A 461373-nucleotide genomic window follows, 5' to 3' on the forward strand; every position below is an offset into this window, starting at 1 on the left:
TGCTACTATTTATTTGTCATGAATTTTACAGAACAAAAGCAAACAGTAACGTTAAAAGAATCCTTTTTCGATTTACTTACACAAGAAATAAAGCAAGAACAGATAGAACTTTTGCCATATGAAGTAAGGGTGTTAAAAAGAGAAAAATAATGAGGAATAACAAAAGAGGACGACGGGATATCGTCCTTTTTTGCTGTTCTAAGTCGTAACCATAGCACCGCCATTTACATGAATCGTTTGTCCTGTCATATAAGAACCATCATCAGAAGCAAGCAACACATAGACTGGAGCAATTTCATACGGCTGCCCCGCCCGCTTCATTGGTACATCTGAGCCTAATGTAGCAATATTTTCAGCCGATTGTGAGGCAGGCTGGATGGGTGTCCAGAAAGGTCCAGGAGCAACAGCGTTCACACGGATACCTTTTTGCACAAGGTTGTTGGCTAGCGCTCTTGTATAACTAACAATCGCACCTTTCGTCGTCGTATAATCAATCAAGTGACTTACCCCAATATAGGCAACAAGAGAAGTCGTATTAACAATACTGGCTCCTTCTTTTAAATGGGGTAAGGCAGCCTTTGTTAAGTGAAAATAGGCATGGATATTTACATCAAACGTTAATTCCCATTGTTCGTCTGGTATGGAAGTTAAGTCTTCTCGCAAAAATTGTACAGCTGCATTATTAACCAAAATGTCAATTTTTCCAAATGTTTCTAATGTTTTTTGCACAATGAATTCACAATGTTCTCTTCTTCGCAAGTCTCCTGGAATGAGTAAGCAGGAGCGACCATATTGCTCGACAACTCGCTTTGTTGTTTCTGCATCTGTATGCTCGTCAAAATAAGAGATGACAATGTTTGCCCCTTCCTTCGCAAAGGCGACGGCAACGGCTCTGCCGATGCCGCTGTCTCCTCCAGTAATAATAGCTGTACGGTCCTTTAACTTGCCTGTTCCAATATATTTGGGGTTATCAAAAATAGGAAGTGGATCCATCAAATATTCAAACCCCGGCTGTCGTGTTTGCTGCTGAGGTGGAAACGTCCATTCAATTTCTTCACATTTTACTTCAGAACCATAATGTTGTTTCTTTGTCACAGTAATAACCTCCATACTTTCTTACTTTTCTTGGTTAATAAGCGTGGGGAGGAGAGGAAAGATTGAGATAAGGATGTATAGTAGGTGTAGGCTGAGTGGCATGGTATGGATAGTTTACGGCTCCTCCGATTTGGTCACATCCTGGTGGTGGCCCGAGAATAGTAGACTGGGTAATGGGGGCAATGGCATGTGCGTAGGCGGCTTCGTTTACACAATAAGCTCTGTTAGCAATTTCTTTTGGCAAAAAACGTAGAAAATCAGAACCAAACACGATATCAGGTTGCGGCTGGTCGAAAATAGTAAGAAAATGAGTATTGTTTCGCAATGCTACTATCCAATGGAACCACCCCTTTGGAAATTGGGAAGCTTGCCCGGGTTTTACATGATAAGTCATGATGCTTTGTGTAAAAGGGTTGAAGACAGAGGTCATAACTTCCCCACTAACGACAAAAACAAGTTCATTCACATTTGTGTGCCAGTGGGGCTGGACAATGAATCCTTGATTAAGATGGACATTGAATAACCCAGTATGTATTGCAGGCATTTGTTCAGAAAATAACTGTGTAATGTAATTATAAGAATCCCTTTTATAATTAACAGACTGGGTAGAATCCCCGAATAGTTGAAAGGCAGGGGAAGCTGGATTAACAGACATAATGTAGCCTCCTATTTTTCATATGAAAATATTTATATGGCTTACAACTTTAAATATATACAAAACTAGGTTGGACTATGAGTGGGAAAATCAGTTTGTTTATAGGAAAAGTCAAGCAATGGCTTGATGTGGATAGGGAAGGGTGGAAATCGAAGTGGGAGAATCGGCGAAATCTGGGGTATAACAGTTAAAGTAGTGGGGAAATCAGTAAAACTATGAGTATTATATTAGTCAAAATAGTAGGGGAATAGGTGAAATTATGAGTGTACCAGCCAAGAAGAAGGGGGAAAATGGGCACAGTGGAGAGGGAATCAGCCAACCTCTGAAATATCAGCCAAACCTCCAACCTCAATCTCTACCGCCCAATTCCAACCACAATAAAGCACCACTCAATCAAAACGATTAAAGTGGTGCAATGACTCATCTGTCAATCATGAAAGTTTGTGCCGTCGGTTACTTCTTTAACAATACCAGCGCGAATAACAAAGTCTCCAAAATGTTCATTTGCCGTTCTTTCTTTCGCATAGCGCGGGAGCAGTACGCGAAGTTCTGAAAGGATTTCTTCCTCGCCAACATTTTCGCGATAGAGTTTGCTTAAGCGGCTTCCATTAAAGGCGGCGCCTAGGTACATATTGTACTTTCCAGGTCCTTTTCCAATGAAGGCGATTTCCCCTAATGCATGGCGGGCACAGCCATTTGGACAGCCTGTCATACGGATGGTAATTTCTTCATCACGTAGCCCATTTTCGTCCACGATTTCTTCTATCTTATCGATTAAGACTGGTAAGTATCGTTCTGCTTCTGCCATCGCAAGCCCGCAGGTTGGCAGGGATACACAAGCAATAGAATTACGACGCAGTGCAGAGAAACGTTTTCCATCCATAATGCCATATTGCTCGATTAAATCAGCGATTTGCTTTTTATTGCGGCTGGAGACATTCGCAATGACTAGATTTTGATTGGCAGTTAATCGGAAATCGCCAGTATGTACTTTAGCGATTTCGCGTAAGCCTGTCATTAACGGATAATTTTCATAGTCTTTAATGCGGCCGCCTTCCACGAATAAAGTGAAGTGCCATTTTCCTTTAATGCCTTTTTCCCAGCCATAGCGGTCGCCGTTATGGTTAAAGTGAAATTCTCTCGCTTCTTGAAGTTTCCAGCCTAGGCGATTTTCTAGTTCTTCTACTACATTATCTAGACCAAGGCGATCCACGGTATATTTAAAACGAGCATTCTTTCGAACAGAGCGATTTCCATAATCGCGTTGAATCGTAATTACTTTTTCCGCCACATCAAGAATTTGCTCAGGTGTACAGAATCCAATTACTTTTGCGAGCTGTGGGTATGTTGCTTTATCTCCATGGGTCATTCCCATTCCCCCGCCGATGGCAACATTAAATCCAATTAGTTTTTCTTCTTCCGTAATGGCAATTAGCCCCAGGTCTTGGGAAAATACATCAATATCATTAGAAGGAGGAACGGCAATACCAATTTTAAATTTTCTAGGTAAATATAATTTTCCGTACATTGGCTCCACTTCTGTTTCCTCAACAGTTGGAGTGAAAGCTACCTTTTCCTTATCTAACCAGAGCTCATGATAAGCTTGTGTACGAGGTAGTAAATAATCACTTAATTTTTTGGACCATTCATACACTTCACTATGCAAAGCTGATTGATACGGATTAGGGTTGCACATCACATTTCTATTGACGTCGCCACAAGCAGCAATTGTATCAAGTAAGGATTGGTGTATATCTTGAATAGTCTGCTTCATATTCCATTTTAAAATGCCATGCATTTGGAAAGCTTGGCGTGTCGTTAATTTTAATGTATTATTTCCATACTTTTGTGCAAGATCATCCATTGTCAGCCATTGAGCCGGTGTAGCTACTCCACCCGGTGTTCGAACTCGGAGCATAAATTGGTAGGCTGGTTCTAATTTTTGCTTGGCACGTTCATTGCGTAAATCACGATCATCTTGCAGGTAACTTCCGTGGAATTTCATTAAGCGGTTATCATCGTCTGAAATACCAGCGCTTAATTCTTCCTCCATGGATTCCTTCAATGTGCCACGTAAATAATTACTTTCTTCTTTTATTCGTTCCACATCACTTGGTGGTCCATCTGGTGCTTTTAATATTTGTTTTGCCATTGTAGAAAAACTCCTTTCCTGCCAATTATTTAATAAACGTCACGCTGATAACGTTTGGTTTGAGTCATAGAAGCTATATATTCCTCAGCCTTTTCTAAAGACATTTGACCTTCTTTTTGGATAATAGTAAGGAGTGTTTGGTGAACATCATGTGCCATATGCTTTTCGTCTCCACAAACATATAGAACAGCTCCTTCTTCCAGCCATTCAAATAGCTCTTTGCTATGCTCCAGCATGCGGTGCTGCACATATACCTTTTCCGCTTTATCCCGGGAAAAAGCAATACTCATTTTTGTTAACACACCATCTTTAAGCCAATTTTGCCATTCTGTTTGATAAAGAAAGTCTGTAACAAAATGTTGGTTTCCAAAGAATAGCCATGCTTTTCCTTCGGCACCGATTTCTTCTCTTTCCTGCAGGAAGGAACGGAAGGGTGCCACTCCTGTCCCTGGACCAACCATAATAATAGGGGTATCTGGGTTATCCGGAAGTTTGAAATTTTCATTGTTTTGTATATAGATAGGCAGTTTATCACCTGGCTGAATACGTTCCGCTATTTGAACGGAGCAAACACCATTGCGATCTCGGCCGTTTGCATGGTAACGAACGGCGCCAATCGTTAAATGTGCTTCATCAGGATTTGCTTTGTAGCTGCTGGCAATCGAATAAAGGCGGGTAGGCAGTTTACGAAGCAAGGATACAAATGTTTGCACATCTGCTTCAATTGGCCCATAGTCTCGAATAAGGTCTAATAAGTCACGCCCATTTATATATGCCTTTAATTTATCTTCGTTTCCCTTAGCAAGTAAGTCTTCTAAAGCTGGATTGGTTGTTATTTTTGCAAATTTCTCTACCAATGGTTTGGTTAAAACTGTAATTTCAAAATAGGTTAATAAAGCTTCTCGAAAAGCCAGAACTTCTCCTTGTTTATTGATTGTGACACTTTCTGTTGGAGAAAAACGTAACTCTTGTATTAAAAGATCAACTAATACTGGATCATTATGGGGAAAAATTCCAAGGCTGTCACCTGGTTCATAAGAGATTCCAGAATCCTCAAGCGAAAGCTCTACATGCAATGTTTCTTTATTGGAACCACGTCCATTTAAATTAATGACCTCCAGTACCTCCGCATAATACGGATTACTGCGAGAATAACCAGAATCTTGAAGAGACGGTGGTGTTATACTTATGGACTGAGCGGTTGATTCTGATTGAAGGCTCAAGCTGCTGACGATGCCTTCGAACCATTCACTAGCTGGTTCATCATAATCAAGATCACAATCCACACGTGGATAAAGTCTTGTTCCACCCAATTCTTCTAAACGTTTATCAAATTGCTTCCCTGTTTCGCAGAAGAATTCATACGAGCTGTCACCAAGCGCTAACACAGAATATTGGAAGTTCTCCAGCTTAGGCGCTCGTTTTCCATGTAAGAATTCATGGAAGGCTATTGCAGTATCTGGTGGGTCGCCTTCTCCATGAGTACTCACAATAACAAGAAGATTTTGTATTTTTTTTAGATTATTAGGTTTAAAGTCACCCATTGACTGTACAGTGACATTAAACCCTAATTCTTTTAAACGATTGCCATGATTTTTGGCAAGGCTTTGTGCATTTCCGGTTTGGGATCCAAAAAGAATCGTAATATCTTTTGTAATTAGTTCAGCTGCCTTTTGCTCCGTTAATTCAGTATTGGAGATAGGTTCTGCTGATGCTGTGACTGCAGTGGAAGCAGATAAATACCCACTTAGCCAAATTTTCTGTGATTCAGTTAAAGTTGGTAAAAGACGGTTTAATAATTCTGTTTGTTCTTGATTAAAAGGACTATTTATTACTTGAAGCTGCAACACTTTCACCTCGCATAGATAATGGTATTCTCTTTTGTAATTTGATTAGTGTGATAATTCTTACAATTTATTTTATAAGGAAGAGGGAGGATTGTCACTCTGTTTTTTTTATTAATCCTATCAGACAAATCGGATTAGGAACACAAAAGAAGCTTGTTACTAATTGAAACAAGCAGGGGATATTGTTTTTCTAAATAGATCAGTATCTAATCAGATTAATTTAAACAGGTGACGAAAGCTTGGATAGGCGTTAAGGCATCTATACATGAAAGCAGCCGCCTAGAGCATCCTCGTATGACACGTATTCTAATTGTACTTTACTGGAAATGAAAGAATTAGTAAAATACATATAATTAATGGCAACTATTAGTAATCTTAATAATTAACTATTTAATTAGCGAAAAGGAGGAGAAAAAATGCAGTATGAAGCTCTAAAAACATTTGTGACGCTTGTTGAAGTAAAGAATTTTACAAAGACAGCAGAAATGCTGTTAATGAGTCAGCCGAGTGTAAGTCTACATATTAAGAATCTTGAAAAGGAGTTTCAAACAAAGCTATTGGAACGGTCACCAAAATATTTAAAAGTAACACCAACCGGTCAAATGCTTTATGATTGCGCCATTCAAATGATACGCTTATATGACCAGACGAGACAGCATATTTTAGAGCATCATCATGCAATTAAGGGTGAATTAAAAATAGGTGCTAGTTTTACGATCGGCGAATACATTCTTCCGGCATTACTGCTTGATCTGCAAAGAGAGCATTCCGAGTTGCAAATTCAAGCTACGATTGGAAATACAGAAGAAATTGTCCAAGCGGTAAGATTATATGAAGTAGATATCGGTTTAATTGAAGGACAAACAAATGATAAGGAATTGCAGGTGGTGCCTTTTATGGAGGATGAGTTATTTATTGTTGCATCTGTTCATCATCCACTTGCGACTCAGGAAAGCATTTCGATTTCTGAACTCCATGATCAGACATGGATTACAAGAGAGCTTGGATCTGGTACAAGAGAGTACTTAGATCATGTTATTCGATCCAATGGGTTAAGAGCTGAATCCTTTTTAACTATTAGCAGTAATCAAGGCATCAAGGAAACGCTTATTAATGGCAATGGCTTATCACTTTTATCCAAAAGTGTGATCGAAAGGGATGTGAAGAATGGAAACCTAAGTATTATCCCAATCACAAATGCGCGATTTACAAGACGATTATCTTATCTCTTTGCTCCCATTATGAAGGAGAAACAAAATGTTATCACCTTTATTGAAACACTTAAAAAGACTTTTCCTTATACCGAGTAATCCAATAATGTATAACAGCAAGTAATTAACCCCATCCTAAAGGGAAATGCAGAAAAATCCTTCTTATTATCATAGAAAAAATACTTGTTTTTGTAGTATGATAACAAAGGAATTTTATTAAATTGAGGGAAAAGTGGATAATGCTTTTTCCACATAAGGAGAACTACTTGCAGATGAAGAAAAAAAATAAAACTACTCGCTTGGTTCTACTAGGACTACTTACGGCTATTATTATTATTCAAACCTTTGTTCCGATACTAGGGTATATTCCGACTCCTGTACTTAGTATAACAATCATTCAGATCACAGTTATTATTGCAGCGATTGTTTTAGGACCATTAGAGGGAGCGATTATTGGAGGAGTATGGGGCATTATCACATTTATCCGTGCTTTCACTTATCCGACAAGTGTCCTTGCCCCGATTATTTTTACCAATCCGTTAATATCTGTTTTTCCAAGAGTAATGATTGGAGTAGTGGCAGGACTGTTATTTTATAAGGTGCTGAGAGACAAAATGAATGAGACAGTAGCAATGAGTATTTCTGGTGTGATAGGATCTCTAATCAATACAATCCTTGTGCTAGGATTTGTCTATTTATTTGTAAGAGAGCCTTATGCAAACGCAATTGGTGTAAATGTGGAAGATCTCTTGCCTGCGATATTAGCTATAGTTGGTACAAATGGGGTGCCAGAGGCAATTTTATCAGGGATTTTAACACCCATCATTGCAAAGCCGTTATTAAAGATACGAAAAAAATAAGGATGGAAAAATAGCTGATTTAGTCTAGTGCTAATCAGCTATTTTTGCCAACAATAGTAATGGGACATTCACTAATACTATATTTTCTTCTATAATAAAAAGAGTATTCACCCTAAAATACTAGGAAATAGATTGTTAATCCCGACTAAACAACTCGAAAAACTTATTGACAATTATGGCAATTATGATAAAATTTAGAAAATAACGATGCCTATCAAGAGAGATGGAGGGAATTGGCCGAAGAAAAGTCTGGCAACCTGCTGAATGCAAGGTGCTAAATCCAACAAAATGGATACCCATTTTGAAAGATAGGGGAAGGAATAAATACTCAACTCTTTCCAAATGGAAGGATTTTTTAAATCGTAAATGCATTTCACTTGCGATGGTCGAGCATTCCTTTGATAGGCGTTTTCGATTCAAAAATATGTCTGGCGTAAACGCTATTCAAATGGTTTAGTAAGATTTCACCTTTTTTAAGGAGGGATTTGTTGGTGGGGGAAACAAATCAGCTGGACAAAGTGAAAATTCAATTAGAGCAAATTCTAAACACAATGAAATTTGGATCGGTCACATTAGTCGTACAGGATGGAAAAATTATTCAAATTGAAAAAAATGAAAAGATACGCTTAGGGAAATAACAGGAGTTTCCTGTTTAGGGCGTTTAATAAAGAAGCTGACTAGACAAACTAGAGGCAACTTTAACTGAGAAAGTGGGTTAAAGCTGCCTCTTTTTATATTTTGGGCACATAATCCATGAACAAAATACTATGATGAAATTGGAGGATTTTTAATGAGTCAGTTATTAACCTATGAAACTATTGATACGTATCCTCCTGTGGACTTTTCAAGCGAAACGGAAACAAAGGGAGCTTTAGAGGTTTTAAAGTGGGCTTATGATACGTACCGAGAGGATATTGTCTATGCTTGCAGTTTTGGAATTGAAGGAATTGTTCTTATCGATTTAATTTCAAAGATAAAAAAGGATGCTCGTATTGTTTTTTTAGATACAGATGTACATTTTGATGAAACCTATGAATTAATTGAAAAGGTGAAACAGCGGTATCCAGATTTGCAAATTGAAATGAAAAAACCAGCCATTACGTTAGAAGAACAGGCTGCACAATATGGAGAAGAACTTTGGTTATCTAATCCAAATAAATGCTGTGAGATTCGCAAGGTTGTTCCTTTACATGAAGTGCTGTCTGAACCGATTGCTTGGATTTCAGGACTTCGCAGAGAACAGTCAGAAACAAGAAAAAACACGCAATATCTAAATAAGGATAATAAATTTAAATCCATAAAGGTTTGTCCACTGATTCATTGGACATGGAAAGATGTTTGGAGATATGCCCATAAGAACTCTTTGGACTACAATATTCTTCACGATAAGGGGTATCCGAGCATTGGCTGCAGAACATGTACCCAGCCTGCTATTAATATGGATGATTTACGTTCTGGTAGATGGACGGGAAAAGGAAAAACAGAATGCGGGCTACACTTACAATAATGAGTAGAGGTACAAAGAGATGATCATTATTTTAGCAGGTATTATGTCATTGTTTTTTGCAATGAACATTGGCGCAAGTGGTGCAGCGGCAAGCCTTGGTGTTGCCTATGGATCAGGCGCCATACCAAAAAAGAGAGTTGCTCTGCTTATATGTGCGGTAGCGATTTTTCTAGGAGCGGTAATTGGCGGGAGTGAAGTAGTAAAAACAGTTGGGGAAGGATTAATTCCGAGTAGTATCCTTGATGCTAAAATTGTCTTAATCATTTTATCATCAGCTGCACTCTCTCTATTTATAGCTAATATAATGGGGATTCCATTATCAACAAGTGAAATTACAGTTGGCAGTGTAGTAGGAGTAGGTGTGGCTTTTAAAAGCTTATATATTGCGAATATATTATGGATTGTCTTCTTTTGGCTTCTTGTTCCAATCGTGTCTTTTTTCATCGCGCTAGGGGCTGGGAAATATGTAAGAAAGCTTGAGAATCAAAATGAATGGATTCGCAATCCAAGTAATGAAAAATACTTATCTATTTTTGTTATTATCGTGGGGTGCTTTGAAGCATTCTCTGCGGGAATGAATAATGTTGCAAACTCTATTGGACCATTAGTTGGCGCTGACATGATATCCATGCAAACAGGAGTAGTAGTGGGTGGATTTTTTATTGCAATCGGCGCTTTTCTGCTAGGGGGAAGAGTCTTGCAGACAAATGGAAAGAAAATTGTCCAATTCACGAAGCTGGAAGGAGGACTAATTTCTGGCACGGGCGCGACATTAGTGACAATAGCTTCTATATTTGGAATACCAGTTCCGTTAACGCAAGTAACTAGCTCTGCCATTATCGGAATAGGTGTCTCGAAGAATGGATATGAGATTCTGAAGAAGAAACTAGTGTTAAGAATTTTTAAGGTATGGATTGTTTCGCCAGTCCTATCATTAGTTATTTCTTACGGTTTAGTTCAATTATTTATTGAAGCAGATATCTATAATGTACTTATAATTATTAGTGTATGTATTGCTACACTTGGGATTATAAGCCTAATGAAAACGATTCGTGAAGATAACAGTACTATTTATGAAGATGGTGGCGGAATTTAACGGAAATCATTTATAAGAAAAAGTCCGAAAAAAGAAAGGTGTGCTAAAAAATGTCATTAAGTCAACCACATGGTGGAAAATTAATTAATTTATACGATCCTAATTATGATATCTCTGAACTAAAGCTGGAACTAGAAATTGATACTATTGCACTTAGTGATTTAGAACTGATTGGAAATGGAGCATATAGCCCGCTTACAGGATTTTTATCCCAAAAAGATTATGAAGCAGTGGTAGAGAATATGCGCTTAGCAACAGGTGAGATTTGGAGCATACCTATTACATTGCCCATTTCAAAGGAACAATCAGATACCATTGAACTTCAGGATACGGTAAAACTAGTCCATCAAGGTGAAGTATATGGTGTGCTGACAGTAGAGGATATTTATATTCCAGATAAAAGTAAAGAGGCTGTTTCTGTTTACCGTACAGATGATTTAGCACATCCAGGTGTAAAGAAAATGTTTGATCGCGGAAATATATATATTGGCGGCCCGATTAAACTCATAAAGAAAGTAGAGAAAACGGATTTTAGTAATTTTTACTTAGATCCGGCAGAAACGAGAGAAATATTTGCAGAAAAGGGATGGAAGACAGTAGTCGGATTCCAAACAAGAAATCCTGTTCATCGTGCACATGAATATATTCAAAAGTCAGCACTCGAAATTGTTGATGGTCTATTCTTAAATCCATTAGTAGGTGAAACGAAGGCGGATGATATTCCAGCAGATGTTCGGATGGAAAGCTACCAAGTGCTATTGAAAAATTACTATCCAAAAGAGCGTGTATTCCTAGCTGTATTCCCTGCTGCTATGCGTTATGCAGGACCAAGAGAAGCAATATTCCATGCGATGGTGAGAAAGAATTATGGCTGTACCCACTTTATCGTCGGTCGTGATCATGCTGGGGTAGGGAGCTACTATGGTACCTATGATGCTCAAAGAATTTTTGACCAATTTACACAAGAAGAGCTAGGTATTAATCTATTATTCTTTGAACATAGTTTCTATTGTAAGAAATGTGAGAACATGGCTTCTACAAAAACTTGTCCACATGGCAAGGAACATCATGAAATTTTATCTGGGACGAAGGTTCGCGAGCTTTTAAGAAATGGAGAGATTCCACCAAGTACATTTAGTCGTAAAGAAGTAGTGGAAGTGTTAATAAAAGGATTGCAAAAACAAGAAATCCATTCTTAAAGGAGAGAGAACTTTTGAGCCAAAGTACAAATATTACATGGCATGACCATGCAGTAACAAAGAAGGATAGAAGAGAAAAAAATAAGCATCATAGCTATGTTCTATGGTTTACAGGGTTATCTGGTTCGGGAAAATCAACGGTTGCAAATGCTGTTGCAAAAAGATTATATGAAGACCAGACAAATAGCTATGTCTTAGATGGAGATAATATACGTTTTGGAATTAATAAAGATTTGGGTTTTTCAGATGAGGACCGCAAAGAAAACATTAGAAGAATTGGCGAGGTCAGCAAGCTATTTGTTGATAGTGGGCAAGTCGTTCTAACTGCCTTCATTTCTCCGTTTCGCGAAGACCGTGATCGAGTAAGAGCTTTATTAGAAGAAAACGAGTTTGTGGAAATATATATAAAGTGTTCCATAGAGGCTTGTGAAGCAAGGGATCCGAAAGGTTTATATGAGAAAGCAAGAAAAGGAATCATAAAGGACTTTACAGGTATTAGTTCCCCGTATGAGGAGCCGCTTCAGCCAGAATTAATCGTGGATACAGAAAAACATTCTATTGAAGAATGTGTAGAACAAATCGTACAATATTTAAAAGAAAAAGAATATTATATCTCTTAATATAGGGAAAGGGAAAAACTGAGCATGGTCCTTGCAAAACCATCCGTTCATCGTTGATTCCTTTCCCCACTTTTTAATGGATCCGAAAAGAAGGAACAACAAGAAGGGTGGATAAAATGGGGAGAGTATATCTAGTTGGTGCAGGGCCAGGAGATCCGGACTTAATAACGGTAAAAGGATTAAAATGCATCGAAAATGCCGATGTAATTTTATATGATCGTTTAGTGAATCGTGAGCTATTAGAATATGCGAAACCGAAGGCTGAACTGATTTATTGCGGCAAACTTCCGCATCATCATGCCATGAAACAGGAATTGATCAATCAAACCTTAGTGAAACATGCGAAAAAAGGGAAAATTGTCACAAGGCTAAAAGGTGGTGATCCCTTTGTATTTGGAAGGGGCGGGGAAGAAGCAGAGGAGTTAGCTAAGAATCAAATCCCCTTTGAAATAGTACCAGGAATTACTGCAGGCATTGCCGCTCCAAGTTATGCCGGTATCCCAGTAACCCACCGCAATTATGGCTCTTCGTTTGCCTTTGTAACAGGTCATATAAAAAATGGCGAGGAAGACCATATTAAATGGGAAGCACTTTCTCAAATTGATACACTTGCCATCTATATGGGAGTGAAAAATCTACCATATATTCAGTCGAAGCTTTTGTCCTTTGGAAGAAAAGGTACAATACCAGTTGCGCTCATCAATTGGGGAACAACCTTTAAACAAAAGACAATTATTACTGATCTTAACCATGTAATAGAGGATGCTGAAAAAGGAGAAATTGAAAATCCTTGTATGATTGTGATTGGCGAAGTAGTCAAAATGAGAGAGAAAATTAAATGGTTTGAGGAAAGTTTCGGTGAAACCATTCCGAAAGAGGTTGTTTGATAATGGAAGCAGTATTATATATATGTCATGGAAGCAGGGTAAAGGAAGCAAGCGATCAGGCTATCTCCTTTATTGAAAAGTGTATGAAGATAAATGGTTTCAAAGGCATACAAGAATATTCTTTCTTAGAATTGGCTGATCCCTCCATTGAAGAAGGTTTTCGAAAATGTGTAGAAAAAGGTGCTTCCACCATTAATATCATACCCGTTTTGCTTCTTACAGCAGCCCATGCCAAAAAAGATATTCCAGAAGTATTAGAAAAGCTTTCGCTGAAATATCCGCATGTCCAGATGAAATATGGCAAACCGATTGGAGTTCATCCTCAAATGGTTAAAATTGTTGCAGACAAAATTCGGAGCGCTTCTCTTTATAAAGAAAGTAATGAAACAATGCTTGTTATGCTTGTGGGAAGAGGAAGCAGTGATCCAGATGTAAAACGTGATTTAGGTAAAATAGCAGCTTTACTTGAACAACAAGTGGAACAAATCGTTGTACAGGATTGTTATTTAACTGCTGCACAACCAAGCTTTGAAGAAGCACTGCAAATGGCAGATCATTCTTCCTATCGCCATGTGTTGGTAATTCCCTATCTTCTTTTTACGGGAATTTTGATGAAGTCAATGGAAAAAACTATTAATAAAATAAAAAGTAACCATAAAGAATACGAACTCGCTCCTTATTTGGGTTATGACCCATTAATAGCTGGAATATTAAAAGAAAGAATAGACGAAATGATGGTAGGGAATGAATATGCTTTCATTACTAGTTGATATAAAAGATAAACATTGTGTAGTAGTTGGAGGAGGCAAGATTGCCTATCGAAAGGTGTTGATGCTTCTAGATGAAGAAGCTAGTGTAACGGTGATTAGTCCCAAAGTTTGTACGGAAATAGAAGAACTTTCAGAGGACAGGAAAATCAGGCTGCTGCGACGAACAGGGAAAGAGGAAGATTTCGCCCATGCCTTTTTAACTATTACAGCAACCAATGATTCACAAGAAAATCATCGTATCGCTAAACAAATTAAATCGTTTTGCTTAGTGAATGATGCTTCTTCTTTTGAAGAAGGAAACTGTCAGATTCCAGCTAGCTTTAAAAAGGGGCGTCTTCACTTAAGTGTTTCCACTAATGGCGCAAGCCCGAAACTGGCAAAAAAGCTGAAAGAGGAATGGCAGCAAAAGTATGATGATAATTATATTGCGTATATTGATTTTTTATATGAAGTTCGGACTCTTATCAAACAAAGATCGCTTTCTGCTGATGTGTCTAATGCTATTTTAACGGAAATATTGGATGATGCATATAAAGCTTCAGCTAGTTTACGCCATAATTATTATGAAAAGCTCCTAAACCTATAAGCTTATATCAGGTTTAGGGGTTTTCATTATGTCCTAAATAAGGGGAATCCACTGTATACCAATAATAACTTAAATAAAAGAGTTTTTTACGCTCTGGACATGTTAGTTCCCCTCCCGGCTGCTCCTAGTTTTATCCAATTATCATATTGTATCATTTCCATATTTAACATATAATTTTTGTAGAATAGAATTATTTTTATAACGTAAAAGTCATCTTTGTTTATAAATATTCATGCTTGTTTATCAAAAATAATCTTCCGAGTTTCCTTATTTTATGCTTTTAAACTGGTAGATTGATAGGAGGATACATGAGATTTAGTACAAAGCTTTATGTTGGTTTAGGCATTATTTTTGTGTTCATTACGATTTTAATTATTGTACTTATGAGTATGCTTCGACAGCAAAATGACAAGATGCATGTTCTTGCACATGATAAAACAGAGAGAATTAATGCAGCCTATACGTTAAAGAATGAAGTAACTAACTTAAGTAGACAAATATATGAATTATCCTCACAATCCTCTAAAACACTCAATGAAATAACAATGAGACAAATGGAAGAAACAAGAAAAGAAATAAACAAAGCGTATAATTTCTTAACCGAGAATGATAAAAGGGATGAAACGCAGGATTTATTAATAAAATTTTCGACATTATATCAACCCTTTGAAGAAAAGGGCCAACAAATAGTAGAAGCCAAAAATAAAAAAATGAATACCAATTTTTGGGCAAGAGAAAGTGATGAAAAAAATAGATTATTACAAATCGCGAGTTCGCTTTATAGTGCCCAGATTAAAGAGATGCAAGAAGAACTAGAAGATTCAAAAAAAACATATGATATTGTCGTATTAATGACTTATGCCTATATTATAGTCGGAGTAATATGCAGCATTACATTGGCCATTTATTTAATAAGGGGATTAACGAAAAATCTACATAAAGTTACGACAGTGATGTCCGGTGTTTCCTTTAAAAGAGGAATAAAGTTTCCAAGGCTGGAGATTAATTCGAAGGATGAAATAGGAGAAATTGCTCGTGCCTTTAATGAAATGGTAACAACTTTGGAAAAGTATTCTCGAGATGAAATTGAAAGCCGTGCCCAGGCAGAAGAGCAAAGTTGGCTTGACTCACGATTGGCAGAAATAACAACTAGTTTTTCAATGGTAGAAACGATGGAATCTCTTGCTGATTACTTCATTAGTCAAATAACTCCTGCTGTAGGTGCACAATATGGTGTTTTTTATCTGTTAAGCGAGAAGGGTAATGCCCGCTGCCTCAAGGAAATAGCAAATTATGCTTTTGATAATGAAGACAGACAATCTATCATTCAGCTTGGTGAAGGTTTAGTGGGACAAGCTGCAAAGGAGAATAAAAGCATCAGTCTTATTGATATTCCCAATGGATACATAAAGATTAAATCTGGTTCAGGAGAGGCAGAACCAAAGCAGGTGCTTATTCAGCCCATTTCCTATGAAGGAGAAGTATTAGCGATTGTAGAATTAGCCTCTTTGCAATATTTCCGACCGGTGCAGCAAAGTTTACTTAAAGAAGTGGGAGAATACTTAGGTATATCTATTCATGGTATTTTTAATCGACTAGAAGTAAAGAGATTGCTAGAGGATGAGCAGCGTTTGACGGAGGAGCTGCAAAGCCAATCGGAGGAACTACAAGCTCAACAGCAGGAATTAATGGCTATTAATGAAGAATTACAGGCACAATACAGAGTGTCAGAAGAAAAGAATGCAGAGCTAGAAAAGATAGGAAAGAAATTAGAGGAAAAGGCTCAGCAGTTAATCTATAACTCTCAGTATAAATCGGAGTTTTTGGCGAATATGTCTCATGAGCTTAGAACGCCTTTAAATAGTATGCTAATCCTGTCGCAAATGCTCGTTGAAAAGGAAAATGAGAATTTAACTACAAAACAAATCCAGTATTTGCAGACTATCTATTACTCTGGTAATGAATTACTAAGATTAATAAACGAGATATTAGATTTGGAGAAGATTGAGACTGGGATGATGGAAATAATAGAGGAACCAGTAAAAATGGAAGGGATACAAAACTGCTTGAAAAGCCAGTTTTCTCCTATCGCTAATCAAAAGAAACTTGATTTTTGTGTGAAAATTGATAAAGAGGTGCCTGCTTTTATAGAGACAGACACACATCGTTTAAATCAAGTATTAAAAAATTTATTGTCCAATGCTTTTAAATTCACAGAAAAGGGAAGTGTGGAGCTGATTATTCGGATGGAGGAGACAGCCAAGTCCAGGTTTGCCATCGCGGATGAATCTATCGTATCCTTCACTGTGAAGGATACAGGGATTGGGATTCCTAAGGATAAAATGAATATTATATTTGAACCATTTAAGCAAGCAGATGGAACCATCAGCAGAAAATATGGGGGAACGGGTCTTGGGTTATCTATCTGTAAAGAGATTTCCCGCTTACTTGGGGGAGAATTGGTAGCAACAAGTATCGAAGGAATGGGTAGTTCATTTTCTCTCTATTTGCCTGTAAAGCGCCAAAAGCAAAAAGGAGCTGTCGAACAATCACCTATTGAAGAAAGTTATCGACAAATTGCAGTAACAAATAATGAGTTAATCGATACTACGGAACTAAATAAGAGTGCTAATTTAATAGGGAAGAAAGTTCTAATTATAGATGATGATATACGGAATATTTTTTCCATCCATGCAGCATTGGAAGAGTACAATATTGAAATTCTTTATGCAGAGAATGCGAAGGATGGGATTAGCCTTCTAGAGGAAAACGTGGATATTGATCTTGTGTTGATGGATATTATGATGCCAGAAATGAGTGGTTTAGAGGCTATTTCCATCATACGGAAAAAAGATAAATTTAAAACGCTGCCAATTATCGCCTTAACAGCAAAGGCGATGAAACATAATCGAGAACAGTGCATGGAAGCTGGAGCATCTGATTATATTAGTAAACCAGTAAATTTAGAGCAATTATATTCGCTTATTCAAGTATGGCTTTATAAAGAATAATAAAGCGATACTAGTATCTGGGTAACATTGGTAAATGGCTTGTTAATAGATAGGAGGCTTTATAAATTTATGCAGTATTCAGCTCAATCTATAGAACAAAAGAAAAATCTATCTTCTTCCGTATCAGAACCAATCTATATTTTAATGGTAGATGATTTACAAGAAAATCTGATGGCCTTAGAAGCAGTATTAAATTCTCCTCGGTATCATTTGGTTTTTGCTAAATCCGGTGAAGAAGCTTTAAAATGCATTTTGAAATATGACTTTGCCGTAATTCTACTCGATGTTCAAATGCCAGGCTTAAATGGGTTTGAAACAGCAAAATTAATAAAAGAACGAAAAAAATCACGACATATTCCCATTATTTTTATTACTGCCATCAGTCAAGATATTCATCATATTACACAAGGCTATCAAGCAGGGGCGATTGATTATATTGTTAAACCATTTAATCCAGATGCACTAAGAAGTAAAGTGGCCCAGTTTGTGCAAATTTTTGAAAGTCATACGACAAGCCTCCACGAAATGAATTGGCAAACAACGTCAGAATTGGAGAAAATGAATAAGGAATTAAGAATAACGAAAATGGATTTAACCAAAAATGCCGTCTTCTCTTCGGTGTTACAGAAGGCGTTACAAGACACAATTGTTACCTTTGACGAAGAAGGAATAATAATTAGTGTCAACCCAAGTGTGAAAAGAATGTTTGGCTATGTAGAAGGAGAGCTTATAGGAGCTTCGATTGAAGTACTCTTACATTCTGCTGAGTCAGAAATATCTGGAGAAACACCTATTACATTTGAGATGATGGTTCCTAAGTTAGTCGGAAGAATGATAGAAGCGAAGGCGAAGCGGAAGAATCATACTGTATTTCCAGTGGATATTTACATTGGAGATGCAATGGTAGAGGATTATCAGTTATTTGTTTGTACGATTCGTGATATTTCTGAAAGAAAAGAAGTGGAATTATTAAGAAAGCAGCAACTTGATCGCTTAGAGCATGCTGTTGAAGAAAGAACGCTGGAGTTATTATCCATGAATCATCAACTACATAGGGAAAGAGAAGAAAAATCTAAGGTAACAGATGATTTAATGCTTTCAGAAGGACGCTTTCGACAAATATTTGAGGCGAGTCCATGTATGATGGCAATCCGCACATTACAAAATCCTAGTTTTATTGCTGTAAATAATAACTGGGTAACAAGCACGGGTTATACAATCGAGGAATTGAAGGATGATAGTTATCAATGGGAAATAGCGAAAGAAATTAATGGAATAGAAGAGAGTTTCCAGGAAGAAGAATGGCTCACTCCTTTTAAAAATCAAAGAGTCAATTTCATGCTGAAAAATGGAGAGCAGAAACAAGGATTACTATCCACTGAAATTATAACGATCGAAAAGAAGAATTGTGTGTTAATTGTATTAAATGACATAACAGAACGATTAGCATTTGAAAAAGAAATGGCTAGACTTGATCAATTAAATCTAGTTGGCGAAATGGCAGCTGGAATTGCCCATGAAATTCGTAATCCGATGACAACCGTTCATGGATTCCTACAAATTGGAAAATCAAATCCCTCTAACCTATCACTAGAGCATATGGAACTCATGATTGACGAGTTAGATCGAGCGAATAAAATCATCAAAGAATTTCTAACATTAGCTAAAAATAAGACGAGCGATAAACGATTATATTCGTTAAATAGAATTATTGAAATTATTTTTCCTTTAATTAATGCAGAAGCTTTATTGACAGGTAAGAAGGTGAACCTTCAATTAGAGGAATGTCCAGAACTATTTTTGGATGAGAAAGAGATAAGGCAGCTTTTATTAAACCTTGCTCTAAACGGTTTAGAGGCTATGGAGCCAGACGGAATTCTCACGATAAAAACATTCTGTAAAGGAAAGTATCTTGTGTTGGAAATCATTGATAGCGGCAATGGAATCGATGAAGAAATATTAAAAAAGCTAGGAACCCCCTTCTTTACAACAAAGGATAATGGGACAGGGCTAGGACTGGCTGTTTGTTATCGAATTGCTGAGCGTCATATGGCAAGAATAAAAGTGCATACAAGTGAGAGTGGTACAAAATTCTCCGTGTGTTTTGAGATAGAGGAAGGAAAATAGAGATTGCTTAGCTAGCAGTTCTTCTATTTTTCTTTTTTTATGACAAAAAAATCAATATAAGAGGGTTTTTCTAAAGGAAAATCGAATGAAGAGGAGAAAATAATATGTGGAGGGGTTAGAAATGGTACCACAAAGAGTTTCATTGCTTACATTAGGAGCATTACGGTTACCAGAATTGCGAAGGTTTTACCAGCGGATTGGCTGGCTGGAAAAGGAATCAAGCTCTGATCAATATGCTATTTTTAAGACAGCTGGTGTTTTGCTAACATTGTTTCCGTTAGAGGAATTAGCGAAGGACGCAGGAGTAGAACTGCAAAATCCCATGGAGGGTTATCGAGGGGTTACCTTTGCTATTAATGTAAATACCCCTGAGGATGTAGACACAGTAATGGAAAAAGTCAAAGAGGCAGGCGGAAAGATTATAAGAGAAGCAAGCGATGCCTTTTGGGGCGGAAGAACAGCTTATTTTGCCGATCCAGAAAACAATCTCTGGGAAGTTGCTTGGAATCCTGATTCTGTATTTGATGAAAGAGGAGCAATGATTGATTTTTAAAAGGAAATGGTGTTTTAAAATAAAGACTGATTATTTAAAGCAAAGTTTGATTAAAAGACATTTAATATCTAAAGGTAAATTAGGATAGAGTTTTTTCAGTAAATGTAGGTAATTAAGAGAATCTATAATTATTTGATTATGTTAACTTGTTTATTATAGTTATGGAAGAAACGGGCAGTTTAGTTCAAGATGATATAATAAATAAATCTGATTTATCTTAAGGAGATTTAAAGTTTTGGATGCAAAATGTATTAGATTCTACGAATTCGGTAACCCAAAAGATGTGTTAACAGTTGAATATAAAAGCATAGAACCACCAAAAGATAATGAAATCCTTGTTCGAATGTTAGCACGTCCAATAAATCCTTCCGACTTAATACCGGTTAGAGGGTCATATTCTCATCGGATTTCTTTACCAAATATTCCTGGTTATGAAGGAGTTGGAATAGTAGAAGATGTTGGTTCTTTGGTTTCACACAATTTCATTGGTAAACGTGTTTTACCTTTACGTGGGGAAGGAACTTGGCAAGAATTTGTTAAGACACCATCAGAACTTGCAGTTTCTATACCGGATTCTATTGATGACTTTACGGCGTCGCAGATGTATATCAATCCAATTACAGCGTGGGTGACTTGTAATGAAGTCTTGAAACTAAAAGCAAAAGATGTTTTATTGGTTAATGCAGGTGGTTCTTCGATTGGTCACATCTTTGCTCAATTATCGAAGATATTAGGTTTTCGATTAATTGCAGTCACTAGAAATGATAAATATAAAGAAGACTTACTTCATCTTGGTGCTTCCTATGTAATAGACACCTCTAATGTTTCACTCTACGAAACAGTTATGGAATTAACAAATGGAATTGGTGCGGATGCTGCTATTGACTCTGTAGGAGGTTCACCTGGAAACGATTTGGCTTTTTGTGTGCGTCCTAATGGCAATTTTTTAACCATCGGTCTTTTATCAGGGATACAAGTAAACTGGGCGGATATTGTAAATAAAGCCAAAGTTAATGCTAATATGTTTCATTTACGGAATTGGAATAAAAATGTCCCCGTAAATAAATGGCAAGAAACCTTTAGTCATTTGATAAGGCTAATAGATGAGCAGAAATTACGTTTGATGATGGTAGATTCTAGGTATGACTTGCTGAATATAAAAACGGCTATTGATGTTGTTGAATCTTCTAAAGAGACTAAAGGGAAAGTGTTTTTAACAAGCTACTAAGTTTATTCTTGTTCTACTAAACCAGCTAATAGTTTGTCAATATCTTTCAATAAAATCTTTAAATCTTTCATGTTATACTAAATTTATGCATACCAAATAACCTTCCAATTTCACTATTTGGAAAGTTTTGGTCACATTGGTTTTACTTTTTAATTACGCTATATCTTGGAAAGTAGATTTGTTTTTCAAAAGTGCATATATCCAGTGTAAAAGTTTATTTGCACAAGCAATTATAGTGACTTTATAGGGTTTACCTTCCTCCCGTTTTTTATCGTAATATTCTCTTAATCTCTTGTTTCGAGGAAGGAGTTGTTCATCTGTCCGTGCTTTACGCTTGTCTCTTATGGCTGCTCCGACTGCCATATATAAAGCATGACGCAGCCTACTTGAACCGCGTTTAGTAATACGGTTTTGTGTAGCTCTAAATTTACCTGATTCAAAGACACTAGGGTCAATGCCCGCAAAGGCGACAAGTTTTTTGGGACTTGTAAATCGATCTATTTCACCGACCTCGGAAATAATCGTTGCCGCGATTTTTTCACCGATTCCTGGAATAGATTTAATGATATTATATTCTTCAATTTCTTTTGCTAGGGCATCTATTTCAGCTTCCAACTTGGATAGGTGCCCTTTGTATTGAAGAAGCATATCAATATACATGTTTAGGCTTAATAAATGACTTTGATAAATTGTTTTTTCAAATGGATTGCGTGCGGCTGAAGCCTTAAGCATGCTTGCCTTATCCTTTGCCCATTGTAGAGAACGGCTTTTACATAAATCATTGATTGTAGTAGCTAACTGTTCCTCACTAGCCATTAATATATCCTCAGACGATGGATATTCTAAAAGTGTCTTCAAAGAAACAATCGAATGCAAATCTCCAAAAACTCCTCTATATTCAGGGAAAACTTGATCCAAAATAGATTGAAACAGAAGCTTAGTTTGTACATAGATACCTGTGACATTTTCGTGTTGTCGTGTCAAATTTCGCAGGTTTAAGAGTTGAATGCCACGTTTTTTATAAGGCTCTAGGTCCTCTTTGTAATACAGCTCGCAGAGATGTCTGGCATCAATTGGATCAGTTTTCACTTTTCTTAAACTTGAACTTTTTGCTCGATACGAGACTAATGGATTTACAATTATTAATAAATAATGTCGATTCTCTAAATAGTACACAACAGGGGAATGATAGTGTCCTGTTGACTCTAATACTACAGGTGGCTGAATACCAGTTTTACCTTTAACTTCTTCCAGGAAATCGAAGAGTTCCTTCAGCCCCTCAAGAGTATGAGAAACTTTAAATCCCTTACGATATGGCTTCCCTTTATCCAAATATGCTTGAACCTGACTTTCACCTTTTGACACATCCAGACCCACTACTGGATTCATTCTAAAATCTCCTCCTTTGAATTCTTTGCCAGTAACCCCTATATCCCTAATGCAGTATCACAGCTTCGCTTGTTATACGAGATCAAGTCTCAACCAGCCTCAAACATGTTTCTACAAGTAGGGGGTGAACGGTTTAGTTGACGGGATCTAGTCCCACGGGGGCGGACGTTCTACCCTGGCTACGATTATCATATATCGATATAAAAAAAGGTCAACCAGAAATATTTTCTGGCTGACCTTATAATACGAACGGGGGCTTAAGTTGAAGAATATCATCCTCATTTATTGTAAATTATAGTGACTTGAGAAATGCTAAGATTTTTAGGGTGGTTTCAATGTCTGATTGGATAAACAACCACTTATTTAACACAATTTGTTTTTTCCCTTCTGTAATTCACCTCTATTTACAATTGGAATATATCTTTTCTACAAACTCATTAATGTTTTTAGTAATCAGGATAAAAAAGGTAATGAAGCTAACCAATAAGATAAACTATAGCTCATCTGGCTTCGCCCTTTGGTGGCATTTTCTTTTTGAGGTACCACCACATGCCCATCAAGCTAAACATTAATGAATGTGAAGAATAGAGCGTTTCTGCAAAGCAAAGTCTATTCTTTTAAAGAAAGGCAAGTAAGTTCATCTAAAATCTCGCTGCACATAAAAAAACACCATCCTTTCCACGATATTACAGAAAGAATAGCGTTTTTTTCGTTTTGGGGCTAATGATTTGCCTTAACTTGATGCATGGCATGGAGTACCACCAGCATAAAGTGAATTTACAAGGTTAAGGAAATTCCAAAATAAAAAGCCCAAATGTGCAAGATTAGAGTATCTATTCAAATTGAATTAATTCCTGTAAAGGAATATTTCACTAAATTTTCAACATAAGCATCATCCAAATTTTCACCTATAACTAGCAATCTATAGAAAATTGGTCCGTAAATGAGGTCAATACTTAAATCGAGATCGAGATTTTCCCTCAATTCTCCTCGCTGAATCCCCCGTTCCAAAAGTTGCTTAGCCTCAAGCCGGCGAGGATGGAAGTATCTGGTCCGATATGCCTCCGCCAATCCTGAATCCATTTGTCCTTCACCAATCAGCTCCTTAATGATTTTACCTTCCCGACTGGTCAAAAACCGAGCTAAACTAGTGGCATGGATAAGTATGTCATTAAATACTGAACCTGTGTCGGGAACAGGCAGTCTTGCCGCCGCCGCAGCTAGAAAGCCGTCCATAACAACGTCTGCTTTGTTGGTCCACCATTTATATATGGTGGCTTTACTCACCCCTGCTCGCTCTGCAATTTTCTCTACAGTGACTGTTCCAAGGCCATTTTTCAACAATAAATCATATGAAGCAGAAAGGATAGACTTTTGCGTTTCAACATTACGTGGACGTCCTCTTTTGGCATTCATTCGAATCCTCCCCTTTTACAATAAAAACTATACGTTTAGTATACTAAATATTTAACAAAAAGAAAAATGGGTATTTACAAAACTATACGTTCAGTATATTATTGGGATATGAATTTATAAACTATACGTTCATTATTTAATTTGCGATGGCAGTACTGAATATTATTTGCCCTGCCACACAAATAAAAAATGAAAATGGGGGAGAATTACAATGAAAACGAATCAAATTATCGAGGATAAACGCATTTCAAGTTGGATTATGTTTCTGATAGCATCTGCATGTGGTCTTATCGTTGCTAATCTTTATTATGCGCAAACTCTGGTAGGACCTATCAGTGTCTCTATAGGTCTTTCTTCGGCAGCAACAGGATTAATTGTTACCTTAACACAAATCGGTTATGTTGTAGGGCTGCTGTTTATCGTACCGCTTAGTGACATTTTTGAAAATCGACGTCTCGTGGCAGTATCACTAATGGTTGTGGTATGTGCATTGCTTGCGGCAACTTTCGCCCGTAATGCGCTATCTTTCCTGATTGCGTCCCTGTTTATTGGACTGGGATCTGTGGTAGCCCAAATACTAGTTCCCTATGCCGCCAATTTAGCGTCTGAAGAACAGCGCGGTCGCGTGGTTGGAAACGTGATGAGTGGACTCTTACTTGGGATAATGTTTGCTAGGCCGCTGGCAAGCTTTATAACCAGCATTTGGGGCTGGCAAACAGTATTTGCTTTATCGGCAATTGTTATCGCTCTATTGACGGTTCTGTTGTCACGTATTCTCCCTGAGCGTAGACCTTCACCTACGATAAACTACGGTAAATTAATTATCTCTTTAGGCACCCTCTTAAAACAAACGCCTATATTACGCCGCCGGGGTTTTTATCAAGCTTGTTTATTTGGAGCTTTTAGCCTATTTTGGACTGTGGTTCCTTTACGATTGGTGGATGATTTCGGAATGTCCCAGCAAGGCATCGCTTTGTTTGCATTGGTAGGTATGGGAGGCGCGATAGCAGCACCTATAGCTGGAAGACTTGCGGATAAAGGTTGGACCCGTTTTTTGACCGGATTGGCAATGCTTATTGCCACCTTGTCGTTTTTGCTGTCATATATTTTTCAAGGCAACTCAACAACAGCTCTCATATTGCTCATTCTTGCCGCTATTATGCTGGATGCGGCCGTATCGGGAAATCTTGTACTTGGACAGCGGGAGATTTATTCATTGGGGAGTGAAGCAAGAGGGCGACTTAACGGGCTTTTCATGTCTATATTCTTCATAGGCGGTGCAATTGGCTCTTCTTTGGGCGGTTGGTCTTATGCCCATGGCGGTTGGAGTTTTACATCTATAATTGGAGTTGTTATGCCTCTTTTAGCCTTACTTTACTTTCTTACTGAAAAAAGAAGCACCTGCAAAGGACGTTGAAACCCTTGCAGATGAGCAGTAAAACTTCCAAAGGGGAGAGCACATTGCAAGCATAGAGAAGGTGATTATTTCAACTTTCCTCTGCTTATATTCAAGTTCAACTGCCAACACCATGCGGCTTTTCTTATGGTACTAATGGGGCAGCATTCCTGTATTAAGTGAAACATCGCTTATGGAAGAAAAGGGGCATTTAGCTTAATAAGGAAAGAGTGCTTTTCCAAATAAGAAAGCACTCTTTTACTTAGACTTTTATTTATTCAGTTTTATTACTTAGAACAATTGAGGATTCATTTGCCTCATGATTACTTGCTTCACCATGTCCTGGCCCAAATAGATTCAAGACTACAACTCCTATAAGAATTAATGTAATTCCAGCAACACTGGCAACATTAATTTTCTCTTTCCAAATTATAACCGAAATAAGTGTAGTAGCAACTATACCTATTCCAGACCAAAGAGCATAGGTAGTATTAAGTGGAATAGTCTTCATTGCCATTGATAAAAAGAAAAATGAGCCTATAAAAGCAATTATTACACCAATTGTAGGGTAGAGTTTCGAAAATCCTTCAGACGCTTTGAGCATAGAGGTTCCAATAAGTTCTCCTACTATAGCAAGCATTAAGTATAAGTAAGACATTTACTCTTCCTCCTTTATCATATTATTTAATTTATTAATAAAATTATTTTTAAGATTCGTGTCTAGTGAGCCTAACCCAAATATTTCCGAAAACCACATTCCATCTATTGCTAAACGGATTATTGTAACATTAATAGGGTCTACACCATCATTCATCAGTTTACCAAGTAAGATGTCATATTCCTTTTTGTACTCTTCTAGTAAACTTGGATTAGTAAACATTGCAACTAGAAGAGCAGAAGAAAGACGTTTATCAAGATTTAAGTCAGAAAATGAGGCTTTGATGTAAGCACTAGTCCAATTACCAACTCCACTTTTAGTATTATTTTCAACTATTGTTTCTATGCTTTTAAAGTAACGGTAGGTCCAGTCTTGTACCATCCCTATAATTAATGCTTCCTTACTTGAATAGTGATAAAGTAAGCCACCTTTGCTAAGCCCAGCTTTTTTTGCAACAGCTTCTAATGTTAATTTTGCGACACCTTCTTCTTTAACAATATCAGCAGCAGCATTTAGTATAATTTTTTTTTTATCTTCAGAATTTGAAATGGACATCTAAAATCCTCCTTGATTACTCGTTATGACAATTATACCGTCCAGACGGTACAGTATTCAATAGATTAAATTATTATATTTTGCGTAATAAGAAGGCAGTTTGTGAAAGAATTCAATAAAGTATAGGGCGCCTTCGTTCAAGAAGAAAATAATAATCTTCAACAATCGGGTGCTTTAACGAATATCAAGCCTGTCATTTTGGCAGCTTTTTTGTTTAAGTTCATATTAGACAAACGGGACAGGATAGATAAAGAAGCTTTATAAATATTTATTTATGGAAATAATAGGATAACAATGGTGTAATGCAGAAATAAATAAATGGTCAAAAATTAAGGAGGTACAAAATGGACAAATTCAGTTTGTTTGGTAAATTTATGGTACGAGAAGGCGAACGAGACACAATGGTAAATATTTTGCTGGAAGCAGCAGAATCAATGAAAAATCTTGATGATTGTGAGATATATCTTGTAAATATATCTGAGAGTGAACCAAACTCTGTTTATGTTTATGAGGTTTGGAGTAATGAAAATGCCCATCAAGCCTCTCTAACTCTTGAAGCCACTCAAACATTAATAAGGCAAGCAAAACCAATCATTACTGGGATGGATAGAATCAGTACCCTAAAAACAAAAGGTGGAAAGGGCATTTCATCGATTTCTTATTAAACAAACGGGGGCTTTCCTTAAATAAAAGGGAAGCCTTTTTCTTATGATGCTATAGGGGCAGGTTTGTTTAATAAGCGAAAGAAGAATAATATTAATAAAAGATTTCTGATAAGGAGCAAATACTCTGTCTGTTTTACTATTTATAGTAAAGATATTACCGTCTGCTTCCGATTTATCTGTTAACCTTTATAAATTTTCATATCGTAACCTGTCCAAGGTAATAATTACAAAAAGGGTGTGCCAAACGGCACACCCTTTTTGTAATTCGGAGTAAAGATTTATAAGTGTTTTGAAGGACTCCTTTGTATTCTTTGCTCCTAGCTCTTAATATTATTTTTAACTTTTTTAAAAATATATTCGGTATTATTAAAAAAATTATTAGCTTTTTAGAGAAATCTCCTTCTATTAGTGTTTGTTTATAGAGGGAGGTTAGTTGAAAAAGAATTAAGTAGTGGATGTTATTTTTAGTTATTTCATTAAAAACACAATTCCTTGAAAAATGAGGAATATTTAATAGGGGATATTCTTTATGTAGGACCGAAGACTGAGGTCAATTTAAGACCTCAGGGGTGTAGAAAAAACAAATAAACATTGTTAATATTTACCTATAAATTAAATTTACAGTTGATGTCCATGGGAGTGAATATTTATTCAGATTAAATAAGGAAATACACCAAGAAACCTTCAATGAACTTAGAATTACTAAATCGAGTATTTCAAATATTTTTAAGGAGAATTGTTTATGTTTAAAAGATTTTTTATGGTTGTTTTAACTTTAATAATAGCCGTTGGGACAGTTTTACTAGTTGCAAAACATCCAACAGGTCCTAATACTATTTCATATGATGAACCAATAGTTTTGTGGATATCTATTGGAATCATCATAATACTTTTTTTACCACCTTTGATATTATCGCTATTTAGTAATCTTGTTGCGAGAGTGATATCGGCTGTGTATCAAGCATTTGTATTTATTTCATTTTTAGTAATTATACCAATCGGATTCTTTACCTCTAATAATATTGTGGTAAGTGTTATTGCAATTTTAGGAGCTTTAGTTAGTATAGGTAGTGTTGCTGTAACCTTAATAACTAAATCAAAAAGAGAAATCAATATTTGATTTTTTTAAACCACAAACGGGTGCGATTCAAGTATATAAATTGGACCTTTATTCTATATTTGGGAGTAAATTATGCAGCAACATAGTTTGATAAAAGTGATGGAGTATATTGTAAAAAAATGTACTTTAAGTAAAAGGGGTTTCCTTAAATAAAGGGAAGCCCTTTTATTGTGTCGCTATAGGTGCAGGTTAGTTTAAAAAAGATTCCTAAATGCGATACAGAATGTCATTATCTTATTAGAGATGATAAAAGGAGAATTATGATGGCAACTATCCTATGACTTTTTAAAAATTTAAAATCCTTATTCCCCAAATGGGAGAAGTGTGTCATTTTTTAAAAGTATTAGGACGTGCTATATAACTGAATACTCATCTCTTTAAGTGCGTCCTCATTAAAAGGAGGATAAACATGAAGCCTTTAAATGGAAAGGTAGCTATAGTAACTGGAGCAAGTCGATCAACGGGTATCGGAGCAGCCATTTGTCTCTCTCTTGCAAAAGCAGGTGCGGATATATTCTTTACGCATTGGTCTAAATTTGATGAGAAAGAGGGAAATGGAATAGAAGTCGGTTTCCCGACCATGTTAAGTGAAAAGATAAAAAGTTTTGGGGTAAGATCAGAACATATATCATTAGATTTGAGCTTAGATGAATCTCCAACAAAACTGTTAGAAGCAGTTGAAGAAACTCTTGGAACAGCTTGTATTTTAGTTAATAATGCAACCTATGAATCTCCATCAAATTTTCGTGAATTGAATACAAAAATGTTGGATAAACATTATAAAGTAAATAATAGCGGTACCTTGATGTTATCAGTTGAGTTTGCTAAAAAATATGAAAAAGTATTTAGAACTAAAAAAGATGGCCGAATTATAAATCTTGTTTCTGGTGGACCTGATCCTAATAATTTGGCATATATTGCTACAAAAGGAATGATTATTGCGATAACTGAACCATTATCCGTAGCACTTGCGCCTATTGGAATTACGGTGAATTCCATTAATCTAGGGCCAACTGATTCAGGTTGGATAAATGAAGATATAAAGGACTATTTATTAGCCCAGTTTCCAACTGGTCGTCTTGGAAAACCCGAAGACGTAGCAAAAGTGATAACATTTATAGCTAGTGATGATTCTTATTGGTTAACTGGCCAAACCATACGGTGTGAAGGCGGATTTTTAGGTAAATAATTATTCGAGAAGAGATTGCTTCTATTAAGCAATCTCTTTATTGGAATAAATAATCAAAATTTGAAAACCCTTTCTTTTCGGTTGTTTATTTGGTAAAATTTACATTAGAGATGTAAAGAAAGGGGAATCTATATTATTCATGTGGAAAACTTTGAAATGATTAGTTAATTGGATAAAGACAAATGCGATTCTTTCCTATTAAGTAAGGATAGGTAGGTTTATTTGTCTATCAGTAATCATTCAAGGGATTCATATGGTGTGGACAATTAAATTCCCATTACCTAGACAGATACCTTTGTATATCTGTTTTTATTATGGGTAAAAATACATCTCTATTGACACAATGATTGAAATCCCTATATTTGTGGGGGGATTATTATGACAAATGAGTACGAAAAGGAAGAAGTGCTAACGGGTGGGAATATTTCAGACGTATATCGCTCTGGAAATACAGTTCGACGAGATATAAAGCCAGGTAGTGAAAAAATTCATAAGTTATTGAAGCATCTTGAAAACAAAGGTTTTGGTTATGCACCAAGGTTCTTAGGAATTGATGAGAAGAATAGAGAGATATTAACGTATATTGAGGGGGAAGCAGGTAATTATCCTCTGAAAAAATATATGTGGTCCGATAATGTATTAAAAGAAATAGCGAATATGCTCCGTCTTTATCATGATGCTGTAAGTGATTTCTCTTTATTAAATGAATGGGAACCAATGGATAATACTCCCGACAGTATAGAAGTTGTATGCCATAATGACTTTGCTGTATACAACATTATTTTTAAGGGTGAAAAACCAGTGGGTATCATTGATTTTGATGTTGCAGCTCCTGGTCCAAGACTTTGGGATATAGCTTATACTCTTTACACATGTGTTCCTTTAAGCAGACTTTGGCATACCGAGAAGGGTGAGGCTGTACATTATAATCCAGTTAAAGATGCTAATCGTATTAAACAAAGAGTTAAATTGTTTTTTGAATGCTATGATGTTGAAAATTTAGAAAAAGACTTTTTAGAAATGGTAATTCTACGAGTTGAAGGATTATGTAAATATATGATTAAAAGAGCAGGAGAAGGAGAGGTTGCTTTTCAAAAGATGCTGGATGAAGGCCAACTTGAGCACTATCAAAAGGAACTTCAATTTATTCATGAGCATGGAAAAGAGTGGGTTTAAAGTGCCAAAAGAATAAATCTTAAGTTAAGGGGTTGAAGTTGCAATTCTATTAGGTCAGCATTCCTGAATTAAAATGGTATAAAATATAGAGGTGAGTGCAGTGGACAGTTAATTTCTATTTGTTTTATATAAAAACCTTTTAAATTTTGAATAGAAAGGTGTACTTATTTATGAATACAAAGTTATTAATTGTAGAAGGACTAATTGGATTTGGGAAATCTACTACTGCAAATTTACTTTACGATATTCTAACTGAAAAAAATATAGAAGTTGAGTTGTTCCTTGAAGGAAATTTAGACCATCCTGCTGACTATGATGGTGTATCTTGTTTTACTAGGAAGGAATTCGATTTAATTTTAAAGAAAAGTGGAAATTTAGAAAAGATATTCAAAGATAAAGTAATGAAGAAGGGAGAAAATTATTTATTACCATATCGAAAAATAAAAAATGAACATGGCCAAGAGTTCTCTGATGAATTGTTAAACATGGTGTTTAAGAATGATCTATATGAATTACCGTTTGATAAAAACGTGGAATTAATTACTGAAAAATGGACTGATTTTGCAAAAATTGCGAAAAAAGACAATAAAGTTTATATCTTTGAATGTTGTTTTATACAAAATCCACTTACTATCGGAATGGTGAAATTTGGAGTTCAAAAAGAAAAAGTCATAAACTACGTAATGAGACTTGCTAAAATTATAGAGGCTTTAAATCCAATCTTAATATATATAGAACAAGATAACCTTGAATTTTCATTTAAGAAAGCATTAAAAGAAAGAACATCTGATTGGTCTACAGGAATTATTAATTATTACACTAACCAAGGCCATGGTAAAGAACATAAGCTTTCTGGTATAGAGGGAGCAATGAAAGTTCTTGAAGCTAGAAGAAATATAGAGTTAGAAATATTTGAAATGTTAAAAATGAAAAAAGTAAAAATGAATAATACTAAATACGAAATCGGCTCATATAGGTCAAGTTTAAAAGATAAATTAACATTACAAATTATGAATTAGCTATTTACCTAACTTGTGCGATGCCTTTTTAAGGCCTCGCTTTTATGTACACATCAAGTAACAGATTGTGAAGAAATGTACTTAAAGTAACGGAGGCTGTTAGTTGAATAAGAAGTCTAGGAATAATCAAACTTTATTATAAAAAATCTAACAAAGTTATTAATAGAAAAACCATTTTGAACAATCTTTATTCAAAATGGTTTTTTGGCAATATTATTTATGTTTAACAAAGTCCATTACGTAGCGAATGTATTTATCATCTCTTGCAAGCCATACGCCATAATTTCGGCGCAGGAAGATTTCTCCTTGTAGGAAGGTAGAGAAGGTTTGTGGAAGCTTTGTTTTTTTATGGTTAATTGCCCACTGGTTTTTGCTCACTTGATAAAGGAAGAATACCTCATCTTGTTTGTTTTCAAATAAAGTCCCAAGCGGAGAGTCTTTTTTATTGTATTCATTCTTTTTCGGGTCTTCTCTTAAAGGCTCTAACGCAAAGGTTTCTAAGCAATAATTTTGGTATGCTTTATCGGTTAAGTTGCAGCCGGATGCCTTTACATGACCTCCCCCGCCGTATACGCCCGCCACTTTTGATACATCTACATGATCATGAATTGTGCGGAATCCAAGTTTTTTTCCACCAATATTAACAATTGCTATGTAATCTAAATGAGGATATTCCTTGCCAAGCTCATTCCCCAATTCAGAATGGTATTGCTCTGCATAGACAACGCCTGCATACAAACCGTCAATTTCCTTTTGGACAAGTTCACGACGTTTCCGACGGATGTAACGGTCAATTTTCTTTTCTTCCATATCTAGAATCTGTGTTTCTAGCTCATCAAAGTAGAAATGATCACTTTCCTTTAATCGTGTAACCATTTTTTCTACAAATTCATCAAATGAAATAAGATAGAAAAGTGCATTTAAACGTTGTGCTTCTAAATTATTGTTTCTTTCCCAATCCCATGTATCATATTGTCTTACCAACTCCACGAATTCTGATATTGCTGGAGAGGGAGTCATGTATTCATGTTTTACAAGGTATTCATATAATAAAGACGTGGCACTAGTCAAGGTTCCATCCTCATCTTGAACAGACACAAATCCCCATTCAAAATCATTTAAATGAAGAGCTGTTTTATGATGGTCGATCAGTTGTACCTTGCCACCTTTTTTATAATAGTCATCTAATCGAATCGTATTTTCTTCATTGACAGAAAGATCGGTAATAAAGAGAAAAGTGTCTTCCGTTTTTTGATCTAAGAACTTTTCTACTTCTTGGTTGAGAAAAGATACGGAATTATAACGCACCTCTACGTCTTCTCCGAATGCGAGTTTTGCAATAATGCCGCAGCCAACTCCATCTAGGTCATTATGCGATAATAGTTTGTACATTTTTTTCACCCCTGCCCAATAGTATAATCTAATATGAAAAAAATAGAACCGATTACGGCTAATTTCTTTTTGAAAAACACATCCTTACAAAGAAAAAAGGTGTCTCAGATAGGTTGTGCACCATATGTGAGACAGCCTTTTTGAATGGTTATTTCAATCCAATGGATACTTTTTCGCCGTCTATTTGAAGTTCTTTCATTTCTGTTATTCTTTCGAAAAGAAGCTCCTGGAGAATAACTCCTTTATGAATAAGAGAATGATATTCCATGATCGTGTGTTGGAAAGTGATTGAACAGTCGATATATAAATCAATTTTCTTATCGACTGGCAAGTTCTTTTCTTTCCGCAAATCTTGGACGGAACGAATGAGTTCTCTAATGTTCCCCTCCTTTTTTAATGCTTCTGATATGGTTGTATCAAGCATTACGGTGAAATTCTTAGAGGAGGCCTCATGATATCCCGGTAGATTTGTCTTTCTTTGGAGAAGTATTTCTTCCCCTGTTAAGGTAATACATTCTTTACTTTCTAGTTGGAAAGTTAAATATCCTTTATTTCTAAATAAATTTATCTCTTCTTCTGTTGCAGCTTGTAATTTATCTTTTATAAATTTAACACTTTTTCCTAGTTTTGGCCCTGCCTTTTTAAAATCAAGCTTTAAAGAATATTGAACATAATCTTCTTGTGAATCTATCCAGTTAATCCTTTTCACATTTAGTTCTTCTTTTATGATAGATTCAAACTGTAAAAAATCAGTATTCTGGTTACTATTGTTCGAGAAAATCAATAATGTAGCCAAAGGTTGTTTGGTTTTTATTTGAAACCGATGACGAAGATTTCTTCCAAGCTCAACCACTTCTTTTACTTTCTCCATTTGTTCTTCTAATTGCTTATTCACCCTTTCAGAGTTTTTGGAAGGAAAGTTAGTTAAATGAACGCTTTTCCCTGTTAAGGCAAGATGAATACTTTCAGATGTAAAGGGAATAAAGGAAGCTAACAACTGTGATGAATGAATTAACACACTATATAAGGTTTGAAAAGCAGAAAGTTTGTCATCTGACATTCCCCTACTCCAAAATCGCTCGCGATTTCTGCGAATATACCAATTACTTATATCATCCATTAATGCAGCGATTTTTCTGGCGGCATTGGTTAATTGATATTGTTCCATCTCCGTTTGGACAATCATCGAAGTCGTTTCTAAGCGAGAAAGAATCCAGCGATCCATAATTGGGAGGTTATTAGCTCTTGGTAAATTCGGATCAAAATGATCTATTTCAGCGTATATAGAATAGAAATGAAATAAACTTAAGAATGTATCAATAATTTTTGATTTTGCCTCTTGGACATTTTTTTCTGAGAATCTCTTTTGATTCCATGGAGCACTGTCTGCCACAAGCGCCCACCGTAGTGCATCTGCGCCATATGTTTGGATAAGCTCAACAGGGTCTAATGCATTGCCTTTGCTTTTAGACATTTTTTGTCCTTGTTCATCTAGTACATGCCCTGTTGCTACCACATTTTTATATGGTGCTTTGCCGGAATAAAGGACGGAAACAGCTAACAGCGAATAAAACCATCCTCTTGTTTGATCGATTCCTTCCACAACTACATCTGCAGGGAACTGCTGTTGAAATATGCCGCTATTCTCAAATGGTGTATGATATTGGGCAAATGGCATGGAGCCACTATCAAACCATACGTCGATCACTTCTGGTGTTCGATGCATTTCCCCCCTGCATGAGGGACAAGTTAAGATTAGTTCATCTACATACGGTTTGTGCAATTCTAAATGGTCAAAAGGATTCTTCGTATATTTTTTTAGCTGTGCTATGCTTTTAGGAGCTATTTCTGTTTGGCAGCAAGTACATTGCCATACGTTTAGTGGAGTTCCCCAATAGCGGTTTCGGCTTATATTCCAATCGACTAATCCCTCAAGGAAATTTCCAAAACGGCCATCTTTTATATGCTCAGGATACCAGTTTACCTCTTGATTTTTCGCGATCAGCATTTCCTTTGCTGCGGTTGTTTTGATAAACCAGCTTTCTGTTGCGTAATACAAAAGGGGTGTGTCACAGCGCCAGCAATGAGGGTAAGAATGTTCATATTTTTCTTTATGGAATAACAGTCCCTTTTGATGAAGCATTTTGATTATCTCGACATCCGCTTTTCCATCTTTTACAAAGGTGCCTGCTAAAGGGGTAATGGCTTCTTTATATCTTCCTCTTTCATCCACCACATGGACAAAAGAAAGGTCGTTCGCTTGCACAAGATGATAATCATCTTCGCCATAAGCTGGGGCAATATGGACAATTCCAGTTCCACTGTCACTTGTGACGAAATCACCATGATGAATAGTATGACCTTTCTCCACTTGCACGTAAGAAAATGGTGCTATATAGGAAAGTCCGAGTAAGTCTTCCCCTTTTAATTGTTCGATCACTTCTCCCTCTGTACCAAATACTGCCTGTAATCTATTTTTAGCGATGATAAATACATCGTCCTCCATTTTAACCTTTACATAGTCCAAGTCTTTATGAACTGCTAATGCAACATTTGCTGGTAATGTCCACGGAGTTGTTGTCCAGCCTAGTACATATTCATTCTCCTTTGAAGCAAGCTTGAATTTGACGGTAGCACTTAAATCTTTTACATCTTTATAACCTTGAGCCACCTCATGTGAGCTTAAGGAGGTCTGACAGCTAGGGCAATATGGAGAAACACGATGCCCTTTATACAGCCAGCCCTTCTCATGAATGGTACCAAGGATATTCCAAACAGATTCAATATAATCATTACTCATGGTCATATAAGGATCATCCATATCAACCCAATAGCCTAGTTCTTTTGTAAATGTGCGCCATTGTTGTTCATAGGAGAATACGCTAGCTTTACATTGTTCAATAAAAGGAATCACGCCATACTCTTCGATTTCTTGTTTTCCGGAAATACCGAGTGCCCTTTCTACGCCTAATTCCACTGGTAGCCCGTGCGTATCCCAGCCCGCTTTGCGAATGACTTGTTTGCCGTTCATTGTTTGAAATCTGGCGATGATATCCTTGATCGTTCTACCTAACGCATGCCCGACATGTGGAAGTCCATTGGCTGTTGGCGGTCCTTCATAAAATACAAAGGGTTCTTTATTTTCGCGCTGTTCAATTGATTTTTGAAAAATTTGCTTTTCTTCCCAAAAAGCGAGAATTCTTTCTTCGCGGCCTCTGTCTGTTTCTTTTGGTGTTTCCATCCATATCCCTCCATATTAATCAGTAAACATTCCAGTATAGAAAGATATTTTCCGGAAATAAAAAACACCCGTCCCTATGTAGGGACGAGTGTATTATTTATAACCCGCGTTACCACCCAAATTCTGCTTGGCAAAAGCAAACAGCGCTTAGTCAACGTACTATCATACGTGTTCCCTTTAACGGTGGAAATCCGTCAAGACTTACTAACTGCTCGGGTTCTGCCTTGCATCTCAGAGATGATTTTTCCGGTTTGCTTTCCTTACTGGCTTCCACCATACCCAGCTCGCTAAAAGGAATACAAAACGTACTTTTTCTCTTCATCGATTTCTATGAATTGGAATGTTTTGTATAGGATAGCACTTTTAAATGGGAAACTCAAGAGACGGTAACCTAATTTAAGATAAAAAAATAAAACATAGTGGGAGAAATACAGCCACAAAACTGTCATAGTATCGAGACTGGGATTTTGTTAGAATGATAGGTAGTGATTGAATAGGTTTGAAAGGGAGTAGAGACATGAAGAAAGTATTAAATATAGCTTTTTTTTATGCGATTTTAGGATTGGTTAGTGGTGTTTACTATAGAGAATTTACGAAAATGAGAGATTTTACAGGTGAGACCCAGCTCTCCGTGGTGCATACTCATTCGTTTGCTTTAGGAATGATGATTATGTTAATCGTCTATCTATTCTGTTATACAATGAAAATCCATACACTCAAAAACTTTGATGTATTCTTTTATTTTTACAATATTGGAGTGCTTTCTACTATTACGCTAATGATTATTAGAGGAACGCTGCAAGTGCTTGAGTTTGATTTATCAAGTGGGTTAGATTCTGCTATTTCGGGAATCGCGGGCCTAGGTCATATTGCCGTTACCATCGGATTAGTGCTGTTTTTTCTTTTGTTGAAAAAAAACCACCACGAAAATATTCGGACGAAGTAGACAAGAGCGTTTTTTCGAAGCTTATTGAGAGCAGCAGCTTCGGAAAAACGCTAGATTAATTTAATATGCCGGCTTGTTTAGGAGGTCATTTCTATAATGGGATAGCGCAAGTAATGGAAAAATATGATTATAACTATGATAGTAAATATAGAATTGAGTAGGTAAGCCGATTCCTGTTGGATAAGTAATGGCATGGTTCTCCCTTTTTTCTTCTAATAAATATTGTATGCCCCTTTTTACTTCACTGCTTGCTCCTTCTCCTGCTGCGATTAAAGCATCGACAGCCCAAGCTGTTTGTGATTCCGTGCTAAACGGTAGCGGCACATACGTTAGTTTTTCACAGCTTTGACAGGATTCTCCCCATCCGCCATTTGAATGTTGAATTCTCTTCAGCCAAGTGACTGCCTTTTTGATTGTTGGATGATTTAAAGACATACCAACAGCTGTTAAACCTGTAAGGGCAGCCCATGTACCGTAAATATAACAGACCCCCCATCTGCCATACCAAGAGCCATTTTTCTCTTGATTATCGATTAACCAGTCTACAGCCAGTTTTATATGAGGATGTGTATAACGCAGATGTGCAAAATTACCTAAGTATTCTAGAACTCTTCCTGTTAAGTCAGCGGTAGATGGATCTACTGCTGCATCTTTGGCGTTTTCAATAGGAACGAGTTTGAGTATTTCCCAATCCGTATTTTTTTCAAAGGCGCCCCACCCGCCATCTCTGTTTTGCATGGACAGCAAATAGTTTGTGCCCTTTAGCCAAGCTTGATGAACAGTTGGATTTTTTGCAGTAGCGGCGGTTAAGGCACGTAGAACAGCTGAGGTATCATCATTATCTGGATTATTAGTGTTGATGTCAGAAAATCCCCATCCGCCGGGTTCTGCACGAGGATTATGAACCTGCCAATCACCTTTTTTTGTATGTTGTTTTGTTAGAAGATATTTCGTTGCTTTTTTTAACGGAATAGATTCTGAAGACATGCCCGCTTGTTGTAATGTATAGCTAATTAACCCTGTATCCCAAACGGTGCTGGTAGAATTTTCTAGGTGGCTGATTTCCCCTCTTTTATCAATAAGAGAGGAGAGACCAGAAACTGCTTTGTTAATAACAGGTGAGTCTTTCTTATAGCCAAGGGCAAGCAGGGCATAGATCATAAAGAAAGTGGCACTGGCATAACTGTAAAGCGTTCCATCTTCTTCAAGTCGATCCAGCATATATTTTTCACCATATTGAAACCCTAAATGGTGAAGATAGGCTGGGAATTTGCCGATTCTTTTCATTTCTTTCCACAGGAAGGTAAGGGGTGACCGCTCATTTTCTAGGTATTCGTAAGAGGGATAAAGAGCCATATCTCTTACAAATAAATCATCTAGCTTTGCTTTTGGCTGAAGGGTAAATTTTTTATTGGATGCTATTAACATAGGAATGAAGTGAATCCGGGCATAGGCACTGAATTGGTAGAAGTTAATAGGCTGAAACGTTGGCATCAATAAAAATGTTATCGGAATGTATATCATATGGGACCATGGGTATAAACCATTGACGGAAAGCATCCATTTTATCATAAAATGAGCTTTCGCTAAACCGCCATTTTTTATAATAAATGATCTTGCCTTCTTCATCTGCTTATCGTCTTTCGTATAATGGCCAGAGTATAGAAGGGCAGTATATGCAATAATGGTTGCTGATAAATGACCATTTGGCTCATCCCGATATGCCTTCCAATACCCTTCTTTCTCCTGGGTTGTACGCAGTGTTTTAGTCAAAAGACGGATGTTTTCTTCTTCGGTTTCGATATTTAAAGCTCTAATCGTAATGATATAAAAAGCATCTGTCATTAAGCTGCCTTGAAAACGGAATCGAAAAGATCCATCTCGCTGTTGATGTTCAACAAGTTTCTTTATCCGTCTATGTTGCTCTTTTTCAACTATTTCGATAATTGTATTCAATAAAGTCACCTCAACTTTAAGATCGTATTAGTAAACTTTATGCATCAAAAGGAAAATCATATTCAGAAATATTTATATTTTCTTTTTTTAGTGGTTGAAATTGAAAAGATAGAGGACTATAATAAAACATAATTTAATGGAGCGAACATGTTGAGCAGAAGGAGTAGCCTAAGTAACTTTTTCAAAAGAGAGCAGTCGGCAGCTGAAAAGATTGTGTAAAAGCCTTTGGTGAAGACATCTGTGAGTGTTACTTTGAACATTGTATAAACAATTAGTAGGGGTAACCGGCCATCACCGTTATGATACAAGTGGTTTTTTTTAAAGAACAATTTGGGTGGTACCGCGGATAATCCGTCCCTTTTATAGGGGCGGTTTTTTGTTGTTTTTTTTCTAAATTACAAGATAAGCATCATGACCGTTTTCTGCTATCGTTTTTTGTTTCAAATATACAGAGCAAGAAGATAGAGCTTTTCTTATAAGGAGGTGAGTACCATGGATGATGATGATGATAACGATATGAATCAAAAAAAATTACTGATTTTAGGAGGAACAACGATATGGAATCTTCAAAAAGGGTACTCATCTCTGAATGCGAACAGTATGTTGGAAAGGAAGTAGTATTAAAGGGCTGGGTAAAGAAAATCCGTCAGCTTGGAAAAGTTGGTTTCTTGTTATTGAGAGATCGCACGGGAACGATTCAATGTGTCCTTGAGCAAGAGCAGAATCAACTGAAGATAGAGACAGAAAGTGTTGTTCGGGTGGCTGGAGTTCTTGTTGATACGGAAAAAACAGCAAATGGAGTAGAGCTTCAAGTAAGGGAATTAACGATTCTAGCGGAAGCTGGCCCGTTGCCATTCGAAATTAATAAGAACCAAGTAAAGGTAGGATTAGATCATGTATTAAACCACCGAGTTCTATCATTAAGACATGAGGAAATAAATGCAATTTTTACGATTCAATCTATGTTTGTAAAAGGTTTTACAGAGTTCCTAACTACCGAAGGCTTTACGCGAATTTTTACACCGAAAATTGTTTCACAGGGAGCAGAAGGCGGGGCTAATGTTTTTACCTTTAACTATTTTGAGAAGCATGCTTATTTAGCGCAATCCCCTCAATTTTATAAACAAATGATGGTGGGCGCTGGGTTTGAACGAGTGTTTGAAATTGCACCTGTATATAGGGCAGAAGAGCATAATTCATCTAGACACTTAAATGAATATATTTCCCTAGATGTTGAAATCGGTTTTATTGACAACGTGGAAGAAGTAATGGAGATCGAAAGGCAGGTTCTTCAATATACTTTCCAGTATGTAAAGGAGCATTGTCCAAACCAGTTAGATTTATTAAAGGTCGAAATACCGGAATTGAATAATATACCAAAAATGACATTAGAGGAGGCACAGCAGCTATTAAAGGATAAGTATCAGAAGAGCTCTCCTGAAGGGGATTTAAATACAGAAGGAGAAAAATATATTGGAAGGTATATAAAAGATAAGTATGGAAGCGATTTTGTATTTATAACAAACTATCCAAGAACTACGAGACCAATGTATACAATGCCAAATAAAGAAAATCCAGCTTTAACTGATTCCTTTGACCTTTTATATAAAGGCAGTGAAATTACTTCAGGTGGACAGAGGATTCATTGTCAAACGGAACTGATAGAGTCTTTTAAGGAGAAAGGACTAAATCCAAGTGAGTTTACAGCCTATATCGATTCCTTCGCTTATGGAATGCCACCACACGGAGGATTTGGAATTGGCTTAGAACGTATCATCATGAAGTTTCTAAATTTAGGAAACATCCGCGAAGCAAGTGCTTTTCCAAGAGACTGTGACAGACTTATTCCTTAGAAGGAGATTGTAGAACTAGTACTAGACGTAAATAAAATTTGCTCTTTACTCGTACATTCGTTGATTGATTTGGAAATATTTTACGTCCCAAATAGAACGACATTACGAATAGGGGCAAATCTTATTTACAAGGGTAAATGAGAAAAGAAGGAGCTATTCATAAAAAATTTGGACAATTTGGTAAAGAGGGGTTTCTTTTCCTTCTAGAAAAGGTATATAAAAAGGAGCTAGATTATATATACATAATGGAGGGGGAAGCGCATGCATGATGAAGTAGAATTAGTGCTTGATGCTAAAGCAGAGCTAGGGGAAGGCCCATGCTGGGATTTCAGGAATAATCTCTTATATTGGGTAGATATTGAAGGGAAAAAAGTACATATGTATAACCATATCTCTGGTAAGCATAAACAAATTCAACTCGAACGCGAAGTATCAGCCATTATCCCTTGTAGTAAAAAAGATACGGAATTTATTGTTACATTAGATAACGGTTTTCATCTTTTAAATATAGAAACAGGACAGCTAGAATTCATGACGGATCCAGAGAAGGAATTAACACGAAATCGATTTAATGATGGCAAGTGCGATGCTAAAGGGCGATTGTGGGCAGGAACGATGAGCAGGGAGGATAAGAAAGAGGCAGCCCTTTATTGTGTCGGAAAAGATGGCAGGTGCAAGGAGAAGATGAGTGATTTAACTATTTCAAATGGAATGGCATGGACAAGTGATAATAAATACTTTTACCATATTGATACACCTACCCAAATTATCACTCAATATGAATATGAATTAGAAACAGGAGAGCTAGGGAGGGCAAAACAGATTATTGATTTTTCTGAGGAAGAAGGATTTCCAGATGGCATGACGATTGATAGCGCAGGAATGCTATGGGTTGCTCATTATGGTGGAGGAAAAGTGTCGAGATGGAATCCCGATAATGGTGAAAAATTAGAGGAAATACTTTTGCCAGTCCCAAATGTGACTTCTTGTACATTCGGGGGGAAAAAGCTGGATGAATTATATATAACCACAGCACGATCTGGTTTAGATGATGAGAAGTTAAATGAGCATCCACAATCAGGAGGACTATTCAAAGTGAAGTTAGGTATAAAAGGCGTCAAGACTTACTTATATCAGAACTGAAGCTTACTAGTTTATAAGGACGATTACGTTTTAATAAGAAAAGAGAGGGCAAAAAGATATGCCACTCTCTTATTTTGTTATTTAACTACTAAAAAGGGGCATTTGGCTCTTTTTAAGCTAGTTTGACTGCTTCTTCCGTTGCTCTTAAGGAGTTTTTCGAACCATCAATTGTTAAAAGAATAGTAGAATACATCGTTTACGCCCCTTTTCTGATTTAGTGATCAGATACTTTTGCATTGGGGTTTTGAAATACAGTAAGCTTATCCACTATCTTTTGACTAGCGGAATTTAACCCTGTCATTATTACTGTATTCTGGTTTTCTTTTAACTTTAAAGCGATTTTATCAATCGCACCAACTGCAGAATCATCCCAAACATGAGAATGGGTAAAGTCGATGGAAATTTGTTTGTTGGTAATGGAAGTATCAAATGCTTTAATAAAGCTGTCAACAGATGCGAAGAATAATTGACCTTCCACTGCATAGTGCTCTTCATTCGTTCTTTCTTGCCTATGCACCTTAACATGGGAAATCTTCGCTGCGAAAAAGACCGCACTTAACAGAACTCCAGCAATGACGCCAAGGGATAAATTATCGGTTGCAACCACAATAATGACTGTCACAAGCATGACTAGGGCATCTGCCTTTGGTGCATTCACGAGATATTTGAAGGAAGACCAGTCAAAGGTGCCGATACAAACCATAATCATAATGCCGACTAATACTGGCATTGGAATCTGTACAACGAGACTGCCTAATACCATAATCAAAAACATAAGAAAGACACCGGCAACAAAGGTAGATAATCTGCCTCTTCCTCCCGATTTTACATTAATGACAGATTGACCAATCATTGCACAGCCAGCCATACCGCCGAAGAATCCTGTCACAATATTAGCGATTCCCTGCCCTCTTGCTTCTCTATTTTTATTGCTTTCTGTATCGGTTGCATCATCTACGATAGAAGATGTTAATAAGGATTCCAGTAGGCCGACAATAGATAAAGCCAATGCATAAGGAAAAATAATCGCTAATGTTTCAAAAGAAAACGGCACATTTGGAAGAAAGAACGTTGGTAAGGACTGTGTAATTTTTCCCAAATCACCAACAGTAGCAACATTAACATTTCCAAAAATAGCAACAGCCGTTAAAATAATAATAGCGATCAGCGGTGCTGGAATTACCTTTATAAATCTTGGCAAGATATATACAATTAATAATGTGATAATAACAAATAAATAAGTTATAGTTGTTACGTTAATAAGATGTGGAACTTGAGCCATAAAAATAAGGATGGCTAAAGCATTAACAAAGCCAATCATCACGGCTCTTGGAATAAACTTCATCAGCTTGGCAATTTTCAAAATGCCAAAAATGATCTGAATAATACCAGTTAGAATCGTAGCAGCAAATAAATATTCCAATCCATAATCTCTGACTAATGGTCCCATTAATAGTGCCATTGCTCCTGTAGCAGCTGAAATCATCCCAGGTCTTCCACCTGTAAACGAAATAACTACAGCCATTGTAAAGGAAGCATATAATCCGATCATCGGATCTACTCCAGCGATAATAGAAAAGGCAATTGCCTCTGGTATTAGCGCTAAGGCAACAACCATTCCTGATAAAATATCCCCGCGGATATTTGAAAACCATTCCCTTTTTATCTTTTCAATCAAATGATTCACCTCAATATTAGTCTTCTGTTTCCTAAAGGTAGTCTATCATGTTTATTCCCAAAAAGGAATATGTTTTGGGAAAGTTTTTACAAGGTCTTCATTTCTGTCTATAATAGGGAGAAGAGATAACGTTGGAGGCAATGAAGATGAAATATGGCTATATTCGCCCTACCATCGCAGATATTCACTGCGAGCAGCAGTTTAAAATACTAAAACCTATATGTGAGCAAGTGTATAAAGAAGAACACGATTCGGCAAAAAATAGAACAAAGCTATTGGAATTGTTGTCGTGTCTTTCCAAGGGAGACAAGATTGTGGTGGTGCAATTATTCGCGATTGCAGACTCGAGTAGACATCTGATGGAGATATTAGATATTCTTGAGAAGAAAGGTGCCTATTTACAGACGATTAAGGAAGAGATTGATACAGAAAGAACAAAAGAATATTCATTGTCCGAAATGCTGTCCCATTTAATAGAATTCCAGAATGAAATTATTCGCGAAAGAACCAAAAAAGGGATGGAGTATGCGAAACAGCATGGGAAAACAAGTGGCAGACCTAGAAAAGCCGATGAGAATGTAAAAAAAGCAATCGAGATGTATCAGTCAAAAAAATATACCTTGAAAGATATAAAAGAAGAAACAGGGATAAGTAAGTCTACTTTATATAGGTATTTGGAGAATTAGTTGTGAAGTTACTTTAATAGGAAAGGCGGGGATTTTACAATCTAAGAGAAAAAGCAGCAGGTTCCAGTAAACAAGGTTGGGACATAACAAAATAATTAATGGATAAAGACGAACAATCTCTAAATTAGTGGTGAAACCAATTCGTTCCATTGCGCTACAGACACTCCCTTTCCGCGGGGAGCAACCTAAGCCTCCTCGGCTTCAGAACGAGGAGGCTTGGCGCTCGCCCCATGGAAAGCGAAGTGTATTCAGTCTGCGGGTGATTACCACAAACCATTTTTCTTAAAATAAATAAAAACCCCAAACAATTATACGAATATTTTCTAATATGTACATATAATTGTTCGGGGGTATATTGGGTTGAAATACTTATGTCTCACTCTTTTTTTACTTATTTTGTTTTTAGCAACTGTTTAACCATGTTACCTAAAGAGCTTTCTCCCATAAACGGAGCCAGTTTCGCTAGGAATTCTGGAGAAAGCCTGTTAGGGTCAATGCGAGCTAGTAATCGTTCGATCGCCTCTTCCTCTAAAAAAGGTGCCAGCTCAGAAAGCTCCTTTAATTCTATGTCACCATCTACTGCTTTATCCACCAGCGTATTTAATGTTTCTTCTCCTATAAATGGGACCATCTTTTGGATGAAAGTCCAGCTTCCTCTTCCACCTGCAATCAAAATCAATTGATCAATGGTTTCTTCTTCTAAAAAGGGGGCTAATGGCAGAATCTTTTCCTCATTTAAAGGATTCTTCATTTCTTGTAAAACAAGCGCACTTAGAGCTGTGTCGCTTACGAATGGAGCCATTTCCGTAATGAACCTCCATGTTATCTTGCCTGTGCTTACTTTTAGGAGCATATCATTCAAGTATTCTTCCTCTAAGAATGGCGCTAGATCCAATAACTCCATTGGTTCAGTGGATTTATTAAGTAACTGATCAGCTATTGTGTTTAATGTATGTGCAGACACAAAAGGGGCAATACGCTGTATCAGCTTACAATCGATTGCTTTTTTCGCTGCTTCAATAACTATTTCATCTAATGCTTCTGTTTGTAAAAAGGGGGCTAGGTGGACGATGGAATCTACATCCCAAACATTGGTATTCATCTTTTTTGATACTTTACTAAGCTGACTAGATTTAATAATAGGAGCGATATCGACAAGCTCATTTACTTGTGCGGATCCTGAATTGATTAAATGAGCAACTTCTTCTGGTTTATCCTCCGATAAATGCTGCACGATTTTTCCTAACTGTTTAGAATGATCCATTTTATCAACCCCTGCATTCATTAAGAGGTCAATAGATACATCAAATACATGTGCAATAACAGGAATGGTTGTAATATCTGGAAGGGACTCGCCTCTTTCCCATTTTGATATCGCTTGATGACTAATATTTAATTTATCTGCTAACTCTACTTGGGTAAGATCTTTTTCTTTTCTTAGTTTAGATATATAAGCACCAATTTTTCGTGAATCAATCATCGTATCATCTCCTCTATTTTTCCAGTGCGCACTGTCTACTTCGATACTAGCATACATATCGAAGTGTGCCTATCAACGGTTGGTTGAATGTTCGAAAAATAACGATTCTACTGGTAGTAGAATTAGCTGTTTGCAATTATAGATGATGGATCTGTCTTTCCGAGATACATAACAAAAATTAATACCTATTTAGAAACTAAAAAAGTCCACAACGAGTATCAAAACTCCTTGTGGACTATTAAAATCTTATACTAGTACGCCTTCTTTATATTCTTTTGTTAAGGTTGGCCAGTATTCTTTATTTGCTTCAATTAAATCATCAAGGACTGCTTTAGCTACTTTAGCTGATGGTAAAGTTTTATTTAAAGTGAAAGCCTGTAATGCCTTTTCGTAGGAGCCTTCCACAATTGCTTCAACTAAGATCTTTTCAGATGCTAATTGCTGGTCAATCATTGCTTTATAGAAGTAAGGGATATCTCCCACAAATTCAGGCTTAGGACCGTCACTTGTAATAAGTGCAGGCACTTCAATCATTGCATCAGCAGGCAGGTTTGGAATCGTGCCATTGTTTTCTACCATAACTAAATATCTTTTTCCTGAATTTTGCGCAAGTGATACGGTTACATCTACAATAAATGTTCCATGTACACCAACCGCGAAGGAGTCTTCTAAAATACCAGTCTCTTCATATTTCTTCACTGTTTCAAATAGAGTTTTTTCACGACCATCCATTACTTCATTCGCACGGGTATATTCTTTATTAGAAGTTTCGACAATATGATCTGGGAACAGATAGTATTGTAAATACGGGTTTGGCAGATATTCTGGAAAATGATCCATGATTAGTTTAATGTTCTTAAAGGTTTTAATCCAAGAAGAATCGGCATGACGATAGTCAATTTTAGAAATATCTTCTGTCAGTAAACCGTATTTATAGACATGCTCGCGAATCTCTGGCAATCTTTCCACACCATCCACTTTAATGCTTGTAAACCAGCCAAAGTGGTTTAAACCGAAATAGTCTACTTCTAATTCTTCTCTTTCTACTCCAAGGATTGCGGCAATATTACGCATAGTTGCTACCGGCATATCGCAAATATTTAGGACTCTTGAATTTGGTCGTAATTTGCGTACTCCTTCTGCCACAATGGATGCTGGGTTAGAGTAGTTTACAATCCATGCAGTTTCTTTCGCATATTTTTCTACATAATCGATTAATTCGATCATAGGTGCAATCGTTCTAAGTCCATAAGCTAATCCGCCAGGACCACAGGTTTCTTGTCCGACTACGTTATGGGAAAGAGGGATTTTTTCATCGAGTTCACGCATCGCATATTTTCCAACTCTCATTTGGGCAAAGACAAAGTCTACATCCTCAAATGCTGTTTGTGGATCTGTTGTATCAATCACTTTAATTTTATCTGTATATTCCTCAATAACAGCTTTAGCGGCCACAACTACTTTTGCTTGTCTTTCTCCGTCAATATCGTAGAAACGGATTTCAGATAGAGGCAGATCCTCTAGACGGTCCATAAGACTACGGATAATTCCTGGTGTATAAGTGCTTCCTCCACCTGCAACTGCTAATTTAAATGTTTTCATCTTAAATACCTCCTAATTGTTGGTCAACTTGGTCTCGAACTGATTTCACATTTAAGCCATAAACAACTTGAACATTATTACCAGACTTGATAATGCCTTTTGAGCCGGTTTGTTTTAATGTTTGTTCATCTACTACAGTTGGATCCTTCAAAATTAAGCGCAATCTTGTATAGCAATTATCGACATTTTCAATATTCGCTTTTCCACCTAATGCATTGACAATAGTTGCACCTAAAGCAGAAGGGGAGTCATTTCTTGCAGTACCCGGTGCTGCTGCTTCTGCATTTGCTGTCTCACTTGTTGCTGTAACTGTATCCTCTTCGCGACCTGGTGTTTTTAAATTTAATTTAAGAATCAAGAAGCGGAAAAGTAGGAAATAGATAGCTGCCATTAATAGTCCTACTAAGATAAACATTGGCCAGTTTGATTTCGTCGTACCAAGCGGCAAGTTATATAGCAGGAAGTCAATAAAGCCATTAGCGCCAATCGCATGAACATGAAAGATACTTAAGAGCATCATTCCCACACCTGAAAGTACAGCATGTAACACAAACAAGATTGGTGCTGTGAACAGAAAGGCAAATTCTAATGGTTCTGTTACTCCTAGTAAAAAGGAAGTAAAGGCTGCCGGAAGAAGAATGGCTTTTGCGATTGTTTTCTTCTTTTTATCTGCTGTTACATACATGGCTAAAGCTGCACCCATCAGGCCAAACATTTTACTTAGGCCACGAGCATCCCAGTTAACGGTACTGCTTAGTACTTTAATGCTTGAGTCTGCCATTTCAGCAAAGTAGATATTTCTCGCTCCGTAGATAATTTCGTTTCCAATATGGGCTACTCCACCTAGTTCTGTATATAGGAATGGAGTATAGACTAAGTGATGAAGACCGGTCGGGATTAAGATTCTTTCTAAGAATCCATAAATAAGTAATCCAAATACTCCTAAATTTTTAATGCCGCTTGCAACAGCTGTAATGCCATCTTGTACAAATGGCCAAAATTCTGCAGCAATCGCTCCTAAAATCATGGCACTAGGAATGGCTAAAATAGCAACAAAGCGATGTCCTGAGTAAATGGCCATAACCCCTTTGAATTCTGTGTCACAGTACTTATTGTGCAAGATACCAACTAGAGCACCGAGAAGAATTCCGGAGAAAACCCCCATTTCTAATACCTGAACATTTAATACCATTGCTTGACCAGCTAGCTGCATTTCCTCTGGTGCTACTAAGCTTCCAGTCAGACTTAACACTTGATGCATGGCATTTATGAAAATAACGAAGGTAACTAGCCCAGTTAAGGCAGCATATCCTTTATCTTTTTTAGCTAAGCCAATCGGAATGCCGACAGCAAAGATTAAAGCAAGGTTTTGTAAAATCGATACAGCAGAAGAAGAAATAAATTTCCCTGTATTTTGGATATATGGATGTTCTAGAAACGGGATATATTGTGCTAAGTTTCCGTTTCCGAAAACATTTCCAAATGCGATAAATAATCCGATAATCGGTAGAATGAGAATTGGTGCGAATAAGGATTTCCCGAATAGCTGAAGACCATTTACGACCTTTTTCATCTATAAAACCTCCCTTGGTGGTAAGCGTTATCATATCTTTTAATATCCAAAGTATATAATTGAACATATAATTTTGAAAGGGGTTGCAATCATTGTGTACTATGTCTTTCAATCCTGTAACATGTTACACGTTATGAAGGAAAGGAAAATGGACGAAATAGAGAGGATGTTCTCCCAAGCATCCTCTTTTAGCCGTTATTAAGGAAAGGCTTTAGTATTCTTTAATAATTCCTCTTTTAATCGCAATAATTAAGAGTAAATCAATAAGCATAAACATATTGGATTCATAGGAGGTTACCTCAAATTCTTGTTGAGATTCAATTGTAGGATCAAGGACAGTAAAGACAATATCAGCAATTTTGGCTGTTGAACTTTTATTATTTCCGGTGAATAGTATCGTTTTTACGCCTTTATCCTTGGCAATTTTTACTTTCTCTAGCACTTTAGCTGTTTCGCCAGAACGGGAAAAAGCGATGAGTAACTTGTACTTTTGAATATTATTGAGAAAAATGGCACGACTGTCACTTGTAGTTGTATTGGAAACGTAATAACCAAATAACTCTAATTTCTTGGCAAAATAGCTAGAAAAAAGAGTGGAAAAGCCTGCGCCGTAAAAATAAATCATTTTATTTTCATTGATTTGAGATAAGAACTGTTCAATGGTTGTCTCATCTAGAGAATCGATTGTTTGTTTATAATTACGCTTAAAGGAGGATACCGCCTCTATTAATGGTTGATGAATACTATCTACATATTCCACTTCTTGATCAAGCATCTTTGTTACTTTTAAATTTAGATTGTAAATGAATTCACTATACCCACTAAAACCAAGTTTTTTACAAAGGCGGATAATGGTTGCAGTTGATACGAAGAGATTATTAGCCGCTGATCGGATACTTAACGTTTCTCCGGCTAACTTTTTCTCTATCAGAAACTGAATAATATCTTTTTCTGCTTCGGTTAAGTTTTTGTCATTAGCATAATCAAGAAAAAGCATATCTGAATTTTTCAAATCTATCATCATTCCTTGTTCTTATTTTCATCTAGTATGGATTCTTTTATTATAAATGAATTATGTTTTTTCAATATGATTGATTGGATAGCATAATATCGATAGGGATGCCAATACTATTAAAACTATGTAAGTGTTGGAGGTTTTCTTTAATGTCCGAATCAAATCTAAAACTAACATCCTCAGAAATTGCTTCTCTGTGGACATCTTATTTAAATAACTGTATGTCTAAACAGGTTCTTACTCATATGATACAACATGTGAAAGATCGGGAAATTGCAGATGCTATTCGCTTTGCTTACCGATTTGCCCAAAAACAGGAAAAACGATTTGTGAAAATCTTCCTGGAAAATAAGTTTGCCATACCACATGGCTTCACAGAAGACGATGTAAATAAAAAGGCCCCAGCTTTATTTACTGATTTCTTCTGTTTGGCCTATATTAATCAAATGGCAAAAGCAGGGTTAGTGGCATATGGGGGATTCTTATCGATGAGCACACGGAAAGATATAATCCATTTTTTTCATGAGGGACTACTGGATACTTCAAAGCTGTATCATTTAAGTACCTCTATTCTTGATAAAAAAGGATTGTTAGTCCGAGCCCCCTTTACTTCCGTACCAAAAGAAGCGGATTTTATTGAGAATAGAAAGTACTTGAGTGGATTCTCTTTATTTCACAAAAAAAGATCGTTAAATGCAGTGGAAGTTTCCCATCTTTTTATGAATGCACAGACGAATAATATGGGACTTAAGATTACCTTGGCTTTCGCCCAGACTACGACGAATAAAGAAGTACAGGCTTATATGTTAAGAGGAAAAGAAATTTCACAAAAACATTTAAAAATATTTACGGATACTCTCTTAAAAGAGGGGATACAGAGTCCGAACTCTTCTGATTTTGGTATTACTGATTCTACTGTACGCACTTTTTCTGACAAGTTAATGATGTTTCATATTAGTTTATTGAGTGCCTCAGGAATTGGAAATTATGCATTAGCGGGAGGAGCCAGCCAAAGAAGTGACCTGTTACTTAATTATGATAGGCTTTCAATCGAAATTGGCCAGTATGCCAAAGATGGGGCAGATTTAATGATTGACTATAATTGGGTGGAGCAGCCACCGCCAATTATACAAACTAAGAATGATGTTACAGGGAAATAGAGAGAAAATATTTCCCTGTTATCCTTTATCTAAGCTTCCCGTTCTTTTTAACCTTGTGTGCGCTTTCCTCTAAGATATACATGACCGGTAATTGAGAAGTGATATTTGATTGTCCTGTATATACTTCTGTAACATAATACGCAATATTTATATCAGATATTTTCGCAAGGTGACAGTCTTTACTATTAGTAATACTAATAATATTGCAACCTTCCATTTTTAATCGATTTGCAAGATGAATGGTATAATCTGTTTCACCAGAAACCGATAAGATGATGGCGGTACATTTTTTCAGCTCCTTGCTGTTAATTGGATAAAAGGGATCTTTTATAAAAGTTGAAAACTTTCCTAAGCTCGAAAAGTATCTAGCTCCATACTCCGCTAAAATGCCTGAGCTTCCCGTTCCTACAAAAATTACTTTATCGGATTGACTAACCATATCCGCAGTTTCTTGGATGTAGGTTTCGAAATTTCCCTTCATGGTCCGTTCTAAGAACTCAGAAAGATAGTATTTCGTTGATTTTAGGTTTTCTTGCTTACTTTGATCTAAATATAATTTTAATTTAACCTTAAACTCAGAAAAACCATCACAGTTTAATTTTCGGCAGAATCGTAGAATACTAGATGTGGACACATGTGTTTCATCGGATAATTCTCTAATACGCATATAAATAACTTTATCGATATTTTTGGTAACATAGTTATAGAGTAGCATTTCTAAATCATTAAAGGATTGGATCATTTCATTTGTGAACAAATTTTTCCCTCCTACCCTAAATAGATTTTTCTTTATATTCCCATTATTAATAGACAGAAAGTTTATGTGAATCGCCGATAGATGAAAAATTCGCTGTCCATAAAAATATAAATGGTTCAACTAATCATCAGTGGGGATGACTTCCTTAATCATGGTTATCTTTCCTCTATTATAAAACAGGTTGTGACTAAAATGTAACAAATTCCTTCCGAAGAAAAAAGATAGTATGTGGTTATTTTTACTTCTAATTAACTTGCAAACGCATACATTTTAAGTGGAAGGGGGTATGTAATTGCCTGAGAAAATTAGAAATTCCTTGTGGGGTCAGCTTCTGCGCCGATTGAGTAAGGGGAGCATATTATGAAAAGGACCATTCAAATGAGAATATTATACAAAAATCAATTATTGGAGGGAAGAAAATGAAGAAATTACTTTTAGTTTGTGCAGCGGGAATGTCTACTAGTTTATTAGTAAATAAAATGAAAGATGCAGCAAAAGAAAAAGGAATAGAGCTCGAAATTTTTGCACTGCCAGTATCAGAATGTCAAAAAGTCGCACATGAAGTGGATGTCGTTTTATTAGGTCCACAAGTGCGTTACCAAAAACCACAGGTAGAGGAGATCATTGCGGGGAGAGTTCCAGTAGAAGTAATTGATATGAGAGCATATGGAATGATGAATGGCAAAGCAGTATTAGAAAGAGCATTAGAATTAATGGCATAAATCAATCAGCAACTTGCACCTAAAGAAGCCTGCAAAAATAGTTTTCCAATGTAAAAATAACATATTTATTTAGGGGGAATTATAATGGGTTTTATGGCGGCCTTTGAAAAGTTTGCGGAGAAAACGTTAGTGCCAGTTGCAGCAAAATTAAATTCACAAAGGCATATCGTTGCTATCCGCGATGCATTTATTCTATCTTTTCCTATTACGCTTGCAGGTTCATTAATTGTATTGCTCAATTTTGCTGTCTTAGCACCAGACGGATTCATCGCCAAGATCTTATTCTTGCATAAATTATTTCCCAATTTAGCTGATTTACAAGCGGTTTTTTCTCCTGTGCTAAATGGCTCTGTTAATATTTTATCTATGTTTATCGTCTTCCTTGTTGCTAGAAATATGGCTATTTCACTCAAAGCAGATGAATTATTAAGTGGGCTGACAGGTCTTTCTGTATTTTTCATTATTTATCCACCATATACCAATGTAGAAGGAACCAACTTTTTAACAACTCAATGGGTTGGAGCACAAGGACTATTTGTTGCTTTAATTGTGGGATTATTAGTTGGTGAGCTTTTTAGTAGATTATCTAGGTCCAAAAAATTGCAAATAAACATGCCTGATTCTGTACCTCCGGCTGTTTCTCGTTCTTTTAAAGTATTATTTCCTATTATAATTATTACTGTGGTGTTCGCTATTGCAAACGCTTTAATAAATGCGGTTTATCCAGAAGGCTTACATGGATTTATTTACGCAGTGATTCAAACTCCATTGAAGAGTTTAGGCACCAATATTGTGTCTTTAGTTATTTTAGCGATAGTTTCCAACCTATTATGGGTTTTTGGAATCCATGGCCCGAATACCATTGCTGCTATACGGGAAGCAATGTTTGCAGAAGCAGGCTTAGAAAATCTTAACTTCGTCGCAGAGCACGGTACAGCTTGGGGAGCGCCATATCCTGTAACTTGGGCAATTAATGATGCTTTTGCAAACTATGGTGGTTCTGGGATGACGCTGGGATTGCTTATTGCTATCTTTATTGTAGCAAAAAGGCAGGATTACAGAGATATCGGAAAACTTTCGCTTGCACCAGGGATATTTAATATAAATGAGCCAATTATTTTTGGTTTACCAGTTGTATTAAATCCAATTTTAATTGTGCCATTTATTCTTGTTCCAGCCATAAATATTATTATTGGATATGTTGCGATTGTATCAGGATTGATTCCGCCAATTGCGTATTCCGTTCCATGGACTACCCCAGGACCGCTTATTGCTTTCCTTGGAACAGGTGGAAATTATATTGCGCTATTGCTTGGTTTTGTTTGTTTGGCTGTTTCTACACTGGTGTATATACCATTCGTTATGGCAGCAAATAAAGCAAACGCCGTAAGTTATGGAGGGGAGAAAAAGTGATTCGGCTGCTTCTGCTTAAAGTGATAGAAAAATGAATCAATATACTATTCAATTTTTCTGTGGACAAATAAATTATGTCCGGGATGTTTTTGAAAATTACCAGGATGATTACCTCACAACTAGCATAAAGGTTATTAACAAGATTAAAGCGGAGCTAGTAGTTGTTACATCTTTATCAGCGGAGCTTGCCATACGCCATGTAGAGAAAATATTTCAGCAGTCTAAATATGGTTGTGCGCTCCATTTTCATACGACCATAACAGAAGGATAATCAATAGAAAATGTCAAACAAGGGGTACTCCTTTAAGGAGTATCCCTTGCTATACTTTCGAGTTAGTTAATAGTATTTTTTATGATAGTATGTAAAGGCTACGAAAGAATGGAATTTTAATACTAGGTAAAATCTGCATCTTTCTTTTTAGCTCGTATTACCTTATAATTATTTTAACTTTATTTTTAAGCAGGGGGAGATTTCGATGAGTGAAGTCTCTTTCTGTTTGTTTGCGATTTTACAAATAAGCAATGGATTTTTACTATTGACACAATTGGTGTATAGTTATTAATAGATAATTTTTAGAAGGAATAGGGTGTTGAACAATGAGTGAATATCGAGTATTACTTTATTATAAATATGTACCGATTGAAAATCCGGAGGAATTAACCAAAGAGCATTTAGCTTTTTGTAAAGAACTAGGATTATTAGGTCGAATTCTAATTTCCCACGAGGGGATTAATGGAACAGTTTCTGGTACGGTAGAGCAAACAGACAAGTATATCGAAGCAATGAGACAGGATCCGCGTTTCAGCGATACTATTTTCAAAATTGATGAAGCAGATGGACATGCTTTTAAGAAAATGCATGTTCGTCATAAAAAAGAATTAGTTAACTTAAGCTTAGAGGACGATGTAGATCCACTTAAATTAACTGGTAAACACTTAAAGCCAGCAGAATTTTATGAGAAAATGCAAGATCCTGAAACAATTGTTATTGATGCTCGTAATGATTATGAATATGATCTTGGTCATTTCCGAGGTGCGATTAAGCCAGAAATTGAAACATTTAGAGAACTGCCACAATGGATAAAAGAAAATAAAGATAAACTAGAAGGTAAAAAGATTCTTACTTACTGTACTGGTGGAGTAAGATGTGAGAAATTCTCTGGCTGGCTAATGAAAGAGGGCTTTGAAGATGTAAGCCAATTAGATGGTGGAATTGTGACTTACGGAAAAGACCCAGAAGTACAAGGAGAGCTTTGGGATGGTCAATGCTACGTATTCGACCAAAGAATTAGTGTGCCAGTCAATCAAAAAGAACATGTGATTGTAGGACGTGACTTCTTTACTGGGGAGCCATGTGAAAGATATGTAAACTGTGCAAACCCAGAGTGTAACCGTAAAATGCTTTGCAGTGAAGAAAATGAAGAGAAATATATGAGAAGCTGCAGCCATGAGTGCCGCACCCATCCAAGAAACTTCTATGTAAAGCAACATGGACTAACACAAGAGCAAGTGGAAGCAAGAGTAAAAGAAATTGCTCAATGGGAAGAAGAAAGCAAAGTAATGTAAAATAGGAAAGGCTGTCCGTTTGCGGGCGGCCTTTTTTAGTTTGACAGAGGTTTGGCTGAAAAAATGGGGTTTTGGCTGATAAGTGCACCAGATTGGCTGAAAAAACCGGAGATTGGCTGATAAGTGCACCAGTTTGGCTGAAAAAACCGGAGATTGGCTGATAAGTGCACCAGATTGGCTGATAAAATCAAAGATTGGCTGATAAGTGCACCAGTTTGGCTGATAAAATCAAATTTTGCCTGATATCTACTCCAGTTTGGCTGATAAAAGGAAAACTTGATTGATAAAGCAATAGTCTTCTGCTAATAAAAATGAAAAGAGGCTAATATCCCACGTATTTATGCGATATTAACCTCATTTCCCCACTTCATATTCATTGCAGACAAACCAAGTTTGTCTGCAACGTTTCAAAATTGCTAATTTGATGTGTACTCTAGCACAATGCTTTTCTTACAATTCGAATGTTTCACCTAATTCTAATACCTTCCCTTTCAAACCAAGTTCTTCAAGCTTAGTTACAAACGCTTTAGCGTCTTGCTCAATTACAGGGAATGTATTGTAGTGGATGGGAATAATTAGTTTTGCTTGATACCATTCGGCTGCTTGCAGCGCATCTTCGGGTCCCATTGTAAAATGGTCTCCAATTGGTAGAAAGACAACATCTAATGGGTGTCGATCTCCAATCATCTTCATATCACTGAAAAGTCCAGTGTCTCCGGCATGATGGATGGTTTTCCCTTCTGCCTCAATAATATATCCACCTGGCATTCCGCCATATAAGATATTTTTATTTTCCTCATCAATAATCCCGGAACTGTGGAATGCATGCGTCATTTTTGCTTTAGCAAAGCCTAGATCGACTGTTCCGCCGATATTCATACCAATTGTTTCTACACCTTGCCAGGACATATAAGCAGCTAATTCAGGGTTAGCAACAACTGGAGCATTATTTGCTTTGGCGATTGGTGCCGCATCGAGAATATGATCCATATGTGCATGTGTCAGTAAAACAGCATCCACTTTCACTTCTTCTACTTTTGTAACAGCAGAAGGGTTGCCACTAATAAACGGGTCAATAATTAAAGACTTTCCTTCTGTACTAATTTCAATAGTGGATTGACCATGATAAGTAATTTTCATGCAAAATCATCTCCTTAAAATTCCACATAGGTGGATTATTGTCCATTTTAGATTAAAGCAGAGAAAGGAAAAATACCAAATGATATGCTTGTCTATTTCTCTGAAATCAGTATTGACACTAACTTGTAAGGGAATGCGCAAAGACGAGAAAGGCTATTGTTGTTTCGGCTGACATAAAGCTAGCATAATAAAAGAAATAATGGTGATGGTTATTACCCAAATCCAAGCCATTCTCATATTGCCAGTTTCGATGGCGACATAAATAGCAGTAGGTAGTGTCTGTGTTTTTCCTGGGATATTACCGGCAAACATCAAAGTTGCACCAAATTCTCCTAATCCTCTGGCAAAGCTAAGGATGCTTCCAGATATAAGCGAGTGGGAGGCTAGTGGAATAGAAATAGATGTTAAAATTTTCCACTCATTTGCCCCATCGACACGTGCCGCCTCTTCAATCGAGCGATCAATCTGAATAAACCCAGCCTTTGCCGATTGATACATTAAAGGAAAAGACACAATAAATGCTGCAATTACCGCAGCCCACCATGTAAAAATAATTGGTTGATGAAAAAGCCATTCGATTCCTTTTCCAATGATACTATTGCGCCCAAAGACAACGAGCAATAAAAAGCCAGTAACTGTTGGGGGAAGAACAATTGGCAGTAACAAACAGGTTTCTAGCAATACCTTTCCTTTAAATTTTTTTCTCGCTAATAAAGCGGAAAGAATTATTCCCGAAACAATGACGCAGACAGTGGCGATGAGTGACACTTGCAAGGAAAGAGAAATGGGAGGCCAAAAGTTACTCCAATCCTCTTTAGTTAACAATAAATCCATTTTCTTTAAAAACCTCTAAACTAATGGGTGTTTGCAAATAGTCATAAAAAACTTTAGCTGCCTGATAATGCTTACTGTCTTTGATGATGCCAAGAGGGTAAACAATGGGAGAATGACTTGCTTCATCCGCAATTGCTGCTACTTGAACAGCATCAGAAGTCTTTGCATCGGTTCCATAAACAATGCCTGCTGCTACATTATTTGTTTCTACATAAGATAGAACTTGGCGCACATCCTTTGCAGGAACGATATTTTCTTGGACCTTTTCCCATATATGCAGGGATTGCAGTGTTTCTTTTGCATAATTTCCTGCTGGAACGGATTTGGGTATACCGATAGCGATTTTTTCTTTATCCAATGTTTCTAAATCTGCAAAGTTATTGATAGTAGTGTCAGACTGTTTATTGGTGATTAATACTAAATTATTCTTAACTAAGTTCGTATGATCGGATTCACTAATGAAGCCACCCTTTATTAAAAGGGCCATCTTATCCTTTGCTGCAGAAAGAAATAAATCGACTGGAGCTCCCTGGGAAATTTGCTGCTGCAATGCTCCAGATGAACCAAAATTAAAAGTTAGGGTAATATCTGGATGCTCCTTTTCGAATTTCTCCTTGATTGACTCTAACGCATCTTGCATGCTGGCAGCAGCAGAGATGGTTATGGAAATAGGTTCTTGTTTAGATGCTGCTGATTGCCCATGATTATCGCTGCAAGAAGCTAAAATCAATATCGTAATCAAGAGCATAATAGGTTGGAAGTGTTTTTTCATCATGCCTCTCCTTTTTGCCAAACCTCCATTAGGGTTTTCTGTTCTTGTTTATTCAAAGTGGATAATGGCTTTCTACAAATACCTGCTTCTATGTTGCTTTCAGATAATAGATATTTAATAGCACGCAGTGCACCTATTTCTAGAATAGTATGTATCGTTGGTAGCAATTTGGAGAACTGTTTTTTCGCCAATTCCCATTTTTGTGATTTTATCAATTGAACAATTTGTTGTATTTCCTGTGGGAAAATATTTCCTATTATACTAGTAATTCCATCATATCCGTTGCGCAAATGGTCTAAAAGGTATAAATCTGTACCGGTTAAGACCGAGAAGGATGAACCAAGCTCTTTTTGGAGGATAAGAGCATTGTCGGGATTTCCAGCTTCCTTTAACCCTTTTATTTGGGGATGTTTCTCTACTAAACGATAGAGAGTATTTAATTCCAGGTTAAATCCAGTACGGGAAGGATTATTGTAAAGCAAGATGGGTAAATTGGTAACTGCGCAAACTTGTTCAACATATGCTGCAGCTTCTTTTTGATTAATACGTAAATAAGGAGGAAAGCCAAGCATTATTCCATCTAATCCTTCTTTTTGAGCAGCTTCCGCCAGTCGAATGGTATCTGTCGTTCTTACAGCAGCAACTCCACCAATGAGAAGAAAAGCATCTTTCCCTGCGGACTTTACCTCCCGATAGAGAATCTGTCTTTCTTCGATTGTCATGGAATGCTGTTCCCCTGTTGATCCACTAATAAGCAGTGCCGGGACATGATTCTGTTTATAGTAATCTATTAATGAATAGATGCCGGTTTGCGAAAGCTTTTCCCTTTGATCAAAGGGGGTTACCATTGCAACACTATATGAAACAAATGGATTTTGTGTAATCATTTTCCTAACTCCTTTCAAAATAGATTATACTTAAACTATTCAGATAATGGTACAGAAAGCTGTCTAATGAAGTCTTTCTATCAATTTATCTTTTTCTTGGGATGAAATCAATATGAAGTGGGGAAGGGAGTAGAAGTTTTATGATGAGAGTGGCACTTAATTTTGCAATTATGCTGGAGCAAGTGAAAGCAAAGGGATTTAAGGAAGAGGCGGTTAGCAAAGCTCTCGAAACAGAAGATTTTGCGTTCTTTCAGAACTGTGGAAATGGCTTGCCAGATTGGCAGACGCTTTTTTCCTATTATAAAGACAATAAAGCTAGCGTCAAAGCGATTATGCAAGATGATTATGAAATAACCTTTTTGACTAAGGGAACGTTAAAAAGGCTTATACTATTGAAATATCAATTAGTAGAGGGAAGAGACTATGAGGACTGCGGCGAATCAATTGGAACTATTACATTGCCGAAGGAATCCTTTCAGCAATTTACAAAGATATTAGCCAAAAACTGGACTATTGTCGTATTGGAAGAAAATCAAGACAATGTTATCTTTGATGTAAAGTTATTTGTAATCGATTAAATGAAAATGGGACAAGTGGTTGTTATTTTTACATAAAATCTTTCTTTATATATATAGAAGGAGGTAAAGATAACATATAGGCAAAAGAGGCTAATGAAGATTAGTCCCTTTTTTTACAACAAAAACAGAACATATGTTCCTTTTGGGAGGTCGAAAGGATGAAAGAATGCCGTTCTTCTCAATCAGAAGCTTTTACCGCATTTTTAGAGGAAAATAAATCATTATTAAGCAATCCAATTGTAAAGAGTTTTTTGCAGAAAAAGGACAATGTTCACCTGTTAAAAAAAGCGCTAGAATGTCCGACAAAGGAAAATAAAGAAAAGGTGGATGAATCTTTTAAAAAGCATTTCTTTACCATTCGGTTTACTTCGTATATCACTTCTTCGATGGAGTACAGTACCATAAATTTTAATAAAAACTTATCCATGTATCAAAAACGATTTCCATTAATACTGACCGAGAAGGAAGAGGGAGGAGAAAAGGATATTAATCTAAATGATAAAGAGGCTGAAATAGAAGCAATAGTCGAGAAGGAGGCACTATGGTCTGAGATGGAGGAATATATTTCAAATAAAACAATCTATTCAGCCGTTCTGAGCTTGACTTCTTCCCAACGTAAGATCCTTACCTATGCCTATCTTTATAAATTTACGGATACAGAAATTGCCCGGAGAATTCGAACGTCTCAACAATATGTTTCAAAAACAAGAAAAGCGGCTTTAAAACGTATTCTTTCATTTATCAATAATAAGGAGGAAGGTAGATGGAATTAGTAGATATGACGCAATGGATGACAATGATTAGCAATTTTGGTTTTCCACTAACTTTATCTTTATTTGTTCTGCTAAGATTAGATAAAAAAATGGATCAGCTACTGAAGGAATGGAAGGAAACTCAGGAAAACGAGCGAAAGGAAAAGGAAAAATGACCGATATGTATACGATGGTAAAAAGGGCAAAGGCAGATCCGGAAATGCTCCATGAGCTAATAAAGTTGTTCGAACCAAAGGTAAATAAATTAACAAAAAGAACAAGCCCAAATGATATGGCAGATCTTTCACAAGAGCTGAAATTAATGCTTATACAATCTACCTATCAATATGACCTAGACAGTATTCCAGGCTTTTGGGAATTTAAAGATAAGCATAATAGAGAATGACAGCTATTAAAAAATCCGAGTCCAACAAGTGACAAGCAGCATGCAGAGTTGGACCGGATTTTTACCATACGCATTACACATTCCTATTTAATAAGCTAAGCGTAATTTCAAAAAGACGGTTTTTGTAATCCCCATCAGGTAATTTATTTAGTTGTTTAATTGCTTTCTCTGTATATTTTTTAGCAAGGAGCTCTGCTTTTTCTACTCCTTTATATTTAGCGATAAGTTTAGAAAGCTGTGCCAGATCTTCGTTAGTCAAGGCTTCTTTTTTATCTAATATAGGAATCAGCTCATGCGGATTTGCTTGGATTGCATAGATAAGTGGTAAATTATAGTGACCTTGTTTAATATCTGCCATCACAGGCTTTCCTAATGTTTGGGAATCTCCTTTATAATCGAGAATATCGTCCATTATTTGAAAAGCCATCCCAATATAATGCCCCATATTCCAAGCATTCATGGCGAGTGGTCTGCTTGCTTCACTTTCAACCGCACCAGAATAGCAGCTTACGGCAAAAAGCTGGGCTGTTTTTCCGGATACTCTTGCTAAATATTTTTTCACCGTAACAGTAGATTGGTATCGAGCGTTTAATTGATCTAATTCCCCACTTAAGATTTTTTCCATGCTTCGGGCATTAAATTCTAAATGGGAAAGAGATGTTGCGTACTTAGATAAAATGGTAAAACAAACACAGAATAAATAATCACCCGCATAGATGGCAAACTTATTTCCATTATGAGTATGAATGGTTGGAATGTTATGTCGTGTTGGCGATTCATCAATAACATCGTCATGAATCAGCGTCGCCATATGCAAGGTTTCCAACGCTGCTGCCACTGCTATTGCACGATTTTTATCTTTAGACGGACCTATTTGTGAACAAAGTAGGGAATAGGCAGGTCTAAGTAGCTTGCCACCGGAATTAATTAAATCCTTAATCGTTTTTTCAACTACTTTATCACGAACACGAATATTGCTTTCAATTAATTGAAGTACTTTTGACAAGTCATTTTTTAATTCTGGATACGTATCCCACATTTGATGTACACGCATAGTTTAACCTCTTTCCTATCTAGATTCGTTTATTTCCGATAAATCTCTATAAAACTGTAGTTTTTCTACATGTGTGATTAAATAGTTGGCTAGTATTCCTATTGCTATTCCTGATAGGATACCGATAAAAGATAGAATAGGTAAATATAAGAATACAGTCCATGTTTGCGCAACAAAGCTTGCAATGGCTAATTGACCAATATTATGAAAAATGGCTCCAGTTGTACTAACACCAATTAAGCTAATTCGTTTTGTTCCAAGTTGCTTTACACCCCACATGCCGATAAAGCTTAAAAGGGCTCCACTGGCACTATACATAAAAGTAGAAAGTGTCCCTCCTAATAAGGTGGCGAGACAGAGCCGAATTGCGACCACTTTAAAGGCATCTTTTGTGGGAAGTGTATATAAGGCTAAGCAGGTGATAATATTTGCTAATCCAAGCTTCGCTCCTGGAGCAAATGCAAAGGGAAATGGGATAGCCCGTTCTAATAAGCTGATAATTACCGCTTGGGAAGCAAGCAGTGCTATATATACAAGGCGTTGATTTTTTGTCATCTTCTCAACTTCCATTCTTGCGATTTAATTATTACCATAAGTAAGTTGGTTGTAGGTTAAATAAATACTGATTCCTATTAATCAGTATAGGGCAAAAAAGAATGAAGTATGGTAGATTCTTTATTCTATAACTAATCTTATTGTTAAATAGATTGATTGGAACAAGCATCCTAAAGTGGAAGACAATCTATTGATTTAAAAGTTTAAGGTTTAAGAAAAGATCAAAGAATATAAATCCACTAGCTTCTTTTTTCTCCTTTACTGATTCAAAAGCTGCTAGAAACAGGGGGCTTTAATTCCCTATGTTTCTAGCAAACCTTTTATTATTTATAGTCTTTATAGATCGCTCGTTCTTTACCATACCACCAGTCGCCCAATTTTCTTTGAAGGAAAGGAACAACCCAATAATCTAATCCAAATGTACGACCAGACCCATTCATTAAAGCAATAGAAGCTGGCAATGCCCAAACTTTATCCCAGCCAAGCATTGCAGTAAGTGTAAACATTACTAGGAATCCAGCACTTGCAGCATTTGCTAACCATGTGAATAAACCGGCAAGAATGGCTAATCCAATTGCTAACTCAATAAATATCATCATTTTTTGCATAAATAGTGCGACTTCTGGAGTTGGAAGCATAATTTTCATAATCCACTCAAACCAGAATGGCATTTTATTTAATATCGGGGTTGCAAAGTCAGTAGAAGTAGCAGCTTCACTTGCCCCACTTGTAGCAGTTTGCAGCCACTCAAAAGGCATTTTGACACTTGTAGCAGTTAACCATGAATCGTCTCCAAGACCATTAAATAAGTTTGGAACCTTTGACCAGCTGGAAATAGAATCTCTCCATGTCGATTCTCCCCAAAGCTTCGCACATGCTTCTACAATCCAGAAACCTGCGACAAATACACGTAAAGGTAAGCTCCAAAGAACATTGCCATAGCGGGTTAAGAAATCACGGAAAATATTACGTTTATCTTTTGTGTGGAAAAATTCATGCATCACATATTGGTACATATAATAGCCGCTTCTAATACCAAAGAAATAATATAGATTAACCATATGCTTCATGAAATTTGCAAACCAGCCGCTTAAATGCATGCCGCTTAAATTTGCAACACCGTATCTTGCTCCGATAGAAACCATAACCCCATGGTATTTACCTTCATATTTTTCCTTTTCACCGCCACTGATTTCTGCAATAATATTCTTTGCTGCAGTCATAGCAGTTTGTTCGGCCGCTTCTACAATTTGTGGAGTTGGTTTTCCAGGCTCTTCTTCAAAATAGGCTAAGTCACCGACTACATAGACATCTTTGTAGTCTTCAGATTCCATATGAGCATTAACTTTTAAGCGGCCTGCTCTTCCAGCTGACATGCCGTAATCTTTTGTATCCGAATTAGCGCGAACTCCTGCTGTCCAAATAAGAGTGTAAGTTGGAAGCTCTTCGCCTGATTTTAATACGATAGCGTCTTCTTTTACTTCGACGATTGGGGAGCTTTTTAAGATTTTAACTCCCTTTTTTACCATATAGCTTTCTGCTTTATCGGCATCTCTGCGTTCTAGCATATTTAATATAGTAGGAGCAGCTTCAACCACATATAAAGTAATATCCTCTGCATCTAGCTTATTGTCTTTTGCTAATCTTTCTTTCCATTCAATCAGTTCCCCAACCATTTCGATTCCTGTGAAGCCTGAACCACATACAGTAAAGGTAAGCATTGCCTTTCTTGTTGCTTCATCATGAACATGAGCAGCTTTACGAACAATTTTTTCAATATGTTCTCTTAGTTTAACAGCATCTTCCCAAGACCAAAGGGTAAAGCCATTTTCTTGTACTCCGGGCGTACCAAAGTCATTTGGTTCGCCGCCCATTCCTAGGATGAGATAATCGAAGGCAAATTGGCCGTGTTCAGTTGTAACTACTTTACTTTGATAATCAACATGTTTCACATTGTCTGTAACCAAATTAACCTTTGTACGATTAAATAAACGACGTAAATCAAATTGAATAGCATCTGGTTCTACTCTATGCGCAGCAACCTCATGTAATTCAGTCATCATTGTATGATAGGAATGTCTATCTATAAGTGTAATGGAAACCGAATCATCTTTTTTATACTTTTTAGCAAGCTTTTTTGCGGCATGAACCCCCGCATAACCTGCTCCGATTATGACAATATTTTTCTTGTCCATTCTTCCTATTCACTCCCTTAATTGTTAAATGCTTATTTGTGAAGTTTTGAACAATTTTAATATAACAATGTGGTTTTTATCTGTCTATGGACTTCATAGAATGTCTACAATTTAAAATTTTGATTGTTCACATTTTCGAAACATTTATAAATAGCGGATTTTTGTCATAAATTCTCCATATTTAAAGGAGATGCTGATAAACACTATTAAGACAATGATTATTCCGTAAATCAGCTATTTTATAGGGTTTTGTCCACTAAAAAGTCGATAGACAGTGGCAGAAAGCAATGATAAAATGACGGTGTTATAAATGTGAATAAATTCACATGGTCAAGAATTTAAACACTTGTTTGTATTTAGAGACATGATAAAACAATTGAAATGTGATATTCATAGAAGGGATGATTTTAATGAATAAATTCAAATTCGCTATGATTCTTTTTCTTTCCCTCCTTTTATTAATAGGATGTGGAAAACAAAAGGAATCGGACGAAATGGTAAATAGTAATCCGTATAAAAGAACGGAATTTTTAATGGGGACAGTTGTCACGATTAAAATCTATGATAAAGACAAGGAAGCTGTATTGGATAAAGCATTTGATCGAATAGAGTTATTGGCAAGCCAAATCACAGTAAATGAAGATGGGTCGATTGTTGATGAAATAAATGAAAATGCTGGTCGGAATCCAGTCCAGGTCCCAGAAGATATTTACCGTTTAGTGAAAGCTGGTAAAAAATATAGTGGGTACTCAGGAGGAGACTTTGATATTACGATTGGACCATTAACTAATTTATGGCATATTGGATTCCCGGACGAGAAAAAGCCAACACAATCAGAAATTGATGCTGTTCTCCCATTGATCAACTATACAAAGATAGAATTAAATGAAGAAAAGCAAACGGTATTTTTGCCGGAACAAGGAATGATGCTGGATTTAGGGGGAATTGCCAAAGGGTTTATTACAGACGAAGTTATAAAAGTATTAAATGATAATAAGGTAGAATCTGCGATTGTTGATTTAGGAGGAAACATTTATGTAAAAGGAACAAATCCTTCTGGAAAGCCGTGGGAAGTAGGAGTTCAAGATCCATTTTCCGATAGAGGTGAAATGGTGGGGAAAATGGAGGAAACGAATACTTCGATCGTTACTTCTGGGATATATGAGCGGTATTTAGAGGTGGATGGAGTAAAATACCATCATATTCTCAGCCCTAAAAATGGCTATTCTGTCAATAATGAAGTTGCGGGGATTACGATTGTTTCTGATAAATCATTTGATGGAGACGGATATTCAACAACCATATTTATAAAAGGGATAGAAGAAGGGTTAAAGGCGGTAGAAAAAATGGAGGGAATAGAGGCCATCTTTGTAACCAAGGATAAAGAGGTTTATTTAACTTCCGGTCTAAAAGGTAAATTTACTTTAACAAATGAGAAATTTAAATTAGCAAATGAATAAAGAGAAGAGGGAGGTCATTTGGAATGTCGATTCGTTCATTTTTAAAGTTAGTTGAAATACAAACAAAAATCGCTAGTGTCTTCCCATTTTTTATTGGCATATTATTCGTATTATATCGGTATGAAGCACTCCATTGGAAAAATACACTAATATTCTTTGCCTCTATGTTAATCTTTGATTTAACAACAACGGCGATTAATAATTATATGGATTATCGAAAGGCAAATAGTGATGAATATAGGAAGGAAAAAAACGTAATAGGACAAGAGGGGATAAAGGAAAGCACCGTTATCGCAACCATATTCACCCTTTTTTTTACAGCAACGGGGCTAGGTATTTGGCTTACTGCTGAAACAGGATTATTGGTGCTTTTGATTGGATTTATCTGCTTTTGCATTGGCATCCTCTATACCTTTGGACCAATTCCTTTATCAAGAATGCCTTTAGGAGAAGTTTTTTCCGGTGTAACAATGGGATTTGGGATCGTTTTTCTTACGGTCTATGTCAATGCGTTTGATTATGGGATTGCTTCCTTAGTATGGGAACAAGACGTGATTTTGCTGCAAGTAAACATAATAAAAATAATCGAAATTATCATTGTATCTTTACCTTGTATGTTTACGATCGCGAATCTTATGCTGGCAAACAATATTTGTGATGTAGAAGACGATATAAAAAATCATCGTTTCACTTTACCATTTTATTTAGGAAAGAAATACTCCCTATGGCTGTATAATGGCCTTTATGCGGGATCCTTTATGGCTATATTAATCTCTGTGTTTTTTCACTTACTACCAGTTATTGCGTTAATTAGCTTAATTGCTATTTTACCAGTTTATAAGCATATTCGGATTTTTAACCAAATCCAAGTTAAATCTAAAACATTTAGTTTAGCAGTGAAAAATCTAATTATTGTGAATGGATGTCTAGTATTATCTTTAGCTATGTTTTTTATTATTAGTTAAATAAATATATTGTTAGCGTTCTAAGCTTTTCTATGGAGGGGGTATTCGTTTTGCAAACCGTTTTGGAAGTGGAGGAATTAAGCTTTCGGTATGATAAAAAGCGTGATAAGAGTCATGTGGAAAATGTTTCCTTTCTATTAAGTGAGGGGGAATGGACAGCGCTAATTGGTCATAATGGAAGTGGGAAATCCACCTTAGCTCATTTACTTGTTGGCTTGCTTCAACCCGATGAAGGGAAAATTAAGATAAATGGAGTTAGTCAAAAGAAAGGGCAAGGTGCTCAGGGGATTGGCATTGTTTTTCAAAATCCAGAAAATCAATTCATTGGAACAACTGTAGAAGATGATGTGGCTTTCGGGCTGGAAAATATAAATATGTCTTATGAAGAAATGCATGAAAGAGTGGATCAAGCACTAACAGATGTAGATATGCTCGGCTTTCGCATGGTGGATCCTTCTCAATTATCAGGTGGACAAAAACAAAGGGTCGCAATTGCAGGAATGCTGGCATTAGAGCCCAAGGTACTTATATTGGATGAGGCCTTTGTTATGTTAGATCCAAGAAGTCGCAAGGAATTAATGGCAATTATACGCAAATTAAAAAATAAGGGAATGACAATCCTATCCATTACGCATGACATGGAAGAAGCTGCACAGGCTGATAGAGTAATGGTCATGGAACAAGGGAGAATAACAAAAATTGAAAGTCCCTCTCAGTTGTTTTATACAGATTCTACCTTAGAAAAACCATTTTCAGAGAAACTCAGAGAATCTTTGAAAAATAGAGGGAGTAAGGTTCCAGATAAATATATGACAGAAGAAGAAATGGTGCGATGGATATGCAAATCGAATTAAAAGATGTATCTGCTAATTATCAAATTGGACCGATCCGTAAACCCAATGTATTAAACTCCATCAATCTTACTATTGAATCAGGTACTTTTACAGCACTCATCGGAAGAACTGGTGCAGGAAAATCAAGTCTATTAAAGATATTGAACGGCTTACTTCTTCCAACAAAAGGAAGCGTTCGTATAGGAGAGACAATGATAGAATCACCTATCCAAAAAGAGAATATCCGTAAGATTCGAAAGCAAGTGGGGATGGTGTTCCAATTTCCAGAGTCCCAATTATTTGCGGAAACAGTGGAAAAGGACATTTGTTTTGGTCCGCTTAACTTTGGCGTATCGTTGGAAGAAGCGCAAGAAAAGGCTGCACAGGTAATTGAGCTAGTGGGCTTAGAGCCGTCTATTTTATCAAAATCCCCCTTTGCTTTATCGGGAGGACAAAAAAGGCGAGTGGCGATTGCAGGAATATTAGCAATGGAGCCATCTGTACTTGTCTTAGATGAACCTGGGGCGGGGTTGGATCCGCAGGGGAAAAAGGAAATAATGTCTCTTCTAGCTACTTGGCATAAACAAGCATCTTTAACAACTATTCTCGTTACACACGATATGGAGGATGTGGCTTTATTCGCAGACCAAGTTATTTTAATGGATCAAGGAAAAATTATCAAATCGGACAAAACAAAAATGATTTTTTCAGATCCAGCTTTATTGGAAAGTTGGGGGCTGGAAATGCCACAGGCTCGGTATTATCAAATGAAAATTGAACAAGAAACAGGAATAAAATTACCAAGGGTTTGCTTAACGCTGGATGAATTAGCAGATGCTTTAGTTTCGGTGGGGTTAGTATGAATAAATTAATATTAGGAAGATACTTTCCGGGAGAATCCTGGCTCCATCAGTTGGATGCTCGGGCAAAAATGATTTCTGTCCTTTTACTTATAGCTATGCTATTTATAGCAGATAATTGGATGGCCTACTTATTTTTATGGATGATTACCCTTTTCATTATGCACTTATCACAAGTCCCTTTCCGTACCTATGTACGAGGAGTCAAACCAATGATATGGCTCATTCTATTTACTGTAATACTGCAGGTACTATTTACTTCTGGCAGTAATGTATATATAGCATGGGGGCCAATTACTATTTCAGAGTATGGATTAATAAATGGAATCTTTATCTTTAGTCGTTTTGTTCTTATTGTATTTTTATCTACTGTCTTAACATTAACTACAAAACCAATCGATTTGACAGATGGAATAAATAAAATGCTATCTCCATTGCGTTTTATTAAGGTACCTGTAGATGATATTAGCATTATGTTATCTATTTCTTTGCGATTCATTCCCAATTTATTAGATGAAACACAAAAAGTGATGGATGCTCAAAAGGCAAGAGGGACGGAGTTTGGCCAAGGCTCGTTATTTCAGCAGATGAAAACTTTAGTCCCAATTTTTCTTCCTTTATTTGTGAGTTCTCTGAATAGAGCCGAGGACATGGCTAATATGATGGATGTTAAAGGATACCGTGCGGGAATAAAACGCTCGGCATTTCGGAGAGTATATTGGAAGAAACAAGATACATGGTGTTTATGTAGTGTATGTTTCATTGGAGTAATTACGGTTTTATTAAGCAGATAATAAATCAGGAAAAGAAAGTGGCTGGAACAAAATATAGACGAATAATCTCTAATTTAGTGGTGAAACCAATTCGTTCCATTGTGCTACAGACACTCTATGCGCCTAATGTACAAAAATTGATTTTTCAAGGAACGTCATAACTTTATATGGAGAATCTGCGGGCATTAATGAGCCGGGAAGCCAACGTTATCAATAGCTGCTCCTCTTCACTAGGCTATCATGCCCGCCTCTCCATATAAAGTTGGTTTTGGGGAAATATCCAAATTGTACATAGTTAAACTGCATTTCCAGACTCCTATGGGAGCTTCAATAAATTTATATGTTGGATGTAGCATGAGATGACTTCTGTTACCTTTTTTCTCTGCTCCTCTTCCTTTTGGGCACAGAGAGTTCTTTTCTGTTAATTTATTCCTTTTTGGTTATTTTCATATACCTTCCTTCTTAAAATAAATAAAAGCCCCGAACAATTATACGAATTTTTTAATGTAAATGTATAATTTGTTCGGGGTTATATTTGATTGAATACTTACGCTCCCCACCTCTGTGTTCCCCGCTTCGTTTGATAAAAAGAGTAATCCAAATCAGCTTAGCATGCTCCATTTTATGTCAACATCAATCGGAAATTTACAATCCTTTACTATTCCTTAAAATAGATTCAATGATTTATTAACATTGGAACCCTATACTAAATCTGATAGCTCAGATAGATAAAACTTTGAGGTGAAAAAACATGCAGGCTAACAGGAGTATCCATATTTTAAAAGAGATATCAATTGTACAAGCAAATAACCTTAAATCTTCTAAAAAAGTTTCCTTTTATCAAATTTTTAAGAGAATGATGGATCTCTTTATAGCAAGTATAGGTATTGTTATAACTCTCCCGTTGATTCTTCTATTTGCTATTCTCATCCGCATAGATTCACCAGGTTCTCCCTTTTATGTCCAACAAAGGGTTGGCAAGAATGGCAAATGCTTTCGCTTAATTAAATTGCGATCGATGAGAATGGATGCGGAGAAAGACGGGGAAAAATGGGCAGAGGTCAATGATCCGAGAATTACAAAAATTGGCTCATTTATAAGAAAAACAAGAATTGATGAGTTACCACAATTATTTTCTGTTTTAAAAGGTGATATGTCTATTATCGGACCACGACCGGAAAGACCTTCTTTTACGGAACAATTTAGCAAGGAAATTGATGGTTTTTCGAATAGGCTGCTTGTAAAACCAGGATTAACAGGACTTGCACAGGTCAATGGAGGGTATGACATCACACCAAGAGAAAAGCTAAAGTACGATCTTCAATATATTAATAATGTAACATTTTCTTTGGAAATGAAAATTTTAGTAAAGACGATAAAAGTAGTGCTCACAGGAGAGGGTGCAAGGTAATTGGACTCCATAAAAGGCAAAATCAATAGTGGAGCAAAATGGACCAGTATATCGACGATTGTTATTACTCTCTTACAGATTGGGCAGTTTATTGTACTGGGAAATATCATGAGTGCAAAGGAATTCGGTATGATTGGCATGCTGACGACAATCACCATCTTTGCACAAATTTTTGTTGAATTAGGCTTAGGTGCTGCAGTCATCCAAAAACATCATGCAACAGACAGGCAGTTGTCTACCCTTTTTTGGATAAATGTTCTTTTAGGAATATTTATTTGTTTCCTTATGCAGGCAGCAAGTCCGATGATTGCAGACTATTTTCAAACAAAAGAGTTAGAGGGAAAGGTCAGATTACTATCAATTGTATTTTTGATTGCTCCTATAGGACAGCAGTCACAGTACTTAATGCAGCGAGACTTATCGTTTAAGACATTAGGAAAGATCGAAACGTTCTCAAATGTTTTTAGCTTTAGTCTCTTAATTGGACTGCTCCTATTTATAAAGCAAAATCCAATTAATGCTTATGTATGGTCACAGGTTTGCCTTTATGCCTTGAAAGGAATTCTTTTTTATATTTGTTACTCTCCAAAGTGGAGACCAAGCTTTGTGCTAGATATTAAAGATTGTAAAGAATTTTTCTCTTTTGGTGTGTATCAGCTTTTATCACGGCTCGTAAATCGATTGGGAAGCAATATGGATATGTTGTTGATTGGAAGATTTATGGGCATGGAGGCATTAGGGATTTATAACCTAGTCTATCAAATTATCACCATTCCCGTTCTTAAGTTAAATCCTATTATAACGAGAGTTGCTTTTCCAGTGTTTGCGAAAGATAAAAATAATAATCGGGCATTAGAGAGTGGTTATTTATATATGACCAAATTATTAGCAATTGTGTCGTTTCCATTGCTATTAGGGCTCTATGCTGTTGCAGATTTAGTAATCCCACTCTTCTTTGGAGAGCAATGGATGGCGGCTGTTCCTATTTTAGAAATTATGATTATAGTAGGAATTCTAAGGGTCCTTATGAATCCCAATGGGAGCATTATATTAGCAAAGGGAAAAGCAGACATTGCTTTTTATTGGGACTTAGGAGTGTTAGTTTGTTACGGGTTAGCATTATTAGCAGCAGTTCGGAGTAATCAGCTGGAAATAGTAGCATGGACATATGTAGGTGTAAGCATTCTTAATTTTATCGGTGGGAGAATCCTATTAACTAGAATGATAGGGCTTCAGCTAAAAAGTTATGTAAAAGCATTACTGCTGCCATTGATTCTTGCGGTGGTCAGCAGTGGGATTGCGTTATTGTTAAAAACGCAAATGACTTCTATTCATAATAATTTGGTTTGGGCACTTGTATGGTCTGTGTTGATAAGCGGGATTATTTATTTGCTAATGCTACATGCATTAAAACATGTAGCATTTCGAGAAGAATATCAATAAAAGGAATAAGTCAATAAGCCGAACGATAGGATGTGTATCATGAAAGTATTGTGGATAACAAGTGTATACCCTAGTGCAGATAACCCTGGAAGCGGGGTGTTTCATGAAACACAGGTAAGAGCATTATCTTCTTTAGGAGTGGAGATAACAGTTATTAATCCAGTTCCATTAAATGCTTCTTTCTTTAGAATATGGAAGAAAAAATATCGTAAAAAGCACTATCCATATTTAGAGAAAAGGCATGGTGTAAACATATATAGGCCTGTGTATAGAGCGACACCTGGTCAACTTCGCTGGTTTCAGCCAGATAAACGTATCGCAGCGTGTATTCTTAAAACCTGGAAGAAAGAGAACATAGAGGCTGACTTGATCCATGCACACTTTGCTATGCCTTCGGGAGGGGCAGCAAGAATCGTTGCCTCTAAATATAAAAAGCCTTGGCTGCTCACATTACATGGAAGTGATGTACATATTTATCCATCATTTAGTCGAAGTGCGGAGCGTATTTTTCAAAAAACAGTGAAGTCCGCAGATGAAGTTATTGCCGTAGGAGAACATCTGGCTGCTGCAGCTGAGATGAAGACTGGGAGAAAGTGTTTGCCGTTACCGCTCGGAATTGATTTATCGAAATTTACATTAAATCAGGCAGCTGCTTTGAAAGAAAGCTCTAGAAAGGAATTAGCATTGCCTGTCAATAAAAAAATCATTTTGTTTGTAGGGCGTCTTGTGAAAGAAAAGGGGATTTTTGAATTAGCGGAGGCATTAGCTTATCTTCCGGAAGACTATGTAGTGGTTTATGTGGGAGCCGGCCAAGGAAAAGAAAGGCTGCAAAAGGAAAAAACGTATAATAAACGATTATTCTTAGCAGGACCAATTCCTAATGAGAAGGTAAGCGATTATTTATCAGCATGCGATATTTTTATTTTACCATCCTATTCGGAAGGATTGCCGACAGTTGTTATAGAGGCAATGGCTTTAAAAATACCGATCATTTGCACAAGTGTCGGCGGGATACCAGATTTATTTGGAGAGTACGCCGATTTGCTGATTCAGCCTCGGTCGGTACAAGAGATTGTAACAAGAGTGAAAGAGCAAGCAGCTGATGCAGCCTTGTTTGACAAAGCTGCAGAACAATTATATCAGCGTGTTCTTGATAACTATTCTGCAATTGATAATGCTAAAAAACTACTTAGAAATTACCAAGAATTGGCAAGTAAGTCAATTGAATCTACTAATCAATTAAATCACTTTTGGGAGGAAGCGTAATGACCAAGGTTCTTGTTACTGGTGGAGCAGGCTTTATTGGTTCACATATTGTCGAGAGTTTGTTAGATGAGGGATATGAAGTAATAGTTATCGATAATTTCTCTACTGGGAAATTTGAGAATATTAAGGATTTACCAATTAAAATATGCCCGTTTGATATAACGGATTCTCGTGTGATTGATTATATTGTCGACTTAAAACCTGATTATATTATTCATCAAGCAGCCCAAGTAAGTGTGGCAGAATCCGTTCATGACATATTACATGATGAGAATGTAAATGTAAAAGGATCATTGCATGTCATTAAAGCAGCTATTCGCGCTTCTGTACAGAAAATATTATTTGCCTCTTCTGCAGCTGTATACGGGAATCCAGTCGAGCTCCCTGTTACGACAGAACATCCAACTTTGCCAGAATCGCCTTATGGGTTAACGAAATTGACGGTTGAAAAATATTTGAAGTTAGCTTCTAAATTATATGGACTCTCCTATGGGATTTTAAGATATAGCAATGTCTATGGACCAAAGCAGGATGGTAAAGGAGAAGGCGGGGTTATCTCTATTTTTGCTGATCGTGTTTTCGAAAATAAGGCGCCAGTCATATACGGATCTGGAGAACAAACAAGAGATTTCATTTATGTAAAAGACGTTGCCAGCGCAAATTTACATGCATTAAAGCAGGATGAAAATCTTTGCTTGAATATTTCAGCCAATAATCGAATCTCGATAAATCAACTTTGGGAAAATATAGCTGATATAAGTGAGGTATCATTAAAACCGATTTATAAAGCAGAAAGAGAAGGCGATATTCTCCATAGTATTTTATGCAATGAACAGACAATACAAAAGCTGAAATGGAAGCCACAAACCAATTTAGAATATGGATTAAGAGAAACGCTATTCTCATCCAAACAAGTTTTACAAAAGTAATCAAAAGGTAGGGAGGAAGGATTGTAGAAGTTGGGAAATAACCGTACAGTAAGCAAAACAATAGGGTTCAGCGTATTAGGTATCGGTTGTCTTACCGTTTTATATTGGACAACGATATATCAATTAACTTGGATACTTCCCATCGTATGTATATGGATTGCGATTCAAGTGGGAATATATTTGAAATCAATCATAACACTTGATCAATTATTTCAAAATGTCATGTATGTCTTATTGCTTTCCACCTTTCTTAATCAGTCCATCCTGAGTGTGAATGTTGGTGCTTTTACCGTTTTTTTATACAGAATATTGCTATTATTGGCAATCATTCTATATATAGGCACTGCTTTGTACAAAAAAAGGATGGTACACGACTTTAACCGCAGTGGACTACCGTTTATTTGGTTGTTCTTTGGTGGATGGATTCTTTATGGAACCATTTCTATTCTTTGGTCCATTTCTATTATTGCTTCCCTTAAATACATGTCTTTATTGGTTATGGGAATAGCATTTGTCTATTTAGCGAATGTAACATTTAAAACTCGGCAACAGCTCCAGTACTTTTTGGCAGGATGGATTGGAATGACCATTTTATTAGTAGGAATAGGATTTGTGAATTATATCTTTTCTATTCAATTACCAAGTTCCGGATTATATGGTGCTTCCAGTTATAAACTGTCGTATCCGACAGCCGTTTTTTACAACCAAAATGATTTTGCTGTCTATTTAGGCATTTCTTTTTTCTTGTTTTTAGCTGTTGTAAAAAATACTAAGAGAACAATGATGAAGGGATCTATGTTTATTTTAAGCATCTTAGTTTTCCTGCTTATCTATTTAACAGAATCACGTGCTGGATTACTGGCGCTTGCAGGAGGCGGATTAGTGTATATATTCCTGATCATTCCGAAGTGGTGGAAGAAACTAATATTGCGAATTAGTCTTGGAGTAGGGTTACTAGGAGGAATAATATTTGCTAACAGAGGATTTAGTAAAATTCAGAGTCTTATAGAGTTATCCGGACAATATGAGCTTAATGAAGTGTTACCATCAAACTTAGCGAGAATCAATCTTTTAAGAAATACGTTTTCTTATTTGCTCGATTCTTATGGATTTGGAATTGGAGCAGGAAATATTCCTTATTATCTGGAGTATAAGAGTTATTTTCCAACAGGAAATGTCTACCAAGTACATAATTGGTATGCCGAAATCGCCGGAAACTTTGGCTTAATGATTTTGCTTGGCTACTTAATGATATTGATTTATGCATTTATATCATTCTATCGAGCGTACGAAAAGACGGAAAGCGGGACAGATAAAATGTTGTTAGAGGCGTGTATGATCGGAATGGTATCATTCATTATTTCGAGTATTAGCCCCAGTTCGGTGATGAACTTATATTTTCATTGGGTGTTTCTTGGGTTTATTTTATGTACACTGTCTGTTTATAAAAATAAAAAGCTAGAATCTTAACTTTCACAGCAGAAAGGGAGAGTTCGTTTGTGAAGTCTGTTTTATCAATTATAGCCACTAGATGGAAAAAATATTTTATTCCTTTATTATTGCTTAGTGCCCTTTTAGGAGCAATAGGATGGTTTGCCCCAGCTGGGAAAGAAAAGGGAGCAGTTAAAGCAGAGGCCACTATTTTACTAGGGAATTATGAAAATGAGTACTTAAATAATAGTGAAGTAATTGCATCCTTATTAAGAAATGAAACGACTTTTGTACACTATTTATCCGGTGTCGATATAGAGAAGGAACAGCTTCTTATTTCTGCGGATACCCCTAAAAAGATCAGCTTTACACTTACTGGTCCAAGTGAACAAGAAGCCGTAGATTCCTTATCAGAATTAGTAACTGCCTTTCTGGAAATGGATCAACAGTATTATCAAGAAAAAGAAGAAATTATCTCAGAAAGCATTGATCAGCTTCAAGAAATAACTGTTCAAGCAGAATCAGCTGTTGATCAACAACGATTTCTATATGAACTAAAAACAAAACAAGTCAATATGCAGCCAGCAATGCTAGTTAAGGATGTCGCAGCAGTAAGTGGGGATAATCGTGTAATCTCTCCTCGAGATCGAGCGCTAATGGGTGTTATGATCGGCATCATGCTCAGTTGTTTATGGATTATTTATCCGGTGTTCTTAAAATCTGAATCTGACTAAAAGAGGTGAGTGGAAGATGGCTCCATCTGTATCCATTATCATGCCTTCCTATAATTGTAAAGAGTATATATCTTTTAGCATCCAGTCTGTTAGGGAACAAACATACACAGATTGGGAACTGCTCATTGTTGATGACCATTCCACAGACGGCACAGTTGAGGTATTAAAGGAATGGGAAAAAGTAGAAGAGCGAATTCGAGTTTTTTACAGAACGGTTAATGGTGGAGCGGCTGTTGCTCGCAATATGGCGCTCGAGCATGCACGAGGAAAATATATTGCCTTTTTAGACAGTGATGATCGATGGAAACAAGAAAAGCTGGAAGTTCAATTAGCTTATATGAAGGAAAATCAGTATGCTTTCACCTTTACTGCTTATGAGTGTATTGATCAAAAAGGAGAGCAGATAAATAAATATATTCGAGTTCCTGAGCAAGTGGATTATCAAACCATGCTAAAAAATACAATTGTTGGTTGTCTTACTGTTCTAATTGATCGTGACCAAGTAGGGAATTTTCAAATGCCCAACATCCGTACTCGGCAGGATCTAGCAACTTGGTTAATGATTTTGAAGCGAGGTTTCCGTGCATTTGGCTTAAACGAAATATTAGCAGAATACAGGGTAGGAAATGATTCAATTTCTAAAAATAAATGGAAAGCAGCAAAAAATAATTGGCATGTTTATCGTCAAATAGAGCAGTTGAATTTCTTGCAGTCATCCTGGTATTTTTCTCATTATGCTTATAATGCTATTCGGAAGAGACTGTAGAAGGTAGAGGAGCATAGAAAATGAGAACAATCCACGTTATCGTTGCAACTGGCGTTTGGAATTTAGACAATTTAACTTATCGAAGACATCGATTTGCAGAATTTCTGCAAAAGCAGCAGGAAACAGAGGAAGTAATCTGGTTATGTCCAGGGGAAAAACAGACACCAGAAGTAACGAGATTAGAAAATGGTATTTACCAGTGGATAATCAGTGATTTGGGAAATTATAAAGTACAACGATTCGCTCGATTTATCCCCTTTTTCTACCAAAAGGAGCTCCGAATTTTAAGTAATTATTTAGCGGAAAAAAAAGGGGATTATTTGGTGAATTTATGGTATACCTATCCTGCCTTTCCGACTTTGCATAAGATATATTCCTGGGATCAAATCGTTTATGATTGCAGTGATTTATGGGCAGAACAATTGAGCGGGAAATTTTCTTTCCTTTCTTATTTAAAGCAAAAGATCATCTATCAAAGTGAACAAACAATTGTTGAAAAGGCAAGTTATATTACTTGTACTTCAAGCTTTTTAGCGGAGGAAATAATAAGTAGAACACCAGCTTATCGAGATAAGATTTTTACGTATGAAAATGGAGTAGAATACGAGCTTTTTCAGGAACGGAAGAATAAGGAGCCAGTTATAGAAAAAGAAGGGCTGACGATTGGGTACATTGGTGGGATTAAACCAAAGCTTGATTTTGGATTAATCCAGCAAATTGCACAAATGAGAAGGGATTGGACCATTTTATTAGTTGGTCCAGATGGAACGAATAACAGCCCGGAATTTATGAAATTATTGAAGGAACCCAATATTCAATGGATGGGAAGTGTATCGAGAAATCAGGTTCCAGCTTATATGCATATGCTTGATATAGGGATTATGCCATATAAGGATACTCCATATAATAAGGCTATTTTTCCATTAAAGCTTTTTGAATTTCTTGCTGCTGGAAAACCAGTGATAGGGATGAACTTGCCTTCAACAAAAGGATATGTAGAAGAAGGCGTTTATGAACTTTTGCTAGGGGAGCCAGAAGTGAATCAATTTATTCATGCCTGTGAAAAGATGGCAGAAAATGCTGGTAGCCAAGTGTGGCAGAGCAGAAGAAAGCAACTTGCCATGTTAAAAGATTGGGAGAATATCTTCCAAGAGATGATCCAAGTCGACAAAGAAACTAGCATATGAGGGATACCTGATGGCTAGTTTCTTTGTCGTTCTTATTCAGGTTAAATTTTACTGTATATTTCCATTTCATCCATTATATCTTGTAGTGTAATATGTTCTAATTCCTTTTCCATTGTTAGTTGGATGGTAGAAAAAGTCCTGTTTAAGGTTGGATGAATTTTGCTTCCTATCGGGCAACGGTGATTTGGATGATCATGTATTGCGAACCATTCACTTTTTGGTTGAACGGCTAAATAAATGTCTAAAAGAGTAATATCAGCAGGAGATTTTAATAAGGATGCCCCAGAAATGCCTGCTCTGCTCGTTAGCATTCCTCCTCTTTTTAAAAGTCCGCACATTCTTCTTATCACTACAGGATTTGTATTCACACTTTCTGCAATAGAATCAGAGGTTATTTGTTCGTATGGTTTCGAGGCAATTAAAGATAGGATATGAATAGCAACAGATAGCCGGCTGTTAGCCATAATAGATAGACACCACCAATCAAATTTTTTGTCATTCATTAGGAATACGTTATAATTGTTGCGTTGATAAAATTGATAGCGAATCCGAAGAGAAGCGCTTACATTACGTGGCTACTATTATTATACAATGGAATATAAGGGCATAATCAGCTAATTTGCAATTAAATTGTGAACAAATAGACACAAAAAAAGCGATGATGATGAGAAAGAAAGTGGTCATGATGCTTTATAATAAAAAAAGCTATTAATAAGAAGGTATTTAGAAGAGGGAATTTTGCTAAAAGAGGTGGAAGAAAGTGAAAACGGTTTTAGTTGTAGGTGGTGGGATAACAGGATTATCTGCCATGTATTATTTGCAAAAGGAAAATAGAGAAAGACAATTAGGACTTCGACTAGTTTTAGTGGAGGCAAATGACTACCTAGGCGGGAAAATCCATACGGTTACAAAAAATGATCTGCTTATGGAAACAGGAGCAGATTCCATTGTTGCCCGCAATAAAAATGTTCTTCCCTTTGTTAAGGAACTTAATTTAGAAGAAGAAATTGTTTATAACGCAACAGGGACATCTTATATTCATACACAAAACAAATTATTAGAAATTCCCAAGGATTCTATTTTCGGTATTCCGATGACATTAGAAGCTCTTTTTACAAGTGAACTCCTTTCCACTCGAGGAAAGCTAGAGGCTTTAAAGGATCTTTTTCGTACTAAGTCAAGCTTTACGAGAGAATCCTCCATTGGTGAATTTTTAGAGTATTATCTGGGAAAGGAAATCGTAGAAAAGCAGATTGCACCAGTTCTTGCGGGCGTTTACTCTGGAAATATTTATTCGTTAACAATGGGTTCCACCCTACCTTATCTGCTCGAATATAAGGAGCAGTATGGAAGCATCATCCGTGGGTTAGGGAAGAATAAAGAATCGTTTCAATCTGCTGCGAATAAGAAATTTATTTCTTTTAAAGATGGGTTATCTACAATTATAGATCGACTGGAGAAGGTATTAGAAGATGTATCCATTAGAAAGGGAATAGCTGTTACACGAATAAATAAGGAAGCAGACCAATATAAAGTTCAATTATCCAATGGGGAAGAAGAAATGGCAGACATGGTTGTCTTATCTACTCCCCACAATGTAACACAGCATATTTTAAGGAAGGATGAATTAAATCCTGTCTTTAGCAAGTTGAAAAATTCGTCCAATATCACCTTATATTTGTCCTATGATATTTCCGATGATGAACTGCCTAAAGATGGAACAGGCTTTATAGTCGCAGGGGATAGTGATATTGTTTGTAATGCTTGTACGTGGACAAGTAGAAAGTGGAAGCATACATCGAAGAATGATCAGCTATTATTGCGTCTATTCTATAAAAAAACAAATCCAGCCTATGAACGGCTAAATAGCCTTACAGAAGAGGAACTAATCCAAGAGGCTAGAAAGGATATAGAGAGAAGTCTTGGAATTACTTCAAAACCTAAAAGTTATGAAGTGACAAAATGGACTAATGCGATGCCTGTTTACTCATTAGAACATAAGCAAGCAGTAGAACAACTTAGCCAAGACTTAGCTCTTTTATACCCTAATGTGCATCTAGCTGGTTGTTCCTACTATGGAGTAGGAATTGCAGCATGTATAGCGAATGGGGAAGAAACAGCTAAGAAAATTTTGCATTCCATAGAATAAGAAAAGTGCAGAGCCATAGTAGGAAGGCTCTGTTTTTTTGTGAAATGATTTGATAGATGGAGCAATCGCTTGCTATTTATTTTGTAAAATAGCCGATTTTTAATTTCTTAATCTAGTAACGGGTTTTCACAAGATTTATAATAGGTGGAAGAACATAAAGAAAAGAGGAACTAACTAAATGAACAAAAGCCAGATGATGAGGATACAGGAGCAAAAGTAATGGATCATACTGTCATGGTATTTATTGTTTTAATCACGATGTCGGGTGCATTGCATGTGATATTAGCCATTATTGCGTATATGAATAGACAGGCATTTGAGGGAATGCGGACATTTTTGTGGTTTTCCTGCTTTAATGCTATTTATGCATTTGGGTATGCATTAGGACTTGCCAGTACAACGATAGAAGGAATGAAATTTTGGACAGCTGTTCAGTATTTAGGTATGCCGTTTTCGGCACCAGCTACATTAATTCTTGTTTTGCAATATATCGGCTACGATAGGCATTTAAATAAAAAAATGTATTTTTTCTATTATTTAATCCCAGCCCTTTCCTTTTTACTCGTTGCGACAAATGATTATCATCATTTATTCTATCAATCTGTATATTTAGAATATCGAAACGCAACTCCTCTCATGCAAATTACGATGGGACAATGGTATTTGCTACACGGTGCTTACTCGTTCGGAGCGTCTGCCATTGCTTTTGTATTACTATCGATTTATTGGTTTAAAGAGAAATCTAGGCAAACAAAACAAGTAGCCATACTATTGACAGGAATTCTTGTCCCTGTTGGCGCGTCTTTTTCTTATTTGATAGGACTTACTCCAAACGGCTTAGATCCTGTTCCAATTGCGATGCTATTTTCTAGTTCACTTTATTTATATGCTATCATATCTACGAAGTTTTTGTTGGTCCCGCCAATAGAAAAGGATTATATATTTGAAAGTATGGGAGAGGCAGTACTAGTTTTAGATCAGACATATCATCTAAAAGATTTTAATAAGGCAGCTTCTAGATTATTTATTGATGTGAAAAGAGGAAAACATATAGCAGCTGTATTAGGGCTGGATGATCCAATTCTTGGACTGTTAAAAAACATCGATACGGATTCTGTCATATCGGAAGTGGAAAGGACTAATAAATCAGCAACGGAATATTATCAAGTTAAGATTTCTCCGATTAAAAAAGGAGAGTCAGCCATTGTCGGTACTTCCATTATGTTTGCAAATATTACGGAACAAAAGAAGGAACAGCTCAGCTTAACAAAATTGGCATACACAGATAGTCTGACACAAATATATAACCGTGCTTATGTTACAGCCCTTGCTGAAGAGATGCTTGTCAAGCATAGAAAGATAGCCGTTATCCTGTTTGATATTGATCATTTCAAGAAAATAAATGATACATATGGACATTTTGGGGGAGACGAAGCATTAAAGCATATTGCATCTCTAAGTAAAGCTCTGGTGCCAGGGAATGGAGTTTTTGGCAGATACGGTGGAGAGGAATTTATTCTTTTTCTATTTGGAAAAGAAGCAGAATCAGCCATTGACCTTTCTAGGAAATTAAGAAGATTAATCGCAGAATCCCCTTTCTATTATAAGGAAATAGTAATTAATATTACTGCGAGCTTTGGCGTGGCTATAAAGGAAAACTGTCTAGCTCTTATCCCGTTGATTAGCGAGGCGGATGAAGCGCTATATGCATCCAAAAGAGAGGGAAGAAATACCGTTTGTGTCGCAGAAAATGGAGAATACATCAAATTAGAATCTTCTCCATTAGTAGGGAAATATTGATAAGAGTAAGGGAGTTTTCTCGTGTGTCTGCAAATGTTATTTTTTCTCACACTATTTGTTAAAATATTTAGAAAATACTCAAAAATGTATTGCGTAAAAAAGAGTGGTGTATTACAATTTTTTATATAATCTAAATCTATCTTTTTTCGTCAAAATCAAAATGATAGAGAGAAAAGTTTGTTAGTTTTGCTGTTATTCAAGACAGAGCCCTTTTCTTACGACATATGCATTGCTTCGAATGTTTATGATGATCTCATAAATATCTCGTGCAATATCCAGATGTTTATAGGAGGAGTATCACATGTATCATGCAAATACTATATATATTATTGGAGAAAGTAAAACATCCTCTAATAATGCCATTATGCAGCAATACAATGGTTTTTTTATTGCGTTAGTGGTGGATAGAGTCTCTCACACAATTATTGATGCAGAATGTTCTTCCACTATCAATATAACCTCTTCCTTCATTAAGTCTATTGTAGTCGGGAAATCGATGTTAGATTTAGACACCGTTTTAAAGGAAGTAGAAAATCGTTATTTTGGATCTTCTCAAAAAGCAGTTATGGTTGCTTTTAAGAATGCCCATATTAAATATAAACAACTATTAAAAGAATTGGTGTAAACTGCTTTTTCTGTTATACGCAGAGAAAATCCAGTTGATAGAGATTTTACTTCTCTGTTAGCTGGATTTTTTTATTTTGTACGAATAAGTTAGACCAAAAAATGTGGGAGGTTTTTTCTAATGGGCAAAATTTATATGTCAGTTGATATGGAAGGAATAACAGGGTTAATTGATCACACACAGGTTGATTCCGATAAGCTAAATTATGAAAGAAGCCGCATCCTGATGACAGATGAAGCAAACTACGTTGTTACAAGTCTATTTGATCAAGGCATAGAAGAAGTGGTTGTAAATGACAGCCATAGTAAAATGAATAATTTATTAATAGAAAGATTTCATCCCAAAACAAAGTTAATAACAGGGGATGTGAAACCATATTCAATGGTGCAAGGGCTTGATGCTAGTTATGACGGGGCAATCTTTGTCGGGTATCATGCGCGAGCTTCTGTTCCTGGTGTTATGACCCATAGCATGATTTTTGGAGTCCGTAATATGTACATAGATGACGTTGTTGTTGGAGAATTAGGATTTAATGCTTATGTTGCTGGATATTTTGGTGTTCCAATAATTCTTGTAGCAGGGGACGATCAAGCAGCACAAGAAGCAGAACAGCTTATTCCTAATGTAACAACAGCGATTGTGAAAAATAGTATTTCAAGATCAGCAGCGATGAGTTTAACTCCTGCCCAAGCTGGAGAATTGCTGAAAGAAAAGACAAGGGAAGCGTTAGAAAAAAAGCATTTAATAAAACCTTTAGTACCACCAGCCAGTCCATTACTCCGCATCGAATTTGCGAACTATGGACAAGCAGAATGGGCTCATTTAATGCCGGGCACTGAGATAGAGCCTGGTACTACAATTGTGCGTTTTCAAGCAAAAAACATCTTAGAAGCATATCAAGCTATGCTGGTTATGACTGAACTTGCGATGAGAACAACATTTTGTTAGGTGGTGTGACCGATGAAATCTTATTATGTTAAGCGCTTTTTCTCGATGGTCGTAACGTTATGGGTCATTATTACGATTACTTTCTTTTTAATGCATTTTACACCAGGTTCGCCATTTAATGATGAAAGAACGACGAATGATGCGATTCAGAAGAATTTAGAGGAGCAATATCATTTAGATAAACCGCTCATTGTTCAATATGGTATGTATTTAAAACAAATAGCAACCTTTGACTTTGGCATATCGATAAAAAAATCATCGCAAACAGTAAATGAAATGATTGGAAGAGGATTTCCTGTTTCCTTTGAGCTTGGTATGGTTTCCTTAATAGTTGCGGTTATTTCAGGGATAACGCTTGGCGTGATTGCTTCCCTTAAACACAATGGGGTCATTGATTATATAGCGATGACAATAGCGGTAATAGGAATTTCTATTCCTAACTTTGTTTTAGCAACCATGTTGATTCAACAGTTTGCGGTTCATTGGAAGATACTCCCGACAGCGACATGGTCGAGCTGGAAGCATATGATTCTCCCAACGATAGCACTTGCGACAGGTCCAACCGCCATTATTGCTCGGTTAACAAGAACGAGTATGCTAGAAGTATTAACACAAGATTATATAAAAACAGCTAGGGCAAAGGGACTTTCTCCATTCAAAATAATTGTCAAACACGCACTGCGCAATGCTCTTTTGCCAGTTGTAACTTTATTAGGTGCTTTGGCAGCCAGTATTTTGACTGGTACCTTCGTGATTGAAAAAATATTTGCGATTCCTGGTATGGGGAAATACTTTGTAGATAGTATTAATAATCGTGATTATCCTGTTATTATGGGGACGACTATTTTTTACAGTACCATTTTAATTATCATGCTATTCCTCGTTGATTTAGCATATGGCATATTGGATCCGCGAATAAAACTTCAGAAGAAGGAGGGCTAGCAATGGGCTTACGTCAAGAAACAATGTATGAAAAAAAGGACGATATTGCTCTTGATGAATGGTTTGTACCAATAGAGAGACAGCTTGGGGAGGCTGAAGCCGTTGTTCGTCCAAGCCTATCCTATTGGCAAGAAGCATGGAGAAATCTTTGGAAGAATAAATTAGCGATGGGAGCATTTTTTTTCTTAATTTTATTAATTATTATGTCTATCATTGGACCGATAATTTCTCCCCATTCGATTTCGGAGCAAAAGCTTATTAATCAAAATCAGCCGCCTTCTTCTGAATATTGGTTTGGGACAGATAGTCTTGGCAGAGACGTCTTTTCAAGAACCTGGTACGGGGCCAGAATATCGTTGTTTGTTGGGATTGCTGCTGCCGTCATTGATTTTTTGATAGGAGTTGCTTACGGTGGGCTATCGGGATACAAGGGTGGCAAGATGGATCACGTCATGATGAGAATAGTAGAAGTACTATATGGACTCCCATATTTATTAATCGTTATTTTAATGTCTGTTGTGATGGGGCCGGGGCTAGGATCTATTATTATTGCCTTGTCTATTACAGGATGGGTTGGAATGGCCCGCATAGTTAGAGGACAAGTTCTGCAAATAAAAAACTATGAATTTATTTTAGCATCGAAAACTTTTGGAGCTAAAACTTACAGAATAATTAGAAAAAACCTTCTTCCAAATACAATGGGCCCGATAATTGTTCAAATGACTTTAACAGTTCCCTCTGCAATATTTGCAGAAGCGTTTTTAAGCTTTTTAGGGCTTGGCATCCAAGCACCTTTAACAAGCTGGGGAGTTATGGCAGATGAAGGATTATCTGCTATTTTAACAGGTCATTGGTGGAGGCTGTTTTTTCCAACCTTATTTATATCGCTTACGATGTTTGCTTTCAATGTATTAGGGGATGGACTCCAGGATGCTCTTGATCCAAAGCTGAGGGGTGGAAAATAATGACGGCAATACTAGAAATCCGTAATCTACATGTTTCTTTTGCGTCTTATGGAGGAGAGGTAAAAGCGGTAAGAGGAGTAAATTTTTCGTTGCAAAAGGGGGAAACTTTAGCCATTGTTGGAGAATCTGGCTGTGGAAAAAGTGTTACATCGCAAACGATTATGCGATTAATTCCGAGTCCGCCAGGAAGAATTACAGATGGCTCTATTTTATATAAAGGGATGGATCTCACCAAGCTGAAAGATGAAGACATGAGAAAAATTCGCGGTGCCGATATCTCTATGATTTTCCAAGACCCAATGACAGCTTTAAATCCTACGCTGACGATTGGAGATCAGATTATGGAAGGGATTAAACAGCACAAGCAGATTTCCAAAGCAGAAGCAAAAGATAAGGCGATTGAAATGCTTACATTAGTTGGCATCCCTAATCCCGAAATGCGATTGAAACAATATCCTCACCAATTTAGCGGAGGGATGAGACAGCGAATAGTGATCGCGATGGCATTGATTTGTGAACCAGAGATTTTAATTGCAGATGAGCCTACAACAGCTTTAGATGTAACAATCCAAGCGCAGATTTTGGATTTATTCCGAGAGATTCAACAAAAAAGAGAAGTATCCATTATTCTAATCACACATGATTTAGGGGTAGTTGCTCAAGTAGCTGATCGTGTAGCGGTTATGTACGCAGGAAAAATAGTGGAGATGGGCAATAGAAGAGATATTTTCTATTCTCCCCAGCATCCATATACAAAGGGTCTGCTAAATTCTGTCCCGAGATTGGATCAGGAAGGTGAGCTGGTGCCAATAGACGGAACTCCTCCAGATTTATTTTCTCCGCCAAAAGGCTGCTCTTTTACGGCAAGGTGCCCGTATGCAATGGAGGTGTGCAAAAGAGTATACCCGTCAAAAAGTAATTTGAGTGCTCAACATCAAGTCAATTGCTGGCTGCAGGATGAGCGGGCAAGACGGGTATTGCACACGATTTAAAGATTGGAAGTCTTCGGAATATAGTTTTTAGCTATTTTTTGACTTTAAAGGAAAAGTCATTTTATAGATTACGAGATGAAAACGAAGTGGGGGGAATATGATGAAAAAGATAGCAATCAGTTTTTTGGCTATGATTATAATTTTTTCACTTGCTGCTTGTACAGCCAATAGTGATGCAGGAAAGGAAAAGGCGGCAGGGGAAACGAAAGAAAAGGTATTAAATTTAAACAATGGACAAGAGCCTAGTTCTTTCGATCCGCCAATTGGTTTTGATAGTGTTTCATGGACAGCTTTAAACAATTTAATGGAGGGCTTAACGCGATTGGATAACAATCATGAGCCTCAAGCGGCTATAGCTGAAAAATGGGATGTGTCAGAAGACGGAAAAGTATATACGTTCCATTTAAGAGAGAATGCAAATTGGTCTAATGGAGATCCAGTTACTGCAGGTGATTTTGTCTTTGCTTGGAAACGATTGTTAAATCCAGATACGAAATCGCCAGCTGCTTTCCTTGGTTATTTTATTGAGGGGGGAGAAGCATATGCAAACGGAGAAGGTTCAGCAGAGGATGTAAAACTTAAAGCAGTTGATGAAAAGACGCTTGAAGTTACCTTAACAGCCCCACAAGCTTATTTTCTAAATGTTATCACTAATCCTGCATTTTTTCCGATTAATGAAAAGGTAGCGACAGAAAATCCAAAATGGTTTTCAGAGGCAGACTCATTTGTAGGAAATGGTCCATTTAAATTAACTAAATGGGAGCATGACAGCTATTTTGAAATGGAGAAAAACGAAAAATATTGGGATGCTGATACGGTTAAGTTAGATAAAATACACTGGGCAATGGTGGATGATTCCAATACAGAATATCAAATGTTCCAAAATGGGGAATTGGATGTTTCTGATGTTCCAGCAGAATTAAGTGAGCAGTTATTTAGTGAAGGAAAGGTTAAAGTAGAAGACCAGGCAGGAACGTATTTTTATCGATTTAATGTGACAAAAGAGCCGTTCACAAATAAAAATATTCGTAAGGCTTTTGCTTTAGCTGTTGATCAACAGCAAATCGTCGATTATGTAACAAAAAATCAAGAGAAGCCTGCCTATGGCTTTGTTTCATATGGATACTTGGACAATGACGGGAATGATTTCCGTAAAACGAATGGAGATTTAATAAAGACAGATGTGGAAGCAGCAAAGAAATTGCTTGAACAAGGAATGAAGGAAGAAGGATATACAACTTTGCCAGAAGTGACGCTTACTTATAGTACAAGTGATACACATAAAGCAATAGCGGAAGCCTTACAAGCAATGTTTAAGGATAATCTTGGCATAGACGTCAAGCTTGCCAATATGGAAGCAAGCGTCTTTACGCAAGAACAAACAGCTTTAAAGCTGCAATTATCCAGAAGCTCTTTCCTTGCAGACTATGGAGATCCGATTAACTTTCTTGAAAACTTCCAATCTGGTTTGGCAATGAATAGAACAGGTTGGTCAAATGCGGAATATGATCAATTAATTAAAGAGGCTAAAAATGAATCGGATGAAGCAAAACGCTTTGAATTAATGTATAAAGCAGAAAAATTACTGTTGGATGAGGCACCAATTTTCCCAATTCATTTCTATAACTATGTGTATTTACAAAACGATAGTGTGACGGGAATTGTTCGTCATCCGGTTGGATACCTTGAATTAAAATGGGCAGATAAAAAATAAGAAGAGAGCAGAAGGGATGAACAAAAGGCATCCCTTCTTTCCTTAAAACATTAAAAAAATGAAAAAAGAAAGGGATAATAAAAAGTGATAAAGCCGGAACGTTTAAAAAAAGGAGATACCATTGCCGTTATTGCTCCAGCTAGTCCGCCATCGTCCGACACTTTACAGAAAGGTATCCATTATTTAGAAGAGGAATTAGGGTTAAAAGTAAAGGTTGGACAACATGTTTACGATCAATACGGTTATTTAGCAGGAGAAGATGAAGCTAGATTAGTAGATTTAGAAAATGCGTTTTTAGATCAAGAAGTAAAGGGGATTTTCTGTGCCTGTGGAGGATATGGAACCGCTAGATTAGCAGGTCAAATTAACTATTCCATCATTGCTCAAAATCCGAAGATATTTTGGGGCTACAGTGATATAACGTTTCTGCATACTGCAATCTTTAATAGAACAGGATTGGTTACTTTTCATGGTCCGATGCTTTCATCGGATATTGGAATGGAAGACTGTCATCCTTTATCGAAAGCTCTATTAAAACAATTATTTCAACCGCAGGAAATGATGTATACAGAAGAATACTCGAACTTGGATATTTTAGTAGAAGGAAAGGCCGCAGGACAGATAACAGGAGGAAACCTTTCTCTTATCACAAGTTCAATCGGTACTTCTTTTGAAATAGATACTAAAGCAAAAATTCTACTGATAGAAGATATAAATGAAGAGCCGCGATCAATAGACCGAATGCTTAATCAATTACAGCAAGCTGGAAAGCTGACAGATGCTGCCGGAATTATTATTGGTGATTTTCATCAATGTCTTCCCAAAAGAGACAAGTCGCTTGTGTTAGACGAAGTGATTGACCACTATATTCAAAAAGCGGGGAAACCAACCATGAAGGGATTTAAAATAGGACATTGTTCGCCACATATATCAATTCCGCTAGGGGTTAATGCGGAAATAAATACGAATGAAAAAGTACTAATGATTGATAGCGGCGTGGAATAAATTAGAAGAAGTAAAAGCTGGAGAGGAAGTTAATTGGTATAACACCACCAGAAAACAAGATTTTAAAAATAAGGATGATACATAGTGAAAATAACTAAAATCGAAACATTCCGTGTCGCAGTTCCATTAATTAAACCTTTTAAGACAGCATTACGAACCGTAACGATTGCAGAGTCTGTATATGTAAAGATTATATGCGAAAACGGAATTGTTGGTTGGGGAGAAGCACCGCCGACTTTAGTAATAACAGGAGACAGTCTAAAAAGCATCGAAGCATCCATTCATGAAGTGTTCAAACCTTATTTATTGAGCAAAAGCATTTTGCAGCTCGAATTATTGCTTCAAGGAATCCAGCAAATACTGGTTGGAAATGTGAGTGCAAAAGCAGCGATTGATATGGCTCTATATGACTGTTTTTCCCAATACTGTAAGCTGCCGCTTTATCAATTATTGGGTGGATATAATAATACATTGGAAACAGATTATACAGTTAGTGTTAATGACCCGGTAGAAATGGGAGAAGACGCAATGAGCTATGTTAAACAAGGGTTTAATGTATTAAAGATTAAAGTGGGAAAAGATGAAATACAAACAGATATTAATAGAATAATAGAGATTAGAAGAAGAGTAGGAAGTGAAATTAAATTAAGACTGGACGCTAACCAAGGCTGGAGTCCGAAAGAGGCAGTTGTAGCTATAAGAAAAATGGAGGATTTAGGACTTAACGTCGAATTAGTGGAACAGCCAGTTAAAGCGGATGATATACAAGGTTTAAAGAAGGTAACTGATTCAGTAGATACATTAATTATGGCTGATGAGGCTGTATTTACTCCCCAGCAAGCCTTTGAGGTGCTGAAAACACGCAGTGCAGATTTAATTAATATTAAATTAATGAAATCAGGGGGTATCTACCGTGCCCAGGTTATTAATCATTTAGCTGAAGTTTCAGGAATGGAATGTATGGTCGGAAGTATGATTGAAACTAAATTAGGGATAACTGCTGCGGCCCATTTTGCAGCAAGTAAAAAGAATATAACTCGTTATGATTTTGATGCACCGCTGATGCTGGCCCGAGACATAGTAGATGGCGGTGTTCAATATGACGGAAGAAACATCATTTTATCTAAGCAATTTGGTTTGGGGATAAATCATATTCTTGTACACGAAAAGGAGAATGTGGGATGACGAAATATGATGTGAGAATAGTGGATGTTCCTGTTGCTACCCTCTGGACAACTGAATATTCAGCCAGAGAAATAGACGCAGGGGCAATTGATAATCCGTGTGACATAAAGAGCTGGATTGCGAGTCTTGATTATGAAAAAGGACTAGAGCTTTGTACAGAGAACTTAGTACAATCTCAAGCATTGTATGGGCAAGAGGTATATGTATTGGATGAAAAAGGCGACTGGGCATATGTAGCATTGCCCAATCAAGCAACTCGGAAAAATCAGCTTGGCTACCCGGGATGGATACCTAAAAAACAATTGGTGAAAAAGGAAGGTTATTCTTTACAAAGTGGACCGATTGCAGTGGTTGAAGCATTTGCAGCAGAGTTATGCAATCGCAATAAAGATGTGATATTGCCATTATCCTTTCAAACGAGACTCCCGCTAAAAAAACAAGAAGGAGAATGGGTTCAAGTGTCGACACCTTCTGGGGAAGGGTGGATTAGAGCAGCGGATGTAGTCGTTTATCCCTCTTTTCAAGATGTCCGCAAAGGAACAGGGAAAGATATAGTAAACCAAGGGGAGCGATTTTTGAAACTAGACTATTTATGGGGCGGCATGAGTTCGTTCGGTTATGATTGCTCTGGTTTCAGTTACAGTATGTGCTTAGCAAATGGGTATTTGATACCGAGAGATGCCAGTGAGCAAGCAGAGGCAGGGAAAAAAATCCCTTTAGAGGAAATTGAGCCAGGAGATTTATTGTTTTTTGCTTACGAGGAAGGGCAAGGGTATATCCACCATGTAGGTATTTATTATGGAGAAAATAAATTGCTTCATTCCCCAAAAACAGGAAAGACAATCGAAATTATTCCTTTAGAAAATACAATCTATGAAAAAGAATTATGTGTAGCAAGAAGATATTGGGAATAAGGAGAGAGTGGTATGACACAGCAGGTCCTATTGAAAGTAGAAAATGTATCGAAGCATTTTGAATTAGAGAAGAATACGACATTACAAGCTGTATCCAATGTATCCTTTTCTATCAAGAAAGGAGAAACATTTGGTATTGTCGGTGAATCGGGCTGTGGAAAATCGACATTAGGCAGAACGATTATGGGATTATATAAGGCATCGAATGGGCAAGTTTTATACAATGATATCAATATGGGAAGTATGTCTGAAAAGGATAATTTTTCATTTCGACGAAAAATGCAAATGATTTTTCAGGATCCCTATGCTTCGTTAAATCCTCGTTCCACGGTTCGCGAGATTCTAGCAGAGCCTTTAGAAATTCATGGAGTCTATCGAACAAAGGAAGAAAAAAATGCTCGTATAGATGAGTTATTAGAAAGTGTAGGGCTGAATAGAGAACATGCCAATCGTTTTCCCCATGAATTTAGCGGGGGACAAAGACAAAGAATTGGCATTGCGAGAGCATTAGCCTTAGAGCCGGAATTTATCATTGCAGATGAGCCGATCTCCGCACTAGATGTTTCTGTGCAAGCACAAGTAGTAAATCTATTAAAAAGGCTGCAAAGAGAAAAACAATTAACCTATCTATTTATAGCCCATGATTTATCGATGGTAAAGCAGATCAGTGATCGAATTGGTGTCATGTACTTAGGGAATTTAGTAGAGTTAACAGACAGTAAGGCATTGTATTCCAATCCCCTACATCCATATACACAGGCGCTTCTTTCTGCTATTCCTATTCCAGATCCAGATATAGAAGACAAAAGAGAAAGAATTATCTTAAAAGGAGAATTACCAAGTCCAGTTGACCCGCCAAGTGGTTGTGTTTTTCGAACCCGCTGTCCCCATGCGATGGATATTTGTGCCAATGAAAAGCCAGCTTGGCAAGAGCGAGAAAATGGCCATTTTGTAGCCTGTCACCTTTATTAGGAAATAACACGATGAATATGGAGAAATTAAGCAAGCGCATAGATAAAATTGTGCAGGAATATGAGGGAGAAGGTCATTTAGGGATAGCGATTGAATGGAAGGAGCAGAGTTTTCTTCTAAATGAAAACGACATTTTTCCAAGTGCTAGTCTCATTAAATTACCAGTTTTGATTGAAGGCTTTATGCAGAGCTCAAGTGGAATATTAGATTTGGAGGATTTAGTAAAGGTTAATAGCCTCCAAAAAACAGGGGGAGCGGGTATTGTTCAATACATGTCTCCGCAAAGTCGTTTATCGATTCGCGATTTACTTACTTTAATGATAATTGTTTCGGATAATATGGCAACCAATTATTTGATTGAGCGACTTGGTATGGACAATGTGAATAGAAGGTGTCAACAGATTGGGATGTCATCAACCATTCTGCAGCGAAAAATGATGGATCGAGAAGCGCGAGAAAGAAAAATCGAAAACTATACCTCTCCTCAAGATATTCTCCGATGTTTAAAGTCGATTTATAACGATAAAAATCAGAGTGGGAAGACAATCTTAGATCATCAACAACTTCTTGATAAACTGCCGTATTACCACAGAGAGAATAGTGGTATTAGAATTGCTAATAAAACGGGAGAATTGGATAAGGTGGAACACGATTGTGCCATCATAGAGTACGAGGATGAAACGATCTTTATTGCGGTTTTAACAGATCAGCTTACAGCTAATCAGAAGGGGAAAGAAATAATCCAATTAATTGGAGCCAGTATTTTTGAATGTCTATATGATAAAAAAGTCTGAACGGATGGTGCAGCACCATAAGGCAGACTTTTTTTGCGTGAATCAAATCAGAAAGGTGCACGAAATAAATTCTTGTAAATATGTGAAACAGTCTTGAATGAAATCCTAGTACAAATTATAATAAATAATGAAAATCATTATCAATTATGTAATTTGTAAAGAAATAGATATATCTTTGATCTTCGAATAAAGAAGGAAATAACCGCGGAAAATAGCAAAAGAAAATGACTCTGAATTTATAATAAAACTTCTAGAAAGTAAGTGAGGGAGGGGAGAAGAATGGACATACTGTCTACAGATCAACTCAAAATTGGATATGAAGATAAAATTATTGTTGATGATTTGAATTTACGTGTAAAGGAAGGGGAAATCACAACCATTATCGGGCCCAATGGCTGTGGGAAGTCCACGATATTAAAGACTCTTGCTCGAATCCATAAAGCAAAGGCAGGGTTTATATATCTAGACGGAGAAATGATACACAAAATTCCTACCAAAAAAATTGCCCAAAGAATGGCAGTGCTTCCTCAATCACCGGACGCACCGAATGGATTAACGATTTATGATTTAGTTTCCTATGGTCGTTCCCCTCATCAAAGAGGATTTGGGCGATTAGGAGAGAAAGATAAAGAAGTGATAAATTGGGCATTAGAAGTAACGGGTTTAACAGAGCTGAAGGATCAAGAAGTTGATACATTATCAGGTGGTCAGCGTCAAAGAGCGTGGATTGCGATGGCGATTGCGCAGGAAACAAATCTTCTGTTATTAGATGAACCGACAACGTATTTGGATATGGCTCATCAATTGGAAGTACTGAAATTGTTAAAGAAATTGAATGAAGAAGAAAATCGAACAATTGTGATGGTTATTCATGATCTGAACCATGCAGCAAGATTTTCTGATCATATGATCGCAATGAGAAATGGTAAATTGATGAAAGAGGGAACAGCGGAAGAGGTAATGACAGAAGAGGTTCTAAAAGAAGTTTTCCAAATAGATGCTGTTGTCGTAAAGGACCCTAGAACGAATAAGCCTGCTTGCCTCTCTTACGACTTATTACACCAAAAGGAAAGAGAATTAGTAGCATTTGCTAAGTAATAGATAAAAGATTACTTAGCTTTTTTTATGGAAACTTGTCTTATCCTTATTTTTAGCATGAAGAGAAGTGTTTTCTCATATAATGGGATTGAGTAACATTTCACATAAATTTGCTTATTATCGTCGTACCTATTTATAATTTTGGTATACTATTAGAATAGTGTAGTCAGAAATATGTATAGAAGGTTGAGATTAATGAATAAAAATATATTATTAAAAAAATTTCTTGAAATATTGCCTAAAGAAAGTGTAAAAATGGATGAGGCGTTAAATAAATATACGTACACTAAAATTGGTGGAAAGGCTGATTTTTTACTTTTTCCGCTAACATATGAACAATTACAGTCAGCGTATAAATTAGCCCTTACTCAAAATGTGCCAATCACGATATTAGGAAATGGTTCTAATGTGTTGATTAGAGATGGCGGAATTCGTGGAGTTGTATTTAATTTAACTAAACTTGAGGGAATTTCTCTTGCAGGAAATAAAGTGATTGCCCAAAGTGGTGCGGCGATTATCGAAACCTCTAGATTTGCATTAGAGCATTCCTTAACTGGATTGGAATTTGCTTGTGGAATTCCAGGTTCTGTCGGTGGAGCGTTATATATGAATGCGGGAGCTTACGGTGGTGAGGTTGCTGATGTATTGGAATCAGCAAAAGTATTAACGAAAACAGGTGAAATTCAAACTGTAACAAAAGAGGAATTAGAACTTGGCTATCGTACTAGTAGTATTGAAAAAAATGGCTGGGTAGCGTTAGAAGGAACTTTTTCTCTGCAAACAGGAGAGTATGCAGAAATTAAGGCGAAAATGGATGAACTTACTTTCTTGCGTGAATCAAAACAACCGTTAGAATATCCATCATGCGGGAGTGTCTTTAAAAGACCACCTAACCACTTTGCAGGGAAACTAATTCAAGATAGCGGTCTTCAAGGAACGAAAATAGGTGGTGCACAAGTTTCGACGAAACACGCAGGGTTCATTGTGAACGTAGAAGATGCTACAGCTAATGACTATCTATCCTTAATAAAACATGTCCAAAAAACAGTAAAAGAAAACTTTAACGTCGAGCTTGAGACAGAAGTTAGAATTATTGGTGAGGAATAATAGTTTGTTCTGCTTTATTAATAAGACGAAAGGGACATCGGAAGAAGAGTTAATCTTTTTCTGATGCCCCTTTTTGGTGATTATTTTAAATCTATTTTCCGCAAAAATAACCACATTAATAGATAGAGAAGATATCCTATTATCGCACCAAAGACATTAAGAATGAAATCATCTATATCTGCAGTTCGATCAACAGTAAAGAAAAATTGGATTAGTTCAATGGAAAGAGAGCAGAGGATAGCAAGTCCTATTGTGATCAATGCTTGAAAATGTTTTTTATATAACATAGGCAGTATAAAACCAAAGGGAATAAACAAGATGATGTTGCCTAAAGTGTATAACATCCAAAAGAAAGGCGGCTTATATTTATATTGATACAAAATTTGAACATATGGTGTAATATTCATTTTTCCTTCCGTTATGGTTGGTGGAGTGAAGTGAAAAGGAGCTAAAGTCACATAAGCAACAGTCAGCAAATAAAAGAAAAATAGATTGGGCAGAATTTCTTTAGAAAAAATGACTGAATTTCTTTCGTTCTTTCGTTGAAGTCGGAAATAGACCCATAACGGCACGGCCAGAATAAGAATAAAAGGAAAATTTAGTCGCAATTGAACTCCACTTATCGACCATAATGTAATAAATAGAAAGAGAAAAATGATAACAAAGATTCCACTTTTTAATACATGCACAGATAATCGAAGTCCTTTCATTAATGTTTGTTCTCCTAAAAGTATATGAAGCTTGTTTGAAAATAGAATACAAAGCGAATTGCTTTACTCTTATTAAAGAAAAAAGCATACTAGGAGTGAAAGAAAACAGTTGTCTATATACTAATGAAGGGGATGAATCTTTTGAGTAGTAAAGTTCAAATCGGTCAAACGGCTATGCATGTTACGAAGCTAGGATATGGTGCAAACTCTGTCGGTGGTCATAATTTATTTCCAAATTTAAATGATGAAACAGGAAAAAATGTCGTAAGAAATGCGTTGGATGCTGGGATTGATTTTCTTGATACAGCTTATGTGTACGGATTAGGGAGATCAGAGGAATTAATTGGAGAGGTGCTGAAGGAAAGAGGCAACCGCCAAGATATCGTTCTTGCAAGCAAAGCTGCTCATAAATTAGTAGATGGCAAAATTGAACTTGATAATAGCAGAGAATTTTTACGTAAAGCGGTAGAAGATAGTTTAAAGCGTCTGCAAACAGATTATATTGATTTATTTTATGTTCACTTTCCAGATGGAGTTACTCCTATGGCTGAGGTAGCAGGAACATTAAAAGAATTAAAGGATGAAGGAAAGATTCTTGCAGTTGGAGCTTCGAATTTAGATGCTGAACAAATAAAAGAATTTAACCAAGATGGTTATTTAGAGGTATTCCAAGCAGAGTATTCTTTATTTAAAAGACAAGCAGAGGAAATATATTTACCATATTGTGTAGAAAACAATATTAGCTTTATTCCGTATTTTCCATTAGCTTCTGGCTTATTAACCGGGAAGTATTCAAAGGATTCGATCATCAGCGGCGGAAAAGAAAATAATCCACTTTTCCAAGGAGAAGTATTTGTTCGCAATGTAGAAAAGGTGGATCAATTAAAGCAAATGGCTGAATCTAAAGGCTTTGATGCAACGCATTTTGCACTAGCGTGGCTGTTAGAGCAGCCTGCGGTTGATGTAATCATTCCAGGGGCAAAATCAACTGAACAGCTTAAGAATAATCTTCGAACATTGGACGTATCATTAACAGAAGAAGAAGTGAAGAAAATTAGTGAGATATTTGCATAAGAGATTATACCTCTAAGGTGTGGATAAACTGTAGAAAATAATATTATCAATAAAAAGGCGATGAAGGGATATAAAACTTCATCGCTTTTTTATCGAGATTTTTACAACAGTCGAAAATAGGATAAGAAAGATGATGTTATTGTAATATAGCTATATATTGAATTTGTATCAAGAAAAGGGAAAGAAACCTAAAGAATAGAAAGAATTGTTTGTTAATTTTTCTGACATACTGTGTTAGATAGATGTTGATATAACGATGTTTTACCTTTTTCTAGCAAAAACTAAACGAAGTGATTTTATCTGAATAATCGAAAGAATAAATTATACCAATTTTGTTATCATAGTGTTACAATAAGTAAAAGTTTAAATATACAGATTTTTCGATTTAGTCGGATAATTGGAGGGGTAGAAGTGACACAATTGAGAAGTAATATGATTAAGAAAGGATTCGACCGGGCTCCACATAGAAGCTTACTACGTGCAGCTGGTGTAAAAGAGGAGGATTTTGACAAACCGTTTATCGCAGTAGTCAATTCATATATTGATATTGTTCCAGGGCATGTCCATTTACAGGAATTTGGAAAAATTGTAAAAGATGCAATAAGAGAAGCAGGTGGAGTTCCCTTTGAAATGAATACAATTGGGGTAGATGATGGAATTGCAATGGGACATATCGGCATGCGTTATTCATTGCCAAGCCGTGAAATTATTGCGGATTCTATTGAAACAGTAGTTGCAGCACACTGGTTTGACGGGATGGTTTGTATTCCTAACTGTGATAAGATCACACCTGGAATGATGATGGCTTCTTTACGATTAAATATTCCTACTATTTTTGTAAGTGGAGGACCGATGAAAGCGGGAGTCACTAGTGATGGCAGAAAGATCTCCTTATCATCCGTTTTTGAAGGTGTAGGGGCTTTCCAGTCAGGTAAAATTGATGAAGGTGGACTAAGAGAATTAGAACAATTCGGCTGTCCGACATGTGGATCTTGTTCTGGCATGTTCACAGCGAATTCCATGAACTGTTTAGCAGAAGCTCTAGGTCTTGCTTTACCTGGAAATGGGACAATTCTTGCTGTAGCACCAGAGAGAAAGGAATTTGTAAAGAAATCTGCGAAACAGTTGATGAATCTAATAAAAGAAGATATCAAACCGAGAGATATTGTTACAGAAAAGGCAATTGATAATGCGTTTGCTTTAGACATGGCACTAGGTGGATCCACTAATACAGTACTTCATACATTAGCATTGGCCCATGAAGCAGGTGTAGAGTATCCTCTTGAAAGAATCAATGAGGTAGCATCTAGAGTACCTCATTTATCGAAGCTTGCGCCTTCGTCTGATGTACATATTGAAGATCTGCACGAAGCAGGCGGTGTATCAGCAGCGCTATACGAATTATCGAAAAAGGAAGGAGCTCTTCATTTAGATACGTTAACTGTCACAGGAAAAACACTTGGAGAAAATATCGCTGGATGTAAAGTGAAAGATTATCAAGTCATTCGACCAATTGATGATCCTCATACTCAAACAGGTGGATTGGCAGTCCTATTTGGGAATTTAGCTCCTCAAGGTGCTATTATTAAAACAGGTGGAGTCCAAAATGGCATTCAACGACATGAGGGGCCAGCTATTGTGTTTAATTCACAAGATGAAGTGCTGGAAGGATTAGTAAAAGGAAAAGTGAAGGAAGGACATGTTGTCATCATTCGCTATGAGGGACCAAAAGGAGGACCTGGTATGCCGGAAATGCTGGCACCAACTTCCCAAATTGTTGGAATGGGTCTTGGTCCAAAAGTAGCGCTGGTAACAGATGGGCGTTTTTCTGGAGCTTCTCGAGGTATTTCTATTGGTCATGCTTCTCCTGAGGCAGCCGAAGGAGGACCATTGGCATTTGTAAAAGATGGCGATCATATTGTCATTGATATTGAAAATCGTACAATGGATGTTGTTGTTCCAGAGGAAGAATGGGAACAAAGAAAAGCAGAATGGAAAGGTTTTGAGTCGAAAGTAAAAAGCGGCTACTTAGCACGTTATTCGAAGCTTGTGACATCTGCGAATACGGGAGCAGTATTAAAGTATTAGATTGAACTGTTCATTATAGAATAAAAGCAGGCTGGATTCGTATCCAGCCTGCTTTTATGAATTGAAATGAAGCCGAGCTATTCTTTTACTAAGTCTGTTTTCCTTTTGGGATCCATGCTTTGTACTTGGAGGATATCTAAAAGAAATACAAACACAGGTATACCAATGATTAATCCCCATACTCCAAAGAAATGCTCTGAGAAGATAAGGACGATAAAAGTGAAAAATACAGGTAAATTTGTTTTCGAAGACATTAGCTTCGGGTTAAGTATATAAGCTTCGATCGCATGAATGATACAAATAAAAATAATCAAAATAATGATATAGGGGTATCCACCAATGGTATATCCAATCGTTAATAAGGGAATGAGGGAAATAATAACCCCAGCCACTGGAATAAGACCAAGAACAAATACCATAAGAGATAATCCTAATAATTGAGGAAAACTAAGTATCCATAATCCGATTGTCGTTAAAATGCAATTTACTAAAGCGATGATAACCTGTGCTTCTAATACTTTTCCGAAAGTTAACACAAACTTTTTACCGAAAAACTCCATTTCGTTATAAAAAGGAGCTATTTTACTTGTGCGGAAGTTTTCTTTATATTTAATCAAACGGGGCTTCTCTAACAGGAAGAAGAAGCTTAAGATAATAGCTAGTATGAATTGTAAACTTAGGGAACTAATACTGGAAAAATATTTGACGATAATGCCCAGCCCTTGTTCCAAATAGCTGTCTATTTGTCTTTCTTGAATAATGGAAACAATATAATTTAAGACAGCATTATCATGTGGACGAGAGTAAAAATCCATTAGTTGTCTAACTAATGCCGTTATTTCTTCCACTAACATTGGCAAATATTTAATAAAGCTATAAGAAAGTAATCCGATCGTTATGAGATAGAGGATGCTAACTATAACGTTTCGTTTTACGTGAATTCGCTTAGAAATAATTTTTTCCATACGATCCATTAAAAATGAAAGAATAAAGGTAAAAAGCATTAAATTAATCATACTTCTAAGTGCATAGATACCTAGAATCATGAAAGCAAAGATGAAAAACCTTTTTACACTTTTACTTGTAAGAAAATTGATAATTGTTTCCACTCCATTTCCCCTTTTTGATATATTTTCTCTTTTCTGTCTATCTTCCTATATTTTAACCTAAATTGAATTTTAATCATATAAAAAAGCCGACATTTTTGAAAATTTAGCAAGATAAAAAGCGTGTGCAAAATATATTGGAAGTATTTTGCTTGAAACTTTTCTCCTTAGACTTATATAATTAATTAAGTATAACTAAAACGTTATGGTTAGGAGGAGAAGCGATGGGGCTGTGAAATTAAGAATTGGTGATTTAGCAAAAGCTACTGGTGTGGCAAAAAGAACCATTAATTATTATACAAACCTTGGCCTTCTTCAAGCAGAGCGTTCCCAAACTAATTATCGTTACTATGGTGAAGAACAAAATTGAACAAATAAAGTAAGAATACAAAAAGAGTAAGCTTACGCTGGAGGAAATGAAGGAGCAATTAAATAATCAGCAAGTGCATTCCATAGGTATTAGGAACTGAGAGCAAATAGGAAGAGTCTAAGTGATAAAATTCATTAGATATTAGATGCTTCCCTATAGAGACGTACAGGCTCAACATAAAAATAGAGAAGTAAGAAATACTATTATCCATGAAAGCATTTCTTTAATACAAGCACTGCTTCTTTTGCTAAATTAACTGTTTTGCATTTATTTATATATTCGGAAGTAGGAATGAATTTTAACTAGTAGCAGTGTCTTTCCTTTTGTAATGGGAGAAAGGCATGCGGCTTTTATTAATCAGGAGGTGTAAGCCCCTTTACGGGCTACTTATTGGAAATTTTTAATTTGATTTTATTTGTGATATTAATTGCATTTACTGCTTTTTTCGTGGCAACAGAGTTTGCGATTGTAAAAGTCAGGAGTTCAAGAATTGATCAGTTAGTTGCTGAAGGGAAAAAAGGAGCATTAGCAGCAAAAAAAGTTACGACACATTTAGATGAATACTTATCAGCCTGCCAATTAGGGATAACTGTGACAGCATTAGGCCTTGGTTGGATTGGAGAATCTACTTTCGCAGAAATTCTCGAGCCTCTATTTGTTCATTTATCGATCGGAACGGCGCTATCGCACTTAATTGCCTTCGTTATTTCTTTTTTACTTGTAACTTTTTTGCATGTCGTTGTTGGGGAATTAGCTCCAAAAACGGTAGCTATTCAAAAAGCAGAATTAATAACATTAGCCTTTGCAACACCGATTATTTGGTTTTATCGCCTATTATATCCGTTTATTTGGTTGTTGAATGGCTCTGCAAGACTTTTGACAAGTATCTTTGGATTAAAGCCAGCGTCAGAACATGAACTTGCTCACTCGGAAGAAGAGTTAAGAATTTTAATGTCAGAAAGCTATAAAAGCGGTGAAATCAATAAAAACGAATTAGCATATGTAAATAATATTTTTGAGTTTGATGAACGAATTGCCAAAGAAATTATGGTCCCTAGAACAGAAATGGTGACTATCAGTGTGGACAATACGTTTGATGAAATAATGGCTATCTTAGAGGAAGAAAATTATACTCGCTACCCTTTAGTAAATGGGGATAAGGATAATGTAATCGGCTTAATTAATATTCGTGAATTTCTAACGGCAACCATTCAAAACAGAGAAGAAATTCAATTAGAGGAATATATGAAACCGATTATTCGTGTAATTGAAACTGTTCCTATCCGCGAATTGCTGATTAAAATGCAAAAGGAACGTACACATATGGCTATTTTGCTTGATGAGTACGGTGGTACTTCAGGAATTGTAACAGCAGAAGACATTCTTGAGGAAATTGTTGGAGACATTAGAGATGAATTTGATGAGGATGAAATCTCTGACATTCGCAAAATAAAGGATAATCATTATATTCTTAATGGAAAAGTATTGATTAGTGAAGTAAATGATCTTTTAGGCACTCACTTATCAGAAGATGAAGTAGATACAATAGGCGGATGGTTTTTGACCAATAATTTTGAAGCGGTTGAAGGAGATATATTGGAAGAGGAAGGATATATCTTCAAAATTAAAAATATTGAAGAACATCATATACATTTCATTGAAGTAACCAAAGATACAAGTGTAGTCGAAGCTTGATGAAAGACTTTTAGAGAAGGGGAAACCCTTCTCTTTTTTTATGTGTAGATCCGTATAAATAGGATGGTTGGTGGCATTTTAAAAAGAGGAAATTAAAACGAATGCGGATTTTATTGAATTTTACCAATTAAATTAATTTAATTGTGTCAACATTATGTCTGTCAAAAATGTATTTACTTTGAATTGAGAATAATCTGTAACCGCTTTATAATCAAACTGAAATATTAAGGGGGTTAAACAAAATGTCAGACGAAAATAAAAATGGTTTTCGTGTCAAAATACAGCGTTTTGGTAGTCATTTAAGTGGCATGATTATGCCTAATATAGGAGCATTTATCGCATGGGGGCTAATTACAGCTTTATTCATCCCAACAGGGTGGAGACCTAATGCTGAATTAGCTCAACTTGTAGATCCGATGATTAAATACTTATTGCCATTATTAATTGGTTATACAGGCGGTAAGATGGTTTATGCAGAGCGCGGTGGCGTGGTTGGTGCAATCGCATCGATGGGTGTAATAGTTGGTGCAGATATTCCGATGTTCCTTGGAGCAATGGTAATGGGTCCGCTTGGTGGTTTCTTAATCAAAAAAGTGGATGATTTATTTAGAGGGAAAATTAAAGCCGGATTTGAAATGTTAGTAAATAACTTCTCAGCTGGTATCTTAGGTGCGATTATTGCCATTATTGGTTTTAAATATATTGGTCCAGTTGTAGAAGGGTTAAGCACTTTCTTATCAAGCGGAGTAGAGTTAATTGTTGATGCAAAGCTCTTACCATTAGCAAGTATCTTTATTGAGCCTGCTAAAGTATTGTTCTTAAATAATGCCATCAACCAAGGTATTTTAGGTCCGATTGGGGTAGAACAAGCGAAAGAGGTAGGGAAATCTATTCTATTCTTACTAGAATCAAACCCTGGTCCTGGGTTTGGGGTATTATTAGCTTATTGTATATTTGGAAGAGGTACATCAAGACAGACAGCACCTGGGGCAGCGATTATTCACTTCTTGGGTGGTATTCATGAAATTTACTTCCCGTACATCTTGATGAAACCTATGATGTTATTAGCAGTTATTGCTGGTGGAATGGGTGGAGTATTCACCTTTACATTATTTGATGCAGGATTAGTTGCCACTCCGTCTCCTGGTAGCATCATTGCATTAATGGCGATGGCACCAAAAGGACAGCATTTAGGTGTAATTGCTGGTGTTGTGGTTGCAACGATTATTTCTTTCGTGATTGCAGCTATTATTTTGAAAACAAGTAAAGATAAAGAAGAAGATATTAATGCAGCAACAGAAAAAATGGAAGCTTTAAAAGGGAAGAAAAGCTCAGTTGCAAGTGCAATTACTGAGACTGCAGAAACTCCTGATGAAACAAGTGCTACAGAATTTGATTACAAATCAGTGAAGAAAGTAATCTTCGCTTGTGATGCTGGTATGGGATCTAGTGCGATGGGTGCGTCTATTATGCGTAATAAAGTGAAAAAGGCAGGAATAGAAGGAGTAGATGTAACAAATACTTCTATTGCAAACCTTCCAAGTGATGCAGATCTTGTTATTACCCATAAAGATTTAACAGATAGAGCAGTAGAAAAATTACCGAATGCACATCATGTTTCTGTTGAGAATTTCATGAACAGCCCTAAATATGATGAGATCATTGAAAAATTAAAATAAGTATTAGCAGAAATACCGGCCAACTTTGTATAAATTGGCCGGTATTTCTGTGTTTAACGCGGTATATGTCCAGAGTAAAACCATTTAAGCTTTTTGATGAAAAAGTAGTTAATTTTCAGTATTTATAGATAAAAATAGGGAACCATAAATTAGAATTGGCAACAATAAAATTGAAAAAAATATGTTTAATACTGTTTGAATAAGTGTATATAACGGTCTTATAATTAAATTATGTCAGGTGATTAAGGAGATAAGCTATGATTATTTCCGCTCGAGAAAGAATTATTTTACAGATACTATTAGAAAATATAGAGGAAGAAATGACGATTAAGGGAATTGCTGAACATGTAAATGTCAGTGAACGAACGATACATCGTGATTTAAAAAACGTCGAAGCTATATTAAAAGATTTTCATCTTAAAATGAATAAAAAAGCTGGAGTCGGTGTGAAAATTGAAGGACATCCTAATGATATTTATCAACTAAGAGTATCTATCTTAAAACAGGATTATATAGAATACACACCCGATGAACGGATAATTGTTGCTTTATGTACCTTGCTGGATCATCAAGAACCGATTAAATTATTTTCTTTAGCAAAAGAACTAGGAGTAACAACTGCCACGGTGAGCAATGATTTGGATAAGCTGGAACCGATTATAGCAAAGTATGATTTGCAATTAATGAGAAAAAGAGGTTATGGTATTGAATTGGTTGGAACGGAGGAAGATAAGAGAAAAGCGATTCGCAGTCTCATATCCGACCGATTTGATGTTCCAGAGTTTCTTAAAATGGTGAAGGAAAATATTCAGAAAAAATCTAGCAATAAAATCGACTCGATTTCCGAACGGCTTTTAGGATTGGTTCAAAAAGAAAAATTGCTGCGTATTGAAAATATTATTGAAGATATCAACGAGCAATTACCTTATCCACTGGCGGATAGTTCTTATGTTGGATTGGTCGTTCACATTGCTCTTGCTATGGAGAGGATCCAGCGTGGAGAAAATATTTCTTTTAAAGAAGATTATCTAGGGGAGTTGTCGCAGACAAAAGAATTTGATTTTGCGCGCCAAATTGTATCAAGACTAGAACGTACTTTTGATATTTCGATCCCTATAGAGGAAGTCGGTTATATTACGATGCATTTAAGGGGAGCAAAGGTACGTTATGACAATAAAGTCGGAATTGAAGATGAAAATGTTGAGGTAGCTATGCTAGTTAGGACATTAATTGCCAATGTCGAAAAACTACTGCATACAACATTGGCAGATGATTCTTTATTTCAAGGCTTATTAGCTCACCTTCAGCCTACATTATATCGTTTAGATCAGAAAATGAGTATTTCTAATCCCTTATTAGAAGATATTAAAGAGGATTATGCTGAGTTGTTTGAAGTGGTTCAACAAGCTGTGGAAAAAACACTCGTGGACAGAGATGTACCAGAAGAAGAAATCGGCTATTTAGTCCTTCATTTTGGTTCTGCGTTAAATGATAGAAAAATAACAAAAAATATAAAGTTATTGATCATTTGTTCAAGCGGAATTGGGACATCTAAAATGCTTGCAGCAAAAATTGTTAATCAAATTCCAAGCCTATCAGAAGTGAAAAAAGCATCTGTATTCGAATTAAAGAATATTTCCATCGAGGATTATGATGCCATTCTTTCGACTATTCCATTAGAGGATATCTCGAGAGATTATTTATTAGTAAATCCGATTTTAAATGATAAGGATTTGGAAGAAGTAAAAACCTATCTTCAAAAGAATATTGGCCATGTAATAAGGGAAGAGAAGGGAATAGAAGTTCCTAAACAAAAATGTATCGATTTCCAGTCTTTTCTCCTTTTTTCAGAGCAAGCCCAGCTTTTATCCTCTATTTTAAATGAGCTGGATATTTGGGATGAGAGAGCAAGTTTAAGTGCAAGCTTAAACAAGGGATTAAGGATATTGAAACAACAAGGTTCTATTTCAAGCGTAGAAGAAGTATTTGCTGCTTTAGAAGCACGGGCTCAAATAGGGGGGCTGGCTATTCCGGAAACCAATTTAGCTCTTTATCACACAAGTAATAATCAAATTGAAAAACCATCTTTCAATATCATAGACTTGCCCGAGATGGTGAGTTTGAGGGCAATGAATGGTGCTAATGAAATGGTGAAGCGGGTATTACTTTTGCTTGCGCCGTTAGATGCAAATCCAAATGTAATGGAAGTATTAAGTTTTTTAAGTGCCTCTATTATTGAATCGGAAAGAAGTATTCATGTATTCAGTAACGGCAAGAAAGAAGAACTATTAAATTTTATTAGCAGCAGGTTTTTAAAACATCATTTGAGAAATTAATAGGAGGAATAAACAATGAGTATTTTAAAAAAAGAGAACATTATTTTAAACAGCAGCCTGGCAAGTAAAGAGGAAGCAATCAAAAAAGCAGGTCAAATTCTAGTGGAACAAGGCTATGTTTCAGAAGATTATGTTCCAGCTATGCTACAAAGAGAAGAAATTTCATCAACTTATATGGGTAACTTCTTAGCTATTCCACATGGTACAGATGAAGCAAAAACAGCAGTATTAAACTCTGGGTTATCTGTTATTCAAGCGCCAAATGGAGTAGATTTTGGAGATGGCAATATTGTTAAATTAATCATTGGAATTGCTGGGAAGGATGGCGAACATTTAGAGTTGTTATCACAAATTGCTATTGTATGTTCTGAAATGGAAAATGTCGAAAAATTAGTTGCTGCGAAATCAGAAGAGGAAATAATCCAAATTTTAAGCGAGGTAGAATAATACGATGAATGCTATTCATTTTGGAGCTGGAAATATAGGTAGAGGATTTATTGGTCTATTACTACATCAGTCAAATTATGCTATTACCTTTGTGGATGTAAACGAACAAATTATCGATGAAATTAATCGTGTTGGTCAATATCATGTTTTATTGGCAAATGAAGCGAAAGATCAATTCACAGTTAAAAATATTAAAGGAATTAATAGTAAAGTAAATCCAGAACAAGTGGTTGAACAATTTATCCATGCAGACATTGTGACTACAGCTATCGGACCTAATATTCTAAAGTTTATCGCGCCACTAATTGCTGACGGAATTAAAGCACGAATGAAAAGTAATCCAACACCAGTTAATGTGATTGCTTGTGAAAATATGATTGGTGGTAGTAGTGCCCTTAAACAGTTTGTGTTAGAGCATTTAAATGAAGAGGAAGCAGCATGGACAGAGGAATACGTTGGTTTTCCTGACTCAGCTGTGGATAGAATTGTGCCAAACCAGAAGAATGAAAACTTATTAGATGTTCTAGTAGAACCTTTCCATGAGTGGGTTGTAGATGAAACGGCAATTAAAGGACCAAAACCTGAAATTGCAGAGGCACATTTCGTAAGTAATTTACAGGCATATATCGAAAGAAAGTTATTTACTGTAAATACTGGTCATGCAGCAACAGCCTATTTAGGCAATAGAAAGAACTATGAAACCATTTCTGAAACAATTCAACATGAAGATGTGAAAGAAAAGGTGCTTCATGTTTTACAAGAAACAGGAAAAGTATTAGTAGCAAAATATGGTTTTAATGCAGCAGATCATCAAAAATATATCGACAAAATTTTAGGCCGCTTTGCGAATGTTTATATTGTAGACGATGTAAAACGAGTTGGTAGATCACCGCTTCGAAAATTAGGCGGGAATGATCGGTTAGTTGCTCCAGCACTAGCATACTATAATGAGTTTAAAGAAATTCCGTCTTATTTAGTAGAAGTAATGGCATCGGCTCTTCACTTTTATACAGCAGAAGATCAAGAGTCTGTGGAATTAAAGAACTTAATAGACGCAAATGGAGTTCAAGCTGCTTTTAGTGAAGTTTCTGGTTTAAGTGAAGATCATGCTTTAGTGAAAGAAGTAGTGCTTACTTATAACAAAATAAATGCATAAATAAAAAATCCAATGAGGTCTCAAAGCCCATTGGATTTTTTATTTCAAGAGTAATTAGAAACTCTTAGAGCGTGTTGCTAATGCTGAGGTTGCTTTTGACTGTTTGCGCTTGTCCCACATTTTTTTGGCGAAGGGATAAATGATAGGTCCCCACGTAATGATTCGTCTGAACATTTTTTTCATTATCTCTCACATCCTTTTAGCCTTTACTTATTCTTTTCCCAAGAAATCAAATGGATAAACAATAACCCCTCTTCTAGTTAAATTTGGTAATATTAGATAGAGATCCCTTCTTGTAATTTAGAAAGAAAGAGAATATAGTTTTCATAGATAGTTGCAACATATAAGAGAAAATAACCGTCTAATGATTAGATAGAAAAACGGAAGAAGCATTTATTCTATGAGTAAAAGTAAAGGATAGGTAATAGATGGATCGATTAAAACCATATTGGGAAGGGTTTCGACGTTTCTGGAAAAAGAGACACCTTACCCAAATTATACTGTTGGCTTTGTTATTATTTGTTTTATTAGCGATATTATATTTTACGTACCTAGCAACACAAGCAAATGTTAGTTCATTAAAGGCTGGTTTAAGTCAGGCGACCATTATTTATGATAAAGATGGAGATGAAGCAACTCGAATAAGAACGGAAAGAACAGAAGGCATTGAATTAAAGGATGTCCCGAAATATGTTCCAGACGCAGTTGTTTCTATTGAAGATGAACGTTTCTATCAACATAATGGGTTTGATATTAAAGGGATCAGTCGTGCGTTTTTTAAGAACATTTTTGCAGGGAGAATTACTGGTGGAGGAAGTACGATTACCCAGCAATTAACAAAAAATGCTTTGTTAACTTCCGAACAGACCTATAAGCGAAAAGCAGAGGAACTATTTCTTGCTGTAGAAATAGAGAAGCATTATAAAAAAGATGAAATTCTACAAATGTATTTGAATCACGTTTATTTTGGTAGTGGTGCCTGGGGTATCAGCCAAGCATCCTTGAAATATTTTAATAAAGATATTAAGGATGTATCTATTAGTGAGGCTGCATTGCTAGCAGGAATAGTGCAAGCTCCATCTGCATTAGATCCTTATAACAATTATGATGGTGCTATAAATCGCCGCAACCTTGTTCTAAAGAAAATGGTAGAATTAAAAAAAATTACAGAAGAGCAGTACCAGCAAGCAGTAAACGAAAAAATTGTATTAGAAAATGGGGGAGGATCTTTTATTGAAAGAGATTATCCTTACTTTGTGGACGCGGTGATCGATGAAGCAATCAGCAAGTATGGACTTACACAAGAAGAAATTTTAAAAAGAGGATATAAGATTTATACAGAGATGGATCAAAATCTTCAATCTACCTTAGAAAAAACTTTTGCAAGAGATTCCCTGTTTCCTAGAAGTTCTGATGGTACATTAGTGCAAGGCGGAGCGGTTTTACTTGATCCGGAAACTGGGGGAGTGAGAGGATTAGTAGGAGGAAGAGGAGAGCAAGTTTTCAGAGGCTTTAACCGAGCTACTCAAATTAAAGTACAGCCAGGATCCACGATGAAGCCACTTGCTGTTTATACACCTGCTTTAGAAAAAGGATATAAAATTGACTCTATGCTTGAAGATAAGCCTTTCAAAAAGGGTGATTATGAACCAAAAAACTTCACTAAGTCTTATAAAGGCGAAGTTCCGATGTATGAAGCATTAGAAGACTCTTTAAATGTGCCAGCAGTCTGGCTGCTAGATAAAATTGGTTTGGAAAATGGTCTTAAATCCCTTGATCGCTTCGGCATTCCATATGAAAAAGAGGATGAATATCTTGGGATAGCTTTAGGCGGGATGTACAGTGGTGTTTCACCATTGCAAATGGCGAGCGCTTATTCTACATTTCCTAATGAGGGAGTCCGAATGGAAAGTCATTTGATTACAAAAATTGTCGGACCGACAGGCAACGTTGTGGCTGAATATGAGCCAAAGTCGACAAGAGTTACTTCCAAATCGGTGACAAATGACATGACCTCCATGTTATTGGATGTTATTAAATCCGGAACAGGCCAAGGAGCAAAAATAACAGGATTTCAACTTGCAGGAAAAACAGGCTCCACTCAATTAGAGGATTCGAGTATTTCTGGCACAAAGGATCAATGGTTTGTAGGGTATACGCCTAATCTAGTTGGGTCGATGTGGCTAGGATATGATAAAACAGATAAGATGCATTATCTGCCAAGTAAAAGTTCAGGTGATGTCATACCAATTTTTAAAACAATTATGGATCAAGCCGTACAATATGTGGAGCCAGAGAATTTTCAGGTCCAATCCGTCAGTGATAGACTTGCAAATAAGGATAATAAAAATGTAAATAAAAAAGTAGAAAAAACAAAAAAGGTAATTAAAGAGAAAGCAGAGGAATTAGAAACGACTATAAAAGAAAATTCTTCCAAATGGAGCAAAGTAGTAGACGAGATTAAAGAAGATGCAAAAAAGGTAAATGAAAAGGTAAAAGGAAAATTACAAGAAATACTAGGAAATTAATCGTTTCAAAAGATAGAAGTAGATACCGATACTAGTGGCAGCTGCTATTAGTATCAGTATAAATTTCTATCTTTTTTTTATAGCAGCAAGAAGAGAAGATTTGTTTCTGATATTTTGTATAACTGGAGATAAATAATGGTTAGAATTAGGAAAGAGAATGAGGTTTAATTATATATAGTCTGTGATAAATATAACAGACTATATAAAAGGAGGAATATCTATTTACAGAAGGAAAACACGAACAAAATGATGGAAAAAGCAACCAGTATAAATTATAATTGATGTAAGCGTTTTTAAAAGAGGATTTGCAGAAATACTCTAATTTGTAAAAAAGTTTGTGACATAATTATGGACGTGGATTTTAAAAATGGTATCTGCTATAATAAAAAGGTTGATAAAATCTTGAATATGGGAAAATCTAGGGATAGAAAATGTGATAATTGGTAAAAATATACTTACGTTTTTTGTCACATATAATAGGTTCAAGATATGATATCATCATACAGGTAGTAATAATTCCTATTTTACCTCTGTAATATGAATGTTCTGTGTCTAAATATCGAACATTCTGTGAATAATTTAACATTTTAACTTATATGGAAGGAGCTGTACAAATGAAAAAGGGAGTTTTAGTTTCGCTTTTAGCAATTGTACCATTATTCATTTTAAGTGGCTGTGAATCCATGGTAGTATTTGACCCCCAAGGTCCTGTTGCTAGAAGTATTACGGACTTGATTAACTGGTCAATTGTATTAATGGCTTTTGTTTGTCTAGTAGTTTTTGCACTATTTGGCTACATAGTTTGGAAATATCGTGCAACAAAAGAAAATGCGGATTATGAGCCAGAAGAACATGGAAGCACAAAGCTTGAAATTGTTTGGACTGTAATACCGTTCTTAATAATCATTGCATTAACGGTTCCAACTGTAAAAACAATCTTTGCTTTAGAAGATGTGCCAAAAGATTATAAAGATCGTGATCCAGTAGTGATTAACGTTACTTCTGCAGATTGGAAATGGATTTTTAGTTATCCAGAAGAGGGGATTGAAACAGTTAATTATGTAAATATCCCTGCAGGTGTACCTGTTGAGTTTAAATTAACTTCTGCTGGTACGATGCAATCATTTTGGATCCCTGCTTTAGCTGGTCAAAAGTATACGATGTATGGTGCTGAAACAGATCTCTATGTGGTAGCAGATAACCCAGGTAACTATGAAGGACAAAATACAAGCTTTAACGGTAAAGGTTATGCGGAGATGAAGTTTGATGTCGAAGCAAAATCTGTAGAGGATTATGATAAATGGGTAGATGAAGTAAAAGAAACTGCCCCTAAGTTAACAGAAGAGAAATACAGAGAAATTATCAAGCCTACACATTTAGGCCGTATGACTTTCTCTAATACACATTTAGAGTGGATTGACCACGGTAAAGGTGGAGACTCAAACTATTATTTAAACCCTGAGTTATATCGAGTTCATGGATATCCAGGTAGAACTTTTGAAAAGAATCAAGAGTCTGACGGAGGTGAAAAGGATGCACATTAAGTGGGATGACATTGTTATTACTGGTGATCCCCTAATATTGTCTGCTCAAATAGGTATTATTCTAACAATGCTTGCTATAGTAGTAGGTGTTACTTATTTTAAGAAGTGGCAATATTTATGGGATGAATGGATAACAACGGTTGATCACAAAAAAATCGGTATCATGTATATTATTGTTGCCGTATTAATGTTCTTCCGTGGTGGAGTAGACGGGTTGATGATGAAATATCAAACAGCAGCTCCTGAAATGAAATTTTTAGATCCACAGCATTATAATGAAGTATTTACAACGCATGGTGTTATCATGATTCTTTTTATGGCGATGCCAGCATTGATTGGATTAATGAACGTAGTTATTCCATTGCAAATTGGTGCACGTGATGTTGCGTTCCCACAATTGAATGCATTAAGCTTCTGGTTAACATTCAGTGGAGCAATGCTATTCAATATTTCTTTCGTAATTGGTGGTTCTCCTGATGCAGGATGGACATCCTATTTCCCTCTAGCGGGGAAAGAATTCACACCAGGAGTTGGAAACAACTTCTATGCAATTGGACTGCAAATCGCAGGTATTGGTACGTTAATGACAGGTATTAACTTTATTGTGACAATCCTGAAAATGCGTGCTAAAGGGATGACCTTAATGAAAATGCCAATGTTTACTTGGACTTCATTAATTACAAACGTAATTATTGTGTTTGCATTCCCTATTTTAACTGTTGCATTAGCATTAATGACATTTGACCGTTTATTCGGAACTCATTTCTTCACGATTTCTGGTGGAGGAAATGCGATGTTATGGAATAACCTATTCTGGTTATGGGGACATCCAGAGGTATATATTGTTATCTTGCCTGCATTTGGAATGTTCTCTGAAGTTATTGCTACATTCTCGAAAAAACGCCTATATGGTTATAATTCAATGATTATTTCTATTGTCGGTATTGCATTATTGAGTTTCCTTGTTTGGGTTCACCATTTCTATACAATGGGATCTGGACCAGTTGTAAACTCTGTATTCTCAATCACAACTATGTTAATCGCAGTTCCAACTGGGGTTAAGATTTTCAACTGGTTGTTTACTATGAGAAAAGGACGTATCCAATTTACAACGGCAATGCTATGGGCGCTTGCATTTATTCCGACCTTTACAATTGGTGGGGTAACGGGAGTTATGCTTGCAATGGCTGCAGCAGACTATCAATATCATAATACATTATTCTTAGTAGCTCATTTCCACTATGTATTAATACCAGGTGTTGTATATGCAGTATTTGCTGGTTTCTATTACTGGTGGCCAAAAATGTTTGGTTATGCATTAAACGAACGTTTAGGAAAATGGCATTTCTGGTTGTTTAATATTGGTTTTAATGTAACCTTTATGCCTATGTTCTTCTTAGGCTTAAAAGGAGCAGTAAGACGTTCTTATACTTTCTCAGCGGAATCTGGATTTGCACCATTGTTCATGTTATCAGCAATCGGATCTCTTATTCTTGCTGCTGGATTTGCAGTGCTAGTTTATAACATCTACTATAGTACTCGTTATGCAGATAGAAAGATTTCTACAGATCCATGGGATGCAAGAACGCTAGAATGGCATACAGCTTCACCAGTTCAGCCATATAACTTTGCAATTACTCCAGAAGTAAAAGCATTAGATGCGTTCTGGTATATGAAGAAAAATAATGAAGGCTTAGTATTAAAAGAAGAAGAACTAGAAGAAATACACATGCCAAGCAACTCTGGACTTCCATTCTATATGTGTGTTGTATTTGGTATTGTCGGTTTCTTCCTAATATTTGAATGGTTTATTCCAGCTGCAATTTGTAGCTTAGGTATTTTTGTAGGCTTAATAATTCGTTCCTTTGATTATAACGAAGGTTACCATATTAAACTGGATGTTATTAAGAAAACGGAACGTGCATGGAGAGGTGAGAAATAATGGCAAAAGTCGATAAGTCCTTACCACTAGAATATCAAACAGAGCAAAGTCGTTTAAATATTCTAGGCTTCTGGATTTTCCTTGGTGCGGAGGTTGTATTATTCGCTACCTTATTTGCAGCCTATGGATCTTTAAAGGATAACTTTGCAGGCGGACCTACTCCAGCTGAATTATTTAAATTAAAAGATGTAATGATTGAAACACTTTTACTATTAACAAGTAGTTTCACTTGTGGGATCGCTATCTGGTATATGCGCCGCCAAAATTTAAAAGGATTATTAACATGGTTAATTATCACTTTAGCATTGGGTGCAGGCTTCGTCTTTGTGGAAGTAAATGAATTTATTCATTATGTACATGAAGGAGCGACAATGCAGACAAGTGCCTTCCTTTCTTCCTTCTTTGTATTGCTAGGAACACACGGATTGCACGTATCCTTAGGTATAGGTTGGGCAATATTGATTATTATTCAATTGCTTAAACATGGCTTAACACCAACAACTGCTCGTAAGACATTTATTATAAGTTTATACTGGCATTTCTTAGACGTTGTGTGGATTTTCATCTTCACATTCGTTTATCTTGCTAGAATGAAAATGGGAGGGTAATAAAAGATGGCAAAAAATCATGAAAATGAAAAATTTCCAATTAGTCATATTGCAGGTTTTATTGTTTCTTTATTACTTACCTTCGCAGCTGTAGGGGCTAAGTTATATACAGATCTTCCAATGGTTACTGTAATGTGGATTATCGGAGCATTAGCTGTTATTCAAGCAATTCTTCAACTGTTTATGTTTATGCATCTCACAGAAGGAGAAGGGCAAGTACAGACTATTAATATCATTTATGCTTTCTTCTGCGCAATTGTCGTTGCCGGAGGAACAATTTGGGTAATGACATCAGGACACGTACATTACTAATATAAAGTGAGAAAAAAGCCTCCATTTGGGGGCTTTTTTTTGTATATAAAAGACTAAATAACTAGGTAATAGGGATTGTTATTTTTGAAATGTTGTGATAATTACATTTGGTCTTTTAAAAAGCATTGACGGGCTAGAAAAAGATGATAAAATAAAGAAAGAATCTAAATGATAATGAAAATCATTTACGATGAAGTTGGGAGTGAGGGGAACGAGTAATATTACTCATTGGCACTATGAAAATTAGACACTTAACTATAATGTTAATAGTTTTATCTATCATCTCCCTATTTGTAGGAGTAATTGATATTCATCCACAAAATATTTTTCATTTAACAGCAGATCAGAGAGAAATTCTCTTGATTAGCAGATTTCCTCGCTTAGTCAGTATTATTATTGCTGGTGTTAGTCTAAGTATTTGTGGACTTATCATGCAGCAGATATCGAGGAATAAATTTGTTTCTCCTACAACTGCTGGAACAATGGACTGGGCGAGACTTGGGATATTAGTAGCTTTAATGCTTTTTACAGGCGAGAGCCCGATTATTAAAATGTTAATCGCTTTTGTATTCGCACTCGGAGGAACCTTTTTGTTTATGCGAATACTTAATATGATTAAATTTAAAGATGCTATCTTTATTCCATTAATTGGTTTAATGCTAGGGAATATTGTTAGCTCGATTACCACTTTTTTTGCAATGAAATATGATTTGATTCAAAATATGTCTTCATGGTTACAAGGTGATTTTTCTTTAATCATGGAAGGGCGTTATGAACTTCTTTACATAAGTATTCCGATGGTTATTGTTGCATACTTATATGCAAATAAATTTACAATTGCTGGATTGGGTGAGGATTTTTCTACTAATCTTGGTCTCAATCACAAAAGAGTAGTGAATATAGGGTTAATTATCGTAGCGTTAGTTTCTTCTGTTGTATTGCTGACAGTAGGAATGATTCCTTTTCTAGGTCTAATCATTCCCAATATCGTTTCGTTATACAGAGGAGATAATTTGAAAAATAGCTTGACCCATACGGCATTATTAGGAGCAGTCTTTGTATTATTCTGTGATATTCTTGGAAGAGTGATTATTTATCCGTATGAGATATCGATCGGTGTGATGGTGGGAGTCATCGGAAGTGGAGTATTCTTGTATTTACTAGTAAGGAGAAAGTCTTATGATGCAACCTAGAGTAAAACTTATAATACTAGCTATACTGGCAGTATTATTAATTTCTATATTTATGTTAATAAAGGTCAGTAGTAATAACTGGGAATATGTGATTCCCCGTAGAGCCATAAAAATCATCGCGATTCTTCTAACAGGTGGCTGTATTGCCTTTACTTCGATGGTATTTCAGACGATCACTAATAATCGTATTTTAACACCAAGTATTTTAGGACTAGATTCCCTTTATCTATTCATTCAAACTGTTGTAGTTTTCGTTTTTGGTTCAAGTACAATGAGTGTGATAAATAGCAATATTAATTTTTTGTTATCTGTCGCTTTAATGGTTTTTTTCTCAAGTATTCTTTATAAGCTATTCTTTAGGAGAGAAGATCAAAACATCTTATTATTGCTATTGATTGGAATTGTATTAGGAAGCTTTTTCTCTAGTCTCTCTTCCTTTATGCAGGTGTTAATTGATCCCAATGAGTTCCTTATTATCCAGGATAAAATGTTTGCAAGTTTTAATAATGTAAACACAAATATTTTAATAATCAGTATTATTATCGTTGCTATAGTATCTATATATGTTACGAGATATAGTAAATTCTTTGATGTCATGTCATTAGGAAGAGACCAAGCCATTAATTTAGGAATTGATTATGAAAAAGTAGTGCGCAGCATGCTAATTGTGGTGTCGATCCTAGTGTCTATTTCCACTGCCTTAGTGGGACCCATTACCTTTCTTGGATTATTGGTTGTCAATTTAGCTCGTGAATTTCTAAAAACATATAAACACCGAACTTTAATTACTGGATCTATTTTATTGAGCATTATTTCTTTAGTTGGTGGGTTGCTGATTGTAGAACGTGTCTTTACTTTTTCAACGACAATCAGTGTGATAATTAACTTTGTAGGTGGAGTGTACTTTATCTATCTATTACTAAAGGAGAGAAAAGCATGGTAGAAGTAAAGAATATTACCAAACAATATGGGAGCAAAAAAGTGCTTGATAATGTTTCTCTTTCAGTAGAGAAAGGGAAAATTACTTCCTTTATTGGACCAAATGGAGCAGGGAAAAGTACACTGCTTTCAGTAATAAGTCGCTTAACGAAAGCAGACAGTGGAGATGTCTTTATTGATGGACAGCATATTGATAAATCGAAGAGCAATGATCTCGCCAAGAAAATTGCTATTTTAAAACAGGCGAACCATATAAACCTCCGCTTAACTGTAAGAGAACTTGTCAGCTTTGGCCGGTTTCCATATTCACAAGGGAAATTAAATGACCTTGATGAGAAAATGGTAGACGAAGCTATTAAATATATGGAATTAGAAGATATGCAGCATAAATACATAGATCAACTAAGTGGAGGACAAAAGCAAAGAGCTTATATTGCGATGGTAATTGCTCAAGATACAGAATATATCCTCTTGGATGAGCCGTTAAATAATTTAGATATGAAGCATTCTGTGCAAATAATGAAGGTTTTAAGAAGATTAGTAGAAGAGCTGGGGAAAACAGTAGTAATCGTAATCCATGATATCAATTTTGCCTCTGTTTATTCCGATAATATCGTAGCATTAAAGAATGGCAAAATCATAAATGATGGACCAGCAAAAGAAATCATTAATCAAAAAGTATTGAAAGACATTTATGAAATGGATATGCAAATTGAAGAAATAAATAATCAAAGAATATGTGTTTATTTCGCATGAAAAATGAAAGCTAATTATGGATAAATAATTGATTCATTGTAGAAAGAAGCTAATGGTGGAAGAAAAATAGAAAGGGGGCAGTGTAATTATGGCTGACTTAAAAATAAGTCCCTTCGCCAGAAGAAAACCATAATAACACTACCATTAGATATTAGCAAAATCCTAAATCATTCTAGGAAAATGAGGAAGGAAAAAGGCTAATAATACCTTATCATAGGGTATTCTGTCTTTAAATGCAATGTATTCAATTTAATTTATATATATTAAATTTAGAGGTGTTTAAAAGATGAAGAAAAGGCTTTCCCTATTATTATTATTAACATGCATTCTTGCAGTGTTAGCTGCATGTGGAAATACAGAAAAATCGAATGCCGATACAAATAAAGGTAGCGAGAAATCAGCAAAAATTAAAGTAACACACGAATTAGGAGAAGATACAGTTAAAGTAAACCCTAAAACAGTTGTTGCTTTTGATTTTGGTGTTTTAGATACATTAGACAAATTAGGAATAGAAGTAGCTGGGGTTCCACAGGCTAATATTCCACCATATCTTTCTAAATATGAAGATTCAAAATATACAAATGTAGGTAGTTTAAAAGAGCCAGATTTCGAAGCAATTAGCGAATTAGAACCTGATGTAATCTTTATTTCTGGAAGACAGTCAGCTGCGTATGAAGAATTGAAAAAAATTGCCCCAACTGTATATCTTGGTGTTGACACAACAGACTATATGAATTCCTTTAAGCATAATATGAATATTATTGGAGAGATTTTTGAGAAGAAACAAGAGGTTAGCAAAGAATTAGCAAAAATAGATGAAGACATTGCTGCACTTAACGAAAAGGCAAAAGCAGTAGATGGCAAATCTTTAATCTTATTGGTGAATGATGGAAGCATAAGTGCGTATGGGAAAAATTCTCGTTTTGGCATTATTCATGATGTTTTTGGGTTAGCACCAGCAGATGAAAATATTGAAGCTTCCACACATGGACAAAAGGTTACTTTTGAATATGTAGCAGAAAAAAATCCGGCCTATTTATTTGTTGTAGATAGAGGAGCAGTTGTTGGTGGGGAGTCTTCTGCTGAGAAGGTCCTTGATAACAAACTTGTAAAGGGAATTGCTGCAGCTAAAAATGACCATATTGTTTATTTAGACCCTAGTTACTGGTATCTATCAGGAGGCGGTCTTCTGTCAACAAGTGAAATGGTCAAAGAAATTTCAGAAGCCATTTCCAAATAATGCTTCGTATAGAATCCAATGAGTAGAAACTACTTGTTGGATTTTTTTGTGGCAAAAAAATAGACACTTTTTAAAAGATAAAAATTCTAGTAGATAGTTGCTTTTTTTAGGACTTCCCTCCAAAATAAAAGGGAAGAAGGGAATATTCATCGAATGAGGAGGACTTTGGATGACGATTAAATTTGGAGTTATCGGAACCAATTGGATTACAGAATCTTTTATAAAGGCAGCTGGTGAAATAGAAGATTTTCAATTAAATGCCGTGTACTCAAGAACAGCGGACAAAGCGAAAGCGTTTGCTGATAAATTTAATGTGGAACATACTTTTACTAATTTAGAAGAAATGGCAAAGAGCGATAAAATCGATGCTGTATATATTGCAAGCCCTAATGCTTATCATGCGCAACAGGCAATCCTATTTTTGAAAAATAAAAAGCATGTTTTAACAGAAAAAGCGATGGCTTCTAATACAGCAGAAGTGAAAGAAATGATTACTGCAGCCAAGGAAAATGATGTTCTTTTAATGGAGGCACTCAAATCAACATTTCTTCCTAATTTTAAAGTTGTTCAAGAAAATTTACATAAACTTGGAAAAATCAGACGTGCATTTGTAAGCTATTGTCAGTATTCTTCGCGGTATGATGCTTATAAGCAAGGAACGGTATTAAATGCATTCAAGCCAGAGCTGTCAAATGGAGCATTAATGGATATTGGTGTTTATTGTCTTTACCCTATGGTACTTCTTTTTGGAAAACCGGAGAAAGTAAAGGCTAATAGTTTCTTATTGGAATCAGGTGTTGACGGTGAGGGAAGCATTATTCTAGCGTATCCAGATATGGATGTCATTCTCATATATTCGAAAATAACCAACTCTCATATTCCGTCTGAAATCCAAGGAGAAGATGGCAATCTAATAATCAATCAAATGAACACTCCTACAAAAGTAGAGTTTATTCCAAGGAATGGAGAAGGGGAGAATCTTACTCTTCCTCAGAAGGAAGCTTCGATGTTTTATGAGGCGCAAGAATTTATAGAATTGATTAAGGCAGGAAAAACCGAATCCTCTATTAACTCTTTTGATATTTCTTTAGCGGTAATGGAAGTAATGGATGAGGTAAGAAGACAAACGGGAATAGTTTTTCCGGCTGACACAAAACAGTAAGTATACAAAACCATTTATAAGGAGAGAGAAACCATGTCACTATACGGCGCTATTGAAGCTGGTGGAACAAAATTTGTCTGTGCAGTAGGGGATGCAAAAGGAAATATCCAAGAAAGAATATCTATTCCAACAACAACACCGGAAGAAACGATGCCAGAGGTTATTGCTTTCTTTAAAAAGTTTTCCGTTGACGCAATTGGAATCGGCTCGTTTGGTCCTATTGATGTTGATAAAAACAATGCTACATATGGAAATATAACAACGACGCCAAAGCTTGCATGGAAGGACTATCCATTACTAAAAACAATAGAAGATGAATTTTCTGTTCCAACTGGTTTTAATACAGATGTAAATGTTGCCGCACTAGGAGAAGCAAAGCTAGGCGCTGCGAAAGGTGTGGATAATTGTTTATATATAACGATTGGTACAGGGATTGGCGCTGGGGCGTATATTAATGGGGAATTGCTGCAAGGATTAACGCACCCAGAAATGGGCCATATTTTAGTAAGAAGACATCCCAAAGATAGCTATAAAGGCAGATGCCCATACCATGCAGATTGCTTAGAAGGATTAGCGGCTGGGCCGGCAATTGAAGAACGCTGGGGCGAGAAGGCCTTTCATTTAAGTGATAAAGAGGAAGTCTGGGAGATGGAAGGCTATTATATTGCGCAAGCTCTTATGCAATATATTCTCATTCTCTCACCTAAAAAAATCATCCTTGGCGGCGGCGTTATGAATCAGGAGCATGTATTAACACATGTTCATCGCTATTTGACCGAGCTCTTAAACGGGTATGTTTCCTACCCGGAGGTGCAGGATAAAATGAATGAATATATTGTTAGACCAGGTTTAGGAGATAATGCTGGAATTACAGGTGGACTTCTCCTTGCAGAAAAAGTTTTTCACGAGAAATAAGTCAATAACGGTGGCCATTTAAAGGAGATATCTTTTAAATGGCCTTTTTATATGTTTTTAACTTTTCTGGCGGAGATTTTATTCGCGAAAATATGTGACTTATTCGCGAAAAATCATTAATAATTCGCGAAAAACTTCTCGCAATTCGCGAAAATCCACAATATTGTCCAAAGCCAAGAAAAGTAGCTTTAATTAGTAATGGCAATAAATATGATATGATGGAGGATATAAATTTGATGAAGCGGTGGTAATAAATGAGAATTAAATACATCTATCAGCAGCTAATCAGTCACTTAAGCGTTATTCTTGTAGCCCTATTAGTATTAAGTCTTGTTTTTTCACATTATATTGAGAAATTGGTTTTCTCTATGAAGGCAGAAGAACTAAAGGGATACGGATATAATATTGTCCAGGACGTTCAAGGAGCTGATTTATGGTCTGCTGCAACTTATTCTACGTTATTACGATATTCTGAAGAACTAAAAGGCACTGGGATAACGATCGGCATCTTCAATACACAAAGAAATCGTATTTGGTCTTTTGGAAAGGATTTGGATATCAATATTACTCATGCAGAGTGGGATGAAATAAAGGATGGTCGCAGTACAGTTATTAAACCTAGTACAAAAAGAGGAGACCAAGAGGTAGCTTTAGTTGCAATTCCGTATTCTGTTAATGATGTAGTGGTTGGAGGAATTATTTTAACTTCTCCTCTTGTAGAATCAAAGGAGATGATTCAGGAAATCAATCGTTATTTGCTTTATACTCTTTTTCTAGTTTTTGCGATTGCCTTATTAATGAGCTTTATTTTTTCAAGAGTACATGTCAATCGGATAAAAAAGCTTCAGGAAGCTACAAGCCATGTTGCAGAAGGAGATTATACTGTGAAAGTTTCCTCTTCAACATTTGATGAGATTGGAGAATTAGGGGAAGATTTTAATCAGATGGTAGATAATTTGAGAGAGTCGAAGGAAGCAATTGATGCACTAGAAAATCGGAGACGCCAATTTATGTCAGATGTTTCTCATGAATTAAAGACCCCCTTAACGACGATAAGCGGTGTCATAGAAGGATTAAACAATAATATGATACCAGAAAATGAGCGGGAGAAAGGTCTGAAATTAATTAGCCATGAGGCAAAAAGGCTTATCCGATTAGTAAATGAGAATCTTGATTATGATAAAATACGTTCCAACCAAATTGTCCTAATGAAGGAGTTTATTTCCCTCCAAGAAGTATTGGAAATAATTGATGACCAGCTGTCTATTTTAGCAGAGGAAAATGGTGTTAAAATTTACGTTGATGTGGATAGTGACGCAGTGATTTATGCTGATTATGATCGGCTTATCCAAATCATTATGAACATCACGAAAAACAGTATACAGTTTACCGAGAACGGAAGTATATGGTTAAAAGGACGAACGGAAGCAAGCAAAACAATCATAGAGGTAAAAGATACTGGAATTGGTATAGATGCTCATGAAATAGAAAACATTTGGAAAAGGTTTTATAAAGCGGATATCTCTAGAACTAATAACCCTTACGGCGAATTTGGACTTGGTTTATCTATTGTTAAGCAATTAGTTCAGTTCCATGAAGGGGATATTAAAGTGTCGAGCGAAAAAGGAAAAGGCACTACCTTCACTCTTTTCTTCCCTCTTCCAGAAGAAAAGTAACGAATAGGTTATCTGATGGAATAAAATGTTCTAGAATTCTTCTATGTCTTTTCAAACTTTGTTCATAATTTATTCATATATGATGGTTACTATGTATGTATAAACAAATATTAGAAATGAAAAGAAAAATAATGAACTGAAATAAATGTAATGTTGATATTGGAAATAGGAGGAACAAGCGATGAGTGATTTGGAAAAACGAAATGAATGGGAGAAAGATCGTCCTGAGGCTGAAGAGACTAACCTTGGGGGCGAAGAATTAGTAGCAGAGAAGGAAGATCAAGTCATTTCAGAAGATCCTGTAGAAAAGGATGAAATAAACAAGCCAGAAGAAGCGGAATATACTGCTGAAAAAGAGCAAGTTCATCTTGATAAAGAAGAAGAACAAGAAAATGCTCGAAAAGATACTTCGAAAACAAAAGGGTTTCTTTCCTTGTTAGCAGCAGGTGTTGTTGGTTCAGCCTTAACATTTTTCACAATTCCCCATACAGACCTTTATAATGATTCTTATGATAAGCTCGAAAAGCAGGTAGAGGAGTTATCTAATAAAGTGGAAGGTAAACAGACTGGGGCAATTACTGCGAATACAACATCGAATACAAAAACAAGTGATGGCACAATAGCTATTGCGGATATGGTGGAGTCATCTTCTAAAGCAATTGTAGGGATTGTAAACATGCAAAAGCAATCAAATCCATTTTCTCAGAATTCCAGTGATGTAGAATCTGGGTCTGGATCTGGTATTATCTTTAAGAAAGATAATCAATATGCATATATAGTGACAAATAACCACGTAATCGAAGGAGCAAATGCGTTAGAAATCTCCCTTTATAACGGGGATAAAACGGAGGCTAAGCTAATTGGGGCAGATGCTTTAACTGATTTAGCGGTAGTAAGAATTGATGCTAAATATGCTTCTGATATTATCAATTTTGGCGATTCTTCTACATTGAGACCTGGCGATCAAGTATGGGCTATTGGTAATCCACTTGGGCAAGAGCTGTCTCGAACAGTCACCCAAGGTATAGTAAGTGCTGTAGATCGAAGCATTACAGTAAATACATCTGCTGGTGATTGGGAATTTAATGTTATTCAAACCGATGCAGCTATTAATCCTGGTAACAGTGGAGGAGCTTTAATCAACTCATCAGGAGAGGTAATTGGTATAAATAGTTTGAAAATTAGTGATTCAGGTGTAGAAGGGCTAGGTTTTGCGATTCCTAGTAATGATCTTATCCCAATTGTGAATGAAATTATTGAAAAAGGGAAAGTAGAACGTCCATATCTTGGAGTAGGATTAGCAAGCTTAGAAGAAGTCCCTCGTATGTATTTGGAAGACCTTCCAAATAAAGTGTCAAAAGGAGTAATGATTACTAATATTGATGCTAATTCTGCCGCTGCTAAAGCAGGCTTAAAAGTTCAGGATGTTATTGTCGCCATTGATGGGAAAAAAGTAGCTAACTCAACAGATTTACGAAAATATCTATATTCAGAAGTGAAAATTGGTGATAAAGTAAAACTAGAAATTTATAGAGATGGCAAATCTCAAAAAGTGGAATTAACGTTAACAAGTAATAATACGATAAATTAATCGACACGTTTCATGTGAAACATACGAAATTTGTCGAAAAAATTCCATCTTATTTTGTAATAGGATGGATTTTTTTTAAATCTGTTAATAATTTCGTCATAATTATATGATAATATAGTGTAAGAGTTATAATAGGGGTATGCCTATTATATCCAAAATTTTGTGCAGAGAGGATTTTAGCTTAATATGAAAAATAAGAAGGTTCTTATTCCTATTCTAGTGGTAGTACTAGTAGCGTTAATAATAGGAGCAGTTTATCTAACACAACGAAGTAAAACAGTCGCAACAGTGGAAAAGGAAAAGATTACACAAGAGCAACTAAATAAAGAGCTAAACAAACAATATGGCGCAACTGTATTAAATATGATGATCTCTAATAAAGTAGTAGATCTTGAAGCTGATAAAGCGAAAGTGAAAGTAACGGATAAAGACGTCCAAGCAGAATTGGACAAGATGATTAAACAGTACGGTGGACAAGAAACCTTTAATATGTTGTTAGCTCAAAATGGGATGACAGAAGATTTATTTAAAGAACAAGTGGAACAAAATCTAAAAGTAACAAAAATTCTTGAGCCATCTATCGAAATTACGGATGATGAAATTAAGACATACTTTGAAGATAATAAAGCAAGTTTTGGCACTCCAGAGCAAGTGGAGGCAAGTCATATCTTAGTAAAAGATGAAAAAACGGCAAAAGAAGTGAAGAAGAAGTTAGACAACGGGGAAGACTTTGCTAAATTAGCTAAAGAATATTCTACTGACACACAAACAAAAGATAAAGGTGGAGAATTAGGATACTTTACTTCAGGAAAAATGGTTGAAGCCTTTGACAAAGCGGCGTTCTCAATGAAAGTAGATGAAATTAGCGACCCAGTTAAAACAGATTTTGGATACCATATTATTAAAGTAACTGGTAAAAAAGAAGCAAAAGAAGCAACATTAGAAGATTCAAAAGCGAAAATTAAAGAAGCCTTATTAGCACAAAAGGTTCAAGAAAAAGCTGGTACTTGGTTAAATGAAGCTACTTCAAAATATAAAATTGATAATAAGTTAGAAAAAGATCAAAAAGATCAAAAAGATAAAAAATAAATAAAAAAGCGGATAGCAAATGCTATCTGCTTTTTTTATTCAGACTGTAGAAATAAAAGTCATTTAATATAAAGGAGTAATATCCACATTGGCAGGAAGCTCAAATGGGTTTTTACTATTGATATGATCATAAAATAGTATTCCGTTTAAGTGATCTATTTCATGTTGAAAAACGATTGCTTCGTAATCCTTTAATTTAATTTTTACTTCTTCTCCATGTATATTGTATGCTCGAACCGTTATTCTACGATAGCGAGGAACATAGCCTACAATGGATCGATCAATAGAAAGACAGCCTTCACTCTCAGGAATATAGGTCATGGCAGTAGAATGACTAATGATCTTAGGGTTGATTAACATATATTCCAATGCTTCACCGTTTTCTTGCCTAATATAACTCGCAAACATTCGTTTATTTAAGCCAATTTGGTTTGCTGATAATCCTACGCCTGCTCGTAGTTGGTATTTTTTTGACAAGATTGGATCCTGACTGTTTTTCAAATATTGCAGCATGCATTGCAACTCTTTTATATCCTCTTCAGTAGGAGGAATAGATACTTCCTTTGTTTTTTCACGAAGGATAGGATCGCCTTCTCTCACAATATCCTCCATGGTTATAATATATTCCTTTGTAAATTTACTCATCTAATAAACTCATCTCCAGCAAATATGGTATATATGTAAAATAGCAGAAGGAGCTTTAGATGTCTAATGGTTAAGCATATATCTTTATTTAGATATGAAAAAAGAATATAGAAGAAATGCGAAAAAGCAAATTAAATTATTTTTAGGAAAATCTTACATATAAAATAAAGAAGAGGAAAGGCTATGAAGGTATAAAATTACTTATTTAAATGGAAAGGACGAGTTAGATGAAAAAAATAATAACGCTGTTAATGCTAACTACTATAGCATTAACCGGCTTTTGTTCTTTAGTAAGTGCAGCTCCAGCTTCAGAAAAAAGAGAGATAACCCAAGAAGATAAACAGTTTTTAATAGAAATGGCAAAAAGTTTGGGAATAAAGCCAGAAGGTAAAGACCCAGCTGCGATAAAAAAAGAAATCCATGAAGTATTAATAAAGAAGGAAGCTCAAAAATTAGGAATAAAAACAGAGGGAAAAGATTTACAACAAATAGCGATGGAAGTACATACTGCTCATCTTAAAGAAGAAGCAAAGTCGCTAGGAATTAGCACAGAGGGGAAAGATGCCAAAACATTAATGAAAGAAGTGTTTGAGGCGAAAATTTTGAAACAGGCAAAAGAGCTGGGGATAGATACAAAAGAAAAAACAATACAGCAACTAGGCAAAGAAGTGCAAGAAAAAATGATTATGACTGAGGCAAAAAAGCTTAATATCCAAACGGAAGGAAAAGATTTTAAGCAAATTGCCGATGAGATAAGAGATACACAAATTATGAAGAAAGCGAAAGAGTTAGGGATTGATACAGAAAATAAACAGCCAAAAGAATTATTAAAAGAAATGATGATTAAACATCCAAAAGAATTAAAAAAGTTAAAATTGTTTCCTTCTTATGGGGAACATTTCATGTTTAAAAAGCACCATAAACTAAACAGAGAACATTAATACTACCTAGAAAAATCACTTGAATAATTCAAGTGGTTTTTCTTTTTTTCTATTTTGTTCATTATTTTGAACAAAATGAGAGATTAGCCTCTCCGGAATAAGGGGAAAAAAGTTAAAAAAACAGCATTTACCAATAGGGGATTGATTACCAAAAAAATAGGAAAGAGGAAGAGGTGTTCAATATATTGAAATGAACCTTTTGCCCTATTAACAATTAGGATTTTGAAACGTATTATCTATTTTTGAAAAAAAAAGCATAAAAGCCTGTAATTTTTATAAAGGATTAGTATGCTTAAATTAGCAGACTTAGACAGTATATATGATATATGGAAAATTTACACGAAAAGAATAGTAATGTAAGGGAAAAGAAATCTGTTAATAGCTGCATTAAAAAGGGAGCAATAGGAGGAATAAAGATTGAAGCAATATTCCAAACTACGAATTACGGAAAAAGATCAAAATATTTATAATGCACTGTGTGATTTGTATAAGGAAAAAGGGGGAAAAGTAGGGATTGGCCCTACAGAGATTGGAATAAGAGTTGGTAGAGATTCCTATGATGCTTCTGCATATTGCAATGCATCTTTAAAAAAGCTGATTCATTTTGAAAAAATTGAAAAAATAGATAACGGAAAGTATATACCACTAGAGATAGGGAAAGAAGAGTAATAAAAGATTGTAATTGCCCCATAAAAAATGTTTTGTAGAACGGTGTTTTGTTTATAAACACTACGAGCTTTTCTAAAACATTTTGTTATGGGGCATTTTTGCTTATAGAAATAATTTATATGAATGCTATTGAAAAATAGTCCATAGACCGAAAAAAGGATTGAAAGTTAAAGAAATTAATGTATAATAACTGGGTATAAGTAAACTTTAAGTTTAGTTATACAGAACTTTTGTGCCTTCAAGTTTACTATTTCTAAACAAAAAGTAGGTTGAATCATGGAAATCGGAAAAAAAATAAAGAATTTACGGTTGAAAAAAGGATTAACACAAGAAGAGTTAGGTGAGAGAACTGATTTAAGCAAGGGATATATATCCCAGCTGGAGAGGGATTTAAGTTCTCCTTCCATTGAGACATTTTTTGATATTTTAGAAGTTTTAGGATGTACACCGAAAGAATTCTTCGATGATGAAGAGCGAAAACAGAAGGTGGTTTATACAGAGGATGATATAACGGATTTTTCTGATGAGGAAAAAGGGTATCGGATTCAATGGCTAGTTCCTGAATCAAATGAAAAAGAAATGGAACCAATACGGCTATTCTTTTCTAAGAATGGAGAATTTAAAATATTTGAACCTTCTTTATCGGAAACATTTGCATATGTAGTAGAAGGCGAAATTCTGCTGAAATTAGGCAGACAAGAGTATCGGGCAAAAAAAGGGGAATCTATTTACTATCATGCAACAGAGGAACATCAATTAATAAATCTAGCAGATGGTGTAACGGAATTAATTCTTGTAGCCACAGATTCTTACTTATAAGAAGAATTCATAAACAATAGAAAAATCAATGAAGAGGGGGATATTATGTCTGAGCAGCATATTATTCAATTTGAAAATGTAACAAAGAGTTATGATCAAGATACAACTGTTTTAGAAAATGTAAGCTTTGAAATTGAGCGAGGTAAATTTTATACACTGCTTGGTCCATCTGGCTGTGGAAAAACGACTGTTTTACGATTAATTGCTGGATTTATGGAACCGACAGAAGGAAATATTTACTTTAACGGTAAGCTGATTAATAAAATACCTGCAAATAAAAGACAGGTAAATACCGTTTTCCAAGATTATGCGCTATTCCCCCATTTAAATGTATTTGAAAATGTGGCCTTTGGTCTTCGTATAAAAAAATGGAAGAAGCAAGTAATCGAAGAAAAAGTGAAAGAGGCTCTACGTTTTGTTAACTTGGAAGGCTACGAGAATAGAGAAATCAGTGAGATGTCTGGTGGACAGAGACAGCGTGTTGCAATTGCAAGAGCCATTGTAAATGAACCGGAAATTATTCTTCTCGATGAACCATTATCTGCACTTGATTTAAAGCTTCGCACAGAAATGCAATATGAGTTAAGAGAATTACAGAGAAGATTAGGGATTACTTTTATCTTTGTGACACATGATCAGGAAGAAGCTTTGGCCATGTCAGATGAAATCTTTGTGTTAAATAAAGGACGCATTGAGCAAAGCGGAACACCAACTGATATTTATGATGAACCAATTAATCGTTTTGTAGCAGACTTTATCGGGGAATCCAATATTGTACCAGGAACAATGAAAAAAGATTTTGTTGTCCATTTTGGCAGTAAAACTTTTGATTGTGTAGATGGTGGCTTTGACGATAATGAAGCAGTAGAAGTAGTAATACGCCCAGAGGATTTAGAAATTACTTCTTTAGAAGCAGGTAAATTAAAGGTAAAGGTAGACTCTCAATTATTTAGAGGCGTTCATTACGAGATTTGTGGGTATGACGAGGATGGAAATGAATGGCTTGTTCATTCTACAAAGAAAGCAACGGTAGGAACCGAAATTGGCCTTTACTTTGAACCAGAGGCTATTCATGTTATGCGCCTTGGGGAAACAGAAGAAGAGTTTGATAAACGCCTAGAAGCGTATGAGGGGGCAGCCAATGAAAAGTAGTACTAAATGGTATACGGTCCCTTATTATCTATGGATTGTACTTTTTGTTATTGCTCCAGTTGCACTTGTTGTTTATTATTCTTTCTTTGATATTGAAGGGGTATTTACGTTTGAAAATTATCAGAAGTTCTTTACACCAGTTTATTTGAAAATGACGTTAAGTTCCTTTTGGTATGCTTTTTTAATAACGTTCTTTTCCTTGATTATTGCATATCCGACTGCGTATTTATTAACTAAAACGAAGCATAAGCAATTATGGCTGTTATTAATTATTTTACCATCATGGATTAATCTTTTATTAAAGGCATATGCATTCTTAGGGATATTTGGAACACATGGTGCAGCCAATCAGATGCTCGATTTTCTTGGAATCAGTGAACAACAAATATTATTTACAGACTTCAGCTTTCTATTTGTAAGTGTGTATATCTTTATTCCTTTTATGATTCTGCCTATTTTCAATGCATTAGAGAAGATGAATCCTAGCTTAGTAGATGCGTCTCAGGATTTAGGAGCGTCATCTTGGACGACATTTAAAAAAATTGTCTTTCCTCTAACATTAAATGGAGTAAAGTCTGGGTGCCAAGCTGTATTTATTCCAGCTCTATCCCTATTTATGATCACTCGTTTAATTGCAGGTAACCGTGTCATCACATTAGGTACTGCGATTGAACAGCATTTCCTAATTACACAAGATTGGGGAATGGGTTCGACGATAGCTGTATTTTTGATTATTAGTATGATTATCATCATGGTTCTTACAGGGAACAGAAAGAGAGGGATATAAGATGAAAAAGCTATCCAAATGGTCTGTATTGTATTTATGCATTGTTTTTATCATATTATATGCCCCTATCTTTTATCTGATTTTTTACTCGTTTAATAGCGGGGGAACCATGCATGATTTTGATTCCTTTACACTTGGCTGGTATAAGGAGTTATTTCAAGATACAAGACTGCTCGTAATTGTGTTAAATACGATTATTATTGCTCTTTTGTCTGCCGCAGTATCAACTATCATTGGAGTACTTGGGGCTATTAGTATTTCTATAATGAGAAAAAAGGGCTTGAGGAATTCTATTTTGTCTTTAAACAATGTGCTTATTGTAAGCCCTGATGTTATTATTGGTGCTTCCTTCTTAATCTTTTTTACGATCATTGGAATCAAATTAGGATTCTTTTCTGTTCTGTTGTCACATATAGCTTTTTCGATTCCTATTGTTGTGATTATGGTTTTACCTAAGCTGGAAGAAATGAGTCCGACTTTGGTCGATGCTGCCTTAGATCTTGGAGCAAGCTGGAAGGATGTATTGACAAAAGTCATTATTCCTTATATTTCACCAGGAATATTTGCTGGTTTCTTTATGGCATTAACCTATTCTTTAGATGACTTTGCTGTAACATTTTTTGTAACAGGTAATGGATTTACCACCTTATCAGTAGAGATTTATTCTTTAGCACGACGAGGGATTTCTTTAAATATTAATGCATTATCGACCTTATTATTCTTATTTACGTTGCTTCTTGTCATTGGTTACTATTTCATTACGCAACGAGTTAATAAAACTCCACAAGCGGGGGTGAGAAAATGAAGTCTCTCATTCGTGGATTAATTGTTATTTTTGCACTGGCCTTCATCCTGCTATTTATTGTTCATCAATTAAATTCAAGCAGAGGGTATACGAGTGGTAAGACATTAACGGTATATAACTGGGGAGATTACATTGATGCAGACTTAATTTCTAAGTTTGAAGAGGAGACAGGGATTAAGATAATTTATGAAACCTTTGATTCCAATGAGGCAATGATGACAAAGATTCAGCAGGGAGGAACAAGCTATGATATTGCGATTCCCTCTGAATACATGATCGATAAAATGAAGGAAGAAGATTTATTAATTCCGATTGATCATTCGAAGCTTCCTAACTTGAAAAATATAGACAGCCGATTTATGGATCTTTCCTTTGATCCAGACAATAAATACTCAATTCCTTATTTCTGGGGAACAGTAGGAATTGTTTATAATCCAGCAATGCTTGATAATAAGAAAATTACTTCTTGGAATGATTTATGGGATAAGGATTTAAGAAATAAAATTATGCTGATAGATGGTGCACGAGAAATCATGGGGATGAGCTTAAATAGCTTACATTACTCTTTAAATGATAAAGATCATGATCACTTGCGGGAAGCAAAGGAAAAATTGGATACTTTAACACCAAATGTAAAGGCAATTGTAGGCGATGAAATTCGTATGCTCATTGAAAATGAAGAAGCATCAATCGGTGTGTTATGGTCTGGAATGGCTGCTGAGATTATGTGGGAAAATGAAGATGTAGAATATGTTGTTCCAGAAGAAGGATCTAATCTATGGTTCGATAATATGGTTATTCCAAAAACAGCCAAGAATATTGATGGGGCTCATCAATTTATTAATTTTATGCTAGATGCTGAAAATGCTGCTCAAAATACAGAATATGTCGGTTATTCTACTCCTAACAAAGCGGCAATGAAATTTTTGCCAGAGGATATTACTGGGGATGAACGTTTCTATCCAGATGAAGAATTGACATCTAAATTAGAAGTATACGAAAATCTTGGTCATCGTTCTCTAGCAGAATATAATGATTTATTCTTGGAGTTTAAGATGCATCGGAAATAAAGAAACAAGACAGTTCGCTAAATTTTTAGCGGGCTGTTTTTGTATGTAACCGCCTGTTATAGAAAATACTAACGAAAAACAAGGTGGGTTATAACATGAAAAAAATAATATGCTTTTTCTGTTTTCTTACGTTTCCGCTAGGAATCTCCGCTCAGGAGGCAGCTCCATCTAAAAATCAAGTTAGAAAAGAGCTTGCCATCGTCATTGATGATTTTGGTAATAATATGAAGGGGACAGAGGAGATGCTCAATCTACCTGTTCCTATTACGGTTGCAATAATGCCTTTTCTATCTACAAGTAAGGAAGATGCCATTCGTGCCCATAAAAAAGGGCATGAAGTGATCGTTCATCTGCCGCTAGAACCAAAAAAAGGGAAAAAGAGCTGGCTTGGACCAGGTGCTATTACAACAGATTTATCAGATCAAGAAATTAGAAAACGGGTGAAGGATGCGATTGAAAGTATTCCTTATGCGGTTGGGATGAATCATCATATGGGTTCAAAGGCGACGGAAGATAAAAGAGTAATGAAGATTATTCTAGAAGAATGTCGAAACCATAGTCTTTATTATTTAGACAGTAAGACAACAAGCAATAGTGTCATAAAGGAATTAGCCGAGGAATTAAATGTCCCTTATTTAGAAAATGATCTTTTTTTTGATCATATATATACAAGTCAATATATTAATAAGCAAGCTAGTCGATTAGCGAAAAAGCTAGATACAGAACAGGAATTTATTGCGATTGGCCATGTCGGAGTTTCTGGGCCAGCTGTAGTAAGTGTTTTAAAGGAGTACATTCCACTTTATCAAAAAGATGCTGATATTGTACCGCTTTCGACTCTAGTAGAAGGCTATGAACTGTTGGATACAGACATACCATAATTTATGTAAGAGCAAAACCATCACGCTATACCGAATAATGAAATTGGTATATAACGCTGGTCTATACTCTCCTAATTAGATTAAACTATGAAACGGGTTTCATAACAATAGCCGTTTTGAAGATACTGTAAAAATACATCGTCTTACCTATATAGAAAAAGAACAGACGAGAATTTTTCGCCTGTCCTTTATACATTGATTAGCTATTTAAAGTATTATCATCATTTGGTTTTTGAATAGAAGTTTGTTCCATTTTTCTATCCAGTTTATCTAAACGTTTTTTAGCAAATTCTCTGCCGCCGAGTCCAAAGGCAAGACCAAATGCTAATGCAAGACCGCCAAGGATTAAGATAAAGGCAGCATTGACAATAGAAGAAGCTACTTTTAATTGGTCAAGTGCCATAAAGACAGACAAAGTGATAATCGCATATTTAGCGATAACCGGTAACACTTTAAAGTGACCGCCTTGTAAAACGCTGCTTAGTAGTTTCTGTACGAGATAACCTAGCCATAAGCCGACGCCAATAATGACAATAGCAGCAATCACCATTGGTAAGTAAGCAATAACAGCGGTAGAAAGTGTAACTAAAATTTCAAGTCCGACAATATTTAAAGCTTGTACAGCTAATAAGAAAACAATCAGAATTTGAACAATTGTCCCAATAATGTTGGAAATACTAGTATTAGCGTTTATACCCATTTTTCTTACATAGGTATCTAAGCTTAGTTTAACTAATAAAGTAACAACCATTTGTTTTACCCATTTGCCTATCCAAATACCAATTAAGATAAGGATAATGGCTGTCGCAATATTAGGAATCATTGTTAGAATATCATTTAACATGTTAATAGCTGGTTGAGAAATTCCTTGAATGTCTAATTTCTCAAGCGCTGAAATAACAGTTGGGATGAGAATGAAAATGAACACAATGTTCCCGATAACAGAAGATATGCTTACATTATCAAGAAGCTTGTTAATACCTAAGCGTTTAGCTAAGGCTTCTGTGCCGATTGCTTGTAGGAAGTTTGTTAGAATTGTACGTACTATTTTTGCAACAAACCAGCCTACTAAAACGATTAATGCTGCTGCTAAAAGTTTTGGTAAGAAAGCAAGCATGTTTTGAAGCATATTCGCAAATGGTTCAGAAACACCATATAAGTTAAGGGCACCTAGGATAGCAGGTAAGAATAACAATAGTATTAAATAGAATACAATGTTAGCTACTTTATCCATTATGTTTTGTGGGTTATTCTTTTCTGCAAGATTCCATTTCTGTAATCTCTCATGAACCTTTAGAGTGCTTCCTGTCTTTTTAATAAGATACTTTAATCCGGAAGCAACTACCCAGGCAATTAATAGAATTAATGCAGCCTTTAAAATATTTGGAATTGCTCCTAGAATGGTGGAAAGCAGATTTACTAACGGAGAAGTAATTACCGTTAAATTTAGTATATTAAAGAATAGGGTAAAGACAAAAACCAATAATAGATAGAATACGATCTTACTAATTATCTTTTCAGATGAATATTTTTTGGGTTTTCCGTCTGGGAAAATTTTCTCATCTACATTTGTTTTTTGCAGTCCTTTATAGAGGGCTTTTTCTATAATTTTTGCAATAATCCACCCGATAATTAAAACGACCACTGCTAGAATAAAATCAGGTAGCTTGTCCCAAAAGGAATTCCAATTCCAGTTATAGTACATACTCTTCACTCCTTGATTTAAATTAGGCATTTTTAAAGAATGTTGTTTCGTATAGGAATAAGTTGATTTTTACATCAGTAAAATTATTCGTTCCAATGAGCTCAGGAAATTTATATGTTTCCTATTAACAACAACTTTAATCAGCCTTAATGTATTCTACTTAATACCCAGTGAGAATAGGATTAAACGTTGGATAAAATGGAGTTTAAGGAATGAGGGGGGCAATAAAAAAGAGAAGACTGTATTGAAAGCCTTCTCATGCAGAGTCTATTTCTATTATATTTTTTCTAAAAGATTATCTTAATGCTTTTTCTTCGAATCTATATAAACAGTCATTACTGCCAACCATAATGAGAATATCGCCCTGATGGATTACTTCATTTGCGGATGGAGAGACAATTGTTTCTCCTGCTCGTTGGATGCCAATAATAGTACAGCCATAATTAGCACGGACATCTAAATCTAAAATCGACTTATTATGTATTTTCGGAGAAGCTACCATTTCCACAATTCCGTGTTCTTTTGAAAGCTCAATATAATCAATCATACTATCAGAAACAACATGGTGGGCAATTCTTTTTGCCATATCCTGTTCTGGATGAATGACGCGGTCAGCACCGATTTTTTCTAAAACGCGTTTATGATAGACATCGGCCGCCTTCACCCAGACTTTGCTAAGACCCATCTCTTTTAACAGCATGGTCGTAAGGGTGCTAGACTCGACGTCATCTCCAAACGAAACAAAAGCATGATCGAAATTCCGAATACCGATTTGCGTTAGTGATGCCTCTGTAAGAGTTGTCATTTGCACACAAAGGGTAGCAAAAGGTCGATATTTTTCCACTTTCTCGAGAGATTGATCAATGGCTAATACTTCCGCCCCCATTTTATGAAATTCTTCCACTAAACTACCACCAAAACTGCCTAATCCTATCACAACAAATTGTTTTTTCATGTTTATCCTCCTAGGGATGAAAATACATACTTTTGCCATCATTATACTTTTTTATCGAAAAGAAGGAAAATGATTTTTTTGCTTTTCAGGAGATAAATAGGAAGAAGAAGCTTTAATGGAAATTAAAAAACCACTTTTTCGCAAGGAAGACGAAAAAGTGGTAGATTTTTTCCAATATTATTCAGAAAGATATGCAGTTAACATCCATAAATGTTTTTCAATTTTGCCAATTAAATCAATAGCTAAATCATTAGTAATCACATCTTCTAATTCATCTGCATGTGCTGCTAGTGCTTTTAATTGTGTATTAATATGGCTATAATCCTCTACTAAAGATTTCACCATATCATTTGCAGATCGTTTTTCCGTACTTTCTTGTAAAGTGGAAGTTTCGATAAATTCTTTTAATGTAGAAACAGGTTTACCGCCAATAGCAAGCAAGCGCTCTGCAAGTTCATCTACTGCTTCACCAGCTTCGTCATATAACTCTTCAAATTTTTCATGAAGTGTGAAGAAAAATGGTCCTTTTACATACCAATGATGTTGATGTAGTTTTGTGTATAATACGCTCCAGTTAGCAATTTGTACGTTTAGTTCTTTTTGTAATTCTACTTTTGTTTGTAATCCCATGTTTAACAAACTCCCTTCGACTGATTATATATTAATTATAACAAATTCTAAATTAAAATCAATACTTATTTATAATTATTTTAATTTAGTTTTTATTACAATTAGATAAAACATAGTCATCTTATTGTTGCTAAAATTTCTTTATAGTTTTTGTTGTTCTATTAAATATATACCCTAATTACAGAGGAAAGAAAACAAAAGGGAGAAAGATTTCATCAAATGGACAAATATAAAAAAAAAGACTCAGCGATGCGCGGAGTCTAATTGTTCCTTATAATTAGAAAGAAAGAGATTTAGAAGAAAACATATAAGACTTATGGTGATAACGAATACTAAATATGAGTCCCATTGCCATTAAATTGCACATTAGAGAGCTGCCCCCATAACTTATAAATGGAAGGGGAATCCCTGTTATCGGCAATAATTGTATAGTCATTCCGATATTCTCAAAAACGTGGAATGTAATCATACTAATAACGCCGACGCTGATATAAATACTGTAGGGATTGGCTGTTTGCAATGCAGTTCGAACTAGGTGGAATATTAAAAGAAAATAAAGAATAATGACAATACTGCCGCCAATAAATCCATACTCCTCCCCAATAATCGTAAAAATAAAGTCTGTATGTCTTTCGGGAATATACACTTCCTCTTTTCCTAAGCCCTTACCACCAATAAGCCCAGAGCCTATAGCCATCAGTGATTTGACTAACTGTAAGCCATCATCGCCAGCATTATGAGGGTCGAGCCAGGAATTAACACGAGCGAATTGATAGGGATCTACTCCTAGATATTTTTCTAATAGTTCTCTTCCGAAGATAGCTAAGTATAAAACAATGGAACCAAATGCAGCAGCAGCACCATATAAAGGAATGAGCAGTTTCCATGAAATTCCTGAGACTAGCATCATTCCAATTAAAATAGCCATTAACACGAGTGTAGTCCCAAAATCCTGCAAAATGACTAATGCTATTGGAACACCAGCTACAATCGCCAGTTTACCCATCAAAATAAAATCTGTTCGCAGAGATTTATGAATGGTTTTGACATTATGATTATTTATAACTTTAGCAATCGCTAAAATATAAAAGACCTTCATATATTCAGACGGTTGAATACTGCCAATATGGGGAATGACATACCAACTTTGCGCTCCGCCTCTGCGTGGAGTAAATGCCGTTTCTGGAGCAACTAGAAGACCGATTAATAAAACGGCCCCTATTCCATACAAAATCCAAGTGATTTGTTGAATCTGTTCATTATCAAAATACATAATAAGGGCAATTACAACCGCGCCAATAACATACCACATAATTTGTGATTGTAAGTAAGCAGCGTTCGCGCTGTATATAGCAATACTGCTAACTAGACAAAATAACATAAGCAAAAGACATAATGTCCAATCAAATCTTTCAGAAAAAACATTTCTTGTTCTCATTTCTGCAAACCCCTAGTTCAAATTTCTTACCTATTTATATAGACGGAAATGGAAACAGAATTGTTTCCTTATTTTTCATAATCGATAAAAAAAAGATAGGTGGAAAAAATAGACAGGATTTAAAAAGACTGCCTTTTGACAGACAGTCTTTTTTTTCACATTAAATGGGCAAGGAAAATTTGTGCGATTCCGAAGTAAATAAATAACGAAAATATATCATTAAGAGTTGTAATCAAAGGTCCAGAGGCTACTGCTGGGTCAATATTTAACTTATAAAGAATGATTGGAATAATAGTACCAGATAGTGTTCCGATGATAAGTGTGCAAATTAAAGAAAGACCAACAACTAAGCCAAGCATGAGATCGCTTTGCCAGACATAGGCAATAATCGTAATAATAACACCGCAGGTTATCCCAATGATCAAACCAACTAATAATTCCCTGAAAATCAGTTTTGTTACAACTGCTTTATTAATTGTATTAGAAATAAGTCCACGAACGACAACGGCTAATGATTGTGTTCCCGTGTTCCCAGTCATTCCAGAAATCATCGGCATGAAAAAAGATAATGCTACAACCTTTGTAAGAACATCCTCATAATTGCTGATAATACTGCCAGATACAACCCCGATAAAAAGCAGCAAGATTAACCAAGGAAGTCTTCTGTAAGCTGCAACAGATGCTTTTGTATCAAAGTCTATTGATTTACCTGAAGCAGAAAGCTTTTCGATATCTTCATTTGCTTCTTGAAAAACGACATCAATCATATCATCAACTGTAACAATTCCCATTAAGATGTTTTCTTCATTGACAACGGGAATGGCTAAGAAATCATATTTTTGGATGGTTTGGGCTACTTCTTCTTGGTCCTGATCCACTGTGACACTAATAACCCGTTCATACATAATGTCACGAATTTTGTCCTGGGGTTCAGCAATCAAAAGATCACGATAGGAAACAACACCAACTAATTTTCTATTCTGATCAATGACGTATAAATAGCTTAAAGTTTCCGCGAAATCTGCAAACGATTTTAGTTTATCGACAGCTTCACGCGTAGTGTAGTAATCACGAATCCAAACAAAACGATTGGTCATAAGACGTCCAGCGGTTTCATCTGGGTAGTTCATTAAGTTTTGGACAATAATGGATTCTTCTTTTTTCATTCCAGAAAGGAGCTCTTTAATTCTTTCTGGTGCTAGTTCATTTAAAAGGGAAGCTAGGTCATCATTGTCCATTAAATCTAGAACCTTCCCTGTTTTGTCCATTCCTAATGTATTTAGAACTTCCAGCTGTTCCTCTTTATCCAATTCCTCCAAGAGATGGGCTAATAAGTCGACTTTTAAGAAAAGCAAAAAACGAGCCCTGTGCTTATCGGGGAGACTCTCATAAATTTGAGCTATATCATATGGTTGTAGCTCATCAACGATGGATTCAAATTCAGATTTTTTATTATCTTTTAGTGTCTGAATGATGTGAAGTGTGATCTGATTTTCTGTCATTTTGTGTATCATACTTCTCACTCTCCCTTCCGATGTTTATAGGCTATTATTCGACATATACCCTGTTTTATTATATGTAATTAAGTGAAAGAATGAAATGGATAAATCTTTGTAAAAAAGGAGATTTTGAGAAAAAACAGATCCCTTGAAAAAACATTGTTAAGTTTTCTGACAATTAACTTGAAAAGAATTGCCTCTCGATTAAAATAAGGGTATAACATGCATGACTGCAGGCAACTGCTGCTATTGCGCCTTTTTTTCGTATATCCTTAATAATTGGGTTAAGGGTCTCTACTGGAAACCGTAAATTTCTTGCTACGAAAAATATGCTTTGAACTAGCATATTTTTCGTAGTTTTTTTGTGTTTATGCGGAAATTTAAACAAGCATGGGGGAGTTTAAATGGGAAATATGTTAATCAAAAATGCACAGATAGTAACAATGAATCAAGCAGAAGAAATTATAACCGGAGATATTTATATAGAAGGGAATATCATTAAGGAAATAGGGGAGAATCTTAAAAAAAATCACGTAGATAAAATGATTGATGCGACAAATAGAACGGTAATTCCTGGGTTTGTTCAGACTCATATTCACTTATGCCAGACACTTTTTCGCGGAAAAGGGGATGATCTTGAGCTAATGGATTGGCTTAAACAAAGAATCTGGCCACTTGAGGCTGCTCATGACGAGGAATCTATTTATTATTCCGCCATGCTTGGTATTGGAGAGCTACTGGAAAGCGGGACAACAACGATTGTTGATATGGAAACCGTTCATCATACGGAACATGCTTTTCACGCACTTGCAGAAAGCGGAATCCGGGCTGTTTCTGGAAAGGTAATGATGGATAAAGGGGATGAAGTCCCCTTAGCATTGCAGGAATTAACAGCGGAGTCTATTCAACAGAGTGTAGATTTATTAGAAAAATGGGATGGCTTTGATAATGGAAGAATTCAATATGCCTTTTCGCCAAGATTTGTGGTTTCTTGTACGGAAGAGCTATTGAAAGAGGTGAAGATTCTTTCAGATAAATATGGTGTAAAAGTGCACACCCATGCCTCAGAAAATAAGGGGGAAATTCAAATCGTGCAAAAAGAAACAGGTATGAGGAATGTGGTGTACTTAGATCATCTCGGTTTAGCAAATGACCGCTTGATATTGGCGCATTGTATTTGGCTGGATGAAGAAGAAAAGCGGATTATTCAAGAGAAGGGTGTCCATGTTAGTCATTGTCCCGGCTCTAATTTAAAGCTAGCATCAGGGATAGCTGACACACATCATCTTACTTGCAATCATGTTTCCGTCAGTTTAGGGGCAGATGGGGCTCCGTGTAATAATAACTTGGATATGTTTAATGAAATGAGGTTGGCTGCACTTATTCAAAAGCCAATACATGGACCAACAGCGATGGATGCGAGAACAGTGTTCCGCATGGCAACTTTAGGTGGAGCAAAAGCAGTCGGACTCGAAAAAGAAATTGGCAGTCTGGAAATTGGCAAGCGAGCAGATTTAGCGATTTTAAACCTGCAAAATTTTCATACCTTTCCGTCCTATGATGTGGATCCTATCTCAAGAATTGTCTATTCCGCCACACGAGCAGATGTAGAAACAACCATTATAGACGGTAGAATAGTAATGGAAAATAAAATCATGAAAACAATAGATAAAAGTATTGTGCTAAAAGAAGCGGATAAAAGTATAAAAAGATTGTTAAGCAAAACAACCATAAATTGAGCTGGATTTGATTGCAACCGTTACTAGGATTTTGGAAAATTGCGTTATTCCATTTCCTAGTACGGTGTATTTTTTTTGGGGAAGGTAAGTGGTCAAGATTGGATGAAAAATTGAAAGTCTGGCTGAAACCAAGCAAATTTAGCCAATAAAATCAATTATTTAGCTAAAAACGACTATTACTGCCCCCTTTGAACAGCACAAAATTAACTAAAATAATTCTGATGGATGCCAACAATCCGCAAATATTAACGAATATTCAAGTTAGCTTTCTCCTAGACGCTCTCACATTCCAAGTATACGCTTCCTTTTTTTTCTAAATTTTAGATTATGTAAGCTATTTTTCCTTATTTTTGTTAAACTAAAATGGTTACAATAAGTACAACTAGATGTATGATGGAAAGTATGTAAAAGCAGATCAAGGATTTTAAATATAATATAAAAAATAAGGGAATATTTCTTATCATGATTTCGATAAAATGGAGTAAAGGCAATTTCGATAACAAGAATGTAAGCTGAAGCTCTTTAAGTTTACAAGCTAATAATGTTTGGAGGTTTACTTGATGAAAAAAGGTAATAATGATATTCGAGATGTGGTTTATATCCATCTAAATGAGAAAGAACGTTTTGTGCTTTCTTATGGTATAGAGTTTAGAGAGTTTTACAGAATCCTTGCTGATACTCTTGCCTCTATTTTGTTGTTAAAGCATCAGTTTGAAGATGGAGAATTTCATATACATACTCAGTTCGAATATGTTCCAAACAATAAATTAGCACAGTTATCGATGGAAGATGTTTATGGATATGGGGACTTTGTATGGGTCGATTTTGATGAGACGGAAACATTAGATATTTTAGAAGGGCAAACGATAGCGGAACTCTTGTATTTAGGACATAAACTGGAGCCTTTAAAAAAGCCATTTTTTCAACAATTGAACAACCAATATGCCTATTTAGCTCATGATGATGGCTGGTTTAATAAAATTTATTATAAAAACATGGAGTCTTTTTATCAATTATTTTGTGAGGTTATTGCAAATAAAGTGACAGAACTTAAATTAGAGAAAGCGCTGTTAGGAATTAAAAAGAAAAGGCTTTATCCACCTCTTCCGAAAGAAATTGTAACAGAGTTAAAACGTTATATGAGTGAGGGCATGGTACTATCTATTGAAAAAGCCTATCAAACACGATTGAAGCTGGAGATACCAATTTGGGTTTTAGGGGATTTTGATAATATGGATGATATGTATGAAGAATATGAGAAGAACGCTAAGCAAAAAAGTGATGCTTTACTTGTTTTTGATAAAAAATTAAGAGAATGGCAATTAGCTATCGTTTAATTGGTGACAAATATGAGTGGAAATATAATGGTAAGCTTTCCGGCAGCATTAAAGAAAATGACGTTTGTGGAGCGCCCAAATCGGTTTATTTTACATTGTTATGATCAGGAAACAGAAGAAATAGAAAAGGTCCATTTGGCAGATCCAGGGCGGCTGATAGAACTTTTAGTTGAAGGGGCTGTGATTTATGTTCTGCCGAGCATGAATCCTAATCGGAAGACAAAGTGGACGGCTGTGTATGTGGAAGCAAATGGATTGCTTGTGTCAATTAATACTACCTATCCTAATAAGTTAGTCGAATTAATGTTAAAGAAAGCCATGATAGAGGAGCTTTCTGCTTATCATTGGGTTAAGTCTGAATATACGTATGGCAGCTCACGATGGGATTTCTTATTAGAAGATAGGAAAAACAATCAGCTACTTCTCGAAGTAAAGAGTGTCACCTTAGCGAGCGATGGAATTGGCATGTTTCCAGACGCTGTTACTAAAAGGGGTTCTAAGCATGTGCAAGAATTAACTGCTATTGCAAGTGAAGGAATAATAAAAACAGCTATTTTATTTGTTGTGCAAAGAGAAGATGTGGAAATAGTGACAGGAGCAGCTGCAATTGATCCAGTTTTCGCAAAAAGCTTGGAAGAAGCTGCACATGCTGGGGTGCAATTATTAAGCTACACTTGCATATTATCAGAGCAGGGAATTGCATTGGGCCATGCGGTTCCGGTCGATCCTTTTTTTAAACTTTAGTAAAGGAATATATTTATTTACACATCTGTTAAATGTATAATCAGAAAAGACGGAAAAATAAAATAGATAGATGATGGTGAGACTTTTAGTGAGAAGGTTGAAGAGGAATCCTTAAGCCCTTTTTACAAGAAGTCTCTTAAAAGGGAAGTTAGTGAGAATCTAACACGGTCCCGCCACTGTAAATGATTGCAGCATGGAAAAGTGCCACTGTACGGATGTATGGGAAGGCTCCATGTGCGAAAATCATGAGTCAGGAGACCTGCCATTTTCTATACACCAAATAAACCTACGAGGATAGGGAGGTGTGGAGCACTTTGAAAATAATTTTGAAGATATCCCAACATCTCTATAGACAATGATAGAGATGTTTTTTATTTTTCTATATTATTTAGGAAGGTGAACATAGATGAAAAAGTTGTATTCCATACTGTTAGCGATGCTGCTCGTTGTTGGAGTGCTTGCTGGATGTGGAGAAACGAAGACGGAAAATAAGCATAATAAAGAAAAAGCTACTACAGAAGAGACTAGCTTTCCTGTCACCATTAAGGATGGATTGGATCAAGAAGTAGTAATCGAAGACAAACCAGAAAAGATAGTTTCCTTAATGCCTAGCAATACGGAAATCGTATTTGCGCTTGGGCTGGGAAAGGAGTTAGTTGGAGTTAGTGACTTTGATAACTATCCAAAAGAAGCGACGGAAAAAGAGAAGGTAGGCGGGATGGATTTTAATGTGGAGAAAATAATCTCTCTAAATCCAGATGTAGTGTTAGCACATGCATCGAGCGCCCATAATTCTACGGAAGGCTTGCAGCAAATCAGGGATGCAGGCATTGATGTTGTTGTTGTGAATGATGCCACTTCTTTTGAAGATGTTTATAAAAGCATGGTCATGATTGGACAAGCTACTGGAACAGAGAAAGAGGCAAATAAGCTTGTAGCTGATATGAAAGAAAAGTTAGGTGCTATCAAGGAGAAAGCAGCAGCCATTTCCGATAGTGATAAAAAGGCAGTTTACATAGAAGTAAACGTGGAACCAAATTTATTTACAACTGGTAAAAAGACATTTATGCAAGAGATGCTAGACACTATTCGTGCAAATAACATCATTTCTGAGGAAGGTTGGATTCAAGTGGATCAAGAGGCAGTAATTGGAGCTAATCCGGATGTTATTATTACTACTTATGGTGCCTACTCAGAAAAAAGTCCACTCGAGCAAATTAGCTCGAGAAAAGGCTGGGAAAAGATAAATGCAGTGAAAGAAAAGCAAATAATAGATGTAGATTCTGACATGGTAACTCGTTCTGGTCCTCGCCTAGTTGAAGGAGTAGAGGCAGTTGCCAAAGCGGTGTATCCGGATGTTTTTAAATAAAAGCAAAGCGGCTTATGTTTATGCCGCTTTTTTTCTCCTATTTGCGATTGTGATGGGAATAGCCATTGGAACGATCTCTGTCCCTATTTTATCTGTAGTGAAAATATTAGCAAGCTACATTGGACCAGAAAGCATATTAACGAATGTCGATCCCATGCATGTTAATATAGTTCAAAATATTCGCCTCCCTAGAGTGCTTTTGGCAGGACTGGTCGGTGCCAGTCTTTCCATAGCGGGAGCTGCATTTCAGGGATTATTAAGAAATCCATTGGCAGACCCATATACACTTGGGGTTTCATCTGGAGCATCGGTTGGAGCCGTTATTACGTTATTTTTCCACTTTACCATTCCGTTTCTTGGCGGATTGACTTTGCCATTTATGAGTGTATTATTCTCCTTTCTGACGATATTATTTGTCGTTTTTTTTGCAAAAAAAATGGATCCCGCCATGCGGGTTGAGACAATTATTTTAACGGGTATCATTATTGGTTCTTTTCTAAGTGCATTTATTTCTCTTATGATTGCATTAACAGGGAACGAACTACGCCAAATTATAGGCTGGTTACTTGGCAGTGTCTCTATGAGAGGGTGGGAATACATTAAAATTATCCTGCCTTTCTTTGTAGTTGGTTCCGGTCTTCTTCTTTCGCAAGGAAAGGAATTAAATGCTTTAGCATTTGGCGAAGAAAGAGCCCAGCATTTAGGGATCCATGTACAGAGAAGAAAAATGGTTATTTTGCTGGCTGGCTCCATGTTAACAGGTGCGGCTGTTGCTGTATCTGGTACGATCGGATTTGTGGGCCTTGTGATTCCACACTTTGTCCGGATTATCGTAGGTCCTGATCACAGACATTTAATGGGAGTCTCTCTTTTTGCTGGCAGTGGTTTTATGATTTTGGCTGACTTATTGGCTAGGACGATTATCTCTCCGACAGAACTGCCGATAGGGGTCATAACAGCTATAGTAGGTGCTCCAGTGTTTGCAGGGTTATTACTGAGAAGAAGGAAGAGGAGTTTAAAATAATGCTGAATGTACGAAATCTCTTTTTTCAATATGAAACAAAACAAATTTTGGAGGATATTTCTTTTTCTGTGAATAAAGGGGAAATGATTGGTATCCTTGGGCCAAATGGCAGTGGGAAAACGACTTTAATGAAAATTATCAGCGGTATTTTAACACCGCGAGTGGGACAGGTGGAGATAAAGGGCACATCCATTGACCAGTATAAAACGAAGGAATTAGCAAAGGTAGTCGCCGTGCTTTCTCAGCATGTGAATGAATCATTTTCCTATACTGTTCGAGAAATTGTATCGCTCGGGAGGTATGCACATCAATCGGGGCTGTTTCAATCCTGGACTTCTAAAGATGAAGAAGTGATCACCCGAGTAATGAAACAAACGGGGGTCTTTGTTTATCAAGACAAGTCTATTCATGCATTGTCTGGCGGGGAAAAGCAGCGCGTTTATTTGGCTCAGGCCCTGGCACAAGAGCCAGAAATCCTTCTGTTAGATGAACCTACTAACCATTTGGATCTATCCTACCAGAAGGAGTTATTGGATAGCTTAAGAGAATGGAGCAGGGAAGAAGGCCTGACAATTGTTTGTATTTTTCATGATTTAAACTTGGCAGGATTATATTGCGATCGACTCCTTTTATTACATGATGGAAAAGTAGAAGTAGATGCCCCTCCTTCTGATGTATTGCAAGAAAAAAGAGTGAAAAGAATCTATAAGACAAATGTGAAAAGTACTTTTCATCCAAGCAGACCAGCTTCTCAAATAGCGCTTGTGCCAAGAGAGCTAGAGAGAAAGAAAGTTCAAATAGATACAACGGCAATTACTATTACTTCAGAAAGAGTAGAAATGAAGGCTCCTTTCCCATTATACACGCTTTCATCTGGCGTAACGGGTGCCGGGATGGGCTGGTATAAAAACTTTGTAAACCGCCATGTAGATAAGACATACTGCTGCGAGGATTACCAGAAAGACATGGACAATTATTTGCTTCAAAATGGCTTTAGCCCACAAGAGACAGTCGGGATGATGACAGCTGTTCATACAGAAGATGCAACCTATCAGTTATTGGAGCGAGCGGATTTCTCTGTCATGATTGTGGTAACAGGTGGAGTAGGAAATGCTGTCGATGCAGCTAAGACGAACGAGCATTCATCCTCTTTAAATCCAGGGACGATTAATATTTGGATTTTTGTTAACGGGAAATTATCAGAGCAAGCCTTTTTGCAAAGTGCCATTACTGCTACCGAAGCAAAAGCAGCCGTCTTGCGTGATCGGAAAACAAAGGATATGGAAACAGGAACTATTGCAACAGGTACATCAACAGATAGTATATCGGTCGCTGCCACTCAAGTAGGAACATATCTTGAATTTGCCGGTACGATTACGGCGCTTGGAAAGTGTATAGCAGAAGGGGTCTATCACTGTTTAACAACGTCATTAGATAAAAGGGATAGGAGGCTGGCAGCTAAATGATCGGCCATTTAATCAGCATTACCATTGCGATTATTTTAGATAAGTTGATTGGGGATCCTCCAGGCTGGCCACATCCTGTGAAAGGGATGGGAAAGTTGATTTCCTATTTAGATCAAAGATTAAATGAGGGGAGCAATCGGCAGTTAAAAGGATTATGGATGCTCATGAGTGTTTTAGTGCTTACCTTTTTGCTTAGCTGTTTCCTTGTTTATATTAGCTATCAGCTTCATTGGTGGATCGGCGTAATAATAGAAGCTCTACTTATCGCCACAACCATTGCCCAAAAGAGTCTGAAGGATGCTGCGATAGAGGTCTATGAACCATTGCAGGCTAATGATCTAGTGCTGGCAAGAAGAAAGCTTTCTTATATTGTGGGAAGAGATACAGGGCAGTTAGAGGAAAAAGAAATTGTCCGGGCAACGGTAGAGACTGTGGCAGAAAACACTAGTGATGGCATTACAGCTCCACTGTTTTGGGCATTTATTGGTGGTGCTCCTTTCAGTCTTGTATATAGGGCCATTAATACATGTGACAGTATGGTTGGTTATAAGAATGATAAATATAGAGAATTCGGGTATTATGCAGCGAAATGTGATGATATTGTTAACTACTTGCCGAGTCGAATAACAGCAATGCTTTTGCTTTTGGTTAGTCGTAGTCCTTTCCATCCGAAAAAGGAAGCCTGGAAGCTGCTATTCCAAGATGCGAAGAAACATCCGTCTCCAAACAGCGGCTGGGGGGAAGCAGTGACTGCTATTCTCCTGGGTATACAGCTCGGTGGGATTAATTATTATCGAGGACAGAAATCAGATCGGGCTAGAATGGGAACAGCACTCCAGCCATTAGGAACGAAACATATTATCGAGTCCACTAAAATTGCTAATAAAGCAGTTGTTTGCTTTTATCTTTTTTTATTTATAGGAGGAATTGGATTTGAACTGGCCAATGCATGGAGCTAATCCCCAGTATATATATGAAAAGACAAATTTAGAAATGCCTGTGGGTGCGATTGATTTTAGCGCAAATATTAATCCATTAGGACCTCCGCCGGTTTTATTAAGGAAATGGTTTGACCTCTTTCAGACCGTTCATCTTTATCCAGATCCTTTTGCAAGTCGCCTAAAAGAGAAAATTTCAAACCAGTATGGAATTCCTTCCAAGCAGCTTTTGATTGGAAATGGAGCTGCGGAAATCATTTCCTTATTAGGGAGAATTCTGGCGGGGAAAAAGGTATTACTTCTTCAGCCGGCTTTTTCTGAATATGAAGAAGTGTGCCGAATTAATAATTGCGACATCTATCATCATTATTTATCCGAAGAAACAGGCTGGGAGCTGTCTCTCGCTAAATTGGAAAAGGATATTCGTCAAGTCGATGCTGTATTTTTATGTAATCCTAATAATCCAACAGGGATATTTTATCCGAAGAACTTAGTAGAAGAGTTATTGGATATTTGTATGCAAAACGATTGTTCCGTCATTCTAGATGAAGCTTTCTATGATTTTGTAGTTGGATATGAGGATATGCTTCCGCTCTTGAAAAATTACCCAAATCTCATTATTTTACGTTCTTTAACCAAAATGTACAGTATACCAGGAATACGGCTAGGCTACGTATTCGCATCAGAAGAACTAATTGCACAACTGCAGCACTTGCAATCACAATGGAGTATAAATGGAATTGCTTTAAAGGCTGGCGAATTATTAATAGAGCAGGAGGAGTTTCTAAATAATACGCAAAGCTATATAGAAGGAGAGAAAAAAAAGCTATTTTCCTTCTTTAAGAATAAACATTTTGTGTACTCCAACTCTGCTGCTAATTATTACTTGTTAAAAGATCCAAGGTTAACGGATCAAAAGGAATTCCTTACTTTTCTGCTAAACAATGGCATCATTGCAAGACATACATATAATTACCCGAGTCTAGAAGGAAGATGGCTGCGATTTGCGGTTAAAAGCAAAGAACAGAATCAGCAATTGCGAGGAGTGTTAACTAAATGGAAACAAAATCATCCCTCATCTTTGTAACAGGTGGCGTGAGAAGTGGCAAATCTTCGTTTGCTGAGGGATTGGCCATTAGATATGCGCAAGAAGAAAGAGCAACATTGCATTATATCGCTACTGCTGTCATTACGGATGCTGAAATGGAAGAGAGAATTATCAGACACCAACAAAACAGAGAGGCACAAAAGGTGAAATGGAATACCTATGAAAAGCCAGTTGATATTGGGGAATTAGCGGCTGTCTTTACAAAAAAGGATGTCATTTTGCTCGATTGTTTAACCGTTTTGGTCAATAATGAACTTTTTTTCCAAGATAAACAACAGGAAGGGATAGAGGGAAAACTGAAAAAGGATCTAATAGAGCTAAGCCAAAGTTGTCGCTATCTTATCCTTGTTAGTAATGAGGTTACATATGAACCGTCTCTCGATCCAGCTGTACAGATATATTGCAGGATTTTAGTTCGGCTGCATTATTTTCTCGTGCAGCATGCATATGAGGCATATTTAGTAGAGAACGGAATCGCACAACGAAAGAAGGGAGGACAAGAATGAAGGGTGTGATGATACAGGGAACTTCATCCGATGTTGGGAAAAGTCTGATTGTTACTGCTCTATGCAGAATGTTAGCAAATGAGGGCATAAAAGTAGCACCATTTAAATCACAAAATATGTCGAATAATTCTTATGTCACCGTAGACGGAAAAGAGATTGGTAGAGCACAAGGGATTCAGGCAGAAGCAGCAAAGATAGAGGCGACGGTTTGGATGAATCCAATTCTCTTAAAGCCAAGATCTGACTTGCAATCAGAGGTTGTTCTGCTAGGAGAAGCGAGTACTACTCTTTCAGGCAGAGGGTATCGTGAACGATTTTATGAAGAAGGAATTCGTGTTATCCAAAAAAGCCTTCACTATCTGCAAAGGAACTATGAGATGGTAATCATGGAAGGGGCGGGAAGCCCAGTAGAAATCAATTTAAAAGATAGAGAGCTTGTAAATATGAAGGTCGCAGAAATGGCTGATATCCCGGTTATTCTTGTTGCTGATATTGATCGTGGCGGTGTGTTTGCGAGCATTGTTGGTACTCTCTCCTTATTTTCAGAAGAGGAACGGAGCAGGGTAAAGGGGATTGTTATTAATAAGTTTCGCGGTGATGTCACTCTTTTTGAAGATGGTGTGCAATGGCTGAAGGAAAAGACAGGCATCCCTGTTCTCGGAGTCCTTCCTTTTATTCATAACCATATGATTGAAGGGGAGGACTCCTTATCTATACGGGAGAAAAGAATAGCAACTTCAAAAGAAGTGCTTGATTTAGCAGTAGTAAACAATCGTTATATGTCTAACTTTACGGATATAGAACCATTTTTCCTAGAGGAAGATGTTACTATCCGTCTGATTGATAAAGGGGAAGATTTAGGGAACCCAGATGCAGTCATTATTCCAGGTACCAAGAGTACGATAGAGGATTTAAGAGAAATGAAAAGGAATGGATTAGATGCCCAGCTTAAGCGCTATTATAAAGAAGGCGGCAGAATAATAGGCTTATGTGGAGGCTATCAAATGTTATGTTCTGTCTTGATGGATCCATATGGAGCTGATACTGGAATCGCAGGCGAAGAAATAGAAGGCCTAGGGCTTATCCCTGCAAGGACAATCTTTGAACAGAAAAAAGCGACGATTCGCGTGGAAGGTAGTTATCATCCCTTTACAAAGTTATCTTCAGAAAGAATAGAAGGGTATGAGATTCATTTAGGCAAAACAGAGTATGAGGATTCTGCCGAAAGATGTCCATTTCTATTCCTTAATAATAGGGATGAGGGGTATTATCGTGAAGACGGAAAATTGATAGGAACCTATATGCATCATCTTTTCTACAATGATATGTTTCGTAATACATGGTTAAATCAGATACGACTGCAAAAGGGCATGGCAGAAAGAAAAACACTGATTATGCGAGAGCAAAAGGATAAACGTTTTGATGCGCTTGCTGATGAGATGAAGAGACATCTTGATTGGGATAAACTATTGGATATCCTTCAAGCTGGTGATAACTAATGAAAAAATGGTGTATTGGTTTTCTAGTAAATATTCAGTTCTTTACGGCGATTCCAGTGAGGAAGGAGCTGCCGATGGAAGGGGAGTTTTTGCAGAAAAGTATAAAAACATTCCCTTTGCTAGGTCTTTTCCAAGGCTTTATTTATATGGGGATTTTCTTTTTGCTAAATGAATATACTCCATTTACAGCTCTCGCCATTGCTTTTATTGTCTGGATCAGTACGATTTTATTAACCGGTGGACTTCATTTAGATGGCTGGATGGATGCAAGTGATGCTTATTTTTCTTATCAAGATGCAAAAAAAAGATTAGAAATTATGAAAGATCCTCATGTCGGTGCCTTTGGTGTTTTGTCTGTCATTCTTTTATTGAGTACGAAGTTTCTTTTTATCTATGAAATTGTGACACATATGCAAGACTTTACCTATCTTTTTGTGATGCTTCTGCCATTCTTTTCTAAAGCAGTAATGGGCTGGAGCCTACTATTTGTTCCAGAGGCAAAAAGGGACGGACTTGGAGCATACTTTAAAAAGTCTGTCCAAGGGCAGCGCCTGTTTTTTTATAGTGGATATATTGCAGCTGCTTTGTTAGTTTTCTTGTTACTGTTTCCCAAATGGCTGCCTTTATTCTTTTTGTTTCTTTCCGTAAGCATCGGCTGCTACCTATTATTTAGCCGATTTATGAAACAGGCTTTTGGTGGATTAACAGGTGACTTATTAGGTGCAAGTGTAGAAGGGACGGAAATAGCACTATGGGCGACACTATGGTTATTGCATTATTTCGTCATGGGCTAACGGCTGCAAATGAACGAAAGGCATATATTGGCTGGACGGATGCTCCGTTAAGTGAAAAGGGGAGAAATATGCTTTATGAAAAAGGAAGGCCAGTGTCTAAATATGACTGGATAAGTACAAGTGATTTATTGCGGACGAAAGAGACAGCAGCATATTGGTTTCCTGAACAGATTCTGTACAGTGTTTCTGGTTTTCGGGAAATAAATTTTGGGGATTGGGAAGGAAAAACATACGAACAATTAAAAGAGTTACCTGAGTATTGCAAATGGTTAAACGCTCCATTTACTAATGCTCCAACAAATGGGGAATCTTTTGCAGAGTTGGTAGAGCGAGTGGATAGGGGCTGGAATCACTTAATTAAACAGAGTACTCGAAATAATAGAATGGCAGTAGTTACACATGGCGGTGTCATTCGATACTTGCTTAGTAAATATGGTGTAACAAAAAGGGATTTTTGGGATTGTGCGATTTCCCCTGGTGAAGGAATCGAGTTAATTTGGTCTAACAAAGAAAGCTTTAGGAGGAAGGAAAGATGCACTTTATTACAGGAGGTAGCTTTCACGGAAAAAAAAGCTGGACAGTAACATTTGCAAGAGAGCAGGGATTTACAGAAGGAAAGGTTCTCCGTCTATTTGATGAAAAGGAAATAAGCATGGCAAATAATGAGAAGGGTTCTTTCTATAGAATAGAAGGACTGGAGTGGATGATCAAAAATCGTCTGCAGGAAGAAACATTGGAGCAAACAATCGATTATATGGAAAAACTAGTGGAAGCTTTGCTTCAATGGGAAAGAGAAGAGAATAATCGCTGCGTGTTTATAATTGGCAGTGATATTACAAAAGGCATTGTTCCGATTGATAGAAGAGATCGCTTGTGGCGTGATGCCACAGGGCTGATTTTTCAGCGAATAGCAGCCGCTGCAGACAGAGTAGATGTTATTTGGTATGGGTTAAATGAGCGATTAAAGTAGTGAGCGATCGAATGATAGGAAGCAGCAAAATGCCTAGGCAAAAAAATAAGGACAAAACAGAAAGAGGGGTAGAAAATGCGTATCTATACAAAAACAGGTGATACCGGGGAAACGAGTATTATAGGAGGGAGAGTATCAAAGGATGATATTCGAGTAGAAGCCTATGGAACGGTCGATGAGTTGAATTCTGTTGTCGGGCTAATTGTTACGCAATTAACAGGGGAACAATTTGCTGATATTAAGGAAGATTTAGAGAAAATCCAGCATGAGTTATTTGATTGTGGAGGGGATTTAGCCAGTATTTCGACGCGAAGACAACTAAAGTTAACAGAATCTGCTATCACTTATTTAGAGGAACGAATTGATAAGTTTATGGAGGAGACACCCGATTTGGAGCGCTTTATTTTGCCTGGAGGAACAGAAGCGGCAGCTATTGTTCATATTGCACGAACGGTGACAAGAAGAGCGGAACGCTTAGTCGTGACATTGGTGAGGACAACGGAGGACATTCCAGAATTGCCCTTAAAATACTTAAATAGACTTTCCGATTACTTTTTTGCACTGGCGAGGGTAATAAATTTCCGAAGCAATGTGGCAGATATCGAGTATATTCGAAGCGCAAAAGTATTTCGGACAAGTAAAAAGGGTGAGCGAAATGAACGCGAAGAAAATTAATGTCCTTGCTATTTTTATTGCTATATCAGTTATTGGGGCTTTTATAAAAATACCAAGTTTTATTGGAAGTGTTGCCCTTGATAGTTTTCCAAGTCTTATTACTGGAGCACTTTTAGGCGGGCTAGCTGGAGGGATAGTTGCAGCCCTCGGTCACCTTGTTTCTGCATATTTAGGCGGGCTGCCACTAGGCATGCTCCATCTGTTTATCGCAGTAGAAATGTTTCTGCTTGTTTTTACTTTTTCAAAAATCTATCAAACTGGAAATAGCATAATCTCCATATTGTTCTTTGTGTTAGGAAATGGTGTAATACTTCCACTTCCTTTTTTATATCTAATGGGAAAGGGCTTTTACATTTCGATGGTTCCAGTACTGCTGATAGGAGCTGTATTGAACGGCATTATTGCCCAGTTGTTAATGCCAAGGCTTACAGCTTTTCTTAAAGAGTGGAGAGTGGTTAAGCAGTGAGAGATGTACAAGTCGTATCGTGGAATCAGAAAGAAGAGCTCGTTATTAGTGCAGATAATAGTGGAGGAATTGGGCAGAAAGAAGATGATCAAGTTTCCGTCCCTTATGATATTGTTTCCTATTTTTCCTTTCGTGTAGCGGTTATGGAATGTATGGCAGCGGGAGGAGTGCCGTTCTCGGTAATCCTGCAGAATTTTTGTGGAGACGATGCTTGGGATATTCTTTTGGCAGGCATATATAAGGGAATAGAGGAGCTTGAATTAGAGAGGGAAATTGGAATAACGGGAAGCACAGAAAGTAATTTTTCCTTCCGTCAATCAGCAATAGGACTCACAGTTCTTGGAAAAAGACCAGCAGATTTAAAAGATACCACTATTATAAATGGAAAAATGGCTATAATAGGCAGTCCTCTTGTTGGAGAAGAAGTGATTCTACAACAAGAAAAAGTGGTTCCCTTAGCAGTATTTTCCCGATTGACAAAAGTGGATAAATGTCGAATCCAGCCTGTTGGATCAAAGGGGATTCTTTATGAATTGGGGCAGTTAAAGGGAGATTTGGTTCAAGAGGAAGAAGTCCAATGCTCTGTGGATCTATTAAAATCCGCCGGTCCAGCTACATGCTTTATTGTTGAATATGAAAAGGAAGTAGAGGCAGAAATAAAAAGACTAACGAGTGGTTTTTTTCTGGAAGTGCAAGTTTCTTCGAGATAAGAGAAAAGTACAAAGTGGCTTTTTCTTTCTTTAGGAGAAATTTAAATAAATAAGCTTCCATTTTGCCCTTTTTTCATATCGTATTAAGAGTTAAAATGGAAAAGGATTAATAGGTGCTATTACAGGAATATGTGTTTTCGATTAAATTATTATTTGACTTACATGTTTTATTTTTAAAGGTATGGTTCTAGTGGTAGAATAAACAAGTGCATTGATTAAATGGAGGTATACTCATAATGAAAAAGAAACTGGGATTATTATATGGCGGTAAATCAGCTGAACATAAAGTTAGCATGCAAACAGCAATGGCTGTAATTAAAGCATTAGATACAGATAAATATGATATTCACCCAATTTACATATCAGAGAGCGGTGAATGGGTTCGTGGTCCTCAATTAATGGGACCAGTTGAAAATGTAAAAGAGCTTGCGTTTAACACACAGGAACAAATCGGCTCGAATGCCCTTTCTACTACTCTCTTTCAAGCAAATGACGAAGCTTCCTTAGATGTTATTTTTCCACTGCTTCATGGGCCAAATGGAGAAGATGGAACAGTACAAGGATTGTTAGAACTCCTTAACCTTCCTTATGTTGGGAATGGAGTTCTAGCATCTTCAGCTGGAATGGATAAAGTAATTATGAAAAACATCTTCGAAGTAGCTGGATTAAATCAAGTAAAATACAATTCTTTTATCCGCAGTGACTGGCAAAGTGATAAGGATGCAGCCTATGAACGTGTAGAAAAAGAATTGGGTTTTCCTTGTTTTGTTAAGCCTGCTAATCTTGGTTCAAGTGTAGGGATTAGTAAATGTACAACAAGAGAAGAACTAGAAACAGCCTTCATCGAAGCATTTCAATTTGACCGCAAGATTATTGTAGAAGAGGGCTTAACAGCAAGAGAAATTGAAGTAGGTGTGCTAGGAAACGACCATCCTGAAGTTTCTGTAGCTGGTGAGATTGTTCCGAAAAAAGATTTCTATGATTATAAAGCAAAGTATGAAGATGGAAATACAGCTTTAATTATTCCTGCAGACGTGACAGAAATAGAGTATGCAGCGATTAAAGAAGATGCTATTAAAGCATTTAAAGCACTTGATTGTTCTGGCCTAGTCCGTGCAGATTTCTTCCTGACAAAAGAAGGAAAAGTTTATATTAACGAAGTGAATACAATGCCTGGATTTACACCATTCAGTATGTTCCCGTTATTATGGAAACACACAGGTTTAGAATATGATGCACTGATCAATAAATTAGTGGATCTAGCTGTGGAAAGACACACTGAAAAGCAAAATATTAAATATACGATTTAAAAAGAAGAACATAAAAGGAGAGGTGAGAAAAATGCCTCTTCTTTTGTTCCATCCAATGAAAGTTTTTTAGTAGAGAAGGGCAGTAGTCTCCGCTCATTTTTAAAGGAGGTTTTATTTTGATTAAGCGTACATATGCAGAAATTGCTTCAATGTCAAGCAGTACTCATTTCTTTGAGCAATATAATGAGGTGCTTATTAGCGGGGTAACCATTGATTCGAGAAAAATAGAAGCAGGGCAATTATTCATTCCTTTTAAAGGAGAAAGAACGGATGGACATCAATATGTTGCAGATGCAATTAAACAAGGTGCTGCTGCGGCTTTTTGGCAAAAGGATGTCCCTAATCCGCCAGAGAATCTCCCTCTTATCTTTGTGGACAATTCGCTGACAGCGATTCAAATGCTTGCTAAAAGCTATCTACAACAATTAAAGGTTAAAGTTGTGGGGATAACAGGAAGTAACGGAAAAACATCTACAAAGGATATGACAACAAGTCTTCTTTCTTTAAAATATAAAGTGCAAAAAACAGAAGGCAATTATAATAATCATCTTGGTCTTCCTTTAACTGTACTTGGTTTAGAGGAGGATACAGATATTGCTGTGCTCGAAATGGGCATGAGCAGTCGTGGGGAAATCGACTTTTTGAGCCGATTAGCAGAACCAGATATTGCTGTAATTACGAATATCGGGGAGTCTCATATGCAAGATCTAGGATCAAGAGAAGGGATTGCAGAGGCGAAGTTAGAAATCTTAAATGGATTGAAGGAGAAAGGACGATTTGTTTACTTTGGAGATGAACCCCTTCTTTCAACCCGTGTAAAAGATAGGAAGCTGGATATGAAAACTTTTGGTATGGATCCTGCTAATGATTTATATCCCCATGAAATAAAGGCACTTGAAAATGGCAGTGTTTTTCATATTAATAAAGCTACTGAACCATTTGAATTGCCGGTTTTAGGAAATCACAATATTTTAAATGCGTTGGCAGCAATGCTAGTGGCAGAGTTTTTTGAAATTCCTTATGAAGAGATGAATAAAGGTCTTCAATCGCTGAAACTTACAAATATGCGCATGGAGTTAGTCGAAGGGAAGTTAGGTGTGAAAGTTATTAATGATGCATACAATGCCAGTCCTACTTCTATGCTTGCAGCTATTGATGTCTTAAAGAAACTGCCAGGATATAAGCAAAAAATTGCCGTTCTTGGCGATATGTTAGAGTTGGGAGATCAAGAAGAAGCTTTTCATTATGAGATGGGAGAGCATTTAGAAGGAGTCGATTACGTTTTAACATATGGAAAGTTGGGTAATTTCATTGCAGAAGGAGCAAAAACAGTTCTTCCTGAAGATCATGTTTTTTCTTTCCAAGAAAAAGAGCCATTAATAGAAACTTTACTGCCTTTTCTAAATAAAGAAACAGTAATTTTAGTCAAAGCTTCTAGAGGAATGAAGCTAGAGGAAATCGTTAAGGCAATACAATAATAGAAGGAGGCCAGCCTATTTGAAAAACGAAAAACGTTTTCCTTGTAGGTTCGGCTTTTTTTAGAGTGGATAGTTAAGAAATGTATATAAAAAATGAATTACTCTTATAGTGTAAAATATCTCTAAAAGGAGGGGGAGTAAATGACAGCGTGTTTATGTATACATGGATTTACAGGTTCTCCAATGGAGGTAGAACCACTAGCTGAATATATTCAGAACTATACCAATTGGGAGTGTATGGTTCCAACTCTTCCAGGGCATGGCGATCAATTAAGCTTAAAAGGGATTATATATAATGAGTGGATCCAATATGCGGAAGAAGCGTTAAAGGATTTATTAAAAAGACACGACACAGTATATGTTGTCGGTTTTTCCATGGGTGGATTAATAGCAAGCTATTTAGCAGCAAAGTATCCGATTAAGAAATTAATTCTCTTAAGTGCAGCTGCTTATTATGTAAACTTGGTTCAGCTTCAAAAGGATATAAGAATAATTTGTGCTGATTTTTTTCGAGGGCGAATTAAAGATAATGAGCAATTTATCCGCTATATGAACAAAATTAAAAGTACTCCGTTAGCCGCTGCCATTCAGTTCAGGAAGCTTGTGCAATGTGTAAAACCATTGTTAGCCAACATTCAAGTGCCAACATTGATTGCCCAAGGGGAGAAGGATGGAATTGTCCCGTTGAAGAGTGCAGCCTATTTGTATAATACAATTCGGGCAGAAAATAAGAAGATATTATATGTGGAGGAATCCAAGCACTTAATTTGTCATTGTGAAAAAAGAGAATCATTATTTCAAGAAATAATAACATTCCTCAAGGCGCCCTCATAAGTTAAAAGTATCCATGTTCAATCGTATAGAAGGAAGGTCGATTGGAGACAGTAAAGAAAGGAAGGTTTGTCTATTTTCGGCCTTTAGCTTTAGACTAAAAGAAGAGTGGAATTAAAAGATAATCTTATATCAACTCTATAAAATGACGTAATAGGCCGCCTTTTTAGCATAAAGCGTTTACATTGTAAAAATGGTAAAAACACGCATAAAACCTAGATTTTCAGCTGCCCAATTTATTGCAAAGCGTATATCTTAATGATAATATTATTTTAAAAAGTAGGGTGACAAACTTAACATTTGGGGCATAATGTTAGAGAAGAAAAATCCTCTTTTTAAACGATAAATTAGTCAAATAGAGAGAAATGAATGGAAGAAGAATTCCGAGAAAATGAATTTTTTGTCTAGGAAGGGAATAACCATTGTTCTTTGTATTTGGCTAACTTTTCTAAATTAGCTGATTTGGTTTTAAGCTCCGTGAAAAGATCATGTTTTTTCGAGTGTGAATTTTGAAGATTCTCATTTAGGAGAAACAGACTAATCATTAATTGGTAACAGAGCTATTATAAAAATAAATAGAAGTCATTTGAAATTTCCTCCTATTTATAACTAAGTTAAATAGTATCTCATAACTAATAAGACTTAAATATTTTGCATATACCCTCATCATTCTCCTGATAAAGGTTGTAAGGCTATTGAAACCAACAATAACTTTCATCATTTATATATAACGAGCATCATTTCTATTTAATTGTATGGGGAAGGCATAATGTGATGAATACGATATGCCATTTTAATATGTTTCATTTAGATAAATGAGGTACATACGAATGGTTGGCATGATGGATTTATTCCATCTGTTTATGGATATTTTTTAATGACTAGAAGGAGATTGGATATATTGGTAAAGTTTCAAGATTTAGGTATTAGTCCTGCTACAATGAAAGCATTAAAAAGAATGGGGTTTGAGGAAGCGACGCCTATTCAGGCAGAAACGATTCCATTGAGCCTTCAAAATAAAGACTTAATTGGTCAAGCACAAACAGGAACAGGGAAAACAGCTGCTTTTGGAGTGCCTTTAGTTGATAAAATTGATGTAGCGAATGAAGTAATTCAAGGAATTATTATTGCTCCGACAAGAGAGCTAGCTATTCAGGTTTCAGAAGAATTATACAAAATTGGATATGGAAAGCGCACAAGAGTATTATCTATTTTTGGCGGACAGGATATAAATCGCCAAATCCGTGCATTGAAGAAAAACCCGCATATTATTGTTGGGACACCTGGACGTATATTAGATCATATTAATCGTAAAACACTTCGATTAGATAATGTTCAAACAGTTATTTTAGACGAAGCAGATGAAATGCTAAATATGGGATTCATTGATGATATTGAAGCAATCCTTTCAAAAATTCCAACAGAAAGACAAACATTATTATTCTCTGCTACAATGCCAGGACCGATTAGAAAAATGGCAGAGCGCTTTATGAAAGATCCAGAAGTAGTTAAAGTGAAAGCAAAAGAAATGACTGTGCCGTTGATTGAACAGTATTATATCGAAACACAAGAGAAAACGAAATTTGATATATTAACAAGATTATTGGATATTCAATCTCCAGAACTAGCTATTATATTCGGTCGCACGAAACGTCGTGTTGATGAGCTGTCTGAAGCATTAAATCTACGTGGCTATACAGCAGAAGGGATTCATGGAGATTTAAGCCAAGCGAAACGTATGTCTGTTCTTCGTAAGTTTAAAGAAGGAACGATTGATGTACTAGTGGCAACAGATGTAGCTGCACGTGGACTTGATATTTCCGGTGTAACACATGTTTATAACTTTGATATCCCTCAAGATCCAGAAAGCTATGTACACCGTATCGGACGTACTGGCCGTGCAGGAAAAGAAGGGGTAGCTATTACGTTTATTACGTATCGTGAAAGATCTTATCTGCAAGTTGTGGAAAAAACAACGAAGCGAAAAATGGAAAAGATGATTCCTCCAACAGTCGACCAAGCAATAGAAGGACAGCAAAAAGCTGTTATGGAAAAAATATCACAAATTATTGAGGAAAATAACTTAGAATCTTATCGAAATACTGCGGATGAATTATTGGAACAAAAAGATGCTTCTACCGTTGTAGCTGCAGTTCTAAAAATGCTTACAAAAGAACCAGATACAACTCCTGTTAAATTAACAGAAGAAAAGCCATTGCCAATGAAACGTGACCGCAGACCGTATGATAAAAATAATGACCGTGGTGGACGTAAAAACTACAACCCACGTCAACGTCAAGGCTATGGCGGCAACAAACGTCAAGGTCAATCAGGCAATAGCTACAATAAATCAAAGTCTTACCGTTAAGCTTTGTATCAGAAACCTCCATGAAGAAAACTTCGTGGAGGTTTTTTATTTGGGGATAAGCGTAGCGAGATAGAAAAATATGAAACCACATTATCATATTTTCGTATATAGTTAAGAGATACAGACAAAATTCAGAAAATAGGAGGAATGTAATTGATAACAATACCTCAAAATAGATTATCGAAAAAGGGGATCACTGTTTGGCGCTTAACAGGAATTATATCTTCGCTCATTATGATGGTTATTGGTGGTGGGTTAATTACGTTTGCTATTCTTTTTGATTGGCACATACTTATAAGTATAGGAACAGTTATTTATCTTCTTTTTCATATAGCTCTTACAATTGGCATTATGCCGCCTTTAAAGTGGAAAAGATGGAGATATGAAGTAAGAGGAGATGAAATTGAAATACAGCAAGGAGTTATTGTAATAAAGCGAACGCTTATTCCAATGATTAGAGTACAGCATGTTGACATGAAGCAAGGACCTTTATTAAGAAAGTATGAGCTTGCCACAGTGTCGATTTCTACAGCAGCAACCGTACACGAAATCCCTGTGCTTCAAGTGGATGAAGCAGAAGAAATTAGACAGTATATTTCTAGTAAAGCAAAGGTGGCGGAAGAAGATGTTTAAGCAAAACAGACTTCATCCGGTTTCCATTATTTACGTTATTTTGAAGCGGTTAAGAGAGTTTATCTTTCCGTTTATTGGAATTATTGTGCTTGGAGGTAAGCCCACTGACTGGAGTTTATATACGATTCTAGGAGCGTCCCTCTTACTTTTGATTATTCTCATTAGCGGATTTTTGTCATGGTACTTTTTCACCTTCTATGTGGTAGGAAATGAATTGCGAATGGAGTATGGTGTATTTATAAAAAAGAAACGGTACATTCCCTTTGAACGTATTCAAAGTATCGATTTTACAGAGGGAATCTTTCACCGTCCATTTAGTTTAGTAAAAGTGAAAATTGAAACAGCAGGTGGTGCTGAAGCTGAAGGAGAGCTTACTGCTATTTCTAAAAAGGTTGCTCAAGAATTAAAAAGATATATTATTCAAAAAAAGAATGAGCAGATTGAAACGGACGAAATGATAGAAGAAGTAGAACCTGCTCAACAAGAAATCTACCGGATTACATCAAAAAAATTAGTGATTTTGGCGTCAACTTCGGGTGGCGTAGGTGTGATTATCTCCGCAATTTTTGCTTTCATTTCACAATTTGATGATTTAATTCCGTATAAGGAAATCTACAAACATGTTCAACAAGTCATTACAAGCGGTGTAGCGTTAGTTTCTATCGTTGTCTTTGTTTTATTTGTATTGTTATGGATTTTATCTTGGTTCATTACCATATTAAAATATGCGAATTTTACATTATCGAAGACGAAAGATGATTTGATTATTACACGTGGTCTAATCGAGAAAAAGCAGATTACTATTCCGCTGAAAAGGATTCAAGCAATTAAAATAACAGAAGCAATGCTTAGACAGCCGTTTCAATTAGTAGGTGTATCTGTTATTAGCGCTGGTGGATCTTTTGATGATATAGAAGCTTCTGATGTAGTTGCTGTTCCGTTATTAAAGAAGAAGGAATTACCACTTTTATTAAAAGAAATGGTACCTGAGTATGAATGGAATGAGGAGTTGCATTCGCCGCCAAAACGATCAATTTGGAGGTATATTATTAAAAATAGTTGGATAGCATTACCAGTTATTATCGCTTTGATTTACTTTTTTCATCAATGGGGAGCGTTATCGTTGTTGCTATTACTTGTTTTACCATTATGGGGCTACTGGAATTATCGTTCAGCTGGATACCGTATTTCAGGTAAGCAGTTAACACTATCCTTCCGCCAATTTAATAAAACGACTTTCCTGATGAGACGAAATCGAATTCAAGCCCTTTACTATACAGAGGGATGGTGGCAGCGAAAAGGGGAGCTTGCTTCTGTACAGGGGGTTGTTCTTTCTGGTGCTGGAGGAGCCACTGGGGTAGTTACAGACCTGACCAAAGAAGACGTAGAAAAGGTATATGAATGGTATTCGCTAAGTTAAGTGAGTGTCGGATAAAGCTAAATAGCCCAACAAGTTCTAATTTATTCGGTATGAAAATTAATCACTCTTCCATTTTAAAGTTATTAATTCAAAAGAATAAACTTGTATATAGATTTAACACAATCACTTCCTTGAGATAGCTTAAAAAAGGTTGGGGAAAAAGTATTCTAACCAAATATAACACTGATTAAGAAAGCGTATAACCTAAAAAATTCGGATTATTGTTTTGGGTTTTTATTTCATTTAAGAAAGAATGTGTGGTCATTACCCGCAGACTGAATACACTTCACTTTCCATGGGTGGGGCGAGAGCCGAGCCGCTTCGTCGTTTCGCTCCTGCAAGGTCTCGGACTTTCTTGCAGCTCCCATAGGAATTTACGTGTATTCAGTCTGCTCCGTTTTATTTTCTTATGAAATTAATGATGGAACGAATTGGTTTGGATATTAAATTAGAGATTGTTTGCCTTTATCCTTTATCTATTTTATTTCTTCACAACCTCACCCTGTTTTTGCGAGAGACTTGGACAAAGTAAAATATATAATAGTTATTATTGACTAACAAATCCTATAATAGCAAGACCGAAGATGATAATCCAAATGATAATTGATTTTGCTTCAGGCTTTTTTGTGCGGCGGAGCTGTTGTCGTAAATAGTACCATTCTTCTTTATAACTGGAAAAAATCTTCTTTCCCTTTGATTCCGATAAACTTCCGACGATGACCCCTGTTAGAAATCCGAAAATATGGGCAACAATATTTATATTTGGCTGTAAAAAGGTCATAATTAAGCTAAGAACAGCAATGGTCGTAATAATTTGGGCGTTGCTTTGAGAAATAATGTCTTTTCGAAATACAACTAGACTAATATAATAGCCGAATAGACCAAATATTGCTCCACTAGAACCTAAGTGAACATAGGTAAGTGGTTCGATAAGAAGAGTGATAATATTTGCTGCGATACCAGTGACTAAGTAAATAAGAAGAAACTTGAATTTACCAAGTATTCTTTCGAGAGCAGGTCCGAATAAGAAAATGCTAAAGCTGTTAAATAGAAGATGGGCAAACCCTCCATGGATGAAAATGGGAGTGATTAAGCGCCACCATTCTCCTTCTACTATATAAAGGTTAACACCCATCATGGTTTCTAATAAATATTTATTTGGAAAGATAGGGAGATTGGTTAATAAATATAGAATTAGATGAATAAGTAAGATCATGGAAACGACAGGATAATACGTAATATACTCTTTAAAGCTTTCTCTTCTGGTAAACAACAGTATTTAATACCTCCTAAATAAAGCTTCTTTCTACAATAATAGCCAAAGAATAGGAAAAGATACAATATATTATGCTCACTAGCAATAGAATAGAAGGAGTTGTCTTATGATTAGCGGAACGGGAATTGATATAACAGAAATAGAAAGAATCGAATCTTTACTCCAAAGTAAGCCGAAGTTTGCAAAGCGCATTCTAACGGATAAAGAAATGGAAAAGTTTCAGCAGCTATCTGGCCATCGTAAATGTGAGTTTTTAGCAGGACGATTTGCAGCAAAAGAAGCATTTTCAAAAGCGCTAGGCACAGGGATTGGAGCGAACTTAAGCTTTTTGGATATTGAAATAGGATATGAGGAAAAGGGGAAGCCATGTATTTTAAAGCCATTTTCAAAAGGAGTCCATTTATCTATAACTCATAGCAAACACTATGCCTTTGCACAAGTTATTATTGAGGAATAAGGAAAGCGAGAGGGATTTCATCGTTTTCCTTATTCTTTTGTTTGGGAGGGGTAAATGACTACTTCAATGAAGCGGGTCCGATTCTGTTTAGGCAAAGAGAAATAAACAGAAGAAATATCAACCAAAAGACTTATGATTTCAAGTAGCATATTCCCGAAGGTTGTCTCATATATTCATAGAGAAATAGGAGAGACAAGTATGGTTTCGCGGTTTCTAATAGGTAATTCCAAGAGAGAAGGAAGAGGAGTTTCTATTAGAAATACTGTTTGCTTATTTTTCTCTCTTTCGACGTGAAATGAGAATAGGGGAGTTGAAAAAATGAACAAGAAGATTTGGTTGCTATTTGTAGGGCTAACGGTCATGCTTTTGTTAACTGCCTGCGGAACAAAATCGAAAGAAGATGTTCTGACTGATTTAAAAGAAAAGGTCGAGACAAAAGGGTATAAAGCAGACGCCGAAATGACTCTCAAAATGGGAACAGAACCACAGACTTATGAAGTGGAAGTGTGGCATAAAGACCCAAGCTTTTATCGAGTGAATTTAAAGAATTCAGCAAAAAATCAAAGCCAAATGATTTTGAAAAATGAAGAAGGCGTCTATGTATTAACGCCAGCTTTAAACAAATCCTTTAAGTTTCAAAGTGAGTGGCCGGAAAATAGTAGTCAAGCTTATCTCTATGAGTCTTTAGTGAAAGATATTGAAGAAGATAAAGAAGTGAAATTTTCTGCTACAGATAAGCACTACGTTTTTGAAACAAAAACTCGCTATCAGAATAATAAAATGCTTCCAACTCAAGAGATTGCCTTCAGCAAGAAGGATCTTTCTCCTGTCAGTGTAAAAGTAAAGGATGTAGAGGGCGTAGCGTTGGTCACGGTGAAGTTTTCTAATGTGAAGTTTGATGTTTCCTTTGATAAAAAAGATTTTGATTTACAAAAGAGTATGACTGCGGCTAAGATGGTTATTCCAGTTATGGGAGAAATCGAAGACAAAGACTTTGCCGTGAAATATCCGGAAGAACCATTAGAAGGAGTCAGCTTGGTAGAAGAGAAAAAAATGGCTTCTGAAAACGGTAATCGTGTAATCCTCACTTATGATGGAGAAAAATCTTATACGATTATTCAAGAAAAAGCAGTAGTAGCACCAGCTACAGCAGGACCAATCGTTAGTAAGGGAGATCCAGTGGATTTAGGATTTACCATTGGTGAAGTTACAGATTCTAAAGTATCATGGACGTTTGAAGGCGTCGATTATACGATTGCATCAAGTGACTTAACTCGTGATGAATTAGTTACTGTTGCACGCTCCGTACAAGGAGAGGCAATAAAATAAGTAATACTCAGGCAGCCTTCAACAGGGGGCTGTTTTTTTTATGTGGAATAATTACTTGTTACGCTAAACTTATAAGGATAGAATTGACAAGCGGATCAATCAGTAGAATAATTTAAGGAATAAGTTTGTTATTAAAAAGGACGTGTGAGGATTTGAATCAAGAAGATAACTTTTATCGTGATACATGGGTGGAGATTGATCTTGATGCTATTGCATATAATGTTGGTGAATTAAGAAAAAAATTACATCCTGAAAATAAGTTAATAGCAGTAGTAAAGGCAAATGGATATGGGCATGGGGCTCTGCAAGTTGCCAGAACTGCTTTACGGTCTGGTGCGAATTACTTGGCCGTAGCCTTTTTAGATGAAGCAATCAGTTTAAGAAAGCAAGGAATAACAGCACCGATTCTTGTGCTTGGCGCAAGTAGACCGAAGGATGTTATGACAGCAATAAAATATAAAGTAACTTTAACTGTTTATTATAAAGATTGGTTAGAAGAAGCGGTTCAATTTTTAAATAAGGATGATTCATTAACGATTCATTTAAAGTTAGATACAGGTATGGGGAGAATTGGGGTTAGAAATGAGCAGGAGATTCAATCGATAGAAGAATTGCTGGTAAAACACCCCAATATTGTAGTGGAGGGGATTTTTACTCATTTTGCAACAGCGGATGAAAAAAATTCTTCTTACTTTGAAAGCCAAATTCAACGCTTTAAGGAACTACTATCTTATTTTACAAAGCTGCCCGCAATTATTCACTGCAGTAATAGTGCGGCAAGTCTTTTGCATCCTGATTTGCAATATAATGCTGTGCGTTTGGGGATTTCTATGTATGGATTAACACCTTCTCTTGAAATTGAACCTGATTTACCTTATCCATTACAAGAAGCTTTTTCCTTAAGGACAAAATTAGTCCAAGTGAAAAAGTTAAACAAGGGCGATAAAGTGAGCTATGGAGCTACTTATGAGGCAAAAGAAGAGGAATGGATAGGGACTTTACCAATTGGTTATGCAGACGGATGGTTACGTAAACTGCAAGGACAAGAGGTTCTGGTCGAAGGAATAAGAGCGCCGATTGTAGGGAGAATTTGTATGGATCAATGTATGATAAGGCTGCCGTTTTATTTAGAGCCAGGAACAGAAATAACGCTAATTGGGAAGCAAAGGGATGCAGAAATCTCTGTGAATGAAATTGCTGCTAAACTAGAAACGATTAATTATGAAATCACATGTATGATTTCTACAAGAGTTCCGCGGGTTTTTAAACAATATGGAAATATCACAGAAACAGTAAATTTCTTAATCTAGAGGAAGAATAAAGCAATGGTGGTTTCGACTGCTTGCTGCCAGATGAATATTTTAAACTCAAGATCAAATAAAAGTAATGGATAAGGAAATGACTGAATACATTAATTATGGTCACAGATACCATTTGAAGATCTATTTATATGAAAAATATGGAAGAATAGCTATTATTTTTGTGAATAATTTTCGTTTTTCTATTCTTTCATGCATAAAAGGGATAATTTTTGGCGGATAATACAGTAGAATTGCTGAATGGACTTTGCAGAAACACTTATTAGTGGTATGATTAAAAAAAGCAGAGCTAAAAATGGTGTGTAGTGATGGTGGAGGTGTATGTTTGTGTCTGAATCTAGCACAACGACAGAGATCATGATAAAATTACCAAAGCATTTGTTAACTGAATTGGACGGCTTCGTTAAGCAAGAAAATGTTAATCGTAGTGAATTTATTTATCAAGCAACGAAAATGTATCTTCGCGAACGGAAAAAGAGACATATCCGCGAATCGATGAGACGAGGATATATGGAAATGGCTAAATTAAATTTATCCATTGCATCAGAAAGCTTTCTCGCAGAATACGAGGCAGAGCATACAGTAGAACGTCTTGTAAGCGGAGGGTAATCCTTTGATTGTCAAACGTGGTGACGTTTATTTTGCAGACCTATCCCCAGTTGTTGGTTCAGAGCAAGGCGGCGTCCGTCCTGTACTTGTCATTCAAAACGACATCGGGAATCGGTTCAGTCCCACAGTCATTATTGCAGCAATTACAGCTCAGATTCAAAAGGCTAAATTGCCGACTCATGTGGAAATTGATGCGAAGCGATATGGTTTTGAAAGAGATTCGGTAATTCTTTTAGAACAAATTCGTACGATAGATAAACAGAGGCTAACGGACAAAATTACTCATCTTGATGAGGAAATGATGGAAAAAGTCGATGAAGCTCTACAAATTAGTTTAGGTCTCATTGAATTTTAAGTATAATGCGCTCATTGCAGCGCTTTTTTTTTATAACCCTAACTACAACCTTTCTGTATGTAAAAAAAGCTCGTATGTTAAACTAGAAAGAACCTCCTTATTTATTTTGGAGGTTTTTTCTAGTTTGAAAGGAAATAGTGGAGCAATTTTTTTACTGTATAACAAAAAATTTTTATAATAGGTTTGAAGGATAAGGAAAATGGGAATATAGAAAAGTCATCACCTATCTTTAGTAGAAGGATGAATAAATTTTCAAGTGGAGAATATGCCCAAAAATACCGCTTGTTTTTCAATATACCCATTTTTGAAAATAGAAAGTCTCTGTTAATATGATAAAATGAAGGAAGTAACTCAGGAAATATGGAGCAATTAAATTGGTGATTACGGATGGATAAATTTTTTATAATCTTTATGTTTACCAAGGGAAGCTCTTGCTTTATTTTAGTTTTTCTTCCATCTAAATAGAGGATCCCTAACGCGGGATGGATAAGTGTGTAAAAAATATATTAAAAGAAAGTTGGTTGGTTTTGGGTGAATAGAGTAAGAATACCAATATTAAAACTTTATGACTACTTACTAGTATCCATTCAATGGGAATTAGATGACCAAACAGCCCTTCAGTTTCAGGAGGATTTATTAAATAAAATCCATGAGACCAGTGCGAACGGGGTAGTCATTGATTTAACTTCTATTGATTTTATAGACTCATTTATTGCAAAAGTATTAGGTGATGTTATCGGTATGTCGAAGCTAATGGGGGCTAAGGTGGTACTGACAGGGATTCAACCTGCTGTTGCCATCACCTTAGTAGAGCTAGGTATCAGTTTAAACGATGTTTTAACTGCCTTAGATCTAGAAAAAGGTTTGGAGAAATTACAACAGGAATTGGAGGACTGACCTATGGGAGACCAATCCTGTGTAAAAATTATAAATGAATGGGATATTGTTGCCGCTCGACAATTAGGCAGAAACCTCGCCAAAGAGCTCGGCTTCGGTACCGTTGATCAAGCCCGGATAACCACAGCAATTAGTGAATTAGCAAGAAATATATATTTATATGCTGGTCAAGGACAGATTTGTATAGAAAAGCTTTTTGATAATGGGAAAGCTGGTTTAAAACTGATTGCGATGGATAGTGGTCCTGGAATTAAGGATATTAGACAAGTGATGCAAGATGGTTTTTCTACTTCTGGCGGGTTAGGAGCCGGATTGCCAGGTGTGAAACGTTTGATGGATGAGTTTGATATTAAAACCTCTATTGGCGATGGAACAGAAATCCAGGCGGTGAAGTGGCTAAGATAGGGGGGGAGATAATGGATTTCCGTGAAATGATGGAATCTAAATATCGAGATCTTCTTGTGAACTATATTAAAGATGAATCTGAACAAGCTCTTTATCAAGGGCAAAAGTTTAGTAGGAAATCAATTGAACAAAAAATATCACCAGAAGATATAATCAGTTTACATAAATCTATTCTGATGGATTTATATCCAGATATACCTGGATATGTAACAAAATCCTTTGATATCCTTTTAGAGGTTATGATAGGCTATGGATTTGCTTATAGAGAACATCAAAGCTTGCGTCATGTTCAGCAAGAGTTAAGAAGCGAAATGGAAATAGCAGCAAATGTACAGCAAACTTTATTAAGCACAGATATTCCAAAGGTCGATGGATTAGATATTGGGGCAATAAGTGTGCCGGCTAAAATGATGAATGGCGATTATTATCACTTTGTTCATGATGATGATCAGATTATTAACATTGCCATTGCAGATGTGATAGGGAAGGGTATTCCTGCTGCTATGTGTATGTCGATGATTAAGTATGCGATGGACAGTCTTCCGGAAAATAGGAATAAACCAAGCAATGTTTTAGAAAATTTAAATAGGGTCGTAGAACAAAATGTAGATCCTAGTATGTTTATTACCATGTTTTACGGAGCATATGATGTGCTTTCACATGTATTTCATTATGCCTCAGCTGGTCATGAGCCTGGCTTATATTATCAAGCGGAAACGAAACAGTTTAGTGAGCTGAAGACTAAGGGATTATTGCTGGGTGTTGATAAAAGGACGAAATATCAGCAGTTTGAAAAGCAAATTTATCCAGGAGACATGATTGTTTTAATGTCAGATGGGGTAACCGAGTGTAGAACAAAGGAAGGTTTTATTGAAAAAGAAACGCTTCTTGGATACATAAGGAAACATATGCATTTAGATGCACAGAATATTGTAGAAAATGTCTTTAAGGAATTAGAAAAAATTCAAGATTTTCAATTACGTGATGATTTTACTTTAATTATTTTTAAAAGAGAAGTTTAATGGTACCTCTAATGGGGTATATGACAATATCGTAATAATGTGAAGGTGGGTCGGGATGAATATCATAATAGATGTAAAAGAAAAAGAATTGGATGTAGAAGTTAAGGTTTCTGGTGAAATTGATGCGTATACTGCTCCGAAATTAAGGGAGCGGATTTATTCCTTTTCTGAAAAAGAAGGAATGAAAATGATAATTGATTTATCAGATGTAAATTATATGGATAGTACTGGTTTAGGTGTATTTGTAGGCATATTTAAGAATGTTCGAGCAAATAATGGTGAATTTAAGTTAGTAGGTCTATCAAGCCGCTTAATCAGACTGTTTGAAATAACTGGATTAGCAGACATTATAGACATAAATAGCAAGATAGAAGGTGGAATACAATGAGTCATTTTGAGTACATCGAAATGAAAATTCCTTCTAAACCGGAGTATGTTGGGATTATTCGCTTAACATTGTCTGGAATTGCAAGCAGAATGGGCTTTAGCTACGATGAAATTGAAGACTTAAAGATAGCTACAAGTGAAGCCTGTACAAACGCTGTGCAACATGCGTATAAAAATAAAGACGCAGGAGAAGTTTTAGTTGGATTTCGATTATATAATGATCGCTTGGAAGTCATTGTAGCTGATAATGGGAAAAGTTTTGACTTTCATTCCACTACAAAGGATTTGGGTCCGTATGAGCAGGATGAGTCGGTGGAATTTCTTCGTGAAGGAGGACTTGGCCTATACTTGATCGAAACATTAATGGATGAAGTCAAGATTCACCATAATAACGGGGTAACTGTTTTCATGACAAAATACCTCGAAGGAGAGCAGGTGGAGAGGGATGCAGAAACAATCTCAACCTAATCGCCATTTATCAAAAGAAGAAGTAAATGCTTTAATTAAAGATTTTCAAAGTACCCAAAATGAGAAGGCGCAAGAAGCGCTTGTTATAAATTATCGTGATTTAGTAGAAATGCTGGCACGAAAATATTCTAAAGGTAAAATGTTTCATGAGGATATTACACAGGTTGGAATCATTGGATTAATAGGTGCTATTCATCGCTATGATGAAAGCTTTGGAAAAAGTTTTGAAGCCTTTGCGGTTCCAACCATAATTGGAGAAATTAAACGGTTTTTAAGAGATAAAACTTGGAGTGTTCATGTACCCAGAAGAATAAAAGAGCTTGGTCCTAAAATAAAGAAGACGGTTGAGCAGCTTACTACCGATTTACAGCGTTCTCCAAAGGTGGATGAAATCGCCGATTATTTAGATGTCTCCGAAGAAGAAGTATTAGAAGCAATGGAAATGGGAAGAAGTTATCAAGCATTGTCTGTTGATCATTCGATTGAAGCAGATTCGGAAGGTGGAACTGTTACACTTCTAGATATTGTCGGAGATGTAGATCAAGGCTTTGAAAAAGTAAATCAAAAGTTAGTTCTTGAAAAAGTACTGCATGTACTAACAGAGAGAGAAAAGAGTATTATTCAATATACATACTTGGATAATCTTAGTCAGAAGGAAGCTGGAGAGAAGCTTGGCATTTCTCAGATGCATGTTTCTAGGCTTCAGAGAAGAGCCATCAAAAAGCTACAAGAAGCAATTCAGGCGGAGACCAGTAATTCGGAGTTTATCTTATGAATGAGTTGAAAGACAATAATGTTCATGTGCTTTCCTACCAGACTAGCAAGAAAGGGAAAACCCTTTGTGGAGATAGTTTTTTTTATACATCAACGGATGAATACTTTATTTGTGTATTAGCGGATGGACTTGGTAGTGGTGAATATGCAAACGAGGCATCCGTTGCAGTTACGGAGATAATTAAAGAAAACCATGCCAAATCTGTAGATGAATTAATGGAACTATCCAATAATGTTCTTGTAAAGAAAAGAGGGGCTGCTGTTTGTGTTTTTAAAATAAACTATGCTTCTAAGACAATTGTATACAGTTGTGTAGGCAACATACGATTCTTTCTTTATTCTCCTTCAGGTGAACTGACGTATCCACTCCCGGTAACGGGGTATTTGTCAGGAAGACCACAACATTATCATACACAACGTTTTACTTTTGAAAACCATGCTAAATTTCTTGTTTTTTCCGATGGATTTAATATTCAAGGAATTAAAAATTTGCTAAAAGGCTATTTACCTATTAGGTCCATAGCAAATGATATTATTGGGAAATATAATAACTCTAACGATGATTCTACTTTTATACTAGGAAGCTTACTTTGAAAAGTAAGCTTTTTTTGTTCGAAATGGAAGTTCGCTCATTTAATCGTATCCTTTGCTTCGATATTGAACACCTATAAGCTAGTAAAATAAAAAGAGAAAGGAAGGGATGTAATTTCCTTTATGTTGATAATATGTTTTCCAAGAACCTTTTGCTAAAATAGAGATAGATCAAAATAAAAGGTATTACTTTCGTATAGAAAGATAATAGGAATAATAATTTACGTGATGTTCGACGAATCTAGAAAGGATATGGTGTTATGGAGAAGGTTTTGGAACAGGAAAAAGGACAGAACTATTTAGCGATTATAGCAAAAGAACAGAGTGTATCAATTAAACAAGTGAAAAGTGTTATTACATTAATAGAAGATGGAAATACCGTTCCTTTTATTGCTAGATATAGAAAAGAACAAACAGGGGCACTAGATGAGGTGCAAATAAAAGATATCATTGATCGGTATACATATATTCAAAACTTGGCACAACGAAAAGAGGAAGTTATTCGTTTAATTGAGGAACAGGGGAAGCTCACAGAAGAGCTGCATAACAATATTATAAAGGCAATTAAGCTGCAAGAAGTAGAGGATTTATATCGTCCGTATAAACAAAAGCGTCGAACAAAAGCAACGATTGCTAAAGAAAAAGGGTTGGAGCCTTTTGCAGAATGGTTAGTTAGTAAAGAAAAGAAAATTTCTTTAGAAGAAGAAGCAAATAAATATATCTCGGAGGAAAAAGAAGTTTTATCCATTGAGGATGCAATAAATGGAGCGAAAGATATACTGGCAGAACAGATATCAGATGATGCAGAGAGCAGAAAATGGATAAGAAGTAAGACAATGCTTACTGGGAAAATTCAGTCAACCGCTAAAAAGGTAGAGAAGGACGAAAAAAATATTTATGAAATGTACTATGAATATGAAGAACCAATAAATAAAATTGTCCCTCATCGAACTTTAGCATTAAATAGAGGAGAAAAAGAAGATGTTTTAAAAGTAGCCATCGTTGCTCCGATAGAAGTAATTACGGAATACTTAGAGAAAAAGTGGTTAACAAATGCCCGATCCCCTGAAGGCTTAATCATAAAAGAAGCTATTGAGGATGGCTATAAACGTCTTATTCAACCATCCATCGAAAGGGAAATAAGAAATGAGTTAACCGAGAAAGCGGAAGAACAGGCGATACACATTTTCTCAGAAAATCTTCGGAATCTATTATTACAGCCACCTCTAAAAGGGAAAATGGTTCTTGGAGTAGATCCAGCATATCGGACAGGCTGTAAATTAGCGGTAGTAGATGAAACAGGGAAAGTATTAGAAATAGGGGTTATCTATCCTCATCCGCCTGTATCTAAAACAGTAGAAGCGAAAGCAAAGTTCCAAGAAATCTTAGATCGATATGATATTGAAATGGTTGCAGTTGGTAATGGTACTGCTTCAAGAGAAACGGAACAATTTGTAGCAGATATGCTAAAAAAGCAAAATAAAGAAATCTATTATTTAATAGTAAATGAAGCGGGAGCGAGTGTATACTCTGCTTCAGAAATTGCTAGAGAAGAGTTTCCGGATTTCCAAGTAGAAGAAAGAAGTGCTGTATCGATAGCGAGAAGACTGCAAGATCCGCTTGCTGAATTGGTTAAAATTGACCCGAAATCCGTTGGAGTTGGTCAATATCAACATGATGTATCTCAAAAAAAATTAGCAGAATCATTGCACTTTGTAGTAGAAACAGCAGTTAACCAAGTTGGTGTTAATGTAAATACAGCATCTTCTTCTCTGTTACAATATGTTGCGGGTCTTTCCAAAGCGGTTGCTAATAATATCGTAAAGAAACGAGAAGAAGAAGGGAAATTCATAAGTCGCAAACAATTAAAGAAGATACCGCGCCTAGGTGCAAAAACATATGAACAGGCAATTGGTTTCCTACGTGTATTGGATGGAGAGGAGCCTTTAGATAGAACGGGCATACATCCAGAGCATTACGATGAAGTAAAAAAACTCTTATCTACATTAGGATTTAAAACAAAAGATATTGGTACTACAGCTTTAAGGGAAGCATTAACAAAGGTTAATCTGAAGGAAAGTGCACAGGAACTTAATATAGGGGAATTAACGCTAAAGGATATTATTGAGGCATTAGTTCGTCCATCCCGAGATCCACGTGACGATTTAGCTGCACCATTATTAAGAAAAGATGTATTGAAACTAGAGGATCTGCAAACGGGCATGGAGCTACAAGGAACTGTTCGAAATGTAGTTGATTTTGGGGCATTTATAGATATTGGTGTAAAGCAAGATGGCTTGGTTCATATTTCGAAGCTGAGCAATAAGTTTGTAAAGCATCCCCTTGATATAGTAGGTGTGGGAGATGTTGTTACTGTTTGGGTAGACAGCGTCGACCATAATAAAGGAAGAGTAGCACTAACAATGCTAAAACCAAAAGAAGAAAAATAATAATAAAAAGAAGCCTGCGTTGATGGAAGAGATAACGCAGGTATTCTTAGTTTATGAAAAGAAAATGAGTTCATTTTATAATGAAAAGTTAATTAGCAGCATTTTTACGGCAATAGTAATACCAACATTGATTCAACAGCTTTACTTGATAGCTATTTTTTTCATAGAAAGCTTTTTTGATTTGGTTTTGTAACCAATTAGGCATTATATCCACTCCTTATTTTTTTGATTTGGCTAGGCTGAAATAGAAAATTTACTTTAGCTTTTCATGCCGATAACTAAAAAAGGTAGAAAATTGCCTAGTTTAAGGTGGGAATATAGAATTTTTTATTTAACTTGATTACATGATTGTGTACGTTTTAGTAAGTTATAAAACTATTGTATGCTATAATAGTTTGTCTTGTTGAGGAGGAATGAGCGGTACGATGACAAATGAGGAATTACAAAAGTTAGTGGAGGATATATCGTGGGATTACTTTAAAAGAAACTTTGAGCATAAAGCAATCTTTAATCCACGATTAAGAACCACTGGTGGAAGATATTTGTTAAGCACTCATAATATTGAAATCAATAAAACATATTATGATCTGATGGGTTTAAATGAATTAGTAGGGATTATAAAACATGAATTATGTCATTATCATCTTCATTTATTAAACAAAGGATATCAGCACAAGGATGCTGATTTTAAGTCTCTTCTAAAAATGGTAGGTGGCCCAAGATATTGTTCACCTTTACCAGTTGGAAATAAGAAAGGTAACTCAAAGCGAATACTTATTTATTCTTGTGTTTCTTGTAAACAGCAATATACGAGAAGAAAAAGAATGGATATAAAAAAGTATGTTTGTGGGAAATGTAAGGGAAGATTAAAATTAGAAGAAGTGATTCAGATAGATAAGTAATTATAGATGGATGGATTTTGTTTTAAAAAAAGTTTCAAAAGGTGCTTGACTTATTATTTATATGTCCTTATAATGTAAAGAGTCGACAAGAGAGCAGTCATTATAATGCTGCTAGTAATTGTTTCGTTTGATAACAAATACGTCGATAGAAATTATTCCGCAGTAGCTCAGTGGTAGAGCATTCGGCTGTTAACCGAACGGTCGTAGGTTCGAGTCCTACCTGCGGAGCCATTTTTTGGGGAAGTACTCAAGAGGCTGAAGAGGCGCCCCTGCTAAGGGTGTAGGTCGCGTAAGCGGCGCGAGGGTTCAAATCCCTCCTTCTCCGCCAGAAAGCGATTTGGTATTATGGCCCGTTGGTCAAGCGGTTAAGACACCGCCCTTTCACGGCGGTAACACGGGTTCGAATCCCGTACGGGTCATTTGTTATTTTATAAAAAGTTTGGTCCGGTAGTTCAGTTGGTTAGAATGCCTGCCTGTCACGCAGGAGGTCGCGGGTTCGAGTCCCGTCCGGACCGCCATTTATATTTAATATTGGGCTATAGCCAAGCGGTAAGGCAACGGACTTTGACTCCGTCATTCGTTGGTTCGAATCCAGCTAGCCCAGCCAAGAGCCATTAGCTCAGTCGGTAGAGCATCTGACTTTTAATCAGAGGGTCGGAGGTTCGAATCCTCCATGGCTCACCATTATATATTAGAACAAGCGGGTGTGGCGGAATTGGCAGACGCACTAGACTTAGGATCTAGCGCCGCAAGGCGTGGGGGTTCGACTCCCTTCACCCGCACCATCTAATTAATGAACGAAACAGATTTATGAATGTACAATGGATCATCTCTTATAGTGCGGTCGTGGCGGAATGGCAGACGCGCTAGGTTGAGGGCCTAGTGGGGGTTAACCCCGTGGAGGTTCAAGTCCTCTCGGCCGCATCAAAAAAAGTGTTGACAGCCGATAAAAAATATTGTATGATTATAAAGTCGCTTTCGGAAATATGCGCCCGTAGCTCAATTGGATAGAGCGTCTGACTACGGATCAGAAGGTTATGGGTTCGACTCCTTTCGGGCGCGCCATTATATTTCGGGAAGTAGCTCAGCTTGGTAGAGCACTTGGTTTGGGACCAAGGGGTCGCAGGTTCGAATCCTGTCTTCCCGACCATGAATGTTCGTCAAGTAAAAAAAGAATATCACTCTTATTATGCGGGTGTAGTTTAATGGTAAAACCTCAGCCTTCCAAGCTGATGTCGTGGGTTCGATTCCCATCACCCGCTCCATTTTATTTTATTGCTCTTTGAAAACTGAACAAACAAACGTCAACAATAATCGTTTTATAACTAGCGTTATAAAACAAAAAAGTAACAAAAAGCTAGAGTTTAGCAATGAGCTAATCAACTCTTTATTGGAGAGTTTGATCCTGGCTCAGGACGAACGCTGGCGGCGTGCCTAATACATGCAAGTCGAGCGGACTTTAAAAGCTTGCTTTTAAAGTTAGCGGCGGACGGGTGAGTAACACGTGGGCAACCTGCCTGTAAGACTGGGATAACTTCGGGAAACCGGAGCTAATACCGGATAATCCTTTTTCTCTCATGAGGAAAAGCTGAAAGACGGTTTACGCTGTCACTTACAGATGGGCCCGCGGCGCATTAGCTAGTTGGTGAGGTAACGGCTCACCAAGGCAACGATGCGTAGCCGACCTGAGAGGGTGATCGGCCACACTGGGACTGAGACACGGCCCAGACTCCTACGGGAGGCAGCAGTAGGGAATCTTCCGCAATGGACGAAAGTCTGACGGAGCAACGCCGCGTGAGTGATGAAGGTTTTCGGATCGTAAAACTCTGTTGTTAGGGAAGAACAAGTACAAGAGTAACTGCTTGTACCTTGACGGTACCTAACCAGAAAGCCACGGCTAACTACGTGCCAGCAGCCGCGGTAATACGTAGGTGGCAAGCGTTGTCCGGAATTATTGGGCGTAAAGCGCGCGCAGGCGGTCCTTTAAGTCTGATGTGAAAGCCCACGGCTCAACCGTGGAGGGTCATTGGAAACTGGGGGACTTGAGTGCAGAAGAGAAGAGTGGAATTCCACGTGTAGCGGTGAAATGCGTAGAGATGTGGAGGAACACCAGTGGCGAAGGCGACTCTTTGGTCTGTAACTGACGCTGAGGCGCGAAAGCGTGGGGAGCAAACAGGATTAGATACCCTGGTAGTCCACGCCGTAAACGATGAGTGCTAAGTGTTAGAGGGTTTCCGCCCTTTAGTGCTGCAGCAAACGCATTAAGCACTCCGCCTGGGGAGTACGGCCGCAAGGCTGAAACTCAAAGGAATTGACGGGGGCCCGCACAAGCGGTGGAGCATGTGGTTTAATTCGAAGCAACGCGAAGAACCTTACCAGGTCTTGACATCCTCTGACACTCCTAGAGATAGGACGTTCCCCTTCGGGGGACAGAGTGACAGGTGGTGCATGGTTGTCGTCAGCTCGTGTCGTGAGATGTTGGGTTAAGTCCCGCAACGAGCGCAACCCTTGATCTTAGTTGCCAGCATTCAGTTGGGCACTCTAAGGTGACTGCCGGTGACAAACCGGAGGAAGGTGGGGATGACGTCAAATCATCATGCCCCTTATGACCTGGGCTACACACGTGCTACAATGGATGGTACAAAGGGCAGCAAAACCGCGAGGTCGAGCAAATCCCATAAAACCATTCTCAGTTCGGATTGTAGGCTGCAACTCGCCTACATGAAGCTGGAATCGCTAGTAATCGCGGATCAGCATGCCGCGGTGAATACGTTCCCGGGCCTTGTACACACCGCCCGTCACACCACGAGAGTTTGTAACACCCGAAGTCGGTGGGGTAACCTTTTGGAGCCAGCCGCCTAAGGTGGGATAGATGATTGGGGTGAAGTCGTAACAAGGTAGCCGTATCGGAAGGTGCGGCTGGATCACCTCCTTTCTAAGGAAAATGGAATTTATATTCCATCAAAGATTGTTGACGATTTGTTGTTCAGTTTTGAGGGAGCAATTCCTCAAAATGAAAGGCTTAATAAGCCTGATTGTTCCTTGAAAACTAGATTATGTAAGAACCAAGAAAGAAACCGAGTAATCGCCATCTTAGATTCTCTATTTTAGAGAATTACTTCTTTGGAAAGTAGTCGTATTAAACGAATACTCCTTCAAAGATTGGAGAGCAAAGAGAAGCAAGTAGGTCAAGGAAGCGACCGAACGAGCACCAGAGCGTACGACAGTACGTGAGGAGCAGAGTGAAGAAGCTGACGAAGAGATACGCCGCTTATCTTTGGTCGAAACTAAGTTAAGTTAGAAAGGGCGCACGGTGGATGCCTTGGCACTAGGAGCCGATGAAGGACGGGATTAACACCGATATGCTTTGGGGAGCTGTAAGTAAGCTTTGATCCAGAGATTTCCGAATGGGGAAACCCTCTATCCGTAATGGGATAGAATCTTTACCTGAATACATAGGGTACTGAAGGCAGACCCGGGGAACTGAAACATCTAAGTACCCGGAGGAAGAGAAAGCAAACGCGATTCCCTGAGTAGCGGCGAGCGAAACGGGATTAGCCCAAACCAAGAGGCTTGCCTCTTGGGGTTGTAGGACACTCTATATGGAGTTACAAAGGAACGGGGTAGACGAATCGATCTGGAAAGGTCAGTCGTAGAAGGTAAAAACCCTGTAGTCGAAACTTCGTTCCCTCTTGAGTGTATCCTGAGTACGGCGGGACACGAGAAATCCCGTCGGAAGCAGGGAGGACCATCTCCCAAGGCTAAATACTCCCTAGTGACCGATAGTGAACCAGTACCGTGAGGGAAAGGTGAAAAGCACCCCGGAAGGGGAGTGAAATAGATCCTGAAACCGTGTGCCTACAAGTAGTTAGAGCCCTTTTATGGGTGATAGCGTGCCTTTTGTAGAATGAACCGGCGAGTTACGATTACATGCGAGGTTAAGTTGAAGAGACGGAGCCGCAGCGAAAGCGAGTCTGAATAGGGCGAAATAGTATGTGGTTGTAGACCCGAAACCAGGTGATCTACCCATGTCCAGGGTGAAGTCCAGGTAACACTGGATGGAGGCCCGAACCCACGCACGTTGAAAAGTGCGGGGATGAGGTGTGGGTAGCGGAGAAATTCCAATCGAACTTGGAGATAGCTGGTTCTCTCCGAAATAGCTTTAGGGCTAGCCTCAAGATTTAGAGTATTGGAGGTAGAGCACTGTTTGGACTAGGGGCCCCCATCGGGTTACCGAATTCAGACAAACTCCGAATGCCAAATACTTATTCTTGGGAGTCAGACTACGAGTGATAAGATCCGTGGTCAAGAGGGAAACAGCCCAGACCACCAGCTAAGGTCCCAAAGTATACGTTAAGTGGAAAAGGATGTGGAGTTGCTTAGACAACCAGGATGTTGGCTTAGAAGCAGCCACCATTTAAAGAGTGCGTAATAGCTCACTGGTCGAGTGACTCTGCGCCGAAAATGTACCGGGGCTAAACGTATCACCGAAGCTGTGGATTGACATCTTTGATGTCAGTGGTAGGAGAGCGTTCTAAGGGCGTTGAAGCTAGACCGTAAGGACTGGTGGAGCGCTTAGAAGTGAGAATGCCGGTATGAGTAGCGAAAGATGAGTGAGAATCTCATCCACCGAATGCCTAAGGTTTCCTGAGGAAGGCTCGTCCGCTCAGGGTTAGTCGGGACCTAAGCCGAGGCTGAAAAGCGTAGGCGATGGACAACAGGTTGATATTCCTGTACCACCTTTAAATCGTTTGAGCAATGGGGGGACGCAGGAGGATAGGGTAAGCGTGCTGTTGGATTAGCACGTCCAAGCAGTTAGGCTGGTAATGAGGCAAATCCCATTACCACATAAGCGGAGCTGTGACGGCGAGGGAAATATAGTACCGAAGTTCCTGATTCCACACTGCCAAGAAAAGCCTCTAGCGAGATTTAGGGTGCCCGTACCGCAAACCGACACAGGTAGGCGAGGAGAGAATCCTAAGGTGAGCGAGAGAACTCTCGTTAAGGAACTCGGCAAAATGACCCCGTAACTTCGGGAGAAGGGGTGCTCTTGCGGGTGCAAGCCTGCGAGAGCCGCAGTGAATAGGCCCAGGCGACTGTTTAGCAAAAACACAGGTCTCTGCGAAGCCGCAAGGCGAAGTATAGGGGCTGACACCTGCCCGGTGCTGGAAGGTTAAGAGGAGGGGTTAGCACGTTAGTGCGAAGCTCTGAATTGAAGCCCCAGTAAACGGCGGCCGTAACTATAACGGTCCTAAGGTAGCGAAATTCCTTGTCGGGTAAGTTCCGACCCGCACGAAAGGTGTAACGATCTGGGCACTGTCTCAACGAGAGACTCGGTGAAATTATAGTACCTGTGAAGATGCAGGTTACCCGCGACAGGACGGAAAGACCCCGTGGAGCTTTACTGCAGCCTGATATTGAATTTTGGTACAGCTTGTACAGGATAGGTAGGAGCCTTGGAAGCCGGAGCGCTAGCTTCGGTGGAGGCATTGGTGGGATACTACCCTGGCTGTATTGACATTCTAACCCGCACCCCTGATCGGGGTGGGAGACAGTGTCAGGTGGGCAGTTTGACTGGGGCGGTCGCCTCCTAAAAAGTAACGGAGGCGCCCAAAGGTTCCCTCAGAATGGTTGGAAATCATTCGTAGAGTGTAAAGGCACAAGGGAGCTTGACTGCGAGACCTACAAGTCGAGCAGGGACGAAAGTCGGGCTTAGTGATCCGGTGGTTCCGCATGGAAGGGCCATCGCTCAACGGATAAAAGCTACCCCGGGGATAACAGGCTTATCTCCCCCAAGAGTCCACATCGACGGGGAGGTTTGGCACCTCGATGTCGGCTCATCGCATCCTGGGGCTGTAGTCGGTCCCAAGGGTTGGGCTGTTCGCCCATTAAAGCGGTACGCGAGCTGGGTTCAGAACGTCGTGAGACAGTTCGGTCCCTATCCGTCGTGGGCGTAGGAAATTTGAGAGGAGCTGTCCTTAGTACGAGAGGACCGGGATGGACGCACCGCTGGTGTACCAGTTGTCTTGCCAAAGGCATCGCTGGGTAGCTATGTGCGGAAGGGATAAGTGCTGAAAGCATCTAAGCATGAAGCCCCCCTCAAGATGAGATTTCCCATAGCGTAAGCTAGTAAGATCCCTGAAAGATGATCAGGTTGATAGGTCAGAGGTGGAAGCATGGCGACATGTGGAGCTGACTGATACTAATAGATCGAGGACTTAACTAAAATAATCTTAGCGTAAGCTAAGAAAGATTACTTGTTCTTTCTTTTACTTCATAATCTAGTTTTGAGGGAATAACCTCAAAAATTAAATAGTCTGGTGGCGATAGCGAGAAGGTCACACCCGTTCCCATACCGAACACGGAAGTTAAGCTTCTCAGCGCCGATGGTAGTTGGGGGTTCTCCCCCTGTGAGAGTAGGACGTCGCCAGGCTTTTATTATTTTATATCGTCGCGGGGTGGAGCAGTCTGGTAGCTCGTCGGGCTCATAACCCGAAGGTCGCAGGTTCAAATCCTGTCCCCGCAATCAAACAATGAAAAATCCTTAGGAATAAAACCTAAGGATTTTTTTGTTCGTCTAGGATTTTTTTTAATGGAGAGACTGTGGATAACTAAATTAAAAATAAAGAAGCAAGATCAGAAGGTTTCCCTCAAAAAACAAAAGACTAGCTTTAGACTCAGTGGGTAATTGAGTATAATAAAAGATAATACCATTATTAAATTTGTATTAGGAGTAATTTATGAATAACTTTGAATGGAAGGCAGATAATGCGGAAGAAACAATTGGTTTTGCGGAGCGGATTGCATGGCTTTTACAAGCAGGAGATGTAATCACTTTAGAAGGTGATTTAGGAGCTGGCAAAACAACTTTTACAAAGGGAATAGCGAAAGGATTAGGGATAACTAAAACAGTTAATAGTCCCACCTTTACAATAATTAAAGAGTATCAAGGGAAATTACCATTGTATCATATGGATGTTTATCGTTTAAAGGATAGCGATGAGGATTTAGGATTTGATGAGTACTTTGAAGGAGAAGGCGTTACAGTAGTGGAATGGGCCCATTTGATTGAGGAGCAGCTACCAGTGGATTATCTGCAGATTAACTTATATTATGATAATACATCGGGAAGAAAAATTGTCTTATCACCTAAGGGCTCCCGTTATATGCAATTATGTAAGGAGTTATTTTCATGAAGATATTAGCAATAGATACATCAAATTTTGTTTTAGGGGTTGCCTTATATGAGAATGGGAAGGTAATCGGGGAGTATATTACAAACCTAAAAAAGAATCATTCGATTAGAGCAATGCCAGCAATTGAACAGTTAATGAAGGACTGTGATATTAAACCAAAGGATCTTTCTAAAATAGTGGTAGCAAAAGGTCCAGGATCTTATACAGGAGTGCGTATTGGTGTTACCATTGCGAAAACACTGGCTTGGACATTGAACATCCCACTTGTGGGTGTTTCTAGTTTAGAAGTGCTTGCTGCATCTGTGGGAAGATACTTTGATGGATATGTTTCTCCCTTATTTGATGCAAGAAGAGGACAGATTTACACAGGACTTTATCAATTTAGCAGAAATGATATTGAGATCGTAAAAAATGATCAGTTAATCCTTTCAACTGATTGGATAGAGGAACTTGTCCCATTAAAACAGCGAATATTGTTTGTAGGAAATGACTTACCTATACACCAAGATATCTTAATAGAAGGATTAGGAGAGTTTGCTCAGTTAACCGATGCTGTGGACTTTAATCCTAGACCGTCTATCCTTGCAATGTTAGGAGAAGCTAGAGAGGGAGAAGCGATACATACGTTTACCCCTAATTATATTCGCTTAGCAGAAGCAGAGGCCAATTGGTTGAAGGCAAATAAAATAGAGAAAAAGGAAGACAGGGGATAATGTCAACATTTGAATTTCGCAATATGACAGTCGCGGATATCGATAATGTTTTTAAAATCGAAACGATTTCTTTTAGTACTCCATGGAGCAAAGAGGCTTTTTATAATGAGCTGACCCAAAATCGGTTTGCAAAATATATTGTCATCCAATATGAAGACGGGCTTGTTGGATATTGTGGTGTATGGATTGTTGTAGATGAAGCACATATTACAAATATCGCTATTCTGCCTGATTTCAGAGGGAAAAAACTTGGTGAAATGCTGCTTACAAAGATTATGGAAGAAGCAAGAAAGCTTGGTGCAACTACTATGACACTAGAAGTTCGTGTAACTAATGAAGTAGCACAAAATTTATATAGAAAACTTGGATTTCAAAATGGAGCAATCAGAAAGAAGTATTATACAGATAATCAAGAAGATGCTTTAGTAATGTGGGTGAAATTATGAAGAATAATAATGTAATAATAATGGGCATGGAAACAAGCTGTGATGAAACGGCTGTTTCTATTGTAAAAAACGGAACAGAAATCCTTTCTAATATTGTTTCTTCTCAAATAGAAAGTCATAAACGATTTGGCGGAGTAGTTCCCGAAATTGCTTCGAGACATCATGTGGAGCAAATTACGATTGTGATTGAAGAGGCCCTCTCAAAAGCAGAGATAAGCTATGAGGATATTGATGCTATTGCTGTAACAGAAGGTCCTGGTTTAGTAGGTGCTCTTTTAATAGGGGTAAATGCAGCTAAAGCAATAAGTTTTGCACATGATATCCCCTTAGTTGGTGTACATCATATTGCAGGACATATATATGCTAATCGACTTGTGGATAACTTAGAATTTCCTTTATTAGCTCTTGTGGTTTCTGGTGGACATACCGAATTAGTGTTAATGAAAGAGCATGGCCATTTTGAGGTTATTGGAGAAACAAGGGATGATGCGGCTGGCGAAGCATATGATAAAGTTGCAAGGACGCTCCAGCTTCCTTATCCAGGTGGACCTCATATTGATCGATTAGCAGGAGAAGGAAACCCAAAAGCTGTTAAGCTTCCAAGAGCATGGATAGAAGGTACGTATGATTTTAGTTTCAGTGGATTAAAATCAGCAGTTATCAACACTGTGCATAACGCTGAACAACGTGGTGAAGTTATTAGACCAGAGGACTTGGCTGCTAGTTTTCAGGAAAGTGTAGTGGATGTATTAGTTTCAAAGACTTTGGAAGCAGCAAAGGAATACAAGGTAAAACAAGTTGTATTAGCGGGCGGTGTTGCTGCTAACAAGGGTTTAAGAACAGTACTTGCCGAGAAATTTAAACAGTTAGATTCAGTTAAGTTAACCATTCCTCCATTATCTTTATGTACAGATAATGCAGCAATGATAGCAGCAGCTGGCACAGTTTTCTTCGAAAAAGGACAGCGAGCACACCTGGATTTAAACGGAAATCCAGGATTAGATATAACTATCCACAATGTGTAGGAATAAGTCTTTTTACTTATATGCATAGAAAAGTGTAATTGTGAATAAATATGATGTTATATACATATTATGTGGATATTGTGTATAACTTATTATCGTTTTGTGGATAATGTGGGTAAATATGTGGAAAGCTTATATAATAACTCTTTAATATGTGGATAATAATGTGGAAAAAAAGTACTGGGTATTGGTATACCCAGTACTTTTTACTTATCTGACAATTCGGTCCATTCATCCATTAAACGATCAATTTGACCTTTTAACTGTTCAAGGCTGTTATTTAACTCTAAAACCTTAGCATGATTCTGAAAGATTTCAGGTTCACATAGGAGAGTTTCCTGTTCTGATACTTTTAATTCTAGTTCTTCGATCGTTGTTTCAATTTCTTCAATTCTTCTTATTCTTTGTCTTTCTAGCTTTTTGGCTTCCTTATCCATCTGGTAAGATGTCTTTTCTTCTGTACCATTGTCACGTTCAACCTGAATAGAAGCCGTTGCTTCCAATGCTTTAATCTCTGCTTGTTCTAATTTTTTTTCCACATAATAGTCGTAGTCACCTAGAAATTCTGTAGATCCTTCTGCACTTAATTCAATCACTTTTGTTGCGATTCTATTTATAAAATAACGATCATGTGAAACAAATAAAATGGTGCCCGGATAATCAATTAGAGCATTCTCCAGTACTTCTTTACTATCTAAATCTAAATGGTTAGTTGGCTCGTCCAAAATTAATACATTGGGTTTTTCCATCATTAATTTGGACAATGCTAAACGCGCTTTTTCCCCGCCGCTTAATGAGTTAACTGTTTTTAAAACATCATCACCAGAGAATAAGAAGTTACCAAGCACTGTTCGGATATCTTTTTCAGGAGTTAGTGGGAAGTCATCCCATAATTCATTTAATACGCGTTTGTTTGATGTCAATTCTGCTTGTTCTTGATCATAGTAGCCGAGCATGACATTTGATCCAAGTGAAATGGAGCCAGCATGCTTTGGCAGCTTTTCAATAATTGTCTTTAATAAAGTAGATTTACCAACACCATTTGGTCCGACTAATGCCACGCTATCTCCTCGTTTTATTTGGAAGGATATGTGTTTGGAGACAGTATTATCTTTATAACCAATAGAAAGATCATCCATTTTTAAAACATCATTTCCTGTTTGTTTTGTAATTTCAAACCCAAAAGAAGCTGATTTTTCATTTCCGTCTGGACGATCCATCCGTTCCATTTTATCCAATGTCTTTCTACGGCTTTGTGCTCTTTTGGTAGTAGATGCACGTGCTAAGTTTTTTTGAATAAATGTTTCTAGTTTGGCAATTTCATCTTGCTGCTTTTCATAAAGTTTCATTTCACGCTCATAATTTTCTGCTTTTTGCTCAAGATAACCGCTATAGTTACCGAGAAACTTTTGAATATGATGTCTGGATATTTCATAGACTTGTGTTACTACTTTGTCAAGGAAGTAACGGTCATGGGAAACGATTAAGACGGCTCCTTTATAGCCTTGCAAGTATTGCTCTAACCAGGAAAGTGTTTCAATATCTAAATGGTTAGTCGGCTCATCTAGAATTAAAATATCTGGTGTCGTAAGCAGTAGTTTAGCTAATGCCAGTCTTGTTTTCTGCCCACCACTTAAAGAGGAAATTTTAGTGCTGTAATCGAATGTATTAAAGTTAAGTCCGTGTAAAACGGAACGAATATCTGCTTCGTATTGATAGCCGCCACTTTCCTTAAATTCGTATTGCAGATTGTCATATTCTTTTAAAATTTTCTCAAAAGCATCTGGGTTCTCGATAGTGCCAGGATCCGACATCTGTTGTTCCAGTTTTCTTAAATGCTTCTCTTTAATTTGAAGTTCGTGGAATACAGTTAACATCTCATCCCAAATGGAAAGATTTGATTCAAGCCCTGTATTTTGGGCGAGATAGCCTATTTCGACATTTTTCGGTTTTATGATTTCACCAGAGTCATAAGACAGTTGTCCTGCAATTATTTTTAATAAGGTAGACTTCCCGGCACCATTTCTTCCCACGAGAGCGATTCTATCTCTTGCTTGTACTTCTAATTTTATATTTGATAAGATAAGTTCAGCTCCAAAGTGTTTGGTTAGCTGATTTACTTGTAATAGTATCATTTCTTCACCTCAGGGGATTATGTACCATAAGTGTAACCTAAAAATACGTTATACTGCAATAAAGGTGAAATGGGAAAAAAGTGATAATAAATACACATTCTCTTTAAAATAGTGTATCATTTTGCTTAGAGGTGTTATTATGGGGGAGTTTACACATTTTAATCATGAGGGCCGTGCAAAAATGGTTGATATCTCAGAAAAAAGTGAAACCGTTCGCATAGCTACTGCTCAATCTAGCATTAAAGTAAGGGAAGAAATCTATCAGAAAATCACAAATTTAGAAATCAAAAAAGGGGATGTCTTAGCTGTTGGGCAAGTGGCAGGAATTATGGCTGCTAAGAAAACGGCTGATATTATCCCTATGTGTCACCCAATTATGTTGAAGGGTGTCGATATATCGTTTCGATGGGAAGAAGAGGCAGGATTTTTCCACCTAATTATTTCAGCAACGGTAAAGACAGTTGGGAGTACGGGTGTGGAAATGGAAGCCTTAACTGCTGCTTCTGTTACAGCGTTAACTATTTATGATATGTGTAAAAGCATGGATAAAGGGATGGTAATTGGGCACACCTATTTAGTTGAGAAATCAGGTGGAAAAAGCGGCAATTACAAAAGAGAGCAGTAGAAATAACTGCTAATTTTTAAATATAGGTAGGGGATAAGTATGCATAATGAGGTAATGAAGATACCGCAGGCAACAGCGAAGCGGTTACCATTATATTATCGTTTTTTAAAAAACTTACATTCATCGGGAAAGCAGAGAGTGTCTTCCGCTGAATTAAGTGAAGCAGTAAAGGTTGATTCTGCTACAATAAGACGGGATTTTTCTTATTTTGGTGCTCTTGGAAAAAAGGGATATGGTTATAATGTAAACTATTTATTGTCATTTTTCCGTAAAACATTAGATCAAGATGAACTAACAAAGGTTGCTTTAATTGGTGTTGGTAATCTTGGGGTTGCCTTTTTAAAATATAACTTCTTAAAAAATAATAACACAAAAATAGAAGTGGGATTCGATGTGATAGAAGAAAAGATTGGCACTTTAGTGAACGATGTGCCGATTCATCATATGGATGATCTAGAGAAAGTTCTACAAGAAAATGGAGTAGAAGTGGCGATATTAACGGTTCCTGCAAGTGCTGCTCAGGTAATTACTGATCGTTTAGTGGAAAGTAATATTAAAGGAATATTGAACTTTACTCCTGCTCGTCTAAATGTGCCATCAAATGTACGAGTTCATCATATTGACTTAGCAGTAGAGCTGCAATCTCTTGTTTATTTCTTAAAACATTATCCTACTCCGGATGCGGAAGTAGAAGTAGAGGTTGAGGAAACGGAAGAATAAAAAGGAAATGCGTGTATAAGAGTGTAGAGGGAACTACATTCTTATACACGCATTTTTTTAAAGAAAATTGTACTCGTTGATTTCCAATAGAAGTCAACGGACTTCTACTCTAATCAGCTCTATTAAGGGTAATCTTCGTTTGCTCATCTCCTGTAAATTGCCTTTCGATTATTGTTTTGGTTTTTTAGTACCTTTGGTTTTTTTTCAGGAAAAAGTGAAAATTGATTAGCTTAATTCCTGAACCGATATCAAAGGTTGCGAGGATGACTAGTAAATATGTATAGAATCCCCATTCTTGGTTTCGTTGTAAATCATGTACTGCAAAGTATATAAAGAAAGCTCCAAATATAATATATATAATTCCTGAAAATAGCGGTGATCTTCTCATTTTATAAAAATCCTCCAATAAAGTGTGTGACGCCTGAGTACTTTTCCTGCCATTCGATAATTCTATCATAGTTTAATTGCATGATAACTACGAACGAATTCATTGCGACATGAGCGAAGATCGGCACAAGGATTCTTTTGGTCCTCACATATAGGAAAGCAAATGTAAATCCCATGCTTGCATATAGTAGAATATGGGTGAAATCTCTATGAGCAACCGCAAAGATAAGGGAACTAATTAGTGCAGAGATAAAAAATCCGAACCGCTTATATAGGGAGCCGAAAATAATTTTACGAAACACTATTTCCTCGAGAATGGGTCCAATCACACTTACTACGATAATGACAAGAGGTGCAGCATTAATAAGCTGCATGATTTGCTCTGTGTTTTCCGATCCAGCTTCTATGCCTAATAGTCGTTCGATTATGCCTGCAAAGGTTTGTGCAAATAAAGATAGAAAAATCCCCCCAATTGCCCAGCCGATAGAAGAAGGAATATTCATCATATCGGAGCGCATTGGATTTCTCATTTCTTTTCTTAACAGAAAAAGACAGATTATAAGGGTAACGACAAAACTAAATATCAACCAAATAATGTTAGATTGAAATTGAATCGCTTTAGATGCTGGGTTATATCCAAGCAAACCAGCGATAAAGAGAATAACAGGAACTCCAACAAAAGTAGAGAGCTGCATGGCAATGTAAGCTATGATGATAATCCAATATTCTTTTTTCAAAATAAAAGCTCCTTTAAATAATGATGGTTTAAAAGTTTGTGACAAAGGAATTATATCTAACCTAATCTGTCTTATTATATTGAAGATAACAGACAATCATACTTTCTATTCTACTAATAAGGAGTGCTTTGTTTCAAATAGTAGCAACTAAAATAATAGAAAGAATGAATATTTAAGGCGTAAAGGTATATACTTTGTAAGGGCAAAAGCAACTAGAAAAAAATTTACAAAAAAATAAGTCTTGTCTCTTGCATTCTGAGAAAAGATTAATTAATATAATAATTGTGTTAGCACTCATTGTGATTGAGTGCTAATAATAAAAATTTGTATATAATTTGAGGAGGTTGTTTCACTTGTTAAAGCCATTAGGAGATCGCATTATTATTGAGCTTGTTGAAACAGAAGAAAAAACTGCAAGTGGTATCGTATTACCAGACTCTGCTAAAGAAAAGCCTCAAGAAGGTAAAGTAGTAGCTGTAGGAACTGGTCGTGTACTAGACAACGGAGAACGTGCTGCGCTTGAAGTATCTGTTGATGACCGCATTATCTTCTCAAAATACTCTGGTACTGAAGTGAAGTACGAAGGGAAAGAATACTTAATCCTTCGCGAAAGCGACATTTTAGCTATTATTGGCTAATTTTATTTTAACATAAGAGATTACTGATTATAAAAATACATGAGATAACAATACTTGAGGAGGTTTTTCAAAATGGCTAAAGATATTAAATTTAGTGAAGAAGCTCGCCGTGCAATGCTGCGTGGGGTAGACGCTCTAGCAGACGCTGTTAAAGTAACGCTTGGACCAAAAGGACGCAACGTGGTTCTTGAGAAAAAATATGGTTCACCACTTATTACAAATGATGGTGTAACAATTGCAAAAGAAATCGAATTAGAAGATGCGTTTGAAAACATGGGTGCAAAACTAGTTGCAGAAGTAGCAAGCAAAACAAATGATGTTGCTGGAGACGGTACAACAACAGCAACAGTTCTAGCACAAGCAATGATTCGCGAAGGACTTAAAAACGTTACTGCTGGAGCTAACCCAATGGGTATCCGTAAAGGGATGGACAGAGCAATCTCAACTGCGATTGAGGAATTAAAAGCTATCTCTAAACCAATCGAAGGCAAAGCTTCTATTGCACAAGTTGCTGCTATTTCTTCTGCAGATGAAGAAGTAGGACAATTAATTGCTGAAGCAATGGAACGCGTTGGTAACGATGGTGTTATCACAATCGAAGAATCAAAAGGTTTCACTACTGAGCTAGACGTAGTAGAAGGTATGCAGTTCGACCGTGGATATGTATCACCTTACATGGTAACTGACTCAGATAAAATGGAAGCTGTTCTTGAAAATCCATATATCTTAATTACAGATAAAAAGATTACAAACATTCAAGAAATTTTACCAGTGTTAGAGCAAGTTGTTCAACAAGGTAAACCATTATTAATCGTTGCCGAAGATGTTGAAGGCGAAGCAAATGCTACATTAGTATTAAACAAACTTCGCGGTACGTTCACTGCAGTAGCTGTTAAAGCTCCTGGATTCGGTGATCGTCGTAAAGCAATGCTAGAAGATATCGCTGTTTTAACAGGCGGTCAAGTAATTACAGAAGATCTTGGCTTAGAGCTTAAGACAACATCTATTGAATCATTAGGTCGCGCTGCAAAAGTAGTAATCACTAAAGAAACTACAACAATTGTAGAAGGTGCTGGTTCAACAGAAGATATCCAAGCACGTGTAAATCAAATCCGTGTTCAATTAGAAGAAACTACTTCTGAATTTGACCGTGAAAAATTACAAGAACGTCTTGCAAAACTTTCTGGTGGTGTAGCAGTAGTGAAAGTTGGTGCTGCAACAGAAACAGAATTAAAAGAACGCAAACTACGTATCGAAGATGCTCTAAACTCTACTCGCGCTGCTGTGGAAGAAGGTATCGTAGCAGGTGGTGGTACAGCACTTCTAAACGTATACAATAAAGTAGCTGCTATCCAAGCAGAAGGCGACGAAGCAACTGGTATCAATATCGTTCTACGCGCGATCGAAGAACCAGTTCGCCAAATCGCATTCAACGCAGGTCTAGAAGGATCCGTAATCGTTGAAAAATTGAAAAACGAACCAGTAGGAACAGGATTCAACGCTGCTAACGGCGAATGGGTAAACATGATCGAAGCTGGTATCGTGGACCCAACTAAAGTTACTCGTTCTGCATTACAAAACGCAGGTTCAGTAGCTGCAATGTTCTTAACTACTGAAGCTGTCGTAGCTGACAAGCCAGAACCAGCTGGTCAAGGTGCTGCAATGCCTGACATGGGTGGCATGGGCGGAATGGGCGGCATGATGTAGAATAGCCGATAAAACCTTATTATATCAAGGTTTTACAGGCTAGTATGTCATAATAGGTGCCGAAAAGGTGCCGACATTCCAAAATTAGAGGCTTCTCATTAGTTCTGCGAACTTTTGAGAGGCTTCTTTTTTTCTGTCTTTAGTAATGTGAAGATAAACTTGTGTTGTTGTTTCATCTTCTGTATGTCCCAACCGATCCATGATTTGAAGTAATTCAACTCCTGCTTCTGCCAAAAGAGAAGTGTGTGTATGTCTTAATGAATGAGGGGTTAATCGTTTGTGGATATTTGGCGTTTTCTTTAGTAAGCTCTCCATTCGATTTTCAATTGTCTTAATAAAATGTGGATAACCAAAATAAGGCGCATTTAGTCTTCCAAAAACGAAATCTTTATCATAATAGTCTTTGCCTAATTGAAGTTTTATTTCCTTTTGGCGAAGTTGATGTTTTTTTAGTGTATTAATAACTTCTTCTTCTACATCTATTTTTCGAATTGATCCTTTTGTTTTTGGAGGAAGTAGTTGAAAGTTCTTTGTATTATTTTTTGGATTATAATACGTTTTAGTAATGTTAATGGTATGTTCTTCAAAGTCAATATCTTTCCATTTAAGGGCTAGTAATTCCCCAGCACGCAATCCAGTCCAGGCAAGAGTTAAGAAAATTACATAGTCATCTAGATGTTCTGAATTTTTGGCTGCATCAAGGAATATTTTTAACTCATCTTTCTCAAGGTATTTATCCACAATTGTATGATTTTCAATATCCTCAACGGATAGCTTGTCTTTGGGGATAAAAGCAAATTCGGTAGGATCAAGAAGTAACACGTCTTGTTCCATAGCATACTTAAAAATCATTCTTCCTGTTCCGTGTATTCCGGAAATAGTATTATGTGCAAGTTTTTTATTTTTTTTTAAATCATTTAATGCACCTTGGTACATTTTCTTAGTTATATCTTTCACTCTATATTTTGCAAAATAATTATTAAGATGTCCGATTTCATGTGTTCTAACGCGTATAGTACTTACTTTAACATCAGTTTCGCTATATACATCTAACCAATCTTGGGCAATCTCTTCAAAAGTTATATTATCGTCTTCTAAAGTTCTTACACCTAATTGTCGTTCGTATTCTTTGAGGGCTGCTTTGGCATCTTTTTGCTTGATGAATCCTTTTCTAACAATTCTCCTTCTAGCGCCTGTTTTCGGATCTAATCCGTTTTCAGCAACAAACTTCCAACGTTCACCTTGCTTTGTTTGATATTTGGAAACATAAGACATGAATGTACCTCCTTTAATCAATGATATATTTAATCTTTCTACTATTAGGGATTAATTTCAGAACATCGTTTATATCAGGAATCTGTATGATAAATTGTCTAATGATATAAGGATCAACTCCATATTTTAAAATGCGCTTTCTAATTGATTTAAGATTCAATCCTAGTTGGAGTGGTCTATCTTTGTTAATAACAAAATCAGATAAATTAACAGAAAAACTAGCAATAGATTCGTCAAATTCATCTCTTTCAATAAATTCAAAAGGTGCGATAGCATCATAGTATAAAATTTGCTTGTCCCAATTTATCTCACAATTATCAAAAGTAAGCACATACCAGTATGGCACCAGTGTATTATCTACATATTCATGATAAATCCGTTGCTGTGGCATGGTAAGAATCTCCTTTTCTTATTAATATTTTTTGTTGTAGCTCAGCAAGAATTGCATTTGTTTCTTCAGAATAGGGTTGAGCTTTCGGGTATAGTGCATTCATAAATCTTCTATGCTCCTCATCTGCTTTAGTTTGAAACAATCGGTTGCGAAAATGTTGTAGTCGAGTTTGAGCATACTTTTCTGTAACATTAAATGTATCCGATATAAAGCGGATACCATCTTCCAAGTTTGTATAATTAGCAACTTTATAATTTAGTAGCATAAAAGTTGGTACACATAAATGAAGAGCGAAATTTTCAGCTTGTTTTTCTTGTAGGTCAACAAATGCTTTCGGAAGTAACAATTGGTTTCCTGCATGACGAAGAAAATGCATTAATTCATGAGCGAACTCCTGCCACTTTTCTTGTTCAGACAGTCTAGAATCTATAAAGACAACTCCTTCTAAAACTCTACTTTTCATAGATTTTTCAACAACATGTAGGCCTAATCTTTGTGTAATTACTTCTAGATTTAATTGATGAGGTTGATAAATACCTAAATTATTTAAGAAATCATGGATCCAGTCTTCTAGTAAAGTTGTTTGATATTTCATATTGATGTCTCCTGCATACGAATATATGTTCTGTTAGTAGTATAAAAGAAAATCCCATAAATGGGAAATATTTAATTATAAATATATGTAAACTATTTAACTGTAAATCCCTCACCTAATATCTTTTTCTTTGCAAATAGTTTATCATCAGAGTATCTAAATTCATAAGATGATTTATTTTTTTCTTTGTCACCGCCATACAGATTAGCAGTTACACCATTTTTTATTTTATTTCCCCACTCATTTGCGAATTTTTCTTTTTCAGAATCAGTGAGTTTCTTTACAGAGTCATTCACATAAATCAGAATGTAGTCATAATCATCAGGATCCATAGTTGTAATATTATTTATCAATCCATTTGATTCTTCTATTTGCCATATCCAATGTTCTTTTAATATTTTTACATCTTCCGCTGTATAACCAAGTTTCTCTTGTTTCTTTTTAGCTTTTTCCTTTAGCTTTTCTTCTTCTTCTGCTTTTTTAGCTATTTCCTTTTCTTGTTTCTGTTGTTCTTTTTTTGCTTTTTCCTCAGCTTTCTCTTTTGCCTTTTCCTCAGCTTTTTGTTCTTTCTCTAGTTCCTTTTCTTGAGCTTTCTGCTCTTTCTCTAATTGTTTTAATTCTTTTTCCTTTTCTTTTTCTTCCTTCTCTTTAGCTTTTGCTTCTTCTTTTTCTTTCTGCTCCTGCTTTTGGTCTGCAGTAACTTCGGATGTTTGCTCTAAACTACAAGCTGTTAAAAAGCATAACAGTAAAATAAAAATGAGTGATTTTTTCAAAATGAACCCCCTATAAGTTCTTTCTGTTCTAACATTAATCTGAATATCACTTTTAATTCTATTTCTCTCTTCTCTTTTTAATTACTTCCCAGATTTCTTTTAGTTCCTTAATAGATTCTTCTGGTGCTTCATAAAGATCCTTAAAGAATAATCTTGTTTCAGGATCTAAAATTTCTTTCCAAAACTCATCTGGAGATGGGGATTGTCCATCCTCACCAGTTAAAAGATAGTCTATGGTTACACCGAAGTATTCAGATATTTTTTTTAGTGTTTCAAAGTCAGGTTGACTTTCTCCTTTCTCATACTTTGCATAACCTTGGCGAGAGATTCCAAGATAATCTGCCATACTTTGCTGAGTAAGATTTTTTTCCGTTCTTAGGTATTTTAATCTGTTAGAAAACATAATTTTTTCCTCATTTCAACTTAGCATACTATCATTATAAAGCAACTTTTTGTTGCTTTCTATAAAAGTAACAAAAAGTTGCTTTTGGGTGTTGACAGTAACTTTAAGTTGCGTTAATATATAGACATAAGGTAACTAATGGTTGCTAAGGAGGTGCTGTTATTGACAACAAAAGAATTGCAAGACTTATTAATAAAAAAAAGAGAAATGCTAGACTTGACTCAACAAGATGTTGTTGATTTAACCGATTCAATCATTACAAGACAATATTATGGGATGATTGAAAACGGAGAAAGACGACCATCAGTAGATGTTGCAAAAATGATTGGTAAGATATTAAAAGTTGATTGGACCATTTTTTTTGAAATTAAAAGCAACCAAATGTTGCGTAAAAAAGATTTGGCATAGGAGGTGCAAGATGCAAACCACCATAACCTTTGATCAACTAGAAGCAGAATTTCTAAAGGATAAGATGGAGAAGTTGCTTTTAGCTGCATATGAAAAAGGTGTTCAAGATGGAATAAATAAATATTCGTACCCACCTGTACTTACTAATAAGTTGCTTGGAGAAATATTTCAAATTGCACAACCGACTGTTATTAAAATGACTGCTGATCCAACGTTTCCTAGATTTTCGAAGATACAAGCTAGATACCCTCGAGATCAAGTTTTTAAATGGATTGAGCAAAATTCTAGTTGGGTGAAAGAGAACACAAAATTTTATAGTAAGGAGGCTATGTAATGAATCTCTTACAACCAATCCTTCAAAATGGCCATCGCGTCTTAACGACAAATCAATTAGCAGAAGCCTTCGGTACTGAGACAAAAATCATTAATCGAAACTATCAGCGAAATGTTGATCGTTACTTACAAGGTAAACATTACTTTTCTCTATCGGGTGAAGAGCTACGAGCTTTCAAAGGGTCACGTCAATTTGACGATACCCTCAAATACACTTCGATCTTATATCTATGGACTGAAAAAGGAGCTTGGCTCCACGCTAAATCTTTGAACACAGATCAAGCATGGGATGCTTACGAAATGCTAGTAGATGAATATTACAACATTAAAGAAAATGTAATCCCGCTGTCCAAAGATAAAGCCCTTGTCACTGTCCTAAGGACTACTGCAGACCTAGTGGAAGGGCAGGAATCAATTGTCAAAGAACAACACGAACTGAGAAAGCTTGTTTCTCAAATTGATAACAAAGTAGATGAACAAATAACGCTCAATTCAGGAGAGCAGCGCAGACTTCAAAAAGGTGTGGCAACCAAGGTATATGAAATCTGTGATGATCCAGAGCTCAGACCAAAACTATTTAGAGAACTTTATAGGGAAATAAAGGACCGTTTCGGTGTTGCTAGTTATAAAGATGTAAAACGAAAAGAATTACAGGCGGCTTTACGTTATATCGAAAACTGGATACCTCGTAAAGTATCTTAACCTATTATTATTGTAACCTTGAAAACTAAATATATGGAGGCGAACAGAGTGGCGAACACTTTGAGCAAAACAAGACTTTACTCTCCTTCAGCAATAGGAGATATCTTACGAATTGCTCGTGAAAGAGCACGTCAAGAGGAACAACGTACGAAAAAGTATATGGCAGAGGCACTTGGAATCACGGTTGATAGATTGACCAGAATGGAGCAAGGAACGTCACAAGTTCCCTTCGAAATAGCCCAGGAATGGTGCTCTATCTTAGGAGATTATACAGCTCTTAAGAAAATTAAGCATATATACGGACTAGCTTTACCGCCAGTAGATCCATGGTTACTGCAATCAATTCCTAATCAGTTAACTAATTTCATTCAACAAGCCACTGGAGCTGTTGAAGCAGCTAAGAAATTACTACATATGAGTAAACAACTAAGATACAACGATCCCATTACTGAGTCCATGAAAAGTGACATGCTCAAACATGCGGAAGAAGTGCTAGACGTTCAACAAGCATCTGATTGTGTACTTGCTGCACTTCGGATGCATTGGGAACTAGATTACGAGATTCTGGTAAAGAACTGGATTCAAGAAGCTATTGCAGACAGAGTTATCATTCCATCTGTATCACAATTTGAAACAATGAGAAAAGAGACGTTCTTTCAGGAACGCGCAGGGAGATAGTTATGAGAAATAATCAATTTTTGGAGCAAGACAATAAGAAGGTTATAGCAGAACATAGAGCTGCAATGGCATGCCTTAGTAGAAGTGAACATGCATTAATGCTCGGGGATTTAAAAAAAGCAGAAAGATATGCAATTGATTATATAAAATCGGTGCGTGAACTAACGAGATTGGAGCAACGTAAAGTCGATCGCGAAAAGCTAGTAGAGGTAACGGAAAGATTAAAAAGCCAAGGCGTTCTATCTGCAATTGTAATGAAAATATAAGGAGGGAAACAAGACATGAGTTATATCTTATCAGCAAGTAAATTGATGAAGGCTAGTGAAGTGAAAAAGCTTTGTAGCGAAATGAGAGCTGATCCAGTTCTGTTATTAAGTTTAGAGATGGAATATCGTAAGAAGATTTATGATTTACAAAAAGAAAAAGCAGCTAGCTAAGCGGCAACTTAACTAACTGCGCGATCTCAAACAATAGAATAATTATATTTTAACACTATTAAGTTAGCGTGGCAAGAACTCTTGTTCCTGCCATGATGGACAGGAAATCAAATATCCCCCCCTCATTTGAAGCAACTTTCCTGTTCGTCATGGTGTGAATAATTGCACTAGGCACATGGCAATGTCTCGGGATGTTAGGCGTGTGCCTCCAATAAAAAGCTAGGAGGTGACTCACTTGGAATTGCAAGAGGTAGATTATCAATATGATCAATATGGTCGATTGGTTTATAATTCAGAATTTCATCTTAATCATGGTAAACCGTATACCCAGTCAGATTTGGAGTATTTATGTAAATTTTGGGGTTTTGATGAAGCGAAGTCATTAGCATTTGCGTTAGGTCGACCAGAGCATAGTCTTGCTTCAAAGGTAAATCAGGACAATTTAATTGGTATAAAAAACAGAATAATTATTGGTAGGAGAGGTTCTAGTTGAATAAAGAATCTAATAAATGCCCTCGTTGTGAGTATGAAGGGATTCAAACTGGAGATAAGTACTGCTCTATTTGTGGCTTGCAAATAAAAACTAACTCCTGTTCGCACCAGGAGTCAGTTCATAAAAAATAATATGTAACCTAATTTTATCACACGGTTGAAAGGATGGACAAGCTCATGTATTTCGAAACAAAGAATGGCCCGGTTTATGAGCCAGCTAACCCCATATTAAATAGTTTGTATAAAGTACTAAAGAAAAATGCTCCTGTACTAGATGGAAGCAGAGTGTTTGAAGACTTGGTAGAAACATATGAAGCATTAGTAGCTGATCTAAAGGAGGAAAAATAGTGGCAAATAGAATGATTTTGGAACGTTTAGAGTTAATCAATTTCAAAGGTGTTAAATCGTTTGTGCTTGAAACTAATAACGGAAACACTAAGGTTTACGGTGATAATGCTACAGGTAAAACAACTCTTTTTGATGGTTTCATTTGGTTACTATTTGATAAAGATAGTCAAAACAAAAAGGAATTTTCTCTTAAAACTTTAGAAAATGGTAAAGAAGTACATTATCTTGATCATGAGGTTAACGGAACTTTCTGGATAGACGGAAAGCGAGTTACGTTAAGGAAAGTATATTCCGAGAAATGGACAAAGAAACGTGGATCAGCTACATCAGAGTTTAGCGGACATACAACGGAGTATTATATCGATGATATTCCTTCCAAAAAGAAAGACTATATGGATTTTATCGATTCTATAACAAAAGAAGAAATATTCAAGTTACTAACGAGTCCATCTTACTTTAATGAACAAGTTAAAAAGCTTGATCGCAGAAAAACATTAGTGGAAGTTGCTGGTGACTTGACGGAAGAAGAAATTATCAAGAGTAACCCAGCGTTAGAGAAAGTACCAGCGATTCTTCAAGGAAAAACAGTAGAAGAACACAAAACAAAAATAACAGTTAAACAAAAAAAAATTAATGATGAGTTAAAAGTTATCCCAGTAAGAATTGGAGAAGTACAACGTGGCTTACCTGATTTAAATGGACTTAATAAACAGCAATTAGAAAATGATGTTGAAGAAATTAACCAAACAATAGATGAAAAAACGACCATGATTAATAGTATTAGAAATGGAAAATCCGTAACAGATAAACAAATGAAAATTCAAGAGATCGATATGCAGCTTATCGATATTCAACGGAATCATGATATGAACTCTAAAGATAGTCTATATAAATTAAAAGCTCGTTTACAAGAAGAACAATCAAATGTATCGATAATTCAATCTAAGATAGATAGCCTAAAAATCAGTAAAAAATATAATGATGATTCCATAAAGAAATTGTCTCAAGAAGTTATATCTTTGCGAACACATTGGAATGAAATAAATGATGAGCTTTTTGAACATAACGATAAATGCGAATGTCCTACTTGTGGACAAGCCTTACCACAAGAGCAAGTCGATGAGGCTAGAAACAAAGCTTTGTCATCCTTTAATCTCAATAAGGCTACGAAGCTAGAAGAAATTACGGTTAAAGGACAACAATTAAATAAACGCATTGAGATGCTTACTAAAGAAAATGAATCATTAGAAGCTCAATATCAAAAGTTGAATAGTCAAATTGAAGAAAAACAAGCCGCTATTCAGACTCTCCAAGAACAAATAAGCCTAAATGAAAATTCTTTAACTGATATTTTAGATAATCCTGAATATGTTTCGAAGTTGAAAGAAAAACAAGTGATTCAACAGGAAATGAAAGACATTCAGGAGATGGCAGAAGAAAATATTCAATCCATTCAAAGGGAGATTGTTGAATTAAAAGCAAAACGAGAAGCGGTACAAGCTGAAATAGGAAAATTTGCTGCTGCTGTACAATCGCAAAAGCGCATAGATGAATTAATGGAACAGGAAAAGGAACTTGCCGCTGAATATGAACGCTTAGAAGAAGAATTATATTTAACCGAAGAATATATCAAGACCAAAGTAAACCTCCTAGAAGAAAAAATCAATAGTCGTTTTAAATATGCACGGTTCAATTTATTCAAAACAAATATTAATGGTGGCTTAGAAGAAATCTGTGAAACAACATTTAATGGGGTACCATATTCAAGCGGTTTAATTAATGCCGCAAAAATAAATGTGGGATTAGACATTATTAACACTTTGTCTGAGCATTATGGATTTTCAGCACCAATCTTTATCGATAATAGCGAGGCAGTTACAAAGCTAATTGATACAGAAGCACAAACCATATCTCTTGTAGTTTCTGAAGCAGATAAAGCATTAAGAGTTGTAACCAGTAATGAGTCTTCATATCAGGAGGTAATCTAATGACGGAGCAATTGGCCAAACAAGAAAAGCAATTCGAAACACAATTAACAAAAGTAAATAATACGTATCTTCCCATGATTAATCGTCAATTAGAAGGTAACGGAGTAAACATGGATGATTATTCAAAACAATGTGTAATAGCAGCTATAAGTACTATAAACAGTGTTTTGGACACAAAAGGCATCAGATGGAATGATCCACAATTAGACCAAAGTAATGTTACCCAAGTGTTGTTAGATGTTGCTGCATTGAAACTAAATGCAGCTGCAAACCCAAGAGAAGTTTACTTTCAAATACGAAATGTAAAAAGGGGAGAAAATAATTGGGTGAAACAAATTGAAATGGGAATCGAGGGAGATGGAAACGACGCAATCCTTGCTCGTTTTGGGCGCGGAGTAGAATCCATTAAGCAACATTGGTTAGTGCGAGAAGAAGACCATTTTGTTTATCCAACTTATAACGGTTTAGAACTAAGTCCACCACAATGGACGCCAACTGGTAAGGGAGAGGTTGTTCGAGTCGTTTATCCGATTCAAAAAAAGGATGGTAGTGTGGAATACCATATTGCTGAGCGAGATGATGTAGTAAAAAATCTTATCGCTCATGTAAATAACAACATGATGAACGAAACTTTTGGAATTGCAAAAGACAGATTTAAAGCTACAGCAGAACAAAAAAGTCAAATAGATAAGAAAAAACAAGAGATTCTAAAAAAAGTAAAGGATTTGGGATTGAGCGCATTAGATGATGAATCAATTCAGCAATATATTAGCCCAGCTTGGAGAGATCCGCAGAGCAGGGAATCTATGATTGTACGAAAAATGAGAAATAATATCGTGAAAAAAATTCCCAAAGACTTCGGTAGTGCCTTTGTGGAAATTACTTATGATCAAAATGCAGACAATGAATATAAGCGAGTCAGAAAAGAAATTAATGAGTACGCAAATCAAGAAGTGTTAGATTTCGAACCTGCTCCTCATGAACAAGAACAGAAACAAACAGCAGAAGTGATTGACCATGAACCTGTGCAAGAGACATTCCAACAAGAACCACCTAAACAATCAACAGGAACGAATGGACCTAACTTTTAATGATAAAAATTACAGCAATCGCAACTGGAAGTTCGGGTAATGCTTATCGAGTGACAGACGGTAAGACTTCCCTTCTTCTAGAATGCGGAATTAATTATCGTGATATTCAAATGGCCTTTGGTTTTAGAATGTCAGAGATTGCAGGTTGCCTGGTGACACATGAACACAAGGACCATTGTAAAAGTATAAATGAAGTAATGAGAGCTGGTATTGACGTTTATACGTCACAGGGAACTAGAAAGGCTCTTGGTATTGAAAATCATCGTATAAAAACAGTTGAGGCAAAGAAATCATTTCGGCTTGGCACATGGTCTATTTTACCGTTTGATGTGCAACACGATGTAAGTGAACCATTGGGATTTCTATTAGCAAATGAAGAAGGGGAAAGATTGTTATTTGCAACTGATACGTATTACATCAAATACAAATTTAACAATCTTACTCATATCATGATCGAATGTAACTATTCACAAGAAATATTAAACCGAAATATAGCTGAAGGACGTGTTCCTCATATAATGAAAAAACGTCTAATGAGATCACACTTCAGCATAGAAAATGTCAAAGATTTTTTGTTAGCAAATGATTTGAAAAAGGTTCAAGAAATATGGTTATTACATTTATCTGATAGTAATTCGGATGAAGAAATGTTCAAAAGAAAAATTATGGAGCTTACGGGAAAATTGGTTTATGTCCCTTAGGACCACAGGAGATAGGAGGGGTTAAACAGCATGAACTACATAAAAGAGCTTAACGCATTCTATGATTGGCTTGAAATAAATGAACTGTCTCCATCAGCAATTAATTTATGGTATGCATTGATGCACATAAATAATAAGGCTGCATGGGCAGAAACATTTACGGTAGCGGAATCGGTGTTATGCGTTAAGACAGGATTAACCGATCGTACCCTTCGAAAAGTAAGAAACGAATTGAAGCAAAAGAATAGAATTGATTTTATTTCTAGAAAGGGAGGAAGGGCTCCAATATATAGAGTCATTTCCTTTTACTCTACGGAAAATAATTCCGCGGATAGTTCCGAAGAAAATAAACCTACGGAAATAAATTCCGCTGATAGTGCCGGGGTTGGTGCCGAGGGTAGTTCCGTAGGTAGTGCCGGAGATAGTTCCGCATTAAATAAAAGAAAAGAAACTAAACCAAACGAAACAAATACAGCTGCTGTTACTAAGCATTCAAATTATTTTGATGAATACATGATCTGCTTTAGTGGACAACCTTCTCCAATACAGATTCAGGAGATAAATAGCTTTATAGACAAAGATGGTCTACAAGAAGAGGTAATTTGCTTAGCATTCCGTAAAGCTTCAGAGAATGGCGCCAAGTATCCTTATGCCAGGTCTATCTTAAACAGCTGGTCTAAAAAAGGAATACGAACTGCTGAGGATGTCCAAAAAGAGCAAGAACAATTTGAGGCTAATCGTCAGCAACAAGTTAGCCAAAGGAAGGGCTTTGCTCCTATACGAAAAGAAAAAATACCAGAGTATTGGGACAGCGAAAATTCTCACGAAGAGCAGCAAATGGATTCTGACGAATTAGAAAAACGAAGAGTTGCACTACAAGAACGTATAAGAGCATTGAAGTGAGCCTGAAAGGAGCACATATATGGCAAGAAATAAGTATGGCAATAAAAAGACAGTGGTAGATAATATCACCTTTGACAGCCAAGCCGAAGCTACATATTACTTGCAGCTCAAATGGCTATTACAAGCAAAACAAATTAAGTCTTTTAAATGCCAACCAAGATTTCTTCTTCAGGAAGCATATACAAAACAGGATGGAAAGAAAGTCCGGAAGATTGAATATGTAGCAGATTTTGAGATTCATAACTTGGATGGATCCGTGGAAGTAATCGACATCAAAGGAGCAGAAACAAAAGAGTTTTTGCTTAAGAAAAAGATTTATGAATACAAGTTCGATATTCCACTAAAGGTGCTGGCTTATGAGGAATCATTGGGCTTTATTGAGCTAGATAAACTAAAAAAACTAAGAAAGGGTGCTGTTAGTGGCAAGAAGAGTCGTAGTAACAAAAGCAGCCAGTCTCGATCGCGAAATATTACAAGTCCTAACAGTATACGAGGAAGGGTTAGGCAAACAAGAAGTACGCAAGGAAAATCCGTATAGCAAGAAACATGGGGTGCTATATCCAAGAGGTAAAAGTTATGAATACAAGTGAAATGATCCAAGGAATATGCGTGGATACCGCCAATACAACAGTACTAGTAGAGGGCCAAACATACTTTTTATTTCCTAATGGTCCTAACTACTTTTATGTATCAATATTCCCAGATAGTAAAGCGCATAAGGGCTGTTATCAATCAAGGTGTTTTCAAATCATAAAAAAGCTTAAAGAAGAGTGGCCAGGAGAACCGAAAGGACCACGCTTGGTAAGTGATTATGACAAAGAGAAGGTCTATAAAGCACAGCTGGTATGGAGGAAGCCAGGATATAGAGGAACGGAGCTAAAAGAGTATTTTATTCGTTTGAAAGTGGAGTATCCAGAACAGAAATTAAAGATTAATTTGGTGGATAGCTGCTACTTCTATGATCAATACGAAAACGGACAATTCGAAGGTTTTAGAGGATGTTTTCCACTCCATTGGTTTGGAGAGATGGAGGAAGTACTAGACACTTATAACCAAGAGTTTAGTGAGAAGGAGCAAATAGTTGTCACAGAACCAGTTATAAATGGATATGAACAGTTATCCCTATTTGATTAAAAGAAGAGGGATTAATAGAATAAGAGACTTTAAAAGTCTCTCAAAGATAGAACAGGTGTTCGGATAATACCTATTATACATCTTTGAGAGGAGAAAAGAAAATGAGTTTAAAAGAAAACACTATTTATCAAATGGATTGCTTAGAAGGAATGAAGTCTATTCCTGATAATTCAATCGATCTTATTCTATGTGATCTTCCTTACGGAACGACACGATGTAATTGGGATAGCATTATTCCGTTTGAACCACTTTGGGAACAATACAAAAGGGTTATTAAAGAAAATGGTGCTATTGTTCTTACGGCGAGTCAACCGTTTACTACAGCATTAATTGCATCAAATATGAAGTGGTTTAGATACGAATGGATTTGGAAGAAAGGTAATCATATAACAGGATTTCCAAATGCAAACCGAATGCCATTGAAAAATCATGAAAATGTATGTGTATTTTATAAAAAATTACCAACGTATCATCCGCAGGGCTTAATACCAATACAGGCTAAGAAAGTGAAAAAAAGTCCTAAAATGAAAGTTCTAGGCGAACGAAATGCAACATTAACAAAATCACATTATGTAAGATACAAAAACTTTCCTAAGAGCGTTTTGGATTTTCCAAGAGATAGTAAAACCTTTCATCCCACTCAAAAACCTTTGTCGCTTTTTGAGTACATCGTTAAAACATACACAGATGAAGGGGAAATAGTTTTGGATAATTGTATGGGCGGATTTACAACGGCGGTAGCTTGTGACAATACAAATAGAAGATGGATAGGGTTTGAATTACAGAAAGAATATTGCGAGGTTGGGTTAGAACGCATCAATGAAAATAGAAAAAATCTGGGATTACCTATGGTAAAGATAGAAACACATATTTAATGATGGAGGCATATCAAGTGATTTTACCACTTGATATGCTTTGGAAAATACAGAGGATAAAGAAATAATATGAAATTCTAATATGATAAGCAGTTTATTTATTGCCCAGGATGCAAAACATTTGTTGCACCAAGTAAATTTCCGTCAGGATCTTGAAAACTAAAACCTCCATAGCCGTGGTTGGGATCAATATTTAATGTACCGACAAGTACGTCTTGCTCTTTAAGCCAACTATGAAACTCGGCTAATGAAGGAGTGAAGAAGTCGATTATGCTATGTACGTTTTCTGTAATTGTATTTTTGAATGATAGTTTGTTTAATTCTTCTGTTTCGACCAAGTAGATTGTTGGTACGCCTTTAGATTCAAATGTAAGCATAGCAGTAACACTATCTTGATAATGAACTTTTAAGTCAAAGATAGCTAAATACCAATCTAGTGATTTTTTTAGATTCGAAACCGGAATTTCCAAGGTTGCAACATGTGGTGTGAATTTACCCATTATAAGACCTCCTAAAATTAATCGTTATTTAATTATTAGCTAAGAAGATAAAATTTCCTTTATTTTATTCAAATAATATAAGAATTATTAAGTTTACTAGGTTCATTATGGATCACCATCACTAGTAGCAATGAGAGGAATAAAAGAATCTAGTTATACAAAATGTGAATTTGAAGAAGTTTAGTAATTTATGTGGGTTAGGGTTAGAAAGGAGTAAAAATGGTGATACCAAGAATTTTACATTATCCAGGTTCGAAATGGAGTATGGCCAGCTGGATAATTAGCCATATGCCTGAACATAAGACATACTTGGAACCTTTCTTTGGATCCGGAGCAGTGTTTTTTAATAAACCAAAATCAAGTATTGAAACAATAAATGATATGGATAGCAGTGTGGTTAATCTTTTTAAAGTCATAAGAGATAATCCGGAAAAGTTAGCCAAACTTATTGAATGGACACCTTTTTCAAGAGAAGAATATTATTCCTCCTATGAATTTGAGACAGGAAATGAACTCGAAGATGCAAGAAGATTCCTAGTTAGGTGCTGGCAAGCGATAGGAGCTAAAACAAGTGATAGAACAGGATGGAGAAGTCTTATTTCTTCAAATGGTCCAGATGTAGCAAAAGAATGGAGTAAACTTCCTGAAAAAATAATAATAGTTGCTAAACGTTTAAAGGAAGCACAAATTGAGCATCAACCAGCTGTAAAGTTGCTTGAAAGGTATCAGAGAAAAGAAGTTCTCATTTATGCAGATCCTCCTTATATTTTGGAAACTCGAACTAAAAGACACTATAAATACGAAATGACAATAGAAGACCATATTGAGTTGTTAGATATATTAGACCAACATCCTGGTCCAGTTATTCTTTCAGGATATGCACATCAGGTTTATGATGAACGCTTAATTCATTGGCGAAGAGTAACTATGGAAGTAGCTGCCGAAGCAGGAGCAAAAAGGCAAGAAGTTTTATGGATAAATCCGATTGCAGCAGTACAAGGAAGTTTTCAAGAATCGTTATTTTAGGAGTGATTCTTTATGAGCATAACAAGCTTGTTTGATATGAGATTATGCCTCATATGTAACGGGACTGGAATGATAGGCAATAAGGTTTGTCAGCAATGTAAAGGTACTGGTGATCCTCCATTAAAAATTAAAAAGAAACCTAAGTAGGGTATAGTATGAGTTTCCTTTTCGGTTTTTGTCTAGGTCAGTTATTTATTACTGTGGTTATGTATTTGGGATATAGGCACCAGGAGAGAAAACATAGATAACTATTATTCATTAAAGGAGAAATTATATGAAATATTTTGAAGTTAGTTCGCCATATTACGCATTATTAAAAGCAGAAAGTAAAGAGAAGGCAAAGGAAAAATATATCGAACATGTAGCAGATAATGATGGATCTTTAGATGTATGTATGAATGAGGTTGGAAGAGATTATGCTTTAGCTAGATTTAGTCAAACTCCATTGGAAAATAAAAAATTAGTTCCAGTTAAGGAAGTGCTAGAAGATTTCCATGCTGCAGAGTATGAAGTTTTGATTATAGATAGTGCTTTAATTTAATCACAACATATGAAACTTATCCGCAGAAGGAAGAGTGAAGGAAATTGATGATTCTTTTTGAAAAATATGTTTGGAATCCAATAAAAAAACACTGGAAACTTACTTATTTAGTACTTGCGTTATTGCTATTAGTGTCTCCATTGATTAGATTTTTAATCAAATAAGATAACGAAAGGGCAGTAAATAAAAAAATTCGTGTTTCAGGAAAGTAAAAGATTAAATAGGATTTTACCCAACAAACAAGAATAACAGATTAATAAATTTAGGGAAGTGATCCTCATGAGACTTAAAGAATTAGAGATTAATACTAGTACAATGCGACTAGAAGTTGATATAATGGAACAAAAAGGAAGCTTTGCCATTGTTGTGTGTGATGGCCGAGCTAAGCTTACTCAACTGCCGGAACATGGGGAGACAAAAATCATCACTCATCAAGGGAAGGTGAAGCGGGTTAAGTTTGATGAGGGGGAAGATTTTTGAAAAGGTGGTTTTCAGAAAAGTGGAAGAAGATTGAGAATAGATATATTTTTTCAGCAATAATAGCTATAGGGATAGCTATCCTGTTACCGATTGGAATATATCTTTTTAGAAACAAAAATCATTACAGTACGCTTGATGCATTAGGTCCAGTTGGAGATTTCTTAGGTGGATCAACGATTGCTTTTTTTAATATAGCCAGTATATTGATGTTAGTTGCCGCAATTGTAATGCAGAAAGAGGAATTATCATTACAAAGAAAAGAAGTAGAGGCAACAAGAGAAGAATACAAAATTACAAATCAAACAATGAAAAAGCAACAGTTTGACAGCATTTTTTTTAACTTAATCGGCCTTCACAATGAAATAGTAAAAGAGATTAGTATAGATAATAACCCTAAAGGTAGAAAATCTCTTAATCAATATTACTATACAGTAACTAATAATATTGGTCTTACTCTTGCAAAAAATAGCCAGATGGTATTAGAAAGAATTAAAATTTCTTTTCAAGAAAAAGATAGTGAAATAGGACATTATTTACGGAATTTAAAAAGAATTATAATCCTTGTAAATAATACAGTAGAAGAAATTGACACTAAAAAAATTTATTATGGTATTCTTAGAGATCAACTTACAACCCAAGAATTAATGTTACTATTTTTATATGTAGTGAAAATAGGAAATGAAGATTTTAAAGAAGTTATTTTAATCAATGATTTTTTTAGTTCTGAATTAGATAATAATAATTATTATACTGCATTGAACTATTTATTAAATTAGTTCTACCAGCCAACTGGAGGACACTGAACAAGCGGTTAACACCGTTTCGTTTGGTGTCCTTTTTTATTTATCCAAGTGAGGTGATAATGATGAATCCACCATTAAAAACACAGCTTAAAGAATGGGAAAAACAACATGTTAAGACTCAGTCACCTAAGAAAAAGTCAGTTGCAAAAAAGAAAGAACTCCTTTCACAAAGAGATTTAGAAGAGCTAATGGACATAAAAAAACCTACATATAGAAGACATAATGGCGCATTAAGACAAAGGGGGTAATCGTGAATGGAGATAAATATTGCAGAATTAATTAGGGATTACCGAATGATGAAAAGAGAAATTGAAAGGCTACAAAGAATTATTTATGGGAAATCTCTCCCTATGCGATCCTGGGGAGTTGCTCAATATGGGGTTGAAGCAACATTACCTCATGGAAATTCTGGCAAAAGCCAAGCAGAATTGAGGGACATGGATATTCGAGAACAGAAGCAAATAATGAGATTGAAAGAATATCAACGAAAAGTGTTTGCTATTGAAAGTGCTGGGGATTTTCTAGATAAAGAAATATTGAAAATTGTTTATGATTGTATGCTTAGCGGAATGACTAGGCAGCAAATAGCGGTTCATTTAGAGATATCTAGGGATTCCGTTGATAAATTAAGAGCCGACATAAAGGCGCAAATCGGCACAAATACGACTTTTTCCAAACTTTTGCATGGTGAAAAATCGGCAGTGTAAAATGGAAGGCAGGACGGGGAGGCGGTTAATAAGCTGCTTTCTCTAATTTTGTTAGAGAGCATTACCTTCGGTAAAGTAAAATAGAACTACCATTTTTCCATATTTACCCGATAAAATATTTGGAGGTGTTTTATGGAAAAAATCGATTTTAGTCCTGTTGGGAATACAGTAAATGGAATGGCTATCCAATTTGGAATAGTCATGATAACTGGGGCAATAGCATTTATAGTAGTTTTTATCTTACTGAGGTTAATTAAAATCCCAAAACAGATTGCTAATTTTCTTGCGACTGCAGCATTGTTGGCTGCTTTATATTATTCTTTTACGACAAATTATTTACCGTGGGTTCAAAGTTTGATTGGATAATTGCAGGAAAACGTCTCCTTTTGTCGAAGTGAAATTACAGAGGAGGAGATGAATTTGTCGTTATTTAACCAATTAAAAGATGATAAAATTAGTTATGTTGAAAAAATTGTTTCTCAATGGGAAGTGACACTTGGTGAACAAAGTGTTGGTATTAGAATTACACTAGATAGTAATGGATATTATCAATATAAGACCAGTCATTTTTATCAAAGAAGCGAGCTAGCAGGTATTGTTTTAAATACTCAAGCAAACTTCTCTAGTGAGGAAGAGGCATTAATTTATGCTAAAAAACAATTAGTTGGTTTCTATGAAGCTGACGATGAAACATCTAAATGGATTATAAACGAAAATTATTAAGTATTAAAGTATCCTAAGGGATGCTTTTTTCTTTTGTTAAACACAATTATCGGAGGTGGCAGGTGAATGTAAAATGAATTGGGAAGAAATCAGAAATGAGTTTGAAACAACAAACATTACATTGAAAGCACTGGCCGAAAAACATGATATCAAACTCGGTACATTAAAGAGTAGAAAAAGCAGAGAAGGTTGGTCGAGAGGTGCTCCTAAAAAAGATGCAACCAAATCTAAAAAGGATGCAACCCAAAAACAAAAGGTTGCGACGAATAAGATAAGAGATGCAACTACTTCAGTTCAAGAATATGCTCCAGAATTATCACTTGATGACTTCTCAGAAGAGAGTGGATTAACTGATAAACAAAGCATGTTTTGTCTTTTTTATGTGAGAACTTTTAATGCAACACAGGCAGCAATCAATGCGGGGTATTCTCCAGCAACTGCTCATGTACAAGGTCCACGCTTGTTAGGAAATGTTAGAGTTCGTGAGGAAATCAAACGAATTAAGCAAACAATGACAGGTGAGTTATTTATAGATGCTATGGATGTCCTAAATAAGTACATTAAGATAGCCTTTTCTGACATTACAGATTATCTCACTTTTGGCCAAAGAGAAGAGCCGGTTATCGGAGCGTTTGGGCCTGTTAAAGATGAGCATGATAATCAATTAATGCAAGAAGTGAACTTTGTAGATTTCAAGCATTCTAATGTAGTAGATGGAACACTTATTACAGAAGTAAAACAAGGCCGTGATGGTGTGTCTATTAAGTTAGAGGATAGAAAATGGGCATTAGACAAGCTATCGAAATACTTTGATCTATTCCCTGATGAGTTTAAACGGAAGATTGAGGAAGAGAAGCTTAAGATTGCTCACTTTAAACTTCATGGTAAAGAGGACGAGGATGAATATGAAGATGATGGTTTTGAAGATGCTTTAAATGCAGTAACTTCGGAGGTGTGGTCAGATGGTAGCAACTCAACCGAAGAAGACAGTTAAAGAATTTTCCTTTTTAACAAGAGCACCAAAGAAAAAGAAACCAGCACCATTTAAATTCAAGCCGTTTTCTATAAAGCAAAAACAAGTACTTACCTGGTGGAGAAAAGATTCGCCGATGAAAGATAAAGATGGAATCATTTGTGATGGTTCTGTTCGTGCTGGTAAAACAGTCGTCATGTCTTTATCTTTTGTTATGTGGGCGATGGATACATTTCATGAATGTAATTTGGGCATGTCGGGTAAAACGATAGGCTCTTTTCGTCGTAACGTGATAACTCCATTAAAAAGGATGCTAAAGGCTAGAGGATATAAAGTTAAGGACCACAGAGCAGATAACTTCATGACTATTACTTATAAAGGTAAAATAAATTACTTTTATATTTTTGGTGGTAAAGATGAAGGCTCACAGGACTTAATCCAAGGTATCACATTAGCCGGAATGTTTTTCGACGAAGTAGGATTAATGCCTCAAAGCTTTGTTAACCAAGCAACTGCTCGTTGTTCTGTTGACGGTGCAAAATTTTGGTTTAACTGTAACCCAGCTGGACCATTTCATTGGTTTAAAGTTGAGTATCTAGACCAATTGAAAGAAAAGAACATGGTTCATATCCATTTCACTATGGATGATAATCTTTCGCTTACTCCTAAGACGAAAGAGCGCTATAAAAGGATGTATAAAGGTATATTCTATAAGCGTTTTATTCTTGGTTTATGGGTGCTTGCAGAAGGTATTATTTTTGACATGTTCGATAAGGAAAAACATGTTGTTGCAACTGAATCAAGAAAATACTCCAAATACTATGTCAGCATTGACTACGGTACTCAAAACCCAACAACTTTTGGTTTGTGGGGTCTTTGTGGTGATGTCTGGTATAAGACAAAGGAATATCATTATGATGGCCGTCAAATGAGCAAACAAAAGACAGACCAAGAATATCTTGATGATTTAAAGGAATTTGTTGCAGATATCAGTAATTTTAGAGGGGTTATCGTGGATCCGTCTGCTGCTAGTTTTATTGCTCTGCTTAAAAAGAATGGATTTAAAGTAATTAAAGCCAAAAATGATGTATTAGACGGTATACGTAATATGGCTAGTGCTTTAAACAATTTAATGATCAAATACAATGATTGCTGCAAAGAAACATTTCGTGAGTTTTCCTCTTATATTTGGGATGAGAAAGCAGCTGATCGTGGAGAAGACAAACCAGTTAAACAGAATGATCACCAAATGGATGGTGACAGATATTTCGTGAATACGATTCTGTTTAATAGAAATAAACTTGGTACAATGGATAAAAAATCATTTGGTTTATAGGAGGTGATTACTTGCTGAAAATAAGAGTTAATAAAGCTATTGAAATCACAGAAGAACTTATAAGAAATATAATCGCTATGTGGGATAGTGGAAAAGAAAATGAACGTCTTTTAAAGCTAGAAAAGTATTATAAAGGCGAACATGATATTCTTGATCGTCCTATAGATGGAGATAAGCCGAATAATAAGTTGGTAATTAACTATGCAAAGCTTATTACTGACAATGTTACTGGCTATTTTATGGGCATTCCAGTTACTTACGAGAGTGACGAGAAAGAATTTATCAATAAAGTATTTGAAATCTTGGATGATAATTCGGAAGAAGATGTTAACTTTGAACTCGCTAAAACCATGAGTAAAGCCGGAAGAGCCTATGAACTTATTTATGCAGATGAAGAAGCAAATGTCCGATTTAAAGAAATTGATAATAAATCAGTTATCCCTGTTTATACAGATGACATTCAAGAGAGGTTACTTTTCGCAATTAGACATTATACTAGTGAAGATATATCAACTGGTGATAAAACGAATAAAGCAGAGGTTTATACGTCTGATGAAATCATTTATTATGAGTCAACCTCAAATAAACTAACAGAAGTCGAAAGAAAAGAACATCATTTCGGAGAAGTGCCAATTAATGAGTACATTAATAATAATGAAATGATGGGTGATTTCGAAGTAGTTCTTTCTCTAATTGACGATTACAATAAATCTCAATCTGATAGTTCAAATGATTTTGAGTACTTTACAGATGCCTATTTAAAACTTGTTGGGATGGATGCCACAGAATGGGCTGACGTAAAGGAAATGAAGAAAAATAGGGTTATTATTGTTCCTCCAGAAGGAGATGCGGGATGGCTAATTAAAGAGGTCAATGATGCCGCAACGGAAAATTATAAAAATCGATTGCAGAATGATATTCATCGAATTAGCCAAGTGCCTGATCTTACAGATGAAAAGTTTGCTGGAAATGTATCTGGTGAGGCAATGAAATATAAGTTATGGGGTTTAGAGCAAATAGCCGCAATTAAAGAGCGTAAATTTAAAAGCCCCTTAATTAAGCGCCTTAGATTGATTACTAACTTTTTAAATAAAAAAGGCGCCAATTATGATTACAATAAAATAAATCTTAAATTTCATCGAAATATCCCTAAGAACCTTATTGAATTAGTAGAGATGGTACAAGATTTAGGTAGTACTGTTAGTCAAAAGACAAAACTTGGTCTGTTGCCATTTATTGATGATGTGGATGCAGAGATTAATCGTATTCAAGAAGATGGAAAGCGTACAATAGGCGAAATTTATGACGGTGCAACTAAAATTATTTAATAGATTGGAGGGAGGAAGATGAATTTTAGTCAAGCTCTTGATAAATTAAAAAAGGGTGGAAAAGTTGCTCGTTCAGGTTGGAATGGTAAAGGGATGTTCATTTATCTAGTTCAAGGTAATGAAATTTCAGTACCTAATTTACGGAACGAAGCTTTAAAACATGTTGGAATGAATAGGGCTACTGCGGATAAAGTTAAAATCAATTCCCACATTGATATGCAATCAGCTGATGGTTCAATAGTCGTTGGATGGGCAGCTTCACAAATTGATATGTTGGCGGAAGATTGGCGAGTCGTTTAATAACGGCTTTTTATTTTGCACAAAAGTAAGGAGAAAGTTATGAAACTACTACTAAAAAGGCTAATAGGAAATCCTTTTTGTAAACATGAATACAGATTGAAGGAGTCGTTTCTCATAAACAGTGGGCTGAATAAAATGTGGATTTATAGATGTGAGAAGTGTCAAAAAGAGAAGTATCAAACTTTATGAAAATATGCAACTTACAGGCGCGAACTGTAAGGGGCATTAGGAGGAAAAAAGATGGAAAATAAAGTACTAAATCCGGTAATTCCGTTAGCAAAGAAACAAGTTGAGTTATTTAAAAAGGAAAGTCCTATTGAACATCTTTACAGATTAAATTTACAGTTTTTTGCTGAAGGAGATGGCGAATCAGGAGGCGGAGATGGCAACGGTGCAGCTGGTGAAGGAGATAAAAATAGTAAAGATACAATTGAACTTCCTAAATCAGAAGAAGAATTAAAAAAACTCCTACAGAGCGAATCCGATAAGAGGGTCACAGATGCTTTAAAAACAGCCCAAGCAAAGTGGGAAGCTGATTATAAGCAAAAGTTAGAATCAGAGAAAGCAGAGGCAGAGAAACTTGCTAAAATGACTGCTGCAGAGAAGGAGCAAGCACTTCTTGATAAACAGAAAAAAGAGATTGAGGATAGAGAAAGGGCCATTCAACAAAAGGAACTTAAGCTTGAGACAATCAACATTCTGAATGAGAAGAAGTTGCCTATTACTTTTGCTGACCTTTTACTTGCTGATGATGCTGACAAAACAAAAGGAAATGTTGATACTTTTGAAAAAGCTTTCCGTGAAGCAGTTGATGCTGCAGTAACGGAAAGATTAAAAGGAAATACGCCAGGTAGCGGTAGCTCTAATCCTAGCGCGATTAACTATGGTCAAAAGGCTGCAGAAGCTAATAAACAAAATAATGCTTCTCTTGAAGAAGCTAGAAAATCCTATTTTAAGTAAGGAGGAAATATAGATGAGTAAATTTGTAACTACATCTTATACAAATAAAAAAGAAATTCTAAAGTTTCCAGATCATTACGTGAATGTTGCGGTAACGGTGAGTGACACAGGTGTTAAAGCAAATGATGATGGTAAGAAAATTGTACCTGCAGGAACGATTGTAGGTGGAGGTTTCTTAGCAGACGAAGCAGTTAATGCAGTTAAAGCTACAACGACAGAAGGTGTATCTAATGCAGAAGGTGTTCTATTTAATGATGTAGATGTAACTTATGGTCCAGCTCCTGGAGCAGTACTTATTCATGGGTTTGTAGCAATCGATAAATTACCTGCAACACCATCTACTGAAGAACAAGCAGCATTAAAACAAATTACATTTTTGAAATAAGAGAGGAATGAATATATATGCCAACAATTTTTGATTTAGTAAATGCGCCAAATATTGCAACATATTATCAAGCTAATCCATCTAATGCTGTTCCTTATTTAGGAGCAACGCTTTTCCCAGCTAAGAAACAACTTGGATTAGATTTGAGTTGGATTAAAGGATCAAATGGATTACCAGTAGCTTTGATGCCGTCTGAATTTGATGCTAAAGCAACTTTAAGAGATCGCATCGGATTTGATAAAGTACAAACAGAAATGCCGTTTTTCCGTGAAGCAATGAGAATTGGTGAAAAAGATCGTCAAGAATTAAATCGTCTTGCAGCTTCTAATTTAGATAGTATGATTATGCCAGTTATAAACAATATTTATGATGATGTAACTAAGTTAGTGAATGGTGCGATGGTACAACCTGAAAGAATGATCATGCAATTACTATCAACTGGTAAAATTGCAATCACAGCAAATCGATTAAGTTACGATTACGATTACAAAATGTCTGCTGAACATAAAGAAACGTTAACAGGTAGTGCAGTTTGGAGTGATTACACAGGTTCTGATCCAGTAAATGACATAATCGAATGGCAGAACAAAGTAGAAGAGGATACAGGTTTCCGTCCTACGAATGCTATTTGTACTCGTAAAACATGGAATTATTTGATTAAGAACAAGTCTATTCGTTTAGATATGAACCCTATTGGTGGGCAAAATATCATCATGACTGATGCTATGCTGAGAAGCTATTTATCTGAAAAACTAGGATTGTCTGTTGCTGTTTATAACAAAAAATTCGCATTGCAAGATGGATCTACAAGTTTATTCTATCCGGATGATCATTTTACTTTACTACCAGATGGTAATCTTGGTAACACGTATTTTGGTACAACTCCGGAAGAATCTGATCTCATGACTGGCCAATCTACTGCTGACGTTTCAATTATTAACACTGGGGTTGCCATTACCACAATCAAAGAACCGCATCCAGTAAACGTTGAAACAATTGTATCTATGATTTCGCTGCCAAGCTTTGAAACGATCGATAACATCTTTATTGCAAAAGTTAACTAAGGAGAGGGTTTTCCCTCTCCTATCTTATTTGAAAGGAGATAATAAAAATGGCTAAAAAAGATCCTGCGGAAGATAAAAAGGTAAGAGAAGCCGAAGAAAAAAAGAAAGCTGAGGAATCAGCAAATCTTGAAGAGAATAACCAATCAGAAGTAGAAGAAACAGTTAAAGTGGAACTTAAAGCGAATATCAAATATAATACAGAACGATTTAAAAAAGGACAAAAAATAGAGATTAAGAAGTCTGATTATGATTCATTTTTAAAAGAAGGGCTTATCAATGAGAAATAAAGTCCTTGAAATTATTAAGCGGCGACTAAAACTTGATGATGAGTCTCTAGATGATTTAATCATGGATTATATCGAACAAGCAGAATGGAAAATAAGAAACTATTGTAATCTTAAAGTGGTTCCAGAGGGATTATTGTTTACTTGGGCATCTATTGCTATAGACTTATTCAAAATAAATCATCCAAATGAGGAAGTAGTTCAAAGTTTAACAGATGATTCATTCAATTCTTTTACTGTAGGGAAGTTTTCAGCTACGAAAAATAGTGGCCAGAATCAAGGAACAACTAATAGTTCGGATAATTTACTTACTTCATATACTAGTGAATTAAACGCATTTAGGCGGTTGAAAACAATATGAATCCTGAAAAACAGCAAGAGTTATCAAATTCAGTTACAGAAATTTATCTTGCTATTGAGGAAGAAATATTAATTAATTTTGCGAGACAACTAAAAAAAAGAAAAAGGCTGTTAAAACAAGATTCTATTGAGAAGTGGGCAGAATATCAACTATCTCAATTAGAAGCCTTATCACAACAAAACATTATCACTATAGCTAAATATAGTGGATTAGCAATCGATGAGATAACTAAGCTACTTCAAGAGATTGGATATGCTGCTGTTAATCAAGTTGATAAGGATTTACAAGAAGCGGTGAGACAAGGAGCTATTATCAAGCCACCAACAGAACCCAGATCTACAATTCAGCCTATATTATTAAGTTATCAGCAACAAGCAATAGATAAATTTAACATGGTTAATACAACCATGCTAGAACAGTCAAAACAACAGTATAAAGACGTTTTGAATAAAACAGTAGGGAAAGTATTAACAGGTACTATTACACCTCAAAAAGCGTTAAGAGAGACGGTTAGTGAATGGGCAGAAGATGGCGTTCCTGCTTTAATAGATAAAGCAAATAAGGAATGGACTCCTGAAGCTTATATAAATACAGTCGTGAGATCCATAAGTAATAGAGTTTCTAATACCATACAGGATAATCGTATGGATGAATATGGAGTTGATTTGATTGAAGTCTCAGCACATATGGGAGCAAGGCCACTCTGTGCTCCTTACCAAGGAAAGATATATTCTAGGAGTGGGAAAAGTAAAAAATACCCGCCATTCAGTGAAACTAGCTATGGAAAACATATAGCTGCTTTATTTGGCATCAATTGCGGCCATGTTAAGTATCCATTTATTGAGGGAGTTTCTGTTAAAAGAGAGATTGAAATTAATAAAGAAGAGAATGATGAAGCTTATAAATTGTCTCAACAACAGAGATATCTAGAAAGGCAAATTCGACATGCTAAAAAGCAATTAAATGTCTTAAGTGCTATGGGTGATGATGTAGGTGTACAAATGGCCAAGCAAAAAGTAAGAGAACGACAGGCTAATATGCGAAGATTCATAGATGAGACTGGAAGAACCAGAAGACGGAATCGAGAACAATTAGCTTATAATAATCCTAGAGTTTAAAGAGGTGTAAAAAGTGAATATACCTCCAATACCAAAGAAATTATTGATCCATACAATTGAATATGAAGAATTTGTAAGAGATGGCTCCTTTGGTGAAGAATTTGCACAAACTGAGACTATCTCTTTTGTGTTGGTGCAACCATCTAGCAAGTTGAGAAGGGATGGTAACGGAGAAGAAGTCCAAACGCTTGGAGTAGTCTTTTTAGACGCGGTAAACACACCTAACTTTAAGCCTTTGAAAGAAAAGTCTAAAGTTAGATTTAATAAGAAAGATTACCGAGTGATTGAATGCGAAAGCCTTTATGCATTAGATCCAGATACGCCCCACCATTATGAGGTGAATTTGATATGACAAGGATTAGAGTGCGAACTAATCTAAGCGGTATAGCTAGACAAATATCAAGAGCAAAAGAAAGAACTCAATACGCACTGGATACTCAGATTTTAAAAGATGATAACGAATTTATTCCAGCAGATACATGGAATTTACGTGATTCTTCCATACGTGGTTCGATTATCGGTCAAGGGATTTTACAATGGTCAACCCCATACGCAAGAAATCTTTACTATAACCCGCAATATAACTTTTCATTGGATAAGAATCCTAAAGCGGGTGGTATATGGCATGAACGAGGCAAAGCAGCTTATGGAGATGACTGGACCAGACTTGCACAAAGAGAAATGGAAGATAACCTATGACAATGGATTTTTTAGAGAGATTAGTTTATTTATTAGATGCCCAAAAGTATTACTCAACGGTGCTATCTCCTATTCTTGGGACCGGAAATAGCATTGCAGTAACAACTTTACCATCGAGAACTTATCAATACTACATGGATGGATCATATAGCCAAGGATATGCCTTCCAAATCAGCACAAAGCATGAACAACAATTAGTGGCTTACAATACATGTCAATTGATTGTTGATTTTTTAAAAGATAGAAAGTCTATACCTAGTGAAAACAATTCATATGAGTTTGAAGGAATAGACATTCAAACAAGCCCAAACCTTCTTATGAAGGATGATAAGTATTACATTTTCACAGCACAATTAAGCGCAAATTTACTAGTTTACAAGGGGGACTAACTATGCCATTTCATTTAAACTATTTGACTACCTATAAAATCGGTGAATCAAAAGAAGAACTATTACCATTAGCTGCAGGTATCTCTACTGTTGATCCATCAAATGAGGAATCTACGGAAGAATACAGCTATTATGATGGAGCCGGCGGAACAGAAACAGAAACTACTGGATTAACATCATCTTATGCATTCAGTGGTAACCGTAAATATGCAGATGATCCTGCACAAGAATTGATTCGAAACAAATTATTTACGCTTGGTCAAGGTCGAGAAGTGTATTTTCAAGTAACAGAGCCGGATGGACGTGTAATTGAAGGTCCTGCAACATTACAAGATATCACTCCTCATGGTGGAGATGCGAATGCTCGTGCAACGTTTGAATTTACAGTTACGTTTAAAGGTCTTCCAAGTGATACTAAGCCTGGTGTAACAGGAACACAAACAATAGAAGAATAATTAGGAGGTAACATATGTCTATTAATATTAATTTAAGTAACCAATCCATTATCCCCGTGAGATTCGGGGAGTTTGATTTTAATGTAGATATCTCAGATGCTGGTAAACAGAAGTTAATGGGATTAATCGAAGAATTTGATAATCGAAATACAGATATCGGTGAAGTAAAAGATAAAGAATCATTTGCTAAAGCGATTGAAGAAACCAAATCTATATTAAAAAGCATCTATGATCCATTATTCGGAGAAGGTGCTTTTGATAAGATATACAACAAGTATCCAGATGTAACTTTGTTGTCTAATAGTTTTATCGATGTTGCAAATGGTGTAATGGCCGAGTACGAAAAACGTACAAGACGAGAACAAAAAGATAATTATGTAGCAAATCTAAAAAAGTAAGTAGGTGAGGGCAATGTTTTCCCTTGCTCGAAAATTACAGAACTCAATTGACTATAATGGTGTTACTTACAAATTGAATTTAGCTTTTGATAATGTCCTTTTAGTGTTTGATGTGCTAAAAGATGAAAATATTGATGACTTGTTTAAAGTAGATGTGGTAATGGATTTGTTATTAACCCATCCACATGAACTTGAAGATGAACAAATGGTGGAACTTTATACATTGATTATGGAAACAGTTATACTCCAAGGGAAAAAGGAAGAGGTCAAACGAGACCTTGCTGGTAATGTCATTGAAGAAGATGAGGATGATAAAAAACTATATAGCCTAGAAGAAGACGCACAGTATATCTATGCGTCTTTTTTATATGATTATCAAATTGACTTAATCGATCAACAAGGGAAGATGCATTGGTTTAAGTTTAATGCTCTATTAGCTTCTTTAAGCGATGACACGATGTTTAAGCGGGTTATTGACATAAGACAACGTAAGCCAAACAAACACATGACTTGTGAAGAGAAAAGCAATCTTATGAAGCTTAAGCAACTATATGCACTAAAGAAATCCCAAGAAGAAATAGAATTCGAAGCAATGGATTTAGCAGAGAAACAAGCTTACATCAAACAAAAGATGGCTGAGAGGGGTGAGTAGATGGCAGCAGATGGATCAGTTGTTATTGAGATATCCCTTGATGATTCAAACGTATCTGGTCAGATACGAAATATAGACCGTGACTTTAACCGTGTAGGAAGTAGTTTTCCACAAACTTTTCGTAATAACATGAGACAAATACGTACTAGTCTAGGACAAATACGAACTAGCATTAGTGATACTTTTTCTGCTGCAGCCAACTCAATCCGTAATACATTTACCCGATCTAATCCCTTTCGTTCGATGTTTACTGGATTGCAATTAGCAACTAGAGGTATAACTTCTCGGATGACGAGCGGTTTTTCGAATGCATTCAGTCGTATGAGAACTGCAGCAAGCAACTCAATTAGTCGCATGAGACAGGAATTCTCCTCTTTAGATCGTACTGTAGAAAGTCCGTTGAAAAGCATGCTGAAAATGGCAGCAACAATAACTGGAATTACTGGTTTAATGAATTTAATGGGGCGGGCTATTAGTCGTGTAGATACGATAGATACCGCAACAAAATCATTAACGGTTCTAACTGGCTCCGCAGAAGATGCAAAGTTGGTTATGAATGACTTAGTAGATGCAATTGACGGTACACCAATAGCGTTAAATGATGTTGCCCTTGGAGCAAAGAAAATGGTTGCTGCAGGGATGAAAGCTGAAAAGGTAAAACCTGTTTTCAAGTCCATTGCAGATGCTGCCTATGGAGTTGGGGATGGCGCTCAATCTATAGACCAAATTACAAGCGCTATAGCTTCCATGCAATCAGCTGGGACGGTTTATGCAGATGATATTAATAGATTAGTAGATGCTGGGATACCAGCATGGCAAATGCTCGCTAACCAAACCAACCAATCAGTAGCTGATATTAAGAAAGACACATCTAAAGGTTTGCTAGAATCAAACGATGCAATCGATATGCTTGTTGATGGTATCCAGAATGGAACGGACGGTATTGCAGGAAGTACTGCTGCTATGGCTGGACTAGCCAAAACGGCAGGAGACACAATTTCTGGTTCATTCGGTAATATGCGAACAGCAATTGTTAAAATAATGGCCAACGTTGCAGACGTATTAAAAGGCGATATTATCAATGCCTTAAAAGGACTAACAAATGCTTTTAAAGCTGTTGCTCGTGTAACTGGTAGTGAAACTTTCGCTAATGGTTTAAGACGGATGGTAGATGCTTTGAAATTAATATCCCCTGCTTTACTAGGAGTAGTAACTGCCCTTGCGATATTTAGCACTTATATGGGAATGACTAAATTAATCGGTATGTTAGGAGGTGCCTTTACAGCGTTAGGAACTGCTATAGCAACCAATCCAGTTGTTGCATTGGTTGCAGCTCTTGCTGGATTAGCAGTAATGCTGGTTACTCTATATAAGACGAATGAAACATTCCGGAATAGAGTACAAAAAACATGGTCCTTTATAACTGATATATACGAAAAATCAGTAGAAGGGATTAAAACAGCCTTAGCTTCTATAATGCCAGGACTCCAAGCATTCGGTAATTGGTCAGCAGATAAACTAATTGCTGGCTTTGCTTGGTTAGGATCTGTTGGTGTAAAAGCAATAAATTCGATTGCTACAGGAATGACTATTGCTGGAGATGCTATTTCATCATTCTTTAGTTATTTAAGCAACAGTGCTGTTGGACAAGCTGTATTGAATGCACTGAAATTATCTTTTGAAAATATAACGAACGTTTTATTAACCCTTGTTCCTTTCCTTAGTAGACTAGCTCTTGGGTTCATAGGAGTTACAGGTCCACTTGGAATAATAATTTCTTTAGCTATTACCTTCGCTGCCACACTCCTTAAAATGGGTGGTTTTTCAGCAGATGGAATTAATAAGGCGCTAAACGATATTGGTTCTATGCTTATGGGAGTCCTAGATACAGCTATGGTCTTAATCCCGCAATTTATTAAAATTGGAGCCGAACTAATTGTTAAATTGATGGAAGGGATTGCTCAAAGTATTCCAAAACTTGTCGCTATCGCAGAGCAATTAATGAAATTCCTTAATGAAGCGATAACAACATATCTACCAATGATTATTCAAGTTGGTCTCCAAATCATTACAGCAATAGCAAATGGAATAGTTCAATATTTGCCCATTATGATTAACTCATATATTTCCCTAGTGACTTTACTAGTCGATACAATTGCTCAATATTTGCCGATGATTATTAGTGTTGGAATTACAATTTTAACTAAATTGTTAGAGGGTATTGTATCTATTTTGCCACAATTGATAAATACAGCAATTTTAATTATCACTTCTTTATTAGGGATTTTGGTTGATAATTTGCCAATGATTTTATCAGCCGGGATTGATATTCTGAATGCGCTAATTGGCGGATTAATTGCTACTTTACCTGCCTTATTTACAGCAGCGCTAACAATTATTATATCTTTAGCAACGGCTCTGCTAGACAATTTACCGCAAATACTATCAGCTGGAATTGAATTACTGATGGCCCTAATTGATGGAATTATTTCAATTCTTCCTATGCTTATTGAAACTGCGCTCACCTTAATTATTACTCTTGCTACTGCTTTGATAAAAGCTTTGCCGCAGATCATTTCAGCTGGTATAAAAATTCTAAATGCTCTTATTCAAGGAATTGTTCAGCTGATACCAGCATTAATTGCGTGTGCTCTAAAATTAATTATTACTCTAGCTGGTGCAATAATAAAGAATTTACCACAAATTCTTTCTGCAGGAGTAAAAATCTTGAAAATGCTTGTACAAGGAATCTTAAGTATTATAGGTACTTTGCTAAAAGCAGGAGCAGACTTGATTATAAAATTAGCAAAAGCGATAGGTGATAAGCTTTCAAAAATCAAGGACAAAGGAAAAGAAATAACAGGAAAAGTTGTTGATGGAATAACTAGCACCATTTCTAAGATGGTTTCAATCGGTGAGGATATAGTCTCAGGTATTGTAGAAGGGATAGGAAATGGATTTGGGTGGGTTAAGGATAAAATTAGCTCACTTGGTGGAAAAATTACAGATTGGGCTTCCAGCGTTCTAGGTATACACTCTCCATCTAGAGTTATGAGAGATGAAATCGGTAAATGGATACCAGCTGGTGTGGCTGTTGGTATCGATGCTGATGCTTCAAAAGTGGAAAAATCTATCGATAAAATGCTTAAAATTCCTACTAACTATACAGCAGAGGCAGCAGTTGGAATCAATGGAGTTGGACTATTAGATAAGCTAAAAGCCACAGTGAATGCTTCCAGTATCATCAACAACAATTATGATGATAGTAAGGTAACTAAATTGTTGAAACGAATTGCAGACAAAGATCCTAATGTCTACTTAGATGATGATAAAGTGGGTTCTTTTACTGATAAAGATCAAGCAATGAGAACTTTTAAAGCATCAAGGAGGTTAGCTACATGAGTAGATTTGGAATAACCTTCAATGGAAAACATTCTTTTAATGACTTTGGATTAACGGTTGCCAGTAAAAATATTGGCAACCCATCTAAAATAAAACGGAAAGAAAGAGTCCCATACTCTAATCAAATATATGATTTCTCCAATCTATACGGTGGACAAGAGTATGATGAAAGAACATTAACATATGTGTTTAATCTTAGAAGTTATGACAAAATTGATTTATCTTATATGAAAATAGCTGTCCTTAATTGGTTGATGAATACAAATGGAAAAGTAATTCTAAAAGATGATTATATCCCTGATTATTATTTTATGGCGGAAGTGGAAGATGCTCCTGACTTTAACGAGTTAAAATACGGTGGCACATTAACTGCTAATTTTACTGCTTATCCATTTAAAATTGCTGAACTTAGAGAAGGTAATGATATATGGGATGAATTTAATTTCTTGTTAGATTTTGCACAAGATACATCTTTTACTGTGAATAGTTCTCTTGATGTGACACTTTATAATCCTGGAGCAGAAATACTATATCCTATAATAAATAGTAGTGCTCCAATGAAAATTATAAAAAATGGAATAACTTATAATGTAAAAGCCGGGAAGACAACCAGCTATGATTTTTTCTTACCTCTTGGTGAGAACAAATTTCAGATAGTGGGTAATGGCAGTATTGAATTTGAGATGTACAAGGAGTTGATTTAATGTACCTTGTATCTATTATAAATGGGGATGAAAAACCAACAGTAATTCATAACGCACACTTTAATAATTTAAAGTTACAAGATGGGACGATTAAAAAAGGTATTAATACAGTTGATTCCTTTAACTTTTCCATGTTACCTAGCAATCCAGGATATAATAAAATATTTCTAAGAAAAACACATGTTAATGTATTTAATACTAAAACCAATAAATACGAATTCAAAGGACGAGTGCTTATTCCTACTAACAAAATGACGGAAGATGGAATATTTCGCAAGTCCTTTTTGTGTGAATCAAAACTAGGCTACTTATACGACAGCCGACAGCGTCATGGCGAATATCACAATATGACTGTAAAAGAATTTCTTCAAGTGATTTTAAATAATCACAATAGGCAAGTGGAACCATATAAACGGATTAAGCTTGGAATTGTTACAGTAACGAACTCAACAGATAACGTTTATCGTTATCTTGGTTACGAATCTACTTTAGACACTATATTTGATAAATTAATAGATCGCTTAGGTGGAGAAATTAGATTGAGAGAAGAAGAAAACGGAGAATTATATCTTGATTATATAACTGAGATTGGTTCAGTCAAAAACACAGAGATCCGTATAGGAAAGAATTTAAAGAGCATTGAAGTTCAAGCGGATTCATCGCAAATAATTTCTCGTATCGTACCTCTTGGAACGACTATTGAATCAGAAAATGAAACAGCAACAGACGCAAGTCAAGCACGAATAACAATAGCTTCAGTTAACAATGGTCTTGATTACATTGATGATCCAGAAGCTATAGCTTTAGTCGGCATACAAGAAGAAACAGTGACATGGGATGATATCAATAATCCATCGATCTTAAAAACTCGTGGACAGCAATATTTAAAGGCTAATAATAGGGTGAAAAAGCAGCATATTATATCTGCCTTAGATTTATCACTAATTGGATTAGACATTGATGATTTTGATATTTATAACTACTATCCGGTTAAATCACCAATTTTAGATGATACTTTGCGGATAGTTGGAAAAACAATCTCTATTAATGATCCAGAAACCAATGATCTAACTTTTGGAGATAGATTAAAAAAAGCATCAGAATATCAAAATGAAGCAAATAAAGCACAATACAAAGTTGTAGAACTCCAAAATACTATTTCCCAACAGACAAGCAGAATAGGGTCTATATCGAATGAATTAAATAACACGAAAAATGAGTTAGCTACGACAAAACAAACCTTAGAATTAACCCAGAAACAGTTACAAAACTTTGAAAGTGTAACTGATGGAGATATAACAGCAATTAGTCAATCTGTAAGCGACTTATTGGTTGCTATTTATGATATCGAACAGGCAATTGCAGACATACCACAATACCAATTAGCTACAGATACTACAGACGGTCTTATGAGTGCAGCAGATAAAAGTAAATTAGATTTAATTAAAGTAGTAAACTCTATTAATTTAGATGTGTTAAAGGCTAAATTGGATTTAATTACTGTTACAAACCAAGTTAATTTAGATACTTTAGTAGAGAGAGTTACAAAGTTAGAGGAAGGAGGACAATAATGGCATATAGAGATCCGACACCTATTTCACCAAAGCAAATTGATTACGATAAAAGCAAAGTAGATCCACGAGTTTCTAATTATACAAAGCAAGTTAGAGATAAGCAGCATGGTATAGACACACGAGAAGCTATGGCCAGAGCAGAAGAGATATCAAGTGTAGTGTCTACTGAAGCGAAAGAATTAAGTGAAAAAACTAAAGTTAGACAAGATGTGTTAGAAAAGCAATTCGATGAACAGATAGAAAATATGACATTAGAAGATCCATCATCAGCGGAAATGGTTGCTGCACATGTAAATGCTAATACCGGGGAAAGTTGGACGACTATTGGTAGAAGATTAGACGATGAAAATAAAAAAGTTAATGAACAGTTAGAGATTAATGCAGAACGAATAGAAGAAATAAATACAAATGTGTTGGCGTATGGAGTTAAGGGAGATGGGGAAACAGATGATATACCTATTCTCCAAAGCCTAGTTGATTCGTTGCCGTCAGGATCAAAGTTGAATTTTCCTCCTAAGAGAGTTTTTAAAATTACTAGGCCATTAATTATCACTAGAGGCGATATTAGTATTAATTTTAACAATTCTCCATTTAGGTATGCAGGTACAGAAGATTTAGGTTCAGACAATGGCATTGGTAGGATGTATGGAGCTATTGCCATAAGAGGAAAACTGATTGAAGAAACAAAAACAAACGTGGTGGATATCGTTAGCAACGAAGGCGTAATTGATCAAGAATTTTATTCAAATGGTGATAATTTTAAGGGATTAAAACATCCGTTCACGCAAGTAACAAAAATTGTAACCGATAATGAATTAATTGGTACGATGATTAAAAAAGGTGATTTTGTTTCTGTATATGTAAGAAATCATAACGGTACCTGGGACAAGAACTATGGTGACAACCCATCTATGCTCAATGTAATTGCGCATGTTATTTATGTTGATGGCGCTAATGTGTATGTAGATGTTTGTTCAGACTTACGATTCAACCCTGACAAAGTAAATGGAACAATCACTTTATTACAACCAGTAAATAATGTAACCATAGAAAATTTAGTATTTGAGGATATAAACGATACACCTATTCCTAATCCTATTAGTAATAACGAACGTGATAGTTGGGTAGGCGGAATTAGTGTTCAATATGCCACTAACTTTACACTTACTAATTACAAAGCTTCTCGACATCGTTTTCCAGCGTTGCTGATGCGTAATGTATACAATCCGATTATTGATAATTTTGTTGCTAGTTATCCGCGTACTGTAACGGCTGGATGCGGATATGGAATGCAAATAATGTCAAGTGTACACGGAACTATTAAAAATGCACGCGGGTATGGTTTAAGACATTTAATCGACTTCACATCAAGCGGACATATGAGAGTAGTCGATTCTAGAATGCCTAACGATTGGCATGGGGCATTTGATTGTCACGGCATGGGTGAGTTTGACATTACTTACGTTAATTGTGTGGGCAATTTTCTTGCAGGAAACGGCATTAATGAGTTTCCTGAAATGACAGGAAACATTACCTTAGAAAACTGTAAAGGTAGTTTACAAATGAGTTGGGCGCAAAGGATACATGTAAATAATTCTTTGCTTTATTTTGATGCGATAAGAGATACAAAAAGCCCACACATTGAGATACTTAATAGTAAATTAGTATTTAAACGTACCAAATATAATTTTGCTGCAGTTCCTCGCGGGGTGTATATGCAGACTGCTTTTATTATAGATAACAACACGACTATAGAAATTACAAACGAAAACAACCCTTGGCAAGAGTGGACCAATAAATTGTTTGAAATTGATGCTTATAAAAAAGTAAGGATTAGCAACATACCATACGTTAGAAATTTACGAAACGACGTGATGTTGATTACTATAGCAAAATGTACGGATACCACTATTAATGGTAATTTACTTACTAATCTAGGGTTTAATCTAACAAATACAACAAGTATTGACTCTAATGCAATACTTGCAGATAACTCGATGGCTGCGGGAGTTTTACGAATAAAAGATAACAAAATAGATGAATCAATTAATGCTTCAGATCCTAAAAACTTTTTTACAGTGTCGAATGTTGATGATATATCTTCATATCTAATCATGTTAGATGGTAACATGTTCTTTTCACTAGGGAAAATGCGCTGGATACGCACAGAGATTAACACGTTTAATGTAAACATCATTGCAGTTAATAATCTTCTCCGCGGCAGGGTAGGAGCTTTTTACAAAGCAGGACTTATGGAGCCGAATTTTATTACAAAAGACGGAAATATTGATTTATCTGATACAGACGAGCCATCAAGGCTAAAAAATTATGATGTGAAAAGTCTTGGTATATCTATTTCAAGTGGATGGAATGGATACGAATACAAATTTACGCCTGAAAAAGTACAACCTGATAATAGTTATATGGTTGATATTTCACCTCAATGGGACTGCGGAAATTGGTGGATTGAATCGAAAACAACTACTGGATTTAATATAAAATTCAGCAAATCACCTACTGCTACAACAAAATTGGATATAAGAGTAACTAGAGAATAGGGAGTGTTATGAATGGGGCTTATAGTGACTTACAATTATGAGTTAACTTATATTAATACAAAAACACAAATAGATGATAAATTTCGAATTGAGTTTCCAGATGTTAAAGATCGGATAACACAAATTATAAAAGTTAAAGATGCATACTGCGAAATTGTGAAAATTGAAGGAAATAAAGAGAAAATGGATATTGTATTATCTATTTACAAAGATAGGACTAAAACATATGTAATAGAGACAAAAGTATATTCGTTCACTCCGTCTTCGACTGATTCAATGGACAGCTTTATGCAAGCCTATGAATACCTTAAGGGATTGCCAGAGTTCGAGTATGCTATTTTTGTAGATGATCAGAGTCTAGAAGTTTAAACGGTGAAAAAGTGAATTTGAGCTCTTGCAGAGGGCTCTTTTTTTATTACCTTAAAGGGGGTGAGTCCACTTGAATACAGAGAGAAAAGGGGGATGGGAAAATGACAGCGGGAGTGGAGGTGTCAAATAAAAATATGGAGTCTATTGTTCAGGATCACGAGAAACGTATCTTAGCGCTAGAGCAAAACTATAGTGAAGTAAAGAAAGAATTAACGATTGTCCAGACTTCTCAGTCCGAAATCAAAGGTACGTTAATTGAAGAAGGAGTAAAACAAAGAGAATTGATTAACAAACAAAGAGAAGAAATGGAAAACCAACGAAAGGAACAACGAAAAGAACAAAAAGAGCAACGAAAAGAACAGAAAGAATTAATGGACCAATTAATAAGTCATACGCTTGGAATCAAGAAAAATAACAATACAAAGGTTTGGGAATTGCTTCTTGCCGTATTAGGTGGCGGGGGTTTTTTTTATGCAGTGATTGATTTAATCGCAAAAAATTTATAGGAGAGTGTTAGGAATGGACAAAGGTACAATAATCAGAACAATCGTATTAGGTATAGCGTTTATTAATCAATTTTTAGTTAGTTTTGGTCTTTATGAAATACCAGGAACAGAAGAGCAGCAAACAGCGTTTATATCAGCTGTATTTACAGCAATCGCAGGAACAATTGCCTGGTTTAAAAACAATTACGTGACTGTAAGAGGTAAAAAGCAAAAAGATTTATTAGTTGCTCATAACCTAGCTAAAAATCAATCAAAAACAAAGTAAGAGTGGCTTAACAGCTGCTCTTTTTTATTGGAGTGATATCAATGTTAAAACAATGGTTATTAATCTTGTCATTAATCTTTAAAGCAGAAGAAGATTCGGATATCTTGGACGAAAAATATTGATTGGAGGAATGGAAAATGAAACTATCTAATACTGGCTTATCTTTAATTAAGTCGTTTGAAGGTGTGCGATTAACTGCTTATAAAGCAGTTCCAACGGAAGAACATTGGACAATCGGTTATGGACATTACGGTCCTGACGTAAAACAAAATATGAAAATTACACAAGCACAAGCAGATGCTTATCTAAAATCAGATGTTGCTCGATTTGAAAAAGCAGTAAATGATTATGTGAAAGTACCACTTACTCAAAATCAATTTGATGCACTTGTGTCATTTACTTATAATTGTGGTGCTGGTGCATTGCAAAGAAGCACCTTACTTGAATTACTAAATCAAGGGAGATATGAAGAAGCGGCTGATCAATTTGATGTATGGATAAAATCCGGAGATAAAGTATTAAATGGATTAGTAAAACGAAGAGCAAAAGAGAAGGAATTATTTCTTAGAGACCTTCCAGAAGAGAAAGTGGAAAAGCCAAAGAAAACAACTTCTTCTGCAAAAGATAATGTAAAAACTTATCAAGTAACTAAACAACATAACGGTTATGCTACTGCAGCCGATGCTAAGTCAAAGAAAAACAAAAAGACTACTGTACCAAAAGGGAAATACTATGTGTTCAATGAATCCCAAGGCATGATTAATGTCACAACTAAAAAAGGGGTGCCAGGTAGCTGGATTAATCCTTCAGAAACTACTGCCAAAGAAACTAAACCAGAATATTATGTTGTAAAGAATAACGACAATCTTACTAAGATTGCTAAGAAATATAAAACATCAGTAGCTGTAATTCAAAAATTAAATCCTAGTATTAAAAACCCGAATTTAATCTATCCAAATCAAAAAATCCGCATAAAGTAATGTGGATAGTTATAAAATAGTTGCACAACATGATCTCCACACAGAATCCCTTCTTATAGAGAAGGGATTCTAATAATTCTCAATAAACGACTAAATTATAATGATTATGTAATTTAATGAAAACTTCCACCATGCCATCAGCTATTTTTTTTTAATCTTCAGCATCGAGTTCAGAATTTTTAAAGGCAGTTGGGTCACCATGTATATATTGGTTTCTAGTTTTTATGAACTTATATAGTAAATTATAAAATTCTTCTTGTTCAATTACTTTAAATAATTTTTTTATATTCCGTCCCTGTTCAACTATAGCTGTGTAAAGTCTTCCCATCTTATCTTGCCCTTGGTTTGATTGTAATAGTAGTTCAGCTACAATTCTTGGTGTTTTCATCAATTTTAATCTATCATATATTAGAGATTCAAGCAGTATTTCATAAGTTGCACATAGAAATATTGAGCTTGATTCAAAGCCTTCAAAATAATACAAATCTATATAAACATCATGACTTTCCAGATCATATGTATTTGTCTCAATTAAATCAAGAAATTTAAGAGCGGCGGGAACTGGATATGAAGAAGTCTCTTCAATATTACTATTATTACAGTTTATACAATTATATTTGTTATCAATTAATTCGGTTATATAAAAACATTTATTACATTTTTTGTACATTGTATATCCTCCTAATTATCTATTAGATTAATTATAATTGTACATTTTGTGAACTAAAAGGAATTTACTTCCACAATCAAGAAACCTCCTGTAAAAGGAGGTAAATGTATGATTGTAATTAAATTATCTAAAATCCATTTTATATATAATAATCAAATCCGTTACACTATCTGTAATAGAAATATTTTATTAAACGAAATAATACATGAGATGAAGTGCAATACTCTAACTCATAAAAAAGTAGGTGGTTTCAGAAAAGCAATCGACTCTGCTGTTTAGTGACAATAAAGTTATAGAATTATGTTTTTAAAGATATAAGCCTTGCTAAATTTTATAACAGTAATGCTCCTTAAAGGTGTTTAATTTCTATTCATTTAAATGGGTTTACTTTCAAAAATGTATAATAAAGTTTAATTCTTATTCACTAAAGCCCTCCTAGAGTTTCAGTGTAACACTTCACATAAAATCCCTTTAAAGAATTTAGAACATAGAGCAGTGTTTCCAAAAACTAAAACGAAAAATCAAGTCAGGAGAATGGTTTTATTTTCTCTTTAATTAACAATGTTCAACAAAATGATTATTTGTTACAATATGAAAATACGTAAAATTGTTATGAGGTGAAAATATGTATTGGACTTCATTATTTGAAAACGATGTACCAACAGCACTCTCCCAATCTTAACGGAGAGAAAATTTTAGAATTGTATTCTCTCCGTTAGGTCCAAACAGACCTGAAAATACGGAGGGTAAAAATATGAAAAACACAATAATCGGTTCTTTATTTTTAATAATAGCTTCAAGTATATGGGGAGGTATGTATGTTGTCGTAAAAGTAGTTGTTTCAGTCATACCACCATTAGAACTTGTATGGATACGATATCTTATCGCACTTGTTGTATTGGTAATAATTGGATTGGTTACTAAACAAACATGGAAGATTAAAAAGAAACATATAGGGTTAATAACTGTAATTTCAATTGTAGGGTATGTTATTTCCATTGTTACTCAAGAAACAGGTACCATGCTTTCTAGTGCCCAAATGGGTGCTATTATCACCTCTACAACACCTGCATTTATGGTTGTGTTTGCTAGTTTAATTCTTAAAGAGCGTTTAAATTTTAAGAAAGCAATTTCTGTTAGCTTAGCCACCATTGGGGTCATAATTATCGTTGGAATTGATGATATTAATATGTCAAGTATGCTAGGTGGAATCTCGCTTATTATAGCTGCGTTGACATGGGCTTTAATGTCCGTACTAATCAAATGTTTACCTAGTGATTATACACAAATTGTAGTAAATACCTATGCAACTTTAATTGCTTTTGTTGTTTTAACTCCTTTTGTTATTACAAAATTATCTAATTTAAACATGAGCGAATTAACAAACCCTTCTATATGGGGAGGCTTGTTATATTTAGGGATAGTCTCAACAGCTATCGCATTTCTATTGTGGAATCGTGGATTACAAATGCTAAATGCCTCTGGTGGTGGAGTTTTCTTCTTTTTCCAACCCGTTGTTGGAACATTATTAGGTTGGTTGATTTTAGGTGAAACTATTAGTATTACCTTTTGGTTTGGTTCTTTCTTAATTCTTTTAGGAGTACTAATTGTTTTAAGAGATAGAAAAGATGAACAGAATCAGACTCAATCCAGTCTCAAAATGGAAAAAGGGTAAAAAACACTCAAAATAATGGAGGAATTGTAATGACAACTTTTGACGATTTTAAAAAAATAGATATGCGTGTTGGAGAAATTATTAGAGCAGAAGCGTTCCCTAAAGCAAGAAAACCAGCATATAAATTATGGGTTGACTTTGGAAAAGAAATAGGAATTAAACAAAGTAGTGCTCAAATAACAGATTGTTATAGTTTAGATGAACTTGTGGAAAGCAAGTAGTAGGAGTAGTTAATTTTCCTCCTATGAAAGTAGCTGATTTTAGTTCAGAAGTTTTGGTGATGGGGATCTATTCAGAACAAGGAGTTGTTCTAATAGAACCGCAACAAAGGGTCAAAAAAGGTGACCGATTAGGTTAAGTTTGAAGAACAAAGAACACAAGTGAAACATTTTCATTTGTGTTCTTTTTTTACGTTCTTCCACTAATCTGCCATTTTATCTCCATATGAAAAACGCACATTAGCCCTGCTCTTGGAGTAGGGGATTTAGGGAAGATTAATAATAACCGGGCACCATTAGGAGTTATAATAAGCTCAAGTTGTAATCTATTAAAAATAAAAATAAAATCTATCATCTTCTTGCATATAGAAATCTTCTTGTGATATTATAAATTTATTAAATATAAAGCATCTAAAAATTTTATACTTAATCTAATAGAACAGAAACTATAAAAATATAAACTAAAATTTAAAAATATAAACCAAAACTTAAAAATATAAACTAAAATTTAAAAATATAAACCAAAATTTAAAAATATAAACCAAAACTTAAAAATATAAACTAAAATTTAAAATATAAACCAAAACTTAAAAATATAAACTAAAATTTAAAAATTATAAAGTTAGAAAAACGAGACGTTCTAAAACTATTATTAAAGGTGAAACCTCAAAAGATTATTAGTCGCTTAATGACTTCTTTTTGGGTGTGCCATAATAATCTAAGAATGTCTCGTTTTTCTATTAATAAATTTGTAGATAATACCTGGTTGTTCAACCATATTAAACAGTCTTAATTCAAGTGTCTTAGAGAGTGTTAAAATAAAGGCTGCATGATATAATAGATTTTATCCACAGGTTTATCAACGGTTTTTTTATACTTATCCACTTTTATAAAAAGTTATCCACAAATATTTCAGGGGGAAGATTACTGTGTTTAATATTTATTGTGATGAAAGTTGCCATCTAGAGAATGATAAACAAAAATCTATGGTTATTGGTTCTATTAAGGTACCAAGGTCCTTATTAAAGGAAGTATCTGAAGACATTAGGGATATCAAGGTAAAACATGGGCTTAGTAGATATGCTGAGATAAAGTGGACTAAAGTATCTCCTTCAAAAACTAGTTTATATATAGATTTAATTAACTATTTTTTCGATAACCCGGTACTTACATTCAGAGCAATTATCATTAAAGATAAACAACAGCTTGACCATAGCGCATTTGACCAATCCCATGACGATTGGTACTATAAAATGTATTATTTTATGCTAAGGCCAATTGTTGATACAAATGATATACACGTATACCTTGATATTAAGGACACTAATAGTGCTCACAAAGTAGTAAATTTAAGAGAATACTTATGCAATTACTTACATGATTTTGATAGAGAAAAAATAACTAAAATGCAATTAATTAGATCTGAAGAAAGCCAAGTATTACAGCTAGCGGATTTATTAATGGGAGCTGTTAGTTACGAAAATCGCGGTCTATCTAAAAGTGACGCTAAACTGGCAATAATAAATAGAATAAAAAAGTTAACAGGACATAGTTTAGTTACTACTACTGTGCTTTCCGAGAGAAAATTTAATCTGTTCACTTGGGAACCCCAACAAAGGCTTTAGGTGGTGAAACTTTAATGAGTGAATTTAAATGTCCACTGCTTCCGCCTACTATTGATTTTAATAATTATGGGGTATGGGATGTATATGAATCGTATTTATATGAAATTTTCGTACATGATTTTATAGAATCTCAACCTTATCTCTTTGGAAAACCAGTTAGATTTCGTAAACATCCAGTAGTTATTGATAAGGAACAAGCTTTCTTTCATATAACTTCAGTTAGCACCAGCAAAAACGTCGCGGATCCTAATGACCGAATCCCTGATTTTAGAAGATGTGAAAGGATTCATTGGGTTAAAATTATACTTGAGAATTATAACTGTCAAAAAGGCTGTTGTTCATTTATTAAATATTGGGCTGAACCTTATAAAATGTATAAAAGATGGCACTTTCTATTTGAAGAAGTGAGATTTTTGGTAATTGTTGAAGAGCGTGAAGACTACATGCTTTTGATATCCTCATACTATATAGAGTATGACAATCAATTGAGGAAAAAATTAAAAAAATATCAGCAATATAAATAAATGCAAAGGACGTATCTCATGATGAGATACGTCCTCAGGAACTCCTTCTACAACTTGGCAGATGAGATAAGTTAAAATTACATCAAAGTTTAAAAAATGTCAACCATGGTTTTTATTTAACTTTGATTATAAAAAGTATACGCAGTTTATTAATAAATAATACTATTTAATTATATTATATACCATTTTAAACAAAATTTAAACATTGTTGTTTGCTTCATATGTAATATGAAGCTACTTTAGTGTATTCTTGTGAACTAATAGGAATCTCTACTTTAAAAGATGAGATAAAATGACTGACTTTAAAATATTACTTCAGCTGAAAGAACAGTATAAATCCGCGAAAGACTCCACGGACCTTAAACTTCTAATTGAAACATTCTTAAATAACTTTCCTGCAGATTAATCAAAATGACGATGTAAAAAATAATGATTAAGTAGCTTTTCCGTGTTATTCCTTAGATTGTGGTTGAAATAACGATGTACTTCATGATAGCCATTAAAATAAAAATTGTATTCCGTAAAAGCTTCGTCACTTTCACCCTTGACCAACTTCCACTTATTCTTATACATCTTGGTTTTATTTTCACGCATATCTTTTTGAACTTTCTTCATCGTGTGCTCGATTAAGTTTAGGTAGACTTGCTTTAGCTTAAAAGGAGTAGCATCAGCAACCTTATAATCACGATCAAGTACAGTAAGAAGCATTGGTAAGTATATAGCATCTTCAAAAATATCTCTTTCTTCTTCAGATAATCTACTCATACTTCTGCTCCGTTTAGGCCTTTTCTACGTCCACAAGTTTTCTAAAGGATACGTAATGTATTGATTGTTTTTCGTCCTGGATACGCAGCTGGTTATTTAGATAATCGATATAAACAGTACGGCCATATAAAGTGTTTATGTATCCGTTTTGATACAAGCTGTATTTAAGCAGCTGATTATATTCCATAGCTTCATGGATCAATACGTCTATATCATTCAATTTATTCTCATCTAAAACAGGCTGTTCAATCTTATTTTGGCTCTCAATAACTTCTTTTACTCCTGCTACATGTTCAGGCAGCATCATCGCTAACCATTTTTTCGTACCCCGGTCTTTTAACATGACAAGTTCTCCTTTAAATCATTTGTTTGTATATATGAATAATTCCTTTTGTCGATCTAAAGATTTCTACATCTTTGAACTTAGATTTCATAATTCTAACTAATGCATAATTAATTTCGGAGTTTTTAATACTCCTGTAAGGGTTGGAGATGCTTAAATGCTCTCGAAGAGAGTTGGAACTATAGATAATGTATGTATCCTTATTTTTAAACACTCTCGTATCTAATGAAATGTCACCACCATTTGCTACAACTATTACTTCATCTGATTCATGAGTTATATCTTTAAATTTCATCATAGATACTCCTTTTTTAAAAAATAATAACAGAACAATTGTTCGATTTCAATATTGATTACGAACAATTGTTCGTATATAATTATGTCAAAAGGGAGGTCTAACTGATGATTGGTTTACTTAAAAGAGCTGCAGAAAGTAAAGAGGTTTTAGAAATGATTTATCAAAACAATAAAGGGGAATTCAGCCAACGTAGGATTCAGGTTATTAAAATGAATGAAGATTCCTTTAGTGCATATTGCTTTACTCGTAAGCAGCAACGCACGTTTAAGATAAGCAACGTTTTATCGGTTGGACCAGTACGGAAAGTAAGGAGAGGTGCATAATTATGATGTTAACGAAACCTAAGAAAGTTAAAAAGCCATCAAGACCAAGCCGAGACGAATTTGAATTAGAGGAAATTGCAAATATTTTAACAGAAGCATTAGAAGATAAGGCCGAACTTAGATTAACTGTGTGGAAGAGAGAAGATCCAGTCCGAGGGAAAGTAGTTAAGATGGACGGAAACACAAAACTCATACATATAGAAAGATTCACTGAAACAATCAAAGTGCCTTTTATGGATATTTTGCAAGTTAAGAGAGTTTAAAAACAGCCCAACTCGTTTTATTCTTACAAGGATTTCCATCCCTAAATTGAAGGAGTTACAGTGACCTTTTATAGATATATTAAAAGGTCACAGAGTGTAAGAACCTTATTTAATAGCGAGTAAGGTTATGTTTTGTTGTTTCATTCATGAGAACAAATCACAATAGATTTGGCGGAAATTATTAAAGCAGCTAGTCACATTATACTATATATAATTCGTCGAAAAAAAACTTTATTGACCTTGCCGAAGAAATAAAGCCGTTTAATGTAGAGGGATGGTATTAAGCTGAAAAGATTTCATTCAATTAATGTTTTACGTACAGAAGAGGGAGTAGCAGAACCTTTTATAGCCAAGATGGCAAAACCACCAAGTATGATTTCGGATAAATAACAAGAGAGATGCCGAAAGGGTGCCGGAATTTGTATCTTCTTATATAGGATGGTGAATTTATTGAGGATGTTTTTTTATAGAAGTTTATATATAATAGTAGAAAATAGGTGAGTAAATCCTTATATTCACTCGCAATTCATGGGCGGCATGATGTAATAACGCCCTCAAACCCTTGATATGAGTGGGTTTTGTAGTAAGATGAGAGTGAAATGCTAACATTTTGTTAACATTGAGGATTTTAATGGAGGCTTCTCATGAGTTGAGCAAACTTGTGGGAAGCTTCTTTTTTCATTTCTTGGGTTACATGGAGATAAACATTTTTCGTGATTTGATCATCGGAATGTCCAAGTCTGTCCATAATCTGTTCGAGTGAAACACCAGCCTCGGCAAGAAGTGATGTATGTGTATGGCGTAACGAATGCGGTGTTAACTCAGGATTTAGACCAGCAATTTTAAGTAGCCTTGCCATTCTGTTTTGTACGGTCTTGATGATTATGGGATAACCGTAATGTCGCTCCATTTTGGCAAAAATAAAGTCTTCATTATAGTAAGCATCCCCTAGCCTCTTTATGACTTCCTCTTGAACTTTTTTGTGTTTCTTCAATTCATTTATCACTTCTTCATCCACAATGATTTTTCGTCGTGATTTTCTGGTTTTTGGTGTGACTAGCTGATATTCCAGAGTATTATTATTTGGATTATAATACGTTTTGATAATGCTGATCGTATGGTTTTCAAAATCAACATCTTTCCATTTAAGAGCAACTAATTCTCCTACCCTGATTCCGGTGTATGAAAGAATAAGGAATATCAAGTAGTCTAACTCAAGTCCCTGTTCCCTCGCTATTTTAAGAAACAGAGCAAGTTCTTCTTTTTCAAGGTATTTTGGAACTTCTTCTTCCTCCAATTGCTCAATGGTTTTCTTATCCTTTTTAAGATAAGTATACTCTGTTGGATCTTTTTTAATTATCTCTAGTTCCAGTGCTTTTCGAAAAATCATTCTTCCGGTTCGGTGTATCCCATCCATTGTGCTATCAGAATAACCTTGTCCTTTTAAATCATTTAAAGCATCCTGATATCTCTTCCGTGTTATATCCCTTAATTTTAACTGAGCAAAATAGGGCATCAATTTGCCTATTTCATGAAGTCTGACACGAATTGTCCCCGGTTTCACATCCTTTGAATCTCTATAGATGGTAAGCCACTCTTTTGAAAAGTCACCGAATGTTTGATTGGTTTCTTCCACATACATCCCTTCGTCTACCTCATGAATCAGAGCGGCAGCAGCTGCTTCAGCTTCTTGCTTAGTCTTAAAACCCCCTTTTCCCTTTTGTTTACGTTTACCGGTTACTGGGTCAATTCCGATATCAACCATAAAAGCCCACTTGGAACCACAGGTGCATTTTTTCTTTTTGCACTTGCAGCCCCTTCTGTAAAAATGACCTTTCATTTTATCAAAAAACCTCACTTTCTTAGTAATTTTGTTTCAAATTTCCATTATGCCCAGAGTTAATTTGAATAATTCAGCTTTTAATACCAAGAGAAATGAGTGTTACTGCTTGCTTATCTCCATTCTGATAATGAATTATGTTAATATTAAGCAAATGTATTGTAAGGATTGTAAGTGGAATTTTAAATTGATTGAGGAAGGAGCTGAAGTGGAAACAAGAGGAAGCAAATATGAATCTCTACATAAGTTATTAAAATCAGAAGGTTCAAATCGAATTGTTATGACATTCTTAGAAGTAGAAGAAGTACTTGGATATCCACTTCCGGTATCTGCATCTAAATACGATGGTGACTCACAATACACTCAGGCTTATGCATGGACAGAAGCAGGATTTAAAACAAAACTTGAAAGAGAAGAAGGTTGAGTTTATTTCATACGAGATAGAGAATAAATAGAATGAACAATATGTATTTTGAAAGCGAAAATGCGGGCATTCTTGCTTTCAATGGATGCTTATATAAGGCCACCCATATGTTTACTAAATTTATCAGCGGCTTCTGTTTTCATTACCTTAGTTACATGGAGGTATATCCTTTCGGTTACCTCATCATCTTCGTGGCCTAACCGATCCTTAATTTCTTCTAGCTTTACTCCTGCTTCAGCAAGAAGGGATGTATGTGTATGACGAAGAGAGTGTGGAGTAAGCACTGGATTTAACTTTGTCTTCTTTAATAATCGAGCCATACGGCTTTCAACAAATTTTATTAAGATAGGGTAACCGGGATGGCGGTTAAAATTAGAAAATACATATCCGTAGTTACAGTAGGAATCGCCTAAATGTTTAATAAGTTTTTCTTGTTCCTCCTTATGTTTTTTTAATATGTCGCTAACTACTTTGCTTACCACGATTTTTCGACGAGAACTTTTGGTCTTCGGCGGAACTAGGTTCGAATTTAATAGTGTTGTTGTCTGGATTAAAGTATGTTTTAGTGATATGAATAGTGCGCTTATCGAAATCTATATCCTTCCACTTGAGTACTACTAATTCACCGACACGCATCCCAGTGGATGATATGTAGTAAATATTGCATTGTCCAAAAATAGCCCTTTATTTCTTACCGTATTTAGGAACAATTCAAGATCTTCTCTTTCAAAAAATAAAGGTAGGTCTTCTTCATCGGATTCTATTATGACTTGCGGGTCTTTTTTTATATATGCATTTTGTGTTGGGTCTATTTTAAGCATTCTTTTATTAACAGCCATTTTAAAAATCATTTTTGCAGTAGTATGGACCCCTTCAATTGTACTTCTAGAAAAATCTTGAACTTTTAAATCATTTAATGCGGATTGGTACATTTCTTCTGTGATGTTTTTAAGCTTTATATGGGCAAAGTAAGGCAATAACTTTTTGATGCTGTATTGTCTTAGACGAATGGTTCCGGGTTTGGGTCCATTTCTTTCAATATAAAGTAGTAACCAATCGTTAGCCCACTCTTTGAATAACATATCTGATTCTTTAATAAAGATACCTTTGTTTACTTCCGTAATTAGTGCGGCTGCAGCTGCCTCAGCTTCTTGTTTAGTTTTAAAGCCACTCCTAGATTCTTGTTTTCTTTTACCTGTCTCTGGGTCTTTCCCCACATCTATTATAAATGACCACTTCTTACCACAAGTGCAATTGTTAGAAGGGCATTTGCAACCTCTTTTTCTAAAGTGACCTTTCATCGTTATTGATTAACCTCACTTTTCTTTTTTAACTGTATAATCCATTTTTTAAAATCTGACTTTTCCACCCTTTTTGATGTACCAATTGCAAAGTTTGGAATACCGCCGTGTTCTACATGTGTTAGAAACAACTCATAGACCCTTCTTCTTGAAATTCCAAGAAATTGTGCAATGTGAAGTGCTGTTAAAGTATCGGGAAGTGATTCCCAAGTTGTATATTTTCTTGTATTATCCATTTATTTAAACCCCCATAAAATTTGTTAATTTGCTTATTTTTATGAATCAACCGGCTAAATTCTCAAACATTATAGCGGCATTTTTTTGACATTCTAAGGGGTTTTTGAAGAAATAATTTATTTATTTATAAAATAGTATATAAATCATTATGAATTGCTAAAAAAGTATCCAAATTTGGTTAGTAAAAGTCCATAATTAAAGCAGCTAAGACTTGCATTTTAATAGCTATTAGCTTGGTACATATTTATAGAGTTTGTAAATAAAAAAGAGATTTTGGAGGAGAAAGAGATGGAATTAATTTATGCTTGGATAGAAAAATTCAGGAATTATAAAGAGGTTGAATTGAATTTTAGTGAAAAATTTAAAATTAATTATGACCATGCCAATAAGGCTATTAAAGTTGTTCCGAATGAGACTTATATTTCAATTTATCCAGAATATATTACCAATATCAATGCAGTGGTAGGAAGAAATAGTGTGGGCAAAACAAATCTATTAGATGCAATAGGACTAAGAACGAATGATAGGAATAAAAACAATGCAGAGTTTGAAATAAGGTACAAACAGAAGAAAAAATTAGGTTATCAAATACCAGATGATGTAGAGGCTGAAATTAAAAACTCAATTTATTTTTTCCTTTACTATATGGGTAAAGATAGTAATGATCAAGATTTGTTTTGTATAGAGGGGAATGATATTGATAGTTTCCAAGACATAATAAAAAGTGATTTTGATATTAGTAAAGACTATTGGAGAAGTAAATATTGGTTTGCTTTTGTATGTAAGTATGTCGAAGGGAGGTTTATTTATAAATATGATTTAAATTCAAGAATTGGAGAATATAGAACTGAAATAGAAGAAAATGAAACTAGATTATACGGTGACAGTAGAAGAGAAATGGATAAACTTGCAATAATTTCATTAAGGGAAAATCTCAATGAAAAGTATTATGATGCAAGTTCTACGAAGCCAGAGGATGATTATAAGATTTCTGTGCCAAGGAGAATTGGTACTTTTCAATCCAAATTTCTTTCAAAGAAAATTGAGATGCTATTTAATCAATTGCAAAAGCCTAAAAGGCTAATGTTTAAAGATAAGGTATACATATTAAAAATAAATTATGACGATTATTTTCTAAAAAATAGTTTTGATGAGGAAAACAAATTGATCATGAAGTATTCTTATAACGATCTTGATGGAAAAGAACAAGAAGTGTGTAGAGTACTTGAATCCTTTGTACAATACTTTTTTAATTCTATTAAAAATAATATAACAAGTGAAATGATAATAGAGATTAAAAGGCAAACTATCGAAATTAATCTTAAAAAGATGTCATTTAAAGGATTAAAAAACTATTATTATAAAATTATAAAAATAATTGCTGATACTTACTTTGAAGAAAAGGAACATAAGCAGTATGTTCTAAACTGTTTTATGGATGTAGTTGAGGAATTGTCAAAAAACAAAAATATAAAATTTAATGAAAATTACATAACTTTAAAGCTCACAAAAAATGCACCTATTGAAGAGTTTTTGAATGTGATTAATAAAACTGTGGATGAAAAAATCCAGAGCATCATTAGTGATAGAGAATTCTCTGTTTTTAGTGGATTTTTTAGTTATGTAATTGAAGATATAAGTGATGGAGAAGCTGCTTATCTTGGCTTTTTTGCATCATTAAATGAACAGGTTTCTTCTCTTACTCCTAATAAAGAAAATTATATTATATTATTAGATGAACCGGAGGCAAGAATGCATCCAGAATTGACAAGAAACTTTATAAACGAGTTAGTACTCTTTTTAGGTGATCTAAGCGAGAGCAAAAAGAAATTTCAAGTTGTCACTTCGACGCACTCTCCTCTTATTTTATCTGACATTCCAAATACTAATATGATTTATCTAGAAAAAGATAATGATGGTAATTGTAGAACTATAAAAAAAGGACTTAATACTTTTGGGGCTAATATCCATATTCTTTTAAAAGATGGATTCTTTATGTCGTCAACAATGGGGGAGTTCGCAACTAATAAAATAAAAGAAGTCATTTTATTAATTAATACATATAGCGTAGGAGATGTAACTCAAAGACAAAGAAATGAGTGTTTATACATTATTAACTCTATCGGTGAACCTTTGATTCGAAACAGAATAATGAAAATGTTTAATGAGAAATTTGATTTAGATTACACTGATTTATATAATGAAAATTTACAATTAAGGGGAAAATTGAAGAAATATGAAGAACCTAGAAAAATTAATGAAACAATTGAGATTTTAAAGAGACAAATTGAAAGTCTTCAAGTACACGTAAGTGAATTGGAGGGAAAACTTAGTGATAAAGATTAATATAGAAGAAAAAAGTAAAGAAACAATTCAAATAGAACACTTTAAGGATACAAAAATAAGAGCAACGAAAACTATTGAACAATTAATACAGCTACCAAAATATAAAAAGTTGAAAAATTATATCTGTGATCTTTCTGGAAATATCGATGAAGCAAAACTAAAAAAGCTTTTAACTGGGAGAAAAAGTGATTTAATAGAAATCATAAATACTATCGGGATAATAAAGTTAGATAAAAAAGATCCATTTGAAGCTTTATATACAAACTTTACTAACAGAGTGTGGTCAAAAACACTTTTGGAGATATTAAATATTAGAGTGTGCCCGTATTGTAACAGACAATATACATTTACTTTGAAAAGTGATGGAATTAGGCCACAATTTGACCATTTCTTTCCTAAAAGCCTATTTTCTTATCTGTCAGTGTCTTTGTATAATTTGATTCCTAGCTGCAGTATATGTAATTCAAAAAAACAGGACTTGGATACATATAATAGTACTAATGATTTTTATTATCCCTATGAGGATGAGTTTGGGTTAGATGTAGTCTTTCAGACAAGCACTATTGATAATGACTTTTTATACTGGACTGGTCTTAGTAATAATTTTGATATAAAGTTGGTATGCAAAAATAAAAAACACAATTGTAAAGTGGATAATCTGAAGAAACACTTAAAAATTGAACTATTGTATAAGCAACATAAAGACTATGTTCGAGATATTATTCGAAATGCAGTTATTTATAACGGGAGCAGAATTGATGAATTAATGGCAGAATTCCCCGATTTATTTCAGTCTAGAAATGATGTAATTAATACAATATTTATGAATAATTATGATCAGGAAAGTTGGGGTAATAGACCTCTATCCAAGTTAACACATGATATATATAAAGAGTTTAAAATATTTACTAAATAGATAGTTTATTGGATCATATCTAAAAGGACTAAATAATAATATCTATAAAATGTAGAGGTACTATCTGGAGGTCGGGAAGTGGTGTCTAGGAAGTATTTATGTGTTTTAAGGAGTAATAATGATTGGGTCAGATGGTTTATTGGGAATTGGCAGGCATTTTAGTCAATCTTTCTTGAAACTAATTTTTACCAATTAAAATAATTAAGTTTTACTGAGTAAAACAGTTATAATACTTCGGCAAAGTGGGCATAAAGATAATAAGCCATTCGGTAATGTAATCATCGACGTATCCCTCGATAAGTACTTTGCCGAATAAATATGGCAGAAAAGCCTTGATATCAATGGGATTGCTAAATTTGTCATCTAAAGTTTGAGATGAAACCGTCAAATGTTTCGGTATTGTAAGCAGTAGAAGCAGTTTTTTTTCGGTAAAGTAAGCACTGCTATATAAAAAAACTGCTGTTTTATAAACAGCAGTTTATGCAGATTCATCATTAATGGTATTGATCACATTTTCTATTTCCACAAAAGGTGTGAGTCGATAACCAATTGTTGTTTGATTATTGGTGAAAAAGTTGATTGTAATTTTCTCAACTGCTAGCAGTAAAAGTGAGCGTTGTTCTTCAAACGAGTAATGTTGGATATCCTGTTTAAATCGCTCTATTAACTCGTATAGCATGGGGTCATTGAGTTGGTATTTAATTTCTTCTTTAACAGCAAGACATTGTAGTTTCTGACTTTCAATAGCAGCTATTTGTAATTCAAAGCTCTCTTTAAAATCTAGATGATATTCATGTTCTTCTTTAAGGATACTTAGATTATATTTTAAAGACTCAAGCTGTTTTGTCGAATCTGATATCTTTTCATTTAAAATTTTCTTCCATGCATGAAGAATTTTATTCGCCTTTTCTATATAATGCTTTAGTTCTCTTGTCCAGCGGGTTGAAAAATCGCTTAGTATCGTCTGATGTATTTCTTCCATTGAGGTTTTTTTCTTGCATTTAGGACAACGATAATAATTATATTTCTTTGTTGAATTAGCAGGTGTAGCATTCTTGGCAACTAGCTTTTCTCCACAGTTTTCACAAAAAACAATATCACGCAAAATAAAGGGACTATTCATTCGGTCTTTGTTTTGTTTAAATTCACGGAAAAACTGAGTGACCTTCCATAAATTTGGGCCTATGAGTGCCTTGTGGTGATTTTTAAATAATTCAATCTCATCTAGTGGTTTCTTTTTACTAATATGATAGCTTGTACGAGAAAACCATGCTAAATCCCCAATGTACCAATAGTTATTTAAAATATACCTAATACTCGAATCTGACCAACCTTTTGCATCAGCGGATGGCGGCGGAATTGAAGCCTTTTCTAATAAATCAGCAATTTTCTTATCACTATAACCAAAGCTATAAAGGTAGAATATGAATACCACTAAGTCTGAGTACTCATTTGTGTTAATCTCATCATCAGTCAATGTTGATTTGTCATAACCAAATGGATTTCGTGAGCCGGGTCTTTGTGGAGTAGGAGAGTCCTTAATAACACTTTTATGGTAATCATAGCCTCTTTGTGATTTATTAACGACCTCTTCATGTGCATATGCAAGTTTAGCTTGAACATAAGGGTTGTTTTCATCCCATTCTCCATCTATTTGAGTTGAATAAACAATAAAATTTGGGCGTGTTTCTTTAATAGGACCAAGAATATTTAGGACAAAGTCTTCGATTAATCTTGTTACACGGGATTCTTCATAAAATATTGCTGCAGTAACATTTGAATTACTTAAAACGTATTGTTTCATGTTAAGCATTACTTTACGTTTTTGAGCGGGTGTGTGGTAAGCAGAGGTTGCCTCATCAATAAATAATACAACAACTTGATATCCCTCTAATTTTGCTCTGGAAATGACCACTGATTCTTGCATTTCAAGTGAATGGCCATATGTTTGCTTATCATCTGACCAGCGTACGTAGCCAGTCAGTATTTTTACCGGGTCCATATAAATATTGAATGGCAAAGTTACTTGCTCATAATTTGGACGAGGACGATCTGTAATCAAATACATGCCGTTAACGGTATAGACGTTTTTATGCTCGAAGCTCATCAAGATCACCTTTTTCAAAGTATCTACCGAATGTAACATGGTAAATTAGTGAATTATTGCTTACTTCAATTTTTGAAAAAAATAGATGGCATAAATAATACAAATCGAATCCTTGCATTTCCACAATCATATTGACTTTAATCATTCGAATATGGTCATTTATCCCTTTACGTGCCTCTTCAATTTTAATAATAATTATATGAATTTCTTTGATGTTTTCTTTAATTCTCCTAGAAGACTGTACTAATTTATCCAACTTGGCATTTGATTGCGCTGAATAATTTTCGGTCATTTCTTTGTGAATTTTGTGCAATTTCCTATTAATTACTATTAGATTTTGTTGCTGTTCTGTCTGTAGATGTCTTAAATAAGCCAATAAGTCGCCCTTTAATTTTTCAATAGAGATTGAGCCTACTACCTCATTTAAATGATTACTAATTAAATCGTTATATACATTAACAGGTATCATAAATTCTTGGTGTTTCTTTTTGCAGACATAATAACTGCTTTTCCCTAACTCTGATGTTCTGAATGTCATCTCTTTCTTACAAATGCTGCAGTGAGGGATGATGATGCCATGACTACTTGCAAGAGTAATGGCATCAAATATCTCATTTTTTAATTTTTTCAGTTTCAACTGATTGTTTTGGAAATCATCAAGTGAAATGATTGGTTCCACATGACGTAATTGTTCATATCCATATAGTGTTTCCATATGTCCTGAATAAAATGGATTTTGTAAATACCTTAGTAAATCATCATATTTCTTATTTTTAAGGATTTTCTTATATGTCAAAAGAATTGCAAACAAACTTTCGGCGTTGTCCACCTTTTTTACGGAAAGAAGAAATGTTTTTAATTCCTTTTGAATATTATCATCTGGAACGTATTTCGTGTCTTTTTTTCTACCAAGCTTTTTATACCCGAAGATATTTGATGGGTATTGTTTATTGGTATCACTTCGTCTTCCAGAAATACTTTGGCCTTCCGTTTGTGCAAAAATACCATACAAGGCTTCGATGGATAGTTTTTTTGAAAATGGCGGTTGTTTAGTTGAAGTGAAAATGACGTTTGCATCGTATTGATAAAATTCTTTTACGAGTGACACATACTCATAAAAGTTCCGGGCTAATCTATCTCGACTATACACGATAATTGTTTTTATTAATCCTTGTTTTAACAATATGCGTAATTCCTGTAGAGCAGGACGCTCATCCATTGAAAGTTTGTTCGCTGATACGTCATTGTCTTTTAACCAAATAACAGATTCCTTTTTATAGTTATGATTGTTTACATAAGCTTCTGCTAACAGAATTTGTTTCTGGATGTCCTGCTGAGCAGAACTAACGCGGCTATAGACGATAACAAATTCGTCATACAATTTCTTTGAATCAATATATTGTGGTATTTCCATTGTTAATCACTTACTCCTTTTCAGTAATTTGTTTGCTTTTCATAAGCAGCATCCCTTTCAATTTAGGATCTAAATCTAGCTGATCAATCAAGATTTTTTCCATTAAACGTTTAAGAAAATAATAGGATTCGGTTTGTAACTCTTCATTAAACGTCACCTTGACTATAGGTTTTCGCGACATAAACATTCCTCCCGTCAGTAATTACTTAAAATCTTTGACGGGAGTGAGTTTATTTATACTAGTTGTTGTTTTTTCGAATATTCAAATGTAGTTGCAACTGGTAAGAATGGTTCTGTGTTTTACTCTTATCTATCGGTACAATCATAATCTTTGGCTCAATTTTTGGTACTTTTAGTTCTTGAAGTAATTTGAGAAGACTTTGCATTGGCGCTCCTCCTTTGTTTAACGTAGTAATAATGAAATCGCTCAATGATTGCCTTCGAGACGCCTACCTCTTCGGAACAATCTAATACTTTATTAATCCACTGAGGATCTAATTTTTTTCGTTTTTTCTCTTCCAATTGAAAACCTCCAAGATAAACAAAAAAGCCCGCAGTACATGGTTATCTAACAAGATAACATCATGTAACCTGCGGGCTTCGCTTGTTTGGTTACACATTATTAGATTTGAATTAACCGGTTAATCAGGAATCATTATATCTTGGGATTTCTTTCGTTTTAATATAAAATCATCGTTTTTTTTAAGATTAACAAAAGAAAAAGAAGAAATGCTCAAAGCACTTCTTCTTTCCTCTGACCTACAAATTGCACTAACGTGTATAGTATGCTCAACTAACAAAATTTCATACCGAACAATGTCAAAAATATTCAATACAAAATTTCCATGAATAAAATTACAATTTGCTGTCTATTAATGTAAGCGAATAAATTATAGTGAAATTTGTAAGGAGTGCTGTATTTTGAAATTAGTGTATTTTAATGATACGGGGAGATTGGTGAAAATTCATCCAGCGACACATGCTCATGGATGTGTTGTAAAAAAAGAACCCATTAAACCCTTAGAGGAAAGGGAATTTACTCTTCCGGAAGGAACTTATGCTTGGATTAAAATGTGGGATTATGAGGAATTTGGTTTGAGTATTTTGGTGTCTCCTATGACTGATACAACATAAAGAAAAATCTATGTACCAATATTCCATTGATAAGGAGATTCAATAGTGGGAACGTATATTAATCTATCTATGTTAACTAGTAACATATCAAATTTAGAATTGGAACAAGTTTATGAGGAAAGTTTAAAACTAGTATATGCTTTTCCATTTGCGGATGTTGATAGACGTGAGTTTTGTGGAAGTAAATTACCCGTCTATGTTAAATCAGCAGAAAAAATCAAACCAGAACGGCATTGGTCTATAACAGGTGATTTGAAAAGTAAAAGATTTGCTGAAACATTTAAATTGTACAGGGATATCAATCACTATCAATCGGTACAATCAGAAAGTAGTGGTAGAGATATTTTATTTGAAGAAGACCAATTGATGAATGATGTCTTTAATTCTAAAACACAGGGCTATGAATATCATCTATACATTTTAGCAATTGCAATGTTAATCGAGAGCCGTTTGCCAAACAATGCTTTGGTAAGTGGAAATATTGATTACGATCAATGTGTAAAGGCAAAAAAATGGGCTAATCAATATCTTTCAGCACCAATCGAAATTCCTGTAAGAGTTGATGTAGACAAATTATTTTCTAGAACAGCTCATTTTAAAAATGAAATGGAACAGGTTCAATTCATTAATAAATGGTTAATCGCAGATCAGGAGGAAAAGTTTAAGGTTATTTATAATCGTTTCGCTAAAAATACATTTCTAAAGTGGTTTAGTGATGAATTAAAGGCATACTCTTCCCCTAACCAGCTTGGTGCTTTGAAGTTGTTAATTAATTTCATTAATGTAACGGATGATTTATATAATTTACTTGATATTATATGTAAGTCCAGAAAAGGACCAAAAATTTTGGATTCAGAAGTAATCAGGGCAGTTGCCCGTACATGGGTTTGCTTGCCAAGAGAAAAGTTCTCCTTTCTAGATGTATTTGCTAAAGTTTCTGGTCATCCCGAAGTAATTGAGAGGCAATTTGATTCAGTAATATTGGATATGATGTTCGTTGGCCGGGGTATGAATACTTATATTCCATTAACTGAGGTTGTGAAAATCCTAGAGGAATATTCAACTCATCCAGTATCTAAAATCGAATCGATGTTAAAACAAGAAATTTCTAAAATTGAAGAGCAATTATTGGCCTTCCAGAATCAAATTCGACCAGTGCTTGAAATTACGGAAGCTTCCACTGAAGACAAAATGTATTTAGCCGACGAAGATGCCTTTTTATATTATGACGGCAGCAAGATTGTATTAACTGACGAACAAGAATTAACATTAAAAGCTATTGCTTATAGTATTAAGACATTCTTAAATAGAGAAGGTGAAGGTGTATTAAAGGAATTTCTCTCTGTACCTTTAGCAAAACTAAAGATGGTTTTGGCTGCGTTTGTTAATGAAAAATATAATATGATTTTAACCGAACAAGCGTGGCAGTGGATTGAGAAATTAGATGACCCTCTTTTGGTAAAGGTGTTACTCGCCAAGTTAATAATTGATGATGCGGATAATCTAAAGAACGTTAAAACTCATTCGGATATTCGTAAAGCTATGTTTGAGAATAAATTGGTTGTGCAGAGGATTGCTGAGTATATGAATGATGAGAAGATGATGCAGGAAATTGGAAAATTCGTAAATCAAACAAATTAAAAATTAATTAAAAAATGCTTCGTTACATGGTGTTTATTTAAAGTGATTACGGCTACAAGAATGTACTATCTCTGCCATTTTTTTCAGCAGTTGCCATGAAATTTACCACTTGCTGTCAAAGTATTTACCAATAGAAAATCGTCAACGATTTAGAAGTAAAAAGCATAAATCCTCCATATTTTCACCGAGGATTTATGCTTTTTGGTCTTCCGCAATCACACGGATTGTGGAATATCATTTTCTATTGAATAGTATCGATGTACTATCCCATATAGTATATTCTTTCTTTATATGTGCGACTGTGATAACCCGACTCATACAATTTAATTAAGACATATAACATAGGAAAATATTTTTCTAGGGCTATCCATTTAATTGTCTCAATATTAGTCTTTTCCTCTGAGATATCCTCTAACAGGTGTACCATCTTTTCTAGTATATGAAGTAACCGGATGCTTTACAGGTGATTTTCTAGTAAATTCCTCATTTATTTTGGATTGAGGAACATGGTCGGTCAGAGGAGACTTAACATCTTTTTGTTCTATACCTGAAGTTTTACTAGATTTAGAGACTCTAAGTGCGGATCGTAGCACCTCACCTGTAACCACTATAAAAGGTTCAATTATTTCAGGATGATCTTTAACAAATTTTACTGGCTTAGACTTGGCGATTTTTGTTCCCATTTCTGCTAACCATTCCATAGGCTTTGATTTTTTATTTACAGGAGCTGACCTATTCCTTTTCATAACTTCTTCCAAAAGTTTTTGGGCTTTTAATTCTGCGTTTCTTCTTATTGTTTCTTGTTGTTTTTCAAATGAATATTTTAAATGAGCATCATAATTGAATGCGGTCCATTCTCTTTTCTTCGGGATAGTATCCCTTGCATATTGACGAGCCTTCTTAACGGCAGAAGCAGTTGGTCCTGTCTGTTGATTTGCAACCCTACGAAGGAATTTATTACTAAACTTTAATATTTCTTCTGAATTAAAATTTGGTGTTAGAATTACTTTCTGTGGATAATTTTCTTTTAACTGATTTAGCTTAAAGATATGCTTTTTAGTTAATTTTTTTTCATCAGATAAAATATTATAAAAATCATAAAAAGGAATACTTCCCTCATGACTCCAGACTTTTTCAAGTTGATTGATAAGGTAAGCAGCTTGACCTGTTTTAATATCAGGACCAGCTATATATTTGTATCTTTCCCCAACTTTTATTATGTGAAGGATATCGGCTTTCGAACTTGAATCTGGATTTAAAAAAGTGAAGACTACATTTCCGTTATTCCTTATAGAGTTATACTCATAACATACAATCCACTCTGCAAGATGACCTTTCCACTGGCTATAGTTAAATTGGTATTCTTTTTTGGTTCCTAAGTATTTGAATGTATCCAAAGGTGAGGTTGCCTTATTAACCATCCGATTAAGTGTTTCTTTGGAATGTTTATACGGCTGAGCATAACGATTAATTGCGGTCTTTACAATATCCCTAAACTCTATTGGAATTGTATATGAAAAAGTAAATAAATCGAATATTTCATTTATATCCAAACAAGCCCTTTTATCATTCACCCCAAACCCCTCCTTCCATTATTATACATTTATTTTTTGATATTTCATCAATTAAAACATACGAATCTATTAATCAAGAAATTAGATCATCTTTGAGAGCGTGGAGTACACGTAGCATTTTTAATTGTTATTTTTTTTCGATTTTAAACACGCATAATCTTTGCCAGCTAATTTTTAAATGTAAATTTTAGCAAAGTTTGTAGAAAGGTTTATGGTAAAATATTCAATGAAAGATTGAAATTAAAAACAAAGTGAAGCCGCTTCTTTCCTTTAGGCAGCGCTTTCGATTAATATGTACTTTTTCTTAATAAAACTGTAGGGAGTGAGATACTAATGATTCTAACAAACAAGTACGTGCTTGAAGAAAAAATGTTAGATACTTTTCAAAGTACCCTTTATAAAGGGTATACGGTTAAAGGAAGAACCCCGATTGTTGTGAAAATATTAAATCAAAATTATAGTAGTTTGGAATTTAGTGATCTACAAGAAATATTTCATAGAGATTCAAAAGCTCTCTCAATGATAAATCATTCAAATATCATAGAATACAAGGATTCTGGAATTGATGGAGATAATTTTTATATAGTTATGGAATATTTTCAGGGTGAAAACCTTGAAGAATTTATTAAAATAAATAAGCCCTCAAAAGTTCAACAATTACATATAATGGTTCAAATATTAAACGGAGTTCAAGCTGCTCATGATAAAAGGATAATACATAGAGATATTAAACCGTCCAACATATTAATAAACTCAAACATGGAAGTGAAGGTTATTGATTTTGGGGTTAGTAAAATTTTGGATATGTATTTATTCAAAACCGGTCATACTTTAAAAGACCACATTACCAAACGCTATGCTTCCCCTGAACATTTACTAGGTCAGCAAATTGATTTTAGAAGCGATATATTTTCCCTTGGAGCTACATTTTATTATTTAGTAACAGGTAGTGAACCATCTGAAGATAAGGAAGAACTTTATAAGTCTATAGATTCCCTATATGTGTCTGAAAACATAAAAGATATATTACGTAAATCTTTAGGACTTAATAAGGAAGATAGATATAGAAGCTTGATTACTTTCATTGAAGATTTAAAAACTGAGATTAAACTTAATTTAGTAGCTGGTAAAGTTAAACTATTTATTCCGCAGATAATTAATAGAAATTTACAAGATATAGGAAAAGTTTCTAGTACCAATTTTAATGCTGTAAAGGATTTTATAGAGCAAAGTTTAATTGAATCTACTGTGTACAAAACTGAAAATAATTATTATTTGATTGGTAATGGAATTAAATATCATTTGTTGCCAGATAGAAAAAATGGATATTTGAGAGTCTTTAAAGTCTTCTCGATTGATAAGTATCATGAAAATGAATTAGAAAAATCAAAAGGTATTGAGATTAAGCTGAATTTAGATATAACTCAAGAAAGACCAAATGGAATTGAATCTTCTGATTTAAATAAATTACTAAACGAAATTGATATGAGCTTTGAGTCCTTTAAACAAAAAATGGAAAGAATGGCTCAAAAAAATAAGTTAATAGCTGATTGGGAGGAAGTATTAAAAATACTTAAACAGATCAACTTTAACAGGGAAAGAATAGGCAATTATGACGGTTTTGAATATGAGGCTACAAATAACTTTTTAACAATAACTATGAACAGCAATTATGATTCCTCTATGTTGCAAGATGGTGATTACATAAAATTACAAACAAAAACAAATAAGTTTATTAGTGTTGGTCCAATAAAAAGCATAAAAGAAAATAAGTTAAAGGTTGCCTTACTTTCCGATGTGGAAATTCAAGATTTAAGTAAACGTGGTGAAACTAGAGTTGATATATCGATGAGTAATAAAATGTTAAAAAGATATAGTAATGCTTTATTTTCACTTAAAAATAATGAATCGGTCAATAGAGATTTAATGGACATTCTTCTTAATCCAGAGCAATTAACAATGAAAAAAATTGATTTAAACCTAGACTTTGTAAATCAAAATATTGATGAGGCTAATAAAGAAATTGTTGAAACAGCTTTAAAAACCAATGATATTTTTCTAATTCAAGGTCCACCGGGGACAGGTAAGTCAACAGTAATAACAGAATTAATAAATCAAATATTTTTACAGGATCCAAAGTCTACAGTCTTAATAACATCTCCATCTCATGTTGCAGTTGATCATTTGCTAAAAAATGTTCTTAAAACACATTCGGATAAGAAAATAATACGTATAGGAACTAGTGAGAAAATATCTAAGGATGCACAAAATCTATTAGCTACTGAACAAATTAAAGCTTGGGCTGAGGAAGTAAAGTCAAATTCTATAAGTAATACAATAGAATATATTGAGAAATCATATGGGAAAGATAAAGAATTACGAAAGTATATGCAATTTCATTTAAATAAAAATACTTTCATTAACCCAGATGAAATAGATGCTAGATTATTTGATTCAAAAGTCGTGGAGACAATAAATATTATTAAAAATTGGACCAATAGATTAGATCTACTTGATGAATTTGATGATATATTTGCTAGAGAAGCATCAATTGTAGCTGCAACTTGTGTAGGTATTGCATCAAGACATACTTTAAGAAACTTGACGTATGATTGGGTAATTATAGATGAGGCTGCAAGAGCAACTGCTCCCGAACTTATTCTTCCTATGCTATTAGGTAAAAAAATAGTTTTAGTAGGTGACCATAAACAATTACCTCCAATAGTAAATCTTGTTCAAGATAAAGGTTTAGAGGCTAAAATTAATATAAAAAAACTAGAAAAGAGTCTATTTGAAGATATATTTGAACTTTGTTCAAGAGAAGCTAAAGAAACATTAACTTCACAATTTCGAATGCATCCTGAAATTTCTAAACTGGTAAATACAAGTTTTTATCCAACGTACAGGATTAACACAAAAGTAAAGGCTGAGAGTAGAAAACATAACTTGGGTTTTAATGAAGTTGTAAAGTGGATTGATACATCAACCCTCCCTGATAATATGGAGGAAAAGTTTAACGATTCATACAGAAATAATATAGAAGTTCGTGTTATTAAAAATGAACTTGATAAGATAAATAAGATTTATTATGAAAAGAATCTAAGTGCTAGCGTGGCAATCATCTCAGGATATAACGCCCAAAAACAATTATTAATTAATAAAATAGAGCCAAAAAATCCAAAATGGACAAATATCGATATTCAGATTGATAATATTGATGCTTTTCAAGGTTCAGAATGTGACATTGTTTTTTATAGTGTCGTTCGTTCAAATGAAGAAAATAAATTAGGTTTTTTAAAAGATCAAAGAAGAATAAATGTTGCTTTATCAAGAGGGAAAAATTGCTTGTTCATAGTTGGAAATAAAGAGTGTGTTCTTAACAGTGAAGTAAAATATAAAGAGGGAATTGGAAAAGTAATTCAATTTATTAATCGAAATCCCAATAGTTGTAACATAAAGGGGGCGGAGCTATGAAATTAGTCCTTGATGCAGTTAAGTCTGACTTTCCGGATTATAAAATAATTAATATTTCAGAAGTTGGTTTTCCAATCTTTAAAAAAACAGTTGTATGTTTAGCAACATTATATAAAGGGTTACCTGTAGTATTGGATTTCACTTTAAAGTTACTTAATCAAGGATTTAATACTAATCAAATTTCAAAATTATTATCTATTGATGAAGAGTTAATAAAAAATGCGGTTTATGATTTAGAGCTTAATAGTATGTATGATTTAAAAACTCAAAGATTAACAGATGATGGTAGAGAATATATTAGTAATAATAAATATGAGCAATTAAACAGAGTCGAGTTACCAATTTCAATTGATGGATATACAGGATATATAAAAAAATCAAGAAATTATATCACGAATAAAAATGCAAAGTCTATAAACTTAAATACTCTTGAGCCTATTCTTGATAAAAAGAATAATAATATTATTCATGGGCAAATAATAAAAAGAATTTTAGAAGAGTATATAAAAGAAAGTAATTCTGAATACGAGGGTCAACTAGTAGAAATGGTTTCGGTCAACGAAAAGCCAACTGAATATAAAAAATTTTATATTGTAGTTATTGAAGATCAAGATAAAAAAAGCAGATTAGTGGTATATGATAAAAATACAAAGGTAAATTATTTTGATTCTGGATTGATAAATGCAGATGAAATTGGAATTAAAATATTTACAGATAATTCAATTGATACCTTTATTGAGAATGTAAAAGATTTTGAAGTTTATGGGTTAGATACTAATGATGAATTATATAATATTTTAGACTATGATTACTATAACAGAGATAATAATAGTGTGTTTTTTGATATACCAATGATTGATGCCTACGAATTAAAGGATGAATGGATAAATAATTTAGAAAGATATTTAAAAAGAAAAAGAAGTGTAAAAATTAATTTCACCGGTTACTGGTACCCAACAACTAATATTAAAAATAAGGTATATAAAATAATTGATCTTAGTAAAAAATATATTAATTTAGAGTTACAGCATAAAATTGACTATGAATATGCTAGTGTAATATTAAATAATAAAAATGGATATATTGATAAAATAGCTAAATATGAATTAAATTTAAAAAATAATCCTACTTGTGTTACCCATAATATTTTTAAACTAAATAAAGTAAAAGCAGAAGCTGAAACGGTTAATTCAGAAAGTAATAATGAACTCATTAAACCAATAAATAATCTAAATGAATTAAAGGATTTAATAAAAAAGATTATTGAGTCGGCTAAAAGTCTTGATGTTGAAATGGAAGACTATTATGGTATGGGATGGCTTGATAATGGTCAATTTTTAAATGAGTATAATTTGAATAATATAAAGTTAGCAAGAAATGAAAAAAGTTATAGCAACTTTACAAAAGATTTAAACGCATCAATGGTTGAAATAATTGATGAGCGTGGCAAAGAAATGGGTATTAAAAATTATTTTTATGTGGACTTTAAAAATAATTTTCCTAAATTACATTATGCATTAGATAGGTTGAGAGTTTATCGTAATTCTATGCAACACAATAATTTGAATTCCCAAAACCTAGAAAAGTATTTGAAATATATTAAATGCGATTTAAATGGAACCTTTCCAGAGTTTTATTTGAATGGATATCTAATACTCCAAACAATTATATTAAAAGAAATTTATAACGCAATTATTGAAACTTCTAAGGATTTAAATAAGGTTACCATATAAATATTAACCAGAATGTCGGGTGGTAAGAAAGTGGATTATAAAGCTTTAATTATAGCTGTAGATCAGTATAACAGTGTGAATGGTCTGCCTAATACTGTAAATGATGCTCTAGAGATTAAGCGTCTTCTTTTAGAGGCTCCTTCCTTTTTTAAGGAAGAAGATGTCCAAGTTTTCCAAGGTTCTATTTCTAGAAGAGCTATTTTATTATCTGCCTTGAAATCATTCTTTGAAAGCGCAGTAGATACGGATGTATTATTTCTATTTTGGGCTGGACATGGCGCCTTTATAGATAATGAAGGATATTTTGTTCCGTTTGATGGGGATATCTATTCTCCAAATATATCAATGATAAAAATGTCCGAAGTAAGGGATTTGATTGACCAGACCACAGCAAAAACAGTTTTATCGTTTTTTGATACATGCCATAGTGGAGTAATTACTCGAAATATTCAACAGGAAATGCATAGAGGTTTAGAAGTTAAAGGATCAGGAAAGGTGCTTATTGCTGCATGTGCTGCAAGTCAATATGCCGCAGATAGAGCGGGACACGGAGCATTTACCGACTATTTAATTCGAGGCTTAGAGGGAGAAGCTGCCGATATAAATGGTGACATAGATGTATATAACCTATATTCATATGTTAGTAAAAGGCTAAATGAGGAAATTAAAGATCAGAATCCTGTAATTAAAAGTACACTTAACGGAGAACCGTTGTTATTAAAAAGAACGATAAATAGAAGTGAACTGACTGCAGTAAAAACTCCAACAAATACAATTGAACAGATAAATTCTTCTGCTTTATGTTTCTGGCTCGGTCCAATAATAACTGATTACGATGAGTTTCATAGTAAAAATAAGGGTGAGTATCAGATAACACTGATTAATCCTGACTCTAAAATTGAACAAGCTTTAAAGGACATGAGAGACAGAGATAGATATCCTTTTGCTATAAAAGATGAGGCAGATATTGTATCCATTGAAAATATTGACATCAGATCTACACGAGAAGGAACATACATTGTTGTAAACCTAAAAGGTACTGGAGAAAGCAATAACTCAATCTTTTCTGAAATGTCAGTTGGTGGAGGAATGGGTAAAACACTGACTCCTGATGATATTGCAATGTTGCGTATTAGACGCATACTATTCGGAGAAAAGGATATACCATCTGGTTATGGAGATTCTTTAGTGGAATCAATGATTAGTCATCCTACAAATGCAAAATTTCAAGTGATGCCAAATATCATTTCGAGCTTAGCTAGCCAAAGATACACACCTGAGAAAATACGAGTTATGATTGTGGGATCCCTTATTTTAACAAATACAATTGACAAAATTGAAACACTTTCACTTACATTAGATAATGGGGTAATTACTAAAATTCACCTTATAGGATATCGTCCGAAATATTATACCAATGTAGATCCTAAGAAAATTGAAGTTAATGAAGCAATAAATATTTCAATTTAAATAAGTGGTTATTTAATATTGTATTTTAGATATAGTTACAGCTCATTTCTGCTAACATTTTGCTAACACCATCCTGTAAAAAACTATAAATTCCCGTGCAGGGTGTTACAGCACTGTTTGTCAGAATTCTTGATTTACCGCATTTTTTGCACTTGTCGTTAAAGATATTACACACTCTCATCATACGCTTAGAAGGAAAAAGATGCTCATTTATTTTAACTACTGATTTAGCAGATTATCTTTTTTTGGAAAAAATTAAGCAAAATAAAATGATTAATTAATTATATGTTGTATCGAGTAGATCTAAAAAGGAATTGATAATTTTAGTAACTACAGAAGTTGAAAGAAAATATGGTAGGGAAGCAGTAAATTATTTTAGTGCTGAAGAAATATCTAATCTTTCCGACTTAGCATGAATTGAATAAATGGAATTGTAATTAGAAGTCGGAGGTTTTAAATGAATAAATGTATAGATATAGATATTGATTACTCTACATGGGCAGCAGGTGGTATACCTACAAGTCTATCGGGTTTACCTAATAATGAAAACTTCAATTTAATAGAGGTATTAATTCATATAGGCCTTGTTACAAGTCATCCAGAGGAGCATGGAATTAATTTAAATAGCTTTTGGGCATTTTTGAGATATGTGAACTGCTTTGAAACAGGAATAGATTTTAAATTAAATGAGAAATGGAATGATATTGATCCACATCAAAAAACAATTTTAAGCGATGATTTTGGAATGGGATTCGCCTCATACTATTTGCATAAACATATGAATATTATTTCTATCATTGATACAGGTTTTTTTCTGAAATATTTACCTTCTCTGAGTGTTCTTAAAAAGAGCAAGAGAGGGCCAAGTAAAACACCGGATTTTATTTTACTAGATAGTTCTTATAATATTCATATACTTGAGTGTAAGGGAACCCAAAGTTCTTTGGACAGCCTTGAAAAACAAATTTTAGACGGAATTAGTCAAAAAGGTAATCTAAATGATCCCTCTAAAATTGTTAGTGAAAAACTGGTAACAGGTATATTTATACCTCAATATAATTCAACAAGTAGTTCCAAATTTAAAATTATAGATCCGGAATTTTCCATGGATTTTTCTAATGTAAGTAAAGACGAAGTCATATTCCGATCTTTTCAGGGACAATTAGCCAAAGAGATTCAAATTTTTGGGATTAGGGAATTAGGAAATCATATCGCAAATAAAAAAATTTTGAGTGAAATTCAATTGGATAAATTAGTTGAAGAACTACAACTGAATCACTTTGATTCGAATATTACAAAAGAATTTTACCAAGATGGATTAAAATGGAGTGTTGATTTTGATATAACTGTACTTAAGAAATATAAAAGAAACCAGATTGCTAATCTACAAGATTTGTTTTCCTTCTTAATAAAATCACAGGGCCAAAATCAAAATAAAATTATTCCAATAACTAAGGGATATGAGAACTCTGTTGTCTTTAATGGATTATTTGGTTTAAGATTAACAGTAGTTAATGATAGGCTTTGATACAAAATTACAATCAAACCTTTTTAAGAAAATTAAATCTAGATTTGCAATAAGAAAATAGGCCCTTTATTTTGATAGTAAACTAAAAGAATCCACTTTGAAAAAATTCACCAAACGGATAAAATTTATTCGTACTATGAGTTACTTGCTAACATTTTGCTAACGCCATCCCATAAAAAACGGTAAATCCCCGTTAAAGATGTTACAGCCAACAATATCCAAAACGTTGATTTACCGCACTTTTTACACCTCTTGTTAACGATATTACACACTCTCAGCTTACGGGCGGCATGATGTAATCTGCCTTCCAATCCCTCGATGTATAAGGGTTTTATATAAGATGAGAGTGGATTGTTAATATAAAGGTTTTATAGGAGGCTTCTCATAAGTTGAGCAAACTTGTGGGAAGCTTCTTTTTTCATTTCTTGAGTAACGTGGGGATAGACATTTTTCGTGATTTGGTTGGTGTAGAGTTACAGAATCTTACAGAAGAAGAGCAGAAGGTATTGGAAGCTGCAAGCATGATTATTAAAAATTCATAATCAGAGGTATAAATGACAGACGAGAGCGGTTTCCTCGTCTGCTTTTTATGCTTTTAATTTTTTAGCCAGTATAACAATAAAAAAGATAGTGCATTAAAAATGCTAACATTTTGTTAACGCCATCAATGAAATTACAATAAATTTAAGTGCAAGATGTCCGAGACCAATCATAAAGACCCAAGTGGAACCACAAGTACATTTTTCCTTGTGCAACCCCTTTTGTAGAAATCTTCTTTCATCTCATCTTTTTAACTCACTTCCTAGAATATTTAATGACCGATAACCATTATTTCCATTTTTTATTTAACAATTCATAAGTTAGATATAATTAGTCCAGTAGTTAATAATAACAAGCTGATAAGAATGAAAAGCACTAACTATAAAATGTATTACAATGTATTAGAGTGAAATGCTATAATAAATAATGGAAAAATTAGTTAATATAGATATTAATTTTCATGCTACTTCTGATATAAAGAATTTGTAAAATAAATAGAAAGTAGGAAATAACAATAATCGTTGCAGGAGCGGCGGTTGCATCTGCAGAAAAATTATGATTCATATCAAAATAATAAGATTCACACCAATGAAGCACAAAAATGGGATAAAACTAAATTAACAGATTTCATTTTGTCTAATAGATAAAGGATAATAGAGTTGAGGAAGCGTTTGTTCTGCCGGATGGGAATGAGATGAAAACTGAAAGTGATGGTAGATATCAGGATAATAACAGAGAAGAGTGAAAACACACTATTTTTAAATATATTATCAGAAGAAAAATGTCATAACAGTAAGTAATAGTAGTAATTTTTCAGTTTAGGAGAGTAGAAATGACAAACATAGAGAAGAGAAAAGTACTTGAAATACTTGATTATTGGAAGACGATAGAACTTTTAAATCAAGTAGATATCCCACAGGAGATTGGAGACAATAAGAAAGTAGTAAAAAAGATTACAAGAGGTGAACGGATCGATAGTAGTTTGGATAAAATTTCAATATTTACCAAGATAAAAGAGCCTTCGATTGATCTTTCTTATACATTAAAAACTGACAAGGAGAAATTTTCTCTATTTCCTTGTGAGGGAACAGATTTGTCATTCCTTTTCGGTAGAATTAAAAGAAATGACTTGGTAGATTATCTTGCTAAATTTGTGAAAAATTATGACGAACAGCCAAACATAGCCTATCCGAAAAGTAGCGAGATTGCTTGGTTTTCATTTAAAACTGATTCGGAAGGTATTTATCAGAAGAATTCATTCCAGCTATCTCCACTTTTGTGGGCTATTTCTGTATGGAATAAAAAAGTTAATGGATTTTCTTTGAATTCGATTGATTATGATGATGAGACTAAAAAGTATGACAGTTGGCTTGAGGAAGCAGAGGATTTATTTGCTGTATTGCCGTCTGTGTTTTCAGATATTTATAATACTTATGTGAAGACAATAAAGTCGGAACTTCCTGCCGATTACATAGGACACTTTATTTATGACAGGTACAAGAATGGTGAGGTAAAGAATAAAGAAGAAAATCTAGAAGATTATGCAAGTTTAGGTAAGAGCTTTTTTTTGGCTGATATCGTTTTGCTCATAGATGCAATCAAATCAGGAAAATTTGGAGAGGGTTCTGATTATGAGCGTAAAGTGATAGATTATATTTTGTCTGCACACAATAAAGCTGTAGGAATTATTCCAGAGAATAGTATATCTATTTCTCCAGAGGAAGAGCGTCAGAAGATGATGGATTTCTTTCAAAATACACTTAATATCAAAAATGCTCCACTAGGAAAGTGGCCTGCTAAATTCATGCCTGCTCTTATGCAACAAGTGGCAGTAAATCTTGCGATAGATGAAAATGCAAACACGGAAGTATTTTCTGTTAATGGTCCTCCTGGCACTGGAAAGACAACACTTCTTAAAGAAATCGTATCTAGTAATATAGTAAAAAGAGCTGAGCTTCTAGCGGAAGCCGCACATTCAGATCCAGACGATGCTTATGAGAGGTGCTCATTTACACAAGGACCATTGGATAATAAGGGATATTTTAAGTATGCACCATCTTATTTTAAGCTGAAGAATGATAAAATCAACCAATATGGAATGTTAGTAGCATCATGTAATAATTCGGCTGTCGAAAATATCACTGCAGATCTTCCTAAAAGTGATGACATTCTCAAGAGTCTTGAACCTTCAAAAAATGATGAAGAATCAGTGGTGTCGGGATTGAATGAAGTTCATAATTTGTTTAACGTCAAAAAATCAGAAGATATTGAACAAATAAAAATATCCGGTGAAATAAAAGAAGAACGTGATATTTATTTCACGCGCTATGCTAATAACCTTTTAAATCGAAAAGACTGTTGGGGTCTTATATCTGCTCCGTTTGGGAAACGTGCTAATATTAACAAGTATTGTGTATCTGTACTTAAAAAGTTTATTAATGATTATAATCTTAACAATGTGCGTGAGGAACATCGAAAGAAATATGTAGAGCAAAGAGAATGCTTTCTTAGACAACTTAAGATTGTGAAAGAACTTGAGAAAGAGTTGGAAATCCTGTGCCACTATGCAAAGTCTTTACCATTGACTAATGAGAGTATTTCTGAGGTTGATCTTGATAGAAAAATAAAAGAAAATTATGCATATCTAATGGAACTTGAGGAATCAAGACCTAGAGGATTATTCGGAAGATGGAAGAAAGATACTACACGAGACAATTTGATAGCAGAGAAAAAGGTTGAAATTGAAGTTTTGAAAAAACAAAAAGACCGGCTTTCAAAAATTACTAGCTATTATAATCTTTTAAGCAAACATAGCGAAGGTGCCGAGAAACTTACTCCTATTGATTCATCTTTTATTGCCAGGTATGTATCGGATGATGAGATCGAGTCAACCCAGGCACAGGTTACAAATCCTTGGTTTACAGAGCGTTACAATAGGGAGCGGGAAAAGCTGTTCTTTTATGCTTGTAAACTACATAAGGAATTTGTAATTTCCTCTAAAGCCTTTAGGCAGAATATAATCAATCTTTTGATTGCGTGGGATATGCATGAAGATTGTGATGTGCGCATGAGTGAGAAAGACAGAATTGATGCTTTCCCAGCATTGATTCAAAATATATTTCTTATTACCCCGGTTATATCAACTACATTTGCATCTGCACAGACTTTCTTACGTGATATAAAGCATCCTGGTACACTTGGAACGCTTATTGTGGATGAAGCAGGGCAGGCACAACCTCAGATGGCGGTTGGAGCTTTGATGCGATGCCGTCGAGCAATAATTGTTGGAGATCCTAAGCAAATAGAGCCGGTTGTGACGGAAGAAACAGACATGATTAAAAGTCTTATTACATCTGATTTACTTACACCATATCAGGACAAGAAAATATCTGTACAAGGATTTGCTGATTATATTAATAGCTATGGAACTTTTCTCGGAAAAGATGAAGAAAAAGAGTGGGTTGGATGTCCCCTTACTGTCCATAGGCGTTGTATAGACCCGATGTATAGTATATCAAATTGTCTTTCTTATGACGGAACTATGAAACAGCAAACAGAAGCACCAAAGGAAAAAGTTGTGAAGACCTTTATCTTGGAGAAGTCATATTGGATAAATGTAAAAGGTGAGGAACAGTCCGGGAATAAGAATCATTATGTACCGTCACAAGGTCAGATTGTTCTAAAGCTTCTTGAAGAAAAATTCAAGAAAGACGGTAGTGATATTCCGAAAATATTTATTATAACACCATTCACATCCGTGAAAGAGGGAATGAGTGACGCATTACGCAAATCTGATTTCTATAAACGTGATTCTCGTGTAAAGAAATGGTTAAAAGATAAAAATATTGGAACTGTTCATACATTCCAAGGACAAGGAACAGATGAGGTTATATTCTTACTTGGTTGTGATAAATCATCTGTAAAGGCAGCAAATTGGGTAAATAAAAATATTGTGAATGTGGCAGCTACAAGAGCTAAATATCGTCTTTATATTATAGGAGACAGGGAAGTATGGAGTTGTAAGCCTGTGAAAGTTGCACGTGATAAAGTTAATAATGATATATCATCGGATAATTTGATAAAAATGCTATCAGGTTGCGAAAATACAGAGTCAATTCTGGGACCTACAATTCAAACTATTGAAGTCAAAAAAGTGGAATATACAACACAGGAAATGAAGAACGAGGTAGCGACTTTATTGGGAAACAGATCAAAGGTCTGTCCGAAATGCGGCAAACCGCTCGTAGAAAAAAATGGTAGGTATGGAGTTTTTTATGGGTGTAAAGGGTATCCTAAGTGTAGTTATAGTGAAAGTATTAAGAAATAAACATATCCATTAAGACTTCTCGATATGTTTGATTTAACTTAGACATACTAAATGAATTTTCGTGCCAAGTGGAGTGTATGAACAACAGAGCAGATTTCAACTTGAATTGTTAACATTTTGCTAACGCAATCCGATAAAAAACAGTAAATCCCCGTTAAAGATGTTACACCTTAGTTTCAATAGAATATTGATATACCGCAATTTCTGCACTTATCGTTAAAGATAATACACACTCTCATCCTACGGGCGGCATTATGTAATAACCGCCTGAATCCCAGTAATACCATGGTATAAAGGATTTGAAAGGGATGGGATAGTGTTATTGCCCATCCCTTGTTCAATTTCTTCTCAAAAATTTTAAAAAAGAAATTTTCGCAAGAAAATTGATCTTAGCGAAAGTTTCTTTTTTTGTTGTTCTGTTTGATGAATATAAGTACTATTTGTTAAGTAAGATCCTTTTACGTGTCGAAGTCTTGTTCGGATATATTCAAACTATACTCTTTTTTCTATTAACATGGTTGCATAGGTATTTTTATGTGTTTGTGGTGAAAAAGAAGACCAAATCAGCAATTCTTAATAATCGATTCATACGAGTTTCTATTTTTTTTTTTTTTTGACAATTTCTGTTTCGTCAAATTCTTTCGCAAAAACAAACCAATATAATGATAATAAAACTAATGAGCATTTTAATAAATATTTTTTCATTCTTCTATTATGAAATTCAGTTTATTATTGTAATTATTGAGAATACAAGCCATTTATGTCTAATACAAGAAATTTATGATGAAATATACATGCTTTTTAGGAGTGGAATTATATGAATATATGGAATGATGATAATAGCACTTATACTTTAAGTAGTATAACGTCTGAGGATATTAAACTAGCTGAGGAACATTTCAAAGTTAAGCTACCTGATGAATATATAGATCTTTTAAAGATAAAGAATGGTGGAACATTAAGATATAATGCTTTACCTTTTTCTTTAAACGGGCGGGAAGAGGATGACTTTATTTTAATAGAATATATACATGGAATAAAAAAAGACGAAGGGATTATGCAAACAGATTATTACTTAAAAGAATGGGAGATAAATAAAGAGAGAGTAATTCTTTTAAGCGGTGATGGTCATGAATGGTTAGCTTTAGATTACAGTACTTCAGAGGAACCTAAAGTAGTTTATATTCTAACAGATGAAGATGAAGTAATAGAGTTGTATGAAACTTTTAGTAAGATGTTAAAGGCTTTATATATCGAAGGAGAAGAAGTGGAAGGAAACTTTGAAGAAGATGATGACACAATAACATATACCATTGAAGAAGCAAGACGTTTAATAAATAGTAATAATAAAATAGAAGTGCTAACTGGTATTGAAGCTTTCAATAATTTGTCAGATGACCAGGAAATTCTTGCTGAAAATCTTGATAATATTAGACATTTCCTCAAGCATAGTGATAAAGATATAGTCGAATTTGCAGGTGAATCTGCTTGGAGTTTAGTTTACTCAGATTACGAAATTGATGAAGAATTTATAAAATTTGTTTCTTCTGTATATAAAGGTAGAACTGATATACCGATTTTTCCAATACTACTTGCTAGGATGAATAATCATTTAAAGTTGGATAAGCAGTAATCAGGTTGTTATTAAATCATGCCTAAATAGCCCTCTCCAAAGTTGGTTTTTTTGTGGGGGTATTTAATATCATAACTAGAATACATAATTAACGAATGATAAGTTATCGGAGGAAGACTGTATAAACAAGATACTGTAGAAGGAAGTAGACCATTTAATGAAAATAATCCAGGTGGATGGAGTCAGACCAAAATTAGGTCCATCAGTTGGAGGCCAGCAAGACCAGATCCAGATGGTGGTCATTGATATAGTCTTCTTTTAATATGACTTAATAAAAGTTTGTTCACATATCATATTTTTGTAAATTTATTATAAAAAAGCCAGCATGTATTTGTAATATGAAACTTCCAGAGAATTTTTTTAAAAGGACTATTAGCTTTGCCCAATTTGCCCCAACAAAAAACAAATAAAATATTTTTCTAAGGATATTTTCTTAAAGAATGTTGCTTTAAATAATTGTAGCTCTAAATTATCTGATAAAATAATCTATATAGATTAGAAAAGGAGGCCATCCATTGTCAAAAGGTCTTATTCACCATATTGAAATATATGTTTCAAATTTGAAAAGTTCAATCACCTTTTGGGGGTGGTTTTTAGAGGAATTAGGATATGAGTCTTTTCAATCGTGGGAAAGTGGACATAGCTGGAAACTCGGAGAGACATATATTGTTTTCGTACAAGCAGAAGAACGGTTTATGGACATACCTTACCATAGATGTCGGGTAGGTCTAAACCATTTGGCATTCCACGCAAGTTCTCGTCAACAAATAGACGATATGACAAGAAAGTTAGAACAAAAAGGTGTTAAAATCCTTTATACCGATAAGCATCCCTATGCAGGAGGGGAAAAACATTACGCGGTTTATTTTGAAGACCCGGATAGAATTAAGGTTGAATTGGTAGCACCTTGACCACTATATTTATAGAGCTTTTAACATCTCAACAGTTGTGTAACTGGATTTTTGACATGCTAAAATAGTATTTCATTAAAGAATAGAACAGTTATAATGAATAAAGAGTGATGGGAAAACTCCATCACTTTATAGGCTTCTCATCAGTTCACCAAGCTTTTGAGAGGCTTCTTTTTTTCTGTCATTAGTAATGTGTATGTTCCTACCGGTCCATGATTTGAAGTAATTCATTTCCTGCTTCTGCTAAAAGAAGTGTGTATATCTTAATGAATGAGGGGTTAATCGTTTGTGGATAGCTGGCGTTAATGGTATGTTCTTCAAAGTCAATACCTTTCCACTTAAGGGCTTATAATCCTCCAGCCCGCAATCTAGGTATAGGCAAGAATTAAGAAAATTACATAGTCATTTGGATATTCCGAGCTTTTGGCTGCATCAAGGAATATCATCATTTTTAATCCTTCGGGAGGGAGAGAAGGAAAGGCATAATTGTTTCATAGAAGTAAATCAATAAAGGTTCCAATGTATTACTGTACAAAATTTAATAAGCCCAGCACGGAACTGGATGTTCTGAACCACCACAGTCAGAAATCATTGGTTTCACATCTGAACCAAATACTGGTGATGACACAGAGAAAATTAATCCAAAAACCATTGTAATTTTCAAGAGATTTTTTTTCATGAATTCACCGCCTTTCAAACGTAATAAGTATATTTATGGTATATCAAATACTGGAATTATTAAAGGAATAGAATTCCACAAAAAACTAAAAGATTCGACATGAAGTGAAAACAGATAACTAAAGTGTAGCAAGGAGGAGTAAAGTTGGCTAAGGTTTTAGACGATGTCGTGGGAGTATGGTGTTTTGGTTTGATAAAGAAAATGAAGACATCGTTTTCATGAAATTAACAAGAATTAGATACGGAATATGTGATGGACGAAAGCTAATAGTTAAACGTAAGGAAAGTAGATAACAGCTGTGCAATCGGAAAAGAAAAGCTCTAATTTAATACAAAAAGCGTGAGAGAATTCACGCTTCTATTATTACTGACGTTTTTTTAATTGGAGATTCCCTTTAAAGATAATAACAGCATTGAAAGCTTCATATAAAGCATAAACGGGATAGCAAAATGCTAGGAAAATTATTGCTGTAGGAATTTTTTCCACAATAGGAAAGAAGTTAGTTAAAAAGTTTTTGACAGTGACACCAAGTAAAATAAAGAGAGGAATTATGATTATTGCTACTAAAATTAATATTGGTGTCATCTTTGTTTCTTTTAACTTAGCCTTACAATGCGGGCATTTCATATTAAATGGTGATGGAAAATCTTCAAAATGTTCGATTGTAAGAGATTTGTTACAGTTAGGGCATGGGGTAGATGTTTTCATAATTCATTTCTTTCTCCTTAGTATAGATTTAAATACATTATAAGTTGTAATTATTTTAATAGAAAGTAAATTTTATACAAAAATCAACTTAAATGAACAGTACAAAGCTTATCCGCAGAAAGGATAGTAAGAGATGATCAATAAAGAAGTATGTTGATGAGAACTTCTAGACTATAGTTGGTTTATTTAGCCTGAGTTGGATTTTTGATTTTTTACATGTAATCCATAATCTTCAGCATTCATTTTAACTGGCTGTGGCAATTTCCTTAATGTAGAATTTAAAATCCAAAAAATTGATATGAATAAAAATCCAAAACTTAATAATCCGAAGACTAGGGTAATATCAAGAATTGTAGCAACGTAACCGCCTAAAAGGGAACCGATAGGCATCATTAAAGTCCCGATACTAGCTGCCACCGTAATAGTTCTCGCAACCAATTTCTGTGGAATCATTCCTAATATAGCTGAATTCATGACAACATTGGTTACACCTAAAGGTATCCAAGCAAAACCAAACAATATAATAGATAAAGTTTTTGAAGGCATAAAGATGGAACTAATCCAAAAACAAAATCCTATAATAAATGCTATAATTGTCAAAGTACCTAAAGGGAATTTTCCCATAATACTCCCCAATAGAGCTCCTATTAATGTTCCTGCTGATAATGCTGCCATTAAATATCCATATGTCTCAGAACCACCAAGGTATTCACCGTATACTGGTAAAATAGCAAGGGTCGCCCCAATTGCAAAGTTTGCAACAACTATCGATACAAATAATTTAGCAATGATAGAACCAAAAACAAATTTAAATCCATCAGTTAATTCTAACCAATAATTCTTAAGTAATTGTTTCAGTTTTCTTTGTTTATTATCTGGTATTAAGACATCTGGATCCTCATTAACAGAAATTCTAATTGATAAAAATAATACGGCAGCAATAAAAAATACTATGGAATCTATAATGAATAACGTTACTACTCCTAATAATGAAATTAGTATACCCGCAATTGCATTAAAAGCCATATCAATGCCTTGATAAGCAAAACTAAATAATGAATTACCTTTAACTAATTCATCTTTTTTCAATATCAAAGGTAAAGCAGCTGTTTGAGCCGGGTATGCGAATTGATTTAGCAAAGATATCAAAGGAATTATAATTAGTACTGTAGTTACATTTAAATAATTGAATTGATGCGCAATCGGAATAATAGCTATAAGTATGCCTTGAACAAGCTGAGTAATAAATAGGGTTTTTCTTAAAGACCAACGATCAACCAATGGACCTGCTAAAAATTGTATTGCTTGTGGTAACAAGGCTAAAAAGCCTGCTAATCCAGTGTGAAATGCTGATCCTCCTAATTCATATACTAACCACATTGCTGCAATATAATAGATACTGTCTGCCATATTAGTTATAATTCTTCCGGAAAATAATCGTGTAAACCTCCAGTTTCTAAATAAGGATATCATTTTAAAATTCACCTTTTTCCTTTTTTACTTCGAAACCTACACTTGAAATATAAAAAGTGCTTATATCTTCTTGGTCCGTATTTTCCATAATTGCTAATTCATTTAAAAGATTATGATACTTTTTTTTCCACTTCATAAACTGTTGTCGATTAATATTAACTTTTGTTTGAATAGAAATTAATGGCCAATCCATATATTCTCCTGAAGATATTGAAAATGATTCCTCGGGAGCAACAATTGCCTCATTTCTTGCATTTGACAAAATTGAATATATTGAAGTTCTAATTGATTCATTCATTTCATTGAGGTGAGGAAAAAGCTTTTGGTCGATAACAATATCTGTTCCATAAGTCTTATAAAATTTCTGTGCAATCCCATTTAGTAATTCCGTTTTTTCAATATATATTATCTTAACTTTTTCAAGTTCCTTTAAATGGTAATGTACCTTAGGGGCAGGGATATTTAAAATATCCCCAATTTGTTTCCCCGTTTTGGATTGGTTTGTTATTTCGGAAAAGATTCTTATTCTTAAGGGATCACTAATCGCTTTTAATTGATCGTAAGATTTAATCAATAATAAATTTGTAGAGGACATCCTTCAATACTCCTTTAACGTTCAAATTTGTTTGAATGTTATTATATAATTTTTAGTTTTACAATTATTTTATTTATTTAGATTAAAGAGAACTTCTTCTTTTAAAAGATACATTTGGAATTTATTAAACTTTATTTCTTGTATTAATGTTTATAGAGGTAAAAATGAAAGCGAATTTAGGGATCCTCTATTCAAATAAAGCTTCCAGTAAAAGTACTAAAAGGAACAATAGCTTAAAAGATTGTTTAGTAGATTATTTTTCTGTTTATTATGTCAACGGGTTGACATATGGAACCGGTTGACATAGAATGATCATTGAAAGTGCTTTCAGTATTTGTTTGGGTTTGTTTTTCTAAATTACTGTAAAGGAGATATGAAAATGAAGAGTTCAAAAAGTCTTTATTGGAAATTAAGTGCATATTTTTTCTTTTTCTTTTTCACTTGGTCATCCAGCTATTCCTTATTTTCAATTTGGTTAGGGCAAGAGGTTAATTTAAATGGGGCGGAAACAGGTATTATCTTTTCTGTAAACGCTATCTTTGCTTTGTGTATGCAACCGTTATATGGATATATTTCAGACAAAATTGGCTTAAAGAAAAACATCTTATTTTTCATTAGTTTATTACTTGTATTTGTTGGACCTTTTTATATCTATGTTTATGGGCCATTATTACAATACAATGTAATGGTGGGTGCAATCGTAGGGGGACTTTACCTAGGTTCTGCCTTTCTAGCAGGAATTGGAGCAATTGAATCGTATATTGAAAAAGTAGGACGTAAGTACAACTTTGAATATGGGAAATCAAGAATGTGGGGCTCTTTAGGCTGGGCGGCAGCGACTTTTTTCGCTGGCCAATTATTTAATATTAATCCTAATATCAACTTTTGGATTGCTTCTGTCTCAGCTATAATCTTAGTCGCCATCATTATTTCGGTACAAGTTGAAATTTCAAATCGGGAGATGGAAAGAGCAGATTCAGTAAAATTAAAAGATGTTGGACAATTGTTTCTTTTAAAGGACTTTTGGTTATTGATGATGTATGTAATTGGGGTCACCTGTGTTTATAGTGTTTATGATCAGCAGTTTCCAATTTATTATTCATCTTTATTCCCAACAAAGGAATTAGGAAATCAAGTATTTGGATACTTAAATTCCTTCCAAGTTTTTTTAGAGGCAGGAATGATGTTCCTTGCTCCGTTTATTGTAAATAAGCTTGGACCGAAAAAAAGTTTACTCTTAGCGGGTTATTTAATGGCTTTCCGAATTGTTGGTTCGGGGCTAGTTGCAGGACCAATCGGAATATCAGCAATGAAATTGATTCATGCAGTTGAACTGCCAATCATGTTAATTGCAATCTTTAAATATTTGGCAGCAAACTTCGATACACGCTTGTCATCTGTGTTATATTTAGTTGGTTTCCAATTTTCGTCACAAGTTGGTGCTTCGATTCTGTCGCCTGTAGCGGGTAATTTATATGATAGTATTGGCTTCCGTCAATCGTATATCATTATGGGAATTTCAGTACTTTTATTTTCCACTATTTCAATTTTTACTTTATTAAATTCAGATAAAAACATAGTCAATAAAACTTCAAAAAATTTGAAAGAGATTAGTTAGGAGGCTTTTCAGATGAAAACAATTGATAAACTGTTACAAGCGGAAGAAGCTCTTCAAAATGCAAAGAAAAAAATCAACAATCGTTATCGTTTAGGTTACCATATTATGGCTCCAGCAAACTGGATAAATGATCCTAACGGATTAGTACAGTATAAGGGAGAATACCATGTATTCTATCAACATCACCCATATGATGAAAATTGGGGGCCTATGCATTGGGGGCATGTGAAAAGTAAAGACTTGGTTCACTGGGAACACTTGCCGATTGCTCTTGCTCCAACAGAAGATTATGAAAAAGATGGTTGTTTTTCAGGAAGTGCAGTTGATCATAACGGGATCCTGACATTAATTTATACAGGGAATATCTTTATTGATCAAGAAAAAGATATTCTTGATCAATCACAATGTATCGCGACAAGTACTGATGGTATTCATTTTACAAAGGAAATTGCAAATCCAGTGATTACAAAGCATCCAGAGGAAGGGTCCGGGCATTTTCGCGACCCGAAAGTGTGGAAACACGGGGATTATTGGTATATGGTATTAGGTACTCGAAAAGGGGATATTGGAAAAGCAGTTCTTTATAAATCAATAGATTTAAGAAAATGGGAGTATCTTGGTGTTTTGGCTGAAAGCGATGGAACTCTTGGATATATGTGGGAGTGTCCTGATTTCTTTGAACTGGACGGAAAGTATGTCTTATTATTTTCGCCACAAGGGATAGAAGCAAAAGGAGATTTATATAATAATTTATTTCAAACAGGATATTTGGTGGGTGAATATAATTACGAAACAAATGAGTTTGTACACGGTGCTTTTATTGAGTTGGATAATGGACATGATTTTTATGCTGTTCAAACATTCCTGGATAATAAAGGTCGCCGTATCTCCATTGGTTGGATGGATATGTGGGAGTCAAACATGCCATCGAAGGAAGATGGATGGTGTGGAGCGTTAACACTGCCAAGGGAACTAAAATTAGGGGAAAATAATAAAATTTTAATGTATCCTGTTGAAGAGTTAACTTTATTGCGGGAAGCAGAGAGAACTGTATGTAAAAATCATATTTTATCCAGTGTTTATTTCGTTGAAATAAAAGAGGATCTACTTGAATTGAGAGTAGAGTTTGACTTGGCAAAAACATCAGCTGAGGCTGTCGGCTTAAAAATTTGTGGGATCAATCAAGAAAAGACAACCATCATGTATCAAAAAGAGAATAAAAAGTTAGTATTGGATTGTTCAAAGTCTGGTAAGGAGGAAGATGGGATTAGAAGTACAATGCTTAAATCAGACCAGTTACTTTCTCTCAGGGTGTTTATTGATCGATCCTCTATAGAGATATTCGCCAATGATGGAGAGGTATCAATGACTAGTCGAATATATCCAAAGGAGGAAAGATTAGGTGTAGAACTTTTTCTGGAAAATGGCGAAGCACAAGTAATTGATTTTACTTATTGGGTATTAAAAGATATTTGGAGATAAATAGCTAAGGAACAGGTGTTATCCACTTGTTCCTTATTTTATATTTCCTAATAAGTCAATTCTGTTTAGACTATTCAAGTTTTTACTAATAAAATACTAGACTATTAATACGAGAGATCTCCGATAGATATAACATCTTCTATATTACTCAATCCAAATTCTGAAGATAATGTGAACTCTCCCAGAGTATTTGCTTAAAGCAAAAAAAGACGTATAATTATTAGTATTAAAAGATAGAAATGGAGTAAACAAATGGTCCAATCAATTAATACAAAAGTCGATTTAGTTATGAACGCAACCTCACACACAGGAATCTCAGAATATGGGAAGATTATGATTGGGGACAAGGGCTTTGAATTCTTTAATAGCCGTGATGCTCGCAAGTTTATCCAGATTCCTTGGGAAGAGGTGGATTATGTAATTGCTTCTATCATGTTCAAGGGGAAATGGATTCCGCGTTATTCTATCCAAACGAAGCGAAATGGGACATATACATTTTCCTCTAAAGACCCGAAAAAAGTTTTACGGACAATTCGTGAGTACGTTGATCCGAAGCGTATGGTTCAATCGTTGAGTTTCTTTGATGTTATTAAACGCGGATTAAAGGGTAAGTCGAAAAAATAATAGATCCGCAGTAGAATGGATAGAGGAAAAAACTATTGCAATTAAAGAATCATAGCATTGTTTGGGAGAGAGGGTTTCAGAAAATGATAGCGGAATCAAAAAAAATAATTTCCCTATTGAAAGAGAAAATCCAGTGTGCTATAATTTTTTTGCAAGCTTACTAAAGTGAAGCAGAAGGATATTAATTACTCCGTTTAAAGCGTTTACAGAATAAATTGAATAACTATCGTCATTATTTTACGTGTTACTGATTCGATCAGGCATGAGTAAAAAAGTATGATTGAATGAAGGGAATAGGGGCATTCTATACCTATAACTTCATTTAAATCGACTTTTTACTCATGCCTTTTTTATTTTTATCAAACACTGTAATCGCTTTTATGTAATCGCTTTAGATGAGTTGGAAAAATGCAGCTTGATAGCTGTAAAAATAATAATGGGAGGTAAAAAGATGGTAGGAATTATCATTGCTAGTCATGGTGAATTTGCCAGTGGTATCTTGCAATCTGGAGCAATGATCTTCGGAGAGCAAGAAAATGTAAAAGCTGTTACATTGATGCCAAGCGAAGGACCTGCAGATGTAAAGGCAAAAATGCAAGAAGCGATCGCCTCTTTCGATAACCAAGACGAAGTACTATTCTTAGTTGATCTTTGGGGTGGAACTCCTTTCAACCAAGCCAATAGCTTGTTTGAAGAACATAATGAAAAATGGGCAATTGTTGCTGGTATGAACTTACCAATGTTGATTGAAGCTTATGCATCACGCTTTACAATGAACACTGCACATGAAATTGCCGCACATATTTTAGGAACAGCTAAAGAAGGAGTTAAAGTAAGACCTGAAGCTTTAGAACCAGCAGAAACAGCTGCTAATACGACTGCTCAGCCAGCAAGTGCAGGTGCTCCTGGAAAATTTGAATATGTGTTAGCACGTATTGATTCTCGTTTACTTCATGGACAAGTAGCAACTGCTTGGACAAAAACGACACAGCCTACCCGTATTATTGTTGTCTCTGATGAAGTAGCGAAGGATGAACTTCGTAAGAAATTAATCCAACAGGCTGCTCCTCCAGGAGTAAAAGCACATGTTGTTCCAGTGAAAAAAATGATCGAACTTGCAAAAGATGATCAACATTTTGGTGGTCAACGCGCTTTACTACTATTTGAAAATCCACAAGATGCTCTTAGAGCAGTTGAGGGTGGTGTTCCATTAAAGACAATCAACGTAGGTTCTATGGCACACTCACCTGGTAAAGTTCAGCCGAATAAGGTGTTAGCTTTTAACCAAGACGATATTGATGCATTTGCGAAGTTAAAAGAAGCTGGTTTAAGCTTTGATGTACGTAAAGTTCCGAATGATTCAAAAGGTAATATGGATGAAATAATCAAGAAAGCACAAGATGAATTAAATAGACGAAAATAATCCGAATATCAAAGAAAAAGGAGGATTAATAAACATGGATTTAAATATGATTCAAATATTATTAGTCATTATTGTAGCGTTTTTAGCTGGTGTTGAAGGAATCCTGGATGAATTCCACTTTCACCAACCAATCATTGCCTGTACGTTAATCGGCTTAGTTACAGGAGAATTAGTACCATGTCTTATCTTAGGTGGTACCCTTCAAATGATCGCTTTAGGTTGGGCGAACATCGGGGCTGCAGTAGCACCGGATGCTGCACTAGCATCAGTTGCATCTGCCATTATTTTAGTTTTAAGTGGTCAAGGAGATGCCGGTGTATCTTCTGCTATTGCGATTGCAGTTCCACTTGCAGTTGCTGGTTTATTATTAACTATCATCGTTCGTACAATTGCAACAGGATTGGTGCATTTGATGGATGCGGCGGCGAAAGAAGGAAACATTAAAAAAGTTGAACTATGGCATATTTTTGCGATTATCTTACAAGGATTACGTATTGCTATTCCAGCTGCATTAATTATCGCTATTGGGGCAGGTCCTGTGAGTGACTTACTTACAGCAATGCCAGATTGGTTGACAAACGGTTTAGCAATCGGTGGGGGAATGGTTGTAGCTGTTGGTTACGCAATGGTTATTAACATGATGGCTACAAAAGAAGTATGGCCATTCTTTGCGATTGGTTTCGTATTAGCGACTGTTTCACAAATTACACTTATTGGTCTTGGGGCTATCGGTGTGGCTCTTGCTCTTATCTATCTTGCGCTTTCTAACAAAGGCGGTTCTGGTAATGGCGGAAATGGGAACACTGGTGATCCACTAGGCGATATTATCGATAATTACTAAGAAGGAGGGGACAGAAAATGGAAAAAGCATTTAAATTATCAAAAAAAGATCGTATTTCGGTTTGGTGGCGTTCCACGTTTATTCAAGGTTCTTGGAACTATGAACGTATGCAAAACGGTGGTTGGGCATTTGCCATGATTCCTGCTATAAAAAGATTATATAAATCAAAAGAAGATCGTGCGGAAGCACTAAAACGTCACTTAGAGTTCTTTAATACACATCCTTATGTGGCTTCACCTATTCTTGGTGTAACATTAGCACTTGAAGAAGAGCGTGCTAATGGAGCACCAGTGGATGATAAAGCAATTCAAGGGGTTAAAGTCGGAATGATGGGACCATTAGCTGGTATTGGAGATCCAGTTTTCTGGTTTACAGTGAAGCCAATCCTTGGTGCTTTGGCTGCTTCTCTTGCTTTAACTGGTAATATTCTTGGACCAATTATTTACTTCTTTGCTTGGAACCTTATCCGCATGGGATTCACTTGGTATACACAAGAAGTTGGCTACAAAGCTGGTTCAAAAATTACGGATGACTTATCTGGTGGGTTGCTACAAAACATTACAAAAGGGGCATCGATTCTCGGGATGTTTATCCTCGGTGCACTCGTAAACCGGTGGGTATCGGTCAAATTTACCCCTGTTGTATCGTCAGTAGAGCTTGATGAAGGTGCTTATATTGATTGGGATAAATTACCTGCTGGAGCAGAGGGGATTAAGACAGCCTTGGAACAGCAAGCTGCTGGTCTTTCATTAGATCCAATAAAAGTAACTACATTACAAAGCAACTTAGATAGCTTAATTCCTGGTTTAGCTGGATTATTGTTAACACTTCTTTGTATGTGGCTGCTTAGAAAGAAAGTTTCTCCAATCGTTATGATTCTTGGCTTATTCGTGGTAGGTATTGTATTCCACCTAATTCACTTAATGTAAGTAAGACAATATAAAAGAGAAAAGCACCTCCTAGTATGATTTTTTTAGGAGGTGCTTTTCACATGACAAATAGGAAGAAAAATGGGATAAATAGTATAATAAATAAATTTTTAGGAGGCTGCTATGCTTACTATTGGTTATATTGGAAATGGGAAAAGCACAAACAGATATCATCTGCCGTTTGTATTACAAAGAGAGAATATCAAGGTAAAAACAATTTACCAAAGAAATCCAAAGCGTGAAAGCTGGGATCGAATTGCAGGAGTCAATTATACATCTGATTTAAATGAATTATTAAATGATAAAGACATTCAATTAATTGTTATTTGCACAAGACATGACAGTCATTTTGAATACACTAAATTAGCACTAGAACATAATAAACACTGTTTAGTTGAAAAACCTTTTATGGAAACTGCCGAACAGGCCAGAGAAATATTTGCATTGGCGAAAGAGAAGAATTTAATTGTGCAGGCGTATCAAAATAGACGTTTTGACAGTGATTTTCTGACTGTGCAAAAGGTCATTGAAGAAGGAAAACTAGGGGATTTGCTGGAAGTGGAAATGCACTACGATTATTACCGTCCGGAAGTGCCAGAATCTGCACAGACCTTTAATCCTGCGGAGTCATTTTTATATGGACATGGCTGCCATACGCTTGATCAAGTCATCAGCTATTTTGGCAAACCTGATCATATTCATTATGATGTAAGGCAATTATTAGGACAAGGAAGAATGAATGATTATTTTGATTTAGATTTATATTATGGGAAGATGAAAGTGTCTGTAAAGTCTAGTTATTTTAGATTGAAAGAAAGACCTAGCTTTGTCGTTCATGGAAAAAAGGGATCTTTTGTGAAAGAAACAAAAGATCGTCAAGAGGAACATTTAAAATTATTTTACATGCCGGATAATAAAGATTTCGGGATAGATACGATAAAACATTATGGAGTATTAACCTACATTGATGATGAAGGGACAATCCATGAAGAAACAGTGAAATCGGTAAACGGCGATTATGGAAGAGTGTATGATGATTTATACAAAGCGATTATAAATGGGGAAGATAAGACCATAACAGACGAACAAACGTTATGGCAAATGGAAGTATTAGAAACTGGCATAAAAAACTTAAAATAGTGAATTTTGGATTAAGACCCCTTATTGGGGTTTTTTCTTTTTCTGCAGGAGCCTTTTCTTTAAAGTTTCTTAAGCAATAGATGTGTTTCTCTTCTTTTTGCATGAAAGCTAAATAAAAAAGAAATAATAACAATATTTAGTGTGCTAAGGAGGAGAATAATGAAAGTGGATGAGAATGCTTTGTCGTTTTTTGCATTAGGCGGAATAAATGAAATCGGAAAAAATATGTATGTCGTTCAATATGAGGATGAAATTTTTGTTATTGATTGTGGAGGGAAATTTCCTGATGAAAGCTTATTGGGTATTGATTTAATAATTCCAGATATAACCTATTTGGAGGAGAATCAGGATAAAATTAAAGCTTTAATCGTTACCCATGGTCATGAAGACCATATTGGTGGAATCCCCTATATTCTAAGGAAATTAAGCATTCCTATTTATGCTACAAGATTTACCTTAGGTTTAATAGAGCTTAAAATCAATGAGCATAAGCTAAACGGAGAGACAAAATTAATAACTATTGATTCTAGCTCCAAGCTAGAGTTTGGAGAAGTGCAAGTTTCCTTTTTTAAGGTAAGTCACAGTATCCCAGACTGTCTTGGAGTTGTTTTCCACACCCCAGAAGGAAATATTGTTCACACAGGTGACTTTAAATTTGATTTAACCCCGGCGAATAACCAATATGCTGATATACATAAAATGGCGGAAATCGGGCAGCAGGGAGTTTTAGCATTAATATCAGAGAGCACAAATGCAGAACGAAAGGGGTTAACTCCTTCTGAACAAATGGTTGGTTCTCATTTAGATGAAGCCTTTATGAAAGCAGATGGGAAAATTTTCATTTCGACATTTGCTTCGAATGTTAATAGAATACAACAAGTAGTAGAGTCTGCTATAAAAACAAATCGTAAATTAGCATTGCTTGGCCGCAGTATGGTAAATGTGGTGAACGTTGCTATAGAACGTGGCTATCTTCATATGCCGGAGGGAATGTTAATTGATGTCAGTCAAGTAGACCAACTGCCAGCAGAGAAAGTTGCCATTCTCTGTACAGGTAGTCAAGGAGAACCAATGGCTGCTTTGTCACGTTTAGCAAGTGGGAACTTTCGCGATGTTACAATATATCCGGGGGATACTGTTATTCTAGCAGCATCTCCAATCCCTGGAAATGAAAAAGACGTCTCTAAAATCATAGATAATTTATTTCAACTTGGGGCAAAAGTAATTTATGGTTCTGGCAGTACAACCGGTATGCACGTTTCTGGTCATGGCTATCAAGAAGATCTAAAGTTAATGTTAACCTTAATGAAACCAACCTACTTCATTCCCATTCATGGAGAATCTCGTATGCTCTACCATCATCGAATATTAGCAGAATCAGTGGGAGTGGAAAAAGAAAATACTTTTATTATTAAAAATGGAGAAGTTGTCGATATCAAAAATGGAGTAGCCCGTCAAACACGCTTTGTCCCAGCAGGAGACACATATGTAGATGGGATGGGTGTTGGGGATGTTGGCGATATTGTGTTAAGAGATCGAAAGCAGCTATCGGAAGATGGGATGCTTGTTGTTATTATTACCATCAGCAAGGGCGACAGGAAGATTATTTCTGGCCCAGATACGATTACGAGGGGATTTGTTTATGCCCGTAACTCTGATGAATTACTGAAGGAAGTAAACCGTTTGGTCAAAAAGACTGTCAATGACTTGCAATCAGAGAATATTCATAAATGGAATGTAATGAAACAAAATATTAAAAAATCGGTTGGCCAGTATTTATTTAATCAAACAAAGAGAAAGCCAATGATTCTTCCGATTATTATTGAGATTTAGCATGAAAAATTTGATGTTTTCTAAAAAGCAATGGGAGCAATAGATTAAGCACCCATTGCTTTTTAGTTTAGAAGCAACCTAGCGGGATTTTATTGTAAACGGATTCAGTTATGTTCGTTAAAAATATACTTATTCATAAAAGTATTGCGAAACTTACCTTGTGGGTCGTACTTAATAAGTAATTGCTGGAATGCGGGCATTTTTTCATATAGCGATTGTATTTTGGAAGGGGCGGTAGTAAATAGCTTCCCCCAATGTGGCTTTGCCTGAAAAGGCTCGAGCTTGGATTCGATTAACGGGAGTACTTGCTGAACTTCCTTCCACTTATCTTGCCAAGTAAAGTGAATAGCGATGGAATCCTGTTTATAGGATGGGCTTAACCACAGTTCGTCCTTCGCAATTGTCCGCACTTCCGAAATAAATAAAAGGGGTGCGATGTATTCACGTATTTCACTAAGGGCACAAAGAGCGTTATAAGCATGCTCTCGCGGGAATATATATTCACTTTGCAGCTCTTGTCCCTTACTTGGAGTGAAGTCCATCCGGAAGTGTGGCATGCGATCAAGCCAATCTCCTGGAACACCAAGCTGTGCCGTGCAATTAGTTGCAGCGACTCCTCGTACTGGATGAAGATTTTCTTTGGCTGCTTTTGCTCCGTAAAAGTCATCACCTAATGAAAAAGTCTGGTCATCTGTCAGCTTACTCTTTAACCACACTTGATTAAATGTTTCGTCCTGCCAATCTGTAAACAGACTGACACTATAAGCACTGGAAGAAATGGTGTCAAAATGATGAGCTGTTTGAGCAAATGGAAGATTTTCATAAACATCTTGCCGCATTAGATGACTTGGATGAATATCTAAGGTGAGTTTTGTAACAATACCAATTCCTCCTAATCCAACGACTGCACCATGTAATTCCTCTTCTGACTTTTCTCTTGAAAAAGTTATGATACAACCGTCCGCTGTAACGACTTCCATAGCGGAAACTGCAGCAGCTAAATTTTGATTGCTATTACCTGAACCATGAGTTGCTGTAGCACAAGCTCCAGCAATCGAAATGTGTGGAAGGGATGCAAGATTATGTAAGGCATAGCCATGCTGCTGAAGCACGTGGCAAAGATCTCCATACTTCATTCCTGCTTCTACCGTTACTGTTTTTTCTTCGCTATTAATAGCAATAACTTTATTCAGTTTTTGCAAAGAGACGATATTCTCCTCTGAATCAGCGATGCTATTAAATGAGTGACGAGTTCCAATTACACGAAGCTTTTTTAATTTTAAAACTAATTGTTGAATTTCCTCCACTGATTCTGGTTCGTGCCAGTTAGTTGCACTATATTGAAAATTCCCTGCCCAATTCCTTTTCAATCCCATAACGCCACTCCTTTATTGAGTTTATTATACAATTTAACTATATACGTAAAGAGAGAGAATTTTCAAATATTATCATTTGGAAAAAAACAAGGTAATTAGACCTATTTTTTGTTTCTTTTATGTGAAGAAAAAATACTGGTATCGACAAAAAATGACAAGTTCCTTATAATGGAATAGTAATATGTATATATGCTATTAGTACCATTGTTTTCCTGAAATTGAAAAAGGCAAACTTATCGAAAGGTAAGGACGCAAAGCTACGAGTCTAAAATCCTTCTGGATAATGATAGTCGGGTTGCCAGGTATACTTTAAGCAATTATTTGGCTATCCCTATTTATGTATGTCTAGGATAGCTATTTATTTTTGCTTTGGACTTGTGGAGAACAATAAAAAACATAAACTATAGAAACTTAATAGAAAAGGAGATTTGAGATGATTGTTGTAGACAAAAAGAAGTATAAAATGGAAATAGATGAAAACTCAAAAGAAGTACGTGTCCAGGTACATGGATTGATGAGAGAGGAAGACGCAGAGGGGTATATGGTTGATTTACAGGATACGATAAGTAAAGTATCTAAAAAGGATTATACTTTTGTCGTGGATGGTACTCATCAAACGCCTGTTCCATCAAAGGTGGTACCTCAGTTAGAACAAACAATGCAATTTTACTCTAGCTTAGGTTTTAAGGATGTTCTTGTAATTAAACCTTCGTCAAAAATTGCCCAAGTGCAAATTAGAAACGCCCTAGAAAGAATTGATTTTGCAGGTACATTTATTGATCGTGCCTCTCATTCTAAGTAATGCCAGGTTTTAATAAAAAAGCTATTTTTTAATCGGATTTGAAAGGGAGTTATGAAGTGCAAAAGGTAGAAATGTCGTATAAATATGAAATTATAACAAAGGAACAAACAGATCTAATCGAAAAGGCTGCTGACTGTCTTGCAAGCTCATTTATTGGAGTGGATATTGCTGGGAAATGGGTTCAAGAGCCAATGGTTGGTCAGTTAAATATAGGCTATGAGGATTTCTATCAGTTCACGAAAGATTATATAGATGCTACTGTGGAGCAAGGATATTGTGCAGTTGCAATAGATAATAATCAAAAGGTTGTTGGTGTTCTTGCTGGAGATACCAATGCTCCAGAGATTATTGGAGAAGATGTATTTGAAGGCACCTTTTTAGATATGAATGTTATTCTGCATGTTCTTGAGGATGTAGATAAACGCTTTTTGGATGATTATAAGCAGCGCACTGGAAAAGAACTGCAGGATGGCGAGATACTTCATTTATTCATGTTAGGAGTAACTGCTGAACTTGAGCGTCACGAAATTATTAAGCAATTAGGAAATAAATTAATAACGAAAGCATCTGAACAGGGATTAAAGGCTGTTGTAGGAGAAGCAACAAATCCTAAGTCTATGCGTGTCATGGAAAAATATCATAATATGAAGAAATATAGAGATGTTAAAGGAAATTATATTGTTCATAAATATCAAGAAAATAGCAGATTAAAAGATATTCCTGCAACAATCGCTGACGGCACTTATATCATTATGAAAGAGTTTTAAAATTTCAGTATGTCTAAACAAATATATAAATAGGAGAGTTATTTATTATGGAGGCTATATTGCTAGGTATTATTGTTATCTTATTGGTTACCACCGTGTATTTTGCTTATCGATATTTTACATTGAAACATCATCCTCATATTAATAAAGAGATCATGAACGGGATGAAAGAAATAGCTGCAGGCAGTATGAGCAGCAAAGTAGAAGGTTCAAGTTCTTATCATGCTACCTTTAATCAATTAATTGAATTTTTAGAGCGTGTAAGGGGAAAGTTCTTTTCTTTTTCCAAAAATGTACATAAAAAGGGAGAAAGTTTAACTGAAATTGGTGAATACGCGATGGAAAAAGCGGACATTGTTAGAGCAGCAATTGACGAGGTTGGCAGAGGCTTACAGAAACAATTAGTCGCTACAGAGGAAAGCGCCCTTTCAATGGAAGAAATGGCTCAGGCGATTGAGGATTTATCCATAAGATCCAACCAAATTTCGGAACAGTCCAATACTACATTAGAATTAACGCAAGAGGGAGACGAAAAGTTAAAGGACTCTTTAGTGCAAATGGAGCAATTTAATCAAACAATTAATACAACTTTTCATGCCATCAATAATCTTGGAGAAAAATCTAAAGAAATTGGAACAATCGTAAAAGTAATTACAGGTATTTCCGAACAAATTAATTTATTGGCTTTAAACGCAGCGATAGAAGCAGCTCGGGCCGGTGAACACGGTAAGGGGTTTGCTGTTGTAGCAGATGAAGTACGAAAATTGGCTGAACAGTCCCGTCAGTCCTCTTCAGAAGTATCGAATATTGTGAAAAATATTCAAGAAGAAACGAATATAGTTGTTAAATCAATGCAACAGGGCACAGAAGAATTTAAAGAGACAAATACTAACATCTTAGAGGTTGGAACAATGTTTGAACAGATTCTGTCGACGACAAAGGTTATTGCGGAAAATAATGAGAATTCCTCTGCAAGTACAGAAGAACTATCGTCTGCTTCTCAACAAATCATGGCGACAATTGTACAGATAGCTTCTATCTCACGAGAATCGGTTGAAATGTTTGAGGAATTAATCGAAATCAGCGATGATGAATTACAAACAATTCAAGGTCTAGTACAAGAAGCCGAAAATCTTTTAGAATTGAAAAATGATGTAGATAAACTATTATCCACGTGGAATCAAGCTTCAGAACAAAAATCACATGCTGAAGGTGATATTACTGTAGCGGTTTAAGTTAGAAAAAAGCTTCTCATCGGTATTCAAACTTGTGAGAAGCTTTTACTTTAATTCCACTTTTAACGTAAATAACAGTATTTTGTTATATTCCTTCGAAAATAGCAAACTCATTGAAAAATGAGGACGCAAAGCTGCGGGCCTAAAGAAGTATTTCCATGGTAGCCAGGGTTGCCAAAAGGGTTGGATATTTGCTTATAAAGCAATAGATTGCTTTTTTATGTCCTCCTTCGTGTGGACTTTTTTATTTGGATTTGAGTTTCTAGCAGAAGGGATTGTATGTTGCAACAGGAAAGGGAGTAATTATGTCACAACAAGAGCAATGGAGATCAAAAATAGGATTTGTTTTAGCAGCAGCCGGATCAGCGATAGGATTGGGGGCTATTTGGAAATTTCCTTACGTCGCTGGAACAGGGGGAGGAGGAGCCTTTCTCTTACTTTTTTTAGTATTTACTTTGGTGTTGGGTATGCCCTTATTATTAGGAGAGTTTATGATTGGGAGAATGGGGCAAAGTAATGCGATTCGAACATATGGCAAGCTAGCCTCTAATCCTAAGTGGAATTTTATTGGTAAACTCGGTGTGTTTACAAGCTTTTTACTTCTTTCGTTTTATAGCGTTGTAGGCGGCTGGATAATCCTATATATTGTAAAGGTTTTGAGCGGTGGTTTAGCTGGACTGAGTCAAGATCAATACGGAGAGCTGTTTGGCGAAATTATTTCCAACCCTTATTCCACTATATCGGCACAGCTTGTATTTATGCTAATCACGATTCTTGTTGTTGCCCAAGGTGTGCAAAAAGGAATTGAATTAGCAAGTAAAATTATGATGCCTGCATTAGTTATTTTATTTTTAATATTAGTGATTCGCTCTTTAAGTTTGGATGGAGCAATGGAGGGAGTAAAGTTCCTGCTTGTGCCAGATTTTTCGAAGCTGACATCTGAGAGTATTTTATTTGCATTAGGACAAGCGTTTTTTACCTTGTCATTAGGTGTTTCGGTTATGCTTACATATGCTTCCTATTTACCTAAGTCTCAAAATCTACCCCGTTCGGCCATTTCGATCATTATCTTGAATATCGTTATAGCTTTATTGGCGGGATTAGCTATTTTTCCAGGAGTTTTCTCCTTTGGTATGGAGCCAAATGCAGGACCTGTGTTAATATTCTCTGTTTTACCTGCAGTGTTTGCTCATATGCCCTTTGGGATGTTTTTTTTCTTGGCCTTTTTACTATTATTCTTATTTGCAGCTCTCACTTCCGCATTCTCAATGATTGAAATTATAGTTGCAGCAGTTACTAAAAATGATGCAGCTAAAAGGAAGAAAGCTACTTGGATAATTGGATTCCTTATTTTTATTGTTGGTATTCCATCTTGCCTATCGTATGGTGCTCTTTCCGAAATCTATCTATTCAATAAGACAATTTTTGATTTGATGGATTATCTGGTTAGTAACATCTTAATGCCTCTAGGTGCATTATTAATTGCTATTTTTGTTTCTCAAAAAGTTTCAAAGGCTGATTTATTTGCAGAATTAAAGCGAGGATCAAATGTAGGATATGTATTTTTTATGATTTGTTATGTTCTGTTGAAATACGTTGTTCCTATTGCCATTGTTATCGTTTTTTTAGACGCAGCAGGCTTATCAGATTGGATTATTACTTTGTTTAAATAAAAAATACTTCTAGGAAAAAACGTCAAGGAGGTCAAATAAAATGAAGGAAATACAAGCATTGTTTCCTAGCATGGACGGAAATGACTTTCAACGAGAGGAATTACTGTCCTACTTTAAGACAATTTTAACAAAAATAGATGAATTAAAGGATCCTGACAAATTAACACTTGGAGAAATGCCAGAGTACACCGAGGATTATTACAATCGTGTGATTCAAAATGCGAATGTTCCTCAAGCAGGGGTGTCGATCGATGAAGTAATCAAAGAGCTTCTAAAATTGGTAGAAGGTCATCGCTATGTCAATCGTAATTATGTGGCCAATGCAGCACCTTTGCCGAATATTGCTAGTATCATAGGTAATTTAGTCATGGTGCTTGTAAATGGGAATAACCTTTGGGATGTAGAAGGCCCGGCCGCAGCTACAGCTGAAGTGGAAATCACAAGTATGCTGTCTAAATTAATCGGATATGACGAAAATTTAAGTGCGGGCTATACAACATGGGGAGGGCAAGGAGCTGTTTTCAATTCTTTACGCCTCGCTATTGCTCGTTATGCTCCTTCCTCTAACCAAATGGGCATTCCGAAAAATCTTTACTGCTTCTGTTCTGAGTTATCCCACTACAGCTTATATAAATCTGTAGAAGCAGCCGGAATTGGAGTAGAAAATATGGTTAGAGTCAAGGTGAACCAAGATCATTCTATGAATCTAGAAGATTTAAAGGAGAAAATAGAGCAAGTTATTGCAAAAGGTGGGGTGCCTCTTTATATTCTTGCAACAATGGGCACAACGGATACCTTTGGAATTGATGATATAGCAGGAATTAAGCAACTAGCGGAGGAGCTAGAACGCAAGCATTGTCTAAGCCCGCTCTATATTCATGCAGACTCAGCGATGGGAGGAATGTACACCTTCTTTAATGATTATGATTTTGAGAGAAATGCCCTTCAATTGGAAGATGATGTTAAGGAAGTTTTGCAATCCTATCAACAGAAGTTTAAACAGATCAAGCATGCTGATAGTATGGTATTTGATTTCCATAAGCTAGGACAAACACCGTATATTACAAGTTTATTTTTGATTAAAAACAGAGAAAGCCTTAAGTATGTTGATTTAGACGAAGAGGAAACTCCTTATGTTGGCAATCGTGGTTACGGCAGCTACCATACAGGCTATACATTAGAATGTTCGCGAATGGGAAGTGCGTTAGCAATTTATGCATCGTTATTAGCATTTGGTGTGGAGGGATATCAAATGCTGCTAGCTAACTATATTCGTGTGAATAGTAAATTTAGAGAAACGCTGACAAAAGAAATCCCGAATGTTGCCATTACGAATGAGGTTTCACCGATTACCACTTTCCGTTTTTATCCAGAAGAGCCAAAATGGAAAGAAGAAAGGAACGGTCTTTTAACTGCTGAGGAAATGATTGAAATTAATCAATTTAATGATGCGTTTGCAGAAATAATCGGTGCTGAAAGAGATACGATTTTCTTTGGGAATACAAAAAAGCAGTGCCTAGTAAAAGCAGCAAATTCAAACAAGAAAATCCCTGTCTATGCGCATAAATTTTTCACTATTTCGCCATACTCTACAGTAGAAGAGATTGACCGTTATGTGGCATTTTTAAAAGAACACTTATCATTTTTTATGAAAACAACATCAACTTATGACAGCATTTCCCTGCTATAAGGAAGGACTTTTTTTAATTACAAAAAAGCCCCATAGTTTATTTAAGTATATAATGAATTTAAAAAACTTTCTCTTTACAAGGGAAGGTTTTTTAGTTTTCATGACCTTATATATCAAGTGATAGACACTCTTTTATTAAATAGTAGTCTATATTATATGCTGATTATTTCTCCTTAATGCTGTTTTGCCATTTATGATAGAGAATGGAGTCTGTTTTTGTCTCTTTAGAATGAGCAGTTTTTTATTTAAGTACTACGATAACAATTAACCCTATAACCCCTTGGAGGAGAATATGAAAAAAGGCAAATTCAGTTTACAAGCTATCATTATTATTTTTGTATGTATTGTTGTTGCTTTCTCCCTTGGAATTACGGATTTGATTATCAGTAATAGCATTACCTCCAGCGTGGAAGAAACACAGAAAGAGAAGGCACTGGATGTTGCGAGGATGATGGCGATAACTCCGCAAGTAATAGGAGTTCTTGAAGGTCGAGAGAATGAGGAAGATGTCCAAGTATTTGCCAATCAAATTAAAACCCAGACGAATGTGAACTTTGTTGTGGTGATGGATATGAACGGAAACCGTCTATCCCATCCGGAAGCTAGTAAAGTTGGAAAGCATTTTAGCGGAGGAGATGAAGGCCCCGTACTTAATGGAAAGGAATATGTTTCTATTTCCAAAGGAACTCTTGGAAAATCGATGCGGGCATTTACGCCAATAAAAAACGCTGAGGAAGAGCAAATTGGTGCAGTGGCAGTAGGAATTTCTTTAAAGAGTGTAACAGAAGCTGTCCACAAAGGACGGATGGGAATTGGAATAGGGACTTTAATAGGAATTCTCATCGGCATAATAGGGGCTGTCGTGCTGGCGAGGTATTTCAAGAAAATTCTGTTAGGGCTTGAACCCTTTGCTATTGCTAAGCTTTTGGAAGAGCGTAGCTCGATGCTGCAGTCTGTGCGTGAAGGAATTATAGCCATTGATCAGGAGGGAAAAATCACGCTTGTGAACAAAGCAGCTAGTAAGCTTTTTCAAAAAGCAGGCATTGGGGAGGATGCTATTGGAAGGAACATTGAAGATTATTTACCAGAAACTCGGTTAACACGCATCATAAAATCTGGTGAAATGGATTTGGATCAAGAGCAGAACTTGCATGGGGTAACCATTTTGGTAAATAGAGTTCCTGTAGTGGTAGAAAATCAAGTAGTTGGGGCTATTGCCACATTCCGTGATAAAACAGAGGTTCAACAATTAGCTGAGCAGCTGACAGGGGTGCGCAATTATGCAGATGCGCTCCGTGCTCAGGCGCATGAGTTTATGAATAAACTCCATGTTATCCTTGGTTTAGTTCGTACGGAACAATATGAAACCCTTGCTAATTATGTAAGTGAAACGGTTAATCATCGGGAAACAGAGGTAGGCTTTGTTACGAAGAAGGTTCAAGATCCTGTACTTGCTGGATTTTTGATTGGTAAGCTAAGCTTTGCTAGAGAATCAGGCGTTTCCCTTTCCTTTGATTGTGAAAATATCCTTCCAAAACCAGCAGACCCGGAGATTACAAATGAACTAATTACGATTATCGGAAATATCTTTGATAATGCAATAGAGGCAATGGTAGACAGCATAAACAAAAAGATAGATCTCACCTTGGATTATGCAGAAGAAATTTTAACGATCGAAGTGAAAGATACTGGAATAGGAATGACAAATGCACTTCAAAATAAAGTGTTAGATAAAGGCTTCTCTACTAAAGGAAATAATCGAGGATTTGGATTGTACTTATTAGTAATGGCGATTGAAAGGCTGGAGGGGGAGCTTATTATTTCGTCCAAGCCTGGGAAGGGCACCACTTTTGCCGTATATATACCATATAAAGCAGAGGATGAATAAAATGATTAATGTGATGATTGTAGAAGATGACCCAATGGTAGCAGAAATTAATAAACGATATCTTTCTCAAATCAATGGGTTTCATTTAACTGCAACCGCCAATTCAGTAGATGATGCGATTACTTTATTAAAAAAAGAAAAAATAGAGCTTATCCTTTTAGATATTTTTATGCCTGGAAAGATTGGGCTGGAGCTATTAGCTTATCTTCGAAAAAATGATCTTGCTATTGATGTTATCGTGATTTCGGCTGCTTCCGATCTTGAGCGCATTAAGAAAGCTTTAAGACATGGTGTAGTCGATTATTTAATAAAGCCGTTTGAGTTTGAAAGATTTAACACAGCGCTGACAACTTATCTAGAGCAAGCTAGGATTACCAATAAGCAAGCTTCCATTAGTCAACAAGAGTTAGATACGCTTCTTTTACATAGGGAAGAATCTGTGACAGTGGAAGAATTGCCGAAGGGATTAACAAAGGATACGTTAAAACAAGTATGGGAAGCAGTTCAAAAATTAAAAGAGGAACCTTTCTCGACCGATGATGCTGCGAACTTAGTAGGTATATCAAGAGTATCTGCTAGAAAGTATTTAAATTTCTTAAAAGATTTAGGAATACTGGAAGTTAAGGTAATCTATGGCACGATTGGAAGACCTGTTTATCAACATGAATATAATCGCTTAAAAGAACACAGAATAAAAAACTTTTTGTAAGCAGCATGAAAGCTGCTTACTTTTTTTATTTACAAAAAGAATTATTAAACTTTCACAAACTATGAAAGCGTTTAACTGGAGAGTAAGATGAACTTGTAAAAAACAAAACGTTTTGGGCTTAACAATCTCAAACGTATTGATAGAGGCTCGAATGAAGTCAATAGGGAGTAAAAACTTTGTTAGGAGGATTAAAATGCATATTCCAATTAAGAAGACGCTTGATAAAATTCCAGGTGGTATGATGGTTGTACCGTTATTTTTAGGGGTATTAACGAACACATTTTTCCCGCAATTTTTAGAAATTGGTCATTTTACAACAGCTTTATTCAGCAAGGAAGCATCATCCACCATTCTTGCATTATTTATGTTTCTGATTGGTTCACAAATTAATTTCAAACTTGCCCCAAAGGCAATCAAAAAGGGTGCCATCTTACTAACAGGTAAATTTATAGTAGGTGCGGGGATAGGGATTGCAGTCGCCATGCTATTTGGACCTGCTGGAATATTAGGGTTATCGCCATTGGCAATTCTTGCAGCCCTATTAAATGCGAATGGAGGATTATATGCATCGCTTGCTTCTTCTTATGGTGATGAAACAGATGTAGGAGCATATGCATTATTTTCTTTAAAAGACGGACCATTTTTCACGCTAGTTGCACTAGGAGCATCCGGTCTTGCAGCCATTCCTTTTCAGGCACTTGTAGGTGTCTTAATCCCAATTTTGATTGGAATGATCTTGGGAAATATTGATCCAGACATGAGAAAGTTTCTTGGTAGCAGTAAATTATTATTAATTCCATTCTTTTCTTTCCCATTAGGAGCAGGAATGGATCTTAGAACCATTGTAGAAGCAGGAGGGCCAGGGTTATTACTAGGATTAATAGCTGCGTTTACAGGAATTGGAGCTTATCTTCTTTTGAAATTATTTAAAGAAAATCCAATTGTTGGCTTAGCAACAGGCTCTACTGCTGGGAATGCTGTCGCTACACCAGCTGTGGTTGCAGCCGCAGATCCGACCTTATCTTCAATAGCCCCAGCAGCTACTGCTCAAGTTGCAGCAGCATGTGTTGTATCTGCCATTATCTGTCCGATTATTGTTAGCTATGTATTTAAAAGGTCGCAAAGAAAGAAGACCAAAAAGTCGATGGCGAGTGCAGCATGACAGATAAAAACGAGTACTGCATTATTTAGTTACAAAATAATGAATTTAAGTTAAATAACCTAGTGAGAAAGTACAAACAGTAATAACATAGGAATAAAAAAAGCGATCTTTTAATCATATTTTAAATAGAAAGAAGGATTACCCACAATGACTGTGTCAGATAATGTAATTATCACAACGTTAAAAGGAAAAGAAATTCTCTCTAATCCCTTTTTAAATAAAGGAGTAGCTTTTACGAAAGAGGAAAGAGAAGACCTTGGTCTAGACGGTCTGTTACCGCCACAAGTACTTACGCTTGATGAACAAGTAAACAGAGTCTATGAGCAATATTTGATGAGGACCACTAATCTTTTCAAAAACGGCTTACTGAATGATTTATATAATCGCAATGTCGTTCTATATTACCGACTTTTAAAAGAACATCTTGCAGAAATGCTGCCAATCGTTTATACCCCGACTGTCGGTGATGCTATCCAGTCTTACTCTCATAGCTATCATCGTCCAGAAGGATTATATCTTTCCATTGATCATTTGGAAGGGGTGGAAAAGGCGTTTCGTAATCTAGGAAAAGCCAAAAATGATATAGATTTAATTGTTGTCACTGATTCGGAAAGTATCCTTGGAATTGGAGATCAAGGAGTAGGTGGTATTAATATTGCAATAGGAAAACTAGCGGTATATACAGCAGCTGCTGGTATTGATCCTAGCCGAGTTCTGCCGGTTGTACTAGATGTTGGTACAAATAATCAGTCTTTAATTGACGACCCTATTTATATTGGTAACAAGTTTGCCCGTGTTCGTGGGGAACGTTATGATCAATTCATTGATTTATTCATTGATACTGCAAGAAGGTTTTTCCCAGAAGTGCTTCTTCATTGGGAGGATCTTGGCAATGTGAACGCCCGCAATATTTTGGATAAATATGGGGACAAAATTCTTACCTTTAATGATGACATTCAAGGAACAGGTGCTGTAACGCTTGCAGCGATTATGTCTGCATTAAAAGTCACAGGTGGAGCATTGAAGGATCAGCGCATTGTTGTCTTTGGTCCGGGTGCTGCTGGAATCGGTAATGCGGACCAAATGGTTGATACAATGGCTCTAGAGGGACTTACTAAAGAAGAAGCCTATGACCGTTTCTTTGCAATTGACTATCGAGGATTACTGACAGATGAAACACCAGGTGTTTTGAAATTTCAAATGCCTTATGTAAGAAAAGCAGAAGAAGTTAAGCATTGGAATCGAAATGAAGATGGAATCATTTCCTTAATGGAAGTAGTTAAAAGGGTGAAGCCAACCATCTTAATTGGTACTTCTGGCCAAGCGGGTGCTTTTACGGAAGAAATCGTGAAAGAAATGGCAAAGCATGTTGAACGTCCTATTATTATGCCGATGTCCAATCCTACTAATCTGGCTGAGGCTATGCCGGAAAACTTGATTAAATGGACGGATGGAAAAGCATTAATTGCAACAGGAAGTCCGTTTGCTGATGTAGAATATAATGGTGTTTCCTATGAAATTGGGCAGTCGAATAATGCATTTGTCTTCCCAGGTTTGGGACTTGGTGCTATTGTTGCAAAAGCGCAAATTATTTCCAAAGGAATGTTTGCTGCAGCTGCTAATGCGGTCGCCGAAATGTGTGAAACGAACCAACCAGGGGCATCGTTACTTCCTTCGATTGAGAAATTACATGATGTCTCTATCTATGTGGCAGTGGAAGTCGCAAAAGCGGCTATAGAGGAAGGAATTGCAAGAGCCGAGATTACGGATGTAACAAAGGCTGTGATCGATGCAGTTTGGCAGCCTGAATATAAGAAAATTAAAAGTGTTGGAATGTGGGCCAATGTTTAATGAAATTATAAATTAGAAAAAATGCCTCTACTCCTGGTAGAATCGGATTGTTCGATTTGCCAGTGGTGGTAGGCATTTTTATTTTACAAATTATAAGCCGTTTGTCGTTTTAAAATTCATGGGTTTCTTTCTTTTTCCTATATTGTATAACATCCGTAATTACCCATAGAGGGATAATAAGAACAACAAAAGCAATTTTCAACCAATAATCAACAAAACTAAAGAGAATAAAAAGCATAAATAGAACATAACAAACAAATTTCAAAACTAAATTTACTAATTCAGATTTAAACATCGTTATCAATACCATTCGCTATTTTTACTTTCCTATACGAATAATGAAATCAATAAGTTTTGTTAACCTCGAACAAAATCCACATTTACAAAGCACACTCCCTGATTTTATTTATTTTTAATATGGAAGATAACAGAAATAAAGGCAAAGGAAATGGAGAGACATCCTCTGTGCCCAAAAGGAAGAGAAGCAGAGGAAAAAGGGAATAGAGAAAAACAAACAAACTGGAGCAACTCCTATTCGGAGAGGCATTTTGTCTTTAGTATAATTTGCTTTTACTTAGCTGTTAGCAATCTTCCAAGGTCTTTTCAAACTAACTTAACTTTCTCCTTTTTAAATCGCCATGTATTTTAATCAAATGTAAATAATTTACGCTTCTTTTACAAAAGCTCGCTTTTTTCCTGTAAAATCAATCCCTTCAGCTTAAATAATCAGAATTTTATTTAATGATTTCTTTACACTACTCCCTAATGTAGCTTTATATTTATTTTCTAAAATTTAAATTAATAGAGAAATTAAAGTAATCAAAAGGAGTGAGGTACTTTTATGCATTTTGCGTCCACACTAGCTTGGGCTTATCCGGTAGATCAAGTGGTCCAGCTTGCTAAGCAGAGCGGGTTATCAGGATTAGAAATTTGGGCAGAACATGTATGGTTTCATGGTACAGATCCAAACAAAATTCGTGAAGCGAATCGGAATCAGTCTATCAACCTAACCATGCATGCGGCGAGTTGGGACTTAAATATTAGTTCTTTAGAAAAAGAAATAAGAGAAGGCTCTGTAAAGCAGATCCAGAATTCTATTAAGTTAGCAGATGAGATAGGGGCAGACTCGATAACGTTTCATCCGGGGAGGTTGACACTTCCGCAGATAAAACAGGAAATATATGAATCTTTCATGATGGAATCTATTTTGACATTAATCGAAACAGCAAAGCGGTACAAGAAAACCTTAAGCATAGAATTGATGGAGGTAAAGGCAAAGGAATTCGTGACAACTCCAGAAACAATGAATCGACTGATCGCGGGCTTCTTGCCGGAACTGAAAACAACCTTTGACGTTGCTCATATTTCAGAAGGAACTCCACAGCAAGCCTTTGCTCAGTTAATAAATGTGGACAAAATTCATATTAGTGACAATTCTCGGGGGCAGCTGCATGTTCCTCTTGGTACGGGTATTCTTGATAGAAATATGCTGAAAGAATTTATATCGATCAATGATCTTCCAGTTGTAGTAGAGGGCTTTGATGCATCAGAAAGCTTGAACTGGTGGAATCATAATCTTCATTATTTAAAAAGCCTGGCAATGATGAAGGAGGTACCACAATGAAAGTGCTCGTAACAAACGATGATGGTATTTTTGCTCCAGGTCTCCAGGCACTAGTTGAAGTGCTTCAGCATTTTGCAGATGTTTATGTGTCCTGCCCAGATCAGGAAAGAAGTGCTGTCAGTCATTCGATAACATTAAGAGTTCCTTTAAAAGCAAAACCACTCCCGCTTTTTCCTGGTGTAAAAGGCTGCTGGGCTGTTAATGGAACTCCGGCAGATTGCGTCAAGCTTGGAATAGAAGTGCTGATGAAAGAGCCGCCAGACTTTGTTATTTCAGGGATAAATCTTGGGCCAAATTTAGGGCGTGATCTTTATTACTCAGGCACCATGGCTGGAGCGGTGGAAGGGCTGCTTTATGGCATTCCAGCTGTAGCAGTATCGTTAAACGCTTTTTCTGATATAGATATCAATTATGAAAAAGTGAAAAAGCTGCTTTATCCTATTGTGGAAGTACTTCTGCAAAACAAGATTCCAAAGGGAGTCTTTCTGAATGTGAACTTACCATACCTCTCGAGGGAAGTTTATAAGGGAGTTCGTATTGTTCCTCTAGATATGGATGTTGCCAGGTATTCATATGTTGGACTGAATGATCCGCATGGACAAGTGTACTACTGGCTGAAGGATCAGCTTCATAATATGAAGGACCTTAAAGCAGATAGTGATTACACTTTGTTGAGAACAGGCTATGTGACCATATCGCCAATCGAGTTTAGAACATTTCATAGAAGAAAAAAAGAACAAATTGAACGTTGGTTTGCTCATTTAAATATTGCTAGTACAGATGAGGAGGAAATAGATTATGCGTAAGTGGATGCTTGTATTAATGTTTGGAATACTGATGGTTTTTACAGCAGGCTGTGGCAGTAAGGAAAGCAGTGAGCCCAGTAATGCCTCTAAAGATACAGGTTCATCAGAATCGAAGCTAGAGGGATCCCTTCATTTTTATACCTCACAGCCCGATGCAGATGCTGCTAAATTAGTAGAAGGATTTCAAGCTAAATATCCTGATGTAAAGGTAGAAACATTCCGTTCAGGAACAGAGGAAGTCATTTCAAAAATTAAAGCGGAAAAAATGGCTGGCAAGATTCAAGCAGATGTTCTATTGGTAGCAGATGCAGTAACATTTGAAAGTTTAAAAGAAGAGGATATGCTCAAAGCATATGAATCAAAAGAAGCTGCTGAAATTCCTGCTGAGCTTGTTGATCCAGATCATACTTACTATGGAACGAAGGTCATGGCAACTGGATTAGTTGTAAACACGCAAAAAGTAAAAAAATTGCCAACAAGCTGGAATGTCCTTACTTCTAAAGAAGCAAAAGGGAAAATTATTATGCCAAGTCCATTATATTCCGGTGCTGCTGCCTATAATTTAGGAGTGTTTACTCGCCAAGATAAATTAGGATGGGACTTTTACAAAAATATTGCTGCAAATGATGTAACGGTTACAAAAGGGAATGGCGATGTACTTAAAGGTGTTGCTGGTGGAGAAAAAGACTATGGGATGGTTGTAGATTATCTAGTTACACGCGCGAAAGCAGAAGGATCTCCAGTGGAGCTAATTTATCCTGAAGAAGGGGTGCCTGTTATCACTGAACCAATAGGAATTATGAAGGACGCAGACAATGTAGATGCAGCACAAGCCTTTGTTGATTTCGTTCTATCCGAGGAAGGACAAAAGCTTGCTGCCGAGCTTGGATATACACCAATTCGCAAAGGGGTTGAAGCTCCTGAGGGACTTAAAACGATAGATGAAATGAAAGTCCTTTCTACTGATGTGCAAGAATTATATCGTGCCAGAGACGGTGATAAGAAGGAATTTGAAACGGTAATCAGTGAATAGAACACTATTTATGAAGGAGTGGACATAATGAACTCATCTATTCAGAGCGCTGAAAGGAAGACGGAAGCATTATTTCCGCTCTCCTTTTCTTATCTTTCCCGTAAGTGGTGGGGGATTCTTGGATTTTTGCTGCTTATCTTTGTTTTTTTACTTCCTGTTTGGCGTCTTGTCTGGCTGAGCATATCCTCTGGAGAAGGAATTAGTCTGGAGCTTTATCAGGAAGTATTGGTAGAAAGGGCTACGTGGAAGACGATTCAAAATACTGTTATCATTACGGTCTCAAGTACATTGCTTTCCCTTGTTTTAGGAGTAGGGCTTGCATTTACCATGGCATATTTGAATATTAGGGCAAAAAAGTGGCTGCAATTACTTATCTTTTTACCCTTTTTGATACCATCGTATATCTCAACCCTTGCGTGGGTACAGTTCTTTGGAGGAAATGGACCTATCCAATTTCTTTTCCATCAATCAGTTAATTTGTACAGTATGGGAGGAATCATTTTTGTTCTTGGGCTTTCCCATTATCCCCTTGTTTATTTGATGAGTGTGGAAGTATTTCGCAGGATACCAAGGGAACTGAAATATGCCGCCAATACTTCTGGGGCATCTGGGGGAGTTGTCTTTCGAAAAGTAATTTTTCCAATGGCGCTTCCGGGAATTGCGAGTGGTGGTATTCTTGCGTTTTTATCTAATATTGATAATTTCGGCATTCCGGCTTTTCTTGGTATACCAGCAAATATCCGTGTTTTGAGTACGTATATTTACGAACAGATTATTGGATATGGACCATCTGCCTTTGCAAGAGCTGCTGTTCTTTCCGTTATTCTTGGTGTAATTGCTTTAATTGGGACAGTCCTCCAATGGGCAATTATAAGAAAAAGCAATGTAAGTGAAACAGCAGCACGAGATATAGAGCCAAGGTATTTTCTCCCAAGGGGCTTGCGAAATGCAGTGGAAATAGTGCTCTGGATGTTCCTGTTGCTCACGACACTTTTGCCATTAGTCGTTATGGCTTCTACATCCTTTATCAAGGCATATGGATTATCTCTTGCTTTGGAAAATCTTTCTTTAAAAAACTATTCGTATCTATTATTTGAGGATGGTAAAACAGGCGCTGCGATAGGAAACAGCGTAACGCTTGCCTTGGTGACCATGCTGATTTGTATGGTAATTGGAACAATTATTGCTTATCTTCGTTTTAAAAAGCCATCTGTTTTAGTGAAGGTCTCAGAAATTATTGTAACCATTCCTTATGCTTTGCCAGGAACGGTATTTGCATTAGCAATTATATTGATGTGGCTGCAGCCAGTGCCAGGCTTTCAGCCAGGAATTTACGGCACGATATGGATTTTGCTTATTGCTTATATCACTCGCTTTACGGTACTACAGATGAGAGGAAGCCTGACTGCTTTTTCGCAAATTGATTCTTCTGTGGAGGAAGCAGCAAGAATTTCAGGGGCAAAAGCATTAGCTAAATGGAGAAGCATCCTTTTTCCCTTGCTAATGCCTGGTATATTAAGCGGAGCTGCTCTTGTGTTTCTGACTGCTCTTACAGAGCTGACTGTGTCCAGTTTATTATGGTCTAGCGGTTCTGAAACGATAGGTGTTGTTATCTTTAGTTTTGAGCAAGCTGGATACACTACTTACTCAACGGCATTTTCCACTTTAATTGTGGGATCTGTATTGATCATGGGCATTCTATTTGTTTTATTAGAAAAAATCTGGAAGAAGAAGGTGATGAAGAGTGATTAGTATTGATGGGTTAAAAAAGAACTATGGAAGCTTTACAGCCTTAAATAATATTAACTTAGAATTGCTAAATGGTGAATTTATCGCTATTCTAGGTCCTTCTGGATGTGGAAAGACGACGTTATTAAGGCTTTTGGCAGGGTTTATGAAACCGACAGAAGGAACGATTACGATAGATAATGAGTTAGCAGCAAGCTCTAGTAAACTCGTTCCACCTGAGAAAAGGAATATAAGTATGGTCTTTCAATCCTTTGCATTATGGCCGCATATGACAGTAGAAGACCATATTCGCTTTCCTCTTAAGCATCATCGGTTTGGCAGAACAAATGGCAAAGAGGAGCAGGAGATTAGAATTGGAGAAGCATTAGGAATGGTGGGCCTTACCCATTTGAAAACACGCTATCCGGCTGAACTTTCTGGAGGTCAAAAACAGCGAGTTGCACTTGCTCGTGCTATCGTTCCAAAGCCATCTCTTCTTTTGATGGATGAACCATTAAGTGCACTTGATGCGGAGCTTCGTATGGAGATGAGAAGAGAGATTAGTAGGATTCACCAGAAGCTGGGAACTACCATAATTTATGTTACCCATGATCAAGGGGAAGCTTTGGCGATGGCTGATAGAATTGTTGTAATGAATAATGGAAGAATCGAGCAGATTGGTACTCCGGAAAGTATCTATAATAATCCCCAGTCGGTATTTGTTGCCACATTTGTTGGAAAGAGCAATCTGATCAAAGGAGAGTGGATTGGAGAGGATCGGTTTATTCCCGCGGAGTTTCCTAATGTTTCTTGGAAAGACATCGGAATTTCAAAGGAGATCAAATCCCAAAATCTTTACCCTGTTCGTCCTGAGCAATGGAAGCTTGGCGAGGCAGAGCAAGAAGAGATGACAGGAATTATCCAGTTTGCCCAGTTTCAAGGGAATGAAATTCATTATAGCGTTCAAGTGGGGGAAGAGACAATTAATGTGTATGGATCTGTTTTTGAAAAACGATTTCTGCCAGGAGACGCTGTTTCCTTGAGGATATTTAGTGGAGTAGAGGAAAGAGCTGTGCTGGCAGGGAGCAGGTAGACTAGGAGGGAAAAGCATGATGGATTTGCATATACATTCCATCTACTCTGATGGTTTTTGGACACCACAAGAAATTGTAGAGGATAGTATCAAAAAAGGGTTGGAAATTATTGCAATAACGGATCATGATGTATTAACTGGGTATGAAGAAGCTTTATCCTATAGCAAGGATGCATTAAAGGTTATCCCTGGGATTGAACTTAATACAGATGGTCCTCAAGGTGAATTGCATATATTAGGCTATCAATTTGACCCGCATCATCCTAAATTAAAAGATCATGTCTCTTGGAGAGTGGAGGACAGAATTCAATGGGGAAAAGGAATAGTGGAGAAATTAAGAAATCTTGGCTACGACATTTCCTTTAACAATTGCCTTGCGCGTGTTGGAAAGGGCGTACTTGTTCGAACCCATATTGCAGATGAACTAGTATCAGCAGGATATTTTCAAAACAGTAAGGATGCATATGAACAGCTTTTAAAAAAAGGAAAGCCTGCTTTTGAAGAAAGAGGCAGTTTTTCCGCAGAGGATGCTATTAAACTAATCCACGAAGCTGGCGGTCTTGCATTTCTAGCTCATCCAGGCATTTATAAACATGAATTTCAGCTTCAACAGTTAATTGATTCGGGGTTAGATGGTATCGAAGTATATCACTCCAAACATTCCGATAAGGAGCAAAACTACTGGGGGAGAATGGCAGAAGCATTTAATCTCCTTGTTTCTGGAGGTAGTGACTTTCATGGTCCAGAATCGCGGAATCCTTTTCCGATTGGGAGTGTAGAGCTACCACATACTGAAAGAATAACATGGATTAGCGATGCTAAAGTCTTTACGAAAAAATAATATCAATGGAGAAAAAGGCCTCATACAATTAAAGACCTTTTTCTTTTTGTTTACGTAAAATACTCTAGTTTAGCATCAGGGAAAAATTTTTTCATATAAGAATGTAGGTGATCTTTTATGTCTGCTTCTTCTTCTTTTTGATAAATATATTTTCCTATTCCGTATTTTCCCCATTTATATCTGCGCTTTTCTTCATCCAGCTCTAATTTAGTCATTGGATAATTTTTTTGGATTACCCTTTTAGCAGGTTTTGTAAAGCGGTGCTGGATAAACTCAAATGTTAAATCCTTCTTTGCTTCTGGAGGCAGCTCAGCTTCTAGGCGTTCAAACATATGCAGATAGCCTTCTTCCCATCCTTCATGGAGGTAAATGGGTGCCACGATAAATCCTAGTGGATAGCCGGCTCTGGCGACTTTTCCAGCAGCCTCTATTCTCTTTTCCAAAGGAGATGTCCCAGGCTCGAAGTTTTTGATGACGTAATCTGCATTTACACTAAAACGAAAGCGGGTTTTTCCATTGTGCTTCGCATCAAGCAAGTGGTCAACATGATGGAATTTTGTGACAAATCGCAGTTTGCCGTACTCCGATTCCCCGAAGTGTTCAATTGCATGTTTAAGCGTGTGGGTTAAATGATCGATTCCAACGATATCAGATGTACAGGATGCTTCGAAACGTGTAAATTCTGGAGCGCGTTCTTTCATATAGTTATCGGCGGCTTCTAAAATTTCCTCGACATTTACATAGGTGCGGATGTATGGCTTGCTTCCCATCGTTGTTTGCAAATAGCAATAATGACAATGTCCCATACAGCCGGTAGCAAAAGGAATGGCATATTCGGCAGAGGGCTTAGATGTATCAAACTTGAGTGTTTTGCGAATGCCGACAACAAGCGTTGACTTTGCCACTCGGTAACGTTGAAAATCATTGTCGCCAGGAAGATTTCTAACTTGATTATGGGAAGTGGTATAGCGAATCTCTACATCCATCTTTTTGAATTTCTCCAGCAGTTCTTTCCCTAAGGGATACTCTAATGCTTCCGGTTCAAAATAGACAAGCTTTGGAGTGAAGGGTTTAATCATTCCAATCTCCCTTCCGAAACATCTCCATAATAATAATAGTAGGCTTCTTGAGCTTCTGCTTCTGTAGTATATACAGCAACTTCATTTGAGAGAGGGTAGTAATTTTCGTATAGAAATAAAGATAATTCATTGGAATTGTCTGGATTTTTTACAACAGCAGCTGCTTGGATATTCGCTACATCTTGGGTATGCGGGTTCCGGTAAAAAACATAAACGATGTCCCCAGCTTGATAGGCATGATTTTCATTATACAGTTCCATTCACTCACCTTCTACATTGAATATAATGCCATTTTTCCCTTCCTAATCACCAGTTATGTATCACTTTTTATGGAAGTTATGGGAAATGAATAAGGGATAATTAATTCGATTGAAGTTTACTTATAATAAATTTGTTGTACAGCTTAATTAAAAGGAGTGTTTGGAAATGGAAACTAGCAATTCAATAGAATCTACCCTGTTATCGTTTAAAAAGGGGATAGGGGATTTTACACAAAAAATGCCTGAGTTTGCAAGTAGATATAATGCTTTTACAGAAGCCTGCTTTGAGGAAGGTGCCTTAACACAAAAACAAAAGCAATTAATAGCTTTAGGGATTAGTCTTCATGCTCAAGATGAGTATTGTATCATCTATCATACAAAGGGATGCTTGGATCAAGGATGTTCCGAACAGGAAATTTTAGAAGCAGTAGGCGTAACTGCTGCATTTGGCGGGGGAGCGACCATGAGCCAAGGAGTTACCCTGGTGCAAGAATGCATTCAGGAATTGAATCGTTTAGAACAGTAAGAGCACATAAATAAAATAGCCGTAATTAGAGGAGTAAAACAGAATATGACTAATCAAAATTTAAAGAATCAAGTTATTAACATTATTTCAGGTCATCGAACAGGAGTACTTTCATCTGTGGAAAATAATAAACCTCATTCACGGTATATGACATTTTATCATGAAAATTTAACTTTGTACTCGCCCACTCAAATGGATACAGAAAAGATAGATGAGATAGAAAAAAATCCTCATGTTTCTGTATTGTTAGGTTATGAAGAAAAGGGACAAAGCGATTCTTATGTGGAAATAGCTGGAACTTGCTCTATTAATAATTCTGAAACATTAAAAAAGCAGTTTTGGAACGAGTCGTTTCAACAATGGTTTGAAGGACCAATGGATCCAAATTATGTGTTCCTTCAAGTGCAGCCTGACGTTATTCGAATTTTAAATAGGAATGGCGAACCTGTACAAGAGTTAACACTAGGTAATTAATGAATTGTTTTAGGCTCTTCTTTCCTTTACTTAAGACGGAAAGAAGAGCCATCAATCATTTCTACATCGTTTCTAATGCTCACTTCTTCTATTAACTTAAAAAGGGCCTCATCCTTCTTTTTAGCTTCTATCATGCAATCGATAACAGGAATGCTTCCTTTTATTCGGTTTAGGAAATAGAAAAACATATCTATATCAATATAATCGGCATGATGACGGAAGTGCTTTTCATCCTTGGGACTGGAAATATGCATTTTAATTGGTAATGGAGATGTACTCCATGTTTGAAGAATACGACTCCAGTTATCCTCCCAATTGGGATTATGATGATGGGAGAGATGGTGATGATAATCAAACACAAGTGGAATCCCTAGTTTCTCGCATAAGTAAAGAGTATCTTCCAATGTGAAAGAGGTATCATCATTTTCAAGCATGATCATGTCTTGAATAGAGTTTGGGACTAGCATCCAATTATCAATAAATCTTTCTAATGATTTTTCGGTATCCTTATAATTCCCTCCCACATGCATAACACAACGATGAGTTGTATCAATCCCCATTCCCTTTAATAATAAATAGTGTAATCTTAAAGTTTTAATTGAGTTTTTCCATATATGTTTTTGATTGGAATTAAGGAGAACGAAGTGATCAGGATGAAAATCAAGCCTAATTTGATGCTTTCTGGCAAATTCACCTATTTCTTTTAAAGGCTCATTTAAAGGTTTCATATAATCCCAATCAAGCAGCTCTTCGTGATTGGCTAATGGAATTAGCCTGGAGGTAAGGCGGTAAAAATGGATATCGGAAGCAGCAGTATGTTTTAGGAGCCGAAGCGTATTATGGAGATTTTGCAAGGCGATCCGTTCCAGCTTACGAAGACCCGCATCCCGGTCATCTATTTTTTGAAACTGTTTAAATGTCATCGTCTTTGAAGGAGATGCATTTTTTACTATCATGCTCATTGCGACATATCCAAGTCGAACAATCGTCATCCATTACACCTCCTCGTTTGTATTAAAATGTAGAGAAACACTTACCATTCTATTGTTCCACCAGAAACCCTCTTTACTCCTCTAATAGAGGCAATGTCCTCGATAAGCTTAAACATAGCCAGATTTTTTTGTTTTGCTTCTATCATAACGTCGAAATCTTGATTAAGATTTTTAGCCATTTTTAAAAAGGGAAGTACAAAATCAAATGAGACAAAGTCAGCATGAGAACGGAAGGCCAGAGTGGATTTCGGGGAGGAAATATGGACTTTAGGAACCATTCTATGATTTTTCCACGTTTTAAAAATGCGCTCCAAATAAAGAGCTAAGTCAATATCTTCTTTATTGGCCATATGGTGATGATAATCAAGAATCATGGGAATGTTTTCCTGCTCACAGGTTATCAGTGTTTCTCTCACATTATATGTTTTATCATCATTTTCAAGGGTCATCTGGTTCTTAATTACCATAGGAAGTTGCTGGATGTTTTGCTGGAATCTCTGCAAAGAAGTATCTTTATCACCATAGGCTCCGCCAATATGAATATTAATAAGACTGGTATCAAGGGCGTCCATAGCTTCTAGCATTTTATAATGGAAGGTCATATCTTTTATTGCATTTATGGTTACTTCTTCCCTAGGGCTAGTAAAAAGCGTAAATTGGTTGGGGTGAAAGCTAACCCGCAGCTTAAATTGTTTAACTAATTGGCCAAGTTCTCTCCACTGTTCTTGAAAAGGAGTTATGAAATCCCAGTCTACATCTGGATGCGTTGCTAAGGGCACTAACGAACTGGATAAGCGGTACAATGGAATTTCATTGGCAGCATTATAGTAGAGAATTCTTTTTGTATTTTTTAAATTTTGAGCTGTAACAGCTAGTAGCTTTTCTGTGGCTTCCTGTTTAGGGAGTGCTGAATATCGAGAGAAGGTTAAAGCCTTTGAAGGACTTGCATCCCATAATCCTAGTGCATTTGCCACATAGCCAAAGCGAATCTTCATCTGTTTAGTTCCTTTCCATAGAGTCCAGCAGTTTCGTCTTTTTATATTGCCTTATCTTTTGGAACTCTATGTGTTGTTTTTACTTAGTTAATAAAGAGAAGTACTAAAAAATCCTGAGAATGTCTCTTTCCTATACCACTCATTCCTTCGGCCGAACCCACACTTTTGAAAAATCCACATAGCCAAAATGGCTAATTTTAATATTGCTTATATCGGTTGAAAATGGAATATACCGCTTTTGATAATAAAGGGGAATCATAATCGATTGATTAATCAATTCTTTTTCGATTTCTAGATTTAAAGCTGTCCATTGTTCAAATGGTATTTCCTTATATTTATCCATTAAGTTTGTAAGTGTTTCATTATTTGCTATCATTTGAGAAAGTGGGGAAAACCCATTCATTAAAAAGTGGTAAAAGGAAAAATCTTGATTGAATTCAAAAACTTCTCCATGTATAAAAAGATCTACGTCTAATGTCTCAGGATGCTTTGTTAATATATCAGCAAAGGAAAACCATTGGATATCTATAGGGATATTTTCTTTTGCAAATACTTCTGCAAGCCATTGTGTAGTATTAGCAGTATGTCTGGCACCTCTTATCACAATTGGTTTAGAAAATATTGGCCTTTCTACTTCAGAAATAGTCAGCTGTTGATTTTGGCCGACTATTATACTCTTATCATTCGGTATTAGTCTTGGACTTAGGTCACCAATAGTATGACGATTTTTAACGATAATCCAATGAAGGTAATCTCTTACTTCCTTTTGCCTGATAGCAGAATTTCTACAGGAGTTCATTACGATAATGCCAAAACCCGAGTCACTTTCTACTTCGAAGGAGGAAGATGTATTCTTTTCCATAGGAGAATGATAGATTCCTTTAAAATCCTCAGGAACTTGAATGAATTCTACTACATCAATTAATGGCCTTTCTCGAAAATGATCTTGAAAAGCAGTTAAAGTTGTCTTCTTATCGCTGTTTTGTTGCAGGATGAAGTAACCAGTACCCAATATTTTTTCATTCGTCTCTCTGTAGATGCTTGCACACATCATACTAAGCATAGGAAGGATATAGCTGCATCCATTGGGATGAATAATATCGAGAATAAGTGGAGACTTTACTTCAATTCTTTCAACAGGTGTCCATAAATCTTTGTAATAAGCATGTGTCCGAAGTTTTTCAAGGCATTCGGCCACATCTTTTGCTGTCAAAACAGAACCGTCATGAAATTTAATGTCTTTTTTTAAATAGAGTCTTAATGTAGTAGGAGTGCTGTCCCAACTATGGGCAATTTCAGGTAATACTTTTCCATCTTCTGTATGAGTGACAAGCCGATTAAACACATTTGCCACTAAATGCGCACTGAAGACATCTCCAGCCTCAAGCGGATGGACGGAATGGAAAGGATATCTTTTTGGTACGATTAATTTATCATTTGACTCTTGGACAAAGCCAAGTTTTGTGTGAAATTTATTCATTAATCTCATTTTACTGTTTGTGGACCAATCATACATTAAGTATTTGCTTGTTTGTTCTACTGGTTCAAGATCAATTCGCTTTAAAACTTCTTCCTCGTAAGAAGTTTCTACCTCTTTTTTCCATAACAAAGTGGAGATGTTTCCGCGTCCTCGTCCGGGTGTAAACGATAGCCAGCCTTCTTCCATCCATTTTTTTAAATAACGTGTTGTTTGTTTCGAGCTCAATTGCAAGGTTTCAGAAATTTCCTCCATTCGAATACTGCCAGAAGGATAATATCTCCAAAGTGTAAGTAATTTGTTATCCATTCTTTTTCCTCCTAAAAGGGGACATTGTTTTATTAATTGTCTATTTTTAGAATTATTCGTCTAGTTTAATATACAGTAATAACAAGGGGGAGACAACATGAAATGGAAGGAATTACCGAGAAATATCAAAGTTAGGATGATTACCTCTTTCTTTAATCGGGCGGTATCATCAGCAGTTATGCCATTTATGGCTTTGTTCTTTGCACAGGAATTAAACAAAATTTGGGCAGGCTTATTTTTGATCAGTACAGTGGTTATTGGATTTCTGATCAATTTAGTGGGAGGATATATTTCTGACCGCTTTCCCAGAAAAAAGGTTTTAATGATAACATCCTGGCTGAATGCACTCTTCTTTTTAATCATGACGATCAGTCTATTTCCGACCAATAAAATAATTGTTTTGTTTGCTTTGGCATACGTTGGATTTATTATCACAAGCAGTCTAGGGCGACCAGCAATGCATGCGATTATTATTGATTCCACAACACCAGAAAATCGAAAAGCTATTTATGCACTCGATTACTGGCTTGTTAATTTATCGATGGCTATTGGGGCAGCACTTGGTGGACTTTTATATTTGAATCATCAGAAAGAATTATTCATCATGCTGACTTGCACATCTACATTGATTCCAATTGCCTACGGGGTTTGGCTGCAGGACAAGTTCACAGATCAGTTACAGAAAAAGCACAAGAATGTCTTGGTTGACTTAATCAGCAATTATAAAGTGGCATTTAAAGATACAGCCTTTGTAAAAGTGGTTACAGGCTCCACCTTTATTTTTGCAGCTGAACTTTCATTAAATAGTTATATTGGGATTCGCCTTGCTGAAACTTTTGAAGCAGTTAGGATTGGGAGTTTTGAAATTGTTGGGGTACGAATGCTAAGTATATTAAATATAGAAAATATGCTGCTCGTAGTCTGCTTTACTTTCATTATTAATCGGTTCACAGATAAGATGAATAAAAAGAATGCTTTAATAACAGGTCTTATTATATATGGAATTGGATATGTGACTGTTACTTCGGCGAATACGTGGTATATGCTCGTTTTATTTAATTTGATAGCAACGATGGGCGAATTAATTTATTCACCGATTCGAAATGCAGAGCAGGCAAATATGATTCCAAGCGATAAACGTGGATCATACTCTGCTTTTTCCAACCTATCATTTAGTGGAGCAGATTTAATTGCAAGAGCTAGTATTATTATCGGGGCATTCTTAATTCCAACAATGATGTCTGTCTACATTGGCTTCATTGTAATGGTGGGGACTATTCTTATTTATACAGGATTATTCGCGAAAACCATAAAAGTAAACAACTTAGTCAATAAAGGCGTTAGTGGCGACTAGAGCAGTAAGTTAGATTTATCGAGGGTGGGACAAAACAAAATAAATAATGGATAAAGACGAACAATCTCTAATTTAGTGGTGAATCCAATTCGTTCCAGTTTTTTTTCAAAAGAAACTAAATGGAGCAGACTGAATACACGTAGACTCCTATGGGAGCTGCGAGAAAGTCCAAGACCCCGCAGAACGAGGAGGCTTGGCGCTCGCCCCATGGAAAGCGAAGTGTATTCAGGCTGCGGGTGATTACCACAAACCTTCGTTCTTAAAATAAATAAAAAACCCAAACAATTATACGAATTTTTTTATTGTTCGGGGGTTAGATTTGGTTGAAATACTTATGTCCCACTCTCTCTTTGAATCTTAGTCTTCTTCTGGATTTCCGCCGAAGGCTTCGGGAATCATTGTAAATCCTTCGATTACGGTGTCTTCTTCGACTTCAATCATTAAGTAGCGTTTGCCGCTAAATTCGATTTGCTTCACATATCTTAAGTCAGGAGGGCTGATCGCAATGTTAGCAATCTTGGTGCTGATCTTAATCGATTTTGATGTGAATTTTGGCAAGATATTACTTGCTTTTAATTCATATTTATCATCATCAATAATTTTTTTGAAGGCAAACTCGACTTTTTCTGGACTAATGTCCTCTACTCCGCTCATCTTTAAGACTTGTTCCACGTCTTTGGAGTCTAATTTTGGAACCTCTTCTTCTTCATTTTCGACAATCATTCGGTTAATTTCCTCGTATACATTCGAAAGAGTAGAAGTGCTCAATTGATCTCCAGTCACATCTTTAATGATTTCCTCAAACACAATTTTATCATCTTGAGCAGTCATCATTTCCTCGCCGTTGAGAACTTCCTCGATAAATTGGTAATCTGGCTCATGGATTTTGCCGGCAGCATAGAGAATATGATTAACATCTGCTGCGTTATCTGTGAAGCTTGGGAAAAGAAATCCACCCATTGGCGCATTCAGATTAATAATGGGGTCAACAACAATATTGTATTTAAATTCTTTCTCTACATAATCAAAAAGCAATTCTTTTTTCGGCTCTTGGGTGTTGTTGATACTGCATAAAATGAAAGGATGAGAGAAAACTGTATCTCGGTCACTTTCTTCAGACTCTTCACTGCGGCGCTTCTTTGGCTTTAAATATTCCCCGCGAATAAATGTGATGACAATATCTTTGTCATATTGTCTGCTATTAAGCATCTTGTCTACCATCAGTAGCATTTGCTCTTTCCAATCCTCTGTTTCTGAGCTAAGTAATCCTTTATGTAAAATAAGCTGGCTATTATTTTCTGCTTCTCTTTGAAACTTTAATTCAAACAGCTTTTCATCCAAATTACCGGCAAGTAATTTCTTGAAGTTATGTAAAAATAACTCTTGTTGATCTTGATCAAGCATGCCAAAGGGCTGACTTTGATAATGGAATATATCACTTGATTCTTTCATGACATAAACATTAAACATATCTGTTATTCTAAGTAGATCATTATTCATTTTGAATTGTTTTCGGATGTTTGCGATATCTTTTTTATTCATTTTAAGTTACACTCCTAAGTTACTTTGAAAGTAAATGATGGATGTTTGATTAGCCTTAGAGCTCTGTGTTCACACTCATTTTAGTCATTTATCCATTCTATCATATTTGGTTTCCCTATTATAAGAATCAATCTGTTGTTTCTAGAAAAACAATATGCTGTTAGCATCTAGTCAATAGGAATGCTGTATGCTTAAATAGAAGATAATCTTAAAAACGGGCGGGGGTACGAAATGAATGAGAAGGATTGCTTGCTGCTGATTTATTTACAGAAAGAGCAAAATATAACAAAAGCAGCGGAACATCTGTTTATGACGCAGCCTGCTTTGACCTATCGTATTAAACAGCTGGAAAAGGAGTTTCAGGTTGAAATTCTCTCGAAAAATGGTAAGTATATAAAAATGACGCCAGCTGGTGAATATTTGGTAGAATATGCGAAAAGAATTCTGAATGATTTGCGCAAAACAAAAGAGTTTTTATTGAATATAGAAAATGAACTGATTGGACATTTGAAAATTGGTGTTAATAGTCACTTTGGATTGCATACTCTTCCAGCTATTCTGAAAGAGTATAGAAAAAATTTTCCGAAGGTTCAATTAAATGTAGATACGGGATTTAGTACAGAAATGATGGATTTATTAGTGGATGGGCAAATTGATGTAGCGATTGTTAGAGGAGATTATAATTGGCCGGACGCTAAATATCTTCTTGATGAAGAAAATGTCTGTGTTATTGCAAACGAACCAATTGCTATTCACAAACTTCCGCAAATGGCGATGATTAATCGAAAAGAGCCTAAAGTGCTTCTTAAATATAAGACAAGTCCTTATAATCCCTTTGAGCAAAGTATCGAGTATTGGTGGAATCAAAGGTTTAGTGATCCACCATTGATAACAATGCAAGTTGACAGTTATGAAACCTGTAAGGAAATGGTGAAAAAGGGACTTGGATATGCCATTATCCCAAGTGTATTTCTGAAGAAGAGTGATGACTTATATTCTTGTCCTCTAGTTTTTAAAAATGGTCAGGAAATGAAAAGAAGAACCTGGATATATTATCGTGAAGCATCGATGAGTCTGGCCACAGTAGCAGCATTTGTTCAATATGTAATGAATATAGATTAATGGTACTAACAAGGAAGAAGAGGAGAACTTTTAAGATTCTCTTTTTTGTTTTATTTTGTATAAAAATAAAAGTAAATACATATTTTTGTCTGTATAATCTATAAAAAATTTTTATAGATTATAAAAAAAAGCTTAATTTTACTTAATTTAATAAGAGAATTAAAATGGTATATACATTATTGTTTAGCCAGAATATTTAGGAGGTTGTATATTTTATGCATAATAAAAGTGTTCAAGAAAAACAGACACTTATCGATAAAGTGGATGCAATGGATATGGAATTACGAGAATTATCGTTGAAAATCCATCAGAATCCAGAAGTTAGTTTCCAAGAATATCAAGCAATGAACTGGCTTACAGAACCATTGAAAAAGGCTGGATTTATGATAGAAACAGGTCTTGCCAATCTGGAAACATCATTTAGGGCAACATGGGAAGGCGAAGCTGGAGGACCAACCATTGCCTTGCTTGCGGAATATGATGCATTGGCTGGATTAGGGCATGGTTGTGGACATAATATCATTGGCACATCTGCTGTAGGTGCGGCTATCGCGTTAAAGGAGGCGGTGCCTCATTTGCAAGGGAAAATTGTTGTACTGGGAACACCTGCTGAAGAGTTAGGCGGTGGAAAAATTATGATGGTAGAGGATGGCATTTTTGATCAAGTTGACGTTGCAATGATGTGTCATCCCCATAAGAAATCGATGGTTTTACGTGGTGGCTTAGCTTGTGTAGATGCGACTTTCAAATACTATGGCAAGGCGGCTCATGCAGCTGCAAGTCCTGAATTAGGAATAAGTGCATTGGATGCGGTAATTCATACGTTTGTTGCAGTCAATTCTTTACGTCAATTCTTTAAAGATGATGTAAGAATCCATGGAATCATTACAAAGGGTGGAGAGGCGACAAATGTGGTACCAGCATATTGTGAGGCTGAATTTTTATTAAGGGCAGAGAATGTAGAGCAGCTCGAAATTGTCCGAGAAAAGGTCTATGCGGCCGCTCGCTATTCGGCAGAAGCAGTAGGTGCAGCATTAGAGATTGAAGAAGGACTTATTTATGCGGAAAGGAATAATAATCACGCACTTGCCAAGATGTTTAAAGAAAATTTGGAATACCTAGATGAAGAAGTAAGCGATCCACCTAAAAAAGGGGGAATAGGCTCTTCTGATATTGGCAATGTTGGCCAAGTGACAGCTACCATTCATCCTTATATTAAAATTACTGATTCAGCGAACACACATACACCAGAGTTTGTAGAGGCAGCAGGTTCAGAGGAAGGTATGCAGGGGTTAAATAAAGCAGCAAAAGCATTAGCTATGACGGCTTACGATGTGTGCTCCAATCGTGAATATTTACAGGCTATCCGCAGTGAATTTGAAGATTGGAAAAGCAGCAAAATACTAAAATAGTAAATTAAAAAATGGTAAAGGATGAAGATATTGAAAACCAATAAAGTAGTCTCTCAGATGCACTCCATTAAACAGTCGAGACCAAAAAGAGTAAAAATGCCCCATACATTTGTCATTATATTAACGATGGTATTATTTGCGGCAGTTCTGACCTATATTCTTCCAGCAGGAGAGTTTGATCGAGTTGAAGATGCAAGCTCAGGTAACACCGTTGTTGTTCAAGATTCTTATCATCATGTTGAACAGAATCCTATCAGTCTATTTAATCTTCCGTTAGCAGTTGTTCAAGGATTGGTTAGTGCAAGTGATACAGTTTTTTTCATTTTTATTGTTGGCGGTGTGTTTCAAATTATTAATTCAACTGGAACAATTGAGGCGATTGCTGGTAGAGTCGGAAAAACCTTTATGAATCGAGGTCTCGTAATTATTCCCATTTTCTTGACCTTGTTTTCATTCGGCGGATTTACGATAGGGATGTCTGCAGAGGTAATGGCGTTTGTTCCAATTGGAATCGCGATTGCTAGAGCATTAGGATATGATGCGTTAACAGGGACAGCGATGGTTATGTTGGGTGCAGCAGCAGGGTTTACAGCGGGATTACTAAATCCCTTTAATGTAGGGATTGCTCAGTCAATTGCCGAAATTCCAATGTTTTCTGGTATGTGGTTACGTGCTATTATCCTTGTTGTTCTATTAATAGCCACTAGTTATTATATTATTCGTTATGCGAAAAAGGTGAAAAAGAACCCATCTTCAAGTATTGTTGCTCAACTGGAAGCAGAGGAAAGTCATAATAATGTAGATATATCATCCTTATCATCTATGAAGATAAGCCACTATTTAACTATCATGGTAATATTAGCTGGTTTTGGTCTATTGATTTGGGGTGTTTCGGAAAAAGGTTGGTGGATGCAGGAATTAGCAGCATTTTTCCTAGCCCTTGGTGTTATAGTAGGATTTCTGTCTAAATATGGCCCTAGTAAAATTGCCAGTGAATTTGTAGCTGGTGCAAAAGATATAACCTTTGGCGCTTTCATCGTCGGATTAGCGAAAGGGATTGTGATCGTTTTAGAGGATGGCCATGTTATTGACTCTGTTGTGAACGGGCTAGCAATAATGGTTGATCACATGCCTAGCTATATTCAAGTACTAGGAATGTATTTCTTCCAAACAATCATGAATGTCTTTATTACTTCTGGAACAGGATTGGCAGCAACGACGATGCCGATTATGGTGCCGTTAGCCGATTTGATTGATGTAACAAGACAAACGGCTGTTTTAGCTTATCAGCTAGGAGACGGATTATCCAATTGTATCCTTCCTACGTCTGCCATGTTAATGGGAAGCTTGGCAGTGTCCAAAATTAAATATCAAGAATGGGTAAAATTTTTCTGGCCATTATTATTAGTATGGCTTATTATTGGAGGTATTTTTGTTATCGTGGCAGATGTTATTCACTATTCATAATGGGGTGAAAAATAAGTGACAAGCCAGTATATAGATTTAATTGATAAAGATCTTTTGTATGATCACATTCAAGTACTTACTAAGTATGAAAGGTTAACTGGAGAAGAAGAGGCGGAGAGAGCCGCAGATTATATAATAGAAACTCTAAAGCAATATGAAGTGTCGTATAATCGTTATCAGTTTGTTGGGTATTTTAGTAATCCTATTCATGGAGAAGTATATGTGGGTGGAGCGAAGAAAAAAGTGATTATAGCGAAAGCAAGATCGTTTGGCGGTCACTTTCCAAAAGGGATAAAGGGTAACCTTTTATATGATCGTTATAGTGAAACACTAAGAGGAATAAACGGACCAGCTGATCGTTATGAAAAAATGAAAGATAAAATAATAATCAGCTGGAATTATTATGAAGATTATGTAAAAAAAATAGAGCGCGCTGGTGCAATTGGACTCATTCATATATGGCCGTCGAAGGAAATTGCTATCCATGAAGAAACAGTAGGAACTATCTGGGGAACACCTACATCGGAAAATATTGATCAACTTCCAAAAATTCCGGTGGTTGGGATAAATTATGAGGATGGAGTTACCCTACTTGATTGGATAAAAGAGAATGGTTCTTTGGAAGCGGTCGTGAAAACAAAATTAGAAAATGCGCTTAAAAAGACGAGTTTGCCGGTTGCTACTCTTCGAGGTGAATCAGAGGATTATATTCTGATTTCTGGTCATTATGATTCTTGGCATAAGGGAGCAACAGATAACGCAACTGCAAATGCGCTTATGCTGGAAATGGCCAGGATATTTTCTAAAAAAAATAGTAGAAGAACCATTAAACTAGCATGGTGGGCAGGACATTCGAATGGAAGATATGCAGGATCTGCTTGGTATTGTGATCAATTTTGGGAGGAAATTAATGAGAACTGTGTAGCACATATTAATATTGATTTTCCTGGAACAAAAGAAAATGTTGAAGTAGTACCTAGATCAACTGCGATGGAAAATCACGAGTTATTAATAAACATCATTCGTAAATACACAGATAGAGAGCCGTCTAGGATAGAGTATTTACCTAGAGGAGCCGATCAATCTTTTTGGGGGACGAATATCCCAATTCATTTAATGCTTAAATACGAACCGCCACATCAGAAAAAAAGCTATCAAACACCAGGAGGAAACTGGTGGTGGCATACAGAAGAGGATTTAATAGATAAAGTGGATAGTAATCTATTGGTGAGAGATACTGGAATGCATATAGAGCTAGTGGATTATTTAGCGAATATTTCTCTTTTACCGGTTAACCTTATTCGCTTTTTGAGTAAAAGCAAAGCGATTATTAACGAACTGGATGCAGATTCGGATGAGGCTTTTGACTTTACAATGATTCATTCTATTTTTGAAAAGGTCACAACTATGGTTGAAAAGCTTTTAGAAAAAGAAGTCACTGATGTTGATTCCTATAATCAACTTTTAAAAACAGTTGGTGGGATATTGAATAGACTTAAATTCTCTTCTTCTAGTAAGTATGATTATGATAATACAGACCCTTTTCAGCCATATCCTGGCTTAGCGAAGGTGAAATCGGTTTATTGGAGCAATACGTCTCCAGAAGAATTTCTTTTTCTAAGCACATTATTTGTCCGCCAACGAAATCGCCTTGTAAATGAGATGAAAGAAGTAATAAAAGAGATAAAGAGATATTTAGACTAAAATGGTATTAAATTTAATGGGTTTTCACTTAAGTGGAAGCCTTTTTCCTATCCCTTAGAAAGCACGCTATTTGAAAAAGAAACAATTGGATGAAATAATAGTAGAAAATGGATTAGAAAGGAGTCAGTGCTGTGAAAGTATTAGTGGTTGGAGCAAACGGGCAAATAGGTAAACAGCTTGTGACATTATTACACGAAAGTAATGAGTTTTCTGTTAGAGCATTGGTAAGAACGTCAGAACAGCAGAAAGCTTTTGACAAAGTCGGAATAGAAACTGCTTTAGGTAATTTGGAAGAAACGGTGGAACAGCTAGAGTCTGCAGTGAAAGGTTGTGATGCCGTCGTATTCACAGCAGGTTCAGGTGGGAAAACGGGATATGATAAAACATTATTGATTGATCTTGATGGTGCTGTGAAAATGATGGAGGCAACAAAGAATGCAGGGGTAGAACGGTTTGTAATGGTTAGTGCGTTGCAGGCGCATCATCGAGAAAACTGGAATGAACAAATTAAGCCATATTATGTAGCAAAACACTATGCTGATCGCATTCTTATGGAGAGTGGATTAACCTATACCATTATTCGTCCGGGCGGATTAACAAATGAAGCTGGTACTGGTTTGGTTGCAGCTGCTGAGAATCTAGAAAGAGGAGTGATCCCAAGAGAAGATGTAGCAGCGACAATAATGGCTTCTATAAAAGAAAAAAATGTGTTTAATAAATCATTTGATTTAGTCTCTGGTGAAACGGAAATGGAGAAAGCAGTGAAGAATTTATAAAGAGTAATTAGTGAAGCAGCGTCTATGCAGCAGGATGTTTTAGCTGGTAGATCAGTCAAATTCTTAATATTTTGTAAATTATAATCACTGTCGTTTAGGAAATTCGCTATGCAGCCCACTTCTTCATGTAGCTTAGCAGTCGCATAGAAAAAGAAAGTAGTTAGATCAGTTGTTGGTTCATCTAGGTAATAAATTCTGTGATACGTACCCTTTTGCCAAGTTATTATATCTGACTTGATGGGTGTATATAATGACCCAAAAGGGTATGTACCTGTTATTATTTGTTTGTAGCCAAGGATGAATTTTAGCTATAGTATCTAGTTTGAAGCCTCTCCATCAAAAAGGAGCTTTATCAAAAAAAATATTAGTGAATAAGGGAGTGTTATTATGGACTTTAAAAATGCATGTGAAAAAAATGAACTTAGTGAATTACTAAAGATAGGCGTGTTATTGTTAATTTATGTATTATCAACAGTGGCATTATTTTTTCTTATACATTAATTGGGAAAAGGGCTTACAAGGATAATCGTCTTGGAAGCCCTTTTTAAACAATTAATGTAAATTTGTCCCCGAGCATAATTTGTTTTGAGGAATGAATTGTGCTACCTTTAATATCTTTTACCAAACTTTCTATACATAAGACAGGATGGCCTTCCTTTACGTTCAGATACATGGCTTCTTCAAAAGAGGCACTTACAATCTGAATTGCCTTTCTAGAGTTACCAAATTTAATGTTACTCTTCTCTTTTATGATGTCATAAAGTGAGGTGTTATTTAAGTCTTCAGTTAGTAGATAATCGAAGTCCATTGGAAATCGAGAATATTCAACTGAAACAGGGATGTCATCAGCAGTTCTAACTCTGACAATACTAATTTGTTTTGTATTACCAAGAGTACCGAATACGTTTTGCTCTTCTTCTTCTAAGTCAATTATTTTATTTTCAATTACCCTCGCACCAGGTTTTTTTCCTTGCATTCTAGTATTTTCGCTAAATCCTATTGTATTACCAATGTCTTTTAATAGCTTGTTTTCAGTTATAAAAGTTCCTTTACCTGGAATTCTGATCAGATAACCTTCTTCTGTTAGGGAGTCTAGAGCTTTTCTTACAGTTACCCGGCTAATTTGATTATTTTTACTTAATTCATTTTCAGTGGGAATTTTATCTCCCTTCTTCAAAATGCCTCTCTCAATATCATTCAGTATTTTCATTCTCAACTGCTCATATTTTGGTATTGATTCATTAATATCCATAATTATAATCCCTCATTAGCTCGTTTTGTTTTTTAAATTATAACAAATAAGAGAGTGAAAATAAATATGAAAGCGCTGTTGCAATTTGTATTGCTTTGTATTATAATCGAAATATACAAAGCAATACAAATTAGGATAGGAGGAGTCATAATGAATATTAAAGAGATTATCAGAAAGATTATTAGTGATAAAAAGGAAGATGGGGGTGTTAAGGAAGTTTATTACGTTGCATGCGGAGGATCTTACGCTGCTTTTTACCCAGCTAAAGCATTTTTAGAGAAAGAGTCCAAGGAAATTAAAGTGGGGCTATATTCTAGTAATGAGTTTGTACACAACCTTCCAAAAGCATTTGGAAAAAACTCTGTTCTTGTAGTTGCATCGCATAAAGGGAATACACCTGAGACTGTTAAAGCAGCTGCAATTGGAAAGGAAAAAGGAGTACCAGTTATTGCCCTAACTTGGATATCTGATTCACCTATAACAAAAGAAGCAGACTATATTGTTGATTATACTTTTGGTCCAGACAAAGATATAGCTGAAGAAAAAACAATGCAAGCTTTACTGACAGCTGTCGAACTTCTGAATCAAGTGGAAGGTTACCCATATTACGAAAAATTTATGGATGGTCGTCAAAAGATTGATCTTATCGTAAAAAATGCACGCAAACATGTTGAAAAGCGTGCAAAAAGATTTGCTGATGAGCATAAAGATGACAATGTTATATATACTTTGGCAAGTGGAGCAAGTTATGGAGCTGCTTATTTACAAAGTATTTGTATCTTTATGGAGATGCAGTGGATTAATTCATCTACAATTCATACAGGAGAGTTCTTCCATGGACCTTTTGAAATTGCAGATGCTGAAATTCCGTTTGTCATCCAGGTTTCCGAAGGAAGTACACGGGCTCTTGATGAGCGTGCACTTACGTTCTTAAAGAAATATGCGAGACGTATTGAAGTATTGGATGCTAAAGAGTTAGGATTATCTACTATTGATGCTGATGTAATTGATTACTTTAACCACTTATTATTTAATAATGTGTATCCTGTTTATAATGAGGCACTAGCAACAGTTCGAGAGCATCCGCTTTCAACAAGAAGATATATGTGGAAAGTAGAATATTAAGAGAGGCCCCATATGCGAAAATATAAAGTTATTGGTATAGGGGATAATGTAGTCGATAAATATGTCTTGGAAGGAAAGATGTACCCGGGAGGAAATGCTCTGAATTTCAGTGTATATGCCAAAATGAATAATATTAAATCTGCTTACATTGGGAAATTTGGCGACGATGATGTTGCTGAATATATTAAAGCTGTTTTGGATGAACTTCAAATAGATTATTCTTACTCTAAAACTTATAGTGGTGAGAATGGGTATGCGAAGGTAAAACTAGATAAGAATGAAAGAGTGTTTTTAGGCTCTAATAAAGGCGGTGTCGCCAAAGAAAAAAAATGGGAACTTACTAATCAGGTGATTTCTTATATAAGTGAATTTTCCCTAATTCATACAAGCCTAAATAGCTATATTGAATCAGAACTGAAGACTTTAAAATCTCTAGATATTCCAATATCTTTTGATTTTTCTGTCCGATGGAATGACGAATATTTGAAGGAAGTATGCCCCTATATAGATATAGCCTTCCTCTCTTGCAGTCATTTAACAAGTTCTGAAAGAGAAAGGGAAATGAAAAAGGCTGAAGAGCTTGGAGCCGATCTTATAGTCGGCACTGTGGGGGAGAATGGTTCATACGCGTTATATAAAGGTGATTTTATATATCAACCAGCAATTATAGATGAAGACGTTGTTGATACTATGGGAGCAGGAGATGCTTATTTAACCGCCTTCCTCATTGAATTGTTAGATCAATCAAATGGTTCATTTAGGTTTAAAGATGACGATCTAACCTTTGAAGTAATACAGAATGCAATGAAAAAGGGTTCAAAGTTTGCAGCTGAAATTTGCAAAATCGAAGGTGCATTCGGATATGGTAAGCAAGTAAGAGTTTAAAATTCTTACTTGCTTAGCAATAAATGAAAGTGCTTACAATGAGGCGGGAGGGATTCCGATGTTTTGGATACAATTGATACTAATAATTGTACTGATTTATTTTGGCTCTAGAGTAGGTAATGTCTTTATGGGATTGTTGGGTGGAGTTGGCGTGGGGATATTTGTCTTTGTATTCGGTATGCAACCTGCTAGTCCGCCAATCGATGTTATGCTCATTATATTGGGGGTCGTCTTAGCCGCTTCGGCCTTACAGTCCTCCAAAGGGTTGGATTATCTAGTGATCATAGCTGAAAAGATACTGAGAAAATCCCCGAGCAATATTACTATAATAGCACCAATAGTGGCTTGGATATTCACTTTCTTATCTGGAACAGGTCACGTTGTATATAGTTTACTGCCAGTAATGAATGAATTATCAATAGATAACCGTATTAGACCAGAACGACCAATTTCTAATAGTATCATTTCATCTCAACAAGCCATAACATGTTCACCTATGTCAGCAGCAACGGCAGCCATGATTGGTTTTATGGCAACTATTGATGTATCTTTTTCAAAATTATTAATGATAACGATTCCAGCAACTCTTATTGGAGTAATAGCAAGTTCTGTTCTAACAATAAAAAAGGGCAAAGAACTTCACCAAGATCCTGAATATATAAGACGGTTGGAAGAAGGTTTTATCAAGAAGTTTGAGAGGAAAGAAATTAAGGATATAGCGAATTCTCAAAAATGGTCTGTTTTAATTTTCTTACTTGCTGTGGTTTCTGTTATTGTTTTGGGATTATTTACAGGTTTACGACCTTCTTGGGTAATTGAGGGAAAAGTTACTCCATTATCAATGCCATATACTATTGAGATTATCATGTTGACCTGTGCAGCTCTAATAATAATAGTATGTAAGCCGAAAATTGAAGAAATCTTAAGTGGCTCTATCTTTAAAGCAGGTGCTTTAGCTATAGTTTGTGCTTTTGGTTTAGCTTGGATGAGTAATACTTTTATATTAGCACATCAGGAATTTGTCGAAGAGAATGTAGCTCAAATTGTCAACAGATATCCATGGCTATTTGCAGTTGTTGTATTCGCAGTAGCTGCCTTGATAACAAGCCAAGGAGCGACAACGCTCATCATGATTCCTATTGCCATAGGATTAAATCTACCTCCAGCAATAATAATAGGTGCATGGATGGCGGTTAACGCGAACTATTTTCTACCTGTTTCAGCTCAAACGTTAGCAGCAATATCCTTTGATACAGCGGGTACTACAAAGATTGGTAAGTATGTCCTTAACCACAGCTTTATGGTTCCTGGATTAATAAACACTATAATATCAGTAATTGTAGCCACAATTTTAGGAAGTATTATTCTATAAAGGGAGTGTATTTATGAAGATAGATAGAATAGCACCTGGTAATTATCACTTTAAGAGATACACGATTGATTATTTTTTGGATTCTGTAAGTGAGTTAGGTTTTAAATATATTGAATTATGGGCTTCAGGTCCTCATTTTCATCTTGATTATTTTACTTTGAACGACATTAAGGAGCTGAAGAAAAAAATTGATTATAGGAATCTGAAAGTGGATTGTTTAACTCCAGAACAAGCTGTCTATCCAATTAGCATAAGTCACCCCGATAAACAATACAGACAGAATAGTATTGATTTTTTTAAGAGACATATTGAAGCAGCTACAGTATTAGATTGTAAAAAAGTGTTGGTAACAACAGGTATTGCATATCTTGATATACCTATTATTCAGCAATGGGAATGGTGTAGACAATCTTTAGAAGCTATTTCTAAAGCGGCGGAAAACGAAGGAGTCACTTTAGTTCTTGAAGCATTTACAAAGTATTCAACACATGTATTTAATACTTCTTCACATATTGTAAAAATGATTGAAGAGGTGGGGAGTCATGCATTAAAGGGACTTATAGATATCGATGTAGTCGCTTCAACAGGTGAGGAATCGATTGACAGTTTCATTGATACATTAGGTGACAATCTGCATCACGTCCATTTTGTAGATGGTAATCCTGGTGGACATTTAGTGCCAGGCGATGGAAGCTTAAATATGCAACATGCACTGGAGAAAATAGCATCAACAAGTTATCAGGGGTGCCTTGGTCTTGAGTTTCTTGATCGAAGGTACTTCTTAGAACCAGAGAAAGCCTTAATTAAGACGATAAAATGGCTAGAAGATAATAACAATGAGGCAAAGCAATGACTATAATTGACGTACACGCCCATCCTTCCCTGTATAGCCCTATTAGTGAGAGTGAAGAACGTCTGAATTTTAGAATGAAGGAAATGGGTCTAGGCTTGATGAGTCCATCAGATCTCACTGTCATAGATAAGCAAAATGATCTTGCGAAAATCAGTAAAACAATATTACTTCCTTTAGACACAACGACAACAACAGGTGATACCCTTATTTCTAATGATGAAATTAAGAAGCTGGTTTATTTAAGACCAGAAAGATTTATCGGTTTTGCAAGTGTTGATCCGAATAGAGCTGATGCTCTAGAAGTATTGGAGCATGCTTTTGGCACACTTGGTTTGAGTGGTTTAAAACTTAACCCAGCGAAACAACAATTTTCACCTGATCATCCAGATTATTACCCCATATATGAAAAATGTTTGCAATATGATAAGCCTATCATGTTTCACGCGGGTTTTTCCTGGGATAAAAATTCGATATCCGAGTTTGCTCATCCTTTTAGATTTGAAAGAATTGCAATTAAGTACCCCAAGTTAAGAATGTGCTTAGCTCATTTTGGGTGGCCATTTGTAAAAGAAACAGCGATACTACTCGTAAAATACCCTAATGTTTACACTGATACATCAATGCTTTACATGGATAGTCCTGAGCTGTTCTTTGAACAGGTGTTCACAAGAGACATGGGGAAATACTGGTTAGATCATAACTTTCCGGATAAAGTAATGTTTGGCTCTAATACTCCTAGATTTAGACCCATTAGAATTTTGCGCGGCCTAGAGAAAGTATATATGTCTGAAAAAACTCGCTCAAAGGTTCTTTATAAAAATGCTATGCGATTCTTGGGGGAAAAGGGGGATATTGATGAAAACAGAGCTACTGATTAAACATCTTTGTTCTGATATGGAAACACAATTAATCAAAATCACCGAAGAAGTAAAAAAAGCAGTCTCTAATAGTTCGATTGAAAATGGTGTTGTGTTTATTATTTGCTCTCATACGACTTGCGGAATTACAATAAATGAAAGTTTGGAATGCGTAGAAACGGATATCCTTGACTTTTTGGATACTATAGTCCCAGTAGATTCTCCTTATACTCACGCACATTTTTTAATGTCTTATGGCACGACGAGTGGAAATTCACCGGGGCATTTAAAACAGATGATTGTGGGCAATAATTGTGTATTACCAATAAAAAATCGAAAGCTGGTTCTAGGTCATGCTCAGGACATCTATTTCGCAGAATTTGATGGAATAAAAAATAGAAAATATTTTATTCAATTATTGGGTGAATAAAATGAAGAAACAGGAAAAGGTATTGGCAATAGGTGATAACTGTGTAGATATTTATTTAAAAGAGAAAACTTTTTACGCTACAGGAAATGCTGTTGACTTTGCGATCAACTTAAAGAAACAAGGTATAGATGTTTCTTTAATAACTGTTTTTAGTAATGATATATTTGGTGAATTCATAAAAAAGACCTTACAAGAGAACGGCGTCGATATTAGCAATTCATACAACAAAGATGAGCCAACTGCTATGGCAAAGATGAAACTTATCAATAATGATAGATTTCACGAGTCTTTCTATGAAAACGTATTAGCTGATTTTAAACTACCTGGATCTATCTCTAAAATTATAGAGAATTCTAGTATTATCTACTCAGAAAAGCGTTCAAAGATTTATAGATATTTAGATTCAATTTATGATCAAAATAAGATTTGGATTCATGATTTTTCAAAGAGGTTAGATGATGAATTAAATGATAAAATTCTCCCGTACATGAATTATTCCTTCTTTTCATATGAAAAGAAGGATGAAAGAATCAAAGAATTTCTGAAAATCACTCAATCAAAAACAAAGAATGGTGTTGTAATAGCGATGTTAGGGGAAGATGGCAGTTTAGCTTATGATGGCAATTCGTTTACTTATGAAAAAGCAAAGACTTCTCACATTGTTAATACTGTCGGTGCAGGAGATTCCTATATATCTGGCTTTATTTCAGGAATTTACAATGATAGGAGTTTGCAAGAGTGTATGGAAATAGGTACTAATATTGCGTCAGAAACTATATCTAAGTTTGAACCATATTAAACGTGAATTTAGTCTTCGTAACAGGAAATACCTTCTTTTTTCCGGAAACCTTTAGGTACGTGATGTGTATACGAGACTGGGACAAAAACATCTCTAAGATGGAAAAACCGGTGAAATTTTACGACAAGTAAAATTTCATCGGTTTTGATTATTTTTACAATAAAAATAAGGACAACTTCTGATGAAATTAAGTTACCACACAAAATTTAATCAGAAAGAAGTATCCTTATGTCTAAAGATTATACTTTCCTTTAACCACGCTTCTTCTTTTTCAATATAAATAAAGGAATTTTTATAAATACTTCTTTTTACTTTTTTCATCGTATTGGTTTCACGCTCTCCTCTTCTGTATTAGCATTTCATTCCTCCTTAAAAGCATCAATAATTATTAAGTATTCCCATAATAATTCATTAATTCTAATAAAAGTGTAAATAAATTGCAAAAGTTGTTAATGCAATTGTCACATTTTAGTACTATTTTTGAATTGTATTCCAAAAGAAATGAAGTTATAATGTACTCATAACTACCATATTAGTATATTAATATGTTTTGGAGGAGGCGATTATTGAAATTAATGAAAAGGAATGACATTTCCCCCTCCTTTTTATATACTAAAAAAATATAAAAAGGAGAAGAGGGTCCCTCATGTCAAATAATAGTGCGAAAGTATTTGCTTATAACCAATTGAAAGATGAAATTTTAAAATTAAAGCTTATACCTGGTACAAAGATCAGTGAAAAAATCATGTCAGATGAATTGCAAGTCAGTAGAACACCTATTAGAGAAGCATTTATAAGATTAGCGCAAGAAGAGTTATTAACGATTGTTCCGCAGAGTGGTACATTTGTCTCTCTAATTAACCTTAGCCTTGCCGAAGAAGCGCGCTTTGTTCGTGAGATAATTGAGACAAATATCGTTGGTCTATGTTGTGAGAATATAACTGATGAAATTTCCCTGAAGTTAGAAATGAACTTAAAGATGCAGGAAATGCTGGCAAGCAATGAAGTAGGAAAACAGGAAAAAGAAAAATTCTTCGATTTGGATGAAAGTTTTCATAAGGAACTTTTTATTTGCTGTGGCAAAGAGCGAACTTGGAAAATGATTCAAGATATGGCTGGCCATTTGAATAGATTTCGCTTATTAAGATTAAAAGACATAAAGGATTTAGACTGGGAAATATTAATTAGTCATCATAAAGAAATTTATGAAGCAATCTTAGAAGGAAATCGGACAAAAGCAGAACAATTAATGTCTGATCATATGAGATTAATGCTTTCTGAAAAAGGTGTTTTATTACAAGAGTTTCCTGAATATTTTTATCCGCAGCAATACTAATGGAAAAAGTATGATGGTGCGACAAAGGAGGAAAACAAAATATGCAAATGACGTTTCGATGGTATGGAGAAGGGAATGACACCATCACTTTAAAACAAATACGCCAAATTCCAGGGGTTAAAGGGCTAGTGTGGGCTCTGCATGATGTACCAGTTGGAGAAGTTTGGCCAGTGGAGCGTATTGCGGAAGTAGTAAATCAGGCAAAGGAGTATGGCTTTCATACAGATGTTGTTGAAAGCGTTAATATTCACGAAGATATAAAACTAGGATTAAATTCCAGACAGCAATATATTGATGCATATAAACAAACATTAAAGAATCTTAGTCAATTTGGCGTAAAAGTAGTATGTTATAACTTTATGCCTGTCTTTGATTGGCTGCGTACAGATTTATTTAAAGAAACAGAAGATGGCAGTACGGCATTGTATTTTGATGCTACAAAAGTCATTTCTCTTACACCTGAGCAAGTAGTAAAAAACATGGAAGAAAATACAAAAGAGTTAACGCTGCCTGGATGGGAACCAGAGAGACTAAAAGATTTACAGCATTTATTTACTTTATATAAAGATGTATCAGAAGTGGATTTGTTCGATAATTTGGTGTATTTTCTAGAAGAAATTACTCCTGTTGCAGAGCAATATGGAATTAAAATGGCTATTCATCCGGATGATCCGCCTTTTTCTATCTTTGGGTTGCCGCGGATTGTCAAAAACAGAGAAGATATCGAACGGATTTTAACTAGTGTAGACAGTCCAGCTAACTGTTTAACTTTTTGCTCCGGCTCACTTGGAGCAAATTCAAGTAATGACTTAGTTGATATTGTGAAATCATTCACTAAGAGAATCCCTTTTGCCCATATTAGAAATGTTAAACGTTTTGAAGATGGTAGTTTTATAGAAACTTCTCATCATGTGGAGGATGGATCTGTACCTATTACTGAAATTGTTAATGGATTATATGAAAACGGTTTCTGTGGGTATGTTCGACCAGATCATGGGAGACATATTTGGGATGAAGTATGCAGGCCGGGATATGGGTTATATGATCGCGGGTTAGGGGTAATGTACTTATTAGGAGCTTGGGATACAAACAAAATTTTAACAAAAGAGAAAATGCAAAAAATATAAAGAAAAGATAATAGGAAAAGGAGAGGTTCCTGATACTTTCTTTTTTCCTATTATGCTTTCAGATAAATGAAAACGTTTTACCTATGTTCGTATTGATAATAAAAATAGGAGGCGTTAGAAATGGGAAAAAAACAAAAAGACGTTACGCTTGCAAGGAGTATTGGATACGGCTTAACAGACATGATGGGTGGAGGGGCTTTTACCATTATAGGCGCATGGCTTTTGTTCTTTTATACAAGTTATGCTGGTTTGACGCCAGTTGAAGGTGCTTCTATTATTGCGATTGCTCGTATAGTAGATGCAGTCGTCAGTTTATTTATGGGAAGCTTTTCAGATAACTTTTTAAAATTTAAGTTAGGAAGAAAATTTGGACGGCGAAGATTTTTCTTATTGATTGGTTCACCACTTATGCTTGTATATGTATTACTCTGGACTTCGGGAATGAATTATTTATATTATCTCCTTACTTATTTAGCATTTGAAATTATTGCAGCGATGGTTTTAATTCCATGGGAAACACTCCCTTCTGAAATGACAACTGACTTTAATAAACGAACGAAATTATCAACTGCTAGAATGTTTATCTCAGGACTTGGAACCTTTTTAGCAACATTTATACCTGGACAGCTCTTTAGTATTTTAGGACAAGATAATTCCCTTGCTTTCTTCATTAATGGTGCTTTTTTTGCAGTTGTTTTTGCTATATGTGTGTATATTTCTTTCCGTTCTACATGGGAACGAGAAGTTTCGCCTGAAGAATTACAGATACTGATGAGCCAGAAGAAAGAACGAAAAAATGGTTTAAAGGTAGTGATACAAACGTTTGTGGATTTTGCTTCCACTTTCAGGGTGAAAAGCTTTCGTAAACATTTATTAATTTATATTTGTTCGATGACAGCGAAAGATGCTTTTAACGCAGTATTTGTATTCTTTTGTGTATACGCTTTAAATAGTACTTCCACTGTAGCAGCGAATCTACTTTCATTTAGTATTATTGGGCTCCCTGGAGCTATTCTTTATGGATTTTTAATGATTAAAATTGGACCAGCAAATTTATTTAAAATATCGTATTCTACCATGATTTTATGTTTATTAGGATATGGGGCGGTTTATTTATATCATCCTAGTAATTTAATCCTAGTGTTAGGGGTTATTTCCTTCTTTTATCAAATTGGAAGAAGTATGCTGGAATTCATTCCTTGGAATGTCTTTCCATTTATTCCAGATGTAGATGAAATGATTACGAGGAAAAGAAGAGAAGGAATTTTTGCTTCTGTAATGACGTTCTTTAGAAAGTCTTCTGTAGCGCTTGCCACCTTTTTAGTTGGAGCCATCTTAGAGGCAGGGGGATTTGTACAAGGCTCGGCAACGCAGCCACAGAGTGCTGTTCATACTATAATGTCTATCATGATTATTGGGGTAGGTCTTCTGCTTTTTATTTCATTAATTACAGCATTCACCTTTAAATTAAATAAAGAAACGCATGGTGTTCTTGTAGAGGAAATTGAACGTTTAAAGAACAACGGTTTAAAAAAGGATGTAGATCCAAAAACGAAGAAAGTGGTCGAATCTTTAACAGGTTATTCCTATGAAAAGCTTTGGGGTGGAAAGACAGATGAGGCTTTAACACAAGTGAAGATTAATTAAGAGGAGGATAACAAAATGAAGGGTTTTATGGATAAAGATTTTTTATTACAGACAGAAACAGCGAAAAAATTATTTCATGATTATGCGGCAACAATGCCAATCTATGATTATCATTGTCATTTAGAGCCAAAGGAAATTTATGAGAATCGAAGGTATGAAAATATTACAGAGCTGTGGCTAGAAGGGGACCATTATAAATGGCGTGCCATGCGTGCTAATGGCATAGATGAATTCTATATAACTGGAGATGCAGATGATTACAGTAAGTTTGAGAAATGGGCTGAGACCGTAGAAAGGTTAATTGGAAATCCACTTTATCATTGGACGCATTTAGAGTTAAAACAATATTTTGGAGTGGAAGCAATTCTAAAAAAAACGTCAGCAAAGGAAATATGGGAAATTTGTAATCGCAAAATACAGAGTCCAGATTTTTCAGCAAGAAGCTTAATTGAAAGGTCAAATGTAGCTCTTATTGGTACTACAGATGATCCGATTGATGATTTAGTTTTTCATAAGTTATTACAGGAAGACAAAACTTTTTCGACAACTGTTTTACCAGCATTTCGTCCAGATCACCTAATGGCAATTCAAAGCAATTATTGGGCAGAATATGTTGGAAAACTAAGCAATCTTACAGGAGTGGAAATAACGAGTTATAGCACTTTGATGGAGGCAATAGATCATAGGATAGAGTATTTTCATGGGATTGGCTGCAAATTGTCTGACCATAGTTTAGAAATGGTTGTATATGAACCAGCAACAATGGAAGAGTTAAATATGATTGTAAAAAAAGCGTTGACTGGTGAGGCTATTACTCAAAAAGAAAATAATCAGTTTTTGACTAGTTTACTTGTTAGCCTTGGTAAAGCATATAGCCAAAGAGGATGGGTGATGCAATATCATATCGGAGCATTAAGAAGTGCGAACTCTCGTTTATTTCAATCAATTGGTGCAAATATAGGCTGTGATTCGATGCAAGATAGTCCTATTGCTATTCCATTAGCGAAATTATTAGATGAGCTGGATCGAGATGACAACCTCCCTAAGACCATTCTGTATGGATTAAATCCGAATGCTAATGAAGTTTTAGCAACGATGGCTGGGAATTTCCAAGAAGGTGGAATTCCATCCAAAGTACAATTCGGATCTGGCTGGTGGTTTAATGATCATATCGAAGGTATGGTAGCACAAATGAAAACACTTGGGAACCAAGGGCTATTATCGAGATTTATTGGAATGTTGACAGATTCACGCAGTTTTTTATCTTATAGCCGTCATGATTATTTTAGAAGAATTCTATGTAATCTAATAGGGAATTGGGTGGAAAATGGAGAGTACCCAAATGATATAGAATGGCTCGGGCAAATTGTTCAAGATATATCTTATTATAATGCTCAGCGTTATTTTGATTTTCAGTTAAAAATGGATTACTGAATCGATGCAAATAAAAATAAAGAAGGCGAAGAATGTTGTTATTACTAGATAGAGAGGCTATTCAATCCAAGAAAGATAGTTTTTCAAGAATAGGAATAAAAACACCTAATTATGATTATAGAGGAATATGGGAAGAGACAAAGAAAGAGCCTATTTGGTTACATATAGGGGGTGGGAATTTATTTAGAGCTTTTCATTCGGTATTACAGCAGCATTTAATTGAAAAACAAAAAACGAAAAAAGGAATAATCGTTGTATCTACCATGGATGATGGATTAATCGAAAAAATTTACCATCCATATGATAACTTAAGTCTAAATGTAGTAATGAAAAGTAACGGTACGCTAGATATGGAAGTCATTGCAAGTGTGGCGGAAAGTATAGCTGCCTATAGTAATAATTATTCGTGGCAGCGTCTGATAGAGATATTTACAACTTCATCCTTACAATTCATTACTTTATCGATTACAGAAAAAGGGTATGAATTAAGAGATATAAAAGGAAATCTTCAACCAACTATAATAAAAGAATTAGAACAAGGACTTTATCAACCAAAACATACGATGGTTATGTTAACTTCGCTGTTGAATGAGCGATATAAGGCTGGAAAGATACCTTTAGCATTAGTTAGCACAGATAATTTCTCCCATAATGGAGATAAGCTGAAAGATGCTATTCTCACGGTTGCTGCTTATTGGCAAAAAAGAGGGGTTGTGGACAAAGGATTTATTGAATATCTAACAGATCAAACAAAAATTGCTTTCCCATGGACCATGATAGATAAGATTACGCCACTTCCTTCTGTTGCAGTAAAAGAAAAGTTATCTGACCTTGGTTATGGAAGTACAGAATTGATTAAGATAAGAGAAAATGCTCCCACTATTGCTCCATTTGTGAATACCGAAGAAAGTGAATATTTGGTTATGGAGGATTGTTTTCCAAATGGAAGACCATCATTAGAAGAAGTAGGTGTATTCTTTACAAATAGAGATACAGTGGATCAAATTGAAAGAATGAAGGTATGTACGTGTTTGAATCCTCTTCATACAGCATTGGCTATATTTGGCTGTTTACTAGGATATACTTCCATTGCGGATGAAATGAAAGACAACGATCTTAAAAGTTTAGTAGAGAAAATAGGCTATGAAGAGGGGATGAAAGTCGTAACTGATCCCGGAATTATTCATCCAATGCAGTTTATAAAGGAAGTAATAGAAGTACGTTTCCCCAACCCAAACAATCCAGATACACCGCAGAGAATAGCAGCTGACACCTCTCAAAAACTAGCTATTCGTTTTGGAGAAACAATTAAATTATATGTAAAAAGAGATGATTTGGATGTTGAGGATTTACACTTTATCCCACTAACGATTGCTGCCTGGTGTCGATATTTGATGGGGATTAATGATGGTGGTAAGGAAATGTCGTTAAGTCCTGACCCTTTGTTAGAGGAATTACAAAAGCAAATAAAAAAAATAAAGTTTGGCAGCCCTGGCTCAGTAGGAAATTACTTACAGCCAATTCTATCAAATGAGCGAATATTTGGTAGCAATTTATATGCAATAGGGTTAGGAGACAAAGTAGAGCTGTTTTTTAAACAATTCATACAGGGATTAGGAGCTGTTAGAAAAACACTTCATAATCAAATAAGTTTAAAAGCTTGATGCATAACGCCGTGAAAAAATTATCGAAAGTGTAGGAAAAGAAGAGGCACATCTAAACCGGCACTATGTCAAGGACACAATAAAAAAGAGATTAAGCAAAGAGAAGTATAAAATTTGAAAGATGGATTGGAATGGCATTTAAGTAGGGAATAAAAAATTAACTTTTCTAAAAAGAAAGCGTTGACATATTTTGCAAGACGTGATAAATTACAGATATCAAATAACAAAACTTAAAAGTTCCGTGAAGGAATGTTACCTTAAGTGGGCATAACCTGAACTGACTAGAAGAACATGCTATTGTTTTGCGTGTATTTTAGTCAGGTCAGGTTTTTTTATTTGTAAAAACCAAATTCCATAGCTGAAGGAAGGGTAAAAAAATGAAATATGAGCAATTAGCAAAGGATATTATTGCCAATGTAGGTGGAAAAGAAAACGTTTCCAGTGTTGTGCACTGTATTACACGTCTTCGCTTTAAGCTTAAAGATGAAAGTAAAGCGAATACAGAAGTCCTAAAAAATATGGATGATGTTGTAACTGTCATGAAAAGCGGCGGTCAATATCAAGTCGTTATCGGCAACCATGTTCCCGATGTATACAAAGCAGTTGTTTCAGTAGGGGGTTTCCAAAACCAACAGCCTGTAGAGGAAGAGGAAGGTCCTAAAGGTTCACTTTTCAATCGATTTATCGACATGATCTCAAGTATTTTTACGCCAGTTCTTGGTATTTTAGCAGCTTCAGGGATGATTAAAGGGTTTAATGCACTATTTCTATCAACAAAATTGTTAACGGAATCATCTGGTACTTATCAAATTCTAAATGCCACAGGTGACGCACTATTTTATTTCTTACCAATTTTCTTAGGATATACAGCGATTAAAAAATTTGGTGGAACACCGTTTATTGGAATGGCGATAGGGGCTGCATTAGTTTATCCAACCTTATCCACTTTAACGACAGGTGATCCATTATATACTTTGTTTGGAGGTACATTATTTGAATCGCCAGTCCATGTTACGTTTTTAGGGATACCAGTAATTTTAATGAGTTATTCGTCTTCGGTTATCCCAATTATTTTATCGACATTCTTTGCATCTAAAGTAGAGAAATGGCTAAGAAGTGTAATTCCAGATGTAGTGAAAACATTTATTGTGCCATTATTTACATTAGTGATTGTAGTTCCAGTTACATTTCTTGTTATTGGCCCGATTGCAACATGGGCAAGTACATTAATTGGTCAAGGATCTTTATACTTATATAATTTAAGCCCCGTTATTGCAGGATTATTGTTAGGTGGATTCTGGCAAGTGATTGTTATTTTCGGTCTTCATTGGGGATTAGTACCAATTTCTATCAACAATGTAGCGACACTTGGCTATGATACGATTTTATCTCCTGTCTTCGCAGCGTCTTTTGCACAGATTGGGGCAGTTCTTGCAATTTTGATCAAGACAAAAAATCAAAAGTTAAAAACATTGAGTTATCCAGCGTTTATTTCCGGTATCTTTGGTGTAACGGAGCCAGCTATTTATGGAATTACCTTACCTTTAAAGAAACCATTTATTATTAGTTGTATTGCTGCAAGTATTGGTGGTGCTATTGCCGGGTTAACAGATATAAAGGGTTATATCGTTGGCGGTCTTGGAATTTTTGGTCTTCCTTCTTATATTACACCTGAGGGAATCAATATGAACTTATGGGGAGCAGTTATTTCCATCACAGTTGGCTTTATCGTAGCGTTCTTATTGACATTGTTCTTTGGCGGCATTAACAAAGGACAAAATTCAACAGGAAATACTACAGCATCGAACCAAGTAGCAGCAACAAAGGTAGAAAAAGAGGAAGTGCTAAGCCCTCTAAAGGGAGAGGTAAAACCTTTATCAGAAGTAAAAGATGAAGCATTCGCATCTGGTGCACTTGGCCATGGTATCGCTATTGAACCAAGTGAAGGGAAATTATATGCTCCTGCTGATGGGACGGTTTCTGCTTTATTTCCGACGAAACATGCAATTGGGATTACAACAGATACTGGTGCAGATATTTTGATTCATATCGGAATGGATACTGTTCAATTAGAAGGCAAACATTTTATTGTACACACTACACAAGGTGAGTTAGTGAAAAAAGGACAATTACTTATTGAATTTGATATGGATGAAATAGCAAATTCAGGCAAGCTTTTAACAACACCAATTGTGATTACAAATTATAGAGAGTTTCATTTAGAGATGACAGATAAAAAACAGATTCAACAAGGAGATTCTTTATTCCACCTCGAAACTAAGTAAAAATAAGCAAGAATTAGGAGAAAGGATGAGACATTATGGCATTTCCAAAAGGTTTTTTATGGGGCGGTGCAATTGCCGCTAATCAAGCAGAAGGAGCCTATTTAGAGGATGGAAAGGGGTTAACTACTGTTGATTTATTACCAACTGGTGATAAAAGATTTGAAATTATGATGGGGAAGCTTCCTTCCTATCAACCACTTGAAGGAGAATTTTACCCTTCACATGAAGCGATTGATTTTTATCATCGTTATAAAGAAGATATTGCTTTATTTGCAGAAATGGGATTTAAAGCATTGCGCTTATCAATTTCATGGGCAAGAATTTTTCCAAACGGAGATGACGCTACTCCAAATGAAGCGGGATTGAAATTTTATGATAATGTTTTCGATGAGCTCTTAAAATATGGAATCGAGCCAGTCGTAACCATTGCTCATTTTGATGTACCAATAAATTTAGTAAAGAATTATGGCAGCTGGAAAAATCGTAAATTAGTCGATTTCTTTGAAAAATATGCAACTACCTTATTTGAGCGATATAAGGATAAAGTGAAATATTGGATGACCTTTAATGAAATCAATATGCTTTTACATTTACCGTTTGTTGGAGCAGGTTTGGTATTTGAAGAAGGAGAAGATAAGCTTCAAGTGAAATATCAAGCAGCCCATCATCAATTGGTTGCTAGCAGCTTAGCTGTAAAGGCTGGACATGAGATTAATCCTGATATGAAAATTGGCTGCATGCTGGCGGCGGGTCAAACATATCCATATTCCTGTAATCCAGATGATGTCTTGGATGCAATGGAAAAAGATAGAGATTCTTTCTTTTTCATAGACGTTCAATCTCGTGGGAAATATCCTGGCTATGCGAAAAGGTTTTTCCGAGATAAGAATTTAAAGATTGAAATGGAAGAGCAGGATGAAGCGTTATTAGAGAAGTATACGGTTGACTATATAGGCTTTAGTTATTATGCAAGTCGTACGACAAGTACAAATCCAGAGGTCAATAAGCAGACTTCGGGCAATGTGTTTGGTTCTATTGAAAATCCATACTTGGAAAAGTCGGAATGGGGTTGGACGATTGATCCTAAAGGTTTCCGTATCACTGCAAATCAATTGTATGATCGCTATCAAAAGCCACTATTTGTAGTAGAAAATGGGTTAGGTGCTGTCGACATTCCTTCGGAAGATGGAGAGGTAAAGGATGATTATCGGATAGATTATCTACGAAAGCATGTGTTAGAAATGTCTGAGGCCATAGAGGATGGTGTAGAAATGATCGGATATACGAGCTGGGGGCCAATTGATATTGTAAGTGCCTCTACTGGTGAAATGAAAAAACGCTATGGCTATATTTATGTAGATAAAGATAACGAAGGGAACGGAACATTAGAGCGATCAAAGAAAAAAAGCTTTGATTGGTATAAAGAGGTTATAGCCTCTAATGGAGAGAATGTATAATTGGAAATAGGAAAGTTGATTTTTCAGCTTTCCTTCTTTCCTATTTTTAAACCATTATCACGATCACTTATCCATGATAAGGAAAAAAAGCCATATTAAACTACAGGTGGTCAAATGAAAATAGAAAAAGTATATAACAATAATGTAATTGCTGCGTTTAATGAACAAGACGAAGAATTAGTAGTAATGGGTAGAGGTATAGCTTTTCAAAAGAAGCCTGGTGATTTAGTGGAAGAAGCAAAAATAGAAAAAGTATTTGCTTTGAAAAATAATGATATGTCGGAAAAGTTTAAAACACTTTTATATGAAGTACCTGTTGAATATATCGAAATCACAGAGGAAGTCATTAAGATTGCTAGCAGCAGGCTAGGCAGAAAGTTAAATGATAGTTTTTATATCTCTTTAACCGATCATTTGCATTTTGCTGTTCAGAGAATCCAAAAGGGGTTTGAAATTAAGAACGCTTTATTATGGGAAATAAAAAGGTTTTATAAGGAAGAGTTTGCTATTGGATTAGAGACCATTCAACTAATGAAAGAGAAATTAGGTATTGAGCTGCCAGAAGATGAAGCTGGTTTTATTGCAATGCATCTAGTTAATTCAGACCTGAGTCAAGAAATGCCTAATATTGCAAACATCACAAAGGTTATGCAAAATATATTAAATATTGTTAAATACCATTATAAGATGGAATTTGATGAGGACTCTTTAAACTATTTTCGATTTCTTACTCATTTGAAGTTCTTTGCACAAAGGCTCTATAGCAAGACATACATGGATGATGATGATCCATATCTATTCGAAATGGTGAAACATAAGCATAGAGAAGCCTTTAGATGCACGGAAAAAATAAATGAATATATTGAAAGTCAATTCAATTATTCTTTAACAGATAATGAAAAGTTATATTTAGCTATTCATATACAAAGAGTTGTTAATCGTTAGTTATTCCATTAGTGGTCCAAATATAACCATCAGTGCGGAGGAAGAACCTCCCGCTGATAGAAGTTTTAATTATTGAAGATAAGTTAAATTATTTAGGCTTTGTTCAAGTAAAATATTGTTTAGAAAGTATTTATTTTTTTGCCAAAACGATTCATTGAACAAAGCCTTAAATGAAGAAGGGATAGAATTTTATATGATAAATGATTACTGTGTAATCGATCGATCTGTAATATCTTTTTCCTCTGCTTGTTCCTCTATGGTGTCTTCTTGTACTTTCTCGTATTCTTTTCTTACTTCTCCGCAAGTGATGCATATACCACTGTAATAATAATTATATTTATGATATTTTCGTATCTTACAAATAAGGGAACCCAATAACATACATAACAACTCCTTTACCTATTCCATTCTACAGTACAAGTGAATTTTGTTCGGTTAAATAACCGTTACGAACCTACCAAATTCATGACAAACATGTCTACTTTATCTTTTTTATGACAAACCTCCAAAAAAAATTACAAATTAGAAGAGAAAAGGTATAGAAAGAAAAAGGATAATAAGGAGTTGCTAAAAGAAGAAACTTTTTCATGTTTTATATCGTAAAAGGGGTAGTTGTAATATAACTGTAAATGAATATACGTACAATTACCTAGATAATGCTGTAAAATAATAGGTATCGATAGTTGGAAGAATTTGAATGTAAAAAAGGAGAGGTTCTTCGTGGGGGTTATGCTAAGCAAGGGTCAAAAGATAGATTTGACAAAATCACATCCTGGGTTAAGGAATGTAGTAATTGGTTTAGGCTGGGATATCAATCAGCATGGTGCCAACTATGATTTAGATGCGTCAGCTTTTTTGTTGGGCGATAATCATAAAGTATGGAGTGATAATGATTTTATATTTTATAATAATCCAACTGGTCCTAATGGATCGGTAGTATATAGTGGAGATAACCGGAACGGGCATGGCAGAATGGACGATGAACAAATTCGAGTGGATTTATCCCAAGTACCTTCCACTATTCAACGCATTGCTTTTACCATTACCATTCATGACGCTTATAATAAAGGACAAAATTTTGGACAAATATCTAATGCCTATGTCAGAGTATTTAATGAGGGAGATCAAGTAGAACTTCTTCGTTTTAATCTTGGAAGAGATTATACAGTTGAAACTGCTATTGTTGCAGCAGAGCTATACCGACATCACGGAGAATGGAAATTTAATGCTGTCGGAAGTGGCTTTCAAGGTGGGTTAGCTGCCTTATGCAGCAATTTTGGAGTAACAGTTGATGATGAACCCCAAGCACCTGCCTATCCTAATGATTCTATCCAACAAGCTTATCAAGAACCTAATAGGCCTTACTACCAGTCATTTGAAACGCAAACTTATCCGGCTTCAAGTAGCGGGGCTTATCAGCCAAACTGGCAACAGTCTTATACTAATAGAAATCCACAAATGTATGGACAAGATGCTGTTAATGACGCTTATTCTAGTGATCATATGCAGTGTATAAGATGTAGAAGTACAAATGTCCGTACCGGCGAAAAAGGCTTCGGAATTGGCAAAGCGGCAATTGGAGGATTGATTTTAGGACCTGTCGGTTTATTAGGTGGATTTATCGGAAAAGGACAGCTGAAAATAACTTGCAATAGTTGTGGCTATAGTTGGTCTCCATCTCAGACGGATTATGCTGAATGGGGAAGGCAGCAGAAACAAAGAGCTAGAGATCTCTTTATGCGCTATAAAAATCCAGATGTACTTGACGCTGTTGTCGCTGCATGTGCATTAGTAGGAATGGCTGATGGAAGGCTAGACCATGCAGAAGAACAAAAAATGATGGAGTTTATCCATCAAAGTGAGGAATTACGTGTTTTTGATACAAATAAAGTAATTCAGCAATTTAATTACTTTGTCCGAAAAATAGAATATGATCAAATTATTGGTAGAGCTGAAAGCTTTCGAGCACTAGGAAAAGTTCGTTCAAAGCCAGAGATTGCTAGACTTGTAGCTCGGTATTGTATTGCGATTGGATATGCAGATGGTCATTTCGATCAAAGGGAAAAACAAGTGGTGACAGAAATTTGTCGAGAATTAGGTTTAAATCCACAGGAATTTTTATCTTAAAAAATGGCAATGCTAGATATAGAAGCTAGATGAAAAGAATCGATTGGTTACTAGTAAGAAAATGATTGCTTAGTTGAAAGATAGGGTCGTAACAATCACATAAACTAGCAAGTTACTAGAAATGCAACAGGAGGAGAAGAATGGCAGGAAATCATAGTTTGGCAATTAACAGAATAATCGGTAATATCGAAAAGGTGATGATTGGGAAAAGGGATGTAGCAGAACTGAGTTTAATTGCTTTGCTTGCCCAAGGGCATGTTTTATTGGAAGATGTTCCAGGAGTTGGGAAAACAATGATGGTGCGAGCTTTAGCGAAATCAGTGGGAGCTAATTTTCGTAGAATTCAATTCACTCCAGACCTCTTACCTTCTGATGTAACGGGAGTGTCTATTTATAACCCGAAAGAGCTAGAATTTCAATTCGTGCCAGGACCAATCATGGGAAATATTATTCTAGCTGATGAAATAAATCGGACATCTCCAAAGACTCAGTCAGCTCTTTTGGAAGCGATGGAGGAAAGTAGTGTAACGATTGATGGTGTGACACATCAGTTACAAAAGCCATTCTTTGTTATGGCAACCCAGAACCCAATTGAATATGAAGGAACCTATCCTCTACCAGAAGCACAATTAGATCGCTTCTTATTGAAAATGAATATGGGATATCCAACTGTAGAAGAAGAAATAGAAGTGTTAACTAGAGTCCAAGTAGCAGCGCCAATTGAAAAATTAGAGTCAGTTGTTAGCTTAGATGAGTTACTTACTCTTCAAAATGAAGTAAGACAAGTGTATGTGGATGAGACGATTAAAAAATACATTGTGGAACTCGCTACTGCAACAAGAGAAAATGCGAGTGTTTATCTAGGGGTCAGTCCGAGGGGTTCCATTGCATTAATGAGAGCATCACAAAGCTATGCCTTTATTCAAGGAAGAGATTATGTCATCCCAGATGATGTGCAATTCTTAGTAAAAGCTGTTTTTGCTCATCGAATGATTTTAAAATCAGAAACAAAGTTCGATGGGATAACAGCAGAAGAAATTATTAATCGAATTATTGGGCAAGTATCTGTCCCGGTACAAAGGTTAGTGAAGTAATGAAAAGATCTTTGCAAAAATTAAATCGGATTTGGAAATTAATTTTGCTATTTTTATTAATAGTGATGGTATTTTCCTATGCTATGTTTCAAGGTGGGTTTGTAAGCTGGTTTTTATTTTATAGTTTTTTACCATTTGCTTTATATGGTCTTTTTATTGCAGTCTATCCAATGCGGGATTGGCAAGTGAAACGAAAGATTTTGAAATATGAATATAGTGCGAAAGAAGAAATGCATGTAGAAATTGAATTAACGAGAAACTCGTTTTTTCCTGTTTTTTATATGGTGGTGAGAGATTCCTTTAGTTCCACAGTGGGGCAGAAAATAGAAGAAAAGAGAATGCTAATGCCTGGATTAAAGCGGAGACTACGCTTTAATTATACAGTGAAGGAGTTGCCAAGAGGAGAGCATGTATTTGATCAAATCTGTCTCCAATTAGGCGACCCTTTAGGTCTGATTGAGAAGGAGAAGGTCTATATTCAAGTAGAACGGATTCTAGTGTATCCTCCTATTGAAGAAATGATATATAAACCGCTGGAAAATCACTATGAGCAGGGAATGACTTCATCGAAGGAGCGAGTGCAGCGAGATACGACAATGGCAGTTGGTGTGAGAGAGTATCAGCCAGGTGACCGCTTTTCATGGATTAACTGGAAAGCAAGTGCAAGGCGCAATAATATGATGACAAAGGAATTTGAACAAAAGCAGTCGCATGACATTATGATTGTGATGGATTGCCAAGAAAATAAAAGAATGGAAACGACAGTGTCTTTCACCGCTTCTATCATTCGAGCTATTTTAAAAAAAGGTGCGCAAGTAGGCTTATTATCGGTAGATACGGATCGTAAAATTTTTCCAATAAGAGGAGGGGAAAGTCACCAACAATACCTTCTCCATCATTTAGCGAAAGTACGTACTACAAAGGAAATCACATTAGCAGAGGTTTTAGATAATGAAAGTAGTCAATTGCCCCCACAGGCCACTATCATGTTAATTACTTCCCAAGTAACGAGAGAACTTATAGATAAAGCTGGGTGGTTGGCAAGTAAAAGATATAATATTGTGATATTTACCATCACGGGACAAAAGGAAGGTTTATCTAATGAAGAAAGAACATTAAGTGCATTTGCTGGAAAAAAGGGCATTCGAATCATTCCTGTTTCTAAGGGGAGATTTAAAGAGGCTCTTGGAGAGGGGGTGGCATAAATGGGAACACCCTATAGCAAACAACATATCACAATTGCCAATTTTTTATTATATATTTTAGGTTTTTTATTAATTTGTGAATGGCTCGGACCGTTGGAAGCATTAACGAATACAGAGAATGTGATTGTTTTTCACTTATTTCTTGCGTTATCTTTATTGTTAGCCTTTTTCCGGACACCGAGCTGGGTAAGCGGCACATTAAAGACTGTTTATATTATATTTATTCTTCAATATTTATATTATGAGGAATCATTTTTTACTTTTCAATGGATTCAACCTTTTGCAGCCGAATTTATCGATAATTTAGCATTGGTATTTAATACAAAGTGGCCGGAAATGACAAATATGTTTAAAAGCAGTCTCTGTTTCATTTTATTATGGCTGATGGCGTATTTAATTGATTATTGGCTAATTAAGCGAAGAAAGATTTTTACATTCTTTTTGCTGACAATTATTTATATTACCGTATTAGATACTTTTACGATTTATAGTGCTGATGCGGCAATTATTCGTACGGTAATCATAGGTTTTACAGCAATGGGCATGTTAACATTCTTTCGATTAAGTGATAAAGAAGGAGCTAGAAATACTAACAGTTCGATCGTAAAATGGATGATTCCTTTACTTTTATTCGTAATTGGAAGTGCTGGGATTGGCTACTTATCACCAAAGGCAGATCCTATTTGGCCAGATCCTGTTCCTTTTATCCAGACAATGGGGGATAAAGGAGGAGAAGAGGACGGAGATATTCCAGGAAGCGGTGTTCATCGAGTTGGTTATAGTGTCGATGATTCGAGGTTAGGGGGAGACTTTATTGGTGATTCTTCCTTGGTCTTTGTTGCGGAGGTAGAAGAGCCTCATTATTGGAAGGTAGAAACGAAAGATACTTATACCGGAAAAGGCTGGGTCCAATCAGAGGAATCTTTAAAATTAAATCGGGACAACTTTGAAGTATTAGATCAAGGTGGCGAAATTCCTTTTGTCTCTTTTGTAGAAGGGGAAAATGTGAAGCGGACAGAGTCTGAAAGCACCGTGCAATTTACCAATGGCTTTTCTTATTTACTATACCCATTAGGGGTAAAAGAAGTATCTGCTGCTAATTCGTTCATGGAAATTGAAAGTGGGAATGAACGTGGTGTTTTTAATGGATATGTAGAAAGTTACTCGGTTAAATTTGATGTGCCGGAATACAGTCTAAATGCGTTAACAACAGCTGATATGGAAGACTTTATAAGAAATAATCCAGACATGGTGAAACGCTACCTTCAGCTTCCCGATTCATTGCCGCAAAGAGTGAAAGATCTTGCTGTTGATATAACGAAAAATGATGAAAATCTATTTGCAAAGGTACGTGCGATAGAAACTTATTTCTCCTCTAATGGTTTTGCTTATAGTCAAAATAATGTTGCAGTCCCGAATGAGGAAGAGGATTATGTGGATCAATTCTTATTTGAAACAAAGCTGGGTTATTGTGATAACTATTCGACTTCTATGGTTACCCTGCTGCGTTCTATTGGGATTCCCTCAAGATGGGTTAAAGGTTTTACAGAGGGAGAATTTGTAGAAGCGGACGGGGATATTCGCCGCTATGAGGTTACAAATAATAATGCACATTCATGGGTAGAGGTTTATTTTCCAGAAGTAGGCTGGGTTTCCTTTGAGCCAACGCAAGGATTCTCTAATGCGAATACGTATATTAATGATGTGGAAAGCAATCGAAATACTGAGAATAATGAAACACAAACACCAGAGGAAAAGGCACAACAGCCAAAAACGCCAGAGCAAAAACCAGAAACTCCAGAGCAAACAATAGAGCAAGCATCACCATCTACAGAAGGATGGGAAAGTTATAAAACTACTGCTAAAGAAAATTGGCAGTGGGTCACTATAGTTCTAGTAATCATCATTACAGCAGGATTAGCAGCCTATAAATTTCGCTATAAATGGCTTCCTTATTATTACATTTGGAAATTCCGAAATACAACAGAGGAAGCTAATTTTCCGAAAGCTTATATGGTGCTGCTGCATCTACTAGAGATAGCCGGACTCCGCAAGAAGGAAGAAATTACCTTAAGAGAGTATGCAAAGCAAATAGATCATATTTATTCAAGTGAAGAAATGAGCCAATTGACTGCTAAATATGAGGAATATCTGTATAAAGGTTATATACAAAAAGAGACTTGGGAAGATGTGAAAGAATTGTGGGAAAATTTAATTAAAAAAACAACAGCTTGACCATCGATTCGACATGTTGTTACAATATTCACATCTATATATAATTCCTTCATATATCCTCGATGATATGGTTCGAGAGTCTCTACCGGGTCGCCTTAAATGATCTGACTATGAAGGCAGATAAGTCTTTGATTTATTTAGCTTTTATGAAGAAGACTAGAATTCTGCCTTCGTTTTTATTTGAGGCGGATTCTAGTCTTTTTTTGTTGGTATTTTATAAAAGGTGGTTGTTTTCTTTCGAAATCAGCTTTTTTGTAAAAAACAAAATCTGATTAAGAGAAAAAGATAAGCATGAATAATGAAGGTATTTGGAAATAGTAAGAAGAGAAATTCAAATAGAGTAGTTGGGGTGAATAGGAATGGGGAAAGCGCATATAGAAGGTCAGGAAATGATCGTTGTCCTAGATTTTGGTAGTCAATATAATCAATTGATTACAAGAAGAATAAGAGAATTTGGAGTATATAGTGAGTTGCATCCACATACCATTACAGCTGAAGAGATTAAGGAATTAAACCCTTCTGGAATCATTTTTTCAGGCGGACCTAATAGTGTATATGATGAAAATGCATTTGGCGTAGATGAAAAAATATTCGATTTAGAACTTCCTATTTTTGGTATTTGTTATGGAATGCAATTGATGACCCAGCATTTTGCCGGAAAAGTGGAAAAAGCAAAGCATCGTGAATATGGAAAAGCAGCAATTAATATTGAAAACAACTCTAAGTTATTCACTGACCTTCCAACAGAACAAATTGTTTGGATGAGCCATGGTGATTTAGTGGTCGAAGCTCCTGCTGGATTTACAATTGATGCAACAAGCGCTTCTTGTCCGATTGCTTCGATGAGTAATGAAGAAAAAGGATTATATGCTGTTCAATTCCACCCAGAAGTACGTCACTCTGTATATGGAAATGAATTATTGAAAAACTTTGTATTCGGTGTTTGTGGCTGCAAAGGTGACTGGTCAATGGAGAACTTCATTGAAATTGAAATGGAAAAAATTCGCCAGACAGTCGGCGACAAGAAAGTTCTTTGCGCCTTAAGTGGTGGAGTAGATTCTTCTGTTGTTGCTGTGTTGATTCATAAAGCTATTGGCGATCAATTAACCTGTATATTTGTAGACCATGGACTTCTTCGCAAAGGCGAAGCGGAAGGGGTAATGAAAACTTTCACAGAAGGCTTTAACATGAATGTCATTAAAGTAGATGCGAAAGAACGTTTTATGTCTAAGTTAGAAGGTGTAAGTGACCCTGAGAAAAAACGAAAAATTATCGGAAATGAATTCATCTATGTGTTTGATGATGAAGCAGCAAAATTAGAAGGAATTGATTTCTTAGCACAAGGTACTCTTTACACAGATATTATTGAAAGTGGTACAGCTACTGCACAAACCATTAAGTCCCATCATAATGTAGGCGGACTTCCTGAAGACATGCAATTCCAATTAATTGAACCTTTAAATACGCTATTTAAAGATGAAGTACGTGCTTTAGGTTCTGAATTAGGAATAGCTGATGATATTGTGTGGAGACAGCCATTCCCGGGCCCAGGTTTAGGGATTCGTGTATTAGGAGCTATTACAGAAGAAAAACTAGAAATCGTCCGTGAATCAGATGCCATTTTACGCGAAGAAATTAAAAAAGCTGGCTTAGAACGCGATGTATGGCAATACTTTACTGTCCTTCCTGATATCCGCAGTGTTGGAGTTATGGGAGATGCACGTACGTATGATTATACAATCGGTATTCGAGCAGTTACTTCTATCGATGGAATGACATCTGACTGGGCAAGACTGCCATGGGATGTACTAGAAGTGATTTCGACAAGAATCGTTAATGAAGTAGCCCATATTAACCGCGTCGTGTATGACATTACTAGTAAGCCGCCTGCGACGATTGAGTGGGAATAAGAATACATTTGAAGAGGGAACACCGATTTATAAGGATTTAACCTTGTAAAAAATGATCAATTACTATATAAAATAATATGGTTCCCTACCAAAAACCCTACCAAGAAACAATTTTGGTAGGGAATTTTGTTTGTTCATTGAATTTTGGTAGGGAACATTTTCTGAGATAACTTGGTTATATTATAATAAATATCTCTATGTATAATGTTATTCCATAATTAGCTTGTAATCATCATAATGACCACAATAAACAGCAGAATTAAGTATATTTTGGAAAAAAGTTTGTCAGATAACTTTTGAGCCCAAGATCTTCCAATAGGTACGCCAACAAAACCACCGATTGTAAACCCGATTAGCGCAGGTAAGTATATAAACCCTAGAGTGGATGAAGGCATTGTATCTATCTGTATTCCTGTAATTAAATAAGTAAGGGCTCCAACGATAGCAATTGGCAGACCTAATGGGGTAGCCAGAGCTACAGAGTGTATCATACGCATACCTCTATTTCTAAGGTAAGGAATTGTCATGGTACTTCCGCCAATACCTAACAAGGTTGAAAGAAATCCAATGCCTATTCCAATAAAAGATGCTGAACTTTGCTTAGGCATATGAAATGATTGTTCATCAATCTCTCTGGTGAATGATTTTTTGAAAATGTTTGAAACCAAAACGTAAATTAAGAGACCAATGAACGCAAACCTAAGGAAATCGCTATCAATATAGACTGCAAGCATACCACCTATTAAAGAACCTATTGCAATATACCCTACTAATAGTTTGAAGACTGACCATGTCACATTGCCTTTTTTCGCATGATTATATGTTGAATTGAATGAATTTATAATCATAACTGCTAATGATGTACCAATAGCTGTATGCATTAAATATTCGCTTGGAATAGAATCTGGTAAAAATGCAAATAGGATAGGAACTACTACGAATCCACCCCCAAAGCCAAACATACTTGATAGAATTCCAATAATAACACCAATTAATGCAAACATTAAAAATGATAATTCCACTAAAAATCATCTCTCTTTACTTATATTAATTAAAAATTGTTCTTAGAATCAATATAATGTTAGCATACTACAAAGAGAAGTTGGGCTAATTCAAGCTGTTTGTCATTCATTGAATTTCTTAAGAAAAGAAGGTGGAAATATAGAGGAATAAGAATAAGTGCTGGTATGCAATATTGTTTTATCGGAAAAAACGGATCATTATTTCATGTAATTGAATAATCGAGAATGCGTTGATTCAAAAAGAAGTAAGTATCCACCGGCTCTACCAGTGGATACTTACTTCTTTTAGATGTTTTTCTACTAGATAAGCTGTTTCCTCAATTGATTTATCTGTTACATCAATAACATAGGCATTATGCTTTTTAAATACTTGTTTTGAATACTCTAGCTCTTCATAAATTCTTTCTAAATTTGTATAACTAGATGAGTGACTCAATCCTAAAGAATCTAAGCGATTACTTCTGATTCTGGATAGTTTTTCTGGATTACAAATCAAGCCGATTATCTTCCGCCCCTCTAGCTTCTCTAATATGGTAGGTAAGGGGACTTCAGGTATAAGTGGTAAATTTGATACTTTATAACCTTTATTGGCTAAATACATACTCAAAGGAGTCTTGGAAGTACGGGAAACACCGAGTATTACAGCATCGGATTGAAGAAATCCTTGCGGGTTCTTTCCATCATCATATTTTACTGCAAATTCGATTGCTGCTATTTTATTAAAATATTCTGTATCTAACTTATGTACAATACCAGGTTCTTCTATGGGGGTATAACCTGTTTTAGATTTAATAATCTCAAAAAAGGGATTCATTAAATCCAAGTAATGTAACTTTGTTCGCTTACTGAAGTCTTTAGCAACATTAGCTAAATGGTTATCAACTAATGTGCTAACTACTACTGCATCATCTTTTAACGCGTCATTTAATATATCAACTAACTCTTCTTCTTTGTTAACAAAAGAAAAACGGTAGCTGTTGTTGAATACCAAATCTGGAAATTGAGCAGTTACAGCTGCTAATAATTTTTGTGAAGTTTCTCCTATTGAATCGGAAATGGTATATACAATGATTTCATTTTTCATAAAAAATCTCCTCTATTCATTTAATTCTGCCTTTCTTGCCTGTTGAATAATGAAATTTAATATTCTGGTTTTAGTGATTTTTCCAATCACTTTTCTTTCATTTTCATCATCCACAACAGGTAATGAGTCCACCTCAAAATCTTGAAGAATACTTGCCGCTTCTAAGATATCCATGTCTTTTTTACAGACTTTAATATGAGGTACGCGAGTCATACAGACCGCTACAGGTGTCTGATCTATATTCGTATTTAATGAGGCTCTTAATAGGTCCTTTCTTGATAAAACCCCTAATAGAAGCTTTTCTTCTCCAGTGACATATAATGAACCTACATCATACATAAATAAAGTTGTTATAGCATCTCGAATGGAAGTATCTTGATTAACCATTAACGGCGGCATCATTATCTCATTTACTTTTGTATTGAAAGTTTTAAAAAAGAAAAATTTCTCTAAATCTGATCCCGAATAGGTGTACCCAATTTTGGGGGTAGCTTGTAAGATTCCAACAAGCGTTAAAAAAGATAAATCTGATCGCAGGGTGGCTCTTGATACATCCAACAAATCAGACACCTTTTCTCCACTTACAGGTTGATATTCTTTGACTATTTTAATAATTTTTTCTTGTCTTTCACTTAGTTTCATTATTATCTCCCGAAAAATAGATAGTTTAAATAGATAATAGGATTATCATCATTATGGCTCTATTATACATCGATAATTTAATTATTCAACTTTAATATGTGTGTTATTTTTAATATTGACAACTATATATGTATCATATTAAAGTGTAAATAAAGTTAATGTGATACATATTTAAAATATGGAGGTAGACGATGGCAAAGTTGATTTATTTTTTCGAGGAAGGAAGTAGTGAAGATAAAGGATTATTAGGCGGCAAAGGGGCAAATTTAGCTGAAATGACTCGTTTAGGGTTACCGGTGCCAGCAGGATTTACGATCACAACGGAAAGCTGCATGAAGTATCTGGGAGAACCTTCTTTTTTTGAAAGCTGGTTAAAAGAGGATATTTTGGAAGCGGTTATAAAATTGGAGACAGAGACGAAAAAATCCTTTACAGGCGAGGAAAATATTTTATTAGTTTCTGTAAGAAGTGGTGCAGCATTTTCTATGCCAGGTATGATGGATACGATTCTTAACTTAGGATTAAATGATCTACGAGTTCAATCTTTAGCTCAATTAACTAGTATAGATTTTGCATTTGATTGTTATCGAAGATTATTGCAAATGTTTGGTGATGTAGTTTATGGCATACATAAGGATAAATTTAATATACGACTCCGAAAAATGGAAAAACAACTTAGTAAAACAGTTGCAGAATTTCAAGAAAAGGACCATTTGCAATTAATCGAGTCTTTTAAAGAGCTATATATGGAAAACAATAGGGTTTTTCCACAAAATCCAATAGATCAATTATTTGAAGCTACTAAAGCTGTTTTTAAATCATGGAATAATCATCGAGCAAAGGTTTATCGTGAATTACATGAAATTCCTCATCATTTAGGAACAGCAGTAAATATTCAATCAATGGTTTTTGGGAATAGCGGAAATGAAAGCGGTACAGGTGTTGTGTTTACAAGGAATCCCTCCACTGGCGAAAATAAATTGTTTGGTGAATTTCTGCTAAATGCTCAAGGGGAAGATGTGGTAGCGGGTATCCGTACACCAGAATCTATCGAATCATTACAACAAATCCTTCCGAAAGCATATGCAGATTTTAAAAGATATGCCAATATACTGGAACAGCATTATAAAGATATGCAAGATATTGAATTCACGATTGAAAAAGGGGAATTATTTATTCTGCAGACAAGAAACGGAAAGAGGACGGCTAAAGCGACACTGCAAATTGCAGTAGATTTAGTTAAGGAAGGATTAATTACAAAGAGTGAAGCTTTATTACGTATTTCACCTGGAACGATTGATCAGTTGATCCATCCTATATTTGATCCACAGGCTATTCAAAACGTCGAATTACTGGCAGAGGGTTTACCGGCCAGTCCTGGCGCAGCTACTGGTGCCATTGTTTTTACTTCGGAAAAAGCAAAAGAATGTCATGCTCTTGGCCAGAAAGTAATTCTTGTGCGACAAGAAACTTCACCCGAAGATATTGAGGGAATGGTTGTCAGCGAGGCTATCGTTACAAGTCGAGGAGGAATGACTTCGCATGCAGCAGTTGTTGCCCGAGGAATGGGAACTTGCTGTATAACAGGATGTGAAGGATTAACTGTCAATGAAGAATTGAAAACAATTACATGTGGAGAAAGGATTTTGACTGAAGGCGACCTTCTCTCTGTAGATGGTACTGCTGGTAAATTGTACTTGGGCGAAGTCCCTACTGTTACAGCGGAAAACGACCAGAATTTACAGCTTCTTCTTTCTTGGGCTGATGCATATGCTGATTTACAAGTACGTGCGAATGCTGAGACAGTTCACGATTTAAAAACGGCTATTGAGTTTGGAGCAACTGGTATAGGATTAGCGAGAACGGAGCATATGTTTTTTGGTGAAGAACGAGTGCTGGAAATGCGCCGTTTGATATTAGCGGAGAATAAAGAAGAAATCAGAGATGCATTAGACAAATTGCAGGCCTTCCAACAAGAAGATTTTTACCAGATGTTTCAAGTTGTTGAAGATAAACGAATGGTCATTCGCTTATTAGATCCGCCTATGCATGAATTTCTGCCTCGTGACCTAAATGAGATGAAACAGTTAGCGGCAAAGTTAAATAAACATCCATCGATTGTTGAAGAACAAATTAAGAGGCTGCAAGAAACGAACCCAATGTTAGGCCATCGTGGCTGTCGTCTAGGAATAACTGAACCACAAATTTATCAGATGCAAGTAAGGGCTATCTTCCATAGCGCAATCCAGTTAACAAAAGAAGGCTATACTGTCTTTCCTGAAATTATGATTCCGCTTGTGGCAGAAAAAGAAGAACTGGCCTATGTGAAGGCATTTTTAAAAGAAACAATTGAAAATATCTTTGTTAATCATCAAATGGAGCCTTTTCCGTATGAAATCGGAACAATGATTGAATTACCACGTGCCTGTATAATAGCCGATCAACTTGCTCAAGAAGCCGATTTTTTTAGTTTTGGTACAAATGATCTTACACAAATGACATATGGCTTTTCTAGAGATGATATTGGGAAATTTATTAATTCATATAAAGAGAAAAATGTTATGACGAATGATCCTTTTCAAACTCTCGATCAAAATGGAGTAGGGGAATTAATTAAATTAGCAGTAATGAAAGCACGACAGACTAAAGAAAACTTGATGATTGGTATTTGTGGAGAGGTTGGCGGAGATCCTAAATCGATAGCTTTCTTCCGGAATATTGGTATCGACTATGTTTCTTGTTCGCCATATCGTATTCCTGCTGCTCGCTTAGCCATTGCCCACGCAAGTATAAATAAATAAATAAATAAATAAATATTTGTTAGAAAGCGAACGATTATTAATTTTTAATTATAATTGTTCGCTTTTTGTATTGACGAGTATTCGTCAAGCTGATAAACTGAATTTACAACTGAAAAAGATTTTACTCGTATAATATCGGGGAATACGGCCCGAAAGTTTCTACCGAGCTACCGTAAATAGCTTGACTACGAGGTAAGTGTATATATAGGGAATCGTAATGAAATCATTTTTATTTTATTAAGTAATTTGCCCTTCCTATATAACACAAACCCTTAGTCAACGCTCCTTAATCGTAGGAGTGTTTTTTTGTTTTAGTAGATAATTAAAGCATTATGAGAGGGGAAAGATTAATGAAGAAGTTTTTCAAATTTGAAGAACTAGGCACAAATTACCGCAAAGAGTTTTTAGGTGGTTTCACTACATTCCTTGCGATGGCTTATATTTTAGCGGTAAATCCATTTACATTATCATTAGGGGATGTAGCTGATCTTCCTGATGCGCTGCGTATGGACTATGGAGCAGTGTTTGTTGCAACAGCTCTTGCTGCTGCTGTGGGTTCTCTTATTATGGGTATTTTCGCTAATTATCCTATTTCTTTAGCACCAGGATTAGGGTTAAATGCATATTTTGCTTATACCGTTGTTTTAACACAGGGACATCCATGGGAATATGCGTTAGCAGCAGTATTTATTTCAAGTGTATTTTTCTTATTGTTAACAATCTCTGGGCTTCGTGAGAAATTAATTAATGCTATTCCAGTAGAGTTAAAGCTTGCGGTTGGCGCAGGTATAGGGCTATTTATAACGTTTATCGGATTGCAAAATTCTAAAATTATTGTTGATAACTCAGCGACACTTGTCCATATTGGTGATTTAACCAATCCAAGTACATTGCTAGCGATATTTGGTATTTTCATTACTATTATTCTTATGGTTAGAGGGATTCATGGCGGTGTATTCTATGGAATGATCATTACAGCAGTAGTCGGCATGATTTTCGGTGTAATTAATACTCCTTCTGCTGTGGTATCTGCTGTGCCAAGCATTAAACCAACATTTGGAGCGCTATTCTCTGCGCTTGGTGATCCAGGATTTTATACACAGAGCATGTTAGTGGTCGTTTTAACATTTTTATTTGTAGACTTCTTTGATAATGCGGGCACATTAGTTGCGGTTGCTAATCAAGCAGGACTTATGAAAGAGAATAAATTACCAAGAGCAGGAAAAGCATTATTCGCAGATTCTATTGCATCTATGGTAGGTTCTATATTCGGTACATCTACCACAACTTCCTTTATAGAGTCTTCAGCAGGTGTAGCGGCTGGTGCTCGTACTGGGTTTGCGGCAGTAGTGACAGCAGGATTCTTCTTGCTATCCTTGTTCTTCTTCCCGCTATTGGAAGTAGTCACATCAGCAGTTACAACACCAGCTTTAGTAGTAGTAGGTATTTTGATGGTTTCGTCCCTAGGTAAAATTGATTGGACAAAGTTTGAAGTGGCTGTGCCGGCCTTCCTTACTATTGTTGCGATGCCTTTAACATACAGTATTGCAACAGGTATAGCGGTAGGATTTATTTTCTATCCAATCGTAATGATTGTTAAAGGTCGTATCAAAGAAATTAATCCAATTATGTACGTATTCTTTGTTATCTTTGCATTGTACTTTATCTTCTTGCAATAGTAGAAAGGGATTTGGAAATAAAAATAGTGTGAGATTTTATGAGTTTAAGAGAGTATATTTTCTTAGTAGGATGAGGATATCCATTTTTGGGTATCCTTTTTCTCATTTTTTCGTTGACTTACTATAAAGACTTTAATAACATTGAGTTACCGAGATGTCTGTCGAAGTGGGGAAATAAGTATGCCTAATTTACTAATAAAGAAAGCGCTGAATAATAATGTGCTCATTGGAGACCATCCAACCTATGGAGAAGTAGTGCTTATAGGAAAAGGTATAGGCTTTAATCAGAAAAGCGGGGATTATATTGATATTAGTGTTGTGGAAAAGTTATTTGTCTTAAAGGATGAAAAGGAGCAGAGCAATTATTTAAAGCTTCTTCCACAAGTGGATAATGATTTATTAGATGTAATAGTATCATCTATTGAATTGATTAAAAACAAGACAAATGCAAAGTTGAACGAGCATATTCATATAGCGTTAACAGATCACATTATGTTCGCTTCCTCCAGAGTTTCGAACGGACTAGTATTAAATAATCCATTTTTGATTGAAACAAAGGCGTTGTACCCGTTTGAGTATTCAATAGCTGAAGAGGTTGTAAAATTAATCGGAGAACAATCAGGACTTCAATTACCAGTAGGTGAAATCGGTTTCATTGCTTTGCATATTCATAGTGCCATGATGAACAAAAATTTATCAGAAGTTAATCGGCATTCACAGTTAGTCACACATCTAGTGAATTTAATAGAAGATCAACTAGAAACGAAAATTGATAAAGATAGCATCGATTATATGCGCCTTGTTAGACATTTGCGTTTTGCGATTGAACGGGTCAATACAGGAGAAAAAGTAGAAGAACCAGAAAAAATAACATTGCTATTGAAGAATGAGTATCCCCTATGCTATAATCTTGCGTGGAAGCTCATAAAAGTAATGAAACAAGTACTTAAAAGGCCAGTCTTTGACGCAGAAGCGGTATATCTGACAATGCATTTACAAAGACTTCAGAAAAAAATTAAATAGGTATTATCTTATCAACGTGTTACTGATTCGATCAGGCATGAGTGAAAAAGATGGTTGAGTTAAATGTTTTAGGGTAACCTACCCTTGAAGGTTTTTTTCAATCTCTCTTTACTCATGCCTTTTTTGTTTTTTTACTCTTGATTGAGAAAGCTTTTTGAGCCGAAAAATAACTTAGGAGGATTATGAAATGTTTAAAAAGATTTTTGGTGTTTTACAGAAAGTCGGTAAAGCACTTATGCTCCCAGTAGCTATTCTTCCGGCTGCCGGTATCTTGCTTGCCTTTGGTAATGCACTGCAAAACCCAACACTTGTAGATATTGCGCCGTTTTTAAATAATAGTGGGGTAGAGATGGTTGCATCTGTAATGGAGGATGCAGGGAACATTATATTTGGTAACCTTTCCTTACTATTTGCTGTCGGAGTTGCCGTTGGTCTAGCTGGCGGTGAAGGGGTTGCTGGTTTAGCGGCTATTATTGGATTCCTTATTATGAATGTTACAATGGGTACTGTTCTAGGCATTGATGCGAAGGACTTAAAAGGCAGTACAGAATATGCAGCTGTTTTAGGGATACCTACTCTTCAAACTGGTGTGTTTGGTGGCATTATTGTTGGTATTGTTGCTGCCTCGATGTATAATCGTTTCTTTGAAATTGAGTTACCATCCTATTTAGGATTCTTTGCTGGAAAACGATTTGTTCCAATTGCGACAGCTGCAAGTGCTGTTATTTTAGGCTTGATCATGATTATTATTTGGCCGCCAATACAACATGGATTAAATGTTTTCTCTGAGAACATGTTGGGTGCTAATTTAACTTTATCAGCATTTATTTTTGGTTTAATTGAAAGATCATTAATTCCATTTGGTTTACACCATATCTTCTATTCTCCTTTCTGGTTCGAATTTGGTAGTTATACTACGAAAGCAGGAACAATTGTAAAAGGTGACCAAGCTATCTTTATGAGCCAAATTAAAGATGGAGTTCAAAATTTAACGGCAGGTACATTTATGGTTGGTAAATTCCCATTTATGATGTTCGGGTTACCTGCAGCAGCTCTTGCAATTTATCATGAAGCACGTCCAGAGAAAAAGGCAATTGTTGGTGGATTAATGGGATCTGCAGCATTAACTTCTTTCTTAACTGGTATTACAGAACCACTGGAATTCTCATTCTTGTTTGTAGCTCCAATATTGTTTGGGATTCATGCTGTTTTTGCAGGTTTATCCTTTATGACAATGCATTTATTAAATGTAAAAGTAGGAATGACATTCTCTGGTGGTTTAATCGATTATGTGTTATTCGGTTTAATTAATCCGCAAACAAATGCATGGATTATTATTCCAGTAGGTTTAGTGTTCGCGGTTATTTATTATTTTGGTTTCCGTTTTGCGATTCGTAAGTTCAATCTTAAAACACCTGGTAGAGAAGACGAGACAGAAGAAAGTGACAGTAGTTCAACAGGAGCAACTAGCGATCTTCCGTACGATGTGTTAGAAGCAATGGGTGGACAAAACAATATTGCCCATTTAGATGCGTGTATCACTCGTCTTCGTGTATCTGTTAATGATATTAAGTCTGTTGATAAAGATCGTTTGAAAAAACTCGGTGCTGCTGGAGTGCTTGAAGTAGGGAATAATATTCAAGCTATCTTTGGTCCTCGTTCAGAAACGATTAAAGGTCAGATGAGAGATATTATGAGTGGGAAAAGACCACGTCCTGCTGCACAACCATCTATGGATAAAGAAGTACAAGAGCAAATTGAAGAGGTAAATCCAAGTGCTATGCAAAGCAATATAACAAGTGAAGATTCATTTGTTGCTCCTATTAAAGGAGAATTGGTTCCTATTACAGATGTACCAGATGCAGTATTTGCAGGCAAAATGATGGGAGATGGTTTTGCGATTATTCCTTCTGAAGGAACAGTTGTTTCTCCAGTTGACGGAAAAATCGTTAACTTATTCCCAACGAAACATGCTCTTGGAATTTTGGCTGACAACGGTCGTGAAATTTTAATTCACTTTGGTATTGATACAGTTAAATTGAAAGGGGAAGGTTTTGAAACACTTGTGACTGAAAATGATCAAGTGAAACAAGGACAGCCTTTATTGAAAGTAAACCTTGACTACATTAAGGAAAATGCAACAGCAACAATTACTCCTGTTGTGTTTACGAACTTAGCTGAGGGTGAAGCTGTACAAATTAATAAACGTGGTAATGTAGAACTTAAAGAGGAAGGCGTAATAACTATTACTAAGTAATAGAATATATAGAAAAAACTCGGTCTCTTGATCGAGTTTTTTCTATATTATAATGAAGTTTTTTAACGAGAGGTATGATGTTAGAAATAATCATTTAGTTTAGGTTTTATTCTTTTGGAATAATAATATTCGAAGATGCTTAAGAGAGAGCGAGATGCTAGGATCGCGGGTGGTTTTTATTTTTTTAGTATTTATTTATATTTATTATTGACTAAACTATGAAAAGTTGATATTATATGAAAACAGCTTTGCTAATGCTATTGATTCATTTAAGTTGATAGTAAAATAAAAATTATATTAAAAAAGTAATTGACTTATTTAGCAAAGGTTGATATGATATAAAAGTTGCTTCTGATAGCAACGATAAATTGCTCTTTGAAAACTGAACAAACAAACGTCAACAATAATCGTTTTATAACTAGCGTTATAGAACAAAAAGTAACAAAAAGCTAGAGTTTAGCAATGAGCTAATCAACTCTTTATTGGAGAGTTTGATCCTGGCTCAGGACGAACGCTGGCGGCGTGCCTAATACATGCAAGTCGAGCGGACTTTAAAAGCTTGCTTTTAAAGTTAGCGGCGGACGGGTGAGTAACACGTGGGCAACCTGCCTGTAAGACTGGGATAACTTCGGGAAACCGGAGCTAATACCGGATAATCCTTTTTCTCTCATGAGGAAAAGCTGAAAGACGGTTTACGCTGTCACTTACAGATGGGCCCGCGGCGCATTAGCTAGTTGGTGAGGTAACGGCTCACCAAGGCAACGATGCGTAGCCGACCTGAGAGGGTGATCGGCCACACTGGGACTGAGACACGGCCCAGACTCCTACGGGAGGCAGCAGTAGGGAATCTTCCGCAATGGACGAAAGTCTGACGGAGCAACGCCGCGTGAGTGATGAAGGTTTTCGGATCGTAAAACTCTGTTGTTAGGGAAGAACAAGTACAAGAGTAACTGCTTGTACCTTGACGGTACCTAACCAGAAAGCCACGGCTAACTACGTGCCAGCAGCCGCGGTAATACGTAGGTGGCAAGCGTTGTCCGGAATTATTGGGCGTAAAGCGCGCGCAGGCGGTCCTTTAAGTCTGATGTGAAAGCCCACGGCTCAACCGTGGAGGGTCATTGGAAACTGGGGGACTTGAGTGCAGAAGAGAAGAGTGGAATTCCACGTGTAGCGGTGAAATGCGTAGAGATGTGGAGGAACACCAGTGGCGAAGGCGACTCTTTGGTCTGTAACTGACGCTGAGGCGCGAAAGCGTGGGGAGCAAACAGGATTAGATACCCTGGTAGTCCACGCCGTAAACGATGAGTGCTAAGTGTTAGAGGGTTTCCGCCCTTTAGTGCTGCAGCAAACGCATTAAGCACTCCGCCTGGGGAGTACGGCCGCAAGGCTGAAACTCAAAGGAATTGACGGGGGCCCGCACAAGCGGTGGAGCATGTGGTTTAATTCGAAGCAACGCGAAGAACCTTACCAGGTCTTGACATCCTCTGACACTCCTAGAGATAGGACGTTCCCCTTCGGGGGACAGAGTGACAGGTGGTGCATGGTTGTCGTCAGCTCGTGTCGTGAGATGTTGGGTTAAGTCCCGCAACGAGCGCAACCCTTGATCTTAGTTGCCAGCATTCAGTTGGGCACTCTAAGGTGACTGCCGGTGACAAACCGGAGGAAGGTGGGGATGACGTCAAATCATCATGCCCCTTATGACCTGGGCTACACACGTGCTACAATGGATGGTACAAAGGGCAGCAAAACCGCGAGGTCGAGCAAATCCCATAAAACCATTCTCAGTTCGGATTGTAGGCTGCAACTCGCCTACATGAAGCTGGAATCGCTAGTAATCGCGGATCAGCATGCCGCGGTGAATACGTTCCCGGGCCTTGTACACACCGCCCGTCACACCACGAGAGTTTGTAACACCCGAAGTCGGTGGGGTAACCTTTTGGAGCCAGCCGCCTAAGGTGGGATAGATGATTGGGGTGAAGTCGTAACAAGGTAGCCGTATCGGAAGGTGCGGCTGGATCACCTCCTTTCTAAGGAAAATGGAATTTACATTCCATCAAAGATTGTTGACGATTTGATTGTTCAGTTTTGAGGGAGCAATTAATTCCTCAAAACAGTAATAAGTTTGAGGGTAAAGAGAAACAAGTAGATCAAGGAAGCGAATGCGCGAGCACCGGAGCGTACGACAGTACGTGAGGAGCAGAGCGAAGAAGCTGACGAAGAGATGCGAAGTTTATCTTTAGCCGAAATTGTTCCTTGAAAACTAGATTATGAATAGTAAGAACCAAGAAAGAAACCGAGTAATCGCCATCTTAGATTCTCTATTTTAGAGAATTACTTCTTTGGAAAGTAGTCGTATTAAACGAATACTCCTTCAAAGATTGGAGAGCAAAGAGAAGCAAGTAGGTCAAGGAAGCGACCGAACGAGCACCAGAGCGTACGACAGTACGTGAGGAGCAGAGTGAAGAAGCTGACGAAGAGATACGCCGCTTATCTTTGGTCGAAACTAAGTTAAGTTAGAAAGGGCGCACGGTGGATGCCTTGGCACTAGGAGCCGATGAAGGACGGGATTAACACCGATATGCTTTGGGGAGCTGTAAGTAAGCTTTGATCCAGAGATTTCCGAATGGGGAAACCCTCTATCCGTAATGGGATAGAATCTTTACCTGAATACATAGGGTACTGAAGGCAGACCCGGGGAACTGAAACATCTAAGTACCCGGAGGAAGAGAAAGCAAACGCGATTCCCTGAGTAGCGGCGAGCGAAACGGGATTAGCCCAAACCAAGAGGCTTGCCTCTTGGGGTTGTAGGACACTCTATATGGAGTTACAAAGGAACGGGGTAGACGAATCGATCTGGAAAGGTCAGTCGTAGAAGGTAAAAACCCTGTAGTCGAAACTTCGTTCCCTCTTGAGTGTATCCTGAGTACGGCGGGACACGAGAAATCCCGTCGGAAGCAGGGAGGACCATCTCCCAAGGCTAAATACTCCCTAGTGACCGATAGTGAACCAGTACCGTGAGGGAAAGGTGAAAAGCACCCCGGAAGGGGAGTGAAATAGATCCTGAAACCGTGTGCCTACAAGTAGTTAGAGCCCTTTTATGGGTGATAGCGTGCCTTTTGTAGAATGAACCGGCGAGTTACGATTACATGCGAGGTTAAGTTGAAGAGACGGAGCCGCAGCGAAAGCGAGTCTGAATAGGGCGAAATAGTATGTGGTTGTAGACCCGAAACCAGGTGATCTACCCATGTCCAGGGTGAAGTCCAGGTAACACTGGATGGAGGCCCGAACCCACGCACGTTGAAAAGTGCGGGGATGAGGTGTGGGTAGCGGAGAAATTCCAATCGAACTTGGAGATAGCTGGTTCTCTCCGAAATAGCTTTAGGGCTAGCCTCAAGATTTAGAGTATTGGAGGTAGAGCACTGTTTGGACTAGGGGCCCCCATCGGGTTACCGAATTCAGACAAACTCCGAATGCCAAATACTTATTCTTGGGAGTCAGACTACGAGTGATAAGATCCGTGGTCAAGAGGGAAACAGCCCAGACCACCAGCTAAGGTCCCAAAGTATACGTTAAGTGGAAAAGGATGTGGAGTTGCTTAGACAACCAGGATGTTGGCTTAGAAGCAGCCACCATTTAAAGAGTGCGTAATAGCTCACTGGTCGAGTGACTCTGCGCCGAAAATGTACCGGGGCTAAACGTATCACCGAAGCTGTGGATTGACATCTTTGATGTCAGTGGTAGGAGAGCGTTCTAAGGGCGTTGAAGCTAGACCGTAAGGACTGGTGGAGCGCTTAGAAGTGAGAATGCCGGTATGAGTAGCGAAAGATGAGTGAGAATCTCATCCACCGAATGCCTAAGGTTTCCTGAGGAAGGCTCGTCCGCTCAGGGTTAGTCGGGACCTAAGCCGAGGCTGAAAAGCGTAGGCGATGGACAACAGGTTGATATTCCTGTACCACCTTTAAATCGTTTGAGCAATGGGGGGACGCAGGAGGATAGGGTAAGCGTGCTGTTGGATTAGCACGTCCAAGCAGTTAGGCTGGTAATGAGGCAAATCCCATTACCACATAAGCGGAGCTGTGACGGCGAGGGAAATATAGTACCGAAGTTCCTGATTCCACACTGCCAAGAAAAGCCTCTAGCGAGATTTAGGGTGCCCGTACCGCAAACCGACACAGGTAGGCGAGGAGAGAATCCTAAGGTGAGCGAGAGAACTCTCGTTAAGGAACTCGGCAAAATGACCCCGTAACTTCGGGAGAAGGGGTGCTCTTGCGGGTGCAAGCCTGCGAGAGCCGCAGTGAATAGGCCCAGGCGACTGTTTAGCAAAAACACAGGTCTCTGCGAAGCCGCAAGGCGAAGTATAGGGGCTGACACCTGCCCGGTGCTGGAAGGTTAAGAGGAGGGGTTAGCACGTTAGTGCGAAGCTCTGAATTGAAGCCCCAGTAAACGGCGGCCGTAACTATAACGGTCCTAAGGTAGCGAAATTCCTTGTCGGGTAAGTTCCGACCCGCACGAAAGGTGTAACGATCTGGGCACTGTCTCAACGAGAGACTCGGTGAAATTATAGTACCTGTGAAGATGCAGGTTACCCGCGACAGGACGGAAAGACCCCGTGGAGCTTTACTGCAGCCTGATATTGAATTTTGGTACAGCTTGTACAGGATAGGTAGGAGCCTTGGAAGCCGGAGCGCTAGCTTCGGTGGAGGCATTGGTGGGATACTACCCTGGCTGTATTGACATTCTAACCCGCACCCCTGATCGGGGTGGGAGACAGTGTCAGGTGGGCAGTTTGACTGGGGCGGTCGCCTCCTAAAAAGTAACGGAGGCGCCCAAAGGTTCCCTCAGAATGGTTGGAAATCATTCGTAGAGTGTAAAGGCACAAGGGAGCTTGACTGCGAGACCTACAAGTCGAGCAGGGACGAAAGTCGGGCTTAGTGATCCGGTGGTTCCGCATGGAAGGGCCATCGCTCAACGGATAAAAGCTACCCCGGGGATAACAGGCTTATCTCCCCCAAGAGTCCACATCGACGGGGAGGTTTGGCACCTCGATGTCGGCTCATCGCATCCTGGGGCTGTAGTCGGTCCCAAGGGTTGGGCTGTTCGCCCATTAAAGCGGTACGCGAGCTGGGTTCAGAACGTCGTGAGACAGTTCGGTCCCTATCCGTCGTGGGCGTAGGAAATTTGAGAGGAGCTGTCCTTAGTACGAGAGGACCGGGATGGACGCACCGCTGGTGTACCAGTTGTCTTGCCAAAGGCATCGCTGGGTAGCTATGTGCGGAAGGGATAAGTGCTGAAAGCATCTAAGCATGAAGCCCCCCTCAAGATGAGATTTCCCATAGCGTAAGCTAGTAAGATCCCTGAAAGATGATCAGGTTGATAGGTCAGAGGTGGAAGCATGGCGACATGTGGAGCTGACTGATACTAATAGATCGAGGACTTAACTAAAATAATCTTAGCGTAAGCTAAGAAAGATTACTTGTTCTTTCTTTTACTTCATAATCTAGTTTTGAGGGAATAACCTCAAAAATTAAATAGTCTGGTGGCGATAGCGAGAAGGTCACACCCGTTCCCATACCGAACACGGAAGTTAAGCTTCTCAGCGCCGATGGTAGTTGGGGGTTCTCCCCCTGTGAGAGTAGGACGTCGCCAGGCGCAAAAAGACCTAAAAGCATATTGCCTTTAGGTCTTTTTATGTGGATAAGTGCTTTTGTTTAGTTATTGTAAGGGATAGATACTTATTCCATTTTTATTATTAGTTGATCTTCAATGACTTTCGAAACTTCAAACGCACCTTCAGATTTGTTTGAACAGATAACAGTATGAATTTGTGATTTGGGGTAAAAGGCAGAATGAAAATTAACTCCAGGATCGTAACCCATAATATGATATTTAAAAATAGCATTTTCCTTTTTCTCTATCCATAACCCATAACCATAAAATCCGGTTGATTTCTTTGTTTGAATAAATGGAGTAAGTAACTTGGAAGTATATTCATCACTTAATAATTGATTAGTTAGAAGTGCATTCCATAAACTTGACATATCAAGTGCAGTTACAAATGCGCCTCCATCTGCACCACCTTTTGCAGGCAATGAGTAAATATTTGTTCTCCATTTATTGTTCGGCAAATCGATATAACCTAAAGCAGTGTTTTTTGGAAGAGCATCTAATTCATAATAACCAGAGTTTTGCATTCCGACTTTTTTAAAAATATTTTCTTCGATAAAATCAGTAAATGACATTTTACTTACTTCCTCGATGACCAATCCAAGTAAAATATATCCAGCATTATTATAATGAAATTTTTCCCCAGCATTTGATTTCATGGGTTTATTCTGAAAAAGAGGCAAAAAATCGGTTAACTTTCTTATATGATACATGGGAAGGTCTATCCACAACTCCTCGAAATCATCCATTATTTCCTCGTCGAAATAGTCTGGTATTCCAGCTGTGTGTGTTAAAAGGTGATGAATTGTAATATTTTTATTAAAATTTGGAAAGGTAATAGGAAGACAATCTTCTAATTTTGATTCGAAAGATAGTTTACCTTTCTCGACAAGTTGGCAAATAGCGATTGACGTAAATAATTTACATCCTGATGCAATGCCGAAGCGTGTATCTATAGTGTTTTTTATGTTATCGCTACGATTTGCATAACCATAACTTGCAGAAAATAAATTATTTTCTGCTTTTTTGATAAGAATGGTTCCTGAAAACTTATTTCTATTTACAGTAATTTTTATTTGGTTTTCTAAACTAGTTTCCATTGTATCTCTCGCTTTCTAGTTAGTATATCTTTAGTCTAACTTAACTCCATCCATATTGTACCATATAATTTATTTTCAAAAGGGACATTGAAGTATCTTTCGGGTTTTGGAAATTAAATACGGATTTTTGTATGGAACAAAATAACGCTTTTTTCTCATGTGAAAGTTAATATAGTGGGGAAAATAAAAATGAACCAAAAGAATATCCTTGGGTTAATTCCTTTTCGCAAGTATAAGGACGATGATAAAAATTTCAATAGAAAGAAACGAGAAAAAACTATTATGGTTTTTTGGGAGAAGACAATAGAGGTTGGCGATGAGTATTCAAAGTGCCCTATAGATTGTTGTAAGATAAGACTATAATAATCAAAGAATGGAAATATTCCTTATGTAAATTAATAGGTAATCGTGATTTCCTGCTGTACTCAATAGTTTGTTAGAGGTTTATTGAAAATTTAAGTGATTAGTATCTTTTATCAAATGGGAGTAATAAAAAAAGAGTGCTTAAGGAAAGTATATATATGCTGGAATTTAAAATAAAAAACAGTTGACGATTAAATAAATAATTGGTATTATATAAAAGTTGCCTCGAACGGTAACGATAATTGATAATTTAATAGTTAAAAGTTTTTAAGAAAGTTATTGACTAGTAACTATTAAATGTGATAATATATAAAAGTTGCATCTGATAGCAACGATAAATTGCTCTTTGAAAACTGAACAAACAAACGTCAACAATAATCGTTTTATAACTAGCGTTATAAAACAAAAAAGTAACAAAAAGCTAGAGTTTAGCAATGAGCTAATCAACTCTTTATTGGAGAGTTTGATCCTGGCTCAGGACGAACGCTGGCGGCGTGCCTAATACATGCAAGTCGAGCGGACTTTAAAAGCTTGCTTTTAAAGTTAGCGGCGGACGGGTGAGTAACACGTGGGCAACCTGCCTGTAAGACTGGGATAACTTCGGGAAACCGGAGCTAATACCGGATAATCCTTTTCCTCTCATGAGGAAAAGCTGAAAGACGGTTTACGCTGTCACTTACAGATGGGCCCGCGGCGCATTAGCTAGTTGGTGAGGTAACGGCTCACCAAGGCAACGATGCGTAGCCGACCTGAGAGGGTGATCGGCCACACTGGGACTGAGACACGGCCCAGACTCCTACGGGAGGCAGCAGTAGGGAATCTTCCGCAATGGACGAAAGTCTGACGGAGCAACGCCGCGTGAGTGATGAAGGTTTTCGGATCGTAAAACTCTGTTGTTAGGGAAGAACAAGTACAAGAGTAACTGCTTGTACCTTGACGGTACCTAACCAGAAAGCCACGGCTAACTACGTGCCAGCAGCCGCGGTAATACGTAGGTGGCAAGCGTTGTCCGGAATTATTGGGCGTAAAGCGCGCGCAGGCGGTCCTTTAAGTCTGATGTGAAAGCCCACGGCTCAACCGTGGAGGGTCATTGGAAACTGGGGGACTTGAGTGCAGAAGAGAAGAGTGGAATTCCACGTGTAGCGGTGAAATGCGTAGAGATGTGGAGGAACACCAGTGGCGAAGGCGACTCTTTGGTCTGTAACTGACGCTGAGGCGCGAAAGCGTGGGGAGCAAACAGGATTAGATACCCTGGTAGTCCACGCCGTAAACGATGAGTGCTAAGTGTTAGAGGGTTTCCGCCCTTTAGTGCTGCAGCAAACGCATTAAGCACTCCGCCTGGGGAGTACGGCCGCAAGGCTGAAACTCAAAGGAATTGACGGGGGCCCGCACAAGCGGTGGAGCATGTGGTTTAATTCGAAGCAACGCGAAGAACCTTACCAGGTCTTGACATCCTCTGACACTCCTAGAGATAGGACGTTCCCCTTCGGGGGACAGAGTGACAGGTGGTGCATGGTTGTCGTCAGCTCGTGTCGTGAGATGTTGGGTTAAGTCCCGCAACGAGCGCAACCCTTGATCTTAGTTGCCAGCATTCAGTTGGGCACTCTAAGGTGACTGCCGGTGACAAACCGGAGGAAGGTGGGGATGACGTCAAATCATCATGCCCCTTATGACCTGGGCTACACACGTGCTACAATGGATGGTACAAAGGGCAGCAAAACCGCGAGGTCGAGCAAATCCCATAAAACCATTCTCAGTTCGGATTGTAGGCTGCAACTCGCCTACATGAAGCTGGAATCGCTAGTAATCGCGGATCAGCATGCCGCGGTGAATACGTTCCCGGGCCTTGTACACACCGCCCGTCACACCACGAGAGTTTGTAACACCCGAAGTCGGTGGGGTAACCTTTTGGAGCCAGCCGCCTAAGGTGGGATAGATGATTGGGGTGAAGTCGTAACAAGGTAGCCGTATCGGAAGGTGCGGCTGGATCACCTCCTTTCTAAGGAAAATGGAATTTACATTCCATCAAAGATTGTTGACGATTTGATTGTTCAGTTTTGAGGGAGCAATTCCTCAAAATGAAAGGCTTAATAAGCCTGATTGTTCCTTGAAAACTAGATTATGAATAGTAAGAACCAAGAAAGAAACCGAGTAATCGCCATCTTAGATTCTCTATTTTAGAGAATTACTTCTTTGGAAAGTAGTCGTATTAAACGAATACTCCTTCAAAGATTGGAGAGCAAAGAGAAGCAAGTAGGTCAAGGAAGCGACCGAACGAGCACCAGAGCGTACGACAGTACGTGAGGAGCAGAGTGAAGAAGCTGACGAAGAGATACGCCGCTTATCTTTGGTCGAAACTAAGTTAAGTTAGAAAGGGCGCACGGTGGATGCCTTGGCACTAGGAGCCGATGAAGGACGGGATTAACACCGATATGCTTTGGGGAGCTGTAAGTAAGCTTTGATCCAGAGATTTCCGAATGGGGAAACCCTCTATCCGTAATGGGATAGAATCTTTACCTGAATACATAGGGTACTGAAGGCAGACCCGGGGAACTGAAACATCTAAGTACCCGGAGGAAGAGAAAGCAAACGCGATTCCCTGAGTAGCGGCGAGCGAAACGGGATTAGCCCAAACCAAGAGGCTTGCCTCTTGGGGTTGTAGGACACTCTATATGGAGTTACAAAGGAACGGGGTAGACGAATCGATCTGGAAAGGTCAGTCGTAGAAGGTAAAAACCCTGTAGTCGAAACTTCGTTCCCTCTTGAGTGTATCCTGAGTACGGCGGGACACGAGAAATCCCGTCGGAAGCAGGGAGGACCATCTCCCAAGGCTAAATACTCCCTAGTGACCGATAGTGAACCAGTACCGTGAGGGAAAGGTGAAAAGCACCCCGGAAGGGGAGTGAAATAGATCCTGAAACCGTGTGCCTACAAGTAGTTAGAGCCCTTTTATGGGTGATAGCGTGCCTTTTGTAGAATGAACCGGCGAGTTACGATTACATGCGAGGTTAAGTTGAAGAGACGGAGCCGCAGCGAAAGCGAGTCTGAATAGGGCGAAATAGTATGTGGTTGTAGACCCGAAACCAGGTGATCTACCCATGTCCAGGGTGAAGTCCAGGTAACACTGGATGGAGGCCCGAACCCACGCACGTTGAAAAGTGCGGGGATGAGGTGTGGGTAGCGGAGAAATTCCAATCGAACTTGGAGATAGCTGGTTCTCTCCGAAATAGCTTTAGGGCTAGCCTCAAGATTTAGAGTATTGGAGGTAGAGCACTGTTTGGACTAGGGGCCCCCATCGGGTTACCGAATTCAGACAAACTCCGAATGCCAAATACTTATTCTTGGGAGTCAGACTACGAGTGATAAGATCCGTGGTCAAGAGGGAAACAGCCCAGACCACCAGCTAAGGTCCCAAAGTATACGTTAAGTGGAAAAGGATGTGGAGTTGCTTAGACAACCAGGATGTTGGCTTAGAAGCAGCCACCATTTAAAGAGTGCGTAATAGCTCACTGGTCGAGTGACTCTGCGCCGAAAATGTACCGGGGCTAAACGTATCACCGAAGCTGTGGATTGACATCTTTGATGTCAGTGGTAGGAGAGCGTTCTAAGGGCGTTGAAGCTAGACCGTAAGGACTGGTGGAGCGCTTAGAAGTGAGAATGCCGGTATGAGTAGCGAAAGATGAGTGAGAATCTCATCCACCGAATGCCTAAGGTTTCCTGAGGAAGGCTCGTCCGCTCAGGGTTAGTCGGGACCTAAGCCGAGGCTGAAAAGCGTAGGCGATGGACAACAGGTTGATATTCCTGTACCACCTTTAAATCGTTTGAGCAATGGGGGGACGCAGGAGGATAGGGTAAGCGTGCTGTTGGATTAGCACGTCCAAGCAGTTAGGCTGGTAATGAGGCAAATCCCATTACCACATAAGCGGAGCTGTGACGGCGAGGGAAATATAGTACCGAAGTTCCTGATTCCACACTGCCAAGAAAAGCCTCTAGCGAGATTTAGGGTGCCCGTACCGCAAACCGACACAGGTAGGCGAGGAGAGAATCCTAAGGTGAGCGAGAGAACTCTCGTTAAGGAACTCGGCAAAATGACCCCGTAACTTCGGGAGAAGGGGTGCTCTTGCGGGTGCAAGCCTGCGAGAGCCGCAGTGAATAGGCCCAGGCGACTGTTTAGCAAAAACACAGGTCTCTGCGAAGCCGCAAGGCGAAGTATAGGGGCTGACACCTGCCCGGTGCTGGAAGGTTAAGAGGAGGGGTTAGCACGTTAGTGCGAAGCTCTGAATTGAAGCCCCAGTAAACGGCGGCCGTAACTATAACGGTCCTAAGGTAGCGAAATTCCTTGTCGGGTAAGTTCCGACCCGCACGAAAGGTGTAACGATCTGGGCACTGTCTCAACGAGAGACTCGGTGAAATTATAGTACCTGTGAAGATGCAGGTTACCCGCGACAGGACGGAAAGACCCCGTGGAGCTTTACTGCAGCCTGATATTGAATTTTGGTACAGCTTGTACAGGATAGGTAGGAGCCTTGGAAGCCGGAGCGCTAGCTTCGGTGGAGGCATTGGTGGGATACTACCCTGGCTGTATTGACATTCTAACCCGCACCCCTGATCGGGGTGGGAGACAGTGTCAGGTGGGCAGTTTGACTGGGGCGGTCGCCTCCTAAAAAGTAACGGAGGCGCCCAAAGGTTCCCTCAGAATGGTTGGAAATCATTCGTAGAGTGTAAAGGCACAAGGGAGCTTGACTGCGAGACCTACAAGTCGAGCAGGGACGAAAGTCGGGCTTAGTGATCCGGTGGTTCCGCATGGAAGGGCCATCGCTCAACGGATAAAAGCTACCCCGGGGATAACAGGCTTATCTCCCCCAAGAGTCCACATCGACGGGGAGGTTTGGCACCTCGATGTCGGCTCATCGCATCCTGGGGCTGTAGTCGGTCCCAAGGGTTGGGCTGTTCGCCCATTAAAGCGGTACGCGAGCTGGGTTCAGAACGTCGTGAGACAGTTCGGTCCCTATCCGTCGTGGGCGTAGGAAATTTGAGAGGAGCTGTCCTTAGTACGAGAGGACCGGGATGGACGCACCGCTGGTGTACCAGTTGTCTTGCCAAAGGCATCGCTGGGTAGCTATGTGCGGAAGGGATAAGTGCTGAAAGCATCTAAGCATGAAGCCCCCCTCAAGATGAGATTTCCCATAGCGCAAGCTAGTAAGATCCCTGAAAGATGATCAGGTTGATAGGTCAGAGGTGGAAGCGTGGCGACATGTGGAGCTGACTGATACTAATAGATCGAGGACTTAACTAAAATGAAAAGCGGAAACGCCTGTTTATCGGCGTTGGAGCTGGACAATAATGATTACTCATTTCTTTCTTTTACTTCATAATCTAGTTTTGAGGGAATAACCTCAAAAATTAAATAGTCTGGTGGCGATAGCGAGAAGGTCACACCCGTTCCCATACCGAACACGGAAGTTAAGCTTCTCAGCGCCGATGGTAGTTGGGGGTTCTCTCCCTGTGAGAGTAGGACGTTGCCAGGCACTAAAAGACCTAAGAGCATATGCTTTTAGGTCTTTTTTCTATACTAAATATTATCCGAATCATAAATCTGATTTTAGGGATTAATTTGTCAAAGTTGAATTAGATATGAAAATGAAAAAATTCTACTTTCTTCTATTATTTAATCTTTTTTCTGATTTATCTGTCTTCTGTATGTAGAGGGAAGATTGTTTACTTCTCTCTAAATAGGTAATTATAAGTATAATATAGGAATGATTAATACATCTGGGAGTGAGAAAGTATATGCTTGAAAATAGTGTTACAATGATATTGATTATTCTTGTAATTAATATTGTTTATGTTTCTTTTTTTACGATACGAATGATTTTAACTTTAAAGGGACAAAGATACTTAGCTGCCTTCATCAGTATGATTGAGGTAGTCATTTATGTTATTGGATTAGGGCTGGTTTTAGATAATTTAGATCAAATTCAAAACTTGGTTGCCTACGCTATTGGTTATGGAATAGGAGTCATTGTAGGGATGAAGATAGAGGAAAAACTGGCTTTAGGATATATAACAGTAAATGTTATTACAAAGGAATATGATCGAGATTTACCGAAATCATTAAGAACACAGGGATATGGAGTAACAACGTGGACTGCACAAGGATTAGAAGGCGACCGTATGGCTTTGCAGATATTGACTCCTCGAAAATATGAATTAAAATTATATCAAACAATTAAAGAATTAGACCCAAAAGCATTTATAATTGCATATGAGCCAAAAACAATATATGGCGGGTTCTGGGTGAAAAGTGTTAAGAAAGGAAAGTTATTTAATGAGTAAGAAAAAAAGATTTGAAGTGCAAACAAATGAGTCGATTGATGACTGTTTAGACAGAATGAAACAGGAAGGCTATATGCCAATAAAGCGGATGGAAAAGCCTGTTTTTAAAGAAGTAAAGGTAAATGGTCAAATGTCTTATGAGCCTGTGTCACAGCAAATAATCTTTGAAGCTATCCAATTAGAAGGTTAAATCACGAACAATAAAAATAAAACTATATTAATTGTTCGACATTTAGTGTTGACAATATATAAATATGCTTGTTAAGATGGTATAGTGTTAACTAACAGATAAACGAAATAATTGTTTAATTAAATAGCCCTCATATAATAATGGGAATATGGCCCATAAGTTTCTACCCGGTAACCGTAAAATACTGGACTATGAGGGAAAGTGAATGAAAAAGAGCTGAAAAAAGTAGAAACCTACTTTATTCAGGTTTATTTAAGCTCTGGACAGATACTTTCTCTCTTTTAGTGTAGAAGTTTTCTGTCTAGGGCTTTTTAAATTGGAATCAGGGGGGAGAGCATGACCGCATCAGTTGGTATTATCATGGGGAGTAAATCAGATTGGGAGACAATGAAGCATGCTTGTAGCATATTAGATCAACTGGAAGTAGATTACGAGAAAAAAGTAGTCTCTGCTCATCGTACTCCTGACTTAATGTTTGAATATGCTGAAAGCGCGAGAGATAGAGGAATTAAAGTAATTATTGCGGGAGCAGGAGGAGCAGCACATCTTCCAGGGATGGTTGCAGCTAAGACAACTTTGCCTGTTATAGGAGTTCCTGTTCAATCAAGAGCTCTAAATGGGCTGGATTCATTATTGTCAATTGTACAAATGCCTGGAGGAGTTCCTGTAGCTACTGTAGCAATTGGAAAAGCTGGGGCAACTAATGCTGGACTTCTTGCAGCCCAAATCCTTGGTGCCTCAGACTTAGAAATAGCAGAAAGACTTTTTTCCATGAGAGAAAGAACAAAAAAAGAAGTGATGGAAAGTAGTGATGAGCTTGTCTAATCGAGTAATCTTACCTGGGCAGACGATTGGCATTATAGGTGGCGGTCAGCTAGGGAGGATGATGGCAATTGCGGCAAAAGCACAAGGGTTTAGAATTGCTGTATTAGATCCGACTGAAGACTCTCCTTGTGGGCAGATAGCTGACTATAAAATAGTAGATGCATATGATAGTCTATCTGCTATTAAGAAGCTAGCAGAGATTAGTGATGTCATTACGTATGAATTTGAAAATATAGATGCTGTTTGTCTCGAATGGCTAACGAATAATGCGTATGTTCCTCAGGGTTCAGCTTTATTAGAAATAACGCAAGATCGGGTGAAGGAAAAAAAAGCAATCGAACAAGCTGGTATTAATATAGCTCCATATGTTGTCGTAGAAAAAGCTAGGGATATTTATAATGGATTAGCAGAATTAGGCTATCCAGCTGTTTTAAAAACGGCCCGTGGAGGTTATGATGGAAAAGGCCAATATGTTATTAAAGAAAGCAGCCAAATAGCAGAAGCGGAAAAGCTTTTGAATAATGGAGTCTGTGTATTAGAAAAATGGATTTCTTTTAATAAGGAAATATCAGTTATTATCACTAGAAGTGGAAAGGGAGAAGCTACTGTTTTTCCAGTTAGTGAAAATATTCATCTTAATAATATTTTGCATGAATCAATTGTTCCAGCTCGCATTAGTGACTTAGCAAAGGACTTAGCGATTGAAAAGGCAAGTAAGCTTGCTGAAAATCTAAATTTGGTAGGAACATTAGCAGTAGAAATGTTCCTGACCGAGGATGAAGAGATTTATATTAATGAGTTGGCACCTAGACCACATAACTCTGGGCATTATACAATTGAGGCATGCGAGACTTCACAGTTTGAGCAGCATATCCGTGCGGTGTGCAATTGGCCGTTAGCAAGCACTAGATTATTAAGACCTACTGTTATGGTTAATATTCTCGGTCAGCATCAAGAAAAGATAATCGAACAAATTCCTGAATTACAGGATTGGAAGATCCATCTTTATGGAAAACAGGATCCTAAAGAAAATAGAAAGATGGGGCATGCTACCTTGCTTCGTTCTTCTGTTGAAATGGCTTTGGATGAAATCGAGAATACGCACATATGGAAGGTACAGAAAGAAAAAATCGGAGGATAAACAATGATTGATCGTTACACAAGACCAGAAATGGGAAACATTTGGACAGAGGAAAATCGCTTTAAAGCGTGGTTAGAGGTAGAAATTTTAGCATGTGAGGCTTGGGTAAAGCTTGGTGAAATTCCACAAGAGGATGTAAAAAAAATCCGCGAAAATGCTTCATTTGATATCGAGCGTATTAAAGAAATAGAAATGGATACAAGACATGATGTTGTAGCATTTACTAGAGCGGTATCGGAAACACTTGGAGAAGAACGAAAATGGGTGCATTACGGTCTAACTTCTACAGATGTTGTAGATACAGCACTTTCCTACTTAATTAAACAAGCAAATGAAATTTTATTAAAAGACGTAGAGAACTTTATTGATGTTTTAAAAAACAAAGCGCAAGAACATAAGTATACCGTTATGATGGGACGTACACATGGCGTACATGCAGAACCTACAACATTCGGTTTGAAACTAGCACTATGGCATGAAGAAATGAAACGTAATCTGGAAAGATTTAAAGCAGCTGCTGAAGGTATTGAATACGGTAAGATTTCTGGTGCGGTAGGAACTTATGCTAATATTGATCCTTTTGTTGAGCAATATGTTTGTAAAGAATTAGGATTAAAGCCAGCGCCGATTTCAACCCAGACGTTACAGCGCGATCGCCATGCGGATTATATGTCTACTTTAGCGTTAATCGCTACATCCATTGAAAAATTTGCAGTAGAAATTCGTGGATTGCAAAAAAGTGAAACAAGAGAAGTAGAAGAGTTTTTCGCAAAAGGACAAAAAGGTTCTTCAGCAATGCCGCATAAACGTAACCCAATTGGTTCAGAAAATATGGCTGGTCTTGCTCGTGTGATTCGTGGTTATATGCTGACTGCTTATGAAAATGTTCCTCTATGGCACGAAAGAGATATATCTCACTCTTCTGCTGAGCGGATTATTATTCCTGATGCAACGATTGCCTTAAATTATATGTTAAATCGCTTCAGTAATATCGTGAAAAACCTAACTGTATTCCCAGAGAATATGAAGCGTAATATGGATCGTACACTGGGATTAATTTACTCACAACGAGTATTACTAGCTCTAATAGATAAGGGGCTTACAAGAGAAGAGGCGTATGATACTGTACAGCCTAGAGCAATGGAATCATGGGAAAAGCAAGTACCATTCCGTGAGCTAGTAGATAGCGATGCAGTCATTTCTTCTAAGTTAACAAAAGAAGAAATTGATGATTGTTTTGATTATCACTTCCATATTAAACATGTTGATACGATTTTTGATCGTCTTGGACTATAAAAAAATAAGAGCTGTCACCTAATATGGCAGCTCTACTATAAATTATGAAAACAGAATATACCGAATTTTGAGTAAAAAATTGCAAGTTAGAATTTTTCGTTTTATCCCTAATTTTTTTGATAAGGAGACTCTTCAAATGGAAAAGAGAGCTTTATTGTATGAAGGAAAAGCAAAAAGAGTGTATGAAACTTCGGATGAGAATATAGTTTGGCTGGAATATAAGGATTCCGCTACTGCCTTTAATGGAGAGAAGAAAGCAACTATTACAGGCAAAGGTCGATTAAATAATGAGATTACTAGTTTACTATTCTTAAAATTAAAAGACTTTGGTATTCCATCGCATTTCGTGGAAAGATTGTCAGAAACAGAACAGCTTGTGAAAAAAGTGGACATTATTCCGTTAGAAGTTGTTGTTCGAAATTTAGCAGCAGGCAGTTTTTCAAAAAGATTAGGAATAGAAGAGGGAATTTCGTTATCAAAACCGCTAGTTGAGTTTTACTACAAAGATGATGCATTAGGTGACCCAATGATTACGGAGGACCATATCGAAGAGTTAAAGCTTGCATCAACAGATGAAGTTGCCATTTTAAAGAAAAAGGCATTGGAAGTAAATGAAGTATTATGCAGATTTTTTGGAGAATTGGGAATTAACCTGGTTGATTTCAAATTAGAATTTGGCAAAGACAAAGAGGGAAATGTTCTTCTTGCGGATGAAATTTCGCCGGATACATGCCGACTCTGGGATAAAGAAACTAATGCGAAATTAGATAAAGACGTATTTCGTCGCGATATAGGAAATTTAACAGATGCATATGAAACTATTTTAGCGAGATTAGGGGGCAGTCAACATGTTTAAGGTTAAAGTATATATCACATTAAGAGAAAGTGTATTAGATCCACAAGGAAATGCCGTAAAAGGATCACTGCATTCATTAAATTATAAAGAAGTAGAAGATGTACGTATCGGTAAATATCTAGAATTAACAATTGATAAATCAGAAAGAAACATTGATGAGCTAGTGAAGGAAATGTGTGAAAAGCTGCTTGCTAATACAGTTATTGAGGATTACCGCTATGAGGTGGAGGAGGTTGTTGCACAGTGAAGTTTGCAGTAATCGTATTTCCAGGATCCAATTGTGATGTTGATATGTTTCATGCGGTGAAAGACGAGCTTGGAGAAGAAGTAGAATACGTTTGGCATGATACAGACAGCTTAGAAGGCTTTGATGGAATTTTGCTTCCAGGAGGTTTCTCTTATGGTGACTATCTTCGTACAGGAGCGATTGCAAGATTCAGTAATGTAATGAGAGAAGTAATAAAAGCAGCAGAAGCAGGCAAACCAATTCTAGGTGTATGTAATGGATTCCAAATATTATTAGAAGCAGGTTTACTGCCTGGCGCGATGAGAAGAAATGAAAGCTTAAAGTTTATCTGTAAGCCAGTTGAACTGCAAGTAGTAAATAATAATACGATGTTCTCCTCTGCATATAAGGAAAACGAAGTAATCACTGTCCCGATTGCGCACGGAGAAGGCAATTACTACTGTGATGAAGAAACATTAGCAAACTTAAAAGCAAATAACCAAATTATCTTTACTTACAATGGTACAAATCCAAACGGAAGTTTAGAAAATATTGCGGGAATCATAAATGAAAAAGGTAATGTCCTTGGCATGATGCCACACCCAGAAAGAGCGGTAGATGTGCTTTTAGGTGGAGCAGATGGTCTGAAAATATTTAAATCAATCGTTAGTCAGTGGAGGGAAGCAAATGTCGTTAATGCTTGAACCAAGTCCAGAACAAATTAAATCAGAAGAAATTTACAAACAAATGGGTGTGACGGATGAAGAGTTTGCGATGGTAGAAGGAATTCTTGATCGTCTTCCAAACTATACAGAGATTGGGTTATTTTCTGTTATGTGGTCAGAACATTGCAGTTATAAAAATTCGAAACCAGTATTAAGAAAATTCCCAACGACAGGACCTCAAGTGTTACAAGGTCCTGGTGAAGGTGCAGGGATTGTAGATATCGGTGATGGTCAAGCTGTTGCGTTTAAAATCGAGAGTCACAACCATCCATCTGCTATTGAACCATATCAAGGCGCAGCAACAGGCGTAGGCGGAATTATCCGTGATGTCTTTTCCATGGGAGCAAGACCAATTGCGATTCTTAACTCACTACGATTCGGTGAATTAGATAATGAACGGACAAAATACCTTTTTAAAGAAGTAGTTGCTGGAATTGCTGGCTATGGTAACTGTATAGGGATTCCAACAGTTGGTGGAGAAATTGCATTTGATGATTCCTATGCTGGAAATCCGCTTGTAAATGCGATGTGTGTTGGGTTAATTAATCATGAAGATATAAAAAAAGGCCAAGCGCATGGTGTGGGGAATACGGTTATGTATGTTGGAGCCAAAACAGGACGTGACGGTATTCATGGTGCGACATTTGCTTCTGAGGAATTAACAGAGAACTCAGATGAAAAGCGTCCAGCAGTACAAGTTGGAGATCCATTTATGGAAAAGCTTCTTTTGGAAGCATGTCTTGAACTGATTCAATCAGATGCATTAGTTGGTATTCAGGATATGGGGGCTGCAGGACTGGCAAGTTCCAGTGCAGAAATGGCGAGTAAAGCCGGCTCTGGTATTGAAATGAACTTAGATTTAGTACCACAGCGAGAAACAGGAATGACTGCTTATGAAATGATGCTTTCTGAATCACAAGAACGTATGTTGATTGTCGTGAAAAAAGGAAGAGAACAAGAAATTAAAGATCTTTTCCATAAATATGATTTAGAAGCAGTAGCAATTGGTGTTGTAACAGGTGATAAAATGCTTCGTCTTCTTCATAAAGGAGAAGTAGTAGCAAATGTGCCTGCAGATGCTTTGGCAGAGGATGCGCCTGTCTATCATAAGCCATCTAGTGAACCAACATATTATCGTGAGTTCCAAGCAATGGAAAACTATATTCCTACCGTAAACAACTATGGAGAAACACTTCTTAATCTGTTAAAACAGCCTACAATTGCAAGCAAAGAGTGGGTTTATGATCAATATGACTATATGGTTCGGACGAATACAGTTGTTGCACCAGGCTCTGATGCTGCAGTAGTACGTATTCGCGGAACGAAAAAGGCATTAGCGATGACAACGGACTGTAATGCAAGATATTTATACTTAGATCCAGAAACAGGCGGCAAGATTGCAGTAGCAGAAGCAGCACGTAATATTGTTTGTTCTGGGGCAGAACCACTTGCCATTACAGATAACTTGAATTTTGGAAATCCAGAGAAACCAGAGATTTTCTGGCAAATTGAAAAAGCGGCAGATGGAATTAGTGAAGCTTGCTTAGCTTTGAATGCACCAGTAATCGGCGGGAATGTCTCTTTATATAACGAAACAAATGGAACAGCTATCTATCCTACTCCTGTCATTGGCATGGTCGGATTAATAAAGGATACGAAAGACATTACTACACAAAGCTTTAAATCTGCTGGTGACTTAATTTATGTGCTTGGGGAAACAAAAGCAGAGTTTGGCGGAAGTGAACTGCAAAAATTGCTTGAAGGAACTATTTCTGGCAAGGCACCTTCCTTAGATTTAGAGCTTGAAAAAACGTATCAGCAAGCAGTACTGGAGGCAATTCGTGCAGGCGTTGTAGAATCTGCTCACGATTTAGCGGAAGGTGGCTTAGCTGTTGCTGTTGCGGAAAGCTTAATCAACTCAAAAGGATTAGGAGCCAAAGTAAAGGTTACAGAAGATGCTGTAACAGCACTTTTTAGTGAATCACAATCACGTTTCTTGCTTTCAATTAAACCAGAAAACAAAGAGACTTTTGAAAATTTAGTTCCTGCTACACTAGTAGGAGAAGTTACAGATACAGCCGTTCTTACCATTAGTCAAGGGGAAACTATTCTAGTAAATGAACAGGTTGATTCGTTAACGAATGCCTGGAGAGGAGCAATTCCATGCTTGCTGAAATAAGAGGGTTAAATGAGGAATGTGGCATTTTTGGTGTTTGGGGACATGAGGATGCATCTCAATTGGCATATTATGGACTGCATAGCTTACAGCATCGTGGTCAAGAGGGCACTGGCATTGTAGCGACAGATGGAGAAAAATTAAAAGGAATTAAGGGAGAAGGATTAGTCTCTGAAATTTTCACGCAAGAAGCAATAAAAGAGTTAAGCGGAAAAGCTGCAATTGGGCATGTACGTTATGCCACAGCAGGAGGCGGCGGATATGAAAATGTCCAGCCTCTTCTGTTCCACTTCCAAAGCGGAAGTATGGCACTTGCTCACAATGGAAATTTAGTAAATGCCACAGCTTTAAAAAGCCAGCTAGAAGCACAAGGAAGTATCTTTCAAACAAGCTCTGATACAGAGGTGCTTGCACATTTAATTAGAAGAGGCGGCTTTGCGGCTTTTAAAGAAAGAGTGAAAAATGCGCTGACAATGATTAAAGGTGCCTATGCTTTTCTTATTTTAACGGAAACAGAATTAATGGTTGCCCTAGATCCAAATGGAATGCGTCCTCTTTCTTTAGGGAAATTAGGTGATGCTTATGTTGTTGCATCTGAAACATGTGCCTTTGATGTGGTTGGAGCAGAGTTTGTTCGTGATATATTACCAGGTGAACTGTTAATCATTGACGATAACGGCTTCCGTTCAGAAATGTTTTCTGTCGCTTCTAATATTGCAATGTGTACGATGGAGTATGTTTATTTCTCTAGACCGGATAGCAATATCAATGGGATCAATGTCCATACTGCGCGTAAAAATCTTGGGAAAAGATTAGCAATCGAAGCACCAATTGAAGCAGATGTAGTAACGGGAGTACCTGACTCTAGTATTTCAGCAGCAATTGGATATGCGGAAGCAACAGGCATTCCGTATGAGCTTGGATTGATTAAAAATCGTTATGTTGGCAGAACTTTTATTCAGCCTTCGCAATCCCTTCGCGAGCAAGGTGTCAAGATGAAGCTTTCGGCTGTTCGTGGAGTGGTAGAAGGGAAAAGAGTAATAATGGTGGATGATTCAATTGTACGTGGTACAACAAGTAGACGCATTGTAACGATGCTAAGAGAAGCAGGAGCAACAGAAGTACATGTATTAATCAGTTCTCCACCAATTAAAAATCCTTGCTTCTATGGAATTGATACGTCAACAAAAGAAGAGTTAATTGCATCGAAATATTCTGTAGAAGAACTGCGTGAAATCATTGGTGCTGATTCGCTCATCTTCTTAAGTACAGAAGGAATGATTGATGCGATTGGCCGTACAGATGATGGGGAAAACAGAGGGCATTGTTTAGCTTGCTTTACTGGCAAGTACCCGACAGAAATTTATCCGAACGCTGATCATCCATATGAAAAAGTTTAACAATAACGGTAAATAAAAGAAAAGCGGCATGCGATGATGTCGCTTTTCCATTGAATTATCACAATTTAGGAGGCATAAAATGGCTGAGGCTTATAAACAAGCAGGCGTTAATATAGAAGCAGGCTATGAGGCAGTAACAAGAATGAAAAAGCATGTGAAGAAAACGATTCGTCCAGGCGTTATGGGGGGATTAGGCGGATTTGGCGGCATGTTTGATTTATCTGTTCTAAATTTACAAAACCCCGTTTTGGTATCGGGGACAGATGGGGTAGGAACAAAGCTAATGCTTGCTTTTATGCTGGATAAGCACGATACGATTGGAATTGATGCTGTGGCAATGTGCGTAAATGATATCGTCGTCCAAGGGGCAGAACCAATCTATTTCCTTGACTATATTGCTTGTGGAAAAGCAGAGCCTGGTAAAATCGAGGCCATTGTCAAAGGAATTGCAGACGGTTGTGAGCAAGCCGGATGTGCGTTGGTTGGCGGAGAAACAGCTGAAATGCCGGGCATGTATGGGGAAGAAGAATATGATCTAGCAGGATTTGCTGTGGGAGCTTGTGAGAAAGAAAAACTTATAACAGGTGAAAAAATCCAAGCTGGAGATGTCTTGATCGGTCTCGCTTCTAATGGTATTCATAGCAATGGCTATTCTCTTGTGCGAAAATTATTTTTCGAAAAAGCGAGTATGTCTTTATCTGATTATATCGAGGAATTCGGCTGTACATTAGGTGAAGAGTTAATCAAGCCGACTAGAATTTATGTAAAGCCCGTTCTTTCTGCTTTAGCAGAATTTGAAATTAAAGGTCTCGCTCACATTACTGGGGGAGGATTTATCGAAAATATTCCAAGAATGCTTCCAGAAGGTTTGGGAATGGAATTGGATGAAGCTAATTGGGAAGTACCTGCTGTTTTTGAAAAAATGGAGGGAATTGGCGAAATCGATCGTAAAGAGATGTATAACATCTTTAATATGGGAACGGGAATGGTTCTTGCTGTAAGCAAAGAGGACGAAGAACAGATCATTGATCACTTTACTCGAATAGGAGAAAAGGCGTATACAATTGGAAAAGTAACAGACGACGGGGAAATAAATATCATCCTCAAATAAAGGCGGAGGACTGTATATGAAGCGGATTGCTGTTTTTGCTTCTGGTAATGGATCTAACTTTCAGGCAATAATAAATGCAGTGAAACGAGGCGAATTAAATGTATCTATTACTTTATTAGTCTCGGATAAACCAGGAGCTTATGTGATAGATAGAGCGATAAAAGAAGAAATTCCCACCTTTGTTTTTGCAGCGAAGAATTATCCAGAAAAAGCAGATTATGAAAAAGAAATTTTAATGCATTTAGATAAGAATAAAATTGATTTAATTGTTCTTGCAGGATATATGAGATTAGTAGGCGACACACTTTTACAAGCTTATGCAGGAAAAATAATCAATATTCATCCATCTCTTCTGCCATCTTTCCCAGGCAAGGATGCCATAGGCCAAGCTATAGAGGCAAGGGTCGAGCAAACGGGCATTACGATTCATTATGTGGATGCAGGAATGGATACCGGTCCGGTGATTGCGCAAGAATCAATTATCTTAACTGAAGAAGATACTAGGGAAAGCGTGCAGGAAAAAATTCAGGCGTTAGAGCACCAGTTATATCCAAAGGTAATTCAACAATTGCTCCATAAAGCAGAAGCATTTCATTAATAAGTACGTAATCAACAGGCATGAAATATCAGGAGGAATAATAATGAAAAAAAGAGCGTTAATTAGTGTTTCTGATAAAACAGGTATTACAGATTTTGCAAAAGAGCTTCATGAATTAGGTTTTGAGTTAATTTCGACAGGCGGAACAAAAAAGGCAATTCAAGATAGTGGGATTCCTGTAATGAGTGTTAGTGAAGTCACTGGCTTTCCTGAAATATTAGAAGGAAGAGTGAAAACTTTAAATCCTTATATTCACGGGGGATTGCTTGCTAAATTTGATGAACCTAGCCATGCTGCTCAATTAGAAGAGCATAAGATTGATCCGATCCAACTCGTATGTGTCAATTTATATCCTTTTCAACAAACGATTGCGAAGCCGGATGTAACCGTAGAAGATGCAATTGAAAATATCGATATCGGCGGACCAACAATGCTTCGTGCTTCGGCAAAAAATCATCAGTATGTAACTGTAGTGGTAGATCCGGTTGATTATCAAACGGTTATTTCGGAATTAAAGCAGGGAGCGGAAGTCTCATTTGAAACGAGACGCAGACTTGCTGCAAAGGTATTCCGTCATACAGCTGCTTATGATGCGATGATTGCAGAATATATGACAGAGCTTACGGAAGAGGAAACACCAGAGAAATTAACGGTTACATATGAACTAAAGCAACCTTTACGCTATGGAGAAAATCCACATCAAAAGGCAGCTTTTTACCGCAAGCCTTTAGGATCTGAATTTTCGATTGCAAATGCGACGCAACTGCATGGAAAAGAACTGTCTTACAATAATATCAATGATGCAGATGCTGCTATCCAAATTGTAAAGGAATTTACAGAGCCTGCTGCAGTTGCGATTAAACATAGTAATCCTTGTGGAGTTGGAACAGGCGAAGATATTTTCACAGCTTTCTCGAAAGCATATGAAGCAGATCCAGTCTCTATTTTTGGCGGAATTATTGCATTAAATAGAGAAGTAGATGCAGAGACAGCTAGCAAACTGCATGAAATTTTCTTAGAAATAGTAATCGCTCCTTCGTATTCCCAAGAAGCATTAGATATTTTACAAGCAAAGAAAAATATCCGTTTATTAACGATTCCTTTTGGAACAGGAAGCAGCAAAGAAATGAAATTCACTTCGATTGAGGGTGGATTATTAACACAAGATTTTGATCGCTATTCTTTAGAGGATGCAGCCATCACCATTCCTACAGAGAAGAAGCCTACAGACGAAGAGTGGGAAGCGCTGAAATTCGGATGGAAAATTGTGAAGCACGTTAAGTCAAATGCAATTGTAGTAAATAACAAAGAAATGACGCTAGGTGTTGGTGCAGGGCAAATGAATCGTGTTGGTTCTGCAAAAATTGCTTTAGAGCAAGCGGGAGAAAAAGCAGTAGGGGCAGTATTAGCATCAGATGCATTTTTCCCGATGGATGACACGGTTGAAGCGGCTGCAAAAGCGGGAGTAACAGCAATTATTCAAACAGGTGGAAGTATTCGTGATGAAGATTCCATCAAAAAAGCCAATGAATACGGAATTGCAATGGTATTAACAGGAGTAAGACATTTCAAACATTAATATCTTGAAAGCTTGGGGGATATAAAAGAATGAAAGTACTTGTTATTGGCCGCGGTGGTCGGGAGCATGCGATTTGTACAAAAGTAAGCGAAAGTGAAAAAGTTGAAACAGTTTTTGTAGCGCCAGGAAATGTCGGAATGACTGATGTGGCAGAGCGTATTGAAATAGCAGAAACAGAGGTCGAAAAACTGGTTGATTTTGCACTTACACAAAAGATTGATTTAACCATTGTCGGCCCAGAAGTACCGTTACTTCTTGGTGTAGTGGATGCATTTCAAGCAGCTGGCTTAAAGGTATTTGGTCCGAATCAACGTGCTGCAGAAATAGAAGGAAGCAAATCTTTCGCGAAAGATTTAATGAAGAAATATCATATTCCAACAGGGGAATACCAAACCTTTTCGGATTATGAGGCGGCGAAAGCGTATATTGAGGAAATGGGTGCTCCAATTGTTATTAAAGCAGACGGATTAGCAGCAGGAAAAGGTGTAACCGTGGCGATGAACATGGAAGAGGCATTAGAAAGCATCCAAGAAATGCTTGTTGGCGAAAAATTCGGAAGTGCATCTGCAACAGTTGTTATTGAGGAGTTTTTAGCCGGGGAAGAATTTTCTTTAATGTCTTTTGTGAATGGAGAAACCGTGATTCCATTAGAAATTGCGCAAGATCATAAACGTGCTTTTGACGGAGATAAAGGGCCAAATACAGGGGGAATGGGAGCTTATTCTCCTGTTCCACACATTGATCCGGCAATCGTGCAAACTGCTATTGAAACGATTGTAAAACCTACGGCAAAAGCAATGATAGCAGAAGACAGAACATTTACAGGTATTTTATACGCTGGCTTAATTGCAACGGATAAAGGCCCAAAAGTAATTGAGTTTAACGCAAGACTAGGGGACCCAGAAACACAAGTCATCTTACCACGGATGAAGTCCGATTTAGTGGAAGTCATTTTATCTATTTTAAATGGAGAAACTCCGTCGATTGAATGGTATGAAGAGGATATGCTAGGAGTAGTTATTGCGGCAAAAGGCTATCCAGAAGCATATGAAAAAGGTGCGGTTATCCAAGGATTAGATAAAATGGAGGATGTCTCTATTTTTCATGCGGGAACCGACTTAAATGAAGCTGGTGCATTTACCACGAATGGCGGACGTGTTTTGTTAGTTGCTGCTAAGAGCCGTACATTAAAAGAGGCACAGGATAAAGTATATAAAGAACTAAAGAAATTAGAGAGCGATGGCATTTTTTATCGAAAAGACATTGGCTTTAAAGCAGTAAAATAAGAAGGAATCCCTGTATGTGAGACTTTGTTGATGATTGCATATGGGGGTTTTTTGTTGTTTTAGTATGTTAGTGGAAAACATAAGTATATATAGTGAAAGGCAACAGAGAAAGGCTGTCTGTGCCGGGAAGCAGGAAAAAGAAGGAGCATGGGTAAAAGAGGAAGTCCTCATAGCCCGATAACATGTAAAAAGCAATGTCATAGGTAACGAAAGAACTTCCTCTTTTATAATTAATTTATGCTAATTCAATTCCGCCTGTTATACCGTATATTTGTGCGGTAACATAGCTAGATTCATCGGATGCTAAGAAAACATAAATACTAGATAGTTCGACTGGTTGTCCAGCTCGTTTTAATGGAGCTTGCTGACCGAATGTTGGGATGGCTTCACTTGGCTGTCCGCCTGTAATTTGTAAGGCGGTCCAAATTGGGCCTGGAGCAACGGAGTTTACCCGGATTCCTTTAGATGCTAATTGTTTGGCAAGTCCACGAGTAAAGCCATTGATAGCAAATTTAGATGGAGCATAATCTAATAAATTGGGACTAGGGTTATAGCCTTGAACAGACGTAGTTGTGATAATAGAAGCTCCCTTTGGCAAGTATGGAAGTGCTGCTTTCACTACCCAATAGAGAGAGAATACATTTACTTCGAAAGTTTTTCTTAGCTGCTCTGTTGAAAGTTCCATAATATCATCAACTGCTTGTTGTTTTCCTGCAACTAAGGCTAATACGTCGAGTCCACCAAGTTCATTATAGGCTTTGTCCACTAAGTCCTTGCAGAAACTTTCATTACTTAAATCTCCAGGTATAAGAATGGCTTTTTGTCCTTCTGCTTCGACTAACTTTTGTACTTCATCAGCATCTTCTTGTTCTTCTGGTAGGTAGTTAATCGCTACATCTGCACCTTCACGAGCATAAGCGATGGCAGCTGCACGCCCAATTCCAGAATCACCACCGGTAACTAATATTTTTCGATTTTTTAATTTACCAGATCCTTGATAGCTAGTTTCTCCACAGTCAGGTTGTGGATCCATTTTAGCTTGGACACCAGGAGGTTCCTGATATTGTTTTGGAAAGTCATCGTTATAGTATAGATCTAATGGGTTTTTTGGCTTTGTCATTTGACCAGCTCCTTCGTTCGTTTCTGTTAATGCATTTACCACATCCTAGCATTCCTAAACCTATATTTAGCAAGAGATAAAGGCTATCCAATCTCTCGGATAGCCCGTGCAGTAATTATTTTTTCATATCATCTGGGGAAAATATCTTCTCTGGACTAAATTGCTCCATCATCTCAGTAACTTCCTTAGATGATGACTCAGAATTATTGGTTTTACTTTCATCTGATGAGGGGATATTGGAACTTTGACTTTTGGAATGGTTGTGCTCAGATTTTGGCATAATTGCATCCTTTTTCTCATAAAGAGCAACAACTGGACAATAACGAACAATCCCTTCTGCAATTTTCATTCCAGCAAGTAGAGCAATAAGAAAATAAGATTGTTTATAAGGCTTTTTTGCCATTTTTGCTGTGCTCCATGCGAGAAATGCACAGCCGCAGGTAATTCGAATAAGCGCATTGATCAAACTTATATTTTGTTTTGGATTCATAAGTTTCGTTCCTCCTACATAAATTTAACAAAACGGTAATATGAATTGTTACTTTATATGGTAAAATAATGTTAATCTTAGGGAATTCCATACAAATTCTTCATCTTATAAAGAAAAATCGTTACATTTTTATATACAGGTAACAGATATGAAAAGGGAGGAAGCGTAGTGTTAGCTCAGCGATATCGATGGAAAAACAAAGTTTTGCGTGACCATGTATCCATTTTGAATGGTGAAAAATCCCCTTCAATCGTTTTAAAAAATGCAACATATTTAAATCAGGTATTACGAAAGTGGTTACTTGCTAATATATGGATATATCAAGATAGAATTATTTATGTGGGCAATGATATGCCCAAACAAATAGATCAAGCAGAAATTGTTGATTGCACTAATCTTTTTTTAGTTCCAGGATACATTGAACCACATGCGCATCCTTTTCAAATTTATAATCCCCTAACCTTAGCCCAATATACATCACAATTTGGAACAACGACACATGTGAATGATAACTTAGTTTTGGCTATGCAGTTAGAAAAAAAGAAAGCGTTTACTTTTTTAAACTTCATGAAAGATATTCCTTCCACTATATTATGGTGGAGCAGATATGATGCCCAAACAGAGTTGCAAGAGGAAGAACTAATATTTTCTCATGGGAATGTAAAAAGTTGGCTGGAGCATGATGCAGTTATTCAAGGAGGAGAGCTAACGGGATGGCCGAGGCTTCTCGATGGTGATGATATGATGCTTCATTGGATGCAGGAGACGAAACGATTAAGAAAAAGAATTGAGGGGCATTTTCCAGGAGCATCGGAGAAAACACTGGCCAAATTGATGTTGCTGGGAGTGGATAGTGATCATGAAGCAATGACTGGGAAAGAAGTGTTAAATCGTTTGCTCCAAGGATACAAAGTTAGTCTTCGTTATTCGTCTATTCGCCCAGATTTACCGAAATTATTAAAGGAAATAAAAGAATTGGGCATTGAACAATATGATTATTTTATGCTAACAACAGATGGATCTCCTTCTTCCTTTTATGAAAATGGCCATATTGATCAGCTTATTCGGATTGCGATGAATCATGGCGTACCAGTAATAGATGCCTATAATATGGCAACCATTAATATCGCTAAATATCATGGAATGGAACATTTGCATGGGAATATTGCAACGGGAAGAGTTGCAAATATCAACTTTCTGAAGGATAAAAAAAATCCAACTCCTGTTTCTGTATTAGCAAAAGGAATTTGGGTGAAAAAAGATGGAAGAGAAATGAGAGATGCGTACCCTATTGTTGATTGGAAACAGTTTGATTTAAGTCCATTAGATATAAAGTGGAATGTAAATAGTCTTGATATGCAATTTTCAATGCCGTTTGGAATAAGCTTGGAAAATGCCGTCATTACAAAGCCCTATTCCATTTCAATTAATGTTTCTGATACTATTCTCACAGAGGAACATGATGAATGTTATTTCATGTTGATTGACCGAGAAGGAGAATGGCGAATCAATACTTTATTAAAGGGTTTCTCCAATAGAATCGGAGGAATGGCGAGTTCTTATACAGGTGATGGAGATATTGTGTTATTAGGAAAAAGCCAAAAAGATATGATAACCGCATTTGAACGATTAAAAGAAATAGGCGGAGGGATTGTCTTAGTGAAAGATGGCAAGGTTGATATAGAAATTCCTTTGCCATTAAGAGGGATGATGGCTTCCATGTCGATGGAAGAATTAATTGAAAAGGAAAAAGAACTATTCGACTATATAAAGGACAGAGGTTATCGTTATGAAGACCCAATTTATACAATTGTATTTTTCACCTCCACTCATTTACCATATATTCGGATAACCCAAAAAGGTTTATATGACGTAATGAATAAAACTGTACTCTTTCCAGCGATAATGCGTTAAAATATAAAAGAGTCCTATTGTTTAATTAGAATATTCTGATATATTTAATAGGTAAAGTTCTATTCTCTTATAAGGAGAGTAGTTATATAGTCACAACATTCCCATTGCACCAATAACGAAATAGGAGGGGACTATGAAGAAAAGGTGGTTTGTTTCTCTATTTCTGCTTTTTGTCTTAACAGCCTGCAATAGTGAACCGAAAGATGTTGGAAAACATAATGGTAATCAAACTGGCAATGGAGCTAAGGAAGAAGCGGGAATAAAAGATCTTTCTACTTTGTATCCACTAACTGGGCTCCCTAGTAACACAGAAAGTACGAATCGTGCAGTTTCTGTTATGATTAATAATCATCCTAAAGCGAGACCTCAAACAGGACTGACAGAAGCAGATATTGTGTATGAAGTATTAGCAGAAGGAGAAGTTACCCGATTTCTAGCGATTTTTCAAAGCTCAATCCCTAAGCTTATTGGTCCTGTCCGTAGTTCCCGAGACTATTATATCGAGCTAGCAAAGGGTTATAATAGTTTATATATTGCACATGGATATAGTCCAGAAGCAAAAAAACTACTTACAAACGGTTATATTGATAATTTAAATGGGATGGAGTATGATGGCACCCTCTTTAAAAGGTCCCCTGACCGAGTTGCACCTCATAATTCTTACATAAGCTTTGCTAATATTGAGAAGGGGGCAAATGCAAATAATTATTCACTAAAAGGGGCACCAGAATCTTTGTTATTTTTAAATACAAAGGAGTTAGAGGAAATCGAGGGAGAAGAGTCAAGCTCGATCAACATTAATTATGGGAAAAATCCAAACTATAATTCACAGTTTTTATATGATCAGGATGTTCAGAAATATATTCGTTTTTCAAATGGAGAACAAACAATAGATAATGAAACAAAAGCAACTGTGGCGGTAGATAATGTTTTTATTATTGAAACGAGTCATAAGGTTGTTGATAATAAAGGAAGAAAAGACATTGATTTACTATCTGGCGGCAATGCGTATTTGTTACAGCATGGAAGATGGCAGGAAATAGATTGGAAAAATATAAACGGGCGAATTCTCCCCTTTAAAGAAGATAAACAAGTTGGACTCATACCAGGAAAGACATGGATAAATATTATTCCTTCTACTCCAGGATTAAAGAGTGCTGTTACGCTGAAAAAATAATTAAATAGTTTTTTATAATCCATGTAGTTAATTCATTAAGGAAAAAATGGAGGTATCCTATGCAAATAGATAAATTAAGAGGAAGAGAGTTGGATCAATTATTTGAGTCCATTCTCTCCCTAGAGAGTTTAGAAGAATGCTATCAGTTTTTTGATGATTTATGCACAGTGAATGAAATTCAATCACTATCACAGCGGTTAGAAGTTGCAAGGATGCTTCGAGAAGGCAATACTTATCATACAATTGAAAAAGAAACAGGTGCAAGTACCGCAACTATATCTCGTGTAAAACGATGCTTAAATTATGGTAATGACGCGTATGAACTAGCATTATCAAGAATTAAGAAAGAAGAACAGACCGAAACGGAAGAATAGGATAAAGGGATGTCCCCAAAAAAGATTAAGTCCACGCGATTTTCTTTTTTCGGACAACCCTTTTTTTATTTTAGAAAGAATAAACATACTTACTTGTTTTGTGAATCATGAAACAATTGCTTTGCCTATTTCGTCCAATAGTAAAAGTGCTATAAATTCTAACCAGGTGCCCTGCGCTTTTCTGATTGTCTAGCTCCGGCGCCTACCGCCTAGCAAACTTCAGGACATCTCCCTACGATAAGTCAACATCGGCTCACTAGTGTTCACCGTGTTTCCTATATCTTAGTCGATGCCCCTCCAGTTTGAGCGGCGGTAATCAAGGCGCCTACGCTTTTCTGATTGTCTAGCTCCGGGCACCCAGGAGCTGCTGGGTTTCGCGCCCTTTCCCTACGATAAGTCAACATCGGTTCACTGACGTTCACCGTGTTTCCTATATCTCAGGAAAGGTCACTCCATCCCACACGCTCCTAACCAGGTGCCCTGCGCTTTTCTGATTGTCTAGCTCCGGCGCCTACCGCCTAGCAAACTTCAGGACATCTCCCTACGATAAGTCAACATCGGCTCACTAGTGTTCACCGTGTTTCCTATATCTTAGTCGATGCCCCTCCAGTTTGAACGGCGGTAATCAAGGCGCCTACGCTTTTCTGATTGTCTAGCTCCGGGCACCCAGGAGCTGCTGGGCTTCGCGCCCTTTCCCTACGATAAGTCAACATCGGTTCACTGACGTTCACCGTGTTTCCTATATCTCAGGAAAGGTCACTCCATCCCACACGCTCCTAACCAGGTGCCCTGCGCTTTTCTGATTGTCTAGCTCCGGGCACCCAGGAGCTGCTGGGTTTCGCGCCCTTTCCCTACGATAAGTCAACATCGGTTCACTGACGTTCACCGTGTTTCCTATATCTCAGGAAAGGTCACTCCATCCCACACGCTCCTACCGGGTGCCCTGCGCTTTTCTTGGCACCAAGAAAAATTTACAAGAAATTATACGGTAGGATTTCTTTTTTGATGGAATATCTAATGCTATAATGAAATGATGTAATGGTTAGAATGGAGGAAGTTTGCATGTATGATGTGCGCGAATGGCGTCATGTATTTAAATTAGACCCAAATAAGGAAATTTCAGATGATACATTAGAAAGTTTATGCGAATCTGGTACAGATGCAATCATCATTGGCGGAACAGATGGAATTACGTTGGATAATGTATTGAATCTCATGGCTCGTGTTCGTCGCTATACAGTTCCTTGTATATTAGAAGTGTCAACAATAGATTCGGTTTCACCCGGATTTGATTTATATTTTATTCCTACGGTTTTAAATAGCAGTGATCCAAAATGGATAACTGGTCTTCATCATGAAGCAATGAAGGAATACGGAGAACTAATGGATTGGGATGAATTTCTTATTCAAGGCTATTGTGTTTTAAACGAAGATTGTAAAGCTGCAAAATTAACGAGTGCGAAAACAAATTTATCAGAAGAAGATATTGCAGCCTATGCTTTAATGGCAGAGAAGATGTTTCATTTGCCTATTTTTTATATGGAATACAGTGGGAGTTATGGAAATCCTTCGTTTGTTAAAGCGGCTAAAAGTCAATTGAACGAGACGGTCTTGTTTTACGGTGGAGGAATTGAGACTGTGGAACAGGCAGAGGAAATGGGAAGATATGCGGATGTCATTGTAGTCGGAAACGTTATTTATAAAGACCTATCAGCCGCATTACACACAATTGAAATAAAAAAGAGCAAGCGTTGAATAAACAATAAAGCTAAGTTAAAATAGAATATATGTTCTTATGGTGGTGAAAAGATGCAATTTTTAACAGATAAAATTTTAAATGGATTAAATCCTGAGCAAAAGGAAGCAGTAAAAGCAACAGATGGCCCTCTCTTAATAATGGCAGGGGCAGGAAGTGGAAAAACCCGAGTTTTAACACAGAGAATTGCTTATCTTATGGTGGAAAAGGGAGTCAATCCATACAATATCTTAGCAATTACGTTTACCAATAAAGCAGCGAAGGAAATGCGTCAGAGAATAGCAGCTGTTTTAGGTGGAGCAAGCGAAGAAATATGGATATCAACTTTTCACTCTATGTGTGTACGTATTTTGAGAAAAGATATTGATCGAATTGGATACAATCGTAATTTTACAATATTGGATACGACTGATCAGCAATCTGTTATTAAAGGTATTTTAAAAGACCGTAATATCGATCCGAAGAAATATGATCCCCGTGCTATTCTTGCAAGTATTAGTTCTTCCAAAAATGAACTTGTAACTCCAGAGGAATTTGCGAAGACTGCTGGTGATTACTTCTCACAAATAGTTAGTGATGTATATACAGAATATCAAAGACGTTTACGAAAGAACCAAGCATTAGATTTTGATGATCTAATTATGCAGACCATTAATCTTTTTCAAAGAGTACCGGAAGTTTTGGAATACTATCAACGTAAATTTCAGTATATTCATGTGGATGAGTATCAGGATACGAATAGATCGCAATATATGCTGGTCAAGCTTCTAGCAAGTCGATTCCGCAATTTATGTGTAGTTGGTGATTCTGATCAGTCTATTTACGCATGGCGTGGTGCAGATATTTCAAATATCCTTTCTTTTGAAAAGGATTATCCAAATGCAAAAGTAGTAATGCTGGAACAAAATTATCGTTCCACCAAAAGAATTCTACAAGCAGCAAACCAAGTCATTGCTAATAACTCTAGCCGTAAAGATAAAAACTTATGGACAGAGAATGAAGACGGAAGCAAAATTTACTATTATCGAGCAGATAGCGAGCAAGGAGAAGCACAATTTGTTATTGGGAAAATTCAAGAATTAAGAAGAGAAAGCTCTTTGAATTTATCAGATATAGCTATTCTGTATCGAACAAATGCACAATCTCGTGTTATGGAGGAAATGCTTCTTAAAGCCAATATTGAATATTCGATTGTTGGAGGTATAAAGTTCTATGATCGAAAGGAAATTAAGGATACGCTTGCTTATCTTCGCTTAATCGCTAATCCTGACGATGATATTAGTTTTCAACGAGTGATTAATGTTCCAAAACGTGGAATTGGCTCTAGTTCTGTTGATAAGATTGCCAATTTCGCAGCAATGCATGATATGTCTATGTATCAAGCATTAGAAGCTGTTGAATTAATTGGTTTAAGTCCAAAGATTACAAAAGCTGCCAGTGAATTCCGTGATTTGATTCAAAATTATACAAGAATGCAGGAATACTTATCTGTAACAGAACTTGTCGAAGAAGTTATTGATAAATCTGGTTATGTAGATATGCTAAAGGCAGAAAAGTCGATTGAGGCTCAAAGTAGATTAGAAAACATTGAAGAATTTATGTCCGTATCGAAGAACTTTGAGGAAGCTAACGATGATAAATCGTTAATTGCATTCTTAACAGATTTAGCATTGGTTGCTGATATTGATAAGTTAGATGATGACGGAAATCAAGCGGATTCGGTTGTCTTAATGACCTTGCACTCTGCAAAAGGTTTGGAATTCCCAATTGTTTTCTTAATTGGTCTGGAAGAAGGTGTGTTCCCTCATTCCCGTTCATTAATGGAAGAAACGGAAATGGAGGAAGAACGACGCCTTGCATATGTAGGCATTACGCGAGCTGAAAAGCAATTATATTTAACCAATGCACAGATGAGAACGTTATTTGGACGTACCAATATGAATCCACCTTCTCGTTTTGTAAAAGAAATTCCAGAAGATTTACTAGAAGGATTAAATCCAGTTTCAAATAGGCAAAGAATGGCTTCTCCTCAAAATAGTAGTCGAAGCTCTTACACACAACAACAGCCAACAAGAAAGGCTGTTATTCGTCCTGCGGCAGTTGCAACAGGCGGTGAAGGAATCGGATGGAGTATAGGCGATAAAGCAGTCCATGGAAAATGGGGCACTGGTACAGTTGTAAGTGTAAAAGGCGAAGGCGATTCAAAAGAATTAGATATTGCTTTTCCGAGCCCAGTAGGGATTAAACGATTATTGGCTAAATTTGCACCGATTCAAAAAGGATAAGGAAAGGAAACGGATATATGGAACAAAACCTTGCAGAGAAGCGAGTAAAAGAGCTGCATAATTTATTAAATCAATATGGATATGAATATTATGTTCTGGATAATCCTTCTGTTCCTGATTCGGAATATGACGCATTATTAAATGAATTAATCCAGTTGGAGGAAAAATTCCCAAGCTTAAAAACCAATGATTCTCCATCCCAGAGAATCGGAGGAGAAGTATTGGATATGTTCTCAAAGGTTCAGCATCAAAAGCCGATGTTGAGCTTAGGAAATGCATTTAATGAGGCGGATTTACGTGATTTTGATCGGAAGGTTCGTGCAGTTATCGGTGATGATTTTTCATATGTTTGTGAATTAAAGATAGATGGGCTTGCTGTTTCTCTTCGATATGAGAATGGTTTATTTGAGCAAGGAGCTACACGAGGAGACGGAACCACTGGAGAAGATATTACAGCGAATCTCAAAACAATTCGCTCCATTCCGCTCCGATTAAATCAGGCGGTGAGTTTAGAAGTCCGTGGAGAAGCATTCATGCCAAAAAAGTCGTTTGAGGCACTGAATAAAGCGAAAGATGAAAATGGAGAAGAGCCATTTGCAAATCCACGGAATGCTGCAGCAGGCTCGTTACGTCAATTAGATCCTCGCATTGCGGCTTCTCGAAATTTAGATATTTTTCTCTATGCGATTGGAGACGCTGGGCAGACTGGTATTCAATCTCATAGCGAAGGCCTTGATTTATTAGATACTCTTGGCTTTAAGACGAATAAAGAAAGAAAAAGATGTGCAACCATCGAAGATGTTTTACATTATATTGAAGGCTGGCAGGAAAAACGCCCTCACTTGCCATACGAAATAGATGGTATTGTGATAAAGGTAGATAATTTAGTACATCAAGAACAGCTTGGAACAACCGTGAAAAGTCCAAGATGGGCGATAGCATATAAGTTTCCAGCTGAAGAAGTAATGACGAAGCTTCTAAGCATCGAACTAAATGTTGGAAGAACAGGTGTGATTACACCTACTGCTGTACTTGAGCCAGTAAAGGTTGCGGGTACAACAGTGAAAAGAGCTTCCTTGCATAATGAAGACTTAATAAGAGAAAAAGATATTAAGCTTGGCGATATGGTCGTAATAAAAAAGGCTGGAGACATTATTCCAGAAGTAGTAAATGTTTTAGTAGAAAAAAGAACTGGTGAAGAAGAAGAATTTCTGATGCCAACTCATTGTCCTGAATGCGAGAGTGAACTTGTTCGTATCGAAGGGGAAGTGGCCTTACGATGTATTAATCCAAAATGCCCAGCACAAATTAGGGAAGGCTTGATTCATTTTGTTTCTCGAAATGCAATGAATATAGACGGACTAGGTGAGCGAGTAATCAGCCAATTATTTTCCGAAAAACTAATCGAAGATGTTGCTGATTTATACACTTTACAATTCGACCAATTAATTCAATTAGAAAGAATGGGCGAAAAATCTGTTCATAATTTATTAGAAGCAATTGAAGCATCAAAGCAAAACTCCCTTGAAAGGTTATTATTTGGTTTAGGAATTCGACATGTAGGGGCCAAGGCGGCCAAAACAATTGCGATGGAATTTAAAACAATGGACCAGCTTATGGTAGCCACTAAAGAGGATTTAACAGCTATTAACGAAATTGGTGAAAAAATGGCTGATTCGATTGTTACTTTTTTCGAACAAGAAGAAGTAATCGAATTAATTACTGAGCTTAAAACATATGGTGTTAATATGGAATATACCGGTCCATTACCAATAGCAGTAGAAGAGAGTGATTCAGTCTTTTCTGGCAAAACAATTGTATTAACAGGAAAGCTAGAGCAGCTTTCTCGTAATGAAGCAAAAGAACAAATTGAATTATTAGGTGGTAAAATAACAGGAAGTGTTTCAAAGAAAACAGATTTAGTGATTGCAGGGGAAGAGGCAGGAAGTAAACTGACAAAAGCGGAACAGCTAGGCATTGAAGTTTGGGATGAGGAAAGACTTATGGCAGAATTGAAGAATAAAGGTGTGTTTAACGAATGAAGAAACACGTATTGATGGTGTTGGTACTAGTATTGGTTCTATCAGCTTGTGCACCAAACTTTAATAAAGAAGAAAAAGTAAAGACAGAGGATGTAGATAGTAATACGACGGAAACAGCTATTCTGCCGAACTATAAAATCTCTGATGATTATTATAAGGTAGTGGTTCCATTTAAGCCATCTGAAGCAAGAGGATTAGTAGTAAACAATTTAAATACTCGTTATGACATTGCTGAATTTGAAACAGGCTTAATGAGAATTGCACAAAATGCCTATGACCCTGAAGAATATTTTTTTCAAGAAGGTCAGTATTTAGATAAAGATTTAATCACCAGCTGGCTGGGCAGAAAGTCAGAAAAGAATCCTGATGGGCTAAACCCAGCAGGCAAGGACAAGGGTAAAGTACCTGTTTATTTAGCTCATATACTGGAGCATGATTATTTGGTGAAAACGGATGATAAGAGCTTAAAGCTTGGGGGAATTTCCATTGGTTTAGCAATGAATTCTGTATACACCTATGAAGAAAAGGGCGCGGCTAAGGAGCTTAAAATTGATCGAACAAAGCTTGAAAAAGAAGGAAAGAAAATTGCAGCAGAAGTAGTCAAAAGAATAAGAGGAGTCGAAGGTCTTGGACAGGTTCCGATTATTATCTCTCTTTTTGAGCAAAAGGAAAGCTCTTCAGTTGTACCTGGAAACTTCTTCGCTTACGCAAAGATTGCAGGAAACAGTAATAGTATTGGTGATTGGGAAAGTATTAACGAAAAATATGTATTATTCCCAAGCTCTGATACAAAATATAAATCAGAAGTAGATGCATTTTCTTATTTCAAGCAAGATATCGAGAAATATTTTCCTAACTTTAATGGTGTGGTCGGAAGAGCTTTCTACGTGAATGATAAAATGCAGAATTTAAGTATCGAGATTCCGATTCAATTTTATGGAGAAGCAGAAGCGCTCGGCTTCACACAATTTGTCGCAGGAAAGGTGATGGAGCATTTCCCTCCAAATAATTCTTCTTCTGTACAGGTTAGCATTACATCTGTTTATGGACCAGAAGCATTAATTGTTCGTGATGTAGATGCAGAAGAGCCGTATATTCATATTTATCAATAATGATGGAGAGTGTTCAGCATCATGCTTCCCTTAAACGAGTGGAATGAATGATGCTTGTCACTCTTTTTTTTGTATGATGACAAAAAAAGTTCAAAAAGGTACAAGGTTTTTTACTAGCGGATTAGAGTATAGTATGGAAAGAGGAATCTATTTAAAGGAGTTGTGAGTATGTCATCAAACCCTAACTTAGATGATTATATGCAAAAGGGGATGTATGGGGCGAAGGAAACAAAGCCAGAAGAACGAAGAAAATTTCTCAGTACCTTAAGAGAAAGAGTGGTGATTGCATTACAGCAATCACAAGTAATGGAACCATCCCCCTATAAGGAAATATTAGATGCGATGAAACAGAATCCGGGTGCGAAGCTATATTTAAATGGTCATCTAGACTATTCGTACTTATCGAAGTATATCAAGGAAGCTAACGAAGCCCATATGGAATACACGATTGTAACCAATAAGGAGGCAGACAGTGATATTGGTTTATTAATTGCTTATGATCATGCGATTAATAAAGAAGATATATATATCGGAGAGCCAAAAACGGATTTAGTTGCAGAGGAATCTTCAAAAACAGATCAGAAAAAGGGATTGCTTACGACGATTGGAAAATGGTTTAGTAAATAAGAAATGGCCCAAAAGAAAATCTTTTGGGCTTTTTATTATGGATTAACATTGCGTGCATGTTTACTTCTCTTGAAATAGGTAAATAAAAAAAGAAAGAAAGTAAAAAACATTTGTGTTGTCCAATTATATTGTGTACAATGTAATTGTGAAAACAAAATTTATTGGAGGAATGAATCATGAGCGATACAATTCTTACAACGTCTGTTACAGCAACTGGAGGAAGAGAAGGAAGAGTAGAATCTGAAGATTATGTTATTCAATTTGATACAGCTATGCCAGGTACACAAAGAGCGAAGGAATTGGAAGATGCGACAAATCCAGAGCAATTATTTGCAGCAGGATATGCAGCATGTTTTGACGGGGCGCTACAATTAATGGCACAGAGAGAAAAAGTTAATTTTGAATCTGAAACAACAGCTAGTGTCAGCTTATTAAAGGATGAAACAGATCAAGGATTTAAACTAAGTGTTAAGTTATCTGTAAAAGGAACTGGAATTGAAAAGACAGTACTAGAGAATTTAGTACACAAAGCTCATAATTTCTGCCCGTACTCAAAAGCAACAAGAGGTAATATCGAGGTACAATTAGAAGTTGTTACAGCTTAATATTTTGTAAAAGAGAGAAGAAGGAATTTGAAATTTCTTCTTCTCTCTTTTATATTTCCTTATGTTATTTCGTTAAATTTTGCAAAAGCAATTGAAGGGATTGCTTTAAATCATTGATTTCCTTATCCGATTTTTCGAAAAGTTTTAGGATCTCTGTTGGAATACACTCAGCTTTTTGTTGTAAAGAAGCACCTTTTTCCGTTAATGTAATTAGTACCGAGCGCTCATCTTCAAGGGAACGTTTGCGTTCTAGTAGTTGTTGCTGTTCCATTCTTTTTAGCATCGGTGTTAATGTACCCGAATCAAGATATAAATGATGTCCCATTTCCTTTACACTAAGGCTTTTATGCTCCCAAAGTAGTAAAAGTACTAAGTACTGTGGATACGTTACATCGAGCTCTTCCAACAATGGTTTATATTTTTTCGTCAATTCACGAGAACTTGCATATAAAAGAAAACAAAGTTGATTTTCTAATTTTAATGCATCTAATTCATTCATTTTTGTCACCTAGCTTTTTAGTCTTCTTCTAAATATAAACTATTGTAGCGGATTTTGCTTCCTTTTCCTATCTATTTGCAGAGAATAACCTGAAAAAGAAGGAGTTTATAAGTAATTAGCGAAATAAAGTAGGAAAAGGGAAAAAATGGAGAGTGAATATGGATATCACAGCGTTAAGACCAAAAAAAAGATCAGCCTTGCGCCTTTATGTCGGAAAGAAATACTATATAACCAAAAGATATGCCCAATGGATCATAGCAAGAAAACAATATGCGATGAAAAAACAAACCGCTTTATTACCCCATTCTTATTTTACCCATAAAACAATGCTCTTAAGAGAACTAAAAGATGTAGATATGAAACTGCAATATAATAAAATTGTTAATTTGAAAATAGCTGTTTCAAAAATAAATCAGATCGTACTAGAACCAGGAGAAACCTTTTCCTATTGGAGAACAATTGGAAGGCCGACATATAAAAAAGGTTACGTTGATGGCATGGTTCTTTTTGCAGGAAGTTATCGGACGGGCGTTGGCGGGGGACTATGTCAGTTGTCTAATCTTATTTATTGGATGGCCTTGCATACCCCGTTAACCGTAGTGGAAAGACATCGGCATAGTTATGATGTTTTTCCGGATTCTAACAGAACACAGCCGTTCGGAAGTGGAGCAACCTGTTCCTACAATTATTTAGACCTGCAAATTAAGAATGAAACAGATACCTCTTTTCAACTATGCCTCGAAGTGACAGATTCTCATTTGAAAGGAGAATGGAGAGGAGCATCGCCAAGTTTATATCGTTATGATGTATTTGAAAAGGCACACCAAATAACCCCCGCTTATTTCGGAGGTTATATCCGCCATAACCAAATTTATCGGAAAAAGTATAACAGGAGAGGAGTATTATTGGAAGAAGAGTATATTACAGAAAACCATGCAATAATGATGTATGAGCCACTCCTTACTTCTGATGAGGAAAATATACCATAAAAAAAGAAGAGAAAACAGCTCTTCTTTTTTTGTATTTAAAGGAAGGGACAATCATCTTAGACAAGATGGTATAATAAGAGAAATGATACTGATTAAATGTAAAGATTTTTTATTTTGGAAATAGCTAATGGAAATTCAATTAGGTTAATGGTAGTGGAAAGACATTATTTTTTGTAGAAATCGCCTTCTGACAAGATATATTCCTTCTTTCGGTTGCTTTCCTATTGATTTGTTTGCTATTATCAGATTATTGTGTTGTACGTATAATGATGGAGGTGACATACATAATGTCAAGAATAACAAAGGAAGAAGTAAAACATGTTGCCAATCTTGCTAGACTTGAAATATCAGAAGAGGAAGCAGAGCTTTTTCAAAAGCAATTAGATGCTATTATTTCTTTTGCAGAAGAACTAAATGAGCTAGACACAGAGGGGATCGAGCCAACTTCCCACGTTTTAGATATGAAAAATGTGTTGCGTGAAGATGTACCAACAAAAGGTCTGCCTGTTGAGGAAGTTTTACGTAACGCACCAGATCATCAAGATGGGCAAATTAAAGTTCCATCTATTATGGAGTAAGGAGGGGAAACTACATGAGTCTTTTTGATCAAAAAATGACAGATTTACAAGAACTATTACATAAAAAAGAGATATCTGTATCGGATTTAGTAAAGGAATCGTATAGTCGTATAAAAGATGTAGATGAGAAAGTACAAGCATTTTTAACATTAGATGAAGAAAATGCTTTATCTAAAGCTAGTGAATTAGATAGTAAATTAGTGAACGGGGAACATTCAGGCAGCTTATTCGGAATGCCAATTGGTATCAAAGATAATATTGTTACGAAGAATTTAAGAACAACCTGTTCAAGCAGAATCTTAGAAAATTTCCAGCCGATTTATAATGCTACAGTTATAGACAAGCTGCAAGCAGCAGGAGCAATAACAATTGGAAAACTTAATATGGATGAATTTGCTATGGGTTCTTCAACTGAGAATTCCTATTATCAAAAGACGAAAAACCCTTGGAATCTTGAGACCGTTCCTGGTGGATCATCAGGTGGATCAGCAGCATCTGTAGCAGCAGGGGAGGTATTATTTTCTCTTGGATCAGATACTGGTGGTTCTATTCGTCAACCAGCAGCATTTTGCGGAGTGGTCGGCTTAAAACCTACATATGGAAGAATTTCTCGTTTTGGCTTAGTAGCATTTGCCTCCTCATTGGATCAAATCGGCCCAATTACACGTACGGTAGAAGATAATGCTTTCTTACTTAATGCTATTTCTGGAGTAGATCCAATGGATTCTACGTCGGCAAATGTAAAGGTTCCTGATTTTACAAAGGGGCTTACTGGAGATATTAAGGGCATGAAAATAGCTGTGCCGAAAGAGTATCTAGCAGAGGGTGTTAGCGAAGTTGTGCGCCAATCAGTTCTAGATGCTTTGAAAGTATTGGAAAAATTAGGGGCAACATGGGAAGAAGTATCCCTGCCACATAGTAAATATGCCCTGGCAACTTACTATTTACTATCTTCTTCAGAAGCATCAGCAAACCTATCTCGTTTTGATGGAGTTCGTTATGGATATCGTGCGGATAATGCGGAAACGTTAATCGATCTATACAAACGTTCTCGTGCTGAAGGGTTCGGAGATGAAGTGAAGCGTAGAATTATGCTTGGTACTTTTGCTTTAAGCTCTGGCTACTATGACGCTTATTATAAAAAAGCACAAAAGGTACGTACTCTTATTAAAAAAGACTTTGAAGATGTTTTTGAAAAATATGATGTAATTGTTGGTCCAACTACACCGACTCCTGCCTTTAAATTGGGAGAAAAGGTAGATGATCCTTTAACTATGTATGCAAATGATATTTTAACAATTCCAGTGAACCTTGCTGGAGTTCCAGGTATTTCTGTTCCTTGTGGATTCTCTAACGGTTTACCGCTTGGTTTACAAATTATTGGAAAACACTTTGATGAAGCATCTGTTTATAAAGTAGCGTATGCGTTTGAACAGGCTACAGACTATCATAAACAAAAACCAACGCTGTAAGGGGTGAAAAAAATGGAATTTGAAACAGTCATTGGGCTAGAAGTCCATGTAGAGTTAAAAACACAATCAAAAATATTTTCCGCAAGTCCTAACCATTTTGGCGCTGCACCAAATACAAACACAACAGTAGTAGATTTAGGATATCCGGGTGTACTGCCTGTTTTAAATAAAAAGGCTGTAGAATATGGCATGAAAGCTTCTATGGCATTAAATTGTGAAATAGCTACAGAAACGAAATTTGACCGTAAAAACTATTTTTATCCGGACAATCCGAAAGCTTACCAAATCTCTCAATTTGATAAGCCTATTGGTGAACATGGATGGATTGAAATTGAAGTCGATGGCTATAAAAAAAGAATTGGCATTACTCGTGTTCATTTAGAAGAGGATGCTGGGAAATTGAATCATGAGAAAGGATATTCGTTAGTGGACTTCAACCGTCAAGGAACGCCATTAATTGAAATCGTTTCTGAGCCAGATATTCGTACACCAAATGAAGCATACGCATATTTAGAAAAATTGAAATCCATCATTCAATACACAGGTGTATCTGACTGTAAAATGGAAGAAGGTTCTTTGCGCTGTGATGCCAACATTTCCATTCGTCCAGTAGGACAAGCGGAATTTGGAACAAAGACAGAGCTGAAAAACTTAAACTCCTTTAACTTTGTCCGCAAAGGATTAGAATACGAAGAGCAACGTCAAAGAGAAGTTGTTTCTTCCGGTGGTGTTATTAATCAGGAAACACGCCGCTTTGATGAGGCAACAAGTACGACATTGTTAATGCGTGTAAAAGAAGGTTCTGATGATTATCGCTACTTCCCTGAGCCGGATTTACCAGATTTATATATTGATGAAGACTGGAAGGCAAGAATCCGTGCGGAAATTCCAGAGTTGCCAGATGCAAGACAAAAGCGCTATATGGAAGAATGGGGCTTACCAGAGTACGATGCAAAAGTATTAACCGTTACGAAGGAAATGGCTGACTTCTTTGAAGGTACTGTGGCAAATGGAGCCGAGCCAAAGTTAGCTTCTAACTGGGTAATGGGAGATGTCTCTGCTTATTTAAATGCCGAACAAAAGGAGCTGGCTGAAGTAAAGCTTACTCCAGAAAACCTTGCTGGCATGATTAAGCTGATTGGAAATGGGACAATCTCCAGTAAGATTGCGAAACAAGTTTTTAAAGAACTGATTGAAAACGGCGGCGATGCGGAAGCCATTGTAAAAGAGAAGGGGCTAGTGCAAATCTCTGACGAAGGTGCATTACTGAAAATTATTGGTGAAGTGTTAGATAATAATCCGCAATCCATAGAAGACTTTAAAAACGGAAAACAAAAAGCAATTGGTTTCCTTGTTGGGCAATTAATGAAAGCAACAAAAGGCCAAGCAAATCCACAAATGGTCAACAAGTTATTAGTTCAGGAAATGAATAAAAGATAATAAGAAGATTTATCTCTTTAGCTGCCAGCAAATGTTCTTTGTTGGCAGCTTTTTTTATGGAGAAAGGAGGATAGTATGGAAAAAATAGCTTTATTAAGTGGAATTAAGTGAATTTCGATAGTGGCTGATATAAATGGTATTTGAGCGAGGACGGAATCAGCCAAAGTGAGTGGGGAATCAGCCAAAGCGGGGAGGGAATCAGCCAAAGTGAATGGGGAATCAGCCAAAGTGAGGAGGGAATCAGCCAAAGCGAGGAGGGAATCAGCCAAAGCGAGGAGGGAATCAGCCAAAGTGAGTGGGGAATCAGCCAAAGCGAGGAGGGAATCAGCCAAAGCGAGGAGGGAATCAGCCAAAGCGAGGAGGGAATCAGCCAAAGCGGGGAGGAAATCAGCCAAAGCGGGGAGGAAATCAGCCAAAGCGGGGAGGAAATCAGCCAAAACGGGGAGGGAATCAGCCAAAGTGAGGAGGGAATCAGCCAAAGTGAGGAGGGAATCAGCCAAAGTGAGGAGGAAATCAGCCAAAGTGAGGAGGGAATCAGCCAAAGCGGGGAGGAAATCAGCCAAAGTGAGGAGGGAATCAGCCAAAGTGAATGGGGAATCAGCCAAAGTGAGGAGGGAATCAGCCAAAGCGAGGAGGAAATCAGCCAAACAGAGGAATATCAACCAAACCACCTCATCCCAGCAAGCACTCCTTACCACCAAAAAACTACAAAAATAAAGGAGCTGCTCTCCAAAGAGCAACTCCCTGATTTGATTTCCAACCATTCGACAGTATTTCCCAGGAAAAGTTCATAATCAACAATTTCTTAAAAAGCTTGTCCAAAGAAGGGGATTAGACAATCTTCTTCGGGTTAATTCGATCCTTTTTTACGTTTTTATCGTTTACTTTAGGTTCTTTGTGATGAATAAAATTTATAATATTAGAGCGATGTAAAAAGATTAATAGTAATAAAAACAAGAAAAAGAGCCAGTCATGCTGGATATCGGGTGAAAATAGCGCATATAAGAAGATGGTTATTCCAACAGAAATACTACCAAGAAACACATATTTTGTAATAATTATAATAGCAAAGAAAGCGAAATAGGAAATCAAAAATAGAGCAGGATTAGCAACGAGTAAGGTGCCAGCAGTTGTAGCGATTGCCTTTCCGCCGCGAAAACCTGCAAAGATTGGAAAACAATGACCAACAACAGCTATCAATCCAGTATATAAGGGATTAACATCTACCATTAGTAAGTAGGGCAGACTTGCCGCGAGTGCTCCTTTTCCAACATCGAGTAGAAGAACAGCAATTCCGGCTTTTTTGCCTAACACGCGAATCGAATTAGTCGCTCCTGGATTATTGCTTCCATGTTTCCGAATATCAATGCCGTAAAAAACTTTACCAATAATTAAGGCGGTCGGAAAAGAACCAATTAAGTAGGAAGCTAATAGTAGAATAAGCAAATACATTACTCCTTTCCTATAAATGAAGTTTACTAGTTTAAAACACTATCTTTGTTCTCCTTTTTTATTCTATGCAGAAAGAGGGAGAAGTTTGTTCCCTTCTCCCTATATTATAAACAATAGATACTATTTTTTTGTTAAATTCCATTCTTTTTAGGTATTTGCATAGGAAAGACTTTTAATTATTTAATTCTTGATTGCTAATTTTTAATTTTTCAACCGTAACGATCATTTCTTCTGTATCCACATAATCTACGGTTAGCTGCATCCCTTTTTCTAGGAAAATACTATAAGGGAAATCATTTGACGAAACTTGGAAAATGGTTTTATTTCCTTCTAACATAAATTTAACAATCGTGCTATTTTCTACTTCTGCTTTATATACATAGTCGATAGTGCCAGTGATTGTTTTTTTGTCCGCGATATTGTTAGGAACGGTTTTATCATTCTTTAATAAGGTGACAAGCGCATATTTATAATCATTAAACAGCTTTGTTTTTTCTGTATGATAACTATAAACTTTTTCATCCTTGGCGTTGATTAACATAATTTCTCTTAATACATGATTGCTGTCCATGAGCGGAACAACCCATGTGAACTGACCATAAATCGTATAGAGTAGCGGAGTACCAGCCTCGTATTTTTGAGCACGGAAGGTTTTCTCTGCAACATTTATGGCGGATTTTCCATTTAAAGATCCATTTGCCTCTGTGTAGAAGGTAAGAGCCCCAGTACGAGCATTAAGCATCGAATAGCCAACCATGCTTCCACTATCTGTTTTTGGACGTGTGAAGTCAGTAAACCAATGCAATTGTAAGTCTTCATTAAAAACGCCATTTACTTCATTCATATCTTCCCAAGCAGTTGGTAGTTTCATATCTTCTTTTGCAAATAGTGTATTCCAGAAGCCGTGAATATATTTACCATACCATTCATTCCAATCTTCCGCCACACTTGTAGGAATAACATGATCAATAAAATCAGGTATATTGTCCATTCCATAATCCTTTATTTTCCCAGTGGCAGGGTCAATAATATATATTCCTTTAATATCTACTATCTCGCGGAATTTATTGTACTGACCATATGGTACGACATAATATGGTTTATCATTATCGTCTGGCTCGAAGCTGGCTTCAAGTAAAATTGTATCTTTGTGCTTACTTCTTACTAATCTTTTTAAGTCTTCTTGGAAGAATGCAGAAGGTACATATTTCATGGATGATTTAACCAAAATGGCATCCTCATTTTCATCCTCTGCACTCATTTTAATAAAACCAGGCACGTCGTCTCCTTTGATCCATTTGAAGAAGCCAGTATATTCAATCGGTGTTACCCAATACAGATGATCATTAATCTTTTGCAAGGTAGAGGTTCCTAAATCGTAATAGGAAGGATGAGAAACCTCTCCAAGTTTTTTCTCACTTCGATAGCGTGCGTAGCTTTCAGGAACAACAACAATATGCTTTTCATTTGTGGAAACAGCTTCTTTATCAATAACGGTTGCTTTTTCCTGAACAAACTGATATTTATCTCCTGTAATCGTTAAAGGATAAATAAATTGGACATATAGGCTAAATAAGACAAAATACAGGAATAAAATTCCAGTTATTCTGTATCCCTTTACCTTTCCAAATAGTAAGTCTAAGAGTAAGAAAAAGGCAAGAAAAATAGAGCCGAATTTAAAGAGAGCCTGTAAAGAATGATCAACTAGTTGAAAGTAATCAAGACAAAATATGATAAGAATCCCAGCGAGTAAGCGAGTAATTTGAAAGACAAGAAATATTTTTTTATGAAAATGACTTTTCCATATAAATGGATTTAGTGTTAAAGCTAGTAATGCAAATAAATAATGCATGCACATTCTCCTTTTGATAATTTGCTATAGATGAAATACGAAAGTAAGGCTAAAAAGTTTCATGTAATAATGATACTATTACAAAAGAGAGTCTATAAGCATGAAAAAAATAAAAAAACTGTAGGGGTATGACCATCCAATACCGTCTATTATTATAGAATGGCAGGAAAGGGGGGAGAGGCCATTAGTGATCAAGTATTAATTGAAAAGATAAAAGCAGGAAATGATCACGCATTTCGTTTGTTAGTAGAAAAGCATCGGGACTACTTGTTTCGTTCGATATATAGCATTTTAAAGGACCAAAAAGAAGCGGAAGATGCTACACAAGAAGTGTTTATTAAAATCTATACCTCTCTCCCCAAATATGAGAATCAAGGATTTAAAACATGGATAACAAGAATTGCTATCAATCATGCTATTGATATGAGAAGAAAAAAACAAAGAAGAAAAGAAGAGATGGCAGAAGAATTGGAATCCCATATAGGAGGCTCTCAGACTGATGATGTAGAACTAGAAGTGTTGAGGCGCGAACGACAAAGACTTGTGCAGAAAAGACTGGAGGAAGTCCCCGCTAATTACAGGGACGTCATTTATGGTTTTTACATTCAAGAAAAAAGTTATCAAGAAATGGCAGCAGAACAAAATGTTCAAGTGAAAACAATTGAAACGAAGCTGTATCGCGCAAGACTCTGGATCAAAACGCATTGGAAGGAGGAAGAATTTTTATGACAGCACATTATTCTAAAGATTATTGGATGAAGTATGTAAAAGATGAACTAGGTGAGAAGGAAAGATCACTACTCGAAGATCATTTGTATACATGCGATCAATGCTTAGAATTATATATAGATGCAGTAGACAAGCAAGAGGAGACACTTCCTTCAATTTCAGATGAAGCAGCTTTTATGAATGATATTATGCAAAAAATATCCTATGAAAATATGGAGATAAAAACAACAGAAGAAAAGAAACGTCGTATTTATCAGTCATCCATATTCCATTATGCAATTGCCGCGAGTCTTACTTTGATTCTCATGTCGGCAGGATTTTTTCAGTCCATTGTAAAACATACAGAAACAATTCAAAAAACGGAAGTATCTTTTAAAAATGAGCCAAAATCAGGTGGCTTAGTGGATAAGACATTTGCCTGGATGGATTCATTTGATGGTAGTAAGAAGGAGGAAGTTAAAAAATGAAAAACCCGATTGTCGCGACAATCTTAGCATTTTTTCCAGGAGGCGGGCTATTCTATATTGGAAAAAAGCTGCGAGGCTTTTTTTATGGGCTAGCAGTATTTGGACTAGCGTTTGTGTCCATTGTGATGCTTAGTGCAGGATCTCTCAATGAGTTAACATTTATAGTAGTTTTTATTGGTTTTATTATATACTGCATTAGTTTTATCGACACATTAATTACAACCAGCAGCTATTTAAAGAAACGAGTAAGTTTGGCAGCGGATTCTGAAACTGGGGAGGCTGCACCTATACTGGCAAAAACAACGGAGTCTGAGCGGTTTTATACGATTGTTTTATCGTTTTTCCCTGGATTAGGTCATATCCAATTAGGATTAGTTTATCGAGGAATAACCCTCCTAACGACATTTTTAGGCTTAGGAATTATGATTATATTTATCGCGTTTTTGACCTATACAAATGAGTTTCTTCTATTTTTAGCGATTTTGCCAGTAATCTGGGTTTATGGTTTTTACGACGTTTCTCAGCAGTTTAATAAAAAACTAAAAGGAGAAGCATTAGAAGATATTACAATTTTTCAAGACTTTGAAAAGAACAGAGAAGAGGGAAAGAAAAGCAAATTTATTGCGACCTTCTTATCAGTGTTTCCTGGTGCAGGGCATTTATATTTAGGGTTACAGCAAAGAGGGATTCAGCTAATGGCTGCATTCTTGTTCTCTATTTTTATTCTTAACGAATTAAGATTAGGGCTATTTTTATTCGTTATTCCGATTATCTGGTTCTACAGTTTCTTTGACGGATTACAAAAGGCCTCGAAAGTAGGAGAAGAAGAGTTGGAGGACGTCCCTGTTATTGCTTATTTGATTAACTATCAAAAATGGTTTGGCATTGGTCTACTAGTAGTTGGTTTATATTATTTAATGATTAATATTATTTTGCCGATCTTTTCCCCTATTATCCAAAAGGAAATAAATATTGATTTACACTTTTTCTTTTATCAATATTTCCAGACAGGAATTGTGTGCTTAGTTCTTATTATCGGTGGTATTCATCTACTAAAAGGGACGAAAAAGAAAAAAATCTAAATTATGGCCTTGCTTTTTTGTAGCTGTTTCAAAATAGCTAAGGCTTTACATAAGGAGAGAAGAGAATGCGAACATGGCGAGTGGGCACTTTTTCGATGGGCTTATCTTTAGTATTTCTTGGTGTATTTCTATTATTTACGCAGTTTTTTGATTGGAAAATAGTTACTGTTTTAAAAGTTTGGTGGCCAATTATTTTAGTTATTCTTGGAATAGAAATTTTATTATACTTGTTTTCTTCTAAACAAGAAAAACCATATTTAAGCTTTGATCTTTTCAGCATCATTATCGTTGGAATAATTGGGACAGCTGGAATTGCAATGGTCTTTCTCCAATCCTCAGGGATTATGGATTTAGTTGAACAAGGGTTAAAAAGAGAGGAAGTAACAAGTGATTTACCTGAATTTAATTATGCAATGAAGGACGATATTAAAAGAATTGTCATTGAATCTGACAATCGGCAAAATCCAATTACGATTGAAGGAACAAACGATGATGTTCTTTCTCTATTTGGAACCTATCGAGCTGTTCAATCGAAGAAGGAAGATGTTTTAAAGCCAGAGGATTATTTACTTGTATCGCAAAAGGGTGATACGTTATTTATCCGTTTAAAGCAATTGCCATATCGCGTTTCTGAATTTTACAGAGACTATGCTTCTATAAATACTACTATTCTTGTTCCAACGAGCAAAAAGTTAGATATTATTGATTTGCAAAATGACATTACAGTAAATCCGCGTAATTTAAAAAATAATTGGACAATTAATAATGTTCCACAAATTGATTTAATATTAGATGAAACAAAAAATGTGAAAGTTTCCGTAGATGATACACTCATTAACAATCAGGAACAGGAGGATTGGGAATTTCCAAATAAAGAAAAGAAGCATATAGAAGAAATAACTAATGCATTTTTGCAAAAAGGGAAGGGTGGCTCTTCCATTAACATTTTTGATAGTGGTACTTTAAATGTAACAAATCATTAATAAAAGGAGGAAAGATTGGACTCAGATGATTAAATATGGAGGAAGATCTTTCTTTTTGAATAAGGCATTGTCTAGCAATTTCTGTCTTTCTATTTTGTCAAAATTCCTCTATAAAGGATGAATAGCTGTAAGGAATGGCGAAAAAAAGTTAATCAAACGTTTGATTAATAGAAAAAAACAGGAATAAGAATGAGAAAAGTATGATGAACTAATAGATTGGGTTATAATGTGGGAAGATGCTTGAGACATGGACATTTATCATGAAAAAAGATACATATCATGGTAATAACTAGAGTTAAACATTGCCTAAGCAAGTAGTATCGTATATGATGTTATTGGTTATGGAAAAAATTGAATCTTGATTATAGGATGATGAATATGAAAAGGGCAAGAATAATATATAATCCTACTTCAGGTCGGGAAGCTTTTAAAAGACATTTACCAGAGGTGCTAAAAAGATTAGAAGAGGCAGGGTATGAAACTTCCTGTCATGCAACGACTGGACCAGAGGACGCAACATATGCAGCGAGAGTAGCCGTAGAAAGACGATTTGATCTCGTCATAGCTGCAGGCGGTGATGGAACGATTAATGAAGTAGTCAATGGAATGGCAGAACAGGAATATCGTCCAAAGCTTGGAATTATTCCAGTAGGAACGACAAATGATTTCGCAAGAGCATTGCATATTCCTAGAGATGTCATTGGTGCAGTAGATGTTATTGCAAAAGGTGATACTATTCCGATTGATATTGGAAGAATGAATGACAAATACTTCATTAATATTAGTGGTGGCGGACATTTAACAGAAATTTCTTATGAAGTTCCTAGTAAATTGAAAACCATGCTTGGACAGCTAGCATACTATTTAAAAGGTATCGAAATGCTGCCTTTCATTAAAGCTTCGCATGTCAGAATCGAGTACGACGGCAAGTTATTTGATGGAGAAGCCATGTTGTTTCTTGTAGGTCTGACTAATTCTGTTGGCGGTTTCGAAAAATTAGCCCCTGGCGCATCTATTAATGATGGGTTATTCTCTCTATTGATCTTAAAAAAGGCAAACCTTGCAGAGTTTATTCGAATTGCGAGCCTTGCGTTACGTGGAGAACATATAAATGATCCTAATGTCATTTATACGAATGCGAATTATATAAAGGTTAGCTCAGATGAGAAAGTACAAGTAAATCTTGATGGAGAATTTGGCGGATTATTGCCAGCTGAATTTATTAATTTGTATCGTCATTTTGAGTTATTTGTACCGCTTGACGCGATTCGCGATGAAGACCGACCAGATGTCAAGGATTATAAAGAGATGTTACAAATAGACAATAATAAGGAGTGAGTGGAAAAAGAAATCCCCTCACTTTTTGTTTTGGGTAACATTCAAAGATTATGTATATACCAATGACGCTTTCCTCATAATATGATACAATTACCACGCTTATTTTTTTCGGAAATATCGACGTAAAGGAAGACGATAATGAGTAAAACATTACCCGTTCAAAAGAACGATATAATAGATATAGTTTTTGAAGATTTAACCCATGAAGGTTCAGGTGTGGCAAAGATAGATGGTTACCCCCTCTTTATCCCCAATGGACTTCCAGGTGAAAAAGCAACTGTAAAAGTAATTAAAACAAATAAGAATTACGGTTTTGGTCGTCTGCTAGAGATTAAAGAAAGAAGTCCCTATCGTGTAGAAGCGCCATGCCTTATATACAAGGAATGCGGCGGCTGTCAATTACAGCATTTAAGCTATGAAGGACAATTGAAAACAAAACATAAACACGTGAAGGATGTTTTAGAACGAATTGGAAAAATCAATACGATTGTTCATCCAACACTCGGGATGGAAAACCCTTGGCGTTACCGTAATAAATCCCAAGTTCCAATTGGAGAACAAGAAGGTGGCCTCATTGGCGGATTTTATCAACAGCGCTCTCATCAAATTATTAATATGGAGCAATGCCTCATCCAACAAGAAGAAAATGATTATGTCGTAAATACAGTAAAAGATATTTGTTCAAAATATGGGGTTCGTGCATATGACGAAGCTCGTCATAAGGGAGATTTACGTCATATTATGGTAAGAAGAGGATTGGTTACGAAGGAAATCATGATTGTCTTAATTACCCGTACACAGGATATCCCCAATCGCAAAGCAATTGTTGATGAAATTGTTCAAAAGGTGCCAAATATTAAATCGATTATCCACAATGTGAATAACAAAAAAACAAATGTGATAATGGGAGATACTACTCGCGTACTTTGGGGAGAAGAGACGATTACGGATTATATTGGCGATGTAAGATTTGCTATTTCAGCTCGTTCTTTTTATCAAGTAAATCCGGAACAAACAAAGGTGCTTTATGAGAAAGCATTGGAGTATGCTGATTTGAGTGGAGAAGAGAAAGTAATTGATGCCTATTGTGGAATCGGCACCATTTCTTTATTTTTGGCAAAAAAGGCAAGGAAAGTATTTGGAGTTGAAATTGTCCCACAAGCAATTGAAGATGCAAGAAATAACGCTGTGTTAAATGATATCCACAATGTCGATTTTGCAGTAGGAGAAGCAGAAGTAGTTATCCCCAACTGGTATAAAGAAGGAAATGAAGCAGATGTTTTAGTAGTAGATCCACCAAGAAAAGGCTGTGATGAAGCATTACTGCAAACAATTCTTGATATGAAGCCAAAGAAAGTCGTCTATGTGTCCTGTAATCCAGCGACTTTAGCTCGTGATTTGCGCATATTAGAGGATGGTGGCTATAAGACAGAAGAAGTACAGCCTGTGGATATGTTTCCTCAAACGATGCATGTGGAGGCAGTGGCGAGATTAACGTTGAATATTGTCTAATTAATAAAATCTCTTGCTCGTGAAAATAAAGATTTGCTGATACGACCTTGTTTTCGTTATAAATATTTTTGCGAATCAGGGTCTATTCATGCTTTAAACTCTTGCAATTACTAGATTCTCGTTTTTTCTTATTTTATTATAACTCTAAAAAAGGTGTAAAAGCAGGCGTGCTAGAGGGTAGAAAGTACTTATTTCTGAAAGAAAAACATCAAAAATGTGGGGGATAAGATTCCCATTGTTACACTTATCTTTTCTTTAGTTACAAATTTATCTAAATTCAATTGTACCTCAACATTAGGTTTTTACTCTTAACTCCAAATATAACTTAATGTCTTTTCATTACTATGTACAATCAAATTAAACTTCTGCATTTTAAAACGGGAAGAGCAGCGGGCAGTTACGGTTTGTATCTAATGCTTATCTGCCTGTATATTCATAAAAATTCGGGCTGGATCCAATAGTGATTCAGTATTTTTTATGCTCAATATTCCTCCAATCTCTTATCCTTTCCCTCATCTTTCCATTCCATAAATTCGTAGGATTTTTAATATCTATTCAGTTAGTTTCCTAAGAGTAACACCCTATCCCCAAATTGCCAATGTGTTATAAAGAAGAACTTTATAATACATTGGCAATAGGTCAATTATTTGAATGAAATTTACTTGTTAGTTGTCTTATTAGAGTCGGTGAAGACATTATTAGCAACCTTTAGAAATTCTTTAACAGCCGGGGAGGCCTCAGAGATTGCAGAGCAAGCTAATGAAACTTCGCGGTAATTTGTTAAATTTAGATTTCCTATTTTGATATTTTGTTGTGTTTTTAAAAACAGTTCCGGACCAATTGTAATCCCAAGTCCTTCTTGTACCATATTAGCAATGGTATTGCAATCATGTACTTCAAAACGGATAAAGGGTTTAATTTGTGCTTGTTTAAATAACTCCTCTACATGAGATTGGTACATTCCTGTTGGCATGATAAAAGATTCCTTCTCTATATCGCGTATATCTATTGTGTCCTTGTGAAGGAATTTATGCTCGGCATGAAATGCTACAACCATTTTATCTTTAATGAGAGGTACTAGCTCAAAGTTAGTATTTGATTCCTTTTCTACAACAAACCCGATATCAATAATTCCAGATAGTAACCATTCTGTTATCTCTTCATAAGTACCTTCATAAAACTTAAATTCGATATTAGGGTGTTTTTTTTGAAATTTTACAAGCAATTTTGGTAATAAACAGGAAGAAGCACTCGCAAAGGTACCAATACGAATTGTCCCAGTCTCTATACTTTTTGCTAATGCAATTTCTTGATTAATACTTTCCATTCTATTCAATACTTCTCTTATATGCGGAAGAGTATTTTTTCCTATTTCAGTAAGTGATATTCCTTTTCTGCGGTCACGAATTAATAACGAAACTCCCCATTCGGTTTCTAAACTGGAAATAGCGTGACTTACTGCTGACTGTGTCATATTTAATCTTTTAGCTGCCTTGGTAAAACTCCCTAATTCTATTACTTTAGAAAAAATTTCTAAACGAACAATACTCATGAGTATTTGCTCATCTCCTTTGTCAAAAATATCAATTTTACTTATATTAGCATGACATTTAAAATGAAATCAACTTGTTAAATACTAAAGGAGATGTGCAATTTGAAAAAAAACATTAATCAAGTAATTATTATTCTATTATCTCTAGGAGCTTTTGTAATGGGGACAGCAGAGTTTGTTGTTTCTGGTATATTAGAGATTATATCTTCTGATTTAGGTATATCTATCTCAATAGCAGGACAATTGATAACCGTATATTCATTATCCTATGCGATGGGGGCGTTGGTGTTAGTAGTATTAACGGCAAAATTTGAGCGTAAAAAGATATTATTATATTCTATTATCACGTTTATTATAGGAAATATAGTCGCCTTTTTTAGCTATGATTATTTCTTATTAATTCTTTCTAGGGTCATTAAAGCAATAAGTGGAGGATTATACATAGTCGTTGCGACAAACTATGCCGCTCAAATTGCTATAACAGAAAAAAAGGGGAGTGCCATGGCAACAGTTATCACTGGTTTTACTGTATCATTAGTACTTGGTGTACCCATCGGAACATTTTTAGCTGCTTATCTAAATTGGCGTTATATTTTTCTGATTATTGCTGTCTTTACAGTTTTTCTTTTATTATTACTTTACAAATTATTACCTAGTATAAAGGGAAAGAAGCCTATACCATTTAAACAACAGATTCAAATTATCAAGGATAGACGAGTTATTATGGGGGTAATAACTACTATTTTTTGGATATTGGGGTATACGATGGTATTTGCTTATATTTCTCCGTTATTAAGTAATGGTGCAAACTTTTCCATAGAAATGACTAGCATCGCTTTATTTGTTTTAGGCACTTTTGCTTTTCTAGGTTCACGTTTTGGCGGATATGCCGTTGATAAGTGGGGACCAAATCGAACGATATCCATTAGTTTGTTAGTACATGCAATTTCTTTATTTGTGTTAACAGTTACACAGTATTCAATAATAGGTGTATTTATAACTTTGGCAGTATGGGGTGGAGCGACTTGGACAACAACATCCGCAAAGCAATTTTATTTAATTTCACTAAAACCACAATCATCTGAAACTATACTAAGTTTTAATACAGCTTTAATGAATATTGGGATGATGCTTGGTTCAGCTTTAGGGGGAATCCTTATACAACATACAAATATTATAAATTTAACTTGGATTGGTGGGTTATTTGTAATTCTTGCTTTCATTTTTATCAATTATTCTTTTAACTTAAACAAAGCAAAATTAAGGAAAGTTAGGATATAATAATTAGTTAAAATGCCAATGTATAGTATCTTCTAAGAATTCTACTTGCTGTTTTTTATTGTCTTCTAAAGCTCACTTACAATATAATACTTGATTTTAAACAAAAAGAAGGAGCAGTGGCTGCATGTTAATAAATTACTTAAACTTTTGAATGACAATTCCATCAAAATCCGAGCTAGTCTTAATAAATTAAGCTCTTTTTATTTTTCTAAACAGTTATAGCTTCCTATATCTACTTTGAATGTTCCTCTATTATAAGTAATAACTCATATTAATTATGAAAAACATTAATTTTACTAATTTAGATAAGAGTTGTAATCTAAATATAGTAAATTTACTTTTTTGAAATTGAAGTAAGGAAGTGATTTTTTTTGAAAGCGTTGATACATGATAATTTAAATAAGAATGGCCAATTGTGTATTAGAAAAATTCCAGATAGCAGCCCCAAAAAAAACGAAGTGAAAATAAAAATAAAGGTTGCGGGGCTTAATAGACGTGATTTATTTGTGATGAAAAATAGAGATGAAGAAGAAGGTGAATTCATTCCAGGATCAGATGGTGCAGGGGTTATTGTAGAAGTTGGGTCAGACATTTATTCCGACGTATTAAATCAGGAAGTTATCATTAATCCTACTTTAAATTGGGAGAGGTCAGACGATGTTCCAATTTCTCCAGATATATTGGGTGGACCTACAAACGGCACTTTTGCTGAATATGTTACGGTTCCATTTAAAAATGTGGTTCAAAAGCCTCGACAATTAAGTTGGGAAGAGGCGGGAACACTTGGTTTATCTGCTGTTACAGCTTATAGAGCACTTTTTACCAAAGGAAAACTAAAATCAGATGAAATAGTACTTATACCTGGTATAGGTGGTGGTGTTGCAACATTTGCAATGCAATTTGCGAAAGCAGTAGGTGCAAAGGTAATAGTTACATCTCGTCATAGTCAGACATTAAAGAAGGCACAAAGATTAGGAGCCGATATTACTCTTAATAGCAACATTGATTGGAAGGATGCTTTAGGCGATACAAAAGTAGATCTTATTTTAGATAGTATTGGTCCAGCAACATTTTCAAAGTATTTGGAAATTATTAAACCTAATGGCAGGATTGTATGTTTTGGTGCAAGTTCAGGAGATAGTATAACATTACCCTTGCGTAGTCTTTTCTATCCTCAAATTCAATTGATTGGTACATCTATGGGGAGCACTCAGGAGTTTGAGGAAATGATTCATTTCGTTATGAAACATTCAATTTCTACTGTTACTGAAAATGTGTATCCTTTTGAGGAAGCTAAGATTGCTTTAGAACATTTAGAAAATGGAGTGCATTTCGGTAATATTGGTTTAGCAATGTATTAACTTTTTCTATAAAAAACGAAAGTGAATTTATTACTTTTCCATTTCCTATCGTTATTTTTCTCTTGTTACTAGATAAATTTATCTCAATATAAAAGGGCGTGAGATCTAGAAAAGAGAAGTGTTTGGTCGTACAAAGAAAATAAAATTTTTTGTTAATGAACCTGTATTATTGTTTGGCAGATAACTATTCTGATGAGGCAAATGTTCCTGGTGTCGAAAGGAACATTTTTAGATGAAGGACATATCATTGCTGATTCTCTCGGAAGGATCTCAAATTCTTATCATATCATGCCTCAAGATAGTACGCTTAACCGACATGGCGATCAATCCTAGAGAATAAGTAGAAGGTAAAATCGTACTGAATAATAGGAAAGAATCACTTAAAAGTCTACGAAACAAGTGTTTCTTTGAATATGACTTTCAGTAATTGCCGGGGAATTTGCTGATGATGGAAGATCTGCAAAATCCCTTTTAGAGTTAGTTTATATCCTGATAGTTTGTCTTTATAATTATGAATGGCGTTGGCTTCAATATTGATGTGATCTTTAAAAATAATAATGCGGATGAATTTTTTTTCGACATAAAAAGAAGGTGATTTAGCTCACATTTTTTCAGCAATATATGATCAATATGGTTCCAATGAGAAAGATTTAATTATATATTATCAAATTTATTAAAGATAAATGTGATAATATAACAAAAATTAGAAGGAATAAAAACGAATATTAATCAAATATAGAAAAGAAGGCTTATAAAACCGTTGAATCCCGGCGATGGCATAACGAGGAAAGAGAAGCTGGAACATCATTAGGAGAGATAACTACTAGAATAAAATAGTGAAATTTGCAATCCAGCTTTTCTTTAAAAGTTGGATTGCATGGCATGAAAATTTGTTGTGTAGTTGCTTAGGATGCAAGACATTTGTTACACCAAGTAAATTTCCGTCAGGATCTTTAAAACTAAATCTTCCAAAACCATGGTTAGGATCAATATTCAACGTACCAACAACTACATTTTTCTCTTTTAGCCAACTATGAAACTCGGCTAAGGAAGGAGTGAAGAAGTCGATTATGCTATGTACGTTTTCTGTAATTGTATTTTTGAATGATAGCTTGTTTAATTCCTTTGTTTCGACCAAGTAGATTGTTGGTACTCCTTTAGTTTCAAATGTGAGCATAGCAGTAATACTATCCTGATAATGAATTTTTAAGTCAAAGATAGCTAAATACCAATTTAGTGAATTTTTTAAATTTGAAACTGGAATTTCCAAGGTTGCTACATGCGGCGTGAATTTACCCATTTTAAGACCTCCTAAAATTAATCATTATTTAATTATTAGCTAAAGAGATAAACTTCCCTTTATTTTATTTAAATAAATAGAAGAATCGCAGAAGAATTAGCTGAGAAACTACACCGGACATCTTAGAAGATGAAATGGAACAGGCTCGAATATTATTTCTAGTGAGATGTGGACATTTGGGATAAAATCGGTGATTGTACTGGATGGAGAAGTAATATTAATCTTAAGAACCAACATAAGGGAAAAGGGGGGAAGGTCTATAAATAAGATGTTGAAGGTTGCTCAAATAGAGAACCAAGATCTATCAGTTTATAAACTTCCAAAAGATATAAATTATTCGAATATAAACTCTGATAACTTTAACTTTAAATAAAAATATTGTCTATATTACCTGGTTAAAAATCTTTTCTTTTTTAGAAAGGATTTTTTTGTCTGTTTTGTAAACTAATAGGGATATAGTTATGAAATAATATAGAAAGGAGGATTAAAATATATTATCGACGATCTATAAGTACACGATAAGAAAATAAGTTGTCCTTTGTGTGAAAGAGAAAGACGATTGTATTAGAAGATAAATGTAAGCCTTGCTCATACTAGGGGGGGTTACATGACATCATCATAATAGATTAGATTTTCACTCTCCTTCCATCCGTTGGGAGAGTGAGGGGAGAAGAATCCCTAATGAGATTTTTTTTTCCCGCATCTAATACAACTATTTGAGTAATAGCTGTATTTATGATTCCGTCTAAGGAAACAGATTATAGATTTAAACTTCAAGGAAACCACCTCGATCAGACTTTTTTTTAAGTTTAAAGTTAAGTATTCATAAAGTAAATCAATAATGGGAAAATTGTTAAAAACAGGGAAAAAGAAGTGGTGAAAAAGCAGGTATTAATGCCTTAATTAATTGTGGTAATAGGTATATTTTAGTAGATTTTTCATCAAGAAAGCCGTAAGAATGGTGTGATTGATTTCTACGGTACTTTGCGATGTCATACGCTGCTCTAAGGGAAAATGCGAGTATGGCGACCACATTAAACAAAGTACCTAGAGTTGTGGAATGGAAAAGGAAAATAAGAAGGATTATATAGCATACTAGATTGGTAATCAAGCTAGCAAATTCAGATTTAAACACAGATACCATCACCCTTTGGATTATTAACTAGTGATACGGTTGATGGTAAGAAAAGTTTCATTAGAGGAAAATAGGATGCCTCTGACGGGATTCGAACCCGCACTCCTTTCGTAAGCATAGGCTAGGGGGAACACGCTTCCCTACGGACTTTCACCGGCTAGGAATTTCACCTGCCTCAGCTTTTTTGCTTTTCGGTGCTTCTGAAACCCTTGCCTTGCGACCCGGTACCAACAATGTTTTCCGGCGCTCTTCCCTTCTATAGCTACAGAGGCATATTGATATATTTTATTATACAAAGAAAGCGAATAGAAGAAAATGTTTTGATTATCAAGAATTAAAATTTATCCACAGACTCAGGCGTCCACAGATTTTGGTGGAAGTAAGAAATGGATACATCGAAAAACAAACAAAATGAAAAGTTGTTGGAATTTTGTATAGAATTAGTTGTTTGTTATTGTTGATGGTATAAAACTAATCAGATAAGATATTTTAAACTTTTCCAGTACAGAGGGGACTTCTAACAGGCAAGAGAGATACTGATTTGACAGAGGAATTAAAGCCTTTTAATATAGAAGACGGTATAATTTTAAAAGATTTTACTAATAAATGATAAATTTTCGATTTAAGTAATCGATGATATAACTTGTTGAGACGAAAAGGGTCAAGTAGGCAGGGATATTTTTCGTTTTAATTGTGAGTGAGAAGTTTAACATTGGATTTATATGAAAGGAACTGAGTTTTATATGATAGATAATTTTTGGCGGGAATTACCACGGCCATTTTTTGTATTAGCACCGATGGAAGATGTGACGGATGTTGTTTTTCGTCATGTAGTCAGTGAGGCGGCTAGACCGGATGTGTTTTTTACGGAGTTCACTAACACGGAGAGTTATTGTCATCCCGAGGGAACACAGAGTGTACGTGGACGTTTGACTTTTACAGAAGATGAACAGCCAATGGTTGCACATATTTGGGGAGACAAGCCTGAATATTTTCGACAAATGAGTATAGGCATGGCAAAGCTAGGTTTTAAGGGAATCGATATCAATATGGGCTGTCCAGTTCCTAATGTCGCAGCAAAAGGGAAGGGAAGCGGACTTATCCTCCGTCCAGAGGTTGCTGCGGAAATTGTACAAGCAGCAAAAGCAGGTGGACTGCCTGTCAGTGTTAAGACAAGACTTGGTTATACGGAGATAGAGGAATGGCAAGACTGGTTAACACATATCTTGGAACAAGATATCGCGAATCTTTCGATACATCTGCGTACAAGAAAAGAAATGAGTCAAGTGGATGCACATTGGGAATTGATTCCGGAAATCAAAAAACTTCGTGATCGTGTGGCACCAAATACACTTTTAACGATTAACGGTGATATTCCTGATCGTCAAACTGGCTGGGAGCTGGCTGAGAAATATGGAGTGGATGGTGTTATGATAGGGCGCGGTATTTTTAAAAATCCATTTGCCTTTGAAAAAGAACCGAAAGAGCATAGCAGTAAAGAACTGCTTGATCTATTACGATTACATCTTGATCTTCATGACAAATATTCACAGGAATTAGAAACACGATCTTTTAAAGCCCTTCACCGTTTTTTCAAAATTTATGTGAAAGGATTTAGAGGGGCAAGTGAATTGAGAAATCAATTGATGAGTACACAATCGTCTGATGATGTCCGTGCTATGCTTGATGATTTCGAAGCGAAGAATGCTGATGAGACAGGGATAGTAGGCTAATATAACTTAAAAAGCATAAATTGAAATAGAAAATTGGTTGGCATGAATCGGTAATACCCGAACTTTTGCCAACCAATTTTTTTGCATTCTAGCACTGCTTTATAATTGTGTGAAAAGCCTCTCAAATGGAAACGAAATGGATTCCAATTGTCGCAGCGGGAAGATTAAGTGAAAATGTCTCGGAAGAAAATTTAGATAAGCTTTTAAAAAATTCATCATTATTTGTATCGATAGAAATGAAACTAAATATCGTATTACTTCGTAATAATAAAGGAGATGATAAAACAGAAACAAAGATATAACAAAAAAAAGGAGCGTAATAATATGGAAAGCAAAGGCTGTGTAAAATGCGGGGGAACAGATATAGGAACAAAAGATGTGGCCATGACAGGAACGGGTTTATCCAAGTTAATGGATATTCAGCATAATACATTTACGGTTGTCTTTTGCAAGAAATGCGGGTACTCAGAGTTTTATAATAAACAAGCATCGAAAGGTTCCAATATTTTAGACTTATTTTTAGGATAAGTAGCACAAAATTTAAACAAATAGAAAATTAGTTAAAATCTAGAGACCATATTAGTATATCGGGTCTCTAGATTTTAAGGGCAGATAGGAAAGAAGGGTTAGAGATTATCAAGCTTTATTAAATAAAATATAATTTGTGAGTGAAAAAAATGTACCGACTATTCTATTTTGTTATAACCATACTCATGATGTTATTAGGACTATCTTCTAGAAAATTTAGTAATCATCTTCCTGATTTTATAGCTGTTCATGCAGGAGATATGATTTGGGCGATGATGGTTTACTTTGGGTTTCGGTTTCTATTTATTAGAAAAAGCCTCCTATTAGCAGGAGTACTGAGTATACTATTCAGTTTTGGAATCGAAGGCAGTCAATTATATCAAGCGGATTGGCTTAATCAGCTTCGAGATACAACAATTGGAGCGTTAATTCTTGGAAAGGGTTTTCTATTTATGGATTTAATACGCTATTCATCAGGAATTTTACTGGCTTGTATAGTAGATACATTCTTTGTTTGGAGAAGTAAAAGAGACTGATCTACAATTGATTTTTCTGGTAGTTATACCATCCTTATGGCCATTTCAGCTATAATGATAGGTATAAAACTAAAAACGCAGGAGTAGCTTTCAAAATGAATAAGACAATTGGAATATTAGCACATGTTGATGCGGGAAAAACTACTTTTTCAGAGCAACTTCTATATCATACAAATAGTATAACTAAACGTGGCCGTGTAGATCATAAAGATTCCTTTTTAGATAGTCATATAATTGAAAAACAACGAGGGATTACGGTTTTTGCAGACCAAGGAATCATTGAACATGGAGATTCTACTTATTATTTAATTGATACTCCTGGACATATTGATTTTTCTCCAGAAATGGAAAGAGCGATTCAAGTAATGGACTTTGCTATTGTGATTATTAGTGCGGTAGAAGGGATTGAAGGGCATACCGAAACGGTGTGGAATCTATTAAGGAAGCATCAGATTCCTACATTTTTCTTTATTAATAAAACAGATCGGACAGGAGCGGATGTAGCGCGTGTTCTGAAAGAAATTCGTTCCCAATTTACGACAGATGTATATGATATTTCCTCTTTAGATAATAGCAGTATGTCGGATGTGCAAATAGAATTTATTGCAGAGCGAGATGAAGAGCTCTTGGATTACTATATGGATAATGGCTATCAACCAACATTGTGGATGGAAAAAATCCAAGAAATGATTATTTCGTCGCGGCTATTTCCTTGTGGATATGGTTCAGCACTTCAGGATATTGGGATAAAGGAATTTTTCGATCAGTTTCATCAATTAACAAAAACAATGTATAGGAAGAATCAACCTTTTGCAGGAAGAGTATTTAAAATTCGTTATGATCAAGCTGGGACAAGAATTACTTTTCTAAAAGCAATAACTGGTACTCTGCATGTCAGAGATGAACTTCCATATGGAAATGGAATGGTAGAGAAAATTACGCAAATTCGTAAATATACTGGAAAACAATTTCAACAAGTGAATGAAGCCGGTGCTGGAGAGATTTTTGCTGTAACAGGTCTTACAGAGGCCGTTGTGGGAGATGGAGTCGGGGCAATGCTTGAAAAAGCAGTATATGAATTGGTGCCAACGCTTCGTTCAAAAGTGGTAGTTGAAAAGGGAGTAAATAAAAAAGAAGTACTAAAGCTTTTTCAGATATTAGAAGCAGAGGATCCATCTCTTCAGATAACATGGGAGGAGAAACAGCAAGATATTCACTTGCATGTGATGGGGAAAATACAATTAGAGGTTCTTCAGGAGCTAGTATTAGAAAGATTTTCTTTAAATGTGCACTTTGGTCAACCGGAAATTTTGTATAAAGAAACAATCGAAACAGCTACTGTCGGATATGGACACTTTGAACCATTACGTCATTATGCGGAGGTACATCTCCGTATAGAGCCAGGAAAAAGAAATACAGGTATTACATTTGAGAGTAGATGCCATACAGATGACTTATCTCTAGCAAATCAACATCTCATCTGCCAGCATCTTTTTGAGCGAGATCATCATGGGATTTTGACTGGTTCCCCCTTAACAGATATAAAAGTGACATTATTAACAGGGAGAGCCCATAATAAACATACACATGGCGGTGATTTTCGGGAAGCTACTTTTCGAGCATTGCGCCAAGGACTAGAAAAAGTTCAGAACCGGTTATTAGAGCCTTATTATGCTTTCAAAATAAAAGTAGCTATCGAACAAATGGGCAGAGTGCTGGCTGATATTCAAATGGCCCATGGAGTATTTGATACGCCCGAAACAATAGATAATAAAGCAATTATTACCGGCAAGGCTCCCGTTGCCACATTTATGGTATACAGCACAATCTTAGCCTCTTTTACACAAGGAAAAGGTCAGCTTTCCTTTACCTTTGCGGGTTATTACCCTTGTCATAATGAACAAGAAGTGATTGCTGGACTAGACTATGATAAAAATGCTGATCCAGCATATACATCCTCGTCTATTTTCTGTGCGAAAGGCGCAGGATATACGGTTCCTTGGCAAGAAGCGGAAAAAATGATGCATTGTCTATAGAAAGGATGAACGATTGATGAAGATTCGTAAGCTTAGAGAAGGAGAAACTCCCCCTTTTGATTTATTATTATTAGCAGACCCATCTGAACATTTAATCAGAGAATATCTTAAAAAGGGCATTTGCTATATGGCGGAAGATAGGGATCAAACTATCGGTGTCTATGTTTTATTACCAATGGAAGAAGAAACAATAGAATTAATCAATCTAGCTGTTGGCGAAAGCTATCAAGGAATAGGCTTAGGGAAAAGGTTAGTTATGCATGCGATTGAAGAGGCGAGAAAACTAGGATATAACAGAATAGAAGTAGGGACTGGGAATAGCAGCATTTCACAACTTGCTCTCTATCAAAAATGCGGGTTTCGGATCGATCGAATTGAGAAAGATTTTTTTCTTCAACACTATGAAGAGGAAATCTATGAAAATGGAATTCAGTGTATGGATATGATAAAGCTCACACAGGATATATAATCCAATTTTGAAAAGGTTAAAAATTAAAAATTAACAGAATTATTACAAAGGTAACAAAGGGTTATTCTCCCTTCTAGACTTACAGAATGCTAGAAAATATACGATATTTAATAACTAGCTTGTAAACTAATTTTAAAAGGATTGACTTATTATTTTAATAGAATTGTAATTTAGAAGCCTCTTTCATGTGTTATAACAATAGAGAAAGGGGTTTTTAGATGCGTTCCTTAAAAAAACTAATGGCCATTTCGTTAAGTAGTGTCATCTTTTTGACATCAGCGATTATGGTACAAGCAGAAACGAGTCAAGAAACACTGAACAAGGCAAAAAATCAGTTGGATCAAAATCAGCAATTGATTAATGAAAAAGAAGCAGAAAAGCAAAAAACTTTAAAAGAGTTGGAAGCTGTTCAAGAGGAATTAAAATCTATTGAAACAGTAATGCAGCAAAATAAAGATAAAATAGCAAATCTGCAGGTGAAAATTGAAGAAACGCAACAACAAATAGAGAAAAAGAAAGAAGAAATTGTTGTTCTAGAAGATAAAGTATTGGCACGTAAAGACGTGATGAAAGATCGTCTCGTTTCCTTGCAGAATACAGACCAAACAAATGTTGTTTTAGAAGTGCTGTTTAATTCAAAGGACTTCGCTGACTTTCTTAGTAGAGCAACAGCTATTTCGATGATTTTTGATGGTGATAAAGATATATTAGAGCAGCAGCAAGCTGATCTTCAGAAAATTGAAGAAGAAAAGGCAGCAATTGATCAGCAAGAAGAAGAATTAACAGGACAATATGATGAATTAGCAGCTACTCAAAATGAACTGCAGCAAAATGTTGCTCAAAGACAAGAGGCAGTAACGGCTGTTCAGAAAAAATATGCTTCTGTTTCTAAAGAAGTAGAATTGGCTGAGAGCCAGAAAAAAGCAGTACTTGATCAAATAGGTGCAGCAGAGTCCGCATTGAAGAAAGAGCAAGAAGAAGCGAAGAAAGTCGTAAAGGTAAATAGTCCAGCTAAAAAAGTTGCTAGTGCATCGACTAATTCAAAACCTACTACGAGCAAAGCATCTTCTAGTAAGTCTTCAAGCAGAAAAGATGTTATTTATGTAACCTCAACTGCTTATAGTCATCAAGATACAAAATCTGATTTTACGGCACTTGGATATAATATTAAAAAGAATAAGAATATGAAATTAATTGCAGTAGATCCAGCAGTCATTCCATTAGGTTCTAAAGTTTGGGTAGAAGGTTATGGAGAAGCAGTGGCAGGAGACACAGGCGGAGCAATTAAAGGACATAAAATAGACGTCTTAATGCCATCAACTAGCAAAGCAAAGGCGTGGGGACGGAAGACAGTCAAAATAAAAATCTTGGATTAATTTAATACTATTCTTCTTATTATATAGACTCTCAGGTGTGAAGAGTCTTTTTTTTTGCTAAAAAAGAGGAATGCCTTTTATTTGGCATTCCTTCATACTGTCTATTTTCAAGGGGGGACTTGAAAAAGCAATTTAATGACTATAGCTATATCATACCCATCTATTATGAATAATATATGACAAAACTATCAATAAATCTTAAATAAATTGTTAAGATAAGATAAACGTATAAATATTAGCTAGTATCTTATATTGTGAATCTACTATTTTTTAAGTTTAGCCCATGTATCGTCCAATGCTTTCATTGTTTCCTCGCGTGATTTTTGACCTCCTACATATGCTTGAAGACTAGCACCGAACTCCTGTCCAGCACCATCAGGATATTTCGTGAATTGCCATGTATATGTTTTGCCTTCTTGAGAGTAGTTTTGAATCTCTGCGCCTAAGGGACCGATATCTTCAGCCGTGGCAGTGATTGTTTCAAATGCTGGAACATATTTAAAGTCCTTTACAATAGATTCTTTTGCGAAATCGGAAGTAACCATCCAGTTTAAGAAATCTAATGCTGCTTCTTTATCTTTTTTAGGAGCATCCTTATGAACAACCCAGTTTGTAGGTACATCCACCATTAGCTTATCCGATTTTTCCTTCTCATCACTTAATGGCATTGGGATAAAGCCTACTTCCAAGTTAGGAGAAATTTTATCAATCATCGGCTGAATCCAGTTTCCTTGCTGGATCATTGCAGCTTCACCTGTTGCAAAAAGAGTTACTTGGGTATTGTAGTCTGTTGTTAATGGATTCTTATTACCATAATCAATGGTTAAATCCAATAAATCAAAGTATTTGTCAAAATGCTCATTCCCTTCGATTTTTGCTGATCCGTCATTTAATCCTTTAATAAAGGCGTCGGCATCTTCTTGATAAGCAAAAGGAACATTTAATCCATGGTTAGCTAAAACCCACCATTCACCATAACCGATTGAAAAAGGTGTAATTCCAGCAGCTTTTAACTTTTTAGCAGCCGCTTCTAGTTCAGAAAATGTTGTTGGTATTTCCGTAATACCTGCCTTTTTAAATAATGCTTTATTATAGGCAAATCCATATCCCTCCAGGTTAACTGGCTGGCCATAAATTTTTCCATCTACTGTCATGGGAACTAAGGCACTTTCATATGCGTCCTTTACCCATGGTTGATCTGACAAATCCTCTAATTTATCCAGCCAAGTTAAGGCCTCTTGATATCCACCATTTCCAAAAATATCAGGAGCTGTATTGGAGGCGAATTTTGCTTTTAAAGCAGCCGTTCCATCTGCTCCTCCACCGACTGTTTCAATATTAAAGGTTACATCTGGATGTTCTTTTGAATATTGATCAGTCAATGCTTTTAATTGATCCGCAATTTCTACTTTTCCGTTAAACAAGTCCACCACTACTTTATCTCCTTTGCTTGAAGAGGTGTTACTTGAGGCACCCTCATTTGAACAAGCACTTGCAAAGAGCAGAGAAGCAGATAAGATACCAGTTAATAAGGAATACCTTTTCATTTTGTTAAATTTCATTTGATTTCCTCCTGTTTATAGAAATAGCTTATTTATATGGAAGAGGTGGCTTTGTGAACACAGCCTCTTAGCCCCCTATTTAATAGATCCACTAGTAATCCCTTGTATAATATGCTTTTGCATCGAAAAGAAGAAGATTAACAGTGGGACAATTCCTATCATTAGTGCTGCTAGAGCGAGATCCCATTGCTTTGTGTATTGGCCAAAGAAGAAGAAAGTAGCAAGTGGGATTGTCCGCAGTTCTGGATTTTGTAGGACAAGTGATGGTAATAAGTAGTCATTCCATATCCAAAGACTATTTAAGATAATGATTGTTACGGTAATTGGTTTTAATAATGGAAAAACAATTCTCCAGAACACCCCAAAACGAGAGCAGCCATCCATAATAGCAGCTTCTTCTAATTCAACTGGAATTCCTTTAATAAAACCATGATATAAAAAGATAGTCATCCCAGACCCAAAACCTAAATACATAAATACTAGCCCCCAAATACTATTAAGTAAGTGTAAACTTGAGGCTGTTTTAATAAGTGGAATCATAATAGATTGGAAAGGGATAATCATGGCAGCAACAAAAGCCATGAAAATGATCGTGCTAATTTTCTTTTTCGTCCGGACCAGCATATAAGCAGCCATCGAACAGAATACGACTAATACAATATTGCTAGCTATCGTTATAAGAAGAGAGTTGCTAAAAACCTTTAGGAAATTTAACTTTTCAAAAGCATTTAGATAGTTTCCAAATTCAAACGTACTTGGTAAGGAAGAGGTATTTGTTAGTATTTCTGAAAAAGGCTTGAGTGAATTAGAAATCACATAATAAAAGGGAATCAAGAATAATAAGCCTAGTATAATACCAAGCAGTTCCATTAAGAAAGTTTTGCTAGTATACCTGTTTTCCATCAAGATTCCACCTCTTTTCTCTTAGTAATTGTAACCTGTAAAATGGAGATGGCAGCTACAACAATAAAGAAGATAAGTGCTTTGGCTTCCCCAATTCCGTAGCGATTGTTAACAAAGGCTTCGGTATAAATATTAAGTGCCAGCATTTCCGTTGATTTAAAAGGACCTCCATTGGTTAACGAAAGGTTGGCGTCGAATATTTTAAAGGAAGATGCAGTTGTTAAGAATAAGCATATTGTCACAGCAGGAGCAACAAGTGGAACTTTAATATTTCGCAGCACTTGAAAGCGGTTTGCTCCATCCATTTTTGCTGCTTCAATTAGCTCTTTTGGAATGTTTTGCAATGCAGCTATATAAATGAGCATAATATATCCTGCTCCTTGCCATACACTGACAATTACAATTCCCCAAAAGGCGGTATTTTTATCTCCTAACCATGCTAACTCAAATAGTGGTATTCCTGTAAGTTCTCCAATAGAAGCGAATCCTCTAATAAAGATAAATTGCCAGATAAAGCCGAGTAAGAGACCGCCGAGTAGATTAGGCATAAAGAATACAGTACGTAATAGATTGCTGGATTTTAGTTTTTGAGTAACAAGCAGTGCCAGGCTAAAACCAATGGCGTTTGTCAAAATAATCGCTACAACAGTGTAAACAGCAGTCAGCTTAAAAGATTGGAGAAACTGTTTATCGTCTGTGAAGATATACTTAAAATTATCCAATCCAACCCACTTAATCTCTCCAGTTATGCCATTCCAATCGGTAAAGGAATAATAGATGCCAGAAAAGAATGGAACAAGCACCACAATTGTAAAGGCAATAAAAACGGGACCTACAAATAGAGAAAATAAACCTGCTTCCTTCCAGTTTTTTTTCTTTTTGGTAGAGAGTGATTTTTTTCTCGTTACACTTGTCTGGTGTATAGGGGGAGTTTCTACTTTTTCTATATTATTTGGATTATTCACTTTCTGCACCTCCTAATTTTATAATATAATGGTTATACCTTTTGAGGTAACCGCTTACATTGACAAGGAAGGTGTAATATATTGACCACTCCTTTTGTATTCTTTTTATAAGGAATGGTTTGGAGAGGAGGAGAGAAAGATTAGAATAATATCCACTTTAGACGTATATCAAAAAAACGGAGTTTATTTAAGGCTTCTCGACCGAAAATGAAATGGGGTATTCGAAAAAAATTAATGATTTTCTTGCTTCTTGCTACTATTCTTCCCTTTGGAAGCAGTATCGTCCTTACCTATTTTCAAACAATCCATCATGTTAACAAGGAATCAGTTGCATACAATACAGAGTTAATGAAGAAGGGAAAGGAAGAGTTAGGTACGTACTTAGAGGATATTGCTTTAATGTCTACCGTATTATATCGTTATACTCCTTTCATGAATGTACTAACACAGGGAGTGGGAGAAAATAACAAGGAGAATATGGAAGAGGTACGTCGAGTGCTGGCATATGTGTACAATTCTCGTTCAGAAATAGAGCAAATGCATTTATATATTAATAAAGGGAGAGATTCTGTTACAAACTATCACTCACGCATAAGTGGGAGAGGTGAAAATAAAAATATCTATTTTCATCCATATTATCGGAGATTAGAGGAAAGTGAAACAAACTATTCGCTTATCGAACCACCACATACGATATACAGTTATAATGGCTTATCGATTATTCCTAACTCTGAGAAATCAACTGTTCTATCCCTTCATAATAAGATTAGAAATGTGCCATCTAATGATATTTTGGGATTTATGTCTATTGATATAAATCTTTCCATAATAGATGGAATCGTGAATAGACTATATAACGATAAGGAAGGTATTTCCATTATAAATGAAAATGGAACTGTAATTTACTCTTCCAATAAAGCTGTAATCGGCAAAAAAACAAAGGATAAATGGTTTTATAAAGTTCAAACAAATCCCCAACAAAATAACATGAAGTGGGAAAGTAAAGATTTTTCAGGGGTTATTTTTTATGAAAATATTGCTGTGCAAGATAATAGTTGGTATATGGTAAAAAGTATCCCTTACTCTAGTCTCTATCAAGGGGCGAAGGCAACAGTATTTATGAATACGATGATTGCCCTAGTGGCTTTAGTTATTGTATTAGTTATAACAATGATTATTTCCTTTAAGATTACTGCTCCAATTAAAGTTTTAATGGAAAATATGAAAAAGGTCGAGAAGGGGATTTTTGTGGCAAACTTTGAGGCGGGAGGATATGATGAAATCGGAATGCTTGGTAGGCGTTTCAAATCGATGGTATTACAAATCAATAGATTAATAGACAAAGAATATAAGCTGCAAATTGAAAATAAGTCAGCTCAATTAAAGGTATTGCAGTCACAAATAAATCCCCATTTTCTATACAATAGTTTTCAGTCCATTGGCACACTTGCTCTAAAAATGAATGCAGTTCCTGTTTATACATTATTGACTTCTCTCTCGGATATGATGCGATACAGTATGGATATGAGAGAGGACGTGGTGCCGCTAACGAAAGAATTAAAACATACACAATCTTATCTGAGTCTCCAAAAACAGAGGTTTGAGGAGGATTTGAATATAATATTAACAATCGAACAAAGTACGCTTGAAATTCCTGTTCCGAAAATGCTGCTACAGCCAATTATTGAAAACTGCTTTAAACATGGTTTTAGTCAAAAAATGGAGGATGCAGGAATCACAATCCGTGCTTATACAGAGGATGGTGATTTAGTTATTATTGTCCAGGATAATGGGATTGGAGTAAGCAGTGAAAGACTTAAAATGATTCATGAAGAATTATATGATGAGGAACGTAGAAAGGAGAATAAAGAAAGAGAATCAATCGGATTAATTAATATTTACGATCGTTTGCAACTTTACTATGAGGGACAAGCAAGCTTTGTCATCGATAGTATTGAAAAGAAAGAATTTACCGTAATGATTCGTATTCCTATATTTTTATATGAAGGAGTGATTGATGATGAAGGCACTAATCGTTGATGATGAAAGGCATGTTCGTGAAGGAATTAAGCTTCTTGCTGATTGGTCAGGAAATGAAATTACAGACATTTACGAAGCAAGTAATGGAGAAGATGCTATTCAAATAATAGAAGCGGCAAATCCCGAAATTATTTTTTCTGATATGAAAATGCCAAAGGTCGACGGTACTCAGCTTTTAAAATGGATGGATGAGCATTACGCTCATGGGAAGACGATAGTAGTTACGGGCTATGATGATTATCATTACATGAGAAAAGCAATGCATTATGGAAGCTCAGACTATTTATTGAAGCCTATTAACCCTGAAATGCTGAATGATACCCTAAGGAGGGTAGTGAATGAGTGGAAACAAGAGGAAGAGGAAAGAAAAAGGAAGCTTAATAGAACAAAACTTATTAATAAAATGAAGCCAGCATACCGTGATCACCAATTGACACAGATGTTAAATAATGATCTATTCGATAAACATGTCCTGGAGGAATTTCTTTTAACCAAAGCACAGGTCTATACAATCGGACTTTTACAGGTAAGTAATGGAATTGTGGAAGAATTTAACGGGGATAAGGATCTTACTCTTTTTACACTCTTGAATGTAATAAATGAGGAGCTTAGCAGCAATAATAAGGGAATTGCTTTTCATTATGTAACCGGAAAAGGAGAAATTGTCCTCCTTCTTATAAGAAGGAAAGAGGAAGCGGTTGTCATCATGAGAGAGGTACATACTACTATCCTAAAGTTATTAGGAATCTCTTGTACTTTATCAATGGGATTAGAAGTTACTTCGGTTAACCAGTTGAATCTTTCTTATCAGCATGCTAAGTCTATTATGATGAATCGAGATGTTTTAGATAATCAACAAGGAAAAATAATGATAGAGAAAAAAGAACATGAGATAAAAAGCTTAATGGGTTATTCTAGTTCGATAAAAATGGCGATTCAAACGGGAGAAATACATGCTTTTCACTCACTTATTGGGCAGATTCAAAAAGATATAACGAATAATCCACCATTATCATTAAGCCAGCTTTTGCATTTGGAGCATGAATATTTAATGATAAGTACAAGATGGTATAAGGAGTTCAATCTTTCGATAAGAATTCCCTCCAATATAGAGGAGCGAATTTATTCATTTATGGACAAAGAGGGGATTTTTCAGTTGGAAGCATATAAAGCAAGGAAGAAAAAAGAAATATCATTGTTTCTTCGCCGAGTAAAAAGACAGAATACCCGAAGAACGCAAAATGTTATTCACGAAATTGAAAAGTACATAAAAGCAAATTTTCATCGGGAGATTAAGCTTCAAGAAATATCGGAGCACTTTTACATCAGTAGAGAATATATTTCAAGAAAATTCAAACAAGAGTATAATATCAATATTTCTGAGTATTTAGTTACTATCCGAATGAAAAAAGCCCAAGAATTATTGAAGAGCAGTAATTTGAAAGTGTATGATATTGCTAATATGATTGGATACCAAGATGATAAATATTTTCGCAAAGTATTTAAAAAAATCATAGGTGTTTCACCAAATGAATATCGTGAGATGGAAATAAGATAAAGTGAAAATATATATTTCGGATTTTTTAGGTATTAGGAAACTAGACGAAAGGTGAATGTTTTGAACTACGATAAATTATTACATATTGGAACAGAAGAAGTACAAGTAGGATTCCATAAGTCCTATCATTATCATCGATATGAACCAACTCCATATGAGCATTTGGAGCAATTATTTCGCGAATTTCCGCTTCGGGAAGCAGATCATATAGTTGATTTTGGATGTGGGAAAGGGCGTTTAAACTTTTATATTCATTATGTATTTCAGTCGACTGTAAAAGGAGTTGAAATCAATGAAGATTTTTATCATCAAGCGCTTCATAATCTAGAACGATACGCAAAAAACAGGAAGAAAAAGAAAGAAAAGATACATTTTTATTTAGGAAGAGCAGAGGATTATTTGGTACAGCCAGAAGATAATTATTTCTATTTCTTTAATCCCTTTTCCTTGCCTATCTTTCAAAAAATTATTAGTAATATCATATACTCACTGGAAGAAAGTAGTCGCAAGGTCAACATTATTCTCTATTTCCCCTCAGATGAATATCGATTTTTTATGGATAATCATGCATTATTCAAACAGCAAGGAGAGGTGAAAGTCGGGAATAGGACAGATAAGGATACGTTTATCATTTATCAATCTCTCTATTAGGCGTTATTTCTTGCCTGTTAAATCTTTAAAGATTTAACAGGCTTTCATTTATTTTAAATAGTTGGAAGATGATACCATTAATGAAAGGTTGTCTAAAGTGGATTTTTCCTTTATATTCAATTTATACAAGCGGAAAGTCTTAGGTAAAAAGTTTTGAATATACCATGCGTTAATCAAAAGTGAAAAGAGATAACCAGGAGAAATCGCTTATAAGAATATTTTTAGAGGGGAAATTACTATTTTTACGTTGCCTAGTGCTGATTCAGTAACTTATTTACAAGTGGAATATTCCATTCCTATTATTCTATTATCGATCTTAATCGCATGTTTAGCATCTTATACGGCGCTTTCCATGAATGAGCGGATTGTTTACAATAGTTTTTTTCATCGATATATTTGGTTAGGATTAGCGTCTATTACGATGGGATTTGGAATTTGGTCGATGCATTTTATTGGAATGAGCGCCTCTATGCTCCCAGTAAATATGAAATATAATATTCCATTAACGATACTTTCAATAGTACCAGCTATTCTAGCTGCTTTTTTGGCTTTCCTCCTATCAAGTAAAGCTAGAAATTCTAGTAGATTAATTGTATTCGCTGGGATATGTATGGGGATTGGTATTAGTGCTATGCACTATATTGGAATGAAAGCAATGATTATAGAGGCTAATTATGCCTATCATTTTGGCTATTTTACTTTATCTGTTGTTATTGCCATGCTTGCTTCTTTTGCTTCCTTATTTATTTTTCTAAAGTTACAGCCATATATGAGTAACTTTATTGTGAAGTGTATTACCTCCCTTTTGATGGGAATTACGATATCAAGTATGCACTATACTGGAATGTATGCTGTCAGGTATTATGTGGATTCAGAAAGAGATCTTATTCATTCCCACACAAATCATCTTAGTATAAAATCAATCATTCTCGGTGTATCAATTGGTATGGCTATTCTTTTTTTATTTTCTATTTTATCTAGCTTGCTGGATCGCTATGTCGACTATCGTTTAAATCATTTTGATGCATTAACGAAGCGTCCAAACCGCAGGCAGTTTGAAAAAGTGATAGATTCTGCTGCTTATTTAAGTGGGATAGCAATTCTTCATATTCATAATATAAATAAATGGAATAGTAAGTATGGCTACTGCTTTGGTGATAAAATCATTATTTATATAGACGAATTATGTAGGAAGCTAGTGGGCCATAACATAGAATTGTTCCGAATAGAAGGAAATCGTTTTGCGTTCTTAAGTAGGACAAATGAGGATCTAGAAAATTTAATTTTAGAACTTAATCAGCTAACAGCCATCATATCTAGTCCTGTAATAATTGATGATCAAATAATCAAGATAGAGACAGCTATTGCATTGTCTGTTAATGAGAAAAAGGTTTCTGCCAAACAAATATATATAAATGCTGTAGCAGTTTTAGCCCATTATTCGCTTCGCTATGAAAATGAAATAATAAAGTATGATTCAGATAAACATAAACGAACATTTGCTAATCACCTTGTGAGTGAGATAGAAGATGCCCTTATAAAAAAACAATTATACTTAGTTTATCAACCTAAAGTAATTTTACATTCAAAGGAAGTAGCAGGAGTGGAAGCTTTATTAAGATGGAAACATCCTAAGTATGGGGAGCTTTCTCCAGGGATTTTTATTCCTATCTTAGAAGCGTCTGAAAAAATGTGGGAAGTTACCGACTGGATTATGGAAGAGATCTGCAAGCAAATGGCAAGATGGCAAAATCAAGATAGAAGACTACCTGTAGCGTTTAATATTCCTGGTCCCTATGTTACTTCTCCACGATTAATGAGAAACTTAGTAGCGTATGTGGAGAAATATAGGCTAAGTCCGTCATTAATCGAGTTAGAGATTACAGAAACAAGTGCCGTTGGTAATATGGAAGGAGCGATTCAATCCGTACAAGCCTATAGAAATGCAGGCTTTTCTGTTGCTCTTGACGATTTTGGTACTGGGGTATCTTCCTTGTCCTATTTAAAAAGAATTCCAGTCAATACATTGAAAATAGATAAAACCTTTATTGACGAGGTTCCAGAATCGCAAAAAGACGGAGAAATTATTAAAGCTATTATTGCCTTGGCAAGTTCTTTGCATTTAAGCATTGTAATAGAGGGAGTAGAAAGAGAAGAACAGATTGAATATTTATCTTCCATAAATAAATGGCCGATTATACAAGGATACTACTATGCTAAACCAATGAATAACCTTGCTTTAGAAGAGTGGCTTTATATGTTTGCAGAAGAAAAAACAGGATAGAAGTTAGAAAAATAAGATCATCCGCTTTTATGTTAAAAGAAAGGATGATCCTTTTCTTTTCGTGTGATCTTTGAGATGAATAGAAATGATAAGTGAAATCTGTGGTTGATATACGTGACTATTCTGCAGATAATTTAATATCTTTAGAGAAGACTCCTGTATTTTCTAATTTACAGGAATCATTTTCTAATTTAATAGTTGGTGAAATGGGAGCACTTGCCTTTCTAGTTTTAGCGAAGAAAGACTGATAAAATATGAAAGAGAAACAACAAAAGATCATTACTAAAAATAAGCTGTTTAGAACGAAACTCATTTATTTATCCTCCTTTTGATGGGGCCGATATGGTAACTATACCGTTTATTGATGAAGGGAGTATAAAGAAAGAGTTAAGTTTAAATGGAGTCAGTGTAAAGATGCATAGCAAATAGATGAAGAGAGGTGTTTTTATGTATTTATCCGTACAAGAAACCGCAGAACTGCTGTCGATTTCAGAAATAAAAGTGAAAAACTTGATTTTACAAAACCAGATCAGAGCCATTTATGATGGGACGGATTATCTTATTAACAAGGAGCAATTTAATACGCATTTCAAGCAAGTGGAAAAATATAAAACGTTTGTAGAAGAAGTATTAAGTGAGCCGATTCCTGAGGATTTAGACATTAAAGATGAGGATTAGTGCTTATTTAGATTGTCTAATAATAAGGCTGAGAAACAACAAATTTACATTATTGCGTTGCTGACACTCTGTTCGCCAGGGCGTGCTGTTGAGAGGTTTAGAGCGTCTATCCTTATCGTAGGAGTGGAGTGTCTTTATCTCCACTCCACTTTTATTTTGTTCTATAATTATTTGGGTTATCCACGACCGGAAAACTTTTGTCCCGGTATCTCTATATGGTTATACTTCTAGCCACGAATGAGACCAATTTTCGATTTCTTTCATAATTGGTTCTAATGAGCGCCCTTTTTCTGTTAGAGAATATTCAATTCTAACCGGCGTTTCAGGATATACCTCTCGTACCACAATATCTGCTTGCTCTAAATCCTTTAATCTCTCCGATAAAAGTCTTCCGCTTATTCCAATGGAGGATTCTATAGAACAGAAACGTTGAGGACCGTTTAACAGCTGATAAATAATTAAACCAGTCCAGCGTTGGCTTAAAATACTCATTGCTTTTTCAAACCGTGGACAAATCGTTGAATGGTTCATCTTACATCCCCCCCTCGTAATAATTATACAATAATTATTATTTTAAGTAAAAATATTATGAATCATAACTTGATTACTTTACAACTGTTATTTATTAAAATAAAATTACTTACATAAAGTAACTTATTGAAGGAGGAAAAAGAATGACATTTCATAACGAGTCAACTATTTATGCAAAATCAATAACTTTAAAAGTATCTAATCTAGAAAAGTCTCTTTTGTTTTATACGAAAATAATTGGTTTTTCAGTTGTGAGTCAAGATAAAATGACGGCATCTTTACGTGCGGGAAAAGGGGTACCTTTTTTATTTTTAGAAGAATTAAAAGAAGTGGAGCCTAAAATGGTACGAACAACAGGACTCTATCATTTTGCTATCTTGGTGCCATCAAGAGAAGAATTAGGGATAATATTGAACCATTTGCTAGAAACAGGTTATCCACTACAAGGAGCTTCTGATCATTATGTTAGCGAAGCGATCTATCTAGCAGATCCAGATGGAAATGGTATTGAAATCTATCGAGATAGAAAGGCGACAGAGTGGGAGTGGGAAGATGGATTTGTGAAGATGGATACAGCTTATATGGATACAAAAGGAGTGCTTGCATCTGCCGGAAATCGCCAGTGGAAAGGACTTTCCGAGCAAACTATCCTTGGTCATATCCACTTACATGTTGCGGATTTAACGGAGACAGTCGATTTTTATGTGAAGGGATTAGGGTTTGATGTTGTTCAAAAATATGGTTCCCAAGCATTCTTTCTTTCAACAGCACAATATCACCATCATATCGGCTTAAATGTTTGGAATGGGATAGGGGCTCCTGCTCCAGAAAAGAATCATGTTGGTTTAGCTTACTTTGATTTGAAAATACCTGATCACGAAAAACTAGAAGAAATAAAACATAGAATTGTGCAGATAGGGGCATTAGTGAAAGAAAAAGAGGGTAAATGGTATACATGGGATCCCTCTGGAAATGCGATTCATTTAACAGTTGTTTGAATATATAAAGCAATGCTTAATTTCTATTTTCTTATTAAACTTTTAATTAGAGTACGCCATTTCAGAGTTGAACGATAATCAACATTTATTAGGGGTGAGGAATTAGTTGCACTATAATCAAGGTGTTTATCAATATTTCATCGACAATACAGAAAGATTAACAGCAGAATGGTATAAAGATTTGACAAAAAATGATCCAAAAGGTGTGTATGCAACAACTGATCCATATGCGATTGAGACAATGAAAAAGCAAAATAATGATTTTCATCTTCGACTTGCTGGTCTCTTCATTAAAGATAGGGAAGAGTTCCTCGAAGACATTAAGGAATGGATATATCAAATTGCAACCGATCAGGCGCATTTAGATACACCTATTCATTTTATTATTCGTGAATTTATTCGAACAAGGGAGCAATATTTTCAGTTGATTGAAGAATATGCAGTCAAACATCATGTTGAGCAGGAACGTGTCACGGAATGGAGCCATTCTGTTGTAAAGGTTCTCGATAAAATTATCTTGAAATATACCGAGGAACATCATAATTATTCTAATAGGCAACTTATAGCACAACAGGAAATGATTAATGAATTAAGTTCACCAGTCATTTCTTTAAGCAAAACAAGTGCACTCTTGCCTCTTGTTGGAGATATTGATACAGCACGTGCTGCTTTTATATTAGAAAATACGATTAAGCAATGTGCAGAGAAGAAAGTATTCAGATTATTTATTGATTTATCTGGTGTAATTATTATTGATACAATGGTTGCCCATCAAATATTCCAACTGATTCATGGTTTAAGCTTAATTGGAGTGAATACGACATTATCAGGTATTCGCCCAGAAATAGCAACAACCGCAATACAGTTAGGATTATCCTTTGCAGATATTTCAATTGCTTCCACGCTTTCTAAAGCAATTGAGCAAGATGGTAATTTCGAAAAATAAGTAGTAAGATTATGAATCAATGGAAGGGACGAGTGCCGTATTTATGGTGCCGCTAATCGCTGTTGCCCAAAATTGTCGACTTGTATGCAGGTTATCCTATCGAGGGGACAAGCAACTTTTGTCTTAACATTATCGTTCATGTATATTGGTAGAGGAAATTTTACGCCAGGATTACCTAGCTGGCTTACGCAAATTCCAGCTCGCCGTAAAAAGGTTTACCTGACGTACTTGATCTCTTTCATCGATTTAGAATTAGTAAAGAATGTACATATTATTTAAAGTGAAAATCAATCGTTTTTGCTTCTCCTAATATTTTGTCTTGTTCAGTATAGGCATCACTAGTAGTTAACTGGACTTTATTAATGGCAGAATCTTTTACAATAAAACCTATATTCCCTTTTTTTCGTTCTCCTGGTTTTAATACTCCATTAAGCTCTTCTAAGTAGATATCCTTTTCCCAAGTAATCATTTCATCCTTATTTGTTTGAATGAAAGCAACTGGAGAGAATTTCTTTCTTTCATCCGAGAGATTTTCTATTTCCACAAAAAACTTGATGAAGGTGAATTGTTCATCATGTGTATAAGTATGATAAAAGTCTATTAAACTATATGCGGGTCGATAATCGATAAGTTTGACGTCTTTTATAGTTAGCCTTATGGAATCAACCTGAACGTTTTTTGCTTCTTTCATAATGGCTTTTAATGTAGCTTCTCCTTTTCTATCACGGTAAAAGTCACCAGCAGTTAGTAAAGTGGCATCATCAATTACTTGCGGATTGGGAGCATAAATGTCTGTTGATACAGTTCTTATATCATCAGTCTCCGTGCTCATTGCTTCTTTCTTTAAATTATGCTTATTTGTACTGGTGTTTGTCTCCTTACTGCTACAGCCTGCTAATAAAAGGAAGATGAATAAATAGATCATAATTTGTTTCAATGGTGTTCCTCCTAATGGAAAAGCTTCCCTTCTAAATTGGAGGGAAGCACTTCTTTTATTACAATAAAGAAAGTACAAGTTTATAGAAGGCAGCAGTCCCCACGGGAAATGCGCTGTAGCCCCCACGCTCCAAAACAGGTACCCTGTGCTTTTCTATTTGTCTAGCTCCGGGTACCTAGGAGCTGCGGTGCTTCGCGCCAAGTCCCTACGATAAGTCAACATCGGTTCACTAACGTTCTCCGTGTTTCCTATATCTCGGGAAATGTCGCTCCAGCCCCCACGCTCCAAAACAGGTCCCTGTGCTTTTCTATTTGTCTAGCTCCGGATACCTAGGAGCTGCGGTGCTTCGCGCCAAGTCCCTACGATAAGTCAACATCGGTTCACTAACGTTCTCCGTGTTTCCTATATCTCGGGAAATGTCGCTCCAGCCCCCACGCTCCAAAACAGGTACCCTGTGCTTTTCTATTTATCCGTTATTTTTATTTTTGTGTTTAGTAGGTTGAAGATAATTTTTGCATGATCTGTATTATCCTTTTGCCCTGCAAAAAGGTTGCTAGATGGTCCGTAGGCATAGACAGGAACGTCTTCACCTGTATGTCCTCCAGTTGTCCAGCCTGTATTGGTACGTTTATTGAAGATATCTTCAATAGCATTGTCGATACTAGTGAGATCCTTTGTATCAGCAGCTTTTTGAACGGCCTGAATTTCCTCTGAAGTTAATGATAACTGAATATTATCCTTTAAGGTCGACTCTACATTCGCGCCATTTACAATTAATTCTGCCATAAAATCAGGTGTTTTCTTTGCTGCTTTGATTGGCTCGCCATACCAGTTATAATCCCCATTCGCTGCAATAGAGAATCCGCCAGTTGAATGGTCTGCTGTAGCAACAACTAAAGTATTTTTATCCTTTTTAGCAAAGTCAATTGCTGCTTTATATGCCTTTTCAAAATCCTCCATCTCACTCATTGCAGCGACAATGTCATTATCATGGCCCGCCCAGTCAATTTGACTACCTTCCACCATAAGGAAAAATCCTTTTTTATTTTTATTTAAACTATTGATCGCAGTTTTTGTCATTTCCTCTAATGAAGGTGTATCCTTGTCTCTATCTATCATTTTCGGCATTCCTGCCTCCGCAAATAGACCGAGTAATTGTGTATCTTTATTCTTCAGTAAATCTTTACGATTCTTTACATAATTGTAGCCAGCCTTCTTAAAGTCCTTCGTTAAGTCTCGATCTTGACGAACGAAAAGGTCTGTTCCTCCACCTAAGAGAACATCCACTTTATGCTTACCATTTATCATCTCATCAAAATAATCATCTGCAATAGCATTCATGTTTTTACGATTGATATCATGTGACCCAAAAGATGCTGGGGTTGCATGGGTAATTTCAGAAGTGGCAACAAGACCTGTGGATTTGCCTTTTTCTTTTGCAGCTTCTAAGACGGTTTTTACTTCCGAATGGTCATTGTCTACAGCAATAGCATTATTGTATGTTTTAATACCAGCAGACATTGCGGTCGCGGCTGATGCAGAGTCTGTGACATTTTGTTCGGGATCTTCTGGGTATGTCATTTGCTGTCCTACTAAATAAGGATCAAAATATGTACTTTCTGCCGTTTTTGTTTTCGGATTATCTTTTAAATAGCGATAGGCGGAAGTGTATGAAACACCCATTCCATCTCCTATCAGAAAGATAACATTTTTCGGTTTTCCGTTATTGTTTCCCTTGTTTTTTGCTTCTGCATCTGTTCCTGTTAGTACAGTTGCTAATCCAGCAACAGTTAAAGAAGAGATTACAGCGATAGGCAGCAGCTTTTTTTTCCATGATTTTAAGTTCAAATTTTTCCCCTCCATTATTTAGACTCGCTTTATTATCACGGAAAAAAGTTAAGCTTGTTTTACAGTAGTTTTGAAAAAAAGTAAAAAAAACTAGGATAAATGTACCCTAGTTCGATAGTAACGATATAGATTGTTTGCCTATGCTAAGGAAAAGAAAGTTTTTTACTTTAAAACAAAGTTTTGACCGAGTGCATAGGAAACGGCTGCTTTAGCATGTAAAAAAGTTGTATCAAATAATGGAATAGAACTGTCTTCTTGTTTTATAAGTAAGGGAATCTCGGTACATCCTAAGATTATCCCTTCAGCGCCTTGAGCTTGAAGTTTCTCTATAATACGCAAATAGATAGCCTTTGATTCTGGGAGAATTATCCCTTTGCATAGTTCATCAAATATAATTTGATGAACTGCTTCTCTATCCTCTTTGTCAGGAATAATGGTTTCAATTTCTTGCTGAAAAAGTGCGTCTTTATAAAAAGACTGCTCCATTGTAAACATCGTTCCTAATAAGCCGACCTTTTTTAAGGCAGTTTTTTTTATTTCATTTCCAGTAACATCTGCGATATGCAGCAGAGGAATATTGATAGCTGCTTGTACTTCTTTTGCCATTTTATGCATAGTATTGGTACAGATAATTACGATATCAGCACCGCCTGCTTCCAATGTTTTCGCGGCATTTATCATTAATACAGTGGCCTCATTCCAATGTCCAGCTTTTTGCAGAGCAACAATTTCTTCAAAGTCAAAGGAATATAGAAGCGATTTAGCAGAGTGTAATCCACCCATTTGTTCTTTTACGAATGTATTTATATAGCGATAATAATCAGCTGTTGATTCCCAGCTTAACCCGCCAATTAGTCCAATTGTTTTCATTGTGTACTCCTTTATCTCCATTTTTTCACATCATAACATGGTATACTGGTATAGAGTAGAGCCAGTAATTATATACTTTTATAGTACCAGTTTGTCTTTTTAGGAGGATTCTGCATGATCTTTATTACGATTGACCGATCCCATTCTATTTCTTTAACACAGCAAATTTATGAACAAGTTCGTAATGGAATATTGGAAAAGCGATTAAAAGAGGGGGATAGGCTGGCTTCTTCAAGAGAATTAGCAAACTCAATTGGAGTTTCGCGAAATATTGTACTGGAGGCGTATGAGCGTTTAATTGCAGAAGGATATTTAGAAGTGAAACCAAAATCTGGAACCTTTGTAGCAAGTGGGACTTCTCTGTCGTTTACAGAGAATACAAGAAGGAAAGAAACTCCTAAAAAAAGCGATGCAAATAAAAAGATGTACATTGATTTTAAAGCAGGGAATCCAGCAATCGATTATTTTCCAAGGAAGAAATGGGCACAATTGACAAAGGAAATTTGTTTGCATTCCCCTGAAGCAGTCTTTGGATATGGAGAAGCCTCGGGAATGAAAGAATTAAAGAATGCTCTTGTTGACTATTTAAAAAGAGTTAGAGGGGTACAATGCAGTGCAGAGCAAATTTTTATTACATCTGGCGCTACACAAGGATTGAAGCTAATCACAGAAATGCTTGGGAAAGGAAATAAAACGATAGCAGTTGAGGATCCAGTAACAGATGAAATGAGAAATATTTTTACTTTTAGCAATGGACAAATCATTCCTGTTCCTGTAGATGAAAATGGGATCGATCCAAAGGAATTACCGACGCAATCGCCAAGCTTTGTTTTTGTTATTCCTTCCCATCAATTTCCTTTAGGTGGTATTCTTTCTATTCAAAGAAGGCTGCAATTAATCGAGTATGCGAAAAAGATGGATTGCTATATTGTAGAAGATGATTATGATAGCGAATTTACCTATGAAGGGGCTCCAGTACCATCTATCCAAGGAATTGCACCTAACCGCGTTATATATGTAGGCACATTTAGCAAAATTCTTTCACCAGGTTTACGGATTGGATATGTCATTTTACCAGAGGAATTAATAAGTGATTTTGAACAAATTAAGTGGTTTTCAGACAGACATACTTCCTCCCTCGAACAATTAGTATTAGCCCGTTTTATCAGGGAAGGCTATCTAGATCGGCATGTTCGCAAAATGAAAAAAATATATAAAGAAAAACGAGAACGGTTAGTCTTAGCTATTCAGCAAAATTTTAAACATGCTACCATCATTGGTAAATCGGCAGGAATGCATTTAGTTGTGGAAATTCCAGATACAGATTTTCATTCCACATTCATACATAAAATCGAGGAATATGGAGTAAAGGTATATCCGATTGAACAGTATAGTTTAGTTAAAGGAAAGCATAAGAGTAGAATTGTAATGGGCTATGGGGGATTATCTCTCGAACAGATTGAAAAAGGGGTGCAATTATTGCGAGAAATTCTTGAGAGAGATAAATAGCCTTTTTAATGGAAAAACTATCTGAAATTCATTCTTTTTTAATATGATGTATGTAAATATAGTTTATATAAGTAAAATTAATATCCTAAGGAGTATGTAGATATGAATAAATCAGGAAAAAGCATCTTTTCAAAAAAGTGGTTAGCCATACTTTTTGGGGTACTCATTATTCTCTTATTTATTCCGACCCCATATTATTTAAATCAACCAGGATCGATTGAAGCACTTGCATCTAAAGTGACGGTAGAGGATGGTACGAAGTCGGAAAAGGGAAGTCTCAATCTAACAACTGTTTATTCGATTAAAGTAAATAATCCCTATATTTACCTATACGGATTGGTCGCACCACATACGGAAATTCGAAAAGAAGAAGAAGTTAAAGGGAATTTAAGTGATGAGGAGTACAACAAACTGATGCTTCATATGATGGCTACATCGAAGCAAAATGCGATTGTTGCCAGTCTGCATGCAGCAGGGAAAAAAGTAGAGTTTACTTATAACGGTATTTTCGTTGCACAAGTATTAGATAACTCTAAGGCAAAATCAATTATTCAAGTTGGAGATATTATCAAAAAAGTGGATGGAAAGTCGTTTGCAAAAAGCGAGAAGTTAATTGCTTATTTAAAGGAAAAGCAAGCAGGAGATATAGTCCATCTTGAATTTTTACATGGCAAGGAAAAGAAAGAAGCAGATGTAGAAGTAATTGAATTAGATAAAAGGACAGGGCAGGTGGGTATTGGGATTGCTCCAGAAGATAATATGACTATCCACCCTTCTGTTGATGTAGAAATTAATAGTGAAAATATCGGAGGTCCTTCCGCTGGATTTATGTTTTCATTAGAAGTCTATAATCAAATTGTCAAAGAAGATTTAACAAGAGGCTACAAAATAGCCGGTACCGGAACGATGGATGCCGAAGGAAATGTGGGGCAAATCGGTGGAATCAAGCATAAAATCGTTGCGGCACATAAAGAAGATGTGGATATATTCTTCTATCCACGTGATATAACAGAATATGATACGAATGAAAAGGAAATTAAAGAGCAAGTAAAAGAAGAGGGATATACAGACATTAAGATCGTACCAGTAAGCACGCTGCAAGAAGCTATTGATTATTTAGAAAAACTTCCAGAGAAGAAATAAATTTATGGTTAAGCGAAGTCTCCTTACATAGTAGGGAGATTTTTCTTTTTATAAGAAAGGAGACAGGGAGATTTCTGTAAAATTCTAGCGTTTAGAAAAGCCTGAAATGGGAAAGTTATATATAAGAAATGAAAAGCACGTATAGTCGGTAAAACGGCATTTATAAGGAGGTTCACGATGTCAGAATTTTTCAGTGGTTTTTTTAATATTCTTTATGGAGCTTTCGGAGTTCCTCTACTTTTAATCGTTCTCATTATTCTTGTTATCGTTGTTTCACAAAGAAGACGAAAAAAGAAAATGAAGCAAGAAGACTGGATGGGGCATTCGTCAGTAGAGAAAATCGAAAAAGATAATAAGAAGAAGTAGTAATAACATTTTCCTTCCTTTAGATGAAGAAAATTTGGCCATAAAATTTAAGTATAAGAAGAACCTGAACAAGTATCCATTTTTGCAATCTGGATACTTGTTCAGGTTTTGTAGGTTGTTTCTTAAAGTTTGTTGCCAAAAAAGGCTGTTATCAATATCAATAAAGCTAGAAACTGAACTCACTGAATATTAAATCTTTAAGACCTTTTATCCGATGTTTGCTCACTGGTAAAGTTTCTTTAGAGTCAATTAGAACCAGATTATATGAATTCATAAATTCATCTTTTTGAATTTTTTTAACTCTTTCTAGGTTGACTAAATAGGATTTATGGATACGGTAAAATCCGTGCTTTGCTAATTTTGCTTCAAGAATTTCAAGTTTCTCGTTACTTTCAATAAGTTCTCCGGTTGTAAGATGTATTGTGGTTTTTCGAATGGTTTTACCAATAAAGTTGATCTCATCCTTTTTAATTAATAAGTAACCAGTTGATGTCTTAACCCCTACCCGAAGGTCGTCTTTATTTACATAATTAACTCGAGTTAGTGTTTGGAATAATCTAAATACATCAACAGGCTTTACTATATAATCTAAGGGATAAAAATTATATGCATCCAATGCAAAGGATTTGTGATTACTGATGAAAACAATTTTTATATTTTTGTAATACTGATTGATATGTTCTGCTAGTTTAAATCCAGATTGAGATGCAATTTCTATATCTAATAATGCAATATCTACTTTATTCTCACTTAAAAAAATTGGAAGAGAATCACCATTTGTAGAGGTATATACTAAATTATATGGTGATTCTTTGAAAATATCTTTATATAGTTCTAATTGTATCGGGTCATCGTCTATAGCTATGATACTTAATTTAGACATTTTTATTTAGAATCATTCTTTTGGTCTTTACTAGGAAGCTCAGGTTCGTATGTAAACCAGTACGATGCTAGAGTACCCTTTGAGGCCATAAAACCAACCTTACCTATAATTTTTGCTAGTACTTTCGTAAATAAGTTCATAAATAATCCACCTTTCTTGTAGTTTTTTTATCTAACCAATCGGTCATGTCATGATGCCATTTTGTAAGTGAAATCGATTGGAAGAGAACAGATAGCCAAATACTTGAGATAATACTTGATTTATCTATAGGTGACAATATCGTGAGGATGAACAGTGTTGTAATAAAAAATAATGAAATATGTTTGAATAACATTTTCTTATTGTTATTAAATAAAGCTCTAGTTTTATGTAAGACAGGAGCTTTTTTATTATAAATAAACATAGAAATTAAATAAATTATAAGGACAGCGATCATATTAAGAGCTAGAAAATGCTTGGTTGCTATCGAAAGTATAAGGATTAAAATAGTACTGTAGACCACACATTTTAAATAACTTTTAAAGTGTGCTCCTCCACCAAAAGTTCTTAGAAAAGCTCCTGTAAAAAGAGATACGGTGGCTTCAATAAAAACTCCAAATAAAGCCGATAGTATTAGAATAACTGAAATTTGAATAGTTAATGAGATTATCCACTCTAGTCCGTATCGTATATACTCTTTATTATCTTTGTATTCTGGGGCATGTTTGATAACAAAATTAGTTACTTCATTACTAATTATATTAGGATTAACCATAAATTATTTCCTTTCTTTAGGTGGTATGAGGACAAACATACTTAAAGTTCGATTATTAAGTTCTGGATATATGTATCCGTTATATCTCTCTAAAGTCATCATAATATTGCTTAGTCCTAATCCATTTTCATAAGTAGTTTTTGTACTATAACCATCTTGAAATATGTTTTCCAAATCTAGCAGCTCTGGATTCACTTCATTTAACACTTCGACTATTAAATACTGATTTTTGTAAAATTTAATGACTATTTCTCTAGAAGCTGTTTCGTTTGATTTTATAAATTCATATGCATTAGAAATTAAGTTTCCGATAACATTGTTAAATTCATAAACTGGCATAGGAATGAGTTCAAATGTATCGGAGATAAAAATATTAAAATTAATACCGTCTTTTTTTAAAACCTGTTTGTATTGAATAAGTAAACCGGCTATTGACATATAATGTAAAGGTAGAGTTTCAGAAGTTGTCTGAAACTCTTCCGTGAGTTCACTCAGATAAGCTTTTAAATCATTTATTCTATTTAGATGGACTAGAGAATTGATAGTGTTAAGTTGAAAGATAAAGTCATGCCTTTGTGCTCGTATACTTCTTAGATAGAATTTAGCACTTTTCTCTTGCTCAGTTAATAATTTCTTTTCTGCTTTAATAGTGTTTAGATAAACTAAGTACCTTGTAAGGTAAATAAATCCAATACTCGAGGTAATTATTAAATAAGCAGAGGTAATCGATATACCGTCATCTTGAATGACTTTAATTACAATTAACATGAATAACACAACACATAGGGGGAAAATCCACCAAAACTTTGGGGGCTTAGCTTGAGAAATGTCCTGGTTAGGTATAAGACTCCTCCTAAATGCTCTTAGAAATAATAATAGTAGAGTTAATAATGAACCGTTAACTAATCCAGAGATAAATCGTATTTGATTAAATGTTGAAGAGCCTGCAAAAAGTAGATCAAAAATAATAATATTTATCAATTGTACAATCAAAAGAAGAGTCATACTTAATAATAGGGATAATATTGAAAAAGTGAATTTCACTTTATAGAGCTTGGATATAAAAATAGCTAGAATTACTACAGCTAAAGGCAATTTAATAAAGGGATAACTTAGTGATAGTGTTAAAAATATGGCTGTTCCTAGACTTATAGAAAATAAATAAAGTATCTGTATTTTACTAAAATGAAATTTATTTAATAATTGTAGGGTTATTAAAAGCATTGGGATTGTTTCAAACAGAGCTCCAAAAAAATCAATAAAAATCAAGGTCTTCTTACACTCCTATAATTAAGTATAAAAAAGTTGGAAAATTTAAAAATCAAATAACGAAAGTATTCGAGCCTATTTTTATGATGATTCAAACAATTAAGCGTTACCCATTTTAAATATACCCTTTTATGTACTGTAAATGTCCTAATATGCAGCTTTTTATCCCTTTTATAATTTTCGAGGTATTTATAAACCTGTTTCATTTTATAATGGAAAATATAGGATAAAAGGGTGGTGGTTTAAATAATAAAATACATTTCTATTTATTACTGAAAAAGAAATTTAAAAATGTAAGGAACAAATAACCTCTGAAAAAAGGTTGTATGGATTGGATTTATTTTCCTATTCCTTAAATAACAATGTAACATCAAATTTAAAATAAATCAATTTTTTTACACAAATAGTAAATAATGTTCTCGGATACTCGATGACCTTATGTAAATATATTAGTACTGTTATAATCCATATGATTCCAAGGAATTAATTGCTGATAATTAATTCTTAATATTCTGATATTAGGATACAGTGTTAAGTTTAGTACCTTTTAATACACAGATAGTATTAAATAAATTATAAACGCTGGTGATAAATTATGAATGCACAGTTTAAAAAAGGTGTACTAGAATTAATAGTCTTAATAATAATAAACAAAGAGGATGAATACGGTTATTCACTAATAAAGAAGATCTCGAATAAGATCGTTATATCGGAAGGTACTGTTTATCCGATTTTAAGAAGATTAGTTAAAGAAAAGTATGTCACGACATATCATGAAGAATCAAAAGAAGGACCATTTAGGAAATACTACAGAATTACAAAGGAAGGTATAGCTAAACTTGAATCCTTAAAGATGGAATGGAATGAGTTTTTCCTAACAATAAATCGTTTTGTCGAGGAGAATGATAAACTTGAACAAAAATAATTTTTTGAAACTACTCAAAAATAGTTTGAAGTTTATGTCTGAAAAAGAAAAGAAAGATATATTAGAAGAGTATAGCATGCATTTTACGGAGGGATTAAGTGAAAATAAAAGTGAAGAGGAAATTTCTAAAGAATTAGGAAATCCTGAAGAAATCGCTAAGGAATTAAACGCTGTTTATGCGATTAATAAGGTCGAAGAAAAGAAAAGTATAAGAAGTATGCTTACAGCAATGATGTCCATTATGGGTTTAAGTTTAATGAATTGCATTATTATAATAGTGAGTTTATTCTTTATGTTATTATTAACTCCATTTATATTGGCTTATGTCATTGGTGTGCCTATAATGATCCTATCTCCCATTATTTTAATCGTAATGGGGTTTGTAGATGGTTCTACCATTGGAATTGGGGAAATTCTCGAGTCTATAAAAGGAGTTATTATAGGAGCTATTTTAGCCATCCTAGGGTATTATATTGGGAAGTCATTTATTAAATTATTTATTAAATATCTAAAATGGAACGCATCAATAGCAAGGGGGAAAAATGGATTATGAAAAAAATTTTTTTAAGTATCCTATTTCTCTTTATATTAAGCGCGTGTTCAAATGAAGAAAATATTAGCACCTCTGAAAACCAAATACCCGATACAAAGAATGTAGAAATCCCTAGTATTATTTTTTCTTCTGACAAACAAAACAGTGTAATTGATGAAAAGGAAATGAAATCAAGTATAAAAACGTACCTAGACACTTATGAAGCATTACAGCTTGCTAGCTATCCATTTCAAGAAATGATCGATGAAGAAAAGGAATTGACTAAAAGTGAATTGGAGAAATTAGACCAAATTTACAGACTAACAAAAGAAAATGATGAAAATTTCTCTAATTATATTTCACAAAATACATTACCTGAAGGATATCTAGAGGAGTCTGAAAGAATTAGCAGATATATTACAGGTGTAAATGAGATTATTTACGAAATAGATACAATGCTTAATCAACTTACAGACGACATCGAGAAAGAAGTTATTCCGACAGTAAACTTTGATTCAATAAATAAAAAAAGTGATGTAGTGAATGGAAGAGAACAGAAAAAAATAGAAGAGTTTCTTGAGAGGAAGAATATTGATACTAAAGCATTCGGGAAGAATTCACAAGGAAAAACAGAATAACTTTATAGATATAAAAAAAGGTGTACCGAATTTATTTTTAGGTACATCTTTTTTTGCATGAGAAGTATTCTAGTTTAAGATTAACCTCGATATTTATACGGTAATTCCAAAGGGAAATGCGTGTAATGTCCGGGTTTTTTTAGATGTTCTAGGAAGTGTGCTGCTGGGACCCAGTCCAGTTATTTCTTATTTAGTATTATACATAGAATGATATTATCCTTAAAACATTACTATGAAAATAAAATATTGAATCTCTTATATTTTGGTAGTATTGTTTTTTTATACCAGTCAAAGGAATGAAGAATAATGTTCAAATTATCTATGAATGAAAATCAAATAATGAATACAGGAATATTGAAAATAAAACAAAATAAAACCAAATTTATAAGTAATGCTTCACTAATTATGGGATTGAAATATCCATTAGTTTGTACTGCTGCACATTGTGTTTTTGATTGGTATAAGCAAACAAATGCGAATGAGATAACCTTTATAACTTATGATAACCAAGAATATGAAGTGGAGGAAGTCTACGTCAGTAAGGAGTGGGTTCAAAATGGAATAGTTGATTATGATACTGCTTTTCTCACTTTAAAAAAACCGCCTTTAGAAACAGACAATATAATTAAGCCTATATTTAATAACACCTCGAAAAAACAGCATGCATTAATACCTTACATACAGAAAAATTTTTTCCGGAAAAATAAAATCGAAATAATAAAAAACATAACTTTTGAGGACCATATACACAATTCATCCTTGTTAGGAGTAAAAGGAAAAGCGGGAGTAGGTAGCTCAGGCAGCCCTTGGCTACTAGAAAAAGATCGTGATTACTTCCAATTTTCAAATACAAGTTTATCTTTTAATAGTGTTAAAGATATAGTGTGGGGCCCTTATTGGGGGGAACACATAGAAAATTTATATCTACATGCAAATAAAAAAGGGAACAACTTAGAAAGTATTAAAACCTATAAATTATAAAACTAGAAAGGAGGTGTGACTATGTCTAGAACGGATGTTTTATCTCTGCAAAGTTTAAGATATAAAAAGAACGATGAGCCGCCAATTGGTTCAAATGTTAGCGTTAACTGCAAAACACATAGTGGTTTAAGCCTTTTTTTCTGTGTAGTTCCTAGATAAGAAATTCAAAAAATTAAGCACAAATTAACTTGGTTAATTTGTGCTTATAATGAGGTGAACTAATGGATAATAGATATATAAAGTACATAAATGAAGGCTATTATTATAATGTTGCTAGTGAAAACAATCAAAGATTGCTCCATTTAGACTGCCCACCAGATAACTACATAGTAATTGATGGAGAACATTGGATAAATGTTTTGGAAAGAAACATTAAACTACCTAATCAGGGCTGGAAGATTCATATTAGTACGAACATGAAAGAGGCGCAAACAACTTTAGATATTGTATCTAAGTTAATGATAGAAAGAAATATATCATTTAAGTACGTAAAAAGTATGACAGAGCTACTAATGAAAGATTCCAAATATGGCGATAGAGGTTCTTCAGGGAAGTTTATTACAATATATCCTGTAAATACTAATCAATTTATCGAGTTATTAAGTTTACTAGAGAATAGCTTATCTCATTTAAAACCTGGCCCGTATATACTAAATGATAAAAGATGGTATGATTCTAACGTCTATTTTAGATACGGTGCCTTCGCGCCAAGATTTACATTTATAGATGGAGTAAAAGTCGATGCTATAGAAAATTTACAGGGTGAACTTATTGAAGATAAAAGGGTTCCTTATTATTATCTGCCTGACTTTGTAGAAGAGCCTCCAGAAATTATAGCCATGGATAAAGCAATGGATCAAAATGATACTTATTCACCCCTTGAAAATTATGATATTAAAGAGGCTCTACATTTTAGTAATGGCGGGGGCGTATATATATGTGAGAATAAATTAAAAAACAATACAAAGGTTATTCTAAAAGAGGGAAGACCACATGCCGCTGTAGATGCACAAGGGCGTGATGCATTTTCTAGGATTGTAAATGAAAGTGAGATACTTGATAAATTAGAAAAAACAACATTCCCAGTTAAAAAAATAAGTTCCTTTCGTGCGTGGGAGCATTATTTTATCGAAGAAGAGTATATCGAAGGCGATTCACTGTCTGAGTGGCTAGTTAAGAACTACCCTTTCAGCTCTACCCTAAAAAATGAGTCTTACACTGAAGCATGTATAAATATTATTAATCAACTTATTGAGGCTATACATGAAATTCATGAGCATAATGTAGGAATGGGCGATTTACAACCTGCAAATGTTATAGTCACTCCCGAAGAGAAAGTAAGATTAATAGATTTTGAAACAGCAAGTACAACAAATGATTCTCTTTCTGGATTAATGACTCCTGGTTATATAGGCCATCAAGAAATGAATAAGGAACAAAGTGATTGGTTTGCATTACTAAGGATAGCAAAACAGTTATTTGTACCAATTGGAAGTGTTCAAGATATTTCCTGGAATTTGGATACCATTCATAGTAAATGGGTGCATGTTGTATTTGGAGAAAAAGCGACTAAAATAATTGACAAAGTTAAATCGCTGTGTGACTTCTATCAATCACGTCCTATGGACGAGTTATTGAGTACAAATGGCCAGTTAAAACAAGATTTTGATTTATCTATCTTAAAATTAAAATTACGTAATTCCATATTAAAAGACGTTAAAATGGAAGATAGACTTTTACCGGGAGATATTCGTCAATATGAAATGGAAGCAGGAATAATAAATGTATTGACCGGCGGCTTTGGTACGGCAATGGCTTTACATAGAACCGGTGGAATAAATCAAACAGTAAAAGATTGGATTGAAAAACAAGAAATCAATCAATTACTTCATTTAGAAAATGGCTTATATACTGGAAAAATGGGGATTGCTGCAGTTTTATGGGAATTAGGTTATCAAGAAAAGGCAAAAGCCCTATTTGATTCAGATATTGATATTAAAAACATGGAAGATATTTCTCTTGCAGCAGGTTTAAGTGGGATTGGATTGGCATACTTAGGACTTAGCTACGAATATGATAATCCTAGATATCTAGATATTTGTCTCTCTATTGGAGAGATATTAATAGATAAATTAAATTCTAATGCACCTATCATTACTTTTGATTACGATGTGGTTGATAAGGGAGTCATGACAAGTTGGTCAGGAGTTTCCCTGTATTTTACTGCATTATATAAAAAAACAAAGGATCAAAAGTGGCTGGAATTATCAGAAAAGGCATTAGAAAAGGACTTGAAGTTAGGGGTATTTGATGACGATGGCTTGTATCATATAGATGATGATTTTAGAATTTTACCATATCTCGCTGGTGGAGGAAGTGGACTGGCTATTCCTATAATTGAATTAGAGCTGAATGCAGACATAAAGAAATGGGATAAAGAAATCGATGGAATTTGCAAAATTTCGAAAAGTAAATGTTTTTATAACGCTGGGTTATTTCAGGGAACTACTGGTATTTTAGCTATTGCAAATCTCTTAGAGCTATATACCAATAAAAACAGTTTAGTCAGCTCAGCTTTATTTACCCTTAATCTACATTTATTAGAGAATGATGACTGTATATTCGTTCCTGGGGATTCATGCTTTAGACTTTCTGGCGATATTATGTCTGGTTCTGCTGGCCTACTGTTAGTAATAAACGATATTTTAGAGAATAGAAACTACTCCTGGTTACCAATACTCAACTTAGAAAAGGTATTTAATTCTTCCATCTTAAAAGGGGGAAATTCACAAAGGAAGGTAGAACTATCCTTCTCTGGTAATTAATTGACTCTTGCGATGTAAAATATATCATTTTATGTAAATAAAAGGATTAAAAGATGATGAGAAAAATTATTTATTATAGGAGGTGATAAAAATGAAAAACGTTCTTGGTTTACAAAAAATAGATAAGAAAGAACGGAAAAATGGAGATGTATTAAAGTCATCTGTGAGTTTAGGCTGTTCTCCATCAAGTAATACTAGCTGGTTCTTTTGTTAATTCTTAAAAAATACTATTTAGAAAGAAGGAATGAAAAATGAACAAAGTATTGTCATTACAAAAAGAAGCTGTATCAAAAGACGTTCAATTAAAAGCGAAATCACTTGCAAGTATTCAATGTAAAGGAAGTAGCAACGCAAGCTGGTTCTTCTGCTAATTCTTAAAAATACTATTAAGAAAGAAGGAATGAGAAATGAACAAGGTATTATCATTACAAAAAGAAGCTGTATCAAAAGATGTACAACTAAAAGCAAAATCCTCTAAAAGTATTCAATGCAAAGGAAGTAGTCACGCAAGCTGGTTCTTCTGTTAATTCTTAAAAATACTATTAAGAAAGAAGGAATGAGAAATGAACAAGGTATTATCATTACAAAAAGAAGCTGTATCAAAAGATGTACAACTAAAAGCAAAATCCTCTAAAAGCATTCAATGCAAAGGAAGTAGTCACGCAAGCTGGTTCTTCTGTTAATTCTTAAAAATACTATTAAGAAAGAAGGAATGAGAAATGAACAAGGTATTATCATTACAAAAAGAAGCTGTATCAAAAGATGTACAACTAAAAGCAAAATCCTCTAAAAGTATTCAATGCAAAGGAAGTAGTCACGCAAGCTGGTTCTTCTGTTAATTCTTAAAAATACTATTAAGAAAGAAGGAATGAGAAATGAACAAGGTATTATCATTACAAAAAGAAGCTGTATCAAAAGATGTACAACTAAAAGCAAAATCCTCTAAAAGCATTCAATGCAAAGGAAGTAGTCACGCAAGCTGGTTCTTCTGTTAATTCTTAAAAATACTATTAAGAAAGAAGGAATGAGAAATGAACAAGGTATTATCATTACAAAAAGAAGCTATATCAAAAGATGTACAACTAAAAGCAAAATCACTAGCGAGTATTCAATGTAAAGGAAGTAGCAACGCAAGCTGGTTCTTCTGTTAAGGCTAGTAAATGATTTCTGTAAAAGACAATAAAGTTTGGTCAATCAAGCTTTATTGTCTTAATTAATGAGGTGAATCTTAATTGAATGCGTATAAAATGCTCCTATTAGCAATTAATGATACAAAGAAGAAAATACTTTTGTTCACAATTATAATTGCATCTATTTTATTTACAGCAGCAACTTTATTTTTCCCACTTTTGGTAAAGGATATTGTTGATGAATTTTCAATGAATGAGATTAGCCTATGGATGGTTGGAGGTTTAGTTTTATTCTTAGTAATAAAATCTATAATTGAAGCAGTTAATCAGTACATAATATCTAAATTTGGTAACATGGTAATTCGTGATTTACAAAAAAATATCTACAATAAGGTTATTTATTTTAAAGTTGATTTTTTTGATGATTACCACAGCGGAGAATTATCAAGTAGAATCGTAAATGATACAGAAATTGTTAAAGATTTAATCACATATCACATCCCTAAATTAGTTACGGGAATTATAATGATACTTGGTGGATTAGCATTAACAATTATCCTTGATTGGAAACTAACGGTTGTGGTACTAATAATTGCCCCATTTATATTTGGGATTATATTTCCTCTGATGAGGAGAATGGAGAACACTGGGGATAGACAACAAAAAGAAACTTCTGTTTTTATTTCAAAAACGCAAGAGACTTTTAAAAATATAAAGATGGTGAAGGCTTCAACGGCTGAAAAACAGGAAAAATCATTAATGTATAAGTGTATTGATAGATTATATAATGCTAACTTATATGAAAGTAAAGTTTTTGCTATAGTAGCTCCTTTAGTAAATTTTTTACTTATTCTAGGCTTATTAATAGTGGTAGGGTATGGAGCATATAGAATCTCAGTAGGAACATTAACGATAAGTACATTAATTGCGTTTGTAATCTATGCCTTTCAAATGATGACCCCAATGAGTTCCATTAGTGGATTTATTGGAGAGTACCATAAAGCTAATGGTGCAATTAAAAGTTTAAATAATATAATGAATAATAATGAAGTGGAATTTACTGGCAATATCGAGTATGAATTTCTACATGAATTATCCTTTAATCAAATTACTTTTGGGTACAAAGATAAACCTATGCTTAGTGATATCAGCTTTACTATTAAACGAGGGGAGTCTCTAACGATTGTTGGTCCTTCAGGATCTGGGAAAACAACTTTAATTAACCTATTGGAGAAGTTTTATCACCCAGAAAGTGGTTCCATAACAATAGACAATATCAATATCAGTCATTTGAACACATATGAACTTCGAAAAAACATTGGGATAGTAAGCCAGGGTTCATCTTTAATTAGCGGTACCATTTTAGATAATTTGCTATATGGGCTTGATGAGGACCAAATTGATGAATCCAAAATAAGAGAGGCCTTAAAATATGCGAATTTACAAGAGTTTGTTGATAGACAGAAGGACAAACTTAATACGAATATAGGGGAGAGTGGCGACAAATTATCAGGGGGAGAAAAGCAAAGATTAAATATAGCTAGGCTATTTTTGAAGAACCCGGATATAATTTTATTGGATGAACCTACCTCAAACTTAGATATAGAATCTAGAAATTTAGTATTGGAATCAATAAACAAACTTACTAAAGATAAGACAGTGATTAAAGTAACTCATAACCTAGAAGAAGTAAAACCAGGGGACAATGTATTATTCATTGAAGATGGAGAAATTGTATGTGAAGGTTCCCATGAAAGAATGAGTGAGATGAATAAAAGATACAAAGAGTTTATTTCTACAGCTGCGGTGTAGTTTGTAGTTTTGGGGTAACAGTAAGTAGATTAAATGTTTATCTACTTACTGTTTTTTAATGTTGATTTTGTGCAAATTCGAACATTTTTTCCACGATCTATTCTTCCTTCTTCTTAAGTGATTTTTGCTTATTCCTTAAACTTCTAAGAGATTACTCACCTGCCATATCACCGTTATTGGCATATTAACACTGTCTTTTTCGTTCTGCCATAGATATTGCCCATTCCATTTGGAACAATATAAAAAAGCATCAACATTAGCAGAGTTACTATCGGACTCTTTTTTCTCCTGAAGTCGTAATCCTCATAACCAACGACAATCTTCATGATGTCTAGATAAATCACGCCATTCACTTCCATAAGTTAGTTTCTAGAGAATAATTTCTTATTTGAATGGGGAGTTTCTTCTACTTGGAGATAGATGGAGGAATAGGATGGGCCAAAAGCGATTATTTTCCAAAGAGTATGTTCCTTTATAATTTAAAGGTCTATTGCTATTTTCCCTTGAATAATCCACACTCTGTTAAATGCGAAAGTGAACTAGGTAAAAAGACGGAGAGGATAAATAAAAAACAGGGAAGAAAGGTACGATGGACACTAGAGGATGGGGGTAATAATCAGTAATCTAAATATAATAGTACTTATAAAATAGCACTAAATATATGAAGGAATACCAACATTCTAGAACGATTACTTAGCCTGTTATTATATTGTAAAGAGATTGAATCGGTTTCGAAATCCATGAAATAATCTGATTTGCTACAATGAAGGATAGCCTACATAAGACATAATGATGACGGATGAGCATAAATATATTATTTAGAATGATAAAAAACCACTCTAAATGAATAGCAGGGGGAAGTTATGACATTAGAAAAAAAACTAATTGAAAAAACGTATTATGAAGGATACTTACAGGATAGAGACGAGTCGCCAATTGAAGTTTTAGGCCAATTATATATAGCGGAACAAAGAAAGAATGTTCCAGATCTAACTTCCATCCGTTTCGCACAAGGTGAATTATATTTTCAATACCATGACTATGAAGCGGCAATTTTTAAATGGGAGAATATTGGCAATGAATTAGAGCCATGGGCAAAGAAGAACCTAGCAGACGCATACTTGGAATTAGAGGAATATTCAACAGCAGAAAGCTTTTATAAATCCGTTGTGACAGATTCAGAGCTTTTACAAACAGAAATATCTCTGCAACTGTTTTCATTGTATTTCCAAAAAGAGAATCATGAAATGGCATTAGGGATTATCAATAATCTGGTCCTTACCAATCCAGACTATGCCAATATACCAACTATTGCGAAGTCTTATTATGAAGAACAGCAAAATTGGGAGAAGGCAGTAGAGCTTGCTGTTAACGAAGGTAAAAGAACGGATGGATTAAAGTGGTATGAAGCATTAATTCATTACAGCAACTTAGGAGTGATTCAGCAGTTTGAGCCTGCGTACTTTATAGAGAGCTTAAAAAATCTTCAAGAATTAGACTTTGCTACTTTTGAGAGATTATCTATCTCATTATGGAAAAACTATGAAGACACAGCCTATTATCTAACATGGGTAACGGCATTTAATAGCATTTATGAACCTGTTCCTTGCGAGGGAGAAGAAGGATTAGCGCATATTTTGGAAAGTGCGTACGCTCATTTAATTGATGGCAGTTATTCGATTAAGGAAGTGGAAGAAATCGTTCCGACTCTTTTATCCAATTACTTCTTATCTTCAACTGGACAACAGATTGTATCGGCAGCATCGGCAGTTCTAGCTTGGAATGAAATGTATAAACACTCGATGGAACAATCTGTTGTATCAAAAGCAGAGATGGTGATTAATGAAACAACAGAAACAAATGTATCATTCCAGCAATTTATGAATTTATTTGAATCTATTATCGAGTGGGCAGATAAGCATGATATTCCATTAGACAAGAAGTTTACACAAAAGGTACATGATTTTCTTCCATCAGATCATTATCAGTTATTAATGGTGGGATCTGCTGGAAGTGGTGTAAATGCCTATATTAACGAGCTAGTAGGAGAGACTATTTTAGCAGAAGATACAAATGCTATTTTGACGATAAAGGATAATGACTATCTTGAAATAAACGAAGTAACCAATTCTGGTTTAGAATCAATTGATACACTCACAAATTTTTATAAGGAATTGCTTGTTCAACAGGAAAGCCCGAGAGTATTTCAATTAGACACTCCTTCTCATTATTTAAACCAAAATAGATGGACAGTTACCACTGCTCCATTTGTAGAAAATGCATCTTATGCAGATTATGCTATGCTTGCTGACAGTCTCTTATTTGTTATTAATGAGCGGTCTGTTTTTTCTTATACGGAATATGAACAATTAAAGCAATGGAAGGAAAAGTCGCCATTTTTAACACTGCAATTTTTAATTTATATCGATGATTTAGATAATGAAAAAGTAGCATCCAAGCGTTTGCAAAAGGCGATGTCTGCAATTCAGCATTATTTTCCAGATAGCAAGATCTTTATTTATTCCAAGCAAGAGGAGAGAGAAGTTCAGCTAGATGAAATTAGCCGTTATTATTACCACCATTTTGCAGCCAGAAAGATGAATGAAGAACGATTGCAAAGCTGTATTTCTATTATTCAAGATTTAATTACTAATCTATTGGATAAACGATTGGATATGGAAGATAGTTTAAAAGCATCACTCCAGCTTTATGAGGAAATGGTAAGCAAGCTGACTGGGGCAAAAAATCAACTGATTGATATGGAAGCCTCTAAAAGTGAGATCATAACAAAGCAGTTTGATGAAATTAAAACAGAAACGCATGAGGCAATAAAAAAAGAAATTCCAGCCATTTTAAAAGGATGTAAGGATTTTATAAAAGAAGATAGTGATTATAGTAAAATGCATATTTCTCTAAATAAAGAGATGAATAGACGAGTAAACGAGTATTTAAATGAAACCTTATCACCGAAAATCCATCGAAGCATTGAAGATTGGATTCAAGCAGCTCATAAACAATTAGAGGATGGCCAACTATTCCTTAATGAGCTAAGCCAAGGCTTTAATGGAATTTACAACGAGCATCCAATAGAGTTATCTTGTGATTTTGTGATTATAGAAGATTGGAAAAGAGATGCACGCCGGTTATCAAGCGGACTTCGCATCGAACCATTAAATATTTTCAACCGTTTTAATGCATCTCAAGTATTTCTGAAGAGTGCTGGAAAGTTACTTGGTGCAATTCAGCAAAATAATAAAATGCTTCAATCAAGATACCAAAAGTATCTGGAAACAGAGGATTTTTCTGAAGTGGCAGCATCTGTTTCGACAGCTGTTTTACAGCATTTTGATTTCTATGAAAAGGGATTGGAAAATGATATTAAAATGTTCTTTGTTCGTCCAAAAGTAACATTAGAGCAATTTGCTGAGGAAAAATCAAAAGATATAGTAGAATATAAGAATTTATTAGAACGATTAAAGAATAATCCAGAATTGTTCCATGACCCATTGAAGTTATTCGAACTACGGCTCTTGCAGTATGACTGGCTTGCCAATACAACCAAGCCAGCAACCACATGGATGTAAGTCAATATAAAAAAGGAGGAGAATAGTCGACTTTTTCGATTATTCTCCTCCTTTTATTGTATTGCTTATAGTTTAAAGGAACTTTTCAAGGAAACGATACGGTTAAATACCGGCTTTTCTGGAGTGGAATATTTAGGATCCACATTGAAGTATCCGTGACGGAAAAATTGGAATTTATC

The 461373-nt window shown here is 36.0% G+C and carries 422 protein-coding genes, 12 tRNA genes, 9 rRNA genes, 2 pseudogenes, 8 riboswitches and 2 other annotated features (2 of these 455 cut by a window edge); of the genes and pseudogenes, 348 read left to right on the forward strand and 97 right to left on the reverse strand.

What is annotated here, in order from left to right; genetic code table 11:
- Positions 1-150: the end of a beta-galactosidase gene (locus tag NST77_RS22060; protein WP_341123562.1), read on the forward strand. 1896 nt of this gene lie to the left of the window's left edge; only the last 150 of its 2046 coding nucleotides appear in the window; the start codon falls outside the window, past its left edge; it ends in the stop codon at positions 148-150.
- A 48-nt stretch (positions 151-198) separates the two neighbouring features.
- Here the strand turns inward: NST77_RS22060 and NST77_RS22065 are convergent, their stop codons facing one another.
- From NST77_RS22065 to NST77_RS22080, 4 genes are all read right to left on the reverse strand, one after another.
- Positions 199-1095 carry an SDR family oxidoreductase gene (locus tag NST77_RS22065; protein WP_249928244.1) on the reverse strand — a complete coding sequence of 299 codons (897 nt, stop codon included), beginning with the start codon at positions 1093-1095 and terminating at the stop codon, positions 199-201.
- A 34-nt stretch (positions 1096-1129) separates the two neighbouring features.
- A complete protein-coding gene (locus NST77_RS22070) occupies positions 1130-1750 on the reverse strand; it encodes a cupin domain-containing protein (protein WP_095331262.1) in 621 nt (206 codons plus the stop codon).
- Positions 1751-2177: 427 nt separating this feature from the next.
- Complete coding sequence (gene cysI / locus NST77_RS22075) at positions 2178-3902, reverse strand: assimilatory sulfite reductase (NADPH) hemoprotein subunit (protein WP_095331258.1); 1725 nt, start codon at positions 3900-3902, stop codon at positions 2178-2180.
- Positions 3903-3931: 29 nt separating this feature from the next.
- A complete protein-coding gene (locus NST77_RS22080) occupies positions 3932-5749 on the reverse strand; it encodes an assimilatory sulfite reductase (NADPH) flavoprotein subunit (RefSeq protein ID WP_095331257.1) in 1818 nt (605 codons plus the stop codon).
- A 416-nt stretch (positions 5750-6165) separates the two neighbouring features.
- Here NST77_RS22080 and NST77_RS22085 point away from each other — a divergent pair, with 416 nt between their 5' ends.
- The 14 genes from NST77_RS22085 to NST77_RS22150 all read left to right on the forward strand — a co-directional run bounded on the left by NST77_RS22085 (position 6166) and on the right by NST77_RS22150 (position 21404).
- Positions 6166-7059: a LysR family transcriptional regulator gene (locus NST77_RS22085; RefSeq protein WP_095331255.1), complete on the forward strand. Its 894-nt coding sequence runs from the start codon at positions 6166-6168 to the stop codon at positions 7057-7059.
- 173 nt (positions 7060-7232) lie between these two features.
- A complete protein-coding gene (locus NST77_RS22090; protein WP_095331253.1) occupies positions 7233-7820 on the forward strand; it encodes an ECF transporter S component in 588 nt (195 codons plus the stop codon).
- 208 nt (positions 7821-8028) lie between these two features.
- Positions 8029-8135: riboswitch (SAM riboswitch) on the forward strand.
- Positions 8136-8329: 194 nt separating this feature from the next.
- On the forward strand, positions 8330-8458 hold the full coding sequence (locus NST77_RS22095; protein ID WP_235973290.1) for a YezD family protein: 129 nt from the start codon (positions 8330-8332) through the stop codon (positions 8456-8458).
- A gap of 152 nt (positions 8459-8610) precedes the next feature.
- Positions 8611-9327 carry a phosphoadenylyl-sulfate reductase gene (locus NST77_RS22100; RefSeq protein ID WP_095331251.1) on the forward strand — a complete coding sequence of 239 codons (717 nt, stop codon included), beginning with the start codon at positions 8611-8613 and terminating at the stop codon, positions 9325-9327.
- A 19-nt stretch (positions 9328-9346) separates the two neighbouring features.
- Positions 9347-10423: an inorganic phosphate transporter gene (locus NST77_RS22105; protein ID WP_341123564.1), complete on the forward strand. Its 1077-nt coding sequence runs from the start codon at positions 9347-9349 to the stop codon at positions 10421-10423.
- A 50-nt stretch (positions 10424-10473) separates the two neighbouring features.
- Positions 10474-11622 (forward strand): sulfate adenylyltransferase, encoded by a 1149-nt coding sequence (gene sat / locus NST77_RS22110; RefSeq protein WP_341123566.1) that lies wholly within the window; start codon positions 10474-10476, stop codon positions 11620-11622.
- A 14-nt stretch (positions 11623-11636) separates the two neighbouring features.
- Positions 11637-12242, forward strand: a complete 606-nt coding sequence (gene cysC, locus NST77_RS22115; RefSeq protein WP_095331245.1) for an adenylyl-sulfate kinase — start codon at positions 11637-11639, stop codon at positions 12240-12242.
- A 116-nt stretch (positions 12243-12358) separates the two neighbouring features.
- On the forward strand, positions 12359-13129 hold the full coding sequence (cobA, locus tag NST77_RS22120; protein WP_095331243.1) for a uroporphyrinogen-III C-methyltransferase: 771 nt from the start codon (positions 12359-12361) through the stop codon (positions 13127-13129).
- A 2-nt stretch (positions 13130-13131) separates the two neighbouring features.
- On the forward strand, positions 13132-13899 hold the full coding sequence (locus NST77_RS22125) for a sirohydrochlorin chelatase (protein WP_095331241.1): 768 nt from the start codon (positions 13132-13134) through the stop codon (positions 13897-13899).
- Positions 13874-14485, forward strand: a complete 612-nt coding sequence (locus NST77_RS22130; protein WP_095331239.1) for an NAD(P)-dependent oxidoreductase — start codon at positions 13874-13876, stop codon at positions 14483-14485. Before NST77_RS22125 ends, NST77_RS22130 begins: the two co-directional genes overlap by 26 nt.
- A gap of 308 nt (positions 14486-14793) precedes the next feature.
- Complete coding sequence (locus NST77_RS22135; RefSeq protein ID WP_095331237.1) at positions 14794-17496, forward strand: response regulator; 2703 nt, start codon at positions 14794-14796, stop codon at positions 17494-17496.
- Positions 17497-17565: 69 nt separating this feature from the next.
- A complete protein-coding gene (locus tag NST77_RS22140) occupies positions 17566-19623 on the forward strand; it encodes a PAS domain S-box protein (RefSeq protein WP_095331235.1) in 2058 nt (685 codons plus the stop codon).
- A gap of 121 nt (positions 19624-19744) precedes the next feature.
- Entirely contained in the window at positions 19745-20176 is a 432-nt protein-coding gene (locus NST77_RS22145; protein WP_095331288.1) for a VOC family protein, read from the forward strand.
- A gap of 235 nt (positions 20177-20411) precedes the next feature.
- Complete coding sequence (locus NST77_RS22150) at positions 20412-21404, forward strand: zinc-dependent alcohol dehydrogenase family protein (RefSeq protein WP_095331233.1); 993 nt, start codon at positions 20412-20414, stop codon at positions 21402-21404.
- Between the two features lie 153 nt (positions 21405-21557).
- Here the strand turns inward: NST77_RS22150 and NST77_RS22155 are convergent, their stop codons facing one another.
- A complete protein-coding gene (locus tag NST77_RS22155; RefSeq protein WP_341123022.1) occupies positions 21558-22793 on the reverse strand; it encodes an IS110 family transposase in 1236 nt (411 codons plus the stop codon).
- A gap of 837 nt (positions 22794-23630) precedes the next feature.
- Positions 23631-24209, reverse strand: a complete 579-nt coding sequence (locus NST77_RS22160; protein ID WP_341123567.1) for a TetR/AcrR family transcriptional regulator — start codon at positions 24207-24209, stop codon at positions 23631-23633.
- A gap of 211 nt (positions 24210-24420) precedes the next feature.
- Between NST77_RS22160 and NST77_RS22165 the strand changes: the two genes are divergently transcribed.
- Entirely contained in the window at positions 24421-25626 is a 1206-nt protein-coding gene (locus NST77_RS22165) for an MFS transporter (RefSeq protein WP_095331231.1), read from the forward strand.
- 253 nt (positions 25627-25879) lie between these two features.
- Here NST77_RS22165 and emrC read toward each other — a convergent pair whose 3' ends face one another.
- Both emrC and NST77_RS22175 read right to left on the reverse strand, forming a co-directional pair.
- The gene (emrC, locus tag NST77_RS22170; RefSeq protein WP_095331230.1) at positions 25880-26263 is read right to left on the reverse strand and encodes a multidrug efflux transporter outer membrane subunit EmrC; all 384 of its coding nucleotides are present in this window, start codon (positions 26261-26263) and stop codon (positions 25880-25882) included.
- A complete protein-coding gene (locus tag NST77_RS22175) occupies positions 26264-26818 on the reverse strand; it encodes a TetR/AcrR family transcriptional regulator (RefSeq protein ID WP_095331228.1) in 555 nt (184 codons plus the stop codon). It lies immediately after the preceding gene.
- 344 nt (positions 26819-27162) lie between these two features.
- Here NST77_RS22175 and NST77_RS22180 point away from each other — a divergent pair, with 344 nt between their 5' ends.
- The 5 genes from NST77_RS22180 (at position 27163) to NST77_RS22200 (ending at position 31987) form a co-directional block, all read left to right on the forward strand.
- Positions 27163-27483: a putative quinol monooxygenase gene (locus NST77_RS22180; RefSeq protein ID WP_095258713.1), complete on the forward strand. Its 321-nt coding sequence runs from the start codon at positions 27163-27165 to the stop codon at positions 27481-27483.
- Between the two features lie 742 nt (positions 27484-28225).
- Positions 28226-28603 carry a hypothetical protein gene (locus NST77_RS22185; protein WP_095331226.1) on the forward strand — a complete coding sequence of 126 codons (378 nt, stop codon included), beginning with the start codon at positions 28226-28228 and terminating at the stop codon, positions 28601-28603.
- Between the two features lie 409 nt (positions 28604-29012).
- Positions 29013-29792 carry an SDR family oxidoreductase gene (locus NST77_RS22190; RefSeq protein WP_341123569.1) on the forward strand — a complete coding sequence of 260 codons (780 nt, stop codon included), beginning with the start codon at positions 29013-29015 and terminating at the stop codon, positions 29790-29792.
- Positions 29793-30170: 378 nt separating this feature from the next.
- Positions 30171-30968 (forward strand): phosphotransferase, encoded by a 798-nt coding sequence (locus tag NST77_RS22195; protein WP_095331222.1) that lies wholly within the window; start codon positions 30171-30173, stop codon positions 30966-30968.
- Positions 30969-31138: 170 nt separating this feature from the next.
- Positions 31139-31987 (forward strand): hypothetical protein, encoded by an 849-nt coding sequence (locus NST77_RS22200; protein WP_095331220.1) that lies wholly within the window; start codon positions 31139-31141, stop codon positions 31985-31987.
- A 213-nt stretch (positions 31988-32200) separates the two neighbouring features.
- On the opposite strand, the gene NST77_RS22205 is transcribed toward NST77_RS22200, so the two are convergent.
- Both NST77_RS22205 and ileS read right to left on the reverse strand, forming a co-directional pair.
- Positions 32201-33379: a DHH family phosphoesterase gene (locus NST77_RS22205; RefSeq protein WP_095257953.1), complete on the reverse strand. Its 1179-nt coding sequence runs from the start codon at positions 33377-33379 to the stop codon at positions 32201-32203.
- A 148-nt stretch (positions 33380-33527) separates the two neighbouring features.
- The gene (ileS, locus tag NST77_RS22210) at positions 33528-36620 is read right to left on the reverse strand and encodes an isoleucine--tRNA ligase (RefSeq protein WP_341123570.1); all 3093 of its coding nucleotides are present in this window, start codon (positions 36618-36620) and stop codon (positions 33528-33530) included.
- A 77-nt stretch (positions 36621-36697) separates the two neighbouring features.
- Positions 36698-36951, reverse strand: a binding site (T-box leader).
- A 186-nt stretch (positions 36952-37137) separates the two neighbouring features.
- Between ileS and NST77_RS22215 the strand changes: the two genes are divergently transcribed.
- Complete coding sequence (locus tag NST77_RS22215; RefSeq protein ID WP_047944678.1) at positions 37138-37566, forward strand: DUF2871 domain-containing protein; 429 nt, start codon at positions 37138-37140, stop codon at positions 37564-37566.
- Positions 37567-37626: 60 nt separating this feature from the next.
- Here NST77_RS22215 and shc read toward each other — a convergent pair whose 3' ends face one another.
- A complete protein-coding gene (gene shc, locus NST77_RS22220; protein ID WP_341123571.1) occupies positions 37627-39522 on the reverse strand; it encodes a squalene--hopene cyclase in 1896 nt (631 codons plus the stop codon).
- A gap of 141 nt (positions 39523-39663) precedes the next feature.
- Positions 39664-39884, forward strand: a binding site (T-box leader).
- A gap of 195 nt (positions 39885-40079) precedes the next feature.
- Here shc and aspS point away from each other — a divergent pair.
- Both aspS and NST77_RS22230 read left to right on the forward strand, forming a co-directional pair.
- Complete coding sequence (gene aspS, locus NST77_RS22225; RefSeq protein WP_095331214.1) at positions 40080-41375, forward strand: aspartate--tRNA(Asn) ligase; 1296 nt, start codon at positions 40080-40082, stop codon at positions 41373-41375.
- A 261-nt stretch (positions 41376-41636) separates the two neighbouring features.
- Positions 41637-42518, forward strand: coding sequence for an SMP-30/gluconolactonase/LRE family protein (locus tag NST77_RS22230; protein ID WP_095331212.1), 882 nt, complete (start codon positions 41637-41639; stop codon positions 42516-42518).
- 214 nt (positions 42519-42732) lie between these two features.
- Here the strand turns inward: NST77_RS22230 and NST77_RS22235 are convergent, their stop codons facing one another.
- Positions 42733-44196, reverse strand: a complete 1464-nt coding sequence (locus tag NST77_RS22235) for a SulP family inorganic anion transporter (protein WP_341123573.1) — start codon at positions 44194-44196, stop codon at positions 42733-42735.
- Positions 44197-44342: 146 nt separating this feature from the next.
- Between NST77_RS22235 and NST77_RS22240 the strand changes: the two genes are divergently transcribed.
- Positions 44343-44882 (forward strand): recombinase family protein, encoded by a 540-nt coding sequence (locus NST77_RS22240; RefSeq protein ID WP_095331208.1) that lies wholly within the window; start codon positions 44343-44345, stop codon positions 44880-44882.
- Between the two features lie 391 nt (positions 44883-45273).
- On the opposite strand, the gene NST77_RS22245 is transcribed toward NST77_RS22240, so the two are convergent.
- From NST77_RS22245 to NST77_RS22260, 4 genes are all read right to left on the reverse strand, one after another.
- A complete protein-coding gene (locus tag NST77_RS22245) occupies positions 45274-46362 on the reverse strand; it encodes a helix-turn-helix domain-containing protein (RefSeq protein WP_341123574.1) in 1089 nt (362 codons plus the stop codon).
- A 246-nt stretch (positions 46363-46608) separates the two neighbouring features.
- Entirely contained in the window at positions 46609-47964 is a 1356-nt protein-coding gene (locus tag NST77_RS22250) for a 6-phospho-alpha-glucosidase (protein WP_123260083.1), read from the reverse strand.
- A 1-nt stretch (position 47965) separates the two neighbouring features.
- Entirely contained in the window at positions 47966-49537 is a 1572-nt protein-coding gene (locus NST77_RS22255; protein WP_123260082.1) for a PTS transporter subunit EIIC, read from the reverse strand.
- 211 nt (positions 49538-49748) lie between these two features.
- Positions 49749-50558 (reverse strand): MurR/RpiR family transcriptional regulator, encoded by an 810-nt coding sequence (locus NST77_RS22260; protein WP_235850289.1) that lies wholly within the window; start codon positions 50556-50558, stop codon positions 49749-49751.
- Between the two features lie 143 nt (positions 50559-50701).
- Between NST77_RS22260 and NST77_RS22265 the strand changes: the two genes are divergently transcribed.
- The gene (locus NST77_RS22265) at positions 50702-51712 is read left to right on the forward strand and encodes a DUF3231 family protein (RefSeq protein ID WP_095331185.1); all 1011 of its coding nucleotides are present in this window, start codon (positions 50702-50704) and stop codon (positions 51710-51712) included.
- Positions 51713-51737: 25 nt separating this feature from the next.
- On the opposite strand, the gene NST77_RS22270 is transcribed toward NST77_RS22265, so the two are convergent.
- Complete coding sequence (locus NST77_RS22270) at positions 51738-52469, reverse strand: MurR/RpiR family transcriptional regulator (protein WP_341123575.1); 732 nt, start codon at positions 52467-52469, stop codon at positions 51738-51740.
- Between the two features lie 419 nt (positions 52470-52888).
- On the opposite strand from NST77_RS22270, the gene NST77_RS22275 reads away from it, so the two are divergent.
- The 4 genes from NST77_RS22275 to trhO all read left to right on the forward strand — a co-directional run bounded on the left by NST77_RS22275 (position 52889) and on the right by trhO (position 56170).
- Positions 52889-53191: a PTS sugar transporter subunit IIB gene (locus tag NST77_RS22275; RefSeq protein WP_047944695.1), complete on the forward strand. Its 303-nt coding sequence runs from the start codon at positions 52889-52891 to the stop codon at positions 53189-53191.
- Positions 53192-53275: 84 nt separating this feature from the next.
- A complete protein-coding gene (locus NST77_RS22280; protein WP_047944690.1) occupies positions 53276-54604 on the forward strand; it encodes a PTS sugar transporter subunit IIC in 1329 nt (442 codons plus the stop codon).
- A 31-nt stretch (positions 54605-54635) separates the two neighbouring features.
- Complete coding sequence (locus NST77_RS22285; RefSeq protein WP_341123576.1) at positions 54636-54875, forward strand: hypothetical protein; 240 nt, start codon at positions 54636-54638, stop codon at positions 54873-54875.
- A 326-nt stretch (positions 54876-55201) separates the two neighbouring features.
- Complete coding sequence (trhO, locus tag NST77_RS22290) at positions 55202-56170, forward strand: oxygen-dependent tRNA uridine(34) hydroxylase TrhO (protein ID WP_249879398.1); 969 nt, start codon at positions 55202-55204, stop codon at positions 56168-56170.
- Positions 56171-56620: 450 nt separating this feature from the next.
- On the opposite strand, the gene NST77_RS22295 is transcribed toward trhO, so the two are convergent.
- The 4 genes from NST77_RS22295 to NST77_RS22310 form a co-directional block, all read right to left on the reverse strand.
- Positions 56621-57310 carry a metal-dependent hydrolase gene (locus tag NST77_RS22295; RefSeq protein ID WP_123260080.1) on the reverse strand — a complete coding sequence of 230 codons (690 nt, stop codon included), beginning with the start codon at positions 57308-57310 and terminating at the stop codon, positions 56621-56623.
- A 153-nt stretch (positions 57311-57463) separates the two neighbouring features.
- Positions 57464-58144, reverse strand: coding sequence for a molybdate ABC transporter permease subunit (gene modB / locus NST77_RS22300; RefSeq protein WP_341123577.1), 681 nt, complete (start codon positions 58142-58144; stop codon positions 57464-57466).
- Positions 58125-58916, reverse strand: coding sequence for a molybdate ABC transporter substrate-binding protein (gene modA, locus NST77_RS22305; RefSeq protein WP_171509228.1), 792 nt, complete (start codon positions 58914-58916; stop codon positions 58125-58127). Before modA ends, modB begins: the two co-directional genes overlap by 20 nt.
- Entirely contained in the window at positions 58916-59803 is an 888-nt protein-coding gene (locus NST77_RS22310) for a dihydrodipicolinate synthase family protein (protein ID WP_095331171.1), read from the reverse strand. Before NST77_RS22310 ends, modA begins: the two co-directional genes overlap by 1 nt.
- A 149-nt stretch (positions 59804-59952) precedes the next feature.
- On the opposite strand from NST77_RS22310, the gene NST77_RS22315 reads away from it, so the two are divergent.
- The 4 genes from NST77_RS22315 to NST77_RS22330 all read left to right on the forward strand — a co-directional run bounded on the left by NST77_RS22315 (position 59953) and on the right by NST77_RS22330 (position 61539).
- Positions 59953-60381: a hypothetical protein gene (locus NST77_RS22315; RefSeq protein ID WP_204259841.1), complete on the forward strand. Its 429-nt coding sequence runs from the start codon at positions 59953-59955 to the stop codon at positions 60379-60381.
- Positions 60382-60539: 158 nt separating this feature from the next.
- Positions 60540-61154 (forward strand): hypothetical protein, encoded by a 615-nt coding sequence (locus NST77_RS22320; RefSeq protein ID WP_095331167.1) that lies wholly within the window; start codon positions 60540-60542, stop codon positions 61152-61154.
- Positions 61145-61309 (forward strand): YvrJ family protein, encoded by a 165-nt coding sequence (locus NST77_RS22325; RefSeq protein ID WP_095331165.1) that lies wholly within the window; start codon positions 61145-61147, stop codon positions 61307-61309. The genes NST77_RS22320 and NST77_RS22325 overlap by 10 nt, the downstream gene beginning before the upstream one ends.
- Complete coding sequence (locus NST77_RS22330) at positions 61306-61539, forward strand: hypothetical protein (RefSeq protein ID WP_095331163.1); 234 nt, start codon at positions 61306-61308, stop codon at positions 61537-61539. The genes NST77_RS22325 and NST77_RS22330 overlap by 4 nt, the downstream gene beginning before the upstream one ends.
- 73 nt (positions 61540-61612) lie before the next feature.
- Here the strand turns inward: NST77_RS22330 and NST77_RS22335 are convergent, their stop codons facing one another.
- The 3 genes from NST77_RS22335 to NST77_RS22345 all read right to left on the reverse strand — a co-directional run bounded on the left by NST77_RS22335 (position 61613) and on the right by NST77_RS22345 (position 65343).
- Positions 61613-62593, reverse strand: coding sequence for a polyprenyl synthetase family protein (locus NST77_RS22335; RefSeq protein ID WP_341123579.1), 981 nt, complete (start codon positions 62591-62593; stop codon positions 61613-61615).
- 15 nt (positions 62594-62608) lie between these two features.
- Positions 62609-63148 carry a Gx transporter family protein gene (locus tag NST77_RS22340; protein WP_095331159.1) on the reverse strand — a complete coding sequence of 180 codons (540 nt, stop codon included), beginning with the start codon at positions 63146-63148 and terminating at the stop codon, positions 62609-62611.
- Positions 63149-63471: 323 nt separating this feature from the next.
- Positions 63472-65343, reverse strand: coding sequence for an FAD-dependent oxidoreductase (locus NST77_RS22345; RefSeq protein WP_341123580.1), 1872 nt, complete (start codon positions 65341-65343; stop codon positions 63472-63474).
- Between the two features lie 410 nt (positions 65344-65753).
- Here NST77_RS22345 and NST77_RS22350 point away from each other — a divergent pair, with 410 nt between their 5' ends.
- The 13 genes from NST77_RS22350 (at position 65754) to tuaH (ending at position 79401) form a co-directional block, all read left to right on the forward strand.
- Positions 65754-66803 carry an FAD:protein FMN transferase gene (locus tag NST77_RS22350; RefSeq protein ID WP_095331155.1) on the forward strand — a complete coding sequence of 350 codons (1050 nt, stop codon included), beginning with the start codon at positions 65754-65756 and terminating at the stop codon, positions 66801-66803.
- Between the two features lie 23 nt (positions 66804-66826).
- On the forward strand, positions 66827-67768 hold the full coding sequence (menA, locus tag NST77_RS22355; protein WP_341123581.1) for a 1,4-dihydroxy-2-naphthoate polyprenyltransferase: 942 nt from the start codon (positions 66827-66829) through the stop codon (positions 67766-67768).
- A gap of 50 nt (positions 67769-67818) precedes the next feature.
- Positions 67819-68622: an energy-coupling factor transporter ATPase gene (locus tag NST77_RS22360; RefSeq protein ID WP_341123582.1), complete on the forward strand. Its 804-nt coding sequence runs from the start codon at positions 67819-67821 to the stop codon at positions 68620-68622.
- The gene (locus NST77_RS22365) at positions 68607-69464 is read left to right on the forward strand and encodes an energy-coupling factor transporter ATPase (RefSeq protein ID WP_095331205.1); all 858 of its coding nucleotides are present in this window, start codon (positions 68607-68609) and stop codon (positions 69462-69464) included. Before NST77_RS22360 ends, NST77_RS22365 begins: the two co-directional genes overlap by 16 nt.
- Entirely contained in the window at positions 69461-70255 is a 795-nt protein-coding gene (locus NST77_RS22370) for an energy-coupling factor transporter transmembrane component T family protein (protein ID WP_095331149.1), read from the forward strand. Before NST77_RS22365 ends, NST77_RS22370 begins: the two co-directional genes overlap by 4 nt.
- 730 nt (positions 70256-70985) lie before the next feature.
- Positions 70986-71645, forward strand: a complete 660-nt coding sequence (locus NST77_RS22375; protein WP_095331147.1) for a sugar transferase — start codon at positions 70986-70988, stop codon at positions 71643-71645.
- On the forward strand, positions 71646-73088 hold the full coding sequence (tuaB, locus tag NST77_RS22380) for a teichuronic acid biosynthesis protein TuaB (RefSeq protein ID WP_095331145.1): 1443 nt from the start codon (positions 71646-71648) through the stop codon (positions 73086-73088).
- Between the two features lie 39 nt (positions 73089-73127).
- Complete coding sequence (gene tuaC / locus NST77_RS22385; RefSeq protein WP_095331143.1) at positions 73128-74354, forward strand: teichuronic acid biosynthesis protein TuaC; 1227 nt, start codon at positions 73128-73130, stop codon at positions 74352-74354.
- Positions 74354-75283 carry an NAD-dependent epimerase/dehydratase family protein gene (locus tag NST77_RS22390; protein WP_095331141.1) on the forward strand — a complete coding sequence of 310 codons (930 nt, stop codon included), beginning with the start codon at positions 74354-74356 and terminating at the stop codon, positions 75281-75283. Before tuaC ends, NST77_RS22390 begins: the two co-directional genes overlap by 1 nt.
- Before the next feature lie 30 nt (positions 75284-75313).
- Positions 75314-76753: an O-antigen ligase family protein gene (locus tag NST77_RS22395; RefSeq protein WP_123258762.1), complete on the forward strand. Its 1440-nt coding sequence runs from the start codon at positions 75314-75316 to the stop codon at positions 76751-76753.
- Between the two features lie 29 nt (positions 76754-76782).
- On the forward strand, positions 76783-77448 hold the full coding sequence (locus NST77_RS22400) for a hypothetical protein (RefSeq protein ID WP_095331137.1): 666 nt from the start codon (positions 76783-76785) through the stop codon (positions 77446-77448).
- 16 nt (positions 77449-77464) lie between these two features.
- The gene (gene tuaG / locus NST77_RS22405) at positions 77465-78214 is read left to right on the forward strand and encodes a teichuronic acid biosynthesis protein TuaG (protein ID WP_095331135.1); all 750 of its coding nucleotides are present in this window, start codon (positions 77465-77467) and stop codon (positions 78212-78214) included.
- A gap of 20 nt (positions 78215-78234) precedes the next feature.
- On the forward strand, positions 78235-79401 hold the full coding sequence (gene tuaH / locus NST77_RS22410) for a teichuronic acid biosynthesis protein TuaH (RefSeq protein WP_341123584.1): 1167 nt from the start codon (positions 78235-78237) through the stop codon (positions 79399-79401).
- 41 nt (positions 79402-79442) lie between these two features.
- Here the strand turns inward: tuaH and NST77_RS22415 are convergent, their stop codons facing one another.
- Positions 79443-79865: an Rrf2 family transcriptional regulator gene (locus NST77_RS22415; RefSeq protein WP_095331131.1), complete on the reverse strand. Its 423-nt coding sequence runs from the start codon at positions 79863-79865 to the stop codon at positions 79443-79445.
- Positions 79866-80161: 296 nt separating this feature from the next.
- Here NST77_RS22415 and NST77_RS22420 point away from each other — a divergent pair, with 296 nt between their 5' ends.
- The 15 genes from NST77_RS22420 (at position 80162) to murB (ending at position 96611) form a co-directional block, all read left to right on the forward strand.
- Positions 80162-81550 (forward strand): protoporphyrinogen oxidase, encoded by a 1389-nt coding sequence (locus tag NST77_RS22420; protein WP_341123585.1) that lies wholly within the window; start codon positions 80162-80164, stop codon positions 81548-81550.
- Between the two features lie 219 nt (positions 81551-81769).
- Entirely contained in the window at positions 81770-83350 is a 1581-nt protein-coding gene (locus NST77_RS22425) for a histidine kinase N-terminal 7TM domain-containing diguanylate cyclase (protein WP_095331127.1), read from the forward strand.
- A 301-nt stretch (positions 83351-83651) separates the two neighbouring features.
- Positions 83652-83975 carry a DUF3870 domain-containing protein gene (locus NST77_RS22430; RefSeq protein WP_095331125.1) on the forward strand — a complete coding sequence of 108 codons (324 nt, stop codon included), beginning with the start codon at positions 83652-83654 and terminating at the stop codon, positions 83973-83975.
- A 120-nt stretch (positions 83976-84095) separates the two neighbouring features.
- Positions 84096-84923: a M55 family metallopeptidase gene (locus tag NST77_RS22435; protein WP_095331123.1), complete on the forward strand. Its 828-nt coding sequence runs from the start codon at positions 84096-84098 to the stop codon at positions 84921-84923.
- A 12-nt stretch (positions 84924-84935) separates the two neighbouring features.
- Positions 84936-85865: an ABC transporter permease gene (locus NST77_RS22440; protein ID WP_095331121.1), complete on the forward strand. Its 930-nt coding sequence runs from the start codon at positions 84936-84938 to the stop codon at positions 85863-85865.
- Positions 85866-85867: 2 nt separating this feature from the next.
- Complete coding sequence (locus tag NST77_RS22445; protein WP_163185700.1) at positions 85868-86830, forward strand: ABC transporter permease; 963 nt, start codon at positions 85868-85870, stop codon at positions 86828-86830.
- On the forward strand, positions 86830-87822 hold the full coding sequence (locus NST77_RS22450; protein ID WP_095331119.1) for an ABC transporter ATP-binding protein: 993 nt from the start codon (positions 86830-86832) through the stop codon (positions 87820-87822). The genes NST77_RS22445 and NST77_RS22450 overlap by 1 nt, the downstream gene beginning before the upstream one ends.
- Positions 87823-87922: 100 nt before the next feature.
- Positions 87923-89536: a peptide ABC transporter substrate-binding protein gene (locus tag NST77_RS22455; protein WP_095331117.1), complete on the forward strand. Its 1614-nt coding sequence runs from the start codon at positions 87923-87925 to the stop codon at positions 89534-89536.
- A gap of 84 nt (positions 89537-89620) precedes the next feature.
- Complete coding sequence (locus tag NST77_RS22460; protein ID WP_095331115.1) at positions 89621-90541, forward strand: S66 peptidase family protein; 921 nt, start codon at positions 89621-89623, stop codon at positions 90539-90541.
- A gap of 84 nt (positions 90542-90625) precedes the next feature.
- Positions 90626-91726, forward strand: coding sequence for a dipeptide epimerase (locus NST77_RS22465; RefSeq protein WP_095331113.1), 1101 nt, complete (start codon positions 90626-90628; stop codon positions 91724-91726).
- On the forward strand, positions 91723-92640 hold the full coding sequence (locus NST77_RS22470) for a C40 family peptidase (RefSeq protein WP_095331111.1): 918 nt from the start codon (positions 91723-91725) through the stop codon (positions 92638-92640). The genes NST77_RS22465 and NST77_RS22470 overlap by 4 nt, the downstream gene beginning before the upstream one ends.
- A gap of 12 nt (positions 92641-92652) precedes the next feature.
- Positions 92653-93612, forward strand: coding sequence for an ABC transporter ATP-binding protein (locus NST77_RS22475; protein WP_095331110.1), 960 nt, complete (start codon positions 92653-92655; stop codon positions 93610-93612).
- An 11-nt stretch (positions 93613-93623) separates the two neighbouring features.
- Entirely contained in the window at positions 93624-94406 is a 783-nt protein-coding gene (locus NST77_RS22480) for a serine hydrolase (RefSeq protein WP_095331108.1), read from the forward strand.
- Between the two features lie 279 nt (positions 94407-94685).
- On the forward strand, positions 94686-95504 hold the full coding sequence (locus NST77_RS22485; RefSeq protein WP_095331107.1) for an ABC transporter ATP-binding protein: 819 nt from the start codon (positions 94686-94688) through the stop codon (positions 95502-95504).
- A 195-nt stretch (positions 95505-95699) separates the two neighbouring features.
- Positions 95700-96611: a UDP-N-acetylmuramate dehydrogenase gene (gene murB, locus NST77_RS22490; RefSeq protein WP_095331105.1), complete on the forward strand. Its 912-nt coding sequence runs from the start codon at positions 95700-95702 to the stop codon at positions 96609-96611.
- Between the two features lie 80 nt (positions 96612-96691).
- Here the strand turns inward: murB and NST77_RS22495 are convergent, their stop codons facing one another.
- Positions 96692-97321 (reverse strand): VanZ family protein, encoded by a 630-nt coding sequence (locus tag NST77_RS22495; protein ID WP_095331103.1) that lies wholly within the window; start codon positions 97319-97321, stop codon positions 96692-96694.
- Positions 97322-97495: 174 nt separating this feature from the next.
- Here NST77_RS22495 and NST77_RS22500 point away from each other — a divergent pair, with 174 nt between their 5' ends.
- Together NST77_RS22500 and ilvD are read left to right on the forward strand one after the other, a co-directional pair.
- A complete protein-coding gene (locus NST77_RS22500; RefSeq protein WP_235973216.1) occupies positions 97496-98395 on the forward strand; it encodes an aldo/keto reductase in 900 nt (299 codons plus the stop codon).
- Between the two features lie 411 nt (positions 98396-98806).
- Positions 98807-100483 carry a dihydroxy-acid dehydratase gene (gene ilvD / locus NST77_RS22505; RefSeq protein ID WP_095331102.1) on the forward strand — a complete coding sequence of 559 codons (1677 nt, stop codon included), beginning with the start codon at positions 98807-98809 and terminating at the stop codon, positions 100481-100483.
- Between the two features lie 77 nt (positions 100484-100560).
- On the opposite strand, the gene NST77_RS22510 is transcribed toward ilvD, so the two are convergent.
- Positions 100561-101592 (reverse strand): AI-2E family transporter, encoded by a 1032-nt coding sequence (locus NST77_RS22510; RefSeq protein ID WP_341123586.1) that lies wholly within the window; start codon positions 101590-101592, stop codon positions 100561-100563.
- A 229-nt stretch (positions 101593-101821) separates the two neighbouring features.
- On the opposite strand from NST77_RS22510, the gene NST77_RS22515 reads away from it, so the two are divergent.
- From NST77_RS22515 to NST77_RS22610, 20 genes are all read left to right on the forward strand, one after another.
- Positions 101822-101959: a MerR family DNA-binding transcriptional regulator gene (locus NST77_RS22515; protein WP_341123587.1), complete on the forward strand. Its 138-nt coding sequence runs from the start codon at positions 101822-101824 to the stop codon at positions 101957-101959.
- Positions 101960-102349: 390 nt separating this feature from the next.
- The gene (locus NST77_RS22520) at positions 102350-103654 is read left to right on the forward strand and encodes a hemolysin family protein (protein ID WP_095331098.1); all 1305 of its coding nucleotides are present in this window, start codon (positions 102350-102352) and stop codon (positions 103652-103654) included.
- Positions 103655-103896: 242 nt separating this feature from the next.
- Positions 103897-105333 carry a PTS mannitol transporter subunit IICB gene (locus tag NST77_RS22525; RefSeq protein ID WP_249879377.1) on the forward strand — a complete coding sequence of 479 codons (1437 nt, stop codon included), beginning with the start codon at positions 103897-103899 and terminating at the stop codon, positions 105331-105333.
- A 257-nt stretch (positions 105334-105590) separates the two neighbouring features.
- Positions 105591-107669 (forward strand): BglG family transcription antiterminator, encoded by a 2079-nt coding sequence (locus NST77_RS22530; RefSeq protein WP_341123588.1) that lies wholly within the window; start codon positions 105591-105593, stop codon positions 107667-107669.
- A 15-nt stretch (positions 107670-107684) separates the two neighbouring features.
- On the forward strand, positions 107685-108116 hold the full coding sequence (locus NST77_RS22535; protein WP_047944240.1) for a PTS sugar transporter subunit IIA: 432 nt from the start codon (positions 107685-107687) through the stop codon (positions 108114-108116).
- A gap of 4 nt (positions 108117-108120) precedes the next feature.
- On the forward strand, positions 108121-109272 hold the full coding sequence (locus tag NST77_RS22540; RefSeq protein WP_341123589.1) for a mannitol-1-phosphate 5-dehydrogenase: 1152 nt from the start codon (positions 108121-108123) through the stop codon (positions 109270-109272).
- A gap of 428 nt (positions 109273-109700) precedes the next feature.
- Positions 109701-111800: a transglycosylase domain-containing protein gene (locus NST77_RS22545; protein ID WP_095331093.1), complete on the forward strand. Its 2100-nt coding sequence runs from the start codon at positions 109701-109703 to the stop codon at positions 111798-111800.
- A 614-nt stretch (positions 111801-112414) separates the two neighbouring features.
- Positions 112415-113344, forward strand: coding sequence for a cytochrome aa3 quinol oxidase subunit II (gene qoxA, locus NST77_RS22550; RefSeq protein WP_095331091.1), 930 nt, complete (start codon positions 112415-112417; stop codon positions 113342-113344).
- Entirely contained in the window at positions 113334-115286 is a 1953-nt protein-coding gene (gene qoxB / locus NST77_RS22555; RefSeq protein WP_095331089.1) for a cytochrome aa3 quinol oxidase subunit I, read from the forward strand. Before qoxA ends, qoxB begins: the two co-directional genes overlap by 11 nt.
- Positions 115286-115894 carry a cytochrome aa3 quinol oxidase subunit III gene (gene qoxC, locus NST77_RS22560; protein WP_047944235.1) on the forward strand — a complete coding sequence of 203 codons (609 nt, stop codon included), beginning with the start codon at positions 115286-115288 and terminating at the stop codon, positions 115892-115894. The genes qoxB and qoxC overlap by 1 nt, the downstream gene beginning before the upstream one ends.
- 6 nt (positions 115895-115900) lie before the next feature.
- Complete coding sequence (gene qoxD, locus NST77_RS22565; protein ID WP_047944233.1) at positions 115901-116206, forward strand: cytochrome aa3 quinol oxidase subunit IV; 306 nt, start codon at positions 115901-115903, stop codon at positions 116204-116206.
- A 236-nt stretch (positions 116207-116442) separates the two neighbouring features.
- Positions 116443-117399, forward strand: coding sequence for an ABC transporter permease (locus NST77_RS22570; RefSeq protein WP_047944228.1), 957 nt, complete (start codon positions 116443-116445; stop codon positions 117397-117399).
- On the forward strand, positions 117389-118342 hold the full coding sequence (locus tag NST77_RS22575; protein WP_341123769.1) for an iron chelate uptake ABC transporter family permease subunit: 954 nt from the start codon (positions 117389-117391) through the stop codon (positions 118340-118342). The genes NST77_RS22570 and NST77_RS22575 overlap by 11 nt, the downstream gene beginning before the upstream one ends.
- Positions 118336-119094: an iron ABC transporter ATP-binding protein gene (locus NST77_RS22580; protein WP_095331086.1), complete on the forward strand. Its 759-nt coding sequence runs from the start codon at positions 118336-118338 to the stop codon at positions 119092-119094. The genes NST77_RS22575 and NST77_RS22580 overlap by 7 nt, the downstream gene beginning before the upstream one ends.
- A gap of 286 nt (positions 119095-119380) precedes the next feature.
- Positions 119381-120334, forward strand: coding sequence for a siderophore ABC transporter substrate-binding protein (locus NST77_RS22585; RefSeq protein WP_341123590.1), 954 nt, complete (start codon positions 119381-119383; stop codon positions 120332-120334).
- A gap of 169 nt (positions 120335-120503) precedes the next feature.
- The gene (locus NST77_RS22590) at positions 120504-121496 is read left to right on the forward strand and encodes a Gfo/Idh/MocA family protein (protein ID WP_341123592.1); all 993 of its coding nucleotides are present in this window, start codon (positions 120504-120506) and stop codon (positions 121494-121496) included.
- A 33-nt stretch (positions 121497-121529) separates the two neighbouring features.
- Positions 121530-122411 carry an ROK family protein gene (locus NST77_RS22595; RefSeq protein ID WP_123258773.1) on the forward strand — a complete coding sequence of 294 codons (882 nt, stop codon included), beginning with the start codon at positions 121530-121532 and terminating at the stop codon, positions 122409-122411.
- 254 nt (positions 122412-122665) lie between these two features.
- Entirely contained in the window at positions 122666-124087 is a 1422-nt protein-coding gene (locus NST77_RS22600) for a sensor histidine kinase (RefSeq protein WP_249879373.1), read from the forward strand.
- Between the two features lie 181 nt (positions 124088-124268).
- Complete coding sequence (locus NST77_RS22605; RefSeq protein WP_217279751.1) at positions 124269-125678, forward strand: S1C family serine protease; 1410 nt, start codon at positions 124269-124271, stop codon at positions 125676-125678.
- Positions 125679-125864: 186 nt separating this feature from the next.
- Positions 125865-126767: a peptidylprolyl isomerase gene (locus tag NST77_RS22610; RefSeq protein ID WP_095331078.1), complete on the forward strand. Its 903-nt coding sequence runs from the start codon at positions 125865-125867 to the stop codon at positions 126765-126767.
- A 63-nt stretch (positions 126768-126830) separates the two neighbouring features.
- On the opposite strand, the gene def is transcribed toward NST77_RS22610, so the two are convergent.
- Positions 126831-127412 (reverse strand): peptide deformylase, encoded by a 582-nt coding sequence (def, locus tag NST77_RS22615; RefSeq protein WP_095331077.1) that lies wholly within the window; start codon positions 127410-127412, stop codon positions 126831-126833.
- Positions 127413-127639: 227 nt separating this feature from the next.
- Here def and NST77_RS22620 point away from each other — a divergent pair, with 227 nt between their 5' ends.
- The 8 genes from NST77_RS22620 to NST77_RS22655 all read left to right on the forward strand — a co-directional run bounded on the left by NST77_RS22620 (position 127640) and on the right by NST77_RS22655 (position 134536).
- Complete coding sequence (locus tag NST77_RS22620; RefSeq protein WP_095331075.1) at positions 127640-128353, forward strand: hypothetical protein; 714 nt, start codon at positions 127640-127642, stop codon at positions 128351-128353.
- Between the two features lie 417 nt (positions 128354-128770).
- Positions 128771-129022, forward strand: a complete 252-nt coding sequence (locus tag NST77_RS22625; protein WP_095331073.1) for a hypothetical protein — start codon at positions 128771-128773, stop codon at positions 129020-129022.
- 276 nt (positions 129023-129298) lie between these two features.
- Complete coding sequence (locus tag NST77_RS22630) at positions 129299-129841, forward strand: helix-turn-helix domain-containing protein (protein ID WP_095331071.1); 543 nt, start codon at positions 129299-129301, stop codon at positions 129839-129841.
- Between the two features lie 45 nt (positions 129842-129886).
- On the forward strand, positions 129887-130993 hold the full coding sequence (locus NST77_RS22635) for an ABC transporter ATP-binding protein (protein WP_047944214.1): 1107 nt from the start codon (positions 129887-129889) through the stop codon (positions 130991-130993).
- A complete protein-coding gene (locus NST77_RS22640; RefSeq protein WP_095331069.1) occupies positions 130983-131780 on the forward strand; it encodes an ABC transporter permease in 798 nt (265 codons plus the stop codon). The genes NST77_RS22635 and NST77_RS22640 overlap by 11 nt, the downstream gene beginning before the upstream one ends.
- A gap of 1 nt (position 131781) precedes the next feature.
- Positions 131782-132585, forward strand: coding sequence for an ABC transporter permease (locus tag NST77_RS22645; RefSeq protein ID WP_095331067.1), 804 nt, complete (start codon positions 131782-131784; stop codon positions 132583-132585).
- Positions 132582-133655, forward strand: a complete 1074-nt coding sequence (locus tag NST77_RS22650) for an ABC transporter substrate-binding protein (RefSeq protein WP_095331066.1) — start codon at positions 132582-132584, stop codon at positions 133653-133655. The genes NST77_RS22645 and NST77_RS22650 overlap by 4 nt, the downstream gene beginning before the upstream one ends.
- A gap of 95 nt (positions 133656-133750) precedes the next feature.
- Positions 133751-134536, forward strand: a complete 786-nt coding sequence (locus tag NST77_RS22655) for a divergent polysaccharide deacetylase family protein (RefSeq protein WP_095331064.1) — start codon at positions 133751-133753, stop codon at positions 134534-134536.
- A gap of 199 nt (positions 134537-134735) precedes the next feature.
- Here NST77_RS22655 and NST77_RS22660 read toward each other — a convergent pair whose 3' ends face one another.
- From NST77_RS22660 to mgtE, 5 genes are all read right to left on the reverse strand, one after another.
- Entirely contained in the window at positions 134736-136241 is a 1506-nt protein-coding gene (locus NST77_RS22660) for a mechanosensitive ion channel (RefSeq protein ID WP_341123593.1), read from the reverse strand.
- Between the two features lie 295 nt (positions 136242-136536).
- Positions 136537-137196: a potassium channel family protein gene (locus NST77_RS22665; protein WP_095331062.1), complete on the reverse strand. Its 660-nt coding sequence runs from the start codon at positions 137194-137196 to the stop codon at positions 136537-136539.
- A 177-nt stretch (positions 137197-137373) separates the two neighbouring features.
- Entirely contained in the window at positions 137374-137826 is a 453-nt protein-coding gene (locus NST77_RS22670) for a Dps family protein (RefSeq protein ID WP_047944207.1), read from the reverse strand.
- A gap of 277 nt (positions 137827-138103) precedes the next feature.
- On the reverse strand, positions 138104-139264 hold the full coding sequence (locus NST77_RS22675) for an FtsW/RodA/SpoVE family cell cycle protein (protein WP_171509240.1): 1161 nt from the start codon (positions 139262-139264) through the stop codon (positions 138104-138106).
- A 155-nt stretch (positions 139265-139419) separates the two neighbouring features.
- On the reverse strand, positions 139420-140778 hold the full coding sequence (gene mgtE / locus NST77_RS22680; RefSeq protein WP_095257993.1) for a magnesium transporter: 1359 nt from the start codon (positions 140776-140778) through the stop codon (positions 139420-139422).
- A 227-nt stretch (positions 140779-141005) separates the two neighbouring features.
- Positions 141006-141104: riboswitch (purine riboswitch) on the forward strand.
- 63 nt (positions 141105-141167) lie between these two features.
- Here mgtE and NST77_RS22685 point away from each other — a divergent pair.
- The 22 genes from NST77_RS22685 to NST77_RS22790 all read left to right on the forward strand — a co-directional run bounded on the left by NST77_RS22685 (position 141168) and on the right by NST77_RS22790 (position 164148).
- The gene (locus tag NST77_RS22685; RefSeq protein WP_123258781.1) at positions 141168-142502 is read left to right on the forward strand and encodes a 5'-deoxyadenosine deaminase; all 1335 of its coding nucleotides are present in this window, start codon (positions 141168-141170) and stop codon (positions 142500-142502) included.
- Positions 142503-143062: 560 nt separating this feature from the next.
- Positions 143063-143839, forward strand: a complete 777-nt coding sequence (locus NST77_RS22690; RefSeq protein WP_172859522.1) for a hypothetical protein — start codon at positions 143063-143065, stop codon at positions 143837-143839.
- A 12-nt stretch (positions 143840-143851) separates the two neighbouring features.
- A complete protein-coding gene (gene sfsA, locus NST77_RS22695) occupies positions 143852-144583 on the forward strand; it encodes a DNA/RNA nuclease SfsA (protein ID WP_095331054.1) in 732 nt (243 codons plus the stop codon).
- Positions 144584-144664: 81 nt separating this feature from the next.
- Positions 144665-144864, forward strand: a riboswitch (cobalamin riboswitch).
- A 125-nt stretch (positions 144865-144989) separates the two neighbouring features.
- Positions 144990-145952: an ABC transporter substrate-binding protein gene (locus NST77_RS22700; protein WP_172859523.1), complete on the forward strand. Its 963-nt coding sequence runs from the start codon at positions 144990-144992 to the stop codon at positions 145950-145952.
- Entirely contained in the window at positions 145939-146976 is a 1038-nt protein-coding gene (locus NST77_RS22705) for a FecCD family ABC transporter permease (protein ID WP_172859525.1), read from the forward strand. Before NST77_RS22700 ends, NST77_RS22705 begins: the two co-directional genes overlap by 14 nt.
- Complete coding sequence (locus NST77_RS22710) at positions 146976-148442, forward strand: heme ABC transporter ATP-binding protein (RefSeq protein WP_123260065.1); 1467 nt, start codon at positions 146976-146978, stop codon at positions 148440-148442. The genes NST77_RS22705 and NST77_RS22710 overlap by 1 nt, the downstream gene beginning before the upstream one ends.
- Positions 148439-149401: an adenosylcobinamide-phosphate synthase CbiB gene (gene cbiB, locus NST77_RS22715; RefSeq protein ID WP_341123595.1), complete on the forward strand. Its 963-nt coding sequence runs from the start codon at positions 148439-148441 to the stop codon at positions 149399-149401. The genes NST77_RS22710 and cbiB overlap by 4 nt, the downstream gene beginning before the upstream one ends.
- Complete coding sequence (locus tag NST77_RS22720; protein ID WP_123260063.1) at positions 149376-150467, forward strand: pyridoxal phosphate-dependent aminotransferase; 1092 nt, start codon at positions 149376-149378, stop codon at positions 150465-150467. Before cbiB ends, NST77_RS22720 begins: the two co-directional genes overlap by 26 nt.
- Positions 150437-150994 (forward strand): bifunctional adenosylcobinamide kinase/adenosylcobinamide-phosphate guanylyltransferase, encoded by a 558-nt coding sequence (locus tag NST77_RS22725; protein ID WP_341123596.1) that lies wholly within the window; start codon positions 150437-150439, stop codon positions 150992-150994. The genes NST77_RS22720 and NST77_RS22725 overlap by 31 nt, the downstream gene beginning before the upstream one ends.
- A complete protein-coding gene (locus tag NST77_RS22730) occupies positions 150991-152493 on the forward strand; it encodes a cobyric acid synthase (protein ID WP_095331041.1) in 1503 nt (500 codons plus the stop codon). The genes NST77_RS22725 and NST77_RS22730 overlap by 4 nt, the downstream gene beginning before the upstream one ends.
- Positions 152493-153287, forward strand: a complete 795-nt coding sequence (gene cobS, locus NST77_RS22735; RefSeq protein WP_095331039.1) for an adenosylcobinamide-GDP ribazoletransferase — start codon at positions 152493-152495, stop codon at positions 153285-153287. Before NST77_RS22730 ends, cobS begins: the two co-directional genes overlap by 1 nt.
- On the forward strand, positions 153245-153871 hold the full coding sequence (locus tag NST77_RS22740) for a histidine phosphatase family protein (RefSeq protein ID WP_095331037.1): 627 nt from the start codon (positions 153245-153247) through the stop codon (positions 153869-153871). Before cobS ends, NST77_RS22740 begins: the two co-directional genes overlap by 43 nt.
- Positions 153820-154257 carry a bifunctional adenosylcobinamide kinase/adenosylcobinamide-phosphate guanylyltransferase gene (locus tag NST77_RS22745; protein WP_095331035.1) on the forward strand — a complete coding sequence of 146 codons (438 nt, stop codon included), beginning with the start codon at positions 153820-153822 and terminating at the stop codon, positions 154255-154257. Before NST77_RS22740 ends, NST77_RS22745 begins: the two co-directional genes overlap by 52 nt.
- A 75-nt stretch (positions 154258-154332) precedes the next feature.
- Positions 154333-154932 (forward strand): cob(I)yrinic acid a,c-diamide adenosyltransferase, encoded by a 600-nt coding sequence (locus tag NST77_RS22750; RefSeq protein WP_095331033.1) that lies wholly within the window; start codon positions 154333-154335, stop codon positions 154930-154932.
- Entirely contained in the window at positions 154913-155398 is a 486-nt protein-coding gene (locus NST77_RS22755; RefSeq protein WP_095331031.1) for an ECF transporter S component, read from the forward strand. Before NST77_RS22750 ends, NST77_RS22755 begins: the two co-directional genes overlap by 20 nt.
- Positions 155395-156108, forward strand: coding sequence for an ATP-binding protein (locus NST77_RS22760; RefSeq protein WP_095331029.1), 714 nt, complete (start codon positions 155395-155397; stop codon positions 156106-156108). Before NST77_RS22755 ends, NST77_RS22760 begins: the two co-directional genes overlap by 4 nt.
- A gap of 236 nt (positions 156109-156344) precedes the next feature.
- Complete coding sequence (locus tag NST77_RS22765) at positions 156345-157418, forward strand: D-alanine--D-alanine ligase (protein WP_095331027.1); 1074 nt, start codon at positions 156345-156347, stop codon at positions 157416-157418.
- Positions 157419-157534: 116 nt separating this feature from the next.
- The gene (locus tag NST77_RS22770; protein ID WP_275068626.1) at positions 157535-158896 is read left to right on the forward strand and encodes a UDP-N-acetylmuramoyl-tripeptide--D-alanyl-D-alanine ligase; all 1362 of its coding nucleotides are present in this window, start codon (positions 157535-157537) and stop codon (positions 158894-158896) included.
- Positions 158897-159037: 141 nt separating this feature from the next.
- Entirely contained in the window at positions 159038-159730 is a 693-nt protein-coding gene (locus NST77_RS22775; protein ID WP_123258789.1) for an alpha/beta hydrolase, read from the forward strand.
- An 898-nt stretch (positions 159731-160628) separates the two neighbouring features.
- Positions 160629-162095, forward strand: a complete 1467-nt coding sequence (locus NST77_RS22780; RefSeq protein ID WP_095331023.1) for a DEAD/DEAH box helicase — start codon at positions 160629-160631, stop codon at positions 162093-162095.
- 153 nt (positions 162096-162248) lie between these two features.
- Positions 162249-162728 carry a PH domain-containing protein gene (locus NST77_RS22785; RefSeq protein WP_095331021.1) on the forward strand — a complete coding sequence of 160 codons (480 nt, stop codon included), beginning with the start codon at positions 162249-162251 and terminating at the stop codon, positions 162726-162728.
- Complete coding sequence (locus NST77_RS22790; RefSeq protein ID WP_163185662.1) at positions 162721-164148, forward strand: PH domain-containing protein; 1428 nt, start codon at positions 162721-162723, stop codon at positions 164146-164148. The genes NST77_RS22785 and NST77_RS22790 overlap by 8 nt, the downstream gene beginning before the upstream one ends.
- Before the next feature lie 547 nt (positions 164149-164695).
- On the opposite strand, the gene NST77_RS22795 is transcribed toward NST77_RS22790, so the two are convergent.
- Complete coding sequence (locus NST77_RS22795; protein WP_095331017.1) at positions 164696-165421, reverse strand: rhomboid family intramembrane serine protease; 726 nt, start codon at positions 165419-165421, stop codon at positions 164696-164698.
- Between the two features lie 109 nt (positions 165422-165530).
- Here NST77_RS22795 and acpS point away from each other — a divergent pair, with 109 nt between their 5' ends.
- From acpS to NST77_RS22860, 13 genes are all read left to right on the forward strand, one after another.
- A complete protein-coding gene (gene acpS, locus NST77_RS22800) occupies positions 165531-165881 on the forward strand; it encodes a holo-ACP synthase (protein WP_095331015.1) in 351 nt (116 codons plus the stop codon).
- A 318-nt stretch (positions 165882-166199) separates the two neighbouring features.
- Entirely contained in the window at positions 166200-167210 is a 1011-nt protein-coding gene (locus NST77_RS22805) for a LolA family protein (protein ID WP_095331013.1), read from the forward strand.
- A 152-nt stretch (positions 167211-167362) separates the two neighbouring features.
- Entirely contained in the window at positions 167363-168520 is a 1158-nt protein-coding gene (gene alr / locus NST77_RS22810) for an alanine racemase (protein ID WP_341123599.1), read from the forward strand.
- A 336-nt stretch (positions 168521-168856) separates the two neighbouring features.
- Positions 168857-169138, forward strand: coding sequence for a CopG family ribbon-helix-helix protein (locus tag NST77_RS22815; protein WP_047944180.1), 282 nt, complete (start codon positions 168857-168859; stop codon positions 169136-169138).
- A gap of 4 nt (positions 169139-169142) precedes the next feature.
- Positions 169143-169493 carry a type II toxin-antitoxin system endoribonuclease NdoA gene (ndoA, locus tag NST77_RS22820; protein WP_016201246.1) on the forward strand — a complete coding sequence of 117 codons (351 nt, stop codon included), beginning with the start codon at positions 169143-169145 and terminating at the stop codon, positions 169491-169493.
- A gap of 531 nt (positions 169494-170024) precedes the next feature.
- Entirely contained in the window at positions 170025-170390 is a 366-nt protein-coding gene (locus tag NST77_RS22825; RefSeq protein WP_047944178.1) for an STAS domain-containing protein, read from the forward strand.
- A gap of 3 nt (positions 170391-170393) precedes the next feature.
- Positions 170394-170795 carry an anti-sigma regulatory factor gene (locus tag NST77_RS22830; protein WP_047944177.1) on the forward strand — a complete coding sequence of 134 codons (402 nt, stop codon included), beginning with the start codon at positions 170394-170396 and terminating at the stop codon, positions 170793-170795.
- Between the two features lie 11 nt (positions 170796-170806).
- Positions 170807-171817 (forward strand): PP2C family protein-serine/threonine phosphatase, encoded by a 1011-nt coding sequence (locus NST77_RS22835; protein ID WP_047944176.1) that lies wholly within the window; start codon positions 170807-170809, stop codon positions 171815-171817.
- A gap of 55 nt (positions 171818-171872) precedes the next feature.
- Positions 171873-172205: an anti-sigma factor antagonist gene (locus tag NST77_RS22840; RefSeq protein ID WP_095331009.1), complete on the forward strand. Its 333-nt coding sequence runs from the start codon at positions 171873-171875 to the stop codon at positions 172203-172205.
- Positions 172202-172672 (forward strand): anti-sigma B factor RsbW, encoded by a 471-nt coding sequence (gene rsbW, locus NST77_RS22845; RefSeq protein WP_047944173.1) that lies wholly within the window; start codon positions 172202-172204, stop codon positions 172670-172672. The genes NST77_RS22840 and rsbW overlap by 4 nt, the downstream gene beginning before the upstream one ends.
- Positions 172650-173447 carry an RNA polymerase sigma factor SigB gene (sigB, locus tag NST77_RS22850; protein ID WP_047944172.1) on the forward strand — a complete coding sequence of 266 codons (798 nt, stop codon included), beginning with the start codon at positions 172650-172652 and terminating at the stop codon, positions 173445-173447. Before rsbW ends, sigB begins: the two co-directional genes overlap by 23 nt.
- Positions 173444-174040 (forward strand): PP2C family serine/threonine-protein phosphatase, encoded by a 597-nt coding sequence (locus tag NST77_RS22855; protein ID WP_095331007.1) that lies wholly within the window; start codon positions 173444-173446, stop codon positions 174038-174040. The genes sigB and NST77_RS22855 overlap by 4 nt, the downstream gene beginning before the upstream one ends.
- A 257-nt stretch (positions 174041-174297) precedes the next feature.
- Positions 174298-176487 (forward strand): Tex family protein, encoded by a 2190-nt coding sequence (locus NST77_RS22860; RefSeq protein WP_341123600.1) that lies wholly within the window; start codon positions 174298-174300, stop codon positions 176485-176487.
- 88 nt (positions 176488-176575) lie between these two features.
- Here the strand turns inward: NST77_RS22860 and cmpA are convergent, their stop codons facing one another.
- Positions 176576-176692: a cortex morphogenetic protein CmpA gene (gene cmpA, locus NST77_RS22865; protein WP_123260059.1), complete on the reverse strand. Its 117-nt coding sequence runs from the start codon at positions 176690-176692 to the stop codon at positions 176576-176578.
- A gap of 220 nt (positions 176693-176912) precedes the next feature.
- On the opposite strand from cmpA, the gene NST77_RS22870 reads away from it, so the two are divergent.
- From NST77_RS22870 to tsaD, 20 genes are all read left to right on the forward strand, one after another.
- Positions 176913-177389, forward strand: a complete 477-nt coding sequence (locus NST77_RS22870) for a SprT family protein (protein WP_095331001.1) — start codon at positions 176913-176915, stop codon at positions 177387-177389.
- Between the two features lie 156 nt (positions 177390-177545).
- Positions 177546-177620, forward strand: a tRNA-Asn gene (locus tag NST77_RS22875).
- Positions 177621-177626: 6 nt separating this feature from the next.
- Positions 177627-177717: transfer RNA gene (locus NST77_RS22880), tRNA-Ser, on the forward strand.
- Positions 177718-177736: 19 nt separating this feature from the next.
- A tRNA-Glu gene (locus NST77_RS22885) sits at positions 177737-177808 on the forward strand.
- Positions 177809-177830: 22 nt separating this feature from the next.
- A tRNA-Asp gene (locus tag NST77_RS22890) sits at positions 177831-177907 on the forward strand.
- 14 nt (positions 177908-177921) lie between these two features.
- Positions 177922-177996: transfer RNA gene (locus NST77_RS22895), tRNA-Gln, on the forward strand.
- Position 177997: 1 nt separating this feature from the next.
- Positions 177998-178073: transfer RNA gene (locus NST77_RS22900), tRNA-Lys, on the forward strand.
- A gap of 16 nt (positions 178074-178089) precedes the next feature.
- Positions 178090-178174 (forward strand) — tRNA-Leu (locus NST77_RS22905).
- A 55-nt stretch (positions 178175-178229) separates the two neighbouring features.
- Positions 178230-178313, forward strand: a tRNA-Leu gene (locus NST77_RS22910).
- Between the two features lie 64 nt (positions 178314-178377).
- Positions 178378-178454 (forward strand) — tRNA-Arg (locus tag NST77_RS22915).
- 8 nt (positions 178455-178462) lie between these two features.
- Positions 178463-178539: transfer RNA gene (locus NST77_RS22920), tRNA-Pro, on the forward strand.
- Positions 178540-178580: 41 nt separating this feature from the next.
- Positions 178581-178654: transfer RNA gene (locus NST77_RS22925), tRNA-Gly, on the forward strand.
- 122 nt (positions 178655-178776) lie between these two features.
- Positions 178777-180324 (forward strand): 16S ribosomal RNA (locus NST77_RS22930).
- A 355-nt stretch (positions 180325-180679) separates the two neighbouring features.
- Positions 180680-183615: ribosomal RNA gene (locus NST77_RS22935) — 23S ribosomal RNA — on the forward strand.
- Between the two features lie 90 nt (positions 183616-183705).
- Positions 183706-183822 (forward strand): 5S ribosomal RNA (gene rrf / locus NST77_RS22940).
- The 16S, 23S and 5S rRNA genes sit together here with 12 tRNA genes alongside, the layout of an rRNA operon.
- Positions 183823-183841: 19 nt before the next feature.
- Positions 183842-183915 (forward strand) — tRNA-Met (locus tag NST77_RS22945).
- A gap of 214 nt (positions 183916-184129) precedes the next feature.
- On the forward strand, positions 184130-184585 hold the full coding sequence (gene tsaE, locus NST77_RS22950) for a tRNA (adenosine(37)-N6)-threonylcarbamoyltransferase complex ATPase subunit type 1 TsaE (protein ID WP_123260058.1): 456 nt from the start codon (positions 184130-184132) through the stop codon (positions 184583-184585).
- Positions 184582-185298 carry a tRNA (adenosine(37)-N6)-threonylcarbamoyltransferase complex dimerization subunit type 1 TsaB gene (gene tsaB, locus NST77_RS22955; protein WP_123258791.1) on the forward strand — a complete coding sequence of 239 codons (717 nt, stop codon included), beginning with the start codon at positions 184582-184584 and terminating at the stop codon, positions 185296-185298. The genes tsaE and tsaB overlap by 4 nt, the downstream gene beginning before the upstream one ends.
- Entirely contained in the window at positions 185298-185744 is a 447-nt protein-coding gene (gene rimI / locus NST77_RS22960; protein ID WP_095332926.1) for a ribosomal protein S18-alanine N-acetyltransferase, read from the forward strand. The genes tsaB and rimI overlap by 1 nt, the downstream gene beginning before the upstream one ends.
- Positions 185741-186769, forward strand: a complete 1029-nt coding sequence (tsaD, locus tag NST77_RS22965; RefSeq protein ID WP_341123601.1) for a tRNA (adenosine(37)-N6)-threonylcarbamoyltransferase complex transferase subunit TsaD — start codon at positions 185741-185743, stop codon at positions 186767-186769. Before rimI ends, tsaD begins: the two co-directional genes overlap by 4 nt.
- 206 nt (positions 186770-186975) lie before the next feature.
- On the opposite strand, the gene NST77_RS22970 is transcribed toward tsaD, so the two are convergent.
- Positions 186976-188904, reverse strand: coding sequence for an ABC-F family ATP-binding cassette domain-containing protein (locus NST77_RS22970; protein WP_095332930.1), 1929 nt, complete (start codon positions 188902-188904; stop codon positions 186976-186978).
- 139 nt (positions 188905-189043) lie between these two features.
- Here NST77_RS22970 and moaC point away from each other — a divergent pair, with 139 nt between their 5' ends.
- Together moaC and NST77_RS22980 are read left to right on the forward strand one after the other, a co-directional pair.
- Positions 189044-189529, forward strand: coding sequence for a cyclic pyranopterin monophosphate synthase MoaC (gene moaC / locus NST77_RS22975; protein ID WP_095332932.1), 486 nt, complete (start codon positions 189044-189046; stop codon positions 189527-189529).
- 39 nt (positions 189530-189568) lie between these two features.
- A complete protein-coding gene (locus NST77_RS22980; RefSeq protein WP_123260057.1) occupies positions 189569-190249 on the forward strand; it encodes a redox-sensing transcriptional repressor Rex in 681 nt (226 codons plus the stop codon).
- A gap of 184 nt (positions 190250-190433) precedes the next feature.
- Here the strand turns inward: NST77_RS22980 and NST77_RS22985 are convergent, their stop codons facing one another.
- Positions 190434-190637 (reverse strand): DUF4305 domain-containing protein, encoded by a 204-nt coding sequence (locus NST77_RS22985; RefSeq protein WP_341123602.1) that lies wholly within the window; start codon positions 190635-190637, stop codon positions 190434-190436.
- A 1-nt stretch (position 190638) separates the two neighbouring features.
- Positions 190639-191373, reverse strand: coding sequence for a CPBP family intramembrane glutamic endopeptidase (locus tag NST77_RS22990; protein ID WP_095332938.1), 735 nt, complete (start codon positions 191371-191373; stop codon positions 190639-190641).
- 353 nt (positions 191374-191726) lie between these two features.
- On the opposite strand from NST77_RS22990, the gene groES reads away from it, so the two are divergent.
- Positions 191727-192011: a co-chaperone GroES gene (groES, locus tag NST77_RS22995; protein ID WP_047943330.1), complete on the forward strand. Its 285-nt coding sequence runs from the start codon at positions 191727-191729 to the stop codon at positions 192009-192011.
- Between the two features lie 72 nt (positions 192012-192083).
- Positions 192084-193718: a chaperonin GroEL gene (gene groL, locus NST77_RS23000; RefSeq protein ID WP_047943331.1), complete on the forward strand. Its 1635-nt coding sequence runs from the start codon at positions 192084-192086 to the stop codon at positions 193716-193718.
- 84 nt (positions 193719-193802) lie between these two features.
- On the opposite strand, the gene NST77_RS23005 is transcribed toward groL, so the two are convergent.
- The 5 genes from NST77_RS23005 to NST77_RS23025 form a co-directional block, all read right to left on the reverse strand.
- Entirely contained in the window at positions 193803-194993 is a 1191-nt protein-coding gene (locus NST77_RS23005; protein ID WP_328283299.1) for a tyrosine-type recombinase/integrase, read from the reverse strand.
- 13 nt (positions 194994-195006) lie between these two features.
- Entirely contained in the window at positions 195007-195384 is a 378-nt protein-coding gene (locus NST77_RS23010) for a hypothetical protein (protein ID WP_328283298.1), read from the reverse strand.
- Positions 195359-195979, reverse strand: a complete 621-nt coding sequence (locus NST77_RS23015; RefSeq protein WP_328283297.1) for an ImmA/IrrE family metallo-endopeptidase — start codon at positions 195977-195979, stop codon at positions 195359-195361. Before NST77_RS23015 ends, NST77_RS23010 begins: the two co-directional genes overlap by 26 nt.
- Before the next feature lie 92 nt (positions 195980-196071).
- The gene (locus NST77_RS23020; RefSeq protein WP_328283296.1) at positions 196072-196752 is read right to left on the reverse strand and encodes a hypothetical protein; all 681 of its coding nucleotides are present in this window, start codon (positions 196750-196752) and stop codon (positions 196072-196074) included.
- A 58-nt stretch (positions 196753-196810) separates the two neighbouring features.
- Positions 196811-197155, reverse strand: coding sequence for a helix-turn-helix domain-containing protein (locus NST77_RS23025; protein ID WP_328283295.1), 345 nt, complete (start codon positions 197153-197155; stop codon positions 196811-196813).
- Positions 197156-197308: 153 nt separating this feature from the next.
- Between NST77_RS23025 and NST77_RS23030 the strand changes: the two genes are divergently transcribed.
- The 15 genes from NST77_RS23030 to NST77_RS23100 all read left to right on the forward strand — a co-directional run bounded on the left by NST77_RS23030 (position 197309) and on the right by NST77_RS23100 (position 207245).
- Positions 197309-197563: a helix-turn-helix transcriptional regulator gene (locus NST77_RS23030; RefSeq protein WP_341123770.1), complete on the forward strand. Its 255-nt coding sequence runs from the start codon at positions 197309-197311 to the stop codon at positions 197561-197563.
- A 10-nt stretch (positions 197564-197573) separates the two neighbouring features.
- A complete protein-coding gene (locus NST77_RS23035; protein WP_328283293.1) occupies positions 197574-197897 on the forward strand; it encodes a hypothetical protein in 324 nt (107 codons plus the stop codon).
- Complete coding sequence (locus NST77_RS23040) at positions 197897-198598, forward strand: ORF6N domain-containing protein (protein WP_328283292.1); 702 nt, start codon at positions 197897-197899, stop codon at positions 198596-198598. The genes NST77_RS23035 and NST77_RS23040 overlap by 1 nt, the downstream gene beginning before the upstream one ends.
- A gap of 48 nt (positions 198599-198646) precedes the next feature.
- On the forward strand, positions 198647-199276 hold the full coding sequence (locus NST77_RS23045) for a helix-turn-helix transcriptional regulator (protein ID WP_328283291.1): 630 nt from the start codon (positions 198647-198649) through the stop codon (positions 199274-199276).
- A gap of 2 nt (positions 199277-199278) precedes the next feature.
- Positions 199279-199542 carry a hypothetical protein gene (locus NST77_RS23050; RefSeq protein WP_328283290.1) on the forward strand — a complete coding sequence of 88 codons (264 nt, stop codon included), beginning with the start codon at positions 199279-199281 and terminating at the stop codon, positions 199540-199542.
- A gap of 15 nt (positions 199543-199557) precedes the next feature.
- The gene (locus NST77_RS23055) at positions 199558-199713 is read left to right on the forward strand and encodes a hypothetical protein (protein ID WP_328283289.1); all 156 of its coding nucleotides are present in this window, start codon (positions 199558-199560) and stop codon (positions 199711-199713) included.
- A gap of 235 nt (positions 199714-199948) precedes the next feature.
- Positions 199949-200206, forward strand: coding sequence for a DNA-entry nuclease (locus NST77_RS23060; RefSeq protein ID WP_341123604.1), 258 nt, complete (start codon positions 199949-199951; stop codon positions 200204-200206).
- A 176-nt stretch (positions 200207-200382) separates the two neighbouring features.
- Positions 200383-200553, forward strand: coding sequence for a hypothetical protein (locus NST77_RS23065; protein ID WP_328283287.1), 171 nt, complete (start codon positions 200383-200385; stop codon positions 200551-200553).
- Positions 200553-202541, forward strand: a complete 1989-nt coding sequence (locus NST77_RS23070) for an AAA family ATPase (RefSeq protein ID WP_341123605.1) — start codon at positions 200553-200555, stop codon at positions 202539-202541. Before NST77_RS23065 ends, NST77_RS23070 begins: the two co-directional genes overlap by 1 nt.
- Positions 202541-203632, forward strand: a complete 1092-nt coding sequence (locus tag NST77_RS23075) for a hypothetical protein (protein ID WP_328283285.1) — start codon at positions 202541-202543, stop codon at positions 203630-203632. Before NST77_RS23070 ends, NST77_RS23075 begins: the two co-directional genes overlap by 1 nt.
- Positions 203632-204333, forward strand: a complete 702-nt coding sequence (locus NST77_RS23080; RefSeq protein WP_328283284.1) for an MBL fold metallo-hydrolase — start codon at positions 203632-203634, stop codon at positions 204331-204333. Before NST77_RS23075 ends, NST77_RS23080 begins: the two co-directional genes overlap by 1 nt.
- 30 nt (positions 204334-204363) lie before the next feature.
- Positions 204364-205236: a DnaD domain-containing protein gene (locus NST77_RS23085; protein WP_341123607.1), complete on the forward strand. Its 873-nt coding sequence runs from the start codon at positions 204364-204366 to the stop codon at positions 205234-205236.
- A gap of 19 nt (positions 205237-205255) precedes the next feature.
- Entirely contained in the window at positions 205256-205774 is a 519-nt protein-coding gene (locus NST77_RS23090) for a DUF1064 domain-containing protein (protein ID WP_341123608.1), read from the forward strand.
- Between the two features lie 38 nt (positions 205775-205812).
- Positions 205813-206370 (forward strand): hypothetical protein, encoded by a 558-nt coding sequence (locus NST77_RS23095; RefSeq protein ID WP_341123609.1) that lies wholly within the window; start codon positions 205813-205815, stop codon positions 206368-206370.
- A gap of 101 nt (positions 206371-206471) precedes the next feature.
- Positions 206472-207245 (forward strand): DNA-methyltransferase, encoded by a 774-nt coding sequence (locus tag NST77_RS23100; protein WP_341123610.1) that lies wholly within the window; start codon positions 206472-206474, stop codon positions 207243-207245.
- Positions 207246-207343: 98 nt separating this feature from the next.
- On the opposite strand, the gene NST77_RS23105 is transcribed toward NST77_RS23100, so the two are convergent.
- On the reverse strand, positions 207344-207745 hold the full coding sequence (locus NST77_RS23105; protein WP_047944069.1) for a VOC family protein: 402 nt from the start codon (positions 207743-207745) through the stop codon (positions 207344-207346).
- 219 nt (positions 207746-207964) lie between these two features.
- On the opposite strand from NST77_RS23105, the gene NST77_RS23110 reads away from it, so the two are divergent.
- The 32 genes from NST77_RS23110 (at position 207965) to NST77_RS23265 (ending at position 233085) form a co-directional block, all read left to right on the forward strand.
- The gene (locus NST77_RS23110) at positions 207965-208771 is read left to right on the forward strand and encodes a DNA adenine methylase (protein WP_341123611.1); all 807 of its coding nucleotides are present in this window, start codon (positions 207965-207967) and stop codon (positions 208769-208771) included.
- Positions 208772-209045: 274 nt separating this feature from the next.
- Positions 209046-209312 (forward strand): hypothetical protein, encoded by a 267-nt coding sequence (locus tag NST77_RS23115; RefSeq protein ID WP_328283279.1) that lies wholly within the window; start codon positions 209046-209048, stop codon positions 209310-209312.
- Between the two features lie 279 nt (positions 209313-209591).
- Positions 209592-209792, forward strand: a complete 201-nt coding sequence (locus NST77_RS23120; protein WP_047944078.1) for an XtrA/YqaO family protein — start codon at positions 209592-209594, stop codon at positions 209790-209792.
- Complete coding sequence (locus tag NST77_RS23125) at positions 209789-210568, forward strand: putative phage abortive infection protein (protein ID WP_328283274.1); 780 nt, start codon at positions 209789-209791, stop codon at positions 210566-210568. Before NST77_RS23120 ends, NST77_RS23125 begins: the two co-directional genes overlap by 4 nt.
- Before the next feature lie 89 nt (positions 210569-210657).
- Positions 210658-210843, forward strand: coding sequence for a hypothetical protein (locus tag NST77_RS23130; RefSeq protein WP_328283273.1), 186 nt, complete (start codon positions 210658-210660; stop codon positions 210841-210843).
- Between the two features lie 6 nt (positions 210844-210849).
- Positions 210850-211302, forward strand: coding sequence for a sigma-70 family RNA polymerase sigma factor (locus tag NST77_RS23135; protein WP_341123612.1), 453 nt, complete (start codon positions 210850-210852; stop codon positions 211300-211302).
- A 132-nt stretch (positions 211303-211434) separates the two neighbouring features.
- Positions 211435-211668 (forward strand): hypothetical protein, encoded by a 234-nt coding sequence (locus NST77_RS23140; RefSeq protein WP_328283272.1) that lies wholly within the window; start codon positions 211435-211437, stop codon positions 211666-211668.
- 54 nt (positions 211669-211722) lie between these two features.
- On the forward strand, positions 211723-212025 hold the full coding sequence (locus NST77_RS23145; protein ID WP_341123613.1) for a hypothetical protein: 303 nt from the start codon (positions 211723-211725) through the stop codon (positions 212023-212025).
- 73 nt (positions 212026-212098) lie between these two features.
- Positions 212099-213019 (forward strand): terminase small subunit, encoded by a 921-nt coding sequence (locus NST77_RS23150; RefSeq protein WP_328283270.1) that lies wholly within the window; start codon positions 212099-212101, stop codon positions 213017-213019.
- Entirely contained in the window at positions 212988-214334 is a 1347-nt protein-coding gene (locus tag NST77_RS23155; protein ID WP_341123614.1) for a PBSX family phage terminase large subunit, read from the forward strand. Before NST77_RS23150 ends, NST77_RS23155 begins: the two co-directional genes overlap by 32 nt.
- A gap of 11 nt (positions 214335-214345) precedes the next feature.
- Entirely contained in the window at positions 214346-215662 is a 1317-nt protein-coding gene (locus tag NST77_RS23160) for a phage portal protein (protein ID WP_341123615.1), read from the forward strand.
- 18 nt (positions 215663-215680) lie between these two features.
- Positions 215681-215962: a DUF2829 domain-containing protein gene (locus NST77_RS23165; protein ID WP_341123616.1), complete on the forward strand. Its 282-nt coding sequence runs from the start codon at positions 215681-215683 to the stop codon at positions 215960-215962.
- A gap of 240 nt (positions 215963-216202) precedes the next feature.
- Complete coding sequence (locus NST77_RS23170) at positions 216203-216922, forward strand: DUF4355 domain-containing protein (RefSeq protein WP_341123617.1); 720 nt, start codon at positions 216203-216205, stop codon at positions 216920-216922.
- A 13-nt stretch (positions 216923-216935) separates the two neighbouring features.
- On the forward strand, positions 216936-217307 hold the full coding sequence (locus tag NST77_RS23175) for a hypothetical protein (protein WP_341123618.1): 372 nt from the start codon (positions 216936-216938) through the stop codon (positions 217305-217307).
- A 17-nt stretch (positions 217308-217324) separates the two neighbouring features.
- Entirely contained in the window at positions 217325-218371 is a 1047-nt protein-coding gene (locus NST77_RS23180) for a major capsid protein (RefSeq protein WP_341123619.1), read from the forward strand.
- A 47-nt stretch (positions 218372-218418) separates the two neighbouring features.
- Complete coding sequence (locus tag NST77_RS23185) at positions 218419-218658, forward strand: DUF7210 family protein (protein ID WP_328283263.1); 240 nt, start codon at positions 218419-218421, stop codon at positions 218656-218658.
- Positions 218648-219016 carry a head-tail connector protein gene (locus NST77_RS23190; protein ID WP_341123621.1) on the forward strand — a complete coding sequence of 123 codons (369 nt, stop codon included), beginning with the start codon at positions 218648-218650 and terminating at the stop codon, positions 219014-219016. Before NST77_RS23185 ends, NST77_RS23190 begins: the two co-directional genes overlap by 11 nt.
- Complete coding sequence (locus NST77_RS23195) at positions 219013-220134, forward strand: phage minor capsid protein (RefSeq protein ID WP_328283261.1); 1122 nt, start codon at positions 219013-219015, stop codon at positions 220132-220134. Before NST77_RS23190 ends, NST77_RS23195 begins: the two co-directional genes overlap by 4 nt.
- Before the next feature lie 13 nt (positions 220135-220147).
- Positions 220148-220486 carry a putative minor capsid protein gene (locus NST77_RS23200; protein WP_328283260.1) on the forward strand — a complete coding sequence of 113 codons (339 nt, stop codon included), beginning with the start codon at positions 220148-220150 and terminating at the stop codon, positions 220484-220486.
- Positions 220483-220833: a minor capsid protein gene (locus NST77_RS23205; RefSeq protein WP_341123622.1), complete on the forward strand. Its 351-nt coding sequence runs from the start codon at positions 220483-220485 to the stop codon at positions 220831-220833. Before NST77_RS23200 ends, NST77_RS23205 begins: the two co-directional genes overlap by 4 nt.
- A complete protein-coding gene (locus tag NST77_RS23210; RefSeq protein ID WP_144544340.1) occupies positions 220830-221222 on the forward strand; it encodes a minor capsid protein in 393 nt (130 codons plus the stop codon). The genes NST77_RS23205 and NST77_RS23210 overlap by 4 nt, the downstream gene beginning before the upstream one ends.
- A gap of 2 nt (positions 221223-221224) precedes the next feature.
- Positions 221225-221677 carry a phage tail tube protein gene (locus NST77_RS23215; RefSeq protein ID WP_328283258.1) on the forward strand — a complete coding sequence of 151 codons (453 nt, stop codon included), beginning with the start codon at positions 221225-221227 and terminating at the stop codon, positions 221675-221677.
- 14 nt (positions 221678-221691) lie between these two features.
- Positions 221692-222075, forward strand: a complete 384-nt coding sequence (locus NST77_RS23220) for a hypothetical protein (protein WP_328283257.1) — start codon at positions 221692-221694, stop codon at positions 222073-222075.
- A 13-nt stretch (positions 222076-222088) separates the two neighbouring features.
- Positions 222089-222727, forward strand: a complete 639-nt coding sequence (locus tag NST77_RS23225) for a Gp15 family bacteriophage protein (RefSeq protein WP_341123771.1) — start codon at positions 222089-222091, stop codon at positions 222725-222727.
- Positions 222728-226129 carry a tape measure protein gene (locus tag NST77_RS23230; protein WP_341123624.1) on the forward strand — a complete coding sequence of 1134 codons (3402 nt, stop codon included), beginning with the start codon at positions 222728-222730 and terminating at the stop codon, positions 226127-226129. It begins immediately after the preceding gene.
- Entirely contained in the window at positions 226126-226833 is a 708-nt protein-coding gene (locus NST77_RS23235) for a phage tail protein (RefSeq protein WP_341123625.1), read from the forward strand. The genes NST77_RS23230 and NST77_RS23235 overlap by 4 nt, the downstream gene beginning before the upstream one ends.
- Positions 226833-228404: a phage tail spike protein gene (locus tag NST77_RS23240; protein WP_341123627.1), complete on the forward strand. Its 1572-nt coding sequence runs from the start codon at positions 226833-226835 to the stop codon at positions 228402-228404. The genes NST77_RS23235 and NST77_RS23240 overlap by 1 nt, the downstream gene beginning before the upstream one ends.
- On the forward strand, positions 228404-230965 hold the full coding sequence (locus tag NST77_RS23245) for a hypothetical protein (RefSeq protein ID WP_341123628.1): 2562 nt from the start codon (positions 228404-228406) through the stop codon (positions 230963-230965). The genes NST77_RS23240 and NST77_RS23245 overlap by 1 nt, the downstream gene beginning before the upstream one ends.
- Before the next feature lie 12 nt (positions 230966-230977).
- Positions 230978-231334, forward strand: a complete 357-nt coding sequence (locus tag NST77_RS23250) for a hypothetical protein (protein WP_341123629.1) — start codon at positions 230978-230980, stop codon at positions 231332-231334.
- A 101-nt stretch (positions 231335-231435) separates the two neighbouring features.
- The gene (locus NST77_RS23255) at positions 231436-231840 is read left to right on the forward strand and encodes a hypothetical protein (RefSeq protein WP_341123630.1); all 405 of its coding nucleotides are present in this window, start codon (positions 231436-231438) and stop codon (positions 231838-231840) included.
- A 13-nt stretch (positions 231841-231853) separates the two neighbouring features.
- Positions 231854-232105 (forward strand): phage holin, encoded by a 252-nt coding sequence (locus NST77_RS23260; RefSeq protein ID WP_341123631.1) that lies wholly within the window; start codon positions 231854-231856, stop codon positions 232103-232105.
- Positions 232106-232242: 137 nt separating this feature from the next.
- Entirely contained in the window at positions 232243-233085 is an 843-nt protein-coding gene (locus tag NST77_RS23265; RefSeq protein ID WP_341123632.1) for a glycoside hydrolase family protein, read from the forward strand.
- 151 nt (positions 233086-233236) lie between these two features.
- Here the strand turns inward: NST77_RS23265 and NST77_RS23270 are convergent, their stop codons facing one another.
- Positions 233237-233755 (reverse strand): hypothetical protein, encoded by a 519-nt coding sequence (locus tag NST77_RS23270; RefSeq protein WP_341123633.1) that lies wholly within the window; start codon positions 233753-233755, stop codon positions 233237-233239.
- A 108-nt stretch (positions 233756-233863) separates the two neighbouring features.
- Between NST77_RS23270 and NST77_RS23275 the strand changes: the two genes are divergently transcribed.
- The 5 genes and pseudogenes from NST77_RS23275 (at position 233864) to NST77_RS23295 (ending at position 237797) form a co-directional block, all read left to right on the forward strand.
- Positions 233864-234034: a hypothetical protein gene (locus NST77_RS23275; protein ID WP_328283243.1), complete on the forward strand. Its 171-nt coding sequence runs from the start codon at positions 233864-233866 to the stop codon at positions 234032-234034.
- A gap of 475 nt (positions 234035-234509) precedes the next feature.
- Complete coding sequence (locus tag NST77_RS23280; protein ID WP_341123634.1) at positions 234510-235430, forward strand: DMT family transporter; 921 nt, start codon at positions 234510-234512, stop codon at positions 235428-235430.
- 29 nt (positions 235431-235459) lie between these two features.
- Positions 235460-235788 (forward strand): annotated as a pseudogene (locus NST77_RS23285) (tRNA-binding protein).
- 789 nt (positions 235789-236577) lie between these two features.
- Positions 236578-237273 carry a DUF3800 domain-containing protein gene (locus tag NST77_RS23290; RefSeq protein WP_328283241.1) on the forward strand — a complete coding sequence of 232 codons (696 nt, stop codon included), beginning with the start codon at positions 236578-236580 and terminating at the stop codon, positions 237271-237273.
- A 14-nt stretch (positions 237274-237287) separates the two neighbouring features.
- Positions 237288-237797, forward strand: coding sequence for a hypothetical protein (locus NST77_RS23295; protein ID WP_328283240.1), 510 nt, complete (start codon positions 237288-237290; stop codon positions 237795-237797).
- Between the two features lie 402 nt (positions 237798-238199).
- On the opposite strand, the gene NST77_RS23300 is transcribed toward NST77_RS23295, so the two are convergent.
- The 3 genes from NST77_RS23300 to NST77_RS23310 are packed head-to-tail and all read right to left on the reverse strand — an operon-like array spanning position 238200 to position 239200.
- Positions 238200-238562: a hypothetical protein gene (locus NST77_RS23300; RefSeq protein ID WP_328283239.1), complete on the reverse strand. Its 363-nt coding sequence runs from the start codon at positions 238560-238562 to the stop codon at positions 238200-238202.
- A gap of 13 nt (positions 238563-238575) precedes the next feature.
- Positions 238576-238905 carry a YolD-like family protein gene (locus NST77_RS23305; RefSeq protein WP_341123635.1) on the reverse strand — a complete coding sequence of 110 codons (330 nt, stop codon included), beginning with the start codon at positions 238903-238905 and terminating at the stop codon, positions 238576-238578.
- A gap of 13 nt (positions 238906-238918) precedes the next feature.
- Positions 238919-239200, reverse strand: a complete 282-nt coding sequence (locus NST77_RS23310; protein ID WP_328283237.1) for a DUF1827 family protein — start codon at positions 239198-239200, stop codon at positions 238919-238921.
- 107 nt (positions 239201-239307) lie between these two features.
- On the opposite strand from NST77_RS23310, the gene NST77_RS23315 reads away from it, so the two are divergent.
- Together NST77_RS23315 and NST77_RS23320 are read left to right on the forward strand one after the other, a co-directional pair.
- The gene (locus tag NST77_RS23315) at positions 239308-239526 is read left to right on the forward strand and encodes a hypothetical protein (RefSeq protein WP_328283236.1); all 219 of its coding nucleotides are present in this window, start codon (positions 239308-239310) and stop codon (positions 239524-239526) included.
- A gap of 5 nt (positions 239527-239531) precedes the next feature.
- The gene (locus NST77_RS23320; RefSeq protein WP_341123636.1) at positions 239532-239789 is read left to right on the forward strand and encodes a YolD-like family protein; all 258 of its coding nucleotides are present in this window, start codon (positions 239532-239534) and stop codon (positions 239787-239789) included.
- A 628-nt stretch (positions 239790-240417) separates the two neighbouring features.
- On the opposite strand, the gene NST77_RS23325 is transcribed toward NST77_RS23320, so the two are convergent.
- Positions 240418-241629, reverse strand: a complete 1212-nt coding sequence (locus NST77_RS23325; protein ID WP_341123637.1) for a tyrosine-type recombinase/integrase — start codon at positions 241627-241629, stop codon at positions 240418-240420.
- 130 nt (positions 241630-241759) lie between these two features.
- Here NST77_RS23325 and NST77_RS23330 point away from each other — a divergent pair, with 130 nt between their 5' ends.
- A complete protein-coding gene (locus tag NST77_RS23330; protein ID WP_341123638.1) occupies positions 241760-242053 on the forward strand; it encodes a DUF7662 domain-containing protein in 294 nt (97 codons plus the stop codon).
- Between the two features lie 89 nt (positions 242054-242142).
- On the opposite strand, the gene NST77_RS23335 is transcribed toward NST77_RS23330, so the two are convergent.
- Genes NST77_RS23335 through NST77_RS23345 form a run of 4 tightly spaced genes read right to left on the reverse strand, consistent with a single transcriptional unit; the run spans position 242143 to position 243590 of the window.
- Positions 242143-242535 (reverse strand): tyrosine-type recombinase/integrase, encoded by a 393-nt coding sequence (locus tag NST77_RS23335; RefSeq protein ID WP_341123639.1) that lies wholly within the window; start codon positions 242533-242535, stop codon positions 242143-242145.
- The gene (locus NST77_RS25970) at positions 242516-242689 is read right to left on the reverse strand and encodes a hypothetical protein (RefSeq protein ID WP_445668912.1); all 174 of its coding nucleotides are present in this window, start codon (positions 242687-242689) and stop codon (positions 242516-242518) included. The genes NST77_RS23335 and NST77_RS25970 overlap by 20 nt, the downstream gene beginning before the upstream one ends.
- Positions 242671-243354, reverse strand: a complete 684-nt coding sequence (locus tag NST77_RS23340) for an Arm DNA-binding domain-containing protein (RefSeq protein WP_341123640.1) — start codon at positions 243352-243354, stop codon at positions 242671-242673. The genes NST77_RS25970 and NST77_RS23340 overlap by 19 nt, the downstream gene beginning before the upstream one ends.
- 2 nt (positions 243355-243356) lie before the next feature.
- Positions 243357-243590, reverse strand: a complete 234-nt coding sequence (locus NST77_RS23345; RefSeq protein WP_341123641.1) for a helix-turn-helix domain-containing protein — start codon at positions 243588-243590, stop codon at positions 243357-243359.
- Positions 243591-243879: 289 nt separating this feature from the next.
- On the opposite strand from NST77_RS23345, the gene NST77_RS23350 reads away from it, so the two are divergent.
- Complete coding sequence (locus NST77_RS23350; RefSeq protein WP_341123642.1) at positions 243880-245937, forward strand: AAA family ATPase; 2058 nt, start codon at positions 243880-243882, stop codon at positions 245935-245937.
- On the forward strand, positions 245924-246853 hold the full coding sequence (locus NST77_RS23355) for an HNH nuclease (protein WP_341123643.1): 930 nt from the start codon (positions 245924-245926) through the stop codon (positions 246851-246853). Before NST77_RS23350 ends, NST77_RS23355 begins: the two co-directional genes overlap by 14 nt.
- Before the next feature lie 208 nt (positions 246854-247061).
- Here NST77_RS23355 and NST77_RS23360 read toward each other — a convergent pair whose 3' ends face one another.
- The 5 genes from NST77_RS23360 to NST77_RS23380 form a co-directional block, all read right to left on the reverse strand.
- Complete coding sequence (locus NST77_RS23360) at positions 247062-247241, reverse strand: hypothetical protein (protein WP_341123644.1); 180 nt, start codon at positions 247239-247241, stop codon at positions 247062-247064.
- Positions 247242-247331: 90 nt separating this feature from the next.
- A complete protein-coding gene (locus NST77_RS23365) occupies positions 247332-248960 on the reverse strand; it encodes a recombinase family protein (protein WP_341123646.1) in 1629 nt (542 codons plus the stop codon).
- Complete coding sequence (locus NST77_RS23370; protein ID WP_341123647.1) at positions 248944-250374, reverse strand: recombinase family protein; 1431 nt, start codon at positions 250372-250374, stop codon at positions 248944-248946. The genes NST77_RS23365 and NST77_RS23370 overlap by 17 nt, the downstream gene beginning before the upstream one ends.
- Before the next feature lie 10 nt (positions 250375-250384).
- The gene (locus NST77_RS23375; protein ID WP_341123648.1) at positions 250385-250555 is read right to left on the reverse strand and encodes a hypothetical protein; all 171 of its coding nucleotides are present in this window, start codon (positions 250553-250555) and stop codon (positions 250385-250387) included.
- 58 nt (positions 250556-250613) lie between these two features.
- Complete coding sequence (locus tag NST77_RS23380; protein ID WP_341123649.1) at positions 250614-250760, reverse strand: hypothetical protein; 147 nt, start codon at positions 250758-250760, stop codon at positions 250614-250616.
- Between the two features lie 544 nt (positions 250761-251304).
- Here NST77_RS23380 and NST77_RS23385 point away from each other — a divergent pair.
- Complete coding sequence (locus NST77_RS23385; protein ID WP_341123772.1) at positions 251305-251508, forward strand: hypothetical protein; 204 nt, start codon at positions 251305-251307, stop codon at positions 251506-251508.
- Between the two features lie 45 nt (positions 251509-251553).
- The gene (locus NST77_RS23390) at positions 251554-253149 is read left to right on the forward strand and encodes a hypothetical protein (RefSeq protein ID WP_341123650.1); all 1596 of its coding nucleotides are present in this window, start codon (positions 251554-251556) and stop codon (positions 253147-253149) included.
- Between the two features lie 386 nt (positions 253150-253535).
- Here NST77_RS23390 and NST77_RS23395 read toward each other — a convergent pair whose 3' ends face one another.
- Positions 253536-254723 (reverse strand): hypothetical protein, encoded by a 1188-nt coding sequence (locus tag NST77_RS23395; protein ID WP_341123651.1) that lies wholly within the window; start codon positions 254721-254723, stop codon positions 253536-253538.
- 333 nt (positions 254724-255056) lie between these two features.
- Here NST77_RS23395 and NST77_RS23400 point away from each other — a divergent pair, with 333 nt between their 5' ends.
- From NST77_RS23400 to NST77_RS23420, 5 genes are all read left to right on the forward strand, one after another.
- Positions 255057-258197 carry a serine/threonine-protein kinase gene (locus tag NST77_RS23400; protein WP_341123652.1) on the forward strand — a complete coding sequence of 1047 codons (3141 nt, stop codon included), beginning with the start codon at positions 255057-255059 and terminating at the stop codon, positions 258195-258197.
- Positions 258194-259930 (forward strand): hypothetical protein, encoded by a 1737-nt coding sequence (locus NST77_RS23405; protein ID WP_341123654.1) that lies wholly within the window; start codon positions 258194-258196, stop codon positions 259928-259930. The genes NST77_RS23400 and NST77_RS23405 overlap by 4 nt, the downstream gene beginning before the upstream one ends.
- 30 nt (positions 259931-259960) lie before the next feature.
- On the forward strand, positions 259961-261400 hold the full coding sequence (locus NST77_RS23410; RefSeq protein ID WP_341123655.1) for a caspase family protein: 1440 nt from the start codon (positions 259961-259963) through the stop codon (positions 261398-261400).
- Positions 261401-261857: 457 nt separating this feature from the next.
- Positions 261858-262928 carry a hypothetical protein gene (locus NST77_RS23415; RefSeq protein WP_341123656.1) on the forward strand — a complete coding sequence of 357 codons (1071 nt, stop codon included), beginning with the start codon at positions 261858-261860 and terminating at the stop codon, positions 262926-262928.
- Positions 262929-263317: 389 nt separating this feature from the next.
- Positions 263318-263470, forward strand: a complete 153-nt coding sequence (locus NST77_RS23420) for a hypothetical protein (RefSeq protein WP_303984780.1) — start codon at positions 263318-263320, stop codon at positions 263468-263470.
- A gap of 433 nt (positions 263471-263903) precedes the next feature.
- On the opposite strand, the gene NST77_RS23425 is transcribed toward NST77_RS23420, so the two are convergent.
- Entirely contained in the window at positions 263904-264065 is a 162-nt protein-coding gene (locus NST77_RS23425; RefSeq protein WP_341123657.1) for a hypothetical protein, read from the reverse strand.
- Between the two features lie 235 nt (positions 264066-264300).
- Here NST77_RS23425 and NST77_RS23430 point away from each other — a divergent pair, with 235 nt between their 5' ends.
- The 3 genes from NST77_RS23430 (at position 264301) to NST77_RS23440 (ending at position 270339) form a co-directional block, all read left to right on the forward strand.
- Positions 264301-267795, forward strand: a complete 3495-nt coding sequence (locus tag NST77_RS23430) for an AAA domain-containing protein (protein ID WP_341123658.1) — start codon at positions 264301-264303, stop codon at positions 267793-267795.
- Positions 267796-268612: 817 nt separating this feature from the next.
- Complete coding sequence (locus NST77_RS23435; RefSeq protein ID WP_123258802.1) at positions 268613-269428, forward strand: SMI1/KNR4 family protein; 816 nt, start codon at positions 268613-268615, stop codon at positions 269426-269428.
- A gap of 515 nt (positions 269429-269943) precedes the next feature.
- A complete protein-coding gene (locus NST77_RS23440; protein ID WP_171509249.1) occupies positions 269944-270339 on the forward strand; it encodes a VOC family protein in 396 nt (131 codons plus the stop codon).
- 538 nt (positions 270340-270877) lie between these two features.
- Here NST77_RS23440 and NST77_RS23445 read toward each other — a convergent pair.
- The 4 genes from NST77_RS23445 to NST77_RS23460 all read right to left on the reverse strand — a co-directional run bounded on the left by NST77_RS23445 (position 270878) and on the right by NST77_RS23460 (position 273794).
- Complete coding sequence (locus NST77_RS23445; protein WP_156485486.1) at positions 270878-271018, reverse strand: hypothetical protein; 141 nt, start codon at positions 271016-271018, stop codon at positions 270878-270880.
- 363 nt (positions 271019-271381) lie between these two features.
- Complete coding sequence (locus tag NST77_RS23450) at positions 271382-271726, reverse strand: hypothetical protein (RefSeq protein WP_123258804.1); 345 nt, start codon at positions 271724-271726, stop codon at positions 271382-271384.
- 186 nt (positions 271727-271912) lie between these two features.
- Positions 271913-273199 carry an MFS transporter gene (locus NST77_RS23455; RefSeq protein WP_123258805.1) on the reverse strand — a complete coding sequence of 429 codons (1287 nt, stop codon included), beginning with the start codon at positions 273197-273199 and terminating at the stop codon, positions 271913-271915.
- Position 273200: 1 nt separating this feature from the next.
- Positions 273201-273794 carry a helix-turn-helix domain-containing protein gene (locus tag NST77_RS23460; protein WP_163187740.1) on the reverse strand — a complete coding sequence of 198 codons (594 nt, stop codon included), beginning with the start codon at positions 273792-273794 and terminating at the stop codon, positions 273201-273203.
- Positions 273795-274173: 379 nt separating this feature from the next.
- Here NST77_RS23460 and NST77_RS23465 point away from each other — a divergent pair, with 379 nt between their 5' ends.
- The 8 genes from NST77_RS23465 to NST77_RS23500 all read left to right on the forward strand — a co-directional run bounded on the left by NST77_RS23465 (position 274174) and on the right by NST77_RS23500 (position 283684).
- Positions 274174-275412 carry an MFS transporter gene (locus NST77_RS23465; RefSeq protein ID WP_341123659.1) on the forward strand — a complete coding sequence of 413 codons (1239 nt, stop codon included), beginning with the start codon at positions 274174-274176 and terminating at the stop codon, positions 275410-275412.
- Between the two features lie 21 nt (positions 275413-275433).
- Positions 275434-276894 (forward strand): sucrose-6-phosphate hydrolase, encoded by a 1461-nt coding sequence (locus tag NST77_RS23470; protein ID WP_172859860.1) that lies wholly within the window; start codon positions 275434-275436, stop codon positions 276892-276894.
- Between the two features lie 252 nt (positions 276895-277146).
- Positions 277147-277518 carry a DUF956 family protein gene (locus NST77_RS23475; protein WP_095332946.1) on the forward strand — a complete coding sequence of 124 codons (372 nt, stop codon included), beginning with the start codon at positions 277147-277149 and terminating at the stop codon, positions 277516-277518.
- Positions 277519-277969: 451 nt separating this feature from the next.
- Positions 277970-278941 (forward strand): mannose/fructose/sorbose PTS transporter subunit IIA, encoded by a 972-nt coding sequence (locus NST77_RS23480; protein ID WP_095332948.1) that lies wholly within the window; start codon positions 277970-277972, stop codon positions 278939-278941.
- Positions 278942-278975: 34 nt separating this feature from the next.
- Positions 278976-279782, forward strand: a complete 807-nt coding sequence (locus NST77_RS23485) for a PTS mannose/fructose/sorbose transporter subunit IIC (protein ID WP_047943343.1) — start codon at positions 278976-278978, stop codon at positions 279780-279782.
- A gap of 17 nt (positions 279783-279799) precedes the next feature.
- Positions 279800-280711, forward strand: a complete 912-nt coding sequence (locus NST77_RS23490) for a PTS system mannose/fructose/sorbose family transporter subunit IID (protein WP_047943344.1) — start codon at positions 279800-279802, stop codon at positions 280709-280711.
- A gap of 123 nt (positions 280712-280834) precedes the next feature.
- Positions 280835-281851, forward strand: coding sequence for an oxidoreductase (locus NST77_RS23495; RefSeq protein ID WP_341123660.1), 1017 nt, complete (start codon positions 280835-280837; stop codon positions 281849-281851).
- Positions 281852-282010: 159 nt separating this feature from the next.
- A complete protein-coding gene (locus NST77_RS23500; protein ID WP_095332952.1) occupies positions 282011-283684 on the forward strand; it encodes a ribonuclease J in 1674 nt (557 codons plus the stop codon).
- Positions 283685-283788: 104 nt separating this feature from the next.
- Here the strand turns inward: NST77_RS23500 and NST77_RS23505 are convergent, their stop codons facing one another.
- Positions 283789-285060, reverse strand: a complete 1272-nt coding sequence (locus tag NST77_RS23505; protein ID WP_163187744.1) for an FAD-binding protein — start codon at positions 285058-285060, stop codon at positions 283789-283791.
- Positions 285061-285276: 216 nt separating this feature from the next.
- Positions 285277-285363, forward strand: a riboswitch (cyclic di-GMP riboswitch).
- Between the two features lie 130 nt (positions 285364-285493).
- Between NST77_RS23505 and NST77_RS23510 the strand changes: the two genes are divergently transcribed.
- The 15 genes from NST77_RS23510 (at position 285494) to NST77_RS23580 (ending at position 303962) form a co-directional block, all read left to right on the forward strand.
- A complete protein-coding gene (locus tag NST77_RS23510; RefSeq protein WP_047943348.1) occupies positions 285494-285862 on the forward strand; it encodes a hypothetical protein in 369 nt (122 codons plus the stop codon).
- A 56-nt stretch (positions 285863-285918) separates the two neighbouring features.
- Complete coding sequence (locus tag NST77_RS23515) at positions 285919-286629, forward strand: hypothetical protein (protein WP_235850340.1); 711 nt, start codon at positions 285919-285921, stop codon at positions 286627-286629.
- Positions 286630-286676: 47 nt separating this feature from the next.
- Complete coding sequence (locus tag NST77_RS23520; RefSeq protein ID WP_095332956.1) at positions 286677-287864, forward strand: methyl-accepting chemotaxis protein; 1188 nt, start codon at positions 286677-286679, stop codon at positions 287862-287864.
- A 93-nt stretch (positions 287865-287957) separates the two neighbouring features.
- A riboswitch (cyclic di-GMP riboswitch) is annotated at positions 287958-288043 on the forward strand.
- 126 nt (positions 288044-288169) lie between these two features.
- On the forward strand, positions 288170-289537 hold the full coding sequence (locus NST77_RS23525) for a sodium-dependent transporter (RefSeq protein WP_341123661.1): 1368 nt from the start codon (positions 288170-288172) through the stop codon (positions 289535-289537).
- Positions 289538-289577: 40 nt separating this feature from the next.
- A complete protein-coding gene (locus NST77_RS23530) occupies positions 289578-291227 on the forward strand; it encodes a pyridoxal phosphate-dependent decarboxylase family protein (protein WP_123258812.1) in 1650 nt (549 codons plus the stop codon).
- Positions 291228-291519: 292 nt separating this feature from the next.
- Complete coding sequence (gene dcuS / locus NST77_RS23535) at positions 291520-293115, forward strand: DcuS/MalK family sensor histidine kinase (RefSeq protein WP_095332962.1); 1596 nt, start codon at positions 291520-291522, stop codon at positions 293113-293115.
- A 1-nt stretch (position 293116) separates the two neighbouring features.
- Entirely contained in the window at positions 293117-293824 is a 708-nt protein-coding gene (locus NST77_RS23540; RefSeq protein WP_095332964.1) for a response regulator, read from the forward strand.
- A gap of 193 nt (positions 293825-294017) precedes the next feature.
- Positions 294018-294986 carry a 2-keto-3-deoxygluconate permease gene (locus NST77_RS23545; RefSeq protein WP_095332966.1) on the forward strand — a complete coding sequence of 323 codons (969 nt, stop codon included), beginning with the start codon at positions 294018-294020 and terminating at the stop codon, positions 294984-294986.
- Positions 294987-295133: 147 nt separating this feature from the next.
- Complete coding sequence (locus NST77_RS23550; RefSeq protein ID WP_341123662.1) at positions 295134-296837, forward strand: NAD-dependent malic enzyme; 1704 nt, start codon at positions 295134-295136, stop codon at positions 296835-296837.
- Positions 296838-297678: 841 nt separating this feature from the next.
- Positions 297679-298461, forward strand: coding sequence for a sugar phosphate isomerase/epimerase family protein (locus NST77_RS23555; RefSeq protein ID WP_123258814.1), 783 nt, complete (start codon positions 297679-297681; stop codon positions 298459-298461).
- The gene (gene surE, locus NST77_RS23560) at positions 298458-299267 is read left to right on the forward strand and encodes a 5'/3'-nucleotidase SurE (protein WP_095332973.1); all 810 of its coding nucleotides are present in this window, start codon (positions 298458-298460) and stop codon (positions 299265-299267) included. Before NST77_RS23555 ends, surE begins: the two co-directional genes overlap by 4 nt.
- A complete protein-coding gene (locus NST77_RS23565; RefSeq protein ID WP_095332975.1) occupies positions 299260-300300 on the forward strand; it encodes an ABC transporter substrate-binding protein in 1041 nt (346 codons plus the stop codon). The genes surE and NST77_RS23565 overlap by 8 nt, the downstream gene beginning before the upstream one ends.
- A gap of 27 nt (positions 300301-300327) precedes the next feature.
- On the forward strand, positions 300328-302052 hold the full coding sequence (locus NST77_RS23570) for an ABC transporter permease subunit (protein ID WP_163187750.1): 1725 nt from the start codon (positions 300328-300330) through the stop codon (positions 302050-302052).
- Complete coding sequence (locus NST77_RS23575; protein WP_341123665.1) at positions 302045-303121, forward strand: ABC transporter ATP-binding protein; 1077 nt, start codon at positions 302045-302047, stop codon at positions 303119-303121. Before NST77_RS23570 ends, NST77_RS23575 begins: the two co-directional genes overlap by 8 nt.
- Before the next feature lie 16 nt (positions 303122-303137).
- Positions 303138-303962 carry a PHP domain-containing protein gene (locus NST77_RS23580; protein WP_123260034.1) on the forward strand — a complete coding sequence of 275 codons (825 nt, stop codon included), beginning with the start codon at positions 303138-303140 and terminating at the stop codon, positions 303960-303962.
- Between the two features lie 50 nt (positions 303963-304012).
- On the opposite strand, the gene splB is transcribed toward NST77_RS23580, so the two are convergent.
- Positions 304013-305041 carry a spore photoproduct lyase gene (splB, locus tag NST77_RS23585; protein ID WP_123258818.1) on the reverse strand — a complete coding sequence of 343 codons (1029 nt, stop codon included), beginning with the start codon at positions 305039-305041 and terminating at the stop codon, positions 304013-304015.
- On the reverse strand, positions 305038-305301 hold the full coding sequence (locus tag NST77_RS23590; protein WP_123258819.1) for a transcriptional regulator SplA domain-containing protein: 264 nt from the start codon (positions 305299-305301) through the stop codon (positions 305038-305040). Before NST77_RS23590 ends, splB begins: the two co-directional genes overlap by 4 nt.
- 160 nt (positions 305302-305461) lie before the next feature.
- Here NST77_RS23590 and NST77_RS23595 point away from each other — a divergent pair, with 160 nt between their 5' ends.
- Together NST77_RS23595 and NST77_RS23600 are read left to right on the forward strand one after the other, a co-directional pair.
- The gene (locus NST77_RS23595; protein WP_275068564.1) at positions 305462-305827 is read left to right on the forward strand and encodes a carboxymuconolactone decarboxylase family protein; all 366 of its coding nucleotides are present in this window, start codon (positions 305462-305464) and stop codon (positions 305825-305827) included.
- A gap of 45 nt (positions 305828-305872) precedes the next feature.
- Positions 305873-306301, forward strand: coding sequence for a pyridoxamine 5'-phosphate oxidase family protein (locus NST77_RS23600; RefSeq protein ID WP_123258820.1), 429 nt, complete (start codon positions 305873-305875; stop codon positions 306299-306301).
- A 26-nt stretch (positions 306302-306327) separates the two neighbouring features.
- On the opposite strand, the gene uvsE (NST77_RS23605) is transcribed toward NST77_RS23600, so the two are convergent.
- The 3 genes from uvsE (NST77_RS23605) to NST77_RS23615 all read right to left on the reverse strand — a co-directional run bounded on the left by uvsE (NST77_RS23605) (position 306328) and on the right by NST77_RS23615 (position 310074).
- Positions 306328-307293 carry a UV DNA damage repair endonuclease UvsE gene (uvsE, locus tag NST77_RS23605; RefSeq protein ID WP_123258821.1) on the reverse strand — a complete coding sequence of 322 codons (966 nt, stop codon included), beginning with the start codon at positions 307291-307293 and terminating at the stop codon, positions 306328-306330.
- A 41-nt stretch (positions 307294-307334) separates the two neighbouring features.
- On the reverse strand, positions 307335-308288 hold the full coding sequence (gene uvsE, locus NST77_RS23610; RefSeq protein WP_095332994.1) for a UV DNA damage repair endonuclease UvsE: 954 nt from the start codon (positions 308286-308288) through the stop codon (positions 307335-307337).
- Between the two features lie 139 nt (positions 308289-308427).
- Complete coding sequence (locus NST77_RS23615; protein WP_095332996.1) at positions 308428-310074, reverse strand: ABC transporter substrate-binding protein; 1647 nt, start codon at positions 310072-310074, stop codon at positions 308428-308430.
- Positions 310075-310171: 97 nt separating this feature from the next.
- Here NST77_RS23615 and NST77_RS23620 point away from each other — a divergent pair, with 97 nt between their 5' ends.
- The gene (locus tag NST77_RS23620) at positions 310172-311428 is read left to right on the forward strand and encodes an MDR family MFS transporter (protein ID WP_341123666.1); all 1257 of its coding nucleotides are present in this window, start codon (positions 310172-310174) and stop codon (positions 311426-311428) included.
- A 357-nt stretch (positions 311429-311785) separates the two neighbouring features.
- Here NST77_RS23620 and NST77_RS23625 read toward each other — a convergent pair whose 3' ends face one another.
- Positions 311786-312970 (reverse strand): DUF4317 domain-containing protein, encoded by a 1185-nt coding sequence (locus NST77_RS23625; protein WP_095333005.1) that lies wholly within the window; start codon positions 312968-312970, stop codon positions 311786-311788.
- A gap of 231 nt (positions 312971-313201) precedes the next feature.
- On the opposite strand from NST77_RS23625, the gene NST77_RS23630 reads away from it, so the two are divergent.
- From NST77_RS23630 to NST77_RS23650, 5 genes are all read left to right on the forward strand, one after another.
- Positions 313202-314092 (forward strand): LysR family transcriptional regulator, encoded by an 891-nt coding sequence (locus NST77_RS23630; RefSeq protein ID WP_095333007.1) that lies wholly within the window; start codon positions 313202-313204, stop codon positions 314090-314092.
- 215 nt (positions 314093-314307) lie between these two features.
- Entirely contained in the window at positions 314308-315504 is a 1197-nt protein-coding gene (locus NST77_RS23635) for a M20 family metallopeptidase (protein WP_095333009.1), read from the forward strand.
- Positions 315505-315534: 30 nt separating this feature from the next.
- Complete coding sequence (locus NST77_RS23640; RefSeq protein ID WP_235973260.1) at positions 315535-316971, forward strand: YfcC family protein; 1437 nt, start codon at positions 315535-315537, stop codon at positions 316969-316971.
- A gap of 15 nt (positions 316972-316986) precedes the next feature.
- Complete coding sequence (locus tag NST77_RS23645) at positions 316987-318675, forward strand: M28 family peptidase (RefSeq protein WP_163187707.1); 1689 nt, start codon at positions 316987-316989, stop codon at positions 318673-318675.
- Between the two features lie 131 nt (positions 318676-318806).
- A complete protein-coding gene (locus tag NST77_RS23650; RefSeq protein ID WP_095333013.1) occupies positions 318807-319451 on the forward strand; it encodes an SDR family oxidoreductase in 645 nt (214 codons plus the stop codon).
- 544 nt (positions 319452-319995) lie between these two features.
- On the opposite strand, the gene NST77_RS23655 is transcribed toward NST77_RS23650, so the two are convergent.
- Positions 319996-320703 carry a GntR family transcriptional regulator gene (locus tag NST77_RS23655; RefSeq protein ID WP_217279800.1) on the reverse strand — a complete coding sequence of 236 codons (708 nt, stop codon included), beginning with the start codon at positions 320701-320703 and terminating at the stop codon, positions 319996-319998.
- A 150-nt stretch (positions 320704-320853) separates the two neighbouring features.
- Here NST77_RS23655 and NST77_RS23660 point away from each other — a divergent pair, with 150 nt between their 5' ends.
- The 15 genes from NST77_RS23660 (at position 320854) to licT (ending at position 338919) form a co-directional block, all read left to right on the forward strand.
- On the forward strand, positions 320854-321828 hold the full coding sequence (locus NST77_RS23660; protein WP_095333017.1) for an SIS domain-containing protein: 975 nt from the start codon (positions 320854-320856) through the stop codon (positions 321826-321828).
- Positions 321829-321840: 12 nt separating this feature from the next.
- A complete protein-coding gene (locus NST77_RS23665) occupies positions 321841-322713 on the forward strand; it encodes a fructoselysine 6-kinase (protein ID WP_095333019.1) in 873 nt (290 codons plus the stop codon).
- Between the two features lie 58 nt (positions 322714-322771).
- Positions 322772-324085 carry an anaerobic C4-dicarboxylate transporter family protein gene (locus NST77_RS23670; protein WP_095333021.1) on the forward strand — a complete coding sequence of 438 codons (1314 nt, stop codon included), beginning with the start codon at positions 322772-322774 and terminating at the stop codon, positions 324083-324085.
- A 13-nt stretch (positions 324086-324098) separates the two neighbouring features.
- On the forward strand, positions 324099-324938 hold the full coding sequence (locus NST77_RS23675) for a sugar phosphate isomerase/epimerase family protein (RefSeq protein WP_095333023.1): 840 nt from the start codon (positions 324099-324101) through the stop codon (positions 324936-324938).
- The gene (locus NST77_RS23680) at positions 324935-325816 is read left to right on the forward strand and encodes an amidohydrolase family protein (protein ID WP_095333025.1); all 882 of its coding nucleotides are present in this window, start codon (positions 324935-324937) and stop codon (positions 325814-325816) included. The genes NST77_RS23675 and NST77_RS23680 overlap by 4 nt, the downstream gene beginning before the upstream one ends.
- Positions 325794-326225 (forward strand): secondary thiamine-phosphate synthase enzyme YjbQ, encoded by a 432-nt coding sequence (locus tag NST77_RS23685; protein WP_095333027.1) that lies wholly within the window; start codon positions 325794-325796, stop codon positions 326223-326225. Before NST77_RS23680 ends, NST77_RS23685 begins: the two co-directional genes overlap by 23 nt.
- Position 326226: 1 nt before the next feature.
- Positions 326227-327024, forward strand: coding sequence for a PfkB family carbohydrate kinase (locus NST77_RS23690; protein WP_095333029.1), 798 nt, complete (start codon positions 326227-326229; stop codon positions 327022-327024).
- A gap of 646 nt (positions 327025-327670) precedes the next feature.
- A complete protein-coding gene (locus tag NST77_RS23695) occupies positions 327671-328360 on the forward strand; it encodes a GntR family transcriptional regulator (protein WP_095333031.1) in 690 nt (229 codons plus the stop codon).
- A gap of 41 nt (positions 328361-328401) precedes the next feature.
- Positions 328402-329487, forward strand: a complete 1086-nt coding sequence (uxuA, locus tag NST77_RS23700; RefSeq protein ID WP_341123669.1) for a mannonate dehydratase — start codon at positions 328402-328404, stop codon at positions 329485-329487.
- 120 nt (positions 329488-329607) lie between these two features.
- A complete protein-coding gene (locus tag NST77_RS23705; RefSeq protein WP_095333035.1) occupies positions 329608-331134 on the forward strand; it encodes an MFS transporter in 1527 nt (508 codons plus the stop codon).
- A gap of 15 nt (positions 331135-331149) precedes the next feature.
- Entirely contained in the window at positions 331150-332568 is a 1419-nt protein-coding gene (uxaC, locus tag NST77_RS23710; RefSeq protein ID WP_095333037.1) for a glucuronate isomerase, read from the forward strand.
- A 32-nt stretch (positions 332569-332600) separates the two neighbouring features.
- Entirely contained in the window at positions 332601-334232 is a 1632-nt protein-coding gene (locus NST77_RS23715) for a mannitol dehydrogenase family protein (RefSeq protein WP_341123670.1), read from the forward strand.
- A gap of 377 nt (positions 334233-334609) precedes the next feature.
- Entirely contained in the window at positions 334610-336517 is a 1908-nt protein-coding gene (locus NST77_RS23720; RefSeq protein ID WP_095333039.1) for a beta-glucoside-specific PTS transporter subunit IIABC, read from the forward strand.
- A 35-nt stretch (positions 336518-336552) separates the two neighbouring features.
- Positions 336553-337974, forward strand: a complete 1422-nt coding sequence (locus tag NST77_RS23725) for a 6-phospho-beta-glucosidase (protein WP_095333041.1) — start codon at positions 336553-336555, stop codon at positions 337972-337974.
- 114 nt (positions 337975-338088) lie between these two features.
- Entirely contained in the window at positions 338089-338919 is an 831-nt protein-coding gene (gene licT / locus NST77_RS23730) for a BglG family transcription antiterminator LicT (RefSeq protein ID WP_095333043.1), read from the forward strand.
- Positions 338920-339123: 204 nt separating this feature from the next.
- On the opposite strand, the gene NST77_RS23735 is transcribed toward licT, so the two are convergent.
- On the reverse strand, positions 339124-339300 hold the full coding sequence (locus NST77_RS23735; protein ID WP_163187717.1) for a hypothetical protein: 177 nt from the start codon (positions 339298-339300) through the stop codon (positions 339124-339126).
- 339 nt (positions 339301-339639) lie between these two features.
- Between NST77_RS23735 and NST77_RS23740 the strand changes: the two genes are divergently transcribed.
- From NST77_RS23740 to guaA, 5 genes are all read left to right on the forward strand, one after another.
- Positions 339640-341046, forward strand: a complete 1407-nt coding sequence (locus tag NST77_RS23740; RefSeq protein ID WP_123260029.1) for a TerD family protein — start codon at positions 339640-339642, stop codon at positions 341044-341046.
- 140 nt (positions 341047-341186) lie between these two features.
- Complete coding sequence (locus tag NST77_RS23745; RefSeq protein WP_163187719.1) at positions 341187-342140, forward strand: AAA family ATPase; 954 nt, start codon at positions 341187-341189, stop codon at positions 342138-342140.
- On the forward strand, positions 342140-343345 hold the full coding sequence (locus NST77_RS23750) for a DUF58 domain-containing protein (RefSeq protein ID WP_123258830.1): 1206 nt from the start codon (positions 342140-342142) through the stop codon (positions 343343-343345). The genes NST77_RS23745 and NST77_RS23750 overlap by 1 nt, the downstream gene beginning before the upstream one ends.
- The gene (locus NST77_RS23755) at positions 343346-345580 is read left to right on the forward strand and encodes a transglutaminase TgpA family protein (protein ID WP_163187721.1); all 2235 of its coding nucleotides are present in this window, start codon (positions 343346-343348) and stop codon (positions 345578-345580) included.
- Positions 345581-345609: 29 nt separating this feature from the next.
- A riboswitch (purine riboswitch) is annotated at positions 345610-345711 on the forward strand.
- Between the two features lie 228 nt (positions 345712-345939).
- Entirely contained in the window at positions 345940-347490 is a 1551-nt protein-coding gene (guaA, locus tag NST77_RS23760; RefSeq protein ID WP_095333053.1) for a glutamine-hydrolyzing GMP synthase, read from the forward strand.
- Positions 347491-347708: 218 nt separating this feature from the next.
- On the opposite strand, the gene NST77_RS23765 is transcribed toward guaA, so the two are convergent.
- The 3 genes from NST77_RS23765 to NST77_RS23775 form a co-directional block, all read right to left on the reverse strand.
- Positions 347709-348512 carry a sulfite exporter TauE/SafE family protein gene (locus NST77_RS23765; RefSeq protein WP_095333055.1) on the reverse strand — a complete coding sequence of 268 codons (804 nt, stop codon included), beginning with the start codon at positions 348510-348512 and terminating at the stop codon, positions 347709-347711.
- A gap of 262 nt (positions 348513-348774) precedes the next feature.
- Entirely contained in the window at positions 348775-349596 is an 822-nt protein-coding gene (locus NST77_RS23770; protein WP_123260026.1) for a pyruvate, water dikinase regulatory protein, read from the reverse strand.
- A gap of 12 nt (positions 349597-349608) precedes the next feature.
- Positions 349609-350238: a CBS domain-containing protein gene (locus NST77_RS23775; RefSeq protein WP_095333060.1), complete on the reverse strand. Its 630-nt coding sequence runs from the start codon at positions 350236-350238 to the stop codon at positions 349609-349611.
- Positions 350239-350429: 191 nt separating this feature from the next.
- On the opposite strand from NST77_RS23775, the gene ppdK reads away from it, so the two are divergent.
- The 7 genes from ppdK (at position 350430) to rrf (NST77_RS23810) (ending at position 363647) form a co-directional block, all read left to right on the forward strand.
- Positions 350430-353039, forward strand: coding sequence for a pyruvate, phosphate dikinase (ppdK, locus tag NST77_RS23780; protein WP_123260025.1), 2610 nt, complete (start codon positions 350430-350432; stop codon positions 353037-353039).
- Positions 353040-353144: 105 nt separating this feature from the next.
- A riboswitch (purine riboswitch) is annotated at positions 353145-353247 on the forward strand.
- A gap of 142 nt (positions 353248-353389) precedes the next feature.
- A complete protein-coding gene (locus NST77_RS23785) occupies positions 353390-354718 on the forward strand; it encodes an NCS2 family permease (RefSeq protein WP_095333064.1) in 1329 nt (442 codons plus the stop codon).
- A gap of 180 nt (positions 354719-354898) precedes the next feature.
- On the forward strand, positions 354899-355741 hold the full coding sequence (gene glcT / locus NST77_RS23790) for a glucose PTS transporter transcription antiterminator GlcT (RefSeq protein WP_341123671.1): 843 nt from the start codon (positions 354899-354901) through the stop codon (positions 355739-355741).
- A 187-nt stretch (positions 355742-355928) separates the two neighbouring features.
- Positions 355929-357998 carry a glucose-specific PTS transporter subunit IIBC gene (gene ptsG, locus NST77_RS23795; RefSeq protein ID WP_095333068.1) on the forward strand — a complete coding sequence of 690 codons (2070 nt, stop codon included), beginning with the start codon at positions 355929-355931 and terminating at the stop codon, positions 357996-357998.
- A gap of 479 nt (positions 357999-358477) precedes the next feature.
- Positions 358478-360025: ribosomal RNA gene (locus tag NST77_RS23800) — 16S ribosomal RNA — on the forward strand.
- 479 nt (positions 360026-360504) lie between these two features.
- Positions 360505-363440: ribosomal RNA gene (locus tag NST77_RS23805) — 23S ribosomal RNA — on the forward strand.
- Between the two features lie 90 nt (positions 363441-363530).
- A 5S ribosomal RNA gene (rrf, locus tag NST77_RS23810) occupies positions 363531-363647 on the forward strand.
- 83 nt (positions 363648-363730) lie between these two features.
- On the opposite strand, the gene NST77_RS23815 is transcribed toward rrf (NST77_RS23810), so the two are convergent.
- The gene (locus tag NST77_RS23815; protein ID WP_123260023.1) at positions 363731-364762 is read right to left on the reverse strand and encodes a serine hydrolase domain-containing protein; all 1032 of its coding nucleotides are present in this window, start codon (positions 364760-364762) and stop codon (positions 363731-363733) included.
- Positions 364763-365576: 814 nt separating this feature from the next.
- Here NST77_RS23815 and NST77_RS23820 point away from each other — a divergent pair.
- From NST77_RS23820 to purD, 17 genes are all read left to right on the forward strand, one after another.
- Positions 365577-367124: ribosomal RNA gene (locus NST77_RS23820) — 16S ribosomal RNA — on the forward strand.
- A 361-nt stretch (positions 367125-367485) separates the two neighbouring features.
- Positions 367486-370421: ribosomal RNA gene (locus NST77_RS23825) — 23S ribosomal RNA — on the forward strand.
- A gap of 115 nt (positions 370422-370536) precedes the next feature.
- Positions 370537-370653, forward strand: a 5S ribosomal RNA gene (gene rrf, locus NST77_RS23830).
- Between the two features lie 262 nt (positions 370654-370915).
- Positions 370916-371461, forward strand: coding sequence for a DUF2179 domain-containing protein (locus tag NST77_RS23835; RefSeq protein WP_095333460.1), 546 nt, complete (start codon positions 370916-370918; stop codon positions 371459-371461).
- Positions 371454-371651, forward strand: a complete 198-nt coding sequence (locus tag NST77_RS23840; protein WP_047944722.1) for an NETI motif-containing protein — start codon at positions 371454-371456, stop codon at positions 371649-371651. The genes NST77_RS23835 and NST77_RS23840 overlap by 8 nt, the downstream gene beginning before the upstream one ends.
- A gap of 110 nt (positions 371652-371761) precedes the next feature.
- A riboswitch (purine riboswitch) is annotated at positions 371762-371863 on the forward strand.
- Positions 371864-371987: 124 nt separating this feature from the next.
- The gene (gene purE / locus NST77_RS23845; RefSeq protein WP_095333458.1) at positions 371988-372476 is read left to right on the forward strand and encodes a 5-(carboxyamino)imidazole ribonucleotide mutase; all 489 of its coding nucleotides are present in this window, start codon (positions 371988-371990) and stop codon (positions 372474-372476) included.
- Entirely contained in the window at positions 372463-373617 is a 1155-nt protein-coding gene (gene purK, locus NST77_RS23850) for a 5-(carboxyamino)imidazole ribonucleotide synthase (protein ID WP_171509280.1), read from the forward strand. Before purE ends, purK begins: the two co-directional genes overlap by 14 nt.
- Before the next feature lie 3 nt (positions 373618-373620).
- The gene (gene purB, locus NST77_RS23855) at positions 373621-374913 is read left to right on the forward strand and encodes an adenylosuccinate lyase (RefSeq protein WP_123260021.1); all 1293 of its coding nucleotides are present in this window, start codon (positions 373621-373623) and stop codon (positions 374911-374913) included.
- 136 nt (positions 374914-375049) lie between these two features.
- Positions 375050-375769 (forward strand): phosphoribosylaminoimidazolesuccinocarboxamide synthase, encoded by a 720-nt coding sequence (gene purC / locus NST77_RS23860; RefSeq protein WP_095333454.1) that lies wholly within the window; start codon positions 375050-375052, stop codon positions 375767-375769.
- Positions 375762-376016, forward strand: coding sequence for a phosphoribosylformylglycinamidine synthase subunit PurS (gene purS, locus NST77_RS23865; RefSeq protein WP_016205034.1), 255 nt, complete (start codon positions 375762-375764; stop codon positions 376014-376016). Before purC ends, purS begins: the two co-directional genes overlap by 8 nt.
- Positions 376013-376699, forward strand: coding sequence for a phosphoribosylformylglycinamidine synthase subunit PurQ (gene purQ / locus NST77_RS23870; RefSeq protein ID WP_095333451.1), 687 nt, complete (start codon positions 376013-376015; stop codon positions 376697-376699). Before purS ends, purQ begins: the two co-directional genes overlap by 4 nt.
- Positions 376683-378899, forward strand: coding sequence for a phosphoribosylformylglycinamidine synthase subunit PurL (purL, locus tag NST77_RS23875; RefSeq protein ID WP_095333449.1), 2217 nt, complete (start codon positions 376683-376685; stop codon positions 378897-378899). The genes purQ and purL overlap by 17 nt, the downstream gene beginning before the upstream one ends.
- Positions 378884-380296, forward strand: coding sequence for an amidophosphoribosyltransferase (gene purF, locus NST77_RS23880; protein WP_047944712.1), 1413 nt, complete (start codon positions 378884-378886; stop codon positions 380294-380296). The genes purL and purF overlap by 16 nt, the downstream gene beginning before the upstream one ends.
- 79 nt (positions 380297-380375) lie before the next feature.
- Complete coding sequence (gene purM / locus NST77_RS23885; protein WP_095333447.1) at positions 380376-381407, forward strand: phosphoribosylformylglycinamidine cyclo-ligase; 1032 nt, start codon at positions 380376-380378, stop codon at positions 381405-381407.
- 16 nt (positions 381408-381423) lie between these two features.
- A complete protein-coding gene (gene purN / locus NST77_RS23890; RefSeq protein ID WP_341123673.1) occupies positions 381424-382005 on the forward strand; it encodes a phosphoribosylglycinamide formyltransferase in 582 nt (193 codons plus the stop codon).
- A 43-nt stretch (positions 382006-382048) separates the two neighbouring features.
- Entirely contained in the window at positions 382049-383584 is a 1536-nt protein-coding gene (gene purH / locus NST77_RS23895; protein WP_095333442.1) for a bifunctional phosphoribosylaminoimidazolecarboxamide formyltransferase/IMP cyclohydrolase, read from the forward strand.
- A gap of 29 nt (positions 383585-383613) precedes the next feature.
- The gene (gene purD, locus NST77_RS23900) at positions 383614-384870 is read left to right on the forward strand and encodes a phosphoribosylamine--glycine ligase (protein ID WP_249879280.1); all 1257 of its coding nucleotides are present in this window, start codon (positions 383614-383616) and stop codon (positions 384868-384870) included.
- Positions 384871-385105: 235 nt separating this feature from the next.
- Here the strand turns inward: purD and NST77_RS23905 are convergent, their stop codons facing one another.
- Together NST77_RS23905 and NST77_RS23910 are read right to left on the reverse strand one after the other, a co-directional pair.
- The gene (locus NST77_RS23905; protein ID WP_095333462.1) at positions 385106-385990 is read right to left on the reverse strand and encodes an SDR family oxidoreductase; all 885 of its coding nucleotides are present in this window, start codon (positions 385988-385990) and stop codon (positions 385106-385108) included.
- Positions 385991-386105: 115 nt separating this feature from the next.
- Positions 386106-386480, reverse strand: a complete 375-nt coding sequence (locus NST77_RS23910; protein ID WP_095333438.1) for a YgaP-like transmembrane domain — start codon at positions 386478-386480, stop codon at positions 386106-386108.
- A 168-nt stretch (positions 386481-386648) separates the two neighbouring features.
- Between NST77_RS23910 and NST77_RS23915 the strand changes: the two genes are divergently transcribed.
- The 9 genes from NST77_RS23915 (at position 386649) to NST77_RS23955 (ending at position 398372) form a co-directional block, all read left to right on the forward strand.
- Positions 386649-388394, forward strand: coding sequence for an adenine deaminase C-terminal domain-containing protein (locus tag NST77_RS23915; protein WP_095333436.1), 1746 nt, complete (start codon positions 386649-386651; stop codon positions 388392-388394).
- A 133-nt stretch (positions 388395-388527) separates the two neighbouring features.
- Complete coding sequence (locus NST77_RS23920; protein ID WP_341123674.1) at positions 388528-389571, forward strand: DUF3048 domain-containing protein; 1044 nt, start codon at positions 388528-388530, stop codon at positions 389569-389571.
- 59 nt (positions 389572-389630) lie between these two features.
- The gene (locus tag NST77_RS23925) at positions 389631-389945 is read left to right on the forward strand and encodes a YerC/YecD family TrpR-related protein (protein ID WP_095333432.1); all 315 of its coding nucleotides are present in this window, start codon (positions 389631-389633) and stop codon (positions 389943-389945) included.
- Between the two features lie 1062 nt (positions 389946-391007).
- The gene (locus tag NST77_RS23930) at positions 391008-391700 is read left to right on the forward strand and encodes a heptaprenylglyceryl phosphate synthase (RefSeq protein WP_095333430.1); all 693 of its coding nucleotides are present in this window, start codon (positions 391008-391010) and stop codon (positions 391698-391700) included.
- A gap of 54 nt (positions 391701-391754) precedes the next feature.
- On the forward strand, positions 391755-393986 hold the full coding sequence (gene pcrA / locus NST77_RS23935) for a DNA helicase PcrA (protein WP_095333428.1): 2232 nt from the start codon (positions 391755-391757) through the stop codon (positions 393984-393986).
- A 17-nt stretch (positions 393987-394003) separates the two neighbouring features.
- A complete protein-coding gene (gene ligA / locus NST77_RS23940; protein WP_095333426.1) occupies positions 394004-396028 on the forward strand; it encodes an NAD-dependent DNA ligase LigA in 2025 nt (674 codons plus the stop codon).
- Entirely contained in the window at positions 396025-397140 is a 1116-nt protein-coding gene (locus tag NST77_RS23945) for a CamS family sex pheromone protein (protein WP_095333424.1), read from the forward strand. Before ligA ends, NST77_RS23945 begins: the two co-directional genes overlap by 4 nt.
- Positions 397141-397308: 168 nt before the next feature.
- The gene (locus NST77_RS23950) at positions 397309-397767 is read left to right on the forward strand and encodes a YueI family protein (RefSeq protein ID WP_095333422.1); all 459 of its coding nucleotides are present in this window, start codon (positions 397309-397311) and stop codon (positions 397765-397767) included.
- Positions 397768-397943: 176 nt separating this feature from the next.
- On the forward strand, positions 397944-398372 hold the full coding sequence (locus NST77_RS23955; protein WP_047945001.1) for an organic hydroperoxide resistance protein: 429 nt from the start codon (positions 397944-397946) through the stop codon (positions 398370-398372).
- A gap of 64 nt (positions 398373-398436) precedes the next feature.
- Here NST77_RS23955 and NST77_RS23960 read toward each other — a convergent pair whose 3' ends face one another.
- On the reverse strand, positions 398437-398871 hold the full coding sequence (locus NST77_RS23960) for a MarR family winged helix-turn-helix transcriptional regulator (RefSeq protein WP_095333420.1): 435 nt from the start codon (positions 398869-398871) through the stop codon (positions 398437-398439).
- Between the two features lie 158 nt (positions 398872-399029).
- On the opposite strand from NST77_RS23960, the gene NST77_RS23965 reads away from it, so the two are divergent.
- From NST77_RS23965 to NST77_RS23985, 5 genes are all read left to right on the forward strand, one after another.
- Entirely contained in the window at positions 399030-399860 is an 831-nt protein-coding gene (locus NST77_RS23965) for a VanW family protein (RefSeq protein ID WP_123258838.1), read from the forward strand.
- 287 nt (positions 399861-400147) lie between these two features.
- Entirely contained in the window at positions 400148-400438 is a 291-nt protein-coding gene (gatC, locus tag NST77_RS23970; RefSeq protein WP_095333415.1) for an Asp-tRNA(Asn)/Glu-tRNA(Gln) amidotransferase subunit GatC, read from the forward strand.
- 14 nt (positions 400439-400452) lie between these two features.
- Positions 400453-401910 (forward strand): Asp-tRNA(Asn)/Glu-tRNA(Gln) amidotransferase subunit GatA, encoded by a 1458-nt coding sequence (gene gatA / locus NST77_RS23975; RefSeq protein ID WP_341123675.1) that lies wholly within the window; start codon positions 400453-400455, stop codon positions 401908-401910.
- Positions 401911-401922: 12 nt separating this feature from the next.
- Complete coding sequence (gatB, locus tag NST77_RS23980) at positions 401923-403350, forward strand: Asp-tRNA(Asn)/Glu-tRNA(Gln) amidotransferase subunit GatB (protein ID WP_095333410.1); 1428 nt, start codon at positions 401923-401925, stop codon at positions 403348-403350.
- A gap of 140 nt (positions 403351-403490) precedes the next feature.
- Entirely contained in the window at positions 403491-404144 is a 654-nt protein-coding gene (locus NST77_RS23985; RefSeq protein WP_341123677.1) for a hypothetical protein, read from the forward strand.
- Positions 404145-404181: 37 nt separating this feature from the next.
- Here the strand turns inward: NST77_RS23985 and plsY are convergent, their stop codons facing one another.
- Entirely contained in the window at positions 404182-404802 is a 621-nt protein-coding gene (plsY, locus tag NST77_RS23990) for a glycerol-3-phosphate 1-O-acyltransferase PlsY (protein WP_164463757.1), read from the reverse strand.
- Positions 404803-404974: 172 nt separating this feature from the next.
- Entirely contained in the window at positions 404975-406654 is a 1680-nt protein-coding gene (locus NST77_RS23995; RefSeq protein ID WP_123258840.1) for a hypothetical protein, read from the reverse strand.
- Positions 406655-406813: 159 nt separating this feature from the next.
- Here NST77_RS23995 and NST77_RS24000 point away from each other — a divergent pair, with 159 nt between their 5' ends.
- The 6 genes from NST77_RS24000 (at position 406814) to rlmD (ending at position 412765) form a co-directional block, all read left to right on the forward strand.
- On the forward strand, positions 406814-407383 hold the full coding sequence (locus NST77_RS24000; protein WP_164463758.1) for an RNA polymerase sigma factor: 570 nt from the start codon (positions 406814-406816) through the stop codon (positions 407381-407383).
- Complete coding sequence (locus tag NST77_RS24005; protein ID WP_095333402.1) at positions 407380-407850, forward strand: hypothetical protein; 471 nt, start codon at positions 407380-407382, stop codon at positions 407848-407850. The genes NST77_RS24000 and NST77_RS24005 overlap by 4 nt, the downstream gene beginning before the upstream one ends.
- Entirely contained in the window at positions 407847-408932 is a 1086-nt protein-coding gene (locus NST77_RS24010) for a hypothetical protein (RefSeq protein WP_095333400.1), read from the forward strand. Before NST77_RS24005 ends, NST77_RS24010 begins: the two co-directional genes overlap by 4 nt.
- Positions 408933-408997: 65 nt before the next feature.
- A complete protein-coding gene (locus NST77_RS24015; RefSeq protein WP_095333397.1) occupies positions 408998-409915 on the forward strand; it encodes a hypothetical protein in 918 nt (305 codons plus the stop codon).
- Positions 409916-410293: 378 nt separating this feature from the next.
- The gene (locus NST77_RS24020) at positions 410294-411253 is read left to right on the forward strand and encodes a diacylglycerol kinase (protein ID WP_095333395.1); all 960 of its coding nucleotides are present in this window, start codon (positions 410294-410296) and stop codon (positions 411251-411253) included.
- Positions 411254-411391: 138 nt separating this feature from the next.
- Complete coding sequence (gene rlmD, locus NST77_RS24025; RefSeq protein ID WP_123258843.1) at positions 411392-412765, forward strand: 23S rRNA (uracil(1939)-C(5))-methyltransferase RlmD; 1374 nt, start codon at positions 411392-411394, stop codon at positions 412763-412765.
- A gap of 658 nt (positions 412766-413423) precedes the next feature.
- On the opposite strand, the gene NST77_RS24030 is transcribed toward rlmD, so the two are convergent.
- A complete protein-coding gene (locus tag NST77_RS24030) occupies positions 413424-414317 on the reverse strand; it encodes a LysR family transcriptional regulator (protein WP_123258844.1) in 894 nt (297 codons plus the stop codon).
- A 93-nt stretch (positions 414318-414410) separates the two neighbouring features.
- Between NST77_RS24030 and NST77_RS24035 the strand changes: the two genes are divergently transcribed.
- From NST77_RS24035 to NST77_RS25975, 3 genes and pseudogenes are all read left to right on the forward strand, one after another.
- Complete coding sequence (locus NST77_RS24035; protein WP_341123678.1) at positions 414411-415598, forward strand: MFS transporter; 1188 nt, start codon at positions 414411-414413, stop codon at positions 415596-415598.
- Between the two features lie 371 nt (positions 415599-415969).
- Positions 415970-416959, forward strand: coding sequence for a zinc-binding dehydrogenase (locus NST77_RS24040; RefSeq protein WP_163188367.1), 990 nt, complete (start codon positions 415970-415972; stop codon positions 416957-416959).
- A 185-nt stretch (positions 416960-417144) separates the two neighbouring features.
- Positions 417145-417289 (forward strand): annotated as a pseudogene (locus NST77_RS25975) (DNA/RNA non-specific endonuclease); the annotation flags it as partial.
- 493 nt (positions 417290-417782) lie between these two features.
- Here NST77_RS25975 and NST77_RS24045 read toward each other — a convergent pair.
- Positions 417783-418259 (reverse strand): VOC family protein, encoded by a 477-nt coding sequence (locus NST77_RS24045; protein WP_123258847.1) that lies wholly within the window; start codon positions 418257-418259, stop codon positions 417783-417785.
- A 1857-nt stretch (positions 418260-420116) separates the two neighbouring features.
- On the opposite strand from NST77_RS24045, the gene NST77_RS24050 reads away from it, so the two are divergent.
- The 7 genes from NST77_RS24050 (at position 420117) to NST77_RS24080 (ending at position 426072) form a co-directional block, all read left to right on the forward strand.
- Complete coding sequence (locus tag NST77_RS24050) at positions 420117-421127, forward strand: tRNA dihydrouridine synthase (RefSeq protein WP_095333391.1); 1011 nt, start codon at positions 420117-420119, stop codon at positions 421125-421127.
- Positions 421128-421252: 125 nt separating this feature from the next.
- Positions 421253-421429: a hypothetical protein gene (locus tag NST77_RS24055; protein WP_164463760.1), complete on the forward strand. Its 177-nt coding sequence runs from the start codon at positions 421253-421255 to the stop codon at positions 421427-421429.
- Positions 421430-421451: 22 nt separating this feature from the next.
- The gene (locus NST77_RS24060; protein WP_047941808.1) at positions 421452-421655 is read left to right on the forward strand and encodes a zinc ribbon domain-containing protein; all 204 of its coding nucleotides are present in this window, start codon (positions 421452-421454) and stop codon (positions 421653-421655) included.
- 149 nt (positions 421656-421804) lie between these two features.
- Entirely contained in the window at positions 421805-422191 is a 387-nt protein-coding gene (locus NST77_RS24065) for a ribosomal maturation YjgA family protein (RefSeq protein WP_341123777.1), read from the forward strand.
- A 95-nt stretch (positions 422192-422286) separates the two neighbouring features.
- Positions 422287-424227 carry an elongation factor G gene (locus NST77_RS24070; protein ID WP_095333387.1) on the forward strand — a complete coding sequence of 647 codons (1941 nt, stop codon included), beginning with the start codon at positions 422287-422289 and terminating at the stop codon, positions 424225-424227.
- A 16-nt stretch (positions 424228-424243) separates the two neighbouring features.
- A complete protein-coding gene (locus NST77_RS24075) occupies positions 424244-424696 on the forward strand; it encodes a GNAT family N-acetyltransferase (RefSeq protein ID WP_095333385.1) in 453 nt (150 codons plus the stop codon).
- Between the two features lie 218 nt (positions 424697-424914).
- The gene (locus NST77_RS24080; RefSeq protein ID WP_341123679.1) at positions 424915-426072 is read left to right on the forward strand and encodes a 3D domain-containing protein; all 1158 of its coding nucleotides are present in this window, start codon (positions 424915-424917) and stop codon (positions 426070-426072) included.
- Between the two features lie 263 nt (positions 426073-426335).
- Here the strand turns inward: NST77_RS24080 and NST77_RS24085 are convergent, their stop codons facing one another.
- The 3 genes from NST77_RS24085 to NST77_RS24095 all read right to left on the reverse strand — a co-directional run bounded on the left by NST77_RS24085 (position 426336) and on the right by NST77_RS24095 (position 429460).
- Positions 426336-427634: an ABC transporter substrate-binding protein gene (locus NST77_RS24085; protein ID WP_123260011.1), complete on the reverse strand. Its 1299-nt coding sequence runs from the start codon at positions 427632-427634 to the stop codon at positions 426336-426338.
- 75 nt (positions 427635-427709) lie between these two features.
- On the reverse strand, positions 427710-428537 hold the full coding sequence (locus tag NST77_RS24090) for a carbohydrate ABC transporter permease (protein WP_047941802.1): 828 nt from the start codon (positions 428535-428537) through the stop codon (positions 427710-427712).
- Positions 428537-429460: a carbohydrate ABC transporter permease gene (locus NST77_RS24095; RefSeq protein WP_370999803.1), complete on the reverse strand. Its 924-nt coding sequence runs from the start codon at positions 429458-429460 to the stop codon at positions 428537-428539. Before NST77_RS24095 ends, NST77_RS24090 begins: the two co-directional genes overlap by 1 nt.
- Positions 429461-429709: 249 nt before the next feature.
- Between NST77_RS24095 and NST77_RS24100 the strand changes: the two genes are divergently transcribed.
- From NST77_RS24100 to NST77_RS24115, 4 genes are all read left to right on the forward strand, one after another.
- Positions 429710-431542 carry a sensor histidine kinase gene (locus tag NST77_RS24100; protein WP_341123680.1) on the forward strand — a complete coding sequence of 611 codons (1833 nt, stop codon included), beginning with the start codon at positions 429710-429712 and terminating at the stop codon, positions 431540-431542.
- The gene (locus NST77_RS24105; protein WP_341123681.1) at positions 431523-433100 is read left to right on the forward strand and encodes a response regulator; all 1578 of its coding nucleotides are present in this window, start codon (positions 431523-431525) and stop codon (positions 433098-433100) included. The genes NST77_RS24100 and NST77_RS24105 overlap by 20 nt, the downstream gene beginning before the upstream one ends.
- 51 nt (positions 433101-433151) lie before the next feature.
- Complete coding sequence (locus tag NST77_RS24110; RefSeq protein WP_095333371.1) at positions 433152-433751, forward strand: class I SAM-dependent methyltransferase; 600 nt, start codon at positions 433152-433154, stop codon at positions 433749-433751.
- 247 nt (positions 433752-433998) lie between these two features.
- Entirely contained in the window at positions 433999-436035 is a 2037-nt protein-coding gene (locus tag NST77_RS24115) for a bifunctional diguanylate cyclase/phosphodiesterase (protein ID WP_341123682.1), read from the forward strand.
- Between the two features lie 118 nt (positions 436036-436153).
- Here NST77_RS24115 and NST77_RS24120 read toward each other — a convergent pair whose 3' ends face one another.
- Positions 436154-436348 (reverse strand): hypothetical protein, encoded by a 195-nt coding sequence (locus NST77_RS24120; RefSeq protein ID WP_095333366.1) that lies wholly within the window; start codon positions 436346-436348, stop codon positions 436154-436156.
- A 134-nt stretch (positions 436349-436482) separates the two neighbouring features.
- Between NST77_RS24120 and NST77_RS24125 the strand changes: the two genes are divergently transcribed.
- Positions 436483-436713: an excisionase family DNA-binding protein gene (locus NST77_RS24125; RefSeq protein ID WP_095333364.1), complete on the forward strand. Its 231-nt coding sequence runs from the start codon at positions 436483-436485 to the stop codon at positions 436711-436713.
- Positions 436714-436932: 219 nt separating this feature from the next.
- On the opposite strand, the gene NST77_RS24130 is transcribed toward NST77_RS24125, so the two are convergent.
- Positions 436933-437244, reverse strand: a complete 312-nt coding sequence (locus NST77_RS24130; RefSeq protein ID WP_047941794.1) for a winged helix-turn-helix transcriptional regulator — start codon at positions 437242-437244, stop codon at positions 436933-436935.
- Positions 437245-437387: 143 nt separating this feature from the next.
- On the opposite strand from NST77_RS24130, the gene NST77_RS24135 reads away from it, so the two are divergent.
- Together NST77_RS24135 and NST77_RS24140 are read left to right on the forward strand one after the other, a co-directional pair.
- A complete protein-coding gene (locus tag NST77_RS24135) occupies positions 437388-438242 on the forward strand; it encodes a VOC family protein (RefSeq protein ID WP_341123683.1) in 855 nt (284 codons plus the stop codon).
- A 106-nt stretch (positions 438243-438348) separates the two neighbouring features.
- A complete protein-coding gene (locus NST77_RS24140; RefSeq protein ID WP_341123684.1) occupies positions 438349-439188 on the forward strand; it encodes an STAS domain-containing protein in 840 nt (279 codons plus the stop codon).
- 271 nt (positions 439189-439459) lie between these two features.
- Here NST77_RS24140 and NST77_RS24145 read toward each other — a convergent pair whose 3' ends face one another.
- From NST77_RS24145 to NST77_RS24155, 3 genes are all read right to left on the reverse strand, one after another.
- Complete coding sequence (locus NST77_RS24145; RefSeq protein ID WP_095333358.1) at positions 439460-440125, reverse strand: DUF4352 domain-containing protein; 666 nt, start codon at positions 440123-440125, stop codon at positions 439460-439462.
- Between the two features lie 462 nt (positions 440126-440587).
- Entirely contained in the window at positions 440588-441973 is a 1386-nt protein-coding gene (locus NST77_RS24150) for an alkaline phosphatase (protein WP_275068565.1), read from the reverse strand.
- A 162-nt stretch (positions 441974-442135) separates the two neighbouring features.
- Positions 442136-442843, reverse strand: a complete 708-nt coding sequence (locus NST77_RS24155; RefSeq protein ID WP_095333353.1) for an aspartate/glutamate racemase family protein — start codon at positions 442841-442843, stop codon at positions 442136-442138.
- A 114-nt stretch (positions 442844-442957) separates the two neighbouring features.
- Between NST77_RS24155 and pdxR the strand changes: the two genes are divergently transcribed.
- From pdxR to NST77_RS24170, 3 genes are all read left to right on the forward strand, one after another.
- Positions 442958-444352, forward strand: a complete 1395-nt coding sequence (gene pdxR / locus NST77_RS24160; protein ID WP_123258860.1) for a MocR-like pyridoxine biosynthesis transcription factor PdxR — start codon at positions 442958-442960, stop codon at positions 444350-444352.
- Positions 444353-444454: 102 nt separating this feature from the next.
- Entirely contained in the window at positions 444455-445495 is a 1041-nt protein-coding gene (locus NST77_RS24165; protein ID WP_341123685.1) for a SepM family pheromone-processing serine protease, read from the forward strand.
- A gap of 177 nt (positions 445496-445672) precedes the next feature.
- A complete protein-coding gene (locus tag NST77_RS24170) occupies positions 445673-445861 on the forward strand; it encodes a hypothetical protein (protein ID WP_047941786.1) in 189 nt (62 codons plus the stop codon).
- A 166-nt stretch (positions 445862-446027) separates the two neighbouring features.
- Here the strand turns inward: NST77_RS24170 and NST77_RS24175 are convergent, their stop codons facing one another.
- Genes NST77_RS24175 through NST77_RS24190 form a run of 4 tightly spaced genes read right to left on the reverse strand, consistent with a single transcriptional unit; the run spans position 446028 to position 448767 of the window.
- Positions 446028-446744 carry a LytR/AlgR family response regulator transcription factor gene (locus NST77_RS24175; protein ID WP_095333344.1) on the reverse strand — a complete coding sequence of 239 codons (717 nt, stop codon included), beginning with the start codon at positions 446742-446744 and terminating at the stop codon, positions 446028-446030.
- A 2-nt stretch (positions 446745-446746) separates the two neighbouring features.
- Positions 446747-446884 (reverse strand): cyclic lactone autoinducer peptide, encoded by a 138-nt coding sequence (locus NST77_RS24180; RefSeq protein ID WP_095333342.1) that lies wholly within the window; start codon positions 446882-446884, stop codon positions 446747-446749.
- Positions 446881-447498: an accessory gene regulator B family protein gene (locus tag NST77_RS24185; protein ID WP_163188349.1), complete on the reverse strand. Its 618-nt coding sequence runs from the start codon at positions 447496-447498 to the stop codon at positions 446881-446883. Before NST77_RS24185 ends, NST77_RS24180 begins: the two co-directional genes overlap by 4 nt.
- Positions 447499-447501: 3 nt before the next feature.
- On the reverse strand, positions 447502-448767 hold the full coding sequence (locus NST77_RS24190; RefSeq protein WP_341123686.1) for a sensor histidine kinase: 1266 nt from the start codon (positions 448765-448767) through the stop codon (positions 447502-447504).
- A gap of 595 nt (positions 448768-449362) precedes the next feature.
- Between NST77_RS24190 and NST77_RS24195 the strand changes: the two genes are divergently transcribed.
- The 15 genes from NST77_RS24195 (at position 449363) to NST77_RS24265 (ending at position 461194) form a co-directional block, all read left to right on the forward strand.
- Positions 449363-449692: a PadR family transcriptional regulator gene (locus NST77_RS24195; protein ID WP_047941782.1), complete on the forward strand. Its 330-nt coding sequence runs from the start codon at positions 449363-449365 to the stop codon at positions 449690-449692.
- Complete coding sequence (locus NST77_RS24200) at positions 449670-450245, forward strand: HAAS signaling domain-containing protein (protein ID WP_095333336.1); 576 nt, start codon at positions 449670-449672, stop codon at positions 450243-450245. Before NST77_RS24195 ends, NST77_RS24200 begins: the two co-directional genes overlap by 23 nt.
- Complete coding sequence (locus tag NST77_RS24205) at positions 450242-450862, forward strand: NDxxF motif lipoprotein (RefSeq protein ID WP_095333333.1); 621 nt, start codon at positions 450242-450244, stop codon at positions 450860-450862. Before NST77_RS24200 ends, NST77_RS24205 begins: the two co-directional genes overlap by 4 nt.
- 321 nt (positions 450863-451183) lie before the next feature.
- A complete protein-coding gene (locus tag NST77_RS24210; protein ID WP_341123689.1) occupies positions 451184-451843 on the forward strand; it encodes a trypsin-like serine peptidase in 660 nt (219 codons plus the stop codon).
- 21 nt (positions 451844-451864) lie between these two features.
- Positions 451865-452002 carry a class III lanthipeptide gene (locus tag NST77_RS24215; RefSeq protein ID WP_123258863.1) on the forward strand — a complete coding sequence of 46 codons (138 nt, stop codon included), beginning with the start codon at positions 451865-451867 and terminating at the stop codon, positions 452000-452002.
- A gap of 62 nt (positions 452003-452064) precedes the next feature.
- Positions 452065-454668 carry a class III lanthionine synthetase LanKC gene (lanKC, locus tag NST77_RS24220; protein ID WP_123260003.1) on the forward strand — a complete coding sequence of 868 codons (2604 nt, stop codon included), beginning with the start codon at positions 452065-452067 and terminating at the stop codon, positions 454666-454668.
- 91 nt (positions 454669-454759) lie between these two features.
- Positions 454760-454882 (forward strand): class III lanthipeptide, encoded by a 123-nt coding sequence (locus tag NST77_RS24225; protein WP_204259899.1) that lies wholly within the window; start codon positions 454760-454762, stop codon positions 454880-454882.
- A 37-nt stretch (positions 454883-454919) separates the two neighbouring features.
- Positions 454920-455039 carry a class III lanthipeptide gene (locus NST77_RS24230; protein ID WP_204259898.1) on the forward strand — a complete coding sequence of 40 codons (120 nt, stop codon included), beginning with the start codon at positions 454920-454922 and terminating at the stop codon, positions 455037-455039.
- Positions 455040-455075: 36 nt separating this feature from the next.
- Positions 455076-455195 carry a class III lanthipeptide gene (locus NST77_RS24235; protein ID WP_201781389.1) on the forward strand — a complete coding sequence of 40 codons (120 nt, stop codon included), beginning with the start codon at positions 455076-455078 and terminating at the stop codon, positions 455193-455195.
- Positions 455196-455231: 36 nt separating this feature from the next.
- A complete protein-coding gene (locus NST77_RS24240; protein WP_201781389.1) occupies positions 455232-455351 on the forward strand; it encodes a class III lanthipeptide in 120 nt (39 codons plus the stop codon).
- 36 nt (positions 455352-455387) lie between these two features.
- The gene (locus tag NST77_RS24245; protein WP_201781389.1) at positions 455388-455507 is read left to right on the forward strand and encodes a class III lanthipeptide; all 120 of its coding nucleotides are present in this window, start codon (positions 455388-455390) and stop codon (positions 455505-455507) included.
- A 36-nt stretch (positions 455508-455543) separates the two neighbouring features.
- Positions 455544-455663, forward strand: coding sequence for a class III lanthipeptide (locus tag NST77_RS24250; protein ID WP_201781389.1), 120 nt, complete (start codon positions 455544-455546; stop codon positions 455661-455663).
- A gap of 36 nt (positions 455664-455699) precedes the next feature.
- Complete coding sequence (locus tag NST77_RS24255) at positions 455700-455819, forward strand: class III lanthipeptide (RefSeq protein ID WP_204259897.1); 120 nt, start codon at positions 455700-455702, stop codon at positions 455817-455819.
- 81 nt (positions 455820-455900) lie between these two features.
- Entirely contained in the window at positions 455901-457610 is a 1710-nt protein-coding gene (locus NST77_RS24260) for an ABC transporter ATP-binding protein (RefSeq protein WP_341123690.1), read from the forward strand.
- A gap of 863 nt (positions 457611-458473) precedes the next feature.
- Positions 458474-461194, forward strand: coding sequence for a tetratricopeptide repeat protein (locus NST77_RS24265; RefSeq protein WP_341123691.1), 2721 nt, complete (start codon positions 458474-458476; stop codon positions 461192-461194).
- A 65-nt stretch (positions 461195-461259) separates the two neighbouring features.
- Here NST77_RS24265 and NST77_RS24270 read toward each other — a convergent pair whose 3' ends face one another.
- Positions 461260-461373: the end of a glutamine--tRNA ligase/YqeY domain fusion protein gene (locus NST77_RS24270; RefSeq protein WP_341123692.1), read on the reverse strand. 1536 nt of this gene lie beyond the right edge of the window; the window shows 114 of its 1650 coding nt (coding positions 1537-1650); its start codon lies beyond the right edge, outside the window; it ends in the stop codon at positions 461260-461262.

Source organism: Niallia sp. FSL W8-0177, assembly GCF_038006285.1.
Classification (GTDB): domain Bacteria; phylum Bacillota; class Bacilli; order Bacillales; family Cytobacillaceae; genus Niallia; species Niallia circulans_A.

What these genes read in the sequence shown, in the direction of transcription:
- tuaG (WP_095331135.1), top strand. Translation starts at nt 77,465, where the DNA reads ATGGCTCCATCTGTATCCATTATCATGCCTTCCTATAATTGTAAAGAG.
- NST77_RS23490 (WP_047943344.1), top strand. Translation starts at nt 279,800, where the DNA reads ATGGAAAAAGCATTTAAATTATCAAAAAAAGATCGTATTTCGGTTTGG.
- NST77_RS23415 (WP_341123656.1), top strand. Translation starts at nt 261,858, where the DNA reads ATGAATAAATGTATAGATATAGATATTGATTACTCTACATGGGCAGCA.
- NST77_RS23025 (WP_328283295.1), bottom strand. Translation starts at nt 197,155, where the DNA reads ATGTTTTCTAACAGATTAAAATACCTAAGAACGGAAAAAAATCTTACT.
- NST77_RS23350 (WP_341123642.1), top strand. Translation starts at nt 243,880, where the DNA reads ATGGAATTAATTTATGCTTGGATAGAAAAATTCAGGAATTATAAAGAG.
- def (WP_095331077.1), bottom strand. Translation starts at nt 127,412, where the DNA reads ATGAGTAAATTTACAAAGGAATATATTATAACCATGGAGGATATTGTG.
- NST77_RS23225 (WP_341123771.1), top strand. Translation starts at nt 222,089, where the DNA reads ATGTTTTCCCTTGCTCGAAAATTACAGAACTCAATTGACTATAATGGT.
- purL (WP_095333449.1), top strand. Translation starts at nt 376,683, where the DNA reads ATGTCGTTAATGCTTGAACCAAGTCCAGAACAAATTAAATCAGAAGAA.
- NST77_RS22280 (WP_047944690.1), top strand. Translation starts at nt 53,276, where the DNA reads ATGGGTTTTATGGCGGCCTTTGAAAAGTTTGCGGAGAAAACGTTAGTG.
- NST77_RS23305 (WP_341123635.1), bottom strand. Translation starts at nt 238,905, where the DNA reads ATGTTAAAAGACCGGGGTACGAAAAAATGGTTAGCGATGATGCTGCCT.
- NST77_RS22970 (WP_095332930.1), bottom strand. Translation starts at nt 188,904, where the DNA reads ATGATACTATTACAAGTAAATCAGCTAACCAAACACTTTGGAGCTGAA.
- NST77_RS23370 (WP_341123647.1), bottom strand. Translation starts at nt 250,374, where the DNA reads ATGGAAATACCACAATATATTGATTCAAAGAAATTGTATGACGAATTT.
- NST77_RS22320 (WP_095331167.1), top strand. Translation starts at nt 60,540, where the DNA reads ATGAAAGAATGCCGTTCTTCTCAATCAGAAGCTTTTACCGCATTTTTA.
- NST77_RS22445 (WP_163185700.1), top strand. Translation starts at nt 85,868, where the DNA reads ATGGGCTTACGTCAAGAAACAATGTATGAAAAAAAGGACGATATTGCT.
- NST77_RS22985 (WP_341123602.1), bottom strand. Translation starts at nt 190,637, where the DNA reads ATGAGAAGATCACCGCTATTTTCAGGAATTATATATATTATATTTGGA.
- NST77_RS22370 (WP_095331149.1), top strand. Translation starts at nt 69,461, where the DNA reads ATGAATAAATTAATATTAGGAAGATACTTTCCGGGAGAATCCTGGCTC.
- NST77_RS22595 (WP_123258773.1), top strand. Translation starts at nt 121,530, where the DNA reads ATGTCACTATACGGCGCTATTGAAGCTGGTGGAACAAAATTTGTCTGT.
- NST77_RS24205 (WP_095333333.1), top strand. Translation starts at nt 450,242, where the DNA reads ATGAAAAAAATTTTTTTAAGTATCCTATTTCTCTTTATATTAAGCGCG.
- NST77_RS23950 (WP_095333422.1), top strand. Translation starts at nt 397,309, where the DNA reads ATGTCATCAAACCCTAACTTAGATGATTATATGCAAAAGGGGATGTAT.
- NST77_RS23485 (WP_047943343.1), top strand. Translation starts at nt 278,976, where the DNA reads ATGGATTTAAATATGATTCAAATATTATTAGTCATTATTGTAGCGTTT.
- NST77_RS23205 (WP_341123622.1), top strand. Translation starts at nt 220,483, where the DNA reads ATGACAAGGATTAGAGTGCGAACTAATCTAAGCGGTATAGCTAGACAA.
- NST77_RS22390 (WP_095331141.1), top strand. Translation starts at nt 74,354, where the DNA reads ATGACCAAGGTTCTTGTTACTGGTGGAGCAGGCTTTATTGGTTCACAT.
- NST77_RS23705 (WP_095333035.1), top strand. Translation starts at nt 329,608, where the DNA reads ATGGGAAAAAAACAAAAAGACGTTACGCTTGCAAGGAGTATTGGATAC.
- NST77_RS22855 (WP_095331007.1), top strand. Translation starts at nt 173,444, where the DNA reads ATGAATGAGTTGAAAGACAATAATGTTCATGTGCTTTCCTACCAGACT.
- tuaH (WP_341123584.1), top strand. Translation starts at nt 78,235, where the DNA reads ATGAGAACAATCCACGTTATCGTTGCAACTGGCGTTTGGAATTTAGAC.
- NST77_RS23375 (WP_341123648.1), bottom strand. Translation starts at nt 250,555, where the DNA reads ATGTCGCGAAAACCTATAGTCAAGGTGACGTTTAATGAAGAGTTACAA.
- NST77_RS23620 (WP_341123666.1), top strand. Translation starts at nt 310,172, where the DNA reads ATGAAATGGAAGGAATTACCGAGAAATATCAAAGTTAGGATGATTACC.
- NST77_RS22070 (WP_095331262.1), bottom strand. Translation starts at nt 1,750, where the DNA reads ATGTCTGTTAATCCAGCTTCCCCTGCCTTTCAACTATTCGGGGATTCT.
- NST77_RS23480 (WP_095332948.1), top strand. Translation starts at nt 277,970, where the DNA reads ATGGTAGGAATTATCATTGCTAGTCATGGTGAATTTGCCAGTGGTATC.
- NST77_RS22775 (WP_123258789.1), top strand. Translation starts at nt 159,038, where the DNA reads ATGACAGCGTGTTTATGTATACATGGATTTACAGGTTCTCCAATGGAG.
- NST77_RS23930 (WP_095333430.1), top strand. Translation starts at nt 391,008, where the DNA reads ATGTATGATGTGCGCGAATGGCGTCATGTATTTAAATTAGACCCAAAT.
- NST77_RS23345 (WP_341123641.1), bottom strand. Translation starts at nt 243,590, where the DNA reads ATGGATAATACAAGAAAATATACAACTTGGGAATCACTTCCCGATACT.
- purH (WP_095333442.1), top strand. Translation starts at nt 382,049, where the DNA reads ATGAAAAAAAGAGCGTTAATTAGTGTTTCTGATAAAACAGGTATTACA.
- NST77_RS22705 (WP_172859525.1), top strand. Translation starts at nt 145,939, where the DNA reads ATGTTTTTAAATAAAAGCAAAGCGGCTTATGTTTATGCCGCTTTTTTT.
- gatC (WP_095333415.1), top strand. Translation starts at nt 400,148, where the DNA reads ATGTCAAGAATAACAAAGGAAGAAGTAAAACATGTTGCCAATCTTGCT.
- NST77_RS22430 (WP_095331125.1), top strand. Translation starts at nt 83,652, where the DNA reads ATGTATCATGCAAATACTATATATATTATTGGAGAAAGTAAAACATCC.
- NST77_RS22500 (WP_235973216.1), top strand. Translation starts at nt 97,496, where the DNA reads ATGCATGTTACGAAGCTAGGATATGGTGCAAACTCTGTCGGTGGTCAT.
- NST77_RS23775 (WP_095333060.1), bottom strand. Translation starts at nt 350,238, where the DNA reads ATGAAACTAAGTGAAAGACAAGAAAAAATTATTAAAATAGTCAAAGAA.
- NST77_RS23280 (WP_341123634.1), top strand. Translation starts at nt 234,510, where the DNA reads ATGAAAAACACAATAATCGGTTCTTTATTTTTAATAATAGCTTCAAGT.
- NST77_RS23040 (WP_328283292.1), top strand. Translation starts at nt 197,897, where the DNA reads ATGAATCTCTTACAACCAATCCTTCAAAATGGCCATCGCGTCTTAACG.
- NST77_RS23105 (WP_047944069.1), bottom strand. Translation starts at nt 207,745, where the DNA reads ATGGGTAAATTCACACCACATGTTGCAACCTTGGAAATTCCGGTTTCG.
- NST77_RS23555 (WP_123258814.1), top strand. Translation starts at nt 297,679, where the DNA reads ATGCATTTTGCGTCCACACTAGCTTGGGCTTATCCGGTAGATCAAGTG.
- NST77_RS22190 (WP_341123569.1), top strand. Translation starts at nt 29,013, where the DNA reads ATGAAGCCTTTAAATGGAAAGGTAGCTATAGTAACTGGAGCAAGTCGA.
- NST77_RS24000 (WP_164463758.1), top strand. Translation starts at nt 406,814, where the DNA reads ATGGCAGGAAAGGGGGGAGAGGCCATTAGTGATCAAGTATTAATTGAA.
- menA (WP_341123581.1), top strand. Translation starts at nt 66,827, where the DNA reads ATGTCGATTCGTTCATTTTTAAAGTTAGTTGAAATACAAACAAAAATC.
- NST77_RS23235 (WP_341123625.1), top strand. Translation starts at nt 226,126, where the DNA reads ATGAGTAGATTTGGAATAACCTTCAATGGAAAACATTCTTTTAATGAC.
- NST77_RS23240 (WP_341123627.1), top strand. Translation starts at nt 226,833, where the DNA reads ATGTACCTTGTATCTATTATAAATGGGGATGAAAAACCAACAGTAATT.
- NST77_RS23155 (WP_341123614.1), top strand. Translation starts at nt 212,988, where the DNA reads ATGGTAGCAACTCAACCGAAGAAGACAGTTAAAGAATTTTCCTTTTTA.
- NST77_RS24175 (WP_095333344.1), bottom strand. Translation starts at nt 446,744, where the DNA reads ATGTCTAAATTAAGTATCATAGCTATAGACGATGACCCGATACAATTA.
- NST77_RS23630 (WP_095333007.1), top strand. Translation starts at nt 313,202, where the DNA reads ATGAATGAGAAGGATTGCTTGCTGCTGATTTATTTACAGAAAGAGCAA.
- qoxB (WP_095331089.1), top strand. Translation starts at nt 113,334, where the DNA reads ATGCACATTAAGTGGGATGACATTGTTATTACTGGTGATCCCCTAATA.
- NST77_RS22690 (WP_172859522.1), top strand. Translation starts at nt 143,063, where the DNA reads ATGAAAAAAGGTAATAATGATATTCGAGATGTGGTTTATATCCATCTA.
- NST77_RS22135 (WP_095331237.1), top strand. Translation starts at nt 14,794, where the DNA reads ATGAGATTTAGTACAAAGCTTTATGTTGGTTTAGGCATTATTTTTGTG.
- NST77_RS24060 (WP_047941808.1), top strand. Translation starts at nt 421,452, where the DNA reads ATGGAAAGCAAAGGCTGTGTAAAATGCGGGGGAACAGATATAGGAACA.
- purE (WP_095333458.1), top strand. Translation starts at nt 371,988, where the DNA reads ATGACCGCATCAGTTGGTATTATCATGGGGAGTAAATCAGATTGGGAG.
- NST77_RS23920 (WP_341123674.1), top strand. Translation starts at nt 388,528, where the DNA reads ATGAAGAAAAGGTGGTTTGTTTCTCTATTTCTGCTTTTTGTCTTAACA.
- ptsG (WP_095333068.1), top strand. Translation starts at nt 355,929, where the DNA reads ATGTTTAAAAAGATTTTTGGTGTTTTACAGAAAGTCGGTAAAGCACTT.
- NST77_RS23120 (WP_047944078.1), top strand. Translation starts at nt 209,592, where the DNA reads ATGAGACTTAAAGAATTAGAGATTAATACTAGTACAATGCGACTAGAA.
- cysI (WP_095331258.1), bottom strand. Translation starts at nt 3,902, where the DNA reads ATGGCAAAACAAATATTAAAAGCACCAGATGGACCACCAAGTGATGTG.
- NST77_RS23215 (WP_328283258.1), top strand. Translation starts at nt 221,225, where the DNA reads ATGCCATTTCATTTAAACTATTTGACTACCTATAAAATCGGTGAATCA.
- NST77_RS23315 (WP_328283236.1), top strand. Translation starts at nt 239,308, where the DNA reads ATGATTGGTTTACTTAAAAGAGCTGCAGAAAGTAAAGAGGTTTTAGAA.
- NST77_RS23500 (WP_095332952.1), top strand. Translation starts at nt 282,011, where the DNA reads ATGAAAGTGGATGAGAATGCTTTGTCGTTTTTTGCATTAGGCGGAATA.
- NST77_RS22375 (WP_095331147.1), top strand. Translation starts at nt 70,986, where the DNA reads ATGCAGGCTAACAGGAGTATCCATATTTTAAAAGAGATATCAATTGTA.
- NST77_RS23550 (WP_341123662.1), top strand. Translation starts at nt 295,134, where the DNA reads ATGACTGTGTCAGATAATGTAATTATCACAACGTTAAAAGGAAAAGAA.
- NST77_RS23115 (WP_328283279.1), top strand. Translation starts at nt 209,046, where the DNA reads ATGAAATATTTTGAAGTTAGTTCGCCATATTACGCATTATTAAAAGCA.
- NST77_RS24020 (WP_095333395.1), top strand. Translation starts at nt 410,294, where the DNA reads ATGAAAAGGGCAAGAATAATATATAATCCTACTTCAGGTCGGGAAGCT.
- NST77_RS22130 (WP_095331239.1), top strand. Translation starts at nt 13,874, where the DNA reads ATGAATATGCTTTCATTACTAGTTGATATAAAAGATAAACATTGTGTA.
- NST77_RS24120 (WP_095333366.1), bottom strand. Translation starts at nt 436,348, where the DNA reads ATGAGTTTCGTTCTAAACAGCTTATTTTTAGTAATGATCTTTTGTTGT.
- NST77_RS23905 (WP_095333462.1), bottom strand. Translation starts at nt 385,990, where the DNA reads ATGACAAAGCCAAAAAACCCATTAGATCTATACTATAACGATGACTTT.
- NST77_RS23220 (WP_328283257.1), top strand. Translation starts at nt 221,692, where the DNA reads ATGTCTATTAATATTAATTTAAGTAACCAATCCATTATCCCCGTGAGA.
- NST77_RS23570 (WP_163187750.1), top strand. Translation starts at nt 300,328, where the DNA reads ATGAACTCATCTATTCAGAGCGCTGAAAGGAAGACGGAAGCATTATTT.
- NST77_RS23525 (WP_341123661.1), top strand. Translation starts at nt 288,170, where the DNA reads ATGTCACAACAAGAGCAATGGAGATCAAAAATAGGATTTGTTTTAGCA.
- NST77_RS23750 (WP_123258830.1), top strand. Translation starts at nt 342,140, where the DNA reads ATGAAAAGATCTTTGCAAAAATTAAATCGGATTTGGAAATTAATTTTG.
- NST77_RS22585 (WP_341123590.1), top strand. Translation starts at nt 119,381, where the DNA reads ATGAAGAAAAGGCTTTCCCTATTATTATTATTAACATGCATTCTTGCA.
- pdxR (WP_123258860.1), top strand. Translation starts at nt 442,958, where the DNA reads ATGATCTTTATTACGATTGACCGATCCCATTCTATTTCTTTAACACAG.
- aspS (WP_095331214.1), top strand. Translation starts at nt 40,080, where the DNA reads ATGGAATCTTCAAAAAGGGTACTCATCTCTGAATGCGAACAGTATGTT.
- NST77_RS24030 (WP_123258844.1), bottom strand. Translation starts at nt 414,317, where the DNA reads ATGAGTATTGTTCGTTTAGAAATTTTTTCTAAAGTAATAGAATTAGGG.
- purK (WP_171509280.1), top strand. Translation starts at nt 372,463, where the DNA reads ATGAGCTTGTCTAATCGAGTAATCTTACCTGGGCAGACGATTGGCATT.
- modA (WP_171509228.1), bottom strand. Translation starts at nt 58,916, where the DNA reads ATGAAAAAACACTTCCAACCTATTATGCTCTTGATTACGATATTGATT.
- NST77_RS23735 (WP_163187717.1), bottom strand. Translation starts at nt 339,300, where the DNA reads ATGTTATTGGGTTCCCTTATTTGTAAGATACGAAAATATCATAAATAT.
- tsaD (WP_341123601.1), top strand. Translation starts at nt 185,741, where the DNA reads ATGAAGAATAATAATGTAATAATAATGGGCATGGAAACAAGCTGTGAT.
- NST77_RS22745 (WP_095331035.1), top strand. Translation starts at nt 153,820, where the DNA reads ATGCACTTTATTACAGGAGGTAGCTTTCACGGAAAAAAAAGCTGGACA.
- NST77_RS24240 (WP_201781389.1), top strand. Translation starts at nt 455,232, where the DNA reads ATGAACAAGGTATTATCATTACAAAAAGAAGCTGTATCAAAAGATGTA.
- NST77_RS22665 (WP_095331062.1), bottom strand. Translation starts at nt 137,196, where the DNA reads ATGAAAAAACAATTTGTTGTGATAGGATTAGGCAGTTTTGGTGGTAGT.
- NST77_RS22175 (WP_095331228.1), bottom strand. Translation starts at nt 26,818, where the DNA reads ATGTCCATTTCAAATTCTGAAGATAAAAAAAAAATTATACTAAATGCT.
- NST77_RS23815 (WP_123260023.1), bottom strand. Translation starts at nt 364,762, where the DNA reads ATGGAAACTAGTTTAGAAAACCAAATAAAAATTACTGTAAATAGAAAT.
- NST77_RS22725 (WP_341123596.1), top strand. Translation starts at nt 150,437, where the DNA reads ATGGAAACAAAATCATCCCTCATCTTTGTAACAGGTGGCGTGAGAAGT.
- purM (WP_095333447.1), top strand. Translation starts at nt 380,376, where the DNA reads ATGGCTGAGGCTTATAAACAAGCAGGCGTTAATATAGAAGCAGGCTAT.
- NST77_RS22195 (WP_095331222.1), top strand. Translation starts at nt 30,171, where the DNA reads ATGACAAATGAGTACGAAAAGGAAGAAGTGCTAACGGGTGGGAATATT.
- NST77_RS23090 (WP_341123608.1), top strand. Translation starts at nt 205,256, where the DNA reads ATGGCAAGAAATAAGTATGGCAATAAAAAGACAGTGGTAGATAATATC.
- NST77_RS24015 (WP_095333397.1), top strand. Translation starts at nt 408,998, where the DNA reads ATGCGAACATGGCGAGTGGGCACTTTTTCGATGGGCTTATCTTTAGTA.
- NST77_RS23260 (WP_341123631.1), top strand. Translation starts at nt 231,854, where the DNA reads ATGGACAAAGGTACAATAATCAGAACAATCGTATTAGGTATAGCGTTT.
- NST77_RS22635 (WP_047944214.1), top strand. Translation starts at nt 129,887, where the DNA reads ATGTCTGAGCAGCATATTATTCAATTTGAAAATGTAACAAAGAGTTAT.
- guaA (WP_095333053.1), top strand. Translation starts at nt 345,940, where the DNA reads ATGGGGAAAGCGCATATAGAAGGTCAGGAAATGATCGTTGTCCTAGAT.
- NST77_RS24255 (WP_204259897.1), top strand. Translation starts at nt 455,700, where the DNA reads ATGAACAAGGTATTATCATTACAAAAAGAAGCTATATCAAAAGATGTA.
- NST77_RS23520 (WP_095332956.1), top strand. Translation starts at nt 286,677, where the DNA reads ATGGAGGCTATATTGCTAGGTATTATTGTTATCTTATTGGTTACCACC.
- NST77_RS22245 (WP_341123574.1), bottom strand. Translation starts at nt 46,362, where the DNA reads ATGATTGATTCACGAAAAATTGGTGCTTATATATCTAAACTAAGAAAA.
- NST77_RS23960 (WP_095333420.1), bottom strand. Translation starts at nt 398,871, where the DNA reads ATGAATGAATTAGATGCATTAAAATTAGAAAATCAACTTTGTTTTCTT.
- surE (WP_095332973.1), top strand. Translation starts at nt 298,458, where the DNA reads ATGAAAGTGCTCGTAACAAACGATGATGGTATTTTTGCTCCAGGTCTC.
- NST77_RS23010 (WP_328283298.1), bottom strand. Translation starts at nt 195,384, where the DNA reads ATGCCACAGCAACGGATTTATCATGAATATGTAGATAATACACTGGTG.
- NST77_RS22600 (WP_249879373.1), top strand. Translation starts at nt 122,666, where the DNA reads ATGAGAATTAAATACATCTATCAGCAGCTAATCAGTCACTTAAGCGTT.
- NST77_RS24080 (WP_341123679.1), top strand. Translation starts at nt 424,915, where the DNA reads ATGCGTTCCTTAAAAAAACTAATGGCCATTTCGTTAAGTAGTGTCATC.
- lanKC (WP_123260003.1), top strand. Translation starts at nt 452,065, where the DNA reads ATGGATAATAGATATATAAAGTACATAAATGAAGGCTATTATTATAAT.
- NST77_RS25970 (WP_445668912.1), bottom strand. Translation starts at nt 242,689, where the DNA reads ATGCGTGTCGGTGAATTAGTAGTACTCAAGTGGAAGGATATAGATTTC.
- NST77_RS22530 (WP_341123588.1), top strand. Translation starts at nt 105,591, where the DNA reads ATGATTATTTCCGCTCGAGAAAGAATTATTTTACAGATACTATTAGAA.
- NST77_RS22180 (WP_095258713.1), top strand. Translation starts at nt 27,163, where the DNA reads ATGGACAAATTCAGTTTGTTTGGTAAATTTATGGTACGAGAAGGCGAA.
- NST77_RS24105 (WP_341123681.1), top strand. Translation starts at nt 431,523, where the DNA reads ATGAAGGCACTAATCGTTGATGATGAAAGGCATGTTCGTGAAGGAATT.
- NST77_RS24130 (WP_047941794.1), bottom strand. Translation starts at nt 437,244, where the DNA reads ATGAACCATTCAACGATTTGTCCACGGTTTGAAAAAGCAATGAGTATT.
- NST77_RS23635 (WP_095333009.1), top strand. Translation starts at nt 314,308, where the DNA reads ATGCATAATAAAAGTGTTCAAGAAAAACAGACACTTATCGATAAAGTG.
- NST77_RS23785 (WP_095333064.1), top strand. Translation starts at nt 353,390, where the DNA reads ATGAAGAAGTTTTTCAAATTTGAAGAACTAGGCACAAATTACCGCAAA.
- NST77_RS23510 (WP_047943348.1), top strand. Translation starts at nt 285,494, where the DNA reads ATGATTGTTGTAGACAAAAAGAAGTATAAAATGGAAATAGATGAAAAC.
- NST77_RS22165 (WP_095331231.1), top strand. Translation starts at nt 24,421, where the DNA reads ATGAAAACGAATCAAATTATCGAGGATAAACGCATTTCAAGTTGGATT.
- NST77_RS22645 (WP_095331067.1), top strand. Translation starts at nt 131,782, where the DNA reads ATGAAAAAGCTATCCAAATGGTCTGTATTGTATTTATGCATTGTTTTT.
- NST77_RS23185 (WP_328283263.1), top strand. Translation starts at nt 218,419, where the DNA reads ATGGCTAAAAAAGATCCTGCGGAAGATAAAAAGGTAAGAGAAGCCGAA.
- NST77_RS23035 (WP_328283293.1), top strand. Translation starts at nt 197,574, where the DNA reads ATGCAAACCACCATAACCTTTGATCAACTAGAAGCAGAATTTCTAAAG.
- NST77_RS24155 (WP_095333353.1), bottom strand. Translation starts at nt 442,843, where the DNA reads ATGAAAACAATTGGACTAATTGGCGGGTTAAGCTGGGAATCAACAGCT.
- NST77_RS23625 (WP_095333005.1), bottom strand. Translation starts at nt 312,970, where the DNA reads ATGAATAAAAAAGATATCGCAAACATCCGAAAACAATTCAAAATGAAT.
- NST77_RS24125 (WP_095333364.1), top strand. Translation starts at nt 436,483, where the DNA reads ATGTATTTATCCGTACAAGAAACCGCAGAACTGCTGTCGATTTCAGAA.
- gatB (WP_095333410.1), top strand. Translation starts at nt 401,923, where the DNA reads ATGGAATTTGAAACAGTCATTGGGCTAGAAGTCCATGTAGAGTTAAAA.
- NST77_RS23965 (WP_123258838.1), top strand. Translation starts at nt 399,030, where the DNA reads ATGGATATCACAGCGTTAAGACCAAAAAAAAGATCAGCCTTGCGCCTT.
- NST77_RS23015 (WP_328283297.1), bottom strand. Translation starts at nt 195,979, where the DNA reads ATGAAATATCAAACAACTTTACTAGAAGACTGGATCCATGATTTCTTA.
- NST77_RS24070 (WP_095333387.1), top strand. Translation starts at nt 422,287, where the DNA reads ATGAATAAGACAATTGGAATATTAGCACATGTTGATGCGGGAAAAACT.
- NST77_RS23435 (WP_123258802.1), top strand. Translation starts at nt 268,613, where the DNA reads ATGAATATATGGAATGATGATAATAGCACTTATACTTTAAGTAGTATA.
- NST77_RS23055 (WP_328283289.1), top strand. Translation starts at nt 199,558, where the DNA reads ATGAGTTATATCTTATCAGCAAGTAAATTGATGAAGGCTAGTGAAGTG.
- dcuS (WP_095332962.1), top strand. Translation starts at nt 291,520, where the DNA reads ATGAAAAAAGGCAAATTCAGTTTACAAGCTATCATTATTATTTTTGTA.
- NST77_RS24200 (WP_095333336.1), top strand. Translation starts at nt 449,670, where the DNA reads ATGATAAACTTGAACAAAAATAATTTTTTGAAACTACTCAAAAATAGT.
- NST77_RS24075 (WP_095333385.1), top strand. Translation starts at nt 424,244, where the DNA reads ATGAAGATTCGTAAGCTTAGAGAAGGAGAAACTCCCCCTTTTGATTTA.
- NST77_RS23770 (WP_123260026.1), bottom strand. Translation starts at nt 349,596, where the DNA reads ATGAAAAATGAAATCATTGTATATACCATTTCCGATTCAATAGGAGAA.
- qoxC (WP_047944235.1), top strand. Translation starts at nt 115,286, where the DNA reads ATGGCAAAAGTCGATAAGTCCTTACCACTAGAATATCAAACAGAGCAA.
- NST77_RS22255 (WP_123260082.1), bottom strand. Translation starts at nt 49,537, where the DNA reads ATGAAAAAGGTCGTAAATGGTCTTCAGCTATTCGGGAAATCCTTATTC.
- NST77_RS22740 (WP_095331037.1), top strand. Translation starts at nt 153,245, where the DNA reads ATGGGCGACACTATGGTTATTGCATTATTTCGTCATGGGCTAACGGCT.
- NST77_RS23695 (WP_095333031.1), top strand. Translation starts at nt 327,671, where the DNA reads ATGTCAAATAATAGTGCGAAAGTATTTGCTTATAACCAATTGAAAGAT.
- NST77_RS23330 (WP_341123638.1), top strand. Translation starts at nt 241,760, where the DNA reads ATGAATTATGTTAATATTAAGCAAATGTATTGTAAGGATTGTAAGTGG.
- NST77_RS22700 (WP_172859523.1), top strand. Translation starts at nt 144,990, where the DNA reads ATGAAAAAGTTGTATTCCATACTGTTAGCGATGCTGCTCGTTGTTGGA.
- NST77_RS22480 (WP_095331108.1), top strand. Translation starts at nt 93,624, where the DNA reads ATGAATATGGAGAAATTAAGCAAGCGCATAGATAAAATTGTGCAGGAA.
- NST77_RS22535 (WP_047944240.1), top strand. Translation starts at nt 107,685, where the DNA reads ATGAGTATTTTAAAAAAAGAGAACATTATTTTAAACAGCAGCCTGGCA.
- NST77_RS23545 (WP_095332966.1), top strand. Translation starts at nt 294,018, where the DNA reads ATGCATATTCCAATTAAGAAGACGCTTGATAAAATTCCAGGTGGTATG.
- NST77_RS24230 (WP_204259898.1), top strand. Translation starts at nt 454,920, where the DNA reads ATGAACAAAGTATTGTCATTACAAAAAGAAGCTGTATCAAAAGACGTT.
- groL (WP_047943331.1), top strand. Translation starts at nt 192,084, where the DNA reads ATGGCTAAAGATATTAAATTTAGTGAAGAAGCTCGCCGTGCAATGCTG.
- NST77_RS22415 (WP_095331131.1), bottom strand. Translation starts at nt 79,865, where the DNA reads ATGGCTAACAGCCGGCTATCTGTTGCTATTCATATCCTATCTTTAATT.
- NST77_RS22860 (WP_341123600.1), top strand. Translation starts at nt 174,298, where the DNA reads ATGGAGAAGGTTTTGGAACAGGAAAAAGGACAGAACTATTTAGCGATT.
- NST77_RS22655 (WP_095331064.1), top strand. Translation starts at nt 133,751, where the DNA reads ATGAAAAAAATAATATGCTTTTTCTGTTTTCTTACGTTTCCGCTAGGA.
- NST77_RS23475 (WP_095332946.1), top strand. Translation starts at nt 277,147, where the DNA reads ATGGTCCAATCAATTAATACAAAAGTCGATTTAGTTATGAACGCAACC.
- rlmD (WP_123258843.1), top strand. Translation starts at nt 411,392, where the DNA reads ATGAGTAAAACATTACCCGTTCAAAAGAACGATATAATAGATATAGTT.
- NST77_RS22755 (WP_095331031.1), top strand. Translation starts at nt 154,913, where the DNA reads ATGAACGCGAAGAAAATTAATGTCCTTGCTATTTTTATTGCTATATCA.
- NST77_RS22155 (WP_341123022.1), bottom strand. Translation starts at nt 22,793, where the DNA reads ATGAATCCAGTAGTGGGTCTGGATGTGTCAAAAGGTGAAAGTCAGGTT.
- NST77_RS23715 (WP_341123670.1), top strand. Translation starts at nt 332,601, where the DNA reads ATGTTGTTATTACTAGATAGAGAGGCTATTCAATCCAAGAAAGATAGT.
- NST77_RS22630 (WP_095331071.1), top strand. Translation starts at nt 129,299, where the DNA reads ATGGAAATCGGAAAAAAAATAAAGAATTTACGGTTGAAAAAAGGATTA.
- NST77_RS22450 (WP_095331119.1), top strand. Translation starts at nt 86,830, where the DNA reads ATGACGGCAATACTAGAAATCCGTAATCTACATGTTTCTTTTGCGTCT.
- NST77_RS22140 (WP_095331235.1), top strand. Translation starts at nt 17,566, where the DNA reads ATGCAGTATTCAGCTCAATCTATAGAACAAAAGAAAAATCTATCTTCT.
- NST77_RS22440 (WP_095331121.1), top strand. Translation starts at nt 84,936, where the DNA reads ATGAAATCTTATTATGTTAAGCGCTTTTTCTCGATGGTCGTAACGTTA.
- NST77_RS23005 (WP_328283299.1), bottom strand. Translation starts at nt 194,993, where the DNA reads ATGTCTTATGTTTCCAAATATCAAACAAAGCAAGGTGAACGTTGGAAG.
- NST77_RS24225 (WP_204259899.1), top strand. Translation starts at nt 454,760, where the DNA reads ATGAAAAACGTTCTTGGTTTACAAAAAATAGATAAGAAAGAACGGAAA.
- acpS (WP_095331015.1), top strand. Translation starts at nt 165,531, where the DNA reads ATGATTAGCGGAACGGGAATTGATATAACAGAAATAGAAAGAATCGAA.
- NST77_RS22570 (WP_047944228.1), top strand. Translation starts at nt 116,443, where the DNA reads ATGAAAATTAGACACTTAACTATAATGTTAATAGTTTTATCTATCATC.
- NST77_RS24085 (WP_123260011.1), bottom strand. Translation starts at nt 427,634, where the DNA reads ATGAAATTTAACAAAATGAAAAGGTATTCCTTATTAACTGGTATCTTA.
- NST77_RS22230 (WP_095331212.1), top strand. Translation starts at nt 41,637, where the DNA reads ATGCATGATGAAGTAGAATTAGTGCTTGATGCTAAAGCAGAGCTAGGG.
- plsY (WP_164463757.1), bottom strand. Translation starts at nt 404,802, where the DNA reads ATGTATTTGCTTATTCTACTATTAGCTTCCTACTTAATTGGTTCTTTT.
- NST77_RS23150 (WP_328283270.1), top strand. Translation starts at nt 212,099, where the DNA reads ATGAATTGGGAAGAAATCAGAAATGAGTTTGAAACAACAAACATTACA.
- NST77_RS22640 (WP_095331069.1), top strand. Translation starts at nt 130,983, where the DNA reads ATGAAAAGTAGTACTAAATGGTATACGGTCCCTTATTATCTATGGATT.
- licT (WP_095333043.1), top strand. Translation starts at nt 338,089, where the DNA reads ATGAAAATAGAAAAAGTATATAACAATAATGTAATTGCTGCGTTTAAT.
- NST77_RS22435 (WP_095331123.1), top strand. Translation starts at nt 84,096, where the DNA reads ATGGGCAAAATTTATATGTCAGTTGATATGGAAGGAATAACAGGGTTA.
- NST77_RS23130 (WP_328283273.1), top strand. Translation starts at nt 210,658, where the DNA reads ATGAATCCACCATTAAAAACACAGCTTAAAGAATGGGAAAAACAACAT.
- mgtE (WP_095257993.1), bottom strand. Translation starts at nt 140,778, where the DNA reads ATGATACACAAAATGACAGAAAATCAGATCACACTTCACATCATTCAG.
- NST77_RS22685 (WP_123258781.1), top strand. Translation starts at nt 141,168, where the DNA reads ATGGGAAATATGTTAATCAAAAATGCACAGATAGTAACAATGAATCAA.
- NST77_RS23675 (WP_095333023.1), top strand. Translation starts at nt 324,099, where the DNA reads ATGAAGATAGATAGAATAGCACCTGGTAATTATCACTTTAAGAGATAC.
- splB (WP_123258818.1), bottom strand. Translation starts at nt 305,041, where the DNA reads ATGATTAAACCCTTCACTCCAAAGCTTGTCTATTTTGAACCGGAAGCA.
- NST77_RS23100 (WP_341123610.1), top strand. Translation starts at nt 206,472, where the DNA reads ATGAGTTTAAAAGAAAACACTATTTATCAAATGGATTGCTTAGAAGGA.
- ileS (WP_341123570.1), bottom strand. Translation starts at nt 36,620, where the DNA reads ATGGAAACACCAAAAGAAACAGACAGAGGCCGCGAAGAAAGAATTCTC.
- uxaC (WP_095333037.1), top strand. Translation starts at nt 331,150, where the DNA reads ATGAAGGGTTTTATGGATAAAGATTTTTTATTACAGACAGAAACAGCG.
- purB (WP_123260021.1), top strand. Translation starts at nt 373,621, where the DNA reads ATGATTGATCGTTACACAAGACCAGAAATGGGAAACATTTGGACAGAG.
- NST77_RS23165 (WP_341123616.1), top strand. Translation starts at nt 215,681, where the DNA reads ATGAATTTTAGTCAAGCTCTTGATAAATTAAAAAAGGGTGGAAAAGTT.
- NST77_RS24090 (WP_047941802.1), bottom strand. Translation starts at nt 428,537, where the DNA reads ATGGAAAACAGGTATACTAGCAAAACTTTCTTAATGGAACTGCTTGGT.
- NST77_RS23065 (WP_328283287.1), top strand. Translation starts at nt 200,383, where the DNA reads ATGTATTTCGAAACAAAGAATGGCCCGGTTTATGAGCCAGCTAACCCC.
- NST77_RS22145 (WP_095331288.1), top strand. Translation starts at nt 19,745, where the DNA reads ATGGTACCACAAAGAGTTTCATTGCTTACATTAGGAGCATTACGGTTA.
- NST77_RS22335 (WP_341123579.1), bottom strand. Translation starts at nt 62,593, where the DNA reads ATGCGTGTACATCAAATGTGGGATACGTATCCAGAATTAAAAAATGAC.
- NST77_RS23300 (WP_328283239.1), bottom strand. Translation starts at nt 238,562, where the DNA reads ATGAGTAGATTATCTGAAGAAGAAAGAGATATTTTTGAAGATGCTATA.
- NST77_RS23755 (WP_163187721.1), top strand. Translation starts at nt 343,346, where the DNA reads ATGGGAACACCCTATAGCAAACAACATATCACAATTGCCAATTTTTTA.
- NST77_RS22545 (WP_095331093.1), top strand. Translation starts at nt 109,701, where the DNA reads ATGGATCGATTAAAACCATATTGGGAAGGGTTTCGACGTTTCTGGAAA.
- NST77_RS23590 (WP_123258819.1), bottom strand. Translation starts at nt 305,301, where the DNA reads ATGGAACTGTATAATGAAAATCATGCCTATCAAGCTGGGGACATCGTT.
- NST77_RS24185 (WP_163188349.1), bottom strand. Translation starts at nt 447,498, where the DNA reads ATGGTTAATCCTAATATAATTAGTAATGAAGTAACTAATTTTGTTATC.
- NST77_RS23455 (WP_123258805.1), bottom strand. Translation starts at nt 273,199, where the DNA reads ATGATATCCTTATTTAGAAACTGGAGGTTTACACGATTATTTTCCGGA.
- NST77_RS24005 (WP_095333402.1), top strand. Translation starts at nt 407,380, where the DNA reads ATGACAGCACATTATTCTAAAGATTATTGGATGAAGTATGTAAAAGAT.
- NST77_RS23170 (WP_341123617.1), top strand. Translation starts at nt 216,203, where the DNA reads ATGGAAAATAAAGTACTAAATCCGGTAATTCCGTTAGCAAAGAAACAA.
- NST77_RS22100 (WP_095331251.1), top strand. Translation starts at nt 8,611, where the DNA reads ATGAGTCAGTTATTAACCTATGAAACTATTGATACGTATCCTCCTGTG.
- NST77_RS22185 (WP_095331226.1), top strand. Translation starts at nt 28,226, where the DNA reads ATGTTTAAAAGATTTTTTATGGTTGTTTTAACTTTAATAATAGCCGTT.
- qoxD (WP_047944233.1), top strand. Translation starts at nt 115,901, where the DNA reads ATGGCAAAAAATCATGAAAATGAAAAATTTCCAATTAGTCATATTGCA.
- purN (WP_341123673.1), top strand. Translation starts at nt 381,424, where the DNA reads ATGAAGCGGATTGCTGTTTTTGCTTCTGGTAATGGATCTAACTTTCAG.
- NST77_RS22260 (WP_235850289.1), bottom strand. Translation starts at nt 50,558, where the DNA reads ATGATAGATTTGAAAAATTCAGATATGCTTTTTCTTGATTATGCTAAT.
- NST77_RS22275 (WP_047944695.1), top strand. Translation starts at nt 52,889, where the DNA reads ATGAAGAAATTACTTTTAGTTTGTGCAGCGGGAATGTCTACTAGTTTA.
- NST77_RS24250 (WP_201781389.1), top strand. Translation starts at nt 455,544, where the DNA reads ATGAACAAGGTATTATCATTACAAAAAGAAGCTGTATCAAAAGATGTA.
- NST77_RS22340 (WP_095331159.1), bottom strand. Translation starts at nt 63,148, where the DNA reads ATGACAAAAAATCAACGCCTTGTATATATAGCACTGCTTGCTTCCCAA.
- rimI (WP_095332926.1), top strand. Translation starts at nt 185,298, where the DNA reads ATGTCAACATTTGAATTTCGCAATATGACAGTCGCGGATATCGATAAT.
- NST77_RS23670 (WP_095333021.1), top strand. Translation starts at nt 322,772, where the DNA reads ATGTTTTGGATACAATTGATACTAATAATTGTACTGATTTATTTTGGC.
- NST77_RS23210 (WP_144544340.1), top strand. Translation starts at nt 220,830, where the DNA reads ATGACAATGGATTTTTTAGAGAGATTAGTTTATTTATTAGATGCCCAA.
- ppdK (WP_123260025.1), top strand. Translation starts at nt 350,430, where the DNA reads ATGGCAAAGTTGATTTATTTTTTCGAGGAAGGAAGTAGTGAAGATAAA.
- cobA (WP_095331243.1), top strand. Translation starts at nt 12,359, where the DNA reads ATGGGGAGAGTATATCTAGTTGGTGCAGGGCCAGGAGATCCGGACTTA.
- NST77_RS24265 (WP_341123691.1), top strand. Translation starts at nt 458,474, where the DNA reads ATGACATTAGAAAAAAAACTAATTGAAAAAACGTATTATGAAGGATAC.
- gatA (WP_341123675.1), top strand. Translation starts at nt 400,453, where the DNA reads ATGAGTCTTTTTGATCAAAAAATGACAGATTTACAAGAACTATTACAT.
- NST77_RS22835 (WP_047944176.1), top strand. Translation starts at nt 170,807, where the DNA reads ATGGATTTCCGTGAAATGATGGAATCTAAATATCGAGATCTTCTTGTG.
- NST77_RS23615 (WP_095332996.1), bottom strand. Translation starts at nt 310,074, where the DNA reads ATGGATAACAAATTACTTACACTTTGGAGATATTATCCTTCTGGCAGT.
- NST77_RS23190 (WP_341123621.1), top strand. Translation starts at nt 218,648, where the DNA reads ATGAGAAATAAAGTCCTTGAAATTATTAAGCGGCGACTAAAACTTGAT.
- NST77_RS23835 (WP_095333460.1), top strand. Translation starts at nt 370,916, where the DNA reads ATGCTTGAAAATAGTGTTACAATGATATTGATTATTCTTGTAATTAAT.
- NST77_RS22285 (WP_341123576.1), top strand. Translation starts at nt 54,636, where the DNA reads ATGAATCAATATACTATTCAATTTTTCTGTGGACAAATAAATTATGTC.
- NST77_RS23320 (WP_341123636.1), top strand. Translation starts at nt 239,532, where the DNA reads ATGTTAACGAAACCTAAGAAAGTTAAAAAGCCATCAAGACCAAGCCGA.
- NST77_RS22495 (WP_095331103.1), bottom strand. Translation starts at nt 97,321, where the DNA reads ATGAAAGGACTTCGATTATCTGTGCATGTATTAAAAAGTGGAATCTTT.
- NST77_RS23195 (WP_328283261.1), top strand. Translation starts at nt 219,013, where the DNA reads ATGAATCCTGAAAAACAGCAAGAGTTATCAAATTCAGTTACAGAAATT.
- sfsA (WP_095331054.1), top strand. Translation starts at nt 143,852, where the DNA reads ATGAGTGGAAATATAATGGTAAGCTTTCCGGCAGCATTAAAGAAAATG.
- NST77_RS24065 (WP_341123777.1), top strand. Translation starts at nt 421,805, where the DNA reads ATGTACCGACTATTCTATTTTGTTATAACCATACTCATGATGTTATTA.
- NST77_RS22455 (WP_095331117.1), top strand. Translation starts at nt 87,923, where the DNA reads ATGAAAAAGATAGCAATCAGTTTTTTGGCTATGATTATAATTTTTTCA.
- NST77_RS23180 (WP_341123619.1), top strand. Translation starts at nt 217,325, where the DNA reads ATGCCAACAATTTTTGATTTAGTAAATGCGCCAAATATTGCAACATAT.
- NST77_RS23365 (WP_341123646.1), bottom strand. Translation starts at nt 248,960, where the DNA reads ATGAGCTTCGAGCATAAAAACGTCTATACCGTTAACGGCATGTATTTG.
- NST77_RS23310 (WP_328283237.1), bottom strand. Translation starts at nt 239,200, where the DNA reads ATGAAATTTAAAGATATAACTCATGAATCAGATGAAGTAATAGTTGTA.
- NST77_RS22470 (WP_095331111.1), top strand. Translation starts at nt 91,723, where the DNA reads ATGACGAAATATGATGTGAGAATAGTGGATGTTCCTGTTGCTACCCTC.
- NST77_RS23325 (WP_341123637.1), bottom strand. Translation starts at nt 241,629, where the DNA reads ATGAAAGGTCATTTTTACAGAAGGGGCTGCAAGTGCAAAAAGAAAAAA.
- NST77_RS24050 (WP_095333391.1), top strand. Translation starts at nt 420,117, where the DNA reads ATGAAAGGAACTGAGTTTTATATGATAGATAATTTTTGGCGGGAATTA.
- NST77_RS24245 (WP_201781389.1), top strand. Translation starts at nt 455,388, where the DNA reads ATGAACAAGGTATTATCATTACAAAAAGAAGCTGTATCAAAAGATGTA.
- cmpA (WP_123260059.1), bottom strand. Translation starts at nt 176,692, where the DNA reads ATGCCTAATTGGTTACAAAACCAAATCAAAAAAGCTTTCTATGAAAAA.
- NST77_RS23665 (WP_095333019.1), top strand. Translation starts at nt 321,841, where the DNA reads ATGCGAAAATATAAAGTTATTGGTATAGGGGATAATGTAGTCGATAAA.
- NST77_RS23110 (WP_341123611.1), top strand. Translation starts at nt 207,965, where the DNA reads ATGGTGATACCAAGAATTTTACATTATCCAGGTTCGAAATGGAGTATG.
- NST77_RS22250 (WP_123260083.1), bottom strand. Translation starts at nt 47,964, where the DNA reads ATGAAAACATTTAAATTAGCAGTTGCAGGTGGAGGAAGCACTTATACA.
- NST77_RS24235 (WP_201781389.1), top strand. Translation starts at nt 455,076, where the DNA reads ATGAACAAGGTATTATCATTACAAAAAGAAGCTGTATCAAAAGATGTA.
- NST77_RS22675 (WP_171509240.1), bottom strand. Translation starts at nt 139,264, where the DNA reads ATGAGAACAAGAAATGTTTTTTCTGAAAGATTTGATTGGACATTATGT.
- trhO (WP_249879398.1), top strand. Translation starts at nt 55,202, where the DNA reads ATGAGTGAATATCGAGTATTACTTTATTATAAATATGTACCGATTGAA.
- NST77_RS23505 (WP_163187744.1), bottom strand. Translation starts at nt 285,060, where the DNA reads ATGGGATTGAAAAGGAATTGGGCAGGGAATTTTCAATATAGTGCAACT.
- uvsE (WP_123258821.1), bottom strand. Translation starts at nt 307,293, where the DNA reads ATGACGATTGTTCGACTTGGATATGTCGCAATGAGCATGATAGTAAAA.
- NST77_RS24215 (WP_123258863.1), top strand. Translation starts at nt 451,865, where the DNA reads ATGTCTAGAACGGATGTTTTATCTCTGCAAAGTTTAAGATATAAAAAG.
- NST77_RS23400 (WP_341123652.1), top strand. Translation starts at nt 255,057, where the DNA reads ATGATTCTAACAAACAAGTACGTGCTTGAAGAAAAAATGTTAGATACT.
- NST77_RS23530 (WP_123258812.1), top strand. Translation starts at nt 289,578, where the DNA reads ATGAAGGAAATACAAGCATTGTTTCCTAGCATGGACGGAAATGACTTT.
- NST77_RS23465 (WP_341123659.1), top strand. Translation starts at nt 274,174, where the DNA reads ATGAAGAGTTCAAAAAGTCTTTATTGGAAATTAAGTGCATATTTTTTC.
- tuaC (WP_095331143.1), top strand. Translation starts at nt 73,128, where the DNA reads ATGAAAGTATTGTGGATAACAAGTGTATACCCTAGTGCAGATAACCCT.
- NST77_RS23095 (WP_341123609.1), top strand. Translation starts at nt 205,813, where the DNA reads ATGAATACAAGTGAAATGATCCAAGGAATATGCGTGGATACCGCCAAT.
- NST77_RS24100 (WP_341123680.1), top strand. Translation starts at nt 429,710, where the DNA reads ATGAAATGGGGTATTCGAAAAAAATTAATGATTTTCTTGCTTCTTGCT.
- NST77_RS23135 (WP_341123612.1), top strand. Translation starts at nt 210,850, where the DNA reads ATGGAGATAAATATTGCAGAATTAATTAGGGATTACCGAATGATGAAA.
- tsaE (WP_123260058.1), top strand. Translation starts at nt 184,130, where the DNA reads ATGAATAACTTTGAATGGAAGGCAGATAATGCGGAAGAAACAATTGGT.
- NST77_RS22365 (WP_095331205.1), top strand. Translation starts at nt 68,607, where the DNA reads ATGCAAATCGAATTAAAAGATGTATCTGCTAATTATCAAATTGGACCG.
- NST77_RS24170 (WP_047941786.1), top strand. Translation starts at nt 445,673, where the DNA reads ATGTCAGAATTTTTCAGTGGTTTTTTTAATATTCTTTATGGAGCTTTC.
- NST77_RS23140 (WP_328283272.1), top strand. Translation starts at nt 211,435, where the DNA reads ATGGAAAAAATCGATTTTAGTCCTGTTGGGAATACAGTAAATGGAATG.
- purS (WP_016205034.1), top strand. Translation starts at nt 375,762, where the DNA reads ATGTTTAAGGTTAAAGTATATATCACATTAAGAGAAAGTGTATTAGAT.
- NST77_RS23430 (WP_341123658.1), top strand. Translation starts at nt 264,301, where the DNA reads ATGACAAACATAGAGAAGAGAAAAGTACTTGAAATACTTGATTATTGG.
- NST77_RS23660 (WP_095333017.1), top strand. Translation starts at nt 320,854, where the DNA reads ATGAATATTAAAGAGATTATCAGAAAGATTATTAGTGATAAAAAGGAA.
- NST77_RS22090 (WP_095331253.1), top strand. Translation starts at nt 7,233, where the DNA reads ATGAAGAAAAAAAATAAAACTACTCGCTTGGTTCTACTAGGACTACTT.
- NST77_RS23255 (WP_341123630.1), top strand. Translation starts at nt 231,436, where the DNA reads ATGACAGCGGGAGTGGAGGTGTCAAATAAAAATATGGAGTCTATTGTT.
- NST77_RS22205 (WP_095257953.1), bottom strand. Translation starts at nt 33,379, where the DNA reads ATGTACAAACTATTATCGCATAATGACCTAGATGGAGTTGGCTGCGGC.
- NST77_RS22730 (WP_095331041.1), top strand. Translation starts at nt 150,991, where the DNA reads ATGAAGGGTGTGATGATACAGGGAACTTCATCCGATGTTGGGAAAAGT.
- NST77_RS23175 (WP_341123618.1), top strand. Translation starts at nt 216,936, where the DNA reads ATGAGTAAATTTGTAACTACATCTTATACAAATAAAAAAGAAATTCTA.
- NST77_RS23245 (WP_341123628.1), top strand. Translation starts at nt 228,404, where the DNA reads ATGGCATATAGAGATCCGACACCTATTTCACCAAAGCAAATTGATTAC.
- NST77_RS22610 (WP_095331078.1), top strand. Translation starts at nt 125,865, where the DNA reads ATGAAAAATAAGAAGGTTCTTATTCCTATTCTAGTGGTAGTACTAGTA.
- NST77_RS23445 (WP_156485486.1), bottom strand. Translation starts at nt 271,018, where the DNA reads ATGAAAAAAAATCTCTTGAAAATTACAATGGTTTTTGGATTAATTTTC.
- NST77_RS22870 (WP_095331001.1), top strand. Translation starts at nt 176,913, where the DNA reads ATGACAAATGAGGAATTACAAAAGTTAGTGGAGGATATATCGTGGGAT.
- cobS (WP_095331039.1), top strand. Translation starts at nt 152,493, where the DNA reads ATGAAAAAATGGTGTATTGGTTTTCTAGTAAATATTCAGTTCTTTACG.
- glcT (WP_341123671.1), top strand. Translation starts at nt 354,899, where the DNA reads ATGCCTAATTTACTAATAAAGAAAGCGCTGAATAATAATGTGCTCATT.
- NST77_RS22485 (WP_095331107.1), top strand. Translation starts at nt 94,686, where the DNA reads ATGGACATACTGTCTACAGATCAACTCAAAATTGGATATGAAGATAAA.
- NST77_RS23230 (WP_341123624.1), top strand. Translation starts at nt 222,728, where the DNA reads ATGGCAGCAGATGGATCAGTTGTTATTGAGATATCCCTTGATGATTCA.
- NST77_RS23580 (WP_123260034.1), top strand. Translation starts at nt 303,138, where the DNA reads ATGATGGATTTGCATATACATTCCATCTACTCTGATGGTTTTTGGACA.
- NST77_RS22980 (WP_123260057.1), top strand. Translation starts at nt 189,569, where the DNA reads ATGCATAATGAGGTAATGAAGATACCGCAGGCAACAGCGAAGCGGTTA.
- NST77_RS22840 (WP_095331009.1), top strand. Translation starts at nt 171,873, where the DNA reads ATGAATATCATAATAGATGTAAAAGAAAAAGAATTGGATGTAGAAGTT.
- NST77_RS24010 (WP_095333400.1), top strand. Translation starts at nt 407,847, where the DNA reads ATGAAAAACCCGATTGTCGCGACAATCTTAGCATTTTTTCCAGGAGGC.
- NST77_RS22830 (WP_047944177.1), top strand. Translation starts at nt 170,394, where the DNA reads ATGGGAGACCAATCCTGTGTAAAAATTATAAATGAATGGGATATTGTT.
- qoxA (WP_095331091.1), top strand. Translation starts at nt 112,415, where the DNA reads ATGAAAAAGGGAGTTTTAGTTTCGCTTTTAGCAATTGTACCATTATTC.
- NST77_RS22580 (WP_095331086.1), top strand. Translation starts at nt 118,336, where the DNA reads ATGGTAGAAGTAAAGAATATTACCAAACAATATGGGAGCAAAAAAGTG.
- NST77_RS23925 (WP_095333432.1), top strand. Translation starts at nt 389,631, where the DNA reads ATGCAAATAGATAAATTAAGAGGAAGAGAGTTGGATCAATTATTTGAG.
- NST77_RS23910 (WP_095333438.1), bottom strand. Translation starts at nt 386,480, where the DNA reads ATGAATCCAAAACAAAATATAAGTTTGATCAATGCGCTTATTCGAATT.
- NST77_RS24055 (WP_164463760.1), top strand. Translation starts at nt 421,253, where the DNA reads ATGGAAACGAAATGGATTCCAATTGTCGCAGCGGGAAGATTAAGTGAA.
- NST77_RS23450 (WP_123258804.1), bottom strand. Translation starts at nt 271,726, where the DNA reads ATGAAAACATCTACCCCATGCCCTAACTGTAACAAATCTCTTACAATC.
- NST77_RS22620 (WP_095331075.1), top strand. Translation starts at nt 127,640, where the DNA reads ATGAAAAAAATAATAACGCTGTTAATGCTAACTACTATAGCATTAACC.
- NST77_RS22160 (WP_341123567.1), bottom strand. Translation starts at nt 24,209, where the DNA reads ATGAATGCCAAAAGAGGACGTCCACGTAATGTTGAAACGCAAAAGTCT.
- NST77_RS23405 (WP_341123654.1), top strand. Translation starts at nt 258,194, where the DNA reads ATGAAATTAGTCCTTGATGCAGTTAAGTCTGACTTTCCGGATTATAAA.
- pcrA (WP_095333428.1), top strand. Translation starts at nt 391,755, where the DNA reads ATGCAATTTTTAACAGATAAAATTTTAAATGGATTAAATCCTGAGCAA.
- NST77_RS24195 (WP_047941782.1), top strand. Translation starts at nt 449,363, where the DNA reads ATGAATGCACAGTTTAAAAAAGGTGTACTAGAATTAATAGTCTTAATA.
- NST77_RS23265 (WP_341123632.1), top strand. Translation starts at nt 232,243, where the DNA reads ATGAAACTATCTAATACTGGCTTATCTTTAATTAAGTCGTTTGAAGGT.
- NST77_RS23080 (WP_328283284.1), top strand. Translation starts at nt 203,632, where the DNA reads ATGATAAAAATTACAGCAATCGCAACTGGAAGTTCGGGTAATGCTTAT.
- NST77_RS22540 (WP_341123589.1), top strand. Translation starts at nt 108,121, where the DNA reads ATGAATGCTATTCATTTTGGAGCTGGAAATATAGGTAGAGGATTTATT.
- emrC (WP_095331230.1), bottom strand. Translation starts at nt 26,263, where the DNA reads ATGTCTTACTTATACTTAATGCTTGCTATAGTAGGAGAACTTATTGGA.
- NST77_RS22295 (WP_123260080.1), bottom strand. Translation starts at nt 57,310, where the DNA reads ATGAAAATTACTTATCATGGTCAATCCACTATTGAAATTAGTACAGAA.
- NST77_RS24135 (WP_341123683.1), top strand. Translation starts at nt 437,388, where the DNA reads ATGACATTTCATAACGAGTCAACTATTTATGCAAAATCAATAACTTTA.
- purC (WP_095333454.1), top strand. Translation starts at nt 375,050, where the DNA reads ATGGAAAAGAGAGCTTTATTGTATGAAGGAAAAGCAAAAAGAGTGTAT.
- NST77_RS22475 (WP_095331110.1), top strand. Translation starts at nt 92,653, where the DNA reads ATGACACAGCAGGTCCTATTGAAAGTAGAAAATGTATCGAAGCATTTT.
- NST77_RS23085 (WP_341123607.1), top strand. Translation starts at nt 204,364, where the DNA reads ATGAACTACATAAAAGAGCTTAACGCATTCTATGATTGGCTTGAAATA.
- NST77_RS23690 (WP_095333029.1), top strand. Translation starts at nt 326,227, where the DNA reads ATGAAGAAACAGGAAAAGGTATTGGCAATAGGTGATAACTGTGTAGAT.
- NST77_RS23745 (WP_163187719.1), top strand. Translation starts at nt 341,187, where the DNA reads ATGGCAGGAAATCATAGTTTGGCAATTAACAGAATAATCGGTAATATC.
- NST77_RS22525 (WP_249879377.1), top strand. Translation starts at nt 103,897, where the DNA reads ATGTCAGACGAAAATAAAAATGGTTTTCGTGTCAAAATACAGCGTTTT.
- NST77_RS23270 (WP_341123633.1), bottom strand. Translation starts at nt 233,755, where the DNA reads ATGTACAAAAAATGTAATAAATGTTTTTATATAACCGAATTAATTGAT.
- tsaB (WP_123258791.1), top strand. Translation starts at nt 184,582, where the DNA reads ATGAAGATATTAGCAATAGATACATCAAATTTTGTTTTAGGGGTTGCC.
- NST77_RS24045 (WP_123258847.1), bottom strand. Translation starts at nt 418,259, where the DNA reads ATGGGTAAATTCACGCCGCATGTAGCAACCTTGGAAATTCCAGTTTCA.
- NST77_RS22085 (WP_095331255.1), top strand. Translation starts at nt 6,166, where the DNA reads ATGCAGTATGAAGCTCTAAAAACATTTGTGACGCTTGTTGAAGTAAAG.
- NST77_RS22670 (WP_047944207.1), bottom strand. Translation starts at nt 137,826, where the DNA reads ATGGGATTACAAACAAAAGTAGAATTACAAAAAGAACTAAACGTACAA.
- NST77_RS22125 (WP_095331241.1), top strand. Translation starts at nt 13,132, where the DNA reads ATGGAAGCAGTATTATATATATGTCATGGAAGCAGGGTAAAGGAAGCA.
- NST77_RS23380 (WP_341123649.1), bottom strand. Translation starts at nt 250,760, where the DNA reads ATGCAAAGTCTTCTCAAATTACTTCAAGAACTAAAAGTACCAAAAATT.
- NST77_RS23075 (WP_328283285.1), top strand. Translation starts at nt 202,541, where the DNA reads ATGACGGAGCAATTGGCCAAACAAGAAAAGCAATTCGAAACACAATTA.
- NST77_RS22710 (WP_123260065.1), top strand. Translation starts at nt 146,976, where the DNA reads ATGCTGAATGTACGAAATCTCTTTTTTCAATATGAAACAAAACAAATT.
- NST77_RS24165 (WP_341123685.1), top strand. Translation starts at nt 444,455, where the DNA reads ATGAATAAATCAGGAAAAAGCATCTTTTCAAAAAAGTGGTTAGCCATA.
- NST77_RS23275 (WP_328283243.1), top strand. Translation starts at nt 233,864, where the DNA reads ATGATTGTAATTAAATTATCTAAAATCCATTTTATATATAATAATCAA.
- purF (WP_047944712.1), top strand. Translation starts at nt 378,884, where the DNA reads ATGCTTGCTGAAATAAGAGGGTTAAATGAGGAATGTGGCATTTTTGGT.
- uxuA (WP_341123669.1), top strand. Translation starts at nt 328,402, where the DNA reads ATGCAAATGACGTTTCGATGGTATGGAGAAGGGAATGACACCATCACT.
- NST77_RS24210 (WP_341123689.1), top strand. Translation starts at nt 451,184, where the DNA reads ATGAATGAAAATCAAATAATGAATACAGGAATATTGAAAATAAAACAA.
- NST77_RS22805 (WP_095331013.1), top strand. Translation starts at nt 166,200, where the DNA reads ATGAACAAGAAGATTTGGTTGCTATTTGTAGGGCTAACGGTCATGCTT.
- NST77_RS23565 (WP_095332975.1), top strand. Translation starts at nt 299,260, where the DNA reads ATGCGTAAGTGGATGCTTGTATTAATGTTTGGAATACTGATGGTTTTT.
- NST77_RS22425 (WP_095331127.1), top strand. Translation starts at nt 81,770, where the DNA reads ATGGATCATACTGTCATGGTATTTATTGTTTTAATCACGATGTCGGGT.
- NST77_RS23720 (WP_095333039.1), top strand. Translation starts at nt 334,610, where the DNA reads ATGAAATATGAGCAATTAGCAAAGGATATTATTGCCAATGTAGGTGGA.
- NST77_RS22605 (WP_217279751.1), top strand. Translation starts at nt 124,269, where the DNA reads ATGAGTGATTTGGAAAAACGAAATGAATGGGAGAAAGATCGTCCTGAG.
- NST77_RS22200 (WP_095331220.1), top strand. Translation starts at nt 31,139, where the DNA reads ATGAATACAAAGTTATTAATTGTAGAAGGACTAATTGGATTTGGGAAA.
- NST77_RS23945 (WP_095333424.1), top strand. Translation starts at nt 396,025, where the DNA reads ATGAAGAAACACGTATTGATGGTGTTGGTACTAGTATTGGTTCTATCA.
- NST77_RS24035 (WP_341123678.1), top strand. Translation starts at nt 414,411, where the DNA reads ATGTGCAATTTGAAAAAAAACATTAATCAAGTAATTATTATTCTATTA.
- NST77_RS22765 (WP_095331027.1), top strand. Translation starts at nt 156,345, where the DNA reads ATGAAAAAGAAACTGGGATTATTATATGGCGGTAAATCAGCTGAACAT.
- rsbW (WP_047944173.1), top strand. Translation starts at nt 172,202, where the DNA reads ATGAGTCATTTTGAGTACATCGAAATGAAAATTCCTTCTAAACCGGAG.
- NST77_RS23655 (WP_217279800.1), bottom strand. Translation starts at nt 320,703, where the DNA reads ATGGATATTAATGAATCAATACCAAAATATGAGCAGTTGAGAATGAAA.
- NST77_RS22590 (WP_341123592.1), top strand. Translation starts at nt 120,504, where the DNA reads ATGACGATTAAATTTGGAGTTATCGGAACCAATTGGATTACAGAATCT.
- murB (WP_095331105.1), top strand. Translation starts at nt 95,700, where the DNA reads ATGAATAAAAATATATTATTAAAAAAATTTCTTGAAATATTGCCTAAA.
- NST77_RS23340 (WP_341123640.1), bottom strand. Translation starts at nt 243,354, where the DNA reads ATGAAAGGTCACTTTAGAAAAAGAGGTTGCAAATGCCCTTCTAACAAT.
- NST77_RS22750 (WP_095331033.1), top strand. Translation starts at nt 154,333, where the DNA reads ATGCGTATCTATACAAAAACAGGTGATACCGGGGAAACGAGTATTATA.
- NST77_RS22240 (WP_095331208.1), top strand. Translation starts at nt 44,343, where the DNA reads ATGAAATATGGCTATATTCGCCCTACCATCGCAGATATTCACTGCGAG.
- NST77_RS23680 (WP_095333025.1), top strand. Translation starts at nt 324,935, where the DNA reads ATGACTATAATTGACGTACACGCCCATCCTTCCCTGTATAGCCCTATT.
- NST77_RS22660 (WP_341123593.1), bottom strand. Translation starts at nt 136,241, where the DNA reads ATGTACTATAACTGGAATTGGAATTCCTTTTGGGACAAGCTACCTGAT.
- NST77_RS22575 (WP_341123769.1), top strand. Translation starts at nt 117,389, where the DNA reads ATGCAACCTAGAGTAAAACTTATAATACTAGCTATACTGGCAGTATTA.
- NST77_RS23495 (WP_341123660.1), top strand. Translation starts at nt 280,835, where the DNA reads ATGCTTACTATTGGTTATATTGGAAATGGGAAAAGCACAAACAGATAT.
- NST77_RS22350 (WP_095331155.1), top strand. Translation starts at nt 65,754, where the DNA reads ATGAATAAATTCAAATTCGCTATGATTCTTTTTCTTTCCCTCCTTTTA.
- NST77_RS23540 (WP_095332964.1), top strand. Translation starts at nt 293,117, where the DNA reads ATGATTAATGTGATGATTGTAGAAGATGACCCAATGGTAGCAGAAATT.
- NST77_RS23955 (WP_047945001.1), top strand. Translation starts at nt 397,944, where the DNA reads ATGAGCGATACAATTCTTACAACGTCTGTTACAGCAACTGGAGGAAGA.
- cbiB (WP_341123595.1), top strand. Translation starts at nt 148,439, where the DNA reads ATGATCGGCCATTTAATCAGCATTACCATTGCGATTATTTTAGATAAG.
- NST77_RS23460 (WP_163187740.1), bottom strand. Translation starts at nt 273,794, where the DNA reads ATGTCCTCTACAAATTTATTATTGATTAAATCTTACGATCAATTAAAA.
- NST77_RS22330 (WP_095331163.1), top strand. Translation starts at nt 61,306, where the DNA reads ATGACCGATATGTATACGATGGTAAAAAGGGCAAAGGCAGATCCGGAA.
- NST77_RS23050 (WP_328283290.1), top strand. Translation starts at nt 199,279, where the DNA reads ATGAGAAATAATCAATTTTTGGAGCAAGACAATAAGAAGGTTATAGCA.
- NST77_RS22310 (WP_095331171.1), bottom strand. Translation starts at nt 59,803, where the DNA reads ATGATTACACAAAATCCATTTGTTTCATATAGTGTTGCAATGGTAACC.
- uvsE (WP_095332994.1), bottom strand. Translation starts at nt 308,288, where the DNA reads ATGAAGATTCGCTTTGGCTATGTGGCAAATGCACTAGGATTATGGGAT.
- NST77_RS23840 (WP_047944722.1), top strand. Translation starts at nt 371,454, where the DNA reads ATGAGTAAGAAAAAAAGATTTGAAGTGCAAACAAATGAGTCGATTGAT.
- NST77_RS23295 (WP_328283240.1), top strand. Translation starts at nt 237,288, where the DNA reads ATGAGTGAATTTAAATGTCCACTGCTTCCGCCTACTATTGATTTTAAT.
- NST77_RS23725 (WP_095333041.1), top strand. Translation starts at nt 336,553, where the DNA reads ATGGCATTTCCAAAAGGTTTTTTATGGGGCGGTGCAATTGCCGCTAAT.
- ligA (WP_095333426.1), top strand. Translation starts at nt 394,004, where the DNA reads ATGGAACAAAACCTTGCAGAGAAGCGAGTAAAAGAGCTGCATAATTTA.
- sigB (WP_047944172.1), top strand. Translation starts at nt 172,650, where the DNA reads ATGCAGAAACAATCTCAACCTAATCGCCATTTATCAAAAGAAGAAGTA.
- NST77_RS23600 (WP_123258820.1), top strand. Translation starts at nt 305,873, where the DNA reads ATGACTAATCAAAATTTAAAGAATCAAGTTATTAACATTATTTCAGGT.
- NST77_RS22215 (WP_047944678.1), top strand. Translation starts at nt 37,138, where the DNA reads ATGAAGAAAGTATTAAATATAGCTTTTTTTTATGCGATTTTAGGATTG.
- NST77_RS22650 (WP_095331066.1), top strand. Translation starts at nt 132,582, where the DNA reads ATGAAGTCTCTCATTCGTGGATTAATTGTTATTTTTGCACTGGCCTTC.
- moaC (WP_095332932.1), top strand. Translation starts at nt 189,044, where the DNA reads ATGGGGGAGTTTACACATTTTAATCATGAGGGCCGTGCAAAAATGGTT.
- NST77_RS22105 (WP_341123564.1), top strand. Translation starts at nt 9,347, where the DNA reads ATGATCATTATTTTAGCAGGTATTATGTCATTGTTTTTTGCAATGAAC.
- NST77_RS22345 (WP_341123580.1), bottom strand. Translation starts at nt 65,343, where the DNA reads ATGGACAAGAAAAATATTGTCATAATCGGAGCAGGTTATGCGGGGGTT.
- NST77_RS23995 (WP_123258840.1), bottom strand. Translation starts at nt 406,654, where the DNA reads ATGCATTATTTATTTGCATTACTAGCTTTAACACTAAATCCATTTATA.
- NST77_RS22790 (WP_163185662.1), top strand. Translation starts at nt 162,721, where the DNA reads ATGTTTAAGCAAAACAGACTTCATCCGGTTTCCATTATTTACGTTATT.
- sat (WP_341123566.1), top strand. Translation starts at nt 10,474, where the DNA reads ATGTCATTAAGTCAACCACATGGTGGAAAATTAATTAATTTATACGAT.
- NST77_RS22265 (WP_095331185.1), top strand. Translation starts at nt 50,702, where the DNA reads ATGTCCGAATCAAATCTAAAACTAACATCCTCAGAAATTGCTTCTCTG.
- NST77_RS22325 (WP_095331165.1), top strand. Translation starts at nt 61,145, where the DNA reads ATGGAATTAGTAGATATGACGCAATGGATGACAATGATTAGCAATTTT.
- purD (WP_249879280.1), top strand. Translation starts at nt 383,614, where the DNA reads ATGAAAGTACTTGTTATTGGCCGCGGTGGTCGGGAGCATGCGATTTGT.
- NST77_RS23250 (WP_341123629.1), top strand. Translation starts at nt 230,978, where the DNA reads ATGGGGCTTATAGTGACTTACAATTATGAGTTAACTTATATTAATACA.
- NST77_RS23685 (WP_095333027.1), top strand. Translation starts at nt 325,794, where the DNA reads ATGAAAACAGAGCTACTGATTAAACATCTTTGTTCTGATATGGAAACA.
- NST77_RS24180 (WP_095333342.1), bottom strand. Translation starts at nt 446,884, where the DNA reads ATGAACTTATTTACGAAAGTACTAGCAAAAATTATAGGTAAGGTTGGT.
- modB (WP_341123577.1), bottom strand. Translation starts at nt 58,144, where the DNA reads ATGGATTTATTGTTAACTAAAGAGGATTGGAGTAACTTTTGGCCTCCC.